Raw genomic sequence first — 461,373 nt, forward strand, 5'->3', positions numbered from 1 at the left:
CGTGTATCTGGTGTTCACGCGCATCTGGCCCGTCAGCATCGGCAAGCAGATCGACGTCGCGTTCGCCGCACTGCTCGACCAATGGCGACGCATCGCGCAGATCGCGCAACCGGCCGAACGGCGCGCATTGGCCGCCGAAGCGTTCGCCCGCCACGGCGCGATCTCGCAGGAACTCGGCCTGGTCCATTACGAGCCGTCGTGGGTGCGGCCGGCCGCGACGTGGCTCGCCACCCGGCGGCGCGCGCTCGCGGAACTCGGCGCGATCGAAGGCCCGCTGTTCCTGCTCGCCGAACGCAAGCCGGGCGACGCGGCAATCGGCGCGCAACTCGCGCGCGTGACCGAACCGGGCAATGGCGACACCGTGCCCCGCACGCCCGCTCCGACGCCACCGTCGAGTGCCGCCCCCACCGACCCCGCGCGCGACGCGCTGCTGAACCTGATCGACACGCGGCTCGCGCGGATCGCCGACGCCGCCCGTCAAGCCACACCGAAGGAGCCTGCCCCTCATGCGCCTACCTGAACCGCCGGCCGCCGCGATCGCCGCCACCGTGCTCGCGACCGCCGTCGCGCTGGCCGGCTGCGCGACGTCGTCGATCGATCTGGCGCCGGAGGCGTCCGACCGCCCGTGGCAGCCGCAAACGTCCGCCGCGGGCGACATCGTGGCGGCGCCGCCGCGCGCGTCCGCGCAAGGTGCGCATGACTACACGCTGCCTGCCTCGCCCGCGCTCGCGTCGGTTTCGGCGCCGGCCGCGCTCGATGCAGCACATGCGTACACGCTGCCCGAGCTGATCGATCTCGCCGAATCGGCCAATCCGCTGACCCGCATCGCATGGAACGACGCGCGCAACGCGGCGCTCGCGGTGGGCCTCGCCAAGTCCGCCTATCTCCCGCGCCTGTCGGCGACGGCGATGGGTGCGTACCAGGCGAACCACGGCTCGACGTCGACGATCCTCGGCGATTCATCGAGCAACACCACCGCGCACGGCACGATTTCGGCGCTGTCGCTGCAATGGCTGCTGTTCGATTTCGGCGGCCGCGCGGCGCGCGTCGAAGCGGCCGAACAGGCATCGATCGCGTCGAACGTCGCGTTCACGGCCGTGCACCAGCAGGTGATCCACGACGTGACGGTCTCGTACTACCGCTACGAAGCCGCCCGCTCGCGCGCGCTCAGCGCGCAACAGGGGCTCACGAACGCGGATGCGATCCTCACGGCGTCCCGCGCACGGCTCAAGCACGGCGTCGGCACGGTCGTCGAGCTCGCGCAGGCGACGCAGAACCGCGCGCAGGCGAACCTCGCGCTCGTGCAGGCGAACGGCGCCGAGAGCGACAGTTACCTCGCCCTCGTCTCCGCGCTCGGCATCTCGCCGCTGTCGAAGCCGACCATCGCCGTGCTGCCGAAACGGCCGCTGCCACCCGCGCTCGGTTCGTCGGTCGACGCGATCGTGTCGGACGCGATCGCACGCCGCCCCGACCTGCAGGGCGCGTTCGCGGTCGAAAAGGCCAACCGCGCGAAGATCAAGGCAGCTCAAGCCGCGTTCATGCCGAAGATCTTCCTGTCCGCATCGACGTCGTATGCGAGCGGCGGCACGTCCATCTCCGCGCTGCCCGCGATCGGCGACCAGGCGCCGACCGTCAACCTGAACGGCAGCCGTTACGGCGGCGGCGTGTTCCTCGGCGTGACGATCCCGCTGTACGACGGCGGCCTGCGCTCGGCCGTGCTGATGCAGGCACGCAACGACGCGGAAAGCGCATCCGCGCGTCTCACGCGGACCAAGGAGGAAGCGGTGCGCCAGGTCGTCGCCGCGCAGAACGCGGTGCAGACGAGCCTGGCGTCGCACGACGCCGCGAAGGCGCTCGTCAATGCCGCGCAAACGAGCTACGACGCGGCGCTGACCGCGTACCGGAACGGCGTCGGCTCGGTCACCGACGCGACGATCGCGCAAAGCCAGTTGCTCGCCGCGCGCAACGCGGAGGTCGACAGCTATGCCGGCGCATTGTCGGCCGCCGCCGCGCTCGCGCTCGCGACCGGGACGATCGGCTCGGCGCAGTAGCGCCGGCCGCAACGCGGTTGACGCGGGCGCGCGCCGCCCACTAGAATGCCGCCCATTCTTCCTTCAGGAACCATCGTGGACAGTTGCAGCACTCCGTTGCGTGCGCCGCTTGCCGCCTGAACGCCTGTCCGCCGCAGTTCTCCTGCCACGGCTCGCGTTCCGCGAGCCGCACGCTCACCCGTTTCACACTGAATGACGCATTCGCGCGGTACAGTACCGCGCGATGACGGCTCGCGCCGCGTCGCCTTCGGCCTTGCGCCGCGGCGGCGCGTGCCGGCATGCGCTTCTTGCACGGCAGGACAACCATGACTTTCGATTTCGCACTTCGCCTTTTCACCGCGTTCGCCTGCGGCGTCGCCATCGGCCTCGAGCGCCAGATGCGCCAGCGCACGGCCGGCCTGCGCACCATCACGCTCGTCGCGAGCGGCGCGTGCCTGTTCGTCACGCTCGGCGTGCTGACCGGCAACGGCGTCGCGGGCGTCACGCAGATCGCCGCGTATGTCGTGTCGGGCGTCGGCTTTCTCGGCGGCGGCGTGATCATGCGCGACAAGGGCTCGATCCAGGGCATCAACACGGCCGCGACGCTGTGGTGCTCGGCCGCCGTCGGCGTACTGGCCGGCTCCGGCCACTACGTGCCCGCGCTCGCCGGTACCGGCGTCGTGCTGCTCACCAATACGGTGCTGCGCGGCGTCAGCCAGGCCATCAACGCGACGCCCGTCTCCAATGCCGATCTCGTGCGCGAATACCAGATCACCGTGATCTGCCTTGCCGCCGACGAAGTGCACATCCGCACGCTGCTGTCGAACGCGATGTATGCGAAGCCGCTGTCGTTCCAGAGCCTCACGAGCGAGGACGTGCCCGAGCAGCCGGACCGGCTGAAGGTCACCGCGACGTTGAAGCTGCATCCGAAGGATCAGCAGAAGCTCGAGCAGATCGCGAGCCGGATGAGCATGGAGAAAAGCATTTCCAGCGTGAGCTGGACCGCGAAGGAAGCGGAGCCGATGATGGAGTGAGCCACGTGGCGGCCGCCGCCTCCGGCGCCGCCGTCGCGTCGCGTCAAGGTGTTTCGATGAGCCCCGCCGAGATCGCCTTGACGACTGCCTGGACCTTGTTGGTCGCGCCGAGCTTCTCGAGGATGTTGTTCACGTGGAAGTTGACCGTGCGCTCCGAGATGCTGAGGATCTGGCCGATTTCGCACGCGGTCTTGCCCTCGGCCGTCCAGCACAGCACCTCGCGCTCGCGCGCGGTCAGCGTGACGCCCGCGGCCGGCGACAGCTTCGGCACCATGAAGCGGCTCATCAGCGAATGCGACAGGTTCGCGAGCCAGTTGGTCTGCAGCGTCAGCATGTTGATCTCGGCTGGCGTCAGCCGGTCGGCTGCCGGGCGATGCTCAGCAGGCCGAACGCGCCGCGCGCCGCCCAGCTCGATTGCGCGACGCCCACCGACAGCCCGAAATCGCGCGCGTCCTGCCACAGCGGGCACGGGTCGATCCGGTCGACGTCCGGCCAGACGATCATGTTGGTGCTGAGCGCGCCGTCGCGAACCGTCGAATCGATCTCGATGTAGTTCTGCGCCTGATAGTGCGCCATCCAGCCGTCCGGATAGGTATTGAAGATCGCGACCGCGGGCTTCGAAACGGGCAGCGGTACGCGAATGCCGTAACAGCAGTATTCGAATCCGAGCCGCTTGGAATAGGCGGCGATCCGCTGGAAGAGCTGCTGCTCGTCTTCCGCGGCGCTGAATTGTTGGTAGGCATCCTGCCAGCGCAGTTCCATTCGTTCTCCGACAACGTCACGCTGTCATACTTGTCAGGTTCCAGCACCCGTTCGAGGCTGATACATTCCGCGCATGACTTCACCCTTGCTGCACCCTGTCCCCGGCCCGTCCCCGGACGGCTACGTACGCCTGTCAGAAGGCGCACTGGCCGCACTCGCGCTCGAGCATGTCGCGAGCGGCCTCGACCCGTCGCTGCTGGCCGAACTGCGCGATAACGCGATCGACGCCCGCCTCGCCGGCTATACCGAATGGCATCGCCCGGCCGGTGCCGGCGTCGCCTACGTGACGGTCGGCTGGGACTGGTACCTCGAACGCGCGACGGGCACGTTCGTGATCGCGGGCGGCGACGTCCGCAGCAACGTGATGGCCATCGACGCCAAGGGTGCCGACATCGGCATGTTCCGCACGGCCGCCGCGCTCGCCGCCCGACTCGCCGCGATCGACTGGCCTGCCGCAGTCGCGTCGGCCCTGCTCGGGCGTGACGACGCCTATCATGCCGGCCCCACGCTCCAGTGACAACCGGCCGCGCATTCTTCCGACGATTTTGCCAGACTGGCGCTCTTTATAAATAAAAGCCGCCCGGTTTTCAATCCCGTCGATCAAGAAACCGTTACCACGTCCCGAATGGCGTCTTCACGTCGCCACCCTGTAAGAGTTACCAGTTACAGGCTCCTCGTGCCGCGCGCTGTAATGCACGCATATAAAAGCACAGATCCGAGGACATCCATGCAGACCTTCGTTCACGAGGAAGGGCGGTTGCCACACGAACTCGCGGCGGATCTCGGGCGCTATCGGCGCCGTGTGTTCGTCGAACAGCTCGGTTGGGCGCTCCCGTCGGCGAACGAAAGTTTCGAGCGTGACCAGTTCGATCGCGACGATACCGTCTACGTGTTCGCGCGAAACGCCGACGGCGACATGTGCGGATGTGCGCGCCTGCTGCCGACGACGCGCCCGTATCTGCTGAAGTCGCTGTTCGCCGACCTGGTCGCCGAGGACATGCCGCTGCCGCAATCGGCCGCCGTCTGGGAATTGTCCCGATTCGCGGCGACCGACGACGAAGGCGGCTCCGGCAACGCGGAGTGGGCCGTGCGTCCGATGCTCGCGGCCGTCGTCGAGTGCGCGGCGCAACTCGGCGCGCGGCAGCTGATCGGCGTGACGTTCGCGAGCATGGAGCGGCTGTTCCGCCGGATCGGCATACACGCGCACCGCGCAGGCCCGCCGAAGCAGGTAGATGGGCGTCTGGTGGTCGCGTGCTGGATCGACATCGATCCGCAAACGTTTGCTGCGCTAGGAATAGAGCCGGGGCAGACTACCCGGCAAGCTATCGCCGCCTGAGCTGGAACGCGCATTCCATCCGGGCGGCATCGTAACGAAGGAGAACCAACGTGGATCAGTCTCAGGTCTTTCGCGCGATGATGCCCGGGTTGACGAGCGCCGGCGGCGCCCGCATCGCGGTCGCCTATCCGTCGTTTCCCAGGCCGTTGCCGCTCGTGCGGCTCGACCGTCGCGGGCTCGTGTTTCGTGCCGTCGGCGCCGCACCGCTCGTGTGCGGGCTGCCGCGCCCGGCAACGCTGCTGGTCGCGGACGAGCCGCTGTGCTCGCTGCGCCTCGTGATCCGCGACATCGCCCCGGCCGGCGACGGCCGCCACGACCTGACGATGCAGCCGTCCGGCGCCGCCGGCGACGAATTGCTATGGCACGCATTGCGCGATCGCGAGCCGTACCGGCAGATTCGGCACCCGCTCGCGCCGGTCGCCCTGCCCGTCGCCACCGGCGGCGAACCGCATGCGGCGGCCGCCGAAACCGCTGCGCGCCCGTCGCGCAGCGCGGCCTTCCGCCTGCCCAGCCATAGCGACGCGCTGTTCTTCGCGGACTGGCTCGAATATCACTTCGACGAACTGCGCGCGCTGTCGCAACAGCATGGGCCGCAACTGCAGCTCAATCAGCTCGAACGACAGGTCGACGATGATGAAGTCGGCGTGCGTTTCGTCTACGACATCGACGGGCACGCGACGCGGCACGCACTGACCGACTGCGCGCGCGAAGCGTGTACATGGATCGAGACGGAGATGCGCAGCAAATACGCGCTGCCGGTCGCGCAAGAGCGGTTTGGCGCGTTTGCGGCGCATGCACGGGTCGCCGGCATGTGAATGAGGCCGCGCCGCGCGCCGCCCCAAGGCGGTCTGCGCGGCGGCAAGTTGCGCGGATGCAACGAGGGCTTGCAAACGTCCGGGTTTTCCCTTAAATTTACGTCTGTCTCCTCCATGTCTCCAAACATGGATTCAGCCCGCTCACAGCAGCGGGCTTTTTTATTGCCTGAACGGTTTACGGGGCCACATCATCACCACCGCCGGCTAGCCTGCCGGACGCATCCCGGTCGGCCGCACCCAGTAGTGATGCAGCGCAAATATCAGCGCCACCGCCGCGATCAGTATCAGGAGCAGGTACAACCACCCTTTCCTGGTCGACGGCAGGTCCGCCAGGGCGCTCGCGTCACCCGTCAGCGCCGCCAACGCGACCATCGCCAGGCCGGCCAGCACCAACGTCCCTTTTGCCACCCATCCGAACGCGACCTCTAGTCCGGCTGCCCATCGCGACTGACGGTAAGGTCCGACAATTGGCCGACGCAGATCAGGCTTACCCATTCGTCAGTTCCCTACCGGCATGCGCGTGTACGCGCATCGTGCGGCAAGCGCTGCCGAACGCATGAATGTTGATGGGTAGCCGCTGCGATGCGGAGTGCGCACACTGGATCGAAATGCGTCATGTTTTCTTTCGCGAGACGAGGCTCAGCACAATTCGATTCGTTTGGCCGGGCCGAATCGATATCGTTCGATACGGCCAGTATCGCCCGAAACGCGATCCGCTCGCCTCGCCCAATCGCGATCGGCCGGCTTATCATTGACCGGCCAGCCACTTCCCGTCGAGGTCATCTTGCACGCCCATCTGCGCATTGCCCGTCCGGTCAACAACCTCGCCCGCACCGAACGCATGTATCGCGACGGCCTCGATCTGTCGGTACTGGCGCGCTTCGACGATCACGACGGCTTTTCCGGCGTGATGCTCGGACGCAAAGGCCTCGACTATCACTTCGAGTTCACGCACTGCCCCGACCATCCGATCGCGCCGTCGCCGACGCCCGAGGATTTGATCGTGTTCTATTTGCCCGATCGGCCGGAATGGGAAGCCGCCTGCGAGCGCGCGACCGCACACGGCTTCATGCCGGTGACGTCGTTCAATCCGTATTGGGAAATTTCCGGCCAGACCTTCGAGGATGCCGACGGTTACCGAATCGTTTTGCAGAACGGCACGTGGCGCTGATGGGCTGACGTGCGTAAGCCGTTACACGCCGGGGTGGCTGCCGCCGGTGGTCGCACATCCGCACTTGCCGGTCGCCGGCGATGCAGCGTCAGGCATTCGGGCTTCGATTCGACGGCGTGATCGTTACGCGAGTACGGAACGGACGAATGCCACGCCCAACGCAGTTGACTGTCACAAGCGGCCACTGGACGCATGAGGGGAAGGAAGTCGCGATCGTCGCGTGTACCGGCAATGATCGGAACAACAGATGACGAGAAACGGGCGCTAGCGCCGCCCGCTCGGGTTACTCGTTTTCTTCGAAGTAATGCCCGAACTTCGTCTGCTTCGTGCGGATATAACGCTCGTTTTCCTCACGCACGGGCACCGCAAGCGCCACGCGCTCGCAGACGGGAATGCCATGCTTCACGAGCGTATCGAACTTCTTCGGATTGTTGCTCATCAGCCGCACCGACGTCACGCCGAGGATGCGCAGGATCGCAGCGGCCGAGTCATATTCGCGAGCGTCGTCGGGGAGGCCGAGATCGAGGTTCGCCTCGACGGTGTCACGCCCCTGCTCCTGCAGCGCGTACGCGCGGATCTTGTTGCTCAGGCCGATGCCGCGGCCTTCATGGCCGCGCAGATACAGCAGCACGCCGCGGTCTTCGGCCGCGATGTAACGCAATGCGAGATCGAGTTGCTCGCCGCAATCGCAGCGGTACGAGCCGAACACGTCACCGGTCAAGCATTCGGAATGCAGCCGGGTCAGCACGGACTGCTCGCCCGTCACGTCGCCCATCACGAGCGCGAGATGTTCGGCATCGCTGCCCGATACGCGAAACGCGTATGACGTGAACGTACCGTAGCGCGTGGGCAGCGACGCCGTGGCGACGAGCGTCACGCACTCGTCGGCCTGGCCATTGCCCGGCGTGGGCGATTGGGGACGCGAAGACATCATGAATTCAATCGAAACTTCAGGAATGTAGGAGTTGTGTGGATGGTGCGTGACGGGAGTTTACCGCTAATCTGGAAACGTCACGCGACTGCCGCCGCCCGCCCGGCTATACTGGGCTCACCGGGTGACGCGCAGCACGCCCCGCCTGCCCTGCATCGACCTGCACACGGAGAAAGCGAATGAGCACGACTGTCGCGCAGATTCTCAAGGCCAAGCCGGATTCGGGCCGCACCATCTACACCGTCACGAAGTCCGATCTCGTCTACGACGCCATCAAGCTGATGGCGGAAAAGGGCATCGGTGCACTGCTGGTCGTGGACGGCGACGACATCGCGGGTATCGTCACCGAGCGCGACTACGCGCGCAAGATCGTCCTGCAGGACCGCTCGTCGAAAGCCACTCGCGTCGAGGAAATCATGACGGCGAAGGTGCGCTACGTCGAACCGTCGCAATCCACCGACGAGTGCATGGCACTGATGACCGAGCACCGGATGCGCCACTTGCCCGTGCTCGACGGCGGCAAGCTGGTCGGTCTCATCTCCATCGGCGACCTCGTGAAGAGCGTGATTGCCGATCAGCAGTTCACGATCAGCCAGCTCGAACACTATATCCACGGCACGCCTACCGTCACGTCCGCCTGATCCGCCCAGCAAAAAAGGCCCAAACGCGTCAGCGTCTGGGCGGAAAGCCGCCGGCATGCGGCGACGGAGGTTCTGCTCCTGCGGACGGACGACGCGCGCAGTTCGCGCGCGTCTCGTCAATTCAGCGGTGCGCTCGGGCAGACCGGGGGATGTTCAATCAGTTACCGAAGTACACCGAATTCACGGGATTCGGCGCGTCCCGCGTCACGCGGCGGCCGCCTTGCGCGGCACCCGTCGCCACGGCACCGTAGCCGCTCGTATCGGCTTGCGCGAGCATCGGCTGATTCGGCTGGATGCGTTGCTCGGCAGCCTGGATGTCGCTCGGATATTGCGAATCGCTCGCCAGCGGCTTGTAGCCGTTCTGCTCGAGCTGCACGAGTTCGGCCTTGACCTGAGCGCGGGTCAACCCCTGCTCGGACTGTGCAAACGATGCAATCGGAGTGGCAAGGACGGATGCGGCAATAGCTGCGTAGATGATCGACTTCATGATTTACCTCCGGAATATGTTCTCTTTTGACGTCGCCTCGGCAGGACTGTCTGAAGCGATTGAATTCAGTGTAGTGCGCGCCACTCCAAGGGGAAACCCTTAGTTTGAACATACAGCGTTGCATTTTTGGAAAAAATCACCCACTGTTTCCGGACAGGGTCGTCGCGACTTGCTTCATCTACACAACAATCGCTGACGAAACGCCAACAACCCGATCACATGTCTGGAAGGTTGTGTTGTAAAATCGTAAGGTTTTATTCGCCAGTCGATATTCCATCCACCATGTACGCGCTCACGCCCCTTTCGGTTTCGCCGTCCGGCCCGGCCGGCGTGCGCGCGCGCGCCGGCCAGCCGGCGCATTCCGTCGCTCGACGCACGGCCCAGGCGCCGCTCGCCCCTGCCCGGCGCCTGATCTGACCGCTCGGTCTCCACCCGGAGCCAGGTTAGACAGGCTCCGGGCGATCCTCATAGGCACGCCACGCCTGCCCCGCCGATCATTTGGAGAACCACCATGAAACAACGCCTTTACCAGCTGACCGAACTCGACGTCGCTCGCCTCGAAAAGCATGCCGAGCACAACCCGCGCTTCCAGACGATGCTCGACACGTTGCTCGAACGCGCCGATATCGTCCAGCCCAACGCCATCAAGGCGAACGTCGTCACGATGAACTCGCAGATCACGCTGCTCGACGAAGCGACCCAGGAACAAGCCACCTGGACGATCGTTTATCCGGACTCCGCCAACCTCGAACTCGGCCGCCTGAACGTCTTCTCGCCGGTCGGCATGGCGCTGCTGGGCACGCAACGCGGCCAGATGGTCAAGGTGATGCAGCCGAGCGGCGCCGAAAAGCTGATGAAGGTCGCCTCGATCGTGTTCCAGCCGGAAGCGAACGGCGAATACACGCGCTGAGCCGCCGGTCGACCCGCGCCGCGCCATACGGGCGCAGAACGAAAAAAGCGAGGCACCGGTGAACTGACCCCACGAAGTTGGGCGGTTAAAAGCTAAGCGGCCAAGGGCTTGAACCGCTTGGATTTCTTGGACAGTACCGAGCGTTAGTGTTCGGTCTTTCTAGAGCAGATCACACCGGCCTCGCTTTTTTGCATCCGGACGATCCGGGTTGCCGCCATCGCACTCGGCAGACGAAAAAAAGGCGCCCGAAGGCGCCTTTTTCGATGTTGCGAAGCGGGTTACCCCGCCCGTCACGCTTAGAAGCGGTGACGCAGACCAACCGTTGCTGCGGTTTGGTTGACCGACGAGCTCGATGCCGTCGTGTTGTCGCCGTTGTAGATGCCCGTGCCAACGATGTTGTTGCCCTTCGCGCCACGCTGGTACACAGCTTGTGCGTACACGTCGGTGCGCTTCGACAGCGCGTAGTCAGCTTGCACGCCGAACTGGTTCCAGTGCGAGCTGCCGTTGTTGACCTTCGCGTTCGTGTACGTGTAAGCAGCACCCAGGCCGAGAGCCGGCGTCAGGTTGTACTTTGCGTTGACTTCGTAGTTGTCAGCGCGCAGCGTCGGAACGCCAGCAGCTTGGTTGTCGATACGCGATTGCGTCCATGCAGCGCCGACTTGTGCCGGGCCGAATGCGTAACCAGCAGCAGCACCGTACGTACGGACACGGCCTTGGCCACCCAGCGTCGATGCGCCGTTCGTGTTGGTACCGTCACCCAGGTTTGCTTGCGAGTATGCTGCACCCAGCTTCAGACCTTGGAACTGGTACGACAGACCGCCGCTGTATGCGCGGTTGTTGCCGAAGTTCGTGTTGTTCGAGAACGAGTACGTACCGCCGAATTGCAGGCCAGCGTAGTTAGCGCTCGTGTACTTGATCGAGTTGTTCAGCGCGACGTCGCCGTTCGTGCTCAGACGGTCGTTGTTCAGCGGGTGCGCGAAGTACGTGCCGCCCCACGAGCCCGTTGCCGTCAGCGGCGCCAGGTAGTCTTGCGTTGCGTCATACTGCTTACCCAGCGTGACCGTGCCGTACTGGCTCGACAGGCCGACGAAAGCCTGGCGGTTGAACATGCCGCCGTTGCCGTTTGCGAAGCGGCCGTTACCGATGTTGAAGCCGCTTTCCAACGTGAAGATTGCCTTCAGGCCGCCACCGAGGTCTTCCGAACCACGCAGACCGAAACGGCTTTGGTCGATGCCCGAGCCCATCGACCACAGCGACTTGCCGCCGACGTTGCTTTGGTAGGTGATGCCTGCGTCCAGCACGCCGTACAGCGTGACGCTGCTTTGCGCGTGAGCGACGGTAGCAAACGATGCTGCAGCTGCTGCAACGATCAGAGTCTTGTTCATTCGTGGAGCTCCCTTCTAAAAAGAGGCAGGTCTCGCGACCTTGTTCATAAACGGTCTGCAACCGCCCGGGAGCGCCATCGGTCCTGCTGGCGGCGCCCGGATAGTTGCCCGTTTGGGAACCGTGAGTTTAGGGGTGTACCCTAGGGGAGCGATCCGCAAATAAAGAAATAAGCTTTTCCAGAACTAGAAATAATGAAAGTGGGGCCGCGTCATAAGTATTTGTTTTAACGGTTGTTTTTGACTTCTTGACGAGGGCTTTTTGGAGCCTTTCATCGCACCATTCTTTCATGTCATCGTCTTGACGGTTGCATAGAAACAACAAGCGGATTCGGTCCAGCACCCCGAAATCGGCAATTATTACCCGATTCAATCTCAAATATTGGCCATCCCGCATCTAAAACGTCGCCCTCGACCGGTAAACAGGAGCGACGCCTGCGCCACGGCGAAATCCTGTCAGCCGTCAGAAAGGGAAAAGGCGGCTCGCGCCTGCCGTGATACGCGGTAACAGCCTTAACCGCCCGCGTAACCCGGTAAGCGTACCGGCAGGCTAATGTAAGGCAGCCTCGCATACAGAACAGGAACCGCCATGAATCGACGCTCGCTGCTGCGCGCCATCGGATTGACCGCCGCCTTCGTCGGCACCGGCTGGCTGCGCGCCGCCGCGGCCCAGCCCGCCCCGCCCGGGTACCGGCCCGCCGGCCCGAACCATGCCCCCGGCCGGCCGCCCTATGCGGATCGGCCGCGCTTCGCGCCGCCGGCGGCACGCCACGACCGTCGCCCGCCACCACCCCGGCCGCACGGCTATATATGGACGGACGGCTACTGGCGCTGGCAGCGCGGCCGCTATATATGGGTGTCCGGTCGCTGGGTCGCGCGGCGCCCCGGGCGCCGCTGGGTGCCCGGCTACTGGCGCCGCCAGGGGTCGGTCTGGATCTACGTCGACGGTTCGTGGCGGTAAGCAGCGGCCCGGCTTCGGCCAATGAAGCGTCCGAGCGGAACGGCGCGCGAGAACCGCCGCCGTCCGCGGCACGGAATCATGCGCTACGGCAGGGGCGCCCGGTCAACCTGTCGTCGGGCCGCCCATTTCGACGACATCCTTCGGATAACGAAGTCACGCGATGGCGATGCGAATGCATCCGGCCATGCTTCGACCCATCGCGCTCATCTGCCGCACATCGTCAGTCAGCGAACCGATGCGCGCGTCGCGCTCAGTGTCCGCCCTCTTCCAGCTCACGCGCCCGACGGCGTGCCGCGCAGATCGCGCGATGATGTTCGTCGGCCCACCGGATCATCGCCTGCATCGGCGTCAGGAACGAACGGCCAAGATCGGTCAACGCATATTCGACACGCGGCGGCACCTCGGCGAACAGCGTGCGACTGACGAAGCCGTCCTGTTCGAGCCGCTTCAGCGTGCGCGACAGCATCTGGTTCGACACATCGCCGATCGTACGGCCGAGTTCGTTGAAGCGCATCGTTCCGCCCGCCAGCGCCTCGAGCACGAGCAGGCTCCACTGGTCGCCGATGCGGTCGAGCACATCGCGGATCGGGCACGGCTGATCGAGTTCGACGGATTCGTCGGCGGACGGAAGCGGCATGACGGGAGTCTCTTTCACGGGCGATGCACGGTCACCGCGGCGTGACCTGTTCACACCGCGGTAACTTCTTGTGACGGGTTCGCGGCAACTGTACCATTCGATCGGCCCGACAGCCGCCCCGGATTCGCCAGTTCAACGAAGCATGACGATGCCGCGCGCCTCGCCATCCCGGCACCTGCAACCTCACGGTCCGGTCGGCGAAACCTTCGTGCCGATACGACATGCATCCCGCGGCCAAGCCGTCATCGCCCGCGGGTCGTCGCGACTCGCGCAACACCCGATGGCGCTCGCGCATCCGTCCACAATCGTCAACCAAGGAAAACGCTACATGCCTTCGTTCCGCTCCCCCGTTCGCGCCGTTGCCGCGTTCGTCTTGCTGGCCGCATCGACGGCCGCGCTGGCCACCGGCGCGACCGCGCGCGACCTCGCCGCCGAGGAAGCCAACCGCCAGCTCGTGCTGACGTTCTACGACCGCTTCTTCAACCGGCACGAAGCGGTCGAGGCCGCCGCCGTCGTCGCGGACGACTACAAGCAGCACAACCCGCACGTGCCGGACGGCAAGCAACCGTTCGTGTCGTACTTCGTCGGCGCGTTCCAGAAGAACCCGGCATCGCGCGCGCGCATCGTCCGCAGTGCGGCCGACGGCGACCTCGTCTATCTGCACGTGCATGCGACCGAGCGTCCGGGCGATCGCGGCGAAGCGGTGGTCGACATCTTCCGCGTGAAGGACGGCAAGATCGTCGAACACTGGGACGTGATCCAGCCGGTACCCGAAACGTCAGCGAACCGGAACACGATGTTCTGAAGCACGGCGCCCGCGCATCGGCCGGCCGCCGGGCTGAGCCGACCGACGCGCGAACCGGCCGCCGTCACACGACGCCGAGCGCCAGCACCTGCTCGGTCGTCAGCACGTCGCCGAACGTGTCCGACAGCGCGGCCAGCGTCGCACGATGGAGGTCGCGGTGCGGCACCGTGCCGCCGTCCGCGACGTCGAGGTCGCGCGTGGCGCATGCATCGTCGACGACGATCACCGCATAGCCGAGCGGCACCGCATCGCGTGCCGCGCCGGCCACGCACGCATGCGTCATCAGACCGGTAACGATCAGCGTGTCGATGCCGGCCACCTTCAGCCGCGCATCGAGGTCCGTCGTCGGGAATACGCTCACCGACGTTTTCTGCACGACTGCGTGCTGCGGCGCCGGCTGCAGGTCCGACTGAAAGCGGAAGCCGTCGCTGCCGTCGGCGAAGATCGGGCTGTCGGCCGTACCGACGTGCTGGACGTGAAACACCGGAATGCCCGCGCGGTCGGCGAACGCGATCACGCGCCGCGCATTGCCCAGTGCACGGGGCCCGTCCGGAATCGGCAGCCGGCCGCTGAAGTATTCGTTCTGGAAATCGATCACCAGCAGCGCGGTGCGGGCGGCGGCGATCGACGTCGGCGCGCTCGCGCCGGCCAGGGTACGGATGGTCGGATGTTGCATGGCATGCTCTCTTGGTTGGCACATTGAAGGAACGGCACGCCGGGCCTGCCGGCGCCGCCGCACGCAGCCCGGAACCTCTCCGGCCGCGACGCGCCAGTGTCGGGCCGCGCGGCGTGATGCGACAGCGGCGCGCGGGACAACGTCCGACAGGATCGGGCCAACGTGCGTGTGAGCCACCTACGACAACACGGCCGTTCGCGCGCCCGGCCGCGTGCGGCCGTACGCAGCCATCATCGCGAAACTGAGCAGGAAACCCGCGCCGCCGATCAGCAGCAAGCCGGTCTCGCCGAATACGGGCAGCAGGTTCGTCAGCGCGCCCGTCACGACCCACGCGACCGCCATCACCGAGCCCGCGACGCCGAGCGCCCAGCCCTGCCGATCGTCGCTGACGGCATCGGAAAACGCCGTATACATCGTCGTGTACGCCACCATGTCGAAGCAGCCGACGACCATCGCGAGCGCCCACAGCACCGGTTCGTGCGGGAACAGCGCGGACAGGATCTGGCCAAGCCCGGCCACCAGCAGGCCCGTCTTCGCGATATCGATCACGCGCCACACGCGCAGCATCAACCGTACGACGCACAGCAGGCCGAACACGAAGCAGAGGCCGATCACGCCGCTGAACAATCCGAGCCGTGCGCTCGTATAGCCGAATTTCGCCTGCAACAGCAGCATGATGGTCTGCAGGTAGAGCCCGTAGCCGACCTGCATCAGGAAGAACACCACCGACAGGAACGCGACGTTGCGCTGGCGCGCGGCCTCCACGATGATCCGCAGCGGCAGCAGCGGATCGATACGCGTATCGCCGCGCGGCGCGGCGGAATCGCGATACGACGCCCAGGTCCAGCACGCGCAGATCAGCGACAGCGCGGCGACCAGCATGAACGGCGTGCCGTAGTCGAACAGCGGCGAGATCGTCCGGTCGGACGTGACGCCGCCGAGTACCGGGCCGACGATCACGCCCGCGCTGAACGCGAGCGACATGATGCTCATGTTGTACGCCTTCGTGTCGGGCGTGCTCAGATCGGTGATGGCCGCCTGCGCGATACCCTGGCAACCGGCCATCAGGCCGGTGAGCCCGCGGCCGGCCAGCAGCAGCGCGACGCTGGCATGCCACGCGCCGGCCGCCATCATCGCGTAGCCGGCCGCGAGGCCGAGCACGCACAGCAGCAGAACGCGACGGCGGCCGTAGCGATCGGACAGCTCGCCCATCAGCGACGAACCGAAGAACATGCACAACGGGTAGATCCCGTAGCCGAGGCCGAGATAGAAATTGCGCGCGTGCGCGCCGGCGTCGGCCGGCAGGATGCCCGCGTGCGGGTCGCTGAAAATAGCGGACATCATCGGATAGACGAGCCCGAACCCCATCGCATCGAGCGCGATGGCGAGCAGGCAGGGGCCGAGCATTGTGTAGTCGAGCCGGGACATGGCGACCTTCCGGACAGAGTGGATGATCGCCCAAGCGTAATGATCGGGCCGCTGCCGCGGTAGGCCGGCGGCCGCGATGCTAAGCATCGGCTCTCCAGCTAGTCGTGCGTCTGTACGGCCCGGGATGGCGGCCATACGCCATATCGTCAGCGATTCACGGCCACGCCAAAGCGGATCGAGCGGCGCAAATATCGCGCATTCGAGATGCTTACGACGAAGGAGAACGATGTTTCCCGGCCGGCGGGCAGCGGGCGGCAAGCGCCCGCGCCATCCATGCGGCGCGGGCAATGCGATCTCAGTGCGCCGCCTCGGCCACTGGTGCGCGGCAGGCGATCAGGCCTCGTTGCACGGCCGGCCGCGCGGCGATCTCGGCAAGCCAGCGCTCGACGTGCGGAAAGCCGGCAACGTCGAGATCCAGCTCGCCCGCCGTGCGCAGCCACGAAAACGCGGCGATGTCGGCGATCGAATACCGCGACGACGCGAGATACGCCGATTCCGACAAGCGAGCGTTCACGACGCCGTAGAGCCGCAGCGCCTCCTTCCGGTAGCGGTCGATCGCTTCCGCGTTGCCCGTCTTCGATGCATGGAGGAACCACCACAACTGGCCGAGCATCGGCCCGATCCCGCCGATCTGGAAATGCAGCCATTGCTGGACCGCCGTGCGCTCGGCGAGCGTTTCAGGCTGCAGGCGACCCGTCTTCTCGGCGAGATAGCCGAGGATCGCGCCGGATTCGAATACGGCCAGCCCCGCATCGTGGTCGACGATGGCCGGGATCTTGCCGTTCGGATTGATCGCGAGATACGCCGGGCTGCGCTGCTCGCCGGCGGACAGGTTCACCCGCACGCGATCGTGTGCGAGCCCGGCCTCTTCGAGGTAGATCGCGATCTTGTGTCCGTTCGGCGTGTCGGCCGTATAGAACGTGAGGGGGTGCGTCGAGGTCATGTCGGTCCTTGTCGTCGGGTTGTCGTTGCAACTACAATCGTTGCAATTGCAATCCTATGCCGGAATCGATGTCGCCGGCGACATGCCAGTACTCGGAGGAGGGACATGCAGACGGCGCGACCCGGTCCGCCCGTGCGGATACCCGATAGCCGCCGCGCCGTGGCGGCCTGCCTCGAACGGCTGACGACGCGGCGGCGTCCCTGCTCGGCGCGCCGTGTGCCGGATACGTTACTTCGCGTCGGCTGCCGCGTCGCGCGCGGCAGCGGTCGCACGGTCAAGCGCGGTGATCATCACCGCCCGCTCCTTGCTGGTGAACTGGTCGAGAAATAGCTCGGCGACCGTCGACTGATACACCTTCCACATCTTTTTGCGCAGCGCCCGCCCCTTGTCGGTGATGCGCGCGAACGCGGCGCGGCCGTCGTCCACCGAACGCGTGCGCGTAACGAGCCCCTCCTGTTCGAGCCGGTCGACGAGCCGCGTCAGGTTGTAGCGCTCGATCGCGAGCACGTCGGCCAGTTCGTGCATGCGGCGCGTGCCGTCGGGGCCGCTTTCGAGCCCCCACAGGGCGTCGTACCACGCGTACGCGGGCAAGCCAGCCGCCGCAAGGCGACGCTCGATCTCGCGAATCATCGTCCGGTGCGCGCGGACGAACGAGAACCACAGATCGGGTTCGGTTGCGTTCATGTCGGGGCGTTCCTCTCGCTTGATTGCAGTTGCAATCAAATTTTACCGCGAGAACGATAGCCCTCTCGTGCGATCGCAATCGTCGCCTTCCCCGCCGCCCGCCGAGCGTGTCGTCGCGCCGCGCCGCTCGCGCTACTGCCCCGACCGAGCGAGCGGACCTGGCGTGCCCCGCTCCGTGCCCGACGGCCAGCCGCCCGCGAGCGCCTTGTACAGCGCGACCGTCGATGCGGCGCTACGCATCCGCCCGTCGGCCGCCGCATCCTGTGCCTGCAGCAGCGTCCGCTGCGCGTCGAGCACTTCGTAGTAGTCGATCGCACCGGCCGAGAAACGCGCCTGCGCGAGCTGCGCCGCGCGTGCACTATCGTCGGCCGCCCGCACGAGGTGCGCGGTCTCGTCACGCGTGCGGGCGACACGCAGCAGCGCGTTCTCGGTTTCCTCCAGCGCGCCGAGCACGGTCTGCCGATACTGTGCAAGCTGGCCGGCCGCTTCCGCGTCGCTCGCGGCGATCCGCGCACGCACGCGGCCGACGTCAAGGAACGACCAGTCGATGCCGAGCGCGATCAGGTTGGTATCGCTGCCCGCACGGAAAAAACCGTAGCTGCTCGTCGCGCTACCGAGCAGCCCCGACAGCGTGAAGCGCGGGAACAGGTCGGCGGTCGCGACGCCGACGCGCGCGGTCGCCGCATGCAGCCGCGCCTCGGCGGCCGCGACATCGGGACGGCGGCGCAGCAGGTCGCCCGGCGTGCCGGGATCGATGTCGGCCGCGAGCGCCGGCAGCGGCACCGGCGTGCCCGTCGCGGCCGTCTTCGGCAGGTCGAACCGGCCGATCAACGCATCCGGCGTCTGCCCGGTCAGCACCGCCAGCCGATGCTCGTCGACACCGATCGCGGCTTCGTACACGGCGATCCGCGACGTCGTCGATTCGTACTGCGCACGCGCTCGCGCCGCATCCAGTTCGGAGCCTCGCCCCGCGCCGACGCGCGCATTGATCAGCGCGAGCGTCTGCCTCTGGTTGTCGGCGTTCTCGCGAGCGATCCGCAACCGCTCCTGCGAGCCGCGCAGATCGACGTACGTGCTGGCGACCTCCCCCGCGATCGCGACGCGCACCGCACGCACGTCGGCCGCGCTGGCCGCCGTTTCCGCACGCTGCGACTCGATCGAGCGGCGCACGCGGCCGAACAGGTCGAGCTCCCACGCGGCATTGATGCCGACATTGGACGTCGGCGTATCGCGCTGGCTGCGCGGCGCGCCGAACGCCTGGTCCTTGCTCATCAGCTGATGGCCGATCTGGCCGCTCGCGGTGATCGTCGGATAGCGGTCGAACGTGGCCTGCGACAGCAGCGCATTCGACGCGTCGTAGCGCGATACGGCGACCTGCAAGTCCTGGTTCGCCGCGAGCGCTGCGTCGATCAACCGTGTCAGCGTCGGATCGCCGAACCCGCGCCAGAAGGTGGCATCGGCGTCGGGCGACGTGTCGCTCGGTGTATCGGCCGGCGCTGCGTCGCGCTGCGTGGCCGGACGAGCATCGCGCGCGAACCGCGCGGCCGTGGCGGTATCGGGCCGTTTGAAATCCGGGCCGACCGCACATGCGGCGAGCGTCACCGACATCGCGAGCGCGGAAAGACGGAAAGCGGCGCTCATCGGTTTTCTCCTTCGAGGGTGCCGTGCTGTTCGCTCCAGACGGCCGGCGTGCCGCCCGCGAGCTTGCGGATCGCCACATAGAACACGGGCGTCAGGAACAGCCCGAACAGCGTGACGCCCAGCATCCCCGCGAACACGGTGACGCCGGTGGCCGCCCGCACCTCGCTGCCCGCGCCGCTGCCGATCAGCAGCGGCACCGAGCCCGCGATGAACGCGACCGACGTCATCACGATCGGACGCAGCCGCAGCTTGCACGCTTCGAGCGCCGCTTCGACCACGCCCTTGCCCTGGATCTCGAGCTCCCGCGCGAATTCGACGATCAGGATCGCGTTCTTGCATGCGAGCCCCATCAGCACGACGAGACCGACCTGCACGAACACGTTGTTGTCGCCGCCGGACAGCCACACGCCGAACAGCGCCGCGCACATGCACACAGGCACGATCAGGATCACCGCGAGCGGCAGCGTCCAGCTCTCGTACAGCGACGCGAGCACCAGGAACACCAGCATCACCGCGAGCGGGAACACGACGATCGCCGCGTTGCTCTGCGTGACCTGCTGGTAGCTGAGATCGGTCCATTCGAGCGTGATGCCGGGCGGCAGCACGTCCTTCGCGATCTGCTGCAGCTTCGCGATCGCCTGCGACGACGACATCGTCTTCGGATCGGCGTCGCCGATCAGGTCGGCGGCCGGGTAGCCGTTGTAGCGCACGACCGGATCGGGGCCGTACGCGGGCCCGACCGTCACCATCGAGCCGATCGGCACCATCTCGCCCTTCGCGTTGCGCGTGCGCAGGTTCGCGATGTCGGCGGCCGTCTGCCGGTGGCCGGCATCCGCCTGCGCCATCACGCGATACACGCGGCCGAACACGTTGAAGTCGTTCACGTACATCGAGCCGAGATACACCTGCAACGTATTGAACAGATCGGTCAGCGCGACGCCCTGCGCCTTCGCCTTCAGCCGGTCGACCTTCACCTCGAGCTGCGGGATGTTCGCCTGGTACGAGCTGACGGGATAGCTCATCCCCGGCGTCTTCGCGACCGCGGCCTGGAACGCCGTGAGCGCCTTCTGCAATTCGCCGTAGCCGAGCCCGCCGCGATCCTCCAGGTACAGCGAGTAGCCGGAGCCGTTGCCGAGACCCTGGATCGGCGGCGGCATCAGCGCATACGTGATACCTCCGTCGATCGCCGCGAAGCGCGCGTTCAGGTCCGCGTTGATCTGCGCGGCGCTGCGGTGACGCTGGTCGAACGGCTTCAGGATCACGTACGAGTTCGTGATGTTCGGCGTGTTCACGCCCTGCAGCGCATTCAGCCCGGCGAACGCCGGCACCATTTCGACGCCGTCGGTGCCGAGCGCGATCTTCGTCATCTGCTCGGTCACCGCGCTGGTGCGCGCGAGCGACGCGCCTTCCGGCAGCTTCGCGCCCGCGAACAGGTACAGCTTGTCCTGCACCGGGATGAAGCCGCCCGGCACCGCGTTGAACAGCAGCGCGGTCGCCGCGAGCAGCGCCGCATAGACCGCGAACACCACGCCGCGCCGCTTCAGCGTGCGCCCGACGACGCCGTGGTAGCGGTCGGAACTGCGCTCGAAGAAGCGGTTGAACGGATGGAACAGCCAGCCGAATGCGCGGTCGAGCGCGCGCGTCAACGCATCCTTCGGCGCGCCGTGCGGGCGCAGCAGCTTCGCGGCGAGCGCGGGCGACAGCGTCAGCGAATTGATCGCGGAGATCACCGTCGAGATCGCGATCGTCACCGCGAACTGCTTGTAGAACTGGCCCGTGACGCCCGACATGAACGCCATCGGCACGAACACCGCGCACAGCACGAGCGCGATCGCGACGATCGGCCCCGACACCTCGCGCATCGCCTGGTGGGCGGCATCGCGCGGGCTCAACCCCTGCGCGATGTTGCGCTCGACGTTTTCGACCACGACGATCGCATCGTCGACGACGATCCCGATCGCGAGCACGAGCCCGAACAGCGTCAGCGTGTTGATCGAATAGCCGAGCAGATAGAGCCACGCGAACGTGCCGACCACCGACACCGGCACCGCGACGAGCGGAATGATCGACGCGCGCCACGTCTGCAGAAACAGGATCACGACGAGCACGACCAGCACCACGGCCTCGATCAGCGTGTGCTGCACCGCGCGGATCGATTCGCGCACGAACACCGTCGGGTCCCACACGGGGCGATACGCGACGCCGGGCGGGAAGCGCTTCGACAATTCGTCGAGCTTTGCGTACACGGCCTTCGCGACGTCGAGCGCGTTCGCACCCGGCGACAGGAAGATGCCGACCACGGCCGAATGCCTGTCGTTGAAATACGAGCGCAGCGTGTAATCGCCCGCGCCGAGCTCGATGCGCGCGACGTCGGACAGCTTCACGACCTGGCCGTCGTCGCCGTTGCGCAGCACGATGTCGCTGAATTCCTGCACCGTGCGCAGACGGCCGCGCACGTTGATCGACACGAGGAAGTCGTTTTTCTTCGGCGACGGTTCCGCGCCGAGCTGGCCGGCCGACACCTGCACGTTCTGCTCGCGCACGGCCGCGATCACGTCGCTCGCGGTCAGCCCGCGCGACGCGAGCCGGTTCGGGTCGAGCCACAGCCGCATCGCGTAGTCGCCGGAGCCGTACACGCCGACGTCGCCGATGCCGGTGAGCCGCGACAGTTCGTCCTTCACGTGCAGCGTCAGGTAGTTGCGCAGGTACAGCGAATCGCGGCTGTTGTCCGGCGAATAGAGGCTCACGTACATCAGCGGCGTGGGCGACTGCTTCTGCGTGGTCACGCCGTACTGGCGCACCTCGTCGGGCAGGCGGGACAGCGCCTGGCTCACGCGGTTCTGCACGCGCACGGCGGCCGTGTCGGGATCGACGCCCTGCAGGAACGTGACGACGACCTGCAGGCTGCCGTCCGACCCGGCGACCGACTTCATGTACATGATGCCTTCGACGCCGTTGATCGCCTCTTCCAGCGGTTCGGCCACCGACTCGGCGATTTCCTTCGGGTTCGCGCCCGGGTACGTCGCGCGCACGACGACGCTCGGCGGCACGACTTCCGGATATTCGCCGGCCGGCAGCATCGGAATCGAGATCAGGCCGAGCGCGAAGATGACGATCGACAGCACGACCGCGAAGATCGGCCGGTCGATGAAGAAGCGGGAGAAATCCATCGTCTCGCTCCCGTCAGTGCGCGGCAGGCGCGCCGGCGTCGGCCACGGCCTGCGTGCCGGCGCCGGGGTCCGCCGCGGCGCGTGCGGGCACCGCCTTCGGCTTCACCTGCGCGCCCGGATAGTAGATGCGCTGCACGCCGTCGACCACCACGCGGTCGCCCGACTGCAACCCCTTCTCGACGATCCGCTCGCCGTCGAGTTCGCGGCCGATCGTCACGTCGCGGCGCAGCGCCTTGTCGCCCGGGCCGATCACGTATACGTACTTGCGGTCCTGGTCGGTCAGCACGGCCTTGTCGTCGACCAGCAAAGCGTCCTGGTCGCGGCCGCTGACGAGCTGCACGCGCGCATAGAGGCCCGGCGTGAACGTATGGTCCGCATTCGGCAGCCGCACGCGGGCGCGGATCGTGCCGGTTTGCGGATCGAGCCTGTTGTCGAGGAAATCGACGGTGCCCGCATGCGGGAAGCCCGTCTCGTTCGCGAGGCCGACGCGCACCGGATCGGCGCCGATCGCGCGATGCGTCGGATCGGTGCGCCGCGCGTTGTAGCGCAGGTAGCTCTGCTCGTCGCAATCGAAGTACACGTAGACCGGGTCCTGCGACACGACGGTCGTCAGCAGCGTGTCGTCCGCCCGCGCGAGGTTGCCGACGGTCGCGACCGCACGGCCGACCCGGCCCGCGATCGGCGCGCGCACTTCGGTGAAGCCGAGATTGAGCTTCGCGTCGGCCACGGCCGCATCGGCCGCCAGCAGATCGGCACGCGCCTGCTCCGCGGTGGCGCGCGCGTTGTCGAGCTCCTCCTGCGACGTCGCATGCGCGTCGATCAGCGTCTGCACGCGCTTCAACTGCACGTTCGCGAGGCTCGCGGCCGCACGGGCGCGCTGCTGCTGCGCATTCGCCCGGTCGAGCGCGATCCGGTACGGGCGCGGATCGATCTCGAACAGCAGCGCGCCCTGCGCGACCACATCGCCCTCCTTGTACGCGACACGCTGCAGGTAGCCGCTCACGCGCGGCCGCAGTTCGACGGCGTCCACCGCTTCGACGCGCCCGTTGAATTCGTCCGCGAGGCGGATGGTACGCGGCGCGACGGTGGCGACGCCCACTTCGGGAAGCGGCTGAGCCGACGATGTGCCTTTGCCGTCGTGACAGCCCGACAACGCCAGCAACAGGGCGCAGGCCGCGCCCAACGGCGAGGTCCTGCGTAGGGAAAAGGAGAGCATGATGCCTCGCGACGGGTTAAACTGCCGCGTAGCATAAAAGTTGAAGTTAACTTCAAGTCAAGCTTTCCCGGAGGGCGTCATGGGTATCCAGGAAACCCCGCAATGGCCGCTGATGTCGATCCGCGAAGTGGCCGCGCGCAGCGGCGTGCCGGCGTCGACGCTGCGTTTCTACGAGACGCGCGGGTTGATCAAGTCGCACCGCAACGGCTCGAGCCATCGCCACTATTCGCGTGCGGTGCTGCGGCTGATCGCGTTCATCGTGTTCGCGCAGAAGATCGGCTATTCGCTCGACGAAATCGCCGAGCAGCTCGTCAGCCTGCCCGAGGACGCCGCGCCCAGCAACAAGGACTGGCAGCGGCTGTCGCGCGGCTGGAAGCAGCGCGTCGCGAGCCGGATCGAGGAGCTGCAGCGGCTCTACATCAATCTCGACGAATGTATCGGCTGCGGCTGCCTGTCGCTGAAACGCTGCAAGCTGACCAACCCGGAAGACCGCGCCGGCCGCAACGGGCCCGGCGCGCGGCGCTGGCTCGGCGACAAGCCGCCGACCGATGCCGAGTGACGCGCCTGCCGTACGCGCGCTGCGTCACCCGACGCGCCAGCCGCCGTTCACCGCGATCGTCGCGCCGGTGACGAACGACGCGCGCGGCCCGGCGAGCCACGCGACCGCGTCCGCGACGTCGTCCGGCTGTCCGGCGCGGCCAACCGGCGTCTGCACGCGGATCATTGCCGCGACGGCCGGCGCGACCCCGTTGTCGCCGAAGAAACGCGTGCCGGCGATATAGCCGGGCGCGACCGTATTGACTGTCGCGCCGCGCGGCCCCAGTTCGCGTGCCAGCGCGACGGTGAAGCCTTCGACGCCGGCCTTCGCGGCCGCATACGCGAGACCGCCCGGCAACAGGCTGCCGGCGCGCGCCGCGATCGAACCGATGTTGACGATGCGCGCCGCGCGGTCGGCCAGGTGCGGCAGCACGGCCATCGTCGTCAGGAACAGGCTTTTCAGGTTCGCATGGAGCACCGCGTCCCATACGGCCTCCGCTTCGCCCGCCTTCGTATCCGCGCCGACGCGCCCGGTCAGTCCCGCGTTGTTGACGAGGACGTCGATACGCGGCCACCTTGCAGCGATCGCTGCGACCACCGCTTCCGCGTCGCGCCGCACGCTCAGATCGCCTGCCTGCCCGATCGCCGCACCGCCGAGCCGCGCGACGGCCGCCTCCAGCCGCGCCGCATCGCGCCCGACGATCGCGACGCGATACCCGTCCTGCACCAGCCGGCTCGCGATTGCGAAGCCGATCCCGCTCGACCCGCCCGTGACGATGGCCGTTCGCTGCTGTTCATTGCCCGTCATGATCTGTCCTCCTGAGTATCGACGGTTGACGACAGGGACATTCTGGGCAGCCCGGCATGATAGGTAAAATACGAATTCGATGATCCACTGATACATGGACGGTATCGCATGATCGATCTGCGCCAGTTCCGGCAATTCATCGCGGTCGCCGAAACGCTCAGCTTCCGGCGCGCGGCCGAGCGGCTGCACATGGCCCAGCCGCCGCTCAGCACGGCGATCCGCAAGCTCGAGGACGAATTGGGCGTCGCCTTGCTCGAACGCGACAACCGCGGCTCGCGGCTCACGCCGGCCGGCGAGGCCTTCCTGCTCGAAGCACGGCGCGCGCTCGAACAGGCCGAGCGCGCGGTGGCCGTGGCGCGCCGCGCGGGCGCCGGCCTCGGCGGCACGCTGCGGCTGCGCTTCGTCGACAGCACCGTGAACGCGCTGTTGCCGTTGATCCTCCGCGCGTTTCAGGAACGGCATCCCAACGTGGATTTCCAGCTCGAGGAAGGCACGACCGCCGACCAGGTGCTCGCGCTGCGGCAGGACCGCACCGACGCCGGCCTCGTCGTGCTGCCGGTGGCCGATGCCGGCGACGTGCATGTCGAGCCGCTGCTGCGCGACCGGATGGTCGCCGCGCTGCCCGACGGCCACCGGCTTGCGCACCGCCGCCGCATCGCGTTGGCCGAGCTGGCGGACGAACCGTGGGTCATGTTTGCCGCGCATCACGGGCCCGGCATGCATGCGCTGATCGTAACGGCATGCGCGCAGGCGGGCTTCGCGCCGCGGGTGGTCCAGCAGCCGCGCCAGATGCAGACGACGGCCGGGCTCGTCGCGGGCGGCATCGGCGTCGCGCTGATGCCGCGCCTGTTCGTGCCGATGCATCCGCAAGGCATTACGTTCTGCGAACTGAAGGATGCGGGCAGCCCGCTCGCGTACGAAGTGGCGCTGGCGTACCGCACGCCATCGCCGCTCGTCGATGCGCTGCGCGAGAGCGCGCGGAACGCGGTGCGCGAACTGGGGCTGGTCACCGCGACCTGACCGCGCGCATCGCGCGCGCGGCGCTCAGGCCCGGTCGCCGAGGAAGTTGAACACGACGCCGAGCACGGCCTCGCGGAACGCCTCCGGCCGCGTCGGCAGCGACGTGTACTCCAGCATCATGTGGCTGTACGACACCGTCGTGCCGATCGCGCTCGCGATCATGAAGAACAGCACGTTCGGATCGACCGGACGGATCGCGCCGGCCTCGACCGCGTCCGCCAGCAGCGGAAACATCGCGTCGTGATACGGGCGCACGATCCGCTCCTGCAGCCGGTCGAGCCGCCCGCCCTCCTCGGTCGCCGCCGTCGAGAAGAACATGCCGATATCCGGTTCCGCGAATTCGTGATCGACGCACAGCTCGAGCGCGCGCCGCACGCGGTCGCGATGCGGCAGCGACGACGCGCGCAACGCACGCAGCGCGTCGAACATCGGTTCGGCCAGCTCGACGATCTGCTCGACGACCGCCAGCCACAACGTTTCCTTCGTACCGAAGTGATGGGCGATCAGCGCCGCGTCGATGCCCAGCTCGCGCGCGACTTCGCGCACGCTCGTCGCGTCGTAGCCGCGCTTCGCGAACGTGCGGCGCGCGGCCCGCAATATCACGTCCGGGCCGACGGACGCATCCGCCAGCGGCCGTCCGCGCGTACGCCGCTTCGACGGCGCGCGCTCAGTCACTTCTGCCACGTTTTTCCTGCTCCTTGAACGATTCGAATGCCCGTGTTCGGTCCCCGGTTTCACGTACCGGAAGCGGGCGGCCTGCCCCGCTCCGTTGACACGCGGAGCCGGGAAGCGCTAGGATCATACCTTATTCATCACTTGATGATTTATCCATGACAACCCCTACACGCATCGTCATCGTCGGCGGCGGAATCGCCGGGCTGCAGCTCGCGACCCGCCTGGGCGAGCGTCTCGGCCGGTCCGGACGCGCGCAGATCACGGTCGTCGATCGCAGTCCGACGCACATCTGGAAGCCGATGCTGCACACGATCGCGGCCGGCACGCGCGACGTCCAGCAGCAACAGGTGATCTTCCTCGCCCATGCCCGCGACCACGGTTACACGTACCAGCCCGGCGAACTGAAGGGGCTCGATCGCGCGCGCCGCCGCGTGCAGCTCGGCGAGATCCGCTCGCAGGACGGCGACGTGGTGATCGACGCACGCGAACTCGAATACGACGTGCTGATCCTCGCGCTCGGCAGCCAGGCCAACGATTTCGGCGTGCCCGGCGTGCGCGAGCACTGCTACTTCATCGACAGCCAGCAGCAGGCCGAGACCTTCAACGAAGCGTTGCGGATGCGCGTGTTCCGCAGCATCGCGCGTGACGAGCCGTTTCGCGTGGCGATCGTCGGCGCGGGCGCGACGGGCGTGGAACTCGCGGCGGAACTGAGCCGCTTGCTCGAAGTGGCGCAGGCCTACGGCGACGACACGGTGCGCGAGCGATTGCAACTCACGTTGCTCGAAAGCGGCCCGCGCATCCTCAATGCGTTTCCGCCGCGGATTTCCGCGTCGGCCCAGCGGCGACTCGAACAGATCGGTTTTCGCGTGCTGACGTCGACGCGTGTCACGTCGGCCGACGCGAACGGTTTCCACTATGGCGACGGTTCGTTCGCCGAAGCCGACCTGATGGTGTGGGCGGCCGGCGTGAAGGCGCCCGATTTCATGCAGGCGCTGGGCGGGCTCGATACGAACCACGCGAACCAGATCGTGGTCGGCCCCACGCTGCAGGCGACCGGCGACGAGCACGTGTTCGCGATCGGCGATTGCGGCAGCCTGCTGCCCGACGGCCAGGAGCGGCCGCTGCCGCCGACCGCGCAGGTCGCGACGCAACAGGCCGAGCATCTCGCGAAGCATCTGCCCGCCTGGCTCGACGGCACGCCGATTCCGCCGTTCGCGTTCCACGATTTCGGCGCGCTGGTGTCGATCAGCGATTACGACGCGTTCGGCACGCTCGGGCAGTTCGGCTTCTTCCGCGGCGGCTTCATCCAGGGGCGCTTCGCGCAGTTCAGCCACCTGATGCTCTACCGGCGGCACCAGCAGGCGCTGCACGGTTTCTCCAAGGCGACCTTGCTGTGGATCGCCGAACGGATCAACGGCTGGGTGCAGCCGCGCATCCGCCTGTCGTGATGCCGCGCGTCGCGGCACCACGTAACGTTTCGAGGAACAGAAACATGAACAATCGTGTAGCGCCCTGGCTCATGACCGTCGCCGCAATCGGCAGCTTCGACATGCCGTCCGTTTCGTGGGGCGGGCCGCGACGGCGCAGCGTCACGCGCGACCGGCTGCCGTCGTGGGACGCGACGAGCAAGCCGACCATCAGCGTACTCGAACGGCCCACGGCCGACACCGTGATGATTTCGTGGTGCGACGCCTGCACCGGGCACTACGGTTACCAGAAGTGGCGCCTGTTCACGACGCGCAAGCGCGGCATGTGCGCGCTGTCGGGGCGATCGATCGAGATCGGCGACAGCGTCTATGCACCGCAATTGCTCGGCTCGACGCCGGGCAACGCCGCCGCGATGGTGCTCGCGGCGTGCATCGACGAAGCGCTCGCGGCCTGACCGTCAGGTCGACGTGGGCTGACCGGCGCCATAGGCCGGCGCGTTGTTCTGCCGTTCAAGTTCGGCATCGAGATGCGCGGCATGCGCGCTCGCTTCGGACGCCGACATCAGCTCGCCTTCCCACTTCGCGACCACCGCGCTGGCGATCGAGTTGCCCACCGCGTTCGTGGCCGAGCGCCCCATGTCGAGGAACGTGTCGACGCCGAGAATCAGCAGCAGCCCGGCTTCAGGGATGTTGAACTGGTGCAGCGTGGCCGCGATCACGACGAGAGACGCGCGCGGCACGCCGGCCATCCCCTTCGACGTCAGCATCAGGATCAGCAGCATCGTGACTTGCGTGCCGAGCGACAGGTGGATGTCGTAGGCCTGCGCGATGAACAGCGTCGCGAACGTGCAGTACATCATCGAGCCGTCGAGGTTGAACGAATAGCCCATCGGCATCACGAAGCTCGAGATCTTGCGCCGTACGCCGAAGCGGTCGAGCGCGTCGAGGATCTTCGGATACGCGGCTTCGGAGCTCGCGGTTGCGAACGACAGCATGAACGCCTCCTTGATCAGCGCGAGCAGCTTGAACACGCGGCGGCCGAGGAACAGCAGCCCGGCCGCGACCAGCGTGGCCCACAGCAGCACGAGGCTCGCGTAGAAATCGCCCATGAACACCGCGAACTTGAGCAGGATCGACAACCCGTTGACCGCCACGGTCGACGCCATCGCGGCCATCACCGCGAGCGGCGCGAGCTTCATCACGTAGCCGGTGATCTTCAGCATCACGTGCGCGAGCTGGTCGATCGCCGCGACGAGGATCTTTCCGCGCTCGCCGAGGGCGGCGAGCGCCACGCCGAAGAACATCGAGAACACGACGATCTGCAGGATCTCGTTGTTCGCCATCGCCTCGGCGATCGACTTCGGCACCATGTGACCGACGAAATCCTTCAGCGTGAACTTGGACGTCGCGAGATGCGCGGACGCGCCGATGTCCGGCAGCGGCAGGCCGAGGTTCTCGCCCGGCCGCAGCAGGTTCGCCATCAGCAGGCCGAGCAGCAGCGAGATCAGCGACGCGGTGACGAACCAGCCGAGTGCCTTCACGAACACGCGCCCGACCGACGACGCATCACCCATGTGCGCGATGCCGACGACCAGCGTCGAGAACACCAGCGGGCCTATCACCATCTTGATCAGGCGCAGGAACACGTCGGACACGAGCGAGATGTAGCCGGCGACTTCCGTGGCCGCCTGCTTGTCGGGAAGCTGCGTGTAGATCAGGTAGCCGACCAGGATGCCGGCTGCCATCGCGAGCAGGATCCAGCCTGCCGCAGACATTCGTTTGTTCATGACGGAATTCGCCGGGTGGCGATGGAGTTGACGGAAGAATGGCGCGCGTGCCGCTCAGGCTGGCGGATGCCCGCTGACGGACGCGCTTGCCGCCGCACCGGCATTCGCGGCAACGCGAACGCCGGCGGCAGCGATTCGACTTGAAACGATCGCGTCAGTAGCCGATCGCCGAGCCGGCCGGGCGGCGCGGGTCGTTGTAGCCGTAGATGAAGCCGACACGCACGTTGCCGGACACCGACGAATCGTTCCCGGAACTCTGGCGGCTCGCCGCTTCGGTGCCCGGCAGGCCGACCATGATCAGCTCGGCGGCGCCCCACGGCGTCTGCTCGACCATCTTGTAGCCCATGTTGCGCAGGATCGCGAGCGTGTCGGGCGACAGGCCGTAGGTTTCGTAATAGACCGCGTCGGGCAGCCACTGATGATGGATGCGCGGCGCGGCCACCGCGTCCTGCGGCGTCATCCCGTAGTCGATCACGTTCAGCACGGTCTGCAGCGTGATCGTGATGATGCGCGAGCCGCCCGGCGAGCCGACCACCATGAACACCTTGCCGTCCTTCTTCACGATGGTCGGCGCCATCGACGACAGCGGACGCTTGCCCGGCGCGATCGAGTTGCGCGTGCCCTGCACGAGGCCGAACAGGTTCTGCGCGCCGACCTTCACGGTGAAGTCGTCCATCTCGTCGTTCAGGAAGAAGCCCGTGCCCGGCGCGATGACCACGGCGCCGAAGCGACCGTTGACCGTATAGGTCGTCGACACCGCATTGCCGTCGTGATCAACGATCGAGTAATGCGTCGTTTCCGGCTTCTCGTGCACGCCGACACCGGGCTGCACGTCGACCGACGGCGTCGCCGTATCGGCATGGATGCTCTTGCGGATCTGCGCCGCGTATTCCTTGCTCGTCAGCTTCGCGACCGGATTGTCGATGAAATCCGGATCGCCGAGCAGCGTGTTGCGGTCTTCGTACGCATGGCGCATCGCTTCGGTCATGTAGTGGACCGCCGCGGCCGAGTGATAGCCGAGCTTGCGCAGGTCATACCCTTCGAGGATGTTCAGCGTCTCGCACATCGTCACGCCGCCCGAACTCGGCGGCGGCGCCGACACGAACTCGTAGCCGCGATACGTGCACGTCAGCGGCGCGATGTCCTGCGCGCGATAGGACGCGAAATCGGCCGCCGTGATCACGCCGCCGCCGCGCTTGGCCGCCGCCTCGACGATCTTCGGGATCTCGCCGTGATAGAACGCGTCGGGCCCCTGCTCCGCGATGCGCTCGAGCGTGCGGGCCAGATCCTTTTGCACCAGGCGGTCGCCCGGCTGCAGCGCCGTGCCGTCCGGGCGCAGGAAGATGCGCGCGGCTTCCGGGTCCTTCCTGAAGCGCTCGACCGTCGTGTCGAGGATGTCCGTATCGCCGCGCGTCAGCACGAAGCCGTCGCGTGCGAGCCGGATCGCCGGCGCCATCACCTGCCGGCGCGTCAGCTTCCCGTACTTGCGCTGCGCGAGATCGAGGCCGGCCACCGTGCCCGGCACGCCGACCGCGCGATAGCCGTACAGGCTCTGGTCCGGAATCACGTTGCCCGCCGCATCGAGATACATGTTCGCGGACGCCGCGGCTGGCGCGGTCTCGCGGAAATTGATGAAGCGGTCGCGACCGTCGGCCAGGTGGATCGTCATGAAACCGCCGCCGCCGATGTTGCCGCAGCACGAATTGGTCACGGCCTGCGCATAGCCGACGGCCACCGCCGCGTCCACCGCATTGCCGCCTGCCTTCAGGATGTCGACGCCGATCTGCGACGCGAAATGCTGCGACGACACGACCATGCCGTTCTTCGCTTCGACCGCCGGGTCCGACGCGGCGAACACGCACACGCTCATCGCCGACAACAGGGTGAGTACTACGAGCCGCCTCATGACGGAATCCTCCAGACGAATAAACCGGGCCATGCCGGAATGCGTCGACGCGCAACGGCTTGTCGATGCCGCCGATCCAGAATGTAATAAACGATACATTTCAACGAGGCAGCGATCATATCACTCGCTTTTTTACGTCAAAAACTAGGGTAATTACTGAATTTAAATGAAAATACGCCGGGATGCCTGTCGACGCATGTTTGATTCATTACATATATGAACATATCGTCTGGCCAGGTGATGCGTCCCTCTAATTTGGAATCGCACGCAGCCTGCCGCACGTCGATCGGCTAACATGCGTGCAGTTGCCGGCAGACGCCCGTCTGCCGTTTGGTCGTTCAGTTCAATTCAGATAGAGAGCCGGAGTGCCGATGGGGATGAGCATCAGGGCGTTGCTGTTATCCCAGATGGATAGCTTCACGCCGTCGGAACAGAAGGTCGCGCAGGCGTTGCTGGATCGCTATCCCAGTCTGGGGCTGGGCCCCATCGCGCAGGTTGCGAAGCAGGCGGAAGTCAGCGACCCGACCGTGTTCCGCTTCGTCGTCCGGATCGGTTTTCCGAACTACTCGTCGTTCCAGCAGGCGCTGCACGACGAGATCGACACCGCGATGAATTCGCCGCTCGCGCGGATGGATGCGTTCCACTCGGAAACGGGCATGCGCGATAGTCATGCGGCGATTTTCCAGCGGCTGTCCGAATCGCTCGCGACGACGATCGACGGGCTCGACGCGGCCGCGTTCGACGCAGCCGTGGCGGTGCTGGCCGATCCGGACGTGCGTGTCTTCTGCGGCGGCGGGCGCTATACGGCGCCGCTCGCGTCGCTGTTCTCGTTCACGCTGGCCTATGCGCGGCCGCATGTGCAGTACGTCGAGCCGAACGTGAATCTCGCGTCCGTCGCGCTGGCCGACATGGGGCGCAACGACGTACTCGTGATCTTCGATTTTCGCCGTTACCAGAAGGACAGCATCCGCTTCGCGCAGGCCGCGCACCAACTCGGCGCGCGCATCCTGCTGATCACCGACGAATGGCGCTCGCCGATCGGCGAGTTCGCGGAGATCGTGCTGCGCATCCAGGGCCGCCCTTTCGCGATGCTGCAGACCAACGTGCCCGCGCTGGCGCTCGCCGAAGCGCTGGTGATCGGCGTGACGAACCGGCTGCCGGAACTGGCGCGGCAGCGGATGGAGAAGATCGAGCAGCTCAATGCGGGCGGGACCGAGTGGGATGTGAGTCGGCGGGATTTGCCGGAGTGATGGCGTCTCGCCATCCACCGGCAGGCATCAGCTCTCGACATCCTCCAGACTGAACACTTCCGTCTTGTCGTTGTACGAAAAGACCTCCCCATACCGCCCCCAGTCGATCACCGCATCGAGCGTTTCCTCCGCCGCCTCGTCGGACAGAAAATCCTCGAGTTCCTGCTCGAAGCGCACGCGCGGCGCACGGTGACCCGGACGCTCGTTCAGCACCTTCCTGATCCGCGCGGCAAGCGGCACGTGCTTCAGCAGGTGATCGGCGAACATCAGCTTGCGCTCCTGCGTACCGAATTCCGCGAACACGCGTGCGGGCGGCGTCAGGAACACGTCGCCTTCGCGCACGTCCGCGAAACCGAGGTGCTGCAGCACTTCCGCGATCGGGAACAGTTCGTCGACCTCCAGATGCAGCGAACGTGCGATTTCCGGCATGTCGGCGCGGCCGTGGTACGGCGCCATCGCGAGCGTTTCGATCAGGCCGGCCATCAGGTTGGTCGATACGCGCGGCATCCAGCTACCCAGCTCGAGCCCCTTCTTCGTCGCCTCGCCGGTCTGGCGCGCGGTCATCTTCGCGTAGATGTCGTCGACGAGCTTGCGGAAATCGGCATCGAGCCGGTTACGCGGGTGCTTGAACGGCACCTTGATCTCGGCGATCACGCGGCCCGGGTTCGACGACAGCACGAGAATCCGGTCGCACATGAACACCGCTTCCTCGATGTTGTGCGTGACGATCAGCACCGACTTGATCGGCATGCGGCCTTGCGTCCACAGGTCCAGCAAATCGGTACGCAGCGTTTCAGCCGTCAGCACGTCGAGCGCGGAGAACGGCTCGTCCATCAGCAGAATCGTCGGGTCGACGACGAGCGCACGCGCAAAGCCGACGCGCTGGCGCATCCCGCCCGACAGCTCGCGCGGATACGCGTTCTCGAAGCCGTCGAGACCGATCAGGTCGATCGCGGCCAGCGCACGCTCACGCCGCTCGCGCGCGCCGACGCCGAGCGCTTCGAGCCCGGCTTCCACGTTCTGCAGCACGGTGAGCCACGGGAACAGCGCGAAGGTCTGGAACACCATCGCGACGCCTTCGGCCGGGCCGCGCAGCGGCTTGCCGAGGTAGGTCACTTCGCCGCCGGTCGGCTCGATCAGGCCGGCAATGATGCGCAACAGCGTCGATTTGCCCGAGCCGGAGCGGCCGAGCAGCCCGACGATCTCGCCTTCGCGCAGCGACAGGTTCGCATCGTCGAGCACGAGCAGCTCGCCCTGCGACTTGTTGAAGCCGCGGTTCACATGCTCGACGCGCAGGATTTCTTCGCCGAGCCGCGGCGGCTGCAGCGGCTGGGACGTCTTGACGGGGGCGTTGATAACGGTCGAATTTTGCATCGCGCTTACTCTCAATCGAGACGGAGCCGGGATTCCGCATAGGCGTACATCGGACGCCACAGCAGGCGGTTGAACAAGGTGACGAACAGGGACATCACGGCGATGCCCAGGATGATCTTCGGGAAATCGCCGGCGACGGTCGTTTGCGCGATATACGCGCCAAGGCCGTGCGCGACGACCTTCGTGTCGCCCCACTGCACGAACTCGGACACGATGCTCGCGTTCCACGCGCCGCCGGATGCGGTGATCGCGCCGGTCACGTAGTACGGAAAGATGCCGGGCAGGATCGCCTGGCGCCACCACTGCCAGCCGCGGATACGGAAGTTCTTCGTCGCTTCCTTGTAGTCGTTCGGATAGGACATCGCGCCCGCGATCACGTTGAACAGGATGTACCACTGCGTGCCGAGTACGATCAGCGGCGACAGCCAGATATCCGCGTTCAGGTGGAAATGGACGATCACGATCACGAATACCGGAAACAGCAGGTTCGCCGGGAATGCGGCGAGGAACTGCGCGAGCGGCTGGATTTTCTCGGCCAGCTTCGGGCGCAGCCCGATCAGCACGCCGAGCGGCACCCAGATCACCGACGCGATCGCGATCAGCACCAGCACGCGCAGCAGCGTGATCAGGCCGAGCACGAGCACGTGGCCGACCTCGGCCATCGTCACGCCGGTCGCGACGAAGCTGACGACACGCCATGCAACGTACACCGTCAGCAGGATCACGAATGCGCCCCACACGATGTCGCCGATGCGCGACGAACGGCGCGCCGATGCGCTGCGCACGCGTGTGCCCGTCAGCGACGGCACGCGTAGCGGAATCCGCGCGGCCTGCGACAGCATCCAGCCGGCCGGCACGAGCAACTGATGGATCAGGTGCGTGCGACGCATCATGTCGAGCAGCCACGATTGCGGCGCATCGCCCGACGCGGTGTTCTCCATCCGGAACTTGTCGGCCCACGCGACGAGCGGACGGAACAGGAACTGGTCGTAGGCGAGGATCACGACCGACATCGCGACGATCACCCAGCCGACCGCGCCGAGATTCTTGTCCGAGATCGCCTGCGCGAGATACGCGCCGATGCCCGGCAGCGTGATCGTCTGGTTGCCGACGGTGATCGCCTCGGATGCGACGACGAAGAACCAGCCGCCCGACATCGACATCATCATGTTCCAGATCAGGCCCGGCATCGAGAACGGCACTTCGAGCTTCCAGAAGCGCTGCCAGGACGTCAGGTGGAAGCCGCGCGACACTTCGTCCAGGTCGCGCGGCACCGTGCGCAGCGACTGGTAGAAGCTGAACGTCATGTTCCACGCCTGACTCGTGAAGATCGCGAAGATCGCGGCCAGCTCGGCGCCGAGCACGCGGCTCGGGAACAGCGCGAGGAAGAACGTGACCGTAAACGAGATGAAGCCGAGCACCGGCACCGACTGCAGGATGTCGAGGATCGGAATCAGCACCATGCCCGCGCGGCGGCTCTTGGCCGCGAGCGTGCCGTAGACGAGCGTGAACGCGAGCGACGCGACCATCGCGGCGAGCATCCGCAGCGTGGTGCGCAGCGCGTATTCGGGCAGGTTCGACGGATCGAGCGAGATCTTCTGCGTCTGCAGCACGCCGATCGGCGCCATCGTCTGGTGAAAACCGACGATCGCCATCGCGAGTATGCCGATGATCAGCGGAAACGCGATCGCATCCCAGCGGTTGGGCAGCACGCGCCACGCGGACGCGTTGGCGGTGCGATTCGGATCGAAGAAACTGATATCCATCGGTAGCGTCTTGTGTCTTGTGTTGAATTGAAAATCGATGGGTCCGGCCGCGTGCCGCGCAGCCGGGCGTCGCACCCGCGGTGCGAATCAGGACAGTCCGTGCAGTACCCGGTATGGGGTGATCGGCAGCGCGAACGACAGCACCGAGCCTTCCTCGACGACGCGGAGGTCGGCACCGGAATGAACGCCGACCGGGACGATGCCGCAGGCAATGACCGGAAAAAACAGCGCGAGGCCGAGGAGGCGCGTGCGGTGGCCGACCGCACCGCCCGTGTCCGTTGCCGCGTGGTTCGGCATGAAGGGCTCCGGAGAGGGGATTCGGAGTGGGAGGCTATCGGGCGGCCGTGACGCAAATGTGACGTGTCACTTACAGGACATTGACGGGTCATCCGGTGGCAGTCGCGCATCGCCCCGCCGGCCGCCGACACGAGTGTTCGATCTCGCAACGGTCGGGAATAAATCCGCCGCTTCGCCGGTATCGCATGCGAAGGCGCCGGCTTATTCCAGGACGATCCGGCCGTCCGGTTTCGTCACACGAATGCGAGGCTCACATGTCTTCATCGACCCCCACCCGCCCGTCGCGTCGCAAGGCCCTGCAATGCATGGCGTTCGGCGGCCTCGGCACGCTGTTCACGCTGTCGGGCGGCATCCTCACGCCGTTCGACCTCGCGCTCGCGCAGACCGGCGAAGCGCGCCCGGCGGACGCGGGCCGGCCGCTGTTCGTGCAGATCAGCGATACGCACATCGGCTTCAACAAGGACGCGAATCCCGACGTGTCGGCCACGCTGAAGCAGACGATCGACCTCGTCAACGGGATGCCCGCGCTGCCCGCGCTGGCGATCCATACCGGCGACATCACGCACCTGTCGAAGCCCGAGGAATTCGACCACGCGTCGCAGTTGCTGTCCGCGCTGCGCGTGCCGGAACTGCATACGGTGCCCGGCGAACACGACGTCACCGATGGTTCCGGTGCCGAATATTTCGGCCGGTTCGGCAAGGCGTCGGACAACCGCGGCTATTACAGCTTCGATCACGCGGGCGTGCACTTCATCGGCCTCGTCAACGTGATGCACTTCAAGCCGAACGGGCTCGGCAGCTTCGGCGACGAGCAGCTCGCGTGGCTCGCGCAGGATCTCAAAGGCCGCTCGTCGAGCACGCCGATCGTCGTGTTCTCGCACATGCCGATGTGGACCATCTACGAGCCGTGGGGCTGGGGCACCGGCGACGCGCCGCAGACGATGGCGCTGCTGCGCCGCTTCGGCTCCGTCACCGTGCTGAACGGGCACATCCACCAGATCGTGTCGAAGGTCGAGGGCAACGTGACGTTCCATACCGCCCGCTCGACCGCGTTCCCGCAGCCGACGGCCGGCAACGGCCCGGGCCCCGTGCCGCTCACGGTGCCGCGCGACCGGCTGCCGTCGATGCTCGGCGTGACGACCGTCGAATTCGCGGGCCATCCGGTCGCGTCGACGCTGCACGATGCGACGCTCGCCTGATAAACCTAAGGAGACCGACATGGCCCGCTTCCGACCTATCCGAATCATCGCGGCGCTGATCCTGTGCGGCGCCGCCGGCACGCCGCTCGCTGCATTCGCGCAGAGCCCGAACGGCCCGCTCGTGACGATCCGCAATTTCATGTTTTCGCCGATGTCGACCACGATCAAGGCCGGCACGACGATCACGTGGAAGAACCTCGACGCGGAGCCGCACACCGTGGTCAACGACGCCGGCATCTTCCATTCGAAAGCGCTCGACCAGGACGAGACGTACGCGTTCCGCTTCGACAAGCCGGGCGTCTACAAGGTGTTCTGCGGGATTCATCCTTACATGAAGGAGACGATCACCGTCGAATGAAGTGGCCCGCACGCAACGCGCGAGCGAACGGGGGCGGCAGCCGCCTACAACGGCGGTCGTCCGCTTCGCCTGCGTGGCAGACGGAGCCGCGCACGATGCCTGCATTTTCCGGTCGATTGATTTCGTCGCGGAGCCAGCCTGCATGGGGGCTCACTGCCCCGCTGCACGCAGTTCCGGCGCGGTGCCGGCGACGACCGGACACGACTGCGGCAACGCCTGCCCGAACAGCACGGCCAGCCCGCAAACGGACGTGAACATGCCGAGGCCGTCATGTCCGACACCCGGCACTTCGACGACCTGCTGCGCGAGATCGTCCGGATGCCGCTTCTTCAGGTAATCGAAATAGGCGAGCCCGCGCGCCAGCCGGTACGGCCCCTGCGCCATCGCCGCGCATGAACGGTCGATGAAATGCGTATAGGGATTCGTGTCGGCCTGCCCGAGCAAGTACACGACACGGCGCGCGACGTAACGCGTTTCGAGGTCGCGCACGTCCTGCGACGCAACGTAAGGCGGCGCCGACTTCAACCCGTATTTCCATTCGGTTGCGCGCGGACAGGCGCCGCCTGCCAGCGCGTCGGCATTCGGCCGTTCGTCGTCGAAATACAGGTAGCTCGACGGGTTCGCGACCACGTATCGCACGGCAACGCCGGTACGGGCCAGCGCGTCGCCTTCGCGCCCGGCCACCGCATAACGCTGCAGCAACTGTGCGCCGGCGGAATGGCCGATCACGACGACCGTCGACAACGACGGGTACAGGCTGCGGTCGGCGAAATGCGCGAGCAACGCGTCGAGCGCCGCGAACGAGCTGACCGGGCCCGGCTGGCGCGCCGGTTCGCCGCCCTTCCATCCTTCCTGCGTCCACGCGAGCGTCGATGCGCCCAACGAAAACGCGCGCACATCGGCGCGTGTCAGGAACTGCGGCGCGACGACCATCGTGCCCGCGCCGGCCGCACCGGCCTTTTCGACGACCTTGCGCCCCGATGCGTAGTACGCATCGGCATTACGCAGCGTGCCGTGAATCACGATGAATACGCGTACAACGTCGGGCGCGGCCTGGTCGAGCGGATGGTCGGCATAGACGGGCAGCACCGCGCTGCCCTGCGGCGTGTCGACGGTCACGCGCTGGTCGGCGACGGCCTTGACCGGCGCTTCGAGCCGTTCGCGTTGCTTGGGTGTCATGGCTTCGGCCGGCTGCGCACCGACCAGCAGGCCGACGACGGCACAGGCCAGCACGAGCGGAACGGCATATGACAGGGCCCGGGCGGCCGGCAGCACGCACGAGCGTCGGATGCGGGAAAAGACGACGGAAATGACGGACATGGCGGCAGCTCGGGTGGCAGATATGACTTGAACGGCGAGGGTCGCGGAATCCGTCGCACGCCGCCGGCCGATCATGGAAAACGGGTCAACCGGCCGGTTGCGCACCGCGTTCGGCGTCGGCGCATGTTTCGCCCGCGCGACACTGCATCCGCTGCACGATGCCGACCAGTTCGCCGATATGCGTGGGCACCGCCTGCTTGCCGGCTTGCGCCCACGCGTCGAACGACGTCATGCCGCTCACCGCGCCCACGAACGGCACGCCGGCACGCTCGGCCGCCTGGGCGTCCACCGCGTGGTCGCCGACGTAGATCGCCGCCGCGGCAGGCAAACCGAGCCGCGCCAGCGCCTGCACGAGCCCTTCCGGGTCCGGCTTGTGGCGCTGCACGTCTTCCCCGCCGATCAACACGTCGACCAGCGATTGCAAGCCGTTGCGCTCGAGAATCGCGTCGATCCGGTAGCGAAACTTCGACGACACGACCGCGACGGCGAGCCCTTGCTCGCGCAACGCCGCGAGCAGCGGCGGCACTTCGGGATAGATGCGGGTGCCCGGCACCATGATCTCGTCGGCGCGCACCACGAAGTGCCGTGCGAACGCCTCGGCCCGTGCCGCTTCGGTTTCGCCCGTCAGCGAATGGAACATGTCGGGCAGCGGCAGCCCGATTACTGCGCGGATCTGCGCGGGCGTCGGACCGGTGGCGCCCAGCTGATGCAATGCGTACTCGGTGCATTCGATGATCGCGGCGGACGAATCCGCCAGCGTCAGGTCGAAATCGAATATGACGGCCCGAACGGACATGAAAGGACTCCGTAAACACAACGAACAATGCCGCGTATGTTACGCGCTGCGGCGGGACGAGATCGTCGACACAACGACGTGAGACCGGCGGCTGCGGGGAAGGCGTGTCGTCCGGCACCCATCCGGCCCCGATCGGCACAAGCTATCAACCCCATTGCCGGCAGTGCTTTCAAACATATCGCAAAAATCCGATATAAGATTCGCCCATCGACGATACCCGTTTGCCTGACCGAACACGCAGCCTTTCCATGCCGACCGAACTCGACATCGACGCGATCCTGAAAGCGCTCTCGAACCCCGTGCGCCGGGAAATCCTCGTCTGGCTGAAAACGCCCGGCGAGCATTTCCCGCAGCAGACGCTGCCGTACGAACACGGCGTCTGCGCGGGCCAGATCGACGCGCGCTGCGGGCTATCGCAGTCGACCGTCTCCGCGCACCTCGCGACACTCCAGCGCGCGGGGCTCGTGACGTCGACGCGGATCGGCCAATGGGCGTTCTTCCAGCGCAACGAGGCCGTCATCGACGCATTTCTCGACGCCCTGCGCCGCGAACTCTAACCAACGGCCGAACCGGCCATGCGGGGCGCCATCGCACATGACGCGACGGCTTCCCCGCCTTTCGTGAAGAGGTTATCTGCCATGCCCACGCTGTTCGATCCCGTTACCCTCGGCGACCTGACCCTGCCGAACCGCATCGTGATGGCGCCGCTCACCCGCTCCCGAGCGGGCGCGGCGCGCGTGCCGAACGCACTGATGGCGCGCTACTACGCCGAGCGCGCGTCGGCCGGCCTGATCATTACCGAAGCGACGTCGGTCACGCCGCAAGGCGTCGGCTATGCCGACACGCCGGGCATCTGGTCCGACGAGCAGGTCGAAGGCTGGAAGCAGATCACGCAGGCCGTGCACGCGGCCGGCGGGCGCATCGTGCTGCAACTCTGGCACGTCGGCCGGATCTCCGATCCGATGTTCCTGAACGGCGACCTGCCGGTCGCGCCGAGCGCGATCGCCGCGGGCGGCAACGTGAGCCTCGTGCGCCCGCCGCGCCCGTTCGTGACGCCGCGCGCCCTCGAACTCGACGAAATTCCGGGCATCGTCGCCGCATACCGCAAGGGCGCAGAAAACGCGAAGGCTGCGGGCTTCGACGGCGTCGAGATTCACGGCGCGAACGGCTACCTGCTCGACCAGTTCCTGCAGGACAGCACCAATCGCCGCACCGACGCGTACGGCGGCCCGATCGAGAATCGCGCGCGCCTGCTGCTCGAAGTGGTCGACGCGGCGATCGACGTGTGGGGCGCGGGCCGGGTCGGCGTGCACCTCGCACCACGCGGCGACGCGCATACGATGGGCGACTCCGATCCGGCGGCAACGTTCGGTTATGTCGCGCGCGAACTCGGCCGCCGCAAGATCGCGTTCATCTTCACGCGTGAATCGTATTCGGGCGACCAGTTGAGCCCTCGCCTGAAGGAAGCGTTCGGCGGCCCGCTGATCGCGAACGAGCAGTTCACGCTCGACACCGCGCAGGCCGCGCTCGCGAACGGCAGCGCCGACGCGATCGCGTGGGGCAAGCTGTTCATCGCGAACCCGGACCTGCCGCGCCGCCTCGAAATCGGCGCGCCGCTCAACAAGCCGGTACCGGAGACGTTCTACGCGGAAGGCGAAACGGGCTACACCGACTACCCGGCGCTGAGCGACGCGGCCTGACGGTAGACGACACGCGCGGCGCACGGCAGTGCGCCGCGCCCTTCTCGTCGCCTGGGCACGCCGCGTCAGCGTGCCGTTTCCTCGCGAAACAACGCCAGACCGACGAGACTGGCCAACCCGCCGGCGAGCACGTACCAGGCCGGCGCATAGAAGCTGCCCGTCGCCCGCCACAGCGCGCTGACGATCAACTGCGCGAAACCGCCGAAAATCGTCACGCCCAGCGCATAGATCATCCCGAGCGACGTCGCACGGACTTCCGGTCGCAAGGCTTCGAGAATCATCACGAAGCCCGCGGGGCTCGACAGCGTCATCAGGCCGATCAGCACGACCACGACCGCCAGCACGGTGACGACCGACGGCCACGTGCGCATCGCATGAAACGCCGGTAGCACCAGCGCCGTCGAGATCGCGCACACCGTTCGCAGCATCGGCTTGCGGCGACGCAGGCGGTCCGCGAACCGGCCCGCGAACGGCGAGCCGACCAGCATCACCGCGCCCGCCGTGCAACCGGACAGCAACGCGACGGAAGCCGGCATGCCGAGCGTCAGCGTCAGGAACGACGGCAGGAAAAACACGATCGTATACATCGTCGACGTGCCGCCGATCACGAGTAACGTGCCGGCCGCGACCTGCCGCCAGGGAATGCGACGGCTGACACGCGGCGCGCCGGCTGCCGGATGCGGCAGCGTGTCGTCGAGATGGCGTCTCAGATAAAACCCGACCGGCCCGATCAGCAGGCCGAGCACGAACGGTACACGCCAACCCCAGCCTTGCAGCGCATCGGACGGCAGCCAGCGGGACAGCGTCAACGCGACGAGCGCGCCGGCGAGCGCCGCACCGCCCTGGCTGGCCATCTGCCAACTCACCAGTTCGCCGCTCCGGCGGGCGCCGCCCGACTCCATCAGCAACGTCGTCGCGGCCCCGACCTCGCCACCCGCCGAAAAACCCTGCAACAGCCGGCCGGTCACGATCAGCAGCGGCGCCGCGATGCCGATCTGCGCGTAGGTCGGCGCGAATCCGATGATGCCGGTGCCGAGCGCCATCAGCGCAACGGTCAGCACCAGCGCGGGCTTGCGCCCGACGCGGTCCGCATACGCGCCGATCGCGACGCCGCCGAGCGGCCGTGCGACGAAACCGACGCCGAACGTCGCGAGCGACAGCATCAACGTACCCGCATCGCTGGACGCCGGAAAGAACAGCCGGCCGATCAGTACAGCGAAGAAGCTGTATACGGTGAAGTCGAAGAATTCGAGTCCGTTGCCGAGTGCAGCCGCGGCGACGGTCCGCCGCATTGCGCGTCGCGCGTCGATGGTCTGCGCGGCAGCCGCGCGATTCAGGGTGCTCATCCGAAGCCCTCGTTCAGAAGTTGTGATACATGCCGAGCGACATCGTCACGGGCGTCATGCCCGTGCGCGGTGTCGTGCCGCCGGGCTCGGTCGGCAACGGATTGCCGTTCAGCAGAACGGTCGACATGCCGTAATTGCGGATGAACCCCACCCGCGCGTAGAGGCCGGTACGTTTGGACAACAGGTAGTCGTAGCCGAGCATGACGCCAAGCGCCGAATCCTTCGCCGGCCGGCCGGCGGCATCGCGCACGCCCGACGTATCGCGATAGACGACCGACGCGCGAACCGCATTCACGCCGAACGGCACGATCGTGCCGAGGGTGTACACGCGTGCGATCCCGTCGCCGGCAAGTTTCGGCGCATATTGATTGAACGACGCGGACAGCACGAGCCGCCCGGTGTCGTACACGGCGCCAAGCCCGTACAGGTCGTTGCGTACCGTGCTCGCGCCGTTGACGCCCCACACCTGGTTGTAGCTCGCCGCCAGATAAGTCGTGCCGTTGTACCACTGCAGCAGCGCGCCCTGCGCGGACGCGGCAGGCGCGCGCCCCGCGACGTTGCTGGGCGCGTACATCAGCATCAGCGTCGTGGTGCCGGCCACGATCGGCGTCCGATAGGTGATCGCGTTGTCGACGCGCGCCGGCAGTTGTGTCGCGCCCGGTCCGAGGTCACTGTTGTAGCCGACACCGCGCGCCGTCTGCACGGCGGCCGCGCCAAGCCACGTGTACACCGAATTGGTGCCCACGGTGCCGAACACGTCGATGAACAGCGGCAGCCCCGTGCCGATCTGCTTGCCGAGCCGCAGCCGGCCATAGCGGTCGGACATCAGGCCGATCCACGACTGCCGGTTAAAGAACGATTGCGTATCCTGCTGCGCACCGTTGTTCGCGAGAAAACCGCTTTCGAGATTGAATTCGGCGCGCCACCCGCCGCCGAGATTCTCGCGCCCGAAGAAGCCGAATTTCGACGTCCACTCGCCGCCGCTCTGGGTCTGCCACGTCGACCGTCCATCCACCGACTGGTAGTTGATCCCCATGTCGACCGAGCCGTACAGCGCCACGCCCTCCTTCAATCCGCCGTTGAACTCCGGCACCGCCGCAAGCAGTACGTCCTGATACGGCACCGCGCAGGCACTTCCGGCGCCCAGCGCCAGGCACGCAGCGCCCCATGTCAGCCTCTTCTTCATTCGTTTTCCTTATTTTCAGAGAGAAAATTCCGAATTGCCGCGCTTGGCGGACGCGCTCGTCAGGCCGTGCCCAGGAAGCGTTCCACGATGCCGACGAAATAGGCGGCGCCCCAGCCGAGCGCGTCGTCATTGAAGTCGTAGCCCGGGTTGTGAACCGAGCAGCCGCCGTGCGAATCGAGTCCGTTGCCGAGCATCACGTAGCAACCCGGCACGCGTTCCGTCATCCACGAAAAATCCTCGCTGCCCATCACACCGTCGGCAAGCAGCGTGAGCCCACCGGCGCCGGCCAGCGCCGTAATCGTCTCGACCGCGAGATCCGCAGCGGCGGCATCGTTGACGACCACGCGCGAGATGGCTTGATAGTCGACCTGCGCAACGGTCCCGTAGGCCCGCGCCTGCGCGTCGGCGATCCGGCGAATCCGCGCCTCGACCTCGTCGCGCGTGGCCGCGTCGAGCGAGCGGACCGACAGTTGCAGCGTCGCGGTCTCCGGAATCACGTTCGGGGCCGTGCCGGCATGGAACGTACCGACGGTCACCACTGCCGCCTTGGCGGGATCGATGTTGCGGGCGACGATCGATTGCAGCGCGGTCACGATGTTCGCCGCCGCCACGATCGGATCGCTCGCGTGCTGCGGCATCGCGCCGTGCCCGCCCTTGCCCGTCACGGTGATCGTCACCGAATCGGACGACGCCATCATCGCGCCGTAGCGCAACGCGAAATGACCGACCGGTACGCCCGGCGCGTTGTGCAGCGCATAGACGCGCTCGCACGGAAAGCGATCGAACAGGCCCTCCTCGATCATTCGCCTCGCGCCGCCGAGTCCTTCCTCCGCGGGCTGAAAGATCACGTTCAGCGTGCCGTCGAAGCGCCCGTGTGAGGCCAGATGGTGGGCGGCCGCCAGCAGGATCGCGGTATGACCGTCGTGACCGCAGGCGTGCATCGTCCCGGCAACCGTGCTCGCATGGGGCAGGCCCGTTTCTTCCCGGATCGGCAACGCGTCCATGTCGGCGCGCAAGCCGAGCGTGCGCGACGACGTACCGCGCCGCAACCGGCCGACCACGCCGGTGCCGCCGATGCCGGTCGTCACGTCGTAGCCCCACTCCGCCAATTGGGCGGCGACGATCCGCGCGGTGCGGGTTTCGGCAAACCCGAGTTCCGGGTGGGCGTGGATGTCGCGTCGAATCGCGACGAAGCGGGGGGCGGCTTCACGGATCGCCGCGAGCGTCGGGGCAAGGTCCTGCGTCATGTCTGGCTCCATTGGATCGGCTGCATCGCAACCGTTGCAGGCCAGTATGGAGAGACGCATCGGGTCAAAAAACACATCAATTTTGATACGGATAGGATTTGGTTATATCCTCCGCATCATGAAAACCCATCAATTGCGCGCGCTGGTCGCGGTGGCCACGGCGGGCAGCATCAAGGCTGCCGCGAAAACGCTGCACGTCAGCCAGCCGGCCGTCAGCAAGGCGATTCAGGAACTGGAAGGCGAATTCGGCGTGGCGCTTCTCGAACGAAAGCCGTGGGGTGTCGTGCCGACGCCGGAAGGCGACGTATTGCTCGGCCGCGCGCATGCAGTCGTGCGGGAGCTCGAGCGGGCGCGCGACGACATCGCGCATCTGAAAGGGCTGCGTGAAGGCAGGCTGGTGCTCGGCTTCACGCCGATCGTCGCGGTCACGGGATTCGCGCACGCCTATGCCGAATTTCGGCGCCGCTGGCCGCATGTCGAGTGCGAACTGCGCGAACTGTCGTTCAGCCAGTTGACCGAGCAATTGCACAGCCGGACCCTCGATCTCGCGTTCGCGGCCATCACCGGCGAGGTCGCCGAGTCCGCCGACGTGAAGCCGATCCGCACCTTCGACACCGCGTTCGTCACCCGCGAGAACGGGCGCTTCGCCGGTGCGACATCACTGGACGCGCTACGCGATGCCGAGTGGATCCACACTGATCCGAGCGACAATTTTCCGGCGCACATTCGCGACCTCCATGCGCACGCGGGCCTGCCGGCGCCGCGCTGCATCACGCGCTGCACGTCGTATGCGCTGTTCTACAGCCTGCTGCTCACGACGGATGCGATCTTCTCGTGGACCCGGCATTCGCTGTCGGAAACCGTGTTCGGCCAGGCGCTCACGCCGCTCCCGCTGCCGCTGTCGCCGCCACCGCTGCAGCTCTACCGGCTCACGCCACCCGGCCTGCAACTGACGCGCCCCGCGACGGATTTCCTCGCGTACATCGAAGCCGCGTTCGCGTCGCGTTCATTCGGGAGCGGCACGCGGCGCTGACTACGCCGGAATCGGTCCGCACCGCGCATCAGGCCACCACGGCGCGTCGCATGAACACGCGCCGCGTTTCGTCGAGACCGAGCGAGACGTGGTGCGCGCGGATTGCGCGCAGCGCATCGTCGAGTGCCGTATCGTCGATGATCCGGAAACCGAGGCGCGCGTAGTACGGTGCATTCCACGGCGCGTCGCGGAACGTCGACAGCACCACCTGCTCGACGTGCTCCCGCGCCGCGCGCGCCATCACCTGTTCGATGAGACGCGCGCCGATCCGCTGCCCTGAGTGCGACGGCGCGACATCCAGCTCCTCCAGATACAGCCGCTGCGCATCGAGCAGCCGGTAGAACGCGAACCCGACGCACATGCCTTGCGGATCGACCGCCACATAGGCGCGACCGTCGTCGATTCGCACGAGCACGGCGGCCGCATCGGTCGGCTCGCCGTCGGCGATGTCGGCCATGCCGATCCCGCGAAACCGCTGCGCGGCGGCGACTTCCACGGCGGCCATCGCGGCCGCGTCTTCCCGCGTGGCGGGGCGAATCAGGATCGGTGCAGGCATGACGGCAATTCAGGGAGGCAGTCGAGAACGGCGGTCACTATAATCGAAACTTCAGACGTTTCGAACGATAGGGTGAGTCGCTACGAGCGCGCCGCACCCCTGCCTCGGGAATCGACATGAAAAACCGGCTGCTGGCTGCCCTGCTCTGCCTGTCCGCCACGGTCGCGCACGCGGCCGGCGTCAAGTTTCTTCGGATTCCTGCCGATGCGGCCGGCCCCGAGTTGCGCGCGATGGTCTGGACGCCGTGCGCGGACGCCACGCAATCGCTCACGGTCGGCCCTTACACACTGAAAGGACGCCGCGACTGTCCAACCGCCGGCGACAAGCTGCCGCTCGTCGTGATCTCGCACGGCCATGGCGGCTCGTTCCTCGGCCACCACGACCTGGCCGAAACGCTCGCCGATGCAGGGTACGTCGTCGCGGCGATCAACCATCCGGGCGACACGTTCTCCGACATGAGCCGCACGGCCGATCTGCAGGAATTCGTCGAGCGCCCGGCCGACATCAAGCGCCTGGTCGATTACATGCTCGGTCACGCGCCGGACGCCGCGCACATCGACCCGGCACGCATCGGCTTCTTCGGCTTTTCGCGCGGCGGCTATACGGGCCTCGTGCTGGCCGGCGGCAATCCGGATTTCGCGCACGCGCCAGTCGCCTGCCCCGACCCGGCCTGGCCGATCTGCAAGCAAATCCGGGCCGGCGACCTGCCGAACGCGCCGCTGACGCACGACCCGCGCATCAAGGCCTACGTGCTGGCCGATCCACTCGACGAATTCCCGACCGCCGACACGCTGAAGAACGTCCGCGCGCCGATCCAGCTCTGGGCATCCGAGGCAGGCGGCGACGGCGTGACGCCGGATACGGCGCCAGCGCTGGCCGCGCTGCTGCCGCAACGGCCCGAATTCCACGTCGTGCCGAATTCGGCGCATTTCGCGTTTCTCGCGCCGTGCCCCGGGCAGTTGGCCCACGACGCGCCCGACATCTGCACGGACGCCAAGGGATTCGATCGCACCGCGTTCCACGCATCGCTCGACGCGAAAGCACTCGCGTTCTTCAACGCGAATCTGCGCTGACTAACAGCGAAACGCCTTGCGCCAGGCGCCCTGCTCCGGCGTGTGAGCGTTGCATTCGATCAGCGCGCGCACCAGTGCCCAGTCGTCGTCATCACAGAAATCGAGCAGCATCGCGCCGTATGGGCCGGGCTGTTCGCGCAAGCGCTCGGCCAGACGCGCATGAATGCCCGGCACGCGGCCATCGCCGTGTGCGACCACCGACGGATTCGCACCCATTCCCGTGCCGCTGCAGAAATTGAGCGCCCAGCGGCCGCTGTCCGGCAACGGCAGGTGCATCAGCAACGCGTCGATCGCGCGCCACTTCCATGCGATCGACGCGGCCACCGGCACGCGATATTCATCCTGAATCACGAATGCACCGTCCGGATGATCGATCGTGAACGTCGCGTTGTCGGGCCACGCGGTCAGGTCGATACCGAGCGGCCGGCCGCTGCGAAAGCGTCGCAACAGCACGACCGTGCCGCGCACGTCGCCGAGCGTCGTCAGCGTGCCGCCGGCATGCCAGCGCAGCCGTGGATGCCGCGCGCGATGTGCGTCGAACGTCGCATCGAAACCGCGCGTGCAGGCATGCGCCGGCCACTCGTCCTTCACCGACATCACGATGCATTCGCGCGGATGCGCATCGAGAAACTGCGTACACGTTGCCAGCACGTCGTCGAACGTCATACCGAGCGCAATGCCGCCGTGATGGATGTCGAACCCGTCGCGCACGTGCCGGCAGCGGATGTCGAGCAACCGCACGCCATGCGCGAGCTGCGCGTCGAGCGGCGCACGCTGCGTGCGCACCAGCGAATCGTCGACCGTATACGCACAGGTGTCATGGCTGCCCGGTAGGGTCAGCGTATGCAGCGGCCGCGCGTCGTCGAGCGCCGACATCCAGTCGGCAGGCGGCATGCACGTATCGTGGCTCGAAGGAATCATGAATCGATGAATGACAAGGAAAGAAAACCGTGGGTGACGGCGTCGGATGTCGCGGCGCGGGCCGGCGTCTCGCGCTCCGCAGTGTCGCGCGCGTTCTCGCCGACGGCAAGCATCGCACCGCAAACGCGTGAGCGCGTGATGGTCGCCGCGCGTGCGTTGGGCTACCAGGTCAACCTGATCGCGCGCGACATGATCACGCAGCGCAGCAGCATGATCGGCGTCGTGACGGCCGGATTCGAGAACCCGTTCCGCGCGCGGCTGCTGTCGGACCTGATGGCCGCGCTCGGGCAGCGCGCGCTCACGCCGCTCGTGACCAATGCGGAAGATCCGCGCCAGGTCCGGCAATCGCTCGAACGACTGCTCAGCTACCGGATCGCGGGCCTCGTGATGACGTCCGCGTCGCCGCCGCTGTCGGTCGCGCAGCAATATCTCGAACACCGGATTCCGGTCGTGATGATCAACCGCGAAGCGAACCTGCCGGGCGCCGACGTGGTCGTCAGCGACAACGCGGCGGGCGCCGCCCACGCCGCGCAACGGCTGGTGCGGGCCGGCGCGCGCCGGCTCGCGTTCGTCGGCCCGCGTGGCGCGAGCTACAGCGCGCGGTCGCGCGCCGCGGCGTTCGAGCAGGCGATCGGGCAACGCGACGCATTCGACGCGACGCTCGCGCAGGTGATCGACACACCGTCCGACACGCATGCCAGCGGAATCGACGCAGCACGGCAACTGTTCGCGGCGCGCGAGCGGCCCGACGGCGTGTTCTGCTCGTCCGACCTGCTCGCGCTCGGCGTGCTCGACGTCGCGCGTGGCGAATTCGGCTTGCGCGTGCCGGACGACCTGCGCGTGATCGGCTTCGACGATATCCCCGCCGCCGAATACGATGCGTATCGGCTCACGACGCTGCGGCAGGACACGCGCGGCCTCGCGCATGCGGCGATCGACCTGCTCGCCGACCGGATGCAGACGTTCGACGGCCCGTCGCGCACACGCGTCGTGCCGGTCACGCAGGTGGTGCGGGACAGTTGCGCGTGACGACATAGGACGGAGCGCGGCCAAGCCGCGCGTCACTTCAGCCCGCCCGCGAAGCCGCGCAACAGATAGCGCTGCACATAACCGGCCACCGCGAGCGTCGGCAGCGACGCCATCAGCCCCGCGCTCATCAGGTCGCCCCAGTCGATGCCGTTCTCCGTCACGTAGCCGGCGATCGCGAGCGGCAGCGTGAAGCGGCTCGGCGTCGACACGAACAGCAGCGCGATCAGGAATTCGTTCCATGCGGCGATGAACACGAAGATCGCGGTCGCGATCAGCCCCGGCGCGCACAGCGGCAGCACGATCTGCACGAGCCGCCGCGCGAGCCCCGCGCCGTCGATGCACGCGGCTTCCTCGTATTCGATCGGGACGTCGCGCACGAACGCGAGCAGCATCCAGATCGCCATCGGCAATGCGTAGATCTGATACGCGAGCATCAGGCCGAGCGTCGAATCGAGCAGGTGCAGCCGCTTCGCGAGCGCGAACAGCGGCACCGCGATCGTGATCGGCGGCATCAACTTCAACGCCAGCACGAGCACCAGGAACAGCAGGTCGAGCCGCGCCGGAAACCGCAGCCGCACGAGCGCGTAGGCAGCCGGAAACGCGAGCGCCAGCGCGAGCAGCGTCGTGCCGAAGCCGACCAGCAGCGAATTGAACAGCGGCGCGCCGATCCCGTTCGACCACACCGACGCGAAATGCTCGAAGGTCGGCGCGGCCGGCCAGATCCGCAACGGATGATCGAGGCGTTCGAGCGTCGGCATGAAGGCCGCGCCGGCCATCCACAGGCACGGCAGCAGCAACAGCGCGAGCGCGACGACACGCAGCGCCCACGGCATCGCGTGATTGAATGCGACGCCCGTGCGGATGCGCGGGATACCCGCGGATCGCGTCGTCATGCGCGCCGCTTGCGAACCGTCTGCCATACGTACCCCGAGACCAGCAGCGCGGACGCCGCGAGCATCAGCACCGACGCGGCGCTCGCCGGCCCGACGTTGAAGAAGCGGAAGCCCGTGTCGTAGATATAGGTCGACAGCGTCTGCGTCGCGTTGCCGGGGCCGCCGCCCGTCAGCGCATAGACCTTGTCGAACAGCTTGAACGTGTCGATCGAGCGCAGCAGCAGCGCGAGGCCGATCTGCGGCGCCGCGAGCGGCAGCGTGATGTCGCGCAGGCACTGCCACTCGCTCGCGCCGTCGGTGCGCGCGGCTTCGTACAGCTCCTGCGGGATCGACTGCAGCCCGGCCAGCACGATCAGGAACGCCATCGGCGTCCATTGCCACACGTCGACGAGCGCGAGCGACCACAGCGCGAGATGGGGATCGGACAGCCAGCGCACGCCTTCGATGCCGAACGCCGCGAGCAGCGCGTTCAGGAATCCGTCGAAGTTCAGCCAGTTGCGCCAGATCGCCGAGCACACGAGCGTGGACAGCATCATCGGCAGGATCGCGAGCGGCAGCGCAATGCGGCGACCCGGAAACGCACGCACGAACAGTAGCGCGAGGCCAAAGCCGAGCGCGACTTCGGCGAGCGACGCGACGATCGTGAAGCGCAGCGTGTTGCCGAAGCCGGCCGCGAACGCGTCGTCGCCCAGCACCGCGCGATAGTTCGCGAGCCCCGCGAACGCGCGACGGCCGGCCGAGTAATCGACCCGGCAGAACGAGTCGATCAGCACCTGCGCGACCGGATACAGCGCGAGCGCGGCGAGCACCAGCAGCGCGGGCCCGAGCAGCGCGACGAACGGCAGGCTGCGGCCGAACGCTTTCATGCGCGGCCTCCGGTCGAAGGATCGACGTGCGCGATCACTTGCCGGCCGCGGCCGTCGCCTGCGCGATCTTCTGCTGCGCCTGGCGCAGCGCGGCGTCGGGCGCGGCCTGCCCCGTCAGCGCGAGTTGAAGCTGATCGCCGAGAATGCTCTCGACCTGCTGCCAGTCCGTCACGCGCGGCCGCGCACGGCCGGCCTCGAGCGCCTTCAGCTGATCGGGATACCAGCGATACTGGCGCACCAGCGCCGGATCGTTGAACACGCTGCGGCGAGTCGGCGGAATGCCGATGCCGGCGAGGCGCGTCTGCGTATCGCGTGCGGTCAGGTAAGCGAGGAAGTCCTGCGCGAGCTTCGCGTGCGGCGCGTCCTTCGGAATGCCCATCTGCCAGATGCCGAGCATCGGCGCCGGGCCGGCGGTCTGCCCCGGCGGCGGCTGCAGCGCGATCTGCCCGACCACGCGCGACTGCTTCGCGTCGTCGAGCGCCGGCACCCAGGCGGGCCACACCTCGATCGACTGCGCGGCCGTGCCGCGTTGCAGCGCGTCGCGCACTTCGGCCGCGCCGTACACGTCGACGTCCTTCGGCGCGAACGCCTTCAGCGCGAGGAACGTCTTCAGCGCGGACTGCGCTTCGCGCGAATCGATCGTCACGTTGCCGGCACGGTCGAACACGTCGCCGCCATACGCCCACAGGATCGGCAGGAAGCCCGTCACGACCGGGTTGCCCTTCGTGCCGCGGAACACGACGCCCGACACGCTCTTGTCCGCGCCGCCGACGGTCTGCGCGATCTTCAGCACGTCGTCCCAGTTGCGCGGCGGTTGCAGCTTGTACTTCGCGAGCAGGTCCTTGCGGTACGCGAACATCTCGACGTTGCCGACGATCGGCAGCGCGTACAGCGCGCCGGCCGCGTTACGGCCGAGCGCGACGGCGGACGGCACGAGATCGGCGTCCGCGAGCGACGCGGGCAGCGGTTTCAGCCAGCCGTTGCCGATGAATTCCGGCGCCCACGTGTCGTCCATCATCACGAGGTCGTACGCGCCGGTGCCTTCGCGCATCGACAGCTTCAGCTTCTGGTACAGGTTTGCGTTCGGCAGCTTGAGCAGCTCGATCTCGGTGCCCGGATGCAGCTTGTTGAAGCCGGCGACGGCGTCGGCCAGTCCCTTGCCGTAGATGTCGTCGCGGCCGGCGATGACGAGATCGGCGGCCACGGCGTGCGTGGCGGCGAAGGACAGCGCAACGGCGGCGGACAGCGCGCGCAGGCGGCTCAGCAAGGTCATGTGGTCTCTCTCGATCGGCGGTGGAGCGGAACATTCGTGCGTTGCACACGTGTGCAACGCCGGCGACAGGTCGGGTCGCCTGAAGCGTCGCCATTGTTCACGCAGACCGTGAAGGTATTGTGGCAAGCCGCAAGCCGGGCAACTCGACGCACGGATTCCGCCAATCCGGGTCCATTCAGTCAAGCATACGGGCGGCTTTTTTCAAGCATCGCTTTCCAGCAATCGACCGGCGCCGAGCCATGTCCATGAGGACCGCTCGGCGGCACGCGACCGACGTGCCGCCCCTGCCCTCGGTCCGAATCAAAAGTTCACACGAATCCCCGCCATCACCGCCAGTTGCCGGCTCGAATTGCTGTTCGCGAGCACCGGAATCTGCGCATAGTTCGCCGCGTTGCCGTCCGCATCGGTGCCGAGCCCCGTGCCGCTCGCGACCTGGCCGATCGCGACCGCATACAGCGCGGTGCGCTTCGACAGGCTGTAGTTCGCGCCGACGTTCACCTGGTGGAAGCGCGTCGTGCCGCGTCCGTCCGTATGCGCGGCGTTGAAGATGTACGCGACGCCGCCTTGCAACGCCGGCGTGAACATGTACGTGACGTTCAGCTCGCCGATGTCGAACGTGAACGCCTGCGTGCGCGGCTGCGCGGCGGTCGAGAAATAGCGGCTGTCGCCGAGCCGCGTATGCGTGTAGGTCAGCGCGACCGTCGCCGCGCCGAACGTGACCGACCCGCCCGCGCCGAACGCGCGCATCGAGCCGGCATCCTGCAGCAGGCAGTACATCGCGCCCGGGTCGCTGCACGCGAAATCGCCGATATAGCCGCTCGCGCCGCCGAGCGCCGCGTCGAGCGGCTGGTGCAGGTCGAGGTAGCCGACCGAGAACGCCACCGGCGCGCGCGTGTACGTCGCGGCCACCGCATAGCCGCGCTTCGCGGAAAAATCGCCGGCCTGCCCGCCGAAGCTGAACGTGCCGCCGAACGTGAGCCCGTTGAAATCGGCGCTGGTGAACTTCACCGCGTTGTTGAAGTTGAACGCGGCATTCAGGTTGTCGACGTCGCCGAGATGCGAGCCGTACGGCGTCGACCAGTTGTTGCTCGACACGTATGCGCCGAGCATGTCGGTGTACGAGTCGTACTGGCGGCCGAGGCCGAGCGTGCCGATCGCCTCTTGGCGCAGCCCGACCCACGCCTGCCGGCTGAATGCGGTGCCGCCTTGCAGCGCCTGCCCGTTCGCGGACAGGAACTGCTGCTCGAGCGTGAACACCGCGTCGAGCCCGCCACCGAGCGGCTCGGCGCCCTGGAAGCCGAAGCGGGACGGCACCAGGTTGCCGCCGCCCATCTGCCACGCATGGCCGCCGCCCGTGCTGCCGTCTGCGCGCGTGAACTGCTGGTTCGTCGAATAGATGATGCCGGTATCCACGGTGCCGTACAGCGTCACGCTCCCCGAAGTCTGCGCATGTGCGTGCAGGCAGCCCAGCATGGCCGCGGCTGCGGCCGCGGTCAGTCGTCGTCCGTTCTTCATGTCCCGCCCCTCTGTGATCATCGATTCGCAGTGCGAACCGAATGTGTTGTCGATATGGGTGACAGGACTTTATCCAGCGAAAATTCCGGACCTCTATCGCAAATCGGCAAACGGTGAGAGGTGCGGCCCGCGACGGTGCCCGGCGGCGCCGTCGCGGTGCGGATGCGTCATTCGGGACGCGTCGTCTGGGAAGGCAGTTCGCCGAACAGGTCGCGATACTCGCGCGCGAAATAGCCGAGATGCGTGAAGCCCCAGCTCGCGGCGGCTTCGCCGACGCCGAGTTGCTGCGCCGACGTCGTGCGCAGCAGGCGGCGCACCGCGTTCAGCCGGATCGTGCGCAGGTAGCCGACCGGCGTGACGTCGGCCACGCGCTGAAAGCTCGTTTGCAGCGTGCGGCGGCTGCAGCGCAGCGCGCGGCACAGTTCGAGCACGGTGACGGGTTCTTCGGGACGGTCGCGCAGATGCTTCTCGCAGCGGCTCACGATATCGCTGTAGGTCGCGTGCGTGATGTCGCGGCGCTCGACGCCGATCCCCTGTTCGAGCGCATCGAGGAACATGCCGAGCATCGCGTCGCGAAACATCTTGCGGGTCGCCGCGTATTCGAGGCAGCCGGGGTTGCGCTGGGCATCGTCGATCAGGGCCGACAGCCGCACGCCGAGCGCGACGCCCTGCGCGTCGGACAGCCGCGTCACGTGCCGCAGCCTGCGCGCGCCGGCCGCGCCGAATTCTGCCTCGCACAGCTCGTCGACCATGTCGGACGACGCGCTGATCCCGACGAGCCCCATCCCTTCCGGCGTGTGGAATTCGAAATCCTCGCCGGCGCGCAGCGCAAGCAGCGCATAACCGTCGACCGGCTGGCCCTGGAACGTGCCCGCGAGCGGCACGGACAACGGTACCGCGAGCGACGTGCGCCCGGCCGGCGCGAGCCCGGTTTGCGCGACACGCCGGTTGGTCGTCTCGCGGAAGAAGTGGAAATCGTCGTACAGCACCTGCGTGACGGTGCCCTTGAAGCGGCCCGGCGTCATCTGACGGTACACCTGATGCCAGCCCGCGATCGCGAGCCCGTGATCGTGCACGTCTTCGTGTGAGCGTGACTGGAACAGCATCGGCATCTCCGGTAAAACCCTGATTCCTGGATGCGCCCGCCGGGTTCGCGCGGCGCGCATCGCCACAGCTTACCCTCGCAAAATCCCGCGTAGTGTGGTTTCGAACGCAAGACAGGCCGCCAACAGCGCCGCGGCCTGCTCGTCGATCAGCCGGACATAGCGGCGAAACGACGGCATCCGGTTGACGACCTCGCTGCCGCCGAACGGCACGATCGCGAGCGTCCAGCGGCCGTCGCGCGCGTCGCCGTCGTGCGCGTCGATCACGCAGTCGGTCAGGTGCAGCGGCCGCAGCGCGTCGGCCACCGCCGGGCCGGCAAGCAGCGCGGCCAGCGTGTCGATGAAGGCGGGATCGCATCCGGGCGCGAGCGCCGCAGCAATGCCGGTACGGCGCAGCCAGCCGGTCTGCCGCACGCGCGCACTGCCCTGTACGGCCGGACCGTTCGCGGCCACCGTCACCTTCACGCTGACCGTATGCATCAGGAACTGACGCTCGACGCGCTCGTCGACGCGCACGCGCACGCCGTTCGGCAACCGCGCCGTGGCACCGCCAACGCCGCCAGCACCGTCGTCATCGCGCACGGCCCGCAGGTCGGCGAGCACGCGCGCGGCGATCGCGCCGGGCCGATGGCCGGGCGGCGGCGCAACGGGCGCCGCGCGCCAGCGGGCGAGCGCGGCCTTCACGATGCGACGTGCTCGTTGCGCAGCACGTCCTCGACCGGCACCGGCCTGAACGGATGCCGGCGCTGCACGACCAGCGTCCAGAACAGCGCGTACAGCGCGGTGAGCCCGAGCATCGCGCCGAACGGCACGTAGATGTCGCGCGGGTTCATGCCGGGCGGCGTGATGTACCAGATCGCGAGCACGATGCCGACGCTCGACACGATCTGCGGCAGCGGGAACAGCGGCGAACGGTACGGCCGCGGCAAGTCCGGGCGGCGGATGCGCAGCATCACGACCGACGCGGTGACGAGCAGGTACGCGGTACCCCACGCGCAGGTCGCGGCGAGCACGAGGTGCAGGATGCTGTCGAGATTGCCGTTGATCAGCCACGCATGGAAGATCGGCACGATCGCCGACGCGACGATGCCGACCACCGGCGTCTTGAAACGCGGATGCAGGTACGCGAAGCAGCGCGGCAGCGCGCCGTCGATCGCCATCCCGTACAGGATGCGCGGCAGCCCGGCCATCAGCGTGTTGATCGTCGCGGCGCCCGCGCACAGGAATGCGATGCCGAACCACACGCGGCCGAACGGGCCGAGCACCTGCAGCGCGAACGCGGGAATCGCGCCCGGCGTGTCGAGCAGATGCGTGAGGCCATCGGGGCTCACCGGCACGTTCGCGACCTGGCGGCGGATCGCCGCGCCGTACAGGAACATGCAGATCGCGACGCCGACGAGGCCGAGCGCCATCGCGCGCGGGATCGTGCGGCCCGGCGCCTTCATTTCCGGCGCAAGCGGCGTGACGAACTCGCAGCCGACGAACATGAACATCGCCATCCCGACCAGCGACAGTACGGCCGGGATCGACGTGCCGACTTCCGAGCCGCCGAACCAGCCGTCGAGATGCACGGCCGGCGCGGCCGCGAGCCCGAGAATCCCGAAGATCATCAGCGACAGCCACATGCCGGCCGTCAGCACGATCTCGAGCTTGCTGAATACCTTGATGCCGATGATGTTGGTGATCGCGAACGTGACCACGAGGCCGACGCCGACCAGCCACGAGCTGTTGTGCTTCTCGAACGCGGCGTTCAGCGATTCGAAGTTCACGAGCGCCATGATGCCGCTCAGGATCGTCTCCGCGGTGCCGGCGAACACGTGCACGAGGAAATAGGCGGAAATCGTGCCGGTGATCGCCCAGAAGCGGCCGAGCCCGCATGACAGGTAATCGTAAACCGAGCCGGCCGTCGGCAGCATCGCGGCGGCTTCGGAAAACGTGGTGGCCTGCGCCTGCATCATCACGAACGCGATGATCATCGCGACCGCGAACGCCCAGCCGCCCATCCCGAAGCCCGACGTCGCGGTGAGGATCACCGGGCTCGCCATGATGAGGCCGACGGCGCTCGCCAGCGCGGTCGGAAAACCGACCGCACCGGCCTTCAATTCGGTGCCGCTGCCTGCTTCAGCCGACGCACCGGCGGGCGTATCGCCCGCGGCGCCGGTCACTCCCGACCATCCCGACATCGTTGTCTCCTTCGTAGGTTGGCCCGAACCGGCGCTTCGTCAGCGGCCGGGGCCAGATGCTATGCGGTCGGGCCCGGGCGGTGCTTCAGCGCTTCGACGCCCGGGTCCCCTGTCGATCACGGCGTGATCCGATGTCGAAAAAATACGCAGGCAAAATAATCCGGTCATAGCGCAAATCGGCAAATCCGCGACGGCGTTTACCCGCCGTCGCGGCTTCGCCGTCATGCGAACGGGACGGCCTCGAAGCCGGCCGCGAGCGCGTCGACGATCCGGTCGAGCTGTTCGCGCTGGATCACGAGCGGCGGCGACAGGATGATCTTCGTGCCGACCGGGCGCACCAGCACGCCGTTCTCGCGGGCGACTTCCGCGACCGCGTTCGCATAACCCGACAGCGGATCGATCGGCTCGCGCGTGTCCTTGTTCGCGACGAGGTCGAGCGCGAGCATCAGCCCCTTGCCGCGCACCTCGCCGACCGCCGCGAAGCGTTCCGCGAACGGCTGCAGCGCTTCGAGCAGATACGCGCCCTGCTCCGCCGCATTCGCCGGCAGATCCTCCTTCACGACGATGTCGAGGCTCGCGATCGCGGCCGCGCATGCCACCGGGTGGCCTGCGTACGTGTAGCCGTGCATGATCGCCCCGCCGAAATCGGCATTCGCGGCGAACGCGTCCTCGATCCGCGCATTCACGACCGTCGCGCCGAGCGGCACGTAGCCTGACGAAATCCCCTTCGCGAGACACATGATGTCCGGGCGCACGCCCCAGCCGCGGCTGCCGAACAGGCTGCCGCTGCGGCCGAAGCCCGTCACGACTTCGTCGGCGATCAGCAGCACGCCGTAGCGGTCGCACACCTCGCGCACCAGCGGCCAGTAATTGGCCGGAGGCACGATCACGCCGCCCGCGCCCTGGATCGGCTCCGCGATGAACGCGGCGACCGTGTCCGGGCTCTGGAACTGAATCTCTCGCTCGAGCATTTCCGCGCAGATCCGGCCGAGTTCCTCCGGGTCCTGCGTGAACGGATTGCGGTACAGCCACGGCGTCTCGACGTGGAAGCAGCCGGGCAGGTTCGGCTCGTAGTTGCGGCGGAACACCGTATTGCCGTTCACCGACGCGCCGCCGAAGTGCGTGCCGTGATACCCCTGCTTCAGCGAGATGAACTTCGTGCGATCGGCCTGGCCGCGCACCTTCCAGTACTGGCGCGCGATCTTCAGCGCGGTCTCGATCGAGTCCGACCCGCCCGAGCTGTACAGCACGCGGCGCATCCCTTCCGGCTCCAGCATGTCGATCACCTTCTTCGACAGCTCCTCGGCGCGCGGATGCGAAATGCCGTCGAACAGCTGGAAGTATTCGAGTTCGTCGAGCTGACGCACGATCGCGTCCTTCACTTCCTGGCGGTTGTGGCCGACGTTCACGTTCCACAGGCCCGCGACGCCGTCGACGAGCTTGCGCCCCTGTTCGTCGAACACGTAGCAGCCGTCGCCGCGCACGATGCGGATCGGCTTGCGCTGTTTCATTTCGTTCGGGTGCAGCATCGGGTGCCAGAACTTCGCTTCGTTGTAGCTCATTGCAATCTCCACTGTCGGATCGGTTGAATCGGGTTCGTTCGGGTTCGGGAATCGCGCGTCAATGCGCGATGCAGACGGATTTGGTTTCGGTGAAGCCTTCGATCGCGTACTGGCCGAATTCGCGGCCGATGCCCGATTGCTTGTAGCCGCCGAACGGCATCGACGGATCGAGCGGGATATGGCAGTTCACCCACACCGTGCCGGCCTCGATCTGCGGCACGAGGTTCATCACGCGTTTCAGGTCGTTGCTCCAGATGCTCGCGGCGAGGCCGTACGGCGACGCGTTCGCGAGGCGCACCGCGTCGGCCGCGTCGTCGAACGGCACGACGACGATCACCGGGCCGAATACCTCGTCGCGCACGATCGCGCTGTCCGGGTGCGGATCGGCGATCACGGCCGGCTTCACGTAATAGCCGGGCAGATCGTCGGCCGGCGTGCCGCCCGCGAGGAACGTGAGGCCCGCGCGGCGCGCGCCTTCGATGTGCTGGACCACCTTGTCGCGATGCTGCGCGGACACGAGCGGATTGATCTGCGCGGTGGTGTCGAGGCCCGCGCCGAGCTTCATCGACCGCGCGACGCCCGCGAGGCCGTCCGCGAGTTGCGCGAACTTGCTGCGATGCACATAGATGCGCGACGCGGCCGCGCACACCTGCCCCTGGTTGAAGAACGCGCCGGCGGCGACGCCGTCGAGCGCCTGCGCGACGTCGACGTCGTCGAGCATCACGATCGGGTTCTTGCCGCCGAGCTCCAGCGAGAAGCGCGTCATGTTCTGCACGGCCGCCGCGCCGACCAGCTTGCCGGTCGCGGTCGAGCCGGTGAACGAGATCTTCGCGATCGACGGGTGGCTCGCGAGCGCCGCGCCGCAGACGCGCCCGCCCGTGACGACGTTGAACACGCCGGGCGGCACGCCGGCTTCGCGTGCCAGCTCGGCGAGGCGCAACGCGGTGAGCGGCGTTTCCGGCGACGGCTTCAGCACGATCGTGCAGCCGGCCGCGAGCGCGGGAATCAGCTTCCACACCGCGATCATCAGCGGGAAATTCCACGGCACGATCGCGGCGACCACGCCGACGGGCTCCTTGCGCGTATAGGCCGTATAACGTGCGCCGGGCGGGAACGGGATCGACACGTCGAGCGTCTGGCCGGTGATCTTGGTCGCCCAGCCGGCCATGTAGCGCACGTACTCGACGCTCGCGCCGACTTCGACCGCGCGCGACACGTGAATCGACTTGCCCTGGTTCAGCGTTTCGAGCTGCGCGAGCGTTTCGGCGTCGGCTTCGATCAGGTCGGCGAGTTTCAGCAGGATGCGTTCGCGGTCGGCCGGCCGCAGCCCGCTCCAGACGCGCGTGTCGAACGCGTGTTTCGCGCTGGCGACCGCGCGGTCGACGTCGTGCGCATCGGCATCGGCGACGGTCGCGAGCCGCTCGCCCGTGGCGGGGTCGTACACGTCGACGCGCGCTGCCGCGTGCGACGGCTGCATGGCGCCGTCGATGAAGAGGCCGAAGTCGCGCGCAACGAAGGTGCGCACGGTGTCGCTGACGGCGACGAAGTTCGTGTTGCTCATGGGCGTCTCGTTGATTGTCGTGGCTGGACCGCGTGCCGGTGAGGCACGCGGGCGTCGGACCACTGTATCGACGAGGAATCGCGCGCGGTGAGCGCAAATTGGCAGCGCGTGGGGGAATCAGATGCGGGTGAGCCGGACGCGCGCAAACGTGGCGTCGCGACGGACGAACGTCGCGTTATCGTCCGACGAATGACGCGATGTGATTGCGAACAGGGAAAAACTTACAGGAACAGCGCGCCGACCAGCTCCGTGCGGTTCGACACGCCGAGCTTGCGGTACATGCGCATCAGGTGCGTCTTGATCGTCGGTGGCCCGAGCGCGAGGTCGCGCGCGATCTCCTTGTTCGAGTAGCCGTCGCGCACGAGCCGCGCGATCTGCTCCTCGCGGTAGGTCAGCCGTTCCTCGCAACCGATCCGGTGGATGCCGCGCCGCGCGCGCAGCAGCGGGCTCAGCGCCGCTTCGGCGACCGGCTGCAGCCGCGCGAGCGCGTCGATCTCGCCGGGGGCGAACCGTCCCGCGGTGCCGTTGCCGTTCGCGTCGCCCATGCCGAAGCGCAGCAGCGAGAACGCGCCGACCGTGCGACCCGCGTCGCGCAGCCAGATCTCGACGACATCGGCCACGTCGTGCCGCCGCAGAAAACGGGTCCAGTACGCGGATGCCGCGCGTCGTTCGTCAGGCAGTTGCGACGCGAGCGTGACGACCGCGCGGTCGCCCGCCGCGCAGCGTGACGGATGCAGCGGATCGAGCAACCGGTAGCGGGCGACATAGGTGCGGTGCATCGATTCCGGCATCCCGAACAGCTCGAAATCGGCCGGCTCGCCGCTCTGGTCGAGCCGATAGAACACGATCGCGGACGGGCTCGCGAACGCGTCGAACGCATCCACGCACGCGTGCAGCGCGCGCTGCCAGTCGGCGGGAGCGTGGTCGGCGGGAACGGACAAGGTCGGCATGGGAAATCGGCTGGCGGATGGACGCATCGAATCTCGAAGTCCGGGCCAGCCTACCGGCGCCGAAAAGCGCCGGTGAGCACGAATCGGCAAATCGTCCCGGGCCGGCCAGGGTGGCCGGTTCAGGCGGGACGATGCCGGCGCGCGGCGGTGCGCGCGCCTCGTTTCAGCGAGCGTTCGCGGCGAACGTGTCGCAGGCGCTCACCTCGCCCGACTCCATCCCGCGCCGCAGCCAGTACACGCGCTGCTCGCTGGTGCCGTGCGTGAAGCTTTCGGGCACGACGTAGCCCTGCCCTTGCTGCTGCAGCCGGTCGTCGCCGATCGCAGCAGCCGCCTTCAGCCCCTGCTCGAAATCGCCCGGCTCCATCAGCCGCTGGTTCGCGCGCTGCGCGTTGTTCGCCCACACGCCGGCAAAGCAGTCGGCCTGCAGCTCCATCCGCACCGACAGTGCGTTCGCGCGCGCCTGGCTCGAGCGCCGGCGCGCGGCGTCGACCTTGTCGGCAATGCCGAGCAGGTTCTGCACGTGATGGCCGACTTCGTGCGCGATCACGTAGGCCTGCGCGAAATCGCCGCCCGCGCCGAAACGCTTGCGCAGCTCGTCGTAGAAGCCGAGATCGATATATACGTTGCGGTCGCCCGGGCAGTAGAACGGCCCCATCGCGGTCTGGCCGGTGCCGCACGCGGTCGGCGTCGAGTTCGTGAACATCACGAGCTTCGGCGGCTGGTACTGCGCGTGCAGCTGGGTGTTGAACACGCCCGTCCACGTGCGTTCGATATTGCCGAGCACCTTGCGCGTGAACACCGCGCCGGGATCGTTCGCCGGCGCGCCCTGGTGCTGGGTCGGCGCGGGCTGCGCCTGCTGCTGGCGGCCCTGCAGCGCCGACGCGCCTTCGAGCACGACGCGCGGGTCGATCCCGAAGAAATACGAGGCGGCCAGCGCGACCACGATCGTGCCGATGCCGATCGTCGCGCGCCCACCGCCGAACCCGCCGCCACCGCGTCGATCCTCGACGTTGGCGCTTTCTCTTTCGTCGTCCAGCCTCATTGCCGGCCCCTCCCTGTTCTTTTGTCGATGGTCCGGTCGCGCCAGCGCGCAACCGGGCGATACGCCGTGGCGACACGAGCCGTCGGCGGATACGCTACCTGTGTGTCGGACGCCCGCTCGCGCCGATCCGGCCTGCCGCGCCTTTGCTGGCCGCGCCTTTGCCGGCCGCGCCATTCTTACGACGGAATCGGCTGGCCGACGCGCGGCGCGTCGTTGCAAACGCCCGCTCGCACTATTTTGCCGGGCTTTCGTGGCTTATCGCAAAAATGTGGAGGATAGAGCGATTCGGCGTCAGACATCGTCAGCCTTTGCAAAATGGGCCACGGCCGCCGCACCTGGCCGTCCGGCCGACCCGCGTTCATCCTTTCGGCGGATACCGGCGCGCGCCGGCGCCGCCTAAAGTGGCCGGAACGCCCCCTTTCCGGAGAACGACATGACGCACCCGCCACCCCGCACGATCGCGATCACCGGCGCAGGCACCGGCATCGGCGCCGCATGCGCACGCCGCTTCGCCCGTCGCGGCGACCGCGTCGTGCTGATCGGGCGCCGCCAGGCGCCGCTCGATGCACTGGCTGCCGAGACGGGCGGCCTCGCGCTGGCCGGCGACGCGGCGAGCCCCGCCGACTGGGCCGGCTTCGTGCAGCGCATCGCCGAACGCTTCGGCCGCGTCGACGCGCTCGTCGCGTGTGCGGGCGGCCACGGCATCGGCCGCGCGGACGAAACCGACGACGCGCAATGGCGCGACGCGATGCACGCGAACCTCGACACCGCGTTCGTCAGCGCGCGTGCGTGCCTGCCCGACCTGATCGCGCAGCGCGGCAATATCGTGCTGGTCGCGTCGATCGCGGCGCTCGCGGCCGGCCCCGGCGTATGCGGCTACACGGTCGGCAAGCACGCACTGCTCGGGCTGGCGCGATCGCTCGCGCGCGACTACGGTCCGCACGGCGTACGGGCGAACGCCGTCTGCCCGGGCTGGGTCCGCACGCCGATGGCCGATGCGGAAATGGCCCCGCTGATGGCCGCGCACGACGATTCGCTCGACGGCGCGTACGCCCGCGTGAGCGCCGACGTGCCGCTGCGGCGCGCGGCCGATCCCGACGAGATCGCGGCCGTCTGCGCGTTCCTGGCGTCGCCGGACGCATCGTTCGTGACCGGCGCGACGCTCGTCGCGGACGGCGGCGCGATGGTCGTCGACGTGCCGACGCTCGCGTTCGACCGGCTTTGACGCCAGCAGGCGCGCCGCGCGTAGGAGACATCGAGCGGGCAGCGTGTCGTGAGCGACTACCGGTACCCGCCCACGACACGCGCGGCGCCGCCCGATCGTTTCCTGCCCGGGAAATCCGCTACCATCGACCGATCCCGCCGCTTCCGCCGGCACCGTCTCACCGTTCGGAATTCGATGAACATCCGGTTTCTGGAAACCTTCGTCTGGCTCGCGAAGCTGGAAAACTTCCGGCTCACGGCCGAGAAACTGCACACGACGCAGGCCGCCGTGTCGAGCCGCATCGCCTCGCTAGAGGAAGCGTTCGACGTGCGCCTGTTCGACCGCAACACGCGCTCGGCCACGCTCACGCCCGCGGGCCGGCGCATGCTGGCCTACGCGGAGCGGATCGTGCGGCTCGACGGCGAAATGCGGCGCGACATCGACGCGGCGAGCGACGCGGGCCTGATCCGGATCGGCGTGATCGAATCGATCGTGCATAGCTGGTTTCCCGCGCTGATGGCGCAACTGCGCGAGCGCTATCCGCGCCTCGACGTCGAGATCACGAGCGACACGACGCTGCATCTGATTCGCCTGCTCAGCACCGACGGCGTCGACCTGATCCTGCAGACCGACCCGGTGCCGGGCCCGGACTTCACGAACCTGCCGCTGTGCGAATTCCCGGTGCGCTGGGCCGCGAGCCCGCGCCTCGGGCTCGGCGGCCAGCCGCTCGACGTCGCGCGCCTGGCCGGGTTTCCGATCATCAGTTTCTCGCGCCACTCGGGGCCGCACGCGACGATCGAGCGGCTGTTCGCGGCGGTCGAACGGCCGGCCAGCATCAACTGCATCACGTCGGTTGCCGCGATGATCCGCCTCGTCGCCGACGGGCTCGGCGTGGCCGCGCTGCCGCCTGCGATCATCGGGCGCGAGTTGCAAGAAGGCACGCTCGAACTGCTCGACGTCGAGCCGGAATTCCCCGCGCTGCCGCTCGTCGCGACGTACCGCAGCCAGGGGCTGCCGGTCGCCGCGCGTATCGCGGAACTCGCGAGCGAAGTGGCACGCGCGATGGCAGCCGCCGCGAACCTCGCGAGCCCGGCCGTCACCGATCGCGCCGAAGCAACGCCCGCGCGCAGAGCGACAGAGGCAAATAACAGCACATCGGCAAAGGCGAAGCGCACGACGAAAGCCGCCTCGCCTGCCGCGCCCGCCGCGAAACGCCGTCCGCGCCGCTCATAAGAAAACCTGTTCACCGCGAATTTGTTTTCTTGTTGGACGGGTGCGGACCGTCTTCGGGACACTGGGGTTTCTGACCTACCCGTCTCGAGGAACCCCGCGATGACCCGCCTTTCCCTTCCGCACGGCCAGCTTTGCGTCTGGACGGATATCGACCCCGCGCACGAAGCCGATTTCAACGCGTGGTACGACCGCGAGCACATGCAGGAACGTGTCGCGATTCCCGGCTTCACGCATGCACGGCGCTTTCGCGCGACCGACGGCGGCCCGCGCCGATACCTCGCGCTGTACGTGACGGACACGCTCGACGTATTCCGCGGCGACGCGTACCGGCGTGCGTTCACGCAGCAGACCGCATGGTCGCTCGCGAACTTCGAGCGCATGACGGGCACGCAACGGCGCGTCGGCGAGCTGACGATCGAAGCCGGCGACGGCGAAGGCGCCCATCTCGCGCTGTTCGTGCTGCCGCCGGACCGCATCGACGTGCCGCACCTGCGCGCGCGCTTCGACGCCGCGCTGCAAGAACCGGGCATCCACGCCGCGCGGCTCTTCCGTACGTCGCCGGACCTGTCCGCGCCGATCGGCGCAGCGGCGGCCGCGGGCCCCGGCGCCGATGCGCTCGTGCTGGTCGAAGGCAGCGACGCAGCGGCCGCGCGCCGCGTAGCCGCTGAGCTCGCCGGGCACGACGACGTGCGCACCTTCGATCTGCTGTGGCGCGCCGCCGCACCGCTGCCGGCTGCGCATCGCGACGCCCAGGCGGCGGCCGAACCGGCCGCCGTCGTCGCCCCCGCCCTGCCTGCCTGAACGCTCGACGCCCACGCCGGCCCCGCGTTTCATCCCGTCATCCGTCACGACCTGCCCGATACCATGAGCACTCTCGCCCAGCCCGCCGCCCACGCGCCCCGCCGTGTCCGCAACAGCCGACTCGCGACCGCGAGCATGATCGGCACGTCGCTCGAGTGGTACGACTTCACGATCTACAACACGCTCGCCGCGCTCGTTTTCAACCATCTGTTCTTCCCGTCGGTCGATCCGCTGGCCGGCACGATCCTCGCGTTCTCGACCTATGCGGTCGGCTACGTGTCGCGCCCGCTCGGCGGCTTCGTGTTCGGCAACCTCGGCGACCGCATCGGCCGCCGCGCGGTGCTGATGCTCACGCTTGTGCTGATGGGCGTGACGACCGCGCTGATGGGCGCGCTGCCGACCTACGCGCAGGCCGGCATCCTGAGCCCGATCCTGCTCGTCGCGCTGCGCTTCGTGCAGGGCGTCGCGCTCGGCGGCGAATGGGCCGGCGCGGTCCTGCTGTCGGTCGAGCACGGCGACCAGAAACGGCGCGGGCTGGCCGCGTCGTGGACGCAGATCGGCCCGTCGTTCGGCACGCTGCTCGGCACCGGCTGCATCGCGCTCGTCACGCTGTCGACCACGTCCGACACGTTCCTGTCGTGGGGCTGGCGCGTGCCGTTCGCGGCCAGCGCGCTGCTCATCGCGTTCGGCTTCTGGGTGCGGCGCGGCGTCGACGAAACGCCGCAGTTCGAGCAGCTCGCCGAATCGCACGCAACCGCCGAAGTGCCCGTCGCCGACGTGCTGAAGTACCACTGGAAGCGCCTGCTGATCGCGGGCGGCTCGCGGATCGGCTCGGACGTGCTGTATGCGCTGATCGTCGTGTTCACGCTGACCTACGTGACGACCGTGCTACACCTGTCGCGCCCCGTCGCGCTGACGGCCGTGATGATCGGCACGGCCTGCAACGCGCTCGCGGTGCCGTTCTTCGGCGCGCTGTCGGACCGCTTCGGCCGCCGGCCCGTGTATCTCGCCGGCGCAATCGCCGGCATCGTGTGGGCATTCGTGTTCTTCACGCTGCTCGATTCCGCGCGCCCCGTGGCAATCGTCGCGGCCGTCGCGATCGGCCTCGTGATCCATGCGGTGATGTACGGCCCGCAGGGCGCGTTCGTGACCGAACAATTCCCGACGCGCGTGCGTTATGCGGGTTCGTCGCTCGCATACACGCTCGCCGGCATCGTCGGCGGCGGCTTCGCGCCGCTCGTGATCGCCGCGCTGTTCCGGCAGACGGGCACGACGACGGCCGTGTCGTTGTACGTCACCGCCGCGCTCGTCGTCACGTCGATCGCGCTCGTCGCCGCGCGCGAGACCGCGCACCGGCCGCTCGAGGATTGAGCGCCGCCGCCAGCCCAGTCATTCCTTCGCACTTCAAACGGATAACCGCATGCCAACCCTGTCGTTCAACGTGATTTCCCTGCAAGGTGCGCCGGCCGCCGTCGACGTCGACATCGAACGCGTCGTGATCGCCGGCTGGGCCGGCCGCGACCCGGCCGCGATCCAGGCACACATCGACGAACTCGCGGCGCTCGGCGTCGCGCCGCCGTCGACCACGCCGTGCTTCTATCGCGTGTCGTCCGCACTGCTCACGCAGGCGCCGTCGATCGACGTGCTCGGCGCACGCTCGGGCGGCGAGATCGAATGCGTGCTGGTCGACAGCCCGGCCGGCACGCTGGTCACGATCGGCTCCGATCACACGGATCGCGAAGTCGAAGCATACGGCGTCGCCGTGTCGAAGCAGGTGTGCGCGAAGCCGCTCGGCCGCGACGCGTGGCGTCATGCGGATGTCGCCGATCACTGGGATACGCTCGAGCTGCGTTCGTGGCTGATCGCGCGCGACGGCGAGCGGCGCGCATACCAGCACGGCGCGGTCAGCGGCCTGCTCGCGCCCGACGCGCTGTGGCACCGGTTCGACGATCGCCGCACGATGCCCGCGCGCTGCGCGATGTATGGCGGGACCGTCGCCGTGCATGGCGCGATTGCCGCGATGGGCGACGGCGATGCGTTCGAGATGGAACTGCACGATCCGGTGCTCGGACGCAGCCTCACGCATCGCTATGCGGTCGAGGTATTGCCGGTCGTGGCTTGACCGCGAACGGAAAACCGCAAGGGACGCGGGCACGACGGCCGTCAGTCGTCGCGCCTGCTCCTACCTGTACGACTCAAAGCAGTGGTAGTCCGGGAAGTTGAACTGCGAGTTGCCGCAGTACAGCACACCTGCCAGGTTGGTACACCCGCTCAATGTGAACATGATTGCTCCCGCAACCGACGCTTTCCAGCCGAAATGCAACATCTCACCCCCGTTTTCACCTTGTCGGTGTCGACTGACATGATGCGCATCGGACGCACGCGGGTATGTGGAGAATTGTGACCCCGGGCTTCCTCGGTTCGCCGTGACGTGTTTCCGTGCCCGGACGAAACCCGTGCTACCCGCCGTTGCTCACCCGAGACACCCGAGCCCCGCCAGCGTCGCCTCCACCGCCGTATCGAGCGGCGTGACCGGCTCGCGGCCGAGCACCGCGGTCACGCGCGCGTTGTCCATCCGGATCGGTTCGCGCCACAGGTAACGCATCTCGAGCAATTCGCGCAACGTCGTGACGAACGGCGCAGCCACGTACACGAGCCACCACGGGAAATCGCGCAGCGCCGGTCGCATGCCGTGCCGCTGCGCGACGCGTTGCACGGCCAGCGCCATCTGCATGCCGTCTTCATCCCAATGCCCGCCCAGATGAAAACGCGCGAACGGCTCCAGCGTCTCGCGCCGCTCGATCAGCTCGACCATCACGCAGGCCACGTCAGGCACATACGACCATTGATGGCCGACGCCGCGGCTCGGCACGCTGATGGCGGTGACCGGCCGCCCCGCCTTGATCAGCCCCTGCGAGAACCAGCTGTTGCCGAGCTGCGGCCCGAAGAAATCGCCGGCGCGCACGACGATCGCCGGCACGCCGTGCGCGCTGGCGTCCTGCAGCCGCCGCTCCAGTTCGACGCGGATCGCGCCCTTGCGGGTCGCCGGATGCTGCGGCGCGTCTTCCCGCAGCACCGGAAACGCATCGGCGCCGAAGTTGTAGACCGTGCCCGGCAGCACGACGGTCGCCTGCGCGGCCCGGGCCGCCGCGATCGCGTTGTCGATCATCGGCAGCACCTGCGTGGCCCAGTTCCGGTATCCGGGCGGATTCACCGCATGCACGATCACGCTGCAGCCGCGGGCGGCGCGCACCACCGCATCGCGATCCAGCGCGTCGCCGCGCACCCATGCGATACCGTCGCGCTCCACGACTTCGGCATCGAGCCCGCGCTTGAGCGCGCGTACCTGCCAGCCCGCATCGCGCAACTGCCGCGCGACTTCCCCGCCGATCCCGCCGCTCGCGCCCAGCACGAGGGCCTGCCGTTGCGTCCCGCCTGCGTTTGCCGACATTGCCGCTCTCCTTGAATGGAACCATCACGACACGGATTCTGGCGCGCCGATGGCTATCAAGGAATTGCCGAACCTAGCAGATCAGCTATACATTTATGTATGACCATCGATCTGAACTGGGAGCGCTACCGCACCTTCCTCGCGGTCCTGACGGAAGGCTCGCTGTCCGGCGCGGCGCGCGCGCTCGGCATCACGCAGCCGACGGCCGGCCGCCATGTCGCGGCGCTCGAAGCCGCGTTCGGCCAGACGCTGTTCACGCGCTCGCCGTCGGGCCTGCTGCCGACCGAGGCCGCGCTCGCGCTGCGCGGCCACGCGGAGGCGCTGCGCAGCGCGGCGGCCGCGTTCGAGCGCGCGGCGGCCAGCCACGGCGCCGGCGTGCGCGGCATCGTGCGGATCTCGGCCAGCGACGTGATCGCCGTCGAGGTGCTGCCGCCGATGCTCGCGCAATTGCGGCGCGACCATCCGGGGCTCGTGATCGAACTGGTGCCGACCGACCGCATCCAGGACGTGCTGAAGCGCGAGGCCGACATCGCGGTACGGATGGCGCCGCCCGCGCAGGACGCGCTCGTCGCGCGGCGCGTCGGCGAAATCGAGGTCGGGCTGTATGCGCGCGACGATTACCTGGCGCACCACGGCGCGCCCGCGACGATCGATGCGCTCGCGCATCACACGCTGATCGGCTTCGATACCGTCACGCCGTTCATTCGTTCGGCGGGGCGCGGCATGCCGCTGTGGAAGCGCGACGCGTTCGCGCTGCGTACCGACAGCAATCTCGCGCAGCTCGCGATGATCCGTGCCGGCTACGGGATCGGCTTCTGCCAGTCGGCGCTCGCGAAACGCAACGCGCGGCTCGTGCGCGTGCTGCCGGACGCGCTCGGGATGCGGCTGGAAACCTGGGTCGTGATGCACGAAGACCTGCGGACCAGCCCGCGCTGCCGGGCCGTGTTCGATGCGCTGGCCAACGGGCTGCGGGCGTATGCGGACGGTGAGGCCGCCGAGTAGAAAGCGGTGGGCGTGAATCGCGCGGGGCGCGCTATTCGTAGATTTTCGCGGCGAACAGGATGTCCGCGATGCGCCGCCAAGGGTTATCGGGCACGTCGTAGAAGCGCAGCCCCTCTTCCGACGCCTCGGCCCAGTCGATCATCGCTTCCAGATACTCGCCGATCGACCGGTTTTCCCAGCCGAGCGCCGCATGGGCGTATGGCGACAGCGGCGCGTCGGCCTCGAGCTGCCGCTCCGTGTGCCAGTCATGGCCGAGCACGCGCAGGAAATGGATCAGCGAACGCTCGTCGACCACGCGCTCCAGCGCATGCTGCAGCTTCGCGGCCATCTGGTTCTTCAGTTCGTCGTTCATGCCCATGGCTCCCGACGTGCCGCTCGGTGTCGCGCGGCATGGTTTTACATCAGCAGTTGACGCGACAGCACCTCGCGCGCCTGAGTGACGGTCTCGCGTTCGCCCGGCAACGGCGGCGTCAGCGAAAACACCGCGTCCGGCAGCGGCGGCAGCCGGTATTTCGTGCCGAGCCGCATCAGGCCGTCGCCGATCGCCGATGCGCACAGGCAACCGACGCCGAGCCCCGCCGCGAGCATCGACTGCAACCCCGCGACGCCCGACGCGCTGTGCACGAGCACGTACGGCGTGTGTTGCTCGTCGAGCGAGCGCACCGCGACCTGATGCATCATGCAGTCGTCCGGCAGCAGCACGAGCGGCAGCGGCTCGGGCAACTGCTCGGCGAGCGCGGGCGACGCGACCCACGACAGCGGTTCGCGCCGCAGCACCCAGCGTGTGTCGGCCGACGCCGGCCGGAACGGCCCGCTCGACATGTTCATCACGACGCCGAGATCGATCTGCCCGCGTGCGTGCGCCGCTTCGATCTCCGCGCTCTTCATCGCGCTCACGTGCAGGCTCAACTGCGGGTAGCACTCGCGCAGCCGCGCCAGCATGCCCGCCACTTCATTCGTGCGGTAGTAGTCGGTGATCGCGACGCGCAGTTCGCCCTTGATCGCCTGCCCGCGCAGCTCGTCGAACGCGGCCTCGTTCAGCGCGACGATGCGCCGCGCATGCTGCAGCAGCCGCGCGCCGGCCGGCGTCGGTTCGACGCCGCGCTTGCTGCGCACGAACAGCGGCACGCCGGCGCGCGATTCGAGCTTGCGGACCTGCTCGCTGACCGTCGATTGCGACAGGTGCAGCCGCGGTGCAGCGGCCGTCAGGCTGCCCGCATCCGCGACCGCCGCGAAAGTACGCAACTGATCCAGGTCGAAACCGCGCATCGTCGTTCCTCATCCATCGAATAACCCGATGGATGCTACCACTCTTTCCCGCTTTTCCGAACCATGGGCGATGCCCAGAATAAGGGGTCAACGGCCTGGTTGCGTCGATCGCCTATCGGGCCCTCATTCTTTGGATCTGCTTTCATCATGACGAACAATACCCTCGCCCCCTGCGCACCAGCCTGCGCGGCCGCCGCGGCGACGCCGCGCAGCCATCATGGCTGGGCGCTCGTGGTCCTGCTGGTCGGCGCCATTCTGCCGCCGCTCGACTACTTCATCGTGAATCTCGCGCTCCCGGCCATTCGCGACGGCATCGGCGCGCGCCAGGCCGAGTTGCAGCTCGTCGTGTCGGCCTATGCATGCGCGAACGCGGTCGTCCAGATCACCGGCGGGCGGCTCGGCGACCTGTACGGACGCAAGCGCATGTTCATGATCGGCATGGCCGGCTTCGTGCTCGCGTCGACGCTGTGCGGGCTCGCCGGCAACGGCACGGTGCTCGTCGGCGGCCGCGTGCTGCAGGGCCTGTTCGCCGCGATCCTCGCCCCCCAGGTGCTCGCGACGATCCGCAGCGTGTTCAGCCCGCAGGAACAGGTGCGCGTGATGGGCTTCTACGGGTTCGCATTCGGCCTCGCGGCCGTGATCGGCCAGCTCGGCGGCGGCGCGCTGATCAGCCTGCATCCGTTCGGGCTCGGCTGGCGCGCGATCTTCCTCGTCAATCTGCCGATCGGCATCCTGGCGCTGATCGGCAGCTGGCGCTTCATCCCGGAAAACCGCGCGCCGCGCGGCCAGCGCATCGACGTGCCGGGTACGGTGCTGATGTCGCTGTTCCTGCTGATGCTCGTGTACCCGCTCACGCACGGTCGGGAAGCCGGCTGGCCGCTGTGGATGATCGCGTGCGGCGTCGGCGCGCTGCCGATGCTCGGCGCGCTGCTCGCGGTCGAAGCGCGCCGGCTCGCGCGCGGCCACGATCCGCTGCTCGACGTGCGGCTGCTCCGCAACCCGGTCGTCGCGCTCGGGCTCCTGCTCGCGTTCCTGTTCTATACGCTGAGCGCGTTCTTCCTGAGCTACGGGATCTATCTGCAGGGCTGCCTGAACTGGTCGCCGCTCGCGTCCGGGTTCGCGATCCTGCCGCTCGGGCTCGGCTTCCTCGCGAGCCCGCTGCTGACGACGCGCCTCGTCGCCCGCTTCGGCGGGTATCGCGTGCTCACGCTCGGCTTCGCGATGCTCGCGGCCGGCGTCGCGATCGCCGCCGCGCTCGCCCGCGACGGTGCGCCGGGGCCCGGCTTCTATGCGGGCATCGCGGCGATCGGCATCGGGCAAGGGCTCGTGCTGCCGTCGGTCGTGCGGATCGTACTCGCGGAAGTCGATGCGGCCCGCGCGGGGGTCGCGTCAGGGATGGTCAGCGCGATGCTGCAGATCGGCGCGGCGGTCGGCGCCGCGACGATCGGCGGCGTGTTCTTCGCGCGGCTCGGCGTGCATCCGGCCGCGCTCGATTACGTGCAGGGCTTCAGGGCGTCGATGTTCACGCTGACGATCGTGCTGCTGGGCTGCGTCGCGCTGTCGATGGCGCTCGGGCCGCTGCATCGGCGGCTGCATGCGGATGCGTGACAGCTGACGTGGACGGTGCCGGCACCGTCAATCCAGGCCCGGAAACGGGCATGGCGCATGCGCGGCGTGGCGGCTCGCCGGCCTCCTCCGGTTTACCGGTGAGGCTCGCGCTGTGCGTGCCGCGCCTCCCATTCGGCCAGTTCGACGCGATAGCGCGCGAGCGCCTCGTCGTAAAGATCGAAGACGCACGGCGAGCAACCGCTGTTGCAGCAGTCTTCCAGTTCGGGTTGGACAGGCGGGGTCGGGCGGGGATCGTCGACGGACGGATCTCCGGAAGCTTGGTTCGGCACGGCGTGGTCCGGTAATGTGGAGTGGTCAGTATAGGGCGATCCGGGCCGCCGCCGCATTCGGCAGGCCGGCGGGTCGCCGACGAACGCATCCGTCATGGCGCGCTCGCCGCATGCGGCACGCCGCTGCGCTCGCCCATTTCGACCCCACAGGAGCCGCACGATGGCCGAAGCCGTGAATCCCCCGGAAGTCTGGGCGCCGTTCGGCGCGTTTTCGATGGCCGTGATCCAGGGCGACGGCCGGATCGTGCATCTGAAGGGACAGGTCGCGCTCGACCGCGACGGGCAGGTAGTCGGCGCCGGCGACATGCGCGCCCAGGTCCGGCAAACGCTCGACAACATCCGCGACGTGCTGGCCGCGCTGGGCGGGCAGATGCGCGACGTGATCTCGCTCGTCCATTACGCCACCGACATCGATGCGTTCATGCAGGCCGGCGACATCCGCAAGACCTACTTCGCCGAACCCTATCCGGTGACGACGACCGTCCAGGTCGAACGTCTCTACCATCCCGACCTGCTGATCGAGATCGCAGCCATCGCCGAGATTCCGCTGGCGCGGTTTCGTCGGCCCGAGAGGGCCGCGTGAAAGGCCTCGGGCCCGCGTAAAAACGCGCGCCGGTCACGGCTTTCCCGACCGGCGCTCGCGCTTGCCTGCACCCGCTCGCCTACTTCGCCGGCGCGCCCGGCTTCACCGCTCCCGGCTTGTCGGCCAGCGGCTGCCACGCGGCGCCAAGCGAATACCAGTCGACGCGGCGCGTGAGCGTCATGATGCCGGCAAGGATCGCGAACAGCAGCAGCGAACCGAGCATCAGCGCATTGTCTTCCGACAGCAGCAGCCCGTAGAGCGCCGCGTACAACATCGCAAGCAGCACGGTGAACGTCGCGCCGCGCTTCACGCTGTGCAGCACGAACGACAGGTAGAAGCCGAGCAGCCCGATGCATGCGCCGCTCGCCGCGAGATACGCATAGCCGAACGCAATATGCTCGGACAGGCTCAGCAACAGCAGGAAGAACAGCGCGAGCGACAAGCCGACCAGCGTGTACTGGATCGGGTGAATGCGCAGCCGCTTCACGAGCTCGTACATGAAGAAGCTCGCGAACGTGAGCATCACGAACAGCGCACCGTATTTCGTCGCGCGTTCGGCCTGCAAATAGACGTTCACGGGTTCGATCACCGATACCGACGCCATCTCGATCTCGCCCCCGCCGTTGCCGGACGCCACTTGCTCGCGCGCCTTCGTGTTGAATGACGTCACGTGCCAGTTGCTGGCGAAGCCGCGCGCATCGATCGTGCGCTCCGCCGGCAGGAACTCGCCGCCGAAGCTCGGATGCGGCCACGTCGATTTCAGCGAGAAGTCGTTCTGATCGCCCACCGGCGCGAACGCGACCGATTCGGCGCCCGCCAGCGGCAGGCCGATGCTGAACGGCACGACCGTCGCCCCGGCGTTTGCCTCCGCCAGCGCCGTGAGATCGACGTTCGCATGCACGCCCTGGCGCAGGCTGTCGAGCCGCGTGCCCTGCTCCACGTCGATCCGCTTGCCGCCGATGCGCAGGTCGGGCTGCGCCTTCAGCCCCCGCAGGTCGCCGATGCCGAGCGCGACGTATGCGCCGTCGATCTTGAAGCTCACGTGGCCGTCGGCCTCCGGCAGCTTCTTCAGGTCCGGCAGCGGCAGCATGCCCGTGATCCGGCTGTCGAGTCCGTACACGAGTGCCTTGTGAATACCGCGATAGCGCACGCTGACCGCCAGCGTGCCGTCGACCTTCAGCGTCTTGGGGAACACGAATAGCCGTTTCGTCTCGCTTTTCAGGCTGGTTTTCGCCTTGCCGCCGGCCCGCGCGTCGTCGCTCACGCGCGTGACTTCCGTGTAACGGACGACGAGCACCGGCCCCGTCACCGTCTGCGGCCCCGCGTAGCTCGCCCAGATGCTCTGCAGCGCACTCTGCCGGTAATCGGCGCGTTCCCGCACGATGCTCTGGACCATCTGCAGCGGGATCAGGATCGCCAGCGCGAGAAACGCGGTGATCATGGACTTGAACAACAGAACTCGATTCATTGCTGGCAGGTACCGGAGTAGAAGGTACGTTCAGCATGAGCGGCCCCGGTGAAGGGCGATTGAAGCCGGCGTGAAGCGAATGTGTGGCGAGCGTGAAGCGCGGTCAGCCGGCCGACGGCAGCGTGAGCGTCGCGCACGCGCCGCCTTCCGCGCGATTCGCAAGCGCGACCTGGCCGCGATGCAGCATCGCGACTTCGCGGACGAAACACAGCCCGAGGCCTGTGCTGCGATCCTGTCCGTCGGGCCGCGGCAGCGAATAGAAGCGTTCGAACACGCGCGACAGCGCATAGTCGGGCACGCCGGGGCCGTCGTCGTCGACGCGCACGACCGCGACGTGCGCCCGCCCCGCCGGCTGCCGCTCGAGCGCGATCCGGATCGTGCTGCCTTGCGGCGCGAAATCCAGCGCGTTGTCGAGCAGGTTGCCGAGCGCCTGCCGCAGCAGGAACGGATCGCCGTCGACGACCGCGGGATCGGCCGCATCGCTCGCATCGATCCGCAGGCTCACGCCGCGCTGCCGCGCGCGCGGCTCGATATCGTCGACGAGCTGTTCGAGCACCGGCCGCAGCGCGACCGGCTCGTGCACCGACAGCCGCTGCTTCTGCTCGACCTCGGCCAGCGCGAGCAGCTTGCGGATCATCTGTTCGAGGCGGCCGGCCTGACGGCGGATGTTCTCGGTGAAGCGCCGGCGGTTCGCGACCGGCATGTCTTCCTGCAACAGTTCGGCTGCACCACTGATCGCGGCCAGCGGGCTTTTCATCTCGTGCGTGAGCGTGTGGATGTAGGTTTCGACGTACTGGCGGTCTTCCAGCCGCTGATGCATGCTTTCCACCGCGCGCCCGAGCTCGGCCAGTTCGTTTGCGCCCTGCAGCGGCATCGACGCGCGCTCGCCGGCCGCGATCGCGCGCGCATAGCGCTGCAGGCGCCGCAACCCGAGCACCAGCCACCACGTGCACGCGGCGCCGATCAGGATCGCGCCGCCCATCAGCAACGCGCCGTACAGCATGATCTTGCGCTGGCTGCGCGCGATGAACGGCGCGACCGTCTGGTTCGGTTTCGCGATCGTCAGCACGCCGATGATCTCGTTGCCGCGCCGGATCGGCGCCGCCACGTGCATCACGGTGCTGCCGTCGTCGTTCGGATCGCTGCGCGTGCTGCGCGCGCCGTATTCGCCGCGCAGCGTCCGGTACACGTCGTTCCAGCGCGAATAGTCCTGCCCGAGCGCGCTGCCGGACGAGTCGTAGCGCACGATGCCGTGCGCGTCGGTGATGTAGAGGCGGTAGCCGATCGCGTTCTTCTGGATACCCCACACGTTCGCGCTGACCGGGCGCTCGTGCAATTTCCCGAGTTGCCGCGCGAATGTGCCGTCGGCGATGTGCCCGTTCGCCATGTCGTCGGCCGCCAGCGTCGCCAGCACCTGCGCGGTATCGACGAGCGTGTCCTCCATCGCTTCGCGCACGCCGGGCTTCACCTCCTGCACGAACACGCGCAGCGTGATCAGCGCGGCCAGGCCGACGATCAGGAAAAAGCCGAAGAAGATGCGCAGGCCGATATGCATGGGCGGTGCCGCTCGTTACGGTTGCAGCGAATAACCCATGCCGCGATGCGTGCGGATCGGGTCGCGCTCGGGATCGATCGCGCGCAGCTTGGCGCGCAGCGTCTTGATGTGCGTGTCGACCGTGCGGTCGGCCGAATCGAGCGCCTCGTGCCACACGAGATCCATCAATTGTTCGCGCGAGTAGATGCGCCCCGGATGCCGGACCAGCAGCGCCATCAGCCCGAATTCGTAGCGCGTGAGGTCCAGCGCGTGGCCGAGCCACGACACGCGCGCGCCGTCGGTGTCGAGCGTGAAGCCGGAGGCGACCGGTGCAGGCGCGTCGGCCGAGGTGGGCGTGGGTGCGGGCGCCGGTTCCGGTGCGGCCGTCCGGTGAAAGCGGCGCAGGATCACGCGGACCCGCGCGGCCAGTTCGCGCGGCGAAAACGGCTTGACGACGTAATCGTCGGCGCCGATCTCGAGCCCGACGATCCGGTCGATCTCGTCGTGCCGCGCGGTCAGGAAGATCACCGGAATATCGGTGAACGTGCGCAGCCGCCGGCATACCTCGAAACCGCTGAGGTCCGGCAGGCCGACATCGAGCACCACGAGATCGAAATGCGTGTCGCGCAGGCGGTCGAGCGCCGCCTGCCCGAGCGTGCAGTGGACGGTCTGCATGCCGTCGGTGCCGAGTGCATAGACGATCGTGTCCGCGATCGCCTGTTCGTCTTCGACGATCAGGATGGTGGGCTGAGTCATGGTCTCAGGTTCGGGTCTCGGGTTCCGGCCGTGCAAGCCGGTGCGACATTGTACGCACGGCCGAACCCGGCGAGCCCTCCTCCGGCGTACTACGCGACGCGGCCGCTCACCGGAATCGACGCACCGGTGATCGCCTGCGCGTCGGCCGACAGCAGGAATCCGATCGTCGCCGCGAGCTGCCCGGGCCGGACCCAGCGCGAGAAGTCGGCGTCGGGCATGTCCTTGCGGTTCGGCGGCGTGTCGATGATGCTCGGCAGCAGCGCGTTCACGGTCACGCCGCGATCGAGCAGTTCCGCCGCCAGCGCCTCGGTGAGCCGCGCGACGCCCGCCTTCGCGGCCGCATACGCACCCATCCCCGCGCCGGCCTTGAACGCCGCGCCCGCGCCGATGTTGACGATGCGGCCGGCCTGGCTCGCCACCAGGTACGGCAGCGCGGCTTTCGACGCGTTCAGCGCCGTCTTCACGTTCAGTTCGTACATGCGGTCCCACGTGGCGGCATCGCCGTCGGCGATCGTCTGCCACACGAATGCGCCGGCGATGTTCAGCAGCGCGTCGACCTGGCCGAATTCGCGGTTGACCGTGTCGAGCGCCTGCACGGCGGCCTGCGGATCGACGAGATCGATGCCGCCGATGCGCAGCGCATCGGCCGGCACGCCGGGCAGCGCCTGCGCCGCCGGCGCCGCGCCGCGGCCGATCAGCGCGACGCGTGCGCCGCGCTCGCCGAGCCACGCGGCCGTCGCGACGCCCAGATGACCGAAGCCGCCGGTGATCGCGACTGCCTTGCCTTTCAGGTCGTGTTCCATCGATGTGTTCTCCTGGATCGAGGGTGATGGGATCAAATGCCGACAGCGTAGCGCCGTTCACGCGTTCGTGCGCACGGGATGAAGGTGCGGCAGCGCGGTTCCTCCGTCGTTTCGCTTCGGTTGCCCGGGCGCCAGCCCGGCGGCTGCGCCACGAAACGGATCGCGGTCCACACGCACGCGCCGCGGGCCATCGCAACGTCGCGGGCGAGGTGGACTGCCGAGGGCGTCGGCGAGCCGATGCGCCGCGACATCACATGCCCGGCCCGACAAGCGCGCCAATCGACGGACGGGCATAATGCGCGATGCCCGCCCGGCGCGGCAAGCGGCACGACAGCTGGCTTGCTCGACAGCCTGCACCGCCGCCGCCCACTCGCCACCCGAACCTCAATCCGTCAATCCCATGCAAGTACTCGTCATCGGAACCGGCAAGCTCGCCAACGAGTTGCTCGGCTCGCACAAGCTCGACCCGGCCACCTGCCGCGTGATGCCTTGGTCGGACACCGCGCGAACCAACGCCCGGTCGATCGTCGTCCATGCCGGTTCCGGCCGCGAACTCCCCGCCGCGATCGCGTTCTGCCAGGCCACCGCATCGCCGCTCGTCGAGCTGTCGACCGGCTCCGACCTCGAAACCGGGACGTACGGCTTTCCGGTCGTGCTGTGTCCGAACACGAACATCCTGATGCTCAAGTTCATGAGCATGCTGGAAACCAGCGGCCACCTGTTTCGCGACTGCGAGATCAGCGTGACCGAGTCGCATCAGGCCGGCAAGACGTCCGTCCCCGGTACGGCCGTCGGCATCGCCGCGTCACTCGGCGTGCAGCCGGCAGACATCCGCTCCGTGCGCGATCCGGCCGTGCAGCGCAACGAATTCGGCATCCCGACGATCAGCTCGGCCGCCACGCGGTTCACCGGATACGCATCGACGACGGCGCATGCAGCCTGCAGTTCGAATCGCGCGTATCCGGCGATACGCCTTATGCGGACGGCGTATCACGCATCGTCGAGGCCGTCCGGCAGCACGATCTCGAGCCTCGCCGCCATTCGATCGTCGAATTCATCCGCAACGGCTGGCTGTAGTCACGGCGGCGGCGTGCGGGCCGGTACGCGCGCCTATGCCGTCACAACCTCGCCGCAGCCCTGCGAACCGCCCCTCGCTATCGATCTCCCAGCACCGCCCCGCTCTCCGGCAAGGTCGCTCCGCCATCGACGACGATCGTCTGCCCGGTGACGTACGCCGCGTCGGCCGACGCGAGAAACAGCATCGCGTTCGCGATGTCCTCCGGTTCGCCCATCCGCGCGAGCGGAATGTCGCGCGCGATCTGCGCCGCGACCGACGCGTCGCCGAGATTGCCGGCCGCCGGCGTGCGAATCATCCCCGGTTCGACGCCGTTGACCGTCACGTTGCGGCGCGCCAGCTCCAGCGCCGCCGCCCGGATGAAGCCGTTCACGCCGGCCTTCGACGCCGCGTAATGCGCAAGCCCCGGATAGACGACGCGCGGCCCCGTCACCGACGACGTGACGAGCAGCCTGCCGGCCCCCGCCCGCTCGAATGCCGGCAACGCGGCCTGCGCGAGCCAGAACAGCGCCGACAGGTTGACCGACAGCGTGCGATCGAGCGTCGGCTCGTCGATCTGCATGAACGGCGTCAACGGAAAATACGCGGCATTGTGGATGACGACATCGAGCCGGCCGCCGTCGCGCTCGACTGCCGCGACGAGCGCATCCAGGTCGCCCCGGCTCGCGGCATCGACCCGATACGCGCGTGCGTCGCCGCCCGCGCTGGCCAGCGCGTCGGCCTGCGCGGCTGCCGCGTCGCCGTTCAGGTCGGCCACGGCGACGAACGCGTCGGATTCCGCGAAACGGCGCGCGATCGCCGCGCCGATCCCTTGCGCGGCGCCCGTGACGAGCACGACACGGCCGCCGAAATCCGCGCGCAGGCGGCCGCTGCCCGGCACGGCTGTCATCGCTGCGCCTCGCCGCCGGACGGGTACACGGTTTCGTTCAGCACATGCGCGTAAGCGCCGATCTGGAAATTCGACAGCGTGCCGAAATCGCCGCCCTGATAACCGAAGATCTTGCCGTCGGTCTTGCGCTGCGCGAGGTCGATCAGCACGACGCCGAGCGTCGGCACCACTTTCTCGCGCCACACGAACAGATACAGCTCGTCCGCCATCTTGAAGTAATGGCAGCGGTCGACATCGGCCAGCCCGCCTTCCACGCCTTGCAGGCACTGCCACGCGTAGAAATTCTCGTTCAGGTAGATGTGCTCGTAGCATTCGGTCGGGCTGTAGCGGTACATCGTCCGCTTGCCGATCAGCTCGCGCGTGGGCGCATGCAGCGGCCCCGGCTGCGCGTGGCCGCCGAGCGTGCCATGCCGGAATTGCACGTCGACGGCCGTCAGCGGCAGCCCGCGCGCGACGCGCGTGAACGCATCGATGCGCGTGTCGGCTTCCGTCGGCAGCGTACCGACGACCGACGTCCACACGCCGGCGTCCAGGTCGATCACGAGGCTGACCGACGTCGCCCGAGCAGTGACATCGATGTAGTCGACGAAGTACAGTCCATCGCGCAGCCGCGTCACGCGGCACGGCGCGCGGCTGCCCGTATCGGTTGCCGCATCGCGGCACCGCAGCGCATCCGGCTCGAACGTATAGACGCGCCACGCGCCCGATGCGTCGCCAAGCGCCAGCGTCCGCCCGACGAGTGCGTCGACGGGGGCGAGGATGTTCGCCTCCGGTGCGAAGCCGTCCGCGAGCGCGCCCACCTGAATGAATACCGGGTCCTGTCGTTCCACCTGCCGTCTCCCATGCAGCTTCAGGCCCGGCGGGCCGTGTACGCTGCCGATGTGCACATGGTGCCGGCTGCACGCGCCGCGCGATATCCGCCAAAAGGATGAAGGGCGCGCGGCGCCGGAACGCGCTAAAGTGCACGTGATCCGCGCCGCGACCGGCGCGAGGAGCGCACATGCACCGTGTCACCCACTATCGACGCACCGGCGAAGGCATCGAGGCGTTCAGCCTCGAATCCGACCGCGCGTTTCCGCGCCACGCGCACGACGAATTCGGGGTGGGCGTGATCGTCAGCGGTGCGCACCGGTCGTGGAGCGGTCGCGGGCAGGTCGACGCGCTGGCGGGTGACGCGATCATGGTCAATCCCGGCGAGATGCACGACGGCTCGCCGCTCGAGGCCGGCACCGGCAGGCGCTGGCGGATGCTGTACCTCGCGCCCGCGCTGGTCGCGGGCGTCGCCGCGGAAGAAGGCCTCGGCGGCGTCGAGCTTGCCCATCCGGCCGTGCGCGACGCGCGGCTCACGGCCGCCGTCGGTCGGCTGCATGCGCGCATCGTCGCAGGCGAAACCCCGCCGCTGGCCCGCGACGAAGCGCTCGTGATGCTCGTCGCCGGTTTGCTCGCCCGGCACGCGAACCGCACGCTGCCGGCGGCCGGCGTCGCGCCGGCCGTCCGCGTCGCGCGGGAGCGGCTCGATGCAGCGCCGGCCGCTCCCGTGTCGCTCGCCGAGCTGGCCGACCTGAGCGGCGTCAGCCGCTTCCAGTTGCTGCGCGGCTTTGCGCGCGAGCTCGGCATCACGCCGCACGCCTATCTGGTTCAGTCGCGCACGCGGCTGGCGCGCGCGCTGCTGGCCAGCGGCCTGCCGATCGCCGATGCCGCGGCCGAAGCCGGCTTCGCCGATCAGAGCCACCTGACGCGTGCGTTCGCACGCCAGTTCGGGATCACGCCGGGGCGGTTCACGCAGGCGGGATAATCAAGGCATCGCCGGCGCAGTGCAGAGCTACCGGGCGCAGTGCATTCAAAGGCGGTTGCTACCTCGACGGCAGCCGCGACCTATCGCGTCAGTGCCTGTCGACGGCGCACCGCATTCAATGCCTCTCGCGTTGCAATTTCGTTCAAGACGCACCCCGCCGCCATACGCGACGATGCGGCGCATGAAGACACGACTGATTGGCTATCTCTATCTCGCCGCCGCGATGGCGGGCGTCGGCAGCACCGTCGTCGCGAGCCGTCTCGCGGCCGGCGGCCTGCCGCCGTTCGCGGCCACCGCGCTGCGCTTCCTGATTGCGACCCCGCTGCTGTTCGCGCTGATGCGCGCGCAGCGCATGCGCTGGCCGCGCATTTCCGCACGCGACGCCGTGCTGCTCGTCATCCAGGCGGCGGCGGGCGGCGTCGGCTATACGGTGCTGCTGATCAGCGGCACGAAACTGTCGTCACCGCTCGATGCGGGTGTGATGCTCGGCACGCTGCCGGCCATGTCGACGCTGATCGCGGCCGTCGTGCTGCGCGAGCGGCAGACGCCGCGCGACTGGCTGGCCGCCGCGCTCGCCACGGCCGGCGTGCTGTTCGTCACGTTCGCGCCGGGCCACGCGATGCCGTCGCTGCAAACACTTGCCGGCGATGCGCTGGTGCTGGCGGCCGTCGCATGCGAAGCGGTCTTCATCCTGCTCAACCGGCGGCTTGCCGCGCCGTTACCGCCGCTCGCGCTCTCCACCGCGATGTCGGGCCTCGGCTTCATGCTCGCACTCGTGCCGGCCGCGTTCGAATGGCAAGCAGTGGCGAGCGGCTGGACCGTCCGCGCCGTATCGGCGATCGTCTACTACGCGCTGATTCCGACCGTGCTCGGCTACCTGTGCTGGTATGCGGGTTCGGCCCGTACGAGCGGCACCGAGGCGGCCCTGTTCACGGCGGTCGCGCCGGTTTCGGCCGTGCTGTTCGCGGTCGCGCTGTTCGGCGAAACGCTGACCGGCACGCGTGTCGCGGGCATCGCGCTCGTCGTCGCCGGCATGCTCGTCGGCGCGACGCGACGGCGCGAGCCGCCTGGCGCATCACGCGCTCCGCTCGCCGCGCGGACCGCCATCGACTGACTCGCGCGTTCATTGCCTCGCGGAGAAAAGGGCTCCGGCACCCTGCCGTCGCATCGCCTGCCGATCGCTACCTTTCCGCGATGCAGCCGGCGACTGTAGGAATGTGTCCTCGCACCGCAAAACCGTTGCGCACGACTGCGCAAGATGCAATATTCGCGTGGCCACACCCTTTGACAACCATCGAACAACAATCCGCCAAGCAATGAACAGGAAGGAAGCCAAAACAAGAATCGCGGTGCTGCTGTCCGCGGGAACGAGGAAGGCCGATGCGCTGGCCGAGCTGTCCGGACAGGGGCTCAAGGATCGCGTGCTCGCGCACCTGATCGCATCGCGCCCGGACCCCGAACGCTGCCGCAACAACAAGGTGCACGTCCGGATCCTGATCGCGCTCGGCATCGCCCAGCTGGTCATCAGCCTGATGCTTGCGTATTACTTCTTCGTATCCGGCGCCGGCAACGTCCTCGTCACCGTCTTCCTTGCGCTGACCGTGCCGCTGTCGCTGCTGTTCATCTGGGGCTTCGCGACCCATCGGGTCGGCGCGTATCACGCGTTCATCGTGCTGTCGCTGCTGCAGATACCGAAGGCCGTCGCCGATCTCGGGCGCGATCCGGCGGCCGCGCTGCCGAGCCTCGCGATCACGGTCGTGCTGGTCGGTTACGTGTGGTTCGTCCGCACCCGGTTGTTCCCCGACTATGGCTGGTTCACGCCGCGCAAGGTGGAAGGCCGCTACGCGTTCGTGGAGCGCGCCTGACGCCACCGGCATCGACCCGCGCGTAAAAAAAGCGCCGAGCCTCCCCGCAATCGCGGGAAGGCCGGCGCCTTCTGCATACCGGAACCGGTCGGCTTACTTGGCTTTTTCAGCCGAATCGCTGATCGCCTGGCCGCCCTTCGAAATGTCCTGGCCCACGCCGGCGACCGTATTGCAACCGGCGAGCGCCGCGGTCACCACCAGCAGCATTGCAGCAATCGTACGCGTCATTCTCATTCTCCTTCGAATCAACATGCCCGACCGGGCGAATCGTGTGCGGCTGGCGCCGGCAGACTGCCGGACACGGGGCCTGACCTGATTATACGGAGACGCAGGCCGCGCGCCAGTACGGCTCCGCCGAGTGTCATGCGCACCCCACCGCGCATGCGCGCAGAATTTTCTTGACTTCATCGCGCCAGGAACTAATATACGCACCGCGTATATTTTCCGCCCAGGAGCCGCCGATGACCGTTCCCCAGCAAGCCTTCCTCCGCGACGCGATGCGCCGCCTCAACATGACCCGCGAGGCATTCGCGAATCGCATCGGCGTCAGCCGGCGCGCGCTGGATACCTGGCTGCTTCCGGACGATTCGCAGGAATCGCGCGGGATGCCCGAGATCGTCGAGCGCTTCGTGTCGGAAATCGTCGAGCGCTCGGCGCCGGACGGCGAGAACTATACGCAAAGCGTAGACAAACAAGGGCTTGCGAAGCAATTCCTGTTCGAAGGCAAGCCGCAACTGATCTCCGTCGACCAGTTCTCGCGGGATTCGGTCGAGGCGCTGTTCCGCGTGGCGGATGTCATGCAGCCGATCGCGCGCCGCCACAAGATTTCGCGCGTGCTCGAAGGCGCGGTGCTCGGCAACCTGTTCTTCGAGGCCAGCACGCGTACACGCGTGTCGTTCGGCGCGGCCTTCTGCCGGCTCGGCGGCTCGGTGTGCGACACGACGGGGTTCACGTTCTCTTCGATGGCCAAGGGCGAATCGATCTACGACACGAGCCGCGTGATGGCCGGCTACGTCGACGCGCTCGTGATCCGCCATCCGGAAAAAGGCTCGGTGGCCGAATTCGCGCGCGCGACCAACCTGCCGGTGATCAACGGCGGCGACGGCCCCGGCGAGCACCCGAGCCAGGCGCTGCTCGACCTCTATACGATCCAGCGCGAGTTTTCGCGACTCGGCAAGATCGTCGACGGCGCGCACATCGCGCTGGTCGGCGACCTGAAATACGGCCGCACCGTGCACTCGCTCGTCAAGCTGCTCGCACTGTACCGCGGGCTGAAGTTCACGCTCGTGTCGCCGCCGACGCTCGAGATGCCGACGTACATCGTCGAACAGATCGCGACGAACGGCCACGTGGTCGAGCAGACCAACGACCTCGCGACCGGGCTGCGCGGCGCGGATGTGGTCTACGCGACGCGAATTCAGAAGGAGCGCTTCACCGACGAGTCGTTCGAAGGCTATACGCCGGATTTTCAGATCAACCAGGCGCTGGTCGACTCGGTATGCAAGCCCGACACGCTGATCATGCACCCGCTGCCGCGCGACAGCCGGCCCGGTGCGAACGACCTGTCGGTCGACCTGAACCGCGACCCGCGTCTCGCGATCTTCCGGCAGACCGACAACGGCATTCCGGTGCGGATGGCGATCTTCGCGATACTGCTGGGTGTCGAGAATCTCGTCCAGCACTCGATGCGCGACGCGACGTGGCGACCGCCGGCGTACCTCGGGCCGGAAGACGCGGTGTTTCACGGGATCGACTAACCTGCAGCCGATGTCGCGCGCCTGAACGCGAGAGTGCGTCAGTTCAAGGGCCACGCGCAGACATCACGCACCCAACGCGCCGGCTTGCACGGCGCGTCGTCATTTTCGGCGCCGGTAACAACGTGACGGCGGCCAACCCGGCGTCAGGCGGCCCAAGGGTCGATCACACGCAGGCCTGCCGCCTCGAACGGCGCGACGTCGCGCGTGGCCACGATCAGCCCGTTCGCCGCGGCGGTTGCGGCAATGAAGCCGTCGGCAGACGCCATCGCGTTGCCCGTACCACGCGCCTTGGCGCGCAGGCTCGCGTACGCCTTGCTGGCCGCATCATCGAACGGCAGGACCCGGCCGCGAAACAACGGCACGACGCGCTGCTCGATACTTTGCTCGAGCCAGTCCCGCCGACGGCCCTCCGGCAACGCCGCCACGCCGAAGCGCATTTCCGCCAGACTGATCGCGGCAAGAAACAGCGTCTCGACGTTCTGCGCGTCGAGCCATTCGATCACGGCCGCGTTCGGCTCGCGCCGCAGCGGCTCGGAAATGACGTTGGTATCGACGAGGATCATTCGAAGCTCATCGGATCGGTTGACGATGCGTCGCGCCGAACTTCGAAATCGATGCCGCCCGCTTCCCGGCCGATTTCAGCCAGCAGCGTCCCGAGCCTGGGTCGGCCGCCGGGCCGAACGGCTTGCTCGAGAATGTCTCGCACCTCGGCTTCGGTACTGCGGCCATGTTGCGCGGCCCGGATTCGAAGCGCGCGATGCACTTCGTCGGGTAAATTTCGAACGGTGATCACGGGCATGATGCGCCTCACTACATTTGCTTTCAATGCAGTCATATTAACACCTTGCTGTCATTTTAACCGAATGAAGATTCGGTCACTGTAAGCCGCTCGCCACGCCCCTCCCATTCGGCCGTTCGGCCATCCGCTCGACCCACCAGCCCTCGCAACCACCCCGCAACATTCGTCAACACTTCCCTTACAAACGATAACAAGAATGCTTCTCATTTAAAGAAAAATTACATAGAATGCCGCCTGAAAACAAATCGTAATAATTCCCGGCGGCGTGCACATTTCCGCATCGCAGCGCCCCCGGGGCCACACCGCGAGGTCGAAGCGCACCATGAAATCCCGTCCGGACGAGCTGAAGCTCGGTAAGTTCACCACCTTGTGCAGCGTGCTCGCCGCGAGCCCCGCGTTCGCCGACGGCACGCCGCCCGCGGCGCCCGCCAGCACCGAAGGCCACCTCGCGCCGATCGAGATCCAGGGCAAGACCGAGCACAGCTACAAGGCCGACTTTTCCGCTTCCGCGAAATTCACCGCGCCGCTCGTCGACACGCCGAAATCCGTCACCGTGATCCCGCAGGAACTGATCCAGAGTAGCGGCGCGGCGACGCTGACCGAAGCGCTGCGCACCGTGCCCGGCATCACGTTCGGCGCCGGCGAAGGCGGCAACCCGCTCGGCGACCGTCCGTTCATTCGCGGCTACGACACGCAGGGCAGCATGTTCGTCGACGGCATGCGCGACACGGGCGCCACCACGCGCGAGATCTTCAATACCGAACGCGTCGAGATCACCAAGGGTTCCGACGGCGCGTACGGCGGCCGCGGCGGCGCCGGCGGCAGCATCAACCTGATCACGAAGGCCCCGCACCTCGGCACGACGGCCGCCGCGAGCGCGGGCCTCGGCACCGACCGCTATCGCCGCTTCACCGCCGACGGCAACTGGCAGTTCGCCGAGCACGCCGCGTTCCGCCTGAACCTGATGAGCCACAACAACGACGTCGCCGGCCGCGACGCCGTCAACAACGAGCGCTGGGGCGTCGCGCCGTCGATCGCGTTCGGTCTCGGCACGCCGACGCGCGTGACCGCGAGCTACTACCACCTGCAGACGGACGACATGCCCGACGGCGGCATCCCGTACTTCTACACGACCTCGAACAAGCCCGCGAACGTCGGCACGATCTATCCGGCGCCTGTCGATCGCCACAACTTCTACGGCCTGATCGACCGCGACTTCCGCAAGACCACGTCGGACATCAGCACGATCAAGATCGAGCACGACATCACGCCGAACCTCACGGTGCGCAACACCACGCGCTACACGGAATCGACGCAGGACTACATCTGGACGCAGCCGGACGACAGCCAGGGCAACGTGGTGAACGGCAAGGTCTGGCGCCGCAACAACAACCGCAACAGCTCGGTCAACAGCCTCGCGAACCTGACCGAGCTGTTCGGCGAATTCCGCACGGGCCCGTTCAAGCACAGCTTCACGACCGGCATCGAGCTGTCGCGCGAATGGGGCAAGCGCGACTCGTACACGGTCGCGACCGACAAGGGCAAGATCTGCCAGAAAGGCATCGGCGCCGCGTCGGGCTACAACTGCACGAGCCTGTGGTCGCCGAACCCGAACGATCCGTGGGCCGGTTCGATCACGCGCAACAACGACTACGCGCATGCGCGCACCACGACGAAGTCGATCTACGGCTTCGACACGATCGAGATCACGCCGCGCTGGCAAGTCAACGCCGGCGTGCGCGTCGACGACTACTCGACCCGCTTCACCGACACCAAGGCCAACGGCGGCAAGACCACCACGCGCGACGACACGCTCGTGAACTGGCAGGCCGGCCTCGTGTTCAAGCCCGCGCAGAACGGCAGCATCTACGCGTCGTATGCGACCTCGTCGACGCCCGCCGGCATGATGCTCGGCGAAGGCAGCGAAACGCAGTCGCTCACGCCGGGCCACGGCGGCGTCGGCCCGAACGCCGATCAGCTTTCGCCGGAAAAGAACCGCAGCATCGAGCTCGGCACGAAGTGGAACGTGCTGAACGACAAGCTGTCGCTGACGGCCGCGCTGTTTCAGATCGACACGACCAACGCACGCGTGACGCTGCCGAACAACCAGTACGCGATGGTCGGCAACAAGCGCGTGCAGGGTCTCGAGCTCGGCCTCGCCGGCCAGATCACGAAGCAATGGCAGGTGTTCGGCGGCTACACGTACATGAAGAGCCAACTGCGCGACAACGGCAAGGACGCCGCGAACAACGGCAACCGCTTCCCGAACACGCCGAAGCACAGCCTGACGATGTGGTCGAACTACGACGTCACGCCGAAGTTCACGGTCGGCGGCGGCGCGTTCTACATGTCGGAGGTGTTCGGCGATCCCGCGAACCTGCGCGCCGTGCCGTCGTACTGGCGCTTCGATGCGATGGCGCAGTACCGGATCAACAAGAAGCTCGACCTGCAACTGAACGTCAACAACCTGTTCAACCGCACCTACTTCGATCAGGCGTATCCGGCGCACTATGCGTCGATCGCGCCGGGCCGTTCGGCGTTCGTCACGCTGAACGCGCGCTACTGATCGATGGAGGCCGTGTCGCTGAAGGCGCTCGCGTCGGTATCGCCGCGCGAGTTCGCCGACATCCTGGCCGGGCCGCCCGAGCGCGCCGCCGCGTGGGTCGCCGCGGCGGCCGACAACGGCATCGTCGACGCACAGGCCGTCTACGGGCAATACCTGCTCGACGGGCACGGCGTCGCACGCGATCCGGCCGCCGCGCTCGACTGGTTCCGGCATGCCGCGCGGGCCGGACACCCGATGGCGATGAACATGCTCGGGCGCTGCTACGAGTTCGGCTGGGGCACGGCCGCCTGCGCGCCGGTCGCCGTGTACTGGTACCGGCTTGCCGCGCAGGCGGGCCTCGACTGGGGCATGTACAACTACGCGACCGCACTTGCCCTCGGCAACGGCGTCGACGAGAACCGCGCCGACGCGCTCGACTGGTTCCGCCGCGCGGCCGCGCTCGGCCATGCGAAATCGATCAACCTGATCGGCGGGTTCTACGAGGATGGGTGGGTCGTATCGGTCGAGATCGAAGCCGCGTTCGACCACTATCGCCGTGCGGCCGAAGCCGGCGACTTCCGCGGCCAGTTCAACTATGCACGGCTGCTCGCCGAGCGCGGACGCGTCGACGAAGCGCTCGCTTGGCTCGCACGGGTGCCGGCCACCGCGACACCCGCGTTCATCGCGAAGATGCGCGCGTATCTCGTGTCGTCGCCGCTCGACGCTTTTCGTTCGGCGGCCATGCAGCTGGCGCCGCACGCCATGGAATCCGCATCATGATGCTTCATATCCCCGGCGTACTGACCCGAGCGCAAGTCGCGCAATGCCGCGACCTGCTCGATGCCGCCGAATGGGTCGACGGCAACGCGACGTCCGGCGCGCAGTCGGCGCTCGCGAAACGCAATCGACAACTGCCGGAAGGCTCGCCGGCCGCGCGTGCGGTGGGCGATGCGATTCAGGACGCACTCGCCCGCCATCCGCTGTTCTTTTCGGCGGCGCTGCCGCTCAAGGTATTTCCACCGCTGTTCAATCGCTATGAAGGCGGCGAGACGTTCGGCACGCACGTCGACAACGCGATCCGGTTGCTGCGCGGCACGGATTTCCGCGTGCGCAGCGATCTGTCGGCGACGCTGTTTCTCGAGGAACCCGACGCATACGACGGCGGCGAACTGTGCGTCGAGGATACGTATGGCGTGCATCGCGCGAAGCTGCCGGCGGGCGATCTCGTGCTGTATCCGGCGTCGAGCCTGCATCACGTGACGCCGGTGACGCGCGGTGAGCGCGTCGCGTCGTTCTTCTGGATTCAGAGCATGGTGCGCGACGACGGTGATCGCACGCTGCTGTTTCAGCTCGATACGCAGATTCAGGCGCTTTCCGCGGAAAAAGGCGCGAAGGACCCGGTGGTCATTTCGCTCACCGGGATTTATCACAACCTGTTGAGGAAGTGGGCGGATGCGTGACGGGCATCCGCCATCCGAGTCGAAAACCCGAGTCGCTGCGATTACTTCTTTGGCGTCTCCGGCTTGTCCGGCGTTGCGATATACCCGCTGTAGCCCTTCTCATACGTCCTGGCGCCACTGCGCTCATAGCTGATGATCTGATCTTTGGGCACGACGAAGCGAACACATACGAGCGACGCGACTACTTTCTCGTCAGGCAGGGCGGGCCCGCCTTTCTTTGCGTGCTCCTTCGCACTATTTATTGCGTCAATCAGTCTGGCCGCCAAAAGATCGTCACATCCGGCTGCCGGTTTGCGGGGGACAGGCGCCCCGGTAAACGGCATGACGTCGTCGCCCGTTACCAGAGTTTGAACAGCAAACGGCATGACAGTGGCAGACGACTTGCCGGCACGCGCCGTCGACGAATGAAGGTCCGCGCGCAGCATCAGTTCGAGTTGCACCGACGAGCCCAGGCGATTGACGATATTCACATGCGTCAGCGTAATCGCATCGTCCTTCCCCTTGTCGCAATGAACGCCATACGGCACCAGCGTCGCGCATTGCTGGCCCGAAAGCACAAGGTTGTCCGCGTGCAGATACCCGAGCCCGAAATTCCTGACGACGAGTTTTGGGAAAAATAGAGGGTTTCCGCTGAACTGCGGCACCAGCACCAACATGAGGAACGCGGACATGCATACCAGTCCCAAGGGTTTCCAGTCTCGGCCCAGACTGAATACTCCACAGTTGAGCAGGCAGATCAGCAGGATCGCGTTGGCAAGCGTTACTGTCTCACCGTCCGGGCGCCCTTGGTCGACGATCAAACAGACGAAAATCAATACGATGCTCGCCCCGCCGGCAAACATCCCCGTGATTAGCAACTTCACGCCAATCAACGGCCATCCCGTTGACGCCGTGGCCCCACCGCCGTGCCATGACCGCCGCCCGGCGGCAAGTATCCAGATCCCCGCCCAGATAACACCGACAACGGTAGCGGCACCCAACATGATCCGCTGCGTCAGGCTCGCATCCGGCGACGCAAGTGACGCCAGCGTCGCCCGAATCAGCCAAGGCATAAGTGCGGCGCACAGCCAGTTCATTGCCTGTTGCCCATGCAACCCGTAGCGCAGTCTGCGGACCGATATCCGTAGCGCGGTAACGGACAGGATCACGCAAACCATAACGGCGCCGTATTCCGCCAACCCATGTCCGACAAACCGAAACACTGCAACGATCCATTCCCCGCCCGGAATGCCCGTCAGCCACGTGTGCAGCCAGGCCGCCCCTGCCCTGAACCATTGCCCAATATCCGGCAATGCATCGCGAATATTGTCGGAAACGTAGATGATCGGATGAGCGTCGGGATCCGGCGTGGGCACCACCGTTCCGTGCATCCGACGCCGGACGAGAAAGGTGGCGACATTGACGAGAACCGAAAACAGGAACAACGACCAGAGTGTGCGATGAACAAGGCGGCGGCGCAGTCCCGGCGCTTGCCAATCGAACAGGATCAGGCCGAACATCGCGACATACGCGGCAACATACGTCGTCGATACGAGCACCATCATCGCGGGGTCTTGCCATCTGGAAAACGGAGAAAATCCAGCCGCGGCCGACAGCACATCCAGCCAGATCATGCCGGTCAACAACGAAACGAGAACAATGAATTTTCCTCGAACGAGTTGCTCCCGCGTCGCGGCGCGAACGGCGACGATCGTGCCCGGTACGGTCGATGCGGGCGAGTGAGGATAGAAGTGGTTCAGAACGGCGCGCGCCGCCAGCCCGGCCAGGATGCAATACCAACCGATCAGCGGCACCAGCATCAGCTCCAGCGCGAACGATGCAATCAGCGTCCCGGTCAACTCGCTCAGCGTGAAGTCCGGTAGCTGGTCGACGCCGTTCGCATAGAACAGCAGAGGCAGCGCCCCGCACGACAGCACCAGCCACGAAAGCGTGACGATTGGATTTTTCCGGCCGAATGCGACCAGTCGCGTCAAGAATTGTTGTTGTGTCATGTTCGAATAGCGTGTGACGAGTCTCATTCGGGCCCGCTTGCTCTCCCAAGCGGGCCTGCCCGAACGGCCGCACGATTGTACCGAATCGGTGAAGCGACCCCGCCGGCGCCGCAACAGGCTCTGCCCCACGCTCACTACTTGTGCAGAGCCACACGCTCGCCGTACATTGACTCCCTTCACTTCACATGACCGCATTCATTCCGTGATGTGGCACGCTACCGTTTCGAAATCCGAATTCAGCGCTCGCGCATTCGAGTACCTTCGACTCGTCGAGACATCGGGCCAAAAGCTCGTCGTCACTGACCATGGCCGTCCGGTATTCGAAATCCACCCGTATCGTTCACACGAGTCGCGACCATTGGACATATTGCGCGCGTCGGTCATGCACTACGATCATCCAGCCGATCCGGTTGAAGAAGAGGGGGTGGGAATTGCCTCGTTGATCGAGGCAGCCAGTGTCGATGCGATGAGCAAAGCCGCGCGGATGCGCCCGTAGCTCGCCCCCCGCGCATCTTTCACCAGACTCTGGCATATTGCCGATTCGTCTGACCAAAACGACCGCGGCCGCCCCATTCAACATCGGCCCGCGGCCCGCAATCGTCCTCGCGCCATTTACCCGCTACCGCGATACCGCTCTCCGATCCCGCCGTCCGCTCGATCGCCCTGCAAGAGTCACACGAAGGGTTCGTCGATCTCGCAGGCTTCCATGACCGCATCGCCGTCGATCTCGACCGCCGCGATATCGAAAGCAGGAGCCCGCACTTCCTGAAAGTGCGTCGCGGCGTGGCGGAACGGCTGATCGCCGCCGCGCACGCGTTGCCCGCCGGCCTGCGCCTGTACGTCAAGGAAGGCTACCGTCCGCTGGCCCTGCAGCGCCAGTACTTCACCGAGCATCTCGCGCATCTGCGCCGGACGCTGAATCCGCTCCCGGACGAAGACACCCTGGTCGCCCTGACCAGCCACTACGTCGCACCGCCGGAAGTCGCCGCCCATCCGACGGGCGCCGCCATCGACCTCACGCTGATCTCGGCGGAAGGCATCGAGATCGACATGGGCACCATCATGAACGCCACCGACCAGGAATCGTCCGGCGCGTGCTATACGCACAACGCGTTCATCAGTCGCGCGGCCGCGCGAAACCGCCAGATCCTGATCGACGCGCTGACCCGCGCCGGCTTCACGAATTACCCGTCCGAATGGTGGCATTGGTCGTTCGGCGATCGCTATTGGGCCGTCATGCAGAACGAATCGCACGCAATTTACGGTCCCGTCGAGGAAAGCATGCTCGACGAAGCGTCGCGATGACGGTTTTCCCGATCCGGCATACGTGACTCGGTAACATCCTCACTTGCCGATCCCCGTGTGCTCCCGCACAATCGCAGCACCTGCCTCACTCCCCCGCGCCGATGTCCTATGCGTCACTCGCCACCGGCGTCCTGCTCGCCGGCGGCCTTGGTCAACGCTTCGACCCGAGCGGCCTGCACAGCAAGCTGCTTGCTCGGCTTCCCGACGGGACGCCGGTCGCAGTCGCCGCCGCCCGCCGTCTCGCGGCCGCCACCGCCGACGTGATCGCCGTCGTGCGTCCCGGCGCCGAAAAGCTTGCGATGCTGCTGAACGAAGCCGGCTGTCAGGTCGTGTACGCACCCGACGCGTTGCGCGGCATGGGCGCGAGCCTCGCGGCCGGCGTCCGCACGACCCCCGACGCGAATGGCTGGCTCGTCGCGCTCGGCGATATGCCGTGGATCGCGGCGTCCACCTACGAAACGGTCGCCCGGGCACTCGAAGCCGACGACGCGTCGATCGTCGCACCCGCGCATCGCGGCGTACGCGGCCATCCGGTCGGTTTTGCCGCGCACCACTTCGATGCGCTCGCCGCCCTCGACGGCGACACGGGTGCCCGCGCACTGTTCGCCAGCGCGCCGGTGACGCTGCTCGACATCGACGATCCCGGCATCCTGCGCGACGTCGATACCCCGGCGGATTTGCGCTGACTTCGATTGCATGGGCCGGCAAGATTCCGCACGAAGCCCCCAATGTCCAGACTTCGTCGACGATCCGCAACCCGCCGCAAGAATCCCGCTGCAAACGCGCGCCCGATTGCCTATAACGGAGACGAGGCGCATCCGCCGCGCCACCGCCGTCACGCACTGCACGAGTTCTCCATGAGCGATCACACGACCCCGACGCCCGAGCCACCGGCCGACCCGAACCGCGATCCGGAAGACGATCCGTTCTCGTCGCCGCCCGGTCATCACGACAACCCGCAGCAGCCGGACGGTCCACCAAGCAAGGACCCGGTCTAGCCGCACACTGCCCGCTCCGCGAATGCGGCGCGCGACTACCGTGACGGGCCTAGCGCGCGGTATATCCGCCGTCGATCGGCAGCGACACGCCGCTGATCATCGACGCCGCATCGCTCAGCAAAAACAGGATCGGTTCGACGACTTCGTGCGGCTCCGCGAACCGGCCGAGCGGAATCGCAGCGAGCATCGGCGCACGCTTGTCCGGTTCGCTCCACGCGAACTGCGCCATCGGCGTGAGCGTGACGGTCGGGTTCACACTGTTCACACGAATGCCGTGCGGCCCGAGTTCGATACACAGCACGCGCGTGATCGCGTCCATCGCCGCCTTCGACGCGCAATAGCTCAGATGTGCGGGCAGGCCGACGAGTGCCGCCTGACTCGACACGTTGACGATGCTGCCCCGTGCGTGCGCCGCGCCACGTCCGTCGCGTCCGATCATCTTGCGCGCCACGGCCCGCGCGACAAGCGCCGCGCCACGCGCATTGACTGCCATCACGCGATCGAACTGCGCGGCACCGACCTCGAGCGCCGGTTCGAGCGACGCGATCCCCGCGCAATTGACGAGGCCGTCGAACGCGTCGTACGCGGCGAGTGCTGCGTCGATCGCGTGTTGATCGCCGCCGACATCCATGCGCAACGCATCGCACGCAATCTCGCCGGCAAGCGTGTCGAGTGCGGCCATGTCGCGCCCCGCCGCGACGACGCGCGCCCCCGCCTGCGCCAGCGCGACCGCGCATGCGCGGCCGATTCCGCTCGAGGCGCCCGTGACGAGCATCGTTGACCCGCCGAAATCGAATCGTGTGTTCATGATGACGTGCCCAGCCTGTGCATGATCGGCTTGAGTGCCGGATAGAGCGCCGTATAGAGCGCAAAACGCGCATCGTACGTTTGCACGCGCTCGGCATCGGGCCGTGCACGCTCGACGAGTGTGACCCAGCCGCCCTGCGCGTCATCGCGCGACACGAGCCCCGCGCCGACGCCCGCGAGCAGCGCGGCGCCCATCGCGGCTTCGACGTCCTGCTCGATCGTCCATACCGGAAAGCCCGTCACGTCCGCGATGATCTGCATCCACAGCGCCGAATGCGCGGCGCCGCCGACGACGATCAATCGGTCGTCCAGCGCCACCGCGCCGCGGCGGCCCGCCTCGATGTTGTGGCGCAACGCGAACGCGACGCCTTCGAGCACCGCACGATAAAGATGCGCACGGGTATGCGCGAGACTCAGCCCGACGAACGCGCCGCTCGCCTTCGCATCCCATACCGGGCTGCGTTCGCCCATCAGATACGGCAGGAACAGCACGCCGTCGGCGCCGGCCGGCACGCGCTCGGCCGCCTCCTCGAGCAGCACGTGCGGATCGCCGTGCGACAGCAGGCGCGCCGCATCGATTTCCGCGTGACAGAACTGGTCGCGAAACCACGCGACCGACGCGCCGGCCGTGATTGCCCCGCCGAACACATACAGGTCGCGCTGCCCGTCGAACACGTGCGGCATGCTCACGAGGCCATGGCGCGCATCGACATGCCGGTTCACGTAGCCCCAGCACATGCTGGTGCCGATCATCGCGACGTGCTGCCCGGTACGCGTCGCGCCGGCCGCGAAGGTCGCCACCGCGGCATCGACGCCGCCCGCGACGACCGGCGTGCCGGCCGGCAGCCCGAGTTGCGCGGTCCATTGCGACAGCAGGCCGCCGACGACGTCCGTCGAATCGACCAGCCGCTCGGGCATCATCGTCGCCGGAATGCCGAGCATGTCGAGCGCGTCGTCGGACCACTCGCGACGCGCGACGTCGTACACGCCGCCGATATTGCCGGCCGAACTGTGGTCGACCGCGACTTCGCCGGTCAGCAGGTAGATCACGTACGCGTTCGGCGGCAGGAAATAGCGCACGTTCGCCCACACGTCGGGCCGCTGATCGCGCAGCCAGAGCATCTTGGTGAAGCCGTAGTAGCTGTCGACGCCGTTGCCGGTGATCACGCGCAGCCGCTCGACGTTCACGTGTTCGTTGACCCAGTCGACTTCGGCGGTCGCGCGCCGGTCCATCCAGATCAGGCACGGATGCAGCGGCCGCATGTCGATGTCGACCGGGATGCCCGAGCCGCCGTACAGGCTGCTCACGCACACCGCACGAATCGCGTCGGCCGGCACGCCCTGCGCCCGCGCGTCGCTCACGCAGCCGGCGATGCAGCCGAGCACCGCGTCGAACCACACCTGCGGCCACTGCTCGGCCCACAGCGGACGCGGCGTATCGGGCTGGTAGCCGGCCGAGCGCCGCGCGACGATCGTGCCGTGCCGGTCGACGAGCAGCGCCTTGGTGCTCTGCGTGCCGATGTCGACGCCTATGACGTATTCCATGATGTCTCCGGTGAGGCGCGCGCCGGCCGTCAGCGGGCCGGTTTCAGCAGCACCTTGATCGATTCGGGCGATTTCGCGACGCGGATCGCATCGTCCCAGTCTTCCAGCGCGAAACCGTGCGTGACGATGCCCTTCGACGTAACGAGCCCACGCGCGAGCAGGTCGATCGCGACCGGATAGCAGTATGGCCCGAGGTGCGCGCCGCGTACGTCGAGCTCCTTGCGGTCGCCGATGATCGACCAGTCGACGGTCGCATCCTCGCCGAACACGCTGAATTCGACGAAGCGGCCGAGCTTGCGGATCAGGTCGAGCCCCTGGTTCACGCCGACCGGCGCGCCGGTCGTCTCGATGTACACGTCGCAGCCGTAGCCGTCGGTGAGCGCGCGGACGATCTCGCGCGCGTCGTCGCGCTGCGGGTTGATCGTCACGTCGGCGCCGTACTGGCGCGCGAGTTCGAGCCGTTCGTCGATCAGGTCGATCACGACGAGTTTCTTCGGCGTCTTCAGGTGCGCGACCTGCGTCATCATCAGCCCGAGCGGGCCCGCGCCCGCGATCACGACGACGTCGTCGAGCTGGACGTCGCCGCGGTTCACCGTGTGGATCGCGCACGCCAGCGGCTCGATGATCGCCGCATCCTCGAGCGATACGCCGAGCGGAATCTTGTGAACGATCGCGGTCGGCGGAATGCGCATGTACTCGGCCATCCCGCCGTCGGCGACCTCGCGCTGGAAACCGAAGATATTGTGCACCTCGCACATCCAGTACTGGCCCGATTTGCAATAGCGGCACTTGCCGCACGGCACGATCTGCTCGGCGATCACGCGGTCGCCCAGCGCCACGCCGAAATGCTCGGCCGCGCCGTCGCCGAGCGCTTCGACGTAGCCGAAGAATTCGTGGCCGGGAATCACCGGCGCCTTTACCCACGGGCTCGGTCCGCCCCAGAACATCTTGGCGCCGGTGTAGCACTTGCAGTCGCTCGCGCAGATCCCGCACGCGGCGATGCGGATCACGAGTTCGTTCGCGCCGGGATTCGGCTTCGCGACCTGTTCGACGCGATAGTCCTCGGGGCCGTGGCAGACGACCGCGGTCATTCGCGGCTGGGCTTCGGGTGTCGTCATGAGTTGTCTCTTTCCTGAGTGATTCGGATACCGGATTAATCAAGCGTTACCGCGATCGCTCGCGGCTGATGTAGATCGCGAGCAGGATGATTCCGCCCTTGATCACGTTCTGCACATACGGGTTCACGCCGATCATGTTGAGCCCGTTGTTGAGCACGCCGAGCAGCAGCGCGCCGACCAGCGTGCCGAGGATCGCCCCGCGCCCGCCGGAGATCGACGTGCCGCCCATCACGACGGCCGCGATCGCGTCGAGTTCGAAGCCCACGCCCGCGTTCGGCTGCCCGCTCATCAGGCGCCCGGTCAGCACGATCGCGGCGAGCGCCGACGTGAGCCCGGCCAGCGTGTAGACGATCAGCTTCACGCGCGCGACCCGCACGCCGGTGAGCCGCGTCGCCTGCTCGTTGCCGCCGATCGCATACACGTAGCGGCCGAACGGCATCCGGTCGAGCAACAGCCACGCGATCGCGTAGACCACCAGCATGATCAGCACCGGCGCCTGGATGCCGAGCACCTTGCCGCTGCCGAAGAACGCGACCCAGTCGGGCAGCCCGTCGATCGGATAGCCGCCCGTGTAGATCAGTGCGAGGCCGCGCGCGATGCCCATCGTCGCGAGCGTGACGATGATCGGCGGCATCCCGGCGAACGCGACGAACACGCCGTTCAGGAAGCCGAAGCCGAGGCCGACCGCGATGCCGATCGCCAGCGCGGCAACCGCGTTGACGCCCGCGACCATCAACCCGGCCGCGAGCGTGCCCGACAGCGCCATCACCGAGCCGACCGACAGGTCGATCCCGCCGGTCAGGATCACGCAGGTCATGCCGACCGCGATGATCGCGTTGATCGAGACCTGGCGCAGCACGTTCTCGAGGTTCGCGGCGGACAGGAAGCTCGGGCTCGCGATCATTATCGCGATGCACACGACGATCAGGCCGACGAGCGGATAGAACAGCGTCGAGCGGCGCAACTGCGCCCACATCGCGCGGGGCGGCGGCGCGTCGCCGTTTCCGGCGGTGGCCGCGAGCGTCGTGGAACGCGTGGAAGAAGAATCAGGCAGGTTCATGGGTCGCTCCTCGCGTGCCGGCCGTGGCATAGGTCATGACCGTGTCGGGATCGATCTCGTCGCCGGCGAGCGTCGCCTCGATGCGGCCCTGCCGGAACACGGCGACGCGATCGCACATGCCGACGATTTCCGGCAATTCGGACGAGATCATGATGATGGCGTAGCCGCGCGCGGTGAGTTCGCGCATCAGCCCGTAGATTTCGGCTTTTGCGCCGACGTCGATGCCGCGCGTCGGCTCGTCGAAGATCAGCACCGACGTGTGATGATTCAGCCAGCGCGCGATCACGACCTTCTGCTGGTTGCCGCCGGACAGCGTCGCGACCTCGGTATGGATCGACGGCGCCTTCACGCCGACGCGCCGCATCACGTCGTGCGTGGTGCGTGCCTCGCCGCGCCGGTCGATCAGCCAGCGCATCGACCGGTACTTGCCGAGGTTGTTCAGCGAGATGTTGTCGCGAATCGAGAACGACGTGACGAGCCCTTCCGTCTTGCGGCTTTCCGGCAGGATGCCGATGCCCGCGCGCAGCGCGTCGGCCGGATCGGCGAGCTTCGCCGCCGCGCCGCGCACGCGCAGTTCCTTGCGATGCGCGCGCGTCGCGCCGATCACCGCGAGCGCGGTTTCGGTGCGTCCCGAACCGACGAGCCCCGCGAAACCGAGGATCTCGCCTTCATGCAACGCAAAGCGGTTCACCGGGCCGTCGCGCTCGATCTGCAGCGCTTCGACTTCGAGCACGGCCGGCGCATCGGCCCGTAATACTGGCTTCGGCGGAAAGCTGCTTTCGATCCGGCGACCGACCATCATGCGCACCAGTTGCTCGACGTCGGTGCGCGCGACCTCGGTCGTCGCGACATACTGGCCGTCGCGCAGCACCGTGATGCGGTCGCACACCGCGAAGATCTCGTCCAGATGATGCGAAATGAAGATCATCGCGACGCCCTGCCGCTTCAGCTCGCGCATGATCGCGAACAGGTGTTCGGCCTCGGCCGGCGTGAGCGTCGCGGTCGGTTCATCGAGGATCAGGATGCGGGCGTCGAGCGACAGCGCCTTGCCGATCTCGACGAACTGCTGCTGCGCGACCGACAGCGTGCGGATTGGCGCATCGAGATCGATCGCCACGCCCAGGCGCGCGAAGATGGCAGCGGCCGCCGCGCGCATCCGCTTGCGGTCGCGCGCGCCCCAGCGATTGCGCAGCTCGCGGCCGAGAAACAGGTTGTCGACGGCATCGAGGTGTGGAATCAGGCTGAACTCCTGAAACACGATGCCGACGCCGGCCGCGACCGCGTCGTGATAGTCCGCGAAATGGCGCACGGCGTCGTCGATCTCGATCGTGCCGGCATCCGGCTGGTGGATGCCGCACAGGATCTTCATCAGCGTCGACTTGCCCGCGCCGTTCTCACCGAGCAGCGCATGGATCTCGCCGCGCGCGATTTCCAGATCGATGTCGGACAGCGCCTTCACACCGGGAAAGCTTTTCGTGATGTGGCTGAGCCTGAGTATCGTGTCCATCGGCTTCTCCGTGCGAAGGGCGTCGTTCACCAGCTGAAACCCTTCGCGTTGCCGCGATCGACGACCTTCACGTCGACGGGGATCGCCTTCGGCACCGTCGCACCCCACTTGCGCGCGATCGCGATGCCGAGCGCGATGCGCACCTGGTCGGCCGGGAACTGCGCGGTCGTCTCGATGAACTTCGAGTTCGGCTTCTGGATCGCGGCGATCGCCTCGGGTGCGCCGTCGACGCTCGTCAGCTTGATGTCCTTGCCGGAGCCCTCGATCGCGGCGAGCGCGCCCATCGAGCCGCCGTCGTTCACGCTGAAGAGCCCCTTCAGGTTCGGATGCGCGGAGATCATGTTCTCGGTGACCGACAACGCGGTCGCGCGCTCCTGCTTGCCGTTCTGCGTATCGACGAGCTTCACGTTCGGGAATTTCGCGAGCCCGGCCTTGCAGCCGCGCACGCGTTCGAGAATCGGCACGACCGGAATGCCGTCGAGGATCGCGACCTCGCCGCTGCCGCCGATCGCCTTCGCGAGGTATTCGCACGACATCACGCCCGCGTCGTAGTTCTTCGAGCCGACGAACGAATCGACCGGGCCGTTCGCGTTCGCATCGACGGCGACGACCACCGCGCCCGCCTTCTTCGCCTGCGTGATCGCCGACTGGATGCCGGTCGAATCGGTCGGGTTCACGAGCAGGATGTCGATCTTCTTCTGCAGCATGTCCTCGACGTCGCTCACCTGCTTGCTGACGTCGTGATGCGCGTCGGTGACGACGACCTGCGCGCCGATCGACGCGGCCGCGTCGTTCAGCGCCTTCTGCATCGTCACGAAGTACGGGTTGTTCAGTTCCTGGAACGTCATGCCGATCCGCAGCGGCGCGGCATGCGCGGAGGCGGCGGGCAACAGGGCCGCGCCGGCGAGCGCGGCAACGGCCGCCAGGCGGGCGGCGCGACGGACGGATGAAGCGGGCGATGCGTGCGTCATGACGGTGTCTCCAAAAATTGTGTGCGGCTTTTTCGTGGGTGAATGCGCCCCTCGCGACGTGAGCGACGCGATCGGCGGGGTAAAACGGCGGGGAAACTCAGGCGGGCAACGGCCCGGCGGTCATCCGGGCTGCGGCATGAGTTCGGGCGCACCGGGCGTCAGCACGCGCGGCGGCAGCGGATTACCGGTCGGCGCCGCATGCAGCGCCAGCTCGCGGCTGCGCGCGTTCAGGCGCTGCAGCGCACGGAATTCGGACGGCGCCATCCCCTTCACCGCGCGGAACTGGCGGTTGAAGTTCGACACGTTGTTGAAGCCGGCCTGGAAACAGATGTCGGTAATGCTCGCGTCGTCGGCGAGCAGCATCTGGCAGGCGGACTCGATCCGCAGACGATTCACGTACTGGACGAACGGCATGCCGGTGTGGCGATGGAACGTGCGCGAGAACGCGCTGACGCTCTGCCCGGTCAGTTGCGCGAGATCGGATTCGCGCAGCTCGGACGCGAGGTTCTTGCCGATATACGACAGCGCGTGGCTCAGGCGCGTGGGCGTGACATCGGCCTGGTCGTACGCGGGGCTCGCGAGCAGCGTGCGTTCGGCCGCGCCGCACAGCCGCTCCAGGATCGTCATGAACAGCGCGATGCGGCGCATGCCGCGCGCGGTCAACAGTTCATCGAACAACGGCGCGATTGCAGCGCTCGTCGCGGCATCGAAGCCGACCCCGCGCCGCGCGTCGTCCAGCAGCGTCTGCGCATCGCGGCATTCGGGGAACGCGTCCATGCAGCGGCGCACGAACGACGGATCGAACTGGATCACGAGATTGCGGCGCTCGACGGTTTCGCCTTCGGCCATGTCGCTGACCCAGTTGTGCGGCAGGTTCGGGCCCAGCAGCACGAGATGGCCGGGGCCGAACGAGCCGATGTGATCGCCGACGAAATACTTGCCGTGCGTCGCGACGATCAGGTGCAGCTCGAATTCGGGATGGAAATGCCAGCGGATCGTGCGATACGGATAGCCGTGCGACCAGACCTTGAACGACTCGTCGCGTCGCACGTCGACCACTTCGAGATCGGGGTGCATCATGTTGGCGTCTCCATTCCCATATATTGCTGGCCGGCCTGTTCGGCTGTGCGCGCATCGCCGCGTGTCTCGCGCGGCGATGCGACCGGTCGCATGGGAAGCAATGTAGGTCGATCGAGCGCGCGGCTCCACCAACTTTACGCCTGATTTTCGATACTTTTTTGCCGCCCACCGGCTGAAATGGCGCCGGATGGCAAATTTGTTGCAGCGCGGAACGACGCGGGCGGCCGCCCGCGCCACGGCCAGCACCGGCTTATGCCGCCGCGTGCTCGCGCGCCGTGCGTACCTCGTACGTCTTCAGGTGGTTGTACGCGATCCGCAGCAGCGACAGCATGTCTGTCGCCTGCGGGTCGCGCCGCGCGAGCAGGTCGCCGATCACGTGATCGGCTTCGACGCGCGCGTGGTTCTCGACGTCACGCAGCATCGACGCGGTCAGCGGCGACGGCGTCAACACCATCCGCTGCATCCGCTCGCTGGCCGCCGGATCGGGCCGGTGGCCGTTGTGTTCCGCGATCGCGCTGCATTCGGCGAGCATCGTCTCGAGCAGACGGCGGCCGTCCGGCGCGGCGAGAATGTCGCCGATCGAACCGCGAAACAGCGACGTACTCGCGGCGAGCGTCGCGAGGAACACCCACTTGTCCCACATCCGCGCGGCGATGTCGTCGCTGAGCGTGGCATCGAAACCCGCGCCGCCGAGCACGTCGGCCACCGCGCGCACGCGCGGCGATTCGCCGCCGGCAAGCTCGCCGAACGATACGCCGTGCGTGTCGTTCAGGTGCACGATGCGCTGCTCGCGATCGAGCGTCGCCGCGATCACGCACAACCCGCCGAGCACCTGCGCGGCGTCGAAGCGCTCGCGCAGCACGTCGAGATGGCGCATCCCGTTGAGCATCGGCAGGATCAATGTCTGCGGGCCGACGAACGGCGCGAACGATGCAATCGCGTCGTCGAGGCTGTACGCCTTGCAACTCAGCAGCACGAGGTCGAACGGCGCGACGCCGGCGCCTGCATCGCCCGCGCGCACGGTCTGCACGTTCGCGAGCGTCAGGTCGCCGCGCGGGCTGCGGATCAGCAAGCCGTCGCGCGCAAGGGCGGCAGCGCGGCCGTCGCGCACCAGGAACGTCACGTCGCGCCCCGCCGCGACCAGCCGGCCGCCGAAGTATCCGCCGACCGCGCCGGCCCCTACCACCAGAATCCGCATCGTTGCCTCCTTTCGGTTTCGGTCGGCGTCGCGCTGCCGCCCGTGCGAGGCGCGACGCCGACCGTCGCCCGACAGTATAGCGGTCGCTGTTATGCATATGCATAGATGCCCGCGCTCGCGTCGCGGGCATGGGGAAATGACGGCTTCTAAGGGATTTCCCGTCTACGGCGACGCGCATGGCGCGCCGTCAAACCACTTATCCCGTCACGCCGCTCCGGCGAGCTTCCACGACTGACCGACCTCATACCATGCGCAATCTTTCCCTGAATCAGAAACTCGCCTCGATGATCGTCATCCTGTGGCTCGGCCTGCTCGTGATCGCCGGGCTCGGCGCATGGCAGACCCGCGCGTCGATGATCGCGGACCGCCGCGACCAGCTCGCATCGCTGGTCGCGCAGGCCGCGAGCGTGACCGATCACTACTACAAGCTGTCGCAGCAGAATGTGATGCCGGAAGCCGACGCGAAGCAGAAGGCGATCGAGGCGATCGCCGCGATGCGGCACGGCGCCGACGGCTATATCTCGATCAACGATTCGAAACCGGTGATCGTGATGCATCCGATCAAGGCCGAGCTCAACGGCAAGGACGTGTCGAACTTCACCGATCCGAACGGCAAGCACCTGTTCGTCGAGATCGTGAAGGCCGGCAACGCGGAAGGCGGCAAGGGCTTCGTCGAATATCTGTGGCCGAAGCCGGGCGCGGACAAGCCGCAGGAGAAAACCAGCGCCGTGCAGCGCTTCGCGCCGTGGGACTGGTACCTGGTGACCGGCATGTACATGAACGACGTGCGCTCGGCGGTGCTCGCGAGCATCGGCCGCTGGCTGGCGATGACGGCCGTGCTCGGCGCGATCGCGACGGCCGTGATGGTGCTGGTGCTGAAAAGCGTGCGCGCGAGCCTCGGCGGCGAACTCGAAGCGGCGCTCGACGCCGCGCAGCGCATCGCGCAGGGCGACCTGACCGCGCGCGTGACCGTGAAGCACGACGATCGCGGCAGCCTGCTGCATGCGCTGCACACGATGCAAGGCGGGCTGATCGACATGGTGTCGCGCGTCCGGATGGGCACCGAGAACATCAACGTGGGCGCGAGCGAAATCGCATCCGGCAACACGGACCTGTCGCAGCGCACCGAGGAACAGGCGGCCGCGCTCGTGCAAACCGCGTCGAGCATGGACGAGATGACCGCGAACGTGAAGCAGAACGCGGACAGCGCCGCGCAGGCCGCGTCGCTCGCCGGCCAGGCCGCGCAGGTCGCGACGCGCGGCAGCGAAGTGGTCGACGACGTCGTGCGCACGATGAACGAGATCACCGACCGCTCGCACAAGATCGGCGACATCATCGGCGTGATCGACGGGATCGCGTTCCAGACCAACATCCTCGCGCTGAACGCGGCCGTGGAAGCGGCCCGCGCGGGCGAACAGGGCCGCGGCTTCGCGGTGGTCGCGGCCGAAGTGCGATCGCTCGCGCAACGCTCGGCGACGGCGGCCAAGGAGATCAAGTCGCTGATCGTGTCGTCGAACGAGACGGTCCAGCACGGCGCGACGCTCGTCACGCATGCAGGCGAGACGATGGCCGAGATCGTGCAGTCGGTGCGGCGCGTGAACGAGATCCTCGACGAAATCAGCCACGCATCCCGCGAACAGAGCGCCGGGATCGAGCAGGTCAACCGCGCGGTGGGCGAGATGGACCAGGTCACGCAGCAGAACGCGGCGCTCGTCGAACAGGCCGCGGCAGCCGCGCATTCGCTGCGCGATCAGGCCGAGGCGCTGCGCGACGCGGTGACGCGGTTCGCGTTGCCGGCCTGACGGCGCCCCGCCGCTCACGCCGCCCCGCCCAGCCCTCACACCGCCGGGCCCCTCACACCGCCCGGCCCCTCACACCGCGCTGCCCGCCCGCAGCGCGGCCTCCCCGCTCCCGAGCCCCAGCCCGGCCGCGCGCTGAATCAGCTCGACGTCGTTGTTCGCGCCGAGCTTCTTCATCGCGCTGATCTTCTGCGCGCTGACCGTCTGCTTGCCCTTGCTCAGGCGCTGTGCGATCGTCTTGATCGGCACGCCCGACAGATACAGTCGAATCACCTCGATCTCGCGCGCCGACAGCTTCACGGGCGGGTCGCCGCGCGTGCCGAGCGCATCGACCGCGCGCCGGACGGACGGCGACAGATAGGCGCCGCCGCTGTAACTCGAATGGATCGCCGTGACGATGTGGCCGACCTCGTCGAGCTTGCTGACGACGCTCACGTGGCCAATCCCCAGGATCGAGCGGAAGATCAGCGGATTCTCGTTGGCGACCAGCGCGACGATCCCGACGTTCGGCCGCATGCGGCGCAGCCAGTCGAACAGCGCGAGGCCGTCCATCTGCTCGTCGCCGGGAATCGCATAGTCGACCAGCACGACGTCGCAGTCGACGCCGCCGAGCGACGCGACCAGTTCGGCCGCGCTCCGGTAGACCGCGACGAGCTCGATCGCGCAGGTGCTGCCTGCGATCTGCTCGATGCCGGCCAGCGTCAACGGCCAGTCGTACGCGACGACGATGCGAACATTGAATTTCCTCATGCGCAGTTCCTGGTAATTCACCGGCCGCGCCACGCGAAAGGTGTCGGCCGGTTGGGCGTTGAAAGGACGTTCAGGCTACTTTTAGCCTGAACGTCGATTCTATGAACGTACGCAAGGACGCGATATCGGACGGCGTACGAATTGGCCGCCGCAGACGTAATACGGGTTTGATATTTGCACCGGTCCGACGCCCGGCGGCCGGCGGTCGATTGCAGCGGCATCGGCCCGACGGCCAGGGTCGCGCGCCGCGCGGCCGGTCAGCAGGTAAAATTGCGCCTTTGCATGCCACCCCGGCCCGCCGGCGGCGAGCGACGCGCCGCTGCCGGCCGCGCGCCCCGCCCGTTCGCCGGCTTGCCCGTACCGCCCGCTTTCCTCATGACCGATTCCGACCTGCAATCCGACGACACCTCCATCCACGAAGACGGCCTCTGGCGCGACAACGGCTGGACGGCCCGCATCATCAAGAACGAAGACGACGACGGCTGGGCCGTCGAGATGGTCAAGGACGGCGAGTCCGAGCCCGCGCTCGTCGGGCCGTGGACCATGGGCCGCGACAAGAAGAACCCGAAGCCGATGGACGCGAACGCGTTCCGCACGCTCGTGAAAACCGCGACCGAAGTGCTGATGCGGCACGAACAGCAGCGGCGCGCGCTGCTGCACAAGGAAGTGACGGTGCAGGACGAAGCCGGGCAGGATGTGTCGGTGACGCTCGACATCGTGCCGGACGAGTTCGAGCCGTATGCGCAGCTCAAGGCATTCGATCCGTATGGCGAGCTGCTGGCCGACGCGAAGGTGTCGGCCGGGTTCAAGCTCAACAAGGCCAGCGCCGAACGCTGGGTCGCCTCGGGCTTCGACCGGCCTGCCTGAACCCGCACGGCGCGCCGAAGCGCGATCAGGCGCCGGCGCCGCGCTCCGCGCGCGCGAGCCGGCGTGCGGCCAGCTTGCGCCGCACGAGCTCCTCGAACTGCTGCGTCGCAACCTCCGGGTCGCGCGCGGCGAGGCCCAGCAGGTTGCGCGCGAGCTGGATCGGCGTCAGCACGATGCCCCACGGCAGCCCCCACCAGCCGAGCGTGGCCGATGCGAGCAGCGCGAGCGCCTGCTTCCTGCGCCCGCAGCGACGGCAGCACACGTGGCGCCGCGTGGCCCAGCGCGTGACGAACAGGAGCGACACGACGCGATGCGACGCGTGAACGTCGACCGGCCGCCCTTCTCGCAGGCAGATCGGGCATGGCCCGTAGCGCCAGTCGTCGACGTACTGCCGGACCTTCGCGTCGGGCACCCGTTCGGCCTCGACGACGACCGGATGCGCGTGCGCGCATGCCGGGCCGCAATAGCGGCGCCCGTCGATCGACTGCCCGCCGAGCAGGAACGTCCTGCCGCAGTGACTGCACTCTGCCACGATGACCTCGGATGAACGTGATGCGCCGCGTGCCGGTCGCGCGCACCTCGATGCGCGCGTGCCGGCCGGGCCATTTCATGTTTTAACGGCCGCCGCCGCGAGGTCTTGAGCGGTCGCGCGCCATGGCGCGTCAGCTGTGCAGCCCGTGCGCGATCATCAGACGGTACAGCGTCGCGCGCGAGATGCCGAGCTCCGCCGCGACGTCCGCATGCTGGTGGCGGTGACGCAGCAGCGTTTCCTCGATCGCGTGCCGCTCGGCCTGCCGGCGCGCCTGCGCGAGCGTCGGCGGCCGCAGCGACGTGTACGGACGCAATTCGAGATCGGCGGCCGAGATCAGCGGGCCGTTCGTCATCACGACCGCGAAGCGGATCCGGTTGATCAGCTCGCGCACGTTGCCGGGCCACGGATAGTTGTGGATCGCCTCGATCGCGCACGGCGTGAAGCCGCGAATCCGGTACGAGCCGTCGTCGCGATAGCGCCGCAGCACGTCGTCGGCGAGCAGCATGATGTCGCGGCCGCGCATGCGCAGCGGCGGCTCGTCGATCCGCAGCACGCACAGGCGGTAATACAGGTCGGCGCGGAATCGCCCGGCCTGCATCGCGGCCTCGAGATCGACGTGGGTCGCCGACACGATCCGCACGTCGACCGGAATCGACGCATGCCCGCCGAGCCGCTCGATCTTGCCTTCCTGCAGGAACCGCAGCAGGCTCGCCTGGCTCTCGAACGGCATGTCGCCGATTTCGTCGAGAAACAGCGTGCCGCCGTGCGCGGCCTCGATGCGGCCGATCTTGCGCTGGTGCGCGCCGGTGAACGCGCCGCGCTCGTGGCCGAACAGTTCGGCCTGCAGCAGCGTCGTCGGGATGGCCGCGCAGTTCACGGCGACGAACGGTGCGTCGGCACGCGACGACTGCCGATGGATCGCCGCCGCCGTCAGTTCCTTGCCGGTGCCGGATTCGCCGGCGATGAACACGGTCGCCTCGGTGTTCGCGACCTTGCGGATCGTCGCGAACAGCCGGCGCATCGCGCCGCACGCGCCGATCATCGCGCCGCCGGGCGGCGGCGCCTCCGCGGCCGGGTCGCCGTCCGCGAGCTTCAGCATCCCGTACGCATGGCCGACGAGATAGCCGATCGTCGTGTAGGCCCCCGCATTTCGCACGTAGTCGAAGCAGCAGTGGCGGATCAGGCGCGCGATCGTGATGTTGCGCAGCTGCTCGCCGTCGGCGAGGGCGACCCAGCCGACCCGCGGGTCACGCAGCAGTGCCTCGAACGACGCGACGTCCGGCGACGCGAAGCTGTCGAAATCGACGATGCCCGCATGCGGACGGTTCGCCTTGACGAGATTCAGCGCGTCCGCGACGGTTTTGGCGCGCCATACGTCCCAGCCGCGCGACGCGAGCACATCGACGAGCGCGGCATCGTGTTGCTGCGACAGGTAGACGAGCGGCCGCGACGGCGCGACGGGATTGTGCCGGACCGCGATGAACGGCAGCGCGCTCACCAGCCGTTCGACATCCCGCGGGCCCGACATGCTCAGCTGACAGCAATGGTTCACGATCGCCTCGCCGCATAAGGGTATGTATCGGAGCGGCCGTTGCCCGATCGCGTGCGGCGGGGCCCGTGGTCCCGCGGCGCGGCGCCGCTCCGTCCTCGAATCGATACCGCGTCATCGGCAGAACACGACGCGCTGCGTGTAGATCTGCGGCTCGACGACAGGCTTCGTCGAGCCGTTGAGATCGTCGCGATAGGCGCGGTAGGTCTTGCCGTTCACCGTCACGTCCGACGCGCGGGCAGTCTCGATCCGGTCGAGCCCGGCGTGCCGCCATTCGTTCACCCGGTCCGCCGCCGTGACGCTCGACTCGCCCGCGATCTGCTGCGTGATCGCGCTGCCGTCGCTCCACGGCTGCGTCTGCATGTCCTCGGTGTGCTGCATCGCGCCGACCGTCTTGCCGGTCGACTTCGGCCCGTTCTGCGCGTCGAACGGCGCACCGCGGCCGTACACCGGCGATTGCCACGACGGCGCGTGACCCGCTTCCGGCATCATGTAGATCATCTGCGGATCGCCGATCATCATCATTGGCGCGCATGCCGTGTTGTCGGGACGGCCGAGCGTCGACAGCGCCTGCTGGACGCTCGCGGCATTCGCGAGGGTCTGCTCGCTCAGGATGACGAAGACCGCGGGATTCTGGAAAACCGATTGCGCAGCGGCCTGCACGCTGGCCAGCCACAAAGCGATCAAAAAGATCCTCATGATTGAGGCCTCCTTGCATCCTCGTCACGCAAAAAGAGGTGTTGACCTCGGGGATGGGAGCAACACCCGTCAAACCGGAAAAGACTGTCGGGCATCGGGCCGAACGTCTGCCGTGCGACCCGCGCGCCGGTCGCACGGCAAACCGGCCCACATGCCTACGACGAGGTACTCGTCGAGATGACGGTCGGCGCCGGCGCGACCGGTGCAGCCGGTGCGGCCTGCCGGTCGACCGTGGCCGGCGGCAACGCTTGCGCCGGATCGGTCAGCGCAGGCATGCCGGCGGCTTGTGCAGCCGCGGTGCCAGCCGATTCGACCGCGTCCGGAACTTTCGCGTCCGCTGCCGGCATGTCGGCAGGCGCAGCGGCGACGACAGGCTGCGGGGCCGCCGGTGCAGGCGCTTCGGCGGTTGCCTGCGGCGCCGGCTCGGCCGCCTTCGCATCGGCGGCAGGCGCCGCGACGGCGGCTGCCGCCGGCATCGGTTCGGCAACCGGCTCGCCGGCGGCCTGGGCCGTGTCGGTCGCGGCCGGCATCGGCTCCGGCGCCTTGTCGGCGACGGGCTGGGCAGGCTCGGGAGCCTTGTCCGCGATGGCCGGAGCAGGCTCGGGCGTCTTGTCGGCAACCGCCGGAGCAGCCTCGGGAGCTTTGTCGGCGACCGCCGGGGCGGGCTCGGGGGCTTTGTCGGCGACCGGCTGCACGGGCTCCGCTGCCTTCGTATCGGCGACCGCTGCGGCAGGTGCCGGCGCTGCCTTGTCAGCCACGGCCGGCGCGGCGATGACGGCTGCAGCCGGCACGGCTGCCATTGCGGCCGCCGGTACGACCGAGGCTGCGGGTGCGGCAGCGACAGCAGGCGCGGCAGCAGCAGCCGGCGCCGCGGCGACCGGAACCGCGGCGGCAACCGTCGGCACTGCAACGGCCGGAGCAGCCGCGGCAACGGCGGGCGTCGCGACGGCCGGCGCGGCGGCGACAGGCGCGAGCGCCGGCACCGGGACCGGCACCGAAACGGGCGCGGCGCGCATCGAAGCCGTCTCGATCGGGCGCGTCGCTGCGGGCGCCGGTGCGGCCGAGCCGAGCGGCGGCAGGCCCATCCGGTCGCGCACGATCGGATCGCGATACTTCACGTCGTCCGCGACGGTCGCTTCGACGCTGGGCGCCACGTTCGAACGGGCGAGCGGCGCGGTCGTGCCCGGGCACAGGTGCCCGGTCGCTTCCACCGCGCGCCGGTTCGCGTCGCTCTGGCACAGCAGCGCGAGCGCCACGTCGGTCAGGCCCATCGCACGGAATTCACGCGCATCGAGACGCCGCACGCAGGCCTGGTCGACCAGCGTCGTGCCGCCCGTCGCGCCGAACCCCGGGAACGACACGCCGACGCTCACCGAGCCCATGCAGGTATCGGACAGCGTGGTCGTGAGGCCCGGCGCCTGGATCGACGGGTTCGTCTTGATCGTCTGCGTCCCCGAGTAATTGACGTTTTCCGTCGCCTGGGTGTTGTACGGGCTCGAGCCTGGCGCGCCGGCCGCGAGCGTGTTCGTGCTCTGCGGCGTCACGTTGCCGCCGGTCGTGCTGGACGGCATCGTCACGTTGACGTTCACGCTCGAATTGCCGCTGCCGCGCACCCCGCTGCTGCTCGTGGCGTTGCCGCCGCGCGAGCTCGTGGTGTTCGTGTTCATGCTCGAGCCGCCACCCTGACTGATCGCCGTCGACGATGTCGACGACTGCGCGCTCGACGTCGAATCGGCGGTTTGCGCCTGGGCACCGATCGTGGTCATCGCGAACATCGCCGCACATGCCACCTTGATCCTGTTGCTGTTCATTTCACTCTCCGGACGAGGTTTGACCTCCGACCCAGGCAACCGTACTAATTCCCCTGAATGCCTTCAGTTTTCGCTGCTTCCCCGAACTGCTTCCAGCCGCTGCCCAGCTGGGACCACGAGCCGGCCGACATGCCCCGCCACTGCTGGGTGTCCGGTCCGCCGATGGCACTGCCCGACGAAAGCGTTTGTTGTTCTGACGGTTTGGTTGTCTGGTCAGGTTTGTTTGACGTCTGCATAGTCGATTGCCCACCATCGGCAGCACGGTCAGCGCCATACGCCGTCAGAGACGCGAACATCAGAGCGGCGGCAATCAGGTTCTGCTTCATGCCAACTCCTTACGTGACAACGATGCGGAAAAGAGACCAGCGTCGCTGGGAAACTGGAAACTGGTCCCCCCACACCTGACTAATGACTGCTCCCGGTCGCGCTCGAGTCGCCCTGGCTTCCGCCCGATGCGGACGGCGAACCGGCCGGACCGGTACTCCACACGGTCGACGCGTTGTAGTGATTCGAGCCGGTGATCGCGCCCGACCCGCCACTGCCCGTCCATCCCACGGCACCCGCGTTGGCATTGCCGTGGTCGTTCGCGCCCGTGGCCGTGTAGTGGTTCGCGCCGAGTACGATCGTGGCGGTCACCCCTCCCGAAAGCGCATTCGCGTTTTCGTTCGTGCTGCCGTTTCCAGCAAACGAGCCCGCGGCACCGATACCGCCGCCTGCCGCGAACGCGCCCCCGTTCGTGCCCGAGCCGCTGGCCGTCGAAGTCGAGTTGTGGTAAGCGGACGCCGTGCCGGCGGAGCCGGCGGGTGTCACGGTACTGCCTGCATTCGCGCCGGCCGTCGAAGTCGAATTGCTGGTATAGCTGCCGGAGCCGACCAGCACCGAACCGGAAACACCCGCCGCAACGGATTGCGTCTGGTTGGTCGTGGACGATCCGGCCGCCAACGCAGCGGACGAAATGACGGTGAGCGCTGTCGCTAACATGACTTTGGCTTTCATAGCAATTCCTTGCTGTGAGGAAGTTCGACGGTGGCGGAGCCGGGCCTGCCCTTGCGGGACAAGACCCGGCATCCGTACCGCCAGCCAATGACGAACGCTACGCGTCGCGGCTTAGTGGTGATACGTCCAGCCGGTCGAGCCCGCGTTCGCGCCGCTGCTGCCGCCCGCTTGTGCGCCGCCGAAGCCGAAGCCGCCGACCGTCGACGTTTGCGTGTGGTTCGTGTACGAGATCGAACCGCTGCTGCCGCCACCGGCCGTTGCGCCGGCTGCGCCGAGTGCCGAACCGGAATCGGTCGCGGTGAAGTGGCCGAACCCGGCGACCCCGGCCATCGTCTGGCCACCGCTCGACGAATTGCTGCTCGACACCGTGCCGCTGCCGGCAAACGCTGCACCCGAAACCGCCAGAACTGCTGCTGCAATCAGAAGCTTCTTCATGGTCGACTCCAAAACGGCGTGGAGAGAATGAGCATGGAAGATCGCACGCCATCAACCTTCCTGCCTCGAGCAATCCTTAAAAATAAGGATCACTATCAAATCAAGAAATCATTGTTTAATAGAAAATCGGTGCTTTTATTTTTTGGCCAGCCGAAGTCTAGTTTTATGTTTTTAAGTTGTCCAAAATTTACGAGTAGGTGTTTTCTATTATTTTTATGAACATTGAAGTCCAATCAAAAACACCTCGATTAGATTTACCGGAATGACGCGCACATCTTTCCGGTTCGCGATTTCAATACCCCGTCGAAAACCGATGCCGGCACTGGCATCCGCTTCCGGAATTGAAAATTCGCGAATGTATCGACTACCGCCAAATGCAGCGACCGCTCGATACGCGCCCTTTAGCCGGGCGATAACGGGCCTGCATTGCAGACAGACGACATGTCTGCTCCCTGAGCTATCGACGAAAGGCCTTCCGGATAATCCGGCGGACGCACGTTCGATCTAATCCGGCCGGCGCCGGCACTGGCCCGGCGCGATCGAAACGGCTCTGCACGGTTGAAGAGGAATCGGCGCCATGCTGTCCGGCACGAACAGCCTGTCCCATCCGGGAATGCCGAATGAGGTCGAGCACCGCTGTCGCCCGGTTGCCGCACGGAACGGCAACCGCTCCAGCGCGCGGAGGGCGGGAAATCGGCAAGGCGCGACCCTCGACGCTGGCACTGCGTCGCGAGCACGACCCCGATCATTCCGACTACCCCTGTGATGCGCAAGAAACGCGCGGATCAAGCCACTGCTTATAGTGTTCATCGCCGCTTCCCCGACTGGCTCGTGACGAACTGGTCGCCCCCACATCGTTGTTGCATCGTGTCGACCGCTCGCCGGTGCGTCCAATGTCGCAAACCGCATGCCATGCGATATGCCACCGCGCGTTGCGCGCGGCATGCGGCCGCCAGGCCTGACCATTACGCCCGGAACGGTATTTTTTGTTTCAGGAATGTATCGCGACAACGCTGGGCACACGGCGGCGATCATTGAACAATGCGACGCAATCCCGTGATTTGACGGACGAATCCGGCGCGCCGAAGCGCGCCGGACGCCCCAGCGAACGGGTGTTTCAAACTTGAGAAGCCCGCCTCGGCGGATGGCCGGTGGTTCGTACGTTTCCGCTGACAAACCGCAGGTTGCGGCATGCCGACAGCCGTTCGTTACCCCGGCGAACGGGGCCCCGGCGCACGACGCTCCGCGCCGCACGGCCACCGACAAGGCTGGAACCCGGGTTCACTCCGAAATACGAAACGAATTTGATTCATCCGTGAAAATACCGACACGATCATGCGGGGAAAAATCTTGCCGTCCGTCACATTGCGGGCGTAACAATTAAAACAAATGTAACCGCATGACCCGACAGAAACACGAGCATCATTTTTTCATTTCCATTCGATTCGCCTTTCACTCCATGATCCACAAGATCGACTCATTGAAGAGACACTTTCGATCATTTATCCGCTTGATTCTCATCGCTGAAACATGCCGATTGAAAACGGCTTTTAAGCCTCCAATTCCGTAAAAGCCTGATTTATCGCGCGTTTCGTCGTATCGAACCGTATCGATCCCGCGATCGCCACGGGCGCGTCCCTGGCCCCACGATTCACGCCTGAAACACAAACATGCGTGCCGAACGGTCATTGCGTGGCCACGCCCGCATGCAGCGGGACTTCGTCGTTCATGGCATGCCGATTGCCTGAGGTCCGGCTCTCACCGAGCGGCACGCCACGGCACACGCAATACAAGCGGCGGCCGCTCGTCAATCAGCGTATCGGGGAAAAGGCGATGAAGATCACCACCGATCGATCGACGCTTGCGTCGTTCAAGCATCAACGGGGTTGTCAGCGAAACCGGAGCGCCTGTCGCGGCGCTTCGTCGACATCGGCAGAGGCGGACCGGCGCCTGCCGAAGCGATACCCGTGCGGCGGGATGGAACGCGTGCGCGACGCCGTCGAGCAAATCGACGTGTGGTTCCTGGAGATGCTTGACGAAGAGGAAAGCCATGAATGACAGGGGCGCGATCGACACGCGTGCCGGTCACGGGTGGAGCAGGCTTTCTCGGCAGCTACGTGTGCGAACGCGTCGTCATGAAAGGTTCATTCGTTAGGGATGCAGATTTCCAGGAGCGCGGCCACTTCGACGAACCGCGCCTGTCGATGTTCGACTGCCTGCGCCACGCGATCGGTTGTCGCGCAATGACGATCGGCGAGCGGCCGGCCGTCAGCCGAGCAGTTCCTTCTTGCGTAGATGCACGACGTCGCGCATCGGCGGCGCGCCGAACAGCCGGCTGTATTCGCGGCTGAACTGCGACGCGCTTTCATAGCCGACGACGGCCGCCACCGATCCGACGTCGCCACCCTGCCGCAGCAATAGCCGACGCGCCTCGTGCAGCCGCAATTGCTTCTGGTACTGCAGCGGGCTCAGCGTCGTCACGTGCTTGAAATGATGGTGCAGCGACGACACGCTCATGTTGACCGCCTGCGCGAGCGACTCGACGCGCATCGGCTCCGCGAAGTGATCGCGGATCCATTCGATCGCACGCGCGATCCGGTGCGTCTGGCTGCCGGCGATCGCCATGTGGCGCAGCCGCGTGCCCTGGCCGCTCGTCATCAGCCGGTACAGCACTTCCTTCTCGATCAGCGGCGCGACGACCGCGATGTCGGCCGGCGTATCGAGCAGCCGCAGCAACCGCAGCGCCGCATCGAGCAGCGGCGGCGTCAGCTCCGCGAGCGCGATCCCCTCGCCTTCCGGGCCCGCATCGGGCTCGGGCAGCCGCATCTCGGCCGCCAGCTCGACGATGCGCTGCGGATCGAGCGTCAGCGACAGGCACAGGTACGGTTCGTCCGCCGACGCACGCGTCACGCGTGAGAGGATCGGCAAGTCGATCGACGTAATCAGGCAATTGTGGGTGTCGTATTCATAAGCCTGGCCGGCCACGATCACGCGCTTCGCGCCCTGCGCGGCGATCACCAGCGCGGCGCGCGATACGGCGCAGCCGAGATCGACCGGCCGCGTGTGCCGATGCAGCATCAGGCCCGGCACGGCCGTCGAATGCGAGCCGTCCGCGGGCGCGAAACGGCCGATCAGCGACGCCAGTTCGCGCCGCCCGGCTTCGCGCGACGCGACGATATCGGTCATGTCCATGACGCATCCTCGAATGATTTCCCGTGTCGCGCGAGCATAGCGAAACGGCTCGCGGCGTGCAGGGAATTTGCAGGATTGTTCAATAAATTTGCAGGATTGGGTAGACGCAAAAACCGATGCCTCGCGCACACTCCCGGCTAACCTGCCCGTATGGCGGGTTTTCCCCACGGAGACACACAACATGCCTACCTCGTTTGTCCTGAACGGCAAGAACGTCACGCTCGACGCCGATCCGTCGATGCCCGTCCTCTGGGCGATTCGCGAACACGCGGGACTGACCGGCACGAAATTCGGCTGCGGCATGGCGCAGTGCGGCGCGTGCACGGTGCATCTCGAAGGCCAGGCCGTCCGCTCATGCGTGCTGCCGCTCGCCGGCATCGCGGGCAAGCACGTCACGACGATCGAAGGCCTGCAGAGCAAGCCCGCCCAGGCCGTGCAGGCCGCGTGGGTCAAGCTGCAGGTGCCGCAATGCGGCTATTGCCAGTCCGGCCAGATCATGTCGGCCACCGCGTTGCTCGAACAGAATCCGAAGCCGACCGACGCGGACATCGACGCCGCGATGAACGGCAACCTCTGCCGCTGTGCGACCTACGCCCGCATCCGGGCCGCGATCCACGACGCGGCCGCGACGCTGGGAGCCTGACCATGACGATCGAACTCGACCACACCGATGCGGTGCGCCCGTCACGCCGCACCTTCCTGAAAACCGCGGGGGCCGCGGCCGCCGTCAGCCTGACCATCGGCTTCGACTGGGCCGGTCTCGGCCGCCGCGCGCTCGCCGCGACCGCGCCGGCCGGCGATTTCGCGCCGAACGCCTTCCTGCGCATCACGCCCGACGGCGCCGTCACGGTGATCGCGAAGCACGTCGAAATGGGCCAGGGCGCGTATACGGGCATCGCGACGATCGTCGCCGAGGAGCTCGACGCCGACTGGTCGAGCGTGCGCGTCGAAAGCGCGCCGGCCGATGCGAAACGCTATGCGAACCTCGCGTTCGGCACGATGCAGGGCACGGGCGGCAGCTCGGCCATGTCGAACTCGTGGCAGCAACTGCGCGAAGCGGGCGGCAAGGCGCGCGCGATGCTCGTGTCGGCCGCGGCGGCCCGCTGGAAAGTGCCGGCCGGCGAGCTGACCACCGCCAACGGCGTCGTCTCGCACGCGAAGAGCGGCAAGACGGCCGCGTACGGCACGCTCGTCGCCGATGCGTCGAAGCTGCCGGTGCCCGACAAGGTCACGCTGAAGCAGCCGGCCGATTTCAAGCTGATCGGGCACCGGATTCCGCGCGTCGACGGGTCGTCGAAATCGAACGGCACCGCGCATTTCACGCTCGACACCACCTTCCCCGGCATGCGTGTCGCACTGCTGCAGCGGCCGCCGCGCTTCGGCGCGACGGTGAAATCGTTCGACGCGACGGCCGCGAAGGCCGTGCCGGGCGTCGTCTCGGTCGTGCAGGTGCCGGGCGGCGTCGCGGTCGTCGCGACCGGCTTCTGGGCCGCGAAACAGGGCCGCGACGCGCTGAAGGTCGACTGGGACGAAACGAAGGCGGAGAAGCGCGGCTCGGACGAACTGATGCGCGAATACCGGCAACTCGCCGAGAAGCCGGGCACGTCGGCGCGCAAGGATGGCGATGCCGATGCGGCGATCGCCGGCGCGGCGCGCAAGGTCAGCGCGACGTACGAATTCCCGTATCTCGCGCATGCGCCGATGGAGCCGCTCGACGCGGTCGTCAAGCTGACGGCGAACAGTTGCGAGATCTGGGCCGGCGACCAGTTCCAGACGGTCGACCAGGGCAATGCGGCCAAAACGGCCGGGCTGAAACCGGAACAGGTGAAGATCCATACGCTGTATGCGGGCGGCAGCTTCGGCCGGCGCGCGAATGCGTGGTCGGATTACGTGGTCGAGGCCGTGTCGATCGCGAAGGCGCTCGGCGCGGACGGCAAGCCCGTCAAGCTGCAATGGACCCGCGAGGACGACATCCAGGGCGGCTTCTACCGGCCGATGTACTTCCACAAGCTCGACGCGGGCCTGACCGCGGACGGCAAACTGGTGGGCTGGCGCCATCGGATCGTCGGCCAGTCGATCCTCGCCGGCACGCCGTTCGAGGCGTTCATGGTCAAGAACGGCGTCGACGCGACGTCGGTCGAGGGCGCGGCGAACCTGCCGTACGCGGTGCCGAACGTGTCGGTCGAGCTCACCACCACCCAGGTCGGCCTGCCGGTACTGTGGTGGCGCGTGGTCGGCAGCTCGCACACGGCCTACGCGGTCGAGGCGTTCATCGACGAAGCCGCGCACGCGGCCGGCAAGGACCCGTACGCGTTCCGCCGCGACCTGCTCGCGAAGGAGCCGCGCATGCGCGCGGTGCTGGAGCTGGCCGCGCAGAAGGCCGGCTGGGACCCGGCCAAGCCGCTGCCGAAGGGCCGCGGGCGCGGGATCGCGGTGGCCGAGGCGTTCAAGAGCTATGTCGCGCAGGTGGCCGAGGTCTCGGTCGACGCGGACGGCAAGGTGAAGGTCGAGCGCGTGGTATGCGCGGTCGACTGCGGGATCGCGATCAATCCCGACATCGTCGCCGCGCAGATGGAAGGCGGCATCGGCTTCGGACTCGGCGCGGCGATGCACAGCGCGATCACGCTGAAGGACGGCCAGGTGGAGCAGCGCAACTTCGACGGCTACCACGTGCTGCGGATGGCCGAGATGCCGAAGGTCGAGGTGCATATCGTGCCGTCGGCCGAGGCGCCGACCGGGGTCGGCGAGCCGGGCGTCGCGCCGGTCGGGCCGGCCGTGGCGAACGCGATCTTCGCGGCGACGGGCAAGCGGCATTACGTGCTGCCGTTCGATTCGGCGGATAGCGCGAAGGCTTGAGGTACCGGGACGCCGGCTGCGGGGCGAGGCAGGCCCCGTGGCCGGCGTTTTTCGGCTGCCCATGTAGGGTTCGATGTCGGCAAAAATCGTCGTCAACCGTTTGATTCAAAAAGAAAACCCGGCAAACCCGGTAGGGTTCGATGTAGGGTTCGTTACCCAGCCGAAGCCTTATCCGGCCGCCCCCGAAGTCCGTACCTTCCCCGCGTTACGTCAGACGTAACGCCCGTAACGTCCCCGCCCGATGCTACGTAACAATCCTTCACCATTGGTATGGCCCGTTCATCACGCACCCGGCGTTGCGCGTTAAAAATTCTTTTTAAATTCAAGGCTGCTACGCGGTCCGCGCCGTTCCCGCCCGCCGTTAGCCCCTGACAACCGCCCCCTGGCCCGGAAGTTGCAGCACAGGACCCCGCAAACACTCCTTTATGGACATGCGAGGGCCACCATGGATTGCAAATACCTGTACATCGACAACATAAAAATCAATTTCGTGCGCCGCACGATCGAAATCGACAACAAGGTCGTTGACGTTACGCCGCGCGAATTCGACGTCGTCGAATTCCTGCTCGACAACATGAACAAGATCGTGCCGCGGCAGGCAATCCAGGAAGCCGTGTGGGGCCGCGAGCTCGGCGTGTCGTCACGCACGCTCGACACCCATATCTCGCGAATCCGTTCGAAGCTGCAACTCGAACACGACAAGAACCTGCGGATCATCCCGATCTACGCGGTCGGCTATCGGCTGGTGCTGTTCGGTGCGGCGATGACGCACGTCGAGCGCCACGACGCGGCGCCGGTGCTGCGCGCGGCGCCGCAAGCCGCGATGGCCGCCGACTACGCGTAACGCTTCGCCCGCGCGCCGCCCGTTCGCGGCACGCCGGCCACGCTTCCCCAACCGCACTGCGCGAATCGGCAGCGCCTCGCGGCCTGCCAGCCGGATGCGGCCTGCACGCCGCCCGGCCCCCCAGCCAGTCGCGCCCCAACCGCCGCCTCCGGGCGGCGGTTGCTTTTTGACCGCCGGCCGTCGCCCCGCCCGCGCCACCGCACTTCGTCACGCTTCGTAGCACCCCGCTCCCGCCGCCTCCGCGCGATGGCCGCGACTACGGATTCCGGCGCGGCACGCGCCCGGCGCCGTCCCTACAATCGACGCAGCAGCCGCGCGCCCCTCGGCGCCGCCGGCCCCAGAACAACCCGTCGAACCAACGCCGAATCCGCCCCGATCCCGCCGTGCCTGCGCTGTTCCTGACGAATGCCGACGCCGGCGACGCCGCGAACCGGGCCCTGCCCGCTGCTTCCCCGCCGCCCGCCGCCGCGCCGGCCGCGGTCGCGCTCGACGCGTCGCCCTACCTGCCGCGCCTGTCCGCCGCCGCCGCGCGCGGGCTGTCGCATGCGTACGGCGCGACCGGCGCCGTCCCGGTCACGCTCGGCGAACAGGCGTACGAGGTGCGCTGGCGCGTCGACGCCGAGCCGGCCGCCGATGCGCACGCATACCGCGTCGTCGTCGGCCCGGCCGCCGGCACGCTGTGGATCGACCCGATCGCGGAAGCCGAATGGCTGGGCGATGCGGCCGACCCGGCGGTGCCCGCCGTGATCCGCGCGGCGCTGCTCGCCGATCTGTGCGCGCCGCTCACGACCGTGCTGCAGGCCGCGACGCGGCAGCGCGTCGAACTACTGCCGCCGCCCGACGGCGCGCCGGCCTGGCATGCGGCGCCGGCCGCGCTGCGGTTCGAGTTGCGGCGCGCCGACGCCGCGTGGCGCTGCCACGGCGCACTGCTGTTCGACGCGCCGGATGCGCTGGCCGTGTTCTTCGCGGCCGCGCCGGCCCCGCTCGCCGACGCGCGCGCGGCCTACGCGAACCTGCCGGTGCCGCTCGTATTCGAGATCGGCCGCACCGAGCTGACGACGGCCGAGCTGGCCGATGTGGTCGGCGGCGACATCATCGCGATCGAGCGCTGGCAGGCGCACGAGCAGAACCTGCTGTGCGTCGCGCGGCTGCCGGCCGCGCCGGCATGGGAGATCACCGGACGGCCGTCGGGCAACCGACTGACCGTCGAACGAATCAGGGAGATGCCATTGGAACCGACCCGCACCGACTCCACGCCGCCGACGACGCACGACGCGCCGCCCGCCGACGCACCGCGCTCGCTCGACGGCCTCGCGGTCGACCTGCGCTTCGAGCTGCCGCCCACGTCGATGCCGCTCGGCGAGCTGAGCGCGCTGCAGCCGGGCGCCGTAATCGAGCTGCAACAGGGAATCAACCAGAGCGTGATCCATCTCGTCGCGAACGGGATGCTGATCGGCACCGGCCATCTGATCGCGGTCGGCCAGAAGCTCGGCGTGCGCGTCGTCACGCTGACGCAACCCGCGCCGCGCGAGCGCTGAACGATGGGCAACCTGCCGAATCCGGTCGCGCTGATCGCGGTGATCGCCGCGCTCGGCATCGCGCCGTTCGCGGCGCTGATGGTGACGAGCTACACGAAACTCGTGGTCGTGCTCGGCCTGCTGCGCTCCGCGCTCGGCATCCAGCAGGTACCGCCGAACCTCGTGCTGAACGGCATCGCGCTGATCCTGTCGCTGTTCATCATGGCGCCCGTCGGGATGTCGATCCGCGACGCGCTGCAGGCGCGCCACTTCGATGCGTCGGGGCAGTTGTCGACCTCGGACATCGGTGCGCTCGCCGACGCGGCGCTGCCGCCGATCAAGGATTTCCTCGTGTCGCATACGCGCCAGCGTGACCGCGAATTCTTCGTGCGCACCGCGACGTCGGTCTGGCCGAAGAACCGTGCGGACGGCATCAAGGACGACGATTTGCTCGTGCTGGTGCCGAGCTTCACGCTCGCCGAGCTGACGAAGGCGTTCCAGATCGGCTTCGTGATCTACATCGTGTTCATCGTCGTCGACCTGCTGGTCGCGAACATCCTGCTGGCGCTCGGGATGCAGATGATCTCGCCGACGACGATCTCGGTGCCGTTCAAGCTGCTGCTGTTCGTCGCGCTCGACGGCTGGTCGCTGCTCGTGCACGGGCTCGTGCTGTCGTATCGGGTCGCCGGAGCCGGATGATGCGCGCATGCGCCCTGCGAACCGCCGCCGCGTGCGTTGCCGCGCTCGTCGCGCTCGTGCTCGCATGCGGACAGCATGGCGTCGCGCATGCGGCCGGCAGCGCCGCCGGTTTCGCGCAACTCGCTCGCGCGTGCGCGCCGAACGTCGACCCCGATACGCTCGCCGCGCTCGTACGTACCGAGTCGGGCTTCAATCCCTATGCGATCGGCGTGGTCGGCGGCCACCTGACGCGCCAGCCCGCCTCGCTCGACGAGGCGCGCGCGACCGCACGCGAACTGTCGTCGCGCGGCTTCAGCTACAGCGTCGGCCTCGCGCAGGTCAACGAACGCAATTTCGCGAAATACGGGCTCGACGAAGCGACGATGTTCGAGCCATGCCGCAACCTGCAGGCCGGCGGCGCGATCCTGACCGAATGCTTCGCGCGCTCGTCGGGCACCGGCCGCGCCACGCAGGCCGCGTTGCGCGCGGCGCTGTCGTGCTACTACAGCGGCAACTTCACGACCGGTTTTTCGAGCGGCTACGTGAGCCGCGTCGTCGCGAGCGCGCAGCGCAATGCGCGCGAAGGCGGCGTCGAACCGATTCCCGTCGTGAGCGACACGCCGCCGGCGCGGCAGCGACGCATGGACGCGGTCGCAACCACGCCGCCCGATCGCGCGCGCAGGCTGCCGTTGCCGGCCGCTTCCGCCGACGCACCGTCGTGCCATGCGCGCCCGGTCGTGATGATGTGCCGCGGGCTGCCGGCGAACCAGGCGAAGCGGCTCTGCGTGCGGTGTCTCGATCAGTGACCGCATGATCGCGCGCGGCGCCGGGCGTGCGCGCCCGCGCCGCTTTCAGGGGTCCGAACGACGACGCGCGGCGTGGCTGCCGCTCGCCGCGCGCGTCTCGTAGCCCGCGCGACGCCGGGGCGCCGGCCGCTTCCTGCCGCTACGAAACAGCGGCGTTCCCGCTGCCGGGTGCGTCCGTACACTCGAACGATCACGTCGCGGCGTGCAGGACGCCGCACGTGCCGCGCATCGCGCGGCTCAACGGAGACGAGCATGCTGTTGATCGACGGACTGGGACTGGGTGTCAACTGGCAGCGCTTCCTGTCGGAAACGCTGAATCCGGTCGTTGCACCGCCGCCCCCGCCTCCTCCGCCGCCGAAGAAGGACGACCCGGCCGCCGGACCCGCGAACCCGACCGCCACCCCGCCGATTCCCGTCACCGCCTCGCTGGCCACCGATCCGTCGAAGCCGACCAACGCCGAGATCCAGTCCGCGACGTCGCTGATCCAGAGCATGGCCGCGCAATATACGGCGCCGCCGCCCGACATCACCGTCGAGAACGACAAGACGCGCGCGGTACAGAAAGCGATCCAGGACGCGCAGACGAAGTACGACAACGCGTCGCAGACGCTGCAAGGCGCGCAGAACGTGCTGCATCTGGTCAACCGCGATCCCGAGTCGACGGCCGACGACCGCAAGACCGCGCAGGCCGACTACGCGAAGGCGCGCACGACGGCCGACACCGCGCAGCGCGAGCTGAACGTGACGACCGACGCCGGCTACATGATCCTGTACGGCGAACAGGCGAATGCCGACATGCCGGCCGGGATGAAGATCGACGATTCCGGCAAGGTGACCGACCCCGGCGACGCGCAGCACGCGGCCGACCAGCAGTTCAAGACGCTGCTGGACGCCTTCCCCGATCATGCGAACGATCCCGACTGGGTGCCGCAGCCGGGCGACTGCAAGAACCCGCTGCAGATCCGGCTCTACGACGACTGGCAGACCGCGAGCGCGAAGGCGGCCGTGGGTGCGTCGAAATATTTCGCGGACGTCGCGAATTCCAACCTCGCGTATACGCAGTTCCAGTCGTACCTCGCCGATCCGGACTACAAGGCCGCGCTCGACGCGGGCGTCGGGCGGCTGAACGACGCGCTGCAGCCGCTGGAGCTGCAGGTCACGATGCCCGATGCGCCCGCTTCGCAGGATGCCGCGCAGCAGGCCGTCACGTCCGCCGCGAAGGATGCGAACTATGCGAACGCCGCGTACGGCGCGGCCAACGACAGCCTGGCGCTCACGAACGCGCAGCAGCGCTACGATTCGGTCAGCGGCAAGGAAGGGCCGACGGTGGTCGTCGCGAACGCAGTGTCGGACGCGAAGACCGCGCTCGCCCGCGCGCAGACGACCGCGAACACGAGCGGCGGCTATCTGCAGATGCTGTCCGCGCAGCGGCAGGTCGACACGTTGCAGGCCGACTATACGAAGAAGCTGGACGCATCCAACGCGTGGCACAAGGCCAATCCGCACGCGATGATCAAGGACCCGCAGGTCGATCTGGACCTCGGCGATGCGTATGCGAAGCTCGATCAGGCGAAGCAGCAGGCGAGCATCGCGCACGACGGCTTCGTCGTCGCGTACGGCGCGACGCTCGCGCAGCAGTACGACGATCAGGCCTCGCAGATCAAGGCGCAGGTGAACGCGCAATCGATCTTCACGAAACCGGGGCGTCAACCGCCGCTGCTGACGCCGTCGCTGTCGACCGCGAACGGCCTGCCGGGCCTGCCCGCATCGTCGTTGTCGACTGCGACGCCGGCCGCCCCCACCGGCACGCCGACGCTGCCGAGCGCGTCGCCGCTGGCGGCGCCGACGTTGCCCGGGTCCAGCGGCGCGTCGTCGCTGCCCGCGTCGCCGCTGCTCGACAGCCCGTTCCTGCTGCCGCAATCGTCGGGCCCGTCCGCCGCGCAGGCCGGCCCGACGATGCTCGACGTGAAGCGCATGCAGACCGTCGCGGGCGCGGTCCGCGCGGCCGACAGCCGGATGTCGGATTCGGTGAACGAGCGCGCGACCCAGCTCGCGCTGTCGCAGGCACGCATCAAACAGACGCAGGCGAAGAGCACGCTCGAGTCGGTACAGAAAAAATACGACGACTGGGCAGCCGCGAATCCGCCGCCGATGCGCTTTCGCACCGTCGCGGGCGACGACATGATCCCGGCGCCGTCGGCGCCGCGTCCGAACCTGTATCAGGGCGAGCTCGACAAGGCGAAGGCGGCCGTCACGCAGGCCGACAACGCGGTGCAGCGCCTGCAGTTGCTGAGCGAAACGTCGCACCAGCAGGTGCTGATGGACCGGTTCGACGCCGGCCTCGACGAACGGCTGCGCTATGCAGCGCCCGGTTCGGACGCCGAGAACGACTACAAGAAGGCGCTGCACGATTTCTACGAAGCGCATCGCGGCGAGTTGTCGAATTCTCTGCTCGACGCGGCCAGCGCGAGCACGAACAACGGCGGCACGATCGCGTTCGGCAAGCTGACCGACAACGAGCAGCGCAACCTGATCGGCGTCGCGCTCGGCATGCAACCCGACGTCCAGAACGACGCGGCGTCGGGCGACGGTTCGGACCCCGTATCGCCGACGAAGGACGACGGCGCGCGCTACACCGACAAGGACAAGCTGAAGACGATCGACAGCGTGCGCGACAAGCTGCTGTCGATCGGCGGCGGCGCGACGACGCAGGTCAGCGTGTTGCCGATGGTCTACGCGGCCAAGGATGCCGGCATGACCACCAGCGCGCTGTTCAAGGTCAGCGGCAAGGACGGCACGCAGTACGTCGACGAGACGGCGAGCAACTACGACGACATCAACGATTACATCGACAACAACGAACTGTCGACGGACGGCACGGTCGACATCGCGACCGGCCACAACGCGGACGGCACGCTGCAACTGGTATCGAAGGCCGCGCATCACGAAAGCGGCTTCGACAGTTTTCTGAACACGCTGACGAGCACGGGCCTGAACATCGGCATGATGGTCGGCGGGATGGCGCTCGAAGGTCTCGGCACGCTGCTCGACGGCACCGGCATCGGCGCGATCGTCGGCGTGCCGCTGAACATCCTCGGCGCGGGGATGATGTACACGGCGATCGGCGCCACGATGACGAGCGCCGGCCTCGACCTGGCCAACCGCGCCGACCACGGGCGCAGTCTCAATCCGTTTACCGACGCGGGCGCGCGGGCCGACTTCATCAACCTCGTGCCGATGGGCGCGGCGGGCGCCGCGAAGCTCGCCGGCAGCAAGCTGTTCACGCGCGCGGTCACGGCGCTCACGCGCACGCCGAAGGTCGCGTCGGTGCTCGCCACCGGCGCGCGGACCACCGCGGTCGTGACGGGCGTGGGCGGCGCGGTCGAGGCGTTCGGCGAAGCGGGCTACGAGTATTTCGTCACCGGCGACAAGAAGGCGGCCGGCGAGCAGCTCAAGTCCGGGATCACCAACGTCGCGTTGATGGCCGCCGGCGGCCTCAAGGAGCGCGCGGTGACGTCGGTGCGCACGCGCATCGGCCAGCCGGTGCCGATCCGCGGGGCCGACGGCAAGACCGTCAGCGTCGACAGCCAGACGATCGGCCGGATTCTCAACAGCGGCGACGCGTCGTCGCTCGCGGCCGGCCGCACGCGCGTGACGCTCGACGGCGAAGCCGTCAAGGTGTCGCCCGACGGCACGCTGCGGGTGGGCGACAAGGTGCTGACCTACGAGAACACGCCGATTCGCGTGCTCGACCGCGCGTCCGCAAAGCGCCTGCCGCCGGGCAAATCGGTGGTGCTCGGCGAAGACGGCACGCTGTCCGTCGTATCGGTGTCGCCGAAGGCCTGGACCAATGGCACGCGTGCGGACGACGTGACCGGCACCGGCGAACGCATGTCGTTCGGCCCCGACGGCGAGATGAGCGTGACGCCGAAAATCGTCGCGAAGACGCCGCTCGACGTGCTGCAACACGTGCTCGACCAGGCGAGCGACGCCTACCGGCAGACGGTCGCCGGCGCGCAGGCGCCGCGCCGCCTCGCGCAGACGGCGGCCGAAGGCGAAGCCGCGAGCGTGTCCGCCGACGCGCGCAGCACGCGCCGCACCAGCGAGGAACACGCCCGCGTGCAGCAGCAGCGCGACGAAACCGATGCCGAACGCAGCACGACCGCGAGCGCCAACCGGCGCAGCGCCGACACGCAATCGATGCGCTGGCGGCCCGTCGCGGCCGACGAGCCGGCCGGCCCGGGCACGCGGGCGAAGCCGGACGGCGCACCGCCGCGCGTCAACGCGAAGGTCGTCGATCTGACGGACGACGCGCCCGTCGCGCGCGCGGCGACGTCCGATCCGGCCGGCATCGCCGTGCCGCGCGGGCCGAGCGCCGAGCCGATGGACGTCGGCGATCGCACGGTCTACGTGGTGCGCAGCGGCGCGACACCCGACGCGCCGGGTGCGCGGCCGTCGTCGCCGCGCCCGCAGGATCTCGATGAACCGGTGATCGTCGTCGCCGGCGAACAGGACGCCGCGCTCGCACCCGAGCTCGCGAACCGCTGGCAGAAACCCGTCTACGCGGCCGCGCCCGACGCATTCGGTGCGGACGGCCAGCTGCGCGCGGGCGCGCGCGTGCTGCGCTTCGATCCCGCGCCGGAGACGGTCGCGGCGGCCCATGAAACCGGCCTGCCGGACGGCATCGCGCCCGACGAAACGCCGCAGGCCGCGCCACGCCCGGCCGCCGACGACACGGTGATCGTGCTGGCCGGCAAGCGCGGCCCGAACGACCCGGCGATGCCGCGGCCGGCCGCACCGCCCGAGCCGCTCAGCGCGCTCGATGGCGTGTTCAGCGCGCCGAACCGCGTGCTCGTGCTCGTCAAGCCGGAACGCGCCGGCGCGCCCGAGCGGATGGCGGAACGCGACACGGCCGCGGCCGACCGCGGCACGCGCGCGACCGACGACGCGCACGGCCGGGCCGCCCGCGCGCCAGCGGGCGGCGAGCGCCGCATCGCGGCGAACGACGACATCGGCCTCGCCGCCGCGCACCCGGAAACGACCGAGACCGCCCCGCCCGACCCCGGCGCCGCGAAGCCGGGCTGGGTCACCCGAATGCAGATGCGCTTCGGCGGCGCGGCGCTGCCCGAAGCCGCGCAGGCACTCGCGATGCAGTCGGGCACGCTCGCCACGCAACTGCGCATGCTGCAGGACGCCGGCTGGCGCGTGACGCTCGGCAAGCGCGGCGGCGGCAGCCGCATCGATCCGCGCAAGCGCCGCGTGACGATCGACGGCGCGCTCCAGCATCCGGGCAGCATCACGTATACGCTCGCGCACGAAGCGCGCCACGCGGTCGAGGCGATGGCCGGCGTGCTGAACCTCGACTACGGCAACCGCAGCCGCTTCACGCGCAAGGCGCTCGAAGCCGAGGCGCGCGCGCAGATCAACGCGTTCGAGGCACGCTACGAAATCGAGCTCGCGGGCGGCGGCGACATTGCCGCGCACGTCCGCCTGCCGGATGCGATCGAGCGCGAAGGCGCCGCATGGCGCGCGCCGTCGCACGACTATGCGGGCACGGTCGGACGCCTCGTCGACGCGTTCGCGGATGCGCCCGTGTCGGGCCGCGACGGCGAAACCTACCGCGACTTCTACGACGACGTGTGGTCGCGCCAGAAACGCCGCGGCGGCATCCCGCGCCGGATGCCCGCGCCGCAGACGCACGAGACCGGCGGCGCACCGCACGGCGTGCGCAGCTTCGATGAACGCGTGGCATGGAGCCGCGCGCATGCCGAATATGCGTCGCCGTTCGGCGACGGGCCCGTGCCCGCGGCGGCCGACCTGCAGGCGGCACGCAGCCGCCACTTCACGATGCTGGAGGACGAAGGCGTGCTGATGCTGCACGCCGACACGTTGCCGGACGGCACGCTGCTCGCGGGCGGGCAACCGGCCGGCGTGCACGAATACGCGCTCGACCAGGCGCCGTCGTTCCTGGTCAAGGATGGCTATTCGATCGTGCTGTCCGCGAAGCACGGCGGCGAGGCGGCTGCCGCCGGGCTCGCGAATCTGTGGCAGCGGCCGGTGTACGCGCCGCCCCCGCGCGCGGTCGGCGAACGCGCGGCGCTGCTCGACACCGGCGTGTTCCGCCGCTACGACCCGGCGCCCGCGGCACCGCACGATCTCGGGCAACTGGCGGCCGACGCCGAGGGCGTGCACCTCGAAAGCAATCCGGCCGCGCGGATCGACGTCGAGCGTCACGTCGGCGAGCTGCTCGGCGCCGGCGCCGAAAAAACCGTGTTCGCGCTCGGCCACGATGCCGCGCTCGCGGTTTACGACAACGGCCCGCATACGTCGGAAGCGCGCCAGATCGAGGCGGCGATCGACGAGAGCATCGCACTCGACGATCTCGCGTCGTACGGGCTGAAGACCGTGACGATGGACGGCCCGTTCTCCGCGCTGAACCGCGTCGCCGTGCTGTACCGGCCGCTCGGCGTGTTCCACAGCTTCGGCTTCGAGACGGGCGCGCTGCCGCGCGTGGTGTCGCGCGCGGCGCTCGAGCACCTCCGGCAGATTCGCGAAGTCGTCGAACGCACGGGCATCGGCTTCGACCTGCAAGGCCTCTTCACGCGCGGCGGCGACTTCCTGCTGAGCGACCCCGGTGCGATCGGCATGGGTGCGGGCGAGCATTTCACCACGCTGCAGCGGCTCGCGGTGATCGAGCGCGCGCTGACGCAAGGCCTCGAGCGCGGCAACGTCGAACTCGCGCATCCGCGACTCGCCGAAACGCCGCCGCCCGATGCGTTCGTGCAAAAGCCGTCGGTCATCACGCGCGTGCGGATGCGCTTTGGCGGCGCGCCGCTGCCGAAGGAAGCGTACCGCCTGATCGACGCATCGAGCCTGCTGTCGCAGCAGCTTCGGCTCGGCGCCGACGCAGGCTGGAAAGTCGTGCGCGGCAAGCCCGGCGCCGGCAGCAAGATCGACACGCGACGGCGGCGCGTCACGATCGACGGCGGACTGCAGTCGACCGGATCGATGGTCTACGTGCTCGCGCACGAAGCCCGCCATGCGCTCGAGGCCGCGACCGGCACGCTCGGGCTCGACTACGGCTCGACGCAGCGCTACGTGCGCAGCGCGCTGCTCGCCGAGGCGCGCGCGCAGGTCAACGCATTCGCGGTGCGCGACGAGATCCGCGCGAACCTCGGCATCGACATCGGCCGCCACGTCGCGCTGCCCGACGCGATCGCCAACGAATACGGCCGCGCGCGGGCCGGGGACGCCGCCTCGCTCGCGCGTCTCGCCGACGCGTTCGAGCACAGTCCGACGTCGCTCGACGGCGGCGTGACCTACGGCGAGCTGTATCGGCGTCACGCGCAGGCCGCGCGGCACACCGGCGTCACGATGCCGGCGCCGCGCGAGACGGCCGCGACGCTCGCCGAAGAAACGGCATGGTCGCGCGCACGGCCGGTGAAGGCATCGCCGTTCGACGGCAAGCCGGTGGCCGGCGTCGACGCGTTGACGCTGGACCGCTCGGGCCCGCTGTCCTACGACCGCGACGGCCGCATCGTGATCGTGCATGGCGTCACCGACGCACAAGGCCGTCTCGTCGATCCGGAGGGCCGTCCGTACACGCCGGTCGAGGTCACGCTCGCGCACCGCTCGGTGCTCGGCCTGCCCGGCTCGTCGGTGATTCTGTCGGCACGCAACGGCCGCGACGCCGCCGCCTGGCTCGCGAACGTGTGGCAGCGCCCCGTCTACGCGCCGCCGACGATCGCGGTCGGGCTCGGCGCCGAGGCGCGGCTCGGCCATACCAACGCGTGGCTGCGCTACGATCCGGCACCGCACCAGCGCCCGGACCTGGGCGCGCTCGACGTGGACGGCAACGGCGTCCACGTGAGCGGCGATCCGGCCGCGCGTGTGCCGGTCGAGCGCTTCACCGGCGCGGCGACCGGCGCCGGCATCGAGAAGACCGTGTTCGAACTGGGCCGCCGCAATGCGATCGGCCTCTACGAGGGCACGGACAATCGCGCGATTCTCGGTCACATCGAATCGATCCGCCTCGAACAGGAAGGCCTCGCGGCGCTGCGCGCGCACGGACTGCGCACGCTCACGGTCGGCGGCCCGTTCGCGGCATTCGATCGCGTGGCCGTGATGTACGCGCCGTTCGCGTCGCTGAGCAGCCACGACGTGATGGCCGGCATGCTGCCGTCGCGCGTCACCCGCGACGCATTCGCGCAGCTCGACCGCGCGCGCGACATCACCGCGCAGCACCGTCTGTACTACGACTTCGAAGGCGTGTTCGACGCGCACGGCGACTTCTACCTGAGCGATCCGTCGACGGTCATGACCGATGCGCCGAAGCTGAACGTGGAAGGCATCGTCCGCGAGATCGGCACGCTGCGCGTGATGCTCGAGGACGGCATCGCGCGCGGCGCGATCGAGCTCGCGCATCCGGGCATCACCGAGCACTTGCCGCCCGACGCATTCGTGCAGAAGCCGTCCGTCATCACGCGCGTCCGGATGCGGTTCGGCGGCGCGCCGCTGCCCAAGGCCGCCCATGCGCTGGTCGACCGCTCGAGCCTGTTGCGCCAGCAGGTCGCGCTGGCCGGCGAGGCCGGCTGGAAAATCGTGGTGGGCCGGCCCGGGCGCGGCAGCCGGATCGATACCGCGAAGCAGCGGATCGTGCTCGACGGGCAGTTCCACGGCGCCGGCACGCTCGTCTACACGCTCGCGCACGAAGCGCAGCACGCGGTCGAGACGATCACCCGCCGCCTCGCGCTCGACCGTTCGTCGCCGCAGGCGCTTGCCGACAGCGCGCTGATGGCCGAAGCGCGCGCACAGGCGAACGCGTTCGCGGTGCGCCGCGAAATCCTTGACGATGGCGGCATCGACATCGCGAGGGACGCCCGCCTGCCCGATGCGATCGCGCGCGAAGCCGATCACGTGATGCCCGGCGACGAAGCCGGGCTGCGCCGGCTCGCGGCCGCCTTCGGCGACGTCGCGCCGTCCGTGCCGGGCCACGCGACCTATCGCGCGTACTACGCGAGCCAGGCCGATGCGGTGCACGCGCTCGGCGTGCCGCGCGAGATGCCGGCGCCCGCGCCGCAGCCGGCGTCGAACGCGCCGGTGCCCGCGGCGACGGCGGACGCCGCGCGCCGCCAGCATGCGCTCGATCACCTCGCCTCGCACGGCAAACGCGACCTGATCCGCATCGACGGTTCGCAACTCGCGTCGCTCGAGCAAATGAAGGAGGCGTTCGGCACGAATGCGCACGTGCTGATCGCCGAGCATGAACCGCGGCCGGACGCATCGATCGACGCGCGCCACGCGCAGCCGACGTTCGTCGCGAGCATGCGCACCGACGAGCACGGGACGTTCGTCGACAAGGCGTCCGCCGATCCGGCCGTGCCGATCCGCGACGCGGTCTATCGCGCGCTGAAGGACAACGGCAGCGCGGAACGGGCGAACGTCGACTTCTATGTATCGCCCGTGTCGCTCGCGCAATTGCGCGAATACGGCGGCGCCGCGCGGATCACCGCGCGCAGCGATGGCCGCACCTGGGAAGCCGAACAGGCGGCCGCGACGCCCGACGCGGACGTCGTCACGACGCTGCAGTCGCTTGCCGACGCGCCGCGCTTTCGCCGGCCGAAACAAGCGGCGAAAGCGGCCGGCGACGGCGCGACGCTTTACGCGATCGACAAGGAAACCGGCAAGGTGCTCGGCTACGCGACGCGCAACGCCGCGCACGACTGGACCTATCACGAGTCGACCTCGCTCGGCGACGCGACGATCGCGCCGCGCGATCTCGGCGCCGCGTTCCGCCGACGCGCGCGCAACCTGTCCGGCGGCCGGCGCGGCGTGCGATTCGTCGTGACGGACGTCACGCACGACACGGTCGAGCGCTACGGCGGCTTCGCGCCGGCGGAAATGCGCAAGGCGCTCGGCGACGAGAAGCCGCCGATGCAGAAACTCGGCACGCGCGTGCAGCGCGGCCTCGCGAAAGCCGACCCCGGCGTGCGCCGCAAGATCGCCGAGATCGAGGGCGCCGACAGTCCGTTCCTGCCGCCGAAGCTCGTCCCGGACAGCGAGCAGCTCGCGATCGACTTCAGCGGCGCGAACACGCTGCACCTGATGCGCGCGCTGGAGCTGAAGGCACTGCGCGGCGATCACTACGTGTACGTGTACGAGACCGATCATCCGGTTGCCGAATCGCTGCATACGCGCCGCGGCATCATCGCGATCCACGACGGCAACGCGCGCTGGTACGACGACGCCGAGCAATTGCGCGACCACCCGGACGCGGGCCGCCCGCTCGACGAGATGCCGCTCGGGCGCGGCCCGTTCGGCGCGAACCAGCACTTTCTGCTGTCGACGCTCGCGCCCGAGGCGTTCGATCCGCGCGCGACCGCCACGCAGAAAGCCGCGCTCGCGCAACGACTCACGCAGCTGCTCGACGAGAAGTCGTATTTCGATGCGCTGCCGCAGAAGTTCGACCTCGCGACACGCTGGATCCGCACGCAGATCGCCGGCCAGATCGATCGCGTGAAAGCCGCGCAGGCCGACCTCGCCGCGGCCCAGCAAGCCGCGCAGCCGGCGGCCGGCGGCGCCACGGGCCCTGCCGGCCGGGTGCGCAACGCGCTGCGCGGCAAGCGCGGCCGGCGCAACCGCCGCGCCGCGAATGCGGCAAACGCGTCGAACGCGCCGAAGCCGCAGAAGCCACCGAAAACGCCGGCGGCCAAGCCGCTGACGCTGCGGCCATACCAGCCGAGCCTGGGTTCGAGCACGGTCGCGGAATGGGTGATGCGTTACGGCGCCGCGAAGGTGGCCGACTGGTTCCCGACGATCGACCGCGTGAAGGCGGTCGCCGCACGCAGGAACCAGCCCGATGCCGGCGGCCTCGCACTGACCGACGAACCGCAGACGATCCTGGCCGACGCACCGATGCTGAAAGCGCTCGGCATCCCCGTCGGTCTTGCGCGCGAGGTGTCGAGCATGCCGTCGCGCGGGCCGGTCGCCGATCCCGGCGGCGATCACAACCGCTTCGTGAAGTGGATGCAGGCGTATGCCACGCGCCACAGCGCGGCACGCATGATCGACAAGCGCGCGATCCAGGCGTTCGTGCGCGCGCCGGCCGAGATCCAGGACCGCGTCGCGCCGATGGCGCGTGCGTTCAACCTGCGCGACGATCCTGCGCTCGCGGTGCGCTACGTCGAGCAATATGGCGGCGCGATGCCGGTGGTGTCGATTCCGGTCGATCCGCACACGCTCGCGGCCGCGCGCGGCGGCAAGCACGATCCGGCGTTCATCCGGCGCGCCCGCAAGTTCGGGTCCCCGATCGGCGCGCGCTACAACGAGGCCGACGCGACGATCACGCGCGAGGCGCCGGACGGCACCACGCGCACGCTCGAGCTCGACGACATCGCGCATCTGCACAAATGGCTCACCGCGGCGTCGCGCCACGGCTTCCAGCTTCGTCTCGAAGCGGCGTCGGGCCGCCCGCTCGTCTCCGCGGACGACCGCCGTACGATCGCCGGCACCAACGACAGCTATGCCGAATACACGCGGCTGATGACGTCGTTCGAGACGTGGTCGCACGATCACGCGGGCGAACCGGCGCCGAACGTGATGCTGAGCTTTCACGGATGGGACGCCGTGCTCGAGCCGGTGCCGGGCGCCGGCCACGTCGAGCTGCTCGATGCGCTGCTCGACCGCAAGGCGATCGACTGGCTGCACGTCGGGCTGTCGTACGGCACGCACGGGGCCGACTTCATCGCGAACCAGGACCTGACGCGGGCGCTGGCGGAACGGATCGTCGACTATTACCAGACCGACCGTCACGGCAAGTTCGCGCGACTGCACGGCGCCGATGCGCTCACGCGCGTCTTCGAACCGGTGAGTCCCGAGGCGTTCGCGAACCAGCAGCAGGTGCTGTTCGCGGAGATCGCGCGCATCGGCAAGTCGAAAGGGCTGTCCGACGACGCACTCGCGACGCTGCGCAGCGAACTGTACGAACGCAACACGACCGCACTCGTCAACCAGGCGCGCAAGGCGACGATCGAGCATGCGATGACGCAGTGGGCGTCAGCCGATCATCCGCCCGCCACGCGCACCGAAAAACTCGCCCGCCGCTTCGGCGAGCGCTGGCTCGCGGAAGCCGGCGGCCGCGCGCCGGCCCGCGGCACCGTCGTGTCGACTGCCGATCCCGCCGGGCCGCTGCCCGACAGTCGCGCGTACTGGCAGTCGGTGGTCGAGCGCGAAGCGCTGAAGAACGATCCGTCGAAGCCGATCAGCGTCGGCCGGCAGATCGCGGCGAACCCGAAACAGGCCAAGATGATCGAGGAACTGCAGGCGCTCGCGCAGATCAACGCGCTGCGCGTGCATCGGCCGTCGTTCCGCAAGGCGGAGCTGTGGAAGTCGATCGGCTTCAGCTCGCTCGTCACCGGTGCCGGCGCGCTCGTGATCGCCGATACGCTCGGCGCGACGCACGTGCTGCGGCAGGACATGCTCGGCAGCGCGACATCGTCGTTCCTGCTGGGCTCGCGCCTGGGCCGCGTGTTCCAGGTCATGCACCAGGGTGCGGTGCGCAGCCTGCAGGCCGGCGATCCGAAGGCCGCGCAGGCGGTGCTCACGCGGCTCGAAGTGACGCTGTCGCGGCAATTGCGCTCGGGTGCGCACGATTACGGCCAGAACCGGCGCGCCCAGCTCGAGCAGATCTCGAACGAAGCGCGGACGCTGGCCGCGCAGTATGTCGAGCTGAACCGCGTCGGGCTGATGAGTTTCGACGACGCGACCACCCACATCAAGGCGCTCGCCGCGGACGTGCTCGCGCAGATGCAGGGCACCGTCGGCGGCACGTCGCTGCAGCAGCTCCATACCGGCAACCCGCGCCACCTGTTCGGGATCGCGGGCCGCGCGGGCGCCGCGATCACGTCGACCGCGACGCTCGCGGTCGGCATCAGCGGCGTCGTGCACGCGCACGGGGCGTTCGATCTCGCCTACGGCTCGGCCGCCATCGCGAGCGGGGCGTTCGGCGCCACGTATGCGGGCCTCGTCTACACGATCGGCGCGCATCGCGTGAATGCCGACAAGCGCAGCCGCATCGTGCGCTTCACCGATTCGGCGAGCGACTTCATGGCCGTCGCGTACGGCGGCCTCGGCACCGGCGTGCAGTGGAGCGGCGGCCATTACGACCTCGCGATCGCGACCGGCGTGTCCACCGCGCTGCTGCTCGGCGGGCGTCTGAACACGCATTTCCCGAACGCGACGCCGCTGATCAAGAAGATCCCGACGGCCGTCGTGCTGATTCCGGTCGGCGCGTTCGCGTACAAGCTGATCGAAAGTCTGTGGACGACGTTCTTCGGCTCGGGCTCAGGTTCGTCGAATCAGTCGAATTCGTCGCAGTCGAATCTCGCGCCCGGCGCTTCGCCGAGCGCTTCGGCAAGCGCGTCGGCCAGTCCTTCGGCAAGCGCCTCGGCGACTGCATCGCCCAGTGCGTCGAGTGCATCGCCTGCCGCGCCGGCTTCGCCGTCGGCCAGCGCCACGCCGTCGACCGCGCAACCGTCCGGGTCGCCGCAGCCCTACATCGTCGTCGCCGGCGATTCGCTGTGGGTCATCGCCGACCAGCATCGCCAGTCGCTGCTCGACGCCGCGCACGTGTCGCGCGCCGATCAGCAGGCGATGACGCGCGGCGAACAGGATACGCGCGCGTTCAACGAGATCCTGCAGCTCAATCCGTCGGTTTCACGCGATCCGAACCGTCTGTCGGTCGGCACGCCGTTGATCGTGGGCTGATATCGGCGCGCGGGCCGCGTGGCGCCGCGCGCACCGGTTGCGGGCGGCATGCCGCATCACGCCGCCCGCTGATGTTCCAGCCACGCCTGGAACATCAGCACCGTCCACAGCTGGTGCTGCCAGTTCATCCGGCCCGTCTGGTGCTGGCGCCACAGCCGCTCCACCGCCGCCGCATCGAAGAAGCCCTCTTCGCGCAGGCGCGACGGCCGCAGTAGCGCGTCGGCCCAGTCGCGCAGCGCGCCGCGCAGCCAGTGATCGACGGGCGCGCAGAAGCCCTGCTTCGGCCGGTCGATCAGCGCGGACGGCACGTACCGGTCGAGCAGCCGGCGCAGCAGCGCCTTCGACTGCCCTTCCGGCAAGCGCACCGACGCCGGCACGCGCCACGCGAATTCGACGACGTGATGATCGAGGAACGGCATGCGCGTCTCGAGGCTCACGGCCATCGCCGCGCGATCGACCTTCGCGAGAATGTCGGTCGGCAGGTACGTGAGCGTGTCGATCGCCATCGCCTGCTCGGCAAAGCTCAGGTGCGCGGGCCACGCGGACACCGTGTCGAGCGGCGTCGGCGGCTCCTGCCCCGACAGCGCGAGGCGCTCCGGATGATGCACCGACGACATCAGCAGCCGGTACAGCCCGATGCGGCTCTCGGCCGTCATCACATGGCCGAGCTTGTGCAGGCGATCGCCGATACGCGACGCGGATTCGCGCGCTTCCACACCGCCGCCGAACGCACCCTGCGCGACGGCCGCGAGCTGGTCCGCGTGATCGGGCCGCAACGCGTGCAGCGCGGCGGCGATCCGCGCACGCACCGCCGCCGGCACGCGATGCAGCTTGCGCCACAGGCGCGGCGTCAGGAAGTAGCGCGTATAGCCGCCGAACAATTCGTCGCCGCCGTCGCCGGACAGGCTCACCTTCACGTGCCGGCGCGTCAGTTCGGAGACGAGAAAGGTCGGGATCTGCGATGCATCGGAGAACGGCTCGTCATAGATCGACGGCAGCTTCGGCACGACGCCGAGCGCATGGTCGGCCGTCACGTAAAGCTCGGTATGGCGCGTGCCGAGATGGCGCGCGACGGCCTTCGCGTAACCGGCTTCGTCGTAGCCGGCCTCGTGAAAGCCGATCGTAAACGTGTCGACCGGCGTCGCCGATTGCGCCTGCATCAGCGCGACGATCGCCGACGAATCGATGCCGCCCGACAGGAACGCGCCGAGCGGCACGTCGGCCTCCATCTGCCGCGCGACGGCCTGGCGCAGGATCGTGTCGAGCTGGCCGACGGCTTCGTCGGCGCTGCCCTCGAACGGCTGCGCGCGGCCCGCCTCGATCGCCTGTTCGAGCGTCCAGTACGCGCGCAGGCGCGGCGTGTCGCGCGCATGTTCGAACTGGATGTACGTGCCGGGCGGCAGCTTGCGGATGCCGCGATAGATCGTGTAGGGCGCGGGCACGCTCGACTGGCGCAGGTACAGGCACAGCGCGTCGCGATCGACCGTGCCGTCGAAGCCCGGGTAGCCGCGCAACGCCTTCAGCTCGGACGCGAACACGAGCGCGTCGCCGATCCGCCCGTAGTAGAGCGGCTTCTCGCCGATCCGGTCGCGCGCGAGCGTCAGCACTCGCGACGCGCGATTCCACAGCGCGAACGCGAACATGCCGGTCGCGCGGCGCAACGTGGCCTCGACGCCCCACGCGACGATCGCCGCGATCAGCACCTCGCTGTCGGAGTGACCGCGCCACGCCGGTGCACGCCCTGCGCGCTCGAGCTCCGCGCGCAGTTCGCGATGGTTGTAGATTTCGCCGTTGAAGACGAGGACGTAGCGACCGCACGCGGAAGCCATCGGCTGCCGGCCGTGCACCGACAGGTCGACGATCGCGAGCCGCCGGTGGCCGAGCGCGATGCCGGCATCCGGGTCGACCCAGATGCCCTGCCCGTCCGGCCCGCGATGCGCGAGGCTCGCCGTCATTCGCGCGAGCGTGCCGCGCGCTGTCTCCTCATCGAAGGCGACGCTATTCAGAAAGCCGTCGATTCCGCACATTGATTTGTCTGCCCCTGTTGACCTGGTCCGTCACGGGTGGCGCAACCTCGCGGCCCGCCGTCGGGCGTGACGGTCGAGCCATATTACGAAGAAATAAATCAGCAATAATTCACCAGTGAATGTCGGCGACATCCGGAAAAAAATGGACGTCAAGCGCCGTATGCCGATGCTCGAGCGATGGGGTCATATCGAATCCGGCCGGATCGCCGGCAAGCATTGCCGACAAAAAAGGGGCTTGATGTAATGCGACGCCCCCCACGCCGCCGTCAAGCGGCGCCGGTCGCCCATTTCAGCAACTGCGCGACCGCGCGGAAATGCTGCGGCTGGATCGTGCCGTTCTCGGGCGTCGTCTCGTACAGCGCCTGCGCGAGCCCGACGTTGGCGAGCGTCGGGCGCAGCGCGTCGCGGGCCAGCCGCACGATCCGCTCGGCCGCGTCGCCCTCGCCGCGTGCGAGCACCCACGGCAGCGAGCCCATCCCGCCGTAGTAGAGCGCGACCGCGACGCGCGGCGAATAGACGACCACCGACGCATAGCCGATCCGGTCGGGCAGCGACGCGAACTGCGCTTCGCGCGCGAGCTGGCGGCGCTTCGCCTGGATGTGCGGATCGCCTTCGTCCTCCTTGTGCTCGCGCCGCACTTCGTCGATCGACATCTTCATCTTCTGATTGAACTCGTGCCGCTGGTGCACGATGTCGATCAGCGCCATCACGATGTAGATCAGCGCGGCCCAGCCGAACAGCAGCATCAGCAGCTTCACGATCAGCGCGAGGATCGAGGCCGGTCGCGTGAAACCCGACTGCACCGACGGATCGAGCGACTCGACGATCACCCAGCCGAGCGTCGCGACGAGCAGCGCGGTCTTCAGCAGCATCTTCGCGAGATTGACGAGGTTGCGCAGCGACCACAGGTTCTTCATCCCCTCGGCCGGGTTGAGCCGCGACAACTGCGGCACGAGGCGGCTCCACGCCATCACGCCGCCCACCTGCACGAAGCCCGCGAGCAGCCCCGCCAGCAGGCCGGCCGCGACGATCTGCGCGGACAGCGTCGCCCAGTCGCGCGCGGCGCCGTCGATCAGCGCCGCGAGCCGCGCGGCAGGATCGGCCGCGCCGACCGCGTCGAACACGAGCCGGAACAGCGCCTGCACGCGCGCGAACAGCGAGCCGATGCCCACCGCGAGCGCCACGCACACGCCGACGAAGAACGCGGACGACACCGTTTCCGCGCTCTTCGGCACGTCGCCTTTCTCGCGCGCCTCGCGCAGGCGCTTCGCGGTCGGCTTCTGGTCCTTTTCGGCCATCCCGGCTCCGGCGCGCTCAGCCGCCGCCGTGCGCGGCGAACAGCGCGCGCAGCAACGCCATCAGCCCGCTGTCGGGGCTCAGCAGCGAATGCAGCGACGCGTACACCACCGGCAGGAACAGGATCATCATCAGCACCGCGAGCGCGCTCTTCAGCGGCTGCGAGAACACGAAGATGTTGAGCTGCGGCACCGCGCGCCCGACCAGGCCGATGCCCAGCTCGACGAGCACCAGCACGATCGTGACCGGCGCCGCGAGCTTCACCATCCATTCGAAGATCGTATCGGTCTGCCGCACGATGAAGGTTTGCAGCATCGACGAGAAGTCGGGGCCGAGCGAGCCGATCGGCCACCATGCGTACGACTGCGCAAACAGTTGCACGAGCACCTGCAACCCGCCCGCCGTGACGAACAGCGCGATCGCGACGAAATTCAGGAATCCGGAAGTCGGGCCGCCCTCGTGGCCACCCATCGGATCGAAGAACGCGGCGCTGCCGCTGCCGGTCTGGAAGTCGATCAGGTAGCCGACGCCCTGGATCGCGAACAGCACCGCGCTGAACGCGCCCGCGAGCAGCATGCCGACCATCGCCTCCTTCGCGACCAGCAGGCACCACATCAGGAACGGCAGCGCGGCGACCTGCGCGGCATCGATCGTCGGCGCGACGAACGCGGCAATCACGACCGCGATCCCGTTGCGCACGAGGCCCGTGATGATCTGCTCGTTGAATACCGGCACGACGAACATGATCGGCAGCAGGCGCGGCATCACGTAGAGCAGCGGCCGCAGCATGCCGGCGACGTCGTTGAAACCCGCGGCCTGGTCTAGCATCGGCGCTCCGCGGCGGCGGGCGGGGCGGGATCGTCGGGCGCGACGGATGCGGCGGTTTCAGCGTCGGTTTCAGCGGCGATGTCGGCGTCCGTTTCCGCTTCGGTCATCGCCGCATCGAACGCGGCTGCGGCCTCCGGCGGCGTGGACGCATGACCGGCCGCGGCGTCGCCCGCACCGGCCACCCAGGTGCCGCCCGTCGCGAAGCGCCGTACCGCATAGCCGTCCGCGACTTCGTCGGCGTCGCGCTCGACCCGCGCGGCGCGCGCATGCAGCGCCTTCTCGCCGGCCTTCTCCAGCTTGTCCTCGGCGGCCTTCGCCTTGCGCGCGGCGCGCTGCAGGTCGGCGAGCGTCGCCTCGTGGCCGCGATGCACGTGCTCGGCCTCGCTCACCGACGCGTTCGCGGTGCCGATATGCCGGTCGAACGTGCGCGTATCGGCCGCCGCGTTCTGCAACGCGCGGGCCTCGCGCACGTCGTCGGCGAGCCGCGTCTGGATCGCGGCCTTCGCGGCGACCTGCTGCGCGAGCTGCGCCTGCGCGGCCGCAAGCGCGCGGCGGCTCTGCGCGGCGATGCCCTGCTGGCGCGCGGCCGCGACTCGGGCGATCTGGCTGCGCATCTCGCGTACGCGCTTCAGGCGGGCGAGGGTCGCGAGCACGAGGCGATCGTCGGCTTCAGACATGATCGTTCGCCAGCTTCGTCAGCTTTGCGAGCAGCGCGTCGAAGCGCACGTCCTCGTCCGACGCCTGCGCGCAGAACGCGCCGATCGCGTCGCGCGCGCGCAGCGCGAGATCGCCGAGCCGGTCGCTGCCTTCGCGATACTCGCCGATCTGCACCAGCAGCTCGATCTCCTGGTACTTCGCGATCAGCTCGCGCACGCGCGCGGCCGCATGCTGGTGCGCGCGACTCGCGACGAGCGGCATCACGCGCGACAGGCTCGCGAGCACGTCGATCGCCGGATAGCGGTTCGCGAGCGCGATCTTGCGCGACAGCACGATGTGGCCGTCGAGGATCGAACGCACCTCCTCGGCGATCGGGTCCGATTCCTCGTCGCCTTCGACGAGCACCGTGTAGAGCGCGGTGATCGACCCGCGCGCGCCTTGCCCCGCGCGTTCGAGTAGCCGCGGCAGCACCGCGAACGTCGACGGCGGGAAGCTGCGCCGCGTCGGCGGCTCGCCGCTCGCGAGGCCGACTTCGCGCTGCGCGCGGGCAAAGCGCGTCAGCGAATCGACCAGCAGCAGCACGCGCTTGCCCGCATCGCGGAAGTGCTCGGCGATCGCGGTCGCGACCAGCGCGGATTTCACGCGCTCCATCGCGGGGCGATCGGACGTCGACACGACGACGATCGAACGCGCGCGCACCTCGGGCGACAGGCTGTGCTCGATGAATTCGCGCACCTCGCGGCCGCGTTCGCCGACCAGCGCGATCACGTTCACGTCGGCCTGCGCGCCGCGCGCGATCATCCCGAGCAGCGTGCTCTTGCCGACGCCCGACGGCGCGAAGATGCCGACGCGCTGCCCGATGCCGAGCGTCATCAGCCCGTCGATCACCCGCACGCCGGTCGGAAACGGCGTGTCGATCATCTTGCGCGCGAGCGGGTTCGGCGGGTCCTGCTGCGTCGAGACCCACGCGGCGCCGGTCACCGGCCCGAGATCGTCGAGCGGCCGGCCGAGCCCGTCGAGCACGCGGCCGAACAGCGCCTCGCCCACCGGAAAGACGTGCTCGCGTCCGGACGGCACGACGGTGGTTTCCGGCGACAGCCCGGCCACGTCGCCGAGCGGCGTGAGCAGCGTCGTCTGCCGCGAGAAGCCGACCACTTCGGCCAGCAGCGTCGGCTGGTTCGGCGTGCGCAGCTCGCAGATCTCGCCGAGCCGCGCGCGGATGCCCGTCGCGTTCAATATCTGCCCGACCGCGTGGTTGACGCGGCCCTGCACCGACACCGGTGAGAAGAACGCGAGCCCCGCGTCGAGTTCGCCGACCAGGCGGCCGCGATCGAACGGCGCGCCGTCGTCGTCGCCGAACGGTGGCGGATCGTCGAGCGGCGCGTTCATCGCGCGGCGCCCTTCAGCGCGTCGCGGCGAATCGCCTGGCGCAACGCGTCGATCTGCAGATCGAGGCTCGCGTCGATGCGCCCGGACGGCGTCTCGACCGTGCACGCATGGCGTTCGAGCTGCGCGTCCTCGACGATGCGGATCTTCTGCCGGTTCGACTGCCCCGCGAACGCGCCGTCGAGCGCGTCGCGCATCTCGTCCTTGCGGCCGGGCGCGATGCGCACGATCAGGAACGCCTCGTCACGTACGAGCGGCGCGATCCGCGCGAGCGCGGCCTCGTACAGCTTCTGCGAGCTCATCTCGCCGACGATCGCGCGCACGGCCTTCACGACGATATCGGCCATCGCGTCCTTCATCGTCTCCATCGTGCGCGTGGCGGCCAGCGCCTGCGTGTACGCCTGCGCGGCCTGCTCGCGCTGCGCGCGGCGCATGCCTTCGTCGTAGCCGGCCGCCTGACGCTTGTCGAATTCGCGCTGCGCGTCGGCGACGATGCGCGCCGCCTCTTCATGCGCGGTCGCGATCACAGCGGACGCGTCGAGCAGCGCCGCGTATTCGCGCTCCTTGAGCACCTTGCGTTCCGACAGTAGCTGCAGGTTGTCGCTCGTGATCAGAAAAGCCAGTCCCATGACGCAAGCCTCTCGGGAATCAGAAACAGGAACATCAGTTCGCCGAACTGGTCGCGCTGCGCGCGGTTCAGCCAGTACGGCGCCTCATCGTCGATCGCGCGGTTGAATTTCAGGCGCACGCGCCGCGCGACCGCGTCGCCGGCCACGCCGATGAAATCCGCGAGCAGCCGGCCGCCGCGCGCCCGGATCACGACCGGCAGCGCGGCGGGATCGGCGCGCCACGGTTCCAGCGTTTCCGCGAGCGCACCGAATTCCGGCGCGCGTTCGAGCGCGAGTTCGAGCGCATCGCCGCCGAGCCGCGCCGCGACTTCCGCGCGGATGCGCCGCCCGGCCAGCGCGTCGCGCAGCCATGCGCGATGCAGCAGCAGCCCCGCATACGCGGCCAGTTGTTCGAGCGCCGCGCCCGGCAGCAGCGCGAGTCGCGCACACGGGTTCGCGACGTCGAAGTCGTACCGGTCGGCCACGCCGTTCAGGTCTAGCAGGTGCCGCGCGAGCAGCTTGCGGCCGGCCGCGCCGAACGTGTCCGGCGAACGGTAGCGCGCAGGCCAGTCGGCCGGCACGCGTGTCACATGCAGATAGCGGTCGGGCCGCAGGTTGAAGTCGCAGACGAGCGCATGAAACGCGGCAGCGCGCGCGGCAGGCGGCGGCGCAAGCGGGTGCAGCCACGGCAGCGTCGCCGCCTCGGCCGCGACGCTCGCCTCGCCCGGCGGCAGCGCGTGCGGCTCGCTCATGCGCCGTCGCGCGCGCCGTCCGGCGTACGCAGTCCGCCGCTGGCCTGCTGCGCGGCCGCACCACCCGCCCCGCTCGCACCGCGCGGCGCACCGAGCAGGCCCGCAAGCCGCGCGCCGAACATCCCGCGCCGCGCGGCCGACAGCGCGATCACCGCACAGGTCAGCAGGATCAGCGCGAACACGAGCCAGCCGAGCGGCGAGCGCAGCCGCAGGATGTCCGACACCGCGCTGCCGATCCCGTCCACGCGCGTCGCGCGCGCGGCGGCCGGCTGCAGGAACAGCGACACGTTGTCGTACTGCAGCCCCTCGATGCTGTGCGCGACGAGATCCTTGACCATCGGCGCCATCGCGCGCAGGTCGACGCCCGGCCGGTAGCGGATGTACACCGCGGCCGACGACGGCTTGATCTTGTCCGCGAGCGGATCGTTCTCCGGAATCACGACCTGCACGCGCGCGACCACCACGCCCTCGATGTCCTGCAGCGTGCGCGACAGATCCTGCGATACGCCGTACAGGTAGCGCACGCGCTCCTCGGCCGGCGTCGATACGAGGCCCTGCTTCTGGAACAGCTCGCCGAGGCTCGCATAGCTCGGCTTCGGCAGCCCGTTCGCCTGCAGCACCGTGAGCGCCGCCTGCATGTCGCCGTCCGCGACGCTCACGAGCCATGCGTTGCGGTCCGACGTGTCGCGCGCATCGTTGTCCTTCGACGCGCTGATGCCCGCGTCGCCGAGCACCGCGACCATCTGGTTCGCGTCGCGCTCCGACAGGCCCGAGTACAACTCCTTCTGGCACCCGGCCAACAGCACGAGCAGCCCCGCGAGCAGCGCGCGCGCCGCCCGGCTGCGCCACGCATGCATGCGCGGCGTCGAATCGATCGTCGTCATCGTTTGTCCGCTTCAGGGCGCGTGAGGCCGCATCCGCCGGCCAGCACGCGCGCTTTCACTCCTGCGTCTTCAGCACCGTATGCGTGAAGCCGTTCGCCGCCTGTGCAACCGACAGGCTCAACTGGTATTCCGAAATCGTGGTGGTTGCCGTCCACTGGAAATCCATCGCCTTCACCATCGTCATCAGCGGGTCGCTGCGGCTGTCCGCCATCGACGTCAGCATCTCGCTGCGATGCTTGTCGATGTTCGCGTACCGCGAATCGAGATCGTTGCCGTACGTGCGCAACCGCTCGACGAGCGACGACTGGTTCGCCTGCGCGGGCGTCATCTGCACGGCCGGCGCCGCATCCGCCGGCGCGCGCGACATCGCGACACCGGACGAAGACGACGGGGCGGCCGGCGACGCGCCCGGCTGCATCAGCGCATCGAACTGGCGCACCTGCGCCGGGTCGGACGCCGTGCCCGCTTGCTGCACGGCACTCGCGAGCGCAGCCGCGCCCGGCGGCGCCGCGCCTACGCCTGTTACCGACATGATCGTGTCCTCCTTGACCGGCAGGGCCGGAAACGGGCCGGCCGGCACGCGCACACGCGATGCCGAGCGCCCGTCACGGGCGGCCCCGGCATGCGACGTCGCGCGGCACGGCCGGCGACCGGCGTCACGCGCGGCCGGCGGAACTCAGGTGTTGCGCAACCTGGGCGTTCGCCGTCCCTTCCTGCGCGGTCACTGCGTTGCTGGTTTCGAACGTCGCAGTCGATTGCTGAACCTGGAAGTTGATCTTGGTCAGTTCGAGCTGCGTCTTGGTCAGGTCGTCGGCCTGCTTCTGCACGTCGCCCGTGTTCGTCACACCACCTGCTGCCGAGGTACCCATGCTTCGCTCCTTTACGTGAACAACACACTCCATCTTCCGGCGGCGGCCCCATGCCCCGCCGGCGACGTGACGCGCCGCATGCGCGCGGCGTGTCGCGTAATGCGCGCATCGCACGACGCGATGCGCTGATCCTGTCGCGACCCTAGTGCGTCGCGCCCTTCGACGCGCCGGCCGCCGCGACGGCCGGCGTCGTCGGCTCGCCCGGCAACAGCGTCGGCCCCGGCACCGGCTGCGCGACGCCCGCCGCCGCGCCGCTTGCGAGCGGCGCCACGGGCGCCGTCGGCGCCTGCTCGGGCGCACGCGCCGACGAGCCGCCGAGCGGCATCGTGATGCGCTGGCCGTTGCGCTCGAACACCACTTCGTCCGGGCCGATCGACACGACGCTCGCGCCCTCCTTCAGCCGCGCGCCTTCGAAATAGCGGCTGCCGTCGACCGTCTCGATGTAGCGTTGATCGCCGTCGCCGGCGAACACGGTCGTGATCTCCGGAATGCCCGCCGTGCCGCCGAGCGTCGTCGCCGTGCGCGGCGCCGCCGCATCGGCATCGCGCACGTGATCGACCACCTCGAGCGCCGGGCGCGCGTCCTTCATGTAGTTGCGGATGCGCGGCTCGATCTGCGCGCGCGCGGCCGTGCCCGTCAGCTCGATCCGGCCGCGGCCGAGATACGTGACCGTCAGTGCCGTGTCGCTGAAATAGGTCTGCGCGGTCGCGACCAGATCGCTGACCACGTAGAGGTTGCCGAGCGCCGCGTTGTCGACGCCCGCGACGATCTGCGCGACCCGCTCGCGCGCGGCCGGGTCGCTCACGTAGCCCGACACGATCACGCCGTCGTCGCGCGGCGCGACCGCCAGCTCCGGATACGCGTGCAGCAGTTGCTGCAGCCGGTGCGTGCGCGCGAGCACCGATTCGTGCTGCCACGGCAGCCGCCCCGACCATGCGATGAATCCGTAGCCGAGCGCGCCGAGCAGCACGCCGATCCACAGCGCGACCAGCGCGATCACGAGCCGCCGGCTGCCCAGCCGCCGCAGCCCGCCCGTGAGCCAGCCGAGCCATGCCGCTTCACGCGCGGCGTCCGGCGCATCGGTTTCGTCGGGCACCGCGACGCTCGCCTGCGCATGCCGCGCGATGCCGAGCCGGATCGAGCCGACCGTCACGACGTCGTTCGGCGTCAGCGAGCGGCGGCCGCTGCCGAGCGGCTCGTCGTTGAACAGCACCGGCGCGCCGGTGTCGCCGCCGTGGTTCTGCACCGTCACCGCAAGCGCGCCGACCTGCAGGCACACCTGTTTCGCGCCGATCTCTCGATCGGGCAGGATCACTTCGCAGTCGGCCGCCGTGCCGACCCAGTTCGCGCCGCGCGCGAGCGACATCGTGCGGCCGTACATCGGCCCGCTCAGGAAGCACAGGTTCCATGGCGACGCGAGCGCGGCCGCACCGGCCCCCGCGCTTCCCGCGCCGCCGGGCAATGCGCCGTCGCCGTGCGGATCAATGATGCTCGTCGACATGGGTGGGTGCTCCTGCGGTCGTCGCCACCGGCTGCGACGCCGCATCCTTGGGTGGCGCCGGCAACGCGGGCGGACCGAACTTCGTGCCGGGCAGCGGCTTCGGCGTCAGCGGCACCGCGACGTCGTTGTCGGGCGGCCGATACATCGACATCCCTTCCTGGCTCGCCGGCCCATCGACGCCCGGGTTCACGGGCGAGCCGTCCGGCGCGTACATCGACGCGTTCGTCACGACCCGCGGCGTCAGCAGGTAGAACCGCTCCATGTGGTTGCCCGACTTGTCGGTGTACTTGAACAGGTTGCCGATCAGCGGGATGTCGGACAGCCAGGGCACGCCGCTCTTGTTCAGCTTCACCTCGTCGTCGTTGAAACCGGCGATCAGGAGGCTCTTGCCTTCGTCGATCATCGTCTTGGTGACGATGTTGCGCTGCTGAATCACCGGCACGTTCGACACGGCCTGCCCCGGCACGATGTTGCCGTCCTGGATGTCGATCGACATCATCACGCTCTGCGGGTTGCCCGACACCGCCGCCGCGTTGCGGATCGCCTCGTCGACGATCATCGGCGTCACCTTGATGCTCGTGCCGGTCGTCACGCTGTACAGCGACGAATCCTGATAGCCGGGCACCTGCACGTAGAACTGCGTGAGGTTCTCGAGGATCGCCTCGGTGTTGTCGAGCGCGAGCACCTTCGGCTTCGATCGCAGTTGCGCCTGGCCTTTCTGCGCGAGCGCGTTCACGCGCGTGAGCAGGTAGTTGCGCAGCGACCCGCCGATCGATGCGGTCAGCGCGATGCCGGTCGGCATGAAGGTGCCCGTCTGCCCGGTTTCCGACGTGCCGATGCCGAACGTCAGCGGCGGGTTGCCGACGCCGTTGTATTGGGTGTTGCCGTTCAGCGCGTTCTGGCCGTTGCCGATCTGCACGTCGCCGTGCGTCGTGTGCAGGCGCCAGTCGATCCCGAGGCTGTCGAGCGAATCCTCGTTGATGTCGATGATCGTCACGTTGATCTCGACGATGCGCGGCCGCTCGTCGAGCTGGTTGATCAGCGACTGGTAGCGGTACATGTTCTCCGGCAGGTCGCGCACGATCACCGCGTTGATCGCCGGATCGGCGACGATCTGCGGCAGCGTGTCGCCGCCGCCGTTGTTCGAGAACGGCGAGAAGCCGCCGCCCATGCCGCTGTCCGCCCCGCCATAACCGCCCTGCCGCGGGCCGCCGGAAATGTCGGGAAAGTCGAGCCGCGGCACCGCGATCGTCAGCCCCGAGCCGAGCTTCACCTGGCGCGCGGCCTGCCCGAGCGGCGTGCTCGACGGCGCCGCGGTCGTGCCGCCGCCCTTGCCGAACAGCCGGCGCAGGATCGTCGCGACGCCCGGCACCGTCACTTCCTTGCCCGAGCGGTTGATCGTGAAGTCCGACGCCCAGCCGTATTTCAGCCGGAACGCGCGGATGTCCGCGTGCGCGCCGTTCGCCGACGGATCGCCGACCGAGCCGACCGCCTGCCGCACGAGCTCGACATAGCGGCGCGGGCCGGCCACGTACACGCTGTTCGCGCGGTCGTTGATCACCAGCGTGTAGCGCTTGTCCGGAATCTGCATCGCCTGCAGCGCGCGGCCGATTTCGCCGGACGCATTCGGCGGGATCGGAATCATCTGCGTCTGCGACTGGTCGGCCGGATCGACGTACAGGAACGAGCCGTCGTAGTACCACGTGAGCCCGTAGGTGGAACAGATCGTGTCGAGCGTCTGCTGCGGCGTGCCGGAGAAGCGGCCGCTGATCACGCCGTCGACCTTCGGGTCGACCACTGCCGTCACGCCCTGCGACGACGCGAGCTCGCGGATGAAGTCGCCGATCTTCTTGCCGTTCGCGACGATCGTGAACGGCTTGTTGCGCCAGCGCAGGTCCGCGGCGCGCGCATGCTGCGCGGGCGCCATGCACAGCGACGCCGTGAGCAGCGCGGTCGCGCACACGGCAAGCGCGACCCGTTGCAGGCTGCGCGGTTGAAACCGGATCGAGGCGACGCGTCGACGCATCAAAGAACTCCTGTGGAAGAAACGAACATGCGTTCCAGCGCCTGCTGCGCGAAGCGCAGCACTTCGCCGCCGAGCCAGCCGGACAGCAGCACGAGCGCGACCATCACGGCGATCAGCCGCACCGCGATGCCGATGTTGGCGTCCTGCACCTGCGTGACGGCCTGCAGGATCGCGACGACGAGGCCCGTGACGGTGGCGATCAGCACGATCGGCAGCGACAGCAGCAGCACGAGCATCAGCGCCTGGCGCGTCAGGTCGAGGATCGTCGAGCTCGTCATTGCACGGCTCCCGGCGCGCGCACATCGGCGCCCGCGCCGACCGTGCCGTCGTCCGGCGGGTTCTTCACCCAGCCGACCGTATGCAACTGCACGTCCTCCTCGACTTCCTGGTACGACAGCACCGCGAGTTCGGGCAGCACCGGCTGCAGGATCGTCTTCACGTAGCGGCGCGCGCCGAGCGCGACCATCACCGCGAGCCGCGCGCCACCGTGCGCGCCACCCTGCGCGTTGCCGTGGCCGCCGGGGCCGGCCGCCTGCGCGGCCTGCACGATCGCGCGCACCTGTTCGCCGATGTCCTGCTTGACCGCGCTCGACAGCGCGAGGAAATTGCCCTGCTTCGTGCGCATCACCGCGCTCTCGATTCGCTCCTGCAGGTTCTGCTCGAACAGCACGACCCGCAGCTGGCGCGCCGTGCCCGCATGGCGGTCGGTGATCATCCGGCGCAGGTCGACGCGCACGAGCTCGACCAGCGCGATCACGTCGTCGGGTTCGTTCGGCGCCCACGTGATCAGGCTTTCGAAGATCACGCGCAGGTTGCGGATCGGCACCTGTTCGGCGAGCAGCCGGCGCAGCACTTCGGTCACGCGCTGCAGCGGCACGAGCCGCGTCAGTTCGCCCACCAGCTCCGGATGATCGCGGCGCACCAGATGCACGAGCGCCTGCGTCTCCTGGATGCCGAGCAGCTCGTCCGCATGCTGGCGCACGATCTGCTCGACGTGCGCGGCCAGCGCGCTCTCGCTCGACAGCCACTTGCCGTCCGGCGCCGCGCCGTCGGGCTTGATCCACAGCGCGGTCGCGAACGGACCGAACGCCTCGGCCGGCTGGCGCTCGGCGCGCTCCGGCAGCGGCGCGACGCCGTCCCACAGCAGCCAGCCCGGCTTCAGCGCGCCGTGCGCGACGAGCACGTCCTGCAGATAGATCCGGTACGTACCGGCCGGCGCGCCCTCGTCGTCGTTCAGCGTGATGCGCGGGAATACCGTGCCGATGTCCGCGTCGACACGCGCCTTCGCGCTCGACAGCGCCGCCTGCAGTTGCGCGAGGTTCAGGCCCGTGCGCAGGTCGTCGGACAGCGACACCGCGATCAGCGACGTGACGCCCGCCGCATGCGATACCTTCGCGGGCTGGCCGTCGTCGGCCGCGCCGACACGCCCCGCGACATGAATCAGGTTGAAGCTCGGCGCGGACGTCTTGCGCTTCAGTTGCGAGAACGCGAAGGCGCCGAGGCCGAGCGCGATCAGCGCGAACGACCATTTCGGAAAACCGGGCACGACGAGAAAACCGCTCAGCACGAACGCCGCGATCAGCAGCGCGCGCGGGTGTGCGCCCAGTTGCTCGCCGAGCTGTTCGCCGAGCTGGCGCTGCCGTGCATCCCGGGTCGCGACGCGCGTGGTCACGATGCCGGCCGCGATCGATACCAGCAGCGACGGAATCTGCGACGCCATCCCGTCGCCGACCGTCAGGATCGCGTAACGCTGCAGCGCCTCGCCGATGTCCATCCCGTGCATCAGCGTGCCGACCGCGATCCCCGCGACGATGTTGATGAACGCGATCACGAGGCCCGCGATCGCGTCGCCCTTCACGAACTTCATCGCGCCGTCCATCGCGCCGTGCATCTGCGATTCCTGCTCGAGCTTCTCGCGCCGCTCGCGCGCCTCGTCGGCGCTGATGATGCCGGCGCGCAAGTCGGCGTCGATGCTCATCTGCTTGCCCGGCATCGCGTCGAGCGAGAAGCGCGCGCCGACTTCGGCCACCCGCTCCGACCCTTTCGCGATCACGATGAACTGCACGACCGCGATCACGAGGAACACCACGCCGCCCACCACCACGTTGTTGCCGACCACCAGCCGCCCGAACGCGTCGATCACGTGGCCGGCGTTCGCATGCAGCAGGATCAGCTTGCACGACGCGATGTTCAGCGCGAGCCGGAACAGCGTCGTGAACAGCAGCAGCGCGGGAAACGACGAGAAGCTGACCGCCGACGGCACGTAGGTCGACACCGTCAGCAGCACGACGCTCGCCGCGAGATTCAGCGAGATCATCCCGTCGAGCGCGGCCTGCGGCAGCGGCAGGATGAACAGCGCGACGACCGCGACGATGAAGGCCGCGAGAAACAGGTCGGCGCGCGGCGACGCGCCCCCGAGGCGCCGTCCGGACACGCCGCGGCCGGCGGAAAACAACCGCTGCCAGTCGCGGGGGAGCGCCTTCGGTTCAGCCATCGTGCCGTCGTCCTGTCGTTATCGCCGGCTGGCACGGGCAAGCCTGCCCCATGCCGCGCGGACCGTTGAATGGGACGAGTGTAGCGACGGGAAACCGCGGAAAAAGAGGCGCGCCTCGTAGCGTGAAAGCGCGTTTTCCTCAGACGATCGAATCGGACTACGAAACCCGGCGGCACGTTCGGGCACGCGCCACCGGAACCGCTTCCATCGCGCGCCGGCGCGCCGGCGCGCGCCTGCGGCAGACGTCAGCTCAGGACGGCAGCCGCCGCGCGGCGAGGTACGCGAGCTGCGCGCGGTTCTGTACGTTGAAGAGTTTTTCGAGCGAGCGGATGTGGTGCCCGACCTTGTGCAGCGACGTGCGCAGCGCGCTCGCGATCTCCTGGTCGGACAGCCCGTGCACGAGCCGGTCGAGCACTTCCTGCTGCTCGTCGCCGAGCGCGAAGCCGCGCATGCGCGCGACCCGCGCCTCGAGGAACGGCAGCGCGACGCGATGCACGGCAAGACTGACCGACAGCGCCCCGCCGATCACGCGATCGTCGATCCATTCGGTGCCGTGCGTTTCCGACGTCAGGTTCACCGCGACGCGCAGGTCGAGCCGCGGCGCCGACAGGCTGAAGATCACGCCGCTGTTCATTGCGTGCGCACGCAAGTGGCCGGCCAGCGCCAGCACCTTGCGGTCGCCGCTGCCCTGCGCGGCCGCCTCGATCTCGTCGAGCCGCCATGCGACCGGAAAGCCGCTCTGCCGCACCTGCGCGAAACGCGGGTCGCTGTCGTACAGCATTCCTTCGATGAACGGCTGCATGAACGTCGCCGGCGCGAGGTCGCGCAGCAGATGCGCACGCAGAATGCGCCGCCCGATCATTTCGTAGGCGCCGTAACCGAGCGTACTGAATCCGATTTGCCGCAATCGCGCATGACATTGCGAGAAATCGAATGGCGCAAGGTCGGTTTTACCGGGCGCTATTTGAATACCGGTAAAAAAGTCACGCTCGATTGCGTGATATTCGTTCGAATAAGCGGCGGCGGCCGCTATATCGGCTTGTGAGAACCACTCGACGCGTGGTGCGCCGTCAGCATATGTCATGAGGAGCCCGCCCTTTCCCAATATGTGAAACTGCGCCCCGTCACGATCTGGTCTTTTCTTTATGATTTTCTGGTCGTCGTTATATGCGCACGAACATGAACCTTTCGCCGCGATTAGTATTACGGCATATTACCCACACACCGACATTTTTGTACAATGCCCCCGCGTTTCGTCAGGGATGACGATCGGCGCATATCACAACGATGCTCGGTCGCACCGCCGCGAATGCCGCACACGATACGGCCGCCGCCAGGCGATGCGCGTCGATTCCGAGGGATGGCTCATGTCCGATATTGCATTGCATGAAGAAGCGGTCGCCCCAACCACCTTGCCGCGCGCGTCGCGCGGATTGAACGCATGCGCGGATGCGCTGCGCGAGCGCCCCGTGCAGGTCGTCTGGTGCGACGACGTGAAGCGCGGCGACGACGCGCAGCCGCACGCACCGAAGCTCGGCGTCGCCGATACGCTTGCGCACGCGCAGAGCACGGCCGAGCGCAACCGGATCGTCACGAGCCTGCTGCATCTGACAGGCTTCTCGACCTTCGCGTACTTCGCACTCGAATTCGCGCGCGAGCGCGTCGAAAGCCTCTACCTGCACGAAGCGTTCACGCCGGCCACCTATCGCGGCGACTACGTGCGGCACAACCATCACGACGTCGATCCGCGCACGCTCGGCGCGCGCGTGTGCAACATGCCGATCGTATGGGACCTGCAGCAATTGCGCCGCGAACACCGCGAGCGCGACGACGCGCCGTCCGTGAGCCCGGCCGCGCTCGACGGCTTCCTGCAGACGATGCAGGACGACGGGATGTGCAGCGGCATCATGTATTCGATGGCCGTGCCCGGCACGCGGCTGCACGCGTTCATGAGCTTCACCGCGCCGCGCCGCACGCGCGAATGGATCACGCCGGCGACGATCGAGCAGGCGCTGTCGATCGGGCTGTCGGTCCACAAGTTCGCGTCACCGCAACTGATCTCGACGTCGCGCGAACGCGCGGTGAACGGGCTCACGCCGTTCGAGCAGGAACTGCTGCTCGGCATCGCCGAAGGCGCGTCCGACAAGGAAATCGGCCGGCGCCTCGACACCAGCGCGCACAACGTCGACTACCACCTGCGCAAGCTGCGCAAGCGCTTCGGCGTCGCGAACCGGATTCAGCTCACGTACCTGACGTCGAAGCTCGAGCTCATCTGACGCGCGGGCGGCGGCGCGGCGCAGTTTCGTTTCGCCGATCGCGTAAACGCACATGCCGGCCTCGCGGGCCGGCATGTTTCGGTTGCGGCGCGGCGCCGGGCCGGCGCCGCTTCCTCGCGGACGATCGCCGTTACTTCAGCAGCGTCATCTGCACCACCTTCACGATCACGAGCCCGACCGCGATCACCAGATAGCCGCGCAACACGGCCATCCAGATCCGCGTCGCGAGCGTCATGTTCTGCGGCTCGAGCGTATCGAGCGGCGGCATGCGCCACGTGTCGCGCAGCGAGCGATCGATGCCCGGCTCGACGACGCGCTTGTTGCGGCGAATCAACACCGTCGCCAGATAGCCGGCGATCGCGAGCACGGTGCCGCCCACCAGCACGTCGACGATCGCCTCCCCGCTGATGTCGGGATACATCACCGACGCGGTCAGGATGATCGACAGCAGCACCAGCACCCAGATCACCGCACCCGTAAACACGTTGAGCTTCGTCGAGTTGACCCAGGGCCCGAGCACCTGGCGGTCGTTGCACAGCACGAGCAGGAACACCGTCGCGCTCGGCAGCAGCACGCCGGCCAGCGTCTGCACGGCTTCGGTCAGCAGGCCGAGCGGGCTGCCCGGAATCAGCACGAGCGTGGCCGCGGCCGCGACGATGCCGAAATAGACGAGATAGAAGCCCTTCGCGTCGGTCACGCCGCGATGCAGCGAGTGGCGGATCTTGAACACGTCGCCGATCGCGTACGCGGTCGACAGCGACACGGCCGCCGCGCCGATGATGCACGCGTCGAGCAGCGCGATCGCGAACAGCGTCGCGCTCGTGCGGCCCGCATACTTCTCGAGGCCGGCGATGATGCCGCCCGCGTCGGTGAAGTTGCCGGCTTCCGGATGGCCGCTGAACAACGCCGAGCTGAAGCCGATCATCGCGACCGCGCCCACCAGCACGAACGCGATGCCGATCCACAGGTCGGCCTTTTCATATTTCATGAAGCGCGGCGTGATGCGCTTGTCGATCACGTAGCTCTGCTGGAAGAACAATTGCCATGGCGCGACCGTCGTGCCGACGATCCCGATCACGAGCAGCATCACGTCCGACAGCTTCGCGTGCGCGGGCCAGTTCGGCACGAAGAAGTCGCGCGTCATCTGCGCGGCGGACGGGTGGATCGACACGAGCACCGGCACGAGCAGCAGGCTCAGCACGCACAGGCCGATCGCGAACCGCTCGAAGCGCCGGAAATCGCCGGTACTGACCGCGGCCATCGTCAGCGCGGCGGCCACGCACACGCCGGCCACCTTCGGCAATCCGAAGAAATCCAGCACGAACGTGATGCCGATGAACTCGGTGACGATGGTCAGCGCGTTGAGCAGGAACAGGTCGATCACGCTGAACGCGCCCCAGAACTTGCCGAAGCGTTCGAAGATCAGCCGCGCATGACCGACGCCCGTGACCGCGCCGAGACGCAGCACCATTTCCTGGTTCACGTACAGCACGGGCACCAGCAGCAGCAGCGTCCACAGCAGCGTCGTGCCGTAGTTCTGGCCGGCCTGCGTATAGGTGCCGAACGCGCCGGCATCGTTGTCGCCGACCATCACGATCAGGCCCGGGCCGATGATCGCGAGCAGTGTGCGCAGGCGCGCCCACCACGTGCCGCGTGCGCCGGTATCGTGGTGCGCGATCGTGCCGAGCGCACCGCGGATGTCGCCCAGGTGGGCTTCGTCGAGCACGGCGCCGCGGTCGGCGGCGATCGGTGGAGAAACGTTGGATGGCGTGGACATGATGTATTCCGTACGGCTAAGGGTTATGCGATTCGGTGAGCGTGTGACCTTGGAATGCGCGCGGGGCGGCCGCCCGAAGGCGGGGGCGCGTGCGCATGCCGAGGCGCGCTCGGCGCTTCTTTTCAGTGGATCAACGCTTTCAGTTGGCTCAACAGGCGGGCGAACACCCGCGGACGGGCGTCGAGCGTCAGCATCGCGTCGTAGTGGTGGCGCGATTCCGTGACGTGCGGAAGGTTCGACAGCAGAAGGCCGAAGTTCATGGTCTGGCTCCGTGCGGCGACGGCAGCGTGCCGGCCGCGTGGTGGGCGCGGGGCCAGCCAGGGGCCTGAACGACGTGTCAGGCTAGTCGGCCGGATTGTCCCCGCGACCCGGGTTCGAAAGGGTCTGCGTATGCAACGGGCATAAGGGACAACTGTCACTGTCGTTCATGGCGGCTCCTGTGCGGTGTTCCGGGGAACACGGTTGACCGCCGGCCGGCGTGCGGGCCGGCATTCGCGCGCCGGGGGAACGGATGCGCGAAAGCGGCCGCCTGCCAGGCGGCGGTGAAACCGGGCAACGCATGCGAAAACGCATCACGCTAACCGGCGCGAATCAGGGTGCACGTAGGGAGTTGCTGCGGAAATACTGCTGCGCGCACCGTTTGCCCGGGAGACAAACGGCGGCTTCGATGAGGCGCGGACGTCGGTCGCTCAGGCGGAAATTTCGTTCGAAGATCGACTACTGCAGGCGTCCAAGGCGGCGGCCCCAAGAGTGAAGATGGCGGATTCTATGGACCGCGCGAAAGTGAAGTCAACCCCTCCAAACCCCATTTTTCGAAATAAATTTCCCGCCTGACGCGACTGAAAGATTTGCCCTTGAAATAACGTTCTGAAACCTTTCAGCACCGTCGTCACGCCACCCCGCGCCGATGCGTGCGAGCAACGGTCCGCCACGCTGCCGCACCTGCCTTTTCACGCTCGCCGGGCAGACGTGCGGCGGCTCCGCTCCGCTGCGACGCGCCCACCACACAGCGCATTTTTCGTGCGTTTTTTACTTGCGCCGCAGCAAAAGTCGCGACTACAATCCGCCCCAATTCATCACGGGAGTCCCTCCGTGGACACATGCTCTAGTTGCAGTTCGATGCCGGTCCAGGCCGGCCACGCCATCGCGAGATAGCAGCCAGACGCATGTCTTTCGCCGCTAACTCGCATTCGTCGGGTTAGCGCGCCTCATCCGGGCCGGCCATCGCCGGTTCGTCAGTCGCACGCTCCGTTATGTTCCATCCTCCGATCGCAGGCCGCGTCACGCACCCGCGCTCGATCACGTCGCCCGGCGTTCGCCGGACGGAAGGGAGGCAGCGTCATGTTCTTTCCATCGTTCGCGGTCAGACTCAAGCGCGTCGTGCACGTCGCGTGCGACTGCTCGTCTTCCGGCCGCTCGCCGCTCGCCCGCGCATTCGGCCACTGGCGCGGCGTGGCTCTCGCCCACGTGCCGGCCGCACCCCGCCCGCTCGATTGCGTGCTGATCGCCGCGACGGCGGCCGCGGTCGCGCTTGCCGCGCTGCTGTGCTCGGTCGCGCCCCACGTCGGCTTCGCGCAGGTATGGCGCGTCGGCGGCTGGCTGCCGTAAGTCCTTCTCCGTGCAGGCCGTCTCGCCATGCGGCCCGCATCACGTTCCCGTTTCTTCAGCCTAACTAATCAAACTGCCAACGGAACCCGAATGAAGCAACTCTCTTCCGTCCCGCGCAAGCTTCGCGTCGATGCGCTCGCCGCGCTGCTGCTGTCGCTCGCCGCCGCTTCCGCATTCGCGCAAGCGTCGGCTCCCGCCACCGAACCGGCGGCCGGCAAGAACGATGCCGCCGCCCCCGCCCAACCGGCCGCCGATGCTGCCGCGCCCGCTCCCACCGGCTTGTGGGAACGGTCGAACCTGCTCGGCAACATGGGCGGCCTGCGCGACGTGCTCGACGAACACGGCGTCACGCTGAGCCTGCAGGAAACCAGCGAGTACCTGTACAACACGTCCGGCGGCACAGGGCGCGGCGGTGCGTACCAGGGGCTCACGCAATTCGGTTTCGACGTCGACACCGGCAAGGCGATCGGCCTGCCGGGCGGCACGTTCAACGTGTCGGGGCTGCAGATCCACGGCACCAATCTCACGCAGCGCTACCTGCAGACGCTGCAGACCGCGACCGGCATCGAGGCCAATTCGACCACGCGCCTGTGGGAGCTCTGGTACCAGCAGTCGCTGCTCGACGGCAAGGTCGACGTGAAAGTCGGCCAGCAGAGCGTCGACCAGGAATTCATGGTGAGCCAGAACGCGACAACGTTCATGAACGCGACGTTCGGCTGGCCCGTGCTGCCGTCCACCGATCTGCCGTCCGGCGGCCCTGCGTATCCGCTGTCGTCGCTCGGCGTGCGGCTGCGCGTGAAGCCGGCCGACGCGTGGACCGCGATGGTCGGCGTGTTCGACGGCAACCCGGCCGGCCGCAGCGACGGCGACGCGCAGGTGCTGAACGCGCACGGCACCAATTTCAACCTGCGCAGCGGCGCATTCGTGATCGGCGAAGTGCAGTACGCGCTGAACGCGCCGCCGGCCGACCCGAAGGCCCCGCAGCCGGCCGACCTGCCCGGCACCTACAAGCTCGGCTTCTGGTATCACTCGCAGCACGCGAACGATCCGCGCTACGGCACCGACAGGTTGTCGCTCGCCGATCCGGCCAGCAACGGCACGCCCGCCACGCATCGCGGCAACTACGGGTTCTATGCAGTCGCGGACCAGATGGTGTGGCGGCCGTCCGCCGACAGCCCGCGCTCGGTCGGCGTGTTCGCGCGCGTGATGGGCTCGCCGGGCGACCGCAATCTCGTCGATTTCGCGGCCAACGCGGGCGTGACGCTGAAGGCCCCGTTCGTCGGGCGCGACAACGACGTCGCCGGCATCGCGGTCGGCTACGCGAAGATCGGTTCGCATGCGCGCGGCCTCGACGGCGACACCGGCGCGTACACGACGCCCGGCTATCCGGTGCGCCGCGCGGAGACGGTCATCGAGGCGACCTACCAGTACCAGATCGCGCCGTGGTGGCAGGTGCAGGCCGACCTGCAGCACTTCTTCCGTCCGGGCGGCGGCATCCCGAACCCGAACGCAGCCGGCGCGCGCATCGGCGACGAAACGGTGGTCGGCGTGCGCACGACGATCACGTTCTGATGCCAGCCGCGTAAAGACGCGGGCCGGACGGTCGCTTGCGCGACGGTCCGGCCCATGCGGTGGCTTGCCGTGCGGGCACGCGGCCCGTGGCGCGCCTTACGCGCCGTGCATTATTCGCCGCCCATTACTCGCCGTACAGCCCGAGCAGTTTCAGCGTGACGCCGTTGGTCCAGCCGAAACCGTCCTGCAACGGATATTCCCCGCCTCCACCGCCGCCCGTGCCGGTGCCCTCGACCACGTACTTCTCGACGAGCTTGCCTTCGGTCGCATACACATGCTTCACGTCGGACAGGAAACGCGTGCCGATGTCCTTCGCGAGCGCCGGTTCGCCGTAACGGCGCAGCCCGTCGATCGCGATCCATTGCAGCGGCGCCCAGCCGTTCGGCGCATCCCATTGCTGGCCCGTGTTCTCGGTCGTCGTCGCGAGGCCGCCCGGCTGCAGCAGCGTCTTGCGCACTTCGCGCGCGGTCGCCTTCGCACGCTCCGGCCACGCGACGCCCGCGAACAGCGGATACAGCGCGGCCGCCGTCACGCCATCGCGCGGCTTGCGCAACTGCCAGTCGTAGTCGCCGTAATAGCCGCGACGGTTCCACAGGTAATGATTGATCGCGGCCGCACGCTTGCCCGCGCGCGCTGAAAAATCGGCCACGCACGCGATGTCGCGCGTCACCGCACAGCCCTTCACGATCGTCGTCTCGAGATGGAACATCAGGCTGTTCAGGTCGACCGGCACGATCGACGTCGTACGGATCGTCGCGAGCGTCTTGCCGTCGCCGAACCAGCGCGAGCTGTAGTCCCAGCCGCTTTCGGCGCCCGCGCGCAGGTCGCGGTACACCTCGTTCGCGGGACGGGACGGCACCGACTTCGCGGTCGTCACGTCCTCGAGATACGACTCGTCGCGCGGCGTGTCGCGCGCATCCCAGTAGCGGTTCAGCACGGCGCCGTCGGGCATCGCGACCACGTTGCGCGCCGCCTGCCCGCGCGGCGTCGTGGTTTCGCCCTGCATCCAGTACGCATGCTCCTTGCGCAGCGCCGGCAGGTATTTCTGGTAGACCTTGTCGCCTTCGACTTGCGCGGCGAGCGTGACCATGTACGCGAAGAACGGCGGCTGCGAGCGGCTCGCGTAGTACGTGCGGTTGCCATTGGGAATGTGCCCGACCGTATCGATCAGGTAGGCGAAGTTGTCAAGCATGTCGTCGACGAGATCCTCGCGCCCCGACACCTGCAGCCCGAGCATCGTGAAATAGGTATCCCAGTAGTAGCCTTCGCGGAAGCGACCGCCCGGCACGACGTACGGCTTCGGCAGCGGAATCAGCGAACTGTACGGCGGCGCCATGGTGCTTGTGCGCGTGAGCTGCGGCCACAGCCAGTCGATGTGCTCGCGCAGCGTCTGGTTCGGCGGCGGCGTCACGCCGCCTACCGGAGGCGGCGTGAAATGCTGGTCGACGAACGCCTTCAGCGAGAAGCCCGGCTGCGATTTCTGTTGCTGATACAACTGCACGATCGTCGCGGGATCGGTATCGGGCGTGGCGTCGACGAAGGTCTTCTGGTCGGGATAGAGCTGCGCGGTCTGCACCGCGACGAACAGGTCGCCGTAGAGCTGGCTCGGTGGTGGCAACAGCGTGCCCGACGCGGGAGCCGGCGCGGCTGCGGTGGTGGCCGGCAGCGCGGACTGGCTGGCCGCTTGCGCGGCGGCCTGGTTCGCATTGTCGGCCTGCGCGGCGCAGCCGGCGACGGCGAGATAGGCGATGGCCAGTGCGGCGGCCCAGCGCAGACGCGGCGCGGGCGGTGACCGACGCGACGGGAAGCGAGATGCAAGCGGTGCGGCACGACGTGACGTCATGGCGTGTCCCCTCCTTTCGTTGGTGAGTGGATCGGCACGAGGTCTCGTTCGCGCGCGCGTTCGTCTCGATGGCCTTCGATCGATACGCGTCATGTTGTGGTGCGAGTGGGTCCGACTGTCGCACGAAACATGCATGTCAAGCAAGTTTCGATTCGCGCGACTCCCGGAGATAACCGCGCACCGCCCGCCACGCACGCGCTTCGAGCGCGTTCGCATCGGTTTCGCCGCGCGCGCCCGCCGCATCGACGATGCCTTTCACGATCGCGAGCAGATCGTGCGCGACCACGTCGGGCGCGGCGACGCGCGGCGCATCGCGCAACCGGAGCGCATGCAGCAAGGTTGCGTGGATGCGATCCGCGACCCGCTCGGTGCGCGCACCGAGCGGCAACCGCGCCTCTTCGAAATCGATCAGCCGCGCGAGCACCGGCCGGCGCATCTGGTGCGCGACGGCCCCGCGCACCAGCGCGCGCAGCACGTCGTCGCAGGACGACAGCGCGGCCGCCCGGTCGACGTCGTCGAGCAGATGCGCACTCTCGCGCTCGACGAGCGCGGCCGTCAGCGCATCGCGGTTCGGGAAGTATTGATAGAGCGAGCCGATGCTCACGCCGGCCAGCGCCGCGACCGCGTTCGTCGTGTAACCGGCGAAGCCGTCGCGCTCCAGAATGCGGGCGGCCGCCTCGACGATCGCATCGACGGTGGCCACCGAGCGGCGCTGGCGCGGCGCCTTGCGCGGCGAAAGCGGCATGCGCGAAGACGAGTCGGACATGGTGGAAAGGTGCATTCCCTCGAATATGAGCAGGCGCTCACATTTTAGGAACGCACCGCCACGCCGTCAAAAGGTATCGACATGACCGCACCGGCTTCAACGCCGCTCGCCGTGTTCGCGCACGCTCACCACCGAGACCGACGAGTGGCCGGCGCGCCGCGCAACGCGTCGATCCACGGTCGCCGCGCCGACATCCTGGCGCCGCCCCGGAAAGCGCGCACACGTTCCGCCACGGCAACGGCGTGCGATTCGTCGGCCACGTGGAGGCAACACGCACGAGCAGCCCGTCGACCGCATGGGCGCAGTCGTACTTTCCGCACCGCCCGCCGGAAAGGACGACTGTTGCAACATGCGGAACAACTGTTGTCGTACGTGACGCAGCGGTCACATTTTGGGCATAATGGCGTCTTTACCGCGCGCCCAGCCCATGTCGCCCGTCTTTCTAGCACCGCTCATCGTTGCCTGTGCGTTGTTCATGGAAAGCGTCGACGCGAACATCATCGTCACCGCCCTGCCTGCGATGGCGAGGGACTTCGGGCACAACCCCGTCACCCTGAACGTTGCGATCACGGCCTACGTGGTCGGCCTCGGCGTGTTCATCCCGATCTGCGGCTGGCTCGCCGACCGCTTCAGCGCGCGCGCCGTGTTCCGCACGGCGATCGGCATCTTCGTCGTCGGTTCGCTGATGTGCGCGGCGTCCAACTCCCTCGGCGTGCTCACGTTCGCGCGCTTCATTCAGGGCGTCGGCGGCGCGATGATGGTGCCGGTCGGCCGCATCATCATCTTCCGCGCGGTGCCGCGCGCCGATCTCGTGCGCGCGATGAACTACCTCGCGATTCCCGCGCTGTTCGGGCCCACGGTCGGGCCGCTCGTCGGCGGCTTCATCACGACCTACCTGCACTGGCGGATGATCTTCTTCATCAACGTGCCGATCGGCATCTACGGGATCTACCTCGCGAGCAAGCACATCGCGAACACGCACGAACCCGATCCGGGCCCGCTCGACTGGTTCGGCTTCCTGCTGTCGGCCAGCGGCGCCGCGCTGCTGCTGATGGGCCTCACGCTGATCGACGGTTCGCTCACGTCGCGCTCGAACGCCATCATCATGTGCGCGGCCGGCGCCGCGATGCTCGCGCTGTACGTGCCGTACGCGCGCCGCAAGGAGCGCCCGGTGCTCGACCTCAGTTTCCTGAAGATCCCGACGTACCACGCGAGCGTCGTCGGCGGGTCGCTGTTTCGCATCGGCCTCGGCGCGGTACCGTTCCTGCTGCCGCTCGCGTTGCAGGAAGGGCTCGGCATGAGCGCTTTCCATTCCGGCCTCATCACGTGCGCGTCCGCGCTCGGCGGCGCGGTCAGCCGCTCGACGGCCACGCATACGCTGCGCCGCTTCGGCTTTCGCACGGTGCTGATCTACAACGCGGCATTCGCGGGCCTCGCGATCGCCGCCTACGGCGTGTTCCATCCCGGCATGGCGACCTGGGCGATCTGGCTGATCGTGCTCGTCGGCGGCATCTTCCCCGCGCTGCAGTTCACGAGTTTGAATTCGATGATCTATGCGGACATTTCGCCGCGCGACGCAGGTCGCGCGACGAGCCTCGGCAGCGTCGTGCAGCAGATGTCGCTCGGCCTCGGCGTGACGGTGGCCGGCCTCGTGCTGCACGTGTCGCACTGGCTCCAGGGCCATCAGGCGATGGTGTGGTCGGATTTCTGGCCCGCGTTCCTGGTGGTCGGGCTGTGCTCGTTCGCGTCGATTCCGATCACGCGGCGGCTGCCGCCGGGCGCCGGCGACGAAGTCGCGCGCGGCAAGCGGGCATAAGCGGCGCCGCCGCGACATGACCTGTCGCTCGGCGACGGACGAAAACCGGAAAAACAAAAAAATTAGCGAACATCCACACGGGGCCGGTGCACAGCCGCGTGGATGTTCGCTCAGGGCTCCGGGTCTCCCGATGGGGGTTGAGAATCCCGGATTCGCTTCCTGCGTGCCATGGACATATGTGCGTCGGAAGCGGAATCGTTGCGCGCACTTGTCGTCGCGCCATGAACTGCACTATAGGGAAACTTGCGCAACGCATCTGTCAACCATTGTCAGACGCGTGGCAGCCGCGCGTCGCACGCGCGCGCCGCTTTCGCGCTAAAGTGGTTCCCGATCGCCACCCTCGACCGTCCTGCCGATGCTCACGCTCTCGCCCGCCTCTGCCCGCGCCCTGCATCTCGCCGCACAGGGCCTGCTCACGCCGCCCCGCCGCAAGGCGACCAAGGCCGACGTGCTCGACACGATCCGCCGGATGGCGCAGTTGCAGATCGACACCATCCACGTCGTCGCGCGCAGCCCGTATCTCGTGCTGTTCAGCCGCCTCGGCGATTTCTCGCCGCACTGGCTCGACGAACATCTCGCCGAGGCGCGCCTGTTCGAATACTGGTCGCATGAAGCGTGTTTCCTGCCGATCGAGCAGTTCGGGCTGATGCGCTACAAGATGCTCGATCCGTCGGGGATGGGCTGGAAATATGCGGCCGAATGGCACGAGCAGAATCGTCCGGAGATCGAACGGCTGCTTGCGCGGATTCGCGAGGAAGGCCCGGTGCGGTCGGCCGATTTCGCGCGCGAGGACGGCGTGAAGGGCAACGGCTGGTGGGATCGCAAGCCCGAGAAGCGTCACCTGGAAGTGCTGTTCACGACGGGCGACCTGATGGTGTCGGAGCGTCGCAATTTCCAGCGCGTGTACGACGTGCGCGAACGCGTGCTACCCGACTGGGACGATACGCGCGACCTGCCGCCGCGCGAAGCCGTGCTGCCTGCGTTGCTCGACTATACGTGCCGGGCGCTCGGCGTCGTGCGTGCGGACTGGGTGGCCGACTACTATCGGCTGCCGCGCCGTTCGTACCGCGCGGAGCTGGAGCGGCTCGCGGATGCGGGCGACCTGATTCCGGTGCAGATCGACGACTGGAAGGAGCCGGCCTACGTGCACCGCTCGCTCGATGCGCTGCTGCCGGCCGCCGCGGCCGACACGCTGCGCTCGACGGTCACGACGCTGCTGTCGCCGTTCGATCCGGTCGTATGGGACCGGCGGCGCGCGTCAACGCTGTTCGGTTTCGATTACACGATCGAGTGCTATACGCCCGAGCACAAGCGGCGCTACGGCTATTTCTGCCTGCCCGTGCTGCATCGCGGCCGGCTGGTCGGCCGCGTCGATGCGAAAGCGCATCGCGCGCTCGGCACGTTCGAATTGAAGGCCGTGCACGTCGAGCCGGGCGTGCGCTTCGGCGCCGGGATCGCGGCCGACGTCGCGAAGGCCGTGAAGAAACTCGCGGCGTGGCACGGCACGCCGGAGGTGACGGTCGCACACGCGCCGCCGGCCCTCGTGGAAGCATTCACGCGCACCTGAACGCCGCATTCCGCCGGTGCGTCAGGGCTCGTTCACGCTCATGACGGGCTTGCGCTGGCCCTGGCCGAGCACATGCATGCCAGCGTCGATATAGTGCGTGCCGCCCGTGATCGCCCGCGCGCCGTCGCCGGCAAGAAACGCGCAGAACGCCCCGACGTCGTCGATGTCCAGCGCGTGATGCAGCGGCGCCCGGCGTGCGGTGTCGTCGAGCAGCCGGCCGAAGTCCGGCAGGCCCGACGCCGCGCGCGTCGGCAGCACGCCCGGCGAAACCGCATTGACGCGAATGCCCGCGCCGCCGAGTTCGGCCGCCAGGTACCGCACGCTCGCTTCGAGCGCGGCCTTGACCGGCCCCATCACCCCGTAGTTCGCGACGACCTGCTCCGCGCCGAGATAGCTCATCGCCATCAGGCTCCCGCCGCGCGCCATCAGCGGCTCGGCGAGTCGCGCCATCCGGATGAACGAATGGCACGACGTATCCATCGCCAACGAAAAGCCTTCCGGCGAACTGTCGACCACGCGGCCTTGCAGATCGGCCTTCGGTACATACGCCACCGAATGCAGCACGAAGTCGAGCGCGCCCCATTGCACCGCGATCGCGTCGAACACCGCCGCCATCTGGTCGGGGCGCCCGACGTCGAGCGGCATCCGGATCGGCGCGTCGAGTTGCGCGAACAGCGGCTCGACGTGCGGCAAGGTCTTGTCCGACTGCCAGGTCACCGCGAGCGTGGCGCCCGCCCGGCAGAACGCGCGTGCACATCCCCACGCAATGCTCTGTTCATTCGCGATGCCGACGACGAGCCCCCGCTTGTGTCGCAACGTCATGTCGCCTCCCTTGTCGATCCGCGTGGGCCTAGCGCTGCGCCGCGATCCATCGCGCGATGTCGGGCCACACCGTCGCCAGCGTGCGCGTCCCCATGAACAGGCCGATATGGCCGCCCGGCACGAGCCGGCTCTCGATCCGCGACGCGGGCGTCCCGAGAAGATCGCGCGCGCCGAACACCTGCTCCGGCGTCGTGATGTCGTCGGCCTCGCCGGCGAGCAGATAGATCGGGCACGCGACGTCCTTCAGGTCGAGCGTGCGTCCGAGCGCGACAAACGTACCTTTCGCGAGCCGGTTCTCCTTGAAGATCTGCACGATCGCCTGCAGGTACCAGCGTCCCGGCAGGTCGATCGGGCTTTCGTACCAGTTCGCGAACACCTCGCGCTTGCGCAGGTATTCCGGATCGTCGAGATGCTCGTACAGGTCGACGTGCTCGGCGAGATAGTGCTGGTCGGGATGCATGTTCTTCCAGCCGCGCAGCATGAAGCGCCCGCGCATCAGCCCGCCGCCCATCGCGACGAGTTCCTCGTAGAACGACGTCGGATACGTGTGCACCATCTGCTTGATCGGGCCGTCGCCCGCGTCGGTGTCGATCGGCGAGCCCGCCAGCACGAGGCTCGCGACCTTGTGCGGGAAACGCGCCGCATACATCGCCGACATCCAGCCGCCCTGGCACAGCCCGACGAGATTCACGCGGCCGCCGAGTTCGTCGACGCACACGTTCAGCTCGGCCAGATACTGGTCGATCTCGAGGTCCTTCATGTCCTCGGTGGCCGAGCGCCAGTCGGTCAGGTACAGACGCGTCACGCCGTGCTCGCGCAGCGTCTGCATCAGGCTCTGCCCCGGCTGGTAGTCGGCGATCATCGCGCTGTGTCCCGCGTACGGCGCATCGACGATCGTCGGCAGCCCGTGCGCCGGCGCGGCCGAATAATCGCGAAACGTCATCGTCCGCAGTTCCAGCAACGGCCGGTTCGGCGAGGCCAGCGCCGGATGTGCTTCGAAATGGAGCTTCTCCTCTTCCGCGAGAAAGCGCAGATTGCGCGCCGCGATCTCGGCGCCGGCCGCGAACATCGCCGTGGCGGCGGCCATCGGCCAGAAAATCGGCAGCGCGGGGGCGCTGACGGCAGGAGAAGGCGTGTCGCGTGCTGTCATCGAAGGTCTCACCGGGTCGGATACGGCGTGGAGGGAATCGCGTCGTCCAGCACGCGGCGCGTGTGGCGCGCGATCATCAGGTTCTCGTCGGTCGGGATCACGCGCACCGTCACGCGCGACGCGTCGCTCGAAATCACCGGCAGGCCGGCCGCGTTCGCCGCGTCGTCGAGTACGATGCCGAGCCACGCCGCGCGTCGGCAGATCCGTTCACGCACGCGCGGCGCGTGCTCGCCGATACCCGCCGTGAACACGAGCGTGTCGAGACCGCCGAGCACGCCGGCCAGTGCGGCGAGTTCGCGGGCCGCGCGATAGGCGAACAGCTCGACCGCATGCGCGGCCGACGGTGCGTCGCTCGCGAGCAGCGTGCGCATGTCGCTCGACACGCCCGACACGCCCAGCAAGCCCGATTCGGCATAGATCAGATACTCGACCTCGTCGAGCGAGCGGCCCGAGTGACGCTGCAGGTACAGGATCACGCCGGGGTCCAGCGCGCCCGTGCGCGTGCCCATCGGCAGCCCGTCGACGGCCGTGAACCCCATCGTCGTCGCGACGCTGCGGCCGTTCGCGAGCGCACACAGGCTTGCGCCGTTACCGAGGTGCGCGACCACCGTCCGGTGCTGCATCCACGACGGATCGAGGGCCGCGAGCGCCATCGCGATGTACTCGTACGACAGCCCGTGAAACCCGTAGCGCACGATGCCCTGCTCGGTCAGCGCGCGCGGCAACGCGAACTCCCGTTCGAGCGCCGGCACCGTCGCATGGAACGCGGTGTCGAAACACGCGACCTGCGGCAGGTTCGGCGCTACCGCTGCCACCGCACGAATCGCGTCGACGTGATGCGGCTGGTGCAGCGGCGCGAGCGGTGCAAGCGACGCGATCGCATCGAGCACGCGCGCGTCGATCCGCACCGGCGCGGTGAAATACGGGCCGCCATGCACGACCCGGTGCCCGACGCCGTCGAACGCGGCCTCCCGCCCGACGTGCGCGGCGAACCATGCGTGCAGCGCCTCGATCGCGCCTTGATGCCCCGGTCGCGCGACGGCGCTGTCGGCGAGCGTCGCGCCCTCTGCATCGGTCACGAACAGATGCGGGGTGTCATGCAGGTTCTCGACCTGCCCGTGCAGGCCCGCATCGAGCGAACGATCCTCTCGCGTGTCGTAGACCGAAAACTTGAGGCTCGACGAGCCGGCGTTGAGCACCAGGACAGGATGTCGCATCGCGGCCCCGTCAGTGTGCGTCGGCCGCAATCGCCGCGGCGGTCACGGGCGTCGCCGTGGCACGCGCCGCCGCCGCGACGAGCGCCGCGACCGCGCAGCTCGCCAGGCGCGTGCGTTCGCTGTCCGCGCGACTCGTCAGGATCACCGGCACGCGCGCGCCGAGCACGATGCCGGCCGCATCGGCATTCGCGAGGAACGTCAGCTCTTTCGCGAGCATGTTGCCGGCCTCGAGGTCGGGCACGAGCAGGATGTCCGCATCGCCCGCGACCGCGGAATCGAGATGCTTGAGCCGCGCCGCTTCCGGGCTGATCGCGTTGTCGAGCGCGAGCGGCCCGTCGAGCAACGCGCCGGTGATCTGGCCGCGCTCGGCCATCTTGCACAGCGCGGCCGCGTCGAGCGTCGACGGCAGTTTCGAGCTGACCGTCTCGACCGCCGACAGGATCGCCACCTTCGGCCGGGCGATGCCGAGCGCATGCGCGAGATCGATCGCGTTCTGCGCGATGTCGGCCTTCTGTTCGAGCGTCGGACGGATATTGACGGCCGCGTCGGTGATGAACAGCGGCTTGGGGTAAGTCGGCACGTCCATGACGAACACGTGGCTCAGGCGCCGCCCGGTGCGCAATCCCGTATCGGCGCGCACCACCTCGGCCAGCAACTCGTCGGTGTGCAGGCTGCCCTTCATCAGCGCCTGCGCGTCGCCCGCGCGCACCAGCTCGACCGCGCGTGCCGCCGATGCATGACTGTGCGGCGCATCCACGAGCCGATAGCCAGACAGGTCGACACCGAGCGTCGCGGCGAGCATCGTGATGCGCGCCACCGGGCCGACCAGCACGGGCACGACGATACCGGCCCGCGCGGCGGCAGCCGCCGCGTGCAGCGAGACCTCGTCGCAGGGATGCGCGACCGCGACCGTCACCGGGCGCAATGCGCGGCAACGCGCAATCAGCGCTTCGTATTTCTGATGCGTGCGCAACTCGGTCATCGACTGCCCCTTCGCAAGAATCACGTGAACGGATTCTGGTGCGGGACCGGGCGACGTCGTTTGATTTCCGTCAATCGTTTCAGGTGAAGTCCCGATAGCATGAAGCCGCACGATGACATCCGGATGGCCGCGACGCCCACCCCTGACATGCACATACGCGAAATCCGCTCGAAGATCGCCAGTACCTCGTCCACGCGCAAGATCACCAAGGCGATGAAAATGATGGCGCGCACCAAGATGGCGAGCGCGCAGCGACGTGCGCGGGAGTTCCGTCCGTACGCGGCACGTATCGGCGCGATGGCGGAGCGCGTGCTGCGCGACCGTCCCGACCACGTGTCGGCACTGATGGCGCGGCGCGATACCGTGCGCCGCGTCGGCCTGATCGTCGTCAGCACCGATCGCGGGCTGTGCGGCCCGCTCAATGCGCGGCTGCTCGTCGAATGCGTGGATGCGCTCGAACGCTGGGACCGGGCCGGCGTCGCGTGCGAACTGAGCGTGATCGGCGCGCGCGGCCTCGCGCCGCTCGTGCGCCATGGCGCGACCATCGCGGCCCGTGCGAGCGGCCTGGCCGCCGAGCCGCACTTCGAGCAGTTGCTCGGGGCGCTGCTCGTGCCGCTGACCGCGTTCGTCAACGGCGAGCTCGACGAAGTGCACGTCGCATACAACCGGCTGACGAGCCCGCTCGCGTACGAGCCGCGCATCGATGCGATGCTGCCGATCATCGGGCTCGACACCGGGGCCGACGCGCCGACCGATGGCGCGCCCGCGTCCGACTATCTGTACGAGCCCGCGCCCAAACCGGCGGTCGACACGTTGCTGCTGCGCTACGTCGAGGCGACGCTCTATCAGGCCGTCGTCGAGAACTACGCGTGCGAGCAATGCGCGCGGATGTTCAGCATGCAGACCGCGACGGACAACGCCGACCGCGTGTTGCGCGAACTGCGGCACCTGTACCAGAAGACGCGACAGGCGCAGATCACCACCGAGCTGTGCGAAATCGTCGCCGGCGCGGCGGCAGTCTGAAGGAGTCCGCATGAAGACGTCGATGAAGCTCGACATCGTGAGCGTGGAAGCGGTGCTGTATGCCGGCGACGCGCATTTCGTCGTCGTCCCGGGGGAAAGCGGAGAGTTGGGGATCTACCCGCACCACGCGCCGCTACTCACGCGAATCAGGCCCGGCGTCGTGACGCTCGTCGATGCGCCGACCGGCGAGCATCGCCGCCTCCTCGTCGCGGGCGGCGTGCTGGAGGTCAGCCGTGACGGCGTGACGCTGATCGCCGATCACGCGCTGCGTACGCCCGAACTCGACGAGCTGCGCGCACGCGAAGCGCGGCATGCGGCCGACGACTGGCGCCAGCGCTACGCGCACGAAAACCGGCGCGCGTTCGATTTCGCGTCGGCCCGCGCGGAATTGATGGAGGAAATCCGGCGCTTCTTTGCGATGGCGCTGCGGCAACAAACGCCGCACGACAAGCCGGGCAGCGCCGGCTAGCCGCGGCTCCGGTGCCGCCCGCTCAGTCGCGCAGCTTGCGAAAACGCGGCGTGCCGTCTTCGAGATTGCCGTTGAACATCGCCTCCGGCCGCACCCACAGCCCGCGCGCATGCGGCCACAGATGCTCGTAGACGACCACCGATTCCTCGGTTTCGGAATGGCGGGCAACGCCGATGTAGCGGTACAGGCCGCCCTTGTAGTGGCGGTGCGTCGCGAGCTGTTCGGCTTCCTGTTCGGTCATGATGTGCTTCTCTTCGGCAAAAACGGAAAGCGCGTATTGTATGCGCTGCGCCGCGCGTCAGCGTTTCGTGTAGATGTCGGGGCGGCGGATCTCCATCAACCGCTCGGGGTTCGCGGGCGGACCGAAACCGACCGGCCGGTACAGCGCGTGCGCGTCGGTCGTCGCGAGCATGATGCGGCGCAGGCGCTGCACCATCTCCTGCGCGAATATGTGGTCGATCAGCGCGCGGCCGTAGCCGTTGCCGCGTTCGGCCGGCAACACGAACACGTCGCACAGGTACGCGAACGTCGCGTGATCGGTGACGAGCCGCGCAAACCCGACAAGCCGGTCGCCGACATACGCGCCGAAGCACAGCGAACCCTCGATCGCCCGCTCGACCACGTCGCGCGGGATGCCCTGCGACCAGTACGCGTCGCGATGCAGGAAGTCGAAGATCGCGTCGATGTCGAGTTCGCGCTTGTCGGTGGAAAATCTCAGCGTGGCGGGGGTGGCTGCGGGCACGTCTGTTCTCCGGTTGGAGGGGGCGGAAGGCGGAGCATCGACGATACCGCGCCGTGGGGTGCGGGACAAGGGTATGGCCGAGCCGCCGCGGGAAAACAGATGCGTGTCGTCCTGCCGCACGGCGCCTCGATACCTGTACAACATTCCGTACATATATTCGAATAGTGCTATACTTGTACCGTTAAAAGTACAAGTGAGGCACGCCATGCGCACGATTCATTTTTCGGATGCCCGCGGCAATCTGAAGACCGTCATCGACCAGGTCGTCGACGATGCGGACGTGACGCTCATTACGCGCCGCGATGCACCGAACGCCGTCATCATGTCGCAGGACTATTACGACAGCCTGATGGAGACGGTTCACCTGCTGCGCTCGCCAGCCAACGTCGCTCACCTCGAACGTTCGATCGCGCAACTGCGCAAGGGCAAGGCGAAAGAACACAAGCTCGCCGAGGATGATGAATGAGCGTACGTCGCGTGCTCTTTACTTCCGACGCATGGGATGACTATGTCTACTGGCAAGGACAGGATCGCAAGACGCTCAAGCGCATCAACCAGCTCATTCGCGAAACCCAGCGCACGCCGTTCGAAGGCATCGGCAAGCCGGAGCCGTTGAAAGCCAATCTCTCCGGCTTCTGGTCGCGCCGTATCGACGATACGAACCGCCTGGTCTACGAGGCTGACGACCTTCAACTCAGCATCGTGTCCTGCCGCTACCATTACGAGTAGCACGGCCGCCAACCAATCTCGCCACGTTCCGCCTCGCATGCGTCGCCCGATGACCTACCGCCTCATCGCCTTCGACTTCGACGGCACGCTCGCCGATTCGCTCGACAGCTTTCTCGCCGCGCTGTCGGAAGCGTCGCGCCTGCACGGCTTTCGCGACGCGACGCCCGAACTGCGCCCCGCGCTGCGCGGCATGTCGGCGCGCGACATCATCCGCGCGCTCGACGTGCCGATGTGGAAAGTGCCGCGCGTGACGATCGACATGCGCCGCCTGATGCGGCCGCGCATCGCGAACGTGCGGCTCTTTCCCGGCGTCGACGAAACGTTCGACGCGCTCGCCGCGCGCGGCATCCGCATCGCGATCGCCACGTCGAACACCGAGGAGATCGTGCGCGACCGGCTCGGCCCGCGCGCCGGCGCACGCGTCGACCATTTCGCCTGCGGCATTCCGCTGTTCGGCAAAGCGCGCCGTCTGCGCGCGCTCGTTCACGAGGCCGGTGTGCGCGCCGACGAAGTGCTGTACGTCGGCGACGAAATCCGCGATGCCGACGCGGCACGGCGCGCGCGTATCGCCTTCCAGGGCGTCGCGTGGGGTTACACGGCGCCCGACGCGTTGCAGGCACATTGCGCGACGCCGTTGCTGCCGCGCCTCGATGCGCTGCTCGATCGCGTGTAACGCTTCACGCACGCCACGCACGCCACGCACACACGCACCACTCGCCGCCGACGCGCCGCCACAGCAACGGCCGCGACGACATCGCACCGATGAAATGCCGATGACACGCACGCGCATCTCATGCATTGCATGCGCCACGTGCGCGCAAAAATTGCCGCCGCCGCACGCGCATCAGGTACGCACTACCGGCCTGCGCGCGTGCCCATCGATTCGTCTTACCAACCGTTACACAAGCCACAGCACGGTTGCACCTGCTACCCGACCGCTCTCCTAGAATCAGTCGGGCCGGAAAACACTTCGAACGCCGCCGCGGCAGAGCGGCAGTCGAATCCGGCCCGGGCGCGCCCGGTCTCTCGCACAGCGACGGATCACACGATCCGTTTTTCAACCAGAGCCCCGATCGAAAGGAGGTCCCATGAACCGCTTTCCCCCCATTTCGCGCCTTGCCTTGTCTGCCGCCGGCCTGCTTCTCGTCGCCGTGACGGCGACCGCGCAAACCGCGCAACCGGCACCCGCGGCATCCGCCGCGCCGGCCGCGACTGCGACGCGCATCCACGAAGCCGACCAGACCTTCATCACGGACGGCACGAAGACCGTGTCGACCCAGCACGACGCCGCGCGCATCGCCGATTCGCGCACGTCGGACAGCCAGGTCAAGGCGTTCGCGCAACGCGTGTCGACCGACGATGCGAAGATCATCCAGGCGATGCGCGCGGCGAGCCCGCGCGGCGTCGACGTGCCGGCCAACGACCCGGACACGACCGTGCTGAACAGCATCAAGAGCCTGCGCGGCGCCGAGTTCGACAAGGCGTACATCGAACAGGTCGCGCTCGCCGGCCAGCAGAAGACGATCTCGGCATTCCAGGCCGAAATCGCATCGGGCCGCGACGCCAAGCTGAAGGAAGTCGCACGCCAGGCGCTGCCGATCCTGCAGGCGCACTACGCGGACGCGCAGAAGCTCGCGCAGCGTCATCACCTCGCATCGGCGCAGTAACGCGATGCAGCGCCGCGCCTCGTGCGCGGCGCACCGTTCCCCCCGTCGTCGCGCTGCCGACTCCCCTGCCGGCGGCGCGATGCACGTCTGAAGCATCAAGCGTCCCGCATCACCCGTTACGTCGCCAGCTTCGCCTCGAGTCGCGTACGCACGTCCGGCCATTCGTCGTCGATGATGCTGAAGCGCACCGAGTTGCGCTTGCGGCCATCCGGCATGATCCGTTCGTGACGCACGATGCCCTCCTGTTTCGCACCGAGCCCCAGAATCGCCGCGCGCGATTTCTCGTTCAGCTCGTCCGTGGTGAACTGCACGCGCACGCATCGCAGCGTGTCGAACGCATAGGCCAGCAGCAACCACTTCGCTTCGGTATTCGCGCGCGTACGCTGCGCCGATTCGCTCAGCCACGTATGGCCGATCTCCAGCTTGCGATTCTTGCGATCGATCTTCCAGAAGCGCGTGCTGCCGATGGCGCGGCCCGACGCGCGATCGACGATCACGAACGGCATCACGGTGCCGGCCGCACGCCCCTGCAACGCCGTGTCGATGTACGCGTCGACCGTCTGCGCGCCCGGCACGACCGTGACCTTCAGGTTCCACAACTCGCCGTCGGCGGCAGCGTCCAGCAGCGCCTGCCGGTCGGATGCGCCGAGCGGGCGCAGGACGACACGTTCGCCGGTGAGGGTCGGTTGTTCGAGGAAAGACGATGCGTCGGTCATGACGGGATTTCCGGAAAATGACGGCGATGGCGGTGACCCCCCATCATAAGGCGGCGCCGCTAGCCGAGGTGCGCGGCGAGCCGGCGGCGGATCGCCTTCGCCTCGCCGCGCAGCGCATCGGCGAACGCGTCGACGAGCAGGCTCTTCGGCCGGTGCTCGGGCACGATCACGCTGACCCGGTATGGAAACGACCGCGTCAGCGGTCGCACGTGCAGGCCGCGGCCGACGAAATCGAGCGCCGTGAGCGGATTGACGATCGCAGCCCCGAGCCCCTGCCGCACGAACGCGCACACCGATACGGCCGACGGCGTGTCGACCACCGAGCGCGGCGCGACGCCGAGTTGCGCGAATGCCTCGTCGATCATGATGCGGTACGGATCGTTCAGCGACAGGCTCACGAACGGGCGGTCGACGAGATCCAGCAGGTCGATCGCATCCTGCGCGAGCAGCGGATGGCCGTCGGGCAGCACGCACACTTCATCGACTTCGAGCAGCGGCGTGAGCACCGTGCCGGCCGGCGCGACGTCGTGCTCGGTCAGTCCGAGGTCGTAGCGTTGGGCGGTCAACCACTCCTCGAGCACCGGCGACTCCTGCGTCGCGACCGACACGCTCACACCCGCATGCGCATCGTGAAAGCGCCGGCACGCACCGGGGAGGATCGCGTGCGAAAACGCCGGCAGCGCGATTACCGACAGTTGCCCGTCGCGAAACTCGCGCAGGCGTGCGGCCGTCGCCGCGACGCGTTCGAGCCCCACATACGCGAGCCGCACGTCGTCGAACAGCGTGAGCGCGGCCATCGTCGGGCGCAGCCGGCCATGCGCGCGTTCGAACAGCGCAAAGCCGACGACCTGCTCCATCCGCGCCAGTTCGCGGCTGATGGTGGGCTGCGACGTGTACAGCATCTCGGCCGCGCGCGTCGTGCTGCCGGTGACCATCAGCGCGCGGAACACCTCGATATGACGGTGCGTCAGCATGATCGTATATATCAGAAATGAATCGAATGAAGATAAACAGGCATTTTACTGGATAGCCAATCGGGCGCATCATCGCGCTATCCGTTCATTCGATCCGATTCATCCGCCATGTCCCTCGATTCCCGCCAGCTCGCGGCCCTCGCGCAGCAATACGGCACCCCGCTGTGGGTGTACGACGCCGACGTCATCCGCGACCGCATCGCCCAACTGCGCCAGTTCGACGTGATCCGTTACGCGCAGAAGGCGAATTCGAACGTCCATATCCTCAAGCTGATGCGCGACGAAGGCGCGTGCGTCGACGCCGTGTCGCTCGGCGAGATCGAGCGCAGCCTCGCGGCCGGTTTCAGCCCGGGCGGCGAGCCGGAAGGCGTCGTGTTCACGGCCGACCTGATCGACCGCCCGACGCTCGCGGCGGTGCTCGAGCACGGCGTGACCGTGAACGCAGGCTCGCTCGACATGCTCGCGCGCATCGGCGAGCACGCGCCCGGCCACCGCGTGTGGCTGCGCGTCAACCCCGGGTTCGGCCACGGCCACAGCAACAAGACCAACACCGGCGGCCCGCAGAGCAAGCACGGCATCTGGATCGACGACGTACCGCGCGCGATCGAGATCGTGCGCCAGTACGGGCTGAAGCTGGTCGGCATCCACATGCACATCGGTTCGGGCGTCGACTACGGCCACCTGTCGCAGGTGTGCGATGCGATGGTCGACCTCGTCACGTCGCTCGGCCACGACATCGACGCGATCTCGGCCGGCGGCGGCCTGTCGATCCCGTATCGCGACGGCGAGCCGCGCGTCGACGTCGGTCACTACTTCAGCCAGTGGGACGCCGCGCGCAAGCGGATCGAACGGCATCTCGGCCACCCGGTGCGCATCGAGATCGAACCGGGCCGCTTCCTCGTCGCCGAGGCCGGCACGCTCGTCACCGAAGTGCAGGCCGTCAACCGTCGGCCGAAGCACGATTTCGTGCTGATCGACGCCGGCTTCAACGACCTGATGCGCCCGTCGATGTACGGCAGCTATCACGCGGTGTCGGTGCACGCGCACGATGGCGCGCTGCCCGCCGGCCGGCCGCTCGTCGACCTCGCGATCGCCGGGCCGCTGTGCGAATCGGGCGACGTGTTCACGCAGGATGCCGGCGGCGCGGTCACGCACCGCAAGCTCGCGCAGCCGCAGATCGGCGATCTGCTGTTCCTGCACGACGCGGGCGCGTACGGCGCGTCGATGTCGTCGAACTACAACAGCCGGCCGCTCGCGCCGGAGGTGCTGGTCGATCGCGGCACGCCGCGGCTGATCCGCCGCCGGCAGACGATCGGCGAATTGCTCGCGCTCGAAACGTTCGAGTAACCCGCGCCCGGCGTGACGAACGCCAACGGCCAGGCTTGCCGCTACCGGCAACCTGGCCGTTTTGCCTTGGGCCGCGTCATCGGGTGCCGGATCGGATGCACGTCGCGATCGTGCGCATCGGCGGCAACCGGCTTGCCGCCAGCCTCGCACCGGAGGGCGTCGGCCTGATGCGCGACCCACCGCTGCCCCTGCGTCACCCTGCGCGCTGCACGGGCGCCATCTTCGAGAAGTACTTCGCGCCCGCCACGCAGCCGACCACCACGACCGTCACGACGACCATCGACGGCGGCACCGTCTCGTGCAGCAGCCCGGCCGCGAGCAGGAAGCCGAAGAACGGCTGCAGCAGCTGCAGCTGGCCGACGCCCGCGATCCCGCCGAGCGCCAGCCCGCGATACCAGAACACGAAGCCGATCAACATGCTGAACAGCGACACGTACGCGAGCCCCCACAGCGCGGCGGCGTCGACGCCGTCGAACGACGCGGGCCAGGTCAGCCACGTGAGCGGCAGCATCAGCGGCAGCGACAGCACGAGCGCCCACGAGATCACCTGCCAGCCGCCGAGCTGGCGCGACAGGCGCGCGCCTTCCGCATAACCGAGCCCGCATGCGACGATCGCGGCCAGCATCAGCGCATCGCCGACCACCGACGCCTGCCCGCCGTTGCGCAGCGCGAACGCGGCCACCGCGCCGCTGCCGACGACCGAGAAGATCCAGAACGGCAGCCGCGGCCGTTCGCCGCCGCGCCACACGCCGAACAGTGCAGTCGCGAGCGGCAGCAGCCCGACGAACACGATCGCATGCGCCGACGTCACGTGCTTCAGCGCCAGCGCCGTCAGCAACGGGAAACCGACCACCACACCGAGCGCGACGATGGCCAGCGACACGGCCTCGGCACGCGACGGCCGCTTCTGCTTCAGCACGACGAGCAGCAGCAGGCCGAGCGCGCCGGCGATCGTCGCGCGGGCGAACGTGAGGAACAGCGGGTCGAGCCCTTGCACCGCGATCCGCGTCGCGGGCAGCGAGCCACTGAAAATGATGACGCCCAGCAAGCCGCTGAGCCACCCGTCGGTCGTCTTTTGCACGGTCAATCCTGAATGGAAAGTGGATGACCGATGATCCGCCGCCGGCGAAACCGGCGTAAGCTACAGCCCAATACAATTCAGACAAACTGTACTGGACAACCGGCCGTACAGTTCATCGTTCACCATGCGCCATTCCGCCCCGATTCCCGTCCCGCCCGCGCCGTCGCGCACGCGCGTGGAAACCGTCATGGATACGTTGCGCGCGCGGATCGCGAGCCGCGCGCTGATGCCCGGCGCGCGCGTGCCGTCGATCCGGATGATGGCCGACGCGCTCGGCGTGTCGAAATCGACGGTCGTCGATGCGTACGAGCGGCTCGCGAGCGAAGGCGTGCTCGTCGCACGGCGCGGTTCGGGCTTCTACGTGTCGGGCCACGCACCGCCGCTCGCGCTCGCCGAATTGGGCCCGCGCCTCGATCGCGAGCTCGATCCGCTGTGGCTGTCGCGTCAGTCGCTCGAAGCGGCGCCGACGTCGGTGAAGCCCGGCTGCGGATGGTTGCCGTCGTCGTGGCTGCCCGACGAAAGCCTGCGCCGCGCGCTGCGCGCCGTATCGCGCGACGAAGCCGATGCGTTGACCGACTATGCGACGCCGCTCGGCCTGCCCGCGCTGCGCCAGCAGCTTGCGTGGCGGCTCGCGCAGCACGGTGTCCACGCGGAACCCGCACAGATCATGCTGACCGACGGCGGCACGCACGCGCTCGACCTCGTGTGTCGCCTGCTGCTGGAGCCCGGCGATACCGTCGTCCTCGACGATCCGTGCTACTTCAACTTCCAGGCGCTGCTGCGCGCGCACCGTGCACGGATCGTCAGCGTGCCGTTCACGCCGAACGGCCCCGATCTCGTGCGCTTCGAGCAAGTACTCGCCGAGCACCGGCCGCGCCTGTACATCACCAACGCCGCGCTGCACAACCCGACCGGCGCGACGCTCGCGCCGCCCGTCGCGCACCGGCTGCTGACGCTCGCGGCCGAGCACGGGCTGCTGATCGTCGAGGACGACATCTTCGCGGATTTCGAGAGTACGCCCGCGCCGCGCCTCGCGGCGTTCGACGGGCTGTCGCGCGTCGTGTCGATCGGCAGCTTCTCGAAGACGCTGTCGGCCGCGATCCGCTGCGGTTATATCGCCGCGCGCCCGGAATGGATCGACGCGCTCGTCGATCTGAAGCTCGCGACGTCGTTCGGCAATGCGCAGATCGGCGCGAACGTCGTGCACCGGCTGCTGATCGACGGCACGTACCGGCGCCATCTCGACAGCCTGCGCGCGCGTCTCGCCGATGCGATGGGCGAAACGATCCGGCGCCTCGCGCGGGCCGGGCTCGCGATCTGGACGGAGCCGCGCGGCGGGTTGTTCGTGTGGGCGGAGTTGCCGAACGGGCTCGACGCCGCACGCGTCGCACGCCATGCGCTGGACCACGACGTCGTGCTCGCCCCCGGCAACGTGTTCAGCGCGTCGCGCAGCGCGACGTCGTACCTGCGCTTCAACGTGTCGCGCTGCAAGGGGCCGGCGGTGTTCGATGCGCTGGCGCGGGCGATGGAGGCGACGCGGGTGGTGGAGCATGGCGGTGCGCCGACGGATGCCGGCAGCCGGGTGCTGACCGGCAAGTGACGCGAGCCGGCTGCACAGCGGCGGGATGCCCCGCCGCCTGCATCACACCTCCCCGCATGCGCCCTTGCCCGCACCTCGGCGAACGACGTATCGACGAGCAGGCGCCCCGTGTCGAACACCGTCTCGAGCGCCTCGTCCCATTCGCCTTCCAGCGCACGATCGTCCCACGCAACCGGCAGCGTCACCGTCCGATACTCGCCGGTGCGCCAATTGCGCAGCAGCGTCAGCCGCCCCTGCTTCGAGCGCTTGCCCTGATCGGTGACCGGATCCTTGCGGACGTCGTGCCACACGTCGCCGCGCCGGATCGCCGAACACTTCATCGCGAAGCGCTGCGTATCGCGGTTCACCCGCTGCAACAACGCACCGCCCATGCCGAACACCACGTTGCCGGCCGCATAGCCCGCCTCGTCGAGCGCGACGAGGATCGCTTCGATCGACTGCTCGTCGACCCCGTCCCCCTGGATCATGCGCACACGATTCAATACGCGCCGCCCCTTGCCGTTCACGGTCGAACCGAACGACGCATCGAGCGCACGAACGGTCTGCAGCACGATCGTCACCGGGTCGCCGGAATCGGGGCGCACGACGAGCGTCGCGCCCGAATCGATCACCGCCTGCCGGAGTTCGCCGCCCCACAGATCGAGCGCGGCGAACAGATCGTAGGAGTCCGACACGACCGATACGATCGCGCCCGGCAACCCGAAGCACCTGATCATGTTGCGGTACGCATCGGCCTCGCCTTCGCGCCCCCACGACGTGATCGTGCTGTGCTCGGCCGCCGGCACCGAGTACGCAGCCATCGGCTCGCGATAAAAGCGGTTCGCGGCCAGCACGCCGAGCACCGTGTCCGAGCCCATGAAGCTCACGAGGTGCGCGGCGCCGCCGATCGCAGCCGATTCCGCGCTCGACACGCCGCGTGCGCCGAAGTCGTGCAGCTTGAACGGCAGTTGCGCGAGATCGTCATCGGTCCGTTCGAGGAAACGGCGAATCGTTTGCCGAAGATGCCAGCTCCGGGTCGCCACCGTCACCGGATACCAGATGCGCAACAGCATCGTCTCGAGATACGACGCGAGCCAGAACACCTGCGGATCGTCGCATTCGACCGTCATCAGCACGTTGTGCACCGGCACGATCGAGCCTTCCGGCACCGCTCGGATCTTCACCGGCAGGTAGCCGTCGTAGCGCTCGACGATATGACGCCATCCTGCTTCGTTGAACGGCTCGCCGTGCACGGTGAAGAAATCGCGCGCGTCATCGATCATCGCGTGCGTCACGGGCTTGCACAGATACTCCTTCAGCAGCATCTGCAGGCCGAAGAACAGCGTGCGGTCGTAGCGGCCGCCGCGCGATTCGACGTACGAGAACATCGCCGATGCGTCCGGCGGATACTGCAGGAAGTGGGAAGCCTTGTACGAATCCGTGTTGAGAACCGGATTGGCGAGAACCGCGGCAAAGCCGCCGAGATCGTTTTGCATGGCTAGAGCTCCTCTAGGCCGTTGAAGTGCCGCCGCGTCTGTCGCGGCGGACCGGATGCGGGGAATCAGCGCGTCACAGCTTCCCCAGGAAGTGATACGCGATGTCGAAGTGATCCTCGAACATCACGTTGCGCATCTGCGCGAATTCGTTGAGCGGGACCCAGCGCGCCTTGTCGGCGTCGTCGCTGCCCTTCACGCGCGGCAACTCGCCGGTCGGGAAGTTGAACAGGCACGCATGCGTGATCGTGCGGCCGCGCAGCGAACGCGTCGGGTGATCGAACACCTGGCGATCCTTGATCGAGCCGCGCAGCACGGGTTCGGGCAGCTTGAGGCCGGTTTCCTCGCGCAGCTCGCGGATGCACGCCGCATCGAGCCGCTCGTCCTGGTTCACGAAGCCGCCCGGCAGCGCCCACAGGCCGCGGCCCGGTTCGCTGCGGCGGCGCACGAGCAGGATATGCCCCGAATGCACGACCACCGCGTCGACCGTCACGAACGTGACCGGATACGGTGCGGCCGCCCACGCCTTGCGATACGCGGCGATGAATTCGGCTTCCGACTTCAGTTGCGCGAATTCCGGCTGCGTGCGAAAACGCTCGAGCCAGCCGAACACGGGTTCCGGCACGGCCCACTGCACGAAGCTGTTGGTGCGTTCGGCGAAATACTGGTCGCGGATCTCGGTGGCGGAAATGTCTTCCGTCGCGTCGACGTCGACGAGCTCCCATTGCGGGAACATCCGCAGGTAATACGACGTGGCGTCCTTCTCGTGGCCGATCAACCCGACCTTGCGTTGCGCGACGTCGCCGAGCGCGACGGCCACCGCATCCTGCACCCAGCGCACCCAGTCGCCGTCGTTGTAGGTCGAATCCTGCAGCGGGGCGATCGTCACGCGATCGCGCTCGGACGCGTCGAGCAGCGAAGCCAGCATCTGGCGGCGCTCGTCGAACGAGAACGGGTCCTTGATGGTGCGGGGCTTGTCGGTCGACCCGATCAGCACGCACACGCGTTCGGCCCGACTCAGTGCCGACTTCAGCACGTTCAGGTGACCACGATGCGGAGGCTGGAAACGACCAATGAAAACGAGCGCGTCGAAGCGCCGGTTCTGTTGCGTACTCATGAGGCTCCCTCAAGAGATTGAAACGCTCCGGGTCTGTCCCGAAGGGTTGGGATAAATCCTAGGGGAATTCCCGAGGTGCGTCAATCGCGCTCGTTCGAGCGCATGCTCGACTTGACGAAGTCTGACGAAACACAGGTTATTGGCGCGGTACACTCGATTTCATCCCAATCCGCGCCGTGGCGCCCGCCCTCATGAGGATCTCAGTCAGCCGGACCGTCGGCGTCGACCGCAGGCGCCTGTTCACGTGGTCGCAGGACTACGGACGGCGGCTCGTGTGGGACAACTTCCTCAGCGACGCCTATCTGCTCGACGGAACGACCGCCGATGTCGGCGTCGACGCGTTCTGCCGCAGCCAGTCGGGCGCGACGATGGTGTCGCGCTACATCTCGTACCGTCCGCCGCAGGTCGCCGCCATCGAAATGGTCGAAGGCCCGAAGGTGCTCGAACGCTTCAGCGGCAGCTGGAACTTCGTCGAGCACACGCCCGGGTCGACCGAGGTGAAGTTCACGTACCACTTCCGCGTGCAGCCGTCGTGGCTGCGCTGGCTGCTCGAACCGCTGATCGGCGCGTTCTATCTCGTGCAGACGCGCCGGCGTCTCGATTCGTTCAAGCGCTGGGCCGAAGCCGAAGCGCTGCCGCGCTGACCGGCATGCGCCGCCCGCTATTTTCCGGATTCACCGAGCCGGGGAAACGACCGGCGGCCGCCATCCCGACGACCCGCCGTGGCCGATGCACGGCACGCGGCATCCTGGCTCAGGCCAGCGCACTGCCGCGCGCCACCTGCTGCCGAACCTGCGCGTGCGTGCCGAGCGCCGCGGCGATCGCATCGACCGCATCGGCCGCGCGCGCCGCGCCGCACATGAACGCATCGACGGCCGCGAAGCGATGCTCGGGCCACGTATGGATCGTGATGTGCGACTCCGCCAGCAGCACGACCCCCGTCACGCCATGCTCGCCGCCGAAATGATGGAAGTGCGCGCCGATCACGCGCGCACCGGCCCGTTGCGCCGCATCGGTGAGGATCGCTTCGAGCCGCGCGGCGTCGCGCAGCAGCGCCGCATCGATGCCCGCCAGGTCGGCCAGCACGTGCGAGCCGAGCGTCGCGCACGGCGGCGCGATCCCGTCGCGCGCGGTCATTTGTGCGACCCGTACGACGAGTAGCCGCTGCGCGCCGACGAACTGCCCCACCCGCCGCCGCCCGAACCGCTGCCGCCGATCGATGCGCAGCTGAACAGCGTGACGACGATCAGGCCGTAGACGCCGTAGAGGATGTACCGGATCACGCGTTGCCCCCGTCCGACGCAAACCGCTTCCACAGCCATTCCGGCAGCCACAGCACCAGCAGACCGACCAGCACGTAGACGGAGCGGCCGGTGAACGAGAACAGCGAACCGAGGTTGAAGATCACGAGCAACGCGCTGAACATGAACGGCAGCGGCGCGAAACTGTGCGGCCCCTTGCTGCCGAACAGACCCATCGATTCGGTCGCGCCCGTGGCGGCCGTCGTGGCCGCGGCCAGCGCCGGCGTGCCGAAGCGTTCGGCGAGCGCGCCGCCCGACAGCGGTCGCGCACGCGACCAGACGATCTCCGCGTCACTGCGCTCGCGCGTCAGCTTGTCCTTCTGCCAGCCGTAGTCGATGATCGACGTGCGATCGCCCGCCTGCACGCGCCAGTTGAATGCCCCGACCACGTAGACGACCTCCGATTCGTATTCCTCGCGCAGCCGGTAGGTCTTGCCGCCGTCGGTCACGTTGCCGGATTCGCTGCCGATCGTCGGCCAGTGGTCGAGCACCTGCACGCGTTCCCAGCGCCCTTCGCTCTGCACGAGCCACAGGAAGCCGCGCTTCGGGTTCAGCAGCAGGTATTCGTCCCATGTCTCGTCGTCGCCCGGCACGCGGCAGCGCATCATGCCGATCACCGTGTACTTCACGCCGTCGAACGTGCCGATCGCGCCGAGTTCGAGCGCGCCCTTCACCGCTTCGAGCTTGCGCTGGGCCGCGAACACGGTCTGCTGCTCGGCCGTGCACTGCACGCCCGCGTGGCAACTGCCGCACACGACGTAGTCGGCCACGTTGGGCGCATACGACAGCGGCGCGCCGCAGCTCGGGCACGCGAACGGCACCAGCTCCGCGCCGCGCTTGTCGCGCGTGTCGTTTTCGATATCGCGCAGCCCCGTGAACGCGAGCGCGTCGAATTCCAGCGCCTCGCCCGCATAGACTGCCGGGCTGCCGCCGTTCGAGCCGGCGTCGGAATAGTCGTAGGTCGCGAATGCATTGCCCGTGCGCAGGTCGGCAACGCGCGCCTCCCAGCCGGCATCGACGCGAAACGGCAGCTCGCCGTCGCCGCCCGTGCAGCGCGCGGTACGCACGTCCGACACCAGATACGCGCGGCCGCGGTGGTCGATCCGCATGCCCGGTTCGAGCGTATCGAATGCCGGCCACGCGGTACCCGACGCATCGTCGGGTTCGCGCACCGTGATCGCGTACTGGCCCGACGCATCCGACAGCCAGCCGAACGCGCCGTCGTCGAACACGACGTACCACTCGCTCCACGCGCCGGCGTCGTAGGTCATCTGGATGCGGCCGAGCACCGTGAACGCGCGCTTGCCGTAGCGCCCGGTCGTGCCGATCTGGATCGGCGACGCATCGTCGAGTACTGTCGCCAGTTCGCCGATGCGCTCGACCTCGGCGCCGCGCTTGAGCAACGTACTACGGCAAAACGCGCAGACGGCCATCACCGCCGCGGCCGAGCGAAACTCGACCGGCGCGCCGCACTGAGGGCACGAGGTACGGAACATGCGTGCCGCTTACCGGGTGAGCTTCGCGAGGATCTCGGCCTTCGCGCGCGAATATTCGTCTTCGGTCACGAGGCCCTTGTCGAACAGTGCCTTCAGCTGCTCGAGCCGCTGCACGTAATCGGTGCTCTCGGCCGCTGCGGCGGCCACCGGCGCGGCAACGGGCGCGGGCGGCGCAGCCTGCGCCGGTTGCGCGGCGCCCGCGATCTGGCCGGCCATCGCCTGCCCGATCGCTGCACCCGCGGCGAGCCCCGCGCCGACCCCGGCGATGCCGCCCGGGTTCTGCGCGGCGAGTGGAATCGCCTGCGCGGTCTGGTATTGCGTGGCCCGCGCGAGATCGCCGGCCATCCCGGCACCGATCCGCAGGTCGAGCGCCTTTTGCAGCTCGGCCGGCAGCGACACGCTCTCGACCGCGAACGCGTCGAGCGCCAGCCCGTAACGCGTGAACACCGGCACCAATGCCTCGGCGACGCGCTGCGACAGCAGCGACTGGTTCGCGGCCATGTCGACGAACGGCACGTCGGCCGAGCCGAACGTCGTGCTCATCGCGGTGACGACCAGATTGCGCAGTTGCTGCTCGAGATCGTCGACCGTGTATGCCGCGCGCGTGCCGCTCACCTCGCGGTGGAACGCAGCCGCATCGACGATCCGATACGAATAGATACCGAACGCACGCAGTTGCACGAAGCCGAATTCGCGGTCGCGGATCGTCACCGGCTGCGCGGTGCCCCAGCGCCGGCCCAGCTGCAGCCGCGTGCTGAAGAAGTAGACGTCGGACTTGAAAGGCGACTGAAAGAATTTGTCCCAGTTCTTCAGGTTCGTGAGTACCGGCAGCGTGCGCGTTTCCAGCGTATAGAGCCCCGGCTGGAACACGTCGGCGACCTTGCCCTCGTTGACGAAGATCGCGACCTGGGTTTCGCGCACGGTCAGCTTGCCGCCGTACTGGATTTCCTGGTCTTCCATCGGATAGCGCCAGGCCAGCACGCCGTCGGTGTCTTCCGTCCATTGCAGGACGTCGATGAACTGCTTGCGGATGAATGAACCCAGACTCATGTCGGTCTCCTCGAAACGCGTGGCGCGTCAGGTCAGGCAGGCGGCATTGATGATGCCGACGACGAGCGACGCGGTGCCCATCAGGCCGCCCATCGCGACGTTGCGATCCTCGATCGCATGATTCATGCCGGGCATCACGCGCGTCAGCACCGCATAGGTGATCAGTTGCACGATCATCGCGCCGACGGCCCAGATCACGACTTCGCCGAGCGTCGAGTTGTGCGCGATGCTGGATGCGAGCGTCAGGCAGAAACCGATCAATGCGCCGCCGAACGACAGCGTCGCGGCCGCGTTGCCGTCGCGGATCAGCGCCAGTTCGTCGAACGGGGTGACCTTCAGGTACACTGCCGCGAACACGAGAAGCAGCACGAACGCCGACAGTAAATGAACCGCATAAAGATAGGCACTATTCATTCTTTTCCTCGGATTTTGTGCTCGGTTCGCCGCCCCGTCGCCGGCCGGCCCGCACGGGGCCGCCAGACGAAAATCCGCGCCAGTATATCCACATTGCCGAACACTGCACAACGGATGCGCGATGCTGCATAAGCGTGCGCTCGTCCTGTCGATTCTCGTGCTCGCATCGTGCGGGCTCGGCTACGAACTGATCAGCAGCGCGCTGTCGAGCTATCTGCTCGGCGACTCGATCCTGCAGTTCTCGTCGGTGATCGGCTGCTACCTGTTCGCGATGGGGATCGGTTCGTGGCTCGCGAAGTTCGTCGAGGACGACGACGTGCTCGACCGCTTCGTCGACATCGAGCTGCTCGTCGGCCTGCTCGGCGGCGTGTCGGCAGCGCTCCTGTTCGTGGTGTTTGCATGGCTTGCCGCGCCGTTTCGCGCGGCGCTCTACGCACTGGTGCTCGCGCTCGGCCTGCTGATCGGGATGGAAATCCCGCTCGTGATGCGCGCGTTCCAGCAGCGGCGCCAGGCGTTCCGCCATACCGTCAGCGAGGTGCTGACCTTCGACTATCTCGGCTCGCTCGCCGTGTCGCTGATCTTCCCGCTGGTGCTCGCGCCGCGCCTCGGCCTGCTGCGTACGAGCTTCCTGTTCGGTCTCCTGAATGCATTCGTCGCATTGTGGACGACCCACCTGTTCCGCGACGAGATCCGCAACGTGCGCGGCAAGCTGATGCGTGCGTCGCTCGTGATCGGGCTGCTGGTCGCCGGGTTCGCGCTGTCGGATCGCATCACGCACTGGGCCGAACACGGCGTGTACGGCGACGAGACGATCTACTCGGAAACGACGCCGTACCAGCGCATCGTGCTCACGCAGTGGCACGACGACATGCGGCTGTACCTGAACGGCAACCTGCAATTCTCGTCGCGCGACGAGCACCGCTATCACGAGGCGCTGATCCATCCGGCGATCGAGGCACTGCCGTGGGCGAAGCGCGTTCTCGTGCTGGGCGGCGGCGACGGCCTCGCGGTGCGCGAACTGCTCAAGCACCGCAACCTCGAGCAGATCACGCTCGTCGATCTCGATCCGGCGATGACGAAGCTGTTCTCGACGTCGGCACCGCTCGTCAAGCTGAACCAGGGCGCGCTGAAGGACCCGCGCGTGCACGTGATCAACGACGACGCGGTGCGCTGGCTCGAATCGAATGCCGACGTGTACGACGCGATCGTCGTCGATTTCCCCGATCCGACCAACTTCGGGCTCGGCCGCCTGTATTCGGTGCCGGTGTTCCGGCTGCTGGCGCGCCACCTGTCGGAGAACGGTTACACGGTGATCCAGTCGACGTCGCCGTATTTCGCGCCGCACGCGTACTGGACCATCATCGCGACGCTGCACGAAGCCGGGCTCAACACGTGGCCATACCACTGCTACGTGCCGTCGTTCGGCGACTGGGGCTTCGTGATCGCCGGCAAGCGCCGCGACTTCACGGTGCCGACGCATTACTCGGTGCCGACGCGCTGGCTCGATGCGCAAACGGCCGCCGAGATGTTCCACTTCCCGGCCGACATGCCGGCGCTGTCGATGTCGCCGAACGAACTCAACGACCAGCCGCTCGTGCGCCGCTTCGACGACGACTGGAAGCACGTGCTGCGCTGATGGATCGCCGCACGTTCCTCGTCGCGTCGGCGGCCGCGTCGCTCGCCGCCTGCGGTCGCACCGGCTGGATCGAGACGACGCCGCAGGTCGGCTACCCCGGCATGCGCGAAGGCCATGCGCTGCGCGACCATGCCGCGCTGCCCGCGCCGTCCGGCACGATCGAGACGGATGTCGCGATCCTCGGCGCCGGCGCGGCCGGGCTGTCGTGCGCATGGCAGCTCGCGCGCGCGGGCCATACGCGCTTCACGGTGCTCGCCGGCCCCGAATTCGGCGGCAACGCGGCCGGCGGGCGCTTCGGCGACCTCGGCTATCCGAAGGGCGCGCACTATCTGCCGCTGCCGTCGCTCGAATCCGCCCATCTGCGCGACATGCTCGCCGATCTTGGCATAATCGAATCCGCGCCGTTCTCCGTGCGCCCCGTGTACGACGAACGCGCACTCGTCCACGCACCGGACGAGCGCCTGTTCATCGGCGGGCAGTGGCAGGATGGCATCGTGCCGGCCACCGGCCTCGACGCCGACGCGCTCGCGCAGCAGGCGCGCTTCTTCGCGTACACGGACGAGCTGCGCACCGCGCGCGGCGCCGACGGCCGCAAGGTGTTCTGCATCCCGATCGCGGAATCGTCGCGCGACCCACGCTGGCGCGCACTCGACCGGCGCTCGTTCCGCCGGTGGCTGCTCGACGAAGGCTATACCGCGAAGGCGCTGCACTGGTATCTGAACTACTGCTGCCGCGACGATTACGGCGCCGGTTACGAGCATGTCTCCGCCTGGGCCGGCCTGCACTACTTCTCGTCGCGCGGCGGTCATGCGGGCGATGCGAGTGACGGCGCGGTGCTGACCTGGCCCGACGGGCTGCACACGATGGTGACGAAGCTGAGCGATTCGATCACCGCGCGCACCGGCTCGAACGCGTGGTCACGCGATGGCTTCGCGGTGCGCGCGACCGAACGCGCAGGCGGCGTCGACGTGCTGTGCGCACGCGTCGGCCATGACGGCACGCTGTCGACGTTCACGCTGAAGGCGCGCCGGGTCGTGTGCGCGATGCCGCTGTTTGTCGCGGCGCGCGTGTTTCCGCAGCTTGCCGCGTACGGTTTCGAACCCGCACGCGACTTGCCGCCGCGCGCGCCGTGGCTCGTATCCAACTTCCTGCTCGATGGCATGCCGGCCGAGGAAGCGGGCGTACCGCTCGCGTGGGACAACGTCGTCTACGACGGCGCGGGGCTTGGCTACGTCGTGTCGACGCATCAGTTGATCCGGATGTCGCCGCCGACGCGCTCGGTGTTCTCCGCGTATCAGGCATTGAGCACGCAAACGCCGGACGATACGCGCCGCTGGCTCGCGCAGGCGAAGCCCGACGCATTGCGCGAGCAGGCGGCGCTCGACCTGCAGGCCGTGTACGGACGCGAGCTGTGGAAGCATGCGACCGCGCTCGAGATCACCGTGCGCGGCCATGCGATGGCCACGCCCGACGTCGGCTTCCTGAGCCGGCCGGGGCTGCTCGCACTGCGCGATGCCGATGGCCCCGTCGTATTCGCGCATGCCGACCTGTCCGGGTTGTCGCTGTTCGAGGAAGCGTCGTACTGGGGCATGCGTGCGGCGCACCGCGTGCTCGCCTGACAGCCGTCGCGCGTCATTGCGGCGTCGCCGCCACCCGCTATAATCGCGCGACATTCCGACTGCATTGAGCAGGCCGACGGTGGCGCGCCGTGCGACGTGCCGTACGCCCTTCTCGACAACAACAATGACGAACCGAATCCTCCGACGCCTTCCGCTCGTGCGCGCCGCCGCGCGCGTGCTCGCGTGCGCCCCGCTGCTCGGTGCGCCGCCGGCGCTGCACGCGGCCGACATCGCCACCACGACCGCTGCCGAGCCCGCGTCCGGACGCTACATCGTCGTCGACACCGGCCATACGCCGGCGCATCCGGGCTCCACCGGTGCGAGCGGCCGCGTCGAATACCTGTACAACCTCGATCTGTCCGGCGCGGTCGCCGACAAACTCGCCGCGCACGGCGACCGCGTGCTGCGCACGTCGGCGGACGGCCGCGAGATCAAGCTCGATCAGCGCTCGACGCAGGCGCCCGACGCGAACCTGTTCGTGTCGATCCATCACGACTCGATGCAGCAGCAGTTCATCGACGCGGGCCGGCAGCGCGAATTCCGCGGCTTCTCGGTATTCGTGTCGGAGCGCAATCCGCACTATGCGGAGAGCCTGCGTTGCGCGAAGGCGATCGCCGAGCGGCTGGTCGCGGCCGGCGAACGGCCGTCGCTGTATCACGCGCAGCCGATCCGCGGCGAGAATCGCCCGCTGATCGACCCGCAACTCGGCATCCACCGCTTCGACGATCTCGTCGTGCTGCGCACCGCGCCGATTCCGGCCGTGCTGGTCGAAGCCGGCGTAATCGTCAATCCGGACGAAGAAGCGCGGTTCGCACGGCGCGAGACGATCCAGCGCGTGTCCGCCGCAATCGCAAGCGGCATCGACGCGTGTACGACGCCCAAATAACGACGGCATTTCCCTTCGGATTCAACGGTTTTCACCCAGCCAGGAGCCTCACCATGAAGAAAAAGAATCTGCTCGCATCCTGCGCGTTGCTCGCGCTCGCCGTTCCGTTCGCCGCGCACGCGGCCGGTTGCGGAAAGCCGCGCAGCGCGTTCGACCAGGTGTATTGCACGAGCACGCAGTTCTCGCAATCCGATCGCGATCTCAACGACGAATACGGCCGGCTGCGCAAGCAACTGAGCGGCGACCAGCAGGCGACGCTGAAGGCCGGCCAGCTCGCGTGGCTGAAACAGCGCGACGCGCAGTGCAGCGAAACGCGCGGCAGCAGCTACCTCGTCGATATCCAGTGCGCGAACGACATGACGCAGTCGCGGCTGTCGTTCCTGCGCGAACGCGAGCGCGAATGCTCGAGCACTGGCTGCGTGACGTCGAAGCTCGGCGAGTAAGGTCGCCACGCGTGCCGTGCCGCGAAGCATGTCGCGGCACGGCACGCTGTTCGAAAGGAACGACGATGCGGCATGAATTCTCCGAAGTCCTCAACGATCTGATCGACTACTTTCTCGTCGGCGATCTTCTGCTGCTGAAACGGTACAAGGACGAACACGGGCTGCCGGACGACGTCGCATCGGCATTCACGACCGGCGACAGCGGCGACCACGCGGCACTGGAAGGCATCGTCATTCCGCTGGCCGGCATCGAGAATCATCCGTATACGGTCATCTTCACGCTGGACGACGACACGCCCGAATTGCTGAAAGCAGGCAGTCGCGTGCAACATCGGCGCGGCGGATACGTATTGCGCGTCGAGCATCGTGCGGTGATGCTCTACACGTGGCGCATTCTCGAACGTTTCACCGACGACACGGTGAATGCGCTGCTTGCGCGCTATCGCGAACCGGGCCGGCCCGTCATTGAAGTCGACAACGGCTGGTACGACGTCGAGATCCTCGGCGGAGAAATCGCACGCGACGGCTGGTTCGAACCCGCGTTCGAGTTCGTGTTGAAGAAAACCGATGCACCGGGCGACGCATCGCACGTGGACATCCACTACCGTTTCGCCATCGACGGCAGTCTCGATCCGGCGGCATGAATCCGGCGGACAGCCGCGCGGCAGACGGCAACCGATCACACGGGGAACGCATGGCACCGAACACGACGACGATCGACATCCGCGCGGCCACCTCCGCCGATGCACCGGCCATCGCCAGCATTCACGTCGCGTCGTGGCAAGCCACCTACATGGACATCATGCCGGCGCCGTTCCTCGCCGACCTGTCGGTCGAAAAACGCACGGCCGCGTGGCGCGAGACGCTCGACGCGGGACGACCGCACGTCGCGCTCGCCTTCGCGAACCACGCACCGACCGGCTGGATCGCGTACGGCCCGACGCGCGACGCCGACAAGGACGATGCGTGGGGCGAAATCGAAGCGATCTATCTGCACCCGTCGCATTGCGGGCAAGGGATCGGCGCGCGGCTGGTCGACCATGCATGCCGAGCGCTGCACGACGCGGGTCATGCGTGGGTGTCGCTGTGGGTGCTCGCCAAAAACCGTCGAGCGAGGATGTTCTACGAACGCGAAGGTTTCGTCGCCGAAGACGACATCAAGACCTTCGAGATCGACGGTACGCCGATCGAGGAAGTGCGCTACTGGCGCGCACTTCCCTGACCGGCATCTTCGACACGCGCGGCAATCACAGAAACCACCGATACTCCCGCGCGCCGATCTCGTTGCGAAAATCCAGCTCCTCCTGCCGCTTGTTCTCGCAATACACCATCACGAACTCGCTGCCGAGCCCTTCGCGCACGGCCCGATGATCCTGCATCGCGGCGACCGCCGACAGCATCTCCTTCGGAAAATCGATGCCGCTGCCGCGATCGTCGTTGAGCGGCGCGATCGGTTCGCTCTTGGCATCGAGCCCGTGCTCCATCCCCGACAGAATTGCCGCGAGCACCAGGTACGGATTCGCATCGGCGCTCGCGAGCCGATGCTCGATCCGCAGGTTGCGCGCATCCGACTCGGGAATGCGGATGCACGCGTCGCGATCCTCGAAACCCCAGCTTGCGCGACTCGCCGCGTTCACCATCGATCCGTAACGGCGAAACGCATTGTGATTCGGCGCGAACACGGGCATGCAATGCGGCAGCAGCGCGAGGCAGCCGGCCACCGCATGCCGCAGCGGCCGCTGTCCGTCCGCCGCGAGCAGGTTGTTCCCGGCATCGTCGTACAGGCTCACGTGCACGTGCATCCCGCTGCCCGGCGCATGCAGGTACGGCTTGCCCATGAAGCTCGCGCGATAGCCGTGCTGCAGCGCGACGCCGCGCGTGCTGCGGCAGAACATCGCCGACCAGTCGGCCGCGCGCAGCCCGTCATCGCAATGGCCGAAATTGATCTCGAACTGGCCGGGCCCGAGCTCGGCCGTGATCACGGTCGCATCGATCCCTTGCGCGCACGCGACGTCGACCATCTCGTGCAGCACGTCGGAGAAACGCGACAGCCGCTCGATATGCATGTTCGGCTGATCGTCGCGATCGTCGGACAGGCGGTCGCGCGGATACTTCGGCATCCCCTCCTCGAGCTGTGCGTCGAACAGGTAGAACTCGAGCTCGAACGCGACGACCGGCCGGATGCCGCGCCGCGCGAGCCGCTTCAGCACCCGCGCGAGCACCTCGCGCGGCTCGAACTCGACCGGCGAATCGGTGCCGTCGGTCGTGATCAGCATCTGGCCGAGCGGCTGCTTCTCCCAGGTCACCGGCTTCAGCGTGCCGGGAATCAGCCGGCGCACGGCGTCCGGGTCGCCGTCGTTGAAACAGTAGTCGCCGATCTTGTAGAGCCCGCCCTGCGTGCCGAGCAGGATGCAGTTCTGCGGCAGCTTCAGCAGCGAACCCGCCGCGACCTTTTCGAGCGCATCGATCGGATAGCGCTTGCCGTAGAAGTGCCCGGGCAGGTCGAGGCAGATCAGGTCGACATAACGGATCTCGGGGTGCGCCTGCCGGAATGCGCGGACTTCACTGACCAGCGCGGAAACGACGTCAGCCATGTCTCATCCTTTCCATGTCTTGTATGGCGGTGCCGCGGCGCGGCGAACCGGATTCATGCGACGCACGGGGCAACGCATGCCGCATGTCGCTCAGTAGTGCAAAAAGGCTACGTGACGAGGCGACCAGCACTCCAGCCCGCCCCGCCGACCACTCAATTCAGGTGAATACCCAGATCACGCGCGTCGGCGCGTCAGTCAGGTTCGCGTAACGGAACCGCTTGTGCGCGGGAAGCTGGAATGCATCGTTCGGGCCGAGCGTGACCGGCGTGTCGTCGCCGTCGATCCAGATCGTCAGTTCTCCTTCGAGCACGAAGCCGCCCTGCTCGTCGCTGTCGTCGACCGGCCGCTCGCCGCTGCTGGCGCCCGGCCCGAGATGGCTTTCGAGGATCGAGAAGCGCGAATGCATGTTCGGTGACACGAGGATGTCGGTAATGCCGGCCGCGTAATACACGGTGCGCCGCTCGTCGGGCCGCGTGACCCACGGCACGCTGCGCGGCTTGCTGAGGCTGTAGAAATACGTGGTCGGCACGCCGAGCGCCTCGCCGATCGCGGTGAGATCCGCGACCGTCGGGCGCGACAGCCCGCGTTCGACCTGCGACAGAAAGCCGACCGAGCGGCCGATCCGTTCGGCAAGATCGTTCAGCGTCACCTTGCGATGCTTGCGCAGGTCACGGATCAGGATCGCCAGACTTTCTATCTCTTCCTGTTCATTCATGATGTGATGGATTCCGATGTAATCAGACGGTATCGCGCAGACGGTACCAGGCCTTGCCGATCGCTTCGAGCGGCGCGGCCAGCCGGTCGCCGCCGGGGAAGCGCGGGTTGCGGATGCGCTGGTACTGCGCGAGCAGGCGTGCGTCGCCGAGCACGGCGTCGGCCACCGCACGCGCGCCGGCGAGCGTCGGCAGCACGCCATGCCCCGAAAAGCCCTGCAGCCAGAAGCGCTGCCCGCGGCGGCCGATGTCCGGCGTGCGGCGCATGCTGATGTCGATGTGACCGCCCCACGCGTAATCGAGCGGTACGCCGGCCAGTTGCGGAAACACGCGTTCGAGGTGCGGGCGCGTCGCCGCCGCGATATCGGCCGGGATGCCGCCGAGATACGTGCAGCCGCCGCCGAACAGCAGCCGGTTGTCGGGGCTCAGGCGAAAGTAGTCGGGCACGAACTGGTTGTCGATCACGCAACTGTTGCGCGGCAGCAGCGCACGCGCGACGTCGGCCGCGAGCGGCGCGGTGGCGACCTGATATGTGCCGACCGGCAGCAGCCGGCGCGCGAGATCGCGGTCGAGCCGGTCGACGTATGCATTGCAGGCGAGCACCAGCACGTCCGCGCGCACTTCGCCACGCGCCGTGCGGGCGACGTAGCCGCTGGCCGTCTCGCGCCAGTCGAGCACGCGGCTCTGTTCGAAGATGCGGCCGCCCGCGCGCTCGATCGTCCGTGCGAGGCCGAGCGCGAGCTTCAACGGGTTCAGGTGGCCGGCCTCCGGATCGTGAAGCGCCGCGAGATAGCGCGTGCCGCCGATCCATTCGGGCATCTCGTCGCGCTCGATCATGCGCAGCCGATCATAGCCCCAGCGTTCGGCCGCCTCGTCGCGCGCGTGCGCCAGCATCGCGACGCGCCGCGGGCGCACCGCGGCCCACAGGCTGCCGGGCCGGTAGTCGATGTCGAAACCGTGCCGCGCCGGCAGTTCGCGCACTTCGGCCGCCGCCCAGCGCATGCTGTCCCACAGCAGGCGCGCGCCGTCGCGGCCAAGCGCATCCTCGAGCGGCTGCATGTCGCACGACCAGCCGAGCAGCGCCTGTCCACCGTTGCGGCCCGATGCGGCCCACGCGACGCGGCTCGCCTCGAGCATGACGACGCGCTTGCCGGCCAGCGCGAGTCGCAGCGCCGTATGCAGCCCGCTGAAGCCCGCGCCGACGACCAGCACGTCAGCGTCGACGCGCTCGTCCAGCGTCGGCCGAAGCGGGATCGGCGCCGGGTAGGTGCCGGCGTAGTAGCTGGCGACGTGACGGTCGGACTGCACGAACATGCGGACTCCCGTGAAAATTACGCCGAGAAATTTCATGAAAAACTAGCATGGCAATTTCATGCGGGCAAGCGGGAGGATCGGCGCCCGTGTCGTCATTGAAATGAAAGGCACGCCAATTGCGCATGCAGCACCGGGTCGCCCCGCCACCGTCCGTGTCTTTACCGTGTGCGGTCGCGGCCGATAATGAATGTATGCACGTTCTCCCTCGCGGCCGGCTTCCCGGCGCGCACTGCCAAAGCCGCTAGGGCCGACCACCCCGCATCGCCCCAAGGAGCCAGCCCAGCATGACCACGCGATTCAAGCTAGGCGACCACGTCCGCTGGAATTCCGAAGCCGGCTACGTGACCGGCACGATCATCGCGATCCATACCGCCGACTTCGACTACAAGGGGCATCGCCATCGCGCGTCGCCCGACGATCCGCAGTACGAGATCAAGAGCGACCGGACCGACCACGTCGCCGCGCATCGCGGCCGCGTACTCGAACGCATCGCCGGCAAGGACGGCGCATGACGCTCCCGTTCTATACGATCGGCCATTCGAACCGCACGCTCGACGAATTCGTCGACCTGCTCGACGCGGTCGAGATCACGTTGCTCGCGGATATCCGCAAGATGACGCGTTCGCGCACCAACCCGCAATTCAACGAAGCGACGCTGCCCGATGCGCTCGCCGCCGCCGACATCGCGTACGAACACATCGCCGAACTCGGCGGCCTGCGCGGCAAGTCGCACGGCGTACCCGACGACGTCAACGATTTCTGGACCAACCGCAGCTTTCACCGCTACGCGGATTACGCGCTGTCGCCGGCGTTTCATGCGGGCCTCGACCAACTGATCGCCCAGGGGCACGAGCAGCGCTGCGCGATCATGTGTTCGGAAGCCGTGTGGTGGCGCTGCCACCGGCGTATCGTGTCCGACTACCTGATCGCGCGCGGCGAAACGGTGCTGCACATCATGGGCCGCAACCGCGTGGAGCTCGCGCGCCTGACCGCCGGCGCGGTGGTCCGGGACGACGGCACGATCGTCTATCCGAATGTCGACGACGACCACGACGACGCCGCACCGGCCAAAGGTGCCCAACCGGACGCGTGACGTCACGCACCCGCGTGCGCACCGGCTTCCGGCGGCCGCGATCCTGCATTACCATCGTGCGACCGTCATGCCTGCGCTCGTCCGGCAAGCGGGCTCCCCCACCTCTTCCGTTGCGCACCAATGCTCGCTCTCATCATCATCGCCGGCCTGTGGGCCGGCCTCCAGAACGCCCTCGCGGGCGGCGGTTCGTTCGTCACGCTGCCCGCACTGATCGTGTCGGGGATGTCGCCGCTCGCGGCCAACATCACGTCGACGGTCGCCCTGTTCCCCGGCCAGGTGACGACGGGCTGGGCGAGCCGCAACATGGTGAGCGGCGTGGGCAGGCTGCCGTTTCGCGCACTGTTCGCGATCAGCGTGGCCGGCGGCGCGCTCGGCGGCCTGCTGCTGCTGAAAACGCCGTCGTCGATCTTCTCGCATCTGGTGCCGTGGCTCGTGCTGTTCGCGACGATCGTGTTCGCGTGGGGCAGTTTCTTCCGCAAGCCGGGTGCCGGCGCGCAACATCTCGGCCCGGTCGCGGCCGGGGTCTCGCAGTTCCTGATCGCGATCTACGGCGGCTACTTCGGCGGCGGCATCGGGTTCCTGATGATGGCCGCACTGACGATGGCCGGCCTGCCGCCGCGTCACGCGATGTCGACCAAGAACGCGCTCGCGGGCGTGATGAACGCGTCGGCGGTCGTGCTGTTCGTCACCTCGCCGCACCTGCACTGGCGTGAGGCGATCGCGCTCGGCGGCGGCGCAATCGTCGGCGGCCTGCTCGGCGCGTGGGCGCTGCATCGCGTGAACGAACGCGTGCTGCGCATCGCGATCGTCTGCATCGGCGCGCTGCTGACCATCGGGTTGTTCGTCAAACCGATCTGAACCCACGCTCATCCTGCCGCGACCGCGGCAATTGATGAGCAAACCGCAAGACGTCTTTCGCATATCTCGTTTGCCGTCGCGGCCACGTCCGACCACAATCCGGGTTGTCGCGATCATCGCCCTCTCGCGGGCACCGATCGGCACACCGTAGCCGCCATCCCGACTCACCGCCGGCGGCCCGCACATCGCGTCGCACACGCTCCCTCGACATCGGCGCCCCCGCGGCGGCGGAACGCCTGCCGCCGTGCCGCCCGATACGTTCCCGGCCAACAATAACTAGAGGTAGGAGATGCAGGACAACACGTTGAGGCAGAGCCTCAAGCAACGGCACATCACGATGATCGCGCTCGGCGGCGTGATCGGCGCGGGCCTATTCGTCGGCTCCGGCGCGATCATCGCAACGGCCGGCCCCGCGGCAATCCTGTCGTACCTGATCGGCGGCGTGATCGTCACGCTGGTCATGTTCATGCTCGGCGAAATGGCGTCCCGCAATCCCGACAGCGGCTCGTTCTCCACGTACGCGAGCAGCTACCTCGGCGAATGGGCCGGCTTCGCGGTCGGCTGGCTGTACTGGTTCAAGTCGATGATGACGATCACCGTCGAAGCGATCCTGCTCGGCGCGATCCTCCACGATTTCCTGCCGTGGCTGCCGGTCTGGGGCGGCGCGCTATTCATGCTGGTCACGCTGATCGCGAGCAACGCGTACTCGGTGCGCTCGTTCGGCGAAGCCGAATACTGGCTGTCGTTCGCGAAGGTCGCGACGATCATCGTGTTCATGGCGCTCGGCGCGTCGATCCTGCTCGGCTTCCAGCCGCGCATTCCCGCTCCGGGGCTCGTGAACCTGACCGATCACGGCGGCTTCATGCCGAACGGCATCTCGCCCGTGCTCGCCGGCGTGATGGTCGTGATCTTCTCGCTCGGCGGCAGCGAGATCGCGGCGGTAGCCGCGGGCGAATCGGAAAACCCGAGCAGGAACGTGATCCGCGCGATCAAGAGCGTGATCGTGCGCGTGATGGTGTTCTACGTCGGCTCGGTGTCGATCCTGATCCTGTGCATGCCGTGGACCGACAAGGTCAACCTGAAATCGCCGTACGTGTCGCTGTTCGGCATGGCGGGCTTCACGGGCGCCGCCGTCGCGATGAAGATCGTGCTGTTCGTGTCGTTCATGTCGGTGATGAACTCGTTCCTGTTCTCGAACTCGCGCATGCTGTTCTCGCTGAGCCAGCGCGGCCACGCGCCGGCGATGTTCGGCCGCACCAACGCGAAGGGCGTGCCGATGAACGCGCTCGTGCTGTGCCTCGCCATCTGCGTGTCGATCCTGGGCATTCACTTCGTGAGCGGCGGCGATCTGTTCCTGATGCTCGCGAAGAGCAGCGGCGCGTTCGTGATGATCGTGTGGATCTTCATCATCGTCGCGCATTTCGCGATGCGTCGGCAGACGAAGCACGAGCAACGCGACCCGACGGCGTTCCGCGCGTGGTTCTATCCGGTGTCGAACTGGGTCGCGCTGCTGGCGCTGGTGGCCGTGCTGGGGTCGCAGGCGTTCAACCCGGATTCGCGCTTCCAGTTCTGGTTCACGGTCCTGACGGCGCTCGCGATCGTCGCGGCGTACTTTCTGCGGCGCAGGCAGCCGTCGTTCGGGCAGGCCGCCGGCGCGAAGGGTCGTTGACCGGCGGCAGGCCGACCGGCGTGCGCGTTCCGTTCAGCCGAACGGCCGCACGCCGATCAGCGGGCCGTGCAGGAACCGCGCGAACACGGCCCACGCGACGAGGCCAGCCGCAACGGTTGCGATGTCGCCGGCCAGCCCGCCGGCCGGATAGCGGACACCGTCGCGGCGATCCCTAGCACGCGACACGACGAAATCGACGATCGACCACACGAAAAACGCACCGAACAGCACGACCGCGTGCACGGTACCGTTCACGAGCAGGTGCGCGACCGCCCAGACCATCGTGCCGGCCAGCATCGGATGCCCGACGAGCGTCTTGATCCGGTTGCGCGGCACGTACGACGCGGCGATCAGCACGAACGCGACCGCGGTCAGCATGCCCGTCAGGTGGCGCACGCCGACCGGCGACACCCACAGCAGCGTCGCGCCCGCACGGGCGACCCCGTACCCCCAGACGATCAGCACGAAGCCGACGATCGACGCGATCGCGTAACCGCCCTTCCAGCCCTTCTCGCCGATCCGCTCGATCGTCGCGGACCGCCAGCCGTCGGCGACGATCCGGATCGAGTGCACACCGAGGAAGATCGCTAAACCGAGAATCAGGACGAGCATCGGCTGTCTCCGTCTGGAATGATGAGTGGGGAAGCGTGCCGCGCGGCGTCCGGTGCGCCGTTCGCGGGGCCGGCGGCGAGGCCGGCGCGGGTCGCGCGAGGCACGGGCGCAACCCGCGCCGATCATAAACGCCGGCGGCGCGGTTGTGAAGCATGCAGGACGTGCGGGGCGTCAAGCTCGATGCGTTCGGGCGCCGGATCGTGCGCGCGAGTCGGCCGCGCAGCGTGCGGGTCGGGAGCGACAGGCGAGTCGGAAAGTAAGGAAAGCGAAAATCGCGAGATCGTCGCTCCTCGTGATGGGGACTACGCCTGTTTGCGCTTCGCCGCGGGTTTCCGTGCCGGCGCGGGCGATGATTTCGATGCCGGTTTCGGTTTCTGCGCCGACGCCGGTTTCGATGTGGATTTCGCCGCCTGCTTCGTTTTCTGGGCCGACGCGGGTTTCGTTGCCGGTTTTGTTGCAGGCTTCGTCGCCGGTTTCGGCGCAGCCTTCACTGCAGTTTTCGGCGCGGCTTTCGGCCCCGCCCCGGATACCGTCTTCGACGCCGCCCTCGCCTTGCGCTTCGGCGGCCCGGCCAGCAGCGCCGCGCGATACGCGCTGCGACACCAGTCGAACAGCGCACCCGCGTCCTCGAGCACGTCGGCCGGCGTTTCGTAATAGCCCTCGAGCGAGACGGTGCGCGTGGGCCGCGCATACGAGAACGGCCCCATCCCGGCCGCGACGAACGCCGGCCGGTTCACATCGTCGACCCGCAGGAACAGCGACCCGCGCGACATGAAGCCGAACATCACGCCGTCGAGCCGCAACGCCGCGCCGCTGAAGAACCGTGCAACGGCGACCGTACCCAGCGGCGCAAGCTGATACGCGATTTCCTCGCCGTGCGCCTTCTCCGCCTGCCAGCTCATGCGGATGCCTCGCAGCGCCGCGTCCACGCATCGAGCTCGGCCGCGTCGAAACCGACGGCCGCTGCGCTCTCGCGAATCTGCCGCCACGTCGCACGGTCGACCGGAATACCCGACGTGCCGCGCGCGGCACGGCTCGCCTCTTCCGGTTCGCCGGGCACCTGCACCGGGGTATCGCCGGCCTGCGGCGATGCCTTCGCCCACGCGACGAACGCATCGGCTTCGCGTTCGGCGTCGGCCGCGTCGAACGCTTTCGGATCGATCAGCACCGACAGCATCCCGTTGACGATCGCGCTCGTCTTCTGCAGCGTATCGCCGTAGGTCGTATGCCCGCCCACCAGCGCGCCGCCGAAGATCTCGCACATCGCCGCGAGCGCATACCCCTTGTGCAGCCCGAACGGCAGCAACGCGCCGAACGGCTGCTCGTGCATCACGGCCGGATCGTCGGTCGGCTCGCCGCGATGGTCGATCAGCGACCCGGCCGGCACGCGCTTGCCCTGGTTGTACGCGACCCGCGTCTTGCCGTACGCGATCGCGCTCGTCGCGAAATCGAGCAGCAGCGGCGGCTTGCCGGCCCGCGGATACGCGGCGCAGAACGGGTTCGTGCCGAAACGCGGATCGGTGCCGTGCAACGGCGCGACCAGCAGGTCGCCCGGCACGTTGACGAAATGGAACGACACGAGCCCCGCGTGCGCGCACTGCTCGGCCCAGTGCCCGATGCGGCCGAGGTGATGGACGTCGCGCAGCCCGATCGCGCAGATGCCCATGCGCCGCGCGCGCTTGATCCCTTCGACCATCGCCTCGAACGCGATCACCTGGCCGAAGCCGCGCCCGCCGTCGATCGTCAGCACCGCGCCGCCGTCGCGCACGATCGACGCGTGCCCGTTCAGCTGCAACTGCCCTTCCCGCCACGACGCGACGTAATTCGGGATCATCCCGATCCCGTGCGAATCGTGGCCCGCGAGATTCGCGCCGACCAGGTGATCGGCGACGAGCGTCGCTTCGCGCGGGTTACTGCCGGCCCGTTCCCAGAGTGCCGCGACGAACGCATGCAGCGGTTCGGCGCGCATGCGCAGCGGTGCGGTATCGGGCGTCGGCAGTGCGGTCATCGGCAACACTCCATCCAGTCGGTTCGGGTCGGGCAATCGGTACGTCCGATGCTGCGACGATCAGCGCGCGGTCGCGATCACGTCGGCCACCGCCGCCGTGAGCTTCTTCGCGTACGGCACGTGCAGGAACTCGTTCGGGCCGTGCGCGTTCGACTTCGGCCCGAGCACGCCGCACACCATGAATTGCGCGGCGGGAAAGCCTTCCTGAAGCACGTTCATCAGCGGGATCGTGCCGCCGAGGCCCATGTACGCGCAGTCGGCGCCGAAGTGGCGGCGCGATGCGGCGTCGAGCGACGACGCGAGCCACGGCGCGAGATCCGGCGCGCTCCAGCCCGTCGCGGCGCCGGCGTCCGGCTTGAACGTGACCTTCGCGTTGTACGGCGGATCGAGTTCGAGCAATTCCTTCAGCTGCTGCACCGCCTGCGCGGCGTCGACGAGCGGCGGCAGCCGCAGCGACAGCTTGAACGCGGTACGCGGACGCAGCACGTTGCCCGCATCGGCGAGCGCCGGCATGCCGGCCGCGCCGGTGACCGACAACGACGGACGCCACGTCGAATTCAGCAGCGCCTCGCGCGGGTCGGTCGTGGTCGGCAGCACGGGCTTGCCGTCCTGGCCGCACGCCCAGGGCAGCCCCTTCCATACCGTGTCGCCGAGAATCGCGGCGGCGGCCTCGGCTTCGCGCACGCGGCTCGACGGAATCTCGCAATGGAACGCGCCCGGCAGCAGATTGCCGTTCTTCGCGTCCTCGAGGCGTTCGAACAACTGGCGCATCACGCGGAAGCTCGACGGCGCGATGCCGCCGTACACGCCCGAGTGGATACCTTCTTCCAGCACCTCGACCTGCAGGTCGCCGGACACGAGGCCGCGCAGCGACGTGGTGAGCCACATCTGGTCGTAGTTGCCCGCGCCCGAATCGAGGCACACCACCAGCGATACCTGGCCGAGCCGGTCGCGCAACGCGTCGACGTAAGGCAGCAGGTCGTAGCTGCCCGACTCCTCGCAGGTCTCGATCAGGCCGACGCAGCGCGGCCGCTCGATGCCCTGCTCGTCGAGCGCGCCGAGCGCCGCGAGGCTCGCGTAGATCGCATAGCCGTCGTCCGCGCCGCCGCGACCATACAGCTTGCCGTTCTCGAACTTCGGCGTCCACGGGCCGAGGTCCGCGCGCCAGCCGTCGAATTCGGGCTGCTTGTCGAGGTGGCCATACAGCAGGATCGTGTCGGTGCTGCCCGAGCGCGTGGCCGGCGACTCGAAGAAGATCACCGGCGTGCGGCCCGGCAGGCGCACGATTTCGAGCTTCAGGCCCTTCACGGGTTGCCGCTCGGCCCACTGCGCGGCGTCGGTGACGACGCGTTCGAGATAGCCGCGCTTCGCCCAGTCGGGGTCGAATGCGGGGCTCTTCGCGGGGATCGCGATGTAGTCGGTCAGCGCATGGAGGATTTCATCGTTCCACTTGCGCTCGATGAAGGTAACGAGCTTGTCATGGTCGAGGACGGGGGTAGTGTCGACGGAAGTCATGGTGGGGTGCCTGGATCGGGCTGACGAAAACCCAGATCATACGCCGATGCTCCCCTGCCGGCGCCCCGCTTGGCCGTTCAGACAGCGTTCGGAAACGCGTCGCGCAGCCCGGCCGCGCAGGCGAGCGCGTCGCGCCACAGGCGTCGCGTGAGCTCACCCGCATCCTCTTCGCGCGCGAGCGCCGCGGCCTCGCCCGACCACAGCAGCGAGAAATCGTCGCGGCCCTGCCGCTCGAACGCGCCGCGCAGCGGATCGACCGCGGCCGTCGCGAGCGGAAACGCGGGCGCGAGCGCACTCATCGGCCCCTGTTCCCGCATGAAGCGCGTCAGCAGCCCGCGCGCGGGGCGGCCCGTGTACAGGTTGGTGATGCGCGTACCGTCGTCGCGGGCGGCGCGCACGGCCGCACGATGCTGGGCCGAACGACCGGCCTGCGGCGTCAGCAAATAGCCGGTGCCGATCTGCACCGCGCTCGCGCCGAGCGCGAACGCGGCCGCGATGCCGCGCCCGTCGGCGATCGCACCGGCCGCGATTACCGGCGCGCGTACGGCATCGACGATCTGCGGCAGCAACGCGAACAGGCCCGGCTACGCGTGGATATCGTCGGTCAGGAACATCCCGCGATGGCCGCCGGCCTCCGCCCCCTGCGCGACGATCGCGTCGACGCCGCGCGCATCGAGCCAGCGCGCCTCCTCGACGGTCGTCGCGGACGACACCACCTGCGCGCCCGTGCGGCGCACACGGTCGAGCAGCGTGTCGTCCGGCAGTCCGAAGTGGAAGCTCACGACGGCCGGCCGCAGTTCCTCGACGACCGCGCACATCGCATCGTCGAACGGCGCGCGGCCGGGGCCGCCTTTCACGTCGGCCGGGTCGAGCCCGGCTTCCGCGTAGTAGCCGGCGAGCGCCGCGCGCCAGCGCGCATCGACCTCGGCATCGGGCGCGGGCGGCGCGTGGCAGAAGAAATTCACGTTGAACGGCGCGACCGTGCGCGCGCGGATCGCCGCGATCTCGTCGCGCAACTGCTGCGGGCCGAGCGCCGCGCACGCGAGCGAACCGAGCCCGCCGGCTTCGCACACGGCGATCGCGAGCGGGCTCAGCGAGCCGACCATCGGCGCCTGGATCAACGGCAAACGGGAAGGCAGCATCGTCATCGGAATCCCTTTTAGTATGAGTGGCCCTCGCCACATCGGTGGTGCTTTTCATCGTCGCGCACGAGCGGCCGCACCGAGCGCGCCCGCTACGTGCCGCCGCGATCCATCCCGCGCCGGTACGCGGCCGGGCTCGTCGCCGCGACGCGCCGGAAATGCCGGCGCAGCGATTCCTCGGAACCGAACCCTGCGCGCGCCGCGACCTGCGCAAGCGGCAACGCGGGCTGCGCTTCGAGCATGTCCTTCGCGACGTTCACGCGTTCGCGGATCAGCCACGCGAGCGGCGACATCCCCGTCGCATCCGCGAACTGACGCTGCAGCGTGCGCGTGCTCATCGCGGCCTGCGCGGCGAGCGAGGCCAGCGTGTGCGGCTCGGCCGCATGCGCGCGCATCCAGTCGATCAGCTTCGCGAGCCGGTCGGTGCCGCCCGGTGCGACCGGACGCGGCACGAACTGCGCCTGTCCGCCGTCGCGATGCGGCGGCAGCACGAGGCGCTGCGCGACGCGGTTGGCGATCGCGCCGCCATGATCGCGGCGCACCAGATGCAGCAGCATGTCGAGCCCCGCCGCCGAGCCGGCCGACGTGACGATCTGCCCTTCGTCGACGTACAGCGCATCGGGATTCACGCGCAGCGCCGGATAACGCGCCTGCAGACGTTCCGCATACCGCCAGTGCGTCGTCACGGTGAGGCCGTCGAGCACGCCGGCCGCCGCCAGCACGAACACGCCCGAACAGATCGAACAAAGCCGCGCGCCGCGCCGATGCGCGGCCCGCAGTTTCTTCAGCAACGGCTCGGGCGGCAGTTCGTCCGGGTCGCGCCAGCCCGGAATCACGATGGTGTCCGCGCGATCGAGCGTCGCGAGCCGGTAAGGCGCGGCAACGGTAATGCCGCCCGCCGCGCGCACGGGCCCCGGCTCGCTCGCGCATACCGCGAAGCGATACCAGTCGACGCCGAGTTCAGGGCGCTCGAGCGCGAACAGCTCGACCACGCAGCCGAATTCGAACGTGCAGAGGCGATCGTAGGCGAGCGCGACGACGAGATGATTGTGCATGGCGCGATGTTACCGGAACTTGTCGATCGCGCCACTGCCGCGAAACGCGCCGAACCGCGATACTGCCCTTCATTGCGGCGCGTTCCGTGCCCGCTCAACCAGGAGAGCCCGACCATGTCCCATGTCACCGACGTCCCCGCCGCCGACAGCGCCGCCGCCCTCGCGCATTTCGAGGCGTCGCTGCGCTTCGAGACCGATTGCTGGGACGTGCACGACGCCTTCGCGTCCGGCACGCCCGATTTCGTGCTGCTCGACGTGCGCGGCCCCGACCAGTTCGCCGCCGGCCACGTGCCCGGCGCGCGCAACCTGCCGCGCCGCAAGATCATCGAAAGCAAGCTCGCCGGTTATCCGGCCGATACGCTGTTCGTCGTCTACTGCGTGGGGCCGCACTGCAACGGCGCCGCGCGCGCGGCGATCCAGCTGGCGCGCCTCGGCCGCCCGGTCAAGCTGATGATCGGCGGCGTGACGGGCTGGCTCGACGAAGGTTTCGCGCTGAGCAACGACGTGCAGCCGGCGGACGCCGAAGCCGCCTGATCGTCACCAAAAGCGCAACAATCAATTGCCGGCACACAAATGGAAAAAGCGCGACAATCAGCCTCATTGCAGTTCGGACGGAGCAGCACCATGCATGATGCAGTCCTGATTCAAGTGGCCGGTTCAGTCGCGGCGATCGCGCTCTATTTCCTGCCGGCCGTCATTGCCGACCGGCGCGGCCGGCACGACAAGCTGACGATCGCGATGTTCAACGCGCTGTTCGCGTGGACGGGCATCGGCTGGCTGATGACGCTGTACTGGGCGTGCCAGCCGAACCCGCGCACCGACGTCGCGCAAACGATCCTGGCAAAGCGCCGCGGCGTCAGCATGCGGACCTTCTCGACCGGCCTCGTCGAACGCGTGCAGCGCCGCGTCGCCGCCCAGGAGCAATGGGCGGAAAAGCAAGGCTGCCGTTAAGTCCCGCCTTCCCCTTCACCGATTCGCGTTGAACTTCGGCATCCTGACGTTGGTCGACGCGCGGTAATCCCACTTCAGTGCGTCGCGCGGCGGCCAGCCGCCCGCGCGCAACCGCGCCGCGAACGCCCCCGCCGTCACTGCCCGTGCGATCCGCTCTCCCGGACACCCATGCGGCCCCGTGCCGAAGCCGAAATTCGGCCCCGCCAGGCGGCCGGGCGTCAGCCGGTGCGAATCGCGATGCACGGCCGGATCGCGGTTCGCCGCGGCCAGCACGACGAGGATCGCGTCGCCGGCTTCGACGCTCACGCCTTCGATCGTCGTGCGTGCCGCGACGAAGCGGCGCGTGTTCTGCACCGGCGTATCGAAACGCCCGACTTCGGCGACGAATGCATCGAGCGCGGCCGCGTCCGGCACCCCGCCTGAGTCGCCCACGTCGCCGTTCCATGCCACGAGCGCATTGCCGAGCCATGCGGCGGTCGCCTCGCACGTCTGCGACAACAACCCGACCAGATTCGCAACCAGCGCGCCGCTCGCGTGCCAGCCCGACGCGCGGGCCGCCTGCTGCACCGCGGCGACCAACGTGCCGTCGTGCGCACGCGACTGCGCGACACGTTCCGTCATCCGGTCGAGCAGATGCCGCGCAGCGTCGCTCGCGCGCGCCAGCACCGCGGCATCCGACAGCGGCGACAGCGCAGCGACGAACTCGACGACGCGCGCCGCGATGTCGTCGAGCTGCGTTTCGTCGAAACCGAGCAGATCGGCCACCGCGCACACGGGCACGGTCATGCACCACGCGTTCAGCGCGTCGGCATCGCGGGGCGCCGGCAACCGCCGCGCGGCGAGCACCTCCGCGCGATCGCGCAATGCCTCCGTATCGATCGGCGCGAACGCCGCGCGCAACGCCTGCTTCGGCACGTCGTGTCGCGACGCGCCATCGTTCATGCGCACCAGTTCGCCGAACAGCGCGCCGGCCGTCGTGCCGCGCAACGCGGGCGGCACCGGCGCGTCGAGCGGGCGCACGCGGCAGGCCGGATGGCATAGCACGGCCGTCACGGCCGCCGCGCGGCTCGCGACCCACAGGCCGAGCGTGGCATCGAACGCGAGCGGCGGCCCGTCGACGAGCGCGGCGTAATAGGGATAGGGATCGCGGTGCGTGACCGCGGCAATGGGATCGGTCGGGTTCATGCGCTCAGTATCGGCGCAGTGCGCCGCCGCATGTTTCGGGATGGCGTGAAATGTCGCTGCGCGGACGCCGCGCATCGCGGCGGCCGGCCGACGTCAGGCCGCCGATCGATAGCGGTGCGACTGCATGCGCAGCCGGACCCGCCCGGCCGAAATCGCGCGCGGCTCGGGCACCACCGTGTCGTGATGGAACATTTCCTGCCGGAACTCGCCGCTTTCGTCGAACCACTGGCAGATCAGCCAGTCGTCGTCGTCGAACACGACCGGCCCGGCATACGTGACGGTCATGCGCGGCCCGCCCGTTTTCAGCGTCACGACATCGCCCACGCGAAACCTGACGCGGTGATTTTCTCGGATCGTCATCGCTCTCTCAGCTTTTTATATATTGAATATATTGATATTCCCGGCAGCCCGCTCACCGGTCATTGGAACGTGCCGCAGATTATCAATCAAAAAATCATCCGGCAACTCCCGCGCACGGAAACGCTCTGAACGAGAACCTGCAACAATGCGCGATATCGTCACGTATGACGGCCCGCCGGGCGTCAGATCTGGCGCGGCTGACGCGCCGGCGGCAGCAGAACGGGCGGAAATGCGGAGAATGGACGATGATTTTCGCGTCGTCATCGACGATTATTCGGACGCGAAATCGGTTGATTATTGTCAATCAATGTTTCGGTGGAAACGATTTCTGATTTTATTAGGGTTCATTCGTCTGACAAAATCGGCGAATTATCCGGCGCCGCAAACCAGCGGTTGATATCGCTTCCCGCCACGGCTGCCCGGCTAAAGGTGAACGTGCCGTCGCGCCGCATCTCCGTCGCCGCGCGCAGGAACGCGCCGAGCGCGGCCCGCGCCAGCGCGCCGCCGACGCTGACGCGCTTCACGCCGAGCGCCGCCAGCTCGTCGAGGCTCAGCAACCCGCCCTGCAGGCCCATGACGACATTGACCGGCGCGCCGACCGCCCGCGTCACCGCCGCGATCTCGTCGGCGTCGGTGATGCCGGGCGCGTACAGCACGTCGGCGCCGGCGTCGCGATAGGCGACGAGCCGCGCGATCGTGTCGTCGAGATCGCGGCGGCCGTGCAGGTAGTTTTCGCAGCGGGCGGTCAGCGTGAACGGAAACGGCAACGCGCGCGCCGCGTCGACGGCCGCTGCAATGCGCTCGACCGACGCGTCGCGCGCATAGATCGGCGTATCGGCGCGGCCCGTCGCATCCTCGATCGAGCCGCCGACCGCGCCCGCCTCGGCCGCCAGCCGGATCGTCTCGGCCACCGTGTCGGGCGCGTCGCCGAAACCGTTCTCGAGATCGGCGCTCACCGGCAGGCCGCCCGCGGCGACGAGATCGGCGATGTGATCGAGCATCGCGTCGCGGTCGATCGCGTTGTCGGGCCGCCCTTTCGAAAACGCGTAGCCGGCGCTCGTCGTGGCGAGCGCCTCGAAGCCGGCCATCGCGAGCAGTCGCGCGGTGCCGGCGTCCCACGGGTTCGGGATGATGAACGCGCCGGGGCGCGTGTGCAGCGCGCGGAAAGCTTCGGCGTGGCGGGCTTGCTGGTCGGAACGGGTCATCGTGAACTCCGGGAAGGTGTTGACGGTGAGCTTACGCCGGTCGTGCACGCGACGTTTCAGCGTTTGCCGAAATGTCGTCGCGCAACCCGGAAGAACGCGCGCCAAAGCCGAATGCAGGCCACCGCGCCGGGCCGCTCGCGTCAATTTACGTCGATGCGGACGCCCCGCCGTCGATGCCGAGCAACACGTCGGCGACGGCCTCGGAGAACCGCATCGCGCGACCGTCGATCAGCACGCGATCCGGATTCGACGGATCGCGCACCGCTTGCGGCACGCCGTGCGCGATCAGCACGCGCGCGCACGCTTCCCAGTCGGGATCGCCGACGCCCTCCGGTTCGTTGACGGACGCCCAGGACAGCGTACCGAGCGCGTCGCTGCCGAATCCGTGCAACTCACGCCAGCTTGCGCCGCGCGCGAGCAGGAACGCCAGAAGTTCGGCATCGCCGCGGAACACCGCGTGATTCAGCGCGCTCGCGTCCCAGTCGCCGCCTCGCGCGGCGATCGGCCAGCCCAGCTCCACCATTACCTTCACCGCCTCGCGCGAACCCCACGCGGCGGCGTCCGGCAGCAGCCGCAGTTGCTCGTCGGCCAGCGCACCGGGCAGCTCGGGATGCTTCGCCTGAATGCGCCGTGCGTCGTCGGCATCGGCGCGCGCGCAGGCCGCCACGAACGCATCTTGTGCGTCGAGCGTCTCCTCGGCTCCGGCAGCGCGCAGCAGCGCCGCGACGTCGGACAACCCGGCCTGCATCGCGAGCCGGTACGCGCTGACGCCCGTCGCGGTCCGCGCGCGGGGGTCGGCGCCGGCTTCCAGCAGCGCGGCGACATGGCGCGCCGGGCAACGCACGGCGATCGCGCGCAGCAACGGCGCGCCCCACGTCTTCGTCGGCCCTTCGCCGGCCGGTTCGTTGGGGTCGCCGCCGTGCGCGAGCAGCAACTCGAGCGCGGCCGCGTCCGGCACGTCGAGCGCGCGCCGCAACGCATTCGTCCCGCCCACCCGTGCGCCGTGCTCGAGCAGCAGACGCGTACACGCCGGATTCTCCACCGAGTGATACAACGATTCGCCGTCGTTCGGATCGGCGCCGGCTTCCAGCAGCATCGCGGTGAGCGCCGGATCGCGATTGACGCCGACGGCGCCATACAGCGCCGACAACGGTTCCGACGCGTCGGGCTCGGCGAGCGAGGCCGGCGGATACCGGTTGCCGATCCGCTGGTTCGGATCGGCGCCTGCATCGAGCAGATGGCGCGCACACGCACGCAGCCTGACTGCGAATTCGGGAAGCTGCCCGAGCCGCGAATGCGTGACGGCGACGAGCGGCGGCAACTTCAGCGCACCGCCGGCGCGTGCGATCCAGCCGGGATCGGCGGCCAGCGCCGCCTTCACCGCGTCGAGATCGCCCGCCGCGCATGCAATCGCCGGGTCCGCCGACACGAGTTCGGGATGATCGCGCAGCAGTTGCGCGGCGACGCGCGGCCGGGCCGCGTCGAAACCGCCGGTCACGTCGGCGCCGTAGGCGAGGTCGAGCCAGCGCCGGCTCAACAGCGCGCGCGGTTGCCGCGCGAGCGCATGCGTTTCGACGAACGCGCCGAGATCGGCCCATGAAGCAAAGCCGTACTCGCGTGCGATGCAGGACTGCGCGTCGTGCAGGCGGAGCCCGAGCGCGAGCGTTTCGTCATGCGTGCGATGCGCGGCGACCGGCAGCGATGCGACGAAGCGCGCGACGGCACCGGCATCGCCCTGCCGGTACAGGCGCAACAATGCCTTGGCCTGCTTTTTCAGATGATCGGGATGAGCGTCGGGAGGCAGCTTTTTCATGCGAATCCTTGTGCATGGATGGCCGAAGGTCCGCAATACCGCCAGCACGAAGGATGGGGAAAGACTGGATTTGCCGCGACAGGTGGGTTGAACCCTTTCCGCGGACCCGGAAGCGACCTGCATCGCTGCCCGGTATCGTAGGCGACGGCCGTCGGCATCGTCAACCGTGCCGCGCGGCGCCGCTCAGCCGGCGAGTTGCTTCGTCAGGAAGATGCGGGTGTGCCCGACCGGATAATCGGGCAGCTCGCCGAAGCGGACATAGCCGCGCCTCTCGTAGAACGACCGCCCCTGGAAATCGAACGTGTCGAGCCACGCGCTGTGGCAGCCGCGCGCGACGGCCTCTCGTTCGGCCAGATCCATGATGCGCGTGCCCGCGCCCTGGCCGCGCACGGCCTCGGGCACGACGAGCAGGTCGACATGCAGCCAGCCGAACGCCGTGCCGCCCCACAGGCCGCCGACCACCGAACCGGCCGCGTCGGTCACGATCACGGCCAGCGGCCGGAAGTCGGCCGGGCCGGCCTGGCTTTCGTTGAAGCGGACGAGCGGCGCGACGATCTGCTTGCGCACCTCCGCGTCCGCCGCGTCGGTCACTGCATAGGTCAACGTCATCGGTTACGTCGGGTAGTCAATGAAAGTGGGTTCAACCAGCCGCACATCCCCGCACACGTCAAACGACGTACGCGCCCTTCGCGTGCAGTTCCGCTTCGGTTCGCTCGAGCGCCGCGATCGCGTCGCTGCCTTCGAGCGCCAGCAACTGCGCGACCAGCGTCTCGGCCATCGCATGCGCGGCCACCAGCGACGGAAAGAACGACGGGCTGTCGTGCGTGAAGATCAGTTGCGCGTCCGCGTGCAGCGCGATCGGCGACACGGCGCTATCGGTGATCGCGACGATCTTGCTGCCCTGCGCCTTCGCGGCCTGCGCGACGCGCGTCGCCTCGGCCGAATACGGCGCGAAGCTGACGATCACGGTCACGCTCTGCTTCGCGATCGTGCGCAGCTCCATTTCGAGCGAACCGGCGACGCCGTTGAGCAGCGACACGGTCGGACGAAACAGCCGGTAGCCGTAGACGAAACCGAACGCGACCGGATAGCACGAGCGGAACCCCGCCACATGCACGTGCGATGCCTTGCGGATCAGCTTCGCGGCATCGGCGAGCGCGTGCTCGTTCTGCGAGGCGGTCGCCGACAGGTTGTGCTGCTGCGCGGCCAGCAGGTCGTGCGCGAGCGACGCCTTCGCGTCGGGCCGCACGAGCGAGCGAGCGCGCTGCGTGAGCGGCTCGGGCCGCGTGCGCACGCGCGCGACGCACAGGTCGCGCAGCTCGTTCCAGCCGGGAAAGCCGAATTGCTGCGCGAGCCGCACGAGCGACGCAGGCTGCACCTGCGCGCGCTGCGCGACCTTGCGCATCGACGACGTGGCGACTTCGTCGGGATGATCGAGCAGGAAGGCCGCGCCCGCCTGGAATTGCGGGCTCAGCTCGGAAAATTGCGTCCGGATCCGGGACGCGAGTTCGTCGAAATTGGCGGCCATCTTGGTGGGAACGGGAACCGGTCGTCCATGGTATCACCGGCCCCGCGTCCACCGGTCAGCGCAGCACTTCGACGTGATCGGCGTCGACCTTCACGCGGCCCGACCATTTGCGCTCGAATTCGCCGGTCACCTTCACTTCGTTCTTGTCGCTGACGGGCTGGCCCGCCGCCCACAGCTTGTGGTCGATCTCGACGCGGATCGTGCCGGTGGCGTCGGCGAACTCGTAATCCTCGCCGCCGACGTGCTTGACGATGCGCCCCTGCAACTGCACGTGCTGGTCATCCTTGCCGTTGGCGAGCAGCTCCTTCACGGTGGTCGTGGTCAGCGCGGACGGCCCCGTGTATTGCGCGTAGACGGCGGCAGGCAGCGCGACGAGCGCGACCGCCAGGATTCTGGCCAGGTGTTTCATGATCTCGGTCCTCTTCTTCGATGTGGCGCCGCGCTCCGTTGAACGCGACGGCGCCAGATTACGGACCGTAAGATTAAGCAAACCTGAAGGGCATGCCGAAGTGACACGGTGCCGCATTGGACGAGTACGAAAACCGCGCCGCGCACCGCGCGCATTTAAGCTCGGCCTAAGACACGTACGCTTATCATGGGAATCCCGGGCGCCACGGCGCCCCCGTTGGAGAGACACGAATTCATGCGCGTACTGCTCGTCGAGGACGATCCGCTGATCGGCAGCGGGCTCGAACAGGGCCTCAAACAGGAAGGCTTCGCGGTCGACTGGGTGAAGGACGGCGACGCCGCGTCGCTGGCGCTGCGCGCGACCGGCTACGGGCTGCTGCTGCTCGATCTCGGGCTGCCGAACCGCGACGGTTTGTCCGTGCTCGCCGCGCTGCGCCGCCGCGACGAAAACCTCCCCGCGATCATCATCACCGCACGCGACGGCGTGCCCGACCGCATCGCCGGCCTCGACAGCGGCGCGGACGACTATCTCGTCAAGCCGTTCGAGCTCGACGAGCTGCTCGCCCGCATCCGCGCGGTCAACCGCCGCCATGCGGGCCGCGCGCAGACGACGCTCGCGATCGGCCCGCTGCGGCTCGATCCCGTCAAGCACCTTGTCTGGCTCGACGACGACGAAGTGCCGCTGTCGCCGAAGGAATTCGTGCTGCTGCACGAGCTGATGCGCGAACCGGGCGCAGTGATTTCGCGCGAACAGTTCGAGGAACGGCTGTACAGCTGGGGCGAGGAAATCGAGAGCAACGCGGTGCAGGTGCATATCCACAACCTGCGCAAGAAACTCGGCCACGACATGATCCGCACGGTGCGCGGCGTCGGCTACCGGATCGGTGACGGCACGTGACGCGCATGCAACGCGCGGTCGCGCGCTGGCGCAACGCGTCGCTGCGGCGGCGCCTGCTGACGTGGCTGCTGCCGGCCGCGTGCGTGATCGGCCTGGTCGCGAGCGCCGGCACCTACTGGGGCGCGCTGCGCGAACTCGACGACCTGCTCGACGACCAGATGCGCAGCATGTCGAAACAGATCGTCGTCGGCCCGAACGGCGAGCTGTCGTTCAGCAACCACGCCAAAGGCAAGCACGGCTTCGAAGCGAGCGACCCCGATGCGGTGCTGCTGCAAGTGTGGCGCAACGGCACGCTCGTGTATTCGACCGACCGCGATTCGAAGCTGCCGGCGCCCGCGCAGCAGGGCATCGCGAGCGTCGACGTCGGCGGCCAGCCGTGGCGCACCTATGTGACCGAACGCGGCGGCACGACGATCCGGCTCGCGCAGGCGCGGCATGCGCGCTGGGAGGCGATCGCGGGCATCGCCGTCCATCTGCTCTGGCCCGTGTTCTCGATGCTGCCGCTGCTCGCGCTCGGCCTGTGGTTCGGCATCGGCGCGGGGCTGCGGCCGCTGCGGGCGATCGCGTCCGGCCTGAAACGCAGGAATGCGAACAACCTCGAGCCGGTCGACGTCGCGTCGATGCCGAACGAGGTCCGCCCGCTCGCCGAGGCGATCAACGACCTGCTCGCGCGCCTCGACCGCTCGTTCACGCTGCAGCGGCACTTCATCGCCGATGCCGCGCACGAGCTGCGCACGCCGATCATGGGGCTGTCGATCCAGTCGCAATTGCTGCGGCGCGCGGCGACGGCCGAGGAGCGCGAGCACATCCTCGCGCAGATCCATGCGGGCACGACGCGGCTCGGCCACCTCGCCGAACAATTGCTGACGCTCGCCCGCCTCGAACCCGATGCGCAGGCGGTCGTCTCCGCATCGGCGCCGGTCGATCTCGCCGCGCTGTGCCGCTCGGTGGTGTCGGACCGCGCGCGCGTCGCCGACGCGCACCGGATCGATCTCGGCGCGATCGTCGACGCACCCGTGATCGCCGCGGGCAACGCAGACACGCTGCGCGTGCTGCTGAACAACCTCGTCGACAACGCGATCCGCTATGCGGGCGAAGGCGCACGCGTCGACGTGTCGGCGCGCATCGACGGCACGACGCCCGTGCTCGAAGTCGCCGACGACGGCCCCGGCATTCCGGAAGCCGAACGCACCGACGTGTGGGAACGCTTCTATCGCGGCGAAGGCGCGCAGGCCGCCACGTCGTCGGGCAGCGGGCTCGGGCTGTCGATCGTCAAGCGGATCGCCGAACAGCATCGCGCGACCGTCTCGCTCGGCACCACGCGCGGCGGGCGCGGGCTGACCGTTACGGTGCGCTTCCCGCCGCCGGCCTGACGCGCGGGCGGCCCGAAGGCTTGTCCACAGATAATGTTGGCAAGCTTGTGGACAACCTTCCATTAACGGCACCAAGCCCTTGATCGGAAAGGGTTTGTCGTGCGTGCGCGGCAAATGCGCCGGCCCGGGGCAAGCAAGCACGCATGCGCGTCAGTTATCGCGAACGATCCACCCGACCCAAAGCCCGGTCGAGGTCTCGTAGATGTTCGCGTGCTCTCCCACGCTGCAATACAGAAACCCCTTCGTCTGTGGACGCTCGCCCGTCAATTTGACAACCAGTTGTCCATTACGTAAAATGGTTGTCAATTTACGATCCGAGCTGGACATGACGAAATCCGACAAGTTGACCGCCGTCGCGCTGTCCGTATTCCGGTTGAACGGCCTGCTGATCGAATGGGGCAACACTTTCGCCGGGCCGCACGGCTTGACCAGCGCGCGCTGGCAGGTGCTGGGCGCGATCTCGATGGCGCCAGACGCGCCCAACATCCCGCAGATCGCCGACGCGATGGGCATCACGCGGCAGGCCGTCTTGAAACAGATCAACGTGCTGACCGACGAAGGGCTGGTGCTGTCGTTGCCCAATCCGGCGCACAAGCGCTCGCCGTTGTATGCGCTGACGCCGCGCGGCGAAGCGGCCTATCAGGCCGTGGTCGAGCAGTGGCAGCGGCATGTCCGCGACATCGCCGGCGACTTCAGCTCGACCGACCTCGACGCGGCGCTGCGCGTGCTGTCGGCGATGTCCGGCGCGCACGGCCAGGACGGCCACGCGTAGCCGCCCGCTTGCCCTCTACCTACCCCAGGAGCACCCATGCCCCAGTTCAAGCCGATGGACCCGGCCTTTCCGATCCAGCAACAGATTGCGATCGACGCCGACCCGGTCGTGCTCGTCAACGTGTTCACGCTCGCAGCCGCCGACGAAGCCGATTTTCTCGCCGTATGGCAAGACGATGCGGCATTCATGAAGCGGCAGCCGGGATTCATCTCGACGCAGCTTCACCGCGCGCTCGGCGACAGCCCGACCTACCTGAACTACGCGATCTGGGAATCGACGGACGCGTTTCGCGCGGCCTTCACGCACCCGGAGTTCGTCGCGAAGCTGTCGGCCTATCCGTCGTCCGCCGTCGCCAGCCCGCACCTGTTCCAGAAGGTCGGCGTGGCCGGTATCTGTACGGCGTGAGCCCGCGTGCGAAGCGTGGCAGCGTGTGGCGTCGGCCAAATCGCGCACGCGGACTTCTCCACAGAAAATGTTGGCAAGCTTGTGGATATCCTGCGCACCACGACGCTAAACCCTTGATCCGATGGACTTTGGCACGCGTGATGCAGACGCGGCGTGCGTCATGGCCATCGCGCACACCGCTTCGCCGCACTTCGCATCACGACGCCACGATGATGTCGTCCCGATGCACGTCCGATGCTCGTCTAACCCCGCACGCATACCGGGCCGGCGCTGCGCCACTTACCCACAGATTGTGTTGGCAAGCTTGTGGATATCCTGCGCAAGCCTGCGCTAACCCGTTGATCGGTCTACGGTTCGTGCCGCGTGTCACCGTTTCGGCAGCGCGCGGTAGCGGCCCGCGCGAACACGGACGATTCAGTGCGATCGCAGCGCGGCGCCGATGCCTTGACGCCCCCGCCCGTCACCCATCAAGATCACGCAAGCCGCACGCGGCCGCGCAGCGCCGGGGACGCGCGTCGGCGCCACGGGCCGGCCGTTCCGCCGGCACCGCATGACGACATTTCAATCCGAGGAAGACCATGGAACACTTCACCGCGTGGCAATTGCTCATCTCGCTCGTGCTCGTCGCCATCGTCGTCTATCCGTACGTCCGCATCGTCCGGCGCACCGGGCATTCGGGCTGGTGGATCCTGACGATGTTCGTCCCGGTGCTGAACTTCGTCATGCTGTGGGTGTTCGCGTTCGCGCGCTGGCCCGCCGTCGGCGATCGGCAGCCCTGAGCGTTGCCATCGCGGCAGCGCGCGGGCTTGTCCACAGATTGTGTTGGCAAGCATGTGGATAGCCTGCGCATACCGCGATCAAGCACTTGATCCGAAAGACTTTGTCCGCGCCGCCTCGAAAGCGGCACGCGGGCGGTCAATCGTCGGTTGCGTACCTTCTCGGCGCGTGACGCCCCGCCAGCCACCCCAGCCGCCATGCTTGTCCACAGATTGTGTTGGCAAGCGTGTGGATAGCCTGCGCATACCGCGGTCAAGCACTTGATCCGAAAGACTTTGTCCGCGCTGCTTCAAACCCGCCACGAGGGCGCATGTCGCGCCGCACGCCGCCGTTCGCGGGCTTGTCCACAATTTTTGTTGGCAAGCATGTGGATATCCTGAGCATGCGCGATCTAAGTCGTTGATCGCACAACGTTTGATCGCGCGGGTCACGACCGCGGCACGGCGCGCCCGCGGCGCTCGCCACGCACGCCGTGCCGCGCCGCGCCGCTCAACCGAACGTCTGCGCGACGATGCGCGCGACCGACGCGATCACGTCGTCCTTCGCCCGCGCATCGGCTCGCGTCTGCGTGTAGTACGCGGCCAGCACGATCGGCGCGCGCGACGTCGGCCAGATGACGCCCGCGTCGTTCGTCGTCCCGTAGTCGCCGGTACCGGTCTTGTCGCCCACCACCCACCCGGCCGGCACGCCCGCGCGAATCCGCTTGTCGCCGACCTTGTTGCCGCGCAGCCACGCGACGAGCTGCGCACGCTGCGCGGCCGGCAATGCGTCGCCGAGCGTCAGCACGCGCAGGCTGGCGGCCATCGCGGCGGGCGTCGTCGTGTCGCGCGGGTCGCCCGGCAGCGCGGTATTCAGTTCGGTCTCCCATCGATCAAGCCGGAACGCATCGTCGCCGATCGAGCGCGCGTAGGCCGTTACCGCCGACGGGCCGCCGATCAGCTTCATCAGCAGGTTCGCGGCCGAATTGTCGCTGTACTGGATCGCAGCCTCGCACAGCGCGGCGACCGTCATGCCTGAGCCGACGTGCTTCTCCGACACCGGCGAATAGTTGACGAGGTCGGCCTTGGTATAAGTCACGCGCTGTTGCAGCAAGCCCGGCCGCTCGACACTCTGCGCGAGCAACGCCGCACTCAGCATCGCCTTGAACGTACTGCAGAACGGGAAACGCTCGCCCGCGCGATGCTCGATGACGCGACCGCTCGCCGTGTCGATCGCGCACACGCCGAGACGGCCGCCCGCGTCGCGCTCGAGATCGGCGAGCGTCGTCGCCGCCGCCGCGGGGGCAATGGCGTCCGCGGCAGCCGCCGCTGCCCGCGTGGCTTCGTCCGGTGCAGCGCCCTGCCGCGACGCGCACGCGGTGACGGTGAGAACGAGCGGCGCCGTCGCGGCAGCCAGCAACAGGGTTCGACGTTTCGATGAGTAGGTCATGTCGGTTGTCTCGTGGTGGAATGGCGGAGAAACGGCGTCGAGGGTTTGAAAACGGCCGGCCGCCGAGACCGCACTATCGAGACTTTACGGTTGCCTGACAAGCAACGATAATTGAGCGCTGACAAAAGAAATTCTTATGACTAAGCTCCGCCCTCATCTTCCGCTCAATGCGTTGCGCGCGTTCGAATCGTCGGCGCGCCACCTGAACTTCACGCGCGCCGGCCTCGAACTGAGCGTGACCCAGGCCGCCGTCAGCCAGCAGGTGCGCTCGCTCGAGGAGCGGCTCGGCTGCACGCTGTTTACGCGCCTGCCGCGCGGCCTCGGGCTGACCGACGAGGGGCGCGCGCTGCTGCCGGTGCTGAGCGACGCGTTCAGCCGCATCGAGACGGTGCTCAAGCAGTTCGACGGCGGGCGTTTCCACGAGGTGCTGACGCTCGGCGTCGTCGGCACCTTTGCCCTAGGCTGGCTAATGCCGCGGCTGAAGCAGTTCGGCGACACGCACCCGTTCGTCGAGCTGCGGCTGCGGACCAACAACAACGTCGTCGATCTCGCCGCCGAGGGCCTCGATTTCGCGATCCGCTTTGGCGTTGGCAACTGGCCGGCGACGCGCAACGAGCGGCTGCTCGATGCGCCGCTCACCGCGCTGTGCACGCCGGACATCGCACGGCGCCTCGCGCAGCCGGCCGATCTCGCGAACGAAACGTTGCTGCGCTCGTATCGCACCGACGAATGGCTCGGCTGGTTCGACGCCGCGCAGCTCGAACCGTGGGCCGTCAACGGGCCCGTGTTCGATTCGTCCCGGCTGATGGTCGAGGCCGCGATGCAGGGTGCGGGCGTCGCGCTCGCCCCCGCCTGCATGTTCGCGCGCGAACTGCAGCTCGGCTTGCTCGCACGACCACTCGACATCGACGTGCGCGCCGGCGGCTACTGGCTCACGTCGCTGAAGTCGAAACCGCTGACGCCCGCGATGACGCTCTTTCGCGACTGGATCGTGGCGGAAGCGGCGAGCGCCGCGCCCACCGAATAGCGCGGCCGCGCTTGTCCACAGAAAGTGTTGGCAAGGATGTGGATATCCTGGGTACCCGGCGCCTAAGCCCTTGATCGTGCACGCATTCGCGCGCCGATTCACGGCGCGGGCAGCCTTTGCGCACGGGCTTCGCGGCCTGCGGCATTCCGGCCCGATCCTCAACCACTGCGACGCAATCGATTGCGAGTTGTCCACAGATTTTGTTGGCAAGCCTGTGGATATCCGTCAGATCAGACGCGTAACATCTTGATACACAAGGGGATTCGATCCACGGACCTTGACCGGTCAAGGGTGTGGCACCGGAACGATGGTCGAACCGCACACCGCGCACGCGCGGCGCACCCGGCCGACGGCCGGGCGGTTCTCCACAGATTGTGTTGGCAAGCTTGTGGATATCCTGCGTATCGGGCACCTAACTGATTGAGCGCACGGGCTTTTGTGCTTCGTCTGCCGAATCGGGCAGCGCGTGCGCCGCCCGTGCATCAATGGCGGTCGAGCCCGCCGCGCAATTCGCTCGCCTTGTCGCGCAGCGCTTCGTAGCCCGAACGCGCATGCTCGGGCAGGTCGGGATCGCCGATCAGCGCACCAAGCGTTTCGATCAGGCTGAACAGGATGCCCTTCGCCGCGCCGACCGCGATGCTCTGCGATTCGATCGACTTGTGCAGGTGGTCGACCGCCGCTTCCAGATGCTCGAGCTTGTGCTCGCCGTCGTCGGGCCGGTTGTCGGTCGTCATCGTCTACCTCCGCCATCGTTCAAGGGTCATGTCACGATTCTATGCCGCTGCGCGCGAACGTGGCGCGACATCGCGCAACGTTCGCGCAGCCGGCCGCTACAGCACCGCGACCACCTTCACGCGGCCCGGCTGCTCCGCCGCCGCGACGACCTGGCCATCGACGCGGCGGAACGTCAACGACACGGTTTCGTCGCCGACGCGCAGCGCGTCGATCCGCAGCCAGTCGACGCCTTCCGGCAACGCCGGGCGCTCGACGCGCACCTCGTGGCGCGACGCGTCGATGCTCACGCCGAGGCACGCCTGCAGCATCATGAACGGCGCGCCGGCCGCCCACGCCTGCGGCAGGCAGGCCACCGGATACGCGGTCGGCGGTTCGCCGCGCCGGCGCGGGAACCCGCAGAACAGCTCCGGCAGGCGCATCTCGAAGCTCACCGCCGCCTCGAACAGCGCGCGCAACAGATTCACCGCGGCCGTCTTGTCGCCGTAGCGCGCCAGCCCGCGCGCGATCAGCGCATTGTCGTGCGGCCACACCGAGCCGTTGTGGTACGCCATCGGGTTGAAGCGCGGCTGGCCGGCCGCGAGCGTGCGGATACCCCAGCCCGTCTGGAACAGCGCGGAGCCGAGCACGCCGGCGACCGCCGCGCCGCGCTCGGCGTCGGGCAGCCCGAACGCGAGCAGGTGGCCCGCGTTCGACGCGAACACGCGGCACAGCTCGCCATGACCGTCGAGCGCGATCCCGTAGAAATCGCCTTCCGGCATCCAGAACAGCGCGTCGACCTGGTCGCGCAGCGTCTTCGCGCGCAATGCGTAGCGCGTCGCGTCGGCCGCATGGCCGCGCCGGTGCGAGCACGCCGACATCGCGTCGAGCGCCGCGCATGCATAGGCCTGCACTTCGACGAGCGCGATCGGCCCATCCGGAAAACGGCCGTCCGCATGGAACACCGAATCGTGGCTGTCCTTCCAGCCCTGGTTCGCGAGGCCGCGCTCCGACGTGCGCTGGTAATCGAGCAGTCCGTACGGATTGCGGTCGCACTTGTCGATCACCCATTGCGCGGCACGCTCGAGCGCGGGCCACAGCTCGTCGATCAGCGCGTCGTCGCCGGTGCGTTCGACATAGGCGCCCGCGAGCACGATGAACAGCGGAGTCGTATCGACGCCGCCGTAGTACAGCGCGAACGGCACCTCGCCGGTCGCGGCCATCTCGCTGCGGCGGAACTCGTGCATGATCTTGCCGGGCTCCGCGTCGCGGAACGCGGAGGTCTCGCGCGCCTGGTGCTCGGCGAGAAAACGCAGCACGCCGCGCGCGAGCGATGGCTGCAGCCACAACATCTGCAGCGACGTGATGATCGCGTCGCGGCCGAACGGCGTCGAGAACCACGGAATGCCCGCATACGGGTACGGCCCCGTGTCGAGCTGCGTCGTGAGCAGCCCGAGATCCGCGAGCGAACGATCGAGCCACGCGTCGAACAGCGGATTGCCGGTGTTCACGCGCGCCATCGACTCGCGCCGCGTCCGCATCTCGCGATGCACGCCGACGAGCGCGGTGCGCAACGCGACACGGCCGCAACCGGGCCCTTCGGCCTGCGCGGGCCCGAGCGTCGCATCGACGGTCAGGTAGATCGACACGCACGCCTGCGCGGGGATCGTCAGCGTGTAGTCGGCACGATCGACCGACAGCGCGTCCGGTGCCGGCGAGAAATGCACGGTCACGTTGCGCTCGACGCCGTCGAGGCCGTCGTAGCGCAGCCGCACCGCACCCGCGTCGACGCGCGGCGCGCCCACCGTACCGCGCTTCGGCCGCTGCGTGCCGCGTACTTCGAACATGTCCTTGAAATCGGCCGCGAACGACAGCGACAGCGGCACCTCGGCTTCGCTCGCGCCGTAGTTCGTCAGCGTCAGCGCTTCGTACAGCACGTCGCCCGCGAGCACGCGCAGCCGCTCGATGTGGATCACGCCCTCGGGCGTCTCGTGGCCGCCGAGCGGCGGCAGCGGGCGGTTCGTCAGGTGCGCGGTGAACGACGCGTTGTCGGCGCTCGTCGCGCCCGACAGCAGCGACGGCGCGCGGCCGCCGAACGTCAGGCGCCATTTCGACAGCACGCGCATGTCGTCGACGAACAGGCCGTCGTCATGCCCGCCGATGTCGCCGAGCGCGTCGCTGACCACGAACGCGTCGCCGGATTTCAGCACGTACTGGTTGTTGCGCGCGAGGACCTGCGGATCGGCTTCGGGCGCGATGAAAGCGGGACCCGATGCGGAGGTCGGGGGAACCGGCGCGACTTGCGGCGCCTGCGTCGTCGTGGCTTCGGCGTGATTCGGCATCGATGCTCCTGTGTCGAGGCGCAACGCGCGGCGCGCGTCGCGTGTTTCGCACAGGATAGGCCAGAACGGCGAACGTGCGCAGCGCCGAAACGGCCGCGGCGCGCTGCGACGTTGCTTCGTCGCAGCGCGCCGCGCACGGGCTCCTCAGTTGCCGGTCAGAATTTCCACAGGATGTTGCCGAGGATCGCGTTGTCGCGCACGCCGCTGCCGTACTGGCCGCTGTACGTGAGGCCGAGCGTCAGGCGCTTCGTGATGTTCGCGTCGATGCCGGCTTCGAGCACCGCGCTGTCGCGCGCAATCGGCACGCCCGACACCTGGAACGACGTGCCGCCGTTCGCGAACGTGAACGCCGACGACGGCCGCACGTTGCCGAACGCATGCCGCCAGCCGACCGTCCCGCGCGCGGTGAACGTGCCGCTCGCGATCGAGCCGAGCTGCGACGCCGCGCGCAGGCCGAGCGTCGAGAAACCGACGTGGGTCGTCTCGCCGCCGGCACGCAGCGCCGCCGCGCCGCCGCTTTCGGTATAGCCGTCGGTATGCAGGTTCACATACGCGAGGCCCGCGAACGGCTCGATCGCGACCGGCCCGACCGGCAGCGCGTAGCCGACTTCGCCGAACACCTGCGCCGAATTCGCGTTGTAGCCGGCCGAATCGTGATCCGAGAAGCCCGCGAAGCCCGGATAGCGGTCGCTGTTGATGCGATACCACGTGTACGACGCACCGCCGCGCACGCCGAGTGCGCCGTACTGCGCGCCGCCGTACAGCGACAGGTAGTAGCTGTTCACCGCTGCCGACGAACTCTGGTCGTTGTCGAGCGAGCTGTGCGTGACGCCGGCGGCCAGACCCGCGCGCCACTTGTCGTTGAGCGCCATGTCGGCGCCGGCGATGAAGCCCGTCATGCTGCGGTTGATCGACGACGCATTGCCGTCGCCGGCGAGCCGGCTGCGGCCGCCGAACGCCTGCCCCCAGACGACCGGCTGATAAGGCGTCCCGCCGTAGCACCCGTCGCGCGAACCGATCCGGCGTTCCGGCGGCAGCGTCGGGTCGACCACGCCGGCCGTGTTGTCGCCGCACAGCGCGGCGCCGCCCGACGACAGGGCCGCGAGCGGGCCCGAGCCGGGCGCGAGGCCCTGACGGACGCGATCGGTCACCGCGTCGCGCACATAGCGGCTGTCGATCAGCAGCATGCTCTTCAGGCTCGCCTGCAGTTCGCCGCCGAGCAGTCCGTACGCGCGGCGTGCGGTCGGCGCGTCGGTCGTCAGCACCGTGTCGTACAGCGGATTGCCGGCGCCGAGCGCGGCCACCGCGGTCGCGACCGAGCGCTGGTTCGGCGTCGTCGCGACGTCGGGCAGCGACGTGCCGTTCTGAACCAGCCGCAGATACACGTGGCCCGGATCGTAGCTGAGGGTCGGCGTCAGGAACGCGTAGTTCGCGCTCACCTGGGTGAACGCGCCCTGCACGCCCGACGACGCGCTGAGGATCGTGTACGTCGTGCTCGGCTGATAGCCGCTCTGGTTCGCGAGCACCTGTACGGTGCCGCCGTTCAGCGTCGCCGTGCCGCTCGCCGCGAGACTGCCGCTTTGCTGCGGCGTCGCGGCGACCTGGAACGTCGAACCCGGCTGGAACGTGACGTTGCCGCCCACGTTCAGCGCCGCGCCCGGTTGCGTGGCGGCCGCCGTCGCGCCGCCCTGCACCACGAGGCCGCCGATCGTGCCGGTACCCGTCAGCGTCGCGCCGTTCTGCACGGTGACGGTCGACTGGCCGAGCGATCCGTTGACGGCCAGCGTGCCCGCGCCGACCGTGGTCGGGCCGCTCAGCGTGCTCGTGCCGGTCAGGGTCAGCTGTCCGCTGCCGGCCTGGGTGAGGGAGCCGGTGCCGGAAATCGCACCGCCGAACGACAGGTTGTCCGAGCGGTTGAAGACCAGCGCACCCGAATCGGCGACGTTGCCGACGATACTGCCCGACGTGCCACCATTGCCGATCTGCAGCGTGCCGCCCGCGACGGTCGTGCCGCCGGCGTAGTCGTTCGTGCCGGTCAGCACGAGCGTGTCGCTGCCGCTCTTGGTCACCGCACCGGCGCCGGTCAGCGTACCGCCGAAGGTGCCGCCGCCCGCGACCGTGAGTGCGCCCGTGCCCGTATCGAGCGTGCTGTTCGCCGCGCCGCTCAGGCCGCCGAGCGTCACGTTCGTGCTGCCCAGATCGAGACTGCCGCCATTCAGCGTGAGACTGCCGGTGCCGAGCGCCTGGCTGTTACCGAGCACGAGCGAACCGCCGTTGACCACCGTACCGCCTTGGTACGTATTGCTGTTGTTCAATGTCAGCGTAGCCAGGCCATCCTTGACGAGGCCGCCCGCGCCCGATACGACGCCCGAGAGCGCCAGGTCCTGCGTGCCGCCGATCGTTGCGTTCGCATTCAGCGTGACGGCGTTCGGAAGGTTCACCGCACTTGTCGTGTCGATCGTGCTCGCGGCGCCGACCGTCACGGCACCCGTCCCAAGCGCGCCGTTGCCGCCGAGTACGAGCGTGCCGCCGGCGACCGTCGTACCGCCGCTGTATGTGTTGTTGCCCGACAGCGTCTGCGTACCCGTGCCGCTCTTCACGAGCGCTCCGGTGCCGTCGATCGACCCGCCGAACGACGTATTCGCCGCGCCGCCGAGCGTCAGCGTATTGCCGCCCAGCGCAACGCTCGTGCCGCTCACGCCGGCGAGGCCACCGACGGTCTGCGCGCCGGCCCCCGTGCCGAGCGTGAAGCCCGCGCCGGCCGTCACCAGGTTGACGGTCGTCGATCCCGACAGGCTGCCGCCCGCGCCGATCACGAGGTTGCCCGCGTCGATCGTCGTCGCGCCGCCGTATGTGTTCGCGCCCGTCAGCGTCGTCGTACCGCTGCCCTGCTTCGTGATTCCGCCCGCGCCGCCAATGGTCCCGGCGAAGGTCTGGTTGGTGCCGTCACCGAACGTCAACGTGCTGCCGCCGAGCGCGATCGACGAGCCGCCGACGCCGCTCAGCGCGCCGATCGTCTGGTTCGCACCCGCGGCGCTGACATCGAGCGAGGCGCCCGTGCCGTTCAGGTTGACCGAGCCCCCGCCGCGAGACTGCCTCCCGCGCCAAGCGCCAGCGTGCCGGCGTTGATCGTCGTGCCGCCCGTATACGTGTTCGTGCCGGTCAGCGTTTCGGTACCGGCGCCCTGTTTCACGATCCCGCCCGTGCCGCCGATCGAACCGCCGAAGGTCTGGTTCGTCGCGTCGCCGAACGTCAGCGTGTTCGCGCCGAGCGATACGGTCGAGCCGCCCACGCCGGACAACGCGCCGATGGTCTGGTTCGCACCCGCCCCGCCGATGTCGAACCCGGCACCCGCGGCACCGAGGCTGACCGACCCCGTCGCCGCGAGCGAACCGCCGGCATCCAGCGCCAGCGTGCCGCCGTTGATCGTCGTGCCGCCCGTATACGTGTTCGCGCCCGCCAGCGTTTCCGTACCGCTGCCTTGCTTCGTCACGCCACCCGTACCCGCGATCGCCCCGGCAAACGTCTGGTTCGCGGTGCTGCCAAGCGTCAGCCCGTTGCCGCCGAGCGCAACCGTCGAACCGGCCACGCCGCTCAGCGCGCCGATCGTCTGGTTGGCGCCCGCACCGCTCAGGTCGAGCGTCGTGCCGGCACCACCGAGGTCGACCGTGCCCGACACCGCGATGCTGCCGCCCGCGCCGATCGCCAGTGTGCCGGCGTTGATCGTCGTCGTGCCGGTGTACGTGTTCACGCCCGTTAGCGTTTCGGTGCCCGCCCCCTGCTTCACGATCCCGCCCGTGCCAGCAATCGTGCCGCCGAACGTACCGTTCGTGCTGTCGCCGAACTGCAGCGTGTTGCCGCCGAGCGCCACGTTCGAACCGGCCACGCCGTTCAGCGCGCCGATCGTCTGCGGCACGCCCGCCCCGCTGATGTCGAACGCCGCCCCCGTGCCGCTCAGGTTCACGGCGCCGCCTGCGGCGAGACTGCCGCCCGCGCCCAGCGCGAGCGTACCGCCCGCGATCGTCGTACCGCCCGTATACGTGTTCGTGCCCGTCAGCGTCTCCGTGCCGGTACCCGACTTCGTGATCGCACCCGCGCCGCCGATCGTGCCGCCGAACGTATGGTTGCCCGCATCGCCCAGCGTCAGGCCATTCGCGCCGAGGTTGACCGACGCGCCGGCCGCACCTTCGAGACCGCCAATCGCCTGCGGCGTGGTCGCCGCGCTGAGGTCGAGCGCCGTGCCCGCGTTCGCCAGATTCACGGTCCCGGTGCTCGACAGCGACCCACCCGCACCGATCGCGATCGTGCCAGCGTTGACCGTCGTGCCGCCTGTGTAGGTATTCGTGCCGCTCAGCGTTTCGGTACCGGCGCCTTGCTTCACGATCCCGCCCGTGCCGCCGATCGATCCGCCGAAGGTCTGGTTCGTCGCGTCGCCGAACGTCAGCGTATTACCGCCGAGCGACACGGTCGTGCCGCCCACACCCGACAATGCGCCGATAGTCTGGTTCGCACCCGCCCCGCTGATGTCGAAACCGGCCCCGGCCGTGCCGAGGTTGACCGCCCCCGTCGCCGCAAGCGAGCCCCCCGCGCCCAGCGCCAGCGTGCCGCCGTTGATCGTCGTGCCGCCCGTGTACGTGTTCACGCCCGTTAGCGTTTCGGTGCCCGCCCCCTGCTTCACGATCCCGCCCGTGCCAGCAATCGTGCCGCCGAACGTACCGTTCGTGCTGTCGCCGAACTGCAGCGTGTTGCCGCCGAGCGCCACGTTCGAACCGGCCACGCCGTTCAGCGCGCCGATCGTCTGCGGCACACCCGCCCCGCTAATGTCGAACGCCGCACCCGTGCCGCTCAGGTTCACGGCGCCGCCTGCGGCGAGACTGCCGCCCGCGCCCAGCGCGAGCGTACCGCCCGCGATCGTCGTGCCGCCCGTATACGTGTTCGTGCCCGTCAGCGTCTCCGTGCCGGTACCCGACTTCGTGATCGCACCCGCGCCGCCGATCGTGCCGCCGAACGTATGGTTGCCCGCATCGCCCAGCGTCAGGCCGTTCGCGCCGAGGTTGACCGACGCGCCGGCCGCACCTTCGAGACCGCCAATCGCCTGCGGCGTGGTCGCCGCGCTGAGATCGAGCGCCGTGCCCGCGTTCGCCAGATTCACGGTCCCGGTGCTCGACAGCGACCCACCCGCACCGATCGCGATCGTGCCAGCGTTGACCGTCGTGCCGCCTGTGTAGGTATTCGCGCCGCTCAGCGTTTCGGTACCGGCGCCCTGTTTCACGATCCCGCCCGTGCCGCCGATCGATCCGCCGAAGGTCTGGTTCGTCGCGTCGCCGAACGTCAGCGTATTACCGCCGAGCGACACGGTCGTGCCGCCCACACCCGACAACGCGCCGATAGTCTGGTTCGTACCCGCCCCGCTGATGTCGAAGCCGGCACCCACACCGGTGAGGCTCACGCCACCGCCTGCCGCAAGCGAGCCCCCCGCGCCCAGCGCCAGCGTGCCGCCGTTGATCGTCGTGCCGCCCGTGTACGTGTTCGCACCCGTCAACGTTTCCGTGCCGCTGCCCTGCTTCGTCAAACCGCCCGTGCCGCCGATCGTGCCGCCGAACGTTGCGTTCGTCGCATCGCCCATCGTCAGCGAGTTGGCGCCGAGCGCGACCGTCGTACCCGCTACGCCGCTCAGCGCGCCGATCGTCTGCGGCACGCCCGCCCCGCTGATGTCGAACGCCGCACCCGTGCCGCTCAGGTTCACGGCGCCGCCTGCGGCGAGACTGCCGCCCGCGCCCAGCGCGAGCGTACCGCCCGCGATCGTCGTACCGCCCGTATATGTGTTCGTGCCCGTCAGCGTCTCCGTGCCGGTACCCGACTTCGTGATCGCACCCGCGCCGCCGATCGTGCCGCCGAACGTATGGTTGCCCGCATCGCCCAGCGTCAGGCCATTCGCGCCGAGGTTGACCGACGCGCCGGCCGCACCTTCGAGACCGCCAATCGCCTGCGGCGTGGTCGCCGCGCTGAGGTCGAGCGCCGTGCCCGCGTTCGCCAGATTCACGGTCCCGGTGCTCGACAGCGACCCACCCGCACCGATCGCGATCGTGCCAGCGTTGACCGTCGTGCCACCTGTGTAGGTATTCGCGCCGCTCAGCGTTTCGGTACCGGCGCCCTGTTTCACGATCCCGCCCGTGCCGCCGATCGATCCGCCGAAGGTCTGGTTCGTCGCGTCGCCGAACGTCAGCGTATTACCGCCGAGCGATACGGTCGTGCCGCCCACACCCGATAACGCGCCGATAGTCTGGTTCGCACCCGCCCCGCTGATGTCGAAACCGGCCCCGGCCGTGCCGAGGTTGACCGCCCCCGTCGCCGCAAGCGAGCCCCCGCGCCCAGCGCCAGCGTGCCGCCGTTGATCGTCGTGCCGCCCGTGTACGTGTTCGCCCCCGTCAACGTTTCCGTGCCGCTGCCCTGCTTCGTCACGCCGGCCGTGCCGGTGATCGTGCCGCCGAACGTTGCGTTCGCCGCATCGCCCATCGTCAGCGAGTTGGCGCCGAGCGAGACGGTCGTGCCAGCAGTACCCGTCAGCGCGCCGATCGTCTGGTTCGCACCCGATGCGCTGATGTCGAAGGCGGCCCCCGCGCCGGTAAGGTTCACCGCACCCGTCGCCGCGAGCGAGCCGCCCGCACCCAGTGCCAGCGTGCCCGCATTGATCGTCGTGCCGCCCGTGTAGCTATTGGAGCCGGTCAGCGTCGTGGTGGCTGCGCCGTTCTTGACGAGACCGCCAGCCCCGGAAATCGCGCCGCTGACGGTCATCGCGTTGCTGCCGCCGAGCGCCAGGGCGGCGCCCCCGTTCAGGGCGACCTGATTCGCGATCGTCACCGCCTGGCTGCTGTCGAGCGTCGCATTGCCGCCGACCGTCAGCGTGCCGGTGCCGAGCGCCTGGTTGTTACCGACCACGATGGTGCCGGCATTCAGGTTCGTGCCGCCGCTGTAGGTATTTACACCCGACAGCGTCAGCGTGCCGGTACCCGACTGCGTGACCGGCCCGGCGCCGGAGATGGTGCCCGACAGGTCGAGGCTCGACGAGCCGCTCACGCCCAAGCCGCCGCCGCTCGTCGAGATGTTGTTCGACAACGTGAGCCCCGGCGTGGCCGACTGGATCGCGCCGCCGTTCGCGTTGATCGTGCCGGTGCCGAGCGACGCGGTATTGTTCACGATCGCCGTGGCGCCGTTACCGAGCGTCGCATCGGTCGCACTCGATGCGCCCGACAGCGTCCACGTGCCGCCCTGTACATCAAGATGGTTGAAGTTGATGTAGTTGCCGTTGTCGATCGTGCCGGTGGTCGACGTACCCTGCTGGAGCGTCAGCGTATTGTTGCCGCCCGCGCCGCCGTCGACCGTGCCCGTCGCCGCAAAGCCGATCGTGATCGCACCGATGCCGAGATTGACGGCCAGGCCCGTGCCGCCAGCCGCGTTGACCGACGAATCAGTGGTTGCGATGAACCGGTTGGTACTGTTCGTGCCCATCGACACGCTGCCGTTCACGGTACCGGAGTTCGTGAACGTGTTGCCGCCTGCCGAAGTACCCAACGCGACACGGCCGGTGATCGTGCCGGAGTTGTTGACGTTGACCTGGCCGCCGCCATACGCGGCGATCACGCCCGCATCGGGGCCCAACAGGGTCGCGCCGACGATGCCCGTCGTCGACATCGTGCCGGTATTCGTGATGCTGGTCGTGCCGCCCGCGCCGTTCTGCACGGCCAGCGCCATCCCGGTCAGGCCGATCGACAGGCCGGTGGTGCCCGCCATGATGCCGTTGTTGGTCACGGTCTGCGTACTGGCCGCCGCATTGCCCATCACCACGCCCGACGACAACACGCCCAGGCCCGTTCCGAGCAGCGTCGGATCGATCCGGCCGTTGTTGGTCAGCGTGTCGTTGCTGCCGGTCAGCGTCATCGCGTTACCGCCGACGCCCAGGAGAACACCGACGCTCCCGCCCGGATTGACCGTCACGTTGAGGTTGTTGGCGCCATTCGCATAGCTGGGCGCCAGCGGATTCGCGGCGCCCGAACATGCCACGTTGGTGCCCGCCGTGGTACAGGCCGCGTGCGCGGGAACGATGCCCGCGCCAGCCAGCGCGAGGAACATGCCTGTCGGCAACAGAAGTCTCGGAAACGGTTCACCGGCCTTTTTTGAGCGCGCAAGGTCCATGCTTTCTCTCGTCATTGGATTTGGTATTGCCGCGGAATATGGCAATCACCCGCGGTGAATCATGGTAAAAGCGTCCACTCCGGCCGTCGCAATACGACGTCGGTTTATTCACGGATGAATTTTTTCATCGATCCTGGACTGCAGGTGCAACACTAGTCGAATGACATGATGGCGGCCCCTGGTTTTTCTGCAGCGACTTTCTGGTTGATTTGATTACTGCCCTGCTTTTTGTCAGACAAGGCTATATCAAACGCCGATCATTTTCCAGCTAATGTTTACCTAGATGATCGACGGCCGGCATATATGTATTTTTTACTTGCCGAAGCCCGCCGGAACACGCAATCAGGCATATTCACCGCCAGGTTATTTTGATCCTTCTCAAAACAACCGAAACCGGCGCATCAGTGAAAACGCTGATATTTTTCTTTTGATCCCGGTCATGAGGATTTTGCAGAGCAATATTTTTTCATGACGGCACGTCATCGATGTAAATGATCGATGAGTCGGTTTCACCCGTTGAAAATCGAAACCGCGGTGCATCCGAGCCGCTTTTGCGATTTCGGGTACGGAGCATGAAAGAAGTGAAAAGTCGCCCCGCCGCCTCACGAAAACAGCCGCATCAAATAAAGCATCGGCCGAAACGAAACCGGCCGCGCATCGGGATTCACCCACAGCCGCACCGCATACACCGCGTAGGCCGGCACCTCGCGCCAGCTCGAATAGACATCGCGCCACTGAAAGCGGCGCGGATAGGCGGCGGAGATGTTCGACCGCGCAATGCCGACGCGCTCGAACGCGAGACGCGCCCGCGCAAGGTGGTAATACTGGCTGACGATCAGCACGCGGGACAGGCGATGCGCGTGCAGGTAGGCCAGCGTGTGCTGCGCGGTCGCGAGCGTATTGTCGCCCTGGTCGTCGACGGCGATCCGGTCCGCCGGCACGCCGCGCGCAACGAGGTAGTCGCGCATCACCGTCGCCTCGTTCAGCCCGGGGCCGTCGATCGCGCCGCTGACCAGAAACGCCGGGCACTGCCCCGCGTGATAGCAGCGCACGCCCACATCGAGCCGGGCCGCGAGCACGGGCTTCGGCGCGCCGGTGTCGTCGAGCGCGTTGCCGAAGATCACGGCGACGTCCGCCGGGTCGCTCGGCATCCGCATGCCATGGATTACGATCGCGGCGGCCGCCGCGGCCCAGACGCACGCAACGACGGCCAGCACGCGGCCGGCCCGGGCCGCAAAGCTCCGTTTGGTTCGATATTTCAAGGTATTCGGTCTCTCAGGTGTCGTCGGGCGCATCGGCCGGCCCGGCCCCGAACGGGCGCGTCACGCTAGCACGGCGCGCTCGCGCCTGTCCATGCGACGAACCGATGCCGGCCACGCAGGCCGGCCATAGGGAGATCGAAAGAATGTGAAGGATGCGCCGCGCCGCGAAACCGCACCGCCCGGGCTCAATCGGCCGGGCACATCGCGAGCCGCCCCATCGCCTCGCCGGCGCCACGCACCGCGCAGGTGGCCGGCTCGTCGGCGATCCGCGCGACCAGCCCGGTCTCGTCGTACAGCAGGCGCTCGAGATCGGCGAGCAGCGCGCCGCCGCCGGTGAGCACCACGCCGCGATTCGCGATGTCGGTCACGAGTTCGGCCGGCGCGTTTTCCAGCACCGACTTCACCGCGCCGATCACCTGCTTGAGCGGCGCGGCCAGCGCGTCCGCGACGTCGTGGTTGGACAGCTCGACCGAACGCGGCAGGCCGTCGCCGATGCTGCGGCCGACGGCGCGGGTCGACGTGCGCGGCACCGCGCTGGTGGCCGAGCCGATCGTCTTCTTCACGTGCTCCGCCGTCTGTTCGCCGAGCAGCACGCCGTACAGGTTGCGGACATGGTTGACGATCGCCGCGTCGAACTGGCTGCCGCCGACGCGGATCGCCTCGCGGTAGACGATGCCGCCGAGCGCGATGACCGCGACTTCGGTGGTCCCGCCGCCGATGTCGATGACCATCGAGCCGACCGGCTCGGTCACCGGCAAACCTGCGCCGAGCCCGGCCGCGAGCGACTCCTCGATCAGTTCGACCTCCGATACGCCAGCCGCGAACGCGGCCTCGCGGATCGCGCGGCGCTCGACGGCCGTCGCATCGGACGGCACGCACAACGTGACCTCGACGCGGCGGCCGAAGCGCGAGCGGGTGCGCGACATGTCGATGAAGCTGCGGATCATCTGCTCGGCCGCGTGCGCGTCCGCGATCACGCCGTGGCGCATGGGCCGCACGGCTTCCAGATGCCCCGGTTCGCGGCCGAGCAGCGCCTTGGCCAGCTCGCCGACGGCCTCGAGCGTCGGCCGCGCGTCGCTCGCGCCGCCCTTGCGGAAGCACACGACCGACGGCTGGTTCAGCACCACGCCGCGTTCATGCGTATAGATCCGCGTACTCGCCGTTCCCGGATCGATCGCAACGGGTTGCGCAAACAACTTTCCGAACAGCGGTGTCGACATATCAAACCTTGGTGAGGGAACGGGCCGGGACAGCCGCGCCGCACTTTTTGCCGCGCGTCCATACCGCCCCATCACGAGCTTAGCGGCAAATCGTTCCGATACTTTAGGCAATTCCCATGATTTTTTCGCGACGAATTTGCCGAATGTGGCGTTCCGGGCACGTCCGGCTACGCAACGGCCTCTCGCGTCGGGCCTGTAAAACACGGTAATCTCTCGGTCTTGCCTGCTCCCGGCAGGCCTCAGACGCACGATCACGCCAGGTATCTTCACCATGACAGCGACCGCTTTCTTCCGCTGGGCGCCGCTGGGCCCGCTCTGCACGACGCTCGTTGCCTTCTGGTGCTGCACGCTCGCCGCGCAACCGCTGCCGGCCACCGAATCCGCCGCTGCCCAGACCGTTGCCGCTGCAGCCAACGCGCCGGCCGCCGCCACGCCCGCCGCACCCGCTGCGTCCGCGCACACCTGCACCGCCGACGGCGGCCCGGCCGGCCGCCCGTCCATCGGCCTCGTGCTGTCCGGCGGCGGTGCGCGCGGCTATGCACATCTCGGGGTCCTGAAAGTCCTGGAGGACAACCGGATTCCGATCGACTGCATCGCGGGCACCAGCATGGGCGCCGTGGTCGGCGGCCTGTATGCGAGCGGGATGGCGGCCGACGAGATGCAGAAGCGGCTGTCCGAGGTCAACCTGGCGGATATCGCGTTCGACGTGACGGACCGCGCGGACCTGCCGCAAACCAGCCGCGAGGACGAACGCCTGTACATCAACGGGCTGACGCTCGGCTTCGGCAAGAAGGGCGTCAAGGCGCCGGTCGGCCTCGTCCAGGGCAACCGGCTGCAGGCGCTGCTCGCGAACTGGACGGCCGCCGTGCCGACCAACCAGCCGTTCGACCAGTTGCCGATCCCGTACCGCGCGGTCGCGACCGACCTGCAGACCGGCCAGATGGTCGTGCTCGACCACGGCTCGCTGCCGCTCGCGATTCGCGCGAGCATGGCGATGCCGGGCCTGTTCGCGCCGGCCGAGATCAACGGGCGCGCGCTCGTGGACGGCGGCCTCGTCAGCAACCTGCCCGTCGACACCGCGCGGCAGATGGGCGCGAACGTCGTGATCGCCGTCGACATCGGCTCGCAACTGCGCCCGCTCGACGCGCTCGCGTCGCCGGCCGACGTGATGCAGCAGATGGTCGGCATCCTGATCCGCCAGAACGTGACCGCGCAGCGCAAGCAGCTCGACGCGCGGGACGTGCTGCTCACGCCGGACCTCGGCTCGCTCGCGTTCACCGATTTCCAGAACGCGAAGCAGGCGATTGCCGCCGGCGCGGCCGCCGCGACCGCCGCGCTGCCGAAGCTGCGGCGTTTCGCGCTCACGCCGGAACAGTACGCGGCCTACCGGTCCTCACATGCGCAGCCGCTGCCGCCGCCGATCCGGATCACGCGCATCGACATCAAGACCAGCGGCGGCGTACCGAAGCGCGTCGTCAGCAACGCGCTGCACGTGAAACCGGGCGACATCTACGATCCGAAGACCGTCAGCCAGGATCTGCTCGGCCTCACGACGGGCGGCAACTTCGAGAGCGTCACGCAGCAGATCGTCAGCCGCGGCGACGACAACGTGCTCGAAATCGACGCGCGCGAAAAGTACTGGGGGCCCAACTTCCTGCTGTTCGGGCTCGGCATGTCGAGCAGTTCGACCGATGAAGGCGGCTTCCGCCTGCACGTCGGCTACCGGCGGCCGTGGCTCACGGAATCGGGGCTCGAATTCCGCGCGGACACGACGATCGGCAGCGACCTGCAGTCGGCGCGCGTCGAATTGCGCCAGCCGCTGTCGACCGCGTACGGCGTCTACCTGTCGCCGTACGCGGAATATCAGCGTCGCTACGCGAACCTGTACGACGACTCCGGCGACGTGAAGATCACGCAGTACCTGATGCAGACGGCGCGCGCCGGGATCGACCTCGGCCTGCCGATCGCGCGGCTCGGCGATTTCCGCATCGGTCTCGGCTACGTGACCGGGCACGGCTCGCCGACCTACAACCTGCCGTTCGACGACGGCAGCGGCCAGGCGCTGCTGTGGCCGAGCTTCACGTCGCAGGCGTTGATCGCGCGGGCGCGGCTCGTCATCGATCAACTCGACGATCCGATGTTCCCGCGCAAGGGTTATTTCGGCGAACTGCGGGTCGAACGCTCGCTGGTGTCGCGCAACGGCGGCTCGGCGCAGGATTTCGCCGACGGGATCAGCAACGCGCCTTACACCGAGATCTACGGCAAGGCGATGATCGCGCAGCAGTTCGGCCGGCACAGCGTCAGCGCGACGATCGAAGGCGGCAAGAGCATCGGCGGCACCAACCTGATCAATGCGTTCAACTTCACGCTGGGCGGCTTCCAGCATCTGTCCGCCTATGCGGCCGACCAGTTGAACGGCAACGAGCTCGCGTACGGGCAGATCACGTACATGAACCAGTTGATGACGTTCAACGCGTCGCCGGTCAAGGCGCTGTCGGTGGGCGCCAGCGCGGAAGTCGGCAACGTCTGGTCGAGCGGCCAGAAGATCGGCGGCGGCGCGCTCAAGCAGAGCTACACGTTCTTCACGAGCCTGTCGACCGCATTCGGGCCCGTCTATATCGGCGTGGCGCTCGCCCCCAGCGGCCGACGCAACTTCTACCTGCAGCTCGGCCGTACTTATTGAGCATGCGCGGATGCCGCTGCGGCGGCATCCGTGGCGCCGTCCCGGCGGCAGCTGTCGACTTCACGGCGGGCCGCGGGCCGGGCCTCGCGCGACGTCGTGCTAGACCGGCCAGCTGATCTCGAATCGCGCGCCGCCGAGTTCGACCGGATCGACGACCGCGATCCGGCCGTTGTGCGCGTGGAGCACCTGTCGCGTGATCGACAGGCCGAGCCCGTAGCCGCCGGTGCGACGGTCGAGGCGCACGAACGCGTCGAAGATCCGTTCGCGCTCGCTCTCGGGCACGCCGGGGCCGTCGTCCTCGACGAAGATGCCGATGTTGCCGTGCACGAGCGAGATTCCGACGACGATCCGCGATTTCGCGTACTTGCTCGCGTTGCGCAACAGGTTGCGCATCGCATACGACATCAGCCGACGGTCCATCTTCACGCGCAAATCCGCTCCGATCTCGATGCGCGACTCGATCGCCCGGTCCGGATACAGCAGTTGCGCGTCGTTCACCTGGTGCTCGAACCACGCGACGGGCGCCGTCATCTCGAGGTTCGACTGCAGCGAGCTGTATTCGAGCCGGGCATACGTGAGGCTCATGTCGATCAGCTCCTCGAGCTCGGTCACGTCCTGCGCGATGCTCTCGAGCGCGCCCTGGTATTCGGCCGCCGAACCCGGTTCGCGCAGCATTTCGAGCGCGAAGCGCACGCGCGCGAGCGGCGTGCGCAACTCGTGCGAGATTCCGTTCGTCAGATCGCGCTGCGCGGCGATCAGCCGCTCCATGCGCATCGCGAGCGCATTCAGCGTGCGCGCCAGCGGGCCGATGATCACGCTGTGCGATTCGCGCGCGCGTGTGTTGAAGCGCCCGCCGGTGAAGTCGATCGCGCGCTCGCGCACCATCACGAGATCCGACCAGACCGGCCGCATCCACCGGTACGCGGCGAGCGCGGGCGCGGTGAACACGAACGCGAGCACGATCCAGATGTCGCCCGGCAGCGAGTCGAACGCATGCCACACGACCTGCGGCGACAATTCGACGCACAGCGCGAGCGCGGGCACCAGCGCGGTCAGCAACACGAGGCCGAGCAGATGCAGGTAGGTGCGCAGGTACAGGCGCGACCAGCTCGGAATGCGGTCGGCGCGCGTGTCGGTCCACGCGCGCCGGAAATGCAGCCAGCGCCATTTGACGTAGCGCAGCGTGGGCAGCGGCGGTGCATCGGGGTGCGAACGGGTTCGTCGAATCATCGCGGCTCCCGGCCGGCGGGCGGAATGCCCGCGCGGAACGTGACGGCGTCGCGCGAGCGCGGCGTCATTCCCACGCGTGCTTGCTGAATTGATAACCCTTGCTGCGGATCGTCTTGATCCGCTGCGGGTTGCTCGCGTCGTCGCGCAGCTTGCGGCGCAGCTTCGAGATGCGCCCGTCGATCGTGCGGTCGAGGCCGTCGAATTCGACGCCGCGCAGCTGCAGCATCAGATCGTCGCGGCTGACGACTTCGCCCGCATGACACACCAGCGCCCACAGCAGGTCGAATTCGGCCGACGTCAGATCGGGCATGCTGCCGTCGGGCAGCACGACGGTGCGGTCGGTGCGGTCGATCGAGAACTTGCCGAACGCGTAGCGCTCCGGCTGCGGCGCGGTGCTCTCGGCCGCTCGCGCCGGCGCGCGACGCAGTTGCGCCTTGATCCGCGCGAGCAGGATGCGCGGCTCGACCGGCTTGTGCACGTAGTCGTCCGCGCCGAATTCGAGGCCGAGCAGCTCGTCGAACGGTTCGTCGCGCGCCGTCACCATGATGATCACGCCGTCGTACTGCTTGCGCGCCTCGCGGCAGATTTCGAAGCCGTCCTTGCCCGGCAGGTTCACGTCGAGGATCACGAGATCGGGACGAATGGACAGGATCGCCGGCACCGCGGCGTCACCATGCAGCACGGTGTCGACTTCATAGTCGTTCTTGCGCAGGTAGCCGGCGATCAGCGTGGACAGGCGGGTGTCGTCTTCGACGAGCAGGATGCGAAAAGACATGGGTAGCGGTCGGATCATCGGGAAAGCCGCGGCGGCGCCGGCCGGTGCCGGACGCCGGCCCTCGGCCGAAACGTACCGCATGATACTGCGCCCGCCGCCTGCCTGTTTGCCGGTCTTGAAAATAAGGGCGCGATTCAGGCCGCGCTTGACGAATCGGTGCCGGGACGGTTCCATACGGGCTCGCCGGAATCCGGCCGTGCCTCTACCCTGCCCGACGTGATGAATTACCAATCGATTCTTGAACGCATCCACACCGAACTCGCCCCCTGGATCGGCCAGGGACGGGTAGCCGACTATATTCCCGAGCTCGCGAAAGTGCCCGCCGACAAGTTCGGAATGGCCGTCGTGACGCTCGACGGAAACGTCTACACGGTCGGCGATGCGTACGAGCGCTTCTCGATCCAGAGCATCTCGAAGCTGTTCGCGTGCACGCTCGCGTTCCAGCTGCTGGGCGACGAACTGTGGGAACGGGTCGGCCGCGAACCGTCCGGCACCGCGTTCAACTCGCTGGTCCAGCTCGAAAGCGAGCGCGGCAAGCCGCGCAATCCGTTCATCAATGCGGGCGCGCTGGTGGTCACCGACGTGCTGTGCCGCCGCTTCGTGAAGGCCGAGACGGCGCTCGTCGAGTTCGTTCGGCGGCTGATCGGCTCGAACGATATCGACTACGACTCGCGCGTCGCGTTGTCGGAGTTGCAGCACGCGGAGCGTAACCGCGCGATGGCACATTTCATGGCGAGCTTCGGCAACATGCAGATGCCGCCCGATACGGTGATCGATGCGTATTGCCGCCAATGTGCGATCGAGATGAACTGCGTCGAGCTTGCCACCGCCGCGCTGTTTCTTGCGAACGGCGGTGTCGCGCCGGCGACCGGCGAACGGGTCGTCGATTCGAGTTCGGCGAAGCGGCTGTCGGCGCTGATGTTGACCTGCGGGACGTACGATGCGGCGGGCGATTTCGTGTATCGCGTCGGGTTGCCGGCGAAGAGCGGCGTCGGCGGCGGGATCGTTGCGGTGCTGCCCGGGGAGATGGCCGTGTGCGTGTGGGCGCCGGGGCTGGATGCGAACGGGAACTCGCTGGCGGGGACATTGGCGCTGGAGTGGTTGACGACTTATACGGGGCGGTCGATTTTTTGAGGTGGCGAAGTTAGACACACCTCACCCGGCACAACGGCGGCAGATTAATATCGGCATACTCAATGGAGAACGCGTCATCCGACAACAATCGGCCCTGAGAAACACCCGAAGGCTTATACAAAAAATCAACAAAAATGAAAATATTGCTCATCGCCTCGCTAGGAGTTTCATTGTTTTTTCAAACATCCCAAGCCTTTGCGGATAGTGATAACGGAAAAAAGATCTTCCTGGCGAGATGCGCCATGTGTCACGGAGCAGACGCCAGAGGAACGGGGCCATTGGCCAATAAAAGCAACCCGCCCACGCCCGATCTTACGACGCCCGCTTTCAAAAAACGGCTGAGCGATTACCCGGGCGTTATCGTTTCATCAGTCATACTTCGCCCGAACGGCGACCTGATTCCCAAAACCTTGCGAGAAAATGGCGTAAAACTGCCGCCGCATCCGTGGACGGTCAAAGATTTTCGTGATTTGAATCAATATATGACCGGATTGATTTCAAAGAAATAGCACACCGAACTTCGATACATCGGCCAAGCGATTTCACCCATTCGTTGCATCGGCGGGTTGAATCCTAAAAGTACGGCGGTCACTCGTCCGGATACTGTCGCTGGCAGGGGTCGGCCGATGCGGTCTTCCGGTGAGCGTCAGTCCGGCATCCCGTCATGGTCGCCGAGCGGTCTGTCGGGCCAGTCCACCCATCGGTCCGCGCGGGTCAGTTCGTACGCTTCGTTGAGCGGGTAACGAATGCGGTTGTCGTCGCGAGGACGTTCGCCGATCACCATCAACCTCACTTCGTCCTTCGTATTGTTGATGAAGGTGTGACAAATTCCGGTGCCTGCCGGAAACGCGACGGAATCGCCCTCGGCAATGGGGTGAAGCACGCCGTCGATCCATACGTCGGGCTTGCCTTCGAGCACGTACACAAACTCCTGCTCGGTACTTTCGGCGTGGGGATATGACGTCCGCCGTCCGGGCAGAAGCCTGACATGATGGATTCCAATACGCGTAATGCCGAGTGCGGCGGAAAGCGGCGCGTCGAGCGCCATGGGCTCGGTATCGCCGCGATAGGAATGCGCATCCGGTTCTTCGAGTTCAGTCCAGTGCCTGATGAAATCTGGCCGGCTCATCGGGGTTCTCCTTTAGGATGAACGTCCATGATAGCGGTTGACGGAAAGGACAAAATGCGTCCGTGGCGCGCGGCATTTTTGATGTCGGGTTGCAACGGCCACGCGTGTCCGTTTTGCCGATCCCGGCCGTTGACGGCGGCGTGGCTGCCCGCACGGGCCGTTCTGAAGGAATCACGCCCGGGTTTATATTTCCAGGGCACGGGCACGTTGGCGTTGGGGCGACGACATATACGGCGGGGCGGTCGGTTTTTTGAAGTACGTACGCGAAAAATTCAGATGCACCTCGCCAACAGCACGGAGAACGTCATTCATGAACGAGGAAACCACACCGGATATCGAAATGGCAACCCACACGCCCGCCCATGGCGACAACACGCCTGCTCAAAGCACGCTCTACCAGATTCCCCCGATCGCGCCATCGAAAACCGCGCTGCTCGTCATGCATTACCAGACCGACATCCTCGGCCTGTTCCCGTCGGTCGCGCCCGAACTGCTGGCCAATACGCGCCGTCTCTGCGACGCGGCACGCGCCGCCGGCGTCGGCGTCTGGTTCGCGAATCTCCGCTTCAGCCCCGGCTATCCGGAAGTCAGCCCGCTCAACAAGAACGGCCAGGGCATCAAGCAACTCGGCCTCTTCATCGACGATGCCCCGTGTCCCGAACTGGCCAAACGACCCGACGAACCGCTGATCATCGCGCACCGCGCAAGCGTATTCTTCGGCACCGACCTGCAGGCGCGGCTCATTGCCCAAGGCGTCGATACGCTGATCATGGTCGGCATCGCATCGACCGGCGTGATGCTGTCGTCGATCGCCCATGCGAGCGACGCCGATTTCCGCCTCTACACGGTCAAGGATTGCTGCTACGACCCGGACCCGATCGTTCACGAGCATCTGTTCGCCACCGCGTTCGAATCGCGCACGACGGTACTGTCGCTCTCGGATGCGCTGCGGCTGTTGGCGTAACGACGGGCGAGCCGCAGCATCCGCTTCACTTCGCGATAAACACCCCCGACGTCGGACACGTGCCCTGCGTATTGCCGTCCGTCACGAGCGACGCGGCGCTCGGAAACTGCGCGGTCGCATTCGTCTTCACCGCGATCCATGCTTCGGTGAAGTAGCTCACGCCGTTCGTCTTCGTGCACTTCAGCGACACCGCGCTGCGCGTGTTGCTGCCGAACGCGCCTTCGAACGCCGACAGCAACTGGTTACGCGTGACCGTCTTGCCCGCGTTCGCCTGCAGGAATGCGTTGAACGACGTGTTGCCCAGCCGGCTGATCATGCCCGACGCCTGGTTCCAGTACGCATCGGGCGTCGCCGAATTCGAACACGTGCCGTGCTTGAACCACTCGTGCTTGTCGAGGCACGAAGCAACGCCCGGCATGTACGTCGACAGCGTGTTGCGGGTCGCGCTGCTGATCGGGTACGCGTCCATGCTGCACCACTGGTGCGCGTTGTCGAGGTCGATGTCGTTCTGCGGCACGCCGCAATAGAACGGCTGGTTGCCGTCGTAGCGGTTCGGCCACAGCCCGTGCAGCGACAGGCTCGTCGCCGCGTACGACCCGGCGAGGTTCGTGCATTCCGGGGTGTCGTGCGACGCGCAGAAACCCGGCTCCCACGATGCGGCGAGCAACAGGTAGTCGTAACTGGTCTGCGCGGCGGCGTGCAGTGAAACGGAAGCGACGGCGAGTGCGGCAGCGGCGCGGGCGAGCGTCTTGAGCATGGCGTGTTTCCTCGGAAAAGGCTTGCGGTCGCGGGATGCGCCGCAAGGTTGTCGAATGTCTGCCCGCGATTGTTGCTGCCGCAACGTGGCACAAATGTGAAGGTGCACGAAAGAATGCGCGCTTCGCTCAGGTGCCCAGCTGCGTACACGCGCGCGCCGACGCTTCGGGTCCCTCGAGCGCGAGAATCTGCCACACGCCGATGCTGACGCGCCGGCGCGCCGCGGTCGACGCATCGGCCAGCAACGCCTCGACACGCGGTGCGACATCGGGCGCCTTCTGCTGCAGCGCAGCGTGATGCCGCGCGCGCGACGCCGGTTCGGGCTCGTACACGTCGCACAGGCGCACCATGCCGGCGAGGCCGGCCAGCGTGTCGTCCTTGTCGATCGCACCCGGCTCGACCGGCGCGAGCCCGTTGCGCTCCTCCGGCGGCAGCTTGTTGCGCGCGCCTTCGTCGATCGCCGTGGCCGAAGCCGGCGGCAGGCCGCCGATCGCCGCGACGATCCGGCTGCCCGCGGCGATCATGTCGCCCTGGCACGCGATCTTCTCGGCGGCCGGGACGTTCGAGCAGAACGACACCGACGTCCGGTACACGTCGTTGCTCATGCGCGGCACTTCGTCGGTGCCCGCCTGCGCGAAGCAGACGCTTGCCAGCGCCAGCGTCAACGCGGCGGGAATCAGGATGCGAAACGCGGTCGTCTCGTTCATCGTTGTCGTCCGTGGGTTTTTATCGCGGGCAATATCGGCGGGCCGCACCGCGCGCAGGCGTCCCTCGTGATGCCGGCCCCGCTTCCGGCGCCACGCGTTTTACTTCATCGACGCCGCCTCCGATCCGCCGGGCGACAGCGCTGCGCTGTCCTGCTCGCGCCATGCACGCCGCGACGCCATGATCGCGCTCACCGCCGAGCGCGCGACCTTCCACCACGCGAACGGACGCGGATCGGCGAGCATGCTGAGCGCGCGTGCATAGTCGAGCGTGAGGCCGGGCGTCCACGCCATCGTCACCGCGCGCTTGCGGATCTGCGCGGCTACCCACAGCTCGGGGGTGAGCAGCAGCCGCACGAATGCACCCCATCCGGCCCGCGCGCCCTTCAGCCGCCACACCGCACCGTCGAGCGCGGCCTCGAGCGCATTCGACACGGTGCTCGAGCAGTTGCGGTACGTGAGGTTGTACGTCGTGTTCTGCCGGTACGACGACCAGAACGCGTCGAGCTTGGCCGGATCGTAGTTGCGAATGCGCACGCGCACGGTCGACGGGCACCACGCTTTCGACTCGGTCGCATAGTCGGGCTGGAACAGGCCGGGCACGTCGTTCTCGCGCGTCGCCCGCAGGATGCGCGTGAATTCGTCCGGAGAACGATCGATTTCGACGCCCGGATACAGGCTGATGTAGATGCCCTCCGGCGACTCCAGCGCCGCATGGCCGGTCGAGATCACGCCGTTGACGTCCACCGCCGCAATGTAGCGGTCGATCACCGGGTAGCGCTGCGCTTCGGCCTTCGACGTGCCGGTCGGCGTCCATACGTGCACGGTGAGCGCCCGCTCGCTGTCGGCCGGCGGGCCGTCCCATTCGGATTGCGCGAACTGCGGCCGGTCCGGTGCGTCGTCGAGATCCGGTGCAAGCGCCGGCGCGGGCGACGTCGCGAACGCCGGGTTGCGCGTCAGCCGCTTCACACGTGCGGCGAGGCTCAGCAGGTGCATCCCGCCGAACATCAGCAGCAGGCCGAGGCAGTACGGTACGGTGCCCGCGTAGTGCGTCGGGTACGGCTGGAAAAAGAAGATCGCCAGCAGGATCTCGACGACGCCCCACGCGAACGCGACATGCCAGCGGCGATAGCGCACCATCCACGCGGACGTGCATTGCAGCAGCCCGTCGACGAGAAACAGCGTGCCGAAGATCATCGACAGCAGGAAGTGACCGTGATGATGGCCGGCGAACACGAGCCCCGCCGCCACCACGACCGCGATGCCCTTCACGTAGCGCAGGATGCGCTGCCCGCCGACACCGCTGCCGGCCACCGCGAGCGTCGCGAGCCCCTCGATCAGGAACAGCCACGCGAACAGCTCGATCGGAAAATGCAACGCGCCGTCGAGTGCATCGACGAAAATGCCGACGCCCGCGACGACCCACAGCCAGCCGAGCACCGTCAGCCCGCGCCAGCGGGTTCGCAGATATTCGATGCCCAGCAGCAGCAACACCAGTCGTACCATTGCGCCCTCGTATCTTTTTCGGGATACGCGCGGCCTCGCGCTCCCTGTCGTGTCAACCGCGTGTCGGGCGACGCGCCGGCCGGAAGGCGGTCATCGTTGCCGGCGCGTCATGTCGTCGACATGCTCGATGGCGGCCGGCGCGCGCCGCTCTGGGCGAATAATAAGATATGAAGGGGCCGCTTGAAAGCCTCGCGAAAACGTTTTCGACGGGGCGCGGACGGGCGCAGCTGCCCACTGCCGCGGCAGGGTTCGGGTTCGACAACGTGCGGCGGATACGCGAGAATCCGGCTTCCGAGGGCGAAAGCCACCCAACCGAACCGCGCAGACGGGGCAAGAACACATGCATGGACCGATTCAACGCCGGCACATGCTGGCCGCCGCTCGCCGGGTTCCACGCCGGCCCCTGTCCGCCATGGCGCTGGCCGACGCATGAAACAGGAGCATCGACATGCCCCACCCGCCGCTTCATCCATCCTCGCTCGGCCCGCAACTCAAGCGCTGGCGCACGCTGCACCGCGTGAAGCAAAGCCATGCAGCCGAGCTGTTCGGCGTCGCGCAATCGACGATCTCGCGCTGGGAAGCCGGCCTTCAGCAGATGTCGCCCGCCGAGCGCGCGACGGCCGAACGGCTGCTCGCCGCGCGCCTCGATTCCGCGGGCGACCACGCACTCGCGCGGCTGATCGCCGGCAGCGCGGGCCGCATGCATCTCGTGTGCGACCTCACGCACCGCCTGCTGGCCAGTTCCCCGGCGCGCGCGGCCGAGTTCTCGCAACCGCTTTCGACGTTGCTCGGCACGTCGCTGTGGCGCTACGCGACACCGGAAATCGCCCGCATGGAAGCCGCGCTCGACCCGCTCGGCTGGCACGACCGCGCGGGGCCGCCGAGCGTCGAGTTCGACACCGGCGCGAATGCGTCGCGCGTCGTGCCGATTCGCGGCAGCCGATGCCGGTGGACACGGCTGACGCTGTCGGACGGCTCGGCCGTGCGGCTCGTGGAGACGCTCGACGCACACTGACAGTCGCGCATATTTCATGCGTGGACGCACCACGGCCGGCCGGCGTACGCTTGGCGGTTCATCGCAACGACGCCGACCATGAACCCCGATACGATCCACGCGCGGCTCGCGTTCCTGCGCGAAGCCGAACGCCTGAAGGACGTGCTGCGCAGCGGCCACACGTCGGCCGGCCGCCCGGAAAGCACGGCCGAGCACAGCTGGCGGCTATGCCTGATGGCGCTCGTGTTCGCCGACGCGCTGCCCGGCGTCGATACGCTGAAGCTGCTGAAACTGTGCGTCGTCCACGACCTCGGCGAGGCGCTGCACGGCGACATCCCTGCGATCGAGCAGGCCGCGCATCCCGACAAGAGCGCACATGAACGCGACGACCTGCTGACGCTGACCGCGTCGCTCGACCGTGCGGTGCGCGACGAGATCGTCGCGCTGTGGGACGAATACGAGGCGGCCGCCTCACCCGAAGCCCGCGCGGCGAAAGCGCTCGACAAGCTCGAAACGATCCTGCAGCACAACCAGGGCAGCAATCCGCCCGATTTCGACTATGCGTTCAATCTCGGCTACGGCCGCCGCTATACCGACGCCGCGCCGCTGTTCCGCGCGATCCGCGAAATCGTCGACGCCGATACGCAGCGCAAGATCGACACGGGTGGGTACCGCGCATAGGCTCGCAGGATCGGGGAACTTCACGCTCATACCCCTTGTACGATTGGGGCCGACGCCCGAGCAGGTCGATGGGCTGCCCGCGCTCGACGAGGAACGCGACCGGCCGATGATGGCGATCGTCGCCGCACGGCGGTAGTGCGGGCACGGCGAATCACTGCCTTTTCACAGATCGAGACAATTGCGCCCTCCGGCCCGCGTATCGGTACGGTGTCCACACAATTCAGCACAATTTCCACACGTTTTGGCGCGAATTCCTCGCTTACCATGAGCGCCTGATTCGATTCGGCACACCCGCGCGATGCGTACGCGGAACCCGTCGCGGGCAACATGCCCGGCATGCGACGCCGACCGGATCGTTCCGCTCGGCCGCACGCATCGCCGGCGCCGGCTTCATCCTCGCCGCATTCTCATGACCCAGAAGACCCATCGCCGCCGGCGCATCGTGCTGGCTACCCTTGCCGTCGCCGCGATCGCCGCCGGCATCACGCTGAAGGCCTGCGCGCCGACCAAGCATCCGCAATACCTGTCCGCGCCGGTCACGCGCGGCGATCTCGAGAACGCGGTGCTCGCGACCGGCGCGCTGCAGGCGTTCAGGCAGGTCGACGTCGGCGCGCAGGTGTCGGGGCAGTTGAAGACGCTGAAGGTCAAGCTCGGCGACAAGGTCACGAAGGGCCAGTGGCTCGCCGAGATCGACCCGGTGATCTCGGAAAACGCGCTGCGCCAGGCGTGCGCCAGCGAAGAAAGCCTGCGCGCGCAGCAACAATCGACCACCGCGCAGTTGACGCAAGCCGAACTCGCGTTCCGCCGCCAGCAGGCGATGCTGCCCGACGATGCGACGTCGCGCGAATCGTTCGAAGCCGCGAAGGCGACGCTCGACGTGCAGCGCGCGACCCTCGCATCGCTCGCCGCGCAGATTCGTTCGGCCCGCATCCAGATCGAGACCGCGCAGGCGAACCTCGGCTACACGCGCATCGTCGCGCCGATCGACGGCGAGGTCGTCGCGATCGTCACGCAGGAAGGCCAGACCGTGATCGCGCAGCAGCAGGCGCCGGTGATCCTGAAGCTCGCGAATCTCGACACGATGACCGTGAAGGCGCAGGTGTCGGAAGCGGACGTGATCCGCGTGAGCGCCGGCCAGACCGCTTATTTCACGATTCTCGGCGAACCGGACAAGCGTCACTACGGCAAGCTGCGCGCGATCGAACCGGCACCGCAGAACTACGCCGACGCGCAAAGCGCGCTCGGCGGAGGGGCCGGCGGCGGCGCGAAGCCGAACGCCGCGGTGTTCTACAACGCGCTGTTCGACGTGCCGAATCCCGAGCACCGGCTGCGCATCGCGATGACCGCGCAGGTCAACATCGTGCTCGGCAACGCGCGCAATGCGCTCAGCATCCCGGCCGCCGCGCTCGGCGAGAAGCGCAAGGACGGCACCGTCGCGGTACGCGTGCTGCGTGCCGACGGCAGCACGGAAACGCGCCACGTCCGCATCGGCATCAACAACAACGTGCGCGTCGAAGTACTGGCCGGCCTGAAGGACGGCGAGCGCGTCGTGATCGGCGAAGCGTCGGCTGACGAGCGCGCGCCGCTGTCGGACATGGTGTAACGATGCGCCAGCCCCTGCTGAAACTCGCCGCCGTCACGCGACGCTTTCCGGCCGGCGACAAGGACGTCGTCGTGCTGAACAACGTCAACCTGTCGATCGGCGCGGGCGAGATCGTCGCGATCGTCGGCGCGTCGGGGTCCGGCAAGTCGACGCTGATGAACATCCTCGGCTGCCTCGATCATCCGAACGAAGGCACGTACACGGTCGGCGGACGCGACACGCACATGCTCGACAGCGACGAACTCGCGCAGTTGCGCCGCGAGCACTTCGGCTTCGTGTTCCAGCGCTATCACCTGCTGCCGCACGTCGACGCGGTCGCGAACCTGGAAATGCCGGCGATCTACGCGGGCACCCCGCGCGCCGAACGGCATGCACGCGCCCGTGCGTTGCTCGCGCGCCTCGGGCTCGCGGATCGCGCGCATCACCGGCCCGGCCAACTGTCCGGCGGCCAGCAGCAGCGCGTGAGCATCGCGCGCGCGCTGATGAACGGCGGCCAGGTGATCCTCGCGGACGAACCGACCGGCGCGCTCGACACGAAAAGCGGCCAGGACGTGATCCGCATCCTGCACGAGCTGAACGCGCTCGGCCATACGATCGTGATCGTCACGCACGACAAGGCCGTGGCGCGCCATGCGCGGCGCATCATCGAGATCAGCGACGGCGAGATCGTCGCGGACCGGCCGAACCGCCACTACGCGGAGGCGCTCGCGGAAGTGGGCATCGGCGCGGCCGCAACGACGGAAACGGCGGCCGACACACCATCCGCGCCGCCCGCACCGGCTTCCGGCGATGCACCGCCACCCACCGATAACGATACCGCCACCGATCCCACCCCGCACGCCCGACGCTTCGCGGCCGGCACCGGCCGTTTCGCCGAAGCATGCCGGATGGCATGGATCGCGCTCGTGTCTCACCGGCTGCGCACGCTGCTGACGATGCTCGGCATCATCATCGGCATCACGTCGGTGGTATCGATCGTCGCGGTCGGCGAAGGGGCGAAGCGCTACATGCTCGAAGAGATCGGCAGCATCGGCACCAATACGATCAGCTTCTATCCGGGCTCCGACTGGGGCGACAGCCGCGCGGACACGATCCAGACGCTCGTGCCCGCCGACGTCGCCGCGCTCGCGGAGCAGCCGTACGTCGACAGCGCGACGCCCGAAACGTCGCGCACGCTGCTGCTGCGCTACCGCAACGTCGACGTCCACGCGCTCGTGAGCGGCGTCGGCGACAGCTACTTCCAAACGCGCGGAATGCGCTTCGCGCTCGGTGTCCCGTTCGACGACGATGCGGTGCGCCGCCAGGCGCAAGTGGCCGTGATCGACCAGAACACGCGTCGCAAGCTGTTCGGCGCGACGCGCAATCCGGTCGGCGAAGCGATCCTGGTCGACAACGTACCGTGCGTCGTGATCGGCGTGACCGCCGACAAGAAGAGCGCGTTCGGCAGCGTGAAGAGCCTGAACGTGTGGGTGCCGTACACGACCGCGAGCGGTCGCCTGTTCGGCCAGCGCTATCTCGACAGCATCACCGTGCGCGTGCGCGACGGGCAGCCGAGCGCGGCCGCCGAGAAAAGCCTCGAGAAGCTGATGATCCAGCGCCACGGCCGCAAGGACTTCTTCACGTACAACATGGACAGCGTGGTCAAGACCGTCGAGAAGACCGGCCAGTCACTCACACTGCTGCTGTCGCTGATCGCGGTGATCTCGCTCGTGGTCGGCGGGATCGGTGTGATGAACATCATGCTGGTGTCGGTCACCGAGCGCACGCGCGAGATCGGCATCCGGATGGCGGTCGGTGCGCGCCAGTCCGACATCCTGCAGCAGTTCCTCGTCGAGGCCGTGCTGGTGTGCCTGCTCGGCGGCACGATCGGCATCGCGCTGTCGTTCGGGCTCGGCGCGCTGTTCTCGGTGTTCGTCGCGCAGTGGAAGATGGTGTTCTCGGCCGGCGCGATCGTGACGGCTTTCGTGTGCTCGACGCTCACCGGCGTGATTTTCGGGTTCATGCCCGCGCGCAACGCGTCGCGGCTCGACCCGATCGATGCGCTCGCGCGCGACTGACGAAAAACCTGCCATGACGCACTCCTCCCCGCTTCACCGTCTCGGCGCATTCGCATGCGCGGCCGCACTGCTCGCCGGCTGCGCGGGTGCGCGCCACGACCCGCTGCCCGCCGTCGCGATGCCCGCCAACTGGGCCGCGCCGGTCGCGGCCGACGCGCCGGCCGCCACGGGCGACTGGTGGCGCAGTTTCGGCGATCCGCAACTCGATGCATTGATCGACGACGCGCTGCGCGCCAACAACGACCTCGCGATCGGGGCGATCCGCGTGTATCGCGCGCAGTTGCAGGCCGGGCTCGTCGATACGAACCTGACGCCGAACGTGACGCTCGGCGCGAACGGCGCCGTATCGCGCACGCTCGACACGCACCAGATGAGCCGTTCGAGCGGCGTCAATGGTTCGCTCAGCTATGAAATCGACCTGTGGGGCCGGCTGGCCGCGCTGCGCGACGCCGCGCGCTGGGAGGCCGACGCGACCGCCGCCGATCTCGAAGCCGCACGGCTGTCGCTGATCGGCACGACCGCGGCGCTGTACTGGCAGATCGGCTATCTGAACCGGCAGATCGCGCTCGGCGACGCGAATATCGCGTATGCGGCGCGCACGCTCGCGCTCGTGCGGTCGCGGCACACGGCCGGCGCCGTGTCGGGGCTCGACCTCGCGCAGGCCGAACAGAGCCTCGCCGCGCAACGCGCGGCGCAGACGCAGCTGATTCAGCAGCGCACCGAGAACCGCCACGCGCTCGCGATCCTGTTCGACCGGCCGCCGCAGCAGCGCGCGGCCGAACCGGCTGCGCTGCCCGATGCCGCACCGCCCGACGTCGCGGCCGGCCTGCCCGCCAGCCTGCTCGGCCGGCGCCCCGACCTGCGTGCGGCGGAATTCCGGCTGCGCGAATCGCTTGCGCAGGTCGACGCGACGCGCACCAGCTTCTATCCGACCTTCACGCTGACCGGCAGCGCCGGCACGACGAGCACGAGTCTCGAGCGCGTGCTGACGAATCCGGTCGGCACGCTCGGGCTCGGCCTCGCGCTGCCGTTCATCCAGTGGAACACGATGCAGTTGCAGATCAGGGTGTCGAAGTCGCAGTACGAGGAAGCGGTCGTCGGGTTCCGCCAGCGGCTCTACACGGCGCTCGCAGAAGTCGAGAACGCACTGTCGGCGCGCGTGCAGCTCGAACGCGAAGCCGAACAGCGTGCGCTGTCGCTCGCCCAGGCCCAGCGCGCCGAACGGCTGGCCGCCGCGCGCTTCGCGGCCGGCGCGACCGCCGTGCAGCCGTGGCTCGATCAGCAGCAGGTGCTGAGGAGCGCGCAAAGCGCCGACGAACTGACACGCCTGAACCGGCTCAACAACCAGATGAAGCTCTACCGCGCGCTCGGCGGCGGGACTTCCTGACCGGCCGTCACACGCCGCACCTCACACGCCGCGCGCCGGCCGCGTCATTCGCACACGGTCGCTCCACGCCGCGCCGGCGCGAACGCCACCGCGCTCGCGGTCGCGAGCAGGGCCACACCCGCCGCGCCGTACACCATCACCCAGCCGAAGCCATGCACGAGCGCCGCGTGCAACGCCGCGCCGCTCGGGTCGGCCTGCGCGAGCGCCGGCGCGATCGCCTGCAGCCCGTCGGTGCGGCCCGCCGCGATCTCCTGCGCGAGCCGGCGCAGCGCCGCGTCGCCGATCGCGCCGGCCGGCCCGCCCTTCAGGCTCGCGACGATCCCCGCCACGAGCACGAAGCCCATCGTCGCGATGTTCAGCGCGAGCGAGATCATCCGCGCGCTCATGTCGATGCCCGACGCCATCCCGGCCCGCGCACTCGGCACCGCGCCCGTCGTCGTGTTGGTGACGGGCGTATTGGTCAAGCCGAGCCCGATGCCGGCGATCACGCAGCCCGGCAGCATCGTCAGCCAGCTCGCATGATCGGCCGCGCTGCCCAACCGCATCAGCACGAAACCGGCCGCGATCGTGAACAGGCCGGCCGGAATCACGACGCCCGGCCCGTAGCGCAGCGCGAGCCGTTCGCCGAACGGCGGCGCGATCAGCGTCGGCAACGTGTATGCGAGCAATGCGAGGCCGGCCGTCACGCTGTCGTAACCGAGCGCGATCTGGAACCAGATCGGCAGGTAGATCATGAACGGCCAGAAGCTGAAGTTCATCCCCATCGAGCCGAAGATCGCGCCGGTGAACGCGCGAATCCGGAACACCGAGAAGTCGAACATCGGCCGTGCGCTGGCGCGCTCCGCGATGACGAAACCGATCACCGCGAGCACGGTCGCGCCGAGCACGCCGAGGCCGGCCGCGCTCGTCAGCCCGAGTTCCGCGCTTTGGGTGATGTAGAACGCGAGGCCGAGCACCGCGAGCGACAGCGTGACGATGCCCGCCACATCGAGCGCGCCCGCATGCGGATCGCGCGACTCCTGCACCGCGCCGCCGATCAGCACGAGCGCGACGGCCGCGAGCGGCGCATGGACGAGGAACACCCACGGCCAGCTCGCCAGCGCGACGATCGCGCCGCCGACGATCGGCCCGAAGCCGAGCCCGATGCCGAACACGATCCCCCAGATCCCGAACGCGCGGCCGCGCTCGCGCCCTTCGCGGAACTGGTGCGACAGCACGGCGATCTGGCAGATCAGCATCGCGCCGCCGCTCGCGCCCTGCAGCAGCCGGCCCGCGACGAGCACCGGCACGTTCGGCGCGAGCCCGCACAGCAGCGACGTCGCGCCGAACAGCACGGTGCCGATCACGTACACGCGCTTGCGGCCGAACCGGTCCGCGAGCGTGCCGGCCGCCATCAACACCGTCGTACACGCGATCGTGTACGCGTTCATGATCCACTGCATGCCGTTGAAATCGCCATGCAGCACGTGTTCGAGCGTCGGCAGGATCACCGGCACGCTCGAGATTTCGAGGCCGAACATCAGCGACGTGAGACAGACGGCCGCGAGCGCGACCGCATTCCTGCGGGAGTCGGATAGCGTCATGCGTATTGCGCGGCGGCCCGGCGACAGGCCGCGCACCTCCAGGTGAGTAGGATTCGCCGCGCGCGGCCGGCGACGCACGCTGGGCGGGAATCGGTACTATAGTGAGAATTCACCTCCCCATTGACGCACCCGTTTCCATGCACTGGGGAATCTCAGGACCCAATAGACGCAACACACCACCCGCCATGACCGACAGACTCGACGGCGTGACGACCTTCGTCCAGGTCGTGGAATCCGGCAGCTTCGCGCTCGCCGCGGAACGGCTCGACATGACGCGCTCGGCCGTCGGCAAGGCGATCGCGCGGCTCGAGAAGCGGCTCGGCGCGCGGCTGCTGCAGCGCACGACGCGCAGCCAGAGCCTGACCGATGACGGCCAGGCGTACTACGACCGCTGCGTGCGCGCGCTGGCGGAACTGGAAGCGGCGGAAGCCGACCTCGACTGCGGCCGCCACGAGGCGCGCGGCAAGTTGCGGCTGAGCGTGCCGCTCGCATTCGGGCACCACTGCGTGACGCCGATCGTGCTCGACCTCGCGCGCACTTACCCGCACCTGCGGATCGACGTGTCGATCACCGACCGCTTCGTCGATCTCGTCGAGGAAGGCATCGATCTGGCGGTGCGAATCGGCCCGCTCGCGGACAGCACGAGCCTCGCGGTGCGGCGGCTCGGCACGCAATACGGGAGCCTCGGCGCGGCGCCGTCGTATCTCGCTCGCCACGGCACACCGCAATCGCTCGACGATCTGAAAAACCACCGCACGATCGCGTATTCACGCTCGGGCGTCGTCCAGCCGTGGTACCTGCGTGCGCCGGACGGCTCGAGCGTCCACATCGACATGCCGCACCAGCTCAGTTTCGACGACGTGCAGGCGATCGCGGCGGCCGGCGCGTCGGGGTTCGGGATCGCGTGGCTGCCGAGTTGGCTGCTCGATCACTACGTGAAGCGCGGGGAGATGGTGGTCGTGCTCGATCGCTGCTTCGTCTGCGAAGGCGACATTCATGCGATCTGGCCGAAAACGCGCTACCTGCCGCGCAAGACCCGCTGCGTGATCGATGCGCTCGTGGAGGCGGTACCGCCGATGATCGAGCGCTGAACGCGGAAGAACAGGAAAGGGATACGCGGCAACCGACGCGCCGCCCGGGCGCGTCGGTTCATCGCATCACGCCGCGCCGAGATCGGCGAGCGGATGCGCGAACAGCTTCCACGGCGACGTCAGGAAATGCCGCACGCGTTCGGCGCGCAGCTCGACCAGCGACGCGGGCGCCCAGCGCGGCTTGCGATCCTTGTCGACGAGATGCGCGCGCACGCCTTCGCAGAAGTCGCCTTCCTCGATCGCGCGCGCGACGATGCCGAGCTCCATCCGGAACGATTCCGCGAGCGTCATTTGCCGGCCGCGCAGCAGCGCCTCGCGCGTCACGGCGAGCATCGTCGGCGAATGGCTCGCGAGCGCATCGAGCGTCGCCTGCAGCCATTGGCGGTGCTCGCGTGCCAGCTCGTCACGCGCCAGCTCCTGCGTGAGCGTCGCGACGATCCGCTCGACGCTCGAGCGCTTGTCGAAGTGGCGGACGATCCACGGCATCTGGCTGTCGAGCGCCGCATGCGGCACCACGTTGCACGGCGGCTCGAACACCTTGCGCAGCAACGGCAGCGCATCGCCGTCCCACTTGACGCTCTCGATGCGCGTCTCGAACGTGTCGAGCCATGCGGACGGCACGCACAGGTCCGCGAGCTTCGCGCTCAGCGCGTCGGCACCCGACAGCATCGCGCCGGTCAGCCCCACGTACAGTTCGAGTTCAACCGGCATGCCCGACAGGAAATGCGTCGCACCCACGTCGGGCACGAGGCCGATGCGCGTTTCCGGCATCGCGATCTTGCTGCGCTCGGTCGCGACGCGCAGCGCCGCGCCCTGCGCGAGGCCCATGCCGCCGCCCATCGTCACGCCGTCCATCAGCGCGACCACCGGCTTCGGGAACGTGTGGATCGCATAGTCGAGCCGGTATTCGTCGACGAAGAACGGCAGCCAGGTCTCGCGCTGCGCGACCATCTTGTGCAACGCACGCACGTCGCCGCCCGCGCAGAAGCCCTTCTCGCCCGCGCCGCGCAGCACGACCGCGACGATCTGGTCGTCGTGGCGGCAGCGTTCGAACAGCGCGGTCAGCTCGCCGATCATCGCGTACGACAGCGCGTTGAGCGCGGCAGGCCGGTTCAGCGTGATCAGCGCCACGCGGTTCACCACGCGAAACAGCACCTCGGGCGCGTGCTCGGCGAATGCGTCGTGATTCGTCATCGGCGTACTCATCGTTGCGATTCTCCATCGGTGCGCCACTGCGGCGCGCGCTTGCCCAGGAACGCCGCCACGCCTTCGCGCGGATCGGCCGTGTCGAACAGGTCGACGAAGCGTTCGCGTTCGACCGCGAGCGCCGCGCTTCGCGGCACACCGCGACGTGCAAGGCCGATCAGCTCCTTGCTGTAAGCCACCGCATGCGGGCTTTGCCGCGCGACGTTGCGCGCCAGCGCGAGTGCCGCATCGCGCGCGGCGCCGCTTTCCACCACGTCCTCGACGAGGCCGATCCGCAGCGCGGTGGAGGCGTCGACGCGCGCGCCGGTCAGGATGATCTTCTTCGCCCAGCCTTCGCCGACGAGCCAGGGCAGCGTCTGCGTGCCGAGCCCGCACGGCAGCAGGCCGACCGACGGTTCCGGCAGCGCCATCTGCGCATGCGTCTCCGCGATCCGCAGGTCGCACGCGAGCGCGCATTCGAGGCCGCCGCCCATCGCGTAACCGTTAATCGCCGCGATCGTCACGACGCGTGCGTCGTGCAGCGCTTCGAACGCCGCGCCGAAGCGCGCCGCCATCGCGCGCGCGACCGCGCGATCGCCGTCGGCGAACGTGTTGAGGTCGGCGCCCGCGCTGAAGAACTTGGGGCCGTCGCCGGTGATCACCAGCGCACGCACGCGCGGGTTCGCATTCAGTTCGGCGACGATGGCCTGCAACTGCTGAAGCCCGTCGGCGGTAAAGGCGTTCGCGGGCGGACGCTTGAGCGTCGCGCACGCGATCGCGCCGTCGTCGACATAGTCGAGTTCGATCATCACGCGTCCTTCTTCGTGGCTGGTTGATACAGGCGGATCACCGCCGAGAAATCGAGCTGGCCGTCGCCGCGGCTGCTCATCGTCTGATACAGCTGCTGCGCGAGCGCGCCGAGATAGACGGGCTGGCGCGCCTGCTTCGCCGCGTCGTTCGCGAGGCCGAGATCCTTCAGCATCAGGTCGGTGCCGAAGCCGCCCGAGTAGCCGCGCGACGACGGCGCGGTCTCGATCACGCCCGGATACGGGTTGTAGGTGTCCGAGCTCCAGCAGCGGCCCGTCGACGTGTTGACGATACCGGCCAGCACCTTCGGGTCGATGCCGAGCGCGACGCCGAGCGACATCGCCTCCGACACCGCCGCCATCGAGATGCCGAGCACGAGGTTGTTGCAGACCTTCGCGACCTGCCCCATCCCGGTCGCGCCGCAATGGACGATGTTCTTGCCCATCCCGGCGAGCACCGGCTTCACGCGCTCGAAATCCGCGTCGCTGCCGCCGACCATGAAGGTCAGCGTGCCGGCCGCCGCGCCGCCGGTGCCGCCCGACACCGGCGCATCGACGAACGCACCGCCGTGCTCGCGCACCAGCGCGCCGAACGCCTGCGCGCTCGCCGGGTCGATCGTGCTCGAATCGATCACCGTCGCACCCGCGCCGAGACCGGCCAGCACGCCGTTCTCGCCGGACAGCACCGAGCGCACGTGCGGCGCGGCCGGCAGCATCGTGATCACGAACGTCGCGCCCGATGCCGCATCGCGCGGGGAAGCTGCCACCTGCGCGCCGGCGTCCTGCAGCGCGCGCAATGCGTCGGCGCTCAGGTCGAACGCATGCACGTCGTGGCCGGCTTTCAGCAGGTTCAGCGCCATCGGCGCGCCCATGTGGCCGAGGCCGATAAATCCGATTTTCATGGTGGTGTCCTCCGCCGCTCAATGCAGCCGGATCGTCGTGTTCACCGGGCCGGCCGTCGTGTCGTCGTCGAACCAGCGCGCGGTGACCGTCTTGGTCTGCGTGTAGAACTGCACGACCTGCTTGCCGTACGGGCCGAGGTCGCCGAGCTTCGAGCCGCGCGAACCGGTGAAGCTGAAGAACGGCACGGGCACCGGAATCGGGATGTTGATGCCGACCTGGCCGACGTCGATCTCGCTCTGGAACTTGCGCGCGGCCGCGCCGCTCTGCGTGAAGATGCCCACGCCGTTGCCCATCGGGTTCGCGTTGACGAGCGCGATCGCGTCGTCAAGCGTGTCGACTTCCATCACGACCAGCACGGGCCCGAAGATTTCATGCGTGTAGATCGTCATGTCGGTTTTCACGCCGGAGAAGATCGTCGGCCCGATGAAGTTGCCTTCCTCGAAACCGGCGACCTTCACGTCGCGGCCGTCGAGTTCGAGCTTCGCGCCTTCCTTGATGCCCATGTCGATCAGCGACAGAATCCGCGCCTTCGCACCGCGCGACACGACCGGCCCGACGTCGGTGCCCGCTTCCGAGCCCGCGTTGACCTTCAGCGTCTTCGCCTTCGCGACGATGTCGGGCAACCATTCGCGCGCCTGGCCCACCAGCACCGCGACGGAAGTCGCCATGCAGCGCTGGCCGGCCGCGCCGAAGCCCGCGCCGACGAGCGCGTTGATCGCCTGCTCGCGGTTCGCGTCGGGCAGCACGATCGCGTGGTTCTTCGCGCCCATCATCGACTGCACGCGCTTGCCGTGCTGGCTGCCGAGGTTGTACACGTGCGTGCCGACGGCGGTCGAGCCGACGAACGAGATCGCCTTCACGAGCGGATGCGTACAGATCGCGTCGACGACTTCCTTGCCGCCGTGCACGACGTTCAGTACCCCTTTCGGTATGCCGGCCTCGAGCGCGAGTTCGACGAGTTCCATCGTCGACATCGGGTCCTGCTCGGACGGCTTCAGCACGAACGTGTTGCCGCACACGATCGCCATCGGGAACATCCACAGCGGAATCATCGCGGGGAAATTGAACGGCGTGATGCCCGCGCACACGCCGAGCGGCTGGCGCAGCGTGTAGGTGTCGACGCCGCCCGCGACGTTCTCCGCGAATTCGCCGAGCTGCAGCGTGCCGATCGAGCATGCGTGCTCGACCACTTCGAGGCCGCGGAAGATGTCGCCTTCGGCGTCCGGAATCGTCTTGCCCTGTTCAGCCGTCAGCGTCTTCGCGATGCGCTGCTGGTTCGCGCGCACCAGATCCTGGAACTTCAGCATGATGCGCATGCGCGCGGCGATCGGCGTGTTCTTCCACGTCGCATACGCGGCGTGCGCGGCCTGCACGGCCGCGTCGACTTCCGCGACGGTCGCGAACGGCACGCGTGCGAGCACCTGCTGCGTCGCCGGGTTGACGATGTCGCGCCACTCGCTGGTGGTGGACTCGACGAAGGCGCCGTCGATCAGCAGCTTGACCGTCGGCACGTCTTGCCCCGTGCGGGGCGTCGGATTCGCGTTCATCAGTGCACTCTCCTTGCAGTGGGCCGGGTGGCGTCATTCAACGCGTGGCCCGTTCAGTTCAGTCAGTCGATGGACGGCGGCCGCGGCACGCGGCCCGCAGCCGGTCATTTCAGTTCGTTGGCGAAATCTTCTTCCCAGTATTCGCCGGGCATGCGCGCGGTCGCGTCGTCGCCGCGCTCGATCTCGCGACGGCGCAGCTCGACGCGGCGAATCTTCCCCGAGATCGTCTTCGGCAGTTCCGCGAACTGCAGCCGGCGGATGCGCTTGTACGGCGCGAGCTTCTCGCGCGAGAAACGGAAGATCTCCAGCGCGAGCGCGGGGCTTTCTTCATAGCCCTGGCGCAGCGTGATGAAGGTCTTCGGCACCGACAGCCGCACCGGGTCCGGGCTCGGCACGACGGCCGCTTCCGCGATCGCCGGATGCTCGATCAGCACGCTTTCCAGTTCGAACGGGCTCAGCCGGTAGTCGGACGACTTGAACACGTCGTCCGCGCGGCCGATGTACACGTAGTAGCCGTCGTCGCGACGCATCGCGATGTCCGACGTACGGTAGTGACCGTCGCGCATCGCGTGAGCCGTCGCATCGGGATTGTTCGCGTAGCCCTTCATCAGCCCGACCGGGCGCGTGACGTCGTCACCGATCGGCAGCGCGACCTCGCCTTCGGTCACCGGCGCGCCGTCCGGGTCGAGCAACGCGATCCGGTAGCCGGGCAGCGGCCGGCCCATCGAGCCGGCGACCACCGGCTGGCCCGGCGAATTGCCGATCAGGCAGGTCGTCTCGGTCTGGCCGTAGCCGTCGCGAATCGAGATGTTCCAGGCCTTCTTCACGCGCTCGATGATCTCGGGATTCAGCGGCTCGCCCGCGCCGACGATCTCGCGCAGCTTCACGTCGAACGACGCGAGCGGCTGCTGCACGAGCATGCGCCACACGGTCGGCGGCGCGCACAGCGTCGTCACCCGGTACTTGACGAGCGCATCGAGCACGACCTTCGGCTCGAAGCGCGCATAGTTGAACGCGAACACGCACGCCTGCGCATTCCATGGCGCGAAGAAGCAGCTCCACGCGTGCTTCGCCCAGCCCGGCGAGCTGATGTTCCAATGGATGTCGCCCGGTTGCAGGCCGACCCAGTACATCGTAGACAGGTGCCCGACCGGATAGGTGCGGTGCGTATGCTCGACGAGCTTCGGCTTCGACGTCGTGCCCGACGTGAAGTACAGCAGCATCGGATCGTTTGCGTGCGTGACGGCATCCGGCTCGAACGCGGCGCTCGCCGCATAGCCGTCGTTCATCGCGAGCCAGCCCGCGCGCGGCGCGCCGGCGACGATTTTCTGCTCGAGGCCGAGGCCGGCCTGCTCGAACTTCGCGGTTTCGTTCTCGTCGACGATCGCGTAGGTCGCGCCGCCGATCTGCACGCGGTCGCGCACGTCGTCGGGCGACAGTTGCGTGGTGGCGGGCAGCACGATCGCGCCGAGCTTCATCGCGGCCAGCATCGCGTCCCACAGCTCGACCCGGTTCGGCAGCATCAGCAGGATGCGGTCGCCGCGCCCGACGCCGATCGAGCGCAGCCAGTTCGCGATCCGCGACGAACGCTCGGACATCTGCGCGAACGAATACGGGTCGCCCGTGCCGGTCGCCGCGTCGACGATCCACAGCGCGGGCTGGTCGTTGCCGCGCGCCATCGGGTCGAAGTAGTCGAGCGCCCAGTTGAACGCATCGAGCACCGGCCATGCGAAATCGCGATACGCGGTGTCGTAGTCGGTGCGATGGCGCAGCAGAAAGTCGCGTGCGTCCAGGAATGCCTGTACCGTCATGTGTCGTCTCCGTCCAGTCTCCATGCCCAGCGGTCAACCGGCGCAGGTGCTGCGGCACTTGCCCGGTTCCGTGTTGCACGGCGCACGGTCACGTCGTTGCGTGCCGCGTTTGCCGCGCTGCCCTCGTGCCTGTCTCGTGTGCCTGCCTGTTCGACCGTTTGTTCGACTGCGTGATGCCGGATGGGCGCACGTCGCGGCTCACAGCTGCCGCGCGATCACCATCCGCTGCACTTCGCTGGTGCCTTCGTAAATCTGCGTGATGCGCGCGTCGCGATAATGACGCTCGACTTCGTAATCGACCAGGTAGCCGTAGCCGCCGTGGATCTGGATCGCATCCGAACAGACGCGCTCGGCCATCTCGGACGCGAACAGCTTCGCCTGCGACGCTTCCGACAGGCACGGCAGCCCGGCCGTGCGCAGCTTCGCCGCGTGATGCACGAGCAGGCGCGCGGCGTTGATCTGCACGGCCATGTCGGCGAGCTTCTGCTGGATCGCCTGATGCTCGGCGATCGGCTTGCCGAACTGCACGCGCTCGCCCGCATAGCGGCGCGCCTTGTCGAACGCGGCGCGCGCGATGCCGAGCGCCTGCGCGGCGATGCCGATGCGCCCGCCTTCGAGGTTCGACAGCGCGATCTTCAGCCCTTCGCCGCGATTGCCAAGCAGGTTCTCCTCCGGAATCGCGCAGTTCTCGAACGTGATCGGGCACGTATCCGACGCGCGGATGCCCATCTTCTTCTCGGGCTTGCCGACGATGAAGCCCGGCGTGTCGGTCGGCACCAGGAATGCGGAAATGCCGCGCTTGCCGGCTTCCGGGTCCGTCATGGCAAAAACGATCGCGACACCGGCGCGCTGGCCGTTGGTCACGAACTGCTTCGCGCCGTTCAACACCCATTTGCCGTCGCGCAGTTCGGCCCGCGTGCGCAGGTTGTTCGCCTCGGAACCGGCATGCGGCTCGGTCAGGCAGAATGCGCCGATCACGCGGCCGGCCGCCATGTCGGCCAGCCAGCGATCCTTTTGCGCGGGCGTGCCGAAGCCGAGGATCGGCCCGCAGCCGACCGAGTTGTGCACGCTCATCATCGTCGCGCACGCGGCGTCGCCGGCCGCGACTTCCTCCATCGCCAGCGCATACGCCACGTAATCCGTATACGAGCCGCCCAGTTCCTGCGGCACGATCATCCCGAGCAGGCCGAGCTCGCCGAGCTGCGCGACGATCGCGTCGGGCAGGTGCGCGTCGTGGTCCCACTGCGCGGCGTTCGGCGCCAGCATCTCGGTGGCAAACGCGCGCGCGGCGTCGCGGATCATCCGCTGGTCTTCGGTGTAAAGCTCGTCCATGGTGCTGCAGTCTCCCGCGGCCGCCGGGCGCGACCGTCCTTGCGTTTCGATGCAACAAGTGTAGGCAAGCGCGCGCGACTGTTCGATGCTCGCGTCGCTCATTTACACTGAGCGTTTTTGCCACACCGGCGACACCGATGAAGCAGGAAGACAAGGGAACCGTCGCGATCAGCCTCGTCGCGTACAGCGTCGCGCTGGCCACGCGGCGCGGCGTCGCGGCCGAGCCGCTGCTCGCGCAGGCCGGTATCGCACCGGCGCTGCTCGGGCAGCCGCGCGCACGCGTGTCCGCGCAGCAATACGGCGCGCTGTGGAACGCGATTGCGCGCACGCTCGACGACGAGTTTTTCGGGCAGGATCGCCATCCGATGCGCAGCGGCAGCTTCATCGCGATGAGCCAGGCGGCGCTGTCCGCACGCGACGGGCTGCACGCGATGGCGCGCGCGGTGAACTTCATGCACTGCGTGCTCGACGACCTCCACGCGGAGCTCGACGCGAATCCGCAGCGCGTGCGGCTGCGTTTCGTGCACCGCAACAACGGCGCGACGCCCGCGATGTTCACGTACGCGACCTATTTCATCATCGTGTACGGGCTCACCTGCTGGCTCATCGGCCGGCGCATACCGCTGCTGCACGCGAGCTTCCGCTGCGATACGCCGCCCGCCGATCACGAATACCCGTCGATGTTCTGCGACGACATGCGGTTCAACGAGCCCGATTCGTATGTCGATTTCGATCCCGAATTCGCGACGCTGCCGGTCGTGCAGAACGCGAAGACGCTGAAAACGTTTCTGCGTAACGCGCCGGCCAGCTTCATCGTCAAGTACCGCAACCCGAACGCGCTCGCGCAGCGGGTGCGCGCGGTGCTGCGCGGAATGCCGCCCGCCGCATGGCCGGGCGCGGGCGGGATGGCCGCGCGGCTGCACGTGGCCGAGGCCACGCTGCGCCGCAAGCTGCACCAGGAAGGCCACGCGTACCAGTCGATCAAGGACACGCTAAGGCGCGATCTCGCGTTCGAGGCGCTGGCCGACCCCGCCCGCACGATCGCCGACGTCGCGGCCGCGACCGGTTTCGCGGAGCCGAGCGCGTTCTACCGCGCGTTTCGCAAGTGGAGCGGGCGCAGTCCGGCCGAGTTTCGGGAAGAAGCGCTCGCGCGCGGCGGCGGCGCCGGCTGAATGCGCGATCGGCCCTGCCTCGCCTTCGCGCTTTCGGCCGAAACCGCCTAATCTTCAAGCATCGGGCCCACGCCCTTTCCGCCAGCCGGACGGCACGCGGCCGTGCGCCGCCCGGACGTCCCGATGCGCTTTCATCGTCATGCCCCGCCGCCGGCGCCTGCCGCGCCCGACGGCCGCCCCCGTCACCCGCTGTCCGCGCGCGCCGCGCTGTTCGCGGCGCTGCTCGTCGTGTGCGCTGCACTTGCCGCGCCGCCATCGGCCGACGCGCCCGCCGCGCATCCCGTCGTCGTGATTCCCGTCAACGGTGCGATCGGGCCGGCCAGCGCCGATTTCATCGTGCGTTCGGTCGACCGCGCGGCCCGCGAGCACGCGCCGCTCGCGATCCTGCAGCTCGACACGCCCGGCGGCCTCGATACGTCGATGCGGCAGATCATCAAGGCCATCCTCGGCTCGCCGGTGCCGGTCGCCGCGTTCGTCGCGCCGGGCGGTGCGCGGGCGGCGAGCGCGGGCACCTACATCGTCTATGCGAGCCACGTCGCAGCGATGGCGCCTGGCACCAACCTCGGCGCGGCGTCGCCCGTGCAGTTCGGCATCGGCGGCGCCGCACCGCCGGGCGCGAATCCGGCTGCGCCGCGGCCGACTGGTGCATCGGGTGCCTCGGATACGCCTGGCGCGGCGGCCGCGCTGCCGACCGACACGCAATCGACCGAGATCCGCAAGGCGATGCAGGATGCATCCGCTTACATCCGCGGCCTCGCGCAGTTGCGCGGGCGCAATGCCGAATGGGCCGAGCGCGCGGTACGCGAGGCCGTGAGCCTGTCGGCAAACGAGGCGCGCGCGCAGCATGTGGTCGACCTGATCGCGCAGGACCCGGCCGATCTCGCGCGCCAGCTCGACGGCCGCGCGGTGACGACGACCGCCGGCACGCTGCATCTCGCGACCGCGCACGCGCCGCTCGTCGTGCTCGCGCCCGACTGGCGCAGCCGGTTCCTCGCGATCATCGCCGATCCGAACGTCGCGCTGATCCTGCTGACGATCGGCATCTACGGCCTCTTCTTCGAATTCGCGAACCCCGGTTTCGTGCTGCCGGGCGTCGCCGGCACGATATGCCTGCTGGTCGGGCTGTTCGCGATGCAGTTGCTGCCGGTCAGCTATGCGGGCCTCGGCCTCGTGCTGCTCGGGCTCGGCTGCCTCGTCGCGGAGGCGTTCCTGCCGACCTTCGGCGTGCTGGGGTTCGGCGGCATCGTCGCGTTCACGATCGGCGCGCTGATGCTGATCGACACCGACGTGCCCGGCTACGGGATTCCGTGGCCCGTGATCGCGAGCCTCGCGCTCGGCGGCGGGCTGCTCGTCGCGGGCGTGTCGAGCGTCGCGCTGCGCGCACGGCAGCGCCCGGTCGTGACGGGCGCCGAGGCGATGCTCGGCAGCATCGGCGAAGTACTCGACGACGGCCTGCATCCGGACCAGCCGCCAGGCGCGGCCGGCGCACCCTCGTCGGCCGCCGGCTGGGCGCGCGTGCACGGCGAGCGCTGGCGCGTGGCGAGCAGCACGCCGCTGGCCGCCGGCTGCCGCGTGCGCGTCACCGGTCGCCACGGGCTGACGCTGACGGTCGCGCCGCTCTACGACGTGCCCGCACCCGCCCATCCGCAGGGAGAACCTTCATGATCGGTTACACGTTCGGCTTCAGCAGCGTCCTCATCGTCTTCGTCGTGGTGCTCGTCGCGTCGTCGATCCGCATCTTTCGCGAGTACGAGCGCGGTGTCGTGTTCATGCTCGGCCGGTTCTGGAAAGTGAAGGGGCCGGGGCTGGTGCTGATCATCCCGATCGTCCAGCAGGTCGTGCGGATCGACCTGCGCACCGTCGTGTTCGACGTGCCGGCGCAGGACGTGATCACGCGCGACAACGTGTCGGTGAAGGTCAATGCGGTCGTGTATTTCCGCGTCGTCGATCCGGAAAAGGCCGTGATCCAGGTCGCGCGCTTCTTCGAGGCGACGAGCCAGCTCGCGCAGACGACGCTGCGCGCGGTGCTCGGCAAGCACGAACTCGACGCGCTGCTCGCCGAGCGCGAACAATTGAACGCGGACATCCAGAAGACGCTCGACGCGCAGACCGATGCGTGGGGGATCAAGGTATCGACGGTCGAGATCAAGCACGTCGACCTGAACGAGACGATGATCCGCGCGATCGCACGGCAGGCCGAAGCCGAGCGCGAGCGGCGCGCGAAGGTGATTCATGCGGAAGGCGAATTGCAGGCGTCGGAGAAACTGCTGCAGGCCGCGCAGCGGCTCGCGCTGCAGCCGCAGGCGATGCAGTTGCGCTATCTGCAGACGCTGACGACGATCGCGGCGGACAAGAATTCGACGATCGTGTTTCCGCTGCCGGTCGATCTGCTGGGGGCGTTGCTGGATCGGTTGGGCCCGTCGCGCGAGCCTTGAGACGCGCGTGCGCCGTCCCGCGAGACGCCCCGGGGCCGAGGTCGATGAGCGCGGGAGCCGCGACCAGCGCCCGGCGGCCCGCGCCCGCCCGCGTCAGGCCAACAGCTTGCGCTCGGCCTTGCCGTACTTGATCGACTTCTCGTCCGGAATCATCAGCCCCGTGTGCTCGTCGCGGCCCTGCAGCAGGAAACGCGCGTCCGGGTTGCCGATCTGTTCGGCCGCGAGCTTGCTGTCCGCGCCGATCTCGCCCTTCTTCATCCGGTTGACGATCACGCCGGCCGCGGTGTCCTTGAAATCGCGCAGCATCCACGCATCGCCGTCGCTGTCGCCGAACACCAGCAGCGGCCCGTAGCCCTTCTTCGACACGAGCACGTTGCGAATGCCCACCGTCTTGCCGGGCCCCCAGTTGAAGTGCCAGCCGGCCGGATAGGTGCTCGTGTACTTGCCGTCCTGCATGTCGAGACGCAAGCCGATCACGTTCTCGGGCGGCACGCCGTAGCCATAGTCAGGATTGCCGGCGAACACGCGCACGACGTCGTCGAGCGACGCAGTGCTCACGTACACGTCGATGCCGTTCGCCCGCAGCGTGTGCATCACCGCGCGGATTTCCTCGTGAATGCGGATGCCGTGGAAATGCGTGTCGGCCACCACGCCGGCCTTGCCCGGCAGCGTCTTCGGGCTTTCGTAGCGGACCTTGCGCAGCGCGTCGCCGATCCCGTAGTTGTTCGACGCTTGCGCCATCGCCTGCAGCTCGGCGGTCGTCATGTTCTGGTAGAAGTAGATGATCCACTTGTAGCCGACTTCGAGCGGATGCGTGTCGCAGATCGCGTCGTACATGAAGTACAGCTTCGCGCGGAAATCCTTGAACGGGTCGGTCTCGCGGATCTCGTCGAGGCTCTTGTCGCCGCCGAGGCCCTGGTAGTTCGCATGGAGCCAGCGGTAGTCGGACTCGACGTCGGCCGCGAGATCCTCCATCGTCACCGGCTTGCCGTCGACGGTCGTGTAGTCCTTCATGAACGCGCCCTTCGGCACGTCCTTCCACATCACGGCGACGAATTCGTCCGGCGTCAGCTTGTACTGCAGATGGTTGATCTGGTACATCAGCAACGCCTCTTCGCAGTCGTTCATGATGCACGTGTTGTCCCAGTCGAACACCGCATACGGGCGGCGCTTTCCGTCGTAGCGGGCGCTCGCGACGCCATGCTGGTCGAGCACCGCCTGCAGGCGCGCGGCGTTGAACGGCGACCAGCGGCCGGGGTCCAGCGCGTCCGGGGCGGTTGCGCTCTTCGCGCCGGCGATGCCGGCCTTGAGCATCAGCGGCGTCGCAGCGGTCGCCGCGGCAAGGGTGTTCATGAACTGGCGGCGTTGCATGGTCTCTCCGTTGAAATGCCGAATCGGCTTCGGTCGCTGCCCCGCGCGACGCGCGGCACGCCGGCCTCGCGAAGCCGCAAAGGCTTCGAATCGGGGCGGATGATGTGACGAAATTATTTCGGCAATTTGACAGCGTCCCGCCGCGACGCGACGGGGAGTTGATCCGGCGCGACATGCCGGGCCGTGCGGAAGCCTTGCCTGGCGATCCCCGTCGACTTCCCCGCTGAGGACGCACGGACAAGCAACGCCCATCCCGCCCCGAGCGCCTGAAATCTAGAGCTTCCCCTCCATTTCGGCCCTTCATTAGGAGAAGTCCTCATCTCCAAGGGCTGGCGCGCGACCGCGAACCGGCTATGATCATTACATTACTCAATGACACATTAAATGCTGACTGAATAAGCCGTATGGCGATGGACGCCGGCGGATGCATCCAGATCAGCACCCCAAGCCTTGCCCAGGACCCGCCCTACGCCGAGACGCAAACGCGGGCCGACACATGGAGACGCATCATGACCGCCCACCATCCGCTGCCGGAAGTCCACCTCGACGAGCTGCCGCAATTCCGCGCGGTCCAGCAACTGGCCTACCGCTGCGTCGAAACCGTCGGCGCGATGCTCTACCCCGGCATCACCGAGAAGGAGGCCGCGCGCCTCCTGACCGAATGGCTGCAGGACAACGGCGTGCACGACTGGCTGCACAAGCCGTTCGCGTGGTTCGGCGACCGCACCGCGTTCGAGGGCTTCTCCGGCCTCAAGCACATGGGCGGCTTCAATCTCGCGTTCTTCCCGAGCAACCGCCAGCTCGAAACCGACATGCCGGTGATCCTGGATGTCGCGCCGGTGCTCGACGGCATCGTCGCCGACGTCGGCTACGCGCACTGCCTGGGCCGCAACCCGATCCTCGAGCAGTTGCAGGACGACCTGATGGACCATCGCGACATGATCGTGCGGCTCGTGAAGGCGCGCCGGCCGATGGCGGAAGTCGCGCAGGAAGTCGACGCGCTGTGCCGCCGCCAGGGCGTCGAGCCGCGCCACAAGGCCTATCCGTTCAAGGTGCTCGCGCATCGCGTCGCGAAGATCCACAAGCTGTCGAAGCCGCGCTTCGTCGCGCGCTTCGGGCTGAACGCGACGCGCAACCTGCTGCTCGACCAGGGCCGCGCGGCGAAACAGCAGGGCTGGTCGCCGCTGTGGTCGATCGACCGCCGCTCCGAGCATGCGCCGGTGCCGGGCCTGTGGGCCGTCGAGCCGCATCTCGGCTTCGCCGGCGTCGGCGCGAAATTCGAGGAGCTGCTCGTGATCACCGATGACGACGCGTACTGGCTCGACGAGGATCTGCCGCACGTGCGCCGCTGGCAGCGCCGCCAGGCCGAGCGCGCGCAGCCTGCGTCGACCTTGTCGGCCGCCGCCTGACGAACCACCCACCTCCCGACTCCCTGAACGACGGACTCACGATGCAGCCTCTTTCCGACGAAGCGCCGCTGGCCCTGTTCGAATCGGTTCACAGCGAAACGGCGGTCGCCTCCGGCGACCTGACGCTCGCGGTCCGGACCTGGGGCGACCCGGCCCGCTCGCCGGTCGTGCTGGTACACGGTTATCCCGACGACAGCAGCGTCTGGCAGCACGTCGCGCCGCTGCTCGCGCGCCGGCATTACGTGATCGCGTACGACGTACGCGGCGCGGGCTTGTCGGGCGTGCCGACGCGCACGGCCGACTACCATCTCGCGAAGCTGACCGACGATTTCGTCGCGGCGATCGATGCGCTCTGCCCCGGCCGCGCCGTGCATCTGGTCGCGCACGACTGGGGCTCGATCCAGGGCTGGGAATTCGTCACCGACCCGCGCCTGGCCGGCCGCATCGCGTCGTATACGTCGTGCTCGGGGCCGTGCCTCGACCACGTCGGCTTCTGGCTGCGCGAACGCGTGCTGCGCCCGACGCCCGCGTCGCTGGCCAAGCTCGGCGGCCAGCTCGTGCGCTCGTGGTACGTCTATCTGTTCCACCTGCCGTTCATCCCGGAGCTCGGCTGGCGACTGTGGCTCGGCCGCGCGTGGCCGGGCCTGCTGCGCCGGCTCGAGAAAACGCCCGCCGCGCCGCGCCCGACCCAGGCCGACGATGGCGCGCGCGGCGTACGGCTCTATCGCGCGAACTTCATCCGCTGCCTGTTCGCGCCGCGCGAACGCTACGCGCACGCACCGGTGCAGACGATCGTGCCGCTCGGCGACAAATACGTGAGCCCCGCGCTGTCCGAGAACCTGTCGCGCTGGGTGCCGCAGTACTACCGCCGCGAAGTCGCGGCCGGCCACTGGCTGCCGCTCGCCGATCCCGCGCGCTTCGCGGCGCTCGCCGGGCAATTGATCGACGCGGTCGAATCCGGCGACGAACCGCCCGCGCTCGCGAACGCGCGCCGTCGCGCCACCAGCGGACGCTTCAGCGGCAAGGTCGCGGTCGTCACCGGCGCGGGCAGCGGGATCGGCCGCTGCGCGGCGCTGGCCTTCGCACGCGAAGGCGCAACGGTCGTCGCCTGCGACATCGATCTCGCGAGCGCCGAGCGCACCGCGCTGCTGATCGGGCTGACCGGCGCCCAGGCCCATGCGAAACGCGTCGACGTCGGGTCCGCCGACGAGATGGAAGCGCTCGCGGCATGGGTCGGCAGCGAACTCGGCGGCGCGGATGTCGTGATCAATAACGCGGGCATCGGCATGGCCGGCGGCATCCTCGACACGAGCGCGCGGCACTGGGAGCGCATCCTGCACGTGAACCTGTGGGGCGTGATCCACGGCTCGCGGCTGTTCGCGCAGCAGATGGCCGCGCGCGGCACCGGCGGGCACATCGTCAACACCGCGTCGGCCGCCGCGTTCGGCCCGTCGCGCGACCTGCCCGCGTATGCGACGACGAAGGCGGCGGTGCTGATGCTCAGCGAATGCATGCGCGCGGAACTCGCGGAGCAAGGCATCGGCGTGACGGCCGTGTGCCCGGGTTTCGCGGAAACCGGAATCATGGCGTCGACGCACTACGCGGGCGCCAACGCACAGGATGAAGCGCGGCTGCGCAAGCGCGCGACGAAGCTGTACCAGATGCGCGGCCTGAAACCGGAAACCGTCGCGCAGGCGATGGTCGACGGCGTGCTGCGCAACCGCCCCGTCGTCGCGGTCGGCGGCGAAGCGCACGCGCTGCGCTTCGTCGGCCGCTTCATGCCGTGGCTCGGCCGGATGATCGCCCGCGTCAGCATGGCATCGCATTGACGGCGCACGACGCCGCACAGGGAGACAACATGACCGATACCGCCGACTATCACAAGATCAAGGCCCGGCACGTGAAGTTCGACTTCAGCGACACGCCGGTCACCTGGGTGCCGAACGATCCGGGCAGCACGCACATCATCAACACGCTGAACCTGCTGTTCCCGGAAGGCGAGCTGTGGTTCTGCCGCGTGTACAACAAGGCGCTGCCGCTGATCACCGATGCGCGCCTGCGCGACGAAGCCGAAGGCTTCCTGCGGCAGGAAGCCGTGCATTCGCGCTCGCACGGCGGCGTGCTGAAGCATTACTACGACCGCCACGGCATCGACACGAAGCCGTTTACGCAGAAGCTCAACCGCTTGTTCACGCGCGTGCTGGGCGAGCAGCCGCTGGGGCTGAAGATCGGCCATACGCGCTTCTGGTTGCGGCAGCAGCTGGCCGTGATCGCGTCGCTCGAGCATTTCTTCGGCTATCTCGGCAACTGGGTGCTCAACGCGCACGGCCTCGACGAAGGCCGCGCCGACCCGACGATGGTCGACCTGCTGCGCTGGCATGGCGCCGAGGAAGTCGAGCACCGCACCGTCGCGTTCGACATCTACCGTCATATGGGCGGCACCTATCCGGAGCGCTGCGTGCACATGGCGTTCGTGATCCTGCTGCTGCTCTACTACATCACGACCGGTGCGAAGTTCATGTACCGGCGCGACCCGGACGCCGGCCGCTACCCGGGCTTCGCGCTCGCGTGGTGGCAAGGTTCGCGACGCGGGCACCTGCCGTCGTTCTGGAAGGTGATCGGCGCGGCGCTGCGCTATTTCAAGCCGGGCTATACGCCGCATCACGAAGGCTCGACCGAGCAGGCGCTCGCCTACCTCGCCCGCTCGCCGGCCGCGCAGGCGGCCGCGCACGGCGGCAACTGGGGCGCGGCGAAAGGCGCGTGACCGGGCTTCCGGCCGGCTCGGCGGGCGGCGCCCGCCGAAATGCGTACAATCGCGGCTTCAATTTCCCGGAGGTGCCGCGATGGCCATGAAGAAAACCGATCTCGAAAAGAACAAGGCGCTCAAGCTGACGCACGCGATGAAACAGTCGAGCTCCGCGCGTTTCGGCAAGGGCGCCGACGAAGCAGCCAAGCTGGACCGCCGCGCGCAGCGCAAGCTCGACCAGGAACAGGGTCTCGTGCCGTTCGCGTGCAAGCTCAACGCCGAGCTCGTCGAACAACTGAAGGCACGCGCGGCCACGCACCCGGAAGGAATGACGGGCCTGCTGTCCGAACTCCTCGTGAACGGCCTCGCGCAACGCGACGCGTAACCGCCAAGTATCTCGAAATTTCCGTTGACAGCGCTGCGCCGCGACGACACACTCGTTCGCATGCCTACGTTCAAGCTCGTCGCCATCGCGATTCATTGCCCGGTGAACATTCGAAAGAATGGATCACGGGAGGCGCTTGTGCGTTAGCAATCGAGCAGTACCGCATGTCACACAAGGCCTCGCCGGAAACGGATGAGGCCTTTTTGTTCTGGTGCACGTCATCCGTCCGGCTCACTGAATGGAGCAGACGATGGACCAGGCAAGCCCGCTGTTCGAACGCCGCGATCGGCGCCCCGCCGGCACGATCGCATTACCGACCGTCGTGATCCGTTTCGCGGTCGCGCCGCGCACGACGATGACCTGGCGCGCGCCGCAGGACGCGGAGATCCGCGCGCACGGCGCGGCGCTGTGGATCACGCGCCCGCCGAATGTCGACGATTACTGGGTACAGCCCGGCGACGTGCTGCGCATCGCGCGCGGCGAGCGCATCTGGCTCGGCACCGATGCCGACCGGTCGGCCGAAGCGACGATCACGACCGCGTACGTGCGGCGCGGCGAACGCGTCAGGCGCATGCTCGCGCAAGTGCAACGTTTGCTCGTCGGGATAGGGAGAAGGAGCGGATGAGCGGCGCGCCGTTACGCGTGCGTCAAATACACGACACGCGCAACGGCCGCGACCGGAAACGGACGCACCCGCGGCGCAACGCGTCGCGGGTGCGCATCGAAGGACGCGGCACGCCGGTGCGTGCCGCGAGCGATCGCGCGCCGTGCGCAGCGAGAGGATGCAGCAGGTGCATCAGGTGCTGGCGGCGAGACGCGGGCCCGTGCTTCGTGGAGTGGAATCGAGGTCGGGACGTTGCGCGGCCTGCGAGGTCACCCAGGGATCGATGCCCTGTTTCTGCACCTCTTCGAGGAATGACACACGTGTGCGCCAGTAATCCGCCTGTAATTTCGCATCGATGACGCGCTGTTCGGCTGCGAACAGTTCCATGCGCGCCGTCACGAGCATCGACGCAGCGGTTTTTTCCGGCGTGGGGGCGTGTCGCATCGCCCAACGGCTGATCCAGTTCAACATGCTGACCTCCGTGATTACGGACGAACCCGCATCGGGCAATCGCAACCGGCCGTGCCTGCCCAAACGCGCAACGACCTTGACCGCCATTCACCGCCTGGCCTGCACGGACTGCGACTCCCCCGCATCGGCAATGACCGGCCGGCGTGTGCATGCGCGGTGTATCTATCCTAGAAAGACTTGCCGGTTTACGCGATGGGGTCTTGCAATCTTTTACACAGAAACCACAGTCGCGCCCGCATCGCGAAATGACGGTTGCGGACGGGACGGCTTCGGCGCACGATAACCCGATCCCTGCACGCGCCTGGACTGACGAATGGCCGCGGCACGCCGCTGCCGCGCCGTGTATCCGCGCCGGCAGCACACGTGCGGACATGCGCACCCGCCACCTGCACCGCGTTCGTGCAGCATGCGGGCGCTCCGTTTCAGTCGCATGTCATCGTGCACCGCCCGCGCGCGACGCAGCCGGCGTGCCGTTGCGCACGCATCCGCCCGCCTCCCCGCGCCGCCTCCCGTCGTTTCCACCGCTCCCGCCGTTTCAGCCATTTCTGCCGGCCCGTGCCGCGCGAACCGGTAAAATGCGCGCCTTCGCCGCACGGACGAGCCGCCAGACCGTTCGTGCGCAGACAACCGATCGTGCCCTCCCACTATATCGTCCGAGCTATCCGCGCTATTACAATCCGCCGATAGCCGGACAATAGTGGCTGGTTACAGTTAGCCGGCCGCGCTGCCTGTACAACAATTCGGCACAACAATCAACACGACAACCCGACCGGAGAAACGCCTTCATGGAATCCATCAAGCGGTATTTCGGCTTCGCTGAAGCCGGCACCGATTTCCGCACCGAAATACTCGCGGGCGTCACCACGTTCCTGACGATGGCCTACATCATCTTCGTCAACCCCGCGATTCTCGGCGACGCCGGCATGCCGAAGGAATCCGTGTTCGTCGCGACCTGCCTCGTCGCGGCGCTGGCATCGATCATCATGGGGCTGTACGCGAACTACCCGATCGCCTGCGCGCCCGGCATGGGCCTGAACGCGTATTTCGCGTACACGGTCGTCAAGGGGATGGGCTTCACGTGGCAGGCGGCGCTCGGCGCGGTGTTCATCTCCGGCTGCCTGTTCCTGCTCGTCACGCTGTTCCGCGTGCGCGAGGCGATCGTCAACGGCATTCCGAAATCGCTGCGGATTTCCATCACCGCCGGCATCGGCCTGTTCCTCGGCATCATCTCGCTGAAGACGTCGGGCGTGATCGTCGGCAACCCGGCCACGCTCGTCACGCTCGGCGACCTGCACAAGCACGAGACGATCCTCGCGATCGTCGGCTTCTTCACGATCGTCACGCTCGACCACCTGCGCGTGCGCGGCGCGATCCTGATCGGCATCATCGGCGTGACGATCCTGTCGTTCTTCTTCGCCGGCAACCAGTTCCACGGCGTGTTCTCCGCGCCGCCGTCGATCGATGCGACGCTGTTCAAGCTCGACATCGGCGCCGCGCTGTCGACCGGCATCATCAACGTGATCCTCGTGTTCTTCCTCGTCGAGCTGTTCGATGCGACGGGCACGCTGATGGGTGTCGCGAATCGCGCGGGGCTGCTCGTCGAAGGCAAGATGAACCGCCTGAACAAGGCGCTGCTCGCCGACAGCACGGCGATCGTCGCGGGCTCGGTGCTCGGCACGTCGTCGACCACCGCGTATATCGAAAGCGCGTCGGGCGTGCAGGCCGGCGGCCGCACCGGCGTGACGGCCATCACCGTCGCGGTGCTGTTCCTCGCGTGCCTGTTCATCGCGCCGCTCGCCGGCGTCGTGCCGGCGTACGCCACGGCGCCCGCGCTGCTGTACGTGTCGTGCCTGATGCTGCGCGAAATGGTCGAAGTACCGTGGGACGATGCGACGGAAGCCGTGCCGGCCGCGCTGACCGCGCTGCTGATGCCGTTCACGTACTCGATCGCGAACGGCGTCGCATTCGGCTTCATCGCATACGGCGGCCTCAAGCTGCTGACGGGCCAGGGACGCACGGTCAAGCCGATCGTCTGGATCATCGCGGCCGTGTTCCTGTTCCGCTTCTTCTATCTGGGCAGCGAGTAAGCGAAGCGCATCGCACGATGAAACGAAAAAACGCCACCTTCGGGTGGCGTTTTTTTTCGCACGATTGTTCCGTGATCCTCAAGAAGCGACGCGCATGACTGCACCGACGTTCAGGCCACCCCGCCCGGCCCGCATACGAAAATGCCGCCCGACTCCGCCGAACGGCATTGCATGAAGGCCACGTCCGCGCGTGCGCCGCTCGCGTGCGCGCGCCGCCGGACGAGCGTCGTGTCGTCAGCGCCAGTTGGCCTCGTAGAAGCGCACGTAGCCGCTGCGCAGCGTCACGCATTGCGCACGCGTCTCCGACAGCAGGCGCCGCGCGGCCGCCTCGATGCGCTCGCGGTGCTGGTCGAATGCGCCGACCATGTCCTCGAAGCGCGGCGATGCCGCGCCGAAGTGGTCTTCCAGCGCCTCGGCGGTGATCTGACACTGGACGCGCTCGCCATTGACCAGTGCCGTGAACGCCAGCATCAGGTCACGCCCCGAATACTCCGGCTTCTCGTTCGTGAAATGGATCTGCATGGAGCCGCCTCGACCGGTAGAAAACGAATGACCGCGTCCGTCGTCCGCTACCGGCCGGACGAAATGTACGCGGGCTCGCCGGCGGAGGCCCCGGCCGCGGAGTGTGGCGCGGTCGATGCATGCCGGTTGAATTCCACTTTAGACGGTTTCGCGCGGGACACAAAAATTTCGGTGTGCGTCGTTCCGACGCGCATTTCGTCTGATCTGCGCGGCATCCGGCACCGTTTCGCCAACGGCCGTCAGTGCGGATCGGTCGGCCAGACGTTGAGCGCGATCGCGGCGGTCGTGACGCCCACCGCAATCGCGGCCGCCCCGTATCTCACCGCATCGGTCAGATCGAACAGCAATCCGTGGATCGCCACGGCAATGCCGCCCAGCATGATGAAAGTGGCGATGGCCGCCAGCACGACTCTCAGTTCCGCCCGAACCATGATGCGTCTCCCGAACGGATGCATGTCGCGTCGCATGCATGTTGCACTGCGGAACACGGCGCGTGCGTGCTCCATTTCCATCATTGCAGGCGGGCGCCTGAAAGCAAGGGGATTTTGTCGGCAGTCGCGCATCGCACGTGGCGCTTGTATGATGATGCGTACCCGGACGGTCGGCTGTCGCGCCGAATGGTGCACCGCGAGCGGAGCCGCACTCCGCCGCCGATTCCGATCCGGTCGCCCCGACGGCCCCGGGAACAGGAGACAAACCATGCCGCAACCCTACGTGCTGCCCGCCACCACGGGTCGCACCGACCTGCTCGCGCAGGCGCATGCGCGTTCGACCGCGGTCGGCCTGCGCGCGCACGAACGCCCCGATTTCTCGCCGCTGTCGCGCATCGCGCTGCGCGAACTGCTCGACACGAACCACACGCTGTTCTCGCACGCCCGCCCGGTGATGGAGGACCTCCACGCGCAGATCGCCGAAACGCAAAGCCTCGTGCTGCTGACGGACGCCGACGGCGTGATCCTGCACAGCATCGGCGACGCGGACTTCATCGAGAAAGCCAACCGCGTCGCGCTATGCAACGGCGTGTCGTGGGCCGAGGGCGCGCGCGGCACCAACGCGATCGGCACCGCGCTCGCGTCGGGCCAGGCCGTGGTCGTGCACGGTGCCGAACATTTCCTGCGCGCGAACCACATCCTCACCTGCGCGTGCGCGCCGATCGTCGATCCGTTCGGCCGCACGCTCGGCACGCTCGACGTGAGCGGCGACCCGCGCGGCGCCAGCCCGCATACGCTCGCGCTCGTGCGGATGTCGGCGCAACTGATCGAGAACCACCTGTTCGCGAACCAGTGCGGCGAAGCGCTGCGGCTGCGCTTTCACGCCCACGAGGATTGCGTCGATTCGCTGTTCGCCGGCCTCGTCGCGTTCGGCCCCGACGGCGGGCTGATCGCCGCGAACCGCAGCGCCCAATTCCAGCTCGGCGCATCGTTCGATGCACTGCAGCATCAGGCCAGCGACGCATTGTTCGGCATGCGCTTCGGCCAGCTCGCGCAGCAGGCCGCGCGCGCACCGGGCGCCACGTTCCGCCTCACGCTGTCGACCGGCGTGCGCGTGCTCGCGCGCTGCGAATTCCCGGAAGCGCAGAAAGCGACCGTCGCCGTCACGCCGCCCGCGCCGGCCTCACGCGTGCGTGCACCGGACCCCGACGCGATCACGTTCGCGACGCTCGACACCGGCGACGCGCGCATGGCCGCCGTGCTCGAACGCGTCGCGAAGATCCGCGGGCGCGACCTGCCGCTGCTGATTCTCGGCCAGACCGGCACCGGCAAGGAATGGCTCGCCCGCGCGCTGCACCAGGCGTCGCCGCGCGCGGACGGCCCGTTCGTCGCGGTCAACTGCGCGGCGCTGCCCGATTCGCTGATCGAGGCCGAACTGTTCGGCTATGAAGACGGCGCGTTCACCGGCGCGCGCAAGCGCGGCAGCCCCGGCAAGATTGCGCAGGCCGACGGCGGCACGCTGTTTCTCGATGAAATCGGCGACATGCCGCTCGCCCAGCAGGTGCGGCTGATGCGCGTGCTGCAGGAGCGCGCGGTGATGCCGCTCGGCGGCGCACGCGCGGTGCCGGTCGACGTGCGGGTGGTCTGCGCGACCCACCGCGACCTGCGCGCGATGATCGCGGAGGGCACGTTCCGCGAGGATCTGTTCTACCGGATCAACGGGCTCGCGGTCACGCTGCCGGCGCTTGCCGCCCGCACCGACCTGCCGGCGCTCGTCGAGCGCATCCTCGCGCGGCTCGCGCGCAGCGAGCCGATGCCGCGCCGTCTCGCGGCCGACGTGCTCGATGCGTTCGCGCGCCACCGCTGGCCCGGCAACCTGCGGCAAATGACCAACGTGCTGCGCACGGCCGGCATGCTCGCCGAAGACGAAACCGAAATCACGCTCGCGCATTTGCCCGACGATTTCTGGCTCGACTGCGACGATGCGCCGGCGGCCGACACGCCAGCCGTATCGCCCGCGTCGCCTGGCAGGCGCGAAGGCACGACGCTGCAAAGCCATCAGGCCGCGATGATCGACGCGGTGCTCGCGCGGCATGGCGGCAACGTATCGGCGGCCGCGCGCGAGCTCGGCCTCGCCCGCAATACCGTGTACCGGTATCTGCGGCGGCACTGACGCCCACGGCGGGTAGCTGGCGGCCGTGGGCCGCCGGCGGGTTCGGGTATGCTTGGCGCGTTGCCGCCGAACCGCCGCCCGCTTCAGTCATGACCGATCCAGATCACCCGCCCCTCGTGCGCATCGAGCCGCTCGGCGCGACCTTCGACGCGCCCGATTCGCTCACCCTGCTCGAAGCCGCCGCGTTCGCGCGCGTGTCGCTGCCGCGCTCGTGCCGCAACGGCACGTGCCGAAGCTGCCTTTGCCGGATCGTCAGCGGCAGCGTACGCTACACGATCGAATGGCCGGGGCTCTCCCGCGAGGAAAAGGCCGACGGCTATACGCTGCCGTGCGTGGCCGTCGCGACGTCGGACCTCGTGCTCGACGTGCCCGACGCGGTCATGCTCGACTAGACGCGGCGCGCGACCGCGCGTCGTCCTGCAACGCTCGATCCTGCATGGAGAACGTGATGGTCCAGCCAACCGATCGCATCGAAAAACAGACGCTGCTCGCCGCGTCGCCCGACCGCGTCTGGGCAGCCGTGAGCAATTCCGGCGAATTCGGCCAGTGGTTCGGCGTGTCGTTCGACGGCCCGTTCGAAGCCGGCCAGTCGCTGTTCGGCCGCATCACCCCCACCCGCGTCGACGACGACGTCGCCAAGGCGCAGGAGCCCTATGCGGGCACTGTGTTCGAAATCGTCGTCGACCGCATCGAACCCAGGCAACTGTTCTCGTTTCGCTGGCATCCGTTCGCGATCGACCCGGAATTCGATTACGCGTCCGAGCCGATGACGCTCGTCACCTTCACGCTCGCGCCGCAGGCCGGCGGCACGCTGCTCACGGTCACCGAAACGGGTTTCGACCAGTTGATCGAAGCGCGTCGCGCGACGGCGCGCGACATGAACGACCAGGGCTGGGCCGCGCAGATGACGCTGATCGCGAAGTACCTGGCGCAGCCCGCGTAGCGCGCCGCGATGCCGCACGTCGGTGCCGGCCGGCGAACCGGCGTGCGTGGCATAATCGGCCGCATCATCGTCCACCCGCCGCCGCGCATCGCATGCTGAGTCGTCGCCTCCGGAAGATCGGCAGTCTGATCGGGATGCTCGCCATCCTGATGACGGCGCTCGTGCCGACGATCTCGCAGGCGCTGACCACGCAAGGGCGCGTCGACGCGCTGCTGGCCGGCTACTGTTCGTCCGCGCCGGCCGCCGGCACGCCGTCCGCCGATGCGGCGACGAAAAGCCTGCAGGCTCATCTCCACGCATGCGGCTACTGCAGCCTGCTTGCCCATACCCCCGCGCTGCCCGCCCCCGAACTGACGTTCGCGGCCCGCGTGCACGCGATCGAGCATCGCGCGGCCACCCGCTTCGAAAGCCTGCGCCGCACGCAGCCGCTCACGGCCGCACAACCGCGCGCCCCGCCGTTCACGTCCTGATCCGTCGTCATTACGCGTGATGCCGTCGTGCATCACGTCGCCCGCGCACGCCGCCCGCGTGCGCGACGTGTCACGTTTCGAAGGACGATCATGTCGCACCCTGTCGCGTACGGCGTCGTGCCGCGCGCGTGGTTGGCCGTCTCCGGTTCGGATCGCCGCGCCGGCATTCGCCCGCATGCGAATGTCCGGTGTCGCACGTCCGCGCCGACGGCGCGCCGCATCGATGCCGCTCGCGCGGCCGTCCGTCGAAGCCGTTTTTTTCATCCGATTCGTCACTCGCTCATCCAGCCATGAAAACCGCTACTTTCATTCGCGGCGCACTCGCCGCACTCGGCTTCGTCGTCATCCACGCCGCGCATGCGCACGCGCTCCCGAAAACGCAGGACCCGGCCCCCGACGCCACGCTGTCGAGCGCGCCGCCCGCGGTCACGATCGAGTTCGGCGAAGCGCTCGAGCCCGCGTTCAGCTCGATCGCCGTGACCGACAGCCACGGGCAGTCGGTCGTCGACGGGAAGTCGGCCGTCGATGCCGGCAACCGGAAGCGGATGCACGTCGCACTGGCGAGCCTGAAGCCCGGCACCTACACGGTCGCATGGATCGCGGTGGCCAGCGACGGCCATCGCACGCACGGCCGCTACGCATTCACGCTGAAGTAACGCATGTCACGCACGCGATGCGCATCGATGCCCGCGGCATCGCACCCAATCAGGAGAACGCATGATGAAACGCTCGATTCCGACCGGCCTGCTCGTGACGCTGGCGCTGGCGCTGCACGCCACCGCCACCTTCGCCGCGTCGACCATCCAGGCCGACGCATGCTGGATTCGCACGATGCCGGCGACGGTGCCGTCGTCCGGCTACTTCACGCTGAAGAACCACGGCGACGCGCCCGCGACGCTGACCGGTATCGACACGCCCGCCTACGGGATGGCGATGGTGCATGAAACGCAGACGAGCGGCAGCACCGCGAAGATGGTGCACGTCGACTCGGTCGTCGTGCCGGCGCACGGCTCGGTGACGTTCAAGCCGAAAAGCTATCACGTGATGCTGGAGGAGCCGCGCCAGGCCGTCGCGCCCGGCGCGAAGGTGCCGTTCCGGCTGCACTTCGCGGACGGCTCGACCGTGTCCGTGACCTGCGACGCGAAGGCGCCGACCTACGCCGGCCAGTAACGCCGCTCGCCTCACGAAAGGAGACGCACATGAAAGACCGCCTGCCGCTGGCCGACCTGATCGTTCGCTACCGGACGCCGCTGAATGTCGCGGTGCTGATCGTCTGCGGGTTATGGGCCGCCTGGATCGCGTGGATGACGCGGCCTGCCGCCATCGATACGCCGCCGTCGATTCCCGCGTACTGCATGCGCGACGCACGCTGACGCGAAGGCACGGTTCCGGCGGCGGCCCGCGCCCTTATTGGCGTGGCATCATCGCTTCATCCCGACCGCTGGAACCGCCCTCCGGAGCGCCGCATGTCCGTTCAGACCTGGATGCTGTTTGCCGCAGCCTATCTCGCCACGACGCTGTCGCCGGGGCCCAACGTGCTGCTCGTGATCCGCAACACGGTGCGCTACGGCGCGCACGGCACCGCCGCGACGATCGCCGGCAACCTCGTCGCGCAGGGCATGGTCGTGCTGCTGGTCGCACTCGGCGTCGGCGCGGTGCTGGCCGCGATGCCGCCGCTGTTCGTCGCGATGAAGGTGATCGGCGCCGCGTATCTGATCTTTCTGGGTGTGCGGCAGTTGCGCGGCGAGCGCAAGGCCGCCGCATCGAGCGGCGCCGCGGAGATCGCCGTGCCCGATCGACGGAAGCTGTTTCGCGAAGCGCTGTTCGTGTCGGGCAGCAATCCGAAGACGATGATCTTCCTGTCCGCGTTCATGCCGCAGTTCATCGTGCACGACCGTCCGCTCGCGCTGCAGTTCGTCGTGATGTACGCGACGATCGCCTGCACGGTCGTGGTCGTTCACAGCGTCTATTCGGCCGGCATGCGCCGCCTGCATCGCGGCTTCGACATGAGCCGCGCGGTGCGCGCGCTCAAGCGTGCGAGCGGGCTGCTGTTCGTCGGGCTCGGCATCAAGCTGCTGACCGCGCGGCAGGCATGAGCCGGCGGCCACCCGTCAGCGCATGCGCGCGGCCAGCGCGGCCGTGATCTCGTCGAACGACGGCCGCGCATCGACGTCCTCGTTCACGCAGGCCGCCGCCAACGCATCGAGCGCGCCGGCGTGCGGTTCGCAGCGCTCGAGCAATTCGCCGAGCAGACAGCCGAACGCGCGTACTTCGAGCCGTTCGAACCTTGCGCCGCGCGTGCGCTCGTTCGCGTCGTACAGCGACGCCGCGCCGAAATCCCCGAGCAGCGCGCCGCCTGCGCCGTCGTGCAGGATGTTGTGCGCATACAGGTCGCCATGCATGATGCCGCGCGCGTGCAGATGGCCGGCGACCGACGCGATGCCGTGCGCGATCCGCAGCGCTTGCGCCGGCTCGAATCTCGCATCGGCGGCATAGACGTCGCGCGTGCAGGACGCGAAGCTCGGCGGCCCGGCGAGGTTCGTCAGCGCGGGATCGACCAGTTCCATCACCAGGCCGTGCGTGCCGTCCGGATGCCCGCGCAGCTTGCCGATCACCGGGATCAGGTTCGGATGACCGCCGGCATGCAGGCACGCGGCCATTTCGCAATCGGGCAGGCCGTCGCTCGTCACCGCACCCTTGAACAGCTTGACCGCGACCGTGCGCGGCGGATGGCCGTCCGCGCGCCACTGCGCTCGGTAAATGACACCCGACGCGCCCTCGCCCAGTTTCTGTTCGCATGACAGCGCGGCCCAGTCGATCTCCGCGACGTCCGGCCCGGCGGACGCCGCGGCCTCCGGCACCGCGCCGAACGGGTTGCCGGCCACGGCGAGCCACGCAAGGCGCGGCAGGCGCGGCAGCCAGCCGGGCAACGCGTCCAGCCGGTTCGCCGACAGGCGCACCAGCTCCAGCGCACGGCAGGCGGCCATTTCCGCGGGCAGCGCGCGCAGCCGGTTGCCGGCCAGCATGAGCTTCTGCAACCGAGAACAATCGCCGATGTCGGCCGGCAGTTCCTCGATTGCGTTGTCGGTCAGGATCAGCCAGCGCAGCGCACGCGGCAGCGCGCCGCGCGGCACGGTGTGAATCGAGTTCGCCTTGAAGCCGATCATGTCGAGTTGATCGCACGCGCCGAGCACGTCGGGAAAAGCGGTGAAGCGATTGCCCGACGCGAACAGGATGCGCAGGCGATGCAGCCGCGGCAGGTCGTCGGGCAGCGCGGACAACGCATTGCCGGTGAGGTCGAGCACTTCGAGCGTGTCGGCCAGATCGAAGATCTCGCGCGGAAATTCGGTCAATCCGCACGCGAGCTTGAGTTGCCGCGCGCCCGACAGTTGTCCGGCCTGCAGTTGTTCGAGGGTGTGGGTCACGGGGAGAAAAACGGGTGGCGGTTGCGGGGACCCGTCGGGTCGATCGAACGAATTCTACCGGGATCGATCGCGTGCCCCTACATGAGCTTGTCATACCCCCTTCACAAATGCGGAATGTGACGTTAGAATTGCGCCCCTTGCAGTGCCGACGTGGTGAAATTGGTAGACACGCTATCTTGAGGGGGTAGTGGCGAAAGCTGTGCGAGTTCGAGTCTCGCCGTCGGCACCAGATGCGTTTTCCTCGCATTCCAGCATTTCCGAAACCCGCGACAGCAGATGGCTTCGCGGGTTTTTTGTTTTCAGCTACGCCAACAACAGAAAATTCCGCACCACCGCGGACGGCTCGTCGCAGCGCGACGCGATGGCCAGCCTCGCGCGAAACCGGTTACCCGCGAACGGCCGGTACACGACGCCGGGCACCTGCACCTGCGTAATCGCCTTCGGCACGACCGACACGCCGAGCCCGGCCGCCACCAGCGTCACCGCGGACGCCATCTGCGGCGCCGGTTGCGCCATGCGCGGCTCGAACCCGGCGGCCTGGCACGCAGCGACGATGTCGTCGAACAGCGCGCCGCCGGCCGCACGCGGCACCTGCACGAACGACTCGTCGGCCAGCTCCGCCAGCTCGATGCGCCGGCGCTGCGCCAGCCGGTGCGCGACGGGCAGCGCGACGAACATCGGCTCCTCGTCCCAGTCGGCTACCCGCAGCGTCGCGGCGATGCGGCGCTCGGGCCGCACGATCGCGACGTCGAGGCGCCCGGCCTCCAGCGCTTCCAGCAAAACGCCCGACGTCGCTTCCTGCAACGTCAGCTCGGCATCCGGAAACGCCTCCCGAAAGCGGCGAATCAGATCCGACACTTTCGGATTGAACGCGGCCGTCCCGGTGAAGCCGACCCGCAGATGGCCGGTTTCCCCACGGGCGGCGCGCCTGGCCGCCCGTGCCGCGCGCTCGGCGTCGTCGAGTACGCGTCGCGCCTCTTCCGCGAACACTTCGCCCGCCAGCGTGAGCTCGGCGCCGCGCGCGGTCCGCTTGAACAGCTCCACGCCGAGCTCGTTCTCGAGCGCCTTGATCTGCTGGCTCAACGGCGGCTGGCCGATGCCGAGCGTTTCGGCGGCCTTCGTGAAATTCGACGCGGCCGCGACGGCCAGAAAGTAGCGGAGATGCCGAAGTTCCATGCGTGACGTGACCTCGCGGTGAGTCGGATTGCCTGTCAGCCAGTGTTAAAACATATGACTGCGGTTCATTTCATATATTGGACATATACATGACCGTGCGCAAGAATTCGTGTATTCCGTCGCACATCGAGTGCCTTCATGTCCTCCGCTTCGATTTCCCGCTCCGTCCCCGGCACGCAGAACAGCGCGCCCGATGCGCTGCCGGCCGGCGTATCCCCGCGCTCGGCCGCGTACAAGCGCATCGCGTTCGCGCTGTTCCTCGCCGGCTTTTCCACTTTCTCGCTGCTGTACTGCGTGCAGCCGCTGCTGCCCGCGTTCGCCCATGAGTTCAACGTCGGCGCGGCGTCGAGTTCGCTCTCGCTGTCGTTGTCGACCGGAATGCTCGCGGTGTCGATCCTGTGCGCCGGCGCGCTGTCCGAACGGGTCGGGCGGCGCGGGCTGATGTTCGCGTCGATGACGCTGGCCGCGCTGTTCAACCTGCTCGCCGCGTGGTCGCCGAACTGGCACCTGCTGCTGGTCTGGCGCGCGCTCGAAGGCTTCGCGCTGGGCGGCGTGCCGGCCGTGGCGATGGCCTATCTCGCGGAAGAAATCGCCGCCGACGGGCTCGGCTTCTCGATGGGGCTCTATGTCGGCGGGACCGCGTTCGGCGGCATGATCGGACGGATCGGGATGAGCGCGCTCGAGGAGCACTTCTCGTGGCGCACGGCGATGCTGTCGATCGGCGTCGTCGACCTGCTCGCGGCGATCGCGTTCGTGATGCTGCTGCCGGCCTCGCGACGCTTCGTGAAGCGCACCGACCTGACGCTGCGTCACCACCTGCGGCTGTGGCACGCGCAACTGCGTCATGCGCGCCTGCCGTTCGTGTTCGCGATCGGCTTCCTCGTGATGGGCGCGTTCGTGACGATCTACAACTACGCCGGGTTCCGGCTCATGGCGGCGCCGTTCAACCTGAGCCCGACCGCGTGCGGGCTGATTTTCGGCGCATACCTGTTCGGGATGGTGTCGTCGTCGAGCGCCGGCGCGCTCGCCGATCGCCTCGGACGGGCGCCGGTGCTGGTCAGCGGCATCGTCGTGTTCGCGGCGGGCCTCGCGCTGACGCTGTCGCACTCACTCGCCGCGATCGTCGTCGGCATCGTGCTCGTGACGATCGGCTTCTTCGTCGCCCACTCGGTCGCGAGCGGCTGGGTCGGCGCGCTCGCGGGCGCCGCGAAGGGGCATGCGGCTTCGCTGTATCTGCTCGCCTACTACGTCGGGTCGAGCGTGCTCGGCTCGGTCGGCGGCGCGTTCTGGCAACGCGGCGCGTGGACGAGCGTCGCCGCGTATGTCGCGGTGCTGCTCGTCATCGCATTGCTGGCCGCGCGGCGCTTGAGTCGCCCTTGAGCCATGCGTGACGCGGCTCGGCTCGGCGCGGTGCGGCCCGCGCCGTGCACCCACGCCGGCCGCTCAGCCGTCACGACACCAGCGCATCGTCTCCTTTCATCGCATACGCCGCCTCGCGCCGCCGCAGCTTCATCGCGATCAGCGCCGCCAGCACCGCGAGCGCGACGCCGGTGAGAAACCCGCCCGTGTAACCGACCTTCGCGGTCAGTGACAGGATCGTCGACGACGCGATCAGCTCGCCGAGATCGCGCGTGCTCTGCACGGCGGTCACGTCGGTGCCGGCCTGATCGCTGCCCCCCGCGAAACGCATGCCGGCCGTCATGATCGACACGGACGTGATGCCGGTCGCCAGCGAGCCGAGCACCGTGCACAGCCACGCCCACGCCGGCGACACCGGTAGCCACCCGCTCGCCTGCGTGAACCACAGCAGCGCCGCCGCGCCCGCGCAGCTCACGCCGGCCGTGAACGCCCGCCACAGGCCGAGCGCCCGCACGAGCCACGCGCCGCCGCCGCATCCGAGCACGACCGTCACGACGCCGCCGGCCATCCCGAGTTTGCCGATCGCGTCGAGCGACCAGCCCGCATCGTTGAGGAACAGCTTCGACAGGCCGAAGCCCGATACGGCAGTCATCGCCGACAGCAGCGCGAGCGACAGCAGCGACCACGAACGCGGCCGCTTCGCGAAGCGCACGAGGCTCGCGTCGTGATCGGGCCGGACGCGCGCACGATCCGCGTCGCGCGGCAACACCCACAGCACGCAGACGAGGCTCGCGAGCGGGACGGCGGCCAGCGCGAGAAACGCGGTGGGCTGGCCGAACAGGCCGATCAGCGTCAACGTGCCGGCGCCGCCGCCGAAGAAGCCGATCATCACGCCCGCGATCTGGATCGCGTTGATCCTCGCGAGCGTGTCGCCGCTGAAATGCTCGGCGGCCATCCCGTCGTTCGCGATGTCCTGCGTCGCGCTCGCGAGCGACGCGACGGCCAGTAGCCCGACCGCCCAGCCCGCCGTCGCGACCGTCATCCCGATCTGCGCGAGGCTGGCCAGGCACAGCACGACGATCGTCTGCATCGGCAGCATCCAGCTGCGCCGCCGGCCGATGCGGGGCGACCAGCGGTTGTCGACGACGGGCGCCCACAGGAATTTCACGACCCACGGCAGCCCGACGAGCGGCAGGAACGCAAGCGCGTGCAGCGGCGCGCCGTCGTGGCGCAGCAGCGTCGGCATCGCATCCATCGCGATGCCGATCGGGATGCCCTGTGACAGGTAAAGCAGCGTGATCGTGATGACCAGGCGGCGATGTTCGAGCAGGTCGCGCATCGAATTCTCCAGTTGCATGAGGTTAAAAAGGTTCGGCGCCGGCCGGCACGCGCGCGGGCTGCATCGCGTCGCGCCGCGGACGGCGTGCCGCACGCAGCAGCAATGCGCCGAAGGCGACGAGCGCCGCGTCGGTCAGCCAGTACACGGGTCGGCCTGCGTCCAGCAGCGCGAGCGCGCAATGGGTCGCGCCGGCCAGCCCGTACGCGACACCGGCCGCACGCATCAGCACGCGCAGCCATGCCGCGCGATCGGCGACGCAAGCCGCGAGCGCGATCGCGCCGCCCCACACGGCCCAGAACAGCATCGCGAGCGCATGGTCGACGTGCACGCCGTCGGGCAGTGCACGCCCGGCGAACAGCAGCGCACCGCCCGCGAGCACGAGCCCGCCGCACACGCCGACCGCGGCGGCGGCCAGCACGTCGGCCGAGCGATCGCGTTGCGCGCGCCGCCGTTCGATCCACAGATGCAGCCCCGTTGCGCACAACGCACACGCGGCGAGCCCCATCAGGAAATGCAGCACGCGCAGCACGCCACCGGCCGCGCCGACCCAGCCGTATTGCGCGAAATGCAGCGGCTGCACCGCGATGAACGCGCGCAGCCAGAAGCCGCGGCCGCGCGACGTCGCATCGGCGAGCCATTGCCCGTCCGTCGCGCGGTACAGGTGGCGTTCGAACACGGCCGTGCTCGGCAGGCCCGCGGTCGTACCGGCAATCTCGACGCGTGCATTCACGTCGCCCCAGCGATGCAGCACGACGGCTTCGGGCCGGAACTCCGGCCTGCGCACCGCGTCGCGCCGCAGCAGCGCTTCGAGATCGGGCGCATGCCGCCATGGGCCGCCGGCCTCGACGGGCGACGGTCCGCCCAGCAGCTCGGCGAACGCACGCTGCGGCTGCCCCGGATACGCGACGCCCGCGAGCGACACCGTGCCGAGCGCGCCGAGCCCCGACAGCGCGCCGGTGAACGCGAACAGCACGAGCCACGGCGTGCCCCACAGGCCGATCCACGCATGCAGGTCGAACAGCGCGACGCGCAAGCCGTGGCCGCGCCGGATACGCGCCGCGTCGGGCCAGCGCTTGCGGTGCACGACCACGCCCGCGACGATGAGCACGAGCAGCACGATGCCCCACAGGCTGACGAAAATGCGCCCGGGGAAGCCGGCGAACAGCGTCTTGTGCAGCGTGACGATCAACGTCGCCCGCACGGCGTCGGGCAGCGGCGCGCCGGTCGCCGGATCGAGCGCGAGCGTGCACGTCTGACGCGCGTCGCAGAAACGGATGGCCGGATCGTCCGGCCGCGGCAGCACGATGCGCGCGTCGCGCAACGCGAACCCGAGCGACGCCGCGCGCGCGACGAGCGCGTCGAGCGGCAACGTCGGCCGTGCGGCGGCCACCGCAGGCGGCCGCCACCAGCCCTGCATCGAATCGAACGCGAGACTCCAGGTGCCGCTGAACAGCACGACGAACAGCACCACGCCGAACAGCGCGCCGGCGCCGCGATGCAGCGCGCGCCAGCGCGCACGCGACGAAGCATCCATGTCAGCGCCCTCCCCAGAACATCGCGCACGGCACCAGCACCGCGAGCCACGCACCCGCGCGCCACGCGGCCTGCCGCCAGCCGGGCGCGACGAGCACCCACAGCAGCGCGGCGACGCTCGCGGCGAGCGTCAGCAACACGGCCGCATAGAGCCGGTTCAGGCCGTCGTCGGGGTAATGACGGGCCAGCGTGAGCGCGAGCGCGACCGCCCCCGGCAGCACGCCGCCGATCGCGATCGCCGCCCGCGCGCCCCAGCCGGACGCCATCAGAATTGCCCGCGCACGGTCAGCATCACGTTGCGCGGTTCCCCGTAACGGTTGTTCCAGCCCGGCTGGCTCAGGCTCAGGTAGTAGTTGCGGTCGAACAGGTTGTTGACGTTGAGCGCGGCGCTCCAGTGCTTGTCGTAGCGGTAGCCGAGCCGCACGCTCGCGAGCGCGTAGCCGCCCTGGCTCATCGTGACGCCGTTCGCCTGCGCCGAGTAGCTGCTCTGCACCTGCACGCCGCCGCCGATGCTCCAGCGCCGCTCCTGCCACGGCAGGTCGTAGTTGGTCCACAGCCGGAACAGGTGGCGCGGATTCAGCAGCGGCGCGAACGTGCCCGCGTTCGCGAGGTTGTCCGCATAACGCATCGTGTCGTACGTGTAGCTCGCCCACACGCTCCACCATGGCGTGATGCGGCCGTTCGCCTCGAACTCGAAGCCCTGGCTGCGCACGCTGCCGCCGTTCACGTAGTAGCAGCTCGGCCCCGCGCATGGATGCGCGAGGTCGACCTGCGGGTTGTTGTCGAGATCGATGCGGAACGCCGCGAGCGACACGTCGAGCTTGCCGCCCGCCAGTTCGCCCTTCACGCCCGTTTCGTAGGTACGCCCCTTCACCGGCGTCAGGATGCCGCCGCCCCACATCGACTTGGTCTGCGGCTGGAACACCTCCGCATAGCTCGCGTACCACGACCAGTCGCGCGCGAAATCCCAGATCAGCCCGCCGTACGGCGTGAACTGGTGGCCGGTGTTGTAGTGCGCGCCGAGGCTGTCCTGGTTCCACCAGCTCATCCGGCCGCCGAGCACGAGCGTCAGCGGCTCCGCGAGCTTGATGCGGCCCAGCCCGTAGACGCCCTTCTGCGAAACGTCGTTCTGCTGCGACTGCTGGTACGGCCCGATGCCGGGCTCGGGCACGCTGCTCGGGTTCCAGCGATACACGTTCACCGGCGTGCCGGCCACGTCGCCGAGCAGCGGCGCGGTCATCTGCCCGCTGCTGCTGTTCGCGTAGGTGACGCCGAACAGCAGGTCGTGCGTGAGCCCGAACGCATGCACGGGGCCCTGCACGTTCGCATCGACGCTGCGGCTGTAGCTGCTGAACTGGTACGCGGCGCCGGTCAGCCGGCCGCCGGCGCCCGTCGCCGGATCGACCGCGCCGAACGAACCTGCGTACTTCAGGTCCGAGCGCACGCTCTGGTATTCGCCGCTGACCTTCGCCTTCCAGCCGGCGCCGAGCTTCTGCTCGACCGACGCGAACGCGCGCGTCGTGTCCCAGTTGAAGCGGCCCCACGCGGTGTCGAGGAACGTCGAGCGCGACAGGCCGAGGCTCGCCCCGTCGCGCGCCATCGGCACGCCGGACATGTCGGGCACCGATGTCGTGGTCTGGTACTGCGCGCCGAACGTGAGCAGCGTGTCGCGCGTCACGTCGACTTCCGTGACGCTGTAGATCGAACGCGTGTCCTGCTTCGCATGGTCGTAGAAGAAGTGGCGATCCTCGTACGCGGCGACGAGCCGGCTGCGCACGGTGCCGGCCGCATTGAGCGGGCCGCCGATGTCGGCTTCCGCGCGATAGCGGTCCCAGCTGCCGACGCTGGCGGTCGCATGCGCGGAGAACTGGTATTGCGGGCGCTTGCGCACGAGGTTGACGGTCGCGGCCGGATTGCCCGAGCCGTGCAGCAGCCCGTTCGCGCCGCGCAGGATTTCGACGCGTTCGTACACCGAGATGTCCTGCGGCGCGCTCGCCATGTCGCCGATCACGACCGGCACGCCGTCGAATTCGAACGAATCGACCTTGAAGCCGCGCACGAAGTACGCGGTGGTGAGCAGCACGTAAGGCTGGACGGTCACGCCGGCCGACTGCTGCATCACCTCGTCGAGCGAGAACAGGTTCTGCTGGTCGATCCGCTCGCGCGTCGTCACGCTGACCGACTGCGGAATCTCGCGCAACGCGAGCGGCATCTTGCCGACCGTCGCCACCGACGGATCGTCGGCCACGCCGCGCGACGCATTCACCGCAATCGCCTTCAACTCGCCCCCGGCAGGCTGCGCGGCGGCTGTTTCGTCCTGGCGGACTTCCGCGCCGGCCGCCGGCGCCGCATCGGCGAACGCCGCCGCCGGATGCGCGGCGATCAGCAGGCCGAGGTACAGCGACGGACGCCAGCGCCCGAAACGGGCGACGCGTGCGCCCTGCATCATCGATCTCTCAGGTTCCCGTACCTCGTACCGCATTCACGCCCCCGTATTTGATAATCATTCTCATTATCAATTAGAACCGGCAGGCGATTTTTCGATCGAGGGGCTTTTCCTATCGATTCCGGGCACGGCGGCCCGCATTGTTCACGTCACTGTTCGGACTCGGCCGGGCGCGTTTCGACGTCCGCGCCGGCGGGTGGCGCCCCGTCGGGCCGCCCCGCACGGGCGAACGTCGCGTACCACGCATCGGTCGCGATCAGTTGCGCATGCGTGCCGGTCGCCCGCACGCGGCCCGCGTCGAGCACGACGATCGTATCGGCGGCCGCCGCGAGCGCCGGCTGGTGCGTGACGACGATGCGCGTGCGTTGCCCACGCAGCGCGACGAGACTGTCGCGCACGCGTCGCGCGCTCAGCTCGTCGAGGCTCGCAGTCGGCTCGTCGAACATCAGCACCGGCGCCCGCGCCAGCAGCGCGCGCGCCAGGCATGCGCGCTGGCGCTGCCCGCCCGACAGCAACTGGCCGCCCGGCCCCACATCGGTGTCGAGGCCGTCCGGCAGGCGCTCGGCGTCGCGCAGCAGGCCGACCGCGTCCAGCGCGGCGCGCAGTTCGGCATCGGCCGCGTCGGGCCGCCCCATCCGCACGTTCCACGCGAGGCTGCCGCGAAACAGCCCGTTGTCCTGGAACACGAGGTTGCGCGTCGCGGCGAGCGTCGCCTCGCTCAGGTGCCGCACGTCGGCGCGGCCGAGCAGCACGCGCCCGGCGCACGGATCGTCGAGCCGCGCGAGCAGGCCGAGCAGCGTGCTCTTGCCCGCCCCCGTCGGGCCGACGATCGCGACGAAGCCGCCCGCCGGACAATGCAGGTCGATCCCGTCGAGCAGCGTCGCGCCGCCGGCGGACCGATAGCCGACGCGCAGCGCGTCGACGCTCGCGTCGTGTACCGGCGTGCCGCGCTCGGGGCTGTCGAAAAGTGGCGCATGCAGCACCGCGAGCACCGTATCGAGCGCGCGCCAGCCGCCGCGCAGCGCCTGGTCGAGCTGCGTGAGCTGCGCGAGCGGCTCGATGAAGCGCACGAGCAGCACGAGCACCGCGACGGCCGTCGCCGCGTCGAGCCGGCCAACCGCGACGGCCCACGCGCCGCCGATCAGCATCGCGACGAACACGCCCTGCACCGCCCCCGCGAAGCCGAGCTCGATCGGCAGCGAGCGCCGCATCAGTGCTCGCGTGCGGCGATGCTGTTCGTCGAACGCGCGCTGCAGCGCCGCGCGTGCGTCGCCGTCCCGGCCCGCGAAGCGCAGCAGCCCCTGATGCGCGGCGAAGGTCTGAAGCTGCACGGCCATGTCGCGATCGCCCGCGGCGCGCGCCTGTTCGAACGCGAGCGTGCGGGCGCCGCCGCGTTCCAGCAGCGCGAACAGCAGCACGGCCGCCGCCGCGAGGCACAGCGCGATGCGCCAGTCGATCCACGCGAGCCCCGCGACCACCGCGAGCGGCGTGACGACCGCGCCGATCAACGGCCCGAGCAGGTGCGCGGGAAGTCCCATCGCCTGCATCACCGGCCCGCGCAGCAACCCGGCCGGATGACTGTCGCGCACGGCCTGCCACGACGCGATGCGCGGCAGGTGGTGCACGAGGCGTTCGACGAGGCCAACGGCCAGCGCGCCGCCCGCGCGATAGCCTCGACGTTGCGCGACGTACAGCACCAGCGCATGGCACAGCGTCAGCGCGCCGAGCACGGCCGTCCAGCGCAGCGCGGCCGCCTGCGCACCGGCGAACCAGGCGCGGATCAGCGGCACGAGCAGCAGCCCGCACGCGCCGTCGAGCAATGCGGCGGCCACCGCCCAGCCCAGCCCGCGCCACAGCGCGCGGCGCGTGTCGCGCGGCAGGCACTGCAAACGTTTGAGCGATGTCGTCATCATGCGGCCTCCCCGCCTGCGGCGCCGCGTTCGCGCCAGAGCCGCGCATACAGCCCGTGCGCGGCAAGCAGCGCCGCGTGCGTACCGCGTTCGACGATGCGGCCGTGCTCCATCACGAGGATCTGGTCCGCGTGCCGGATCGCGTCGAGATCGTGGCTGACGATCACACGGGTACGCGTGTCGGCGCGCAGCGCGTTGCGCAACGCGCGCCCGGTTTGCGGATCGAGCGCCGACGCCGGTTCGTCGAGCAGCAGCAGCGGCGCGCGCGACAGCAGCGCACGCGCGATCGACAGCCGCTGCAGTTCGCCGCCGGACAGCCGCACGTCGCGCCCGCACACGCAGTCGTAGCCGCCCGGCAATGCGTCGATGCGCTCGTCGAGACAGGCCGCACGCGCGGCGGCGCGAATCGCGTCGCGATCGGCATCGGGCCGGTACAGCGCGATGTTCGCGGCAATCGACACATCGGCGAGCGCGGTGGCCTGCTGGAACACCATCGCGACCTGTTCGCGGCGCGTGTCCGACGCGAGCAGCCGCAGATCGGCGCCGCCGAGCCGCACCGTGCCGCGATCGGGGTCCATGAAGCGCGCGAGCAGCATCAGCAGCGTGCTCTTGCCCGCGCCCGACGGCCCGACGATCGCGGTGGTCGTGCCGGCCGCGATCGTCGCGTCGAGGTCGCGCAGGATCGGCTCGCCGTCGATGTCGACCTGCACGCCGCGCAGTTCGATCGACGCGTCGCGCGGCGCCTGTGCCGCGCCGTCGGCGGGTTCCTGCAGGCCCGGCTGCACGAGCAACGCATCGAGCCGCGCGGCGGCCGCGCGCGCCTCGCGCAACGCATCGGCGCCATGACCGAGCGCACGCACCGGCGCCGCGACCGCCCAGATCAGCAACGCGAACGCGCACAGCGTGCCAACCGGCAACTGCCCGACCGTCAGCCACGTCGCGCCGAACACCACCCACGCGAGCAGGAACGGCGTGCCGAGCAGCACCTGCGTGCACGCGCCGAGACCGCCGATGCGGCCGACCCACGCCGCGAACGCGTGCGAGAAATGTCCGGCCGACGCCAGCGCGGCGGCCTCGATCCCGGCGCGCGGATACTGCCGCACCAGCGCCGGGTTCTGCGCGAGCTGCGCGTAGTCGCCCATCAACCGTTCGAGCGCCGCGTTGCGTGCGGCGAAGGCCGGCGCGAAGCGTGCCGAGCGCATCCAGCGGAACAGCGCCGCACCGGCGACGAGCGGCACGAGCGCGAACGCGAGCAGCGCGGGATTCAGATAAAGCAGGCACGCGAGCGCCGCGCACGGCACGACGACGAGCTGCGTGAGATCGGCCGGCGCATGCGCGACGAGCTGATGCAGCGCGCGCACGTCCTGGTCGACGTGGCGCGCGACGCGGTCGCTGCCCGCGCGTGCGAACCAGCCGAGCGGCAAACGCTGCAGATGATCGGCGAGGCGCTTGCGCAGACGGTCGCCGAGATCGGCGTCGACGCGGTGCGTCAGGTGCAGTGCGACCGTCTGGCCGCCCAGCCAGCACGCGCCGGCCGCCACGGCCGCGACGAGCCAGCCGCGCGCCGCGGCGTCGAGCTGCGCGCTCACGCGCCATGCGTCGGCGAGATGCGCAAGCGCGAGCCACGGTACGAGCGACGCGATGCCGGCCAGCGCCTGCAACGCCACCGCCGCGACGAGCGGCACTGCGAACGGCCGCAACATCGAAAGCAACGGCCCCTTCATGCGGCACGCTCCAGCAGCATGCCGAGCGTCGCGGCGCGCGCGTCACCCGGCGGCTGCGCCGGAAAACCGAGTTGCGCGGTCAACTGCTGCCAGACGCGCGCCACGTCGATGCTGCGCTGGTTGCACGCGTGCAGCCCTTCGCCGGACACGAGCCGGTCGACCGCGCGCACGGCCGCCTGCGGCCAGCAGCGCGCGTGAATCTCGCCCCAGGTGTCCTGTGCGTCGTCGCAGATCTGGATGCTCGGCATGTCGTCGCCGGCCGCCTCGCCGAAGATCGGGAACAGGCCGTCGTCGTCCAGCGCCGGCTCGCGCAGCGCGGGCGCCCACCACAGCGGGCCGTGCGGCGACGCGAGCGTCCACGTGCCGGCGTCGGTCGTCAGCGTGATGCCGAACAGCAGGCTCATCCGGCCGTCGTCGGCCGCCGCCATCTCGTTGTGCACGCGCAGCGACACCGGCGTTTCGGCGAGCACCATCGCGCATTCGCGCATCGACGACAGCGCCGGCCCGATCGGTTCGACCGACCACGGCCCGACGCCCTGCAACGCGGCCGCGAGCACGTCGAGCGCCGCGTAGCTCGCCTGCACCGAGCACACCACGTCCGCATGCACCGGCGCGCTCGTCTCGCGCAGCCGCCGCGCGACCGCGATGAAGCGCGCGACGACCGGCAGGTTCGGATAAAAGCTGTTGAGCAGGCAGCGGCGGCCATGGCGCGACGCGGTGCGCAGCACGCTGTCCCATTCGTCGGGCAGCAGCGGATGCTCGATCACGACGTCGATCCCGCGTTCGAGCAGCCGGCACGCGAGCGCGGCGCCTTGCGCGCCGCGCGCCGCGCCGCCAACGGCGACGCACGCGATGCGCACGTCGTCCGGCAGCTCGTCGACGCGATCGAACACCGGCGCACCGACGCGTGCGGCCAATGCGGCCGTGCGCGCACTGCCTTGCCCGAGGATGCCGGCGACGTGATACGAACCGGACGCCGCGAGGCCCGCCGCATAGAACTGACCGAAACGGGAGCCGGCCACGACGACCGGCAGCGGATGGACCTTCATCGTGCCTCCTTCAGGCGCGTATCGACGAACGCGGCGTTCAGGCAGTCGAAATGACCGCCGGGGATATCGACGGCCGTGATGCCGCCGAGCGCCTGCGCCGTCCAGTAATCGGTGAGCGCCGCGCGCTGCTGCGGAATCAGCGGATTGCAGCGCTCCGGAACGAACAGCCGCAGCGCACCCGCATACGGCGCATCGCCGGCCCAGTGGCACGCCTGCACCGAATGCATGAAGAGCCGGTAGAGCCGCTCGCGCTCGTCGAGCAGCGGATGCGCGAGCGCGTCCTGCAGCGACAGGCCGGCCGCCGCGCGCAACACGCGGCGACGCAGCCCGTTGAGCGGCTCGCAGCGATCGCCGAAGATCTCGAGCTGCGCCTGCAGGCTGCCGGGCGCGAGCCGCGCAGGGTCGGCCTTCAATGCGTCAGCCAGCGCGTCGGCCAGCACGTACGTTTCCGGAAAGCCGAGCGCATCGAGCGGCAGCCCGAGCGTCGCCGCGAAGTTGAACAGCACGAGCCGTTCGTCCTCGATCAGGTACGGAATCCGGTAGCTCGACACGATGTCGAGCGTGCGCACCGCGACACCGAGCTGCACGAGCGACTTCGCCATCTCCAGAGCGACCAGCCCGCCCGAGCAGTAGCCGAGCACGTCGACCTCGCGCACGCCGCTGCGCCACAGCGCATCCGCATAACGCCGGCCCAGCGTCGCGTTCAGGTGGCGCACCGGCAGGTCGAGATAGTCCTGCGCGTCGCGCACCGCGAAGCCGAGCACCGGGCCCAGCCGAGCCAGCGCGGGCAGCACCGGACGATACGCGTGCACGGTGCCGAGCCCTTCGTGCACGATCACGCGCGGCACGCCGTCACCCGGCGCGAGCGGAATCGGCCGCGCGCCGGCCCGCACGCGCGGCGCCGGCGCATGGACGACCGCCGATGCAGGCAACGTGCGCGACGCGGCGGGCGCGGCCGTCGGCGTCGCGCTCGCCGGCTGCTCGCCCGCATCGCGCAGGCATTGCGCGAACGCGGCGGGCGTCGGCTGCGCGAGCACCCAGCGCAGCAGCCGGTCGAACGGATGCGCGTGCGCGAGCGGCTCCTCGCCGCGCAGCCGCGACACGAGCTGCGCGATCAGCAGCGAATCGCCGCCCGCGGCGAAGAAGTCCTGATCCGGCGAGACGTTGCGCGTATCGAGTACGGTTTCCCACAAGCCGATCAGTCGCGCGAGCAGCGGATCGGCTGCCGGTGCGGGCACCGGCCGGACCACGGCCGGCGCCGGTTCGCGGATATCGGCGATGCCGGCCAGCGCGCGGCGGTCGATCTTGCCGTTCGCGGTCACCGGCAAACGTTCGAGCACGCGCAGTTGCGACGGCACCATGTAGTTCGGCACGCGCTCGGCCACGAACGCCAGCAGCGTATCCGGCGCGATGCGCGCGGCGCCGCGCTTCACGTGAGCCAGCAGGATGTCGTAGCCGAGCGCGGCGAGCGGCGTGTCGGGCGCGACACAACCGAGCGCACGATCGCCCGCCTCCGCCTGCAGCCAGTCGAGCCACTGCGCGTGCGGCACGAACAACCGCGCCGATGCGGCCCGCGCATCGTCCGGCGTCTCCATCATCAGCCCCTGGCTGATGCTGATTTCCGGATGCTCGGCCGTCAGTTCCTGGATCACCCACCACGCATCGGGCGCCGACAGTGCGCGCAAGCCGGCAATCAGTGCGACCGTGTCGCGCGCATTGTTCAGCGCGCCGGAGCTGATCGTCAGGTCGACCGAATGCGGCGCAATGCCCTGCGCGTCGCACGGCGCGTTCATGTCGAAGCGCACGAAGCGCATCCACGGATACGCGGCGAAACGCTCGCGTGCGGCCGCGAGGAAGTAGCTCGACACGTCGCTGAACAGGTAATCGATACGCGTACCGGCTTCGACCAGCGGCGCGAGCGCGTCGACGATCGCACGCGTCGCGGCGGCGGTGCCCGCGCCGATTTCGAGAATGCGCCACGCGCGCTGCGGCTCGCGGGCGACGACGGCGCGCACGGCCTGCGCCATCCCGCGATGCAGCGCGCGGGCATGTTCGCCGTCGCTGTACATCGCTTCGGCGATATGCGAAGCCCCTTCCGGGAACATCAGGCCGGCCGGCGACACGCTGCCGGCGATCTGCGCGCCGAGGCATCCGGCGCTCGCGCGGAAGTAGTCGACGAGCACGGCCGGCCACAGCTCGGGCGACGCGTGCTGCGCGAATGCGTCCCAGCACGCATGCGCGTCGGCCAGGCTCGCGCCCGGACGCATGCGCCAGCCGTCTTCGGCATCCGCCTCCAGCACGCCGTGCGCGACGAGCATCGTGAGCCAGTGGCGCAGCAAATGGCGTCGTGCCGCCGGCACACGCAGCCGCTCGCACAAGGTCGCGAAACCGGTCGAAGCGTCGGTCGTCAAGCCGCCGGCCGGCACGATCCATGCGGCGAGCGACGCCACGCACGCCGTTTCGAGCTGCGCGACCGAATGCGCCACGTCTGCCTGGGCGGGCCAGCGTGCGGTGTCGAATGCCGTGCGCACCTGCGTCGCCAGGTCACGCAGCGCGTCGTCCCGCGCCGATGCAGGCGCTTCCGCACTCTGCAGCGACACGAAGCTCGCGAGCCGGCGCTCCGCGCCTTCGCCGAGCACGATCGTCGCGGCCGCGCCGACGAGCGGATGCGCGGTCAGCGCCGCATCGATCTCGGCCAGCTCGATCCGGTACCCGCGGATTTTCACCTGATCGTCCTGCCGCCCGAGGAATTCGAGCGAGCCGTCGGCGCGCACGCGCCCGAGATCGCCGGTGCGGTAAAGCCTGCGCCCGTCCGGATGATGGATGAACCGTTCGGCCGTCCGCACCGGATCGTTCGCGTAGCCCGTCGCGAGCCCGACGCCGCCGATATGGATCTCGCCGCGCACGCCCGGCGGGCACGGCCGGCCGAGCGCGTCGAGCACTTCCATCGTCTGCCCGGTCAGCGCGCGGCCGTACGGAATGCTCGCGAGCTGCGTGTCTTCCGGACGGATCGGATGCTCGATCGACCAGATCGACGCTTCGGTCGCGCCGCCGAGGCTGAACAGTGCGCTGTCGGGCCAGCGGCGCCACCAGCGGGCCGGCAGCGTCACCGGAATCCAGTCGCCCGACCACAGCACGCGGCGCGGGCCCGGCACGTCGAGCGCCGGTTCGCCTTCGAGATAGTCGATCAGCATCTGTCCCTGGGCGGGCACCGAGTTCCACAGCGTCACGCGATGGCGCGCCATCAGTTCGGCCCAGTGCGACGGATCGTTGCCGCGCGCCGGATCGGGCAGCACGATGCACGCGCCGCGCGCGGTCGCGCCGAAAAAATCGTAGACGGACAGGTCGAAGCTCAGTTCGGCCAGCCCCAGCACCACGTCGCCCGCGCCGACCGCATGGCGCGCGCTGATGTCGGCAAGCGTGTTGCACACCGCCGCATGGCTCAGCATCACGCCCTTCGGCTCGCCGGTGGAACCCGACGTGTAGATCACGTAGGCCAACGCATCGGGGGCGATGTCGCACGCGGCGCGCGGCGGCCATTGCGGATCGCTCGACAACGCATCGACATCGATGCGCACGCAACCTTCGTGTTCGAATGCGAGCGCCTGCACGCTGACGACCGCACGCACTCGTGCATTGCGGAGAATGGCCTGTTGCCGCAGCGCCGGCTGACGGCTGTCGACCGGAACGTACGCGGCACCGGCCTGGACGATCGCGAGCACGGCCGCGAGCTGATGCGCACACTTCGGCATCAGCACCGCGACGGTATCGCCCACGCCGACGCCGGCCTGCTCGAGCGCGGTACGCAGCGCCGCCGCGTGTTGCGCGACCTCGCGGTACGTGCGTGCCCCCAGCGCATCGATCACGACCGGCGCATCGGGCGTGCGCAACGCCTGCGCGGCGAACCCGGCCGCGATATGCGTATCGGCATCCGGATGCGCGCCGGCGACCGGCGCCGCGGACGGCAGCACGATGTCACCCTCACGCGACCACCATTCGGCATCGTCGGCCAGCCGGCCCAGCAGCGCGACATACGCGTCGAACATCGCGGACGGCATGCCGTCCGGAAACAGGTCGTCGCGCACGTCCCAGCCGATTTCCAGCCCGCCGAACTGGTCGGTCACCTGGCAATCGAGCCACACCTGCGGCGTCTGGCTGATCATGGTGCGCGGCGGTGCGGCGCGCGTCGCGTGCTCCGTGTGCTCGCCGAGCAGGCGCCCCACGCTGCCGATCCCGCTCGTGAACACCACCGGCATCAGCGCCGCGTCCTTGCCGCGCCGCCGCGCGAGTTCGCGCATCACGTCGACGCCGGTGAAGGCGCGATGGTCGAGATCGTCGAACATCCGCGCGCCGATCGTGCGGGCACGCTCGACGAAATCGCGCCCGTGCGTCGCGTCGACGGCGAGCAGGCTCAGCGCGGTGAAATCGCCGAGCACAGCATCGATGCGCGGATGCACGGGCGGACGGTTCAGCACCGTGAGGTTCAGGCAGAACGCCGGCGCCTGGCTCCAGCGGCCGACCACCTCGGCGAACGCGGCCAGCGCCACGCTCGCCGCGCTCAGTCCGAAATGGCTCGCATGGCCGCTCAGCGCGGTCCATTGCGCGCGATCGAGCCGCGCATGCCGGTGCGTGAAGCGCGGCCGCCCGTCGGTACGCATCGCGGGCACCACCGGCAGATCAGGACGCGCGGGCAGATCGTCGAGTCGACTGAGCCACCACGCCTTGTCGCGCGCATGATCGGCACGCGTCGCGGCCTGCGCTTCATGCATCACATAGTCGCGAAACGTCGCATCGAGCGGCGCGGGCTGCCATTGCGGATCGCCGTAACGACGCCGCCACTCGGCGAGCAGCAATTGCAGGCTCGCGTAGTCGATCAGCGTGAAATCCACGGACAGGTGCAGCACCGCCCCATCCGGGCCGAGACTCACTTCCGGCTGCAGCACCGGCCAGCGGTCGAGCGCGTGCACCGCATGGTCGAGGCGCTCGCGCACGCGGTTCAGGTGGGCGTCGAATGCGTTCGCGTCGGCCTCGCGCAGGTCGTGCACGGTGAGCGGCTGCCACGGCACGTCGGGCAGCACGCGTTGCCATGCGTTGTCCTCGACGATCGCGCGCAGCATCGGATGGCGCGCGACGCACGCATTCCACGCGGCCTCGAAGCGCACGCAGTCGAGATCCTTCGGCTCGTCGTATTCGACGTACAGATGGCACGCGCTGCCGCCGAACTCGAACGATTCGTGGCGACCAAGCACATACGCGGCCTGCACCGGCGTCAGCGCGAATCGTTCGTACTGATGCGCCGGATCGCTGCGCCATGCTCCGCCCTGAAGGAAACGGACGAACGCGTCGCGTTCGGCCTTGATACGCGCGGCGAGATCCGCATCGAGCGCGCCGGCCGGCGCGCGATAGCGCAACTGGCCGCCGTCGTCGCACCACAGTTCGATCTGGCGTTCGCGGCAGAGATCGAGCACGTCGTCGAAGTTCACAGCACGCCCTCCTCGATCGTCGCGACCGACGCATCGCCGTCGGCGGGCGCCGCCGGCGTCAGTTCGTCGAGCTGCGCCGCGAGACCGGCGAGCGTCGGCTGCCGATAGAACGCGGCCATCCCGATCCGCACGCCGAGCCGCTCGCGCAATTGCGCGAGCAGGCGGGTCGCGAGCAGGCTGTCGCCGCCGAGCGCGAAGAACGTCGCGTCACGCGCGTTCGCCGCGCGGCCGAGCGCCTGCTCCCAACAGGCCAGCAATATCGCGTGCCGTTCGCCGGCCGGCACGAACGCGTCGTGCGCGGCCGGTGCGTCGCCGAGTGCGCGCGCGAGTGCATCCCCGACCGCCCGGCGATCGATCTTGCCGTTCGCGTTGAGCGGCCAGCGCGGCACGCACCACAGCGCATCGGGACGCATCGCGTCGGGCAACCGGTCGCGCAACCAGTCGGCGAGCGCCGCCTGTTCGATCGGCTCGCCGACCCGGCGCGCATCGATGCAGGCGAATGCCGCCGAGCGCCAGCTGCGCGCATCGAGCGCAAAGCCGCACGCGTGGGCGGCCGCCGCGAGCGCATCGTGCGCGAACGGCCGCGGCACCGACGCATCGCCCGCGACGCTCGCGACGAGTTCGCGCAGCGGCGAATCGCGCAGCACGTCGGCGAGCAGCAGGCGCCCGTCCCGCGCGAGCAGCGCGGCCGCGATCCGGAAGGTGTCGCGCGGATCGTCGCGCAGGTGGGCCGCCGCGAAACTGATCACGCAATCGAATGCGCCGAGATGGCGTGCGGGCAGCAAGCCGTCCTGCATCGTCTGCAACGCGGGCAGCGTTCGCGTGAACCGTGCCTGCGCGTTGTGCAGCAGGCCCGGCGACACGTCGAACAGCGTCACGTCGAAGCGCGGATCGTCGAGCACGCCGAGCCCCGCATCGAGCGCCTGGCCCGCGCGGGCATCGAGCACCGCGACGCGCAGCACACCTGTGTGTGCCGCGGCCTGCGCGTCCAGCGCGGCGGCGAATTCGCGCAGCGTACGAACGCCGTCCGGAAAACGCGTCGCGAACGCGAGCGGTGCCACGCACGGGTCCAGCGGCACGCGTTGCGCGGCGGTATCCGGGTCGGCGGCGAGCGCGCGCAGCGCGGCCGTCAGATCGTCGAGATCGGTTACCTGCCAGTCGAGATGACCGAGCGCATCGACGAGGGCAATCGATGCGTCACCCTTTGCGTGCCAGTGCGCACGCAGCGACGGCGGCAGGCCCGCGTCGCCGTCGAGCAGCCGCCCGGCAACGGCGCGGGAGACAGCCGTTTCCGCCGGCATCGTGTCGGCCATGTCGGCAGCCGCGAGCGATGACGGCACGGTGTCCGCCGCCGCGCAATCGTTCGGCACGAACGCCGCGACGATGCGCGCGGCCTCGCCGTGAACGACGCTCGCACACGCGCCGTCGATCAACAGATGCGCGGCCAGCGCCGCCTCGATCTCGCCGAGCTCGATCCGGTGCCCGCGCACCTTCACCTGCCGATCCTCGCGCCCGAGGAATTCGAGCGTCCCGTCCGGCCAGTAGCGGCCACGATCGCCGGTGCGATACCAGCGGCCGGACGCGTGCTGCACGAAGCGCTGCGCGGTCAGCTCGGGATCGTTCCGGTAGCCGCGCGCGAGACTGTCACCCCCGATCAGCAATTCGCCCGGCACGTAATCGGGCACATCACGGCCGTCGCCATCGACGACGCGATACGCCTGCCCCGGCAACGGCCGGCCGTACGGAATCGAACGCCAGTGCGGCGGCACGTCGCGCACCGTCTGCACGTTCGACCAGATCCCGGCCTCGGTCGCGCCGCCGAGCGCGTGGAACGCACAGGCATCGCCGCAGCGCGCGCGCACGCGCGCCGGCAGGTCGAGTGCGATCCAGTCGCCGGACAGCAGCGCCGCACGCACGCTGCGGCACGCGCCGCTCGCCGCCGGCACGGCCAGCGCCATTTCCAGCAGCGCGGGCGCCGAGTTCCACAGCGTTACGCTGTGCTGCGCGATCAGTTCGATCCAGCGCGCCGCATCGCGCGCTTCATCCTGCGTCGGCAGCACGAGTTGCGCACCGGCACCCAGCGCGCCGAACAGGTCGTACACCGACAGATCGAAATCGAGCGCCGACACCGCCAGCAGCCGGTCGTCCGCGCGCACGCCGAGCAGCGCATCGATCGCATCGATCGTGTTGATCGCCGCCGCGTGGGTCATCTCGACGCCCTTCGGCACGCCCGTCGAACCGGACGTGTAGATCACGTAAGCGGTCGTCTGCGGCGCGACCTCGAGCGGCGCGGCCAGCGGCGCATGCCGCGACAGCGCGGCGATGCCGACATGCGGCAGCGGCCCGCCCGCGCACGCGGTGTCGTCGATCACGGCCTTCACGCCCGCCGCACGCTCGATCAGCGCCTTGCGCGCGACCGGCTGCGCGATGTCGAGCGGCACGTAGCATGCGCCGGCCGCCAGCACGCCGAACACGGCCGCGACCTGCGCAGGCCCGCGCGGCAAACTGATCTCGACGGCATCGCCGTGCCCGATCCCGGCCGCGCGCAAGCCGCCCGCGATCGCGAGCGCCTGCGCGGCCAGTTCGCCGCGCGTCACCGTGCGATCGCCGTATCGCAACGCCACGGCGGCCGGCTCGCGCGCGGCCAGCGCGAAGAAATCGTGATGCAGCGTGCGCGCGCGGCCGGGAGCCGGCAACGCATTGAGCGTGTCGCGCACGCGCCGCTGCGCGGACGGCAGCTCGACCGCGATCGGCAGCCGCCAGTCGCGATCGCACAGCGCCTGCACGAACGCGACATACGCGCCGAACATCGCGTCGATCATTCCGTCCGGGAACAGCCCGTCGACGCTGTCCCACGCGAGCAGTGCACCGCCCGGCACGCGATAGAGCTGATGGTCGAGCCATACCTGCGGCGTCTGCGAAATCATGTCGTGCAGATCGCCGAACACCTGCGCGAACGCATCGGGCACGAACGGTTCGTCACCGAGATTGCACGAGAACACGACGGGCGCCGCACGCGGCGTGCCCTGCCGACGCGCATCGCGCAGCACGTCGAGCGCCGGATACGCGGCCTGCGCGATCGCACCATGCAGCCGCTGCTGGAACGCGCGCATCGCGTCGGCCGCGCTCGCATCGGCGCGCACGTCGCATTCGACGAGCAGCAGCGTCGTGAAATCGGCGATCACGCGGCCCAGATCGGGCGCATCGCCGTGCCGGTCGAACAGCGGCACGTTGAGCAGGAATGCCTGCCGGCCGCTCCAGCGCGCGAGCACGGCCGCGAACGCCGCGCCGAACACCGACGACAGCGTGACGCCATGCTGCGCGGCGCGCGCCTGCAGACGCGTCAACTCGTCCGTGCTCAGCGTATGCGCGACGCGGCTGAAACGCGGCGCGCGGATCGTTTCGGGCGCGCGGGCGAGCGGCAGCGCCGGCCCTTCCGGCAACGTCGCGAGCCGCGCCTGCCAGGCGTCACGCGCCGCGGCCCGCGCATCGCGCGTCTCGGCCGCGCGACGTGCGAGCCAGGCCGGGAACCACGTCGACGGCGCATCCGGCAGCGCCGACGGCTCGGCATAGGCCACGCCGATCTCCTGCATCAGCAGCCGCACGCTGTCCACGTCGGCCGCGAGCAGGTCGACGCTGAGCCACACGCGATCCTCGCCGCCGGGCATCTGCGCGAGCCCCATCATGAACACCTGCGCATGCTCGACGTCGAGACATTCGTGCGAGCGGAACGCGCGCAGCGACGCCCATTCGGTTTCCGCATCGGCCGCCGTCCGGTCGCGCCAGTCCGCGTGCGCGAACACCGGCGCGTCCGATTCGGCGAGGATCTGCTGACGGCCGCCGTCGAAACGCGCGCGCAGCATCGGATGACGCTCGCGCACGCGCCGGCATGCCGTGTCGAGACGAACGGGGTCGATCGCGCGGCTGCGGAATTCGAGAAACGCGTGGCAGCTCACGTTGCCGAGCACCTCGCCGTCGCCGCGGCCGAGCCAGTACGCCTGCTGCACCGCGGACAATTCGAACGGCGCATGCACGTCGACCGCTTCGGCAGCGACGACGGCTTCCGTGCGAGCGATACGCGGCGCATTGGCGAGCAGCGTGGTCCACGCGCCGAGCGTCGGCGTGCGCGCGAGCGCATCGAACGTCAGCGCATGGCCGAGCCGGTTCACGCGGGTCTGCAGATACATCAGCCGGATCGAATCGAGGCCGCAGCTCAGCAGGTCCTCGTCATCGTCGAGCGACGCGATCTCGTCGACGGATTCGTCGAGCAGCTCGGCGATCAGCGCAACGAGCCGCGCGCGAAATTCAGTGGAAGAACAACAGGAAGGATCGGAATGGTCGGTAGTGGAATCGACAACGGTCTGGCTCATGGGCACGCCTTGTATGGGTCGTTCGACGGCGGTTCCGCGCGGCGGCGGCCACCTGTGAATGAGAATCTATCTCATTAACGCCCATGAGCCCGGTCGATTCCTTTAGGCTGCCGGTCAGTTGTTTTAGATCGCCGCGCCCGCCAGTTCCTCGTTGTCGATCGCGTTCGACGACACGCGGATATCGCTCGGCGAAATGCCGTAGCGCTTGCGGAACGCGATCGAAAAATGCGCGGGGCTGTAGCCGACGCGGTATGCGACGGTCGACACGTTCGCATCCTCCGCGCACAGCATCGCGTGCGCGGTCCGCAGCCGGTATTCCTGCAGATACGCGTACACGCTCGTGCCGAACACCTTGCGGAAACCGGCCGTCAGCTTGCGCGAATTCATCCCGACGCGACTCGCGAGCGCGTCGAGCGTCGGCGGATGCTGAAGCTCGCGCGTCAGGATGTCGCTCGCCGCATACACGCGCTCGACATCCGACGACGTGACGCGCACGTCGGCCGGCGCGTGCTGCCGCTGCGTGGCCAGCAGCTGCGCGCTCAGCGCGGTCAGCTCGAACGCCTTCGCCTTCAGGTAGTACTCGCGCACCGCGCCCTCGAACGGGCAGGTGGCGATCTGCACGGCGAGCGCCTGCAGCGCCTTCGACGCCGGGCAACTGACGATGCGCGGATCGCCGCCCGTCGGCGCGAGCATCTTCTCCGGCAGCAGGCTCAGGTTGCGGTCGAGCGCATCGAGGCCGAGCTGCACGATCGTGTAGCGCAGCGGCACGTCGCGGTCGTAGATCTGGTGGGTGGTGAATTCGCCATCGTTGGCGATCACGCACAGGCCCGGCCCCTTGATGCATTGCTCGGGCTGGCCCGGCACTCGGCAGCGCAACTGCCCGCTCTGCACGAGGACGAGCTTCAGCCCTTTTTCGAGCGGCTCCTCGTACCAGTCGCGGCTATCCGAGCACAGCGTGCCGCTCATGAGTTTCATGCCCGCGTCGATGTGCACCACACCCGGATGATTGCCGGGCACGAGCACCGGCGGGTGACGTCGTGACGAAGCGAAGGAGGTCGATCTCATCGGAGGTCCGTTGGTTGGGCGGCACGCGCGGACCGGCGCGCGCCGGCGGCAACCGGCCGATTGTCCGGCCAGACCGGGCGGGTGCCGCGCGACCGACGCCCGATCGAACGAAATTGCCGCGATATCGAAAGAAACGGCGCTATCGCAGCACCTGTTACAAATGATAATACCTCTCATTTACATTTTCTGACAACTTGCCGGAACCCAAGGTCAGCGCATGCAATCCTCCCCTTCCTCCCTGACGGCGGCCGTGCCGGCCGACGCGCCCGACTGGCCCGACGACTTCGCGCGCCGCTACCGCGACGCCGGCTACTGGCAGGACACGACGTTCTTCGACGCGCTCGATGCATGCACGCAGCGCCATCCCGACGCGCTCGCCGTCGTCGACGGCACGCTGCGGCTGCACTATCGCGATCTGCTCGCGCGCATTCGCCGCCTCGCGGGCGGCCTCGCGCGCCTCGGCCTGGCACGCGGCGACGCGGTCGTCGTCCAGTTGCCGAACGGCGCGCGCTTCATCGAGACGTGCTTCGCGCTGTTCCAGCTCGGCGTGCGGCCGGTGCTCGCGCTGCCCGCGCACCGTCACTACGAGATCGGCGCGTTCTGCCGCTTCGCCGGTGCGCGTGCTTATCTCGGCGCGTCGCAGCTCGGCGATTTCGACTGCCGACCGCTCGCGGCCGCGTTGCAGGCCGACTGCCCGACGCTCGAGCACATCGTGATGGCCGGCGACGATCACGCGTTCACGTCGTTCGACGCGCTGTACGACGCGCCGCCCGTGCTCGACTGCTCGGCACGCGCCGACGACATCGCGTGCTTCCAGTTGTCCGGCGGCACGACCGGCACGCCGAAGCTGATTCCGCGCCGCCATCGCGAATACCTGTACAACGTGCGCGCGTGCAGCGCCGCGAGCGGTTTCGACACCGACACCGTCTATCTCGCCGCGCTGCCGATGGCGCACAACTTCACGCTGTGCTGCCCCGGCACGATCGGTGCATTGCTCGCGGGTGGCCGGGTCGTGACGACCGCGCGGCCCGAGCCCGACCAGAGCTTCGCGCTGATCGCGCAGGAACGCGTCACGCATACCGCGCTCGTGCCGCCGCTCGCGCTGCTGTGGCTCGACGAGCAGCCGCAACGGCAGGCCGACCTGTCGAGCCTGCGCGTGCTGCAGGTCGGCGGCGCACGGCTGATGGACCATGCGGCCGAACGCGTGACGCCCGTGCTCGGCTGCCGGCTGCAGCAGGTGTTCGGCATGGCCGAAGGGCTCATCTGCTGCACGCGGCTCGACGATGCGCCCGAGCGCATCGCGCATACACAGGGCCGCCCCGTTTCCGAAGGCGACGAAGTACGCATCGTCGACGAAACCGGCGCACCGGTCGCGCCCGGCGAGATCGGCGAATTGCAGGTACGCGGCCCGTACACGATCCGCGGCTACTACCGGCTCGCGGAGCACGACGCGACGGCGTTCACGGCCGACGGCTTCTACCGCAGCGGCGACCGCGTGCGGCGCACCGCGGACGGCGACCTCGTCGTCGAAGGCCGCGACAAGGATCAGATCAACCGCGGCGGCGAGAAGGTCTCCGCCGAGGAAGTGGAAAACCTGTTGCTCGCGCATCCGCAGGTACACGATGCGGCGGTCGTCGCGATGCCCGACCCGATCCTCGGCGAGCGAACCTGCGCGTTCGTGGTCGCACGCGCGCCGGCCCCGTCCCGGCTCGTGCTGAAACGCTACTTGCGCGATTGCGGGCTCGCGGCGTTCAAGATCCCCGACCGCATCGAATTCATGTCGCGCTTTCCGGAAACCGGCATCGGCAAGACCAGCAAGAAATCGCTGCGCGACCTGCTGCGTCGCCAGTTGCAGGCGGCGGCCGCATGAGCGCGCACCCGACCGGTTCGAGCTGGATTCGCGAGTTGCGGCTGTCGCCGTGCCCGCGCGCGCAGCTCGTCTGCTTTCCGCATGCGGGCGGCACCGCGAATTTCTTTCGTGGCTGGAGCCGTGCGCTGCCGTGGGACGTCGATCTGCTCGCGCTGCAGTATCCGGGCCGCGAGGAACGCTTCGGCGAGCCGTGCCTGCCCTCGATCGACGCGCTCGCCGGCCCCGCCGCCGACGCGCTGCAACGCTATGCCCATGCACCGCTCGTGCTGTTCGGGCACAGCCTCGGTGCGGCCCTCGCGTACGAGGTTGCGCTGCGGCTCGAGGCGCGCGGCGCCGCGCCGCTTTACGTGGCGGTGTCCGCGCTGCCGCCGCCGCATCGCCAGCGCCCGTCGGATCTGCACCTGCAATCCGACGACGCGCTCGTCGGCGACGTCGCCCGGCTGTCCGGCGAGCACGCCGCGCTGCTCGCCGATCCGGAAATGCGCGCGATCTACCTGCCGATGATCCGCCACGACTACCGCGCGATCGAAACGTATCGGCGCGACCGCCCACCGCGCATCGATGCGCCGCTCGGCGTGATGCTGCCGCTCGCCGATCCCGAGCTCGACAGCGACGAGGCGCACGCGTGGCAGGACGTCGCCGCGCGCCCGATCCGCGTCGAGACGTTCAACGGCGACCACTTCTACCTGCGACACCAATACCCGGCGGTGATCGCCCATCTGGTCGAACGGATCGACCAATCCCTTCGTTACGGAAAGGAGTACACATGAAAACACCGGACGCCTGCACGGGGCTGCCCGACATTCGCGAAGCGATCGATCGGCTGGACGCCGACATCATCGACGCGCTCGGCCGGCGCATGCAGTACGTGCTGGCCGCGTCGCGCTTCAAGCCGGACGAAGCGAGCATCGCCGCGCCGGAGCGGGTGGCCGCGATGCTGCCCGACCGGCGCCGCTGGGCCGAACAGGCCGGCCTCGACGCCGACTACGTCGAGACGCTGTTCGCCCAGCTCATCGCGTGGTACATCGCGCAGCAAACGCAATACTGGCGACAACAGCGGGGGCTTGCATGAACGCCGGCCTTCCGCTGCTGCACGACACGTTCGCGCGTGCGGCCCGCCGCGCCGCCGCCACCGGCACACCGACGCTGGCGTCGGTCTCGGTGCCGCTGCGCCCGCTCGACTTCTTCGACCTGATCGCCGCGTGGGACGACGGTGTCACGCCGTGGTGCTTCCACGAAGCCGGCGATGCGTCCGTCACGCTCTACGGCTGGGATTGCGCGGTCGAACTGAGCGCCACCGGCGACACGCGCTTCGCGCAGATCGATGCGCGCTGGCGCACGCTCGTGAGTGATGCAATCACGGCCGGCCCGCAGCCGCCGCGGCTGGTCGGCGGCTTCCGGTTCGATTCGCGGGGCCCGCGCAGCGCGCACTGGGCATCGTTTCCCGATGCGAGCATGACGCTGGCGAAGCTGCTGATCGTGCGCGAAGGGGATGCGCACTGGGCCGTCTGCCAGCACGTCGTCGCCGCCCACGACGATCCCGCCGCGCTCGCGCATGCGTGCCTCGCGCGGATCGAGTCGCTCGGCACGCTTGCACCGGCCGCGGAAGACGATGCACCGCAACTGCTGCACACGCAGGCGCTCCAGGCGAGCGAATGGCAGCACGAAGTCCGTCGTGCGGTGGACGCGATCCACGACGGCGCCTTCGGCAAGGTCGTGCTCGCCCGCGACGTGCTCGAACAGTACGCGCGGCCTGTGGCGATCGCGCCGCTGCTGCGCCGGCTGCGGCGGCGCGACGCGCATGCGCACCTGTTCGCGGTCCGTCGCGACGGGGCGTGCTTCGTCGGCGCGACGCCGGAACGGCTCGCGCGTGTCGCGGCCGGAGACGTGCGCACGCATGCGCTGGCCGGCACGATCCGGCGCGGCGCCACGCCCGACGACGATCGCGCACTCGGCGCCGCGCTGATGGCTTCCGCGAAGGAGCGGCTCGAGCATGCGCTCGTCGTCGACGCCATCCGTGCCGCGCTCGCACCGCTGTCGCGCGCGCTCGACGTGCCCGATCAACCGTCGCTGCACCGGCTGCCGAAGCTCCAGCACCTGAGCACGCCGATCCGCGCGACGCTGAATGCGGATGCGACGCTGTTGCAGGTGGTCGCGGCGCTGCACCCGACGCCGGCGGTGGCCGGCCATCCGCGCGCACCGGCACTCGACCACATCCGTGCGCACGAAGGCTTCGATCGCGGCTGGTATGCGGCGCCGATCGGCTGGATCGATGCGCACGGCAACGGCGATTTCATCGTCGCGCTGCGCTCGGCGCTGATCGCGGGCGGCGCGTGCCGGCTGTTCGCGGGCTGCGGCATCGTCGCCGATTCCGAGCCGGTCAACGAATATCAGGAAACCGAACTGAAGCTGTCCGGCATGCAGGCGGCGATCCGCGTGCGCGAGGCGGCGGCGGCGGAGAATCCGGGACGCACGCAGGCGTCGGCTTCGTCGATGGTCGACTGATTCACGTCGGCCGTCAAAGCAACGGCAGCGTTTGCCGGATATGGTCGGCGAAGGCGGCCGTCAGGTGCGACGGCCGCTTCCGGTCGAACCGCAGCGTAATGCCCACGGCGGGCAACGGCGGCAAGCGCGGATCGCCGTTGACGATCGCGAGGTCGGCCGGCACGGCCGTCTGCGTCATCACCGCGAACGCCTGCCCCGAGCGCACCAGCGCGATCAGCCCGGCGAGGCTGCTGCTCGCATACGCGACGCGGTAGTCGCGGCCGGCGCGGGTCAACGCGTCGCACGCCGCGAGGTGATCGAGCGTGTCGCGGTCGGACAGCGCGAGCGGCAGCGGATCGAAATGCGCGGGTGCGAGCCCCGGATAACCGATCCAGACCAGCGGCTCGCGGCGAATGACGTCGTCGGTCGCGCCGTCGTCCGGCACGGAAATCATCGCCAGATCGACCGCGCGCTTCTCCAACTGTTCGACGAGTCGCGGCGTCGGCCCGCAGACGACTTCGACGATCGCCTGCGGATGCTGGCTCGAAAACTGCCGCAGCAGCGACGGCAGCCACACCTCGGCGTAATCGTCCGGGCACCCGAACCGGATCGTCCCCGACAGCCCCGTGCCGCACAGGTCGGCCATCGCCTCGTCGTGCAGTCGCAGGATGCGCTGCGCATGCACGAGCAGCCGCTCGCCCGGCTGCGTCAGCACCACGCCACGGCCGGTGCGCTGGAACAGCGGCTGGTCGACCGCTTCCTCGAGCCGCTTCATCTGCTGGCTGAGCGCGGATTGCGTGCGGCCGACGCGCGCGGCCGCGCGGCTCAGCGCGCGCACCTCGGCGATCACGACGAACGAGCGCAGCAGGTCGATTTCGAGCGAAAGCGCCAAGGTATTAGCTCCATTTCTAGCTTGCATTAGAACTATTCGATTCCATCAAACCAGACGCGCGCCTAGACTGCAAGCGATCCCTGCCCTTTTGCCCGGAGCCGCCCGATGTCCCTGAACGACGACGCAACCTTCTGGCGCAACGCCAGGCAGCACCTGGTCCGCTACGGCGGCACGTTCGAGCCGATGATCGTCGAGCGCGCGAAGGGCAGCTTCGTCTACGATGCCGACGGCCGCGCGATCCTCGATTTCACGTCGGGCCAGATGAGCGCGGTGCTCGGCCACAGCCATCCGGAAATCGTGTCCGTGATCGGCGAATACGCGGGCAAGCTCGACCACCTGTTCAGCGGGATGCTGTCGCGGCCGGTCGTCGAGCTCGCGACGCGCCTGGCCGACCTCACGCCCGCCGGCCTCGACCGCGCGCTGCTGCTCAGCACCGGCGCGGAATCGAACGAGGCGGCGATCCGGATGGCGAAGCTCGTCACCGGCAAGTACGAGATCGTCGGCTTCGCGCAGTCGTGGCACGGGATGACGGGCGCCGCCGCGTCGGCCACGTACAGCGCCGGCCGCAAGGGCGTCGGCCCCGCGGCGGTCGGCTCGTTCGCGATTCCGGCCCCGTTCGCGTACCGGCCGCGCTTCGAGCGCAACGGCGCGTACGACCCGCTCGCCGAACTCGACTACGCGTTCGACCTGATCGACCGCCAGTCGAGCGGCAATCTCGCCGCGTTCATCGCGGAGCCGATCCTCAGTTCGGGCGGGATCATCGAGTTGCCGGACGGCTACATGGCCGCGCTCAAGCGCAAGTGCGAGGAACGCGGCATGCTGCTGATCCTCGACGAGGCGCAGACGGGCGTCGGCCGCACCGGCACGATGTTCGCGTGCCAGCGCGACGGCGTGACGCCCGACATCCTGACGCTGTCGAAGACGCTCGGCGCCGGGCTGCCGCTCGCGGCGATGGTCACGTCCGCGGCCATCGAGGAACGCGCGCACGAGCTCGGCTACCTGTTCTATACGACCCATGTGTCCGACCCGCTGCCGGCGGCGGTCGGCCTGCGCGTGCTCGACGTCGTGCAGCGCGACGGCCTCGTCGCGCGCGCCAACACGATGGGCGACCGGCTGCGGCGCGGCCTGCTCGACCTGATGGAGCGCTTCGACTGCATCGGCGACGTGCGCGGACGCGGGCTGCTGCTCGGCGTCGAGATCGTCAAGGATCGCCGCACCAAGGAGCCGGCGGACGGGCTCGGCGCGAAGATCACGCGCGAGTGCATGAAGCTCGGGCTCAGCATGAACATCGTGCAATTGCCCGGCATGGGCGGCGTGTTCCGGATCGCGCCGCCGCTGACCGTCAGCGACGAAGAGATCGACCTCGGGCTGTCGCTACTGGAGCAGGCGATCAAGCGCGCGCTGTAACGTAACGCCGTTCTCTCCCTCACGCGATCCGTCGCGCCGGCTCAACCGGCCGGCGCGACGGATTGACGCTCGATCAACCCGCTTCCGCCGCCCACGCCTGCGCATCGGCGCCGGCCGGCATGCGCATCGGGCTGGACGGATCGGTCGCCGCGCGCCACACGGCTTCGGCGACGTCCTGCGCATGGGTGATCGGCCCCGACGCATCGAGCATCCGCGCGACGGCCTTGCCGACGAAATCCGCATACGCTTCGTGCTCGAAGCCGTGCATGTTGGCTCGTGCGTTGTCGGAGAATCGCGTGTCGGGCGCGCGGCCCGGCAGCACGAGATGCGCGCGCACGCCGAACGGTTCGAGCTCGGCCGCCATCGATTCGGTATAGGCATTGACTGCCGCCTTGCTCGCGCGATACGCGCTGACCAGCGGCAGCGCTTTCAGCGTGACGCTCGACGTGACGTTCACGACCACGCCGGCCCGCGCGCGCGAAACTGCGGCAGCACGGCCTGCGTCACCGCGATCGTGCCGATCGTGTTGGTGTCGAACAACGCGCGCACCGTGTCGAGCGGCATGAGTTCGGCCGGTGCGGCCGCGCCGAAGCCCGCGTTGTTGACGAGCACGTCGATCGGGCCGGCGGCGTCGATCGCGGCGCGAATGCTGTCCGCGTTCGTCACGTCCAGCGGCAGCACGCGCAAGCGCTCCGACGGCGGAAGCACGTCGTCGTTCGGCTGGCGCATCGTCGCGACGACCTGCCAGTCGCGCGCCAGGAAATGGCGCGCGATTTCGAGGCCGAAGCCGGAGGAACAGCCGGTAATCAGTACGGTCTTCATGCGAACTCCTCGGGTGTGTTGAGCATGTGTCCGTACGATAGATGGCCGGAACCGTATTCGCTACAATCGACAATCCGCTTTTCTTTTGCGAGAGTCCGGCAATGAGCGACCCGCTGACAGAAGTCGTGACGCTGCTGCAACCCGGCGCGCGGCACGCCAAGTACGTGCGCGGCGCGAGCCCGTGGGCGATCAATCGCACGGTCGCCGGCGAGCCGTTCTATTGCGCGGTCCTCGACGGCGGGTGCCGGGTCGCGATCGACGGGCACGCGCCGATCGAGCTGCTGGCCGGCGATTTCATGCTGATTCCGGCGGCCTACGGCGTGGCGATGTCGAGCCTCGAACCACCGCCGCCGGGCGTCGACACTGCGCCGCCCGTCATGCTCGACCACGGCGAATACCGGATCGGCGATCCGGCCAATCCTGTCGACACGCGAATGATGGCCGGCAACTGCAGCTTCGGTTCGCCCGACGCGGCGCTGCTGGTGTCGTTGCTGCCGCGCTTCGTGCACGTACGCGGCGAGCCGCGGCTGACCACGCTCGTGCAGCTGGTGCGCGACGAATCGCGCGCGCAGCGGCCGGCCCGCGAGATCGTGCTGGCGCGCCTGCTGGAAGTGCTGCTGATCGAGGCGATGCGGTTCACGACCGGCACGCATGCATCGCCCGGCCTCGTGCGCGGGCTCGCCGACAGCCGCCTCGCGGCCGCGCTCCGCCGGATGCACGAACGCCCCGCCCATCCGTGGACGATCGTCGAACTCGCGAAGGAAGCCGCGCTGTCGCGCTCGACGTTCTTCGAACGCTTCAGCCGCGCGGTCGGCGTCGCGCCGATGGAATACCTGCTGACATGGCGCATGGCGCTCGCGAAGGATCTGCTCCGCCGCAACGAAGGCCGCATCGCGGAGATCGCGGCGCGCGTCGGCTACAGCTCGGCGAGCACCTTCAGCGTCGCGTTCGCGCGGCACGTCGGCCGGCCGCCCGCGCAATATGCGCGCGACGAACAAGCGATGGTGAGCGAATCATGACCCGCACCCGTCCTCCCTGTTCCGCCACCCGCAACCCCGTTCCGTCACGCCACGACGACGTTCGAGGCCCCCGATGACGACCGACGCCAAGGCAGTCGGCACGACCGACCACTGGCTCGTCGCGCGCCGCGACGCGGAAACCGGCATCGAAAGCCTGCACGCGCATTTCAACGGCCATGCGTACGATGCGCACGATCACGACGACATGCTGGTCGGCTTCACCGAACAGGGCGTGCAGCGCTTTCAGTGCCACCGCTCGCTGCACACCAGCGTACCGGGCCGCGCGATCCTGATCGAGCCGGGCGCGATGCACGACGGCCATGCACCCGAAGCCGGCGGCTTCACGTACGGGATGCTGTACCTGCCGCAAGCGTGGGTCGAGCGCGCCGCGCGCCGGCTCGACCTGCCGGGCCTCGGCAGCGTCGAAGCCACGTTCGGCCATACGCTCGTCGACGATCGCGGCCTCGTCGATGCGATCCGCAACGCGTTCTTCGCGATCCACGACAACGAAGGCCGGCTCGCGCGCGACCAGACGCTCGACCGCCTGCTGATACGGCTCGGCAGTCAACTGGGCGGCCCGCTCGCACTGGAAAGCGGCGTCGTGCCGCCCGCCATCGCGCGCGTACGCGACCTGCTGCACGAACACATGGACGGCAACCTCGGCCTCGACGAACTCGCGCGCGTCGCCGGCATCGACCGGTTCCGGCTGACGCGGATGTTCCAGCGTGCGTTCGGCACGTCGCCGCACGCGTACCTCGTGCGCTTGCGGCTGCGCGCCGCGCGCAAGCTGCTGGCTGCCGGCCGCACGCCCGCACAGGCGGCCGCCGACGTCGGCTTCGCCGACCAGAGCCATCTCGGCCGCTGGTTCCGCCGCGCGTACCGGATCACGCCGGCCGCGTACCGGCAACTCTGCACAAACGTTCCAGACTGATCGCGCACGAGGTCCGATCATGGGCGCTCCAACCAGGAGCAAGCATGTTCGATACCAAAGTAGCGCTGATCGTGCGCGACGATCTCGCCGCGTGGCAAAAACTCAACGTGGTCGCGTTTCTCGCGACGGGCGTCGCGGCCGGTGCGCCGGACGCACTGGGCGAGCCTTACGAGGATGCGGCCGGGCGCCGCTACGGCCGGATGCTGGGCCAGCCGATACTGGTGTTCGCGGCCGATCTGACCGGATTGCAGGCCGCGCATCGGCAGGCGCTGTCGCGCGAACTGACGATCGTGCCCTACGTGCGCACGATGTTTTCGACCGGGCACGATGCGGCCAACCGCGCGGCGTTTCGCGCCGAGGATGCGGACAATCCGGATCTGGTCGGCCTGGCGTTGCACGGGCCGAAGAAGGCCGTCGACAAGGCGGTGAAAGGGCTGGCGTTGCATGCGTGAACGCCGGTGTGCCCGGTTCGCCGTCGCCGGTCAGCGATGCGCGAGCACGTTGACGAGCTTGCCGAACGGGTCGCGCACGTAAAACCGCCGCACGCCCCACGGCTCGTCGGCCGGCCCGTATTCGACCGAAATGCCGGCCGCCCGGACCCGCGCGAGCGCTTCATCGACATCGTCGACCTCGATCGACAGATCGGGCGTCGACGTGCCCGATCCGCCCTGCGACGCGAAGCTGATCTGCACGTCCATCTGCTCGGCGTTGCCGTAGGTCGCGATCCAGCCGTGGTCCATCAGCAGGTCGAGACCGAAGATCCGTTGATAGAAGCGCTTTGCGTCGTCGATCGAGCGCGTGTCGACGTTGGCGACGATCCGTTTGACTTTCATCGGGTTCCTTCACGAGTCGGGCAGTCTCGCGAAGCTACACCGGAATCGCGCGCGCAACCAGTGCGTCAGCGGCCGGCCGTCTCCAGGTCCGCGCAGCGCGGCCGCGCGGGCCGCGCGCCGGGCTTGCCGGCCAGCCAGACGCCGATCGCGACCACGACGATGCCGACGTAGGTCGTCACCGCGATCCGGTCGCCGAACATCCACGCGGCCCATAGCAGCGTCACCGGCGGTTCGAGATAGACGAGCGTCGCCACGCGCGTCGCCGGCATGCGCTTGAGCAGCGCCCACAGCGACAGGTAAGCGATGAAGGTCGAGAACACCGTCAGCCACACGACCGATACCCACACGTTCGGCTGCGTCGGCACGTGCAGGTCGCCGGTGACGATCCCGCACGCCGCGAACAGCACGAGGCTCACGCCACCCTGCACGAACAGCGGCAGGAACAGCCCGTCCTCGTTGCTGCGCGCGGCCGTCAGCGCGCGGCGGCGCTGATAGATCGTCGCGATCGACAGCCCGAACGCGGACACCAGCGGCAGCAGGTACATGACGATCCCGACCGACCCGGCCGGCAGCGCATATTGGCCGCCGATCACGATGCCCACGCCGACGAACCCGACGACGAGCCCGGCCCACTGGCGCGCCCCGCTGCGCTCGCTGCCGCCGAACGACGTCATCGCCGCCGTGATGAGCGGCTGCAACGCCGCGACGATCGCGGCGATGCCCGGCGGCAGGCCATGCTGGATCGCGACGTACACGCAGGCCAGATAGAGGAATTGCGACAGGAAGCCGATCACCGCGTGATAGCGGATTTTCTCGAGCGTCAGGCGCCCGAGCTGCCGATTGAGGACGATCGCGAGGCACAGCGTGACGAGCAGGAACCGCCAGAACAGCAGGTTGAACGCGCCGGCCGTCTCCGCGCCGAGCTTGGCGCCGATGAACCCGGAACTCCACGACAGGACGAAAACGAGTTGAAGCAGGAAAAGCTGCATGGCGCGACGGTTCTCAGAAAGTGGCCGGAGCCAGGCGCTGGTCGCCCAGATCGTCCGGCCGGATCGGTTCGATCCCCAGGCGGCGGTACTGCAGCTCGGCGTCGTCCCTGAGGGCACGCCGCAGCGCCAGCCAGTTCACGACGGTGCGCGCAATGCCGTCGTCCGACGCGAGATGCCAGAACCCGTTGTCGTCCTCGCGCGTGTAGGGGCAATGAAACGACAGCACCAGCGACATGCGACGGCCGGCCTCGACCGGTTCGACGCCATGAAACAGCTTGCTGCCGTAGATCAGCAGCGCATCGCCCGCGACGTCCAGATTCGCGGTCCTCACGTGCCGGCGCTCGGGACCGTGGCGATCGAACGCCTCCGCCCTCGATTCGTAGAACAGAAAGTTGCCGCCGGCGTAATCGGCGCGATCCGACAGCACGATGTTCAGCACGAAGCTGGTGCCGTCGGTGTGCCACATGCCGAGTTGCGCCTTGCCGTCGCGCTGACCCGTCGGATAGTAGTAGTTGAACTGCGAGCGCGCATTGGCCATCGGATACGGGATCAACGGCACACCGGCGAGACGCGACACCCGCAGCAGGAATGCGCGATCGTGCATCATGTCGTCGATGAAGCGCGAGCGGTTCGTCACCGCACGCACGCGCTTCGAGATGATCCAGTTGCTGCTCGACGCGCTGCGTTCCAGCACGCGGCCGATCTCGCGCAGCGCGTCGACCGCTTCGTCGGAAAACAACCCGCGCAGGTGACACACCGCATTCAGCGCATCCGAGCGCGTGCCGCGCATCGGCACGTCGCGATAACCGAGATCGTCGAGGTTGCGGCGGTAGCGCACCTCGTAGCCGTCGCGCAGGCACGCGCCGCTCCAGCGCATCGGTTCCGCCGACGCGTCGAGCGTGCCGCCGACGTTCGCGCCGACGGACAGCGACGTCCGCAGCGCCAGCGTCACCCGGCCGAACCCGCGCGCAAATACCGGCAATGCATGTCCCTTGTCCATCGCGTGCCTCGCTGTCGACGTTTCGCCATTCAGCCCTTGTACTGCGCAATCTGGTACACGACGCTGCCGTCCCCGCTGTGCAATTCGTCGATCACGCGGCAATTGCCGTGGCTCAGGCGGACGTGGCGGAATTGCTCCGGCGTGTATTTCAGGCAGACGTTGGTGATCAGATGCCCGTCGGCCCCCGCCTTCGACACCGGCTGCAGCGTGACCGCCACATGGAACTGGTCGCCGAGCAGATTGAGCCGCACGATCGAGACATGGTGCTTGCCGAGCGGCTCGAAGCCCTGCTGCCGGCTGACGATTTCGGAGAACCGCACCATGTTCTCGTTCTGGTAGAAGTCGTAGATGGGCTCTTCGCGCCCTTCCACGAGCAACTGCATCTCCGACACGACGTAAGTCGACTTGCCGCCGAGATTGCGAATCAGCCGGCCGATCGTCACCGGCAACTCGTTGCCTTCCTGGAACCCGAGCATCGTGATGAACGTCACGTCCTGGCCCAGGTCGATATGGTTCCACTGCACGTTCCGGTAATCGTCGGCGATGTAGTTGAAACAGCCGGGCGTTTTCAGGAACGGCATGATCGCGTGCCGCATCGCGTCTTCCGACGACTCGTTGATGTCGACGGCCGTGTAACGCAGATGATCCGGCCCGCCGCCGCTGACCGCTTTCATCAGCTCGGTCGTCTTGACCGGCTCGGGCCCCAGCTCGATGTAATGGACATAGCGGCCGCGCGACAACGTCGCGAGCCGCTCGCTCAATGCGCCGATCGCTTCGCGCAGCGAACCCTTGCCGTCGCGATCCGCGCACAGCGCCGGGCTTCGCACGCCCAGCTCGTTCAGGTTGCGCATCAGCGAAAAGACTTCGCGCCCCGCTTCCCGTCGCCGCGCGTCATCGCCAGTGCGATGCAACGTCGAATATTTTTCGTGATTCTCGACCGTCCATACCGACTCCGCCTTCAGCTTCCTGTCCCGCACCAATGCATCTACGACAAAATCATTGATCGACATGAATCGTTCCCCGGATGCGTGCAACGCCCGACCGGCTGCCTGCCGTTGTCTGCCTGTTGACCCGAGAATAGGGATGCCCAATAATTCCGTCAATCGACATTACCTGAATCACTGATTCGGAAAAACCAAATCATGCCGCGCACCCTGGACGTCGACCTGCTGCGTACCTTCCACGCCGTCGCGAAGCTCGGCCGCTTCAAGGATGCGGCCGTTCATGTGAACCGCAGCCCGTCGTCCGTCACCGCGCAGATTCAGAAGCTGGAAGAGATGGTCGCGCAGCGGCTGTTTACGCGAAACAACCAGGCGGTCGAACTCACGCAGTTCGGCCACAAGCTGCTGAGCGACACCACCGAGTTTCTGTTGAGCCACGACCGGCTCGTCGAATCGCTGTCGCCGCAGATGCTGACCGGCAAGTTGCGGCTCGGCATCCCCGATTCCTACGCGGCGCACTTCATGGCGGAATTCCTGCCGCGCTTCGCCGCCGACCGGCCACTGCTCGAACTGACGGTCGAAGCACGCTCCAGCGAAGAGTTGCAGCTGCTGTTCGCGCGCGGCCAGCTCGACATCACGATCGCCGTGGTGCCGAAAGCGCTGCCGCACGCCGAGCTGCTCAGCAAGACCCATCCGGTGTGGGTCGCCGCGCGCACCTTCAAGTTCAATCCCGATGCACCGCTGCCGATCGCGGTGCAGCTGCAGGGCTGCCCATACCGCGATACCGCGCTGAATGCGCTGAAGAAGGCGAAGATCGCGCACCGGATGCTGCTCGAAAGCGCCAGTTCGCCGGCGGTCGAAGCGTGTATCGCGAACGGGCTCGCGGTCGGCCTGATCGAGCACGATCGCGTGTCGGGCAACCTGACGAGCCACGTCGCCGGCATCGTGCTGCCCGACCTGCCGCCGCACCTGATCACGGTGCTGACGGACGACAGCAATCGCGCCGCGCTGCATCTGCGCGACGTATTGAAAAGCACGTTCAGGATCGGATAGGGAAGACAAGGCCGTGAAGCCGGCCTTGCAAGCAGAAACGAACCACCGGAAAAGCTGCCGCCGGCCCGTTGCAGGCCGGCGGCTTCCCGTCGATCAACCGCCGAGATACGCCTGCTTGATGCGGTCGTTCGCGAGCAGGTTCGCGCCCGTGTCGGCCAGCACCACGCGCCCCGTTTCGAGCACGTAGCCGCGATCGGCCACGCCGAGCGCCTTGTTCGCGTTCTGCTCGACGAGGAACACCGTGACGCCTTCGTCGCGGATCGTGCGGATGATGTCGAAGATCTGCGCGATCACGAGCGGCGCGAGGCCGAGCGTCGGTTCGTCGAGCAGCAGCAAGCGCGGCTTGCTCATCAGCGCACGGCCGATCGCCAGCATCTGCTGCTCGCCGCCCGACATCGTGCCGGCCCGCTGCGTCGCGCGCTCCTTCAAGCGCGGAAACAGCTTGAACACGTGCTCGATGCCGTCGTCGATTTCGTGACGGCTCGCGAAGAAGCCGCCCATCTTCAGGTTCTCGAGCACCGTCAGGCTCGGGAACACGCGCCGCCCTTCCGGCGAGATCGCCATTCCCTGCCGCATGATCTGGTGCGTCGACATCGCGGTGATGTCGTTGCCCTCGAACAGCACGCGGCCCGACGACGCGCGCGGCGTGCCGCACACGGTCATCATCAGCGTCGTCTTGCCGGCGCCGTTGCTGCCGATCAGCGTGACGATCTCGCCCTTGTTCACCTCGATCGACACGCCCGCGAGCGCTTCGACCGCGCCGTAGTGCGTATGGACCTGTTCCAGCTTCAGCATCACTCTTCCCCAGATACGCCTTGATCACGCGCGGGTCGTTGCGGACCGCTTCCGGCGTGCCGATCACGATCGGCCGGCCGTGCTCCATCACGAGGATGCGGTCGGACACGCCCATCACGAGGCTCATGTCGTGTTCGATCAGCAGCACCGATACGCCGAATTCACGGCGCAGCTTGTCGATCAGGTGCTGCAGCTCGATCTTTTCCTGCGGGTTGAGGCCGGCCGCCGGCTCGTCCAGCATCAAGAGGCGCGGCTCGGTGATCATGCAGCGCGCGATCTCCAGACGCCGCTGGTGCCCGTACGACAGGGTGCCGGCCGGCCGGTTGGCGACCGCCGTCAGCCCCATCCGGTCGAGCCACACGGCCGCGCGCTCGAGCGCTTCCTTCTCGGCGTGACGGTACGCGGGCGTCGCGAACAGGCCATGCAGCAGCCCGGCCTTCACCTTGCGATGCTGCGCGACGAGCAGGTTCTCGACCACCGTCAGCGACTTGAACAGGCGGATGTTCTGGAACGTCCGCACCAGGCCCTTCAACGCGATCTTGTGGCTCGGCAGCCCGGCGATCGCGTGGCCGTCGAGCACCACGTCGCCGCCGGTCGGCTTGTAGAAGCCGCCGACGCAGTTGAACACCGTGGTCTTGCCCGCGCCGTTCGGCCCGATGATCGCGAACACCTCGTCGCGGCGCACGTCGAAATCGATGCCGTCCACCGCGAGCAACCCGCCGAAGCGCATCTGCAGCCCGGCCACCTTCAACAGTTCTGCATTCGCGCTCATTGCGGCAGCTCCACGTGGGGACGGCTCGCGGGCAGCAGGCCCTGCGGACGCCACATCATCATCAACACCATCACCAGACCGAAGATCAGCATCCGGTATTCGGCGAACCCGCGCGCGACTTCCGGCAGCACGGTCAGCAGGATCGCCGCGAGAATCACGCCGAGCTGCGAGCCCATCCCGCCGAGCACGACGATCGCGAGGATCAGCGCCGATTCGATGAAGGTGAACGATTCAGGATTGACGAGGCCCTGACGCGCCGCGAAGAACGCGCCGCCGATGCCCGCGAACGCCGCGCCGAGCGTGAACGCCGACAGCTTGATGCGCGTCGGGTTCAGGCCGAGCGAACGGCATGCGATCTCGTCGTCGCGCAGCGCTTCCCATGCGCGCCCCATCGGCATGCGGATCAGGCGGCTCGTCACGAACAGCGTGAAGCCCACCAGCAGCAGCGCGATCAGGTACAGGAAGATCACCATGTGCTCGCCGCTGTACTCCAGCCCGATCAGCTCATGGAAGGTCTTCGCGCCTTCGACGCTCGCCGAGCGCGCCATCTCGAAGCCGAACACCGTCGGCTTCGGAATGCTCGAGATGCCGTCCGGGCCGCCGGTGAGGCTCGTCAGGTTGTTCGCGAGCAGACGGATGATTTCGCCGAAGCCGAGCGTGACGATCGCGAGATAGTCGCCGCGCAGGCGCAGCACCGGGAAGCCGAGCAGGAAGCCGAACGTCGCCGCGGCGATCGCCGCGATCGGCAGGCACTCCCAGAACGACAGCCCGAAATACTGGTTCAGCATCGCGTACGTATAGCCGCCGACCGCGTAGAACCCGACGTAGCCGAGATCCAGCAACCCCGCGAAACCGACCACGATGTTCAGCCCGAGGCCGAGGATCACGTAGATCAGCGCGAGCGTCGCGACGTCCACCGCGCCGCGCGAGCCGAAGAACGGCCATACGAGGCCAACGGCGAGCAGCACCCAGATGATCACGCGCTGCTGCTGCGCGCCCATCGTCGGCGCCGCCGGCAGCTTCACGGCTGCTTTCGCGCGCATCAGCCACGGCTTGAACAACTGGAACAGGAACACGGCCGCGACCGCGATCCACACCGGGCGCCAATGCGGCGTCAGCACGACCTGGTAACCATCGAGCTTCAGTTGCAGCCCGAGCACCGGAATCGTGAGGATCGCCGTCAGGATCGCGGCGGCCACGGCGTTCTTCAGCGCCTGGCCGAACGACGCGTCGGCGGCCGGGCGGCGAACGGAAATGACTTGACTCATCTGCGTCTCCCTCAAACCTTTTCGATGTCCGACTTGCCGAGCAGGCCGGTCGGGCGGAAGAGCAGGATCAGCACGAGCAGGCCGAACGCGACCACGTCCTTGTACTCGGCCGGCATGTAGCCCGCGGCGAAGGTTTCGGCCAGGCCCAGCAGCACGCCGCCGAGCATCGCGCCCGGAATGCTGCCGATCCCGCCGAGCACCGCGGCGGTGAACGCCTTGATGCCCGCGACGAAGCCGATATACGGATTCAGCTTGCCGATCGTCAGCCCGATCAGCACGCCGCCGACGGCCGCCAGCATCGCGCCGAGCACGAACGTGAACGAGATCACGCGGTTCGTGTCGATGCCGAGCAGGTTCGCCATCTTCATGTCCTCGGCGCACGCGCGGCACGCACGACCCATCCGCGAATGCGAGATGAACAGCGTGAGCGCGATCATCAGCACGAGCGTCACGCAGACGATCAACAGGCGCGCATACGGAATCGTCACGTCGTAGGCGCCGCCGAGATGGATCTCGAACGCGCCGGAGATCAGCACGGGCACCGACACGTCGCGCGCCCCCTGGCCGATCTGCACGTAGTTCTGCAGGAAGATCGACATGCCGATCGCGGAGATCAGCGGCACGAGGCGCGGGCCGCCGCGCAGCGGGCGATACGCGACGCGCTCGACCGCGAAGCCGTACAGGCCGGTGACGATCACCGACACGATCAGCGCGGCGCCGAGCACGAGCGGCAGCGGATAGCCGGCGGAGATGCCGATGGCCGTCAGGGTCACGAGGCCCACGTACGCACCGATCATGTAGATCTCGCCGTGGGCGAAGTTGATCATGCCGATGATGCCGTAGACCATCGAATAGCCGATGGCGATCAACGCATAGATCGCACCCAGCGTCAGGCCGTTGACCAGCTGCTGGGCGAATTGAGGAAAGAAGTCAGTCATGTGCGGGAAGCTCCCGTTGGCATTGGGTCGCATGCCGTCGCCGGATCACGGCGGTCGGCCGCGCGCAACGCACGGTGTCGTCTCGGGCCGCCCTCCTTGGCCGCGCACGGGGAATGCGCGGCCAATACGCACCCGCCCCGTCCGGGTTTCGGACAGGGCGGGCGCACGGGCGGGTACTCCGTCTTACTTGGCGGCGGTCTTCGTCGCGTCCTTGTGCCACGTGTACACGACGAACTTGAACGCCTTCAGGTCGCCCTGTGCGTCATACGCGACCTTGCCGATCGGCGTGTCGAACGTCGTCTTGTGCATGTACGCGGCGACCTTCGTCGGGTCGGTCGTCTTCGCTCCCGCGATCGAGTCGGCGATGATCTTCACCGCGGCGTACGCCGGCATCTGGAACGGGCCGTTCGGGTCGCGCTTCTTGTCCGCGAACGCCTTCACGAGCGCCGCGTTGGCCGGATCGGCCGAGAAGTCGGCCGGCAGCGTCACGAGCATGCCTTCCGAAGCCGGGCCGGCGATCGCCGTCACGTCCTTGTTGCCCACGCCTTCAGGCCCCATGAAGGTCGCCTTCACGCCCTGCTCGCGCGCCTGGCGCATCAGCAGGCCCATTTCCGGGTGGTAGCCGCCGAAGTAGACGAAATCGACGCCTTGCGACTTCAGCTTCGTGATGATCGCCGAGTAGTCCGAATCGCCGGCGTTGATGCCTTCGAACAGCACGACCGGGATCTTCGCCGCTTCGAGGTCCTTCTTCACCGACGACGCGATGCCCTGGCCGTACGACTGCTTGTCGTGCAGGACCGCGACCTTCTTCGGCTTCACGTTGTTGATGATGTAGTGCGCGGCGGCCGGGCCTTGCTGGTCGTCGCGGCCGATCGTGCGGAAGATGAAGTGGCGCTTCTTGCCTTCCGTCAGCTGCGGCGCGGTGGCCGACGGCGTGACCATCACGATGCCTTCGTTCTCGTAGATGTCCGACGCGGGAATCGTCGAACCCGAGCACACGTGACCGATCACGTACTTGATTTTCTGGCTGACGATCTTGTTGGCGACGGCGACGGCCTGCTTCGGTTCGCACGCGTCGTCCATCATCACGACTTCGAACTTGTTGCCGCCCGCACCGCCGGCCGCGTTGATCTGTTCGATCGCGGTCAGCGCGCCGGCCTTCACCATGTCGCCGTATTGGGCGACCGAGCCGCTCATCGGACCAGCGATGGCGATCTTCACGGTTTCCGCTTGCGCGGCGGCGGCGCCGGCGGCGAACAGCACGGCGGCGACGGAAATGGACGTAAGACGGGACAGCGTCATCTGGGAGCTCCTCGATGTTGTTTAGTCATACGGGCAAAGGCGGCATGACTTGCGCAATCGAACAGCACCCGGGGCGAGGACATGGGACACGCCCGAGACACATAGAAGACGGAACTCCAGCGGAATGTTGCGTAGCGGGGCCCGGCTCTTGCAGTCCCCGAAGGGGACGTCTGGTTCGGAAAGACATCGTGATGCGTCTTGCATTGCGCAAGCGTTTCGCCTGCCCCGCTTGCCAACTGCTCGTTCGGAGGGATGGTCCGACAGCCGTTGGCAAGGCAACCGAAATTATATGGGCGTTTTTTAATCGTCTGTCAAAAATGCCTGTCGACCGAGGGAAAACACGTAGTCTTTTGAGATAGGCGGGTGGCGATCGAGGCGCAACCTCGGGGTGGCGAGAACGTTTGCCTCGAGTGCAATCGGGTTGCTATTTTGGCAAGAAGGTGGGGCGGGTTCCTTGCTGGGCTTGGCGTTCGGCGATGGAGACTCCCCGGTGATGCGTTTTTTAGGTTGCCAAGGACCTTGGTCGCTGGAAATCAATCGACTGATGATTGTGTGAGCGCGCACCAGGACGGGGCGCTCGATGAGGCGGCAAGTCTTACTGTTTATCTGAGAAACTAAACAATTTGAAAGCTTTTTGATATTTTAGTGAAATAATACGAACTCGTTTCTGCAATCCAGCCAGCCTCCCTGCAAGTCGCGTTCACCGCGTCTCGCAGTCGCTTCAGGGCCGCTTCGACGCACCCTCGTCGCTCAGCCGCCAGCCAGTGATCTGCCGTTTTTGTTCAATGCACATCACCTGCTTCGGATCGCCCATGAATTGCCCCATCCGCCTCTCTTCCGCCGCCGCGATCGCGTGCGCGCTTTCTGTTTCTGCTTCCCATGCTTCAGGACGCGATACGCTGACCGATCGGTCGGCCGGTGCGAACGTGTTTCGCTCGGAGCGGCGTGCGGCTGCTCGGGATGACGGGTATGCGGCACGTATGAGCCGCCGACGGGTGCAGTTCGCTGCGCCTGCCGAACGTAGCCCGTTCGATACACCGGATACGCGGCCGTTGCGGGTGACGAGCGATGCGCTCGTGGCATCGCCGCCTGCTTTTAAACACGAACCCGATTTTGTCTCGGCTCCGAACCGCGTCGCGCTTGGCGCGGGTGGGAGCGATAGTTTTGGCCGCGCAATGCCTGGATATGAGCAGCGCGAGCAAAACTGGAATGAATACCTGCGCGCTAACGGCTCATGGCCGGCTGGAAGTGGCAGCGCGTATGCGCCCCAGCGGCCGTACGATGCGCCGCGCGGTCCGCACGGGACGCCAAATCCGTTCGATCCGTCGGTGCCGCAGCCGGAGACGCGGACGTTTTATGACAATGGATCGGGGACGAAGTGCACGGCTACCGGTGGTGCGGGGACGTCGCGGTCGTCTTGCGATATTGCTTGGTGAGGTGGGGTTTTGGGGTAGCTGCGGCTTAGGGCTGGTCTACGCATACCACGAGAAATTTTCGTCACGAAAAAGACAAGTGCACAGCTCACCTCGTTCGGCCCCGTTTATCTACTGTGCATTGACGTCGAGAATCTTGCCGCGACCTACCATCATCTCAGTTCAGCAGGGAAAATCACCCTTTTTATAGCTATCCCACAGCACTTTAACCGGCCAGCTATCCACTTTCTCAGCCAACATACTCTTCGCGATCAGTTCGACGTCGTCGGAAACCCTTCCTGCGATGTCGAGATTTCCGGAAGCACGAAACGAGAGCTTGAACGCCTTTTCTCTAACAGAGCTCAAGAATTTCTCGTCACCAGCGGAGAGGAAAAATCCATCGACATCGTCGAATGCCTGCATCCAGAGATCGTCAAACTGGATGGCATCCCTTTTATCAAGCATGTCGTCGAAGTCCAAGGCAGATAAAAAATCAAAGAAATTCGACCTTGATATCTCCACATCAATATCAATCAAAATTTTGTTTACCATCACATAACACCCTATCGCCAAGCCAGTTGCATCGTCACGGCGCTACTATTTGATATAAATTCCTCTCCCTTCAGGGCGACGACGATTACCAACTGCGTGCCGTGAATCGCCGGACTCGACATGTCGAAAAGTATGTGGCTTTCTTTCACTTCGGCACGAAGCTTTTGGGGTGAGGCAGCTCAGCCGCCGTGCCGCGGTAGTCGTTCGCCGCCCTCCACGGGGCACGAATGTGAACACAAGCGCTCTCCGCGTGGCGGTACTCCATCGCACGGTGCGTGTCCGTAAATTCGTAAGCCCTGTTTGCTTCGATCTCGCCGTTTTGAACTACACCACCAAGCCTACTTCTGAAAATCAAACGTCCCGACGAAGCGCACACGGGAGGCAGGACGGACGCTTTCTGCGTTCTCGTACTGGAAGTTATAAAGCAGGATCAGACCGTTATCATCAGCACTGCGCATAGCTTCGAGCTGAGGAATCAGCACGTCGGCAAAACTATCAATCCAAGAAAATCCCACAAGATTCTCTCGGAGGCTTAGATCCGGTTGCAGCATGTCCGCCTCGCGGAAGCCATCGTCAAATCCATCAATTCCGGTATCGTCTCGAAATTGATTGAAAGAGTCACCGTTCTCGTCGTACGCGTTCTCGATGTAGTCCGTAAGATCATCATCGTCAGTGAACTTCCCAACCCAGACTGATACTTTGTTAGCTTTTTCCATTCTTCGTTACTCCGTCGGCGGCCGAAGACCCGCGGGAAGGTCGTCGACGCCATTAGTGAGCCGATAATTTCCCCAGTTCTGCAAACGCCGTAAGTATGTTGCATAGTCCGTGGACGAATCGACAATATCAATAATTTCGCCGTGCGCCGTCCCTGATCCTTTCTTTCCGTGCATCCAGTCAGGGTTGATACCACCAGTGGATTTCGTCGGCGTTCGATTTCCCCAGATATCTTCTGCAGTGAGCCCCCAACGCTTAAAGGTAGGGGCGCGACTTACTGGCAACCACTCGTGCATTTTGCCAGGCCAACGCAGTCTGTCCTCAATCGTCCCTCGATAGTCCTTCCAGTAGGCATCAAACTCGTCGGGCGTCAACTTATTAAACCATTCCGCGAAGCCTTCACGGATACCTGGAATCGGACATCGCTGGAGCCCCAACGGATCAGTCTCGTCAGTCGGAGTCGGGACGTATCCGTAGTTGCGAGTGCCGCCACGCAGGCCGATCGGATCCTGACTAAGATACGCGCCGGAATCCGGATCATAATACCGATTCAGGTTGTAACTGAGTTCCGTTTCGTCGTCCACCCACTGGCCAGGGAAGCGCAGCGTTGTGTCAATCGCTGACGGGCCGTCATTAGCGGCACGCCGTGCCGGCAGCAGTTTGCCCCACAACGAATACGCAGACTTCCACACTGGCTTGCCGTATTGGTCAAACACGGCCTTCGGCAGACCGACCTGATCGGTCAGGATCGGGTAGAGGCCGTCGTCAGTCTCCTGCGCGAGCGGCGAAAAACTGCCCGGCTCGATATGCCAGGTCACGACTTGGCCCGTCGTGCCGTCGCGCTGCTCGATCCAGCGCTCGGCCAGCGTCGACCCGTCCCACAGGAACTTCACCGTTTCGCGGCCGCCGACTTGCTGCTTCTCGATCCGGCGATTGAAAGCGTCATAGCGATACGCCCAAACACCGCGCTCGGGCGTAACGACCTTCACGAGCCGATTGAGGCCATCCCACGTGTATTGCCACGTTTTCGGCCTGAACCCCGGCTGTTCGACCGTCTTCTCGATCGTGCGGCCACGTGCATCGTATTGATAGCGTGCGTAACCAACCTGTTCCGGCAGACCTCCGCGGCGATAGTGGTGGGCATCCACCGGTGCCCGTTGCCCGTGCGCGGCAATGTTCATCACAGCGTCGTAGCGGAAGTGCTCGCTCGGCTGCAGCAGACTTTCTGCGCAGATGATCTGGCCGCGCTCATCGCGCTGGTAGGTGAGCGTATCCGCGCCGGTGTCCACTCGCTCCAGTTGTCCGGCTGCGTCGTAGTGATAGACCTGCCGCGTCAATTGCTCGAGCGCCCGGGCCGGATCGGCTTGCAACGCATCGAAGGCTACGGCAGGCCCCGCAATCTGCCGGCGTATACGGCCGAGCGCATCGTACTGTTGCTGCGCGACAAAATCCCCCGCCTGCCGCCCGATCTCGCGCCCTAAGCCATCGCGCTGGATCGTCAGCCCTGCTACCTGCGTGAGCGCACCCAATGCATCATAGGCATAGGCCGTCTCCCGCCGAGGCGTCAGCCGAAGGTGCCGCTGGCCGTCCGCGTCGTAGACATGCCGCAACAGTTCGCCATGCTGATCTTCTCCGATCAAGCGGCCATTCCTGTCGTAGGCAAAGCGCGTCACGTGAACGTGCTCACCCTGGACCTCCGCCGACGCCAGTCGTCCGCTCGCATCGTAGCGGTAAGCAAGCTTCACGTCGCCGGCATCGATCTCGATGAGCCGGTCGGATGCATCGTACGTATAGCGCCACTGGCCACCGTCGGGCAGTGTCTTCGCCAGCAGGCGGCCGACGGCATCGCGCTCATATCGAGTCGCGCGGCCGCCCCAGTCGATCTCGGCCGCGAGACGCCCGGCCGCGTCGTAGCGGTACGTGTAAGTCTCTCCCAGCGCATTGATGACCTTCGTCAGCCGGGTGGCATGGTCGTACTCGAAACGCGTTGCATGACCGGCCGCGTCGACCGACGCCGTGAGCAAATCGAAGGGGCCATAGGTTCGCCGGATCGTACGTCCGAGCGGATCGATCCACTCGACGGGCAGGCTCTCGCTGTTATATCGCGCCCTCGATACCGAGCCATCAGGGCGCGTGATCGCGCTCAGCAGACCGCGCGGATTTGCCGGGCCGTCAGCATAGTCGTAACGCGTCACGTGCCCATCGGGCGACGTCTCCTCCAGCAGCCGGCCCAGTACGTCTATCCTGCGCCTGAAGCGCGCACCTGTCGGCAACTCGATGTCGGTCAGCCGCAACCGGTCATCGTAGTCCAGGCGCGTCTCGCGATCACCCTGAACCACCCGCAGCAGTTCGCCTCGGGGGCCGTAGCGATAGGCAGTTCTGTTGCCGTCCGGCTCGGTGCGAGCAATCAATCGATACAGATGGTCATACTCGAGCCTGATCCGGCCGCCGTTCGGCAAGCGCGTGCCGGTAAGGCGCTGCTCGTCGTCATAGTCGAACTCGACCGTCCTCCCCGAGCTTTCGACGACCGAAGTCAGTTGACCACGCTCGTCGTACCGATAGTCCGTCCGTCGCCCCAGCGGATCGATCCGAGCCATCAGGCGACCAAGCTCCCATTCGGAGCGAGTGCAATGGCCGAGCGGATCGGTTTCGGCCGTTACGAGACCTTCATCGTCATAGTCATAGGTCCATTCTCCGTCGACATCGATCACCCGTGTGCGACCGGCCTCGTAGATGAGCCGACCTGTGTGATAACCCTGCTGCGTGCCGGTTTCGACTACACGACCAGCGGTGTCGTACCGATATCGAACGTCGGTCTGGTCCGTATCCCGCCACTGGGTCATCCAGCCGTGTTCGTCGTATGCGTAGTAGAACTGGCCAAACTGGAAGCTCGCCACGTGGGTAAGCATGCCGTTCTGGTAGTCGTAGTCCACAAGCGTTCTGGAACCACCGTCCGCATCATGGAGGACGATCCGTTGCAGCCGCCGGCCGTGCCCGGGATAGGCAATCTCGAGCCGATAGCCGTCGCTATGGGCCATGCCGCTCAGACGGCCGGCAACATCGTAGGAAAGAACGATCTTGTTGCCGTCGAGGTCCTCGATTCGTTCGAGGCGAGACGAACGCCCATCGACGAGCGGCGCGAAAATACGCAGTTGCCGCGTATCGCGATCGAAGATGCGCGGTTCGAGCCGGCTTCCGACCAGCCGATAACGCGGCTCGCGCAAGTTGATGCCGTTGAGCGCCATATCCGGCGCGTCAAAGCCGATCACCAGGCCGGCGCCGTCGTGGAATCTCACGAAGCGGCCGCCATCGAACGTCAGTTGCTGCGACCAGTTGTCCGACCAGCGGTGACCGAGCAATCCGTGGTCGTCCGATCGAGTCCGATAGCGTCGCTTGAACTCGAGAGGCAGGATTCCGGGAATGACGAGATCCGTCCGAATCTCGAGCATTTCTCCGGACACAGGATCAACCGGGTCCTTGCACGTCGGCCGGTTCTCGTCCTTGATGCCCTTCTGTTCCGCGGATCGGGTGGGCTCGGGCTTGAATTTTTCGCGCAACCCCCGCAGCCCCTTGCCGGCAAATTTTCCGACTCCGCCCCCTACGATCCCGCCGAGCAAACCCGCCAGGAATTCCTGAGTCGCGGACAGTTCCGGGTTCTTCGGACCGTACTGTCCAGTCGTCTTGTCGATCCAGATGCTGTTGCGCCCCGAATTGACCTTGCCGCTACAGTGCGTTTCGTGGCCGATCCGCACCAGCGGCAGGCCGTTGACGAACACGGTCTTGCTGCCGTCGACGAGTGCCTGCGGCACGCCGGAATGGTGATCGCATTTCACCAGGTCCGTGACACGCGCCACTTTCTTGCCTTCGAAGTACACGTTGCTCGAACCGGTGACGATCTCGCCACAGTTGGTGCCCATGCTCTGGCTCGCCGACGCGAGCGCACTACCCAGCGTCAGGCCACCCGCCATGCACGCGCCGACAATCAGCGCGCCGGCGAGTCCACCGGTTGCCACGGTCGCCGCCACTGCCACGCCAATCGCGACTCCCACGGCAATACCGGCGAGAATCCCCATAAAACCCGACGAGTGCGCAATCCGATCGCCAATGCAGGCGGGGTGCGGGTCGCCGCGACCGATCGTGAGGCCGAGCGCGTCGCCAACCTGCGTGAATTCCTTCGATAGCCAGCCGGTCACGCCAACCTTGTCGAGCGCCCACGCGCCGCCGACCGCAATCGCCAGCGGAAGCATGACGGTGCCCGCCGCAATCGCGCCCGCGCCCAGTGCTGCCCCGCCGGTCGCGCCACCCGCCAGCGCCGTACCGGCGGCACCCAGGCCGGCGGCCGTTCCCTCGACGGCGGTCAGGCCCGCGTCGGCGCCGAGCATCCCGTAGTTGAGGTGCTCGTAAAACGGCTGCTCGGCCGCTTTCGCGGCTTCACCATCCTCCAGCCTGGCGATCTGATCGAGACGCTCCTGGGCGCTGCCGCTCGGCTCGTTGTAGTTCGGCGTGTCCGACATTGCGGCCTCAGACCGGATCGCGCAACTGAAGGCTCTGAATCACGGTCCGGATTTGTTCGCGCTGTGTGTCGCTCAGCGTACCGGGCGCGGTGAAGGTGAGCATCAGGACAACCTGCCCGTATTCCACCATCGTCAGCCGCTGATGAATGAGCGCCTGGTTGTTCGTCCAGGTGAACTCGTGCACGTGTGCAGCGCGCCCGGATACCGTGGCGTCTTCATTCGCGACCTCGGCGTAATCCGGAACCTGCTTCGCCACTTTCCGGATTTCGCTCGTCACATATTCGGCGAACTTCATGCCCCACGGCAGCCGCTCGCGCGTGATCACGAAACTCACGCCCTCCGTGCCAGTCGCCGCCGACACGAACACGTTCATCGTTTTGTCCTGCCATTCCACGGGCAGCGCCAACGTGCCTTCCTGCATCTGGTACATGCTTTGTTATCCTTATTGGTTATTGGTATTAGCCGTTCTTCGGGTTGATGTCGGTTCGAGCAGCCTGGATATTGATATTGCCGTCATCCAGATGGATCACCGACTCGCCCTTGTAGATATCGATCGAGTCGGCTGTCATGTGGATCCGCGTGCCGCCGTCGCCGCCGATCTTGATCCAGAGTTCCTTGGCTTCCAGCGTGTGCACACCCTGGGGCGTCTGATGCAGCGTATTGCCCTGCACGACAACGTCCGACAGGTTGCCAACCGCGATAGCCGTCGTATGGTTGCCCTTGCCCACCTCGACAGTCCGGTCGCCTTTGAGAACCTGAGTCCACTGCGCATCCTCGACCACGGTATGCATGTCCTTCTGCGCATGCATGTAGAGCATCTGCGCACCATTGACGTCGCTCATCAGCAACTCGTTCGACCCCTGCCCCTTGTGCGTCTGGCTCTTGATCCCCATCGTCTGGCCGGCCGCGCCGTGATACGGGTTGCCCTGCTCGCCGTTGAACACGCGGCCGACGATCACGGGGTTATCCGGATCACCCTGATTGAACGCCACCAGCACTTCCTGCTTGATCCGCGGAATCGCGGCCGCGCCCCAGCCGTCGCCCGCCCACGGCTGCGACACGCGCACCCACATCGAATCGGAGCCGTCCTTCTTGCCGCGCCGATCCCACGGGAAATGCACTTTCACCGCGCTGCCGTTCGTATGAATTTCCTCGCCCTTCGGCCCGACGACGATCGCCGACTGCGTGCCGTGAATCACCGGCTTCGGCGTCGCGCGCGGCGCACGGTACGGAATCTTCTTCGGCAACAGCGAGAAGCTGTTGCGGTACGGCAGCTTCGCGCTGTGCTGCGTATAGTCGTTCACGGCCTCGTGACGCACGTGCAGGATCACGTACTCCTGGTTGTTTTCGAGGACGGGATGATTCGCGACGGTCACGGCGCCGGCCGTAGTCATGCGCCACGCGTAGCCGCCGCCGGTATAGCGATGGGCTTGCGCCTCCTCGGCCTCCATCGCGAAACGGGCGTAGCGGTTGCCGTCGTCGCCGTGGTCGTACAGCGACTGGTGCTCGAACCGCTCGGTCGCGTCGAGCCGTGCGTGCTTGAGGTTTTGCGGGCCGGCCTCCACCAGCATCAGCGGCGACGACGGATTCTGGTGATTGAAGTCGCGGAACGTGACCTTGCCGACGCCGAAGCGCCGGCCTTCGTGCAACTGGTCGATGCCGCTGTCTTCGCTGGCCTCGGTCGCGGCGAACGGCACGGTGGCGAGCCCGTCGATCGGGCGGAACAGCAGGTTCGTGTCGCCGATCACGAGAAAGTGCTTGTCCTTCTCGTAGCGGTGCGTCCAGATGAGCCCTTCCTGCTCCATCAGCCGCGCGCAGAAGTTGTAGTAGCTCTCCTGGTACATCACGACGTACTCGAGCGGCTTCTGGCTGGTCCGGATGTCGAACGTGAAATCGGAAAACCCGTGTTCCTGGAAGATCTCGGTGAGGATGTCCTGCGCGGTCTTGTGCTGGAAGATCCGGCAGTCGGTCGAGCGCGTCAGGAACCAGAACCACGGCACGGCCGTTAGGTGGTATTGCGTGACGTTGCCGGGGTTGCCGGCGCGATCGAACGACGCGACGTAGCCGTCGAAGTAGCGGTCGTTGTCGCCGCCGCCCGCCGCCACGACGCGTTCGAGCGTCGACAGGCGCGCCTGCTGGTCGAAGCGGATCTTGACCTGCTGGCCGATCAGGTCCTCCGGGCGCAGGTCGTGGCGATGCGACAGCAGGTCGAGGTGGATTTCCGGCAAGCGGTTCACGTGCTCGTCGACGACGGCCGCGCTGACCAGCAGCACATCCGGGCCGAGCGGCGTATCGAGCGTGACGTAACGATTGAGCTGGGTCAGGCGCGCGGGGTTGGCGGCGCCGTTGATCGCCTCGGCGATGGCGCCGGGCGTCTTCTCCATCAGCGAGAAACCGGTCTGTGCGAGCTGCAGCGCGCGCTGGACGGTGTCGACGTGCCCGGCCAGCCCCGCGAGCGGCCCGAGGCTGCCGGCCACACTCGACGCCACCGGGCCGGCGAGGCCGCCGAGCGCGCTCAGGGAGCCGAGCGCACCACCACCCCATCCACTGGGAATACCCCCGTTCGGAGCGAAACTCATTCTTGTTCCTTGCGTGTGATCTCAGGTTCCATCGGCCGGCTCGCCGGTCCGCAGCCACGATAATGTAGGGTAAAACCCGACCGCTTGAAAGTCTCCGGCAAACGTTTGCTTTCCGACCCTTAAAATCGGAAAACGGACCGGCAGCCGGACGCGAGACCGCGGTCGCCCACGACCAGGCAGCACGACGATCTGCAATGGAAACCGTGTCACCCCGCATTTCTCCACAAGCCGCACGGCGCGGGGCACGGCGACGATCACCGGATGCTGGAGTATCCGCGTGACAATGGCGGGAAACAGCTGAGACTGACCGCGCCAAGGCCTTCCCGGGTCAGTGTTTGAACGAACATACTAGAAACGACCTCCTCGTCGGCAAGCGTGCAATCGCCATCCCGGCGCCCCCTCATCGCGGCGAAACCACGATCGCCGCCCGGCGATTCTGCGCCCGCCCTGCCGGCGTCCTGTTATCCCCGACCGGGTCGAGCTTCCCTTTCCCGACGATCGCGATCCGCTTCGCATCCAGCCCGACGTCAACCAGCTCGACCGCAACGACTTCCGCTCGCCGCCTGGACAACTCGGCATCGTAAGCAGCCGTCCCCTCGTCATCCGAGTACCCGTACACGCGCACTCCGTTGATCCCCGCCGACCGCAACGTCCGCCCGATCCGTTCCACGATCCGCCGCACATCCGGCTTGAGGTTGTAGCGGTCGAAATCGAACAGGATCGGCCCGGTCGACCCGAATTCGAATCCCTCTCCAGTCTCCTGGAACCCGGCCGACTTCAGCGCCGTCACCTGCGTCTGCGTCAGCCCCCGATGAAGCGGCGGCGGCATCTGGCAGCCCACCAGCAGCATGCACAGCAGCAGCGCGCTCCCGACGCACGTCCGCCCCGTGCTCACAGGAAACGAGTGGTTCATTTTGCCTCCCCTTCCATCGCGCCCGCCCTGCAGGCGCTTCTTTTAACCGCCGCCGCGGCCTCGCCCGCGGCGCGAGTCGATCGAGCTCAAACCGGCCCTGCAACGCTCTCCGCCAACTGCCACGATCCCGGCCGCGCACGCTTGGCGCGGTACATCGCGATATCCGCCGCGCGCAGCAAGCCGCTCGCGTCCAACGCGTGATCGGGATACAGCGCAACGCCGGCACTCATCATGGTGGCCACCACGCGGCCGTCGGACAGCTCGATCGACGGCGCCATGCCGGACAAAATCTCGTCGGCGATCCGGCACACGCTGCCCGCTTCAGGCACCGCCGCCAGCATCACCGCGAATTCGTCGCCGCCCAGGCGCGCGACGAGATCGGTCTCGCGCACCCGCGTGCGCAGCCGCGATGCGATATCGATCAGCACCGCGTCCCCGGTGTCGTGACCGAAACCATCGTTGATCTCCTTGAAGCGGTCGCAGTCGAGATAGAGGACGGCGACCCGCTGCCCCGTCAACGTGGCCTCGCAAAGCGCAAGCGCGAGGCGCGACTCGAACTGCACGCGGTTGGGCAACCCCGTGAGCGCATCGTGCGTCGCCTTGTGCTCGAGCGACGCGTTCTCGTCGCGCAGCGTGTTCTGCCAGTCTTCGAATTCGTCGAGCAGCGCGTTGAAGTCGTCGCCGAGCTGGTTCAGTTCGGCGATCGCCGCCGGCTCGACGCGCCGCGCGAACGCACGCTCGCGCCGTACCGCGTGCGCGACGCCGGCCAGCGCGCGCAGCGGCGAAACGATGTCGCGCAGCAGGCGTTTCGAGCTGACATACGCGCCGAACACGCTGACGGCCAGGCAGCCGAGAATGCCGCCGACACCGCCGAGCAGGAAGCCGAAGAACTGGTGGCCGCGGCCACGCACGACGACGTGGCCGACGATGATGCCGTCGTGCATCACCGGGACGGTCACCGGCCCCGGCAGCGCCACGTCGGCCACCGCCCGCTCGAGCCGCGCGAGGCCGTTTCCGGCCGGCAACTGCCACGTGGCGAACAGTTGTCCCTTGCTGTCGGTGACGACCACCTGCGCGACGTCCTCGTCGCCGGCGATCATCCCGATCGCCTCGTTCGCCGCGACGCGATCGCCGAACACGAGCGCCGCCTCGACCGTATAACCGAGCGAGCGCGCCAGCAGGTTCAGGTTGTTGCCGGCATACGCGCGCAACGCGATTACGGCGACGACGATCAACGACACGGCGGCCATCGTCACGGCGACGAACACGAGGCGCAGGTGCGCGCGACGCAGCACGCTTTGCAGCGTCGGGCGCGTCGGGCGCGAAGTGCGAATGGGAGGCGCGGCGCGTGTCATGGCGTCACCGGCCGTCGCGCCAGATTGAGGACGTTCGGATGCACGCGCACGCCGCTGCGCGCGACGGCGTCGAGATTGATGTCGAACGACACGCGATCGCCGTCGACATCGAGGCAGAACATGCCGCCCGCCGTGCAGGACGGGTCGTGTTCCGCGATCGTCAACACCGGATGGCCGGCCAACGCGGCTCTCACCCGCGCACGCTCGTCGTTGCTCAAGATGCCGAGATAGACGACGTCGCATGCCATGCCGAGCGACGGATCGTCGAAGCGCACGCGTTGCACGTCGAGCAACGTCGAGCCGGCCTGCAGCGTGTCGGTCAGGCCGCGCGCGTAGTCGGGCCGCCCGGTGACGCACAGATGCAGGCGGACGGGCGTCGTCGGCCAGCGCGTGAAGCTGATGATGCCGAGCACGACCTGGCGCACGGCCGCGTCGTGTGACGAAATGGCGGAATCGGCGGGGCGCGCGACGGGGATGACGTGCGCGTTGTCGGCCAGGCCGTCCGCGTCGGCCAGCGCCCCGGCGGGCACGGCGGGCGCGGCCGCCAGAACGCAAACGATTGCGAGCAAGGCGTGGCGCAGCGAAGTGATCCGGCCGGGCCGGCTCGTCGTCCGTGCGGCGATCTCCGCCGCGCCCGTTGGCGTCGTTGCCGTCGCAAGACAGGCAGCCGCCGCGCACACTTTCGCATCCATGATGGCAACATCCGCTGGCATCGCTCCGGCGCTGCCTCCTGCCTCCCTCCATGCGCGTGCAAGCACCGAATTACGCGCAAGATTTCTTCATCTTAGGCAAAAATTCGGATCACCAAGCAGTGGGAAACACCCGCGAAAACGTCGGAAATCGTGCTGATTCCGGGCTGCGTCCCGATGAGGTGGACGAATGCGTTGGCCGACATCATCGGTCCGGTGCGACGTCGTAAATTGATCAGCGGATTGCTCGCCGTGCACGATAAACTTCATACGTTCTCGCGCACTGCCCGATCCTGCGCGCCGGGGTGCGCAAGGCCGGTGTGCGGTCGTGCATGCCGGAGCGTTCGTGACACCGGACCAGATCAGGACCATGCTGGACCGATACGGCGATCGCCACGCCGCACTGGCGGCATGTTCGAGACCAGTGGGACAGTCTCGTCTGCATCGCGGTGATCGCGTCCCGGACGCGTCACGCACCGGGCGCGACGAGGAGCTGCATCGCGCGCTCGAGCGATGGCTCGCGAATCCTGTCTCGATGTGGACATCGCCCGGGCTCCGTCGTCGGGAAATTCTCGCGGCGCCGTCCATCCGGTCCCGGCTGACCGCTGTCGCGCATGCCCGACTCGACGAACCGCGCAGTCGCGTGACGGCTCGCGGCATGGCGCTCTGACGCGGCCGGCCGCGCCCGGCTTCGCCGACACGCGTTGATGCGCGTCGCCGCCGCCGCGAGTATGCTTGTGCCTCGAACGCTCTCCAACACGCGGCGGCACGGCGAACGCAACACCGATGCCCCGCCAACCGTCACTCACCATCGATGGATTTCGACGTCATCGTTCTCGGCGCCGGCATCGTCGGCGTCTCCGCCGCGCTGCACCTGCAGGATCGCGGCCGCAAGGTCGCCCTCGTCGATCGCGGCGCGCCCGGCGAAGGCACGAGCTTCGGCAATGCCGGGCTGATCGAGCGCTCGTCGGTCGAACCGTATCCGTTCCCGCGCAGCCCGTTCACGCTGATGCGCTATGCGCTGAACCGCTCCACCGATCTCTACTGGCACAGCGCGTCGCTGCCCGCGTTCGCGCCGTGGCTCGCACGGTTCTGGTGGGAATCGGCGCCACCGCGTCACGCGGCGGCCTCGCGCGACATGCTGCCGCTGATCGAACGCTGCATCGTCGAACACGATGCGCTGATCGCGCGGGCCGGCGTCGGCGAACTGGTCCGCGCCAGTGGCTGGCTGGAAGCGTTCCGCACGCCGGCCGCATTCGAACGCGGCGTGGCCGAGGCCGGCCTCACCGCGCGCCGCCACGGGCTCGGCATCACGCCGCTCGATGCGGCCGCGCTGCGCGCGCACGAACCGAGCCTCGCACCGGGCTTCTGCGGCGCGCTGCACTGGCTCGACCCGAAAAGCGTCGTCGATCCGGCCGCGCTCGTCAAAGCGTATGCGCACCTGTTCGTGCAGGGCGGCGGCACGCTGCTGACGGGCGACGCCGCGAGCCTCGACGCGCTGTCGCCCGGCTGGCAGGTGCGCACCGACGACGGCCCGGCGGCCGCGCCGGCCGTCGTCGTCGCGCTCGGCCCGTGGTCCGACACGGTGTTCGGCAAGTTCGGCTACAAGATCCCGCTGCGCGAGAAGCGCGGCTACCACATGCACTACGCGCCGTCCGCGCGCGGCGTGCCGTCGGCGCCGATCGTCGATCGCGAATACGGTTATGTGATCGCGCCGATGCGACGCGGGCTGCGGCTGACGACCGGCGTCGAGATCGCGCGGCGCGGGCTTCCGCCCACGGGCGTGCAGCTCGAACGCGCGGAACGCGTCGCCCGGCCGGTGTTCGGTTTCGGCGAGCGGCTCGACCCGCATCCGTGGCTCGGCTTCCGGCCGTGCACGCCCGACATGCGCCCGGTGATCGGCCCCGCGCCCGCGCACCGCGGACTGTGGTTCGCGTTCGGGCACAACCATCACGGGCTGACGCTCGGCCCGGTCAGCGGCCGCCTGCTGGCCGAGATGATGACCGGCGAGGCGCCGTTCACCGACCCGGCACCGTATCGCGCGGACCGCTTCTGAACGCGCGACGCCAGCGCCGGCACGCAGGCCGGGATGGCGCCGAAACCCGCCGTCAGCGAAAACGAAGCTGGTTTCGCCCGAGCTGCGCGACGGATGCGCAGCCCATCAGCCGCATGTCGCGTTCGATCTCCGTGCGCATCAGTTGCAACGCGCGCTCGACGCCGGGCTGCCCGGCGGCGGCGAGCGGGAACAGGTAATAACGCCCCAGCCCGACGGCCTTCGCCCCCAGCGCCAGCGCCTTCAGCACGTGCGAACCCCGCTGCACGCCGCCATCCATCATCACGTCGATCCGGTCGCCCACCGCGTCGACCACCTCGGCAAGTTGGTCGAACGCGGCGCGCGAACCGTCCAGTTGCCGTCCGCCGTGGTTCGACAACACGATGCCGGTGCAACCGATGTCCGCCGCCCTGCGGGCGTCGTCGACCGACATCACGCCTTTCAGGCAAAACTGCCCGTTCCACTCGCGCACCATCGCGGCGACGTCGTCCCATGACATCGACGGGTCGAGCATGTCCGTGAAGTAGCGGCTGATCGACATCGCGCCGCCGCCCATGTCGACGTGCCGGTCGAGCTGCGGCAAACGGAACCGCTCGTGGGTCAGATAGTTGATCGCCCAGGCCGGCTTCAACGCGAACTCGGTCATCCCCGCGAGCGTCAGCCGGAACGGAATCGAGAAGCCGGTTCGCTTGTCGCGCTCGCGATTGCCGCCGGTGATGCTGTCCACCGTCAGCATCATCACGTTCACGCCGGCTTCCCTCGAGCGGTTCATCATCTCGCGGTTGAGGCCGCGATCCTTGTGAAAGTAGAACTGGTAGACCTGCGGGCCCGGGCTGATCGCGCGGGCTTCTTCCAGGCTCACGGTACCGAGCGACGACACGCCGAACATCGTGTCGAATTTCGCGGCCGCGGCGGCGACGGCCCGCTCGCCGTCATGATGAAACAGGCGTTGCAGCGCGGTCGGCGAACAATAAACCGGCATGCCGAGCTTTTGCCCCATGACCGTCACCGACAGGTCGACATCGCGCACGCCGCGCAACACGTTCGGCACCAGATCGCAGCTTTCGAACGCGCTCGTGTTGCGTCGATACGTGGTTTCATCGTCGGCCGCACCGTCGATGTAATTGAAGATCGGCCCCGGCAACCGCCGCTTCGCCAGTTCGCGGAAGTCGTGGAAATTGTGGCAATCGTTCACGCGCATTCGTCACACTCCATTCGGCGCGCGGGCGGCATGCCGGTGGGCCGGCACGCGTCGCTCGCGTCGCTGCGTTCGTTCTATACCGACGGCCGGTGTCCTCGCAAGGGATGGTGGCCGTATCGGCACCCGGAACCGCGCCGCATCGCGCCACCGCTGCCGACCATGCAGCGAATCGATTCGCACGCTCAGTCGAGCGCGCGGCCGAAGATGCGAATCACTTCATCGAGATGCTCGGCCATCGCACGGCGCGCGGCGTCGGGATCGCGCGCACGGATCGCATCGAGGATCGCGCGATGCTCGAGCTCCGACCGGTGCGGCATGTCGTTCGGCATGTACAGCGACTGCAGCCGCTGGAACATCAGGTCGTACTTGTGCGCGAGCAGCTGCTTGATCATCAGCGCATACGCCGCGTTGTCGCTCGCTTCCGCGATGCGGATATGGAACAGCCGGTCGCCAGGGTGCGTGAGCGAGCCGCTGCGGTTGTCGTCCTGGTTGCGCAGGAACGCTTCGTGGATCCCTTCGATCTGTGCATCCGAGCCATGCTTCGCGGCCAGCGACGCGGCTTCCGGCTCGATCAGCCGGCGCGCCTGCAGCAGCGCGAACGGCGGGATTTCGGTGTCGAGATCGAGCGCGATGCCGAGCTCGGGATCGATCTCGACGATCGAGAACGGCGCGACCGTCGCGTCGGGAGCCGGCGCGGGTTCGGGCGCCGCGGCCGCTTCGGGATGGCGCACCTTCACGCCGTCGCCGACGCGCACGCTGACGAGCCCGTTCACTTCGAGCGCGATCAGCGCCTCGCGCACCGACGTGCGCGACACGCCGAACCGTTCGGCGAGTTCGCGCTCGGGCGGCAGATAGCTGCCCGGCGGGAAATCGCCGGACTCGATCATCGCACTGAGCTTGTCGGCGATCTGCTGGTAGAGGCGGCGGTTCTGAATCGGCTGGATGGACATACGTTGACGCTGGTAATCGGTTTCGTTCCGGACGGCCTGTCAAATCGCACTGACCGTTCGCGCCTATTTTATATGCCGCGCTTCACATCGCCCGGCACCGCGTAGCAGCGCGCGGCCGTGCCGCCCCACAACGCGCCGCGCTCGGCCGCCGACAGGCGCGCTTCGGCCCAGCGTTCGACCAGCGACGCGACCTCGTCATACGACGCCGCGAGCAGGCACACGGGCCAGTCCGATCCGAACATCAGCCGCTGCGGGCCGAACGCGTCGAGCGCCGCGTCGAGGCACTGCTCGATATGCCGGATGTCCTGGCCACGCAGGCCGCGCCGCCAGTCGGCCTCGGTCACGAGCCCCGACAGCTTGCACGCGACGTGCGGCAGCGCGCCCAGCTCACGCAGCGACGCGCGCCAGCGCGCAAGCGCGGTGTCGTCACGCTCGAACTCGGCCAGCGCCGGCTTGCCGACGTGGTCGAGCACGAGCCAGTGCGCATCGTGCCGCGCGCAGAACGCACGGACGTCCGGCAACTGGCGCTCGAACACGAGCACGTCGTACACATAGCCGTTCGCCTGCAGCCAGGCGACACCGCGATTGAAAGCGGGATCGGCGACGAACGCGCCGACGTCGGCTTCGTCCTGCACCTGGTGACGAAAGCCGCGCAGCTTCGGGCTGCGCCACTTGGCGACACGGTCGGCCAGCGCCGGCGCACCGAGAGCCTCCCAGCCGACCACCGCCGCGATGCGTGCATCGTCGCGCGCCAGATCGAGCAGGAACGCCGTCTCGTCACGGCCGGCGCGCGCCTGCACCGCGATCGACGCGCCGAGCGCCTGCGCATGCATCTGCGGCCACAGTTCGTCGGGCAGGTAGTCGCGTGCGAGCACGCCCATCCCGGGGCCGATCCACGGATAGTCGGCCGCGCGATAACGCCAGAAGTGCTGATGCGAATCGATACGCACTGCGCCCATGATGCCCTCGTGTTCAATCACCGCGGCAGCGACGGCCCGCAGCGTCGCCCCCCGCCCGTCCGCCACGTTCAGTCGTACAACACCGCCGCGATCTTCGGATCGTCGATATTGGTCTTGTCGTACCAGTAGAACCCGGTATCGATGACCTTCGGCAGCTTCTCGCCCTTGATCGCCTTCACGGCCGCCTCGACCGTCTTGTAGCCGATGCCGATCGGGTTCTGCGTGATCGCGCCGGCCATCAGCCCGCTGCGGATCGCGTCCTTCTGCTGCTTGCCGGAATCGTAGCCGACGATCACGACCTTGCGCTTCATCTCGCGCACGCCGTTGACCACGCCGATCGCCGAACCTTCGTTGGTGCCGAACAGCCCCTTGAGCTTCGGATACGCCTGCAGGATCGACTTCGTCACTTCGGTCGACTTCAACTGATCGCCTTCGCCGTACTGCACGGTCACGACCTGCACCTTCGGGTGCGCCGATTTCATCCGGTCGAGGAAGCCGTCGCGGCGGTCGATGCCGGTGCGGCTCGTCTGGTCGTGCGCGACCACCGCCACCTGCCCTTCGTCGCCGATCAGCGCGGCGAGCTTGTCGGCCGCAAGGGCGGCCGCGGCCTTGTTGTTGGTCGCGGCCGTCGTCACCGGAATGTCGCTGTCCACGCCCGAGTCGAACGCGATCACCGGAATCTTCTCGGCCTGCGCCTTCTTCAGCAGCGGCAGTGCGGCCTTGCTGTCGAGCGCCGCGAAGCCGAGCGCAGCCGGCTTCTTCGCGATCGCGGCCGACAGCATGTCGATCTGCTTGTCGACCATCGCCTCGGTTTCGGGCCCTTCGAACGTCACCTTCACCTTGTAGTCCTTCGCGGCCTGCGTCGCGCCCGATTTCACGGCCTGCCAGAACTGATGCTGGAAGCCTTTCGAGATCAGCGGGATATAGGTTTCCTGCGCCTGCGCACCGGCCGTGACGCCCGCGGCGAACGTCAGCCCGACGATCGCGTTCAACACCTTGCTCCTGATCACTTCGCGTCTCCTTGGTTGGTATCGACTGAAATGCCGGCCCGGCCGGCGGTGAAGCCCATGCCCTGGCGCCTCGGTATCGGCGTCAGCGGCGACGCCGGCGCAGGATGTCCACGTAGACGGCGAGAATGATGATCACGCCCGTCACGACCGTCTGCCATTCCTGTGCGACCGACATGATGCGCAGGCCGTTGGTCAGCACGCTCATGATGAACGCGCCGATGATGGTGCCGACGATGCTGCCCGCGCCGCCCGACAGCGACGTGCCGCCGATCACGACGGCCGCGATCGCATCGAGCTCGTAGCCCTGCCCGAGCGCCGGCTGCGCCGAGTTCAGCCGCGACGCGATCAGCAGGCCGGCGATCCCGCACACCGCGCCGCTGAACGTATAGACGGCGATCTTCCACGCATCGACGTTCACGCCGGACAGCCGCAGCGCCTCCTCGTTGCTGCCGAGCGCGAACGTGTAGCGGCCGAAGATGGTCCGGTTCAGCACGATCGACGCGCCGATCGCGACGAGAAACAGGATCAGCACCGCGTTGGGGATCGGCAGCGCTGGAATGAGGTTGCCGATCAGCGAATCCTGCGCAATCGACGTGAAGCCCGGCGTGTCGTTGAAGTAGATCGGCCGCGTGCCCGAGATCACGAGCGACAGCCCCTTGAGCAGCATCATCATGCCGAGCGTCGCGATGAACGGCGGCACCTTCATCTTCGCGATCACGAAGCCCGACACGCAGCCCGACAGCGCGCCGAAGCACAACGCGGCCAGAATCCCGAGCGGCAGCGGCATCCCCCACTTCGTTAGCACGACGCCGGCCATCACCGCGCAGAACGTCATCAGCGTGCCGACCGACAGGTCGATGCCGGACGTGATGATCACGTACGTGCAGGCGACGGCCAGCACGCCGTTCACGGCGGTGGCCTGCAGGATCGACACGAGGTTGTCGACTTCGAGAAAGTTCGACGACGCGAAGCTGAAGAACACGATCAGCAGCACGAGGCTCGCGAACGCGAGCAGCTTCTGCCGCGCGGCCGGATTGAAGAAGCGCGATTTCAGGCTCGACGCGGCGGCCGGCGTGTCGCCGGTGGCAAGGGGCTGAACGGGATGCGTATCGTTGGACATGATCGTTAGGCGTCTGAATCGGGACAGTCAAGGCAATCAGGACAACACGGTCGACTCGCGCTGCGTCGCGAGCTGCATGATCTTTTCCTGCGTGGCGTCGGCCGCGCGCAATTCGCCGGTCACGCGGCCTTCGCACATCACGAGAATCCGGTGGCTCATGCGCAGCACCTCGGGCAATTCCGACGAGATCATCACGATCGCCTTGCCGTCGGCGGCGAGCGCGTCGAGCAGCTTGTAGATCTCGCTTTTCGCGCCGACGTCGATGCCGCGCGTCGGCTCGTCGAAGAACAGGATGTCGCAGTCGCGCAGCAGCCATTTCGCGATCACGATCTTCTGCTGGTTGCCGCCCGACAAGAGCCGCGCGGGCTGCGCGACCGACGGCGTGCGGATCGCGAGCTGCCGCACGTACGACTGCGCGGCGTCGCGCATCCCGCGCGCATCGAGAAACAGGCCGCGGCGCACGAAGCGGCGCATGCTCGACAGCGCGATGTTGTTCTGCACGTCCATCCCGACCGCAAGCCCGAAGTGCTTGCGATCCTCGGACAGGTAGCCGATGCCATATTTCACCGCGTCGGCCGGCGTGCGGATCGTCACGGCCCGGCCATGCACGCGGATCTCGCCCGCATCGACCGGGTCCGCGCCGAACACCGCGCGCGCGACCTCGGTGCGGCCCGCGCCCATCAGCCCGGCGAAGCCGAGAATCTCGCCGCGCCGCAGCGTGAAGCCGACGTCGCGGATCGCGCGGCCGCGCGACAGCCCGCGCACTTCGAGCGCAATCTCGTTCGCGGACGTATCGGGCGGCGTGCGGGTTTCCGTATCGAGCTGGCGACCGACCATCATCGAGATGATCGATTCCATCGACGTGTCGGCCATCGGCACGGTCGCGACATACTTGCCGTCGCGCATCACGGTCACGCGATCGGCGATCTGGCGCAACTCGTCCATCTTGTGCGAGATGTAGATGATGCCGACCCCATGCGCGCGCAGGTCGCGGATGATGCGGAACAGCTCGGCGATTTCCGCGTTGTTCAGCGCGGCGGTCGGCTCGTCCATGATCAGCGCGCGCGAGTCGAACGACAGCGCCTTCGCGATCTCGACCATCTGCTGCTTCGCGACCGTCAGCCGGCCGACCGGCGTGCGCGGATCGAGATCGAGCCGCATCCGCTGGAAGATCGCGGCGGCGTCGCGGTTGAGTTTCTCTTCGTCGACGAACACGCCGAAGCGGCCGCGCGGCTCGCGGCCGATGAAGATGTTCTGCGCGACGCTCAGATGGTTCATCAGGTTCAGCTCCTGATGGATGATGCCGATGCCGAGCGCCTGCGCGGCACGCGGGTCGGCGATTTCCACCGCGCGGCCGTCCATCCGGATCTCGCCCGCGTCGCGCTGGTAGACGCCCGCGAGGATCTTCATCAGCGTCGACTTGCCGGCGCCGTTCTCGCCCATCAGCGCATGCACTTCGCCCGCGCGCAGGTCGAAACGGCAATCGTCGAGCGCCTGCACGCCCGGAAAGCGCTTGCCGATGCCGGTCAGCGCGATCAGCGGCTGCGTGGTGTTCGGGTTCAGGTCGGGTTGCATCGCGCGCGGCCCTCAGCTGATCGCACGATCGAGATGCGTGTAGCCGCCGTCGACGAACAACCACTGGCCCGTCGTGTGCGACGCACGCTCCGACAGCAGGAACACCGCTGTATCGGCGATCTCGTCGGCCGTCGTGAAGCGCTGGCCGAGCGGCACCTTGCCGGCAATTTCCGCGACCTTCGCTTGCGGATCGTCGAAGCCGGCGATCCAGTTCTGATAGAGCGGCGTCATCACCTCGGCCGGAATCACCGCGTTCACGCGCACGCCGTCGTCGCGCAATGCGACGGCCCATTCGCGCGTCAGCGCGAGCTGCGCGCCCTTCGACGCGCAATAGCCGCTCGTGTTGCCCTGCCCGGTCACGGCCGTCTTCGACGAGATGTTGACGATCGCGCCGCGCGCCGCCTTCAGGTGCGGCACGCAGTAGTGCGCCATCACGTAGTAGTGGATCAGGTTGCGTTCGAGCGACGCGACGAACGCATCGCGCCCGGCGTCGAGCCCGATGCTGTCGTTGATGCCCGCGTTGTTGACGAGGCCGTCGATACGGCCGAAGCGCGCGAGGGTCTGCGCGACGCCGTCGCGGCACTGTGCGTCGTCCTGCAGTTCGACAGTGACGCACGCGGCGCGCGGCTGTTGCTGCGTGAGTTCGCGCCAGAAGCCGTCGTCCGGCGCGTGGCGCGCGAACACCACGGGAACCGCGCCTTCGCCGGCCAGCCGCATCGAGATCGCGGCGCCGATACCCGACGCGCCGCCGGTCACGATCACGACCTTGTCTTGCAGATTCAAATCCACTTCGCGTCTCCGTCGTTCATGTTGTCGCCGCGCACGATGCCCACGACGCACGCCATGCAAATGGCGCGCCGTCGTGCATTGCCCTGCGTCAGCCGCGGAACCGGTACTGCTCCAGCGATTCGGGCTTCATCTCGATCGAGAAACCGGGCGCCGTCGGCGGCATGTACGCCGCGCCGCGCACCACGCACGGTTCGACGAAATGCTCGTGCAGGTGATCGACGTACTCGGTCACGCGCCCTTCCTTCGTACCGGAAATGCACACGTAGTCGATCATCGACAGGTGCTGCACGTACTCGCACAGCCCGACGCCGCCCGCGTGCGGGCACACTGGCAGCCCGTACTTCGCGGCCATCAGCATCACCGCGAGAATCTCGTTCACGCCGCCGAGCCGGCACGCGTCGATCTGCACGACGTCGATCGCGCCGCGCGCGATGAACTGCTTGAACAGCACGCGGTTCTGGCACATCTCGCCGGTCGCGACCTGCACCGGCGCGATCGCCTCGCGGATCTTGCGATGCCCCTCGACGTCGTCGGGGCTCGTCGGCTCCTCGATGAACCACGGCCGCGCGAACGCGAGTTCGCGCACCCAGTCGATCGCCTCGTCGACTTCCCACACCTGGTTCGCGTCGATCATCAGCTTGCGGTCGGGGCCGATCACCTCGCGCGCGATCGTCACGCGGCGGATGTCGTCCTCGAGGTTCGCACCGACTTTCAGCTTCACGTACTCGAAACCTTCGTCCACCGCCTCGCGGCACAGCCGGCGCAACTTGTCGTCGCTGTAGCCGAGCCAGCCGGCCGACGTCGTGTAGCACGGGTAGCCGTCGCGCTCCAGCGCGGCGATCCGCGCGGCCTTGCCGGGCGCCTGCCGGCGCAGCAGGTCGAGCGCTTCGTCCGGGCTCAGGCAGTCGGTCAGGTAGCGGAAGTCGATCGCCCGCACCAGCTCCTCCGGGCTCAGGTCGGCGACGAGACGCCACAGCGGCTTGCCGACGGCCTTCGCCCACAAATCCCACACCGCGTTGACGACGGCGCCCGTCGCCAGGTGGATCGCGCCCTTGTCCGGGCCGATCCAGCGCAACTGGCTGTCCGACGTGACGTGCCGCCAGAAGCGGCCCATGTCCTCGCGAATCCAGTCGAGGTCGAGGCCGACGACGAGGTGACGCATCGCGTCGATCGCCGCGCAGCAGATTTCGTTGCCGCGCCCGATGGTGAACGTGAGCCCGTGGCCTTCGAGCCCGTCGCGGTCGGTTTCGAGCACGACGTAGGCCGCCGAATAGTCGGGGTCCGGATTCATCGCGTCGGAGCCGTCGAGCTGGCGCGAGGTCGGAAAGCGCACGTCGAGGACGCGCATCGATCGAATGATAGGCATGACGAACCGTCCGTTGAAGGGAATCAGGCCTGCACGGTACGCTGGCGCTGCTCGCCGAGCCCGTCGATGCCGAGCGTGATCACCTGTCCGGCGCGCAGGTAGACGGGCGGCTTCTGTCCGAGGCCGACGCCAGGCGGCGTGCCGGTCGAGATCACGTCGCCCGGTTGCAGGCTCATGAAACGGCTCAGGTAGCTGATCAGGTGCGGCACGCGAAACACCATCGTCGCGGTCGTGCCGTTCTGGTAGCGGTGGCCGTCCACCTCGAGCCACAGCCGCAGCGCGTGCGGATCGGGCACTTCGTCGGCCGTCACGAGCCACGGGCCGATCGGGCCGAACGTGTCGTTGCCCTTGCCCTTGTCCCACGTGCCGCCGCGTTCGAGCTGGTATTCGCGCTCCGACACGTCGTTCACGACGCAGTAGCCGGCGACGTGCGACAGCGCATCGGCTTCGTCGATATAGCGGCCGCCCTGGCCGATCACCACGCCGAGTTCGACTTCCCAGTCGGTCTTCTCCGAGCCGCGCGGGATCTCGACGTCGTCGTTCGGGCCCGAGATCGCGCTCGTCCACTTGCCGAACACGACGGGCTCCTTCGGCACCTCCATCCCCGATTCGGCCGCGTGGTCGGAATAGTTGAGGCCGATGCAGATGAACTTGCCGACACGGCCGACGCACGCGCCGAGCCGCGGCGTGCCTTCGACGAGCGGCAGCGACGAAGGCGGAATGTCGCGCAGCCGCGCGAGCGACGCAGGCGTCAGCGCGTCGCCGGCGATGTCGTCGATCACGCCGGACAGGTCGCGAATGTGGCCCTGCGCATCGAGCAGGCCCGGCTTTTCATGGTGTTTGTCGCCAAATCTCAGCAGTTTCATAGCGTCATCCGAACGGAAACGGAAAGGGGAAGTGAGCGGAAAGGGTGGTCAGTTCGACACGGTCAGTTTGACCAGCCGCCGTCGATCAGGTGAATCGTGCCGGTGGTGAACGACGCTTCGTCCGACGCCAGGTACAGCGCGAGCGCGGCCACTTCGTCCGCGCTACCGATACGGCCGATCGGCTGGCGCGCGACGAACGCCTGGCGCACCTCGTCGGCGGACACGTGACGCGTGCGCGCCTGGTCGGCGATCCGCTGCTCCAGCGACGGCGATTCGATCGTGCCCGGGCAAATCGCGTTGCAGCGGATGCCGCGTTCGACGAAATCGGCGGCCACCGCCTTGGTCAGCCCGATCACCGCCGCCTTGGTGGTGCCGTACACGAAGCGGTTCGGCACACCCTTCACGCTCGACGCGGCCGACGCCATGTTGACGATCGACCCGCCGCCGGCTTCGAGCATCGCGGGCAGCAGCGCGCGAATCAGCCGGTACATCGACGTGACGTTCAGGTTCAGCGAGAACGCCCACGCGTCTTCGTCGCACTCGAGGATCGAGCCGTGATGCACGTAGCCCGCGCAGTTGAACAGCACGTCGAACGCGCGTTCGCTCGCGGCGAGCGCCGCGACCTCGTTCGTAGCGGTGACGTCGAGCCGCCGCGTGACCAGCCGGCCGCCCGCGCGTTCGGCGTCGGCCTCAAGCCGCACCAGCGCGGCTTCGTTGATGTCGGTCGCCAGCACGTCGGCGCCCTCGCTCGCGAACCGCAGCGCGGTCGCGCGGCCGATGCCCTGCCCGGCCGCCGTCACCAGCGCGCGTTTGCCCTGCAATCTCATGAGCATCTCTCCGAAAAAGCCGGCCGCCAGTCGGCCGATTGGCACAAAGGACTAAAGGTCCAACCAATCATAGGAAGGGATCGCCCGTTTGTCACGAAATCGCGATTCAGTATTTACCCGGGGCGGATCAATCCGTCCGGCACGCAAGAATGCGGCGGGCGAGTGGCGTTGAAGTCCGGCCTCTCGATTCGCGCAAACCCGGTACCGGCGGGCCTTCCAGCCGATTCTTCACCGACGTTCGGGACGGCGTCCGCGCCAAACTGACAAAAAAGTCATGTTCGCGTCAGGGTGCCAACGGGTGGCGCACGCCATCATGGCGTTGCCGGACCGCGCTTCCGGTACATCGCCTCCCCGCCCGCGCCGGATCCCTGCGGGCACCTCCGTCCCCTGGCGATGTATCCCGTGACTGGGCGAGCAGACACGGCGCGCGGGCCGATTTTCCGCCCCGGGCTTTCCGTCCGGGGCTTTTTGTTCTTGGTTTTTCAAGAAAATAAGCGTGGATTGTTTCTAAATCGGCAAAAGGTAATTTGAGCCAGACAGGATGTTTTTTCCGGTCACAGACGCTTACATTTAGCGCACCACTCATGGAAACCCCTACGGATTCCCCTTGGGTAGTGACACCCACTGCCATGGCCGAACCCGCACGGGCTTTAGGAAACGGCAAAATGAAGGCCTCCCAATCCCTGCCTGCGCTCGATCCCGCCGACGTCCACGTCGAAATCCTCGAACGTTCCGATACGCTGCTCGTCGTCCGCTGGGTCGAGCCCGGCCGCTGTCACTACGGCGAGCAACGCTGGCGCCGCCGCTTCGCGCAGCGCACCGGCACCTGCGCGCTGTCGCGCCAGGTTATCCATCGCGGCGACGAAGTGTTCCGCCCGGCCGAGCGTCCGGCCCCCGCGAACGCCGCCGCCATGATCTCCGCCGCCGAGGTACTCGCGCTGGCCGGCAGCAGGTAACACCTGCCGGCCGTGCGCCAGGCTGGCGGCGCCACGCTATCCGCCAGCCAGTCCTAGAAGCGCCGGTCTAATTCCCCCGCTTGTCTGCTCCGTCCGCCCGCACTATCGTTACACTACTCAATGTAACGATTACGTGCGGCGGCCGACCGGCCGCGCCGATGGAGGCAGACATGCATGCATGGAGCGCGCGCCACGTCCCGGCGCAAGGCGGCAAGGTCGCGGTCGTGACCGGCGCCAATAGCGGCCTCGGCTGGCACCTCGCGGAAACGCTGGCCGCGAAAGGCGCGACGGTCGTGATGGGCTGCCGCGACGCCACCCGCGGCGCGCAGGCCGCCGACGCGATTCGCCGGCTTCATCCTCATGCACGCGTCGAAGTCGATCCGCTCGACCTCGCCGATCTCGCGTCGATCGCACGCTTCGCGGCCGACGTCGGCGAACGCCACGGCCGCGTCGACATCCTCTGCAACAACGCCGGCGTGATGTTCCTGCCGCTGCGGCACACGCGCGACGGCTTCGAGATGCAGTTCGGCACCAACCACCTCGGCCATTTCGCGCTGACCGGCCAGCTGCTGCCGGCGCTGCGCGCCGCACGTCGGGCGCGCGTCGTCACGATGTCGAGCGGCTTCAACCGAGGCGGCCGGATTCGCGTGGACGACCTGCGCGCCGCGCATCGCTACAACCGTTATCTCGCCTATTGCGACAGCAAGCTCGCGAACCTCGTGTTCGCGCTCGAGCTGCAGCGCCGCTTCGAGCGCGCGGCGTTCGCCGGCATCAGCGTCGCCGCGCACCCCGGCTATGCGGCGACCAACCTGCAGTTCGCGGGCCCGGCAATGGACCGCTCGCCCACCCGCGCCGCGCTGATGCGTGCCGCGAACCGTTATCTCGCGCAGCCGGCCGATCAGGGCGCGCTGCCCGCGATTCATGCCGCCACGTCGCCCGATCTGGCCGGCGGCGCGTACATCGGCCCGTCCGGCTGGTTCGAATCGCGGGGGCTGCCGGCACCGGCAAGCGTGCCGCGCGCGGCGCGCAACGTGGCAACGGCGGCGTTGCTGTGGGAAGCCTCGGAAGCCGCGACGGGCGTGCGCTTTCTCAGTTCCGGCGCACCCGCGGGCCGCGCGTCGGGCCGGCCGTTCGATACGGCGGCCGAAGCACGCTGAATGGCGCGTCGCCGGCCACGGCATTCTTCATACTTATTACGACAACCGAAAAGAAAGCCCGTTGAAAGACTGTTTCGACTCCTCACTGTTACCAGTCAGGAAACAATTTATCGTCAAATTCAGCGTTTACCCTGAACACGCCGGTGACTAACATTTGATCAATCGCTCAAGACATGGTGTCGAGAGCGAACTCAATAAAACACCGGAGGTCACCATGAAATCGCTCGTTTCCGCAGTCGTCGCCGCTGCCGCCCTGTCCGCTTCGTTCGGCGCATTCGCTCAACAAAGCACCGTGACGCGCGCTCAAGTGCGCAACGAACTGGTCCAGCTCGAACAGGCCGGCTACAAGCCGGGCGTGTCGAGCCCGTACTACCCGAACGACATCCAGAGCGCCGAAGCGCGCGTTCATGGTGTCGACAGCAGCGGCTACGGCGCGCAACCGGCTCCGCTCGTCCACTCGGGCGCGCCGGCTGCCGCTTCGTCGAACGCACGCGACTCGATCTTCTTCGGCCAGTAAGCCGACGCACCCTCGGCGGGCGCCGCGCGTCGCGCGATGAAGTCACGCAGTCCTGACGAGCCCCCTTCGCGGGGCTCGTCTGTTTTGTGAAACGCATACCTCCGCCGCCCGGCAGCGGGTGGCTTCGCCCGGACGCCCGGCGTCCGGGTGCTTTTTCCCGGCGAGGTGTGCAAGAAGACGCCGTGTGTGCCGGTCAGCCGCCCACGGCCGCAGCCCCGGCCGGCGCCGACCGCGACAGCACGCGCCAGCGCGACAGCAACTCGTCGCGATCGACGTAACAGCCCTGCAGGTGCCGACGGCCCGTCGACGGATCGAACCCGGTGCGCGCATGCAGCACGCGCCGGTTGTCGAACGCCCACATGTCGCCCGCCCGCAGCCGGCGCTGTACGCGAAAGCGCGGCTCGCGCGCCAGCGCGAGAAACCGCCGGTACGCACGATAGACCGCCGCGACCGAACCGGCCGGCGCATCGAGCGGCCCGCGCAGGAAGTTCGCGACGCGCACTTCCGTCACGTTGCCGCGTGCGTCGAGGCCGATCACCGGCGCCGAACAGCGGTAGTCGCTGTTCGCGCTCTTGTTCCAGAACTCGAACGGCGTCGATGCGAGCTGCTCGAAATCGTTCGGATGTTCGCGCCGCAGCGCATCCGCGAGCGCGAAGCCGTCGAGGAAAATGCTGTCGCCGCCCGTCGCGTCGTTCGCGAGGCAATGCAGAAACTGCACGCCCGGCTGCAATTCACGCGTCGGCAGGTCGGTGTGCGGCGGAAGATTCAGCGACGTATACGCATTGCTGTCCGGGCGCGGCTTCGATTCGACGTCGAACAGCACACCGAAATTACTTTCGCGGATCAGGCCGACACGTCGTGCGATCTCGTCGACGCGGCCGCGCTCGGCCGGTACGCCTTCGACGAGCGTGAGCCCCGTGCGCTGCAACGCGCCGAGCCATGCGAGCAGCGCGCGGTCGTCCTCCATCACGTCACGCCACGCGAATACGCCGATCGCCGTCGCATCGTCGCCGGTCCATACGTGCCGCCCGTGCGCGGCCAGGCGCTCCGCACGCGACGCGTCGTCGTACGCATGCGCACGCAACCAGCCCGGCGACCACGCGCTGCGGTGCCCGTCGTTCCATTCCACATGCAGCGCGCCGTCGGTCTCGACGTGCACGGTGAGCGCCGACAGATCCTCACGCGCATCGGCGATCTCGAACACCTGTTCGCGCGTGATCGCATGCACGCACGCGGAACACGCGCAGTTGTCGCGCAGCCAGTCGAAATGGAACGGCGAGCGTCGCGCGTCGCTCCACTCGACCTCCACTACGTCATCGCCGATCGTCGCCGCCGCGATCGCCGCGTCGGCCGAAAACGTCCGCCAGTCCTCGATACGGTGTTGCGCCGCTGCCTGCAGCGTTGCCTCCCGGAAAACGCCCGCTACGCGTGTGGTGCGAGCAAGAACCCGCCGACCAGCCGGTGCATCCGCGCGGCCTGCGGGCTCGTCCCGAGCGCGCGCCAGCAGCCATGCACCAGCCCCTCTCCCATCCAGTAGTGCGCGATACCGCCGGCCGCGCGAATCCGTTCGACATACACGCGCGCATCGTCGCGCAGCGGATCATGCTCCGCGCCGGTCGCGAGCACCGGCGGCAAGCCGTCGAAGCGTATAGCTTCGAGCGGGACCGATGCACGCAACAGCGGGTTGCCGTCGCGCAGCACATCGGCCAAGTCACCGCCCCAGTACAGTTCTCGATAGCGATGCACGTCATCGAGCGTCAGCATCGGCGCGTGCGCTTCCGCGTCGCGCGCGGGCGACTGCGGTTCGAAACCGAGCATCGGATAGACGAGCGCGACGCCGTCCACGTTGCGTTCGCCCGCATCGCGCAGCGCGGTCGCCACCGCCGCCGCGAGCGTCCCGCCCGCGCTGTCGCCCGCGAGCGTCAGCGGAGGCACGCACGACCCGAGCGGCCAATGCGCGTCGCGTGCGGCACGCGTGACTTCCAGGCAATCGTCGAGCGCGGCCGGCGCACGGTGCTCGGGCGCGAGCCGATAGTCGACGGCGATCACGTCGAGGCCCGTATCGGCTGCCAGTTGCGCGGTGATCAGCGCATGGCTGTCGAGCGAGCCGACGACGAAGCCGCCGCCATGAAAAAACAGCACCGTGCCGCGCGGTGTACCGTGTGCGCACGTATAGCGCCGCAGTGCGATCGTGCGGCCGCCCGGTGCGCGCCACACGGCGTCGTGCTGCACGATGCCGGCCGGCAGCGCGGCTGGCGTCCATTCGGCCGCGAAGCGGTCGTAGAGACGGCGCTGCTCGTCGGGCGAACGCGCCGCCGCATCGGCCGGATACCACGCGTCGACGGCCGCGACGAACGCCGCGATTTCCGGTTCGAGCATCGTGTGCGCTCCGCGGTCGAAGGTCGAAAATCGAAGATCGTGAAATGAAGCGCGCCGCTAGCGGCGCGGCGGCAGCCCGATCACGCGGCCCGCATACGCAGGCGCCGCACACTCGCGCTGCAACGCATGCAGTTCGGCCACGCGCGCGGCCACGTCGTCGTCGAACGGCGCCGATTTCGCGCCGTCGCGCGTATCGACGTGCAGCAGCATCTGCTCGCTCGCCGATACCGCGTCGTCATGCCCGTCGGCGAACAGCTCGAGATACAGGTGCAGCCGCTTCGCGTCGTGCGCGAGCACGCGCGCATCGACACGCACCGGCGTGCCTTCCTTGATCTCGTGCAGATAGTTCACGTGCGCTTCGAGCGTGTAGACCGAGCGCCCCCGCTCGCGGCGCGCGGCGTCGTCGAGGCCGATGCGATCCAGCAGCGCATCGGTCGCGAAGCTGAAGATCAGCAGGTAGAACGCATCGCGCAGGTGGCCGTTGTAGTCGACCCATTCGGGCCGCACGACGTCGCGGTAAATCGTCAGCGGGGTATCGCCCGTCATCGCCTGTCCTTTAGTCCTCGAATCGCATCCCGTGCCGCGCCTTCACCGCGGCGATCGATTTCAGCACCTCGGTGATGCACTCGTCGCGATAGCGTTCGAGCGCCTTGATGCTGCGCGTGCCCTGCTGCTCGGTCGTGCCTTCGACGACGCTGTCGATCAGCGCGTCGGTGAGCGTCGGCGCGACCAGCTTCGTCCACGGCAATTCGAGCGCGGGGCCGAATTGCTGCATGAAGTGTCGCATGCCCGCGTCGCCGCCAGCCAGCGTGTAGGTCAGGAACGTACCCATGAACGACCAGCGGATACCCGCGCCGAAGCGGATCGCATCGTCGATCTCGCCGGTCGTCGCGACGCCTTCGTTGACGAGATGCAGCGCCTCGCGCCACAACGCCTCGAGCAGGCGGTCCGCGATGAAGCCCGGCACTTCCTTGCGCACGTGCAGCGGCCGCATGCCGAGCTTGCGATAGACCTCCATCGCGCCCTCGACCGCTTCCGGCGACGTGCGCGCGCCGCCGAGCACCTCGACGAGCGGCAGCAGATAGACGGGATTGAACGGGTGACCGACCACGCAGCGCTCCGGATGCGTGGCCCGCGCGTAGAAGTCGGTCGGCAGCAGCCCCGACGTCGACGACGCGATGATCGCGTCGGGCTTCGCCGCGCGGCTGATCTGCTCGTGCAGTTCGAGCTTCAGCGCCTCGCGCTCGGGCGCGCTCTCCTGGATGAAATCCGCATCGGCGACGCATGCCTCGATCGTCGATACGAAGCGCAGCCGCGCGGGATCGGCGCCTGGCGCGAGGCCGACGCGTTCGAGCGCGGGCCACGCGTTCGCGACGTTCGCGCGCAGTCGCGCTTCGGCGCCCGGCGCCGGGTCCCACACGACCACGTCGAGACCGTGCGCGAGCGCGCGGGAAATCCATCCGCTGCCGATCACGCCGGTGCCGATGGCGGCAAACGTCTTGATGTCGGTCTTCACAGCCATGTCAACGCATCCTTCGAATCAGGGGAAATCGGTCGACGGCCGCGCGTGGACGCACGCCGCCGTGCCATGTCAGTCAGTGGGTGAAAAAGCTCACGCGAATTCGGCGATCGCGCGACGTTCGAGCGCACGTTCGCCGCGCGCCGGCAGGCCGAGCTTGCGGCGGCCTTCGGCCGGCGTCAGCACGCGGCCGCCGAGGCGCTCGACGATCTCGCGGGCGCGCTGGACGAGCGTGCCGTTGGTCGCATGCACGCCGCGGTCGAGCCAGATGTTGTCTTCGAGGCCCACGCGCACGTGGCCGCCGAGCAGCATCGCCTGCGCGACCATCGGCATCTGCATGCGGCCGATCCCGAAGCCCGCCCAGTGCGCGCCGGGCGGCAGGTTGTCGACCATCGCCTTCATCGTGCCCGTGTCGGCCGGCGCGCCCCACGGAATGCCGAGGCACAGCTGGAACAGCGGCGGATCGTCGAGCAGCCCTTCCTTGAGCAACTGCTTCGCGAACCACAGATGGCCCGTATCGAAGATCTCCAGCTCCGGCTTCACGCCGAGTTCCTGGATGCGCTTCGCGCCGGCGCGCAACTGCGCGGGCGTCGACACGTAGATGTAGTCGCCGTCGCCGAAATTCAGCGTGCCGCAGTCGAGCGTGCAGATCTCGGGCAGCAGTTCCTCGACGTGCGCGAGGCGCGTGAGGCCGCCGACCAGATCGGTGCCCTTGCCGAAGCGCATCGGGTCCTCGCCGGGGCCGATCTCGAGATCGCCGCCCATGCCGGCCGTCAGGTTGATGATCACGTCGACGTCGGCCGAGCGGATGCGGTCGACCACTTCGCGATACAGGTTCGGGTCGCGGCTGCCGCGCCCCGTCTGCGGATCGCGCACGTGGCAGTGGGCGACCGTCGCGCCGGCCTTCGCGGCTTCGATCGCGGCGGCCGCGATCTCCTTCGGCGTGACCGGAATCGCCGGATGCTTGCCGACCGTATCGCCCGCGCCGGTGACGGCGCAGGTGATGATGACTTCGTGGTTCATGCGGGATGCCTCGCTTGATTCGGGTTGTGTCGCATTGCAGATAGCGCGTGGGCGCCGGCCCTTACAGGCCGAGATACGCCTTCACGGCAGGCAGGCCGTCCTTGCCGTCGAACGTCTTGACGCCCGCGAGCCACGGATCGAGCACCTGCGGGTTCTTCTTCAGGTACGCCTTCGCGGCCTCGGCCGGCTTGGTCTTGTTCATCACCGACTGCATCAGCTGGTTCTCGAGCTGCGTCGAGAAGCGCAGGTTCGTCACGAGCTTGCCCGCATTCGGGCAGCGCGCGATGAAGTCCGGCGCGGTCAGCGTGTACACGCGCGCTTCGCCGTAGTTCGGGCCGAACGCCGCGTCGCCGCCGGACAGGTAGTTCATGCTGAGCTGGATGTTCATCGGATGGGGCTCCCAGCCGAGGAACACGACCCACTTCTTGTCGCGGACCGCGCGCTCGACCGTCACCAGCATCCCCGCTTCGCTCGATTCGACGAGCTTGAAGCCGCCGAGCCCGTACTGGTTCGTGTCGATCATCTTCTGGATCGTCGCGTTCGCGCTGCTGCCCGGCTCGATCCCGTAGATCTTGCCGTCGAGTTCCGCGCGGTGTTTCGCGATGTCGTCGAAGGTCTTCAGGCCGGCCTGGTATGCGTAGCTCGGCACCGCGAGCGTCGCCTTCGCGCCGGACAGGTTCGGCGGCTCGACGACGTTGATCGACTTGCTGTCGAGGAACGGTTGCAGTTGCTTTTGCTGCACGGGCCACCAGTAGCCGAGCGACACGTCGAGCTGCTTGCTCTTGAGGCCGGCGAACGAAATCGGCACCGACGCGATCGTCGTGGTCGGCTTGTAGCCGAGCGCCTCGAACACGGTCGACGCGAGCGCCGTGGTCGACGTGATGTCGGTCCAGCCGATATCCGCGAAACGCACGGTCCGGCAGGTCGTGGCCTCCGTCTCGGCCAGCGCGGCGTGCGTGAACGCGCCGGTCGCCAGCACGGCCGCGGCGAGCGCGGCGATCTTCGTCGACTTCATGGTTCGGTTCCTCCCGGTTGGTCTCGCGGCAGCCGGTGCGCGAAGTGTGCGCCGGCCTGCATCGTGGGAGTAAAAGTAACGAGCCATATTCGCCGCGAGAAGACCGGCGGCGACCTGTTCTTGCCTGTTTGCGACTATGAGTGGAAACCACTAGATTTCGTCTGAGGCTTGATGGACGGGGGTCTAGGGTTTTTCTTGGGAGCGGCGGGATTGCCCGGATGCGGCGCACACCTTTCGATTCCGCCATGGCTTTGCTGACGGATTTCCGACAGGTCGCCGGATCCGGTTGACCGGCCCTATGCTGGCAGTCGCCGGGCGATCGCGCGCGGCCCGCCTGTAGCCGTGCCGCCTCGTGTCCGGCCGTTGCGCGTCGCTGTAACGGACGCGCACGGACACGGCCGGCCGTCGCGATGTCGGTCTCCGGTCTTTCCGCCAAGGAACACCATGATGCTTGCCGCTTTCTTCGTCGTCGCCCTTGTCGCCCTCATCGTGCCGATGCAGCGCGGCGTGATGCGCGGCGCGGATGCGAAACTTCGCGCGCGATTCGACGCGGAAGGCCCGCGCGGCGACGCGTCGCGCCGGTTGATGCACGATGCGGGGTACCGCGTCTGAGTATCGACGTCGGGCGCAGGCCAGCCGAACTCGCGGGCCGGTACGGTGGCGATGCGGCGCGTTTAGCCCGCCGTCACCACCCGCACGAACGCCTGCGCGAGCACCGTCGGCTCGACCGGCAACACCAGCGCGCACACCGACTGCGCATCCTCGTCCGAAATCGGCACGAACACGACGCCATCGATGCCGATGCTCGCCATCCGCGCCGGCACGATCGCCACGCCCCGGCCGGCCGCGACGAGATTCAGCATCGACGTCTTCGGCGACACGATCCGCGCGGCCGCCGGCACGAAGCCGCGCTTCAGGCACAGATCGAGCACGACGCGCGCGAGGCCGCCGCGCTCCCGATACACGGCCGACACGAACGGCTCGCGCCGCAACCGCGCTATCGCGATGCGCTTGCGGCCCGCGAGCGGATGATCGACCGGCAGCGCCGCGCACAGGCGCTCGGCCGCCAGTTCGACGAAACGCACGCGTGCATCGCGCCGCAGCACCGGCAGGCGGACGATCCCGATATCGGCGTGGCCGTTCGCGATCTCCGTCACCTGATCCTCCGACGACGCACGATCGAGATCGATGCGCGCGCCCGAACAATCGCGCATGAAACGGTCGAGATCCGGCATCAGGCTGCTGACGGGCACGGTACTGGAATGCAGCAGCCGCAGCACGCCGGCCTCCCGCGCGACAACTGCGCACCTTCGTCGGCGGCCGCCGTCAGCGTGGCCGGGATCGACGCCACGCGTTCGCGGTAGAGCGCGCCGGCCGGCGTGAGCCGCACGCCTCTCGGCTCGCGGTCGAACAGCACGAACCCGAGTTCGTCCTCGAGCTGGCCGATCTGCCGGCTGAGCGCCGACTGCGCGACATGGAGCGCACCCGCGGCCGGCGTGAAGCCGCCGAGATCCGCGACGGTCAGGAAATACTGGATTTGCCGGAGTGATGGCATGCCGAAACGAGATGGATGAGCGTCAGATTCGATATTTGCGTTATACCGGCGCGCTCCGCAGAATGAAAGCCCTCCATGCCGCCATCACCGTTGCGGCCATCCTTTCGGAGCGTTCATCCTCGTGGCTACCCTCCTGTCTTATCTGCTGGTCGTGGCGGCCGGCATCAGCGTTGCGTTGCAGCAGGTGCTCAACGCGAACCTGCGCGCGCAAATCGGCTCGCCGTGGTGGGCCGGCTCGGTCAGCTACCTCGTCGGCCTGGCCGCGATGCTGGCAGTCGCGTTGCTGTCGCCTCACCCGCGCCTGAGCGGCACGTTCTCCGGCGCGGGCTCGTGGTTCAGCTGGACGGGGGGATTGTTCGGCGCGGTATTCGTCGGCGTTGCGATCCTGATGGTGCCGCGATTGGGCGCGGCGACGACGCTCGCGCTGATCGTCGTCGGGCAGATGACCGGCGCGCTCGTGTTCGACCACTTCGGCGTGCTGGGCATCGCTCAGCATTCCGCAAGCCCGATCCGCGTGGCCGGCGCGGCGTGCCTCATTCTCGGGGTCGTGCTGATCCGCGCTTGACGGCGGCGCGTGCGTACGTGACCGGCATATCGGCAACGCATGCACGCGCCACGACGCTCACCCGGTGTTCATCATCACCGACTTGCTCTCCGTGTACTGGTCGATCACCGCGCGACCGAGTTCGCGGCCGAAGCCCGACTGCTTCATCCCGCCGAACGGCAACGCGTTGTCGAGCAGCGAGTGGCAGTTGACCCACACGGTGCCCGCGGCAATACGCGGGATCAGCTTGTGGATCGCCGCGAGATCGTTCGACCAGATGCTCGCGCCGAGGCCGTACGGCGTGTCGTTCGCGAGCTGCACGGCCGTATCGACGTCGTCGAACGGCATCGCGACGAGCACCGGCCCGAAGATCTCCTCGCGCACCACGCGCATCGCCTGCGTCGTATCGACCAGCACCGTCGGTTCGACGAAGAAGCCGGGGCCGTCGATCGCGCGGCCGCCCGCGGCGGCACGCGCGCCCTCGCCGAACCCCGAGTCGATGTACCCGCACACGCGCTCGCGCTGCTTCGCCGACACGAGCGGGCCGATCTGTGTCGCCGGGTCCATCCCCGGGCCGATCTTCAGGCTCGCGGCGATCTTCGCGACGCGCTCGATCACGCCGTCGAACACCTGCGAATGGATGTATGCGCGCGAACCGGCCGTGCACACCTGCCCCTGGTTGAAGAAGATCGCATTCGCCACGCCCAGCGCGGCCTTGTCGAGATCGACGTCGGGCAGCACGATCACCGGCGACTTGCCGCCGAGCTCCAGCGACATCCGCGTCATGTTGTCGAGCGCCGCGTAGCCGATCGTCTTGCCCGTCTGCGTCGACCCGGTGAACGCGATCTTGTCGATGCGCGGATCGCGCGACAGCGCCGCGCCGGCCGTGCGACCGTAGCCGGTGACGATATTGACGACGCCGTCCGGAAAGCCGGCCGCCTGGATCAGCTCACCGAGCCGCAATGCGCTCAGCGGCGTGTCTTCGGCGGGTTTCAGCACGATGGTGCAGCCGGTCGCGAGCGCCGGCGCGATTTTCCACGCGGCCATCAGCAACGGGAAATTCCACGGAATGATCGCGCCGACCACGCCGACGGGCTCCTTGCGCGTATAGGCGAAGATTTCGCTGTCCGGCAGGTACGGCATGCCGGCGTCGATCACGCTGCCTTCGATCTTCGTCGCCCAGCCGGCCATGTAGCGGAAGCACTGCGCGGCCATCGCGACGTCGAGCCCCTGCGCGACCATCACCGGCTTGCCGTTGTCGAGCGATTCGATCTCGGCCAGCTCGCGCGCATTGGCCTCGATCAGGTCGGCGAGCACGAGCATCAGGCGCTCGCGGTCGGTGGTCTTCGCAGTGCGCCACGGGCCTGCATCGAAGGCACGGCGCGCGGCCACGACCGCCTGCTGCACGTCGCGTTCGTCCGCTTCCGGCACGCGGGCGAGCACGGTGCCGTCGGCCGGGTTCACGACATCGAGCTGGCGGCCCGACGCGGCATCGCTCCACTCGGCGCCGATCAGCATCTGCTTCGGCTTCGCGAGAAACGCGCGCGTCGCGTCGAGCAACGCAAAGGTTTCGTTCGTCTCCATGTTCCTGTTTCCCTGATTCGTTGAGTGAGTCGGTCAGTAGCGATCCGCGACGCCGTCGATCCCGCGCGCCTGCAACGCACGGACGAGACCGGCGCGCACGGTCGCGACGTCGGACAGCGCGGGACGGCGGTGCGCGGCGACTTCGGCGGCCGTATAGGGCTTGAAGTCGCGCGGCAGCGCATCGCGGTTCATCGTCGTGAGCACCCAGTTCAGCACGTCGGCCAGTTCCCGATCCGACAGCGCCGAGTTCGACGCGCCGGGCACGCGCATCACGTACTCGCGCCCGGCCGGCAGATGCGTGAAATAGCCGAGCGAATTCGCGAGCGGCGGCACCTTGCCGGGAATGCCGCCGCCCGTCGCCGTGTGGCAACCCATGCAGTTGAGCACCCAGTGCTGCCGTGCGAGCGCGGCATCGGCCGCGTCGTCGGCCTGCGCGGGCATGGCGAACGCACCAGCCGCCGCGCCCGCCAGCAGCAGCCAGCACGAAAGCCGATGCGACAAACCGCCGAGCCACGACGACGACGCGCACCGCGTGCCGTGCACGGACGCGCGCACGCCGTTCACAGGCCGAGCCCCTTGATCACCACCGCGCGCTGCGCATGCACGGCCGTGCCGTCCATCTGCTTCGCTCGCGCCGCACGGATATCGGCCGCGGTGAACGGCTTCGCGTCGCCGTGCCGCGCGTTGAGGTCGAACACGACGTAGTTCAGCACGTGCGCGATGTCGTCGTCGCTCGCGCTCGCGAACGACGGCATCTTGAAGTTGTAGCGCTTGTCGTGCACCTCGATCTCGCCGAACATCCCGTGCAGCAGCGTCGCGATCAACTGCGCCCGCCCGGCTTCCGCCGCCGCGTACTTGCCCGGATACTCGATCAGCGGCGGCGCGAGGCCGTCCTGCCCTTTCCCGCCCGCCTGGTGACACACCGCGCACTGCGCGTCGAACAGGCTTTTCCCGGCCGGGTAATGCACGATTTCCTGTGCGTGCGCCGCGTGCGGCAACGCGAACGCCGCGACGGCCGCCATGCACACAACGACGCCCTTTCCTGCTTGCTTCACTTTCATTGCTTCGCCGCTCCCAGCAGAACCGAAACCGAACAGTGGTAATTCGAATTACCGTTCGCCATGCACCAGTTGATGTCGTTGTTCAATGACAGCTTGTACAGCGGCTTCTCGCGCTCGTTGCGGTTGCAGAAGCACTTGCCGCACGACGTCTTGCCGCAGCAGTCGTTGTACGACACGATGTAGTCCGAACCGTCGTGCGGATTGCGGCAGGTGCCGATCCACGTGATCGGCGAAGGCGTCGTGCCCGGCGGGCAACTGCTCGACGTGCCGCCGCAGCAGCTGCAGAGCCAGCCGTCGATCGCGCAGTATTTCCAGTAGTCGCAGCTCGTCGGATCGTCGCTCGCGCCGGCACCGGATGCGCCTGACGCCCCTGATGGTGCATCGGCCGCATACGCGGTGCGGTCGACCGGCAGCAGCGGCAGGAGTGCCGACCCCACCAGCACCTTGCCGAGCCTTGCCATCGCGCTGCGCCGCGAACTGTGCTGCGCGACGCCGCGCGCCGACCGCTCGAACCATGAATCAAACACGCCCATGTCGTCGTTCTCCAATGACGTTGAAAAAGGTTCGGCCGGTCACGCGTGCTGCGCGTGCCCGTCGTGGGCATCGTGGCTATGATCGCCGTGCACGAACTGCTGCAGCGACGCGACGCCGCGCTCCTTCGCCTCGAACAGGCTCTCGAGATGCTCGCGCGTGTTGACGAGCCCCTTCGCGCGCACGGTGCCCGTTTCGTCGAGCAGCACCGCATACGGCAGCTTGCCGATTTGATAAGCGAGGCCGAGCTCCTGCGACAACACGTACGGGAAGCGCCCGAGGTCGTGCTTCCGCGCGAAGCGCGTGTGTTCGTCGGCATCGCCGTCGCTCGCGAGCACGATGTTCACCGGCGTCGCCTCGCTGGCCTGCAGCGACGGCAGCAGCGGCAGCAGCTTCTTGCAGACGGGGCACGTCGGCGACAGGAAGAACAACAGCGTGGCCTTGCCCGCCGCGTCGATACCGCCAACCTTCACCTGCGCGCCGCGCATGTCGGTCAGTTCGAACGTCGGCGCGATCGCGCCGACCGCCGGCCCCTTGTCGATCATCAGCGCGCCGGCCGGCATGATGCGTTCGTACAGGATGCCGATCTGGCGCACCAGCGCGAGGCAGATCGCGCCGAGCGCGAGGACGGCCACCCACAGCAGGGCGGTGGAAACGGTGAGAGCGGTTTGCATCATGAATTCCTCAGGTGGGAAAGGCGCGGGACGTTCGCGAGCAGCACGTCGACGGTGAGCAGCGCCCAGACGATCAGCAGCACGGAGAAGAACAGCGTCAGGTAGTCGAACCACACGACGGCGCGCGTGCCCGGCTCGACGAACGCGGTCGCGGCCAGCGCGACGAGCAGCAGCACGCGGCCGACATGCAGCCAGCCGATGCCGCGCGGGGCGTCGGCGCGGGCGGCGGTGAAGCCGGAACAGCCGCAATCGATGTCGGTGTGGCCGCGCAGCAGGTTGATCGCGAGCCCGGCCGCGAACGCCAGAAGCAACGCGATCAGGCCGGTCGCGCCGGCCGTGCGCGTATCGGGAAACAGCAGCGCCACGGCGGCGACGGCTTCCGCGAGCGGAATTGCGAACGCGACGGGCGCGGTCAGCGCATCGGGCAGCAGCCGGTAGCCGGCGAGCGCCTGGCGGAACGCGGCGGGCCGGCGCATCTTCGCGAAGGCGCCGAGCAGCACGATGGCGGCCGCACCGGCCTGCGCGCTGGTGGCGAGTACGGGATCGACGGTCATCGCGGCCTCACGGGTTGACGAGCAACGTCGACGTATTGCCGACCTGCTTCTCGACGTGCAGCAGCTTGCCGCTACGCGCTTCCATCACGACGAGGTCGGAGGTCGCCGTCAGCCCGTAGAACAGCGGCTTGTCGTCCTCGCTGACCTGGATCGACACGAGCGGATCGACCTTCAGTTGCGCGAGATCCCAGCGCGCGACGCGCTGCTTCGACTTCAGGTCGACTACCCACACCTGCGTGCCCGGGTCCTTGTGCGAGCCGTCGGTGCCCTTGTGCATCAGCACGTAGTAACGGTTCTGCTTCGCCTGCACAGCCGTCTGCTGCATGCCGCCCGGGCGCCAGCCTTCGGCGCGCTCGGCGTCCGTCAGCAGCGGCCACGGCTTGCCGAACGCCGGCTTGTCGCCGCTGAAATCGGCGCTGCGCACGTTGCCGCCGTAGGTGGTGAACAGGTATTCGCCCTTGTACCGCGACGCGTTCACGAACGCCGGGTCCTTGTCGACGTCGATGAATGCCTCCGACATCGTGCGCTTCGTCTCCTTGCCGTTCGCGTCGAGCGTGACGGTCAGCGCCTTGCCGCTTTCGCACAGCGCGGTGAAGCGGTCGTTACCCGACGGATACGCAAGCACGCACGCGGCCGTGTCGATCTCCGACAGCACCTTCTTCGAGACGGCGTCGATCACCGTCACCGATGCGGACGGCGTGATGTTCGCGACGTACAGCCGCTTGCCGTCGGCGCTGAATGCGGTGTTGTACGGCGACGGCACGTGCTGCGCGTGCTTCGCCGGAATCACGATCTCGCCCGCGTGATCGAGCGTCGTGTTGTCGATCATCTCGACGACGTCGGTGCGCGTGCCGTGCGAGCCGCGCGAGAAATAGGTCGTCGCGACGAAGCTGGTCTTGCGGTCGGGCGAGATCGCGAAGCCGGGGCCGAAGCCGCCGTCGATCTGGCCGAGCAGCTTCTTCGCATCGGCGTCGTACACGTAGATGCGCCCGTCGGTCATCGACGGCATCGAGATGTCGACGATATAGACCTCGTGCGGATGCCATGGCGGCATCTTCTGCACGACCAGTTCCTCGGGTTTTTCCGCCGCGTTCGCGCCGCCGGCCCATGCCGCTGCCAACGCCAGCGTCGCCGCGAGCGCCGCGGTTCGTCGCCTTGTCCTCATGCCGCCTCCAGTGGGAATTCACGTTATGTGGGGCGACTGTAGTTCGACAATAAAACCGTCCAGCACCCGGACCGGCAACGCGTACGTGCCGATTCGGGATATTGGAAATGCGCGTGAAAGCCGTCTGCCCCGCGCCCCTTCCGACCCTCTGCAGCACGTGTCCGGAATAGCGCTCCTCCTTATTGCGCCGACCGCTCGGCCGGTTTAATCTTGCGCGGTCCGAACGACCGCCGGAGGCGCCGTGCTCGTGTTACATCAGAGGTTCGACGACGCAGACCGGCATGCCGAGGCGCTGCGCGGCTGGGATCAGCGTTACGACCAGATCGGGTCCGGCGCGTATCGCAGCGCGGTCAAGCACGCGGTGCTCGACGGCGTGCAGCTGTTCCAGGAAACGGCGAACGTGCGCATCATCCAGCGCGGATGTTTGCCGCACGGCCATACGGTGTTCGGGATGCCGCTCACCGGCTCCGGCACCTTCGCGTTCGGCGGTGCGCGCCTCGAGCGCGGCACGATCGTGATGGCGCGGGGCGGCATACCGTTCGAACTCCATTCACCCGACGACATGTCGCTGATCGGCGTGGTCGTCGAACCCGGATTGATGCAGCAGATCGAAGATGCCGCCGACGTCCGGCTGGACGCACGCGCGCTGCGACGCGGCGTCGTCGAGGTGCCGGTCGCCGCGCGCGAACGCGCGAGCGTGCAGCTCGCGACGCTGCTCGAACGCGTGCTGTCGGCGCCCGATACGTTCGACGCGGCACGCGCGCAGTGCGCGATCCGCGCCGACGTCGGCAACGTGCTCGTCGATCTCCTCACGTACCGGATGCCCGAGCCGTCGAACCGGCTCACGCACGCCTGCCACGCCGACATCGTGCGCCGCGTGCACGACTACGTGATCGAGCACCCGGAAGCGCCCGTCGACATCCTGAGCCTGTGCACGCAACTGCGCGTGAGCCGGCGCACGATGCAGAACAGCTTTCAGTCGGTCGTGCAGACGAGTCCGCTCAACTACACACGCTCGCTGCGCCTCGCGCAGGTCCGACGCCTGCTGCTCGACACGCGGCAATCCGACCTGCCGATCAGCGAGGCGGCCGCACGCTGGGGCTTCCTGCATCTCGGACATTTCGCGAGCGTGTACAAGGCCCAGTTCGGCGAATTGCCGTCGGCGACGGCCCGCCGGACGGTGCATCGCGCAAAAACGCGCTGAACGCCGGCAAAAAACCCGCGATAATTCCGGCTTGACCGTTCGGCGCCCGCGAGCCGGGCGCGGCCCGCGCCGGCCCGCTCGCCGCGTCGCGCGTCGCGCGACGACCACCTGCTTCCACCCCACGCCCCGATGCCCGAGGATTTCCACTTCCTGCTGCTGCCCGGCTTCTCCGCGCTCGGCTTCATGTCCGCGGTCGAGCCGCTGCGCGTCGCGAACCGCTTTCGCACCGAGCTGTATCGCTGGCACGTGATCAGCGCGGACGGCGCGCCCGTCGCCGCGAGCAACGGCATTCCGGTCGCCGCCGAAGCCGCGTGCGCGGACGTCCCGCAGGTCGATACGGTGTTCGTCGTCGCGGGCTTCGATCCGCTCGTGTGCTACACGCGCACGCTCGGCGACTGGCTGCGCCGCCAGCACCGGCATGGTGCGACGCTCGGCGGCATCGACACGGGCAGCTTCGTGCTCGCGGAAGCCGGGCTGTTCGACGCGTCGCAGCCGCTCACGCTGCACTGGGAAGCGCTGGCCGCGTTCCGCGAGCGCTATCCCGGCCTGAACGCGACGCAGGAGCTGTTCGAGATCGACGACCGGCGCATCACGTGCGCGGGCGGCACCGCGTCGATCGACATGATGCTCGACCTGATCGGCCGCCGGCACGGCGCCGATCTCGCGGCGGCGATCTCCGAGCAGTTCGTCGTCAGCCGCATCCGGCAGCGCTCGGACAGCCAGCGGCTCGAGATCGCCGCGCGCTACGGCGTGCACAACCGCAAGCTGATCCAGGTGATCGGCACGATGCAGCGGCACATGGAGAACCCGCTCGGCTCGGACGCGCTCGCGCAGGAAGTGTCGATCACGCGGCGCCAGCTCGAACGACTGTTCAGCGCGACGCTGAACGACACGCCGACGCGCTTCTACCTGAACCTGCGCCTCGATCGCGCACGCGAGCTGCTGCAGCAGACCGACATGAGCATCACGTCGGTGTGCGTCGCGTGCGGCTTCGAATCGCCGTCGCATTTCTCCCGTACCTATCGCGCACGATTCGGGATGAGCCCGCGCAGCGACCGGCGTGCGACACGCTGATCGTCACGGCTTTTGATCACAATCCGACGCGGTATTGCACGTTCCGGCAGCGTTTCCCGCCGCTCGCTGAACAATGCCGGCAATTGATCGACCAACCGAAGCGGTCGTCGAAAATAATTTGGAATGTCGATGAAAATATTCTGTAACATATCAAACAAAGTTAGATAGGCAGCCTAACGACACGCCTGCTGCATCTCGGCGCACGTCGCGCCACGCAGGCTGCCCACCGATATCCAATATCGATCCGAGGGGTATGACATGACGATGCTCGCTTCGCCGTCACCGCACCTGCCTGCCGTTCGCATCCCTTCACGCGCGTCTCCCTCTTTGCCTGCCCGCTTCTTTTCGACCTGACATTTAGTCATCCTTAGTCAGTCGATACTCCCCACACCGCTTCGCCGCACCGGTTCCATCGAACCGGCGCGCGGGCCGTGTCGTGCCTGCTCGCCACGAGCGCGCGGGCGTGTCCAACCGTTGAGATGAGGATCACGTATGCAGACATCACGCAAAGCATTGCCGCTCGCCCTGAGTCTCGCGCTCGGTTTCGGCATCGTCGGCGGCACCCTGGCCGATACGAAAGTGTCGAATCCGCAGGCCGCCAGCCTGCGCGAAAGCCTGACGCGCGGCGTCGCGCCGCCGGCCGCGAAAGCCGATACGGCCGTCGGGCAATTCCGCGCGGACGGCGTCGCCGTCACGCTGTACAACCCGGCCTGGCGCGTCAAGAAAGCCGCCGCGACGCCCGCCGCCACCGCGCGCGACTTCGTCGCGTCGCAAGCGGCGCAGCTCGGCCTCGACGCGGCGGCGCTCGCGAGCCTCGTCGTCACGTCGGAACGCAACGATGCCGACTTCACCGTCGTGCGCCTGCAGCAGCAGGCTGCCGGGCTACCCGTGTACGGCAGCGACATCGCGGTGACCGTCGCGAAGGACGGCCGCATCCTGTACGTCGCGAGCAACACGATCGGCGGCGTGGTCGCGACGACGCGCAAGTCGCAGGCCGTCGACCAGCAGCAGGCGCTCGACCGCGCCCGCGCGTATCTCGGCGTGAGCGGCTTCACGCATCTCGATGCGCAACTCGTCGCGTTCGTCGACAAGGCCGGCACGCATACCGCGTGGAAGGTGCGCGGCCGCCCGCAGGACGGCCCGAAGGGCGATTGGGAACTGCTGATCGATTCGGGCAGCGGCGAAGTGCTGCGCGCCGAGGACAAGGCGTTCTACGCGACCGACGGCACCGGCTTCGTGTTCCGCCCCGATCCGCTGTCGCCGACGAAGAGCAGCTACGGCAGCACCGGCTACAAGGACAGCAGCGACGCCGATTCGACGCAACTCACGGCCGCACGCGTGCGCGTGACGCTGAAGGAGCTCGCGCAATCTGGCACGCGCTACACGCTGACGGGCCCGTACGCGGCATGCGTCGATTTCGATGCGCCGCTCGACAAGGCGTGCCCGTCGCAGTCCACGCCCGCGTTCGAATTCACGCGCGGCAACCTGTATTTCGAGGCCGTGAACGTGTACTACCACATCGACACGTTCCTGCGGTACGTGAACCAGACCCTCGGCATCAAGGCGCTGCCGTACCAGTACACGGGCGGCGTGCAGTACGACCCGCACGGCGAATCGGGCGACGACAACTCGTCGTATTCGTCGAGCAGCGGCCGGCTGACCTTCGGGCAAGGCGGCGTCGACGACGCGGAAGACGCGGACGTCGTGATCCACGAGCTCGGCCACGGCATCCACGACTGGGTCACCAACGGCGGCCTGTCGCAACAGGAAGGCCTGTCGGAAGGCACCGGCGACTATCTCGCCGCCGCGTACAGCCGCGACTTCAACCAGTGGAGCCCGTCCGACTCGCAGTATCACTGGGTCTACAACTGGGACGGTCACAACGAGTTCTGGGGCGGCCGCGTGACCAACTGGAACGTCGGGCGCACCTATGCGCAGGCCCGCGGCGCGGAGATCCACACGGCCGGCCAGTACTGGGCGTCGTGCAACCTCGTCGCGCGCGATGCGATCGGCGCGCAGGCGATGGACAAGGCGTTCCTGAAGGGGCTGTCGATGACCAACAGCTCGACCAACCAGAAGGCGGCCGCACAGGCCGTGCTGACGGCCGCCTCCGCGCTCGGCTACAGCAGCGCGCAGCTCACCGCGATCGGCAACGCGTACAACAAGAGCTGCACGTACGGCGTGATCGTTCCGCAGAAGTCGTAATGCCGCAGCAGGCGGGAGCGCGTCGCACGACCTGCGGCGCGCTCCCTTCATCGACATCGCCATCCCCACGAGATCGAACATGCCTACTCTGAAACCGACCCTTCTGAGCGCCGCGCTGGGCGGCATGCTGCTGACCGCCGCCGCGCACGCGACACCCGTCTGGATCACGCTCGGCGACACCGCGTTCCGCCAGCTTCAACGCATCGATGCGTCCGCAACCGCGCAATACAGCACGAGCGTCGATGCCGGCAAGGCGGCCGACGGCGCCGCGCGCCGCGAAACCGTTCACGTCGTCGAGATCGACGATGCGCGGCTCGGCGAGCTGGCCCACGCGGTCCACCACACGCGCGGCCACGGGCCCGGCTACGTCGTTCACGATTCGTTCGACGACGCGCGGCAGGCACTGCAACCGTTGCCGGCGACGCTCGCGAAACAGGCCGCCGCTCCCGCGTACACGGTGTCGAACGTGCCGCAGATCGGCACGTGGGTCCAGCAACTGCAGGCCAGCAACATCGTCGGTACGATCACGTCGCTGTCCGGTTTCACGAACCGCTACTACACGACGTCGCACGGCGTCGCCGCATCCGACTGGCTCGCGCTGCAATGGAAGCAGCTGGCGGGTTCGCGTGCCGACATCGCCGTCGAACAGTTCGCACATACGGGTTTTCCGCAGAAATCCGTGGTCCTGACGATCCGCGGCAGCGATCCGGCCGCGGGCACCGTCGTGCTCGGTGGGCACCTCGATTCGACCGTCGGCCGCACGACGGAGAACACGCGCTCGCCCGGCGCCGACGACGATGCGTCGGGCATCGCCAGCCTCACCGAGGCGCTGCGCGTGCTGCTCGCGAACGACTACCGGCCGAAACGGACCATCAAGTTCGTCGGGTATGCGGCCGAGGAAGCCGGCCTGCTGGGTTCGAAGGCGATCGCGAAGCAGTTCCGCGCGCAGAATGCGAACGTGGTCGGCGTGCTGCAGCTCGACATGACGAACTACAAGGGCGATCCGAAGGATATCTACCTGATCACCGACTACACGAGCGCGGCGCAGAACACCTACGTGAAGAATCTGGCTGCGACCTACCTGCCGGAGCTTGCGATCGGCACGTCGCAGTGCGGGTATGCGTGCTCGGACCACGCGTCGTGGAATGCGCAGGGGTATCCGGCATCGTTCCCGTTCGAGGCCGACCAGAACGACAGCCCGTACATCCACACGGTGAACGACACGCTGGAGAACTCGGATCGACAGGCCAACCATGCACTGAAGTTCGGCAAGCTGGCGCTGGCCTATGCGGTCGATCTCGGCGGCATTGCCGGCGCGACGGTCAAGCACTGAGCGCTCTTCATCGAGCGATTGTCGCGTTCGGCGACGAAACGGGCGTTCACCCGCACGGGTGCGCCCGTTCGAATACGTTGTCTCCGGCCGGCTAGAATCGTCGTTCGACCACTCGCTACACGCCTGCCCATCATGACCGAACCCACTCGCTCCATCGACGACCTGTCGCCCGCCCGCGTCACGACCGCGTTCGACCTGCCCGGCCATACGACCGTTCACTCGCTCGGCGTCGCACAGGGCATCGTCGTGCGCTCGCGCTCGATCGTCGGCTCGTTCGGCGCGTCGCTGCAGACGATCTTCGGCGGCAACATCACGCTCTATACGTCGCTGTGCGAGAAGGCGCGCGAGCAGGCGTTCGACAAGATGCTCGCCGATGCGCGCAAGCTCGGTGCGAATGCGATCGTCGCGATGCGCTACGACTCGACCGAGATCGGCTCGGGCGTGACCGAAGTCATCTGCTACGGCACCGCCGTGCGCGTGACGCAGGACGCGTGACGTGTGATGCGCGTCACGCGTCGCGTTCGAGCGACTTCATGTTCGTGAGCTGCGGAAAGAGCCGCATCCACGCCAGCGCGACGGCGACCGTCGCCGCGCCGCCGACGACGATCGCGGCCGGCGCGCCCCACCACGCAGCCGTCACGCCCGATTCGAATTCGCCGAGCTGGTTCGACGTGCCGATGAACAGCGAGTTGACCGCGCTCACGCGGCCGAGCATGTCGTCGGGTGTGCGCAGTTGCACGAGCGACAGGCGCACCACGACGCTGATCACGTCCGATGCGCCGAGCGCGGCCAATGCCACGAGCGACAACGCGAAGTGCCGCGACAACCCGAACACGATCGTCGCGATGCCGAACGCGATCACGCCGCCGAACATCGCGCGGCCCGGCCGCCCCTTCAACGGAAAACGCGTGAGCCACAGCGTGCCCGCGAGTGCGCCGACCGCCGGCGCCGCGCGCAGCGCCCCGAGCCCCCACGGGCCGACCTGAAGGATGTCGCGCGCATAGATCGGCAGCAGCGCGGTCGCGCCGCCGAACAGCACCGCGAACAGGTCGAGCGACAGCGCGCCGAGAATCGCCGGCTCGCGCCGGATGAACGCGATGCCCGAGAACACCGAGCGCAGCGTGACCGGCTCGCGGGCGGGCGGCGCGCTGCGCAGCGGAATCGTGCCGCTCAGCATCGCCGCGACCGCGAATGCCGCGACGCTCGTGCCGAACGCGACGGGTGCGCCGACACCATAGAGCAAGCCGCCGAACGCGGGCCCGAGGATTTGCGCGGCCTGGTTCGCCGACGTCGACAGCGCGGTCGCGCGCGGCAGGTCGGTGCGCGGCACGACGGCCGGCAACAGCGACGACACCGACGGCGACTCGAACGCACGCGCCGTGCCGACGATCGCCGCGAGCGCATACACGGCCGGCGCGGCCAGCCACCCTTGCACCGCGCCGAGCAGGAACACGCCGGCGGCCAGTGCCTCGACGCTCTGGCAGATCGTCGCGATGCGCCGGCGGTCGTAGCGGTCGGCCACCTGCCCGACGACGAGCGTCAGCGCGAACATCGGCACGAACTGCGCGAGGCCGACGAGACCGAGTGCGAACGCGCTGTGCGTGAGCGCATACACGTACCAGCCGATCGCGACCGACAGGATCTGAAAGGCCAGCGACGACATCACGCGCGCGCCCCAGAAACGCTGGAACGGCGCGTGGCGAAACAGGTTGGCGGGTAACGGGGATAACGGACTGGAATCGGGCACGGGGTGGTCATCGGGTTCTCGGCGGTCGGCGGTGCGCACCGCAGCCGTTCGGGAAAACGACGACGCACGCGGGTGCGTGCGGCAACGGTGCGGACGCGGCCAAATCGCGATGATATGCCAACCGCCGAAAACCGGCCGACCGCCGGCCCCGAGCGCCATCGAGCCGGCGCATCGCACAAAAAAAAGCGCGAACCGCGGTTCGCGCCAAAGAGAGACCTCGCTGAAGACGTCACACCATCCCGCCACTCCGCTCAGAACGAATGCCGCATCCCGATCCGCACGTCGGCCTGCGTCTGCGTCGTCGACGGCGTGAAGCTGTAGCCGACCACCGCATCGACGCCCTGCGACGCGCGCAGGTAATCGCCGGAGATGTAGATGTCGGTACGCTTCGACAGCAGGTAATGCAGGCCCGCCGTGCCCTGGTTCCAGTGATGGCCTTCGAAGCGCGTGTGCTGGTAGCCCGCGATGAAGCTCAGCGCCGGCGTGAACTGGTACAGGCCGCCGCCTTCGTACACCTGCATGTGCGACGACTGGCCGAAGCCCTTGATCGTCGTGTACGAGTAGTTGGCGTCGAGCGTCAGCTTGCCGATCGTGTAGCTCGTGCCGATGCCGAACGTGCCCTGGCTGTCGACGTCCATCGGCGTGTTCGCGAACAGGTCGGTGCGCGCGCCGGTCGCCGGATCGACGGTGACCGTCTGCTGGCCGAGGAACGTGTGCGTGCCGATCATCGCGTACGGGTCGAACGCGTAGATGCCGTGCGGGTTGTTCAGGCGCGTGTACGCGGCGCCGATCGAGAAGTCGCCCTTCGTGAAGCTCGCGCCCGCGCTCCATGCGCTGTCGCGATGGAAATTGCCCGCGACGTTACCGAACGAGTACATCGCGCCGAACTTGAAGCCGTTCAGGTCGTTCGACAGGAACTTCACCGAGTTCGGCAGGCGGTCGCCGTTGAAGCGGTCGAAGTCGCCCTGGTGGATCGCATAGCCGCTGCCCCACGCCGAGATGTTGTAGATCGATACGAGTTCGTTCGTGATGTCGAGCTGGTTGCCGAACGACAGCGTGCCCCAGTCGTTCTGCAGCCCGACATACGCCTGCCGGCCGAATTCCGCGCCGCCGAAGCCGAGTTGCCCGTTGCCGAGACGGAAGCCGCTCTCGAGCGTGAACACGGCCTTCAGGCCGCCGCCCAGGTCTTCGGTGCCCTTGAGGCCGAAGCGGTTCCCGTAGGCGACGCCGTCGTCGAACTTGACCACGTGCGAACCGCCCGTGTTGTTCACGTACGTGATACCCGCGTCGAGAATCCCGTACAGCGTCACGCTGCTTTGCGCATGTCCGACGGCGGGAATACAGGCCGCGCATGCAAGCGCGGCGGCTACGGCAACTTTCGTATGCTTCATTATCGACCACCCTCCCTGAACCGTTCGATGGATAGAATCTGGTCCCGACGCGTGCCGCGATGCGCCGGTGGATTCGAATTCAGACCGCCCCGCTGGCTTCGGTATTTCGTTTTCCGCAATAACGCAGCCATTGGCGAAAAATACAAACCCATATTTCAGGTCACCCGTCTGAAGGCGACACTAAATGGTCGCCATGCGACGGATCGGGAAAACACGTAGACGGGCGGCACGGTAAACATCGGCCGCCCGGAGGGAGGGAATCAGCGGCCGTCGAGGGCCGAGCGCACGGCCGGCAGGCCCGGTGCGCCGGCCGCCGTCGTCACGCCGTCGAGCCAGCCGGCGACCAGCGCCGGCTCGGCCTTCAGCGCATGTTGCGCCGCGAGCGCGGGCGAGATCTTGTTGTCGAGCATGTCGGCGATCATCCGGTTCTCGACGTCGACGGAGAACGTCATCTGCCGGAACAGCCGCGCGAGATTCGTGCACTGGCCGGCGAACCCGGCACGCGCGACCGTGTTGACCGTCGCGCCGCCGTAGTTCGGGCCGAAGTACGCATCCCCGCCCGACAGATACGTCAGATGAAACTTCGTGTTCATCAGATGCGGCTCCCACGCGAGAAACACGATCCAGCGCTTGTCGCGCACCGCGCGCTCGACCTGCGTGAGCATGCCCGTCTCGCTCGATTCGACGAGCGACCAGTTCGCGGCCCCCAGTACGTGGTCGGACAGCATCCGCTTGATGTTCTGGTTCGCGGGCGCGCCGGGCTCGATCCCGTAGATCTTGCCACCGAAGCGGTCCGCGTAGCGCGCGAGATCGGCGAACGTGTGCACGCCGGCCGCGGCCACGTAGTCGGGCACCGCGAGCGTGAATTTCGCACCACTCAGGTTCGCATGCAGCACGTCGATCGATTTCTCGTCGACGAACGGCTTCACGAGCGGCGCCTGCGCGGGCATCCAGTTGCCGAGGAACACGTCGACCTGCCCTTTCTTCAACCCCTGGTACGTGATCGGCACCGACAGGTTCGCCACGTCCTGCCGGTAGCCGAGCGCCTTCAGCACGACGCCCGCCATCGCGTTCGTCGCGTCGATGTCGGTCCAGCCGGGCGCCGCCATCTTCACGGCGTCGCACGTCTGCGGATCGGCGGCATGCGCCGGCTGCGCCGCCACGCACGCGGCGGCGGCAAGCGCCGCGCCGATCCTTCGGATTGCTGCATTGCATTGCCGTTTCATCGTCCGCTTCCTCCGTCGTTCATGAATGTTCGCACCGTCGGACGCTCAGCGCCCGACGCGCGGAAAACGCGCCATCGCCTCGAGCGTGTCGAGTTCGATGTGATTGCGCATGTAGCGCTGGCTCGCGTCGGTGAACGGCTGCCAGTCCCACGCGTGGATGCGGCCCTGGGTCGTCGCCGCGTAATGGAAGCGTCGGCGCCGCTGGCTCGCGCGCACCTGCCGGTCCAGTTCGGGCAGGTTCCAGCGCTGCGCGGCCTCCGCGCGGAACGCGGCGAGCACGTCGGCGGCTTCCGGCTGCCCGGCCAGGTTCGTCAACTCGCGCGGGTCGTCCGACAGGTTGTAGAGCTGGTCGGGATCGGCCGGGCAATGCACGTATTTCCAGTCGCCGCGCCGGATCATCACGACCGGCGCAAGCGCGCCTTCCGCGAGGTATTCGCCGAGCGCGACATCGTGCGCGGGCGTGCCGTGCAGGTGCGGCACGAGGCTCGCGCCATCGACCGGGTCCGGCCAGCCGCCGGCGGGCGTGGCGCCGGCCAGCTCGACGAGCGTCGGCAGCAGGTCGACGTGCGACACGGGCCCGCGCACCCGCGCGGCGCCGAAGCGGCCCGGCGCATGCACGATCAGCGGCACGCGGCAGCCGCCTTCGAAGAACGTCATCTTGTACCAGAGCCCGCGTTCGCCCAGCATGTCGCCGTGGTCGGACGTGACGATCACGATCGTGTCGTCGGCGAACCCGCATTGCTCGAGCGCGGCCAGCACGCTGCCGAACTGCGTGTCGACGTAGGACGTCGCGCCGTAATACGCGCGGCGGGCGGCGCGGATCTGCGCGTCGGTCGGCGGCGTGCGGTCGTTCTCGCAGACGAAGCGCAGCCGCTGCGAATGCGGATCGCTTTCGGCCGCATCGAGCCGCACGGCCGGCATGTCGATGTCTTCGTCGCGGTACAGATCCCAGTATTCGCGCGTGATCGCATACGGGTCGTGCGGATGGGTCAGCGACACGACCATGCAGAACGGCCGCGCATCGTGCCCGGCCGCACGCTCGCGCGCGACGTCGTACAGCTTCTGTTTCGCGGCGAACGTCACTTCGTCGTCGAAGTCGAGCTGGTTCGTGCGCACGCACGGGCCGGCATCGAGCACCGAGCTCATGTTGTGATACCAGCTCGGCCGCTCGGTCGGCTGGTCCCAGTCCGGCACCCAGCCGAAATCGGCCGGATAGATGTCGGTCGTGAGGCGCTCCTCGAAGCCGTGCAACTGGTCGGGCCCGCAGAAATGCATCTTGCCGGACAGCATCGTCCGGTAGCCGCCCGCGCGCAGGTAGTGTGCGAACGTCAGCGTTTGCGCCGGCAATTCGGCGGCGTTATCGTAGGCGCCGATCCCCGACGGCAGCTTGCCGGTCAGCAGCGAGAAGCGCGACGGCGCGCACAGCGGGCTCGCGCAGTACGCGGCGTCGAACACCACGCCCTCGGCGGCGAGCCGGTCGAGCGTCGGCGTACGGGCGACGCGGTTGCCGTAGGCCGGCAGCGCGAACGGCGTGAGCTGGTCGGCCATCAGGATCAGGATGTTGGGTGTCGGGTTCGTCATCGGCGATCGTGGGGAAAGCGGTGTTCGAATGGAACGACGCGCCGCCTTGGCAGCGAGACGTCCGGCATGACGGAGGCGGTCCGCAGAAACTGCCGCGCGCACGGGCCGCGCTGGCTAGAATTGCCGAATGCATTGCGCGGCGGCGCGCGAAGCGCATGTGCCGTACCGTCCGCTGCACTATCGCCCGCCCGAATTCACGCGGGTAGGCGTCCGGCCCTTATGGGGCCATTAGAGGGACTTATGTCGAAACCCGAACCGTTACCGTCGATGCAGGCGCTGCGCGCGTTCGAATCGGCTGCCCGGCTGGCGAGCTTCACGGCCGCCGCGCGCGAGCTCGGCTCGACGCAGCCGGCCGTGAGCCAGCAGGTGTTCCAGCTCGAAGCCGAACTCGGCGTGCCGCTGTTCGAACGCAGCCCGCGCGGCGTCACGCTGACGGCCGACGGCCAGTGCCTGTACGAAGCCGTGCGGCTGAGCCTCGACACGCTGCGCGGCGCAACCGCGACGTTGCGCGCGCGCCGCGAGCACGGCGCACTCACGATCGTCACCGACTTCGGTTTCGCGACCTACTGGCTGATGCCGCGCCTGGCCGGGCTGAAACGCGTGATGCCGGACGTCGACGTGCGCGTCGTCACGTCACAGGATTACGACGCGCAACGCGACCACGGCGACATCGCGGTCCTGTTCGGCGACGGCCACTGGCCGTCGTGCACGGCCGCGCGGCTGTTTCCGGAATCCGTCACGCCCGTCTGCTCGCCCGCGTTCCGCGATGCGCACCGGGGCGTCGCGCGGGCCGAGCACCTGCTCGCGCTGCCGCTGCTGCACGTACAGCCGACGCGCCCCGAGCGCTGGCTGTCGTGGTCGGGCTGGTTCGACGCGCACGGGCTCGAATCGCCGGCCGCCACCCGCGGCGTGACCTTCAACAGCTATGCGCTCGTGATCCATGCGGCGCTGCTCGGCGAAGGCGTCGCGCTCGGCTGGGCGCCGCTCGTCGACGAACTCGTCGCGGCCGGCCAGCTCGTGAAGCTGGTCGATGCGCCCGTCGTCACGTCGCGCGGCTACTTCCTGGTGCGCCCGCCACAGCGGCCCGAGCCGGACGCGACCCACGTGTTCCGGCGCTGGCTGCTCGACGCGTGCGCGGCGGCCTGACGCAGCACGCGCCTTCGCGTCCGTTCCGCTTCTCCGCGCCCCTTCCTCGCTCCCGCCCGCTGGCGCACCGATACCAGCCACACGGCGCGTTGGTTCTATCCGCGCCGAAATCGTCCTGATTTACTTGAGCCTCCCGCTACCCGCGCGGCGCGGCGCTGTCGTGCGCCGCCGCGCGGCCGTGCGCCCTGCCATCCGAGGAGTCTCATGACCGCCGAGCACCGCCCCGATCAATTCGTCCTGACACTGTCGTGCCCGAGCGCGGCCGGTCAGGTCGCCGCCGTCGTCGGCTTTCTCGATCGCCATCGCTGCTACGTCGATGCGCTGAACGTGTTCGACGACGATCTCAGCAACCGCTTCTTCGTGCGCTGCGTCTTTCATCCGACGGATGAAACGCTGCAGATCGACGCGCTGCGCCAGGAATTCGCGCCAATCGCGGCCGGACTCGGCGGCCACGATGGCGACAACCAGTGGGCGATCCACGACGTCAATGCACGGCCGAAGGTGCTGATCATGGTGTCGAAGCTCGAGCACTGCCTCGCGGATCTGCTGTTCCGCTGGCGCATGGGCGAGCTGAAGATGGACATCGTCGGCATCGTGTCGAACCATCCCGATTTCGAGCCGCTCGCCGCGCAGCACGGGCTGTCGTTCCGCCACTTCCCGATCACGGCCGACACCAAGGCGCAGCAGGAAGCGCAATGGCTCGACTTCTTCGAATCGAGCGGCGCGGAGCTCGTGATCCTCGCGCGCTACATGCAGGTGCTGTCGCAGGAGACAAGCGCGAAGCTCGCGAACCGCGCGATCAACATCCATCACTCGTTCCTGCCCGGCTTCAAGGGCGCGAAGCCGTATCACCAGGCGCATGCGCGCGGCGTGAAGCTGATCGGCGCGACCGCGCACTTCGTGACCGACGATCTCGACGAAGGCCCGATCATCGAGCAAGTCGTCGAACGCGTCGATCATGCGCTGCGGCCGGAGCAGTTGCTCGCGGTGGGGCGCGACGTCGAAAGCCTCACGCTCGCGCGGGCGGTGAAGGCGTTCATCGAGCGGCGGGTATTTTTGAACGGCGACCGGACGGTGGTGTTTCCGTAAGCGGGCGGCGGCCGCACCCGAACGCGGCGGAAACGAACAAGGCCCAACCGGCGTGTCACCGGCTGGGCCTTTTTGTCGTCGTGCGACGGCGGCGCGCCCGCCTTACCGCATCACTTCACCCACGCGAAGTAATACGACAACCAGATCGTCAACGCCGCGCCGATCAGCGCCGCATACGGCATCAGGCTCAGCCATGGCGCGCGCTTCGGCACTTCCAGTTCCATATCGCGCTGCATCTGTGCGGGGAAACGGCCGCGATCTTGCCAGTAGTGGCGGAACAGGAACACCGGCACGATCAGCAGCATCGCGATCAGCCCGTTGCGCAGCGTGCCTTCGCCCTGCAGGTTCGCGCCCGCGCCGACGTAGACGAGGTTCGCGTAACCGCAGATCGCGCCGCCGACGAGCAGCCAGGTCGGGCAGCGAAACGGCCGATCCCAGTTGCCGCGATCCATCCGGTGGATCCAGCCCGACTGGAGATTCAGGAATACGAACAGCATGTAGCAGACGTTCGAGATCGACAGCACCGTCATGTAGTCCGACATCATCAGCAACACGAGGTTGAAGCCGAGGTCGGTCCACATCGCGCGCGTGGGCGAGCCATGCTCGTTCACATGCGACAGGTACTTCGGCAGCCAGCCGTCGACCGATGCCTGGTACAGCGTGCGGGACGAACCCATCATCGACGTCATCACGATCAGCAGGATCGACAGCATCAACATCACGACGACCGCATTCGCGACCCACGCGCCGCCGCCGACGATCTTCGCCATCGCGGCCGCGACGCCGGTGCCGTCGCCGATCGACGGATCGAGCATCGCCTGCGTGCCGAGCGCGCCCTGGAACGCCATCGGCACGAGCGTCATCACGACCAGACACAGTGCGCCCGACCAGAAGATCGCCTTCGCGGTGTCGCGACGTGGATCGCGGAACTCACGCGTGTAGCAGACGGCCGTCTCGAAACCGTACGAGGCCCAGCCAGCCATGAACATCGCGCCGAGCGCCATCGTCACGCCCTGCCCGTTCCACGAACCGAAGCTCGCGGCCGTGAGGTTGCCCTGCGCGTCGTGACCGAGCGGCAAGAGCGGGAGCAGGTTCGACATCGGCACGTCGCCGGTGACGAACGGTACGATGCCGACGATCAACAGCGGCGTGAGCGATGCAATGCCGAGAATGCGCTGCGTACGTGCAGCCTTCGACGCACCGCTGTGCTGAAGCTTGAACGTGATGAGAAGCAGAATCGTCGCGATGATGAACGTCGCGTTGATCCGCAGGGACAGACCCGGCTTGATGAACCCGAGATCCGCAACCTTGAGCTGCCAGTGCAGCACCGCCGCATTGGCGGGAAAGAGACTCGTGAGCGCGTAGCTCGCCGCGAGGCCGCAGCCGAGTGCAAGCATCGGCGACCACGCGAGCCAGTTGCACCACACGGAAACCGGGGCAATCAGCTTGCTGTAACGCACCCAGCCAATCGCGCCATACACCGACGCGCCGCCCGATTTATGGGGAAATAGCCCGGATATTTCCGCATAAGTCGCGCTTTGAATCAGCCCCATCGTGATCGCGGCGATCCAGATCGCCCACGCGGGCTGGCCGATCGTCGCGCATACGCCGCCGATCGTGAACAGCACGCCTGCCGGCACGCCGCTCGTCACCCAAAAAGCGTCTTTCCAGGTCAGGCCACGGTGCAGCGTATGGCCCGTCGAATCATGTGAGATGGTTGCCTCAACATCACTGGTGCGATTAGCACGCAGTCCTGCCTGACTCATCCAGTTCCTCCTCTCGATCAGTGTTAGCGCGTTGGCGCTTACGCTGCTCCGATACAAAGCAGATGACTCCGCACAAGGGCGCTAGTGTAACAACTTACGCGCTTTTTTGCAGAATCCGCAAAAGAATTTCGGGATATGGCCGCATTGCATCCTGATTGCTTCGGATTCCTGCATGCCATTCCCGGCGTATTTTTATGATGATTCGTACGACGTAGATCGAGGCGCTTACTGTGCGCCTTCCGTCCACGCATTCACGCGATCGGCATGCGCCGCAATCCACGCATCCGCGGCCGCTTCCGGCTTCGAGCCGTTCTGGATCGCCAGCATCACGCTGTCGATTTCACCCGGCTTCCACTGGAATTTCTTCAGGAACGCGACGACCGGCTTCGCCTTGGTTTCGAGGCCCGGATTCACGACGCTGTCGACGTGCTCGGCGCCGCCGAACACCTTCTTCGGATCCTCGAGGAAGCGCAGCTTCCACTTCGCGAACATCCAGTGCGGCGCCCAGCCGGTCACGATCACCGGCTTGTTCGCGCCGACCGAACGCGACAACTCGGCCGTCATCGCGCTGCCCGAGCTGGGCATCAGCGTGTAGTTCAGCCCGTAGCTCTTGATCGCGTCGTCGGTCTTGCGCATCACGCCGGCGCCCGCATCGATGCCGACGATCCGGCCGCCGAAGCTGCCCTTCTCCGCATTCAGGTCGTCGATGCTCTTCGCCTTCACGTACGCGGGTACGATCAGGCCGATCTTCGCATCGGGGAAATTCGCGCCGAGGTCGACGACCTTGGCCTTGTACTCGTCCCAGTACGAGCCGTGCGTGACCGGCAGCCACGCGGACAGCGTCGCATCGAGATCGCCGCGCGCGACGCCCTGCCACATGATCCCGGCGGCGACCGGCACGAGCTTGACCTCGTAGCCGAGCTTCTTCTCGATGACGCGGGCCGCGACGTTCGACGTCGCGACGCTGTCGTCCCAGCCTTCGACGTAGCCGATTTTCAGCGTCGGCTTCGTATCGGCCAGTGCCGATGCGCTCAATGCCACCATTGCCGACAGGGCGCCGGTCCACAACAGTTTTCCGAACAGTTTCATGGTCGATCTCCTTGGTCTGCGCACCGTGCGCGTTGTCTCTCTAGGTTCTTCAACCACAAATCCGCGGTATCGTTGTTTTCCGACAGATGCTTGTCCGGACGCGACGCGCCCGGACAGCCGATGGCGTGCTTCGACTACTTGTCGATCACGAGATCCGACAGCGGCTTGCTGCAGCACAGCAGCACCATCCCCTGGTCGATCTCGCGCTGGCGGATACCGCCGTTGTGCTTCATCTCGACCTGCCCCGACACGAGCTTCACCTTGCAGGTGCCGCACATGCCCTGCGTGCACGAGGCGGGCAGCCGCACGCCCGACTGGCGCGCCGCGTCGAGCACGTGCTGCTCCGAGCCGCACGAAATCTCGCGGTTGCTCTTCGCGAAGCTGACCGTGTACTGCTTCGTCGCGGCGTCACCGCCTTCGACCGGCGGCACGAGTTCGGCGAGCACTTCGTCGCTCGCGGTCTGCGCGAGCGTTTCGAACGAGAAGCTTTCCTCGTGATACTGCTTGCGATCGAAGCCGGCTTCGTCGAGCAGGTCGCGCACGGCCTTCATGTACGGCGCGGGGCCGCACGTGAAGATCTCGCGTTCCATGAAATCCGGCGCGATCAGCTTGAGCAGCGGCAGCGTCAGGAAGCCCGTGACGCCCGGCCAGTTGGTACGTGCGCCGACGCGCTCGACGACGAACGACGTGCGGAAATTCGTATGGTTCGACGCGATCAGGTCGAGCTCGCGCGCGAAGATGATGTCGTCAGGCGTACGTGCGCTGTGCACGAACAGGATGTCGCGATCCTCCGCGAGATCGTGGTGCGCGCGGCTCATCGACATCAGCGGCGTGACGCCCGAGCCGGCCGACAGGAACAGGTACTTGCGCGCCGGATGCCGCGCGCAGGTGAATTCGCCGGCCGGGCCGAGCACGCGCACCGCCGCGCCCGGCTGCAGGTTGTCGTGCAGCCAGTTCGACACCTTGCCGCCCGGCACGCGCTTGACCGTGATCGAAATCGTGTGCGGCCGCGCCGGCGACGACGAGATCGTGTAGCAGCGGTTGATCGTCTCGCCGTCGATGTCGAGCTCGAGCGTGATGAACTGCCCGGGCTCGAACGAGAACGTGCGGCCCTGCGGCGAACGGAAGAAGAAACTCTTCACGTCGTGGGTTTCCTGCCGCACGTGGCAGCACACCAGCGTTTCCTCGACGTCGCTCGTCCAGCGCTCGGGCAGCGCGTTCCAGAACGCCGGGTGCGTCACCCGGCTGTCCGCCGGCTCGAAATTGGCCGCATCTCGCATCATGTCTTGCTCCGCTTGTTCGCTGCTCAGTACTACGCGCCGGTTTTTTCGGCGAGCCGGCCGATATACCAGGCCGAGAATTTTTCGACGAGGCCTTCCGTGTACGGCGAATACGGGCCCGGCTCGTACGCGCTGCTGTTCGCGCCGCGCTGCGAGAATTCGACGAGCGCGCGATCCTGGTCGTTGGTCGCGTTCCACACGGCCGTGAGGTTCTTCACGTCGTAGTCGATGCCTTCCTTCGCGTCCCTGTGCACGAGCCACTTCGTGCGCACGAGCGTCTTGCCGGCCGACAGCGGAATCACCGAGAACGTCACGATGTGATCGCTCATGAAGTGGTGCCACGAGTTCGGCTGCGTCCAGAACGACAGCCCGCCGAGGTCGGCCTTGTCGAAGCCGCCGAGCAGCTTCTTCGACGCGACCTTCGCATCAAGCGTCTGCGATTCGCCGTGACGGTCGAGCGGCAGGCGCTGCGTGCGGAAACCCGTCACGTCGAGCAGCTTTTCGATTTCGGCGGACGGCAGGCCCATCTCGGCCCACTCCTTGCCGCGGCGCACGCAGGTTTCGGCGAACGCGTCCATGCCTTCGGCGTTCGCGTCGGAACGCTGGTAGCCGAAGCCGTATTCGTACAGCGAGATCGTGAGCTCCGGATGGTTCGCGACGCAGTGATAGCACTCGCGGTTGTTCTCCATCGTGAGCTTCCAGTTGCCTTCCTCGATGATGTCGATCTGCGCGGCGATCTTCGTGTTCGGCAGATCGTGCGGCAGCAGGTACGGCTCCATCTCGGCGCGCATCTGCGCGAAATCGACCGGCGGCTCGTCGGCGAGGCAGATGAAGATCAGGCCCGCGAGATTCTCGACGTGCACCGACTTCAGGCTGTGCTTGCAGCGATCAAATTTCTCGCCCATGTGCTCGGCGAACATCAGCTGGCCCGTCAGGTTGTAGGTCCAGCTGTGGTACGGGCACACGATGTTGCCGACCGAGCCTTTATCTTCGTTGCACAGGCGCGCGCCGCGGTGACGGCACACGTTGTGGAACGCGCGGATCGCCATGTCGTCGTCGCGCACGATCAGGATCGAATCGTTGCCCAGCTGCACCGTCACGTAATCGCCCGGCTCGGGAATGTCCGGTTCGATCGCCACCTGGATCCAGTGCTGGCGGAAAATCGCCTCCATGTCGAGCGCGAAGATGTCCTCGCTCGTGTAGAACGGTGCGTCGAGGCTGTGCCCTTCCTTGCGCCGCTCGATCAATGCACGAATGTCTGCCGATACTTTCATCGTTTGCTCCGGATTCCTTGCATCCCTGGGTTGCTTGCCGACAGGCATCAAAATCAGTAGTCGATGAGCTGATGCTCGCGCAAATACGCGAGGATCACTTGTGCTTTTTCGACCGAACTCCCTTCATTTACGACGTTGCCGCCGCGGCTTTCGGTCGTCGTCGCGGACAGCATCCGGGCATGCCCGGAGCGCTTCTCGGCAGCGACCAGCCTTACGGGTTTACGCTCGACCGGGCCGACCGTCCACGCGGTGGCGTCGGCGTCCGTGCCGGGGGCCGCGAGCGCCGGCCGGATCGTGCCGGCGCGCAGCCGCGCATACGCATAGCGCGGCTCGACACCCGCGAGCGGATGGACGGCGACGACGGCCGGGAGCGCCGCGTCGACACGCCGCCGCAGCCCTTTCGGCAAAAATTGCCGGACCGCGGCACGACCGCCCTCGATCGTCACGTCGACGGCCGAGCCGACGAGCGGATAGCCGAGTGCCGCGGCGACGCGGTACGGCAGCATCCCGGTGTCGTACGCGCCCTCGGCGCGCGTGCCGGTCAGCACGAGGTCGTAGCCTTCGAGACGCGCGGCGAGCGCGTGCACGGCATCATCGCCGTCGCGGCAGGCCAGCACCTCGACCTCCCGCGCACCGAGCGCGAGATACTCGGCCAGCGCCGAATTCGCGGGGTCGCCCGCGTGGATCACGTCGAGCGTCGCGCGATGCTGCTCGGCGAGCTGGCGGCCGGTTTCGAGCGCGGCCGCATCGTTGCGGCTGTAGCGCGCGACGCCGCTGACCGGATGCCGGCCGACGGACACGAGCACCGCGATGCGTTGCAAGGGGCGAGGGGCGTTCATGCGGCGACTCCTTCGGGTTCACGGGTACCGACCGCGGCCGGCGATTCGCCGCGCGCGGCCCGCGCGGCCTGGACCTGTTCGATCAGCGCGGCGATCGTCGCCTGCGCGTCGCCGACCACCGTCAGGTTCGCGCGCTTCGCGATCGGCGCGCTGCCGTCGAGGTTGACCGCGATCACGTGGCGGCAGTCCTTGATCCCCTGCAAATGCTGCACCGCGCCCGAGATGCCGAACGCGATGTACACGCTCGCCTCGACCGTCTTGCCGGTCGCGCCGACCTGCTTGTCGCGCGTGAAGTGGCCGTTGTCGACCGCGACGCGGCTCGCGCCGATCGCCGCGCCGAATACGCCGGCCAGCCGCTCGAACGCGCCGATGTCGGACACGCCGTTACCGGCCGACACGATGAAGTCGGCCTCCTCGAGCGCGACCTGGGCTGCGTCGATTTCATCGAGGCCGAGATCGCGGTACGGCTGCGCGGCGTCATGCGCGGGGCGGATGAAATCGGCGGCCAGGCGTTCGCCCGCGCCGACGAACGGCAGCTTCGCGTCCACCGCGTTCTGCGCGAGCAGGATCACGTCGGGCAGCGCACGGGTCGCGAACGCACGCCCCGCCTGCGCATACGCGCCCACGTGCTTCGCGTCGATTTCGACGACGTGGGTCGCGACGCTGGCGCCGGCGGCCGCCGCGTAGCGCCGGCCGAGATCGCCGTCGCCCGTCGCGTTGTCCGGCACGAACACGTGTTTCGGTGCGAGTGCGGCCACGCAGGCCTGCAATGCTTGCAGTTCGCTTTCGGGATCGAACGCGCGGCGATCGAAGCCGGCCAGCTCGATCAGCTTGTCGACGCCGAGTTCCGCGACGTCATCCTTCAGTTCGCCGAACGCCAGCAGCGCGACTTCCGTCTGCGCATCGGCGAGCACCGCGGCGGCGGCGATCGCCTGTCGTGAATGGTCGTCGAGCGCGCCGCGTTCGCCATGGGCGACCACCAGCATCACGTGCTTGGGGTCCTGCAGCGCGCGGCGCGGCTTCGCGGCCGCGGCGCCATGACCGTGCGCGGACCATTGCGCGGCGTTCGCATCGGCGCTGCCTTCCTCGCCGAGCGTGATGCGCTTCAGGCCGGCGGCCGTGATGATGAACGGCCGGCGCGGATCGATTCGTTTGATCGTATTCATCGATTCACTCCAGCGAGGCGGCGACGAGTTCGGCGACGTCGAGCACGTCGGGGCGCGGGCCCACGACGCCTTCGAGCATGGCCGTGCAATTCGGGCAAGCCACCGCGACCACGTCCGCGCCGATCGTGCGCGCGTCGGCGATGCGGATGTCCGGAATACGCTGCTTGCCGGGGATGTCGGTCAGCGGCGCACCGCCGCCACCGCCGCAGCAGCGGCCGCGAATGCCGTTGCGCTCCATCTCGACGACCTGGATGCCGATCGTCTTCAGCAGCTTGCGCGGCGCTTCCGTCTCGCCGTTGTAGCGGCCGAGATAGCACGGATCGTGATACGTGGTGCGCTTCTCCTGCAGCGCCTCGACCGCCTTCGGCGCGATCTTGCCGCTGTCGGCCAGTTCGGCCAGATAGGTCGTGTGATGCTTGACCGTCACGCGCAGCCCGAGCGCGCGGTATTCGTTGCGCAGGCTATGCATCACGTGCGGGTCGGCCGTCACGATCTGCCGGTACGACAGCGTGCCGAGCGTGCCGATCAGGCGCTTCGCCATCTGCTGGAACGTCGCTTCGTCGCCGAGCCGGCGCGCGACGTCGCCCGTGTCGGTTTCGGTCGCGCCGAGCACCGCGTAATCGACGCCGGCCTTGTTCAGCACCTTCACGAACGCGCGCAGCGTGCGCTGGTAACGCATGTCGAACGCGCCTTCGCCCGCGACGAACAGCACGTCGACCGGCTTGCCCGGCTGCGCGACCGGCGCGCTCAGGTCCACCGACCAGTCGTAGCGCGCGGCCGTGTCGTAGCCGCCCATCGTGCCGGTCTCGCGCAGGTTCGCGAGCACTTCCTGGCCCTTGCCCGGCACCGTGCCGTGCACGAGCGTGCGGTTGCGGCGCATGTCGACGATCGCGTCGACGTGTTCGATCAGCATCGGGCACTCCTGCACGCACGCGCGGCAGGTGGTGCACGACCACAGCGTCTGTTCCTCGATCAGGCCCGACACGATCGGGCCGTTCGGTTCGCCGCGATGCTGGCCGACCGGGATGCCCGGCGACGGGCTGCCCGCGTATGCCGCATCGGAGCCGCCGGCCATCCCGACGACGAGATCCTGGATCAGCTTCTTCGGGTTCAGCGGCTGGCCCGACGCGAACGCGGGGCATGCGGCCTCGCACTTGCCGCACTGCACGCATGCGTCGAAGCTCAGCAACTGGTTCCAGCGGAATTCGACCGGCTTCGCGACGCCGTACTCCTGATGCTCGATGTCCGGCAGCTTCAGTGCGGTCGGCGGCGTGGCCGTGCCGTTACCGGTGAACGATTCGCGCGTGGCCGCGAAACGCTCCTGACGCGGGTGGAACGCGAGATGCAGCAGCCCGGCGATCGCATGCTTCATCGGGCCGCCCTTCGCGGCGCCGACCGTCATCGTGAATGCGCCGATGCCGATCAGCAGCGCGCAGAGCACCGCGAACGCGCCCGACATCGCGCCGGTCGGCACCAGCATGAACAGCACGAGGCCGAGCGCGAACGAACCGAGCAGCCAGGGCAGCGTATTCCACGGGCCGCGCGACAGGCGCGCCGGCACGTCCTTCGCCGCGCGTCGACGCCACACGAACACCGCGCCGACCAGCATCGCGAGCGCCGCGAGGAAGATCAGCTTGTCGAGCCACGGCGAGTAGATCGCGAGGCCGTAGTTGACGAACACCAGCGCGAGCGCGCCGATCGCGCCGCCGGCGGTCGCGACGTGGGTCTTCGCGATGTACGGATCGCGGGCGACCACGTGGTGCAGGTCGACGAAATAACGCTTCGGAATCGCGAACAGGTTCGCGACGCCGAACGAGCCGGGCGCCGTGGCGCGGCCCAGACGCCAGTAGGACGAGCGCTTCGCGACCGCGAACGCGAGCCCCGCCACCGACAGCCACAACAGGGCGGTAATGAGGAAGGACGGGTTCATCTTTTAGAAATCCTTCACGAGACGCAGCGAGTCGTAGATCGCACCGTGGACGTTGTGCATCGAGATGCAGTCGCCGACACGGAACAGCAGGAAACGGCCGTTGCCGAGTTCTTCCGACAGGCACGGCTGCGGCTCGGCCGCGAACAGCGTGTGCGGATCGATCTGGCCGCGGTTCACCGATTCCGGCTTGAGCTTCCAGTACAGCTCGTCGTTCGGCGACGAACCGTTCTCGATCACCACCTGGTCGACCGCGCGCTCTTCCAGTTCCTCGGTGTACTCGTTGCGCAGCACGGCGATCATCTTGCCGTTCTCTTCATAGACGCGATCGAGCATCGTGTTCGGCGTCGGAATCACGCCGAACGCGTACAGGCGGCGATAGAAGATCGGGAACGTCGTGCCGCCGCAATCGTCGGCCACCTTCACGTCCGGCGTGACGACCTCGACCTTCGAGCCGCGGCTCGCCATGAAGTCGGCTACGCCCGCGCCCGCATGGGTGCTCACGCCGTCGAACAGCAGCACGTTCTGCTTCGGCTCGACCTTGCCGGTCAGGATGTCCCACGCGCTGACGGCGAGACCTTCGGCCACGCCCCACGCCGGCACCTGCCACGTGAAGCTCGACCCGCCCGTCGCGAGCACGACGATGTCCGGCTTCTCGGCCATGATCACCTTTTCGTCGGCGGCCACGCCGAGGCGCCGGTCGACGCCCAGACGCTTCGTTTCCATGTCGAACCAGCGGATGATCCCCGACATCTGCTCGCGCTGCGGCGCCTTCGCGGCGATCATCACCTGGCCGCCCACTTCCGCGTTCTTCTCGAACAGCACGACGTCGTGGCCGCGCAGCTTCGCGACACGCGCCGCCTCGAGGCCTGCCGGGCCCGCGCCGACCACCACGACCTTGCGCTTCGGGCCGCGCGACTTCTCGATGATGTGCGGCATCGTCGCTTCGCGCGACGTCGCCGCGTTCTGGATGCACAGCACGTCGAGGCCGTTGTACTGACGGTCGATGCAGTAGTTCGCGCCGACGCACTGCTTGATTTCGTCTTCGCGGCCGTCGCGGATCTTGATCACCATGTGCGGATCGGCGATCTGCGCGCGCGTCATGCCGACCAGGTCGATCATGCCGTTCGCGAGCAGGCGCTCGGCCTGGCCCGCATCGCGAATGCTCTGCGCGTGCATCACCGGAATCTTCACGACCGACTTGATGCCGGCCGCGAGGTGCACGAACGGCTCCGGCGGCAACGCCATCGGCGGCATGCAGTTGGCGATCGTGTTGTGCGTATCGCCGCCCGAGCCGACCACGCTCAGGTAGTCGATCAGGCCCGTCTCCGACATCGCCTGCGCGATTTCCTTCAGCGCTTCGTGATCGAGGCCGTCCTCGTGGAATTCGTCGCCGCACATGCGCAGGCCGACGCAGAAATCCTTGCCGACCGCCTCGCGCACGGCCGTCAGCACTTCGATGCCGAAGCGCAGGCGGTTTTCGAGGCTGCCGCCCCATTCGTCGGTGCGGTGGTTCGAACGCTTGCTCCAGAACTGGTCGATCAGGTGCTGGTGCGCGGCGGAGATTTCGATGCCGTCCATGCCGGCCGCCTTCACGCGCTTCGCGGCCGCCGCGAAATCGCCGATGATGCGGCGGATCTCCTCGATCTCGATGATCTTCGCGTTGCCGCGGTGCACGGGTTCGCGCACGCCCGACGGCGACATCAGGTGCGGCCAGTGCTCGCCGTGGAACGACGAGCGGCGGCCCATGTGCGTCGCCTGGATCATGATCTTCGCGCCATGCTTGTGCATCGTGTCGGCCAGGCGCGTGAGCGGATCGATGATCTTGTCGGTCGACAGGTTCACCGATTTCCACCAGCCTTGCGGGCTGTCGATCGACACCGGGCTCGAACCGCCGCAGATGGCCAGGCCGACGCCGCCCTTCGCCTTTTCTTCGTAGTAGCGGATATAGCGGTCGCCCGGCAGGCCGCCCGGCTCGGCGTACACCTCCGCGTGCGCGGTGCTGACGATCCGGTTGCGCAGCGTCAGCTGGTTCAGCTGCATGGGTTTGAACAGGTGGGGATAACGCATCGCTGGCGACCTCTGGCGTTCGAATGTCTCGTGTTGCGGGTGTTGTTCTGCTTCAGTGAATCAATGCGTCAGTGCATCAGTGCGCGATCGGCGACACTTCGAAGACGCAGTGGTCGTGATGCTCGGCCGCGCACTGCACTTCCTTCGAGTACGCACGCGGCGCGCCCTTGCCTTCCGGCGTCGTGTCGTTGACCCAGTCCATCGCGCCCGCGAACCAGCCCGCGAACATGTAGCAGAGCTTGCCTTCCTTGCCCGGCTGCTGGAGCACGAACGACGAGTGGCGCAGCTCGATCTTCGCGCGTGCGCTCGCCGGATCGGCTTCGATGATCGAGAACAGGCCCCAGCCGCGTTGCGACAGGCGCTTCAGGTAATGCTCGAACACGGCCATGCCGGTGATGCCGTGCTGCTTCGCTTCCTTGTCGCACCAGTGGTAGGCGGATTTGTAGCCGGCCTTGTAGAGGATCTCGGCATACGCTTCGACGCCGAGCGCTTCCTCGACGGCGACGTGGTTGTTCGTGAAGAAGTGGCGCGGCACGTACAGCATCGGCAGCGCGTCGGTGGTCCAGACGCCGGTATCGGGATCGACGTTGATCGGCAGTTGCGGTTGCATCGTGGTGACTCCGTGAGGAAATTGGCCGCGCGGCTCGGTGCGCCGGCGCGACATCGTCCGCGCGCCCACGCTGCTTGCGCGGGCACGTCCCGATTTTTTTATGTTGAAACGAAGGGAGCGGTTCGGCTCGGCGAGGGCTTACGCGCCCCACACGTCCTTGAACACGCGCACCCAGTTCTCGCCCATGATCTTGCGGATGCGCGACTCGCTCCAGCCGTGGCGTTCCATCGCGGCGGTCAGGTTCGGGAATTCGCCGATCGTGCGGATGCCGTCCGGGTTGATCACCTTGCCGAAGTTCGTCAGCTGGCGATAGCGGCCCTTGTCATGCGTCAGCATGTCGAAGAATTCCTTCGCGAAATCCTGCGTGAAGTCCGTGCCGATGCCGACCGCGTCTTCGCCGATCAGGTTCACCACGTAGTCGATCGCCTCGATGTAGTCGTCGATGTTCGCTTCGATGCCGCGCTTCAGGAACGGCGCGAACATCGTCACGCCGACGAAGCCGCCCGCATCGGCGATCTCCTTCAGCTGCGCGTCGCTCTTGTTGCGCGGATGTTCCTTCAGACCCGACGGCAGGCAGTGCGAGTAGCACACCGGCTTCTTCGAGAACGCGATCGCTTCCGACGACGTGTTGCCGCCCACATGCGACAGGTCGACCATGATGCCGACGCGGTTCATCTCGGTGATCACTTCGCGGCCGAAGTCCGACAGCCCGCCATCGCGTTCGTAGCAGCCGGTGCCGACCAGGTTCTGCGTGTTGTAGCAAAGCTGCACGACGCGCACGCCCATGTCGGCGAACGCTTCGATGTAGCCGAGGTTGTCCTCGAACGCATGCGCGTTCTGGAAGCCGAGGATGATCCCCGTCTTGCCTTCCTTCTTCGCGCGGAAGATGTCGTCCGTCGTGCGCACGAGCGTCAGCAGCTCGCCGTTGTCGCGGATCTTCTTCTTCATCACGCCGATGTTGTCGACGGTCTTGGTGAAGTTCTCCCACACCGACACCGTGCAGTTCGCGGCCGTGATACCGCCCTTTCGCATGTCCTCGAACACCGGCTTCTCGAACTTGGAGATGTTCAGTCCGTCGATGATGATGCTGTCCTGATGCAGCGTGCTCATATCTGCTCTCGCTCGTGTGACTGTTCTTGTGGGGTCGATCAATAGATCGGGAAGCGCTCGCAGAGCGCGAAGATCTCGCGACGCACGCGCTGTTCGGTTGCGGGGTCGCCTTCCGGGTTCGCCCGCAGCGCGTCGAATACTTCGAGGATCAGGCGGCCGACTTCACGGAACTCCGCGACGCCGAAGCCGCGCGTCGTGCCGGCCGGCGTGCCGAGGCGGATGCCCGACGTGACGGTCGGCTTCTCGGTGTCGAACGGGATGCCGTTCTTGTTGCAGGTGATGCCCGCGCGTTCCAGCGCCTGCTCGACCGGCGCGCCCTTCAGGCCCTTCGGGCGCAGGTCGACCAGCAGCAGGTGGTTGTCGGTGCCGCCCGTGACGAGATCGACGCCGCCGGCCTTCAGCACTTCGCCGAGCGCCTGTGCGTTCGCGAGCACGTTGTCGATGTAGGTCTTGAAGTCCGCGTGCAGCACTTCGCCGAACGCGACCGCCTTGCCGGCGATCACGTGCATCAGCGGGCCGCCCTGCAGGCCGGGGAACACGGCCGAGTTGATCTTCTTCGCGATTTCCTCGTCGTTGGTCAGCACGAAGCCGCCGCGCGGGCCGCGCAGCGTCTTGTGGGTGGTCGACGTGACGACGTGCGCGTGCTCGACCGGGTTCGCGTGGCGGCCCGCGGCGATCACGCCAGCGATGTGCGCCATGTCGACCATCAGCTTCGCGCCGACGCTGTCGGCGATCGCGCGAAAGCGTGCGAAGTCGAGCGCGCGCGGGTACGCCGAGAAGCCGGCGATGATGAGGTTCGGCTTGTGCTCGTGGGCAAGGGCCTCGACCTGGTCGTAGTCGATGCGCAGCGTATCGCGGTTCACGCCGTACTGCACGGCATTGAACCACTTGCCCGACAGCGCCGGCTTCGCGCCGTGCGTCAGGTGGCCGCCGGCATCCAGCGACATGCCGAGCACCGTGTCGCCCGGCTTCGCCAGCGCGAGCATCACCGAGCCGTTCGCCTGCGCGCCCGAGTGCGGCTGCACGTTCGCATAGCCGGCGTTGAAGATCTGCTTCACGCGGTCGATCGCGAGCGCCTCGACTTCATCGGCGAATTCGCAGCCGCCGTAGTAGCGCTTGCCGGGATAGCCTTCCGCGTACTTGTTGGTCAGCACCGAGCCCTGCGCCTCGAGCACGGCGCGCGACACGATGTTTTCCGACGCGATCAGCTCGACCTGCGACTGCTGACGCTCGAGTTCCTTCAGGATGGCGCTGCGCACCGGCGCGTCGCGCTCGGCAAGGGGCTGCGAGAAGAAAGGCTGGGTGTTCGACATAGTGCGTCCGTGACGAAGAATAAAGGGCTGCAACCGAAGCTCAAGGCCCGCCGTGCCTGGGTTTCCCACGCTTCCAGTGCAAGGCTGCCGACGGCTCTATTCTTGTCGTTCGGATTTTCGGCGGATTGATGAATTTAGACGCGTTCTTTGCCTTTTCCGCCATGCACGTCCGTTTTGTACAAGTGACCGGTCGTGCTTTTCGGGGCGACTGCCCCAAACGGTGTCGTTGATTCACCTATGGACACGCACACCGGCAGTGCGTTTGCCGCACGTTCGCGTGCGGCGTCTCCCGGATACGGTGCAGTGCAACAACGGCGCGATGCCCAGACAACGTACGGAGCTAGGGTTTAGCCGTATGGCACGCTTGTTGCACTCGCTCACACAATACCGCAGCCCGATCCGTGCCCCGGGCCAAAAGCTATTAGAGATTCAAGGAACGCTCCCCATGTCGCCCGACCGCACAGCGTCGCTGTCCCACTTCGCGTTCATGCCGTTACCGAACTTCACGATGATCGCGTTCACCAATGCGATCGAGGTGCTTCGGATGGCGAACTATCTGAGCGGCCAGCCGCTCTACCGCTGGTCGGTGATCAGCCCGGACGGCGGCCCGGTCACGGCGAGCAACGGCCTCACGGTCGACACGGGCCCGGCCGAATGCGCGGGGCAACCCGACATCGTGTTCGTGTGCGGCGGCGTCGACGTGCAGCGCGCGACCACGCCCGCCCATTTGTCGACCCTGCGCCGCTTCGCGCGCTCGGGCATCCCGCTCGGCAGCCTGTGCACGGGCACCTATGCACTTGCGAAATCTGGGCTGCTCGCGGGCTACGCGTGCGCGATCCACTGGGAAAACATGTCGGCGCTGAAGGAAGAGTTTCCGGACACGCGCTTCCTGAAGGAACTGTTCGTGATCGATCGCGACCGCATCACGTGCACGGGCGGCGTCGCACCGCTCGACATGATGCTGAACCTGATCGCCGCGCGCGTCGGCACCGCGCGCGTCACGCAGATCGCCGAGCAGTTCATCGTCGAACACGTGCGCGACACGAGCGCGCAGCAGCGCATGCCGCTGGTTGCTCGCCTCGGCTCGGCGAACAAGTCGCTGTTCGAAGTGATCTCGCTGATGGAGAACAACATCGAGGAACCGCTGTCGCGCGAGGAACTCGCGCGACTCGCGAACATGTCGCAGCGGCAATTGCAGCGCCTGTTCCGCGAGCATCTCGGGATGACGCCGACGCACTACTACCTGACGCTGCGGCTGCGTCGTGCGCGCGAGCTGCTGCTGCAGACCGACATGTCGATCATGCATATCACGATGGCATGCGGCTTCCAGTCGGCATGCCACTTCAGCAAGAGCTATCGCGATGCGTTCGGCGTCGCGCCGACGCGCGAGCGCCGCAAGCAGGTCGCGCCGCTCGCGCAGGGTGCGGCGAGTGCGGGGCCGGCGTTTCCGGCGCGTGTGCTGCATGCGTGAGGCAGGCAGTACCTGATGCAAAAAAGCGGCCTCGAAGGCCGCTTTCCGTTTGCGCTTACGATCCCCACACCTGCATTTCATAGAGCGAATACCCCCACTGCGTCGCCCGCTTCGTGCCGAGCATCCGCACGTAGCGCCCGTGCCCGTTCAGGTTCGGCAACGTCACATGGCTGTACGACACGCCGTTGCTCGTCGAGTAGATCGTCGTCCAGTTAACGTTGTCGTTCGACGTCTGGATCTGGTAGACGAGCGCGCCTGCGTCCCAGTACAGATCGATGCTGCTGATGGTCTTCGTCGCACCGAGATCGACCGAGATCCATTGCGGATCGACGCCCGCGCCTTCCGGCGAATCCCAGCGCGTGCTCGTCGTGTTGCCGTCGAACGCCTTGTCCGGCGTGAGCGACGCGTTGTAGCTCGCCGACGCGGCGGCCGGCCGCCCCTGCGACAGCAGCGTACGAGCTGCGGCAGGACCGCCGTAGTAGTTCGCGCCGAGCTTCGCCTTCGTCGCGTCGGCATTCACGCCGAACTGCGACAGGCTCCAGCGCTGACCGGTCGTCACGTCGCCGACATAGAGCTGATAACCACCCGCCGTCGTCGACGAGAAAAACAGGTAATTCGTACCACTGACCGGCGCCGGGTCCGAGTTGTTGCTCATGCAGTCGTTGAGCGCCAGCGCGCTCGGCGTCGAGGCCGGGTCGGCCGTCTTCGCATAGATCTGGTCGGCCCCGCCGCTGTCCTTCCAGCGCGCGTAGTACACCATGCCGTCCGCACGCACGGTCGGGTAGTAGGTCTGCAGCCCGGCCGGACGATCGAACACGGCGGTCGCGCCGGTGACGATCGTGCGCTTCATCAGCCCCATGTTCGAGCCGGTGCCGGTCGCGTAGTACACGGCGCTCGCGTCCGGTGCGAGGAACGGCATCGAGTATTCGGCGCCGGCCGGCGCATTCGTCAGGCTCACGACCGACGTGAACACCGGGCCCGCGCTCGTGTACGACAGCGTCGCCTGCTTCACGTCGCCGTTCTGCTTGAACACGAGCGTCTTGCCGTCCGTGCTGAACTTCGGGTCTTCGTTGCGCGTGGCGCCCGTGCTGTTCGTCATGTTGACGGGCGGCGTACCGGCGCCGAGCTGCAGCATGAACACGTTCCATGCGCCGTTGCTGATGCCCATGAACGCGAGCCACTTGCCGTCGGGGCTGAACACGCCGTTCATCGGATCGGTGATGCCCCACGTGCTCTTGCTGAGTTGCATCAGCGTATGGGCCGAGAAATCGTAGAGGAACAGCTGGCTCGTGCCGTCGCCGTACTTGACGTAGCTGTGGTAGACGAGCTTGCCGGTCAGCGCGGCGGGGAACGTCGCGTTCGGCTGGGCGGCGGGATTGTTGACGCAGGCTGCGGCGGCCACGCCGCTGAACAGGTTGAGGGCGATGCCGGCCACGAGGCCCGCGACGAGGGTCTGCAGTTTCACGCTGGATACTTTCGGGTAAGGTAAGGACGCCGCAAAAAAGGACTCGCGCGACACGCGCGGACGTCACGGATTCGCGGTCGGGCAGCGTGAATTCCGTATCGGTCGGACAGCGGGAACAAAGCTTGCGAGAGGATGCCCGTTCGTCAGACGAAAGAACAGGATCAGAGCGCCGATAAAACATACGGATCAGCGATTTGGGGCGCGCTTGCACGTGACGGCTGCCGTACTACTCTGTGTCATCAGGGCACAACGGCCGGGGGACACGCATGAAGCGCTATGCGGTGCTGGCGCAGACGATCGCCGACGCGATCCGGCGCGGCGACCTGGCGGCCGGCGCGCGCATCCCTACCGTGCGCGCGGCATGCCGCGCGTATCGGGTGAGCCCGTCCACGGTGTTTCGTGCGTACTACGCGCTCGAAAGCGAGGGCCTGATCGTCGCGCGGGCGCGCTCGGGTTATTTCGTGGCGAACGTCGCGGACAAGCACGTGCGGTTCGGCCACGATCCGCCGCGCAAGCCGGGCGCCGCGCAGAACGACGCCGCTCGAACCGGCGACGACGATGCGCTGTTCCGCCTGCTCGACTCGCTCAAATGCGACGACATCGTGCCGCTCGGCTCGGCATTCGCGAGCTATTCGCTGTTCCCGATGAGCAGCCTGTGGCGCCAGGTGGCGTCGGCCGCTCGCCACATGGACCGCACCAAACTGCTCGAAGGCTTGCCGCCCGGCAACGAAGCACTGCGCCGCCAGATCGCGTTGCGCTACCTGAACGCGGGCGCGTCGCTGCCGCTGGAGGAAATCGTCATCACGACGGGCGCGACCGAAGCGCTGACGCTCAGCTTGCAGGCGCTGACGCGCCCGGGCGACATCGTCGCGATCGAACGGCCGGCCTTCTACGCGGTGCTGCAGGCCGTCCAGTGCCTGCATCTGAAGGCCGTCGAGATTCCGGTCGACCCGCGCACGGGCCTCGACCTCGACGCGCTCGCCGAGGCGCTCGACACGCATCCGGTACGCGCATGCTGGTTCATGACGTCATTCCACAACCCGACCGGCGCGACGCTGACCGACGAGCGCAAGCGCGCGCTGATCGACCTGCTCGCGTCGCGCGGCGTGCCGCTGATCGAGGACGACGTGTATGGCGAACTGCAGTTCGGCACGGCGCCCACGCGGCCCGCGAAACTGTATGACGACAGCGGGCTCGTCCTGCATTGCGGCTCGTTCTCGAAATGTCTCGCGCCCGGTTTCCGGATCGGCTGGGTCGCGGCCGGCCGCTTCGTCCGGCAGATCCGCGAGGCCAAAGGCGCGAGCGCGCCGGCCGCCGACGTACCCGCGCAGATGGCAATATCGAGCTACCTGCGCGACGGCGCATACGACCGGTTCCTGCGCAAGCTGCGACGCAATCTCGCCGCGCACCAAGCGCAAATGCTGTCGGCCGTGCGCGCGTATTTTCCGACGGACACCGAAGTATTTGCGCCGCGCGGCGGGTATTTCCTTTGGATCGAATTGCCGCCGCACATGGACGCGATGCACCTGTTCGACGACGCGATGGAAAGCGGCGTCAGCATTGCGCCCGGGCCGATCTTCTCCGCGACCGGCGGTTTTCGCCGCTATTTGCGGCTCAACTACGGGCGGCCGTGGACCCCGGCCGTCGAGCGCGCGCTGGAGACGCTTGGCACGCTCGCGGCCCGGCAGCGGCACGGCGGCTAGCACGAAACGGGCGGCACGAAATGTGCGGCACGCGACGCACGACATGCACCTTGCGTTTCGCGCGCGAACGACCAAGAATGAAGCGGCAGGCAGACGCGGACGAACGGGTTCCACGCGTCCGATGTTATGGAGAATCGAATGAACGCCGAATGCGAACGACCGCCGATGTGTAGCCCCACGATGGCATCCGTCGGTCGCTGACGATGCGCGTCCTGCCCAACCGGAGTGTCCGCGCGCGCGATGCCTGGCGTGCCGTGCTGAATGCACGCGCCGAATCGCGGCACGCGACGTGCTGCCGCTGCCGCGAATGCGGTTTCGTCGCGTTCCGCGCACTCGAGCACTGCCCCATCTGCGGTCGGTGGAACTGGCCGTTCGAGCCGATTCGCCACACGCCGGCCGACGCGCGTGCCGTGCATGCGCCGCGATCGTTCCATACGTGGTCGTCGCGCGTCGCCCGCGCGCTGCGCAACGCGGCTTTCCAGCGGCCGCGCGCATCGAGCGCACCGCTCCTGAGTATCCTCACGCTCGTGCTGCTGGTCGGCGGCTACGTGATGGTCGATCAGACCTGCAAGGCCGATCCCGTTTGTCGCGGCTCCGCTGCACCGGCCGCCGTCGCGACCGAAACCATGCTGCAGGCATCGAACGATCCGTTGCTGCCGGTCGTGCCGGCACCCGTCTACCCGTTTCATTCGCCTGATCAAACGCAAGTGGCGGCCAATCCGCCACCGAGCGCCCCGCTCGCCGGCAAACCTACGCGCCCGATAGCGGTTGCACAAGCCGCGCCGTCATTGCGCACGCCTGACCGGCCCCGCGCCGGCGCAGTCCGCGTGGCCGACTGGAAAGGCAACCGCGACACCGCCCATCGCCCCGCGCGCGCGATCCGCCGCGTCAGCCTGCACACCGGGCGTACACGCCGCACCGCCGCCAGCAACGCCGAACTCGCGAAGCTTTATCGCGGCCACTGAACGCGCTCGCAACGAAAAACGGGCGGCCCGTCTCCGGAGCCGCCCGTTCTCGCGTCACGCGTCGCGCGTGTCGAACGCTAGTGCATCACGCCGCCAGCAACCCGTGCGGGTCGATGACGAATTTGCGCGGCGCACCGCCATCGAACTTCTTGTAGCCTTCCGGCGCCTGGTCGAGCGAGATCACTTCGACGTTGACGATCTTCGCGATCGGCAGCCGGTCGAACAGGATCGCCTGCATCAGGTTGCGGTTGTACTTCAGCACCGGCGTCTGGCCCGTGAAGAACGAATGCGACTTCGCCCAGCCGAGGCCGAAGCGGATGCTCAGGCTGCCGTGCTGCGCGGCCTTGTCCTTGGCGCCCGGATCGTCCGTCACGTACAGGCCCGGGATGCCGATCGCGCCGGCCGGGCGCGTGATTTCCATCAGCGAGTTCAGCACCGTCGCGGGCGCTTCCTCCGAATGGCCCGACGAGCCGTGACCGTGTGCCTCGAAGCCGACGCAGTCGACCGCGCAATCGATCTCGGGCACACCGAGGATCTGCTCGATCTGCTCGCCGAGCGACGCGTCCTTCGACAGGTCGACCGTCTCGAACCCCATCGCCCGCGCATGCGCGAGCCGTTCCGCGTTCATGTCGCCGACGATCGTCACGGCCGCGCCGAGCAGGCGCGCCGACGCGGCCGCCGCCATCCCGACCGGGCCCGCGCCCGCGATATAGACCGTCGAACCGGGCTTCACGCCCGCGCTCACCGCGCCGTGATAACCGGTCGGCAGGATGTCCGACAGGCACGTGAGGTCGCGGATCTTCGCCATTGCCTGATCGCGGTCGGGGAACTTCAGCAGGTTGAAGTCCGCGTACGGCACCAGCACGTACTCGGCCTGCCCGCCGATCCAGCCGCCCATGTCGACGTAGCCGTACGCGCCGCCGGCACGCGACGGGTTCACGTTCAGGCACACGCCGGTGTGCGTGTCCTTGCACATCGCGCAGCGGCCGCACGCGACGTTGAACGGCACCGACACGAGATCGCCGAGCTTCAGCGTCTCGACGTCGCGGCCCACCTCGACCACTTCGCCGGTGATCTCGTGACCGAGCACGAGACCGACCGGAGCAGTGGTGCGGCCGCGCACCATGTGCTGGTCGGAGCCGCAGATGTTCGTGCTGACCACTTTCAGGATCACGCCGTGGCCGATCGCGCGGCCGCTCGGGTCGACCATCTTCGGATAATCGATTTTCTGGACTTCGACCTGGCCCGGCCCAAGATATACGACCCCTCGATTGCTGCTCATCGCATTGTCTCCATGTCTCGTTGGCTTCGATACGTTGCGCGCCGGCGCATCGGGCGACGGCGAACCATTTGAGGTTAGACCGGGACGGGACGCCATGGATGTGGCAAATGCGACACCGTATTGACCGGCACCGACATGCGCGGCAACGGCCCGCGTCGCATTCCAGCGCGGTCGGCATGCAACCGGTCCGAACAATATCTGACGAGACAAATCGATATCGGACTGCCGCTCGTACTTGTTCAATATAAATGGTTCCAGATCCTGCGTAAGATTGACGAGCCTTCGTCAAATTACTTTATTGTCCTAATCATTCGTGTCGAATCACCGCGTCGCGTGCCGCCTTCTTCGTTCGGCTTGCGCATCCGATACGTACCCTGCCCGTTCCGGCGCTCGGGAACGCCCATCGCCACTCGCTCCCGCGCCGCGCGAAGCGTCCGCGAGACGGCGCGCCAATCCTGAATCCCCCCTCTCCGACCGGCCGACGCATGCGCGGCCGGCACCTGCAAACGGCCGGCTCTTGAATCGATGGAGTCCGGCCGCGACGCAACGGACAGCGATGCTGTCCGTTTCACCCAAGCGGGATGCAATACGCAGCCCGCTTTCCTTTGTCATCGCGCGTGTCGCACGCCGGCATGCACCGATGCGTCAACCGTGAGGAAACAAGAACCATGAACAAGACCTACGCACTGGTCTGGAACCCGACCCAGCGCTGCTGGAACGCGGTCGGGGAAACCGCGCGCCGCCGCGGCAAATCGAGCGGCGGCAAGCGCGTCGCCGCCGCCGCCGTCTCGCTGCTCGGCCTCGCCGCGCTGCCTGCTTTCGCGCTGCCCACCGGCGAAGCGATCACCGCCGGCAAGGCCGACATCGTCCGCACCGACGACGGCCGCTCGATGAACATCAACCAGCACACCGACAAGCTCGTCACCAACTGGCAGGATTTCAGCATCGGCGGCGGCGAGCGCGTGTCGTTCCGTCAGCCCGGTAGCCAATCGGTCGCGCTCAACCGCGTGATCGGCAACAACGGTAGCCGCATCGACGGCCAGATCGAAGCGAACGGCAAGGTGTTCCTCGTCAACCCGAACGGCGTGATGTTCGGCGCCGGCGCGCAGATCAACGTCGGCGGCCTCGTCGCATCGACCCAGAATCTCACCGACGCCGACTTCCTCGCCGGCAACTACCGCTTCTCGGGCACGTCGGCCGCGTCGATCGTCAACGACGGCACGATCACCGCCGCGGACGGCGGCAGCGTCGCGCTGCTCGGCGCGCGCGTGTCGAACAACGGCGTGATCCACGCGAAGCTCGGCCGCGTCGCACTCGGCGCGGGCAACACGTTCAACGTCAACTTCGACGGCAACGGCTTGTTGAACCTGCAGGTCGAAGGCGGCGCCGTCGACGCGCAGGCGCACAACGGCGGCCTGCTGAAGGCCGACGGCGGCGAGGTGCTGATGACCGCGCGCGCGGCCGGCAACCTGCTCGGCGCGGTCATCAACAACTCCGGCACCATCGAGGCGAAGGGGCTGGCAAGCCGCGGCGGCAGGATCACGCTCGACGGCGGCACCGTCAAGGTCGCCGGCAAGCTCGACGCGAGCGCGGCCGAAGCCGGTTCACCGGCCGGCACGGTCGTGACGCGCGGCGAACGCGTCGACGTCGCGCATGACGTGCAGGTCGACACGCGCGCCGGCAACGCGGCCGGCAAATGGACGATCGAGGCGGCGAACGCGGGCGTGAACGGCACGGACGCCGCTGGTCGCTCGATCGACGCCGACACGCTGTCGCGCAACCTCGGCACGACGAACGTCGAACTCGCGAACACGCAGGGCGACCTGACGGTCGGCGGCCCCGTATCGTGGACGAGCGACAACGCGCTGACGCTGACCTCGCGCAAGGGCAACGTCGATCTGCAGAAGACGCTGCAGGCCACCGGCGCGAACGCGAATCTCGTGGTCAACGCGGCCGACAAGATCCGCGTGAACGACGCCGTCAAGCTCACCGGCGACAACGCCCACCTCGAGCTGAATTCGGCGAAGGGCCATACGCTCACGAACGACAAGGCGGTCGTCACGCTGTCGGGCAAGCACGCGTCGTACCGCTCGAACGGCGAGGACTACACGGTGCTGCACACCATTGACGACCTGCGCAACGTCGACGCGAACCTGAACGGCCGCTACGTGCTCGGCAACGCGCTCGACGGCAACGGCGCGAACTTCCGCAGCATCGGCGGCGACCACACGTTCACGGGCAAGTTCGACGGCTTCGGCAATACGATTCGCCGGCTGTCCGTCTACAACACCGGCCCCGTCGGCCTGTTCGCGTCGAACAGCGGCGCCATCGGCAACCTTGTCCTCGAATCGATCTCGGCCAGCGGCGCATCGTCCACCGATCCGCTCGTCGCGGTGGGCAGCCTCGTCGGCGTCAACCGGCAAGGCACGATCTCGAACGTCCGCGTCGCAAACGCCACCGTCTCGCACGCCGGCGCGCGATTCAGCCGTCTCGGCGGCATCGTCGGCGTGAACGAGGGCGGCGTCATCGACCGCGCATCGTTCAGCGGCCGGTTGATCGGCAACCAGAAAACCGACGCAATCGGCGGCATCGCCGGCGTCAGCCTCAACGGACGCACCACCGCGCGGATCGCGAACAGCACCGCGAACGTCGACATTACCGCCGTCGGGACGGACGGATTGAGCGCCTACGGCGTCGGCGGGCTGGTTGGCGCGCTTCAGGGCGGCGTCGTCGAGCATTCGTCGAGCAGCGGCAGGATCGCCGGCGGCCGCAACAACTTCGTCGGCGGCGCCGTCGGCTTGAACCTGGTCGGACAACTCGATGGCGTGACGTCGACCGTCGACGTGTCGGCCGGCGCGGGCAGCGTGGTCGGCGGGCTCGTCGGCCGGAATGTGGCGGGCACGATCTCGCGCTCGGCCGCTTACGGCCGGGTCGACGCGACCGGCGCGCGATCCGTCGGCGGTCTCGTCGGCACGAACGACCTTGGCGCGCGCATCGTCGATTCACATGCTTATGGCGACGTCGACGGACGCGATTCGGCCGCGATCGGCGGGCTCGCCGGCATCAACGACGCGACGATCGACAAGTCGACCGCGTCAGGCCGGGTAAGCGCGACGACGGGCCGCTCGGTCGGCGGCCTCGTCGGCGACAACCAGTCGAACGGCGTGATCACCGCCAGCAGCGCGGGCGGCAACGTGTCCGCAAGCGGCCCGGCAACGGTCGGCGGCCTCGCGGGCCGCAATGCCGGCCGCATCGACGGCGGCAAGGCGTCCGGCATGGTGACGGTCGCGAGCAACAGCGTCGCGGGCGGCCTGGTCGGCAGCAACAGCGGCAAGATCAGCGAGGCAGAGGCGACGGGCAATGTGGTCGCGCAACGGTCGAGCCGGGTCGGCGGGCTGGTCGGCGAAAACTCGGGCACGGTCGTCGCGTCGCGCGCGAGCGGTCGTGTCTCCGCCGAAGACCAGAGCATCATCGGCGGCCTCGTCGGCGCCAACCGGAACGGCGGCACGGTGAAGGACTCGGTCGCGTCCGGCGACGTGACCGGCAGCGCTTTTCAGGCCGGCGGGCTGGTCGGTTCGAACGACGCCGGCGCGCTGATCGCGTCGTCGTCGTCGTCCGGCCGGATCAGCGGGTCGCCCTTCATGGTCGGCGGACTGGTCGGCTTCAACAGCGGCAAGATCCTGAACTCATCGTCGAGCAGCACGCTGACGTTTTCGCCCATCGGGACGGTGGGGACGCTCGTCGGGTTGAATACCGGCGTCGTCGAATCGAGCAGCGCGAGCGGCTCGACGCCGGGCGTGCGCGAAATCGGGATCAATGCCGGTAAAGTGATCCGGTAACGCGCGACGCCGGAGGGTCCGGCGTTCGTCGACACGCGGCCGATGCCTCGGCGTGCCTGCGTCGCAGGCAGGCACGTCAGACTGCCGTCGGTTCGCGTGTCGCGTCCGGCATGCGCGATCGATATCGCGCGTGCCGACTATGCCGGCCTCGTCATGACGAGGCCGGTGTCGCGTCCGCCGCCGTCATCGACGACGATCGACGTCGCCGCCGCCGGATCGAACGGTCTGCGCGGCGCCCCACGCGTGCTGCGCGATGAACGGACGGCACTCGCCTCACCCGCCCTGGTTCTCCCGAATCACCGCCGCCGCAGCAGCCTCCGCCTCGCTCGCCACCCCGTCATGCACGCGGGTGCTCTCCGCCGGTACAGTGCCCGGCGATTCGCTGTCGAGCACATGCCCGCCACGGTCATGCGTATCGACCGTCGCCCGCATCGACAACCCGACCCGCAGCGGATGCGCGGCAAGATCCGCCGCGTCGATCGAGATCACGACCGGCACGCGCTGCACGACCTTGATCCAGTTGCCTGCCGCATTCTGCGACGGCAGCATCGAGAACGCGCTGCCCGTGCCCGCCGAAAACCCCTGCACGCGGCCGCGATAGACGACCCGCGCGCCATAGATGTCCGACACGATCTCGACCGGCTGGCCGACGCGCATGTGGCGGATCTGCCCTTCCTTGAAGTTCGCCTCGACCCACAGCCGCTTCAACTGCACGATCGACATCAGCGGCACGCCGGGCCCGACCTGCTGCCCGACCTGCACCGCGCGCTGGCCGACGGTGCCGTCGACCGGCGCGACGATCGTCGTGCGCTTCAGGTTGCGGTACGCGAGCTTGAACTGCGCGGCCGCCTGCACGACGGCCGGGCTCGCGTCGACCGGCAGCCTGCTGCCGAGCGCGCGCGCCGCGTCGAGCTGGGCCTGCGCGGCCGCCAGATTCGCCTGCGCGCCGGCGACCGCGGCGCGGGCGCGCGCCAGCTCCTCCGGCGCGACGATCTCGACCGACGCGCCCGCGCGCGCCGCGAGCGCGCGCTGCGCGAGCGCAAGATCCGCGCGCCGCGCATTCACCGCCTCCACATACATCGTGTTCGAGATCTTCGCGTTCGCGACCTGCCGCACCGCCTGCGCGAGCTGCGCCTTCGCCTGCGCGAACGCGACCGACGCCTCCGTGTCGTCGAGCCGCACGAGCACCTGCCCGGCGCGCACTGGGTGCGTGTCGCCGGCCAGCACGTCGATGACCGTGCCCGGCACCTGCGCGGAGATCTGCACGATGCTGCCGGCCACGTAGGCGTCGTCGGTTTCCTCGTAGTAGCGGTCGCGGAGCCACCACACCGCGAGCCACGCGATGGCGGCCAGCAGCACGGCCGCGAAGAACACGAGAAAGCGCTTGCGGCGCGTCGCGCGCCGTGCGTCGAGCGCGGCATCGGCCTGCGATGCCGGCATCGGAGCGGTGTGAAGGTTGTCGTGGTGCATTCAGTTGCTTTGCGTGACGACCAGTCGGTCGTGCTGGAACATCGGATTCGACGGCGCGTCGGCCACGCTCGGGGCCACCGGCGTTGCGCGCGCGGTCGCCTTCCGGCTCGCGGACGCGGCGCCGCGTTTCGCCGACGCGTTCGGCGTCGCGCCCGCGTCGAAGCCGCCGCCGAGCGCGCCGATCAGCCCGATGCGCAGCGTGCGCTGCTTGCCGAGCAGCGCGATCATCTGCGCGCGCTCGTCGATCAGCGTGAGATCCGCGACATCGACGTCCTTCTGCATCAGCACGCCGCGCCGATGCCGATCCGCCGCGATCTGCACGATCTTCTGCGCGGCCGCGACCGCATCCTGCTGCTGCGCGACGAGCGTCTGCGACGTCTGCAGCGACGTGACGAGTTGCGCGACCTGCCCGAGCGCGTCGTCGACGGTCTTGTTGTACAGCCCGATCGCGACGTCGGCCTGCGCGACGTCCGCGCCGAGCTTCGCCTTCAGCCGGCCGCGATCGAAGATCGGCAGCGAGATCGCGGGGCCGACGGAACCCGCGAGCGAATCGCGCGAGAACAGCGACGCGGGCGTCAGTGCGAACACGCCGCCGAGCGCGACGAGGTTCACGTCCGGATAGAACTGCGCACGCGTCGAGTCGGCATTCGCGAACGCGGCTTCGACCCGCAGCCGCGCGGCGACGATGTCGGGCCGGCGGCCGAGCAGATCGGCCGGCAGCCGCGAGGGCACGGCGCCGCCCGCGAACGCGCCGACGCGCGGCCGCTGCAGCGCGAGCCCGCGCTCCGGGCCGCGGCCCGACAACACGCCGAGTTGCAGTTGCGCGAGCTTGATCTGCTCGTCGTTCAGCGCGATCTGCTCGAGCAGACGGCTGCGCTTGATCGACGCATCGCTCGCGTCGTACGCGTTGTCGAGGCCGCGCGCGGTGCGCTCGCGCAGCACGGCCGTCACGCGCTGGCTGATCTTCAGCTTCTGCTGCAACAGGTCGCGCACCGCGTACGCCTGGTCGAGCTGGCAATACACGGTGACGATCGCGACGGCGAGCGTGAGCCGCACCTGTTCGGCTTCGACGCCGGCCGCGTCGCGCAGCGACATCAGGCTCTTCGTCGCCGCGCGGTTCTTGCCCCACAGGTCGAGCTGGTAGTTCAGCCCGACGAAGACCGACGACGGCGATACGTTCGGATCGCCGAAGATCTGCACCGGCACGCGATAGCCGCCGGCCGTCACGTCGGCAATGTCGCCGGGTTTCGGCATCCGTGCCCGGCTGATCGTCGCGCCGGCCGTGCCGGTCAAACCGGTCAGCGAATCGAACTGCTGAAGCTGCGCCTGCGCGATCCGCAACCGCGCCTGCGCGACCTGCAGATCGGGGTTGTGCTGCGACGCCTCGGCGACCAGGTCGTCGAGCTGCGGGTCCTGCAACTGCTTCACCCAGTCGGGCGCCGGCCACGCGCCGTTCACGCCGGGGCCGGCGGTATGCACGAGTGCATCGTCGGCGGGCGCACGCAGCGACAGCGACGGCAGGAATCCCGACGGCACGCATCCGGCCAACGCGAGCAATGCCGCGGCGGCCGCGATCATCGAGCCGCCCTTCACGCCACGCGCCGAACCCGCCGCTTTCCTCATTCGCCGCATCGTCACCCCTGCCGAACGCGCTGCGCCCGCGCGGCCAGACGCGGTCGCGTGCGCTCGAGCGGGCCGAGTCGGCCGAACAGGCCGTCCGCGACGCCGAACAGGATGCCGGCCAGCTTCGCGCGCTTGTCGCGCTCGACCAGCGCGATCTGCACGACCTGCCACACGGTCAGCAGGTTCGGCACGAGCGCCACCGGAAAGCGCAGCCCGTACTGCATCCCGAGCTGCACGGCATTGCGAGCGCTGTAGTAGCGCCGTTGCCACGAGTGATTCATCGACGTCATTTCGAAAGGGCCGATCGCGTGCCGCTGCTTCGCGCCGATCCGGTGCGGCAGCACCAGCGACGGCACGACATAGAGCGGCACGTTGCGCGCCAGCGCGCGGAAGCTGTATTCGGTATCGACGTGATCGATGAACAGCGTCTCGTCGAAACGGCCGAGCACGTCGAACGCGTCGCGCGACACGACGCAACCCGACGAAATCAGGAACGCGCAGCGCTGCATCGGCGTGCCCGGCTCGATGCGCAGGCGGCGCAAGCCGATACCGTTGGTCGCGAGTTCGGGCAGGAAGCTGCGCGCGTTCTCGTCGAAGATGCGCGGGCCGGCGAGGAACGCACGCCCCGCGAGCCCCGCGCAGACATCGCGCATCGCCGGGAAATACGCAGCCGGCACCGACGAATCCTGATCGAACAGCGCGACCGCATCGAGGCCGTCGCGAAAGAGCGCCGCAAGCCCCGCGTTGTACGCGCCCGCAATGCCGCCGCGATTGCCGTGATGCAGCAGCGCGATGCCTTCGCGTGCGCACAGTTCACGAGCCCGCGCATCGGGCTGCGGCGTGTTGTCGACGACGAGCAGCGCTTCGCATGCGTGCCGCCATGCGCGCAGCGCGTCGAGCTGCGCGTCGCTCGGGTGATACAGGATCACGAGTGCGCCGAGTGTCGTCATGGTCCGCTCCTCAATGCCCGAACGAAGCCGCCGCGCCGCGCTTGGGCCGCGTCAGCCACATCATCGCCGCGAGCGCGAGACACGTCATGCTCGCCATCCAGAACATGTCGTTGGTCGCCATCATGTAGGCCTGCTGCATCACGACGTGATGCAAGGTCGTCAGTTCGCGCACGCCGTCCACGCCCATCGCGTTCAACGCATGCACGAAGCGTTGCGTGTTCGCCGACGCATGGGTGACCGACTGCGACACGACATCGTAGTGATAGGTCGCGCGGTTGTCCCACAGCGTCACGCTCATCGCGGTGCCGAACGCGGCCGACAGCGTGCGCAGGAAATTCGACAGGCTCGACGCGGCGGCGAGCCGGTCGTCCGGAATGCGCGACAAGGTCGCGGCGGTCAGCGGAATGAAGAAGCACGGCAGCCCGATGCCCTGGATCAGTCCGGGCGCTGCGATCTGCGCGAACGTCATCTTCAGCGTGAACTGGGCGTCCCAGGCGAGCACGGCCGCGAACACGAGGAAGCCGAACGTCGCGAGCACGCGCGCGTCGAAGCGGTGCGCATGCAGCCCGACGAGGATCGAGAACACCAGCGCGAGCACGCCGAGCGACGCGGTCGCGAGCCCCGCATGAAACGCGTTGTAGCCCATCACGGCCTGCATCCACAGCGGAAACACCACGCCGACCACGGAGAAGCTCATCATCCCGAGCGAGATGATCAGCACGCAGAACGAGAACGTGCGGTCGCGAAACAGGCTCAGGTCGACCACCGGATGCGCCTCGCCCGCTTCCCAGATCAGCAGCGACACGATCGCGAGCGTCGCGACCACCGCGAGCGTGACGATCAGCGGCGAATCGAACCAGCCGCGGTCGTGGCCGAGATCGAGCATCGCCTGCAGCGAGCCGACGCCGATCACGAGCAGCACGATGCCCGGCACGTCGATCGGGCCGGCCGCGCCGCGCTGCGCGTCGGGGCGCAGCATCGCGGTGCACGCCGCGAACGAGAACAGCCCGATCGGCAAGTTGATCAGGAAGATCCACGGCCACGAGAAGTTGTCGACGATCCAGCCGCCGACCACCGGCCCGAAAATCGGCGCGAGCAGCACCGTCATCGCCCACAGCGCGAGCGCGATCGTGCGTTTTTCGGGCGGGAACGTGCGCAGCAGGATTGTCTGCGACAGCGGCACCATCGGCCCCGAACACAGCCCCTGCAGCGCGCGGCAGATCACGAGCACGTGCAGGTCGCGCGCGAGCCCGCACAGCAGCGACGTCAGCGTAAACAACAGCACCGCGCCGACGAACAGCCGCAGCTCGCCGACGCGGCGGGCGAGCCAGCCGGTGAGCGGCACCGCGATCGCGGCCGCGACCGAATACGAGCTGATCACCCACGTGCCCTGGCTGTTCGATACGCCGAGACTGCCCGAGATCGCCGGCACCGCGACGTTCGTCACGGTCGAGTCGAGCACCTCGATGAAGGTCGCGAGCGACAGCGCGAACGTCAGCAGCGCGAGCCGGATACCACGCATCGGCTGTGCGGCCGGCGCGGGCGCCGGCACGTCGAACGCGGACGGCGCGACGCTCCCGTCGTGCAGCGGCGACGCGGTGCTCATGCGCCGGCCACCGCGACGTCGGCCCGCGCGGCAGCGCGCCCGCGCCTGGGCACGAACCGTTCGATGAAATCGGCGGCGGCGCCACAGCCGTCCGGCGCGGCCGCGAGCAGCGCACGCGTACGCTCCGCATGCACCGCGAACGCGGGTTCGTCGAGCACGCGGGCGAGCGCCGCGCCGAGCCGCGCACCGTCGAGCGGGCCGTCGACCCGCACGCCGCAGCCGTTCGCGACGACGCGTTGCGCGTTGTCGAACTGATCGTGCGCGAACGGCGTGACGACCTGCACGATGCCGGCTTCGCACGCGAGCGCCGCCGTGCCGATCCCGCCGTGATGCACGAGCGCGCGGCAACGCGGCAGCAGCGTGCGCATCGGCACGAAGCGGCGCACGAGCAGCCGGTCGTCGCCCTGCACCGCATCGTGCGGCGTCAGCAGGATGCCGCGCGCGCCGGTCGCGCGCAGCGCGTCCGCCACCGCACGCGCATACGCCGCATGATCGACGAGCGTCGAACCGGCCGTGAACACGACCGGGGCTTCGCCGGCCGCGAGAAACGCGTCGAGTGCCCCATCATCGTCGGGTGTCGCGATATCGTTGAACAGCGGAAAACCGCTTTGCAGATGGTTCGACGGCCAGTCCGGCTGCGGCGGCGCGAACCAGCCGGGAAACAGGCACAGCACGCCGTCGGTCGAATGCAGCCAGCGGCCGAGCACGCGCCGCGCGGGCGCGAGCTCCAGCTCGCGGCGTACCGCATCGAGCGCCGGGCCGCACACGCGGTCGAGCACCTGCCGCTCGATCAGCGTCATCAGCGCCGACTTCACCGGCAACGGCCAGCGCGCGGGAATCGTCAGGCGCGGGTGAGTCGGCGGCGCATGCGCGGACAGCAGCGTCGACGGCGACACCTGCACCGATACGTACGGCGTGCCGTGCAGTTCCTGCATGAAGCGCGCGGAGAACGCCCACAGCGTGCCGACCAGCACCGTATCGGCATCGGTCAGCGCGCGCAGCGCGTCGTAATGCGGGCGCAACGTCGGCGCGATCACCTGCCACAGCGTGCGGAACGACGTGCGCGGATTCCACAGCGCCGGGTTCGCCATCGCCGCGTCGTATTCCGCCGCGGTGCCGACCGGCACGAACGCGAACCCGCAGCGGCGCACGGCCGCCTCGAACGGCACATGCGTGCAGAACACGACGTCGTGACCGCGCGCGGCCAGCGTGCGCGCGACGCCGAGCAGCGGATGCACGTCGCCCGCCGAGCCGATCGCGGTCACGATCATCTTCGCCATCGCGCGCCTCGCGGGTGTCAGTAGAAGCCGGGGATCAGCGCCGCGACCTCGCGGCGGTACTGCGCATACGCCGGCCCGAAATATCCGGTCAGCCAGCTCTCCTCGACGCGCACCTTGTACGCGAGCGACGCGAACACGAGCAGCACGCCGATCGCGCCGCGCCATTCGCCGCCGATCAGCGCGGCGCCGACCAGCGCGATCAGGCAGCCGGTGTAGATCGGGTGACGCACGAGCGCATACGGCCCCGTGCGCACGAGTTCGTGGTCTTCCTTCAACGTGACCGACACGCTCCAGTTCGTGCCCAGATGCAGCCGCGCCCACACCGAGAACAGCAGGCCGGCCACCAGCACCGCGAGCCCGCACTGCGCCTGCAGGCCGAAGCGCTGCCAGTCGGGCACGAGCGCCTGCCACGACGGATCGGGCAGGATGATCAGCGCGCCGCCGACGATCAGCGGAATCGACTGCAGCGTGCGCGAGCGCGACGCCTCCTTGCGCACGGTGGTCTTGACGCCCTGCGACGTGGCGATCCAGTACGCGAGCCACGCGGCCCACGGAACGACGATGGCGATGGTCTGAACGATATTCACGGCTGGCCTGCCTCGTTGGGATGGGAATTCGGATGCGCGGGACGCGCCCGCCGCACGACGGATGACGTCACGACGACAGCGCGTGCATCGGCGTGGGCACGCATGCATGTGCGGCAGCACGCGCGACGCCGGCCGCGGCGGCCGACTCGCCGCAGAAGAAATCGAGCAACGCGGCACGGGTGTATTCGCGTTGCGCACGGCCTTCGATGTCGAGAAAGTGGCCGGCGTCCGGCACCGTCGCGAACCGCGCGCGCGCGACGTGCGCGCCGAGCTGGCGCACGTCGGCCGGCGTCGTGTATTCGTCGCGCTCGCCGTTCAGGAACAGCAGCTCGCAGCCGATGTTCGCGAATTCGCTGAAGTAGCGCTCGGGCTGCAGCGACAGGATCTGGTCGACGTGGAACGCGACCTGATCCTGCTCGTCGCGCGGCAGGCGCGTCAGATACCGGTAGTTGTACAGCTTCATGATGCGCGGCAGATAGCGGCCCACGGTGTCGTTCAGCAACTGCGCGGCCTTCAGGTTTTCGCCGGCCGCGATGTGGTCGCGGGCGCGCGTCACGTAGTCGACCATCGCGTCGTTCAGTAACGGCGAGAACGAGCAGATCGCCGCGCGCCGCACGCTCGGGCAGCCGCGTGCGAGCGCGAACAGCGACGCGACGCCGCCCCACGACACCGACACGAGGTACGCCGGCGCGAAATGCTCGACCAGGTACTGGAGGATCGCGGCTTCGTCGTCCTTGGTCAGGATGAAGCAGCCGGGGTTGTGCTGGCGCGACTGCCCCGCATACGGCAGGTCGAAGCAGATCGTGTTCATCCGCTCGCCGAGATACTGGACGGTCTGGCCGAACGACGCGGTGGTCGCGAGCGCGCCGTTGACGAGCATCGCCGTGTCGAACGCCGGGTCGAACACGTTCCGTTCGACGTAGACCTTCAGACCATTCGGCAGCGGGACCACGTGTTTTTCGGTCGGCATCGTCGTTCTCCGGTGAATGCGGCGTCTCGACGTCGCGGCATGCTGCAAGTGCGCAATGGCTGGCGCCGGCTGCGGGGGCGGTCGATCGACACGGCCATCGCCGACGCGCCGCGGCAATTGCCGGCGGCGCCATTCATTCCTCATGGTGCGGCGCCATACTAATACGGTCGATATTACTTACTCAAGTCATTCCAAAAATCCCTCTACTCGGCCCGGAAATACGCCAAGTTCAAATTTTCTTATCAATTTATATGGTATGCGGAATCTCAAAAAGGATCATCGCAATCGTTTGCGAGCAATCCGATCCAGCATTCAAAAAACATAAATTATCGTTTCAATTCAATGAGTTGTATTGTTTAGATCGCTTGATTGAAACGGTTTTTAGAAAACTGCACGCCTCCACAATCCGATTTGACGATTTCATATCGTGAATAATATTTCAGTTTTCGACACTCTTTCGGTTTGTAATGAAATCGAGTCTGGAAACGGTCCTCTGCATTGCGTCATATTTTCATGGTCCGTTTTAAACAGATTCAAACTTAGTTAATCTTCTTTCAACCGTTTTTCCGCACCTGCACATGAGCTTCGGACGCGAAGCATCGTGCCCCGTTTGGAACGCAGTCTCCCCTTCGGCCCCGGTTTTTTATTGATTGAACGATCAATAAAAAACCGCTAAGCTCTCGACTTCCATGGACGACGGCCCGCCCGGGCGAAGGGAGTCACGATGCCGAAAGTCGGAATGCGGGAGATACGCCGCGCACAGTTGATCGACGCCACGCTGCGCTCGATCGACGAAGCGGGCCTGCCCGGCACGACGCTCGCATCGGTCGCGCAACGCGCGAACATCTCTACGGGCATCGTCAGCCATTACTTCGGCGACAAGGACGGCCTGCTCGAAGCGACGATGCGGCACGTGCTGCGCGACCTGTGGTCGGCCACCACGCGCCGCCGCGTCGCCGCACGCAAGGACCCGCGTTCGCGGCTGCGCGCGGTCGTCGCCGCGAACTTCGACGACACGCAGGTCAGCGCGCCCGTGATGAAGACGTGGCTCGCGTTCTGGTCGCAGAGCATGCACGACCCGATGCTCAAGCGCCTGCAGCACGTGAACACGCGGCGCCTGCATTCGAACCTGTGCGCCGAATTCGCGAAGGCCTTGCCGCTCGCGAAGGCGCGCGAAGCCGCCAGCGGCCTCGCCGCGCTGATCGACGGCCTGTGGCTGCGCGGCGCACTCGCCGGCGGCCCGATCGACACCCGGGCCGCTTTGAAGCTCGCCCACGATTACATCGACCTGCTGCTCGCGTCCGACTGACGCGCGACGCAGTCGCCCTCAAGGAGATCCTCATGTCCGTATACGGTTTGCAGCGCCTCTACATCGGCGGCGGTTACGTCGACGCCACCAGCGGCAAGACTTTCGACACCTTCGATCCCGCCACCGGCGAACTGCTCGCGCAGGTGCAGCAGGCCAGCGCGGCCGACGTCGACCGCGCCGTTGCGTCCGCCCAGGAAGGCCAGCGCGAATGGGCCGCGATGACCGCGATGCAGCGCTCGCGCATCCTGCGTCGCGCGGTCGACCTGCTGCGCGAACGCAACGACGAACTCGCGGCCATCGAGACGCGCGACACCGGCAAGCCGATCGGCGAGACGCTCGCGGTCGACATCGTCACCGGCGCGGACGTGATCGAGTACTACGCGGGCCTCGCGACCGCGATCGAAGGGCTGCAGGTGCCGCTGCGCGCCGAGTCGTTCGTCTATACGCGCCGCGAGCCGCTCGGCGTGTGCGCGGGCATCGGCGCATGGAACTATCCGATCCAGATCGCGTGCTGGAAGACGGCGCCCGCGCTCGCGGCCGGCAACGCGATGGTGTTCAAGCCGAGCGAAGTCACGCCGCTGACCGCGCTGAAGCTCGCGGAAATCTATACGGAAGCCGGCGTGCCGGCCGGCGTGTTCAACGTCGTGCAGGGCGACGGCTCGGTCGGCGCGCTGCTCACCGGTCATCCGGGCATCGCGAAGGTGTCGTTCACCGGCGGCGTCGAGACCGGCAAGAAGGTGATGTCGCTGGCCGGCGCATCGTCGCTGAAGGAAGTGACGATGGAGCTCGGCGGCAAGTCGCCGCTGATCGTGTTCGACGATGCGGACCTCGATCGCGCGGCCGACATCGCGGTGACCGCCAACTTCTTCAGCTCGGGCCAGGTCTGCACGAACGGCACGCGCGTGTTCGTGCACCGCTCGATCAAGGACGCGTTCACGCAGAAGGTGCTCGAACGCGTGAAGCGCATCCGCGTCGGCAAGCCGACCGATGCCGACACCAACTTCGGCCCGCTCGTGTCGGCCGCGCAGCTCGACAAGGTGCTCGGCTTCATCGAAAGCGGCAAGGCCGAAGGCGCGAAGCTGCTCGCGGGCGGCACGCGCCTGACCGACGGTCACTTCGGCAGCGGCCAGTACGTCGCGCCGACCGTGTTCGGCGACTGCCGCGACGACATGAAGATCGTGCGCGAAGAGATTTTCGGGCCGGTGATGAGCATCCTCGAGTTCGAATCGGAGGACGAAGTGATCGCCCGCGCGAACGACACGCACTACGGCCTCGCGGCCGGTGTCGTGACCGAGAACCTGTCGCGCGCGCACCGCGCGATCCATCGCCTCGAAGCCGGCATCTGCTGGATCAACACGTGGGGCGAATCGCCGGCCGAGATGCCGGTTGGCGGATACAAGCAATCCGGTGTCGGGCGCGAGAACGGCATCACGACGCTCGAGCACTACACTCGAATCAAGTCGGTGCAGGTCGAGCTCGGCCGTTACAACCCGGTGTTCTAAGACAAGGAGATCCGTCATGACGACACGCGAATACGACTACATCATCTGCGGCGCGGGTTCCGCGGGCAACGTGCTCGCAACGCGCCTGACGGAAGATCCGGACGTCACGGTGCTGCTGCTCGAAGCGGGCGGCCCCGACTACCGCTTCGACTTCCGCACGCAGATGCCGGCGGCGCTGGCCTATCCGCTGCAGGGCCGCCGCTACAACTGGGCGTACGAGACCGATCCCGAGCCGCACATGGACAACCGCCGGATGGAATGCGGGCGCGGCAAGGGGCTGGGCGGCTCGTCGCTGATCAACGGGATGTGCTACATCCGCGGCAACGCGCTCGACTACGACAACTGGTCGACGCACAAGGGCCTCGAGAACTGGACGTATCTCGACTGCCTGCCGTACTTCAAGAAAGCCGAGACGCGCGACGTCGGCCCGAACGACTATCACGGCGGCAGCGGCCCCGTGTCGGTCACGACCAGCAAGCCGGGCGTGAATCCGCTGTTCGAGGCGATGGTCGACGCGGGCGTGCAGGCCGGCTATCCGCGCACCGACGACCTGAACGGTTATCAGCAGGAAGGTTTCGGCCCGATGGACCGCACCGTCACGCCGAAGGGCCGCCGCGCGAGCACCGCGCGCGGCTACCTCGACCAGGCAAAGGTGCGGCCGAACCTCGAGATCGTCACGCACGCGCTCGCCGACCGCATCCTGTTCGACGGCAAGCGCGCGTCGGGCGTGACCTACCTGCGCGGCAGCGAGCGCGCGACCGCGCATGCGCGCCGCGAAGTGCTCGTGTGCAGCGGCGCGATCGCGTCGCCGCAACTGCTGCAGCGCTCGGGCGTCGGTCCCGGCGCGTGGCTGAAAGAACTCGACATTCCGGTCGTGCTCGACCTGCCCGGCGTCGGCCAGAACCTGCAGGATCACCTGGAGATGTACATCCAGTACGAGTGCAAGGAGCCGGTCTCGCTGTACCCGGCGCTCAAGTGGTGGAACCAGCCGAAGATCGGCCTCGAATGGATGCTGAACGGCACGGGCCTCGGCGCGAGCAACCACTTCGAGGCGGGCGGCTTCATCCGCACGCGCGACGACGACCCGTGGCCGAACATCCAGTATCACTTCCTGCCGGTGGCGATCAACTACAACGGCTCGAACGCGATCGAGATGCATGGCTTCCAGGCGCACGTCGGCTCGATGCGCTCGCCGAGCCGCGGCCGCGTGAAGCTGCGCTCGCGCGATCCGAACGACCATCCGAGCATCCTGTTCAACTACATGGCCGAAGCGCTCGACTGGCGCGAGTTCCGCGATGCGATCCGCGCGACGCGCGAGATCATGCGGCAGCCGGCGCTCGACCGCTATCGCGGCCGCGAGCTGAATCCGGGCGCCGACTGCAAGAGCGACAAGGAACTCGACGCGTTCGTGCGCGCCCGTGCGGAAACCGCGTTCCATCCGTCGTGCTCGTGCAAGATGGGCTACGACGACATGGCGGTGGTCGATGAAGAAGGCCGCGTGCACGGGCTCGACGGGCTGCGTGTCGTCGATGCGTCGATCATGCCGATCATCACGACCGGCAACCTGAATGCGCCGACGATCATGATCGCCGAGAAGATCGCCGACAAGATCCGCGGCCGCACGCCGCTCGCGCGGGTCGACGTGCCGTACTTCGTCGCGAACGGCGCATTGGCGAGGAATGTCGCGAAGGCCGTGCGACAACCCGAGACGGTCTGACGAAGACGGCGCCTGCCCGGGCGCCGCGATACCCCCGCGCGGCTCGCGGCGTTCTCGCCGCGAGCCGCATTTCATCGTGCCTTCTCGTTTGCGCTGCGCGGCCCGGCTGCCGAAACGCCCCGCATCCGCTTGGCGCGGACGATCGGGTTCCTGCGCGACGTCAGGCTCATCGCGTCGCGCAGGCGGTCGAATGCGACATCCTCCTTCGCCCCGAAGCGGCTGACCGCCGGCCATGCGAGCACATGGTCGAGCCACGTCTGCCAGGTGTCGCCATGAAACCGGCGGCCGATTGCCCTTACCGTATCCGGCGCGGCGATCGCGATGCCCGCCAGCAGGTAGTGGGCCCAGAAGCTGCCCGCGCCGATCAGTCGATCGAGCCGGCACACGGCGAGCGCGGCAAGCAGCCCGTCCATCGACGCGAGATCGGCGCGATGCGTTCTGATGGCTTGCGCGACGAAGTTGTGCCGACCGCCATACGCATGAACGGAAACGCCGTTGCCCGCGGCGAGTTCGGCCGAGAACATCGCGAGCGCAGCCATCTCGTCGACACGCGTTGCGTCGTCGCGCGGGCCGCATACGCGCAACACGATCGCATCGATGACCGCGCCGGGACGAATCGGTGTTTCCGTGCTCGTTGCCGCGACCGCGGTCAGCCTTTCTCTCAGGTTCTTCGCAGGCGGCGTCTCATGCGGCCCGTCATGTTCATTCGCGACGCGTTCGATCGCGACTTCGCCATGACATTCGACGCCATCGGCGATCCGTTCGAGCGCGGCCCAGCCGACGTCGGGATCGTCGAATGCGCACGCATCGATCACGCCATGCGCGGTGTCGAATACGGCACGCGAGCCGGGGCAGCGACGCTCGGCGTCCGCAAGCTGCTGCGCGGAGGGCACATGCGCGCACGCGCCGAGCGGATCGGCCGGATCGCATGCGCAACCGCCGCCGTCGGTCGCGATCCACGGGACCAGCCGGTGGAGCACGGCCGTCGCTTCGCGGGACAGACGCGCGCCAGTTCCCGCACGGATTGCATACGAAGCGACGACGAGCGTGTCGCCGACGTCGGTCGCGGCCATCGCGCAAACCGCCGTGTCGAGATGGTCGATCAGGTACTGCAACCACGCGGCCGTGCGCAGCCGGTCGGGCGTCGCGCCGCGGGCATCGCCATACTTTGCTGGATCGGTCAGCATGGGTCGTCCGGGATGGTTCTGGCCAATTGGCCTGGTTTTGTTTCAATCGGATCGGGAGGCGCCATACACGCCACGCCGGCCCTGCAACTCCGCCCGTGTCGGATCGCGACACGGGCGGTCAACCGGCCGTCACGCTGGTAAGCATGACGGCTCGCATGAATCGGTGAAGCGGAAACTCGCCTATGCGCCGCCCGGCTCGCATGCGCGACGGGCGCCCCGCTTTGCGACGCCGACTGCACGCGGCGCTTCGGCAATCGATGGACGGCGGCACAAACGGCTACGCTACCAGACGCATCCGGCCGTCGCGCCGATACGCGCGACGGCACGAACCCATCAAGGCCGCGGACCCCGCCGCGCATGCCGCACGGCCCTCGTGCGCGGCGGGTCCCGGCTTCGATCGTGCGACGCTTACTGCACGTGGAACTTCGGCGACGTCAGGACCGTACCGGTCACCGTGCAGTCCGGCGTCAGCACGGAGTTGTTGAACGCCAGCGACGAGTTCGCATCGCTCCACGCGGTCACGACCTTGCTCGGCCCGCAAGTACCGAGCAGCGTGACGTTCACCTTCACGTTGTTGATCGACAGTTGCGTCGTGCTGTCGGCCTGCCCCGTCCACGGCGACGTGCTGCTCGCGCTGCCGCTGATCAGGCCGCACGTCGCGCCGCCCGCGAACGTCGTCGACGTGATGTTGACGATGCCGGTCGACGTGATCGTGCCGTTGAAGGTCGCGGTACAACTGGCGTTGATCGATCCCTTGCTGAGATTCGTGAGCCCCGTCGCCGAGAACGGCTCGCCGTTCGGATTCATCGGCTGGCCGTCGGCACGCGACACGGTGACGGCGAAAGCAGGCGCGGCCGAAACCGCGGTGAAAGCCACTGCAGCAACAAGCGATACGATTTTGCGAATGCTCATTTGAACTGCCCCTCTCTTCACAAATGGCGGCACGCCGCCAGGAACGCGACCGTCCGGCCGGAACGGTCCGGCCAGCCGGTCGCAGGAAGCCGCCGGCACGCGTCATGCGCGCCGGTCGGCTCAGAACTTGTAGGAAATCCCGACGAACGTGATCAGCGGGTCAGCCTTCAGCCGCGTGCGCGTGGTCGCGAGCGTCGAGCCGTCGGCCGCCTTGATCACCAGCGACGAGTAGGTCTTCAGCGGCATGTAGGTCAGCGTCGCCGTGAGCCCCCAGTGCTTGTCGATCGCGTAGCTCGCGCCGATGTTGTAGACGGGCGTGAACGACGACGACGCCTTGCCCTCCACCGACGTCGCGCCCGGCTTGCCGGCGCCGGCGGCGAGCACGCTGCCGAGGTTCTCGTTGATGTCCTTCGCGAAGTTGCCGTTCAGTTCGATGTTGCTGAACCAGCTGTAGGCCACGCCGATCCCGACGAACGGACGAAACTTGGCCGTCGACGAATTGAAGTAGTACTGCAGGATGATCGTCGGGCTCCACTGCCGCGCATTCTTCACCGCCGGCTGGTTCGCCGACTTGTCCATGTCGACGTTGCCGAGCGCGCCGGCCGGGCCGGGCGGCCTGATCACGCCGTGTCCGGTCAGCGTGAATTCCGGTGGCACGCCGAGCACCGACGTCACCGCGATGTGATCGGTGAAGAAGTGCGTGAGCGTGAGGCCGACCGTATCGGCGTTGTTGACCGTCAGGCTCGTGCCCGGCGACGTGAACGAACCAGGCAGGCGCAACGGCCCGTTGATCGGCATGCTCGCGAGATTCGTCGTCAGCCCGTTGGTCGAATCCTGCGGCATGATGTGCAGCCAGCCCAGCGTCGCGACGTTGTCGCCCGCCTGCTGGGCCGATGCGAGCGTCGATACGCCAGCGACGACACCCGCGACAATCAGCTTCTTCATGAAGTCTCCCCCTCATTCTGTCCGGGCGCCGCGCATTCGCGCGCGGCGCCGCCGTGTCTCCATCCACACGCGGTCACTGCACGAACGCGCCGACCGTGAAGTACGGGTTGCTCGTATCGGCCATGTCGAGGAACCCGAACACGCCGCCGGTGAACACGAACTTGCCGGTCGCCGGCCCCGATGCCGCATCCGCATGCACGGTCGTCACGACGCCCGGCACCTTCTGCGTGTAGTCGAGGTTCAGCGCGCGCGTGAGCGCGGCCTGCGACGCGTTGAACGGGTCGAGCAGCGTGGCCTGCGCGCCGACGAGCGCGGTCGCGCGGTAGTTGAATGCGCTGTCGACGCCGGTGTACTCGCCGTCCTGCGAGCCCTGCGCGACCGCCGTCCGCGGGCTCAGGAACGAGATCCCCGATTCGTCGTCCGCGCTCGGCGGGCCTTGCGTGAGGTCCGCGTTCGCGGCGCCGGTGCGGATGAAAACCGGCACGAGCTGGTTGCGCAGCCTGCCGACGATCAGAATCCCCTTGCCGGCCTTCGCCGGATCGAGCGCGGCGAGCGTCGGCGGAATCTGCGGCAGGTAGTTGAGCGACTGGAATGCCGGCGCATCGGGGCGCAGCGTGAACGGCTGGTTCACGGTCGCGCTCGACGCAAGCGGCTGTCCGCCGTTCTTCTTGCCGAAGTTGTCGGTTTCCGTATAGCTGCCGTCCGCGTTGATCGTCACCTGCTGGTCGAGCGCCACCGGCTGGAAGTTCTGCGACGGCACCTGGTGATAACCGAGCTGGTTGTACGTACCGGCGATCTTCGTCAGGTCGGTCTCCAGCGACGAGAAGCTGATGAACGGGTAGTACGGAAACGTCGTCTTCGTGATCTTGCCGACGCCGATCACGCCGTCGAACTGGATCGTCGCGCCGGGGATCGCGCCGCCCAGCACGCCTTCGCCGAGGAACAGCCGCGCGGGGCGGCTCGGGTCGAGGCTCGCGTTCTGCATCCGGAACGTGCACTGGTTCAGCTTCACCGTCGGCAGCCCCGTCTCGTCGGCCAGCGTGCCGTCGACCACGTTCGCGGGCGCGGTGTCCCGCGTCGGCTGCACGGTACCCGTGGTGGCGGGCACCGGCGACGCGAGGTAGGTCATCCGGTACGTCATCTTCGTCGTGTCGAGCTGCACCTTCACGAGCTCGCCCGACCCCGACCCGCCGATGAACACCGTGTTGTAGTCGATCGTCTGCGGGCACAGCCGGACCACCGGCGCGGGCGGCGGGTCGCCGTCTCCGCCGCACGCGGCCAGCACGGGCGCGAGCGACGCCGCGGCCATCCATTGTTTCAAATTCATAGGAATCCTCTTGAAATTCGATTCGCCGGCGGCGACGCGTGCGCCGCCGGTGTGACGTGTTCGATACGGGGTTACTGGACGAACGCGCCGATCGTGAAGAACGGGTTGACCTTATTGTCGTTGACGACCATCGCGTAGACGTTGCCGGCCGTCACGAGCCAGCCCGTGTCGCCCTTGCCGAAGATCGCCGCGTTGCCGTTCGCGCCCTTCGCGTTGAAGTCCTGCGCGGCCGTCACCCTGATCTTGCCGGGCGTGGCCTGCGTATAGTCCAGCGCGAACTGCGAGGTGACCGACGACGTCTGCGGATCGATGAATGCCGCGGTACTGCCCTGGAACAGCGTGGACGTATAGTTCGCCGCCAGCGTCGACACGGCGGTGCCGTCGTTGCAACTGCCGGCGACCGAATAGAACGCGTTGTTGGCGAAGATGCCGGGCAGGTCGGGGTGCGGCACGTTCGGGTTGAAGCTCGGCCCCGCCGACGCCAACTTGTTCCCCTGGCCGCTGGATGTCACGATGCCGCACGCGGAGGCACTGGTCGCGCCGATGTATCCGCCCTTCAGGGAGTTCGCGACAATCGCCTTCGTCGACGACAGCATCGAGATGCCGACTTCGGCATCGGCGACCGAGGCGAGCAGATTGACCGTATCGACGTGCGTGTAGCCGACACGAATCACGATCGGCACGAGTACGCCGTTCAGCCTGCCGACGATCATGATGCCTTTCGCCTGGCTCGGTGCGATGATCAGCGTCGAGCTCTGCCCCGCGATCGGATACCCCTGCCCCCCGGCCGGATTGCTCACGAATACATTGTCCGCCGATCCGTCCGCGTTCTTGCGCTGCGCCCACGGCGTCCCGGTCGTCTGACACGAGTAGTCGCTGCCCTGCGTGATCGAGCACGAGCCGTCCGCATTCAACGTCTGATTCCAGTTGACGACGTCGGATTCCCAGCCGACCGCCCCGGTCGGGCTCTGCCCATCACCGCCGATGGGCGACAGATGGATGCCGACCTCGTTGTAGTTGCCCGCCACTTTCGAGAAGTCGGTTTCGGTGTCGGTGAAGCCGATGAACGGATAGAAATCGAAGGTGCGCGACGGGACGACACCGAGCGTGATGCCCGGCAGCAGCGGGATACCGGCGAACGCGATCGTCGCCCCCGGAATCCCGCCGCCCACCACGCCATTGCCGACGAACAGCATCGGCGGATCGGCACGGTTGATCGTCACCGAATACGCGCCGTCGCTCGTCGCGCCGCTGTCGAGCACGAACGCGCAACGGTTCTGCTCGGCGGTCGGAAGCGTGGTCGGATGATGGAACGCGCCGCTGATCGTCAGGCCCGCACGCGTGTTGTTGACTTGCCCTGCCGAGGTCGGCACCGACGATTCGATGAACTGCATCTGGTAGGTGAGCTTCGTCGTGTCGAACTTCACCTTCACGTACTCGCCGCTGCCGGCGCCGCCCGTATATGTCGTCGTGTAGTCGAGCGCGTCCGGACACAGCTTCGTCACGACGGGCGGCGTCGTTTCGGCGCCGCTCGGCCCGCAGGCGCTGCCCGAGCACTGCGGTACGGTGATCGGCCCCGGATCGTCGCCGCCGCCACAACCGGCGACGAACGGCAGCGCCAGCACCGCGCACGACAGGATCGCCTTCCGCCATTCAGGAATCCAAATCATCAACCCCTCCTTTTCAGGTACGACAAGTCTCGTCCGGCCGGGCTGCATGGCCCGCCGGTTGGTATCGCGCCGTCGCACGAAGGCGCGGCGCATGACGATGCACGCAGGACTGCCGCGAGGCCGGTCAGGCCCATGCGGCACACGCCGCGGCGGCAGACGAACGCGCTCCCGCGGCGCCGTCATGCGGCACGGCGCCGTCGGAACGATCGAAACGGAATTGGGTCGCCGCTACACGGCGAAGTGACGATGCAGGCACGCGACCTGTGTCGCGCCTGCATTCAGCGAAAAATCGGAAAACGACAGTCCCGCTGGGCCCTCGAATAGGCGTCTCATGATTTGGTCTCCATACGTACGCTTGATTCGTTATCGTGATGCGTCGTTTGTCGAGACTATGATCGGACCATTCGCGCAAGTAAATGGATGCAGAGTTCCAAACGACGGAACCCGCGCAATCCTAGCGTTTATACGGTATTTAACAGATTTTCAAACAGCCTTCATTTTATTTGCTCAGACAAATACCCGGGCCGTGGAACACGCGTTTGAACGGCGACCGCCAATCCGCGCCGAGCCACGCCAGCCGGGCTTCAGCGGCCCGCGCGCATGTTGCGGCGCAACCTCACACGTCGATGATCGCGAGCGTGCCGTGGCTGCCGGGCAGCACCGCGTGGCGCGTGCCGGCGTGCGCGAGAAACATCTGGCCGGCCCCGACCACGACCGTTTCCGCGTCGACCTCGAGCATCAGCGTGCCGTCGAGCACCAGCAGCCCCTCGTTGTAGTCGTGCACTTCGGCTTCGTACGGCTGCGCATCCATGCGCAGCACCTTGATCCGCGCCGGGCCGACTTCGCCGACGATCGTGGATTTCCATGCGGCCGCCTGCGCGTCCGCCACGGATTTGAAATCGATCAAAGACATGCGCCCCGCTCCGTATCGCCGTGAAAGGAACGCATTATCGCGAGCGCCGCGCGCGCCGTCCCGGTACGGCGCGAGGGCATGCAGGCAGCACAGTCGGCCAGCCGCTCGGGCGGCAACGCGAGCGTGGCCCGATTCCCCGAAAACCCGCCGGATTATTCGCATCGCTCAAATAAAGCATCGAATCATTGAGCGATATCACGGCAATTCACGCCAATCCGGCAACGGCAGTGCCCGGCCTTTCCATCAGAATGCATTTCGATCTGCCGATTGCTAATATGGCGGTCCCGCGATCCCGCACCACCCTGCCGTTCGACATGACGCCCGCTCGCCGTGCCGTGCCCGGTCCCGGCCGCTTCGCAGCGGCGGCGGCGCCGGGCATGCGCGGCGCCCGCCGTCGCGCCGGGCGGCCGTGCCATCCGTGAGCATGCAACCGATCCTTTCCGTCTCCGACCTTTCCAAGACTTACGCGTCCGGCTTCCAGGCGCTGAAGCACGTGACCCTCGACATCCGCCCCGGCGAGATCTTCGCGCTGCTCGGGCCGAACGGCGCCGGCAAGACGACGCTGATCGGCTCGATCTGCGGCATCGTCACGCCGACCGAAGGCCGCGTGACGGTCGGCGGCCACGACATCCGCGATCAATACCGCGCCGCCCGCGAAATGATCGGCCTCGTGCCGCAGGAGCTGACCACCGACGCGTTCGAAACCGTCTGGGCGACCGTGTCGTTCAGCCGCGGCCTGTTCGGCAAGGCGCCCGATCCCGCGTACATCGAGAAGACGCTGAAGGCGCTGTCGCTGTGGGACAAGCGCGACAACAAGCTGATGACGCTGTCGGGCGGCATGAAGCGCCGCGTGATGATCGCGAAGGCGCTGTCGCACGAGCCGCGCATCCTGTTCCTCGACGAGCCGACGGCCGGCGTCGACGTCGAGCTGCGCCGCGACATGTGGAAGCTCGTCGATTCGCTGCGCGAAAGCGGTGTGACCATCCTGCTCACCACGCACTACATCGAGGAAGCCGAGGAGATGGCCGACCGGATCGGCATCATCCTCGGCGGCGAGCTCGTGCTCGTCGAGGAAAAGCGCGAACTGATGCGCAAGCTCGGCAAGAAGCAGCTCACCGTGCAGCTCGAGCACCCGCTCGCCGAGATGCCGCCCGCGCTCGCGCCGTTCGGGCTCGAACGCACGGAAGACGGCGCCGCGCTCGTCTATACGTACGACTCGCAGCGCGACGACGCGAGCATCGCGAAGCTCATCAACGCGCTCGGCTCGGCCGGCATCGGCTTTCGCGACCTGCACACGACGCAGAGCTCGCTGGAGGACATTTTCGTCAGCCTGATCGACAACCGCCGCAACGGCGTGCAAGGAGCCTGACGCTTGACGTCCTCCCCTCCCTAAAGGGAGAAGATTCCCACACCTGGCGATGCACGTCCGCATCGGAGAATGTTCAACGCAGCGTTGGTATCTCGATCATGCTCGGCACCACAGTCACTACAGGCCCACTCTCTTATTCGCAGTCCCGCGATACCTTTCGGCCGCGTCGTGCTGTCTCTCGACCCGCACGACGAACAGGACTGGGTCGAACCGCTTTCGTCGACTTCCTCGAACGTGGCTCCGTGCGCGATCGCTTTGTAGCGGAGCTTGTTTCGGAAGGACGACCAGGACGCGTCGTAGACGCTTTTCGCCATCCTGGTTCTGGCGAGTTTTGCGGCCGACACGTTGCCGACCGCGATGTAATCGAAGCGCCGCACCAGATCGAGCGCGAGCTTGTGTTGGAAATCGGCACGGGCGTTCGCCACCTTGGCGTGCAGCTTCGCGATATGTCGTTTGTGCTTTCGCGCCCGCTGAGCTTTCCCCAGCTTCTCCACCGCACGCCTGCCGAACCGGTCATTTGGCAGCTTCTCGCCGGTCGAAAGTGTGGCGAAGTCTTTCAGGCCGAGATCGATGCCCACACCGGAACGGATAGGTCGGGCCGGAACATCGGGCATCTCGATCACGATGTTGAGAAACCAGTTGCCGCGTGCATCCTGTGCAAAGTTGGTGCCGTCCTTGATCTTGCCTTCGGGAAGCGGTCGGCTGTTGAACACGCGAAACGTGTTGCCGGCGAAACGGAACGCGTCACCCTCGCGCTTCAGGTCACGCCCCTTCAGCGGCACCCAGCCCAGCGATTTCCTGCCGCGATAGCGCAGGTAGGGCCGGCGGTGCTGACTGCGCGACTTCGCGTATTGCTCACACGTCGCGTTGATCGTGCCGGAGTGAATACCGAGTTCTTTGCTGCTGCCGGTCGTCAGCACGTTCAGGTCGAATCCAGTCGGCCACTTCTTGCCCCACTTGAGCGCGTGCTTCTGCGTGTCGTTGCAGAAGTTCCAGACGTAGTTCACCGCGCGGCTCTGCTTGTTAAGCAGTCCGTTGAGCGACTTCACCCGGTAGCGATAGACAAGAATCATGCCGGTGATCCTAACCCGTGGAAGAAGCTGTCTGTCAACAGCAATCCTTTCCTCCCCGTCCTGAAGGACGGGGTTTCTCGGAGCAACTGATGAACTGGCAAGGAATTCGCGCGATCTACCGCGCAGAAATGGCCCGCACGCGCCGCACGCTGATGCAGAGCATCATCGCGCCGGTAATCTCGACGTCGCTGTATTTCGTCGTGTTCGGCTCCGCGATCGGCTCGCGCATCAGCGACGTGAACGGCATCGGCTACGGGTCGTTCATCGTGCCGGGCCTCGTGATGCTGTCGCTGCTGTCGCAGAGCATCTCGAACGCGTCGTTCGGCATCTACTTCCCGCGCTTCACCGGCACGATCTACGAGATCCTGTCCGCGCCCGTGTCGTACTGGGAGATCGTGATCGCGTACGTCGGCGCGGCCGCGTCGAAGTCGATCCTGCTCGGCGTGATCATCCTCGCCACGGCCGGCCTGTTCGTGCCGCTGCACATCCTGCATCCGTTCTGGATGGTGCTGTTCCTGGTGCTGACGGCCGTCACGTTCAGCCTGTTCGGCTTCGTGATCGGCATCTGGGCCGACAGCTTCGAGAAGCTGCAGCTCGTGCCGCTGCTGATCATCACGCCGCTCACGTTCCTCGGCGGCAGCTTCTATTCGGTCGACATGCTGCCGCCCGCGTGGCGCGTCGTCACGCTGTTCAACCCGATCGTCTACCTGATCAGCGGCTTTCGCTGGTCGTTCTACGGGATCGCCGACGTGCACGTGTGGATCAGCCTCGCCGCGACCGCGCTGTTCCTCGTGATCCTGCTCGCGATCGTCGCGTGGATGTTCCGCACCGGCTACAAGCTGAAGAATTGACGCCGGCGGGCGTCACGCGCCTCGCCCGCCGATGACGCATTTGGGCAAGCAGGCGGCGCTTTTCCTCTGATGCGGCAGTTTGTGGTCGCGTCTACTGAATACGAAGCATCGGGGCCCTGGAGCATACGCTGCGCGGCCCCTTTTTCATTTCAGAGGACGCCATGCCCGCCGCCACCGCTCCCGCCTCCGCCGCCGCCCGGCTCGAACGCCTGCCGTTCTCCGGCTATCACAAGCGCATCTTCTTCATCATCGCGATCGCGTTCTTCTTCGATTCGGTCGACCTCGGCACGATGACGTTCGTGCTCGGCTCGATCCGCAAGGAGTTCGGGCTGTCGACCGCGGCCGCCGGCCTCGTCGCGAGCGCGAGCTTCTTCGGGATGGTGCTGGGCGCGGCCGTGGCCGGCCTGCTCGCCGACCGTTTCGGCCGCCGGCCCGTGTTCCAGTGGAGCATGGTGCTGTGGGGCGCCGCGTCGTACCTGTGCTCGACCGCGCAGAGCGTCGACGCGCTGATCGTCTACCGCGTGCTGCTCGGCATCGGGATGGGGATGGAGTTTCCGGTCGCGCAGACGCTGCTGTCTGAATTCGTGCCGACCGAGAAACGCGGCCGCCTGATCGCGCTGATGGACGGCTTCTGGCCGCTCGGCTTCATCACGGCCGGCATCGTCGCGTATTTCGTGCTGCCGCAGTTCGGCTGGCGCACCGTGTTCGCGCTGCTCGCGATTCCGGCCGTGTTCGTGCTCGTCGTGCGCCGCATCGTGCCGGAATCGCCGCGCTGGCTCGAACATGCGGGCCGGCACGCGGAAGCCGACACGGTCATGCACGCGATCGAGGCGAAGGTGATGCGCTCGGCCGGCGTCACGACGCTGCCGCCGCCGTCGCGGCTCGCCGAACCGGCCGCCGCGCGCGGCCGCGGCGCGCTGCGCGAGATCTGGAGCGGCGTGTACCGCCGCCGCACGGTGATGGTGTGGCTGCTGTGGTTCTTCGCGCTGCTCGGCTTCTACGGCCTCACGTCGTGGCTCGGCGCACTGCTGCAGCAGGCCGGCTTCGAAGTCACGAAATCGGTGTTCTACACGGTGCTGATCTCGCTCGGCGGCGTGCCGGGCTTCCTGTGCGCCGCGTGGCTCGTCGAACGCTGGGGCCGCAAGCCGACCTGCATCGCGTCGCTGATCGGCGGCGCCGCGATGGCGTACGCGTACGGCCAGAGCGCGCTGTACGGCGGCAGCACGACGCTGCTGATCGTCACGGGCCTCGCGATGCAGTTCTTCCTGTTCGGGATGTGGGCGGCGCTGTACACGTACACGCCCGAGCTGTACGGCACCGGGGCGCGTGCGACGGGTTCGGGCTTCGCGTCGGCGATCGGCCGGATCGGCTCGCTGATCGGGCCTTACGTGGTCGGCGTCGTGTTGCCGGTGTTCGGCCAGGGCGGCGTGTTCACGCTCGGCGCGCTGTCGTTCATCGCGGCGGCCATCGCCGTGTGGACGCTCGGGATCGAGACGAAGGGCCTCGCGCTGGAACAACTGGCGGCAGGCGACGATGCGGGCGGCAGCGGCCGGTATCCGGCGGCGGCAGCGGACGAGGCGTCCTGATCGCTAACGTTGGTTTTCAAGCTGCTTCGAGCCGAATCCAGGCACTCGATCTCGACATCGCTCTGCCGATGCACGGTCCGGCGATCACGCAAGACATCCCGCGCGTGCTCGCCGGCGCAATCGCTCACGGCAAAACCGCCGCCGCGTCAGCCGCGGAGGCGGTAATACGACAGGGGTACCGCAGGGGCCGTCACGCGTCGGCGACGACGAACTCTTCGGCCGCCTTGCGCTGGACCGCGGCCATCACGGCCAGTTCGCGCTTGCTGCGCGCGTCGCCGGACACGACGCCCGTCGCGTGCTTCGCTTTCGCACCCGGCGGGAAGAAGACGAACGACGCGCCGGCCGGGGCTGCCGGCTCCGCGCGCAGGCGTTTGTTCAGGATTTTCAGGTACTTCTTCTTCGAGACTTCCTTAGCAGCCATGGCGCCCTCCGCGTAAACGTGGTGTGGACCAGCATACCAGCTTTGCCGAGGCGCTCCGTGACAGCGGCCGCGCGAATCGATCTGCTTTAAAATGGAGCCCGCTTACGCGACCTGCCGCACCGCCCGCGGCCGCATGTCCTCATCGGAGCGCTTCCATGCATGTCGAGTTGTTCGCGCAGCATCACGCTTGCCCCGGCTGGCAGGGCGACATGGCCCGACGCATTACCGCATTCGACTGGTCGGCCACCGGGCTGGGCCCGCTCGACGGCTGGTCCGCCAGCCTCGTCGCGGCGGTCCGCACCGTGCTCGCCTCGCCGTTGCCGCTGGTGATGCTGTGGGGCCGCCCCGGCTACATGATCTACAACGACGCGTATGCCGGATTCGCCGGCGGCCGTCACCCGTATCTGCTCGGTCAGCCGGTCGAACTCGGCTGGCCCGAAGTCGCCGATTTCAACCGAAACGTGATGAACACCTGCCTCGCCGGCGGCACGCTGTCCTATCGCGACAAGGCCCTCGTGCTGCTGCGCAGCGGCCGCCCGGAAGATGTCTGGATGGATCTGCACTACAGCCCGCTGCCCGACGACGAGGGTGCACCGGGCGGCGTGCTCGCCGTCGTGGTCGAGACCACCGAGCGCGTGCTCGCCACGCGCCATCGCGATCGCGCGGAAGCGGCGCTGCAGGCCTCCAATGCCGAGCTGCGCGAGCTGACTGAAACGCTCGAACAGCGCGTGACCGACGCGATCGCCGAGCGTGCGGCGATCGAGGAGCAGTTGCGTCACGCCCAGAAGATGGAAGCGATCGGCAACCTGACCGGCGGCATCGCGCACGACTTCAACAACGTGCTGCAGGTGATCAGCGGCAACCTGCAGATCCTCTCCGTCGAACTCGGCGCCCATGCGAGCGCGCAGCCGCGGATCGAGAACGCGAACAATGCCGTGCGGCGCGGCGCGCAACTGGCGTCGCACCTGCTCGCGTTCGCGCGACGCCAGCCGCTTGCGCCGACCACGCTGAACCCGTGCCGGCTGATCGACGGCATGAACGAGATGCTGCACCGCGCGCTCGGCGAAACCGTGCGGATCGTCTCCGCGCTGGCGCCCGACGTCGGCAACGTGCTCGCCGACCGGCACCAGCTCGAAAACGCGCTGCTGAATCTCGCGATCAATGCGCGCGATGCGATGCGCGGCGGCGGCACGCTGACGATCGCCGCGTACAACAGCACGCAGCCCGGCCACGCGGCCGGCACGCGCGGCACAACGATGCCGCCCGGCGAATACGTGACGTTCGAGATCGCCGACACGGGCATCGGCATGACGGCCGACGTGCTCGAACGGGTCTTCGAACCCTTCTTCACGACCAAGCCGGACGGCGAAGGCACCGGGCTCGGGCTCAGCATGGTGTTCGGTTTCGTCAAACAGAGCGGCGGCCACGTGTCGATCGACAGCACGTCCGGCCAGGGCACCACCGTGCGCCTCACGTTTCCGCGCTGCCACGAGGCAGCCGACGAACCTGCCCGCACGCCGCAGCACGACGCGGTGCGCGGCCGCGAAACGATCCTCGTCGTCGAGGACGATGCGGATGTCCGGCTGACGGTGGTCGACATGCTCGCGCAGCTCGGCTACAAGGTCATCACGGCGTCCGACGGCGAAGCCGCGCTGCGCGTGCTCGACAGCGAAACGCCGATCGATCTGCTGTTTACCGACGTGATCATGCCGGGCCGCGTGAAGGGCGGCGAACTCGGACGCCGCGCCGCGCTACGCAAGCCGCCGTTGCCGGTGCTGTTCACGTCCGGCTATACGCGCGACGAAATCTTCCACGCGGGGCGGCTCGACCCCGGCGTGATGCTGCTCGGCAAGCCGTACCGGCGCGACGAACTCGCGGCCCGGATTCGCAGCGTGCTCGATGCGCAGCAGGCCGACGCGGCATGACGCATCGCCGATACGGCGCCTTTCGCGATTTCGATCGCCGCTGAATTTTTTGCCCGCGATGTCGATTCCCGTCGCCGTCGCGCGTCGTGTTGTCGTAACCGATCGTTTTGCCGTCGTACCGCCGGCAAACGCCCTATTCCCGTTCAAGGAGAAACGACAATGCGCGTCATGGTCATCGTCAAAGCCACCGCCGATTCCGAATCCGGCCAAATGCCCGACACCGAACTCATGGCTGAAATGGGCCGCTTCAATGAAGAACTCGTGAAAGCCGGCATCCTGCTCGCCGCCGACGGGTTGCGCCCGAGCAGCCACGGCAAGCGCGTGCACTTTTCCGGCAAGAACCGCTCGATCATCGACGGTCCGTTCGCCGAAACGAAGGAACTCGTCGCCGGCTACTGGCTGTGGCAGGTCAAATCGATGGAGGAAGCCGTCGAATGGGTGAAGCGCTGCCCGAACCCGATGCCCGGCGACTCCGACATCGAGATCCGCCCGCTGTTCGAGATGGAGGATTTCGGCGACGCATTCACGCCGGAGCTGCGCGAGCAGGAAGCGCGGATGCGTGCGGAAGTCGACGCCCGACAGCAGCGCTGAGCGGCAGGCCGGCGGCGCACGCGCCCCGGAGGAGCCGGTTGACGAGCCCCGGTCAGTAACGTATCGTTTTGACACGTTACTGACCGGGGCTCGTCATGCATTCCCGTTTCGACCGTTTCCGCTCGACCCCGCTCGGCGCCCAGCTCGAAGCGCTGATCGAACAGCCCGAGCGCTATCTCGAGTTCGCGGCGCTGTCGCGCGTCGGCGTCGCCGCGATCGGCGCGATTCAGGACGAGATCGCGCACAAATTCCCCGAAATCGAAGCCGACACGACGGCCCGCCAGTTCTGCGGCGCGATGGTCGCCGACGTGATGCGCCGCCGCGGCCACGAGGTCGTGCAGGCGCGCGGCCGGCTCGGCGGTGCGCTGTTCAGCTATGGCGCGGTGTTCAGCGCGTGCCCGCACCGGCTGCCGTTCGCCGATGTCGTCGCCGCGCTGGCGCACATGCCGGCCCGGCTCGCCGCCTATGCGGCGCATGTGCCGGCCGCGCTGGCCACGCGCCGCCCGGCCGGCACCGGCTTCTCGCTGGTCGAACATGCGTGCCACCTGCGCGATCTCGATGCGGTGTTCGCCGCGCGCATCGACGCCGTGCGCACGGCCGAGTTGCCCGTGATCGAGTCCGTCGACGGCACCGCGCTCGCCGCGCAACGCGACTACCTCGCGCAGCCGCTCGATCTCGCCGTCGCGGCGTTCGGCAGCGGGCGCACCGCGCTGTGCGCCACCGTGGCCGCGCTGGAACCGGCGCAACTCGCACGCTGCGGGCTGCGCGACGGCATCCGCCGCATGTCGCTCGACGAACTCGTGCGCGAGTTGCTCGACCACGACCGTACGCACCTGCTCGAACTCGACGAACTGCTCGCCGAACTCGAATTGCCGCCGCTTCCTTCAGCACACGCCGCATGATCCAGCCCACGCCCGTCGTCTTCATTCACGGTTTCATCGGCACGTTCGACGTGCGCGGATGGAACGGCCCGCATCTGCGCCCCGACCTGCTCGGCTACGGCGTGCATCGCGCCGCGCCGCCCGACCCGATCTCGCTTGCCGCGCAAGTCGAGCATGTGCGACAAACCGTCGAGATGCACTTCGGGATGCAGCCGGTCGATGTCGTCGGCCATTCGGTCGGCGGCGCGATCGCGATGCTGTTCGCGCATGCGCACCCCGAACGCGTGCGGCGCATCGTCAACGTCGAAGGCAACTTCACGCTCGACGATGCGTTCTGGTCGGCATCGGTCGGCCGCATGACGCCCGGCGAAGCCGATGCGATGCTCGACGGCCTGCGCGCGGCCCCGCTCGACTGGCTGCGCGGCGCGATCGACCACCCGACGCCCGGCCAGCTCGACGACGCACGCCGCTCGCTCGCGCATCAGCCGGCATCGACGCTGCGCGCGATGGGCCGCTCGGTGGTCGACACGACCGGCGATGCGGGCTACCTGCCGGCGCTCGCACTGGTGTTCGACCGTCATCCCGTCTGGCTGATCGCCGGCGAACGCTCGCGCGCGGGCTGGCACGTGCCGGCCTTCGCGCTCGCACGCTGCGCCGGCTTCGACACGATCGCCGGCTGCGGGCACCTGATCGCGGCCGAGCGGCCCGACGCATTGCGCGCCACCCTCGAACGCATCGTAGGCGAGCCGTCTGCCTGACAACCCGTAGGATTCGCCGAAATATGGTTGAAAGGCGCGGTTGCTAGAGTCGCCGGAACAGGGTTTTCCCGGCATCCGGCCGGACTGGATCGACACATGCAAGGATCGATGCGCCTGGCACGTACTTTCTGGCTGCTTCTGCTGCTCGCCGTCACGAGCCCTGCCTTCGCCTTTCACGCGCGGGTCGTCGCGATTCCGAGCGCCGCGATGAGCGAAACGCTCAAGGCCACCATCGTGCTGCCCGACGATTACGCGCGCGACAACCACGGCGAACGTTACCCCGTCGTCTATCTGCTGCACGGCTCGGGCGGCGACCATACCGACTGGACGTCGAACACGCACATCGCCGCGCTCGCCGACCGTTATCACGTGATCCTCGTGATGCCCGACGGCGGACACGAAAGCTGGTACATCGACAGCCCGTTCGATTCGGGCAGCCGCTACGAGACCTTCGTCGGCGATGAAGTCGTGTCCTATGTCGACCTGCATTTCCGCACGATCGCCACCCAGCATGCGCGCGCGATCACCGGGCTCAGCATGGGCGGCTTCGGCGCACTGCGCATCGCGCTCGACCGGCCCGAGACGTTCGGCGCGGTCGGCAGCATCAGCGGCGCGGTCGATCCGCGCTGCTGCACGGACGAGCCGGGGATCGCCCACGTGTTCGGCGATCCCGACCGCCATCCGTCGTTCTGGAACCGCAACGTGATCGCCGAAAGCGCGCGGGCGTTCGTGCGCGCGCATCTCGACCTGACGATCGATTGCGGCCGCGATGATGCATTCGTCGATTCGAACCGCACGCTGCACGAACGGCTCGTCGCGCTCGGCGTGCCGCACGACTATGCGGAGCGGCCGGGCGGCCATACGTGGGATTACTGGGCGAATGCGATCCGCTACCAGATGCGGTTCTTCGCGACGTCGTTCCAGCATCGCGGTTACGCGTCTCGTGCCGCGCCGTCCGCGCCGGGCATGACGCGCGCGGGCTGACGCACGGCTAGCCCTTAGCCTTTGCAGCGGCGGCTATCCGGTCGCAGGCTGCCAGGCCTGAAAATCGAAACGGGATGATGGACCGGCACGCCGGGCAACACACCCGGCAAGAAGATGAACGCGCGCCGCCCGACGCGCGAAAAGAGAAACGACGAAGCCGTCAGTTGCCGTGCGTGGTGTCCGCGCCGACGACGCGATCGAAGAATTCCTGCGCACGCGCCAGCTCGTCGAGCGCGCGATCGAGACGCGACATCGCGCGGGCGTATTCGGCCGACGAGCCGTCGTCGTCGCTTTCGCCGCGCACCGCGCGAAACGCCTGGTCGACGTTGCGCGTCGCTTCGACGAAGCGTTGTGCGGCCTGTGCTTCCGGCGAACAGATGTGGGTCGACATCGACACTCCTCCCTCGGGATTGCAGTGTGAAGCACGCCGACGCTCAGTGTGCGTGGTACGCATGTCGGCGGCATGAACCACGAGCCGTCGCGTGTCGACGCATCGGCCGCCGCACCGCGCGCTTCGTGCCGATTGTCGCTCCGCGCTCGCCGCTCCGCTACGGCGAGATTGCAACAAATTCTTGCGCGAACGGCTACGCGCGTGGCGTCACGCGCGCCCGACGCGCGGATGCGCCAACCCCGCGAACGCGGCCGCTTCGCCCGGCGACAGGTCGAACAGATCGCCGGTGAGATCGCGCGGATGCTCGGCCGCGGGCCGGTTGCGCAGGCGCGCGACATGCGTGGGCGCGACATACGCGGCGGCCGTTTCGAGCGGCGGCACGTCGAACAGATCGCGCGTGACGCCGCGCACGGCATCCGTCGGCGAACGGCCGCGCAGGCGCGCGACCAGCTCGACGAAGCGATCGAAATCGCCCGCGCGCGTGGCCTTGTTCACTTCCGCGAGATCGCGCGCCTTCAGCACGCACGGCTGCGCAAGCCGCACGAAATACGGCGCCTCGAGCTCGACCGACAGCGCGAGCGGGTAGCTCTTGCCCGTCTGCTCCTTCGCCCGCCCGATGCAGTCGACCACGGCCGCCCCTTGCGCGGCGCCCAGCGGCTTGCCGGTGCTCACGCTGCGCAGGTGGTCGGGAAACACGCGCAACTGCGTGCCGACCGTCAGCGCGGTGGACGACGCGCACACGAGCGCGTAGTGCTGCTCACGACGCCGGCCCGACGGCAACGTCGAGCGGCTGGCGATGAACGTATGCGGCGGCAACGGCCGCACCTGCCCGCTGGCGTCGACCCACGCATTCCACAGCAGCGCGTCCTTGCGCGCGCCCGCACGCGGACGCGACGCGACCGGCGAAAACAGCGCGAGCAACGAACCCGTGCGATGCGCGGCGACTTGCGCGCTGCTGCCGAGCGGCTGGTTGATGCCCCACAGAAAACGCCCGCCCCCGAGCCGGCGCTCCCATTCCTTGCGGAGCACGACGGTCGGCAGTTCCTCGCCGGACTCGGTACCGATCTTGGTCCAGCAGAACGTGGGAGGGAGGTGTTTCAGTGTCATCAACTTTCTCGGGATACAGCCTCGCTGCTGACAGCAAGCCCATTCAACAGCCGTAACTGTATAGGTATAATGCATCACATGGAAGCCCCGGACCAGGATTTTCCCGTTCAAGACCTGTTGCGCCGCCTGATGGCAGATACACGCTCGTCCAGCGAAATCGCGCGACTTTCCGGGGTCAGCCAGCCCACCGTATCGCGCCTTCGGCTGTCGAACGGGCACCGGCTGCGCCGTAGCGCGCCATTCAACAAGCTATGCAGTTTCTATGGTGTCGATACCGAGCCGTCGCGCCGCCGATACAACGACCTGCTGCGCGACGCGATCGTCGACGCGTGGGACGGCTCGGACGAGCACGGGCGCGCACTGCTGGTCGTGATTCAGGGGCTGAAGGATTTGCAGGCGAAGGCAGATGACGGGTAATCGCGGCAACGTACCCGGTCATTCATCGAGATTGAACGTGATCGGCACGCGCGCTCGCATCGGCGTCGGCGTGCCGTTTTCTACCTGCGCGGCGCAGCGGCTTGCCAGTACCGCATCGCGCGTCGCGGCATCGAGGCGCGGATAGCCCCTGCCGGGCGGCAGCGACACGCGCGGCGACCGCCCGGCCGCATCGGTTTCCGGTTCGACGAGCGCGGTGCCGTGTTTCCCCTGCCGTCGTCCGGGCCGCGCCTCGTCAGCAATCGCACGCCGCGCCGCATTGCGCGAGCGAATTCTCCTTGCTGCGAAAAACCAGCGGCTGTTCGTCGCTCGGCGCACGACGTCGCGCGAACTGCACGGCCTGTTCGACCTGACCGTGATGGGCGGACTTCGCGCACACCGGGTCGGCCTCCCGCGGATCGCCGGCCAGCAGGTAGGCCTGACACCGGCAACCGCCGTGATCCGCATGCCGCTCGTCGCACGTGCGACACGGCTCGCGCATCCAGTCGTCGCCACGAAACGCGTTGAACGCGTCGCTGTCGTACCAGATGTCCCGCAGCGACCGGTCGCGCACGTTCGGCAACGCGAGCCCCGGCAGCGACCGCGCGGCATGGCACGGCAGCGCGGTACCGTCCGGCGCGACGCCGAGGAACACCGAGCCCCAGCCGTTCATGCAGGCCTTCGGGCGGCGCTCGAAATAGTCGGGCACGACGAACAGGATCTTGCAACGCTCGCCGATCAGCTTGCGATAGCGGTTGACCGTGTCCTCCGCCTCGCGCACCTGCTCGACGGTCGGCATCAGTTGGTCGCGATTGAGCATCGCCCAGCCGTAATACTGCGTGTTCGCGAGCTCCAGGTAGTCGGCGCCGAGATCGAGCGCCATCTCGATGATCTGTCCCACGTGCGGCAGGTTGTAGCGATGCAGCACGCAGTTGAGCACCATCGGGTAGCCGTGCGCCTTGATCAGCCGCGCCACGTCGCGCTTCAGTTCGAACGTGCGCGTGCTGGTCAGGAAATCGTTCAGCTCGCGCGTCGAATCCTGCAGCGACAACTGGATGTGATCGAGCCCGGCGGCCTTGAGCCGCTCGATGCGCGCGACGTTCAGCCCGATGCCCGACGTGATCAGGTTCGTATAGAAGCCGAGCCCGCGCGCATGCGCGACGAGCGTCTCGAGGTCGCCGCGCTGCAGCGGCTCGCCGCCCGAGAAGCCGATCTGCGCGGCGCCGAGCGCGCGCGCGTCGCTGATGACCGTGCGCCACGCATCGGTGTCGAGTTCCGCGCCGTGCGTCGCGAAGTCGACCGGGTTGTAGCAGAACGCGCAGTGCAGCGGGCAGCGGTACGTGAGTTCCGCGAGCAGCCACAGCGGCGCGGACGGACGGGGGGTGTCGGGCGTCATGTCAGTCCAGCCAGCCGCGCAGTCGCGCATGATCGAGAAAACGGTACACGTCGGTCGCGAGATCCGATTGCATGAACAGGCGCTCGAGCTCGCCGATGATGTCGTCCAGTTCGCGCGTGCCGTCGCAGCGCGCGAGAATCTCGCCGGCGCTCGGGTTCAGCTTGACCATGCCCTCCGGATAGAGGAGCACGTACGCATCCTGGGCCGCCTCCCATTGCAGGCGGTACATGCCCCTGAGGCAGGGGCGCAGCGGCACGCCGCTGGCGGCTTCGATCGCGTTCATAACGGGTAGGCCTTTTCGACGGCGTCGAGCATCGACCACAGGATGTCGAGCTTGAATTGCAGAATGCCGAGCGCGCGCTGCTGCGCCTCCGGTGTCGTGAAATGCGCGAGCGTCACCGCGAGCCCATGCTCGACGTCGCGCTGCGCGAGCGGCACGCGGCTGCGGAAGTAATGCAGCCCGGCCGGCTCGATCCACGGGTAATGCGACGGCCAGCCCGCGAGCCGGTCGAGATGGATCTGCGGCGCGAACATCTCGGTCAGCGACGAGCACACGGCTTCCTGCCACGGCGCGCGCCGCGCGAAGTTCACGTACGCATCCACCGCGAAACGCACGCCGGGCAGCACGTGTTCGAGCGACCACAGCTCGTCGCGCGTGAGGCCGCACGCTTCGCCGAGCCGCACCCACGCCTCGATGCCGCCTGCGTTGTCGCCCTGCCCGTCGTGGTCGATCAGCCGCTGAATCCAGCGGCGTCGCGTCTCGCGGTCGGGGCAGTTCGACAGGATCGCCGCATCCTTGAGCGGGATGCAGATCTGGTAGTAGAAGCGGTTCGCGACCCAGCCGCGGATCTGCGTGGGCGAACAGGCGCCGCTGTTGAGACGCCGGTTGAACGGATGATGAATGTGATAGCGCGATTCGAGCGCACGCAGGCGCGCCTCGAATTCGGTCGCGGTCCAGGGCGTCGCGTGCAACGCCGTAGCGGGGATCGGTGCGTTCATCGTCAGACCTGGAATTGCATGCCGTCGTGCGCGACGTCGATGCCGTGCGCGCGCAGGTGCGCATGCTCGACGGAATGCGGATCGAGAATCGGGTTCGTGTTGTTGATGTGCGTGAGCACCTTGCGCGTGTGGGCGGGAAGCGTGTCGAGCCAGTCGATCATGCCGGGCTGCCCGGGTTCCGCGCACTGCGCGAGATGCCCCATGTCGGCCGCGTGCTTGCGCGACAGGCCGAGATCGATCATCTCGGTGCCGGTCCAGAACGTGCCGTCCACCAGCACGAGATCGGCGCCGTCCATGGCCGCGCGCACGTCGTCGGTGACCGACGCGAGCCCCGGCGCATAGAATGCGCGCCGCCCGCTCGCGACGTCCTCGATCGACAGCGCGATGTTGTCGCCGGGCGCGGCCGACGCGCGCCGCGGCGAATAAGGCGGCGGCTTGCTGTCGACGGCGATCGCGGTGAAACGGATGCCGCGCGCCGCCGGCACCGCGAACGGCTCGCCGGGCACGATCGTGTGCGCGGCGACGCCGCAGTAATGGCCGAGCAGCGGCACGAGCGGCAAGCCGGTCGACAGGTCGTCGAGCACCGGCGCGCTCGCGTAGAGCGGCAGCGGCGTCGAACGCTCGCGCAGCATCAGCAGGCCCGTCACGTGATCGATCTGCGCGTCGCACAGCACGACGGCGGCGATGCCGCTGTCGCGGATCGCGCGCGCCGGTTGCAGGTCCGGCGCCGCGCGCAACTGGGAAAGAATGTCGGGCGACGCATTGACGAGGACCCAGTCGACGCCGTCGTCGCTGACCGCGATCGACGACTGCGTGCGTGGCAGCACGTGGCCGCTTCCGCTGCGCGCACGACGGCAGTTCGCGCAATTGCAGTTCCATTGCGGCAGCCCGCCGCCGGCTCCCGAGCCGAGTATCTTGATCTTCATGGGCGTCAACTCCCGAGGCCGCCCGCGCCGACCACGGCGAAACGGGCGGCACGCACGGCGATCAGCGGTTGGCGATGTACATCGTGATTTCGAAGCCGAAGCGCAGGTCGGTGTAAGACGGTGTCGTCCACTGCATGGTGTGTCTCCTGTCGAGTTGATGAGTTGATGCGTTGCTGGATGAATCGAACGACCGCGGCAAGCGAGCGGTCGATTTCTATTCAGCAAGGAGCGTGCCGAACGCGTATTGCGGCGGCGCGGCGGCGGTAGACGGCCGCCATCCGGGCATCGAGGCGGAATCCTTACGAATAGCCGACACGATCCGCGCGAATGCGGTCCGCCACCCCGGCGGCACGATGTCCGCGAGTGGTCACAAGTGTTGAATCGTTGAACACCGGTGTTGCAAGTTGACACACCGGCTGTGACAGGTCGCGCACCGCGCGACGGCTGCGCGCGTCAGTCTTCGTCGGACGACGGCTGGCGTCCCGCGTCGGTGGCCGGCATCTTCCGGTAGATCGTGTTGCGCGAGACACCGAGCGCGCGCGCCGCGGCGGACACGTTGCCGCCATGACGCGCGAGCGCGGCGGCGATCGCGGAGGCGGCGACGTCCTGCAGGCGCGCGTCGGCGGGCGGCAGCGCGTCCGCGACGCACGGCCCGGCGCTCGCCGCGGCGGACGAATCGGGCGCCGCCTGCCCTGCGTGCCCGACGTGCGCATCGCCGCGCCGCAGGTCGTCGAAGAAGTCGTCGGGCAGGTGCTCGCGCCGGATTTCGCCGTCGTCGTCGACCATCGCGGCCGCCGTGCGCAGCAGGTTGCCGAGCTGGCGGAAGTTGCCCGGCCACGTGCACCGCACGAACAACTCCATCACGTCCGGCGCGACCGACAGCGGCGGCCGGCCCGGGCCCGCGAACGCTTCGCGCTGCAGCATCTTCTGCACGACGACCGCGAGATCCGTGCGGTCGCGCAACGGCGGCAGGCGCACCACGAGGCCGTTGAGCCGGTAGTAGAGATCCTCGCGGAAACGGTTCTGCGCGATCATCTCGCGCAAGTCGCGGTGCGTCGCGCAGATGATCGCGATGTCCACGGCGATCGTCTTCGTCGACCCGAGCGGGTTGACGAGGCGCTCCTGCAGCACGCGCAGCAGCCGCACCTGCAGCGGATACGGCATGTCGCCGATCTCGTCGAGGAACAGCGTGCCGCCGTTCGCCTGCAGCAGCTTGCCGATCGCCCCCTTGCGGCGCGCGCCGGTAAACGCGCCCTCCTCGTAGCCGAACAGCTCGGACTCGATCAGCGTCTCCGGAATCGACGCGCAGTTGACCGCGACGAACGGCGCGTCGCGGCGCGGCGAGTCGTTGTGGATCGCCTGCGCGAGCAGTTCCTTGCCTGTGCCGGTCTCGCCGGTGATCAGGATCGGGATGTCCTTGCCGATCACCTTGCGCACCTTCGCGATCACGCTGGCGACCTGCGCATCGCCGGTGTCGAGATAGTTGAGCCGCGACAGGCCGGCCGACGTGCCAGCCGCGGGCGCGGGCACCGCGTTCGCGCGCGCGGCCGGCGCGCCTGCGTCATGGACGTCCGTCGGCCGGCTGCCTTCGGCGAGCGTCGCGCGGCGAAAATGCACGCGCGCGCAGACCACCGCGCCGTTGCCGAGATTGAGCATCAGGTGCCGGTCGGTGCTCGCGCGCATGCGGTCGATCAGCTGGGCGCTGGTGACGTCGAACAGCGACGACAGCGTGTGCGCGCGCAGCGCGGCGAGCGGCATGCCGAGCTGGAACTGCGCGCTGCGATTGGCCGACAGGAAGCGGCCATCGGCGGTGAACGCGACGATCCCCTCCATCAGCGTGCCGAGAAATTCGGGGCGGCCATGGAACGACACCTGCAGCGTTTCCTGAAACGTCGTCGTAAACAGGTGATTCTCGATCATCTGCACCGACATCTTCGCGAGCGCCATCGTGTGCTGGTGATAGCTGCGGTGGTCGCCCGTCACGTCGAGCACGCCGATCGCGTCGCCGTACGGATCGAGGATCGGCACGCTCGAACAGGTCAGGAAGCGGTTCGCGGCCAGGAAGTGCTGGTCGCCGTGGACGACCATCGGGCACAGCTCGGCCAGCGCCGTGCCGATCGCGTTGGTACCCTGCCGGTTCTCCGCCCAGTTCGCGCCGGGGCGCAGCGCGACCTTCTCCGCGCGGCGCAGGAAATCGTCGTCGCCGATCGAATGCAGGATCAGCCCTTCCGCATCGGTCAGCACGATCATGCTCTGCGTGTTGACGATCTGCTCGTGCAGCGTCTCCATCACCGGCATCGCGTGTACGCACAGCACCCGGCTCTGCTCGCGCTTGAGCACCAGCGCCGCGTTCGACAGCACGTCGTAGTCAGGCCGCGCCGATACCTGCAGGCCGAACGTCTCCGAGCGCTCATGGGCCTTCTGGATCGACGGCGCGGGCCAGCCGGCGGGATGCGCGGCACGTGACCCGGCCGCCTGCTCTACGTCATCGCGCATTGTCTCCTCCGGGGGATCCTTCCGGTCAACTGCCGGACTCTTTGCCGTCATTGCAAGCAAGCATCGGGCCACGCTGGCGCCACGCAACGAAACTGAAAGGACGATGTAATGAATCGACCGGCGCAGCGGCGGCGTGTCGCGTCAGGCGACGGCCTGCCTTCGTGATACCGTGATTTCCCGACGCGTGACTACCCGTGCGAATCCGGATCTTCGCGGCCGGCGCGCTTCTGGCTTGCTTCTCGCTTGGTCGCAGGGCAGGCCCGGCCACCGTCCGGCCGCCGAAAGTTCCCTCTTCTGAACCCTATCGACAGACATGACGCGTCGCCCGACTCGATCCACGCAATCGCCCACGCGGCGGGCCTTGCCCGATACGCCGGCGTCACCGGCCACGCCCGTGCACCGCCGCCTGCACCGCGACGCGCAGTCGATCGCCTTCGCCGTGGCCGGCGCCGCGCAGGGCCATCCGGTCGTCGTGCTGCACGGCGGGCCAGGCAGCGGCAGCCAGGCCGGCATCCTGCGGCTGTTCGATCTCACCCGCGTGCGCGTCGTGCTCGTCGATCAGCGCGGCGCGGGTGCATCGGGGCCGCGCGGCGGCACGCGCCACAACGACACCGCGCGGCTGATCGCGGATCTGGAGGCGGTGCGCGAGCAGCTCGGCATCGCACGCTGGGGCGTCGTCGGCGGGTCGTGGGGCGCCGCGCTCGCGCTCGCGTATGCGGGCACGCATCCGGCGCGGGTGACGGGCGTCGTGCTGCGCGGCCTGTTCCTGACGTCGCCACGCGAAGTCCGCAGGCTCTTCATGACGTCCCGCACGCGTGCGCCGCGCGAATGGCGGCGCCTGCATGCAGCGGCCGGCGGCGGCCGGCCGGATCGCCTGCTGTCGCGCTGCGCTGCCGGGCTGCGCCCCGGCGCGAACACAGCCCGCCAGCGCGCGGTGGCGCTCGCGTGGCACGCATACGAAAGCGCGATCCTCGCATCAGTGCGAACGCGCCGCTCGCCCGCCCGCACGATCCGTTCGAACCGGACCCTCGGCCGTCTGATCGACAAATACCGGGTCCAGGCGCACTACCTGCAGCACGACTGCTGGCTCGGCGAGCGCCGCGTGCTCGCGCTCGCGCGACGGGCCGCCCAGGCCCGCGTGCCGCTGTTCGCCGCGCACGGGATGCACGATCCTGTTTGCCCGGTCGGCAACGTCGACCGCCTCGCGCGGGCCGTGCCCGAAGCGGAAATCGAACGCGTGCAGGCCGGACATCTGGCAAGCGACCCGGCATTGGCGCGCAGCGTCGCACGCGCCGTCAATGCGATGTTCGCGACGGTGCAGCTCACGTAACGGCCCCTCACTCGCTCGTGTCATGACGCGACGACACATGCAAGCGCGCCACACACGGCCACGCGCCGCTCAATCCCACGCATAGCGCACGCCGACCCACGCGCCGCGCGGCGCGCCCGGCCCGACGAACTGCTCGTTGACCGGACGGGCGCCATCGAACGTATGGTTCGGCCCGTTGAAGAAATTCTGGCCGAGTGCGCCGAAGCTCGCGTAGCGCTTGTCGAGCAGGTTCGTCACGCTCGCGAACACCTCGAACCGCTTCGTGATCCGGTAACGCATGTCGAGATCGACCAGCACGTAGCCGGCAAGCCGGCCGTTCACGTCCCCGTTGTTCTCGTCGCCGCGTGCGTACACGCCGCCGCGCCAAGTCACGTTCGCGCCGATGTCCCACACGGGCGTCGCCGCGTAGTCGAGCCGCAGTTTCACCGTATGCGCGGGAATGCCGGGGATGCGGTCGCCCGGCTTGACCGTCACGTTGCCGTTCGCGTCGGCCGCCGAATTCGCCGGGCTGTGTTCGGTCCACGACGATCGGTAGGTCGCGTCGACATGGCTGTACGACAGGCCGACACCGAGCGGGCCGACCCGCGTGCGGCCGGCGAGCTCGATACCCTGCCGCCGCGTATCGCCGACGTTGCGGAAGTAGCCCTGCGCGCTGGCCGGGCTGCTGATGAACTGGATATCGTCGGTCAGCGTCGTGCGATAGGCCGCGGCGCTCCAGGTCGTCGCCGCGCCGATGCGGCCGCGCATGCCGGCCTCGAACGTCTTCGAGATCACCGGCTTGAGCGCCGGGTCGGCGATGAAGTCGTTCGGCAGCGAACACGGCGCGGCCGGGTCCGCGCACGCGAGCTCGATCGCGGTCGGCGAACGCATGCCTTCGTTGTACGTCGCATAAGCGGTGAAGCCCGGGACCGGGTTCCAGTTGAGCCCGACGGCCGGGTTGAAGCGCGAAAACACATGGCTGCCGTCGAGCAGCGGCTGCACGCCGCTCTCGTCGCCGATCCGCGCTTTCGACCAGTCGTAGCGGCCCGACAGCGTCAGCGTCCAGTGCGGCGTCAGCGACAGCGCATCGCTCAGGTACACACCGACGTTCGCATTGCGCGTCTTCGCGCTGGTCTGCGGAACGAAATCGCCGATGCCGATCGCCGCGCGCGCATCGGTAAACGATGCGTCCTGCGACGACGCGACGTAGCTCGAATTCGCGACATCGGCCGAGACGCCCGCGACCAGCCGGTTCGCCATCCCGCCGAGCTTGCCGAGCAGCGTGAGCTGCACGCTGCCGCCGTAGCTGTCGGTGACGATCGTCGATTGCGCGTTGCTGCCCTGCACTGTGTCGACCGTGCCGTCGTCCTCGTCCACCGATCCGTAATCCGTATTGTTGTTGCTGCTCGTGTTGGTGTTGCGCAGGTGCCGGTAGTACGCGTTGCCGCTCAGCTCGACGTGTTCGCCGAAAAATCGCTCGCCCGACAGCGTCAGGTAGCCGGCGCTGTTGCGGTTCCGGTCCGGATACGTATACGCCTGCTTCCGGTTGTCGAGGAACGAGCGCGGGATCGTCTGGGTGCCGGACAGCGTGTTGTCCGCGCCGCCCGCGGCAATCGACAGCGTCGTGTCCGCATCGGTGTAGCGCAGCTTGCCGAACGCCTGCCGCACGCGGCTCGCGTCATGGTCGGCCCAGCCGCCGTCGTTCGCGACGTTCGCGGTCGCGTAGTAGTCGAGGTTCGAGCCGATCGTGCCGCCCTGCTCGACGCTGGCGGTCTTGCGGCCCCATGAGCCGCCCGACACCTCCGCTTCGCCGCCCGGGTTCGACCTGCCGTTCTTCGTCGTGATCGCGAGCGCACCGCCGAGCGTGTTGAGCCCGTAAACCGGGTTGGAGCCCGGAATCAGCTGCACGCGGTCGATCGCCTGCGTGGGCAGGATGTCCCAGTTCACGACGTCGCCGAACGGCTCGTTCACGCGCACGCCGTCGACGAACACCGACAACCCCTGCGGCGTGCCGAGCAGCGGCGACGCGGTGAAGCCGCGATAGTTGACGTCCGCCTGATACGGATTGCCCTGCGCGTCCGAGATCGTCACGCTCGGCAGGTTCGCCGCGAAGAAATCGGTGAGCGTCGCGCGGTGCTGCGCGTCGAGCTCCGCCGCCCGCACGCTCTGCACGTTCGCCGGCACCTTCGACAGCGGCGTGCCGATCCCGGGCAGCGGCGTCGTGCCGACGACGACCACCGCGGGCAGCACGACGGCCGGCTCGGCCGGCGCGATCGCGCCGCCGTCGGGCTGCTGCTGCGCGCGCACGCTGCCGGGCGGCAGGCCGAACAGCGCCAACGTGCCAACGGTCACGCCAACGCATCGCGCACGCCGGCCACGCCGCATCGCGCCGTACCATCCGGCGGCCTTTGGTCTCCTGATCATTCCGTTGTCTCCGCACTTGTATTCCGCCGGGCCGTGCGATGCACCGCGCGGCGACGGGTTGTCGCGAAGCCGGCGTGCGAGAACCGTGCCAGCGCCGCGAGCACGAGCAGCGCGCGCCGCGCCGCACATCGTTTCGGAACGGCATGCGTGCGACCGGCTCGCCGCTGTCCCGCGGACTGCGCCACCTGTCATGTTTGGCAACACTTCGCGCGCGCCGGTGTACCTGAATGCAACACCTGCGTCGACGTCATGACGCGCAACGTCGCTCGACGCATCACCCGCGATGCGTCCGCGTGCCGCGCCGCACCGGCTTCCGGCCGCGATGGCATGCGACTTGCGTAACGGGCAGTGCACTCGGCCCGGAAACCCCAACCGTGCCGGCGCGACGCAACGTTCGCGGCGGTGCGACCACAATGACCCAGGAGACAACCATGAAGAAACTCTCGGCTTCAGCGAGCCAGCTGGCGACGATCGGCATCGCGGTGGCGGCCGCCGTCGCGCTGAACCCCGGCCTCGTCGAAGCGGCCGCGGATTACCCGGCCGTGACCTACCAGCGCCTGACCGATGCACACGGCGACCCGGGCTGGCTGACCTACTACCGCACCTACGACGGCCGCTCGCATTCGCCGCTCAAGCAGATCGACACGTCGAACGCGAAGGATCTCAAGCAGGTGTGGGCGTACAAGTTCCCCGCCGATCTGAAGCAGGGCTTCGAGGCCACGCCGATCGTCAACGGCAACTACCTGTTCGTGACGACGCCGAAGGACAACGTCTACGCGTTCGATGCGAAGACCGGCAAGCAGCTGTGGAAATACGAGCCGAAGCTCGGCGCGGCCTCGTTCAAGACCGCGTGCTGCGACGTCGTCAACCGCGGCGTCGCGCTGTACGGCAAGAACGTCTACATCGCGATGCTGAACGGCGAAATCGCGGCGCTCGACGCGCAGACCGGCACGCTCGTGTGGAAGAAGCAGATGTTCGAGCCGGGCCTCGGCTACGCGTTCTCGCTCGCGCCGCTCGCGATCGACGGCGCGATCGTCGTCGGCACGTCCGGCGGCGAATACGGCATTCGCGGCTACATCGCCGCGCTAAATCCGGAGGACGGCTCGCAGGTCTGGAAACGCTACACGATCCCCGCCGCCGGCGAAAAGGGCGCGGAAACCTGGCCCGACGGCATGCAGAGTCATGGCGGCGGCGCCGCGTGGCTCACCGGCACCTACGACGCTGCATCGCGCACGCTGTACTGGGGGTCGGCAACCCCGGCCCATGGCTCGCCGCGCTGCGCCCCGGCGACAACCTGTATTCCGACTCGCTGCTCGCGCTCGATGCGAAGAGCGGCAACCTGAAGTGGCACTACCAGTACACGAACAACGACACGTGGGACTACGACGGCGTGAACGCGGCCGTCCTCGCGGACATCAAGTACAAGGGCAAGGACTACGACGCGATCATCCATGCCGACCGCAACGGCTTCTTCCACGCGATCGACCGCACGACCGGCAAGCTGATCTACGCGACGCCGTTCGTGAAGGCGTTGTCGGTCACCGGCTATACGGAGGACGGCAAGCCGATCCAGGACGCATCGAAGTTCCCGAAGGCCGGCACGACGATCGAAACGTGCCCGAGCTTCCTCGGCGGCAAGAACTGGTGGTCGATCTCGTACGACCAGGAACGCAACATCGCCGTCGTGCCGGCGCTGCATGCGTGCATGAGCCTGACCGGCAAGTCGGTCAGCTACATGGAAGGCCTGCCGTATCTCGGCGAAGGCTTCGAGATCAAGCCCGAACCGGGCAGCGAAGGCTACGGCGAACTGACGGCCATCGACGTGAACACCGGCAAGAAGCTGTGGAGCCACTGGTCGAAGAAGCCGTGGAACGGCGGCGTCGCGACCACCGCGAGCGGCCTCGCGTTCAGCGGCTCGCTCGACGGCCACCTGTACGCGTTCGATACGGCGACCGGCAAGGTGCTGTGGGAAAGCCCGCAACTGGCGAGCGGCATCATCTCGCAGCCGTCGGTGTACGAGGTCGACGGCAAGGAGTATGTCGCGGTGCTCGCCGGCTACGGCGGCGCGAACCCGATCTGGGGCGGCCCGATGGCCGACATCGCGAAGGACGTTCCGCGCGGCGGCACGCTCTACGTGTTCGCGCTCAACTGACCCGGCGCCACGCCCGAGTCGCGCCCGCATGCGCCCGATGCGGGCGCGACGCCCCACCCGCTTCAACCGGACACCGACCATGAATACTCGCCTCACTTCCGTTACCGTCGCCAGTCTGCTCGCCGTGGGCGTGGCGCTGACACCGGCAACCGCATCGGCCGGCGTGCGCGTCTGCACGCTGCCCGGCAGCCCCACCACGGCACTCGACCGCGCCGTCGCGCGCGAAGTGTTCCGCACCGCGGGCATCGCCGCGACCTTCAACACACGCGGTGTCGACGACAACGGCGACGACGACGGCATCTCCGCCAGCGAGCTGACGAAATCGCTCGAACGCGACTGCGACGTGATCGCCGGCTTCCCGCGCTCCGCGATCGCCGATGCGTCGGGATCGAAGATGACGTTCTCGCAAGGCTATCTGCGCTCCGGCTACGTCAGCGTGTCGCTGCGCGATGCGCCCGCGCCGTCCGGCGCGAAGGAAACGATCGCGGCCACCTACGGTAGCCCGTCGCAACTGATCGCCGCGCAGCAGACGAACGCCCGCTTCGACCTCGAAAACACGAGCGAGAAAACGATCGGCGCGCTCGCCGCGGGCCGTGCGCAGCGTGCGATCGTCTGGTATCCGAGCGTCGTCGCGTACGAGCGTGCGCACCCGAAACAACGGTTCCAGGTGGCGGCGACGTCGTCGCCGTACTCCGACTGGCAACTGTCGTTCGCGTTCGGACCGGGCAAGGACGCGCTGCAACAGCGCATCGACGCCACGCTGTCGCAACTGAGCGGCAACGGCCGCCTCGCGTCGCTCACGCGCGGCTGGACGCTGCCCGATGGCATCGCGCAAGCCGCCGCCTCGCGCGTGCCCGGCCGGTTTCTCGACGGCGCGATCGCGTCCGCGCAACGGCCCGGCTTCATCAAGGTGTCGACGAGCGAAGGCGGTGGCGTGCCGTCGTTCGACCAGGCTCAGGTGCAGCACGGCAAGAAGCTCTACGGCGATGCATGCGCGAAATGCCACGGCGACCAGCTCGAAGGCAATACCGCGCCCGCGCTGAGCGGGGAATCGTTCGCGCCCGAAGGCAAGTCGCACATCACGGTCGGCGGCATCTTCCTGTACATGTCGAGCAACATGCCGGCCGATCGCCCCGGCAAGATGACCGCACAGGAATACGAGGATCTGATGGCGTTCCTGCTTTATTCGAACGGCTACGACGCGTCGAAGAGCAAACTGACCGCCGAGATCGCCAACGCGTCGAAGGCGCCGCTGATCGCCGGGCCGCGCAAGTAACCGCTTCACCTTCTTTCGTTTCGATCGACCGCCGCGCCGGGCAGCTTGCCCGGCGCGCGGGCCGGGCTTTTTCCGTTCATTTCATTCAGGACCGCATCATGATCTCGCGTCATCGCAGAACCTTCTTCGTGCAGGCCGCCGGCCTGTGCGCCGCGCTCGCGGCCGGCACGCGCGCATTCGCCGCCGCACCGCCCGTCGACGAAAACGACGCGGCGGCGAAAACGCTCGGCTACCGCGCCAAGGCGACGACCGTCGACGCCGGCAAGTTCCCGAAGTACCAGGCCGGCCAGACGTGTGCGAACTGCCGCTTCTACAAGGCCGCCGCGGGCGAATCCTCCGGGACGTGCCCGATGTTCGCGGGCAAGACGGTTGCCGCGGAAGGCTGGTGCAACGTCTATGCCAAGCTCGCTTGACGCCGGGCCCGCACGCGAACGCGACGGCGCGCCGTCGCCGTGTCGCGGCGCCCACGCCGACCGCGTCGCGCATCTGCATGCGCTGATCGCGCTGGGCATCGATCGCGGCTACGTGACGCACGGTGAAATCGCCGATGCGCTGCCCGACGACGCGACCGACGGCGCGGATGTGGACACCGCCGCGTCGATGCTGCGCGAGCTCGGCATCGACGTGCGCGAGCATACCGGCGCGCACACCGCATGGACGCTCGACCGTCATTTCGCGCAAGTGACGGAAGTCGCGTCGCCGCTCGCCGACGCATCGACGCCGCTCGCGGCCGACGATCTGCTCGCGGGCCGGACCAACGATCCGATCCGGCTCTATCTGCGGGAAATGAGCGCGACGCCGCTGCTCGAACGCGACGAAGAGATCGCGCTCGCGCTGCGTCTGGAAAGCGGCCGCGCGGCGTGCATCGACGCGTTGAGCCGCGATCCGGCGGCACTCGCCACCGTCGCGGCGATCGCGGACGACATTCGTGCCGGCAAGGTGGCGGCGTCGGTTTACGTGACGGGGTTCGCCGGCGATGCCGAATCGCCTGCAAGTGCGCCGGCGACGTTGCCCGACGATCCGGCCACCGAATCATCGGCGCCCAACGACGACGCCGATCTTTCTCTCGACAGCCCTGCGTGGCGCGATACGGTCGTCGACGCGCTCGAACGTGTCGGTGCGCTGGCGCCCGCGATGCAGCGTGCATTGCATGCCGACGGTTTCGCGTCGGCCGCTTACCGGACACTGCTGCGCGAGGCTACGGCGTCGACCGACCGCATCCGCTTCACCTCGCGCGCGATCGAACGGATCGGGCAAGCGAACGGCGAGCGTGCGACTCGGGCGCGCACGTTCGAAAAACGACTCGTCGATACGCTGGCCACCGCGGGCATACGTGCCGAATCCGCGCACCACGACCTCTTCACGCCGTGCGACGACGTACGCGCATGGCTACACGCCTGCCGCGCCGCGCACCCTGACTGCGCCGCCGCGCTTGCCCGCCACGCGCCGGCACTGATCGACGCGCGCGGCGCGCTCGCTCGCCTCGCCGGCCAGTCTGCGTTGCCGCTCGACATCGCGATCGCGCTCGATGCGCGGCTCGCGCGTATCGAGCGGGCGATGCAACCCGCGAGAACGAAGCTGTTCCAGAGCAATTTGCGGCTCGTCGTGTCGGTCGCCAAACGCTATGCCGATCGCGGCTTGCCATTCTCCGATCTGATCCAGGAAGGCAATATCGGCCTGATGAAGGCCGTCGATCGATACGATCACCGGCGCGGCTTCAAATTCTCGACGTATGCGACATGGTGGATCCGGCAGGCGATCACGCATGCGCTGGCCGATCTGGGTCGCACGATACGCGTGCCCGCGCATACGGTCGATACGCTGAACAAACTGTCGCGGCTCGCGCGACTCCACCGGCAACGCACCGGCGACGTCGCCGACGCGCGGGCGCTCTCCACGCAGATGCGGCTGCCGGTCGACAAGGTGCGCGAGCTGATGAGCATCGTGCGCGAGCCGATCTCCGCCGACCTGCCGGTTTCGCCCGATCACGACCTCACGTTGTGCGACGTCACGATCGACCCCGACGCGCCGACGCCGGAAGAAGCCGCGAGCGCCGGTCAGTTGCGTGCGGCGGTTGCCGAGCTGATCGACAGTCTCCCGGTACGCGAGGCGTGGATTCTTCGCCTGAGGTACGGCATCGATGTCGACAACGAATATTCGCTGCGCGAGATCGGCCGGCAACTGAACCTGTCGGCCGAGCGCGTGCGTCAGCTCGAGGTCTCGGCACTCGAACGCATCCGGCAATTCAGGCACGCACCGGCGCTTCGCTCTCTGCTCGCCTGATGCGGCGGTGCCGGGCGACCACCTGCCGGCTCGCCCCAACTGCTCAGGACTGCAACACGACCTGCTGCATTTCTGAACGCCACACGGCATCGCGCGACCGTCCGCGATACAGCGCGACCAATCAGGTCGAGCACTACACGCCCGGCCGTCGCGACTTTCGCCGCCGGCGCATACCAGTCGCGCAACTGGCACGCATGTTGCGTTTTCTCGAGCGCCGTCAGGAATCACATGAACGCATGGAGACACGCTTGTCCAAGATCGAATCGGTTCTTCACGAAACCCGTCAGTTCGCGCCGCCCGCGGCGCTCGAGAAGACGGCGACCATTTCCGGCATGCCGGCCTATCGCGCGCTCGTCGCCGAGGCCGAGCAGGATTACGAAGGCTTCTGGGCGCGTCTCGCGCGCGAAGGCCTCACGTGGCACAAGCCGTTCACCAAGGTGCTCGACGAGCGCAACGCGCCGTTCTACACATGGTTCGACGACGGCGAGCTGAACGCGTCGTACAACTGCCTCGACCGCCACGTCGAAGCCGGCAACGGCGAGCGCGTCGCGGTGATCTTCGAGGCCGACGACGGCACCGTCACCCGTGTCACCTATGCGGACCTGCTCGCACGCGTGTCGCGCTTCGCCAATGCGCTGAAGAAACGCGGCATCGGCAAGGGCGATCGCGTCGTCATCTACATTCCGATGTCGATCGAAGGCATCGTCGCGATGCAGGCCTGCGCGCGCATCGGCGCGACGCACTCGGTCGTGTTCGGCGGCTTCTCCGCGAAATCGCTGAACGAGCGGCTCGTCGACGTCGGCGCGGTCGCGCTGATCACCGCCGACGAACAGGCGCGCGGCGGCAAGACCCTGCCGCTCAAGAGCATCGCCGACGAGGCGATCGCGCTGGGCGGCTGCGAAGCGGTCAAGAGCGTGATCGTCTATCGCCGCACCGGCGGCAAGATCGACTGGCATGCGGAGCGCGACCTGTGGATGCACGAGTTGGTGGCCGGCGAATCCGACCGCTGCGAGCCGACCTGGGTCGGCGCCGAGCATCCGCTGTTCATCCTGTATACGTCGGGCTCGACCGGCAAGCCGAAGGGCGTGCAGCACAGCACGGGCGGCTACCTGCTGTGGGCCGCGCAGACGATGAAGTGGACCTTCGACTGGAAACCCGACGACGTGTTCTGGTGCACGGCCGACATCGGCTGGGTAACGGGCCACACGTACATCACCTACGGCCCGCTCGCGTGCGGCGGCACGCAGGTCGTGTTCGAGGGCGTGCCGACGTATCCGGACGCCGGCCGCTTCTGGAAGATGATCGGCGATCACAAGGTCACCGTGTTCTACACCGCGCCGACCGCGATCCGTTCGCTGATCAAGGCGGCCGAAGCGGACGACAAGGTCCATCCGAAGAGCTATGACCTGTCGAGCCTGCGCATCATCGGCACGGTCGGCGAGCCGATCAATCCGGAAGCGTGGATGTGGTACCACAAGCACGTCGGCCACGAGCGCTGCCCGATCGTCGATACGTGGTGGCAGACCGAAACCGGCGGCCACATGATCACGCCGCTGCCGGGCGCCACGCCGACCGTACCGGGCTCGTGCACGCTGCCGCTGCCGGGCATCACGGCCGCGGTGGTCGACGAGACCGGCCAGGACGTGCCGAACGGGCAAGGCGGGATTCTCGTCGTCAAGCGCCCGTGGCCCGCGATGATCCGCACGATCTGGGGCGACCCGGAGCGCTTCAAGAAGAGTTATTACCCGGAAGAACTCGGCGGCACGCTCTATCTGGCCGGCGACGGCACCGTGCGCGACAAGGAGACCGGCTACTTCACGATCATGGGCCGGATCGACGACGTGTTGAACGTGTCGGGCCACCGGCTCGGCACGATGGAGATCGAGTCGGCGCTGGTGTCGCATGAACTCGTGGCCGAGGCGGCGGTAGTGGGCCGTCCGGACGACACGACGGGCGAAGCGGTGGTCGCATTCGTCGTGCTGAAGCGCTCGCGCCCGGAAGGCGACGAAGCGGCGGCGCTCGCGAAGACGCTGCGCGACTGGGTCGGCAAGCAGATCGGGCCGATCGCGAAGCCGAAGGACATCCGCTTCGGCGACAACCTGCCGAAGACCCGCTCGGGCAAGATCATGCGGCGCCTGCTGCGCTCGCTCGCGAAGGGCGAGGCGATCACGCAGGATACGTCCACGCTCGAGAATCCGGCCATCCTCGAGCAGTTGAACCACTCGATGTGACATCGCCCGCCACGGCCGGTGGATCGCTTCACCACGGCGCCGCAGTATGGCCGCTTGCCCGTCTCTCACACCGGGCTCGCGGTCGTGTTGCGGCACCGGCGACAAGCATCGCCGTGCGTTCCCCGACGGCACGGCATGCAGGCGGCTCGCAATGATTCCGCCACTGCATTTTTAATTAGTGATGCGTATTACAACACTCACAAAACGGAGACAGACGATGAAGAGCAGGACATGGACGATGTGCGCGGCGCTGCTCGGCGCGGCGGCAAGCACGAGCAGCTTCGCGCAGAGCAGCGTCACGCTGTACGGCGATCTCGACGCCGCATTGCTCTATACGAACCGATCGCTCGATTCGGCCACCGGCGGCAACGCCGGACGCCAGTTCGCGCTGACGGACACGGGCATGACGCCGACCAACTTCGGCATCACGGGCACCGAGGATCTCGGCGGCGGGCTGCACGCGAGATTCAAGCTGGAAAGCGGCTTCAACATCACGGACGGCGCGTTCGGCCATTCGAACGGCAACTTCTTCGGCCGCCAGGCGTGGGTCGGGATCGACGGCGGCTTCGGCCAAACGAAGATCGGTCTGCAGTTCTCGCCGTTCGTGCTGGCGATCCTCGGATCGGACCCGCGCAACGTCTCGCACTTCGGCGCCGCGCTGGTGCCGTACGTCGACAACGTGCTCGTCACCGGCCTCTTCAACCCGAACGCGATTTCGTACACGAGCCCGACGATCGCCGGGCTGACGGCCAGCGCGATGTTCGGCTTCGGCGGCAAGGCCGGCGACTTCCAGGCGGGGCGCCAGTATTCCGGCAGCCTCACCTATACGAACGGCGGTTTCATGCTCAACGCGGCGCTCTACGACGGCAACGGCGGCACGTCGCCGACGCCGGTTGCGAGCACGGTCGCGTTCGTCGGCCGCACGATCGGCGCCGGCTACACGTTCGGGCCGGTGACCGGCAAGGCATCGTTCACGAGCTACAAGGTCGCCGGCTCGTTCAGCAACAACGTGTATAGCGCCGGCCTCGACTATCGCGTCACGCCGGCCCTCGACCTGAACACCGGCGCGTGGTACACGACCGACCGCAACGATTCGCACAATCATTCGCTGCTGGCCGCGATCGGCGCCGACTACAGCCTGTCGAAGCGAACCGGCCTGTATGCGCAGGTCGGCGTGGTCAACAACCACGGCGCGATGAATACCGGCCTCGGCATCACGGGCGGCGCGCTGTACGGGCTGCCGGGCACGACGGTCGGCGTCAACGCCGGCATCCACCACGTGTTCTGACGCAGCGCCTGCGGACGGGCGGCCGCGACGGGCCGCCCGTCCGGCTCCACACCGCCGCGCAGCCGCCCCCGGAAACGTCGCGCAAGCGTGGTGCGAACGCGCCCTTGCCCGGCGCCGCTCCGGCCATCCGGCACGCGGATCTCGATGTTTACCCGACCTCAAGTCCGCGGCCGTGCGGCCGTCAAGTCAGGAACGCACGCCCAACATCCGCCGGGAACCCGGCGCGCGTGCCCTCAAGGAGACCCACCAACGTGAACTTCTTCGGAATCGGCCGCGGCCGCCGTTCATCGCGCGCACTCGTCGGCGACATCGCCGAGCAGGCCGGCAAGCTCGGCATCGAGATCTGCGACGTATCGGGCCACGTCGAGGAAGTCGCCGCCCGTGTCGCCCGGCAGGCGGAGGTGTGCCACACGCTGCGCGAATCGGCCGCCCTCACGCTGCGCGGCAACCACCGGATCGCCGAGGCCGCGCAGCAGGTGCGCGACGTCAGCGCCAATGCGTCGAATGCGGTGCAGCAGTCGCAGCAGACGATCGAAGCCTCGCTCGCGGACATTCACGGCCTCGTCGAGGGCGTCACCACGATCAGCGACCAGATGGGCGCGCTGCGCGATGCGCTCGACCACGTGCGGACCGTGTCCGAGGAAATCTCCGTCATCGCGCGCCAGACCCACCTGCTCGCGCTGAACGCCGCGATCGAGGCCGCGCGCGCCGGCGAGTCGGGGCGCAGCTTCGCGGTCGTCGCGGCCGAGGTCAAGAACCTGTCCGCGAAAACCGGGCAGGCGACGGCCCAGATCGAGACGACGCTCGCACGGCTCGCCGAGCAGACCGAGCACCTGCTCGCGGAAGGCACCGACAACGCCGCCCGCGCGCATCGCGTGCGCGAGGGCACGCGCACGATCGGCGAGGTCGTGCACGCGACCGGCCAAGCGATCACCGAGCTGGCCGGCGAGGCCGAGCAGATCGCGTCGCTGACGGACGAGATCGAAGCGCAGTGCCACCGTCTCGACGAACAGGTGGGCGAGATGGCGTCCGGCGTCGAGAACTCGGCCGACAACTTCTCGCAGGCCAAGGACCGCCTCGGCAATCTCCTCTCCGTCTCCGAGACGCTGATCGAGCTCACCGCCGCGACCGGCATCGAATCGCCCGACACGCGCCTGATCGACACCGCGCGAAGCACGGCCGCCGCGATCAGCAAGCTCTTCGAGGAGGCGGTCGGCCGCGGCGACATTACGCTCGACGCGCTCTTCGACACGCACTACGAACCGATTCCCGGCACCGACCCGCAGCAGTTCATGACGCGCTTCACGACGTTTACCGATCGCGTGCTGCCCGCCATCCAGGAGCCGGTGCTCGACGTCGACGCACGCGTCGTCTATTGCGCGAGCTTCGACCGGCAGTGCTACCTGCCGACCCACAACCGGAAGTTCTCGCTGCCCCAGCGCGCGGATGCCGCGTGGAACGCGGCGAATTGCCGGAATCGCCGGATCTACACGGACCGCACGGCGCGCATGTCCGTGGCGCATGACAAGCCGTTCCTGTTGCAGACCTATCGGCGCGACATGGGCAACGGCCAGTTCGCGCTGATGAAGGACGTGTCCGCGCCGATCGTCGTCGGCGGACGGCCGTGGGGTGTGCTGAGAATCGGCTACAGCGTCTGAACCGGCGCGAGCGGGCCGCGCCTGCTTACTGCTCCAGCCCCACTCCCGGCGGCCGCTGATCGCTGCACCCGTGATCGTCGACCACCCGCACCGTGTAGCTGCCGGCCGTGCGCAGCTGCCAGAACAACGCGTCGCCCGGCGCGCTGCGGCCGACGTACGCATCGTTGACGAACCCGTACAGCGCATGCGCGCTCGCATCGGCGGTCGCGTTGAACGCGATGCGCGTTTCGTCGGTGGCCTTCACGCGCATCGCATACGGACTGTCGCGTAGCGGCGACGTGATGCGCGGCGGGTCGCCTTCGACCTGCCCGGCATCGCGGCAATCCGGATGCAGCACGCCCATGTCGCGCGTATCGTTGCGCGCGGCGAGCGCCTGGTCGACCGCATGCGGCGCGTCGAACGGCAACGCGGACAGCGGCTTGAGCGACGTATCGCCCGGATGCGTCGTCAGCCAGCGCGCATACAGCCGGTTACGCGACGCGGCCAGCGCACGGTCGATCGCGTCCTGCCCGCCGCGCACGTAGCTGATCCATGCGCCGCACGCGAGTCCGTACGGACTGAAACCCGGATGCCACCGGAACCAGCGGTCCTCGTGCAGCATCACGGCTTCGACCAGTTGCGGCCCACGCGGGCGCCGTCCACGATACGTCTCCGACCCGGCAGGCGGTCGGGTATCGGCTGGCCGCGGGCCATCGCGACCCGACGGCTACACGCGGTCGCGCCACGTTCGCTAGAATGCGCGGCTCGGCAGGATCGAATCGAAATGAAAGGAAACCGCTTGAAACTCCCGTTCGAATGGCAGATCGGGCTGCGCTACGCGCGCGGCGGCCGGCGCTCGGCCGGCGACGGCTTCGTGTCGTTCATCGCCGGCGCCGCGATGGCCGGCATCGCGCTCGGCGTGGCCGCGCTGATCGTCGTGCTGTCGGTGATGAACGGCTTTCGCACCGAGGTGCGCGACCGGATGCTGTCGGTGCTCGCACACGTGGAAATCTTCTCGCCGTCCGGCGCGATGCCCGACTGGCGGCTGACCGCGCACGAATCGTTACAGAATGCGGCGGTGCGTGCCGTCGCGCCCTATGTCGACGCACAGGCGCTGCTGACGAACGCGGGCAACGTGACGGGCGTCGCGTTGCGCGGCATCGATCCCGTGCTCGAGCCGCGCGTGTCCGAGATCGCGCGCAAGCTGAAGACCGGACGCCTCGACGCGCTCGTGCCGGGCGAGATGGGCATCGTGCTCGGCGCCGCGCTTGCGGACGCGCTGCACGTGAAGATCGGCGACCGCATCACGTTCTTCGCGCCCGGCAACACCGCGCGCCTGGGCGACGCGCTGCCGCGGTTCCGCCAGTTCAACGTGGTCGGCACGTTCGAGTCGGGCCACTACCAGTACGACAGCGCGCTCGCGTACATCCATATCCGCGACGCACAGCAACTGTCCAACGTGAACGCGCCGACCGGCATCCGGCTGCGCGTCGACGATCTG

General features: G+C 67.9%; 400 protein-coding genes, 1 tRNA gene and 8 pseudogenes (2 of these 409 cut by a window edge). 164 read left to right on the top strand and 245 right to left on the bottom strand.

Annotated elements, in window-relative coordinates:
- The 3 genes from SY91_RS22150 to SY91_RS22160 all read left to right on the top strand — a co-directional run.
- Window positions 1-520, top strand: partial view of an FUSC family protein gene (locus SY91_RS22150; protein WP_185921368.1) — the final stretch only. Its footprint begins 1,556 nt before the window's first position; 520 of the gene's 2,076 nt are visible here — the last part of the coding sequence; its start codon lies off the left edge, out of view; it ends in the stop codon at window positions 518-520.
- Complete coding sequence (locus SY91_RS22155; RefSeq protein WP_124476835.1) at window positions 507-2,051, top strand: TolC family protein; 1,545 nt, start codon at window positions 507-509, stop codon at window positions 2,049-2,051. Before SY91_RS22150 ends, SY91_RS22155 begins: the two co-directional genes overlap by 14 nt.
- Before the next feature lie 305 nt (window positions 2,052-2,356).
- On the top strand, window positions 2,357-3,064 hold the full coding sequence (locus SY91_RS22160; RefSeq protein WP_069619275.1) for an MgtC/SapB family protein: 708 nt from the start codon (window positions 2,357-2,359) through the stop codon (window positions 3,062-3,064).
- 43 nt (window positions 3,065-3,107) lie between these two features.
- Here the strand turns inward: SY91_RS22160 and SY91_RS22165 are convergent.
- Window positions 3,108-3,826, bottom strand: a pseudogene (locus SY91_RS22165) (autoinducer binding domain-containing protein).
- 73 nt (window positions 3,827-3,899) lie between these two features.
- Between SY91_RS22165 and SY91_RS22170 the strand changes: the two are divergent.
- The 3 genes from SY91_RS22170 to SY91_RS22180 all read left to right on the top strand — a co-directional run bounded on the left by SY91_RS22170 (window position 3,900) and on the right by SY91_RS22180 (window position 5,977).
- Window positions 3,900-4,343, top strand: a complete 444-nt coding sequence (locus SY91_RS22170; RefSeq protein WP_185921369.1) for a DUF4902 domain-containing protein — start codon at window positions 3,900-3,902, stop codon at window positions 4,341-4,343.
- Window positions 4,344-4,553: 210 nt separating this feature from the next.
- Window positions 4,554-5,162, top strand: coding sequence for an acyl-homoserine-lactone synthase (locus tag SY91_RS22175; protein ID WP_011547407.1), 609 nt, complete (start codon window positions 4,554-4,556; stop codon window positions 5,160-5,162).
- A gap of 50 nt (window positions 5,163-5,212) precedes the next feature.
- Window positions 5,213-5,977 carry a hypothetical protein gene (locus SY91_RS22180; RefSeq protein WP_185921370.1) on the top strand — a complete coding sequence of 255 codons (765 nt, stop codon included), beginning with the start codon at window positions 5,213-5,215 and terminating at the stop codon, window positions 5,975-5,977.
- A gap of 204 nt (window positions 5,978-6,181) precedes the next feature.
- Here SY91_RS22180 and SY91_RS22185 read toward each other — a convergent pair whose 3' ends face one another.
- Window positions 6,182-6,472: a hypothetical protein gene (locus tag SY91_RS22185; protein ID WP_034175256.1), complete on the bottom strand. Its 291-nt coding sequence runs from the start codon at window positions 6,470-6,472 to the stop codon at window positions 6,182-6,184.
- A gap of 289 nt (window positions 6,473-6,761) precedes the next feature.
- Between SY91_RS22185 and SY91_RS22190 the strand changes: the two genes are divergently transcribed.
- Window positions 6,762-7,148: a VOC family protein gene (locus tag SY91_RS22190; protein ID WP_185921371.1), complete on the top strand. Its 387-nt coding sequence runs from the start codon at window positions 6,762-6,764 to the stop codon at window positions 7,146-7,148.
- A 283-nt stretch (window positions 7,149-7,431) separates the two neighbouring features.
- On the opposite strand, the gene ribA is transcribed toward SY91_RS22190, so the two are convergent.
- The gene (gene ribA / locus SY91_RS22195) at window positions 7,432-8,082 is read right to left on the bottom strand and encodes a GTP cyclohydrolase II (protein ID WP_006480964.1); all 651 of its coding nucleotides are present in this window, start codon (window positions 8,080-8,082) and stop codon (window positions 7,432-7,434) included.
- A 176-nt stretch (window positions 8,083-8,258) separates the two neighbouring features.
- Here ribA and SY91_RS22200 point away from each other — a divergent pair, with 176 nt between their 5' ends.
- Window positions 8,259-8,720 (top strand): CBS domain-containing protein, encoded by a 462-nt coding sequence (locus SY91_RS22200; protein WP_006480963.1) that lies wholly within the window; start codon window positions 8,259-8,261, stop codon window positions 8,718-8,720.
- A gap of 157 nt (window positions 8,721-8,877) precedes the next feature.
- Here SY91_RS22200 and SY91_RS22205 read toward each other — a convergent pair whose 3' ends face one another.
- Window positions 8,878-9,207: a DUF4148 domain-containing protein gene (locus tag SY91_RS22205; RefSeq protein WP_006480962.1), complete on the bottom strand. Its 330-nt coding sequence runs from the start codon at window positions 9,205-9,207 to the stop codon at window positions 8,878-8,880.
- Between the two features lie 511 nt (window positions 9,208-9,718).
- Here SY91_RS22205 and SY91_RS22210 point away from each other — a divergent pair.
- Window positions 9,719-10,117, top strand: coding sequence for a GreA/GreB family elongation factor (locus SY91_RS22210; protein WP_006480961.1), 399 nt, complete (start codon window positions 9,719-9,721; stop codon window positions 10,115-10,117).
- A 296-nt stretch (window positions 10,118-10,413) separates the two neighbouring features.
- On the opposite strand, the gene SY91_RS22215 is transcribed toward SY91_RS22210, so the two are convergent.
- Window positions 10,414-11,502, bottom strand: a complete 1,089-nt coding sequence (locus tag SY91_RS22215; RefSeq protein WP_006480960.1) for a porin — start codon at window positions 11,500-11,502, stop codon at window positions 10,414-10,416.
- 586 nt (window positions 11,503-12,088) lie between these two features.
- On the opposite strand from SY91_RS22215, the gene SY91_RS22220 reads away from it, so the two are divergent.
- Window positions 12,089-12,460 carry a YXWGXW repeat-containing protein gene (locus SY91_RS22220; protein WP_011547402.1) on the top strand — a complete coding sequence of 124 codons (372 nt, stop codon included), beginning with the start codon at window positions 12,089-12,091 and terminating at the stop codon, window positions 12,458-12,460.
- 250 nt (window positions 12,461-12,710) lie between these two features.
- Here SY91_RS22220 and SY91_RS22225 read toward each other — a convergent pair whose 3' ends face one another.
- Entirely contained in the window at window positions 12,711-13,097 is a 387-nt protein-coding gene (locus tag SY91_RS22225; protein ID WP_034175255.1) for a winged helix-turn-helix transcriptional regulator, read from the bottom strand.
- 328 nt (window positions 13,098-13,425) lie between these two features.
- Here SY91_RS22225 and SY91_RS22230 point away from each other — a divergent pair, with 328 nt between their 5' ends.
- On the top strand, window positions 13,426-13,902 hold the full coding sequence (locus tag SY91_RS22230) for a nuclear transport factor 2 family protein (RefSeq protein ID WP_034175405.1): 477 nt from the start codon (window positions 13,426-13,428) through the stop codon (window positions 13,900-13,902).
- A 64-nt stretch (window positions 13,903-13,966) separates the two neighbouring features.
- On the opposite strand, the gene SY91_RS22235 is transcribed toward SY91_RS22230, so the two are convergent.
- From SY91_RS22235 to SY91_RS22265, 7 genes are all read right to left on the bottom strand, one after another.
- Window positions 13,967-14,578 carry a cysteine hydrolase family protein gene (locus tag SY91_RS22235; protein WP_185921372.1) on the bottom strand — a complete coding sequence of 204 codons (612 nt, stop codon included), beginning with the start codon at window positions 14,576-14,578 and terminating at the stop codon, window positions 13,967-13,969.
- A gap of 177 nt (window positions 14,579-14,755) precedes the next feature.
- Complete coding sequence (locus SY91_RS22240; RefSeq protein ID WP_185921373.1) at window positions 14,756-16,006, bottom strand: MFS transporter; 1,251 nt, start codon at window positions 16,004-16,006, stop codon at window positions 14,756-14,758.
- Window positions 16,007-16,301: 295 nt separating this feature from the next.
- Complete coding sequence (locus SY91_RS22245) at window positions 16,302-16,949, bottom strand: glutathione S-transferase family protein (RefSeq protein ID WP_185921374.1); 648 nt, start codon at window positions 16,947-16,949, stop codon at window positions 16,302-16,304.
- Window positions 16,950-17,177: 228 nt separating this feature from the next.
- Window positions 17,178-17,633 carry a MarR family winged helix-turn-helix transcriptional regulator gene (locus SY91_RS22250; RefSeq protein ID WP_185921375.1) on the bottom strand — a complete coding sequence of 152 codons (456 nt, stop codon included), beginning with the start codon at window positions 17,631-17,633 and terminating at the stop codon, window positions 17,178-17,180.
- Window positions 17,634-17,765: 132 nt separating this feature from the next.
- Window positions 17,766-19,274, bottom strand: a complete 1,509-nt coding sequence (locus tag SY91_RS22255) for an efflux transporter outer membrane subunit (RefSeq protein WP_185921376.1) — start codon at window positions 19,272-19,274, stop codon at window positions 17,766-17,768.
- Window positions 19,271-22,444 carry an efflux RND transporter permease subunit gene (locus SY91_RS22260; protein ID WP_006480953.1) on the bottom strand — a complete coding sequence of 1,058 codons (3,174 nt, stop codon included), beginning with the start codon at window positions 22,442-22,444 and terminating at the stop codon, window positions 19,271-19,273. The genes SY91_RS22255 and SY91_RS22260 overlap by 4 nt, the downstream gene beginning before the upstream one ends.
- 13 nt (window positions 22,445-22,457) lie before the next feature.
- Complete coding sequence (locus SY91_RS22265; RefSeq protein WP_105797636.1) at window positions 22,458-23,660, bottom strand: efflux RND transporter periplasmic adaptor subunit; 1,203 nt, start codon at window positions 23,658-23,660, stop codon at window positions 22,458-22,460.
- A 79-nt stretch (window positions 23,661-23,739) separates the two neighbouring features.
- On the opposite strand from SY91_RS22265, the gene soxR reads away from it, so the two are divergent.
- Window positions 23,740-24,219, top strand: a complete 480-nt coding sequence (soxR, locus tag SY91_RS22270) for a redox-sensitive transcriptional activator SoxR (RefSeq protein WP_006480951.1) — start codon at window positions 23,740-23,742, stop codon at window positions 24,217-24,219.
- A gap of 24 nt (window positions 24,220-24,243) precedes the next feature.
- Here the strand turns inward: soxR and SY91_RS22275 are convergent, their stop codons facing one another.
- Window positions 24,244-25,005, bottom strand: coding sequence for an SDR family NAD(P)-dependent oxidoreductase (locus SY91_RS22275; protein WP_006480950.1), 762 nt, complete (start codon window positions 25,003-25,005; stop codon window positions 24,244-24,246).
- A 108-nt stretch (window positions 25,006-25,113) separates the two neighbouring features.
- Here SY91_RS22275 and SY91_RS22280 point away from each other — a divergent pair, with 108 nt between their 5' ends.
- Complete coding sequence (locus tag SY91_RS22280) at window positions 25,114-26,025, top strand: LysR family transcriptional regulator (protein ID WP_077195091.1); 912 nt, start codon at window positions 25,114-25,116, stop codon at window positions 26,023-26,025.
- Between the two features lie 24 nt (window positions 26,026-26,049).
- Here the strand turns inward: SY91_RS22280 and SY91_RS22285 are convergent, their stop codons facing one another.
- Window positions 26,050-26,709 carry a TetR/AcrR family transcriptional regulator gene (locus SY91_RS22285; protein WP_011547389.1) on the bottom strand — a complete coding sequence of 220 codons (660 nt, stop codon included), beginning with the start codon at window positions 26,707-26,709 and terminating at the stop codon, window positions 26,050-26,052.
- Between the two features lie 146 nt (window positions 26,710-26,855).
- Between SY91_RS22285 and SY91_RS22290 the strand changes: the two genes are divergently transcribed.
- Together SY91_RS22290 and SY91_RS22295 are read left to right on the top strand one after the other, a co-directional pair.
- Window positions 26,856-28,148: an NAD(P)/FAD-dependent oxidoreductase gene (locus SY91_RS22290; protein ID WP_006480947.1), complete on the top strand. Its 1,293-nt coding sequence runs from the start codon at window positions 26,856-26,858 to the stop codon at window positions 28,146-28,148.
- A gap of 44 nt (window positions 28,149-28,192) precedes the next feature.
- Window positions 28,193-28,582 (top strand): DUF3331 domain-containing protein, encoded by a 390-nt coding sequence (locus tag SY91_RS22295; protein WP_185921377.1) that lies wholly within the window; start codon window positions 28,193-28,195, stop codon window positions 28,580-28,582.
- A gap of 3 nt (window positions 28,583-28,585) precedes the next feature.
- On the opposite strand, the gene SY91_RS22300 is transcribed toward SY91_RS22295, so the two are convergent.
- Window positions 28,586-29,914 carry a dicarboxylate/amino acid:cation symporter gene (locus tag SY91_RS22300; RefSeq protein ID WP_006480945.1) on the bottom strand — a complete coding sequence of 443 codons (1,329 nt, stop codon included), beginning with the start codon at window positions 29,912-29,914 and terminating at the stop codon, window positions 28,586-28,588.
- 154 nt (window positions 29,915-30,068) lie between these two features.
- Window positions 30,069-31,820 carry a gamma-glutamyltransferase gene (gene ggt, locus SY91_RS22305; protein ID WP_185921378.1) on the bottom strand — a complete coding sequence of 584 codons (1,752 nt, stop codon included), beginning with the start codon at window positions 31,818-31,820 and terminating at the stop codon, window positions 30,069-30,071.
- Window positions 31,821-32,191: 371 nt separating this feature from the next.
- Between ggt and SY91_RS22310 the strand changes: the two genes are divergently transcribed.
- Entirely contained in the window at window positions 32,192-33,070 is an 879-nt protein-coding gene (locus tag SY91_RS22310; protein ID WP_185921379.1) for a MurR/RpiR family transcriptional regulator, read from the top strand.
- A 27-nt stretch (window positions 33,071-33,097) separates the two neighbouring features.
- On the opposite strand, the gene SY91_RS22315 is transcribed toward SY91_RS22310, so the two are convergent.
- The 3 genes from SY91_RS22315 to SY91_RS22325 all read right to left on the bottom strand — a co-directional run bounded on the left by SY91_RS22315 (window position 33,098) and on the right by SY91_RS22325 (window position 36,507).
- Window positions 33,098-34,444, bottom strand: a complete 1,347-nt coding sequence (locus SY91_RS22315) for an AAA-associated domain-containing protein (RefSeq protein ID WP_027805463.1) — start codon at window positions 34,442-34,444, stop codon at window positions 33,098-33,100.
- Window positions 34,445-34,455: 11 nt separating this feature from the next.
- A complete protein-coding gene (locus SY91_RS22320) occupies window positions 34,456-36,210 on the bottom strand; it encodes an ABC transporter permease subunit (protein ID WP_185921380.1) in 1,755 nt (584 codons plus the stop codon).
- 87 nt (window positions 36,211-36,297) lie between these two features.
- Entirely contained in the window at window positions 36,298-36,507 is a 210-nt protein-coding gene (locus SY91_RS22325; protein ID WP_034175247.1) for a hypothetical protein, read from the bottom strand.
- A 254-nt stretch (window positions 36,508-36,761) separates the two neighbouring features.
- On the opposite strand from SY91_RS22325, the gene SY91_RS22330 reads away from it, so the two are divergent.
- Together SY91_RS22330 and SY91_RS22335 are read left to right on the top strand one after the other, a co-directional pair.
- A complete protein-coding gene (locus SY91_RS22330; RefSeq protein WP_006480940.1) occupies window positions 36,762-37,706 on the top strand; it encodes a metallophosphoesterase family protein in 945 nt (314 codons plus the stop codon).
- A gap of 19 nt (window positions 37,707-37,725) precedes the next feature.
- Window positions 37,726-38,064, top strand: coding sequence for a cupredoxin family copper-binding protein (locus SY91_RS22335; RefSeq protein ID WP_185921381.1), 339 nt, complete (start codon window positions 37,726-37,728; stop codon window positions 38,062-38,064).
- A gap of 150 nt (window positions 38,065-38,214) precedes the next feature.
- Here the strand turns inward: SY91_RS22335 and SY91_RS22340 are convergent, their stop codons facing one another.
- Both SY91_RS22340 and SY91_RS22345 read right to left on the bottom strand, forming a co-directional pair.
- Entirely contained in the window at window positions 38,215-39,384 is a 1,170-nt protein-coding gene (locus SY91_RS22340) for an alpha/beta hydrolase (protein ID WP_185921382.1), read from the bottom strand.
- A gap of 85 nt (window positions 39,385-39,469) precedes the next feature.
- Window positions 39,470-40,180 carry an HAD family hydrolase gene (locus tag SY91_RS22345; protein WP_185921383.1) on the bottom strand — a complete coding sequence of 237 codons (711 nt, stop codon included), beginning with the start codon at window positions 40,178-40,180 and terminating at the stop codon, window positions 39,470-39,472.
- Window positions 40,181-40,428: 248 nt separating this feature from the next.
- Here SY91_RS22345 and SY91_RS22350 point away from each other — a divergent pair, with 248 nt between their 5' ends.
- On the top strand, window positions 40,429-40,737 hold the full coding sequence (locus SY91_RS22350) for an ArsR/SmtB family transcription factor (protein ID WP_011547377.1): 309 nt from the start codon (window positions 40,429-40,431) through the stop codon (window positions 40,735-40,737).
- An 81-nt stretch (window positions 40,738-40,818) separates the two neighbouring features.
- The gene (locus SY91_RS22355; protein ID WP_011547376.1) at window positions 40,819-41,880 is read left to right on the top strand and encodes an alkene reductase; all 1,062 of its coding nucleotides are present in this window, start codon (window positions 40,819-40,821) and stop codon (window positions 41,878-41,880) included.
- A gap of 65 nt (window positions 41,881-41,945) precedes the next feature.
- Here the strand turns inward: SY91_RS22355 and SY91_RS22360 are convergent, their stop codons facing one another.
- Genes SY91_RS22360 through SY91_RS22370 form a run of 3 tightly spaced genes read right to left on the bottom strand, consistent with a single transcriptional unit; the run spans window position 41,946 to window position 45,659 of the window.
- Window positions 41,946-43,226 carry an MFS transporter gene (locus SY91_RS22360; RefSeq protein WP_185921384.1) on the bottom strand — a complete coding sequence of 427 codons (1,281 nt, stop codon included), beginning with the start codon at window positions 43,224-43,226 and terminating at the stop codon, window positions 41,946-41,948.
- Window positions 43,227-43,239: 13 nt separating this feature from the next.
- The gene (locus SY91_RS22365) at window positions 43,240-44,412 is read right to left on the bottom strand and encodes a porin (protein ID WP_006480932.1); all 1,173 of its coding nucleotides are present in this window, start codon (window positions 44,410-44,412) and stop codon (window positions 43,240-43,242) included.
- Window positions 44,413-44,471: 59 nt separating this feature from the next.
- Entirely contained in the window at window positions 44,472-45,659 is a 1,188-nt protein-coding gene (locus SY91_RS22370) for a M20 aminoacylase family protein (RefSeq protein ID WP_034175244.1), read from the bottom strand.
- A 118-nt stretch (window positions 45,660-45,777) separates the two neighbouring features.
- Between SY91_RS22370 and SY91_RS22375 the strand changes: the two genes are divergently transcribed.
- On the top strand, window positions 45,778-46,692 hold the full coding sequence (locus tag SY91_RS22375) for a LysR family transcriptional regulator (RefSeq protein WP_034175243.1): 915 nt from the start codon (window positions 45,778-45,780) through the stop codon (window positions 46,690-46,692).
- Between the two features lie 28 nt (window positions 46,693-46,720).
- On the opposite strand, the gene SY91_RS22380 is transcribed toward SY91_RS22375, so the two are convergent.
- Window positions 46,721-47,248 (bottom strand): GNAT family N-acetyltransferase, encoded by a 528-nt coding sequence (locus SY91_RS22380; RefSeq protein WP_185921385.1) that lies wholly within the window; start codon window positions 47,246-47,248, stop codon window positions 46,721-46,723.
- A 116-nt stretch (window positions 47,249-47,364) separates the two neighbouring features.
- Between SY91_RS22380 and SY91_RS22385 the strand changes: the two genes are divergently transcribed.
- Window positions 47,365-48,321, top strand: a complete 957-nt coding sequence (locus tag SY91_RS22385; protein ID WP_185921386.1) for an alpha/beta hydrolase family protein — start codon at window positions 47,365-47,367, stop codon at window positions 48,319-48,321.
- On the opposite strand, the gene SY91_RS22390 is transcribed toward SY91_RS22385, so the two are convergent.
- On the bottom strand, window positions 48,322-49,242 hold the full coding sequence (locus tag SY91_RS22390; RefSeq protein WP_185921387.1) for a phosphatidylinositol-specific phospholipase C: 921 nt from the start codon (window positions 49,240-49,242) through the stop codon (window positions 48,322-48,324).
- Window positions 49,243-49,248: 6 nt separating this feature from the next.
- Between SY91_RS22390 and SY91_RS22395 the strand changes: the two genes are divergently transcribed.
- A complete protein-coding gene (locus SY91_RS22395; protein WP_077178817.1) occupies window positions 49,249-50,271 on the top strand; it encodes a LacI family DNA-binding transcriptional regulator in 1,023 nt (340 codons plus the stop codon).
- Between the two features lie 32 nt (window positions 50,272-50,303).
- Here the strand turns inward: SY91_RS22395 and SY91_RS22400 are convergent, their stop codons facing one another.
- The 11 genes from SY91_RS22400 to SY91_RS22450 form a co-directional block, all read right to left on the bottom strand.
- Complete coding sequence (locus SY91_RS22400; protein WP_077178816.1) at window positions 50,304-51,164, bottom strand: carbohydrate ABC transporter permease; 861 nt, start codon at window positions 51,162-51,164, stop codon at window positions 50,304-50,306.
- A complete protein-coding gene (locus SY91_RS22405) occupies window positions 51,161-52,030 on the bottom strand; it encodes a carbohydrate ABC transporter permease (RefSeq protein WP_006480925.1) in 870 nt (289 codons plus the stop codon). Before SY91_RS22405 ends, SY91_RS22400 begins: the two co-directional genes overlap by 4 nt.
- A 34-nt stretch (window positions 52,031-52,064) precedes the next feature.
- The gene (locus tag SY91_RS22410; protein ID WP_185921388.1) at window positions 52,065-53,303 is read right to left on the bottom strand and encodes an ABC transporter substrate-binding protein; all 1,239 of its coding nucleotides are present in this window, start codon (window positions 53,301-53,303) and stop codon (window positions 52,065-52,067) included.
- A gap of 300 nt (window positions 53,304-53,603) precedes the next feature.
- Window positions 53,604-54,818 (bottom strand): porin, encoded by a 1,215-nt coding sequence (locus SY91_RS22415; protein WP_034175241.1) that lies wholly within the window; start codon window positions 54,816-54,818, stop codon window positions 53,604-53,606.
- 167 nt (window positions 54,819-54,985) lie between these two features.
- On the bottom strand, window positions 54,986-55,924 hold the full coding sequence (locus SY91_RS22420) for a helix-turn-helix domain-containing protein (RefSeq protein WP_012339722.1): 939 nt from the start codon (window positions 55,922-55,924) through the stop codon (window positions 54,986-54,988).
- A 69-nt stretch (window positions 55,925-55,993) separates the two neighbouring features.
- Complete coding sequence (locus SY91_RS22425) at window positions 55,994-56,605, bottom strand: DUF3156 family protein (RefSeq protein WP_185921389.1); 612 nt, start codon at window positions 56,603-56,605, stop codon at window positions 55,994-55,996.
- On the bottom strand, window positions 56,602-58,104 hold the full coding sequence (locus SY91_RS22430; RefSeq protein WP_124477995.1) for an APC family permease: 1,503 nt from the start codon (window positions 58,102-58,104) through the stop codon (window positions 56,602-56,604). Before SY91_RS22430 ends, SY91_RS22425 begins: the two co-directional genes overlap by 4 nt.
- Window positions 58,105-58,325: 221 nt before the next feature.
- A complete protein-coding gene (locus SY91_RS22435; RefSeq protein ID WP_185921390.1) occupies window positions 58,326-59,666 on the bottom strand; it encodes an aspartate aminotransferase family protein in 1,341 nt (446 codons plus the stop codon).
- Window positions 59,667-59,724: 58 nt separating this feature from the next.
- On the bottom strand, window positions 59,725-61,227 hold the full coding sequence (locus SY91_RS22440) for an aldehyde dehydrogenase family protein (protein WP_034175240.1): 1,503 nt from the start codon (window positions 61,225-61,227) through the stop codon (window positions 59,725-59,727).
- Window positions 61,228-61,448: 221 nt separating this feature from the next.
- Complete coding sequence (locus tag SY91_RS22445; RefSeq protein ID WP_034175239.1) at window positions 61,449-62,177, bottom strand: helix-turn-helix transcriptional regulator; 729 nt, start codon at window positions 62,175-62,177, stop codon at window positions 61,449-61,451.
- Window positions 62,178-62,340: 163 nt separating this feature from the next.
- On the bottom strand, window positions 62,341-63,219 hold the full coding sequence (locus tag SY91_RS22450) for a neutral zinc metallopeptidase (protein ID WP_034175238.1): 879 nt from the start codon (window positions 63,217-63,219) through the stop codon (window positions 62,341-62,343).
- 433 nt (window positions 63,220-63,652) lie between these two features.
- Between SY91_RS22450 and SY91_RS22455 the strand changes: the two genes are divergently transcribed.
- From SY91_RS22455 to SY91_RS22475, 5 genes are all read left to right on the top strand, one after another.
- A complete protein-coding gene (locus SY91_RS22455) occupies window positions 63,653-64,444 on the top strand; it encodes an SDR family NAD(P)-dependent oxidoreductase (protein ID WP_011547357.1) in 792 nt (263 codons plus the stop codon).
- Window positions 64,445-64,618: 174 nt separating this feature from the next.
- Window positions 64,619-65,656 carry a LysR family transcriptional regulator gene (locus SY91_RS22460; RefSeq protein WP_185921391.1) on the top strand — a complete coding sequence of 346 codons (1,038 nt, stop codon included), beginning with the start codon at window positions 64,619-64,621 and terminating at the stop codon, window positions 65,654-65,656.
- Between the two features lie 99 nt (window positions 65,657-65,755).
- Window positions 65,756-66,457 carry a DUF4286 family protein gene (locus tag SY91_RS22465; RefSeq protein ID WP_185921392.1) on the top strand — a complete coding sequence of 234 codons (702 nt, stop codon included), beginning with the start codon at window positions 65,756-65,758 and terminating at the stop codon, window positions 66,455-66,457.
- A gap of 51 nt (window positions 66,458-66,508) precedes the next feature.
- Window positions 66,509-67,828 carry an MFS transporter gene (locus tag SY91_RS22470; RefSeq protein ID WP_185921408.1) on the top strand — a complete coding sequence of 440 codons (1,320 nt, stop codon included), beginning with the start codon at window positions 66,509-66,511 and terminating at the stop codon, window positions 67,826-67,828.
- A 49-nt stretch (window positions 67,829-67,877) separates the two neighbouring features.
- Window positions 67,878-68,579 (top strand): DUF2848 domain-containing protein, encoded by a 702-nt coding sequence (locus SY91_RS22475; protein ID WP_006480911.1) that lies wholly within the window; start codon window positions 67,878-67,880, stop codon window positions 68,577-68,579.
- A 351-nt stretch (window positions 68,580-68,930) separates the two neighbouring features.
- Here the strand turns inward: SY91_RS22475 and SY91_RS22480 are convergent, their stop codons facing one another.
- Window positions 68,931-69,908: an NAD-dependent epimerase/dehydratase family protein gene (locus tag SY91_RS22480; protein WP_185921393.1), complete on the bottom strand. Its 978-nt coding sequence runs from the start codon at window positions 69,906-69,908 to the stop codon at window positions 68,931-68,933.
- A gap of 99 nt (window positions 69,909-70,007) precedes the next feature.
- Between SY91_RS22480 and SY91_RS22485 the strand changes: the two genes are divergently transcribed.
- Complete coding sequence (locus SY91_RS22485; RefSeq protein WP_034175236.1) at window positions 70,008-70,910, top strand: LysR family transcriptional regulator; 903 nt, start codon at window positions 70,008-70,010, stop codon at window positions 70,908-70,910.
- Between the two features lie 31 nt (window positions 70,911-70,941).
- On the opposite strand, the gene SY91_RS22490 is transcribed toward SY91_RS22485, so the two are convergent.
- Entirely contained in the window at window positions 70,942-71,262 is a 321-nt protein-coding gene (locus SY91_RS22490) for a hypothetical protein (RefSeq protein WP_043888602.1), read from the bottom strand.
- Between the two features lie 44 nt (window positions 71,263-71,306).
- Window positions 71,307-72,179, bottom strand: coding sequence for a LysR family transcriptional regulator (locus tag SY91_RS22495; protein ID WP_006480907.1), 873 nt, complete (start codon window positions 72,177-72,179; stop codon window positions 71,307-71,309).
- A gap of 147 nt (window positions 72,180-72,326) precedes the next feature.
- Between SY91_RS22495 and SY91_RS22500 the strand changes: the two genes are divergently transcribed.
- Complete coding sequence (locus SY91_RS22500; RefSeq protein WP_023477881.1) at window positions 72,327-73,787, top strand: MFS transporter; 1,461 nt, start codon at window positions 72,327-72,329, stop codon at window positions 73,785-73,787.
- A gap of 92 nt (window positions 73,788-73,879) precedes the next feature.
- Here SY91_RS22500 and SY91_RS22505 read toward each other — a convergent pair whose 3' ends face one another.
- A complete protein-coding gene (locus tag SY91_RS22505; protein WP_006480905.1) occupies window positions 73,880-74,077 on the bottom strand; it encodes an oxidoreductase-like domain-containing protein in 198 nt (65 codons plus the stop codon).
- Between the two features lie 160 nt (window positions 74,078-74,237).
- Here SY91_RS22505 and SY91_RS22510 point away from each other — a divergent pair, with 160 nt between their 5' ends.
- Window positions 74,238-74,660 (top strand): RidA family protein, encoded by a 423-nt coding sequence (locus tag SY91_RS22510; protein ID WP_023477883.1) that lies wholly within the window; start codon window positions 74,238-74,240, stop codon window positions 74,658-74,660.
- Between the two features lie 79 nt (window positions 74,661-74,739).
- On the opposite strand, the gene creD is transcribed toward SY91_RS22510, so the two are convergent.
- The 4 genes from creD to SY91_RS22530 all read right to left on the bottom strand — a co-directional run bounded on the left by creD (window position 74,740) and on the right by SY91_RS22530 (window position 79,221).
- A complete protein-coding gene (creD, locus tag SY91_RS22515; RefSeq protein WP_043888598.1) occupies window positions 74,740-76,128 on the bottom strand; it encodes a cell envelope integrity protein CreD in 1,389 nt (462 codons plus the stop codon).
- 103 nt (window positions 76,129-76,231) lie between these two features.
- The gene (creC, locus tag SY91_RS22520; RefSeq protein ID WP_023477885.1) at window positions 76,232-77,683 is read right to left on the bottom strand and encodes a two-component system sensor histidine kinase CreC; all 1,452 of its coding nucleotides are present in this window, start codon (window positions 77,681-77,683) and stop codon (window positions 76,232-76,234) included.
- 15 nt (window positions 77,684-77,698) lie between these two features.
- Window positions 77,699-78,418, bottom strand: a complete 720-nt coding sequence (gene creB, locus SY91_RS22525) for a two-component system response regulator CreB (RefSeq protein ID WP_023477886.1) — start codon at window positions 78,416-78,418, stop codon at window positions 77,699-77,701.
- 89 nt (window positions 78,419-78,507) lie between these two features.
- Window positions 78,508-79,221, bottom strand: coding sequence for an SDR family NAD(P)-dependent oxidoreductase (locus tag SY91_RS22530; RefSeq protein WP_023477887.1), 714 nt, complete (start codon window positions 79,219-79,221; stop codon window positions 78,508-78,510).
- Between the two features lie 400 nt (window positions 79,222-79,621).
- Here SY91_RS22530 and SY91_RS22535 point away from each other — a divergent pair.
- A pseudogene (locus SY91_RS22535) lies at window positions 79,622-80,298 on the top strand (dihydrodipicolinate reductase).
- A gap of 77 nt (window positions 80,299-80,375) precedes the next feature.
- On the opposite strand, the gene SY91_RS22540 reads toward SY91_RS22535, so the two are convergent.
- Together SY91_RS22540 and SY91_RS22545 are read right to left on the bottom strand one after the other, a co-directional pair.
- Window positions 80,376-81,185, bottom strand: a complete 810-nt coding sequence (locus SY91_RS22540) for an SDR family oxidoreductase (RefSeq protein ID WP_023477889.1) — start codon at window positions 81,183-81,185, stop codon at window positions 80,376-80,378.
- Window positions 81,182-82,015, bottom strand: coding sequence for a MoaF C-terminal domain-containing protein (locus SY91_RS22545; RefSeq protein ID WP_034175404.1), 834 nt, complete (start codon window positions 82,013-82,015; stop codon window positions 81,182-81,184). Before SY91_RS22545 ends, SY91_RS22540 begins: the two co-directional genes overlap by 4 nt.
- A gap of 170 nt (window positions 82,016-82,185) precedes the next feature.
- Here SY91_RS22545 and SY91_RS22550 point away from each other — a divergent pair, with 170 nt between their 5' ends.
- The 3 genes from SY91_RS22550 to SY91_RS22560 all read left to right on the top strand — a co-directional run bounded on the left by SY91_RS22550 (window position 82,186) and on the right by SY91_RS22560 (window position 84,845).
- Complete coding sequence (locus SY91_RS22550; RefSeq protein WP_006480899.1) at window positions 82,186-82,980, top strand: AraC family transcriptional regulator; 795 nt, start codon at window positions 82,186-82,188, stop codon at window positions 82,978-82,980.
- Window positions 82,981-83,161: 181 nt separating this feature from the next.
- Window positions 83,162-84,094: a DMT family transporter gene (locus SY91_RS22555; protein ID WP_023477487.1), complete on the top strand. Its 933-nt coding sequence runs from the start codon at window positions 83,162-83,164 to the stop codon at window positions 84,092-84,094.
- A gap of 202 nt (window positions 84,095-84,296) precedes the next feature.
- Entirely contained in the window at window positions 84,297-84,845 is a 549-nt protein-coding gene (locus SY91_RS22560) for a hypothetical protein (protein ID WP_023477486.1), read from the top strand.
- 93 nt (window positions 84,846-84,938) lie between these two features.
- On the opposite strand, the gene SY91_RS22565 is transcribed toward SY91_RS22560, so the two are convergent.
- Window positions 84,939-85,073, bottom strand: coding sequence for an entericidin A/B family lipoprotein (locus SY91_RS22565; RefSeq protein WP_006485835.1), 135 nt, complete (start codon window positions 85,071-85,073; stop codon window positions 84,939-84,941).
- Between the two features lie 233 nt (window positions 85,074-85,306).
- On the opposite strand from SY91_RS22565, the gene SY91_RS22570 reads away from it, so the two are divergent.
- A complete protein-coding gene (locus SY91_RS22570) occupies window positions 85,307-86,602 on the top strand; it encodes an aspartate carbamoyltransferase (RefSeq protein WP_006480896.1) in 1,296 nt (431 codons plus the stop codon).
- Window positions 86,603-86,745: 143 nt separating this feature from the next.
- On the opposite strand, the gene SY91_RS22575 is transcribed toward SY91_RS22570, so the two are convergent.
- Together SY91_RS22575 and SY91_RS22580 are read right to left on the bottom strand one after the other, a co-directional pair.
- Window positions 86,746-87,165: a type II toxin-antitoxin system VapC family toxin gene (locus SY91_RS22575; protein ID WP_006480895.1), complete on the bottom strand. Its 420-nt coding sequence runs from the start codon at window positions 87,163-87,165 to the stop codon at window positions 86,746-86,748.
- The gene (locus SY91_RS22580) at window positions 87,162-87,401 is read right to left on the bottom strand and encodes a FitA-like ribbon-helix-helix domain-containing protein (protein WP_034175232.1); all 240 of its coding nucleotides are present in this window, start codon (window positions 87,399-87,401) and stop codon (window positions 87,162-87,164) included. Before SY91_RS22580 ends, SY91_RS22575 begins: the two co-directional genes overlap by 4 nt.
- Window positions 87,402-87,723: 322 nt before the next feature.
- Here SY91_RS22580 and SY91_RS22585 point away from each other — a divergent pair, with 322 nt between their 5' ends.
- Genes SY91_RS22585 through SY91_RS22595 form a run of 3 tightly spaced genes read left to right on the top strand, consistent with a single transcriptional unit; the run spans window position 87,724 to window position 91,406 of the window.
- Window positions 87,724-89,967 (top strand): TonB-dependent receptor, encoded by a 2,244-nt coding sequence (locus tag SY91_RS22585; RefSeq protein WP_023477482.1) that lies wholly within the window; start codon window positions 87,724-87,726, stop codon window positions 89,965-89,967.
- A gap of 3 nt (window positions 89,968-89,970) precedes the next feature.
- Window positions 89,971-90,726 (top strand): tetratricopeptide repeat protein, encoded by a 756-nt coding sequence (locus SY91_RS22590; RefSeq protein ID WP_023477481.1) that lies wholly within the window; start codon window positions 89,971-89,973, stop codon window positions 90,724-90,726.
- A complete protein-coding gene (locus tag SY91_RS22595; RefSeq protein ID WP_023477480.1) occupies window positions 90,723-91,406 on the top strand; it encodes a Fe2+-dependent dioxygenase in 684 nt (227 codons plus the stop codon). Before SY91_RS22590 ends, SY91_RS22595 begins: the two co-directional genes overlap by 4 nt.
- A gap of 41 nt (window positions 91,407-91,447) precedes the next feature.
- On the opposite strand, the gene SY91_RS22600 is transcribed toward SY91_RS22595, so the two are convergent.
- Entirely contained in the window at window positions 91,448-93,397 is a 1,950-nt protein-coding gene (locus tag SY91_RS22600; protein WP_034175230.1) for a hypothetical protein, read from the bottom strand.
- Window positions 93,398-93,602: 205 nt separating this feature from the next.
- Between SY91_RS22600 and SY91_RS22605 the strand changes: the two genes are divergently transcribed.
- A complete protein-coding gene (locus tag SY91_RS22605) occupies window positions 93,603-93,893 on the top strand; it encodes a type II toxin-antitoxin system Phd/YefM family antitoxin (RefSeq protein WP_249209686.1) in 291 nt (96 codons plus the stop codon).
- A gap of 176 nt (window positions 93,894-94,069) precedes the next feature.
- On the opposite strand, the gene SY91_RS35155 is transcribed toward SY91_RS22605, so the two are convergent.
- Window positions 94,070-94,210: a hypothetical protein gene (locus SY91_RS35155; RefSeq protein WP_260632489.1), complete on the bottom strand. Its 141-nt coding sequence runs from the start codon at window positions 94,208-94,210 to the stop codon at window positions 94,070-94,072.
- A 3-nt stretch (window positions 94,211-94,213) separates the two neighbouring features.
- Here SY91_RS35155 and SY91_RS22610 point away from each other — a divergent pair, with 3 nt between their 5' ends.
- The 3 genes from SY91_RS22610 to SY91_RS22620 all read left to right on the top strand — a co-directional run bounded on the left by SY91_RS22610 (window position 94,214) and on the right by SY91_RS22620 (window position 95,700).
- On the top strand, window positions 94,214-94,702 hold the full coding sequence (locus tag SY91_RS22610; RefSeq protein WP_260632490.1) for a M15 family metallopeptidase: 489 nt from the start codon (window positions 94,214-94,216) through the stop codon (window positions 94,700-94,702).
- Between the two features lie 101 nt (window positions 94,703-94,803).
- A complete protein-coding gene (locus SY91_RS22615; RefSeq protein WP_023477476.1) occupies window positions 94,804-95,388 on the top strand; it encodes an NTP transferase domain-containing protein in 585 nt (194 codons plus the stop codon).
- A gap of 171 nt (window positions 95,389-95,559) precedes the next feature.
- Window positions 95,560-95,700: a hypothetical protein gene (locus SY91_RS22620; protein WP_012339712.1), complete on the top strand. Its 141-nt coding sequence runs from the start codon at window positions 95,560-95,562 to the stop codon at window positions 95,698-95,700.
- Window positions 95,701-95,749: 49 nt separating this feature from the next.
- On the opposite strand, the gene SY91_RS22625 is transcribed toward SY91_RS22620, so the two are convergent.
- From SY91_RS22625 to panE, 8 genes are all read right to left on the bottom strand, one after another.
- Entirely contained in the window at window positions 95,750-96,508 is a 759-nt protein-coding gene (locus SY91_RS22625; protein ID WP_023477475.1) for an SDR family oxidoreductase, read from the bottom strand.
- Entirely contained in the window at window positions 96,505-98,052 is a 1,548-nt protein-coding gene (locus SY91_RS22630) for an FGGY-family carbohydrate kinase (RefSeq protein WP_023477474.1), read from the bottom strand. Before SY91_RS22630 ends, SY91_RS22625 begins: the two co-directional genes overlap by 4 nt.
- A gap of 29 nt (window positions 98,053-98,081) precedes the next feature.
- The gene (locus SY91_RS22635) at window positions 98,082-99,170 is read right to left on the bottom strand and encodes an erythritol/L-threitol dehydrogenase (protein ID WP_006480887.1); all 1,089 of its coding nucleotides are present in this window, start codon (window positions 99,168-99,170) and stop codon (window positions 98,082-98,084) included.
- Between the two features lie 46 nt (window positions 99,171-99,216).
- Window positions 99,217-100,230, bottom strand: coding sequence for an ABC transporter permease (locus SY91_RS22640; RefSeq protein ID WP_023477473.1), 1,014 nt, complete (start codon window positions 100,228-100,230; stop codon window positions 99,217-99,219).
- Window positions 100,217-101,737, bottom strand: a complete 1,521-nt coding sequence (locus tag SY91_RS22645; RefSeq protein ID WP_023477472.1) for a sugar ABC transporter ATP-binding protein — start codon at window positions 101,735-101,737, stop codon at window positions 100,217-100,219. The genes SY91_RS22640 and SY91_RS22645 overlap by 14 nt, the downstream gene beginning before the upstream one ends.
- Before the next feature lie 26 nt (window positions 101,738-101,763).
- Window positions 101,764-102,708 carry a substrate-binding domain-containing protein gene (locus SY91_RS22650; RefSeq protein WP_023477471.1) on the bottom strand — a complete coding sequence of 315 codons (945 nt, stop codon included), beginning with the start codon at window positions 102,706-102,708 and terminating at the stop codon, window positions 101,764-101,766.
- Between the two features lie 120 nt (window positions 102,709-102,828).
- Complete coding sequence (locus SY91_RS22655; protein ID WP_006480884.1) at window positions 102,829-103,788, bottom strand: AraC family transcriptional regulator; 960 nt, start codon at window positions 103,786-103,788, stop codon at window positions 102,829-102,831.
- Between the two features lie 250 nt (window positions 103,789-104,038).
- A complete protein-coding gene (gene panE, locus SY91_RS22660) occupies window positions 104,039-104,986 on the bottom strand; it encodes a 2-dehydropantoate 2-reductase (protein ID WP_023477470.1) in 948 nt (315 codons plus the stop codon).
- 248 nt (window positions 104,987-105,234) lie between these two features.
- On the opposite strand from panE, the gene SY91_RS22665 reads away from it, so the two are divergent.
- Entirely contained in the window at window positions 105,235-106,788 is a 1,554-nt protein-coding gene (locus SY91_RS22665; RefSeq protein ID WP_023477469.1) for a methyl-accepting chemotaxis protein, read from the top strand.
- A 69-nt stretch (window positions 106,789-106,857) separates the two neighbouring features.
- On the opposite strand, the gene SY91_RS22670 is transcribed toward SY91_RS22665, so the two are convergent.
- Entirely contained in the window at window positions 106,858-107,535 is a 678-nt protein-coding gene (locus SY91_RS22670) for a response regulator transcription factor (RefSeq protein WP_034175403.1), read from the bottom strand.
- A 375-nt stretch (window positions 107,536-107,910) separates the two neighbouring features.
- Here SY91_RS22670 and SY91_RS22675 point away from each other — a divergent pair, with 375 nt between their 5' ends.
- Window positions 107,911-108,402 (top strand): hypothetical protein, encoded by a 492-nt coding sequence (locus SY91_RS22675; RefSeq protein WP_011547320.1) that lies wholly within the window; start codon window positions 107,911-107,913, stop codon window positions 108,400-108,402.
- 25 nt (window positions 108,403-108,427) lie between these two features.
- Here the strand turns inward: SY91_RS22675 and SY91_RS22680 are convergent, their stop codons facing one another.
- The 7 genes from SY91_RS22680 to SY91_RS22710 form a co-directional block, all read right to left on the bottom strand.
- Window positions 108,428-108,934, bottom strand: coding sequence for a hypothetical protein (locus tag SY91_RS22680; protein ID WP_023477468.1), 507 nt, complete (start codon window positions 108,932-108,934; stop codon window positions 108,428-108,430).
- Between the two features lie 130 nt (window positions 108,935-109,064).
- Entirely contained in the window at window positions 109,065-110,462 is a 1,398-nt protein-coding gene (locus tag SY91_RS22685; RefSeq protein ID WP_260632491.1) for a sigma-54 dependent transcriptional regulator, read from the bottom strand.
- 135 nt (window positions 110,463-110,597) lie between these two features.
- Window positions 110,598-111,182, bottom strand: a complete 585-nt coding sequence (locus SY91_RS22690; protein WP_006480876.1) for a hypothetical protein — start codon at window positions 111,180-111,182, stop codon at window positions 110,598-110,600.
- A gap of 155 nt (window positions 111,183-111,337) precedes the next feature.
- Window positions 111,338-112,993 (bottom strand): chemotaxis protein CheA, encoded by a 1,656-nt coding sequence (locus SY91_RS22695; protein ID WP_124477587.1) that lies wholly within the window; start codon window positions 112,991-112,993, stop codon window positions 111,338-111,340.
- A 44-nt stretch (window positions 112,994-113,037) separates the two neighbouring features.
- Entirely contained in the window at window positions 113,038-113,319 is a 282-nt protein-coding gene (locus tag SY91_RS22700; RefSeq protein ID WP_006480874.1) for a hypothetical protein, read from the bottom strand.
- Between the two features lie 79 nt (window positions 113,320-113,398).
- Window positions 113,399-113,989: a hypothetical protein gene (locus tag SY91_RS22705; RefSeq protein ID WP_023477972.1), complete on the bottom strand. Its 591-nt coding sequence runs from the start codon at window positions 113,987-113,989 to the stop codon at window positions 113,399-113,401.
- 111 nt (window positions 113,990-114,100) lie between these two features.
- Entirely contained in the window at window positions 114,101-114,424 is a 324-nt protein-coding gene (locus tag SY91_RS22710; protein WP_011547313.1) for a hypothetical protein, read from the bottom strand.
- A 1,833-nt stretch (window positions 114,425-116,257) separates the two neighbouring features.
- Between SY91_RS22710 and SY91_RS35160 the strand changes: the two genes are divergently transcribed.
- The gene (locus SY91_RS35160; RefSeq protein WP_226134186.1) at window positions 116,258-116,482 is read left to right on the top strand and encodes a hypothetical protein; all 225 of its coding nucleotides are present in this window, start codon (window positions 116,258-116,260) and stop codon (window positions 116,480-116,482) included.
- 210 nt (window positions 116,483-116,692) lie between these two features.
- Here SY91_RS35160 and SY91_RS22720 read toward each other — a convergent pair whose 3' ends face one another.
- Entirely contained in the window at window positions 116,693-117,616 is a 924-nt protein-coding gene (locus SY91_RS22720) for an AraC family transcriptional regulator (protein ID WP_006480869.1), read from the bottom strand.
- Window positions 117,617-117,797: 181 nt separating this feature from the next.
- Between SY91_RS22720 and SY91_RS22725 the strand changes: the two genes are divergently transcribed.
- From SY91_RS22725 to SY91_RS22755, 7 genes are all read left to right on the top strand, one after another.
- Window positions 117,798-118,259: a (2Fe-2S)-binding protein gene (locus tag SY91_RS22725; protein ID WP_006480868.1), complete on the top strand. Its 462-nt coding sequence runs from the start codon at window positions 117,798-117,800 to the stop codon at window positions 118,257-118,259.
- Between the two features lie 2 nt (window positions 118,260-118,261).
- Window positions 118,262-120,472, top strand: coding sequence for a xanthine dehydrogenase family protein molybdopterin-binding subunit (locus SY91_RS22730; protein ID WP_006480867.1), 2,211 nt, complete (start codon window positions 118,262-118,264; stop codon window positions 120,470-120,472).
- Between the two features lie 445 nt (window positions 120,473-120,917).
- Complete coding sequence (locus tag SY91_RS22735; RefSeq protein WP_011547308.1) at window positions 120,918-121,316, top strand: winged helix-turn-helix domain-containing protein; 399 nt, start codon at window positions 120,918-120,920, stop codon at window positions 121,314-121,316.
- A gap of 383 nt (window positions 121,317-121,699) precedes the next feature.
- Entirely contained in the window at window positions 121,700-122,854 is a 1,155-nt protein-coding gene (gene sctQ / locus SY91_RS22740) for a type III secretion system cytoplasmic ring protein SctQ (RefSeq protein WP_185921394.1), read from the top strand.
- Window positions 122,855-122,857: 3 nt separating this feature from the next.
- Window positions 122,858-123,532: a type III secretion system export apparatus subunit SctR gene (sctR, locus tag SY91_RS22745; RefSeq protein WP_006480865.1), complete on the top strand. Its 675-nt coding sequence runs from the start codon at window positions 122,858-122,860 to the stop codon at window positions 123,530-123,532.
- Window positions 123,532-124,317, top strand: coding sequence for a lytic transglycosylase domain-containing protein (locus tag SY91_RS22750; RefSeq protein ID WP_043887770.1), 786 nt, complete (start codon window positions 123,532-123,534; stop codon window positions 124,315-124,317). Before sctR ends, SY91_RS22750 begins: the two co-directional genes overlap by 1 nt.
- Before the next feature lie 252 nt (window positions 124,318-124,569).
- On the top strand, window positions 124,570-138,081 hold the full coding sequence (locus SY91_RS22755) for an LWXIA domain-containing protein (RefSeq protein ID WP_185921395.1): 13,512 nt from the start codon (window positions 124,570-124,572) through the stop codon (window positions 138,079-138,081).
- 56 nt (window positions 138,082-138,137) lie between these two features.
- Here the strand turns inward: SY91_RS22755 and asnB are convergent, their stop codons facing one another.
- From asnB to SY91_RS22830, 15 genes are all read right to left on the bottom strand, one after another.
- A complete protein-coding gene (gene asnB / locus SY91_RS22760; RefSeq protein ID WP_006480863.1) occupies window positions 138,138-140,108 on the bottom strand; it encodes an asparagine synthase (glutamine-hydrolyzing) in 1,971 nt (656 codons plus the stop codon).
- A gap of 266 nt (window positions 140,109-140,374) precedes the next feature.
- The gene (locus SY91_RS22765) at window positions 140,375-141,406 is read right to left on the bottom strand and encodes an EscU/YscU/HrcU family type III secretion system export apparatus switch protein (RefSeq protein ID WP_023477812.1); all 1,032 of its coding nucleotides are present in this window, start codon (window positions 141,404-141,406) and stop codon (window positions 140,375-140,377) included.
- Window positions 141,407-141,422: 16 nt separating this feature from the next.
- On the bottom strand, window positions 141,423-142,232 hold the full coding sequence (gene sctT, locus SY91_RS22770) for a type III secretion system export apparatus subunit SctT (RefSeq protein ID WP_006480861.1): 810 nt from the start codon (window positions 142,230-142,232) through the stop codon (window positions 141,423-141,425).
- Window positions 142,226-142,909 carry a hypothetical protein gene (locus tag SY91_RS22775; RefSeq protein ID WP_023477811.1) on the bottom strand — a complete coding sequence of 228 codons (684 nt, stop codon included), beginning with the start codon at window positions 142,907-142,909 and terminating at the stop codon, window positions 142,226-142,228. Before SY91_RS22775 ends, sctT begins: the two co-directional genes overlap by 7 nt.
- Entirely contained in the window at window positions 142,902-144,278 is a 1,377-nt protein-coding gene (gene sctN / locus SY91_RS22780) for a type III secretion system ATPase SctN (protein WP_105797868.1), read from the bottom strand. The genes SY91_RS22775 and sctN overlap by 8 nt, the downstream gene beginning before the upstream one ends.
- The gene (gene sctL / locus SY91_RS22785; RefSeq protein WP_023477809.1) at window positions 144,275-144,904 is read right to left on the bottom strand and encodes a type III secretion system stator protein SctL; all 630 of its coding nucleotides are present in this window, start codon (window positions 144,902-144,904) and stop codon (window positions 144,275-144,277) included. The genes sctN and sctL overlap by 4 nt, the downstream gene beginning before the upstream one ends.
- Complete coding sequence (locus SY91_RS22790) at window positions 144,886-145,635, bottom strand: SctK family type III secretion system sorting platform protein (RefSeq protein ID WP_124477580.1); 750 nt, start codon at window positions 145,633-145,635, stop codon at window positions 144,886-144,888. The genes sctL and SY91_RS22790 overlap by 19 nt, the downstream gene beginning before the upstream one ends.
- Window positions 145,632-146,519 (bottom strand): type III secretion system inner membrane ring lipoprotein SctJ, encoded by an 888-nt coding sequence (sctJ, locus tag SY91_RS22795; RefSeq protein ID WP_105797871.1) that lies wholly within the window; start codon window positions 146,517-146,519, stop codon window positions 145,632-145,634. Before sctJ ends, SY91_RS22790 begins: the two co-directional genes overlap by 4 nt.
- Before the next feature lie 55 nt (window positions 146,520-146,574).
- Entirely contained in the window at window positions 146,575-147,051 is a 477-nt protein-coding gene (locus tag SY91_RS22800) for a hypothetical protein (RefSeq protein ID WP_105797904.1), read from the bottom strand.
- A 124-nt stretch (window positions 147,052-147,175) separates the two neighbouring features.
- The gene (locus SY91_RS22805; protein ID WP_006480857.1) at window positions 147,176-147,388 is read right to left on the bottom strand and encodes a hypothetical protein; all 213 of its coding nucleotides are present in this window, start codon (window positions 147,386-147,388) and stop codon (window positions 147,176-147,178) included.
- A 142-nt stretch (window positions 147,389-147,530) separates the two neighbouring features.
- Window positions 147,531-148,889 (bottom strand): type III secretion system inner membrane ring subunit SctD, encoded by a 1,359-nt coding sequence (sctD, locus tag SY91_RS22810; RefSeq protein WP_124477579.1) that lies wholly within the window; start codon window positions 148,887-148,889, stop codon window positions 147,531-147,533.
- Window positions 148,870-150,915: a type III secretion system outer membrane ring subunit SctC gene (gene sctC, locus SY91_RS22815; RefSeq protein ID WP_023476070.1), complete on the bottom strand. Its 2,046-nt coding sequence runs from the start codon at window positions 150,913-150,915 to the stop codon at window positions 148,870-148,872. The genes sctD and sctC overlap by 20 nt, the downstream gene beginning before the upstream one ends.
- Window positions 150,915-151,193 (bottom strand): type III secretion system export apparatus subunit SctS, encoded by a 279-nt coding sequence (sctS, locus tag SY91_RS22820; RefSeq protein WP_006480854.1) that lies wholly within the window; start codon window positions 151,191-151,193, stop codon window positions 150,915-150,917. The genes sctC and sctS overlap by 1 nt, the downstream gene beginning before the upstream one ends.
- Window positions 151,190-153,409 (bottom strand): type III secretion system export apparatus subunit SctV, encoded by a 2,220-nt coding sequence (gene sctV, locus SY91_RS22825; RefSeq protein WP_006480853.1) that lies wholly within the window; start codon window positions 153,407-153,409, stop codon window positions 151,190-151,192. The genes sctS and sctV overlap by 4 nt, the downstream gene beginning before the upstream one ends.
- A gap of 250 nt (window positions 153,410-153,659) precedes the next feature.
- Window positions 153,660-154,493, bottom strand: coding sequence for a helix-turn-helix transcriptional regulator (locus SY91_RS22830; RefSeq protein ID WP_006480852.1), 834 nt, complete (start codon window positions 154,491-154,493; stop codon window positions 153,660-153,662).
- 283 nt (window positions 154,494-154,776) lie between these two features.
- On the opposite strand from SY91_RS22830, the gene SY91_RS22835 reads away from it, so the two are divergent.
- Entirely contained in the window at window positions 154,777-155,685 is a 909-nt protein-coding gene (locus SY91_RS22835) for a helix-turn-helix transcriptional regulator (RefSeq protein ID WP_011547292.1), read from the top strand.
- A 130-nt stretch (window positions 155,686-155,815) separates the two neighbouring features.
- Here SY91_RS22835 and SY91_RS22840 read toward each other — a convergent pair whose 3' ends face one another.
- Both SY91_RS22840 and SY91_RS22845 read right to left on the bottom strand, forming a co-directional pair.
- Window positions 155,816-157,462 carry an NRAMP family divalent metal transporter gene (locus tag SY91_RS22840; RefSeq protein WP_023476068.1) on the bottom strand — a complete coding sequence of 549 codons (1,647 nt, stop codon included), beginning with the start codon at window positions 157,460-157,462 and terminating at the stop codon, window positions 155,816-155,818.
- 122 nt (window positions 157,463-157,584) lie between these two features.
- Window positions 157,585-157,722 carry a hypothetical protein gene (locus tag SY91_RS22845; protein ID WP_023476067.1) on the bottom strand — a complete coding sequence of 46 codons (138 nt, stop codon included), beginning with the start codon at window positions 157,720-157,722 and terminating at the stop codon, window positions 157,585-157,587.
- A 1,081-nt stretch (window positions 157,723-158,803) separates the two neighbouring features.
- Between SY91_RS22845 and SY91_RS22850 the strand changes: the two genes are divergently transcribed.
- Entirely contained in the window at window positions 158,804-159,070 is a 267-nt protein-coding gene (locus tag SY91_RS22850) for a hypothetical protein (RefSeq protein ID WP_023476066.1), read from the top strand.
- 90 nt (window positions 159,071-159,160) lie between these two features.
- Entirely contained in the window at window positions 159,161-160,642 is a 1,482-nt protein-coding gene (locus SY91_RS22855; protein WP_023476065.1) for a carbohydrate porin, read from the top strand.
- A 124-nt stretch (window positions 160,643-160,766) separates the two neighbouring features.
- Here the strand turns inward: SY91_RS22855 and treA are convergent, their stop codons facing one another.
- Window positions 160,767-162,485: an alpha,alpha-trehalase TreA gene (gene treA / locus SY91_RS22860; protein WP_023476064.1), complete on the bottom strand. Its 1,719-nt coding sequence runs from the start codon at window positions 162,483-162,485 to the stop codon at window positions 160,767-160,769.
- Window positions 162,486-162,621: 136 nt separating this feature from the next.
- The gene (locus SY91_RS22865; protein WP_023476063.1) at window positions 162,622-163,251 is read right to left on the bottom strand and encodes a TetR/AcrR family transcriptional regulator; all 630 of its coding nucleotides are present in this window, start codon (window positions 163,249-163,251) and stop codon (window positions 162,622-162,624) included.
- A gap of 427 nt (window positions 163,252-163,678) precedes the next feature.
- Here SY91_RS22865 and SY91_RS22870 point away from each other — a divergent pair, with 427 nt between their 5' ends.
- Window positions 163,679-165,067 (top strand): MFS transporter, encoded by a 1,389-nt coding sequence (locus SY91_RS22870; RefSeq protein ID WP_023476062.1) that lies wholly within the window; start codon window positions 163,679-163,681, stop codon window positions 165,065-165,067.
- A 355-nt stretch (window positions 165,068-165,422) separates the two neighbouring features.
- Window positions 165,423-166,634, top strand: coding sequence for a winged helix-turn-helix domain-containing protein (locus SY91_RS22875; protein ID WP_006480844.1), 1,212 nt, complete (start codon window positions 165,423-165,425; stop codon window positions 166,632-166,634).
- 21 nt (window positions 166,635-166,655) lie between these two features.
- Here SY91_RS22875 and fabI read toward each other — a convergent pair whose 3' ends face one another.
- Genes fabI through SY91_RS22895 form a run of 4 tightly spaced genes read right to left on the bottom strand, consistent with a single transcriptional unit; the run spans window position 166,656 to window position 170,958 of the window.
- Complete coding sequence (gene fabI, locus SY91_RS22880) at window positions 166,656-167,456, bottom strand: enoyl-ACP reductase FabI (RefSeq protein ID WP_023476061.1); 801 nt, start codon at window positions 167,454-167,456, stop codon at window positions 166,656-166,658.
- Window positions 167,457-167,484: 28 nt separating this feature from the next.
- Window positions 167,485-168,606 (bottom strand): alpha/beta fold hydrolase, encoded by a 1,122-nt coding sequence (locus SY91_RS22885; protein WP_023476060.1) that lies wholly within the window; start codon window positions 168,604-168,606, stop codon window positions 167,485-167,487.
- An 8-nt stretch (window positions 168,607-168,614) separates the two neighbouring features.
- On the bottom strand, window positions 168,615-169,823 hold the full coding sequence (locus SY91_RS22890) for an acetate/propionate family kinase (RefSeq protein ID WP_023476059.1): 1,209 nt from the start codon (window positions 169,821-169,823) through the stop codon (window positions 168,615-168,617).
- 10 nt (window positions 169,824-169,833) lie between these two features.
- The gene (locus SY91_RS22895) at window positions 169,834-170,958 is read right to left on the bottom strand and encodes a phosphate acetyltransferase (RefSeq protein WP_258181686.1); all 1,125 of its coding nucleotides are present in this window, start codon (window positions 170,956-170,958) and stop codon (window positions 169,834-169,836) included.
- On the opposite strand from SY91_RS22895, the gene atpG reads away from it, so the two are divergent.
- Window positions 170,953-171,828 carry an ATP synthase F1 subunit gamma gene (gene atpG / locus SY91_RS22900; RefSeq protein WP_043887462.1) on the top strand — a complete coding sequence of 292 codons (876 nt, stop codon included), beginning with the start codon at window positions 170,953-170,955 and terminating at the stop codon, window positions 171,826-171,828. The two genes, SY91_RS22895 and atpG, sit on opposite strands and share 6 nt — an antisense overlap.
- 10 nt (window positions 171,829-171,838) lie before the next feature.
- The gene (atpC, locus tag SY91_RS22905) at window positions 171,839-172,297 is read left to right on the top strand and encodes an ATP synthase F1 subunit epsilon (protein ID WP_023476056.1); all 459 of its coding nucleotides are present in this window, start codon (window positions 171,839-171,841) and stop codon (window positions 172,295-172,297) included.
- Between the two features lie 22 nt (window positions 172,298-172,319).
- Here atpC and SY91_RS22910 read toward each other — a convergent pair whose 3' ends face one another.
- Window positions 172,320-172,538 carry a DUF1653 domain-containing protein gene (locus SY91_RS22910; RefSeq protein ID WP_006480837.1) on the bottom strand — a complete coding sequence of 73 codons (219 nt, stop codon included), beginning with the start codon at window positions 172,536-172,538 and terminating at the stop codon, window positions 172,320-172,322.
- Window positions 172,539-172,595: 57 nt separating this feature from the next.
- The gene (locus SY91_RS22915; protein WP_023476055.1) at window positions 172,596-173,039 is read right to left on the bottom strand and encodes a GNAT family N-acetyltransferase; all 444 of its coding nucleotides are present in this window, start codon (window positions 173,037-173,039) and stop codon (window positions 172,596-172,598) included.
- 205 nt (window positions 173,040-173,244) lie between these two features.
- On the opposite strand from SY91_RS22915, the gene SY91_RS22920 reads away from it, so the two are divergent.
- The 4 genes from SY91_RS22920 (at window position 173,245) to SY91_RS22935 (ending at window position 175,435) form a co-directional block, all read left to right on the top strand.
- Entirely contained in the window at window positions 173,245-173,505 is a 261-nt protein-coding gene (locus SY91_RS22920) for a type II toxin-antitoxin system Phd/YefM family antitoxin (protein ID WP_011547275.1), read from the top strand.
- Entirely contained in the window at window positions 173,502-173,768 is a 267-nt protein-coding gene (locus tag SY91_RS22925) for a Txe/YoeB family addiction module toxin (RefSeq protein ID WP_006480834.1), read from the top strand. The genes SY91_RS22920 and SY91_RS22925 overlap by 4 nt, the downstream gene beginning before the upstream one ends.
- Window positions 173,769-173,817: 49 nt before the next feature.
- Window positions 173,818-174,441, top strand: coding sequence for an HAD hydrolase-like protein (locus SY91_RS22930; RefSeq protein ID WP_006480833.1), 624 nt, complete (start codon window positions 173,818-173,820; stop codon window positions 174,439-174,441).
- Window positions 174,442-174,856: 415 nt separating this feature from the next.
- Window positions 174,857-175,435, top strand: a complete 579-nt coding sequence (locus SY91_RS22935) for a DUF4142 domain-containing protein (protein WP_006480832.1) — start codon at window positions 174,857-174,859, stop codon at window positions 175,433-175,435.
- A gap of 116 nt (window positions 175,436-175,551) precedes the next feature.
- Here SY91_RS22935 and SY91_RS22940 read toward each other — a convergent pair whose 3' ends face one another.
- Window positions 175,552-176,151, bottom strand: coding sequence for a GNAT family N-acetyltransferase (locus SY91_RS22940; protein ID WP_023476053.1), 600 nt, complete (start codon window positions 176,149-176,151; stop codon window positions 175,552-175,554).
- A 59-nt stretch (window positions 176,152-176,210) separates the two neighbouring features.
- Window positions 176,211-177,125, bottom strand: a complete 915-nt coding sequence (locus SY91_RS22945; protein ID WP_011547270.1) for a LysR family transcriptional regulator — start codon at window positions 177,123-177,125, stop codon at window positions 176,211-176,213.
- A 108-nt stretch (window positions 177,126-177,233) separates the two neighbouring features.
- Here SY91_RS22945 and lysA point away from each other — a divergent pair, with 108 nt between their 5' ends.
- A complete protein-coding gene (gene lysA, locus SY91_RS22950) occupies window positions 177,234-178,472 on the top strand; it encodes a diaminopimelate decarboxylase (protein ID WP_023476052.1) in 1,239 nt (412 codons plus the stop codon).
- A 193-nt stretch (window positions 178,473-178,665) separates the two neighbouring features.
- Here the strand turns inward: lysA and SY91_RS22955 are convergent, their stop codons facing one another.
- Window positions 178,666-179,553, bottom strand: a complete 888-nt coding sequence (locus SY91_RS22955; protein ID WP_023476051.1) for a DMT family transporter — start codon at window positions 179,551-179,553, stop codon at window positions 178,666-178,668.
- A 124-nt stretch (window positions 179,554-179,677) separates the two neighbouring features.
- Between SY91_RS22955 and SY91_RS22960 the strand changes: the two genes are divergently transcribed.
- Window positions 179,678-181,153, top strand: a complete 1,476-nt coding sequence (locus tag SY91_RS22960; protein ID WP_043887454.1) for a PLP-dependent aminotransferase family protein — start codon at window positions 179,678-179,680, stop codon at window positions 181,151-181,153.
- A 50-nt stretch (window positions 181,154-181,203) separates the two neighbouring features.
- Here the strand turns inward: SY91_RS22960 and SY91_RS22965 are convergent.
- Together SY91_RS22965 and SY91_RS22970 are read right to left on the bottom strand one after the other, a co-directional pair.
- A pseudogene (locus SY91_RS22965) lies at window positions 181,204-182,628 on the bottom strand (nicotinate phosphoribosyltransferase); the annotation flags it as partial.
- A gap of 73 nt (window positions 182,629-182,701) precedes the next feature.
- Complete coding sequence (locus tag SY91_RS22970; RefSeq protein ID WP_012339666.1) at window positions 182,702-183,742, bottom strand: bifunctional nicotinamide-nucleotide adenylyltransferase/Nudix hydroxylase; 1,041 nt, start codon at window positions 183,740-183,742, stop codon at window positions 182,702-182,704.
- Between the two features lie 191 nt (window positions 183,743-183,933).
- Between SY91_RS22970 and SY91_RS22975 the strand changes: the two genes are divergently transcribed.
- Window positions 183,934-184,386 carry a type II toxin-antitoxin system RatA family toxin gene (locus tag SY91_RS22975; protein ID WP_043887453.1) on the top strand — a complete coding sequence of 151 codons (453 nt, stop codon included), beginning with the start codon at window positions 183,934-183,936 and terminating at the stop codon, window positions 184,384-184,386.
- 109 nt (window positions 184,387-184,495) lie between these two features.
- On the opposite strand, the gene speD is transcribed toward SY91_RS22975, so the two are convergent.
- Genes speD through SY91_RS23000 form a run of 5 tightly spaced genes read right to left on the bottom strand, consistent with a single transcriptional unit; the run spans window position 184,496 to window position 188,003 of the window.
- Window positions 184,496-184,879, bottom strand: coding sequence for an adenosylmethionine decarboxylase (gene speD, locus SY91_RS22980; RefSeq protein WP_012339664.1), 384 nt, complete (start codon window positions 184,877-184,879; stop codon window positions 184,496-184,498).
- Window positions 184,876-185,025, bottom strand: coding sequence for a hypothetical protein (locus SY91_RS22985; RefSeq protein WP_153489189.1), 150 nt, complete (start codon window positions 185,023-185,025; stop codon window positions 184,876-184,878). The genes speD and SY91_RS22985 overlap by 4 nt, the downstream gene beginning before the upstream one ends.
- Window positions 185,022-186,539, bottom strand: a complete 1,518-nt coding sequence (locus SY91_RS22990) for a DUF4178 domain-containing protein (protein WP_023476046.1) — start codon at window positions 186,537-186,539, stop codon at window positions 185,022-185,024. The genes SY91_RS22985 and SY91_RS22990 overlap by 4 nt, the downstream gene beginning before the upstream one ends.
- Window positions 186,540-186,548: 9 nt before the next feature.
- Window positions 186,549-187,589, bottom strand: a complete 1,041-nt coding sequence (locus tag SY91_RS22995; protein ID WP_006480821.1) for an SPFH domain-containing protein — start codon at window positions 187,587-187,589, stop codon at window positions 186,549-186,551.
- 27 nt (window positions 187,590-187,616) lie between these two features.
- A complete protein-coding gene (locus tag SY91_RS23000) occupies window positions 187,617-188,003 on the bottom strand; it encodes a DUF350 domain-containing protein (RefSeq protein ID WP_006480820.1) in 387 nt (128 codons plus the stop codon).
- Between the two features lie 121 nt (window positions 188,004-188,124).
- Here SY91_RS23000 and SY91_RS23005 point away from each other — a divergent pair, with 121 nt between their 5' ends.
- The 6 genes from SY91_RS23005 to SY91_RS23030 all read left to right on the top strand — a co-directional run bounded on the left by SY91_RS23005 (window position 188,125) and on the right by SY91_RS23030 (window position 193,809).
- Window positions 188,125-189,639: a polyamine aminopropyltransferase gene (locus SY91_RS23005; protein ID WP_011547260.1), complete on the top strand. Its 1,515-nt coding sequence runs from the start codon at window positions 188,125-188,127 to the stop codon at window positions 189,637-189,639.
- Entirely contained in the window at window positions 189,639-191,258 is a 1,620-nt protein-coding gene (locus tag SY91_RS23010) for an NAD(P)/FAD-dependent oxidoreductase (RefSeq protein WP_023476045.1), read from the top strand. Before SY91_RS23005 ends, SY91_RS23010 begins: the two co-directional genes overlap by 1 nt.
- 124 nt (window positions 191,259-191,382) lie before the next feature.
- Window positions 191,383-192,144, top strand: coding sequence for an N-acetylmuramoyl-L-alanine amidase (locus SY91_RS23015; RefSeq protein WP_023476044.1), 762 nt, complete (start codon window positions 191,383-191,385; stop codon window positions 192,142-192,144).
- A 53-nt stretch (window positions 192,145-192,197) separates the two neighbouring features.
- Window positions 192,198-192,587, top strand: a complete 390-nt coding sequence (locus tag SY91_RS23020) for a lysozyme inhibitor LprI family protein (protein WP_006480817.1) — start codon at window positions 192,198-192,200, stop codon at window positions 192,585-192,587.
- A 65-nt stretch (window positions 192,588-192,652) separates the two neighbouring features.
- Entirely contained in the window at window positions 192,653-193,231 is a 579-nt protein-coding gene (locus tag SY91_RS23025) for a hypothetical protein (protein WP_023476043.1), read from the top strand.
- A gap of 50 nt (window positions 193,232-193,281) precedes the next feature.
- Window positions 193,282-193,809 (top strand): GNAT family N-acetyltransferase, encoded by a 528-nt coding sequence (locus tag SY91_RS23030; protein WP_043887452.1) that lies wholly within the window; start codon window positions 193,282-193,284, stop codon window positions 193,807-193,809.
- A gap of 25 nt (window positions 193,810-193,834) precedes the next feature.
- Here the strand turns inward: SY91_RS23030 and SY91_RS23035 are convergent, their stop codons facing one another.
- The 3 genes from SY91_RS23035 to SY91_RS23045 all read right to left on the bottom strand — a co-directional run bounded on the left by SY91_RS23035 (window position 193,835) and on the right by SY91_RS23045 (window position 197,208).
- Window positions 193,835-195,181 (bottom strand): glutamine synthetase family protein, encoded by a 1,347-nt coding sequence (locus tag SY91_RS23035; protein WP_023476041.1) that lies wholly within the window; start codon window positions 195,179-195,181, stop codon window positions 193,835-193,837.
- 157 nt (window positions 195,182-195,338) lie between these two features.
- A complete protein-coding gene (locus tag SY91_RS23040) occupies window positions 195,339-195,896 on the bottom strand; it encodes a helix-turn-helix domain-containing protein (protein ID WP_023476040.1) in 558 nt (185 codons plus the stop codon).
- A 22-nt stretch (window positions 195,897-195,918) separates the two neighbouring features.
- Complete coding sequence (locus SY91_RS23045; RefSeq protein WP_023476039.1) at window positions 195,919-197,208, bottom strand: NAD(P)/FAD-dependent oxidoreductase; 1,290 nt, start codon at window positions 197,206-197,208, stop codon at window positions 195,919-195,921.
- 284 nt (window positions 197,209-197,492) lie between these two features.
- Between SY91_RS23045 and SY91_RS23050 the strand changes: the two genes are divergently transcribed.
- The 4 genes from SY91_RS23050 to SY91_RS23065 all read left to right on the top strand — a co-directional run bounded on the left by SY91_RS23050 (window position 197,493) and on the right by SY91_RS23065 (window position 200,828).
- Window positions 197,493-197,720, top strand: a complete 228-nt coding sequence (locus tag SY91_RS23050; RefSeq protein ID WP_023476038.1) for a DUF2945 domain-containing protein — start codon at window positions 197,493-197,495, stop codon at window positions 197,718-197,720.
- Window positions 197,717-198,301 (top strand): DUF488 family protein, encoded by a 585-nt coding sequence (locus SY91_RS23055; RefSeq protein ID WP_006480810.1) that lies wholly within the window; start codon window positions 197,717-197,719, stop codon window positions 198,299-198,301. The genes SY91_RS23050 and SY91_RS23055 overlap by 4 nt, the downstream gene beginning before the upstream one ends.
- 120 nt (window positions 198,302-198,421) lie before the next feature.
- The gene (locus tag SY91_RS23060; RefSeq protein WP_006480809.1) at window positions 198,422-199,159 is read left to right on the top strand and encodes a sulfite exporter TauE/SafE family protein; all 738 of its coding nucleotides are present in this window, start codon (window positions 198,422-198,424) and stop codon (window positions 199,157-199,159) included.
- A 289-nt stretch (window positions 199,160-199,448) separates the two neighbouring features.
- Window positions 199,449-200,828: an amino acid permease gene (locus tag SY91_RS23065; RefSeq protein WP_006480808.1), complete on the top strand. Its 1,380-nt coding sequence runs from the start codon at window positions 199,449-199,451 to the stop codon at window positions 200,826-200,828.
- A gap of 33 nt (window positions 200,829-200,861) precedes the next feature.
- Here SY91_RS23065 and SY91_RS23070 read toward each other — a convergent pair whose 3' ends face one another.
- From SY91_RS23070 to ftrA, 6 genes and pseudogenes are all read right to left on the bottom strand, one after another.
- Window positions 200,862-201,440: an NnrU family protein gene (locus SY91_RS23070; protein ID WP_023476037.1), complete on the bottom strand. Its 579-nt coding sequence runs from the start codon at window positions 201,438-201,440 to the stop codon at window positions 200,862-200,864.
- A gap of 302 nt (window positions 201,441-201,742) precedes the next feature.
- Complete coding sequence (locus SY91_RS23075) at window positions 201,743-202,342, bottom strand: TfoX/Sxy family protein (protein WP_043887460.1); 600 nt, start codon at window positions 202,340-202,342, stop codon at window positions 201,743-201,745.
- A complete protein-coding gene (locus SY91_RS23080) occupies window positions 202,339-203,448 on the bottom strand; it encodes a malate/lactate/ureidoglycolate dehydrogenase (protein ID WP_023476035.1) in 1,110 nt (369 codons plus the stop codon). The genes SY91_RS23075 and SY91_RS23080 overlap by 4 nt, the downstream gene beginning before the upstream one ends.
- A 60-nt stretch (window positions 203,449-203,508) precedes the next feature.
- Entirely contained in the window at window positions 203,509-204,963 is a 1,455-nt protein-coding gene (locus tag SY91_RS23085) for a M20 family metallopeptidase (RefSeq protein ID WP_006480804.1), read from the bottom strand.
- Between the two features lie 77 nt (window positions 204,964-205,040).
- Window positions 205,041-206,111: pseudogene (locus tag SY91_RS23090) on the bottom strand (NAD(P)H-dependent flavin oxidoreductase).
- A gap of 86 nt (window positions 206,112-206,197) precedes the next feature.
- Window positions 206,198-207,160 carry a transcriptional regulator FtrA gene (ftrA, locus tag SY91_RS23095; RefSeq protein ID WP_006480801.1) on the bottom strand — a complete coding sequence of 321 codons (963 nt, stop codon included), beginning with the start codon at window positions 207,158-207,160 and terminating at the stop codon, window positions 206,198-206,200.
- A gap of 114 nt (window positions 207,161-207,274) precedes the next feature.
- On the opposite strand from ftrA, the gene SY91_RS23100 reads away from it, so the two are divergent.
- Together SY91_RS23100 and SY91_RS23105 are read left to right on the top strand one after the other, a co-directional pair.
- Window positions 207,275-207,694 carry a rhodanese-like domain-containing protein gene (locus SY91_RS23100; protein WP_023476034.1) on the top strand — a complete coding sequence of 140 codons (420 nt, stop codon included), beginning with the start codon at window positions 207,275-207,277 and terminating at the stop codon, window positions 207,692-207,694.
- A gap of 90 nt (window positions 207,695-207,784) precedes the next feature.
- Window positions 207,785-208,111: a superinfection immunity protein gene (locus tag SY91_RS23105; RefSeq protein WP_006480800.1), complete on the top strand. Its 327-nt coding sequence runs from the start codon at window positions 207,785-207,787 to the stop codon at window positions 208,109-208,111.
- Between the two features lie 15 nt (window positions 208,112-208,126).
- Here SY91_RS23105 and SY91_RS23110 read toward each other — a convergent pair whose 3' ends face one another.
- The 8 genes from SY91_RS23110 to SY91_RS23145 form a co-directional block, all read right to left on the bottom strand.
- The gene (locus SY91_RS23110; RefSeq protein WP_023476033.1) at window positions 208,127-209,296 is read right to left on the bottom strand and encodes a cytochrome P450; all 1,170 of its coding nucleotides are present in this window, start codon (window positions 209,294-209,296) and stop codon (window positions 208,127-208,129) included.
- Window positions 209,297-209,389: 93 nt separating this feature from the next.
- Complete coding sequence (locus tag SY91_RS23115; RefSeq protein WP_006480798.1) at window positions 209,390-209,656, bottom strand: YodC family protein; 267 nt, start codon at window positions 209,654-209,656, stop codon at window positions 209,390-209,392.
- 15 nt (window positions 209,657-209,671) lie between these two features.
- Complete coding sequence (locus SY91_RS23120; protein ID WP_162595468.1) at window positions 209,672-209,920, bottom strand: hypothetical protein; 249 nt, start codon at window positions 209,918-209,920, stop codon at window positions 209,672-209,674.
- A gap of 80 nt (window positions 209,921-210,000) precedes the next feature.
- Entirely contained in the window at window positions 210,001-210,861 is an 861-nt protein-coding gene (locus SY91_RS23125; protein WP_011547239.1) for an oxaloacetate decarboxylase, read from the bottom strand.
- A 145-nt stretch (window positions 210,862-211,006) separates the two neighbouring features.
- Complete coding sequence (locus SY91_RS23130) at window positions 211,007-212,674, bottom strand: ankyrin repeat domain-containing protein (RefSeq protein ID WP_023476029.1); 1,668 nt, start codon at window positions 212,672-212,674, stop codon at window positions 211,007-211,009.
- A 183-nt stretch (window positions 212,675-212,857) separates the two neighbouring features.
- Window positions 212,858-213,283 (bottom strand): GNAT family N-acetyltransferase, encoded by a 426-nt coding sequence (locus SY91_RS23135; RefSeq protein ID WP_023476028.1) that lies wholly within the window; start codon window positions 213,281-213,283, stop codon window positions 212,858-212,860.
- A gap of 58 nt (window positions 213,284-213,341) precedes the next feature.
- On the bottom strand, window positions 213,342-214,202 hold the full coding sequence (locus SY91_RS23140; protein WP_006480794.1) for a MurR/RpiR family transcriptional regulator: 861 nt from the start codon (window positions 214,200-214,202) through the stop codon (window positions 213,342-213,344).
- A gap of 55 nt (window positions 214,203-214,257) precedes the next feature.
- On the bottom strand, window positions 214,258-214,611 hold the full coding sequence (locus SY91_RS23145) for a YgiW/YdeI family stress tolerance OB fold protein (RefSeq protein ID WP_023476027.1): 354 nt from the start codon (window positions 214,609-214,611) through the stop codon (window positions 214,258-214,260).
- A 234-nt stretch (window positions 214,612-214,845) separates the two neighbouring features.
- Here SY91_RS23145 and SY91_RS23150 point away from each other — a divergent pair, with 234 nt between their 5' ends.
- The 5 genes from SY91_RS23150 to SY91_RS23170 all read left to right on the top strand — a co-directional run bounded on the left by SY91_RS23150 (window position 214,846) and on the right by SY91_RS23170 (window position 218,837).
- Entirely contained in the window at window positions 214,846-215,508 is a 663-nt protein-coding gene (locus SY91_RS23150; RefSeq protein WP_011547236.1) for a response regulator, read from the top strand.
- A gap of 5 nt (window positions 215,509-215,513) precedes the next feature.
- Window positions 215,514-216,881 carry an ATP-binding protein gene (locus SY91_RS23155; protein ID WP_023476026.1) on the top strand — a complete coding sequence of 456 codons (1,368 nt, stop codon included), beginning with the start codon at window positions 215,514-215,516 and terminating at the stop codon, window positions 216,879-216,881.
- Between the two features lie 325 nt (window positions 216,882-217,206).
- Window positions 217,207-217,653 carry a MarR family winged helix-turn-helix transcriptional regulator gene (locus SY91_RS23160; RefSeq protein WP_023476025.1) on the top strand — a complete coding sequence of 149 codons (447 nt, stop codon included), beginning with the start codon at window positions 217,207-217,209 and terminating at the stop codon, window positions 217,651-217,653.
- Between the two features lie 36 nt (window positions 217,654-217,689).
- A complete protein-coding gene (locus SY91_RS23165) occupies window positions 217,690-218,058 on the top strand; it encodes an antibiotic biosynthesis monooxygenase family protein (protein ID WP_023476024.1) in 369 nt (122 codons plus the stop codon).
- A gap of 578 nt (window positions 218,059-218,636) precedes the next feature.
- A complete protein-coding gene (locus SY91_RS23170; protein WP_011547232.1) occupies window positions 218,637-218,837 on the top strand; it encodes a membrane protein in 201 nt (66 codons plus the stop codon).
- Between the two features lie 487 nt (window positions 218,838-219,324).
- Here the strand turns inward: SY91_RS23170 and blaPEN-B are convergent, their stop codons facing one another.
- On the bottom strand, window positions 219,325-220,263 hold the full coding sequence (gene blaPEN-B, locus SY91_RS23175; protein WP_023476023.1) for a PEN-B family class A beta-lactamase: 939 nt from the start codon (window positions 220,261-220,263) through the stop codon (window positions 219,325-219,327).
- A 136-nt stretch (window positions 220,264-220,399) separates the two neighbouring features.
- On the opposite strand from blaPEN-B, the gene penR reads away from it, so the two are divergent.
- Complete coding sequence (gene penR / locus SY91_RS23180; protein ID WP_027808062.1) at window positions 220,400-221,290, top strand: beta-lactamase transcriptional regulator PenR; 891 nt, start codon at window positions 220,400-220,402, stop codon at window positions 221,288-221,290.
- Window positions 221,291-221,772: 482 nt separating this feature from the next.
- On the opposite strand, the gene SY91_RS23185 is transcribed toward penR, so the two are convergent.
- From SY91_RS23185 to SY91_RS23215, 6 genes and pseudogenes are all read right to left on the bottom strand, one after another.
- A complete protein-coding gene (locus tag SY91_RS23185; protein WP_006480787.1) occupies window positions 221,773-222,024 on the bottom strand; it encodes a hypothetical protein in 252 nt (83 codons plus the stop codon).
- 96 nt (window positions 222,025-222,120) lie between these two features.
- The gene (locus SY91_RS23190; protein WP_023476021.1) at window positions 222,121-224,343 is read right to left on the bottom strand and encodes an amylo-alpha-1,6-glucosidase; all 2,223 of its coding nucleotides are present in this window, start codon (window positions 224,341-224,343) and stop codon (window positions 222,121-222,123) included.
- Window positions 224,344-224,498: 155 nt separating this feature from the next.
- Window positions 224,499-230,542 (bottom strand): annotated as a pseudogene (locus tag SY91_RS35600) (autotransporter-associated beta strand repeat-containing protein); the annotation flags it as partial.
- 23 nt (window positions 230,543-230,565) lie between these two features.
- A complete protein-coding gene (locus tag SY91_RS35520; protein ID WP_313771534.1) occupies window positions 230,566-232,485 on the bottom strand; it encodes a beta strand repeat-containing protein in 1,920 nt (639 codons plus the stop codon).
- A gap of 653 nt (window positions 232,486-233,138) precedes the next feature.
- On the bottom strand, window positions 233,139-233,831 hold the full coding sequence (locus tag SY91_RS23210; RefSeq protein ID WP_043887704.1) for a YdcF family protein: 693 nt from the start codon (window positions 233,829-233,831) through the stop codon (window positions 233,139-233,141).
- Window positions 233,832-233,983: 152 nt separating this feature from the next.
- The gene (locus SY91_RS23215) at window positions 233,984-235,018 is read right to left on the bottom strand and encodes a rod shape-determining protein (protein ID WP_023476573.1); all 1,035 of its coding nucleotides are present in this window, start codon (window positions 235,016-235,018) and stop codon (window positions 233,984-233,986) included.
- 271 nt (window positions 235,019-235,289) lie between these two features.
- Here SY91_RS23215 and SY91_RS23220 point away from each other — a divergent pair, with 271 nt between their 5' ends.
- A complete protein-coding gene (locus SY91_RS23220) occupies window positions 235,290-237,701 on the top strand; it encodes a patatin-like phospholipase family protein (protein ID WP_023476574.1) in 2,412 nt (803 codons plus the stop codon).
- A 99-nt stretch (window positions 237,702-237,800) separates the two neighbouring features.
- Here the strand turns inward: SY91_RS23220 and SY91_RS23225 are convergent, their stop codons facing one another.
- On the bottom strand, window positions 237,801-238,931 hold the full coding sequence (locus SY91_RS23225) for an ATP-binding protein (RefSeq protein WP_006480781.1): 1,131 nt from the start codon (window positions 238,929-238,931) through the stop codon (window positions 237,801-237,803).
- A 64-nt stretch (window positions 238,932-238,995) separates the two neighbouring features.
- Entirely contained in the window at window positions 238,996-239,706 is a 711-nt protein-coding gene (locus tag SY91_RS23230) for a response regulator (protein ID WP_185921167.1), read from the bottom strand.
- A gap of 219 nt (window positions 239,707-239,925) precedes the next feature.
- Between SY91_RS23230 and SY91_RS23235 the strand changes: the two genes are divergently transcribed.
- Together SY91_RS23235 and SY91_RS23240 are read left to right on the top strand one after the other, a co-directional pair.
- Window positions 239,926-240,840, top strand: a complete 915-nt coding sequence (locus tag SY91_RS23235; protein WP_027805820.1) for a glutaminase — start codon at window positions 239,926-239,928, stop codon at window positions 240,838-240,840.
- Window positions 240,841-240,974: 134 nt separating this feature from the next.
- Window positions 240,975-241,349 (top strand): cytochrome c, encoded by a 375-nt coding sequence (locus SY91_RS23240; protein WP_185921168.1) that lies wholly within the window; start codon window positions 240,975-240,977, stop codon window positions 241,347-241,349.
- Between the two features lie 137 nt (window positions 241,350-241,486).
- Here the strand turns inward: SY91_RS23240 and SY91_RS23245 are convergent, their stop codons facing one another.
- Window positions 241,487-241,969: a cupin domain-containing protein gene (locus SY91_RS23245; RefSeq protein ID WP_006480777.1), complete on the bottom strand. Its 483-nt coding sequence runs from the start codon at window positions 241,967-241,969 to the stop codon at window positions 241,487-241,489.
- Between the two features lie 340 nt (window positions 241,970-242,309).
- On the opposite strand from SY91_RS23245, the gene SY91_RS23250 reads away from it, so the two are divergent.
- Window positions 242,310-242,933, top strand: coding sequence for an isochorismatase family cysteine hydrolase (locus SY91_RS23250; protein WP_239068208.1), 624 nt, complete (start codon window positions 242,310-242,312; stop codon window positions 242,931-242,933).
- Between the two features lie 25 nt (window positions 242,934-242,958).
- Here SY91_RS23250 and SY91_RS23255 read toward each other — a convergent pair whose 3' ends face one another.
- From SY91_RS23255 to SY91_RS23265, 3 genes are all read right to left on the bottom strand, one after another.
- Entirely contained in the window at window positions 242,959-243,690 is a 732-nt protein-coding gene (locus tag SY91_RS23255; RefSeq protein WP_006498851.1) for a ribonuclease T2, read from the bottom strand.
- Window positions 243,691-243,817: 127 nt separating this feature from the next.
- Entirely contained in the window at window positions 243,818-244,396 is a 579-nt protein-coding gene (locus SY91_RS23260) for a hypothetical protein (RefSeq protein WP_185921169.1), read from the bottom strand.
- Between the two features lie 99 nt (window positions 244,397-244,495).
- On the bottom strand, window positions 244,496-245,899 hold the full coding sequence (locus SY91_RS23265; protein ID WP_185921170.1) for an HdeD family acid-resistance protein: 1,404 nt from the start codon (window positions 245,897-245,899) through the stop codon (window positions 244,496-244,498).
- A 448-nt stretch (window positions 245,900-246,347) separates the two neighbouring features.
- Here SY91_RS23265 and SY91_RS23270 point away from each other — a divergent pair, with 448 nt between their 5' ends.
- The 5 genes from SY91_RS23270 to SY91_RS23290 all read left to right on the top strand — a co-directional run bounded on the left by SY91_RS23270 (window position 246,348) and on the right by SY91_RS23290 (window position 252,621).
- A complete protein-coding gene (locus SY91_RS23270; RefSeq protein WP_006480773.1) occupies window positions 246,348-246,914 on the top strand; it encodes a helix-turn-helix domain-containing protein in 567 nt (188 codons plus the stop codon).
- A gap of 78 nt (window positions 246,915-246,992) precedes the next feature.
- On the top strand, window positions 246,993-247,574 hold the full coding sequence (locus SY91_RS23275; protein ID WP_185921171.1) for an HD domain-containing protein: 582 nt from the start codon (window positions 246,993-246,995) through the stop codon (window positions 247,572-247,574).
- Between the two features lie 409 nt (window positions 247,575-247,983).
- Window positions 247,984-249,177, top strand: coding sequence for an efflux RND transporter periplasmic adaptor subunit (locus SY91_RS23280; RefSeq protein ID WP_185921172.1), 1,194 nt, complete (start codon window positions 247,984-247,986; stop codon window positions 249,175-249,177).
- A gap of 2 nt (window positions 249,178-249,179) precedes the next feature.
- Complete coding sequence (locus SY91_RS23285) at window positions 249,180-251,234, top strand: MacB family efflux pump subunit (protein WP_006480770.1); 2,055 nt, start codon at window positions 249,180-249,182, stop codon at window positions 251,232-251,234.
- A gap of 13 nt (window positions 251,235-251,247) precedes the next feature.
- Window positions 251,248-252,621 (top strand): efflux transporter outer membrane subunit, encoded by a 1,374-nt coding sequence (locus SY91_RS23290; protein ID WP_185921173.1) that lies wholly within the window; start codon window positions 251,248-251,250, stop codon window positions 252,619-252,621.
- 44 nt (window positions 252,622-252,665) lie between these two features.
- Here the strand turns inward: SY91_RS23290 and SY91_RS23295 are convergent, their stop codons facing one another.
- Window positions 252,666-254,204, bottom strand: a complete 1,539-nt coding sequence (locus SY91_RS23295; protein WP_185921174.1) for an MFS transporter — start codon at window positions 254,202-254,204, stop codon at window positions 252,666-252,668.
- A gap of 185 nt (window positions 254,205-254,389) precedes the next feature.
- On the opposite strand from SY91_RS23295, the gene SY91_RS23300 reads away from it, so the two are divergent.
- Window positions 254,390-255,295, top strand: coding sequence for a LysR family transcriptional regulator (locus tag SY91_RS23300; RefSeq protein WP_012339624.1), 906 nt, complete (start codon window positions 254,390-254,392; stop codon window positions 255,293-255,295).
- A gap of 66 nt (window positions 255,296-255,361) precedes the next feature.
- Here SY91_RS23300 and SY91_RS23305 read toward each other — a convergent pair whose 3' ends face one another.
- The 6 genes from SY91_RS23305 to SY91_RS23330 all read right to left on the bottom strand — a co-directional run bounded on the left by SY91_RS23305 (window position 255,362) and on the right by SY91_RS23330 (window position 262,879).
- On the bottom strand, window positions 255,362-256,501 hold the full coding sequence (locus tag SY91_RS23305; RefSeq protein WP_023477769.1) for an enoyl-CoA hydratase/isomerase family protein: 1,140 nt from the start codon (window positions 256,499-256,501) through the stop codon (window positions 255,362-255,364).
- A complete protein-coding gene (locus SY91_RS23310; protein ID WP_043888563.1) occupies window positions 256,498-257,289 on the bottom strand; it encodes an enoyl-CoA hydratase in 792 nt (263 codons plus the stop codon). Before SY91_RS23310 ends, SY91_RS23305 begins: the two co-directional genes overlap by 4 nt.
- Window positions 257,289-258,188, bottom strand: a complete 900-nt coding sequence (gene mmsB, locus SY91_RS23315) for a 3-hydroxyisobutyrate dehydrogenase (RefSeq protein ID WP_006480765.1) — start codon at window positions 258,186-258,188, stop codon at window positions 257,289-257,291. Before mmsB ends, SY91_RS23310 begins: the two co-directional genes overlap by 1 nt.
- An 18-nt stretch (window positions 258,189-258,206) precedes the next feature.
- Window positions 258,207-259,736: a CoA-acylating methylmalonate-semialdehyde dehydrogenase gene (locus tag SY91_RS23320; RefSeq protein ID WP_023477772.1), complete on the bottom strand. Its 1,530-nt coding sequence runs from the start codon at window positions 259,734-259,736 to the stop codon at window positions 258,207-258,209.
- A gap of 104 nt (window positions 259,737-259,840) precedes the next feature.
- A complete protein-coding gene (locus SY91_RS23325) occupies window positions 259,841-261,547 on the bottom strand; it encodes an AMP-binding protein (RefSeq protein ID WP_023477773.1) in 1,707 nt (568 codons plus the stop codon).
- Window positions 261,548-261,745: 198 nt separating this feature from the next.
- Window positions 261,746-262,879, bottom strand: coding sequence for an acyl-CoA dehydrogenase family protein (locus SY91_RS23330; protein ID WP_023477775.1), 1,134 nt, complete (start codon window positions 262,877-262,879; stop codon window positions 261,746-261,748).
- Between the two features lie 137 nt (window positions 262,880-263,016).
- On the opposite strand from SY91_RS23330, the gene SY91_RS23335 reads away from it, so the two are divergent.
- The 3 genes from SY91_RS23335 to SY91_RS23345 all read left to right on the top strand — a co-directional run bounded on the left by SY91_RS23335 (window position 263,017) and on the right by SY91_RS23345 (window position 266,486).
- Window positions 263,017-264,051: an AraC family transcriptional regulator gene (locus tag SY91_RS23335; protein ID WP_023477776.1), complete on the top strand. Its 1,035-nt coding sequence runs from the start codon at window positions 263,017-263,019 to the stop codon at window positions 264,049-264,051.
- Between the two features lie 123 nt (window positions 264,052-264,174).
- Window positions 264,175-265,716 (top strand): NfeD family protein, encoded by a 1,542-nt coding sequence (locus tag SY91_RS23340; RefSeq protein ID WP_185921175.1) that lies wholly within the window; start codon window positions 264,175-264,177, stop codon window positions 265,714-265,716.
- Complete coding sequence (locus SY91_RS23345; protein WP_034175199.1) at window positions 265,713-266,486, top strand: slipin family protein; 774 nt, start codon at window positions 265,713-265,715, stop codon at window positions 266,484-266,486. The genes SY91_RS23340 and SY91_RS23345 overlap by 4 nt, the downstream gene beginning before the upstream one ends.
- A gap of 93 nt (window positions 266,487-266,579) precedes the next feature.
- Here the strand turns inward: SY91_RS23345 and SY91_RS23350 are convergent, their stop codons facing one another.
- Window positions 266,580-267,857: an HAD family hydrolase gene (locus SY91_RS23350; RefSeq protein ID WP_124478432.1), complete on the bottom strand. Its 1,278-nt coding sequence runs from the start codon at window positions 267,855-267,857 to the stop codon at window positions 266,580-266,582.
- 509 nt (window positions 267,858-268,366) lie between these two features.
- Between SY91_RS23350 and SY91_RS23355 the strand changes: the two genes are divergently transcribed.
- The 5 genes from SY91_RS23355 to SY91_RS23375 all read left to right on the top strand — a co-directional run bounded on the left by SY91_RS23355 (window position 268,367) and on the right by SY91_RS23375 (window position 273,022).
- Window positions 268,367-269,266 carry a M24 family metallopeptidase gene (locus SY91_RS23355; RefSeq protein ID WP_185921176.1) on the top strand — a complete coding sequence of 300 codons (900 nt, stop codon included), beginning with the start codon at window positions 268,367-268,369 and terminating at the stop codon, window positions 269,264-269,266.
- Window positions 269,267-269,307: 41 nt separating this feature from the next.
- Complete coding sequence (locus SY91_RS23360; RefSeq protein WP_185921177.1) at window positions 269,308-271,095, top strand: SDR family oxidoreductase; 1,788 nt, start codon at window positions 269,308-269,310, stop codon at window positions 271,093-271,095.
- 29 nt (window positions 271,096-271,124) lie between these two features.
- On the top strand, window positions 271,125-272,030 hold the full coding sequence (locus SY91_RS23365) for a metal-dependent hydrolase (protein ID WP_034175197.1): 906 nt from the start codon (window positions 271,125-271,127) through the stop codon (window positions 272,028-272,030).
- A 79-nt stretch (window positions 272,031-272,109) separates the two neighbouring features.
- Entirely contained in the window at window positions 272,110-272,397 is a 288-nt protein-coding gene (locus SY91_RS23370) for a hypothetical protein (protein WP_006480754.1), read from the top strand.
- 250 nt (window positions 272,398-272,647) lie between these two features.
- Window positions 272,648-273,022, top strand: coding sequence for a DUF2917 domain-containing protein (locus SY91_RS23375; RefSeq protein WP_011547194.1), 375 nt, complete (start codon window positions 272,648-272,650; stop codon window positions 273,020-273,022).
- A 171-nt stretch (window positions 273,023-273,193) separates the two neighbouring features.
- On the opposite strand, the gene SY91_RS23380 is transcribed toward SY91_RS23375, so the two are convergent.
- Entirely contained in the window at window positions 273,194-273,472 is a 279-nt protein-coding gene (locus SY91_RS23380; protein ID WP_006480752.1) for a hypothetical protein, read from the bottom strand.
- Window positions 273,473-274,257: 785 nt separating this feature from the next.
- Between SY91_RS23380 and SY91_RS23385 the strand changes: the two genes are divergently transcribed.
- The gene (locus SY91_RS23385) at window positions 274,258-275,559 is read left to right on the top strand and encodes an NCS2 family permease (RefSeq protein ID WP_006480751.1); all 1,302 of its coding nucleotides are present in this window, start codon (window positions 274,258-274,260) and stop codon (window positions 275,557-275,559) included.
- 234 nt (window positions 275,560-275,793) lie between these two features.
- Here SY91_RS23385 and SY91_RS23390 read toward each other — a convergent pair whose 3' ends face one another.
- Together SY91_RS23390 and SY91_RS23395 are read right to left on the bottom strand one after the other, a co-directional pair.
- Window positions 275,794-276,081: a DUF1488 domain-containing protein gene (locus SY91_RS23390; RefSeq protein ID WP_006480750.1), complete on the bottom strand. Its 288-nt coding sequence runs from the start codon at window positions 276,079-276,081 to the stop codon at window positions 275,794-275,796.
- Window positions 276,082-276,320: 239 nt separating this feature from the next.
- A complete protein-coding gene (locus tag SY91_RS23395; protein WP_023477572.1) occupies window positions 276,321-276,596 on the bottom strand; it encodes a DUF2964 family protein in 276 nt (91 codons plus the stop codon).
- Window positions 276,597-276,780: 184 nt separating this feature from the next.
- Between SY91_RS23395 and SY91_RS23400 the strand changes: the two genes are divergently transcribed.
- The 8 genes from SY91_RS23400 (at window position 276,781) to SY91_RS23435 (ending at window position 282,194) form a co-directional block, all read left to right on the top strand.
- Complete coding sequence (locus SY91_RS23400) at window positions 276,781-278,685, top strand: sigma-54-dependent Fis family transcriptional regulator (protein WP_023477571.1); 1,905 nt, start codon at window positions 276,781-276,783, stop codon at window positions 278,683-278,685.
- A gap of 89 nt (window positions 278,686-278,774) precedes the next feature.
- The gene (locus SY91_RS23405; protein WP_006480747.1) at window positions 278,775-279,077 is read left to right on the top strand and encodes a 2Fe-2S iron-sulfur cluster-binding protein; all 303 of its coding nucleotides are present in this window, start codon (window positions 278,775-278,777) and stop codon (window positions 279,075-279,077) included.
- 56 nt (window positions 279,078-279,133) lie between these two features.
- Window positions 279,134-279,628, top strand: a complete 495-nt coding sequence (locus SY91_RS23410) for an SRPBCC family protein (RefSeq protein WP_043888509.1) — start codon at window positions 279,134-279,136, stop codon at window positions 279,626-279,628.
- 92 nt (window positions 279,629-279,720) lie between these two features.
- Window positions 279,721-280,098 (top strand): DUF2946 domain-containing protein, encoded by a 378-nt coding sequence (locus SY91_RS23415; RefSeq protein ID WP_043888505.1) that lies wholly within the window; start codon window positions 279,721-279,723, stop codon window positions 280,096-280,098.
- Window positions 280,099-280,388: 290 nt separating this feature from the next.
- A complete protein-coding gene (locus tag SY91_RS23420) occupies window positions 280,389-280,754 on the top strand; it encodes a copper resistance protein CopC (protein WP_034175194.1) in 366 nt (121 codons plus the stop codon).
- Window positions 280,755-280,818: 64 nt separating this feature from the next.
- Entirely contained in the window at window positions 280,819-281,268 is a 450-nt protein-coding gene (locus tag SY91_RS23425; RefSeq protein WP_043888508.1) for a copper chaperone PCu(A)C, read from the top strand.
- 29 nt (window positions 281,269-281,297) lie between these two features.
- Window positions 281,298-281,471 carry a hypothetical protein gene (locus SY91_RS23430; protein ID WP_006486739.1) on the top strand — a complete coding sequence of 58 codons (174 nt, stop codon included), beginning with the start codon at window positions 281,298-281,300 and terminating at the stop codon, window positions 281,469-281,471.
- Between the two features lie 93 nt (window positions 281,472-281,564).
- Complete coding sequence (locus SY91_RS23435; RefSeq protein WP_023477567.1) at window positions 281,565-282,194, top strand: LysE family translocator; 630 nt, start codon at window positions 281,565-281,567, stop codon at window positions 282,192-282,194.
- Between the two features lie 15 nt (window positions 282,195-282,209).
- Here the strand turns inward: SY91_RS23435 and SY91_RS23440 are convergent, their stop codons facing one another.
- Window positions 282,210-283,523 (bottom strand): leucine-rich repeat-containing protein kinase family protein, encoded by a 1,314-nt coding sequence (locus SY91_RS23440; protein ID WP_023477566.1) that lies wholly within the window; start codon window positions 283,521-283,523, stop codon window positions 282,210-282,212.
- A 144-nt stretch (window positions 283,524-283,667) separates the two neighbouring features.
- On the opposite strand from SY91_RS23440, the gene SY91_RS23445 reads away from it, so the two are divergent.
- Window positions 283,668-283,752, top strand: a tRNA-Leu gene (locus SY91_RS23445).
- A 74-nt stretch (window positions 283,753-283,826) separates the two neighbouring features.
- Here SY91_RS23445 and SY91_RS23450 read toward each other — a convergent pair.
- Window positions 283,827-284,699 carry a LysR family transcriptional regulator gene (locus SY91_RS23450; protein ID WP_023477565.1) on the bottom strand — a complete coding sequence of 291 codons (873 nt, stop codon included), beginning with the start codon at window positions 284,697-284,699 and terminating at the stop codon, window positions 283,827-283,829.
- A 138-nt stretch (window positions 284,700-284,837) separates the two neighbouring features.
- On the opposite strand from SY91_RS23450, the gene SY91_RS23455 reads away from it, so the two are divergent.
- Window positions 284,838-286,079 (top strand): MFS transporter, encoded by a 1,242-nt coding sequence (locus SY91_RS23455; RefSeq protein ID WP_043888504.1) that lies wholly within the window; start codon window positions 284,838-284,840, stop codon window positions 286,077-286,079.
- Window positions 286,080-286,149: 70 nt separating this feature from the next.
- On the opposite strand, the gene SY91_RS23460 is transcribed toward SY91_RS23455, so the two are convergent.
- The 10 genes from SY91_RS23460 to SY91_RS23505 form a co-directional block, all read right to left on the bottom strand.
- Complete coding sequence (locus SY91_RS23460) at window positions 286,150-287,397, bottom strand: RhtX/FptX family siderophore transporter (RefSeq protein WP_043888507.1); 1,248 nt, start codon at window positions 287,395-287,397, stop codon at window positions 286,150-286,152.
- Between the two features lie 22 nt (window positions 287,398-287,419).
- The gene (locus tag SY91_RS23465) at window positions 287,420-288,931 is read right to left on the bottom strand and encodes a PepSY-associated TM helix domain-containing protein (protein ID WP_043888503.1); all 1,512 of its coding nucleotides are present in this window, start codon (window positions 288,929-288,931) and stop codon (window positions 287,420-287,422) included.
- Between the two features lies 1 nt (window position 288,932).
- Complete coding sequence (locus tag SY91_RS23470; protein WP_023477564.1) at window positions 288,933-289,196, bottom strand: hypothetical protein; 264 nt, start codon at window positions 289,194-289,196, stop codon at window positions 288,933-288,935.
- On the bottom strand, window positions 289,196-291,379 hold the full coding sequence (locus SY91_RS23475; RefSeq protein WP_023477563.1) for a TonB-dependent siderophore receptor: 2,184 nt from the start codon (window positions 291,377-291,379) through the stop codon (window positions 289,196-289,198). The genes SY91_RS23470 and SY91_RS23475 overlap by 1 nt, the downstream gene beginning before the upstream one ends.
- A gap of 146 nt (window positions 291,380-291,525) precedes the next feature.
- Window positions 291,526-293,286, bottom strand: a complete 1,761-nt coding sequence (locus SY91_RS23480; RefSeq protein WP_043888506.1) for an ABC transporter ATP-binding protein — start codon at window positions 293,284-293,286, stop codon at window positions 291,526-291,528.
- Entirely contained in the window at window positions 293,286-295,010 is a 1,725-nt protein-coding gene (locus SY91_RS23485) for an ABC transporter ATP-binding protein (RefSeq protein WP_023477561.1), read from the bottom strand. Before SY91_RS23485 ends, SY91_RS23480 begins: the two co-directional genes overlap by 1 nt.
- Window positions 295,007-296,059, bottom strand: a complete 1,053-nt coding sequence (locus SY91_RS23490) for a Gfo/Idh/MocA family oxidoreductase (protein ID WP_023477560.1) — start codon at window positions 296,057-296,059, stop codon at window positions 295,007-295,009. The genes SY91_RS23485 and SY91_RS23490 overlap by 4 nt, the downstream gene beginning before the upstream one ends.
- Window positions 296,056-301,542 (bottom strand): non-ribosomal peptide synthetase, encoded by a 5,487-nt coding sequence (locus tag SY91_RS23495; protein ID WP_185921178.1) that lies wholly within the window; start codon window positions 301,540-301,542, stop codon window positions 296,056-296,058. The genes SY91_RS23490 and SY91_RS23495 overlap by 4 nt, the downstream gene beginning before the upstream one ends.
- The gene (locus tag SY91_RS23500) at window positions 301,539-305,912 is read right to left on the bottom strand and encodes a non-ribosomal peptide synthetase (RefSeq protein WP_023475674.1); all 4,374 of its coding nucleotides are present in this window, start codon (window positions 305,910-305,912) and stop codon (window positions 301,539-301,541) included. The genes SY91_RS23495 and SY91_RS23500 overlap by 4 nt, the downstream gene beginning before the upstream one ends.
- 123 nt (window positions 305,913-306,035) lie before the next feature.
- The gene (locus tag SY91_RS23505; protein ID WP_011547171.1) at window positions 306,036-306,977 is read right to left on the bottom strand and encodes a helix-turn-helix transcriptional regulator; all 942 of its coding nucleotides are present in this window, start codon (window positions 306,975-306,977) and stop codon (window positions 306,036-306,038) included.
- Window positions 306,978-307,194: 217 nt separating this feature from the next.
- Here SY91_RS23505 and SY91_RS23510 point away from each other — a divergent pair, with 217 nt between their 5' ends.
- From SY91_RS23510 to SY91_RS23525, 4 genes are read left to right on the top strand one after another with little or no spacing between them, the layout of a single operon-like run.
- Complete coding sequence (locus SY91_RS23510; RefSeq protein WP_043887200.1) at window positions 307,195-308,847, top strand: (2,3-dihydroxybenzoyl)adenylate synthase; 1,653 nt, start codon at window positions 307,195-307,197, stop codon at window positions 308,845-308,847.
- Entirely contained in the window at window positions 308,844-309,617 is a 774-nt protein-coding gene (locus SY91_RS23515; RefSeq protein WP_023475672.1) for a thioesterase II family protein, read from the top strand. Before SY91_RS23510 ends, SY91_RS23515 begins: the two co-directional genes overlap by 4 nt.
- Window positions 309,614-309,919 carry an isochorismate lyase gene (locus SY91_RS23520; RefSeq protein WP_006480729.1) on the top strand — a complete coding sequence of 102 codons (306 nt, stop codon included), beginning with the start codon at window positions 309,614-309,616 and terminating at the stop codon, window positions 309,917-309,919. Before SY91_RS23515 ends, SY91_RS23520 begins: the two co-directional genes overlap by 4 nt.
- Window positions 309,916-311,352 (top strand): isochorismate synthase, encoded by a 1,437-nt coding sequence (locus SY91_RS23525; protein ID WP_043887199.1) that lies wholly within the window; start codon window positions 309,916-309,918, stop codon window positions 311,350-311,352. The genes SY91_RS23520 and SY91_RS23525 overlap by 4 nt, the downstream gene beginning before the upstream one ends.
- 13 nt (window positions 311,353-311,365) lie before the next feature.
- Here the strand turns inward: SY91_RS23525 and SY91_RS23530 are convergent, their stop codons facing one another.
- Window positions 311,366-312,250, bottom strand: a complete 885-nt coding sequence (locus SY91_RS23530; protein WP_006480727.1) for a LysR family transcriptional regulator — start codon at window positions 312,248-312,250, stop codon at window positions 311,366-311,368.
- Window positions 312,251-312,328: 78 nt separating this feature from the next.
- On the opposite strand from SY91_RS23530, the gene SY91_RS23535 reads away from it, so the two are divergent.
- A complete protein-coding gene (locus SY91_RS23535) occupies window positions 312,329-313,630 on the top strand; it encodes an aspartate aminotransferase family protein (protein WP_023475671.1) in 1,302 nt (433 codons plus the stop codon).
- 73 nt (window positions 313,631-313,703) lie between these two features.
- On the opposite strand, the pseudogene SY91_RS23540 reads toward SY91_RS23535, so the two are convergent.
- A pseudogene (locus tag SY91_RS23540) lies at window positions 313,704-314,452 on the bottom strand (SDR family oxidoreductase).
- Between the two features lie 41 nt (window positions 314,453-314,493).
- On the opposite strand from SY91_RS23540, the gene SY91_RS23545 reads away from it, so the two are divergent.
- The 3 genes from SY91_RS23545 (at window position 314,494) to SY91_RS23555 (ending at window position 316,854) form a co-directional block, all read left to right on the top strand.
- Entirely contained in the window at window positions 314,494-315,471 is a 978-nt protein-coding gene (locus SY91_RS23545) for an AraC family transcriptional regulator (RefSeq protein WP_023475669.1), read from the top strand.
- A gap of 73 nt (window positions 315,472-315,544) precedes the next feature.
- Entirely contained in the window at window positions 315,545-316,402 is an 858-nt protein-coding gene (locus tag SY91_RS23550) for an AraC family transcriptional regulator (RefSeq protein WP_023475668.1), read from the top strand.
- A 44-nt stretch (window positions 316,403-316,446) separates the two neighbouring features.
- Entirely contained in the window at window positions 316,447-316,854 is a 408-nt protein-coding gene (locus SY91_RS23555) for a DUF2000 family protein (protein WP_023475667.1), read from the top strand.
- Between the two features lie 30 nt (window positions 316,855-316,884).
- Here SY91_RS23555 and SY91_RS23560 read toward each other — a convergent pair whose 3' ends face one another.
- The 4 genes from SY91_RS23560 to SY91_RS23575 form a co-directional block, all read right to left on the bottom strand.
- The gene (locus SY91_RS23560) at window positions 316,885-317,235 is read right to left on the bottom strand and encodes a VOC family protein (protein WP_006480721.1); all 351 of its coding nucleotides are present in this window, start codon (window positions 317,233-317,235) and stop codon (window positions 316,885-316,887) included.
- Between the two features lie 65 nt (window positions 317,236-317,300).
- A complete protein-coding gene (locus tag SY91_RS23565; RefSeq protein ID WP_023475666.1) occupies window positions 317,301-318,224 on the bottom strand; it encodes a DMT family transporter in 924 nt (307 codons plus the stop codon).
- Window positions 318,225-318,237: 13 nt separating this feature from the next.
- The gene (locus tag SY91_RS23570; protein WP_023475665.1) at window positions 318,238-319,224 is read right to left on the bottom strand and encodes a 2OG-Fe(II) oxygenase; all 987 of its coding nucleotides are present in this window, start codon (window positions 319,222-319,224) and stop codon (window positions 318,238-318,240) included.
- 29 nt (window positions 319,225-319,253) lie between these two features.
- A complete protein-coding gene (locus SY91_RS23575; RefSeq protein ID WP_023475664.1) occupies window positions 319,254-320,234 on the bottom strand; it encodes a hypothetical protein in 981 nt (326 codons plus the stop codon).
- A gap of 132 nt (window positions 320,235-320,366) precedes the next feature.
- Here SY91_RS23575 and SY91_RS23580 point away from each other — a divergent pair, with 132 nt between their 5' ends.
- Window positions 320,367-321,218 (top strand): LysR substrate-binding domain-containing protein, encoded by an 852-nt coding sequence (locus SY91_RS23580; RefSeq protein ID WP_006480717.1) that lies wholly within the window; start codon window positions 320,367-320,369, stop codon window positions 321,216-321,218.
- 93 nt (window positions 321,219-321,311) lie between these two features.
- On the opposite strand, the gene SY91_RS23585 is transcribed toward SY91_RS23580, so the two are convergent.
- From SY91_RS23585 to SY91_RS23605, 5 genes and pseudogenes are all read right to left on the bottom strand, one after another.
- Window positions 321,312-322,013, bottom strand: coding sequence for an ABC transporter ATP-binding protein (locus SY91_RS23585; protein ID WP_011694813.1), 702 nt, complete (start codon window positions 322,011-322,013; stop codon window positions 321,312-321,314).
- Between the two features lie 4 nt (window positions 322,014-322,017).
- Window positions 322,018-322,785 (bottom strand): annotated as a pseudogene (gene livG, locus SY91_RS23590) (high-affinity branched-chain amino acid ABC transporter ATP-binding protein LivG); the annotation flags it as partial.
- A complete protein-coding gene (locus SY91_RS23595) occupies window positions 322,782-324,053 on the bottom strand; it encodes a high-affinity branched-chain amino acid ABC transporter permease LivM (RefSeq protein WP_006480714.1) in 1,272 nt (423 codons plus the stop codon). The gene SY91_RS23595 and the pseudogene livG, both read right to left, overlap by 4 nt.
- An 11-nt stretch (window positions 324,054-324,064) precedes the next feature.
- Window positions 324,065-324,991 carry a high-affinity branched-chain amino acid ABC transporter permease LivH gene (gene livH, locus SY91_RS23600; RefSeq protein WP_023475663.1) on the bottom strand — a complete coding sequence of 309 codons (927 nt, stop codon included), beginning with the start codon at window positions 324,989-324,991 and terminating at the stop codon, window positions 324,065-324,067.
- 183 nt (window positions 324,992-325,174) lie between these two features.
- Window positions 325,175-326,293, bottom strand: coding sequence for a branched-chain amino acid ABC transporter substrate-binding protein (locus SY91_RS23605; RefSeq protein WP_006480712.1), 1,119 nt, complete (start codon window positions 326,291-326,293; stop codon window positions 325,175-325,177).
- 785 nt (window positions 326,294-327,078) lie between these two features.
- On the opposite strand from SY91_RS23605, the gene SY91_RS23610 reads away from it, so the two are divergent.
- Window positions 327,079-327,729, top strand: coding sequence for a hypothetical protein (locus SY91_RS23610; protein WP_185921179.1), 651 nt, complete (start codon window positions 327,079-327,081; stop codon window positions 327,727-327,729).
- Window positions 327,730-327,888: 159 nt separating this feature from the next.
- On the opposite strand, the gene SY91_RS23615 is transcribed toward SY91_RS23610, so the two are convergent.
- From SY91_RS23615 to SY91_RS23650, 8 genes are all read right to left on the bottom strand, one after another.
- Window positions 327,889-328,257 (bottom strand): hypothetical protein, encoded by a 369-nt coding sequence (locus SY91_RS23615; RefSeq protein WP_034175387.1) that lies wholly within the window; start codon window positions 328,255-328,257, stop codon window positions 327,889-327,891.
- 338 nt (window positions 328,258-328,595) lie between these two features.
- Complete coding sequence (locus SY91_RS23620) at window positions 328,596-328,973, bottom strand: immunity 22 family protein (RefSeq protein ID WP_034175188.1); 378 nt, start codon at window positions 328,971-328,973, stop codon at window positions 328,596-328,598.
- A gap of 6 nt (window positions 328,974-328,979) precedes the next feature.
- Complete coding sequence (locus SY91_RS23625) at window positions 328,980-333,485, bottom strand: DUF6531 domain-containing protein (protein ID WP_023475660.1); 4,506 nt, start codon at window positions 333,483-333,485, stop codon at window positions 328,980-328,982.
- A gap of 7 nt (window positions 333,486-333,492) precedes the next feature.
- The gene (locus SY91_RS23630; RefSeq protein ID WP_011547149.1) at window positions 333,493-333,915 is read right to left on the bottom strand and encodes a DcrB-related protein; all 423 of its coding nucleotides are present in this window, start codon (window positions 333,913-333,915) and stop codon (window positions 333,493-333,495) included.
- A gap of 28 nt (window positions 333,916-333,943) precedes the next feature.
- Window positions 333,944-336,064 carry a type VI secretion system Vgr family protein gene (locus SY91_RS23635; protein ID WP_023475659.1) on the bottom strand — a complete coding sequence of 707 codons (2,121 nt, stop codon included), beginning with the start codon at window positions 336,062-336,064 and terminating at the stop codon, window positions 333,944-333,946.
- Window positions 336,065-336,464: 400 nt separating this feature from the next.
- Complete coding sequence (locus tag SY91_RS23640) at window positions 336,465-336,977, bottom strand: OmpA family protein (protein ID WP_023475658.1); 513 nt, start codon at window positions 336,975-336,977, stop codon at window positions 336,465-336,467.
- 86 nt (window positions 336,978-337,063) lie between these two features.
- Window positions 337,064-338,332, bottom strand: coding sequence for a diguanylate cyclase domain-containing protein (locus SY91_RS23645; RefSeq protein WP_023475657.1), 1,269 nt, complete (start codon window positions 338,330-338,332; stop codon window positions 337,064-337,066).
- The gene (locus SY91_RS23650; RefSeq protein ID WP_023475656.1) at window positions 338,329-339,024 is read right to left on the bottom strand and encodes a YfiR family protein; all 696 of its coding nucleotides are present in this window, start codon (window positions 339,022-339,024) and stop codon (window positions 338,329-338,331) included. Before SY91_RS23650 ends, SY91_RS23645 begins: the two co-directional genes overlap by 4 nt.
- 811 nt (window positions 339,025-339,835) lie before the next feature.
- Between SY91_RS23650 and SY91_RS23655 the strand changes: the two genes are divergently transcribed.
- Complete coding sequence (locus tag SY91_RS23655) at window positions 339,836-341,077, top strand: NAD(P)/FAD-dependent oxidoreductase (protein WP_006480705.1); 1,242 nt, start codon at window positions 339,836-339,838, stop codon at window positions 341,075-341,077.
- A gap of 52 nt (window positions 341,078-341,129) precedes the next feature.
- Here SY91_RS23655 and SY91_RS23660 read toward each other — a convergent pair whose 3' ends face one another.
- From SY91_RS23660 to SY91_RS23705, 10 genes are all read right to left on the bottom strand, one after another.
- Window positions 341,130-342,275: an alpha-hydroxy acid oxidase gene (locus SY91_RS23660; RefSeq protein WP_006480704.1), complete on the bottom strand. Its 1,146-nt coding sequence runs from the start codon at window positions 342,273-342,275 to the stop codon at window positions 341,130-341,132.
- 182 nt (window positions 342,276-342,457) lie between these two features.
- Window positions 342,458-343,225, bottom strand: a complete 768-nt coding sequence (locus tag SY91_RS23665; protein ID WP_006480703.1) for a FadR/GntR family transcriptional regulator — start codon at window positions 343,223-343,225, stop codon at window positions 342,458-342,460.
- A 68-nt stretch (window positions 343,226-343,293) separates the two neighbouring features.
- Window positions 343,294-344,184: an amidohydrolase family protein gene (locus SY91_RS23670; RefSeq protein ID WP_006480702.1), complete on the bottom strand. Its 891-nt coding sequence runs from the start codon at window positions 344,182-344,184 to the stop codon at window positions 343,294-343,296.
- A 68-nt stretch (window positions 344,185-344,252) separates the two neighbouring features.
- Entirely contained in the window at window positions 344,253-345,194 is a 942-nt protein-coding gene (locus tag SY91_RS23675; RefSeq protein ID WP_012339568.1) for an ABC transporter substrate-binding protein, read from the bottom strand.
- A gap of 82 nt (window positions 345,195-345,276) precedes the next feature.
- Complete coding sequence (locus SY91_RS23680; RefSeq protein ID WP_023475655.1) at window positions 345,277-346,314, bottom strand: ABC transporter permease; 1,038 nt, start codon at window positions 346,312-346,314, stop codon at window positions 345,277-345,279.
- Between the two features lie 36 nt (window positions 346,315-346,350).
- Window positions 346,351-347,889 (bottom strand): sugar ABC transporter ATP-binding protein, encoded by a 1,539-nt coding sequence (locus SY91_RS23685; RefSeq protein ID WP_023475654.1) that lies wholly within the window; start codon window positions 347,887-347,889, stop codon window positions 346,351-346,353.
- 12 nt (window positions 347,890-347,901) lie between these two features.
- Window positions 347,902-348,678, bottom strand: a complete 777-nt coding sequence (locus SY91_RS23690) for an SDR family oxidoreductase (protein ID WP_023475653.1) — start codon at window positions 348,676-348,678, stop codon at window positions 347,902-347,904.
- 88 nt (window positions 348,679-348,766) lie between these two features.
- Window positions 348,767-350,044, bottom strand: a complete 1,278-nt coding sequence (locus SY91_RS23695; protein WP_006480697.1) for an L-fuconate dehydratase — start codon at window positions 350,042-350,044, stop codon at window positions 348,767-348,769.
- A gap of 23 nt (window positions 350,045-350,067) precedes the next feature.
- A complete protein-coding gene (locus SY91_RS23700) occupies window positions 350,068-350,910 on the bottom strand; it encodes an ureidoglycolate lyase (protein WP_006480696.1) in 843 nt (280 codons plus the stop codon).
- 62 nt (window positions 350,911-350,972) lie between these two features.
- On the bottom strand, window positions 350,973-351,737 hold the full coding sequence (locus tag SY91_RS23705) for an SDR family oxidoreductase (RefSeq protein ID WP_011547133.1): 765 nt from the start codon (window positions 351,735-351,737) through the stop codon (window positions 350,973-350,975).
- Between the two features lie 665 nt (window positions 351,738-352,402).
- On the opposite strand from SY91_RS23705, the gene SY91_RS23710 reads away from it, so the two are divergent.
- The 3 genes from SY91_RS23710 (at window position 352,403) to SY91_RS23720 (ending at window position 354,367) form a co-directional block, all read left to right on the top strand.
- Complete coding sequence (locus tag SY91_RS23710) at window positions 352,403-352,693, top strand: DUF3331 domain-containing protein (RefSeq protein WP_011547132.1); 291 nt, start codon at window positions 352,403-352,405, stop codon at window positions 352,691-352,693.
- A gap of 170 nt (window positions 352,694-352,863) precedes the next feature.
- Window positions 352,864-353,850: an oxidoreductase gene (locus tag SY91_RS23715; protein ID WP_023475652.1), complete on the top strand. Its 987-nt coding sequence runs from the start codon at window positions 352,864-352,866 to the stop codon at window positions 353,848-353,850.
- A 214-nt stretch (window positions 353,851-354,064) separates the two neighbouring features.
- Window positions 354,065-354,367, top strand: coding sequence for a DUF4148 domain-containing protein (locus tag SY91_RS23720; RefSeq protein ID WP_006480691.1), 303 nt, complete (start codon window positions 354,065-354,067; stop codon window positions 354,365-354,367).
- Window positions 354,368-354,560: 193 nt separating this feature from the next.
- Here the strand turns inward: SY91_RS23720 and SY91_RS23725 are convergent, their stop codons facing one another.
- The 6 genes from SY91_RS23725 to SY91_RS23750 all read right to left on the bottom strand — a co-directional run bounded on the left by SY91_RS23725 (window position 354,561) and on the right by SY91_RS23750 (window position 360,303).
- Window positions 354,561-355,766, bottom strand: coding sequence for a TauD/TfdA family dioxygenase (locus SY91_RS23725; protein WP_043887197.1), 1,206 nt, complete (start codon window positions 355,764-355,766; stop codon window positions 354,561-354,563).
- A gap of 23 nt (window positions 355,767-355,789) precedes the next feature.
- Window positions 355,790-356,746 carry an alpha/beta hydrolase gene (locus tag SY91_RS23730; RefSeq protein WP_023475650.1) on the bottom strand — a complete coding sequence of 319 codons (957 nt, stop codon included), beginning with the start codon at window positions 356,744-356,746 and terminating at the stop codon, window positions 355,790-355,792.
- Window positions 356,747-356,803: 57 nt separating this feature from the next.
- Complete coding sequence (locus SY91_RS23735; protein ID WP_006480688.1) at window positions 356,804-357,292, bottom strand: thioesterase family protein; 489 nt, start codon at window positions 357,290-357,292, stop codon at window positions 356,804-356,806.
- A gap of 10 nt (window positions 357,293-357,302) precedes the next feature.
- Window positions 357,303-358,268, bottom strand: a complete 966-nt coding sequence (locus SY91_RS23740; protein WP_006480687.1) for an L-carnitine dehydrogenase — start codon at window positions 358,266-358,268, stop codon at window positions 357,303-357,305.
- A 90-nt stretch (window positions 358,269-358,358) separates the two neighbouring features.
- A complete protein-coding gene (locus SY91_RS23745) occupies window positions 358,359-359,288 on the bottom strand; it encodes a 3-keto-5-aminohexanoate cleavage protein (protein WP_023475649.1) in 930 nt (309 codons plus the stop codon).
- Window positions 359,289-359,349: 61 nt separating this feature from the next.
- The gene (locus tag SY91_RS23750) at window positions 359,350-360,303 is read right to left on the bottom strand and encodes a choline ABC transporter substrate-binding protein (RefSeq protein ID WP_006480685.1); all 954 of its coding nucleotides are present in this window, start codon (window positions 360,301-360,303) and stop codon (window positions 359,350-359,352) included.
- Window positions 360,304-360,747: 444 nt separating this feature from the next.
- Here SY91_RS23750 and SY91_RS23755 point away from each other — a divergent pair, with 444 nt between their 5' ends.
- Entirely contained in the window at window positions 360,748-360,915 is a 168-nt protein-coding gene (locus tag SY91_RS23755; protein WP_162595446.1) for a hypothetical protein, read from the top strand.
- A gap of 62 nt (window positions 360,916-360,977) precedes the next feature.
- Here the strand turns inward: SY91_RS23755 and SY91_RS23760 are convergent, their stop codons facing one another.
- Complete coding sequence (locus SY91_RS23760) at window positions 360,978-361,583, bottom strand: LysR family substrate-binding domain-containing protein (RefSeq protein WP_409557531.1); 606 nt, start codon at window positions 361,581-361,583, stop codon at window positions 360,978-360,980.
- Complete coding sequence (locus SY91_RS35605; RefSeq protein WP_409557532.1) at window positions 361,538-361,858, bottom strand: LysR family transcriptional regulator; 321 nt, start codon at window positions 361,856-361,858, stop codon at window positions 361,538-361,540. The genes SY91_RS23760 and SY91_RS35605 overlap by 46 nt, the downstream gene beginning before the upstream one ends.
- Before the next feature lie 121 nt (window positions 361,859-361,979).
- Here SY91_RS35605 and SY91_RS23765 point away from each other — a divergent pair, with 121 nt between their 5' ends.
- Window positions 361,980-362,423 (top strand): DMT family transporter, encoded by a 444-nt coding sequence (locus SY91_RS23765; RefSeq protein ID WP_006480683.1) that lies wholly within the window; start codon window positions 361,980-361,982, stop codon window positions 362,421-362,423.
- A 57-nt stretch (window positions 362,424-362,480) separates the two neighbouring features.
- On the opposite strand, the gene SY91_RS23770 is transcribed toward SY91_RS23765, so the two are convergent.
- Genes SY91_RS23770 through SY91_RS23800 form a run of 7 tightly spaced genes read right to left on the bottom strand, consistent with a single transcriptional unit; the run spans window position 362,481 to window position 367,971 of the window.
- Window positions 362,481-363,986 (bottom strand): aldehyde dehydrogenase family protein, encoded by a 1,506-nt coding sequence (locus SY91_RS23770; protein WP_023475647.1) that lies wholly within the window; start codon window positions 363,984-363,986, stop codon window positions 362,481-362,483.
- Between the two features lie 33 nt (window positions 363,987-364,019).
- Complete coding sequence (locus SY91_RS23775; RefSeq protein WP_023475646.1) at window positions 364,020-364,550, bottom strand: c-type cytochrome; 531 nt, start codon at window positions 364,548-364,550, stop codon at window positions 364,020-364,022.
- Window positions 364,547-365,047, bottom strand: a complete 501-nt coding sequence (locus tag SY91_RS23780) for a c-type cytochrome (protein ID WP_043887196.1) — start codon at window positions 365,045-365,047, stop codon at window positions 364,547-364,549. Before SY91_RS23780 ends, SY91_RS23775 begins: the two co-directional genes overlap by 4 nt.
- Window positions 365,044-365,580 carry a methylamine dehydrogenase light chain gene (locus SY91_RS23785; RefSeq protein WP_006480680.1) on the bottom strand — a complete coding sequence of 179 codons (537 nt, stop codon included), beginning with the start codon at window positions 365,578-365,580 and terminating at the stop codon, window positions 365,044-365,046. Before SY91_RS23785 ends, SY91_RS23780 begins: the two co-directional genes overlap by 4 nt.
- A gap of 39 nt (window positions 365,581-365,619) precedes the next feature.
- Window positions 365,620-366,255: a methylamine dehydrogenase accessory protein MauD gene (gene mauD / locus SY91_RS23790; protein ID WP_043887195.1), complete on the bottom strand. Its 636-nt coding sequence runs from the start codon at window positions 366,253-366,255 to the stop codon at window positions 365,620-365,622.
- Window positions 366,252-366,806, bottom strand: coding sequence for a MauE/DoxX family redox-associated membrane protein (locus SY91_RS23795; protein ID WP_023475643.1), 555 nt, complete (start codon window positions 366,804-366,806; stop codon window positions 366,252-366,254). Before SY91_RS23795 ends, mauD begins: the two co-directional genes overlap by 4 nt.
- Before the next feature lie 7 nt (window positions 366,807-366,813).
- On the bottom strand, window positions 366,814-367,971 hold the full coding sequence (locus tag SY91_RS23800) for an amine dehydrogenase large subunit (RefSeq protein WP_023475642.1): 1,158 nt from the start codon (window positions 367,969-367,971) through the stop codon (window positions 366,814-366,816).
- A 241-nt stretch (window positions 367,972-368,212) separates the two neighbouring features.
- Between SY91_RS23800 and SY91_RS23805 the strand changes: the two genes are divergently transcribed.
- The 5 genes from SY91_RS23805 to SY91_RS23825 all read left to right on the top strand — a co-directional run bounded on the left by SY91_RS23805 (window position 368,213) and on the right by SY91_RS23825 (window position 374,282).
- Entirely contained in the window at window positions 368,213-369,175 is a 963-nt protein-coding gene (locus tag SY91_RS23805) for a helix-turn-helix domain-containing protein (RefSeq protein WP_023475641.1), read from the top strand.
- 129 nt (window positions 369,176-369,304) lie between these two features.
- A complete protein-coding gene (locus SY91_RS23810; RefSeq protein ID WP_006480675.1) occupies window positions 369,305-370,249 on the top strand; it encodes a GlxA family transcriptional regulator in 945 nt (314 codons plus the stop codon).
- 492 nt (window positions 370,250-370,741) lie between these two features.
- The gene (locus tag SY91_RS23815; RefSeq protein ID WP_023475640.1) at window positions 370,742-372,454 is read left to right on the top strand and encodes a M36 family metallopeptidase; all 1,713 of its coding nucleotides are present in this window, start codon (window positions 370,742-370,744) and stop codon (window positions 372,452-372,454) included.
- 79 nt (window positions 372,455-372,533) lie between these two features.
- Complete coding sequence (locus SY91_RS23820; protein ID WP_023475639.1) at window positions 372,534-373,787, top strand: M20/M25/M40 family metallo-hydrolase; 1,254 nt, start codon at window positions 372,534-372,536, stop codon at window positions 373,785-373,787.
- Window positions 373,788-373,919: 132 nt separating this feature from the next.
- Window positions 373,920-374,282, top strand: a complete 363-nt coding sequence (locus tag SY91_RS23825; protein ID WP_006480671.1) for a YbjQ family protein — start codon at window positions 373,920-373,922, stop codon at window positions 374,280-374,282.
- A gap of 13 nt (window positions 374,283-374,295) precedes the next feature.
- Here the strand turns inward: SY91_RS23825 and SY91_RS23830 are convergent, their stop codons facing one another.
- The 4 genes from SY91_RS23830 to betC all read right to left on the bottom strand — a co-directional run bounded on the left by SY91_RS23830 (window position 374,296) and on the right by betC (window position 379,732).
- The gene (locus SY91_RS23830; protein ID WP_221902380.1) at window positions 374,296-375,534 is read right to left on the bottom strand and encodes an MFS transporter; all 1,239 of its coding nucleotides are present in this window, start codon (window positions 375,532-375,534) and stop codon (window positions 374,296-374,298) included.
- A 251-nt stretch (window positions 375,535-375,785) separates the two neighbouring features.
- Window positions 375,786-376,925, bottom strand: a complete 1,140-nt coding sequence (locus SY91_RS23835; protein WP_006480669.1) for a porin — start codon at window positions 376,923-376,925, stop codon at window positions 375,786-375,788.
- 260 nt (window positions 376,926-377,185) lie between these two features.
- Window positions 377,186-378,151: a choline ABC transporter substrate-binding protein gene (choX, locus tag SY91_RS23840; protein WP_023475637.1), complete on the bottom strand. Its 966-nt coding sequence runs from the start codon at window positions 378,149-378,151 to the stop codon at window positions 377,186-377,188.
- Between the two features lie 45 nt (window positions 378,152-378,196).
- Window positions 378,197-379,732, bottom strand: a complete 1,536-nt coding sequence (gene betC / locus SY91_RS23845; RefSeq protein ID WP_023475636.1) for a choline-sulfatase — start codon at window positions 379,730-379,732, stop codon at window positions 378,197-378,199.
- A gap of 240 nt (window positions 379,733-379,972) precedes the next feature.
- Between betC and SY91_RS23850 the strand changes: the two genes are divergently transcribed.
- Both SY91_RS23850 and purU read left to right on the top strand, forming a co-directional pair.
- Window positions 379,973-380,878, top strand: coding sequence for a choline sulfate utilization transcriptional regulator (locus SY91_RS23850; RefSeq protein ID WP_006480666.1), 906 nt, complete (start codon window positions 379,973-379,975; stop codon window positions 380,876-380,878).
- A 204-nt stretch (window positions 380,879-381,082) separates the two neighbouring features.
- Window positions 381,083-381,967 (top strand): formyltetrahydrofolate deformylase, encoded by an 885-nt coding sequence (purU, locus tag SY91_RS23855; protein WP_023475635.1) that lies wholly within the window; start codon window positions 381,083-381,085, stop codon window positions 381,965-381,967.
- Between the two features lie 110 nt (window positions 381,968-382,077).
- Here the strand turns inward: purU and SY91_RS23860 are convergent, their stop codons facing one another.
- The 11 genes from SY91_RS23860 to SY91_RS23910 form a co-directional block, all read right to left on the bottom strand.
- Window positions 382,078-383,733, bottom strand: a complete 1,656-nt coding sequence (locus SY91_RS23860) for an APC family permease (RefSeq protein ID WP_011547105.1) — start codon at window positions 383,731-383,733, stop codon at window positions 382,078-382,080.
- 225 nt (window positions 383,734-383,958) lie between these two features.
- Window positions 383,959-384,822, bottom strand: a complete 864-nt coding sequence (locus SY91_RS23865; RefSeq protein ID WP_023475633.1) for a glycine betaine ABC transporter substrate-binding protein — start codon at window positions 384,820-384,822, stop codon at window positions 383,959-383,961.
- 134 nt (window positions 384,823-384,956) lie between these two features.
- Window positions 384,957-386,105 carry a hybrid-cluster NAD(P)-dependent oxidoreductase gene (locus SY91_RS23870; protein ID WP_011547102.1) on the bottom strand — a complete coding sequence of 383 codons (1,149 nt, stop codon included), beginning with the start codon at window positions 386,103-386,105 and terminating at the stop codon, window positions 384,957-384,959.
- A gap of 29 nt (window positions 386,106-386,134) precedes the next feature.
- Window positions 386,135-387,376 (bottom strand): aromatic ring-hydroxylating oxygenase subunit alpha, encoded by a 1,242-nt coding sequence (locus SY91_RS23875; protein ID WP_023475632.1) that lies wholly within the window; start codon window positions 387,374-387,376, stop codon window positions 386,135-386,137.
- A gap of 53 nt (window positions 387,377-387,429) precedes the next feature.
- Window positions 387,430-388,215 carry a drug:proton antiporter gene (locus SY91_RS23880; RefSeq protein ID WP_006480661.1) on the bottom strand — a complete coding sequence of 262 codons (786 nt, stop codon included), beginning with the start codon at window positions 388,213-388,215 and terminating at the stop codon, window positions 387,430-387,432.
- Entirely contained in the window at window positions 388,212-389,381 is a 1,170-nt protein-coding gene (locus tag SY91_RS23885; RefSeq protein ID WP_023475631.1) for an electron transfer flavoprotein subunit alpha/FixB family protein, read from the bottom strand. The genes SY91_RS23880 and SY91_RS23885 overlap by 4 nt, the downstream gene beginning before the upstream one ends.
- 4 nt (window positions 389,382-389,385) lie before the next feature.
- A complete protein-coding gene (locus tag SY91_RS23890; RefSeq protein WP_023475630.1) occupies window positions 389,386-391,311 on the bottom strand; it encodes a (Fe-S)-binding protein in 1,926 nt (641 codons plus the stop codon).
- A gap of 3 nt (window positions 391,312-391,314) precedes the next feature.
- Entirely contained in the window at window positions 391,315-393,378 is a 2,064-nt protein-coding gene (locus tag SY91_RS23895; protein ID WP_006480658.1) for an NADH:flavin oxidoreductase, read from the bottom strand.
- Between the two features lie 76 nt (window positions 393,379-393,454).
- On the bottom strand, window positions 393,455-393,988 hold the full coding sequence (locus SY91_RS23900) for a DUF5943 domain-containing protein (protein WP_006480657.1): 534 nt from the start codon (window positions 393,986-393,988) through the stop codon (window positions 393,455-393,457).
- A gap of 138 nt (window positions 393,989-394,126) precedes the next feature.
- Window positions 394,127-395,098, bottom strand: coding sequence for a dipeptidase (locus SY91_RS23905; RefSeq protein WP_006480656.1), 972 nt, complete (start codon window positions 395,096-395,098; stop codon window positions 394,127-394,129).
- 38 nt (window positions 395,099-395,136) lie between these two features.
- Window positions 395,137-396,411 (bottom strand): serine hydroxymethyltransferase, encoded by a 1,275-nt coding sequence (locus tag SY91_RS23910; RefSeq protein WP_023475628.1) that lies wholly within the window; start codon window positions 396,409-396,411, stop codon window positions 395,137-395,139.
- A 355-nt stretch (window positions 396,412-396,766) separates the two neighbouring features.
- On the opposite strand from SY91_RS23910, the gene SY91_RS23915 reads away from it, so the two are divergent.
- Window positions 396,767-397,882, top strand: coding sequence for a GlxA family transcriptional regulator (locus SY91_RS23915; protein ID WP_080001150.1), 1,116 nt, complete (start codon window positions 396,767-396,769; stop codon window positions 397,880-397,882).
- Window positions 397,883-397,937: 55 nt separating this feature from the next.
- Here SY91_RS23915 and SY91_RS23920 read toward each other — a convergent pair whose 3' ends face one another.
- Window positions 397,938-399,347: a discoidin domain-containing protein gene (locus SY91_RS23920; RefSeq protein WP_023475626.1), complete on the bottom strand. Its 1,410-nt coding sequence runs from the start codon at window positions 399,345-399,347 to the stop codon at window positions 397,938-397,940.
- A 266-nt stretch (window positions 399,348-399,613) separates the two neighbouring features.
- Here SY91_RS23920 and SY91_RS23925 point away from each other — a divergent pair, with 266 nt between their 5' ends.
- Window positions 399,614-401,050 carry a PLP-dependent aminotransferase family protein gene (locus SY91_RS23925; RefSeq protein WP_023475625.1) on the top strand — a complete coding sequence of 479 codons (1,437 nt, stop codon included), beginning with the start codon at window positions 399,614-399,616 and terminating at the stop codon, window positions 401,048-401,050.
- 203 nt (window positions 401,051-401,253) lie between these two features.
- The gene (locus SY91_RS23930) at window positions 401,254-402,015 is read left to right on the top strand and encodes a hypothetical protein (protein ID WP_043887190.1); all 762 of its coding nucleotides are present in this window, start codon (window positions 401,254-401,256) and stop codon (window positions 402,013-402,015) included.
- 85 nt (window positions 402,016-402,100) lie between these two features.
- Here the strand turns inward: SY91_RS23930 and fdhA are convergent, their stop codons facing one another.
- The gene (gene fdhA, locus SY91_RS23935) at window positions 402,101-403,297 is read right to left on the bottom strand and encodes a formaldehyde dehydrogenase, glutathione-independent (RefSeq protein WP_011547090.1); all 1,197 of its coding nucleotides are present in this window, start codon (window positions 403,295-403,297) and stop codon (window positions 402,101-402,103) included.
- 668 nt (window positions 403,298-403,965) lie between these two features.
- Here fdhA and SY91_RS23940 point away from each other — a divergent pair.
- Window positions 403,966-407,136, top strand: a complete 3,171-nt coding sequence (locus SY91_RS23940; protein WP_185921181.1) for a GLUG motif-containing protein — start codon at window positions 403,966-403,968, stop codon at window positions 407,134-407,136.
- Window positions 407,137-407,409: 273 nt separating this feature from the next.
- Here the strand turns inward: SY91_RS23940 and SY91_RS23945 are convergent, their stop codons facing one another.
- The 7 genes from SY91_RS23945 to SY91_RS23975 all read right to left on the bottom strand — a co-directional run bounded on the left by SY91_RS23945 (window position 407,410) and on the right by SY91_RS23975 (window position 415,622).
- Entirely contained in the window at window positions 407,410-408,606 is a 1,197-nt protein-coding gene (locus SY91_RS23945; RefSeq protein ID WP_069238073.1) for an efflux RND transporter periplasmic adaptor subunit, read from the bottom strand.
- Window positions 408,607-410,238, bottom strand: a complete 1,632-nt coding sequence (locus tag SY91_RS23950) for an efflux transporter outer membrane subunit (RefSeq protein WP_034175172.1) — start codon at window positions 410,236-410,238, stop codon at window positions 408,607-408,609.
- Between the two features lie 2 nt (window positions 410,239-410,240).
- On the bottom strand, window positions 410,241-411,179 hold the full coding sequence (locus tag SY91_RS23955; RefSeq protein ID WP_185921182.1) for a glycosyltransferase family 2 protein: 939 nt from the start codon (window positions 411,177-411,179) through the stop codon (window positions 410,241-410,243).
- 10 nt (window positions 411,180-411,189) lie between these two features.
- Entirely contained in the window at window positions 411,190-412,785 is a 1,596-nt protein-coding gene (locus tag SY91_RS23960; RefSeq protein ID WP_185921183.1) for a DHA2 family efflux MFS transporter permease subunit, read from the bottom strand.
- Complete coding sequence (locus tag SY91_RS23965) at window positions 412,782-414,065, bottom strand: glycosyltransferase (protein ID WP_124478472.1); 1,284 nt, start codon at window positions 414,063-414,065, stop codon at window positions 412,782-412,784. Before SY91_RS23965 ends, SY91_RS23960 begins: the two co-directional genes overlap by 4 nt.
- 17 nt (window positions 414,066-414,082) lie before the next feature.
- Entirely contained in the window at window positions 414,083-414,652 is a 570-nt protein-coding gene (locus SY91_RS23970; RefSeq protein WP_011547084.1) for a methyltransferase family protein, read from the bottom strand.
- Between the two features lie 67 nt (window positions 414,653-414,719).
- The gene (locus SY91_RS23975; protein WP_043888693.1) at window positions 414,720-415,622 is read right to left on the bottom strand and encodes an alpha/beta fold hydrolase; all 903 of its coding nucleotides are present in this window, start codon (window positions 415,620-415,622) and stop codon (window positions 414,720-414,722) included.
- Window positions 415,623-416,346: 724 nt separating this feature from the next.
- On the opposite strand from SY91_RS23975, the gene betI reads away from it, so the two are divergent.
- From betI to betA, 3 genes are read left to right on the top strand one after another with little or no spacing between them, the layout of a single operon-like run.
- Complete coding sequence (betI, locus tag SY91_RS23980; protein WP_006480642.1) at window positions 416,347-416,931, top strand: transcriptional regulator BetI; 585 nt, start codon at window positions 416,347-416,349, stop codon at window positions 416,929-416,931.
- Between the two features lie 32 nt (window positions 416,932-416,963).
- Window positions 416,964-418,433: a betaine-aldehyde dehydrogenase gene (gene betB / locus SY91_RS23985; RefSeq protein WP_023478092.1), complete on the top strand. Its 1,470-nt coding sequence runs from the start codon at window positions 416,964-416,966 to the stop codon at window positions 418,431-418,433.
- A gap of 16 nt (window positions 418,434-418,449) precedes the next feature.
- The gene (gene betA, locus SY91_RS23990; RefSeq protein ID WP_023478091.1) at window positions 418,450-420,150 is read left to right on the top strand and encodes a choline dehydrogenase; all 1,701 of its coding nucleotides are present in this window, start codon (window positions 418,450-418,452) and stop codon (window positions 420,148-420,150) included.
- 71 nt (window positions 420,151-420,221) lie between these two features.
- Here the strand turns inward: betA and SY91_RS23995 are convergent, their stop codons facing one another.
- The 6 genes from SY91_RS23995 to SY91_RS24020 form a co-directional block, all read right to left on the bottom strand.
- Window positions 420,222-421,337 (bottom strand): hypothetical protein, encoded by a 1,116-nt coding sequence (locus SY91_RS23995; protein WP_023478090.1) that lies wholly within the window; start codon window positions 421,335-421,337, stop codon window positions 420,222-420,224.
- Window positions 421,338-421,745: 408 nt separating this feature from the next.
- On the bottom strand, window positions 421,746-422,249 hold the full coding sequence (locus SY91_RS24000; RefSeq protein ID WP_006480638.1) for a hypothetical protein: 504 nt from the start codon (window positions 422,247-422,249) through the stop codon (window positions 421,746-421,748).
- A 120-nt stretch (window positions 422,250-422,369) separates the two neighbouring features.
- Window positions 422,370-423,194: an OmpW/AlkL family protein gene (locus SY91_RS24005; RefSeq protein ID WP_011547079.1), complete on the bottom strand. Its 825-nt coding sequence runs from the start codon at window positions 423,192-423,194 to the stop codon at window positions 422,370-422,372.
- Between the two features lie 73 nt (window positions 423,195-423,267).
- Window positions 423,268-424,521 carry a DUF2957 domain-containing protein gene (locus SY91_RS24010; RefSeq protein ID WP_011547078.1) on the bottom strand — a complete coding sequence of 418 codons (1,254 nt, stop codon included), beginning with the start codon at window positions 424,519-424,521 and terminating at the stop codon, window positions 423,268-423,270.
- 71 nt (window positions 424,522-424,592) lie between these two features.
- Entirely contained in the window at window positions 424,593-426,191 is a 1,599-nt protein-coding gene (locus tag SY91_RS24015) for a DUF2957 domain-containing protein (protein WP_023478170.1), read from the bottom strand.
- A gap of 616 nt (window positions 426,192-426,807) precedes the next feature.
- On the bottom strand, window positions 426,808-427,104 hold the full coding sequence (locus SY91_RS24020; RefSeq protein WP_006480633.1) for a cupin domain-containing protein: 297 nt from the start codon (window positions 427,102-427,104) through the stop codon (window positions 426,808-426,810).
- Between the two features lie 185 nt (window positions 427,105-427,289).
- Here SY91_RS24020 and SY91_RS24025 point away from each other — a divergent pair, with 185 nt between their 5' ends.
- Both SY91_RS24025 and SY91_RS24030 read left to right on the top strand, forming a co-directional pair.
- Window positions 427,290-427,526 carry a hypothetical protein gene (locus SY91_RS24025; protein WP_162595473.1) on the top strand — a complete coding sequence of 79 codons (237 nt, stop codon included), beginning with the start codon at window positions 427,290-427,292 and terminating at the stop codon, window positions 427,524-427,526.
- A gap of 2 nt (window positions 427,527-427,528) precedes the next feature.
- Entirely contained in the window at window positions 427,529-428,473 is a 945-nt protein-coding gene (locus tag SY91_RS24030; protein ID WP_185921184.1) for an ABC transporter ATP-binding protein, read from the top strand.
- A gap of 20 nt (window positions 428,474-428,493) precedes the next feature.
- On the opposite strand, the gene SY91_RS24035 is transcribed toward SY91_RS24030, so the two are convergent.
- Window positions 428,494-429,546, bottom strand: coding sequence for an RNA-guided endonuclease InsQ/TnpB family protein (locus SY91_RS24035; protein WP_185921185.1), 1,053 nt, complete (start codon window positions 429,544-429,546; stop codon window positions 428,494-428,496).
- Window positions 429,547-429,635: 89 nt separating this feature from the next.
- Between SY91_RS24035 and SY91_RS24040 the strand changes: the two genes are divergently transcribed.
- Both SY91_RS24040 and SY91_RS24045 read left to right on the top strand, forming a co-directional pair.
- A complete protein-coding gene (locus SY91_RS24040; RefSeq protein ID WP_011547075.1) occupies window positions 429,636-430,397 on the top strand; it encodes an ABC transporter permease in 762 nt (253 codons plus the stop codon).
- A 161-nt stretch (window positions 430,398-430,558) separates the two neighbouring features.
- Entirely contained in the window at window positions 430,559-431,983 is a 1,425-nt protein-coding gene (locus SY91_RS24045; RefSeq protein ID WP_124478429.1) for an MFS transporter, read from the top strand.
- Between the two features lie 190 nt (window positions 431,984-432,173).
- Here SY91_RS24045 and SY91_RS24050 read toward each other — a convergent pair whose 3' ends face one another.
- Window positions 432,174-432,404 carry a hypothetical protein gene (locus tag SY91_RS24050; RefSeq protein ID WP_006480629.1) on the bottom strand — a complete coding sequence of 77 codons (231 nt, stop codon included), beginning with the start codon at window positions 432,402-432,404 and terminating at the stop codon, window positions 432,174-432,176.
- A 155-nt stretch (window positions 432,405-432,559) separates the two neighbouring features.
- On the opposite strand from SY91_RS24050, the gene SY91_RS24055 reads away from it, so the two are divergent.
- From SY91_RS24055 to SY91_RS24075, 5 genes are all read left to right on the top strand, one after another.
- Entirely contained in the window at window positions 432,560-434,329 is a 1,770-nt protein-coding gene (locus SY91_RS24055; RefSeq protein ID WP_023478155.1) for an ATP-binding protein, read from the top strand.
- A 159-nt stretch (window positions 434,330-434,488) separates the two neighbouring features.
- Window positions 434,489-434,920, top strand: coding sequence for a YciI family protein (locus SY91_RS24060; RefSeq protein WP_006480627.1), 432 nt, complete (start codon window positions 434,489-434,491; stop codon window positions 434,918-434,920).
- A gap of 95 nt (window positions 434,921-435,015) precedes the next feature.
- The gene (locus SY91_RS24065) at window positions 435,016-435,822 is read left to right on the top strand and encodes a DinB family protein (RefSeq protein WP_185921186.1); all 807 of its coding nucleotides are present in this window, start codon (window positions 435,016-435,018) and stop codon (window positions 435,820-435,822) included.
- Window positions 435,819-436,559 carry an alpha/beta fold hydrolase gene (locus SY91_RS24070; RefSeq protein ID WP_023478137.1) on the top strand — a complete coding sequence of 247 codons (741 nt, stop codon included), beginning with the start codon at window positions 435,819-435,821 and terminating at the stop codon, window positions 436,557-436,559. The genes SY91_RS24065 and SY91_RS24070 overlap by 4 nt, the downstream gene beginning before the upstream one ends.
- Window positions 436,560-436,655: 96 nt before the next feature.
- Window positions 436,656-437,543, top strand: coding sequence for an alpha/beta hydrolase (locus SY91_RS24075; RefSeq protein WP_006480624.1), 888 nt, complete (start codon window positions 436,656-436,658; stop codon window positions 437,541-437,543).
- Between the two features lie 160 nt (window positions 437,544-437,703).
- Here SY91_RS24075 and SY91_RS24080 read toward each other — a convergent pair whose 3' ends face one another.
- Together SY91_RS24080 and SY91_RS24085 are read right to left on the bottom strand one after the other, a co-directional pair.
- Window positions 437,704-437,934 carry a hypothetical protein gene (locus tag SY91_RS24080; protein ID WP_011547068.1) on the bottom strand — a complete coding sequence of 77 codons (231 nt, stop codon included), beginning with the start codon at window positions 437,932-437,934 and terminating at the stop codon, window positions 437,704-437,706.
- Window positions 437,935-438,141: 207 nt separating this feature from the next.
- Window positions 438,142-439,041, bottom strand: coding sequence for a hypothetical protein (locus tag SY91_RS24085; protein WP_011694824.1), 900 nt, complete (start codon window positions 439,039-439,041; stop codon window positions 438,142-438,144).
- Between the two features lie 78 nt (window positions 439,042-439,119).
- On the opposite strand from SY91_RS24085, the gene SY91_RS24090 reads away from it, so the two are divergent.
- Window positions 439,120-439,458 carry a helix-turn-helix domain-containing protein gene (locus SY91_RS24090; RefSeq protein ID WP_011547066.1) on the top strand — a complete coding sequence of 113 codons (339 nt, stop codon included), beginning with the start codon at window positions 439,120-439,122 and terminating at the stop codon, window positions 439,456-439,458.
- Window positions 439,459-439,476: 18 nt separating this feature from the next.
- Here the strand turns inward: SY91_RS24090 and SY91_RS24095 are convergent, their stop codons facing one another.
- From SY91_RS24095 to pqqA, 6 genes are all read right to left on the bottom strand, one after another.
- The gene (locus SY91_RS24095; RefSeq protein WP_185921187.1) at window positions 439,477-439,794 is read right to left on the bottom strand and encodes a TonB family protein; all 318 of its coding nucleotides are present in this window, start codon (window positions 439,792-439,794) and stop codon (window positions 439,477-439,479) included.
- Window positions 439,712-440,851 (bottom strand): pyrroloquinoline quinone biosynthesis protein PqqE, encoded by a 1,140-nt coding sequence (gene pqqE / locus SY91_RS24100; RefSeq protein WP_023478135.1) that lies wholly within the window; start codon window positions 440,849-440,851, stop codon window positions 439,712-439,714. The genes SY91_RS24095 and pqqE overlap by 83 nt, the downstream gene beginning before the upstream one ends.
- A 1-nt stretch (window position 440,852) precedes the next feature.
- On the bottom strand, window positions 440,853-441,134 hold the full coding sequence (gene pqqD, locus SY91_RS24105; protein WP_006480620.1) for a pyrroloquinoline quinone biosynthesis peptide chaperone PqqD: 282 nt from the start codon (window positions 441,132-441,134) through the stop codon (window positions 440,853-440,855).
- Complete coding sequence (pqqC, locus tag SY91_RS24110) at window positions 441,131-441,850, bottom strand: pyrroloquinoline-quinone synthase PqqC (RefSeq protein ID WP_006480619.1); 720 nt, start codon at window positions 441,848-441,850, stop codon at window positions 441,131-441,133. Before pqqC ends, pqqD begins: the two co-directional genes overlap by 4 nt.
- 2 nt (window positions 441,851-441,852) lie before the next feature.
- Window positions 441,853-442,776 carry a pyrroloquinoline quinone biosynthesis protein PqqB gene (gene pqqB, locus SY91_RS24115; protein ID WP_023478133.1) on the bottom strand — a complete coding sequence of 308 codons (924 nt, stop codon included), beginning with the start codon at window positions 442,774-442,776 and terminating at the stop codon, window positions 441,853-441,855.
- Between the two features lie 61 nt (window positions 442,777-442,837).
- Window positions 442,838-442,912, bottom strand: coding sequence for a pyrroloquinoline quinone precursor peptide PqqA (pqqA, locus tag SY91_RS24120; RefSeq protein ID WP_006485436.1), 75 nt, complete (start codon window positions 442,910-442,912; stop codon window positions 442,838-442,840).
- A gap of 34 nt (window positions 442,913-442,946) precedes the next feature.
- On the opposite strand from pqqA, the gene SY91_RS24125 reads away from it, so the two are divergent.
- Complete coding sequence (locus SY91_RS24125; protein ID WP_105797903.1) at window positions 442,947-443,156, top strand: hypothetical protein; 210 nt, start codon at window positions 442,947-442,949, stop codon at window positions 443,154-443,156.
- Window positions 443,157-443,229: 73 nt separating this feature from the next.
- On the opposite strand, the gene SY91_RS24130 is transcribed toward SY91_RS24125, so the two are convergent.
- Entirely contained in the window at window positions 443,230-445,272 is a 2,043-nt protein-coding gene (locus tag SY91_RS24130; RefSeq protein WP_185921188.1) for a sigma-54-dependent Fis family transcriptional regulator, read from the bottom strand.
- 313 nt (window positions 445,273-445,585) lie between these two features.
- Here SY91_RS24130 and SY91_RS24135 point away from each other — a divergent pair, with 313 nt between their 5' ends.
- A complete protein-coding gene (locus tag SY91_RS24135) occupies window positions 445,586-446,602 on the top strand; it encodes an alpha/beta fold hydrolase (RefSeq protein WP_185921189.1) in 1,017 nt (338 codons plus the stop codon).
- A gap of 69 nt (window positions 446,603-446,671) precedes the next feature.
- Here SY91_RS24135 and SY91_RS24140 read toward each other — a convergent pair whose 3' ends face one another.
- On the bottom strand, window positions 446,672-449,005 hold the full coding sequence (locus SY91_RS24140; protein ID WP_034175165.1) for a TonB-dependent receptor: 2,334 nt from the start codon (window positions 449,003-449,005) through the stop codon (window positions 446,672-446,674).
- 431 nt (window positions 449,006-449,436) lie between these two features.
- On the opposite strand from SY91_RS24140, the pseudogene SY91_RS24145 reads away from it, so the two are divergent.
- The 7 genes and pseudogenes from SY91_RS24145 (at window position 449,437) to SY91_RS24175 (ending at window position 459,893) form a co-directional block, all read left to right on the top strand.
- Window positions 449,437-451,157: pseudogene (locus SY91_RS24145) on the top strand (methanol/ethanol family PQQ-dependent dehydrogenase).
- Between the two features lie 79 nt (window positions 451,158-451,236).
- Window positions 451,237-452,433 carry a c-type cytochrome gene (locus SY91_RS24150; RefSeq protein WP_043888476.1) on the top strand — a complete coding sequence of 399 codons (1,197 nt, stop codon included), beginning with the start codon at window positions 451,237-451,239 and terminating at the stop codon, window positions 452,431-452,433.
- Window positions 452,434-452,531: 98 nt separating this feature from the next.
- A complete protein-coding gene (locus SY91_RS24155) occupies window positions 452,532-452,846 on the top strand; it encodes a high-potential iron-sulfur protein (protein ID WP_023477493.1) in 315 nt (104 codons plus the stop codon).
- A complete protein-coding gene (locus SY91_RS24160; protein ID WP_023477494.1) occupies window positions 452,830-454,716 on the top strand; it encodes a sigma-70 family RNA polymerase sigma factor in 1,887 nt (628 codons plus the stop codon). Before SY91_RS24155 ends, SY91_RS24160 begins: the two co-directional genes overlap by 17 nt.
- Before the next feature lie 248 nt (window positions 454,717-454,964).
- Window positions 454,965-456,947, top strand: a complete 1,983-nt coding sequence (gene acs / locus SY91_RS24165; protein WP_185921190.1) for an acetate--CoA ligase — start codon at window positions 454,965-454,967, stop codon at window positions 456,945-456,947.
- A gap of 217 nt (window positions 456,948-457,164) precedes the next feature.
- On the top strand, window positions 457,165-458,235 hold the full coding sequence (locus SY91_RS24170) for a porin (RefSeq protein WP_034175162.1): 1,071 nt from the start codon (window positions 457,165-457,167) through the stop codon (window positions 458,233-458,235).
- Window positions 458,236-458,486: 251 nt separating this feature from the next.
- On the top strand, window positions 458,487-459,893 hold the full coding sequence (locus SY91_RS24175) for a methyl-accepting chemotaxis protein (RefSeq protein WP_185921191.1): 1,407 nt from the start codon (window positions 458,487-458,489) through the stop codon (window positions 459,891-459,893).
- 25 nt (window positions 459,894-459,918) lie between these two features.
- Here SY91_RS24175 and SY91_RS24180 read toward each other — a convergent pair whose 3' ends face one another.
- Window positions 459,919-460,494: a hypothetical protein gene (locus tag SY91_RS24180; protein ID WP_260632436.1), complete on the bottom strand. Its 576-nt coding sequence runs from the start codon at window positions 460,492-460,494 to the stop codon at window positions 459,919-459,921.
- A 162-nt stretch (window positions 460,495-460,656) separates the two neighbouring features.
- On the opposite strand from SY91_RS24180, the gene SY91_RS24185 reads away from it, so the two are divergent.
- Window positions 460,657-461,373, top strand: the 5' portion of a protein-coding gene (locus SY91_RS24185; RefSeq protein WP_124592458.1) for a lipoprotein-releasing ABC transporter permease subunit. The gene runs 552 nt beyond the window's last position; 717 of the gene's 1,269 nt are visible here — the first part of the coding sequence; its start codon is at window positions 460,657-460,659; its stop codon lies off the right edge, out of view.

It is taken from the genome of Burkholderia cenocepacia, from assembly GCF_014211915.1.
Classification (GTDB): domain Bacteria; phylum Pseudomonadota; class Gammaproteobacteria; order Burkholderiales; family Burkholderiaceae; genus Burkholderia; species Burkholderia orbicola.

Coding starts and splice junctions, on each gene's coding strand:
- SY91_RS22155 (WP_124476835.1), top strand. CDS start 507: ATGCGCCTACCTGAACCGCCGGCCGCCGCGATCGCCGCCACCGTGCTC.
- SY91_RS22160 (WP_069619275.1), top strand. CDS start 2,357: ATGACTTTCGATTTCGCACTTCGCCTTTTCACCGCGTTCGCCTGCGGC.
- SY91_RS22170 (WP_185921369.1), top strand. CDS start 3,900: ATGACTTCACCCTTGCTGCACCCTGTCCCCGGCCCGTCCCCGGACGGC.
- SY91_RS22175 (WP_011547407.1), top strand. CDS start 4,554: ATGCAGACCTTCGTTCACGAGGAAGGGCGGTTGCCACACGAACTCGCG.
- SY91_RS22185 (WP_034175256.1), bottom strand. CDS start 6,472: ATGGGTAAGCCTGATCTGCGTCGGCCAATTGTCGGACCTTACCGTCAG.
- ribA (WP_006480964.1), bottom strand. CDS start 8,082: ATGATGTCTTCGCGTCCCCAATCGCCCACGCCGGGCAATGGCCAGGCC.
- SY91_RS22200 (WP_006480963.1), top strand. CDS start 8,259: ATGAGCACGACTGTCGCGCAGATTCTCAAGGCCAAGCCGGATTCGGGC.
- SY91_RS22205 (WP_006480962.1), bottom strand. CDS start 9,207: ATGAAGTCGATCATCTACGCAGCTATTGCCGCATCCGTCCTTGCCACT.
- SY91_RS22210 (WP_006480961.1), top strand. CDS start 9,719: ATGAAACAACGCCTTTACCAGCTGACCGAACTCGACGTCGCTCGCCTC.
- SY91_RS22215 (WP_006480960.1), bottom strand. CDS start 11,502: ATGAACAAGACTCTGATCGTTGCAGCAGCTGCAGCATCGTTTGCTACC.
- SY91_RS22220 (WP_011547402.1), top strand. CDS start 12,089: ATGAATCGACGCTCGCTGCTGCGCGCCATCGGATTGACCGCCGCCTTC.
- SY91_RS22225 (WP_034175255.1), bottom strand. CDS start 13,097: ATGCCGCTTCCGTCCGCCGACGAATCCGTCGAACTCGATCAGCCGTGC.
- SY91_RS22230 (WP_034175405.1), top strand. CDS start 13,426: ATGCCTTCGTTCCGCTCCCCCGTTCGCGCCGTTGCCGCGTTCGTCTTG.
- SY91_RS22235 (WP_185921372.1), bottom strand. CDS start 14,578: ATGCAACATCCGACCATCCGTACCCTGGCCGGCGCGAGCGCGCCGACG.
- SY91_RS22240 (WP_185921373.1), bottom strand. CDS start 16,006: ATGTCCCGGCTCGACTACACAATGCTCGGCCCCTGCCTGCTCGCCATC.
- SY91_RS22245 (WP_185921374.1), bottom strand. CDS start 16,949: ATGACCTCGACGCACCCCCTCACGTTCTATACGGCCGACACGCCGAAC.
- SY91_RS22250 (WP_185921375.1), bottom strand. CDS start 17,633: ATGAACGCAACCGAACCCGATCTGTGGTTCTCGTTCGTCCGCGCGCAC.
- SY91_RS22255 (WP_185921376.1), bottom strand. CDS start 19,274: ATGAGCGCCGCTTTCCGTCTTTCCGCGCTCGCGATGTCGGTGACGCTC.
- SY91_RS22260 (WP_006480953.1), bottom strand. CDS start 22,444: ATGGATTTCTCCCGCTTCTTCATCGACCGGCCGATCTTCGCGGTCGTG.
- SY91_RS22265 (WP_105797636.1), bottom strand. CDS start 23,660: ATGCTCTCCTTTTCCCTACGCAGGACCTCGCCGTTGGGCGCGGCCTGC.
- soxR (WP_006480951.1), top strand. CDS start 23,740: ATGGGTATCCAGGAAACCCCGCAATGGCCGCTGATGTCGATCCGCGAA.
- SY91_RS22275 (WP_006480950.1), bottom strand. CDS start 25,005: ATGACGGGCAATGAACAGCAGCGAACGGCCATCGTCACGGGCGGGTCG.
- SY91_RS22280 (WP_077195091.1), top strand. CDS start 25,114: ATGATCGATCTGCGCCAGTTCCGGCAATTCATCGCGGTCGCCGAAACG.
- SY91_RS22290 (WP_006480947.1), top strand. CDS start 26,856: ATGACAACCCCTACACGCATCGTCATCGTCGGCGGCGGAATCGCCGGG.
- SY91_RS22295 (WP_185921377.1), top strand. CDS start 28,193: ATGAACAATCGTGTAGCGCCCTGGCTCATGACCGTCGCCGCAATCGGC.
- SY91_RS22300 (WP_006480945.1), bottom strand. CDS start 29,914: ATGAACAAACGAATGTCTGCGGCAGGCTGGATCCTGCTCGCGATGGCA.
- ggt (WP_185921378.1), bottom strand. CDS start 31,820: ATGAGGCGGCTCGTAGTACTCACCCTGTTGTCGGCGATGAGCGTGTGC.
- SY91_RS22310 (WP_185921379.1), top strand. CDS start 32,192: ATGGGGATGAGCATCAGGGCGTTGCTGTTATCCCAGATGGATAGCTTC.
- SY91_RS22315 (WP_027805463.1), bottom strand. CDS start 34,444: ATGCAAAATTCGACCGTTATCAACGCCCCCGTCAAGACGTCCCAGCCG.
- SY91_RS22320 (WP_185921380.1), bottom strand. CDS start 36,210: ATGGATATCAGTTTCTTCGATCCGAATCGCACCGCCAACGCGTCCGCG.
- SY91_RS22325 (WP_034175247.1), bottom strand. CDS start 36,507: ATGCCGAACCACGCGGCAACGGACACGGGCGGTGCGGTCGGCCACCGC.
- SY91_RS22330 (WP_006480940.1), top strand. CDS start 36,762: ATGTCTTCATCGACCCCCACCCGCCCGTCGCGTCGCAAGGCCCTGCAA.
- SY91_RS22335 (WP_185921381.1), top strand. CDS start 37,726: ATGGCCCGCTTCCGACCTATCCGAATCATCGCGGCGCTGATCCTGTGC.
- SY91_RS22340 (WP_185921382.1), bottom strand. CDS start 39,384: ATGTCCGTCATTTCCGTCGTCTTTTCCCGCATCCGACGCTCGTGCGTG.
- SY91_RS22345 (WP_185921383.1), bottom strand. CDS start 40,180: ATGTCCGTTCGGGCCGTCATATTCGATTTCGACCTGACGCTGGCGGAT.
- SY91_RS22350 (WP_011547377.1), top strand. CDS start 40,429: ATGCCGACCGAACTCGACATCGACGCGATCCTGAAAGCGCTCTCGAAC.
- SY91_RS22355 (WP_011547376.1), top strand. CDS start 40,819: ATGCCCACGCTGTTCGATCCCGTTACCCTCGGCGACCTGACCCTGCCG.
- SY91_RS22360 (WP_185921384.1), bottom strand. CDS start 43,226: ATGAGCACCCTGAATCGCGCGGCTGCCGCGCAGACCATCGACGCGCGA.
- SY91_RS22365 (WP_006480932.1), bottom strand. CDS start 44,412: ATGAAGAAGAGGCTGACATGGGGCGCTGCGTGCCTGGCGCTGGGCGCC.
- SY91_RS22370 (WP_034175244.1), bottom strand. CDS start 45,659: ATGACGCAGGACCTTGCCCCGACGCTCGCGGCGATCCGTGAAGCCGCC.
- SY91_RS22375 (WP_034175243.1), top strand. CDS start 45,778: ATGAAAACCCATCAATTGCGCGCGCTGGTCGCGGTGGCCACGGCGGGC.
- SY91_RS22380 (WP_185921385.1), bottom strand. CDS start 47,248: ATGCCTGCACCGATCCTGATTCGCCCCGCCACGCGGGAAGACGCGGCC.
- SY91_RS22385 (WP_185921386.1), top strand. CDS start 47,365: ATGAAAAACCGGCTGCTGGCTGCCCTGCTCTGCCTGTCCGCCACGGTC.
- SY91_RS22390 (WP_185921387.1), bottom strand. CDS start 49,242: ATGATTCCTTCGAGCCACGATACGTGCATGCCGCCTGCCGACTGGATG.
- SY91_RS22395 (WP_077178817.1), top strand. CDS start 49,249: ATGAATGACAAGGAAAGAAAACCGTGGGTGACGGCGTCGGATGTCGCG.
- SY91_RS22400 (WP_077178816.1), bottom strand. CDS start 51,164: ATGACGACGCGATCCGCGGGTATCCCGCGCATCCGCACGGGCGTCGCA.
- SY91_RS22405 (WP_006480925.1), bottom strand. CDS start 52,030: ATGAAAGCGTTCGGCCGCAGCCTGCCGTTCGTCGCGCTGCTCGGGCCC.
- SY91_RS22410 (WP_185921388.1), bottom strand. CDS start 53,303: ATGACCTTGCTGAGCCGCCTGCGCGCGCTGTCCGCCGCCGTTGCGCTG.
- SY91_RS22415 (WP_034175241.1), bottom strand. CDS start 54,818: ATGAAGAACGGACGACGACTGACCGCGGCCGCAGCCGCGGCCATGCTG.
- SY91_RS22420 (WP_012339722.1), bottom strand. CDS start 55,924: ATGCTGTTCCAGTCACGCTCACACGAAGACGTGCACGATCACGGGCTC.
- SY91_RS22430 (WP_124477995.1), bottom strand. CDS start 58,104: ATGTCGGGATGGTCGGGAGTGACCGGCGCCGCGGGCGATACGCCCGCC.
- SY91_RS22435 (WP_185921390.1), bottom strand. CDS start 59,666: ATGAGCTACAACGAAGCGAAGTTCTGGCACCCGATGCTGCACCCGAAC.
- SY91_RS22440 (WP_034175240.1), bottom strand. CDS start 61,227: ATGAGCAACACGAACTTCGTCGCCGTCAGCGACACCGTGCGCACCTTC.
- SY91_RS22445 (WP_034175239.1), bottom strand. CDS start 62,177: ATGCCGACCTTGTCCGTTCCCGCCGACCACGCTCCCGCCGACTGGCAG.
- SY91_RS22450 (WP_034175238.1), bottom strand. CDS start 63,219: ATGAGGCTGGACGACGAAAGAGAAAGCGCCAACGTCGAGGATCGACGC.
- SY91_RS22455 (WP_011547357.1), top strand. CDS start 63,653: ATGACGCACCCGCCACCCCGCACGATCGCGATCACCGGCGCAGGCACC.
- SY91_RS22460 (WP_185921391.1), top strand. CDS start 64,619: ATGAACATCCGGTTTCTGGAAACCTTCGTCTGGCTCGCGAAGCTGGAA.
- SY91_RS22465 (WP_185921392.1), top strand. CDS start 65,756: ATGACCCGCCTTTCCCTTCCGCACGGCCAGCTTTGCGTCTGGACGGAT.
- SY91_RS22475 (WP_006480911.1), top strand. CDS start 67,878: ATGCCAACCCTGTCGTTCAACGTGATTTCCCTGCAAGGTGCGCCGGCC.
- SY91_RS22480 (WP_185921393.1), bottom strand. CDS start 69,908: ATGTCGGCAAACGCAGGCGGGACGCAACGGCAGGCCCTCGTGCTGGGC.
- SY91_RS22485 (WP_034175236.1), top strand. CDS start 70,008: ATGACCATCGATCTGAACTGGGAGCGCTACCGCACCTTCCTCGCGGTC.
- SY91_RS22490 (WP_043888602.1), bottom strand. CDS start 71,262: ATGAACGACGAACTGAAGAACCAGATGGCCGCGAAGCTGCAGCATGCG.
- SY91_RS22495 (WP_006480907.1), bottom strand. CDS start 72,179: ATGCGCGGTTTCGACCTGGATCAGTTGCGTACTTTCGCGGCGGTCGCG.
- SY91_RS22500 (WP_023477881.1), top strand. CDS start 72,327: ATGACGAACAATACCCTCGCCCCCTGCGCACCAGCCTGCGCGGCCGCC.
- SY91_RS22510 (WP_023477883.1), top strand. CDS start 74,238: ATGGCCGAAGCCGTGAATCCCCCGGAAGTCTGGGCGCCGTTCGGCGCG.
- creD (WP_043888598.1), bottom strand. CDS start 76,128: ATGAATCGAGTTCTGTTGTTCAAGTCCATGATCACCGCGTTTCTCGCG.
- creC (WP_023477885.1), bottom strand. CDS start 77,683: ATGCATATCGGCCTGCGCATCTTCTTCGGCTTTTTCCTGATCGTCGGC.
- creB (WP_023477886.1), bottom strand. CDS start 78,418: ATGACTCAGCCCACCATCCTGATCGTCGAAGACGAACAGGCGATCGCG.
- SY91_RS22530 (WP_023477887.1), bottom strand. CDS start 79,221: ATGGAACACGACCTGAAAGGCAAGGCAGTCGCGATCACCGGCGGCTTC.
- SY91_RS22540 (WP_023477889.1), bottom strand. CDS start 81,185: ATGACAGCCGTGCCGGGCAGCGGCCGCCTGCGCGCGGATTTCGGCGGC.
- SY91_RS22550 (WP_006480899.1), top strand. CDS start 82,186: ATGCACCGTGTCACCCACTATCGACGCACCGGCGAAGGCATCGAGGCG.
- SY91_RS22555 (WP_023477487.1), top strand. CDS start 83,162: ATGAAGACACGACTGATTGGCTATCTCTATCTCGCCGCCGCGATGGCG.
- SY91_RS22560 (WP_023477486.1), top strand. CDS start 84,297: ATGAACAGGAAGGAAGCCAAAACAAGAATCGCGGTGCTGCTGTCCGCG.
- SY91_RS22565 (WP_006485835.1), bottom strand. CDS start 85,073: ATGACGCGTACGATTGCTGCAATGCTGCTGGTGGTGACCGCGGCGCTC.
- SY91_RS22570 (WP_006480896.1), top strand. CDS start 85,307: ATGACCGTTCCCCAGCAAGCCTTCCTCCGCGACGCGATGCGCCGCCTC.
- SY91_RS22575 (WP_006480895.1), bottom strand. CDS start 87,165: ATGATCCTCGTCGATACCAACGTCATTTCCGAGCCGCTGCGGCGCGAG.
- SY91_RS22580 (WP_034175232.1), bottom strand. CDS start 87,401: ATGCCCGTGATCACCGTTCGAAATTTACCCGACGAAGTGCATCGCGCG.
- SY91_RS22585 (WP_023477482.1), top strand. CDS start 87,724: ATGAAATCCCGTCCGGACGAGCTGAAGCTCGGTAAGTTCACCACCTTG.
- SY91_RS22590 (WP_023477481.1), top strand. CDS start 89,971: ATGGAGGCCGTGTCGCTGAAGGCGCTCGCGTCGGTATCGCCGCGCGAG.
- SY91_RS22595 (WP_023477480.1), top strand. CDS start 90,723: ATGATGCTTCATATCCCCGGCGTACTGACCCGAGCGCAAGTCGCGCAA.
- SY91_RS22600 (WP_034175230.1), bottom strand. CDS start 93,397: ATGACACAACAACAATTCTTGACGCGACTGGTCGCATTCGGCCGGAAA.
- SY91_RS22605 (WP_249209686.1), top strand. CDS start 93,603: ATGTGGCACGCTACCGTTTCGAAATCCGAATTCAGCGCTCGCGCATTC.
- SY91_RS22615 (WP_023477476.1), top strand. CDS start 94,804: ATGTCCTATGCGTCACTCGCCACCGGCGTCCTGCTCGCCGGCGGCCTT.
- SY91_RS22620 (WP_012339712.1), top strand. CDS start 95,560: ATGAGCGATCACACGACCCCGACGCCCGAGCCACCGGCCGACCCGAAC.
- SY91_RS22625 (WP_023477475.1), bottom strand. CDS start 96,508: ATGAACACACGATTCGATTTCGGCGGGTCAACGATGCTCGTCACGGGC.
- SY91_RS22630 (WP_023477474.1), bottom strand. CDS start 98,052: ATGGAATACGTCATAGGCGTCGACATCGGCACGCAGAGCACCAAGGCG.
- SY91_RS22635 (WP_006480887.1), bottom strand. CDS start 99,170: ATGACGACACCCGAAGCCCAGCCGCGAATGACCGCGGTCGTCTGCCAC.
- SY91_RS22640 (WP_023477473.1), bottom strand. CDS start 100,230: ATGAACCTGCCTGATTCTTCTTCCACGCGTTCCACGACGCTCGCGGCC.
- SY91_RS22645 (WP_023477472.1), bottom strand. CDS start 101,737: ATGGACACGATACTCAGGCTCAGCCACATCACGAAAAGCTTTCCCGGT.
- SY91_RS22650 (WP_023477471.1), bottom strand. CDS start 102,708: ATGACGCACGCATCGCCCGCTTCATCCGTCCGTCGCGCCGCCCGCCTG.
- SY91_RS22655 (WP_006480884.1), bottom strand. CDS start 103,788: ATGATGCACCCCGATCTCGAAGTGGTCGACGTGCGACGCGACGAGTCG.
- panE (WP_023477470.1), bottom strand. CDS start 104,986: ATGCGGATTCTGGTGGTAGGGGCCGGCGCGGTCGGCGGATACTTCGGC.
- SY91_RS22665 (WP_023477469.1), top strand. CDS start 105,235: ATGCGCAATCTTTCCCTGAATCAGAAACTCGCCTCGATGATCGTCATC.
- SY91_RS22670 (WP_034175403.1), bottom strand. CDS start 107,535: ATGAGGAAATTCAATGTTCGCATCGTCGTCGCGTACGACTGGCCGTTG.
- SY91_RS22675 (WP_011547320.1), top strand. CDS start 107,911: ATGACCGATTCCGACCTGCAATCCGACGACACCTCCATCCACGAAGAC.
- SY91_RS22685 (WP_260632491.1), bottom strand. CDS start 110,462: ATGTCGGGCCCGCGGGATGTCGAACGGCTGGTGAGCGCGCTGCCGTTC.
- SY91_RS22690 (WP_006480876.1), bottom strand. CDS start 111,182: ATGAGGATCTTTTTGATCGCTTTGTGGCTGGCCAGCGTGCAGGCCGCT.
- SY91_RS22695 (WP_124477587.1), bottom strand. CDS start 112,993: ATGAACAGCAACAGGATCAAGGTGGCATGTGCGGCGATGTTCGCGATG.
- SY91_RS22700 (WP_006480874.1), bottom strand. CDS start 113,319: ATGAAGCAGAACCTGATTGCCGCCGCTCTGATGTTCGCGTCTCTGACG.
- SY91_RS22705 (WP_023477972.1), bottom strand. CDS start 113,989: ATGAAAGCCAAAGTCATGTTAGCGACAGCGCTCACCGTCATTTCGTCC.
- SY91_RS22710 (WP_011547313.1), bottom strand. CDS start 114,424: ATGAAGAAGCTTCTGATTGCAGCAGCAGTTCTGGCGGTTTCGGGTGCA.
- SY91_RS35160 (WP_226134186.1), top strand. CDS start 116,258: ATGAAGATCACCACCGATCGATCGACGCTTGCGTCGTTCAAGCATCAA.
- SY91_RS22720 (WP_006480869.1), bottom strand. CDS start 117,616: ATGGACATGACCGATATCGTCGCGTCGCGCGAAGCCGGGCGGCGCGAA.
- SY91_RS22725 (WP_006480868.1), top strand. CDS start 117,798: ATGCCTACCTCGTTTGTCCTGAACGGCAAGAACGTCACGCTCGACGCC.
- SY91_RS22730 (WP_006480867.1), top strand. CDS start 118,262: ATGACGATCGAACTCGACCACACCGATGCGGTGCGCCCGTCACGCCGC.
- SY91_RS22735 (WP_011547308.1), top strand. CDS start 120,918: ATGGATTGCAAATACCTGTACATCGACAACATAAAAATCAATTTCGTG.
- sctR (WP_006480865.1), top strand. CDS start 122,858: ATGGGCAACCTGCCGAATCCGGTCGCGCTGATCGCGGTGATCGCCGCG.
- SY91_RS22750 (WP_043887770.1), top strand. CDS start 123,532: ATGCGCGCATGCGCCCTGCGAACCGCCGCCGCGTGCGTTGCCGCGCTC.
- SY91_RS22755 (WP_185921395.1), top strand. CDS start 124,570: ATGCTGTTGATCGACGGACTGGGACTGGGTGTCAACTGGCAGCGCTTC.
- asnB (WP_006480863.1), bottom strand. CDS start 140,108: ATGTGCGGAATCGACGGCTTTCTGAATAGCGTCGCCTTCGATGAGGAG.
- SY91_RS22765 (WP_023477812.1), bottom strand. CDS start 141,406: ATGGCCGAAAAGGACCAGAAGCCGACCGCGAAGCGCCTGCGCGAGGCG.
- sctT (WP_006480861.1), bottom strand. CDS start 142,232: ATGCTAGACCAGGCCGCGGGTTTCAACGACGTCGCCGGCATGCTGCGG.
- SY91_RS22775 (WP_023477811.1), bottom strand. CDS start 142,909: ATGTCTGAAGCCGACGATCGCCTCGTGCTCGCGACCCTCGCCCGCCTG.
- sctN (WP_105797868.1), bottom strand. CDS start 144,278: ATGAACGCGCCGCTCGACGATCCGCCACCGTTCGGCGACGACGACGGC.
- sctL (WP_023477809.1), bottom strand. CDS start 144,904: ATGGGACTGGCTTTTCTGATCACGAGCGACAACCTGCAGCTACTGTCG.
- SY91_RS22790 (WP_124477580.1), bottom strand. CDS start 145,635: ATGAGCGAGCCGCACGCGCTGCCGCCGGGCGAGGCGAGCGTCGCGGCC.
- sctJ (WP_105797871.1), bottom strand. CDS start 146,519: ATGACGACGATCGATTCGACGCCGCGCATGCATGCGTGGCGCAGCCGG.
- SY91_RS22800 (WP_105797904.1), bottom strand. CDS start 147,051: ATGTCGGTAACAGGCGTAGGCGCGGCGCCGCCGGGCGCGGCTGCGCTC.
- SY91_RS22805 (WP_006480857.1), bottom strand. CDS start 147,388: ATGGGTACCTCGGCAGCAGGTGGTGTGACGAACACGGGCGACGTGCAG.
- sctD (WP_124477579.1), bottom strand. CDS start 148,889: ATGTCGACGAGCATCATTGATCCGCACGGCGACGGCGCATTGCCCGGC.
- sctC (WP_023476070.1), bottom strand. CDS start 150,915: ATGCGTCGACGCGTCGCCTCGATCCGGTTTCAACCGCGCAGCCTGCAA.
- sctS (WP_006480854.1), bottom strand. CDS start 151,193: ATGACGAGCTCGACGATCCTCGACCTGACGCGCCAGGCGCTGATGCTC.
- sctV (WP_006480853.1), bottom strand. CDS start 153,409: ATGGCTGAACCGAAGGCGCTCCCCCGCGACTGGCAGCGGTTGTTTTCC.
- SY91_RS22830 (WP_006480852.1), bottom strand. CDS start 154,493: ATGACATATGCTGACGGCGCACCACGCGTCGAGTGGTTCTCACAAGCC.
- SY91_RS22835 (WP_011547292.1), top strand. CDS start 154,777: ATGTCCGATATTGCATTGCATGAAGAAGCGGTCGCCCCAACCACCTTG.
- SY91_RS22840 (WP_023476068.1), bottom strand. CDS start 157,462: ATGTCCACGCCATCCAACGTTTCTCCACCGATCGCCGCCGACCGCGGC.
- SY91_RS22845 (WP_023476067.1), bottom strand. CDS start 157,722: ATGAACTTCGGCCTTCTGCTGTCGAACCTTCCGCACGTCACGGAATCG.
- SY91_RS22850 (WP_023476066.1), top strand. CDS start 158,804: ATGTTCTTTCCATCGTTCGCGGTCAGACTCAAGCGCGTCGTGCACGTC.
- SY91_RS22855 (WP_023476065.1), top strand. CDS start 159,161: ATGAAGCAACTCTCTTCCGTCCCGCGCAAGCTTCGCGTCGATGCGCTC.
- treA (WP_023476064.1), bottom strand. CDS start 162,485: ATGACGTCACGTCGTGCCGCACCGCTTGCATCTCGCTTCCCGTCGCGT.
- SY91_RS22865 (WP_023476063.1), bottom strand. CDS start 163,251: ATGTCCGACTCGTCTTCGCGCATGCCGCTTTCGCCGCGCAAGGCGCCG.
- SY91_RS22870 (WP_023476062.1), top strand. CDS start 163,679: ATGTCGCCCGTCTTTCTAGCACCGCTCATCGTTGCCTGTGCGTTGTTC.
- SY91_RS22875 (WP_006480844.1), top strand. CDS start 165,423: ATGCTCACGCTCTCGCCCGCCTCTGCCCGCGCCCTGCATCTCGCCGCA.
- fabI (WP_023476061.1), bottom strand. CDS start 167,456: ATGACGTTGCGACACAAGCGGGGGCTCGTCGTCGGCATCGCGAATGAA.
- SY91_RS22885 (WP_023476060.1), bottom strand. CDS start 168,606: ATGACAGCACGCGACACGCCTTCTCCTGCCGTCAGCGCCCCCGCGCTG.
- SY91_RS22890 (WP_023476059.1), bottom strand. CDS start 169,823: ATGCGACATCCTGTCCTGGTGCTCAACGCCGGCTCGTCGAGCCTCAAG.
- atpG (WP_043887462.1), top strand. CDS start 170,953: ATGCACATACGCGAAATCCGCTCGAAGATCGCCAGTACCTCGTCCACG.
- atpC (WP_023476056.1), top strand. CDS start 171,839: ATGAAGACGTCGATGAAGCTCGACATCGTGAGCGTGGAAGCGGTGCTG.
- SY91_RS22910 (WP_006480837.1), bottom strand. CDS start 172,538: ATGACCGAACAGGAAGCCGAACAGCTCGCGACGCACCGCCACTACAAG.
- SY91_RS22920 (WP_011547275.1), top strand. CDS start 173,245: ATGCGCACGATTCATTTTTCGGATGCCCGCGGCAATCTGAAGACCGTC.
- SY91_RS22925 (WP_006480834.1), top strand. CDS start 173,502: ATGAGCGTACGTCGCGTGCTCTTTACTTCCGACGCATGGGATGACTAT.
- SY91_RS22930 (WP_006480833.1), top strand. CDS start 173,818: ATGACCTACCGCCTCATCGCCTTCGACTTCGACGGCACGCTCGCCGAT.
- SY91_RS22935 (WP_006480832.1), top strand. CDS start 174,857: ATGAACCGCTTTCCCCCCATTTCGCGCCTTGCCTTGTCTGCCGCCGGC.
- SY91_RS22940 (WP_023476053.1), bottom strand. CDS start 176,151: ATGACCGACGCATCGTCTTTCCTCGAACAACCGACCCTCACCGGCGAA.
- SY91_RS22945 (WP_011547270.1), bottom strand. CDS start 177,125: ATGCTGACGCACCGTCATATCGAGGTGTTCCGCGCGCTGATGGTCACC.
- lysA (WP_023476052.1), top strand. CDS start 177,234: ATGTCCCTCGATTCCCGCCAGCTCGCGGCCCTCGCGCAGCAATACGGC.
- SY91_RS22960 (WP_043887454.1), top strand. CDS start 179,678: ATGCGCCATTCCGCCCCGATTCCCGTCCCGCCCGCGCCGTCGCGCACG.
- SY91_RS22970 (WP_012339666.1), bottom strand. CDS start 183,742: ATGAGTACGCAACAGAACCGGCGCTTCGACGCGCTCGTTTTCATTGGT.
- SY91_RS22975 (WP_043887453.1), top strand. CDS start 183,934: ATGAGGATCTCAGTCAGCCGGACCGTCGGCGTCGACCGCAGGCGCCTG.
- speD (WP_012339664.1), bottom strand. CDS start 184,879: ATGACCGCGCGCGACGGGATCGCGCCGCCGTGCGCGACGCTCGGCTCG.
- SY91_RS22990 (WP_023476046.1), bottom strand. CDS start 186,539: ATGTTCCGTACCTCGTGCCCTCAGTGCGGCGCGCCGGTCGAGTTTCGC.
- SY91_RS22995 (WP_006480821.1), bottom strand. CDS start 187,589: ATGAGTCTGGGTTCATTCATCCGCAAGCAGTTCATCGACGTCCTGCAA.
- SY91_RS23000 (WP_006480820.1), bottom strand. CDS start 188,003: ATGAATAGTGCCTATCTTTATGCGGTTCATTTACTGTCGGCGTTCGTG.
- SY91_RS23005 (WP_011547260.1), top strand. CDS start 188,125: ATGCTGCATAAGCGTGCGCTCGTCCTGTCGATTCTCGTGCTCGCATCG.
- SY91_RS23010 (WP_023476045.1), top strand. CDS start 189,639: ATGGATCGCCGCACGTTCCTCGTCGCGTCGGCGGCCGCGTCGCTCGCC.
- SY91_RS23015 (WP_023476044.1), top strand. CDS start 191,383: ATGACGAACCGAATCCTCCGACGCCTTCCGCTCGTGCGCGCCGCCGCG.
- SY91_RS23020 (WP_006480817.1), top strand. CDS start 192,198: ATGAAGAAAAAGAATCTGCTCGCATCCTGCGCGTTGCTCGCGCTCGCC.
- SY91_RS23025 (WP_023476043.1), top strand. CDS start 192,653: ATGCGGCATGAATTCTCCGAAGTCCTCAACGATCTGATCGACTACTTT.
- SY91_RS23030 (WP_043887452.1), top strand. CDS start 193,282: ATGGCACCGAACACGACGACGATCGACATCCGCGCGGCCACCTCCGCC.
- SY91_RS23035 (WP_023476041.1), bottom strand. CDS start 195,181: ATGGCTGACGTCGTTTCCGCGCTGGTCAGTGAAGTCCGCGCATTCCGG.
- SY91_RS23040 (WP_023476040.1), bottom strand. CDS start 195,896: ATGAATGAACAGGAAGAGATAGAAAGTCTGGCGATCCTGATCCGTGAC.
- SY91_RS23045 (WP_023476039.1), bottom strand. CDS start 197,208: ATGTTCGTGCAGTCCGACCGTCACGTCGCCAGCTACTACGCCGGCACC.
- SY91_RS23050 (WP_023476038.1), top strand. CDS start 197,493: ATGACCACGCGATTCAAGCTAGGCGACCACGTCCGCTGGAATTCCGAA.
- SY91_RS23055 (WP_006480810.1), top strand. CDS start 197,717: ATGACGCTCCCGTTCTATACGATCGGCCATTCGAACCGCACGCTCGAC.
- SY91_RS23060 (WP_006480809.1), top strand. CDS start 198,422: ATGCTCGCTCTCATCATCATCGCCGGCCTGTGGGCCGGCCTCCAGAAC.
- SY91_RS23065 (WP_006480808.1), top strand. CDS start 199,449: ATGCAGGACAACACGTTGAGGCAGAGCCTCAAGCAACGGCACATCACG.
- SY91_RS23070 (WP_023476037.1), bottom strand. CDS start 201,440: ATGCTCGTCCTGATTCTCGGTTTAGCGATCTTCCTCGGTGTGCACTCG.
- SY91_RS23075 (WP_043887460.1), bottom strand. CDS start 202,342: ATGAGCTGGCAGGCGGAGAAGGCGCACGGCGAGGAAATCGCGTATCAG.
- SY91_RS23080 (WP_023476035.1), bottom strand. CDS start 203,448: ATGACCGCACTGCCGACGCCCGATACCGCACCGCTGCGCATGCGCGCC.
- SY91_RS23085 (WP_006480804.1), bottom strand. CDS start 204,963: ATGACTTCCGTCGACACTACCCCCGTCCTCGACCATGACAAGCTCGTT.
- ftrA (WP_006480801.1), bottom strand. CDS start 207,160: ATGCACAATCATCTCGTCGTCGCGCTCGCCTACGATCGCCTCTGCACG.
- SY91_RS23100 (WP_023476034.1), top strand. CDS start 207,275: ATGTCCCATGTCACCGACGTCCCCGCCGCCGACAGCGCCGCCGCCCTC.
- SY91_RS23105 (WP_006480800.1), top strand. CDS start 207,785: ATGCATGATGCAGTCCTGATTCAAGTGGCCGGTTCAGTCGCGGCGATC.
- SY91_RS23110 (WP_023476033.1), bottom strand. CDS start 209,296: ATGAACCCGACCGATCCCATTGCCGCGGTCACGCACCGCGATCCCTAT.
- SY91_RS23115 (WP_006480798.1), bottom strand. CDS start 209,656: ATGACGATCCGAGAAAATCACCGCGTCAGGTTTCGCGTGGGCGATGTC.
- SY91_RS23120 (WP_162595468.1), bottom strand. CDS start 209,920: ATGACGACGCGAAAATCATCGTCCATTCTCCGCATTTCCGCCCGTTCT.
- SY91_RS23125 (WP_011547239.1), bottom strand. CDS start 210,861: ATGACCCGTTCCGACCAGCAAGCCCGCCACGCCGAAGCTTTCCGCGCG.
- SY91_RS23130 (WP_023476029.1), bottom strand. CDS start 212,674: ATGAAAAAGCTGCCTCCCGACGCTCATCCCGATCATCTGAAAAAGCAG.
- SY91_RS23135 (WP_023476028.1), bottom strand. CDS start 213,283: ATGACGTTGACCTATGCAGTGACCGACGCGGCGGACGCGGAGGTGCGC.
- SY91_RS23140 (WP_006480794.1), bottom strand. CDS start 214,202: ATGGCCGCCAATTTCGACGAACTCGCGTCCCGGATCCGGACGCAATTT.
- SY91_RS23145 (WP_023476027.1), bottom strand. CDS start 214,611: ATGAAACACCTGGCCAGAATCCTGGCGGTCGCGCTCGTCGCGCTGCCT.
- SY91_RS23150 (WP_011547236.1), top strand. CDS start 214,846: ATGCGCGTACTGCTCGTCGAGGACGATCCGCTGATCGGCAGCGGGCTC.
- SY91_RS23155 (WP_023476026.1), top strand. CDS start 215,514: ATGCAACGCGCGGTCGCGCGCTGGCGCAACGCGTCGCTGCGGCGGCGC.
- SY91_RS23160 (WP_023476025.1), top strand. CDS start 217,207: ATGACGAAATCCGACAAGTTGACCGCCGTCGCGCTGTCCGTATTCCGG.
- SY91_RS23165 (WP_023476024.1), top strand. CDS start 217,690: ATGCCCCAGTTCAAGCCGATGGACCCGGCCTTTCCGATCCAGCAACAG.
- SY91_RS23170 (WP_011547232.1), top strand. CDS start 218,637: ATGGAACACTTCACCGCGTGGCAATTGCTCATCTCGCTCGTGCTCGTC.
- blaPEN-B (WP_023476023.1), bottom strand. CDS start 220,263: ATGACCTACTCATCGAAACGTCGAACCCTGTTGCTGGCTGCCGCGACG.
- penR (WP_027808062.1), top strand. CDS start 220,400: ATGACTAAGCTCCGCCCTCATCTTCCGCTCAATGCGTTGCGCGCGTTC.
- SY91_RS23185 (WP_006480787.1), bottom strand. CDS start 222,024: ATGACGACCGACAACCGGCCCGACGACGGCGAGCACAAGCTCGAGCAT.
- SY91_RS23190 (WP_023476021.1), bottom strand. CDS start 224,343: ATGCCGAATCACGCCGAAGCCACGACGACGCAGGCGCCGCAAGTCGCG.
- SY91_RS23210 (WP_043887704.1), bottom strand. CDS start 233,831: ATGCGCCCGACGACACCTGAGAGACCGAATACCTTGAAATATCGAACC.
- SY91_RS23215 (WP_023476573.1), bottom strand. CDS start 235,018: ATGTCGACACCGCTGTTCGGAAAGTTGTTTGCGCAACCCGTTGCGATC.
- SY91_RS23220 (WP_023476574.1), top strand. CDS start 235,290: ATGACAGCGACCGCTTTCTTCCGCTGGGCGCCGCTGGGCCCGCTCTGC.
- SY91_RS23225 (WP_006480781.1), bottom strand. CDS start 238,931: ATGATTCGACGAACCCGTTCGCACCCCGATGCACCGCCGCTGCCCACG.
- SY91_RS23230 (WP_185921167.1), bottom strand. CDS start 239,706: ATGTCTTTTCGCATCCTGCTCGTCGAAGACGACACCCGCCTGTCCACG.
- SY91_RS23235 (WP_027805820.1), top strand. CDS start 239,926: ATGAATTACCAATCGATTCTTGAACGCATCCACACCGAACTCGCCCCC.
- SY91_RS23240 (WP_185921168.1), top strand. CDS start 240,975: ATGAAAATATTGCTCATCGCCTCGCTAGGAGTTTCATTGTTTTTTCAA.
- SY91_RS23245 (WP_006480777.1), bottom strand. CDS start 241,969: ATGAGCCGGCCAGATTTCATCAGGCACTGGACTGAACTCGAAGAACCG.
- SY91_RS23250 (WP_239068208.1), top strand. CDS start 242,310: ATGGCAACCCACACGCCCGCCCATGGCGACAACACGCCTGCTCAAAGC.
- SY91_RS23255 (WP_006498851.1), bottom strand. CDS start 243,690: ATGCTCAAGACGCTCGCCCGCGCCGCTGCCGCACTCGCCGTCGCTTCC.
- SY91_RS23260 (WP_185921169.1), bottom strand. CDS start 244,396: ATGAACGAGACGACCGCGTTTCGCATCCTGATTCCCGCCGCGTTGACG.
- SY91_RS23265 (WP_185921170.1), bottom strand. CDS start 245,899: ATGGTACGACTGGTGTTGCTGCTGCTGGGCATCGAATATCTGCGAACC.
- SY91_RS23270 (WP_006480773.1), top strand. CDS start 246,348: ATGCCCCACCCGCCGCTTCATCCATCCTCGCTCGGCCCGCAACTCAAG.
- SY91_RS23275 (WP_185921171.1), top strand. CDS start 246,993: ATGAACCCCGATACGATCCACGCGCGGCTCGCGTTCCTGCGCGAAGCC.
- SY91_RS23280 (WP_185921172.1), top strand. CDS start 247,984: ATGACCCAGAAGACCCATCGCCGCCGGCGCATCGTGCTGGCTACCCTT.
- SY91_RS23285 (WP_006480770.1), top strand. CDS start 249,180: ATGCGCCAGCCCCTGCTGAAACTCGCCGCCGTCACGCGACGCTTTCCG.
- SY91_RS23290 (WP_185921173.1), top strand. CDS start 251,248: ATGACGCACTCCTCCCCGCTTCACCGTCTCGGCGCATTCGCATGCGCG.
- SY91_RS23295 (WP_185921174.1), bottom strand. CDS start 254,204: ATGACGCTATCCGACTCCCGCAGGAATGCGGTCGCGCTCGCGGCCGTC.
- SY91_RS23300 (WP_012339624.1), top strand. CDS start 254,390: ATGACCGACAGACTCGACGGCGTGACGACCTTCGTCCAGGTCGTGGAA.
- SY91_RS23305 (WP_023477769.1), bottom strand. CDS start 256,501: ATGAGTACGCCGATGACGAATCACGACGCATTCGCCGAGCACGCGCCC.
- SY91_RS23310 (WP_043888563.1), bottom strand. CDS start 257,289: ATGATCGAACTCGACTATGTCGACGACGGCGCGATCGCGTGCGCGACG.
- mmsB (WP_006480765.1), bottom strand. CDS start 258,188: ATGAAAATCGGATTTATCGGCCTCGGCCACATGGGCGCGCCGATGGCG.
- SY91_RS23320 (WP_023477772.1), bottom strand. CDS start 259,736: ATGAACGCGAATCCGACGCCCCGCACGGGGCAAGACGTGCCGACGGTC.
- SY91_RS23325 (WP_023477773.1), bottom strand. CDS start 261,547: ATGACGGTACAGGCATTCCTGGACGCACGCGACTTTCTGCTGCGCCAT.
- SY91_RS23330 (WP_023477775.1), bottom strand. CDS start 262,879: ATGGACGAGCTTTACACCGAAGACCAGCGGATGATCCGCGACGCCGCG.
- SY91_RS23335 (WP_023477776.1), top strand. CDS start 263,017: ATGAAGCAGGAAGACAAGGGAACCGTCGCGATCAGCCTCGTCGCGTAC.
- SY91_RS23340 (WP_185921175.1), top strand. CDS start 264,175: ATGCGCTTTCATCGTCATGCCCCGCCGCCGGCGCCTGCCGCGCCCGAC.
- SY91_RS23345 (WP_034175199.1), top strand. CDS start 265,713: ATGATCGGTTACACGTTCGGCTTCAGCAGCGTCCTCATCGTCTTCGTC.
- SY91_RS23350 (WP_124478432.1), bottom strand. CDS start 267,857: ATGCAACGCCGCCAGTTCATGAACACCCTTGCCGCGGCGACCGCTGCG.
- SY91_RS23355 (WP_185921176.1), top strand. CDS start 268,367: ATGACCGCCCACCATCCGCTGCCGGAAGTCCACCTCGACGAGCTGCCG.
- SY91_RS23360 (WP_185921177.1), top strand. CDS start 269,308: ATGCAGCCTCTTTCCGACGAAGCGCCGCTGGCCCTGTTCGAATCGGTT.
- SY91_RS23365 (WP_034175197.1), top strand. CDS start 271,125: ATGACCGATACCGCCGACTATCACAAGATCAAGGCCCGGCACGTGAAG.
- SY91_RS23370 (WP_006480754.1), top strand. CDS start 272,110: ATGGCCATGAAGAAAACCGATCTCGAAAAGAACAAGGCGCTCAAGCTG.
- SY91_RS23375 (WP_011547194.1), top strand. CDS start 272,648: ATGGACCAGGCAAGCCCGCTGTTCGAACGCCGCGATCGGCGCCCCGCC.
- SY91_RS23380 (WP_006480752.1), bottom strand. CDS start 273,472: ATGTTGAACTGGATCAGCCGTTGGGCGATGCGACACGCCCCCACGCCG.
- SY91_RS23385 (WP_006480751.1), top strand. CDS start 274,258: ATGGAATCCATCAAGCGGTATTTCGGCTTCGCTGAAGCCGGCACCGAT.
- SY91_RS23390 (WP_006480750.1), bottom strand. CDS start 276,081: ATGCAGATCCATTTCACGAACGAGAAGCCGGAGTATTCGGGGCGTGAC.
- SY91_RS23395 (WP_023477572.1), bottom strand. CDS start 276,596: ATGATGGAAATGGAGCACGCACGCGCCGTGTTCCGCAGTGCAACATGC.
- SY91_RS23400 (WP_023477571.1), top strand. CDS start 276,781: ATGCCGCAACCCTACGTGCTGCCCGCCACCACGGGTCGCACCGACCTG.
- SY91_RS23405 (WP_006480747.1), top strand. CDS start 278,775: ATGACCGATCCAGATCACCCGCCCCTCGTGCGCATCGAGCCGCTCGGC.
- SY91_RS23410 (WP_043888509.1), top strand. CDS start 279,134: ATGGTCCAGCCAACCGATCGCATCGAAAAACAGACGCTGCTCGCCGCG.
- SY91_RS23415 (WP_043888505.1), top strand. CDS start 279,721: ATGCTGAGTCGTCGCCTCCGGAAGATCGGCAGTCTGATCGGGATGCTC.
- SY91_RS23420 (WP_034175194.1), top strand. CDS start 280,389: ATGAAAACCGCTACTTTCATTCGCGGCGCACTCGCCGCACTCGGCTTC.
- SY91_RS23425 (WP_043888508.1), top strand. CDS start 280,819: ATGAAACGCTCGATTCCGACCGGCCTGCTCGTGACGCTGGCGCTGGCG.
- SY91_RS23430 (WP_006486739.1), top strand. CDS start 281,298: ATGAAAGACCGCCTGCCGCTGGCCGACCTGATCGTTCGCTACCGGACG.
- SY91_RS23435 (WP_023477567.1), top strand. CDS start 281,565: ATGTCCGTTCAGACCTGGATGCTGTTTGCCGCAGCCTATCTCGCCACG.
- SY91_RS23450 (WP_023477565.1), bottom strand. CDS start 284,699: ATGGAACTTCGGCATCTCCGCTACTTTCTGGCCGTCGCGGCCGCGTCG.
- SY91_RS23455 (WP_043888504.1), top strand. CDS start 284,838: ATGTCCTCCGCTTCGATTTCCCGCTCCGTCCCCGGCACGCAGAACAGC.
- SY91_RS23460 (WP_043888507.1), bottom strand. CDS start 287,397: ATGCGCGACCTGCTCGAACATCGCCGCCTGGTCATCACGATCACGCTG.
- SY91_RS23465 (WP_043888503.1), bottom strand. CDS start 288,931: ATGGATGCTTCGTCGCGTGCGCGCTGGCGCGCGCTGCATCGCGGCGCC.
- SY91_RS23470 (WP_023477564.1), bottom strand. CDS start 289,196: ATGGCGTCCGGCTGGGGCGCGCGGGCGGCGATCGCGATCGGCGGCGTG.
- SY91_RS23475 (WP_023477563.1), bottom strand. CDS start 291,379: ATGATGCAGGGCGCACGCGTCGCCCGTTTCGGGCGCTGGCGTCCGTCG.
- SY91_RS23480 (WP_043888506.1), bottom strand. CDS start 293,286: ATGACGACATCGCTCAAACGTTTGCAGTGCCTGCCGCGCGACACGCGC.
- SY91_RS23485 (WP_023477561.1), bottom strand. CDS start 295,010: ATGAAGGGGCCGTTGCTTTCGATGTTGCGGCCGTTCGCAGTGCCGCTC.
- SY91_RS23490 (WP_023477560.1), bottom strand. CDS start 296,059: ATGAAGGTCCATCCGCTGCCGGTCGTCGTGGCCGGCTCCCGTTTCGGT.
- SY91_RS23500 (WP_023475674.1), bottom strand. CDS start 305,912: ATGAGCCAGACCGTTGTCGATTCCACTACCGACCATTCCGATCCTTCC.
- SY91_RS23505 (WP_011547171.1), bottom strand. CDS start 306,977: ATGAGATCGACCTCCTTCGCTTCGTCACGACGTCACCCGCCGGTGCTC.
- SY91_RS23510 (WP_043887200.1), top strand. CDS start 307,195: ATGCAATCCTCCCCTTCCTCCCTGACGGCGGCCGTGCCGGCCGACGCG.
- SY91_RS23515 (WP_023475672.1), top strand. CDS start 308,844: ATGAGCGCGCACCCGACCGGTTCGAGCTGGATTCGCGAGTTGCGGCTG.
- SY91_RS23520 (WP_006480729.1), top strand. CDS start 309,614: ATGAAAACACCGGACGCCTGCACGGGGCTGCCCGACATTCGCGAAGCG.
- SY91_RS23525 (WP_043887199.1), top strand. CDS start 309,916: ATGAACGCCGGCCTTCCGCTGCTGCACGACACGTTCGCGCGTGCGGCC.
- SY91_RS23530 (WP_006480727.1), bottom strand. CDS start 312,250: ATGCAAGCTAGAAATGGAGCTAATACCTTGGCGCTTTCGCTCGAAATC.
- SY91_RS23535 (WP_023475671.1), top strand. CDS start 312,329: ATGTCCCTGAACGACGACGCAACCTTCTGGCGCAACGCCAGGCAGCAC.
- SY91_RS23545 (WP_023475669.1), top strand. CDS start 314,494: ATGGCCGGAACCGTATTCGCTACAATCGACAATCCGCTTTTCTTTTGC.
- SY91_RS23550 (WP_023475668.1), top strand. CDS start 315,545: ATGACGACCGACGCCAAGGCAGTCGGCACGACCGACCACTGGCTCGTC.
- SY91_RS23555 (WP_023475667.1), top strand. CDS start 316,447: ATGTTCGATACCAAAGTAGCGCTGATCGTGCGCGACGATCTCGCCGCG.
- SY91_RS23560 (WP_006480721.1), bottom strand. CDS start 317,235: ATGAAAGTCAAACGGATCGTCGCCAACGTCGACACGCGCTCGATCGAC.
- SY91_RS23565 (WP_023475666.1), bottom strand. CDS start 318,224: ATGCAGCTTTTCCTGCTTCAACTCGTTTTCGTCCTGTCGTGGAGTTCC.
- SY91_RS23570 (WP_023475665.1), bottom strand. CDS start 319,224: ATGGACAAGGGACATGCATTGCCGGTATTTGCGCGCGGGTTCGGCCGG.
- SY91_RS23575 (WP_023475664.1), bottom strand. CDS start 320,234: ATGTCGATCAATGATTTTGTCGTAGATGCATTGGTGCGGGACAGGAAG.
- SY91_RS23580 (WP_006480717.1), top strand. CDS start 320,367: ATGCCGCGCACCCTGGACGTCGACCTGCTGCGTACCTTCCACGCCGTC.
- SY91_RS23585 (WP_011694813.1), bottom strand. CDS start 322,013: ATGCTGAAGCTGGAACAGGTCCATACGCACTACGGCGCGGTCGAAGCG.
- SY91_RS23595 (WP_006480714.1), bottom strand. CDS start 324,053: ATGAGTCAAGTCATTTCCGTTCGCCGCCCGGCCGCCGACGCGTCGTTC.
- livH (WP_023475663.1), bottom strand. CDS start 324,991: ATGACTGACTTCTTTCCTCAATTCGCCCAGCAGCTGGTCAACGGCCTG.
- SY91_RS23605 (WP_006480712.1), bottom strand. CDS start 326,293: ATGACGCTGTCCCGTCTTACGTCCATTTCCGTCGCCGCCGTGCTGTTC.
- SY91_RS23610 (WP_185921179.1), top strand. CDS start 327,079: ATGCACATCACCTGCTTCGGATCGCCCATGAATTGCCCCATCCGCCTC.
- SY91_RS23615 (WP_034175387.1), bottom strand. CDS start 328,257: ATGGTAAACAAAATTTTGATTGATATTGATGTGGAGATATCAAGGTCG.
- SY91_RS23620 (WP_034175188.1), bottom strand. CDS start 328,973: ATGGAAAAAGCTAACAAAGTATCAGTCTGGGTTGGGAAGTTCACTGAC.
- SY91_RS23625 (WP_023475660.1), bottom strand. CDS start 333,485: ATGTCGGACACGCCGAACTACAACGAGCCGAGCGGCAGCGCCCAGGAG.
- SY91_RS23630 (WP_011547149.1), bottom strand. CDS start 333,915: ATGTACCAGATGCAGGAAGGCACGTTGGCGCTGCCCGTGGAATGGCAG.
- SY91_RS23635 (WP_023475659.1), bottom strand. CDS start 336,064: ATGAGTTTCGCTCCGAACGGGGGTATTCCCAGTGGATGGGGTGGTGGT.
- SY91_RS23640 (WP_023475658.1), bottom strand. CDS start 336,977: ATGAACCACTCGTTTCCTGTGAGCACGGGGCGGACGTGCGTCGGGAGC.
- SY91_RS23645 (WP_023475657.1), bottom strand. CDS start 338,332: ATGACACGCGCCGCGCCTCCCATTCGCACTTCGCGCCCGACGCGCCCG.
- SY91_RS23650 (WP_023475656.1), bottom strand. CDS start 339,024: ATGGATGCGAAAGTGTGCGCGGCGGCTGCCTGTCTTGCGACGGCAACG.
- SY91_RS23655 (WP_006480705.1), top strand. CDS start 339,836: ATGGATTTCGACGTCATCGTTCTCGGCGCCGGCATCGTCGGCGTCTCC.
- SY91_RS23660 (WP_006480704.1), bottom strand. CDS start 342,275: ATGCGCGTGAACGATTGCCACAATTTCCACGACTTCCGCGAACTGGCG.
- SY91_RS23665 (WP_006480703.1), bottom strand. CDS start 343,225: ATGTCCATCCAGCCGATTCAGAACCGCCGCCTCTACCAGCAGATCGCC.
- SY91_RS23670 (WP_006480702.1), bottom strand. CDS start 344,184: ATGGGCGCAGTGCGTATCGATTCGCATCAGCACTTCTGGCGTTATCGC.
- SY91_RS23680 (WP_023475655.1), bottom strand. CDS start 346,314: ATGTCCAACGATACGCATCCCGTTCAGCCCCTTGCCACCGGCGACACG.
- SY91_RS23685 (WP_023475654.1), bottom strand. CDS start 347,889: ATGCAACCCGACCTGAACCCGAACACCACGCAGCCGCTGATCGCGCTG.
- SY91_RS23695 (WP_006480697.1), bottom strand. CDS start 350,044: ATGCCTATCATTCGATCGATGCGCGTCCTCGACGTGCGCTTTCCGACC.
- SY91_RS23700 (WP_006480696.1), bottom strand. CDS start 350,910: ATGAAACTGCTGAGATTTGGCGACAAACACCATGAAAAGCCGGGCCTG.
- SY91_RS23705 (WP_011547133.1), bottom strand. CDS start 351,737: ATGAGATTGCAGGGCAAACGCGCGCTGGTGACGGCGGCCGGGCAGGGC.
- SY91_RS23710 (WP_011547132.1), top strand. CDS start 352,403: ATGAAGGCCTCCCAATCCCTGCCTGCGCTCGATCCCGCCGACGTCCAC.
- SY91_RS23715 (WP_023475652.1), top strand. CDS start 352,864: ATGCATGCATGGAGCGCGCGCCACGTCCCGGCGCAAGGCGGCAAGGTC.
- SY91_RS23720 (WP_006480691.1), top strand. CDS start 354,065: ATGAAATCGCTCGTTTCCGCAGTCGTCGCCGCTGCCGCCCTGTCCGCT.
- SY91_RS23730 (WP_023475650.1), bottom strand. CDS start 356,746: ATGCTCGAACCGGAAATCGCGGCGTTCGTCGCGGCCGTCGACGCGTGG.
- SY91_RS23735 (WP_006480688.1), bottom strand. CDS start 357,292: ATGACGGGCGATACCCCGCTGACGATTTACCGCGACGTCGTGCGGCCC.
- SY91_RS23740 (WP_006480687.1), bottom strand. CDS start 358,268: ATGGCTGTGAAGACCGACATCAAGACGTTTGCCGCCATCGGCACCGGC.
- SY91_RS23745 (WP_023475649.1), bottom strand. CDS start 359,288: ATGAACCACGAAGTCATCATCACCTGCGCCGTCACCGGCGCGGGCGAT.
- SY91_RS23750 (WP_006480685.1), bottom strand. CDS start 360,303: ATGAAGTCGACGAAGATCGCCGCGCTCGCCGCGGCCGTGCTGGCGACC.
- SY91_RS23755 (WP_162595446.1), top strand. CDS start 360,748: ATGATGCTTGCCGCTTTCTTCGTCGTCGCCCTTGTCGCCCTCATCGTG.
- SY91_RS35605 (WP_409557532.1), bottom strand. CDS start 361,858: ATGCCATCACTCCGGCAAATCCAGTATTTCCTGACCGTCGCGGATCTC.
- SY91_RS23770 (WP_023475647.1), bottom strand. CDS start 363,986: ATGGAGACGAACGAAACCTTTGCGTTGCTCGACGCGACGCGCGCGTTT.
- SY91_RS23780 (WP_043887196.1), bottom strand. CDS start 365,047: ATGAAAGTGAAGCAAGCAGGAAAGGGCGTCGTTGTGTGCATGGCGGCC.
- SY91_RS23785 (WP_006480680.1), bottom strand. CDS start 365,580: ATGGGCGTGTTTGATTCATGGTTCGAGCGGTCGGCGCGCGGCGTCGCG.
- mauD (WP_043887195.1), bottom strand. CDS start 366,255: ATGATGCAAACCGCTCTCACCGTTTCCACCGCCCTGCTGTGGGTGGCC.
- SY91_RS23795 (WP_023475643.1), bottom strand. CDS start 366,806: ATGACCGTCGATCCCGTACTCGCCACCAGCGCGCAGGCCGGTGCGGCC.
- SY91_RS23800 (WP_023475642.1), bottom strand. CDS start 367,971: ATGAGGACAAGGCGACGAACCGCGGCGCTCGCGGCGACGCTGGCGTTG.
- SY91_RS23810 (WP_006480675.1), top strand. CDS start 369,305: ATGCCCGAGGATTTCCACTTCCTGCTGCTGCCCGGCTTCTCCGCGCTC.
- SY91_RS23815 (WP_023475640.1), top strand. CDS start 370,742: ATGCAGACATCACGCAAAGCATTGCCGCTCGCCCTGAGTCTCGCGCTC.
- SY91_RS23820 (WP_023475639.1), top strand. CDS start 372,534: ATGCCTACTCTGAAACCGACCCTTCTGAGCGCCGCGCTGGGCGGCATG.
- SY91_RS23825 (WP_006480671.1), top strand. CDS start 373,920: ATGACCGAACCCACTCGCTCCATCGACGACCTGTCGCCCGCCCGCGTC.
- SY91_RS23835 (WP_006480669.1), bottom strand. CDS start 376,925: ATGAAGCATACGAAAGTTGCCGTAGCCGCCGCGCTTGCATGCGCGGCC.
- choX (WP_023475637.1), bottom strand. CDS start 378,151: ATGAAACGGCAATGCAATGCAGCAATCCGAAGGATCGGCGCGGCGCTT.
- betC (WP_023475636.1), bottom strand. CDS start 379,732: ATGACGAACCCGACACCCAACATCCTGATCCTGATGGCCGACCAGCTC.
- SY91_RS23850 (WP_006480666.1), top strand. CDS start 379,973: ATGTCGAAACCCGAACCGTTACCGTCGATGCAGGCGCTGCGCGCGTTC.
- purU (WP_023475635.1), top strand. CDS start 381,083: ATGACCGCCGAGCACCGCCCCGATCAATTCGTCCTGACACTGTCGTGC.
- SY91_RS23860 (WP_011547105.1), bottom strand. CDS start 383,733: ATGAGTCAGGCAGGACTGCGTGCTAATCGCACCAGTGATGTTGAGGCA.
- SY91_RS23865 (WP_023475633.1), bottom strand. CDS start 384,822: ATGAAACTGTTCGGAAAACTGTTGTGGACCGGCGCCCTGTCGGCAATG.
- SY91_RS23870 (WP_011547102.1), bottom strand. CDS start 386,105: ATGATGCGAGATGCGGCCAATTTCGAGCCGGCGGACAGCCGGGTGACG.
- SY91_RS23875 (WP_023475632.1), bottom strand. CDS start 387,376: ATGAAAGTATCGGCAGACATTCGTGCATTGATCGAGCGGCGCAAGGAA.
- SY91_RS23880 (WP_006480661.1), bottom strand. CDS start 388,215: ATGAACGCCCCTCGCCCCTTGCAACGCATCGCGGTGCTCGTGTCCGTC.
- SY91_RS23885 (WP_023475631.1), bottom strand. CDS start 389,381: ATGAATACGATCAAACGAATCGATCCGCGCCGGCCGTTCATCATCACG.
- SY91_RS23890 (WP_023475630.1), bottom strand. CDS start 391,311: ATGAACCCGTCCTTCCTCATTACCGCCCTGTTGTGGCTGTCGGTGGCG.
- SY91_RS23895 (WP_006480658.1), bottom strand. CDS start 393,378: ATGCGTTATCCCCACCTGTTCAAACCCATGCAGCTGAACCAGCTGACG.
- SY91_RS23900 (WP_006480657.1), bottom strand. CDS start 393,988: ATGCAACCGCAACTGCCGATCAACGTCGATCCCGATACCGGCGTCTGG.
- SY91_RS23905 (WP_006480656.1), bottom strand. CDS start 395,098: ATGAGCACGCTGCATCAGGACAGCATCATCATCGACGGACTGAACATC.
- SY91_RS23910 (WP_023475628.1), bottom strand. CDS start 396,411: ATGTCGAACACCCAGCCTTTCTTCTCGCAGCCCCTTGCCGAGCGCGAC.
- SY91_RS23915 (WP_080001150.1), top strand. CDS start 396,767: ATGGCACGCTTGTTGCACTCGCTCACACAATACCGCAGCCCGATCCGT.
- SY91_RS23925 (WP_023475625.1), top strand. CDS start 399,614: ATGAAGCGCTATGCGGTGCTGGCGCAGACGATCGCCGACGCGATCCGG.
- SY91_RS23930 (WP_043887190.1), top strand. CDS start 401,254: ATGCGCGTCCTGCCCAACCGGAGTGTCCGCGCGCGCGATGCCTGGCGT.
- fdhA (WP_011547090.1), bottom strand. CDS start 403,297: ATGAGCAGCAATCGAGGGGTCGTATATCTTGGGCCGGGCCAGGTCGAA.
- SY91_RS23940 (WP_185921181.1), top strand. CDS start 403,966: ATGAACAAGACCTACGCACTGGTCTGGAACCCGACCCAGCGCTGCTGG.
- SY91_RS23945 (WP_069238073.1), bottom strand. CDS start 408,606: ATGCACCACGACAACCTTCACACCGCTCCGATGCCGGCATCGCAGGCC.
- SY91_RS23950 (WP_034175172.1), bottom strand. CDS start 410,238: ATGCGGCGAATGAGGAAAGCGGCGGGTTCGGCGCGTGGCGTGAAGGGC.
- SY91_RS23955 (WP_185921182.1), bottom strand. CDS start 411,179: ATGACGACACTCGGCGCACTCGTGATCCTGTATCACCCGAGCGACGCG.
- SY91_RS23960 (WP_185921183.1), bottom strand. CDS start 412,785: ATGAGCACCGCGTCGCCGCTGCACGACGGGAGCGTCGCGCCGTCCGCG.
- SY91_RS23965 (WP_124478472.1), bottom strand. CDS start 414,065: ATGGCGAAGATGATCGTGACCGCGATCGGCTCGGCGGGCGACGTGCAT.
- SY91_RS23975 (WP_043888693.1), bottom strand. CDS start 415,622: ATGCCGACCGAAAAACACGTGGTCCCGCTGCCGAATGGTCTGAAGGTC.
- betI (WP_006480642.1), top strand. CDS start 416,347: ATGCCGAAAGTCGGAATGCGGGAGATACGCCGCGCACAGTTGATCGAC.
- betB (WP_023478092.1), top strand. CDS start 416,964: ATGTCCGTATACGGTTTGCAGCGCCTCTACATCGGCGGCGGTTACGTC.
- betA (WP_023478091.1), top strand. CDS start 418,450: ATGACGACACGCGAATACGACTACATCATCTGCGGCGCGGGTTCCGCG.
- SY91_RS23995 (WP_023478090.1), bottom strand. CDS start 421,337: ATGCTGACCGATCCAGCAAAGTATGGCGATGCCCGCGGCGCGACGCCC.
- SY91_RS24000 (WP_006480638.1), bottom strand. CDS start 422,249: ATGAGCATTCGCAAAATCGTATCGCTTGTTGCTGCAGTGGCTTTCACC.
- SY91_RS24005 (WP_011547079.1), bottom strand. CDS start 423,194: ATGAAGAAGCTGATTGTCGCGGGTGTCGTCGCTGGCGTATCGACGCTC.
- SY91_RS24010 (WP_011547078.1), bottom strand. CDS start 424,521: ATGAATTTGAAACAATGGATGGCCGCGGCGTCGCTCGCGCCCGTGCTG.
- SY91_RS24015 (WP_023478170.1), bottom strand. CDS start 426,191: ATGATTTGGATTCCTGAATGGCGGAAGGCGATCCTGTCGTGCGCGGTG.
- SY91_RS24020 (WP_006480633.1), bottom strand. CDS start 427,104: ATGTCTTTGATCGATTTCAAATCCGTGGCGGACGCGCAGGCGGCCGCA.
- SY91_RS24030 (WP_185921184.1), top strand. CDS start 427,529: ATGCAACCGATCCTTTCCGTCTCCGACCTTTCCAAGACTTACGCGTCC.
- SY91_RS24035 (WP_185921185.1), bottom strand. CDS start 429,546: ATGATTCTTGTCTATCGCTACCGGGTGAAGTCGCTCAACGGACTGCTT.
- SY91_RS24040 (WP_011547075.1), top strand. CDS start 429,636: ATGAACTGGCAAGGAATTCGCGCGATCTACCGCGCAGAAATGGCCCGC.
- SY91_RS24045 (WP_124478429.1), top strand. CDS start 430,559: ATGCCCGCCGCCACCGCTCCCGCCTCCGCCGCCGCCCGGCTCGAACGC.
- SY91_RS24050 (WP_006480629.1), bottom strand. CDS start 432,404: ATGGCTGCTAAGGAAGTCTCGAAGAAGAAGTACCTGAAAATCCTGAAC.
- SY91_RS24055 (WP_023478155.1), top strand. CDS start 432,560: ATGCATGTCGAGTTGTTCGCGCAGCATCACGCTTGCCCCGGCTGGCAG.
- SY91_RS24060 (WP_006480627.1), top strand. CDS start 434,489: ATGCGCGTCATGGTCATCGTCAAAGCCACCGCCGATTCCGAATCCGGC.
- SY91_RS24065 (WP_185921186.1), top strand. CDS start 435,016: ATGCATTCCCGTTTCGACCGTTTCCGCTCGACCCCGCTCGGCGCCCAG.
- SY91_RS24070 (WP_023478137.1), top strand. CDS start 435,819: ATGATCCAGCCCACGCCCGTCGTCTTCATTCACGGTTTCATCGGCACG.
- SY91_RS24075 (WP_006480624.1), top strand. CDS start 436,656: ATGCAAGGATCGATGCGCCTGGCACGTACTTTCTGGCTGCTTCTGCTG.
- SY91_RS24080 (WP_011547068.1), bottom strand. CDS start 437,934: ATGTCGACCCACATCTGTTCGCCGGAAGCACAGGCCGCACAACGCTTC.
- SY91_RS24085 (WP_011694824.1), bottom strand. CDS start 439,041: ATGACACTGAAACACCTCCCTCCCACGTTCTGCTGGACCAAGATCGGT.
- SY91_RS24090 (WP_011547066.1), top strand. CDS start 439,120: ATGGAAGCCCCGGACCAGGATTTTCCCGTTCAAGACCTGTTGCGCCGC.
- pqqE (WP_023478135.1), bottom strand. CDS start 440,851: ATGACGCCCGACACCCCCCGTCCGTCCGCGCCGCTGTGGCTGCTCGCG.
- pqqD (WP_006480620.1), bottom strand. CDS start 441,134: ATGAACGCGATCGAAGCCGCCAGCGGCGTGCCGCTGCGCCCCTGCCTC.
- pqqC (WP_006480619.1), bottom strand. CDS start 441,850: ATGAACGCACCGATCCCCGCTACGGCGTTGCACGCGACGCCCTGGACC.
- pqqB (WP_023478133.1), bottom strand. CDS start 442,776: ATGAAGATCAAGATACTCGGCTCGGGAGCCGGCGGCGGGCTGCCGCAA.
- SY91_RS24130 (WP_185921188.1), bottom strand. CDS start 445,272: ATGCGCGATGACGTAGAGCAGGCGGCCGGGTCACGTGCCGCGCATCCC.
- SY91_RS24135 (WP_185921189.1), top strand. CDS start 445,586: ATGACGCGTCGCCCGACTCGATCCACGCAATCGCCCACGCGGCGGGCC.
- SY91_RS24140 (WP_034175165.1), bottom strand. CDS start 449,005: ATGATCAGGAGACCAAAGGCCGCCGGATGGTACGGCGCGATGCGGCGT.
- SY91_RS24150 (WP_043888476.1), top strand. CDS start 451,237: ATGAATACTCGCCTCACTTCCGTTACCGTCGCCAGTCTGCTCGCCGTG.
- SY91_RS24155 (WP_023477493.1), top strand. CDS start 452,532: ATGATCTCGCGTCATCGCAGAACCTTCTTCGTGCAGGCCGCCGGCCTG.
- SY91_RS24160 (WP_023477494.1), top strand. CDS start 452,830: ATGCCAAGCTCGCTTGACGCCGGGCCCGCACGCGAACGCGACGGCGCG.
- SY91_RS24170 (WP_034175162.1), top strand. CDS start 457,165: ATGAAGAGCAGGACATGGACGATGTGCGCGGCGCTGCTCGGCGCGGCG.
- SY91_RS24180 (WP_260632436.1), bottom strand. CDS start 460,494: ATGCTGCACGAGGACCGCTGGTTCCGGTGGCATCCGGGTTTCAGTCCG.